The organism is Arthrobacter sp. TmtSoilC77 (genome assembly GCF_059739415.1).
This window is the reverse complement of record NZ_AP046050.1, coordinates 1,488,106-1,949,478: the sequence shown is the minus strand read 5'-3', so window position 1 is coordinate 1,949,478 and position 461,373 is coordinate 1,488,106. Positions and strand designations below refer to the sequence as shown.

The window sequence follows — 461,373 nt, the reverse complement described above, 5'->3', positions numbered from 1 at the left end:
TCAACAGTTCGCCCTGCTGCACCCACCAATTGCATGGCAGGCGTCAGCGCCGCGGAAAGCTCGACGCCGTCAATCGCCAGGAGGACGTCGCCCACCTTCGCATCCGCGCCGGGACGCGTCAAGGGCGAGGTTGCTAGGGGATCGGAAGACTCTCCAGCCAGGATCCGGGTTATCTCCCAGCCTTTGCTGCCGAGCTGCAACTCAGCGCCCAGCCTGCCTTGACCATTGCGGCCAGGTTCAGTCACAGCGGCGGGCCGCACATAAGCATGCGAAGTTCCCAGTTCGCCGTGGATCTCCCACAACAGGTCCACGAGGTCGTCGTGGGACCCCAGGCGGTCCACGATCGGACGGTAGCGTTTGTAGACGGAATCCCAATCCTGCCCAGCCATGTCCGGCGCCCAGAAGAAGTCCCGCTGCAGGCGCCATGCTTCATCAAAGGCCTGGCCCCAGGCAGCCACGGGATCCAGGATCACGCGGATCCTGTTCAGGTCCACTTTGACCAGTTCCCCGGATTCCTCGTCCACCTTGCTGTCTGAGGGAACTGACATGATTTGCTTATCAAGGACGTAGACAACCCTCTTGTGATCACCCGACAAGCGGTAGCTGTCCACAGCAGGGACGAGGGTGGTCTCCTTGCGCTTGGCAAGGTCAAAACGCACCAGCGACGGGGCTGTCTTCTTGTCCTGCAGAGTGCCCTTTCCTTCACCGGTGACACCGGATAGCTCAGTATCAAGCCATAGCAGCGCTCCGTCGGCGGCAGCGAGTCCGGAGTAGTTTCCCTGTGGCACTGGAACCGTAATGACCCGGTGTGCAAGGCCTTCCGCGTCGACCCGCACAACTGGCGCGTCGTCGTCGTCGTGCTTTGCTGTTGTAGCCTGCGCGTCCTCAAGGGTGTCCACGGACGGCCCGAAAGGAGACGGTGTATCAGCGGCCAGAGCCAGCAGGTACGGCTTGATCGGGCTCGGGAAGGAAAGGTCGAACGAATGGCCGTCATAGACGGGGTCGAAGCTCCTGTTGGACAGGAACGCAAGGAACTTCCCGTCGGGGGTGAACCGGGGTGATTCATCGCAGAAGCGCCCGTCGGTGGCATCGATGATTCCGGCGTCGGATGCCGAGGGCCTTGCCAGGCGAAGTTTGCTGCGGGAACCGAAGGACGTCACAGGCTCAGACCAGGCAAGCCACTGCGAATCAGCGGACCACGAGAATTGATCGACGCTTCCTTCGCCAATACTGACCAAACGAGTCAATGCCCCGGAAGCGGTGTCGGCTACGAAAACGTCGCCGAAAGCCGTGCCGATGGCCAGCCAACGGCCATCGGGGCTGGCCTCCAGTGCGCTCGTCCTTGTAGGTGCGGGGAAGTCCAGCCGGAGATCGCCCGCTTGATCATCTCCGCCCGGTGCGCCAACTACGGCCGTTCCCCCCACAGTGTCGGGTGAGGGATCTGCGTGGGCGGCTTCGTCGGAGGGTCCGGCCGCCTTGCCCGTTTCAACGGATTGGGTGGCTGGCTGGTTTGCGGGGGAACTTGCCCCCACGACGTTGGATGCAGAGACCGGCTTGGGGAGTCCGTCGGCTTCACCGGAAACAACAGCGGGTTCGGTGGCCTTCGGCACCTGAACAACTCCGGACAAGCGTGCGGCGATGCGCTTGACATACAGAGCCTCCACTCCCCCATGGTCGGCCACATAGGCGATCCGGCCATCCGTCAAAGGACGCGGAAGGCGGGCCCGGACTCCCGGCGTCGCTTCGACCACCCGCGATGGCCCGTCCTTATGCCGGAGCCAGTGGATAGTGCCGTGTGACTCCACGGCGCTGGCTGTTCCTGCAACGTTCGGAAATACATCGCCCAAATGCGCGGATGCTTTCAGCGGGGCGGGACGCCGCGCCGGTGATGCGGAGCCGAGCGTGATCTCCAGCTTCACCGCTTCAGCATCGGCATCAAGCGAGGGCAGAATCCAGAGTTCACCGGCGGATTCGAAGATTATCCGCTGTCCGTCCGTGCTGGCATGACGAACATAGAAATCCTCATGGTCCGTGTGGCGGCGCAGTCCTGACCCGTCAGGAAGAACGGAGTAGAGGTTTCCGTAGCCTTCGTGGTCTGAAAGGAAGGCGATGCGCCCCTGGATCCACAACGGGTCCGTCAGGTTGCCCTCAATGTCGGGAATCAAGCGCTCGAACTCACCGTTGCCATCTGAGTCGATCCACAACTTGCCGCCAGTGCCACCCCGGTAACGCTTCCACCAAGCCGGCTCCCGGGAAAGGACGCTCGCCAGGACGACGGGCTTCTCATCACCGATTTCGGGTCCAAAGGCAACGCCCTCCACCGGTCCGAAGGGAAGTTCGACGGCGGCACCTCCCTCCAGAGGGAGGCTATAGGCGTACGTGTGCCGGCTCTCGGACTGCTGGAACGCGCTGGTCACCAGGACGTTCCCCGCAGGAGTGAAACCCTTGACCCGGGTTGTGGCGTGTCCAAAGTAGCTCAGCTGCTTGTACCCGCCACCGTCGACGTCCGCGGTGACAACCTCCGGTGAGGTACCAACAACAGCAGTCCACACCAGCCGCTTGCCATCAGGAGTGAAGCGGGGGTTCCTTGCCGGCATTTGCTGGGACGAGACACGCCAGGCGCGGCCACCTGAGACGGGGGCGATCCAGATGTCGTCTTCGGCCACGAACGTGACCAATTCGCCATGCACATGCGGGAAACGGAGGTAGCTGGAGGAGGTCATTGTTCGATCATAGTCAAGAGGCGCCGTGGCAAGAGGCACCCGCCCCGCGCTTCGCACGCCGTTTCTGCCTCATGCTTGGGTCGTGATGAGATGAGTCATGCGAATCGTAATGTCCGGAGCCTCAGGGATGATCGGGACCGCAGTGTCCGAGCATCTGAAAAGTACAGGCGACGACGTCATCCGGCTGGTGCGCCGGCCTGCAAAGACTGAGGACGAAAGGACATGGGATCCAGCCACGGGAGACTTGGACGAGGCCGTCCTGGAAGGCGCGGATGCTGTGATCAACTTGTCCGGCGCCGGAATAGGGGACCGACCCTGGACCAGGCACCGGATTGCTGTCATTCGTGACTCGCGCCTTCAGGCCACCCGGACACTGACGGCGGCCATGCGTCGCCTTGGCCAGCCGGAGTTGTCCTTCGTCAGCCAGTCAGCGTCCGGCTACTACGGCGCCTCCCGGCAAGGCCTGCTCCGTGAGGACTCGGGTCCAGGTCAAGGAGTGCTGGGCGCGCTATGTGTCGAATGGGAGCAAACCGCCAGAACCGCTCCCTCCAGCGTGAGGGTAGTGACACCCCGGACCGGAGTGGTGTTGAGCACTTCCGGCGGCGCGCTAGGACCGATGCTTCCGCTGCTCAGGCTTGGGCTTGGTGGACCCTTCGGAAATGGGCGACAATTCTGGCCGTGGATCACCCTTGCCGACGAAGCCGCTGCACTGGCCTTCCTCCTCAAGTCCGATCTGGAAGGTGCGGTTAATGTGTGCGCCCCGGAAAGCGCAGACGTCAACACCATCGTCGGGCGGCTTGCGAAAGCCTTCCACCGCCCGGCCTTCGTGCGCGTCCCCCGGCCCGCCCTCCGGCTTGTCCTTGGCCGGCTTGCTGACGAACTCGTCCTGGCGAACCAAAGAATGGAGCCGGCAAAGCTTGCCGCCGCTGGTTTTCACTGGAAACACCCCGGGCTCGATGAAGCCATGGAGTGGCTGACGGGTAAGCCTTCCAGCTGAACCGTTCCGAACCCAGGACGGCAACCCCCACGTCAAAGAACCTCCCTGGCAATGCCGCTAACCAGGACCGAGGATCTCCGAGATGCTCCACTGCCCAGCCAATCTGACAAGGACCAGGCGTAACTGCTGGGGCTCCCCGGCGGGCCGGGACTTCACCAGGCGATCCGACCGGTCGCGCTCCTCGTAGCCGGAGGTCGTGGCGGTCAGGGCAACGACGGCGCGATCAACCTCGTGTGGGCCCAGCACCGATACATTGCTCAAGCTGGTGGTGAGTCCGGCAAAGTGGATACCGTCAGCCCTTAGCTGCTCCCCCAACGTCTCATCTGCCGCTTGGGCAGGTGAGCCTGCTGCGTTAACGCTTGCGAGCAATTCAAGACGATCCAGTCCCAGCGCCATGTCGCGCACGGCCGATAACGCGTGCACGGCGATTGTCGGATCCTCGGAGCGGAGCGCATCCAAACGCGCTGCCGGAATGGGCTGGTTGGTTTGGTTGGTTTGGGCAGATTGCGTGGCCTGGGTCGTTGTCCCTGGATTTACCAAGGACGTCGAACCCGACGCGGGCTCCTGGATCCCCAGCCAGAAGGCCCACCCCACCGCACCAACCGACACCACGCCAGCCACCAGCAAGCCGACCCGGATAGTTAAACGTAGCCCTCGCTGCGGTTGCCTTCTCCGCTGCGGTTGCCCTTTTCGCTTTCGGCGTTCAGGGCGCGGTGTTATTGCTGTCCGCCCGGGCCAAAGCCGCGACACAGCGTCCGTCTGTGGAATCCTGCCCAGGGGACTTCTACTTAGTGGATTCCTGCTCAGTGGATTCCTCCGCTGGGGTCGGCCCCCGGCCTGCCGCCGCGTGAGCAGCTCCGGAATCACGGAGGAATGGACGGAACCAGCCAGGTCCACGGGCTGCGCCGCAGCGCTGCGATATATAGCTGTTCCCAGTTCCCGGGCGGTGGGACGCGCCCGGGGATCGGGGTCCAGTCCCGCTTCAAGGGCAGCGGCGAGCCCTTTGGGGACCTCGGGAACCAAGAGAGGCAGTGGTGGGCGGTGCTTGGCGATTTCCGGCGCCCTGCCGGTCAAGCAATACCACCCAAGTGCCGCCAGCGAATACACATCCCGTTCCGGCTGCAAGGCTTCTCTGGCACCATTACCAGGGGCGCCCCGGGCGCTGACAGACGTATCAACGAAGCCGTCCGTGCCGACGTCGAGGCTTTGATTCTCCTCACCCACGACGCCGGCCACGCCAAGGTCTGCCACAAGGGGCTTCCCTTGTGCCGTAAACAGCACGTTGCCCGGGGAAATATCCCCGTGGGCCGTTCCCTGGGCATGCAGGTAAGCCAGGACCTGGGCAACAGGGGTCAGAATCGTCACGACTTCTCCGACCTCAAGCTTGCGCCGGCCGCCCACCAGATTCGCAAGGGAACCTCCTGCGGCAAAGTCCATGACGAGGCCAACGCTGCCCGTACCCACGCCGGGCAGCTTCACGACGTCGTGAAGGCGGATAAGGTGCTCATGCTGGAGCCCGGACAGGATCCGGCCCTCACGGAAGCCATGTTCGGAATCTGGTCCCGTCGAACCACCGGAACCCTTGCCGGGACCGCCAGTGACGCATTTGATGGCGAATCGGGCGCCGTCCTTGTCCCTGCTGGCAAGCCAGACTGTCGAAGAGCAACCGCTGCCCAGTGGGCGTAATGGCGTGTATCCCGGTATGTGCGGGATCAAGGGGGCGGGAGCAGCCGTAGTTTCCATATCCAAGGTCTACCGGATGATCCGATTTCCCGCAGAAGTTATCCACAGGCAGGTCCAGGTTGCGGGGCAAGGGCTACGCCGACGGATGCGACTGAGAGGTTCACCACAAAATCATGGTGAGTGACTTGCTGGGTCTAAGCTTGAACCCATGACTCTTGAGTTTTCACAACTGGGTCTTGCCCCGGATTTCGTTGATTACGTGCAGGGCTGGGACCTACAGCGCGAGATCCACAACAAAGTTGTTGCCGGCGAGAAAAACAGCACCGTCCTGCTCCTTGAGCACTCCGCCGTCTACACGGCGGGCAAGCTCACTGAAGACCATGAACGCCCCTTTGACGGCACCCCCGTGGTCCCCGTGGATCGTGGCGGCAAGTTAACGTGGCACGGGCCGGGTCAACTTATCGCCTATCCGATCCTCAAACTCAAGAACCGCGCGGGAATCCGGGACTATGTCGAGCGGCTCGAAGCCACCATGATCGCCGTCATGACGGACTACGGAATCCCGGCAGTCACCGTGAAGGGCCGGGCGGGCGTATGGATCCTCGCGGATGACAAGGGCCCGGACCGCAAGATTGCCGCGATCGGCATCCGCGTCCTTGACGGCGTCACCATGCATGGTGTCGCCATCAACTGCAGCAACGACCTCGCGCCGTATGCGCAGATTATCGCGTGCGGAATCACCGACGCCAGCGTCACCACCATGTCGCTGGAGACTGGCCGGACCATCAACCCGGCAGACATCGTTGACCGCTTCGTGGAAGAGTTCCGCAAGCATGAAGAAGCACTCGTTTCCACCCCAGAAGGAGCACTCCAGTGACCCTGGCACCTGAAGGCCGTAAGTTGCTGCGCGTTGAGCAGCGCAACTCGGCTGTCCCGGTTGAACGCAAGCCCGAGTGGATCAAGGCCAAGGTCCAGATGGGGCCCGAGTTCGTCGGTCTGAAGAACCTGGTGAAGAAGGAAGGCCTGCACACCGTGTGTGAGGAGGCCGGCTGCCCGAACATTTTCGAGTGTTGGGAAGACAAGGAAGCGACGTTCCTGATCGGCGGGTCCGAATGCACCCGCCGCTGTGATTTCTGCCAGATCGATACCGGCAAACCCTCCCCGGTGGATATGTTCGAACCCACCAAGGTGGCCCGGTCCGTGCAGGCCATGCAGCTGCGCTACGCCACGGTCACCGGGGTGGCCCGTGACGACCTCGCCGATGAAGGCGTGTGGCTGTACGCCGAAACGGTCCGCAAGATCCACGAACTGAACCCGGGCACCGGGGTGGAGCTGCTCATCCCGGACTTCTCCGGCAAACCCGAACACATCAAGGCAATCTGCGATTCCAAGCCCGAGGTGTTCGCGCACAACGTCGAAACCGTGCCCCGGATCTTCAAGCGGATCCGCCCGGCGTTCCGGTACGAACGCTCCTTGGATGTCATCACCCAGGGCCGGGACCTTGGCATGGTGACCAAGTCCAACCTGATCCTGGGCATGGGCGAAACCCGCGAGGAAATCTCCGAAGCGCTGCGGGACCTGCACGCGGCCGGGTGTGACCTGATCACGATCACCCAGTACCTGCGCCCGTCCGAACGTCACCTGCCCGTGGACCGCTGGGTCAAACCGCAGGAGTTCGTGGACCTCCAGCACGAGGCCGAGGAAATCGGGTTCCTCGGTGTCATGTCCGGGCCGCTGGTCCGCTCCTCCTACCGGGCCGGGCGTTTGTGGGCCACCGCGATGCGCAAGAAGGGTTGGGAAATCCCCGCCGCCCTGGCCCACATCGAGTCCTCCGGCACCACCCGCCAGGAAGCGTCCACCATCCTCGCCGCCCACGCCTAAGCCCGGGTCGGCAAACACTTCACCAGCAACACCATGAAGCAGTATCGAAGGGCCGGATGCCAGGCGTAATGGCGTCCGGTCCTTCGGCGTCCATCACGTAGAATTAAGGCACTATGGCGAATTCCTCTGATTCCAGCAAATCGACCCCCTCGGCCGACGCCCCCAAGCGTGGGCTGTTCCAGCGCAAGCCCAAGGAAGCCAAGGCCAAGAAGCCGAGCCAGCTGAAGCAGATCGCTGAAGTCTTCAAGATGACGCGGCGCAATGATCCCCAGGTCGTGTGGATCATGCTGCTGGCATTCCTGGCGGTAGTTGCCGTGGCCTTCCTCATCGGCTACCTCCTGGAAAACTGGGTTACCGGTCTCATCATCGGTATTCCGTTGGGTCTCCTGGCCGCCGTTTTCATCCTCTCCCGTCGCGCAGAGAAGGCTGCCTTCGCGCAGATCGAGAACCAGCCCGGTGCGTCCGGAGCGGCCTTGGGTACTCTACGTCGCGGCTGGGTCACCCAGGACCAGCCTGTCGCGGTTAACCCCCGCACTCAGGACGCCGTATTCATGGCAATTGGTCGTCCCGGCGTCGTTTTGGTTACCGAAGGACCCACGCATCGCGTCAAGCCGTTGGTGGAAGCGGAGCGCAAGCGCCTCACGCGCATCCTGCCCAACGTCACCATCCACGTGCTGGAATCCGGTCGCGGCGAGGGCCAGGTGCCTCTGAACAAACTCGCCAAGACCATGGGCAAGATGAAGAACGAACTCACCAAGGTTGAGGTCAACGCTGTGTCCAAGCGCATCAACTCCCTTGGTACCCGCCTGCCGATCCCCAAGGGTATCGATCCCTACAAGGCCCGCCCGGACCGCAAGGCTGCACGCGGACGCTGATTGTCCGTAGGCGCTTGTTTGCCCCTACGAAAACCGCCCCTGTCTCAAAGGAGACTGGGGCGGTTTTTATTGGTGCGCGCTTGCTCTGGAGTTGGTTCCAACCGGTGAGGACTGAAGATCCTACATCCGAATGAGGATGGTGTTCATGGCTTTATCGTGAAGTCCACGCTGGTCCGGATCAAAGATGACTGCCGGGATAACCAGGCATAGGAGCAAGGTGCGCACAACAGCGGCCAGGGGGCCTGCGGGACCTCCCCCTAAGCGGACCACATGAATGCCCGCTATCCTGTGGCCGATGCTGTAGCCGAGGGTGCCGATCAGGAGAATCTGCTCAGCCGCAAAAACTGCGAGCGTTGCCCACTGGTTGCCCCCAAATGCGAAGTTGCTAATGACGAGTGCAATCGTCCAGTCGATCACGATGCCCAGAATGCGTCGCCCGGCACGTGCCATGGAGCCTGGTCCGGATTCAGGAAGTCCGAGTCTCTCGCCCGGATATTTGGAGATGCCGGACGTGTCCGGCCCGCTCAACCAGGAGCCTATGTCTTTTCGATCAACCACTCTCCAAGCCTAACGGCTGGCGGACCGACAGTCCGACGACGACGGCCGCCTTTCGTGCCCGCCTGTGCGCCTGTATGGCGCCAAAGTGTTCGCCCACTGGACCCGCATGGACCTGACACCGGAAAGCCGACTACCGTTTACACAACAGATCATTCTGTAACCTGCCCGAAACAATACTGACACTCCCGGGAAATCCCATCTCCCTATGGTGGTATGAGTTGCCAGCCACCGCGGCAAGGGGAATTTTTTGTGTCTCCGGGCCTCCGGCATGGGCTGGCTCACGCGGCCTTCCGGGCCTGTTACTTGATATGCATAAGGAGCATAGATGTTCAAGACTGCGGACGAAGTCCTCAAGTTCATCAAAGACGAAGACGTCAAATTCGTCGATATCCGCTTCACCGACCTTCCGGGCGTCCAGCAGCACTTCAACGTGCCGGCGAAGAGCGTAGACCTCGACTTCTTCGTGAACGGTCAGCTCTTCGACGGATCTTCCATCCGCGGCTTCCAGGGCATCGCTGAGTCCGACATGCAGCTCATCCCGGATGTGACCTCGGCTTTCATCGACACATTCCGCATTGAGAAGACGCTTGCGCTGAACTTCTCCATCGTGAACCCCCGCACTGGCGACCCCTACCACCGCGACCCCCGTGGCGTAGCGGAGAAGGCTGAAGCGTACCTGGCCTCCACCGGTATCGCAGACACGGCATTCTTTGCTCCCGAGGCCGAGTTCTTCGTCTTCGACAACATCCAGTACCAGTCCTCCCCGCAGGGCAGCTTCTACAAGATCGACTCCGAAGAAGCCCACTGGAACACCGGCCGCAAGGAAGAAGGCGGAAACCTCGGCTACAAGACCCCCGTCAAGGGCGGTTACTTCCCGGTTTCCCCCACCGACAAGCAGGCTGACCTCCGCGACGCCATGTGCGTTGAACTGGACAAGGCCGGCCTCGAGGTCGAGCGCTCCCACCACGAAGTTGGCTCCGCCGGCCAGGCAGAGATCAACTACAAGTTCACCACGCTGACTGCAGCTGCTGACGACCTCCAGAAGTTCAAGTACGTCATCAAGAACACTGCAGACGCATGGGGCAAGTCCGTAACCTTCATGCCGAAGCCCGTCTTCGGTGACAACGGCTCGGGCATGCACTGCCACCAGTCGCTGTGGAGCAACGGCGACCCGCTGTTCTACGACGAAAAGGGCTACGCTGGCCTCTCCGACACCGCCCGCTGGTACATCGGCGGCCTGCTGAAGCACTCCTCGGCAGTGCTCGCATTCACCAACCCGACGGTCAACTCGTACCGCCGCCTGGTCAAGGGCTTCGAAGCTCCGGTCAACATGGTCTACTCGCAGGGCAACCGCTCTGCTGGTATCCGTATCCCCATCACTGGCTCCAACCCGAAGGCCAAGCGCATCGAATTCCGCGCTCCGGACCCTTCGTCCAACCCGTACCTGGCCTTCGCTGCCCAGCTGATGGCCGGCATTGACGGCATCCGCAACCGCATCGAGCCCCCGGCTCCCATCGACAAGGACCTCTACGAGCTCCCGGCCGAGGAAGCCAAGGACATCCCCAAGGCTCCGGGTTCCCTGGAAGAAGCCCTCGAGGCCCTGCGCGAGGACAACGAGTTCCTGCAGGCCGGCGGTGTCTTCACCCAGGACCTGATCGATACTTGGATCGAATACAAGTACGAGAATGAGATTCGCCCGCTGTCGCTGCGCCCGAACCCGTACGAGTTCGAGCTCTACTACGGCGTCTAGCAACACCGGCGGCTAAACCACGTTTAGTCCGCACGGAACCCATCGAGGTTCCCGGTTAAGAAAGGCCGGCAACAGGTTTGTACCTGTTGCCGGCCTTCTTTTTGCTCCCGCTGCAGCCCGAGTCGGCAAGATCCCCAGGCTCTGGCGAACTGGGCCCTATTCGGATTCCTTCCCCTGATCACGGTCCCGGATGTTTTTCCCGAACTCGTCCAGCTTCTCCCTGACAGCCTTCGCGGCATCCGCAAGACCCTTTTCCGCAGTGCTCAGGGGATCGAGCTGAAGGTAGACGTGCTGATCGATCGGGAGGTCGTACTCGTCCTTCAGATGCGTGCCGCCGGAAACGCCATCGAGCGACAAATATACGAGCGCCTCAGTTCTTGCGATGCCAGCGATCGTCCCGAAGACAACCGTGAAATCGTTGGGCTGAAAGCTAATGGATTGACCCACGTGGCGGCGATCCAACTCTCCGGCGGGAATAGCCTTCTCAAACGAACTTCCGTTGTATTCCATGTACTTCTCCTAAGCATCGAGAGTAGTTACGGAACCGAGTCTATAAGGCTCTTCAACGGATGAACCAGCATCTCGCCTTTGGTCTTCAGTGCGTGGTTTTCGGGACTTCCCCAGGTTGCTGCGGGGCTGCGCAGTCCGTACAAAAGACCCGATCAGTTTCCTCACCGCAGCACTGACAGCGGTGAATCAATGCCGCTTGTTCAATCACATAGGTTGTCATAGCAGATATGGTGCCTACCGGCCGCAGTTCCGCGCACGAGTAGTGTGTACTCGTTTTTTACCCTTCCGGCACAGCAAACTACTTGGTTTCGAGGCCCAGCACCTCCGGCGCGGCGACCTCTCCGACGACAGAGCCAGAAGCAGGGGCGCCAGCAGACATGAGTGAAAGGCCCTGCGCTCCCCCGTCATCCTGCCACCATTCGGCGTCAGCAAAAGTGGCGAAACAGCGCCGGCACGCATAGACGTCGCCACTGCCGTGCCGGGAAGCCCAGTGCGGCCCCGCCTGTTCACACCGGAAGCACGTCGCATCTGAGAAGGGCGCCCCCTCCGAATCCCGCTTGACTGTCACGCGAGAATCCTAAAGGACATCGTGCCCGAACGAACAGACCCCAAGGGATGCTCCCCAACGCTGGTCGCCGGAACTGGTCCTACTGCTTCCCGTACTTCTTATGTACCGCCTGCTTGGTGACTCCGAGGCAAAGTGCGATCGCCTCCCACGACAAACCGGCCTGTCTGGCTGCACGTACAAGGGAAGCCTCGGCCCTGCCAACTTCCTTGTGAAGTTCAGCGACGGCGTATAGCGCCTCCGCGGGCCCCATGCCGTCCATCGATCCAACAAGTGTTTTCATTCTGTCCACCTCCATGGCGTCAACCATAGTTGACGCCATGGTTGCCGTCAACCTACGTTGACGGCAACCCGAGAGACCTAAGCGCCCTCGAAGGCCCTGTACATAATGCGCTGCGGACCGGAGTTCCCGCCCAGGTAGCGGCCAGTGTCCACAAAACCAGCCTTTGCATAAGCCGCAATGGCCGCAGGGTTGCGCTCGTTGACGGAAAGCACGGCGCCGGCCTGGCCGCCGCCCTGCCTGGCCGTCAGTTTGCGGGCTTCCCCCACTGCAGCCCTTGCCGCCAGAGCCCCGAGGCCCTGGCCTTGGGATTTCGAGTCGATGAGGAAACCCCTGAGAAGCCACGCGGAATCGTCATCCCGCCATCCAGCCAGGCGCGCCGCTCCACTTTGGAGTGTCAGGACTCCCACACCCACCCCGTTGGCCTCGATCACATAGGGAGAGCGGGATTCCTCTTCAAGACTGATCAGCATCATGCGAAGCGGGTCGCCGACGAAGTCCGTTTGATTCGCCGCCACGGCCATTTCGGCCACCGCCCCCAAGTGGATGGCGCGCGCGTCATCGTCCAGCATCTTGAGCGGTATAAGCCAAACGCTCGCCAACGCGCGACCATCACGAGGGACGAGATTCAGCTCCGGGTCATCATCGGGCATTCCAGTCCTCAATTGCCGTAGAACTCTTTTTCGAAGACAGCCCGGGCGCGGCGGCTCAGGCGCAAGTAGTCCTCCTCGAACTGACCTGCGGCTCCGGGCGCATAGCCACACCAACGTGCCACAGCTTCAAGGTCCCTCCGCGACGATGGAAGTACATCCGAGGCCCGGCCTGTCACGATGACGTTCGCCGACCGGATGCGGCTGGCGAGCTTCCACGCCTCCCGCAGGAGCCCGGCGTCGTCCTTGCCAAGAAGGCCAAGGTTCTCGGCCGCGGCAAGTGCCTCCAAGGTAGACGTAGTGCGCAACGCAGGCTGCTTGCCCGCATGCTGCAACTGGATGAGCTGGACAAGCCATTCGACATCGCTCAATCCACCGCGGCCAAGCTTCACGTGGCGGGCCGAATCAGCCCCACGAGGCAGCCGCTCCGATTCCACGCGGGCCTTGATGCGCCGGATTTCCCTGACATCCTGTTCGGAGAGCTCAGCCGGGTAGCGGATGGGATCAACAAGCCGAAGGAAGTCCACAGCCAAATCGTCTGAACCGGCCATGGGACGCGCCCGCAGCAGCGCCTGCGCTTCCCATATCAATGACCACCGGCGGTAGTACTCGGCATAGGACTCCAAGGACCGGACCATGGCGCCGTTCTTGCCTTCGGGCCGCAGGTCCGCATCCACCATCAACACCCGCTCGGCCATGATTGCGGGCTTGAGCGGCTGGGTAAGAAGGCTGGAGACCTTGGCGACGATCGCCGTCGCCTGCTCCTGCGCTTCCTCGTCACTGAATCCAGGCCGGGCGCGGTGAACGTACATGACGTCAGCGTCAGAGCCGTAGCCAATTTCGCGGCCACCCTGCCGGCCCATCGCTACCACCAGAACCTCGGTTTTCAGAGGCTCGGACTGGGTAGCTATGGCTTCTGCCACATGCAGGGCTCCGAGCACGGCCGCCCGGTCTGTTTCGGCCAACGCCAGTCCCACTGCGTCCTGGTCAAGCAAACCCGCACTATCGGCAATCGCGGTCCGCAGAATCTCCCGCCGACGGATCAACCGGATCAGGCGCATGGCACTCTCCGGATCCGGATGCCGGGACAATTTGGACTGGATTTCCTGCCATTGTGCCTCAAAGGAGATGGGAGCCAGGTCCTTGTCGCTGCCAAGCCACGCCACGGACTCCGGTGAAACTTCCAGGAGGTCCGAAATGAGCCGGGAATTGGCAAGTACCTGGCAGAGGCGTTCGGCTGCCGCCTGGGAATCACGAAGCATCCCCAGATACCAGTGCGTGGTGCCCAACGCTTCGCTGACCCTTCGGAATGCAAGCAGCCCGGCGTCGGGGTCCACGCCTTCGGCAAGCCAGCCAAGAAGAATGGGCAACAGTTGCCGCTGCAGTGCCGCACGTCGGCTGACACCGGCAGTCAGCGCCTCAATGTGACGCATTGCGCCCTTGGGATCGAGGTAACCGAGGGCTGCAAGACGGCCCTGTGCTGCTTCCGGGCTCAGTTTAGCGTCTTCGCTGCTGAGTTTAGCGGCGGTATTGAGCAGCGGCCGGTAGAAAATACGCTCGTGCAGTTCCCGAACAGACCGCTTGGTCTTCTGCCAGGTCGCCATCAGCTGGTCAGGATGGGGGCGTTCGAGCGAGAAGGGCCCCAGGACGGCCTTTGCCAACACCCGCTGGGCATCTTCCGCCGTTGGCATGAGGTGCGTCCGGCGCAACTGGAACAATTGAATCCTGTGCTCCAGAAGCCGGAGATAGCGGTACGCGTTATCGAAACCGGCGGCGTCGGCACGTCCGATGTAGCCGCCGGCGGACAATGCCGCGATGGCCGAAGTGGTGTCGCGGCAGCGAAGAGACTCGTCCGATTTGCCATGAACCAGCTGCAACAACTGCACGGTGAATTCGACGTCGCGCAGTCCGCCGCGGCCAAGTTTGATCTGCCGCTGTTCCTCGGCGGCCGGAATGTAGTCCGTGACCCGGCGCCTCATGGCCTGGACGGACTCGACGAAGCCATCACGGCCGGCGGAAGCCCACACGAGCGGCTCAACGGCCTTTTCATAGCGCTGGCCCAGTTCCCTGTCGCCGGCAATCGTGCGGGCCTTCAGCAACGCCTGGAATTCCCAGCTCTCAGCCCATCGGGCGTAGTAGCTCAGATGCGAAGGGAGGGTCCGCACCAACGGCCCGGATTTTCCTTCAGGGCGGAGGTTCGGGTCCACTTCCCACAAACCCGGCTCGGGTGCGGAGGAGGAAATCGCCCGCGAGATGCCCGATGCCACGGCGGTCCCGATAGTCGCGGCGCGGGCGTCGTCAAGCTCCTCTGCCTCGATGACGTAAATGACATCGACGTCGGAAATGTAGTTCAGCTCGCGGGCGCCACATTTGCCCATCCCAATGACAGCGAGTCCGACGTCGGCGACCTCCGAGGCATCGAACTGGGCCGCCGCCTCGGCCCGGGAAACGGCAAGGGCGGCTTCAATGGCCGCACCAGCGAGGTCTGCAAGCTCTGCACCCACGGCGGGCATGAAGTCTTGCGGCGACGCAGCGCAGAGGTCCTTGATGGCAAGCTCCGTGAGGCCGCGGCGGTACGCCGTCCGCAAGGCCGCGTACGCCGGAAGCCCCGTCAACCCAGCCACCGGGCGCTGCGCACCTGGCTCGGCCTTGACCGAACGAAGCAGCAGGGACCTGAGTTCTTCGCTTGATGCCGGGAGTGGCTCCGGGCTTACCCGGGCGTCGAAAACGTCCAGGTGCTCCGGCCTGCGCATGAGGAACTCACCCAGCGCCTCCGATGCCCCCAACAGCCGGTACAGGGATTCGCTCGTGTCGGGGTCGGCGCCCGCCAACTTCTTGAGGCCGGGGTTCTTCTCAATCAGCCGGACGAGTGACTGCAACGCTGTATCCGGGCTCGCCGCCAAGGAGAGCCCGGCGAACAGGGCATTCTGTTCGATGCCTTCCAGCTCGGGGGCAGCAAGAAAGCGCTCGCCCTTTTCCAGGTCGCTGAATCCGGCTGAGATGAGCCGACGTGCAAGGCTCATTGGCCCTGCCTACAGAATGCCGAGGTTGCGCTGCAGCTCGTACGGCGTGACCTGGAGGCGGTAGTCCTGCCATTCCGCGCGCTTGTTGCGCAGGAAGTGTTCGAAGACCTGCTCACCCAGGATCTGGGCCACCAGCTCCGATTCCTCCATGGCACGGATGGCATCGTGGAGGCTGGCCGGCAGCGGAGCGTGGCCCATGGCTTTGCGCTCCGCGGTGGTCAGCGACCAAACGTCATCTTCGGCAGCTGCCGGAAGTTCGTAGCCTTCCTCGATACCCTTCAAACCGGCTCCCAGAAGGACGGCGTAGGCCAGGTACGGGTTGGTTGCGGAGTCGATGCCGCGGTACTCGATGCGCGCCGACTGGCCCTTGCCGGGCTTGTACAACGGCACGCGCACCAACGCGGAGCGGTTGTTGTGGCCCCAGCTCAGATAGCTCGGTGCCTCGCCGCCGCCCCAGAGCCGCTTATAGGAGTTCACGAACTGATTCGTAACCGCGGTGAATTCGGGTGCGTGCTTGAGGATACCGGCAATGAACTGTCGGGCAGTCTTGGACAGCTGGAACTCCGCACCGGCTTCAAAGAATGCGTTGGTGTCCCCTTCGAAGAGCGAGAAGTGTGTGTGCATTCCAGAACCGGGGTGGTCCGTAAACGGCTTGGGCATGAACGTTGCGTAGGTACCCTGCTGCAGGGCCACTTCCTTGATGACCGTGCGGAAGGTCATGATGTTGTCCGCAGTCTGCAGGGCATCCGCATACCGCAGGTCAATTTCGTTCTGTCCCGGCCCGCCCTCATGGTGGCTGAACTCCACCGAGATACCCACGGATTCCAGCATGGTCACGGCGGTACGCCGGAAGTCCTGCGCAACACCACCCGGGACGTGGTCGAAGTAGCCGCCTTCGTCAACAGGGACCGGCGCACCGTTGGGGCCAAGCTCCTTTGACTTGAGCAGGTAGAACTCGATTTCAGGGTGCGTGTAGCAGGTGAAACCCATATCCGCGGCCTTGGCAAGGGTCCGCTTGAGGACGTTCCTGGGGTCTGCTGCCGAGGGTTCCCCGTCCGGCGTCAGGACGTCGCAGAACATCCTGGACGTTTGTTCGGTCTCACCGCGCCAAGGCAGGATCTGGAAGGTTGAGGGGTCAGGCTGTGCCAGCATGTCGGATTCAAAAACCCGTGCAAGGCCTTCGATCGCTGAACCATCGAATCCCAGGCCCTCTTCGAAGGCACCTTCAACTTCTGCCGGCGCAAGAGCCACAGACTTCAGTGAACCCACGACGTCGGTGAACCACAAGCGTACGAAGCGCACGTCACGCTCTTCGATCGTCCGCAGAACGAACTCTTGCTGGCGGTCCATAGGGCCTCTTTTCCGGTTCGGTGTCCATGCCGCAGTTCCCATCATTGAAGCCACGGCAGCTCAGACTTCACTCTACTAAGCATTCGGTGCGAATGCCGCCGCAGTAGCTGCGCGTAACACAGCGTTTACAAACAGTGACCCTTGACACTCTGCTGGCAGGCGTCGCCGGCACGGCTTAGGCTCTATCCATGGCCCCAAGCAACCTTCCTGAGTCCACCACGCCCGCCGAAGTCCCCGCGCCCTATGGCAACGGTCCAGCGGCGGCAGTCCAGGCACCGTCAACGGGCGCCAAGAAACAGGTCAGCAGGGTGCGCATCCATCACCTTCAGCAGGCCAAGGACAACGGCGAACACTTCGCTATGCTCACCGCCTACGAGCAATACACCGCTGAGATCTTCGACCAAGCAGGGATCGAAGTCCTCCTGGTGGGTGACTCCGCCTCAAACAACGTCTTCGGCAACGAGACCAGCCTTCCCGTCACTGTGGACGAGCTGCTGCCCCTGTGCCGGGCGGTAAGCCGTTCAGCCAAGCGCGCCCTGGTCCTGGCTGACCTGCCGTTTGGCAGCTACGAGGTTTCAACCGAGCAGGCAGTCGCCACCGGCGTGCGTTTCCTCAAGGAAGGATTGGCCCACGCGGTCAAAATTGAAGGCTCTGCCTACTATGCGGAGACTGTGAAGGCCATGGTCCAGGCAGGCATTCCTGTCATGGCCCACATTGGATTCACTCCTCAAAGTGAACACTCCCTGGGTGGCTACCGGGTCCAAGGCAGGGGCGATGACGCCCAACGGCTGATCGAGGACGCAGTGGCGTTGCAGGACGCAGGCGCCTTCAGCGTCCTCATGGAAATGGTGCCCGCGGATACTGCTGCTGCCGTCGATGCAGCGTTGCGCGTACCGACGGTAGGCATCGGAGCCGGCAAGAGCACCACCGGCCAAGTGCTGGTCTGGCAGGACATGGCCGGACTGCGAGGGGGCAAGATGGCGAAGTTCGTCAAGCAGTATGCAGACCTTCGCACGACGCTCACGGATGCCGCCGCAGCCTTTGGAGAGGACGTCAGGTCCGGAGGATTCCCCGGACCTGAGCATTCCTTCTAAGGTGTTCCGGGCCTTCTAAGGTGACCCGGGCGCCCTAGTCATCGTCCTGGGCGTCCCAGGCATCGTTGCGTTGCTTGACCTTTTCCAGCGCGTGCTCGGCTTCTTCCCTGGTCTTGTAAGGACCAATCAGCTGTGTCCAATCGGACATGGCGTCCTCTTCGATCTCATGCGTCTTGACGTTGTACCAGTACTCCGTCACGTCTCCTCCTCGTCCCGTTTGCCCTCAAGCGCGTAACGTTGGCGGAGTCACGTGGGCCCAGCCGCGCTTTGTTACTTGCGTCTCTTGTGTGCCTTATATGATCAATCTATGCCTTCTCTTGCTTCGACCGCACCCATCGGCACGCTCACTCCGGGAATCATCAGCCCCGAACGGCCCGTCCCGGCGTCGATCCCCCGCCCCGAGTACGTCGGCAAGAAGGCACCCAGCAAGTTCACCGGCTCCGAAGTGAAGTCTGCGGAGACCATCGAGAAGATCCGTATCGCCAGCAGGATTGCTGCCCAGGCCATCGTTGAAGTTGGCAAGCACATCCAGCCCGGCGTGACGACGGACCAGTTGGACAAGATTGGGCACGAGTTCCTTTTGGACCACAATGCCTACCCGTCCACGCTGGGCTACCGGGGCTTCCCGAAGTCTCTCTGCTCTTCCCTCAATGAAGTTATCTGCCACGGCATCCCCGATTCCACGGTGGTTCAGGATGGGGACATCCTGAACATTGACATCACCGCATTCATCGGTGGAGTGCATGGAGATACCAATTACACTTTCCTGGTTGGCGACGTGGACGAGGAATCCCGTTTGCTGGTTGAGCGTACGCAGGAGTCGCTCAACCGCGCCATCAAGGCCGTGGCCCCCGGCCGCGAAATCAACGTAATCGGCCGCGCGATCCAGTCCTACGCCAAGCGCTTCGGCTATGGCGTAGTACGGGATTTCACTGGCCACGGTGTTGGTGAGGCGTTCCACACGGGCCTCATCATTCCGCATTACGACGCAGCCCCGGCGTACAACACCGTGATCGAGGCAGGCATGGTCTTCACCATCGAACCCATGCTGACCCTTGGCACGATCGAATGGGATATGTGGTCCGACGACTGGACCGTCGTTACCAGGGACCACAAGCGCACGGCCCAATTCGAGCACACCCTGCTGGTCACCGAGACCGGCGCGGAAATCCTGACCCTTCCCTAGCTTTCCGGAAGGTCCATCGCAGCCCCGGGCGGCTGCGCCATGCCCACCCCTCCTGCCATGATCGGAATTGCATTGTCCAAGAAGGATGAGAAGACCCACAAGAACGCTCCGCTGATCGGAATCGACATCGGCGGCACGGGTATCAAAGGCGGCATCGTCGACCTCAAGAAGGGCAAGCTGATCGGCGAACGCTTCCGGGTTCCCACGCCGCAGCCAGCCACCCCCGAAGCAGTTGCCGAAGTTGTGGCAGAAATCGTCGAAGAACTGTCCAGCCGCCCTGACGCTCCTGCGGCGGATTCCCCTGTGGGTGTCACCTTCCCGGGCATCATCCAGCACGGTGTGGTCAACTCTGCCGCAAATGTGGACAAGTCCTGGCTGGGCACCGACATCGACAAGAAGTTTACTGAGCGACTGGGCCGACCCGTCGAAGTCATCAACGATGCCGACGCCGCCGGTCTCGCAGAGGCCCGCTACGGCGCGGGTGAGGGCGTGGACGGCACCGTCCTGGTCATCACGCTCGGAACCGGAATCGGCTCCGCCTTCATCTTCAACGGTCAATTGGTTCCCAACGCCGAGCTAGGCCACCTTGAGGTGGACGGATTCGACGCCGAAACCAAGGCATCAGCCGTGGCGCGCGAACGCGATGGCTTGAGCTGGGACGAGTACGGCGTCCTGCTTAACCGCTACCTGCAGCACGTCGAGTTCCTGTTCTCCCCCGAACTTTTCATCATCGGTGGCGGCATCTCCAAGCGTTCGGATGAATACTTCCCGCACCTGCAATTGCGCACCAACATTGTCACCGCCAAGTTGAAGAACGACGCCGGCATTGTCGGTGCCGCCCTTGAAGTCGCCTTGCACCACAAGCTGGCAAAGTAACCGGTACCCCGTGATCGACAACGACGCCGTACGTGAAACCGCAATCGTCACCGGCGCCAGCCGGGGCATTGGAGCAGCCGTAGCGCTTGCTGCCGCCCGGAAAGGGTACGGCGTCGTCGTCAACTACTCCTCGGACGCCCCCGGCGCCGATGACGTTGTGGGGAAGATCCTCGCCGAAGGGGGTCAGGCGATGGCCGTGCAGGCCGACGTCAGCCAGCCCGCCGACGTCGGGCGTTTGTTCGACGCGGCCGCCGCATGGGGTCCCGTAACAGCGGTCATCAACAACGCGGCCATCACGGGCAACCTGATTGGAACACTGGCGGAGGTCCCTGCCGCGACAGTGCAGCGCGTCATGGACGTGAACGTCTCCGGCATGATCTTCATGTGCCAGGAAGCTGTCCGCAGACTCTCTACCGACCACGGCGGTCCGGGTGGTTCCATCATCAACATTTCATCGACAGCAACAAAGGCCGGTTCCCCCGGCACCTGGGTTCACTACGCGGCGTCGAAAGGTGCCGTGGACGTTCTGACGGTTGGCCTGGCAGCGGAAGTGGCCAAGCAGGGCATTCGCGTCAATGCCGTCGCTCCCGGCAGCACGAACACCGGACTCCACGCAGCTGCAGGAATGCCCGACCGCGTGGAGAGGCTCAATCCAACCATTCCCATGGGCCGGGGCGCTGAACCTGAAGAGGTGGCCGCGGCTGTGATGTGGTTAATGTCCGGCGAGGCCGGCTACATTACTGGGGCAGTCCTCCCAGTATCCGGCGGCCGCTAGAGCTGGCTTTTCCCGGAGCCTTTGGCTTCCTTGGCGCCGGCTTTCGCGTGGGCCTCGGCCTCATGCCGGAGCAAGGATATGGCGGATTCGAAGTCTTCGAGCGACTCGAATGCCTGATAGACGCTGGCGAACCGCAGGTACGCCACCTCATCCAGTTTCCGCAGTGGACCGAGAATGGCCAGGCCTACTTCGTGGGCGTCGATTTCGGCGGCACCCGAGGAGCGGATGTTCTCCTCGACTTCCTGCGCCAGCATGGCGAGATCGTCTTCGGTGACAGGGCGGCCCTGGCACGCTTTGCGGACGCCGCTGATGACTTTGATGCGGCTGAACGGCTCCCCGACTCCTGAACGCTTGATGACGGACAGGCTGGTGGTTTCCACCGTGGTGAAGCGTCGCCCGCATTCAGGGCATTGCCGGCGGCGCCGGATGGAAGTTCCGTCGTCAGCCATGCGGCTGTCGACCACGCGCGAGTCAGGATTCCGGCAGAACGGACAGTACACGCTGGGCCTCCCTGATCAGCTCCGGCCCACGTCCGACCGGCAGGGTGCCGGAAACGCAAAGGTGCCGGAAGATTCTCTTCCGGCACCAGTTTACGTTCGATGACACCCTAATGACAAGCTTGTAATTACTACATGTAGTGGTGTTGACCCGTACATGTTGTGGTCAGGTCGCCACGGGCACCTGCGGTCTTCGACCTCAGCTTCGACCGCTGAAGCGGATCCTGACCGCATCCCCATGGCCCGGAAGATCCTCCGCCCCGGCCAAACTCACGATGTGGCCACTGACCTGCTCCAGAGCCGCACGGCTGTAGTTGATGACCTGCACTGCCCGCAGGAAGGTGGTGACGTTCAGCCCCGAGGAGAAGGCAGCCGTACCGCTCGTGGGCAGGACGTGATTGGACCCGGCACAATAGTCGCCGAGGCTCACAGGGCTGTAGTCCCCCACGAAAATGGCGCCCGCGTTGCGGATCCGCGCCGCCACGGCCGGTGCATCCGCCGTCATGATTTCAAGGTGCTCAGCGGCATAGGCGTTGCACACCGCAATCCCCTGTTCCAGGTCATCCACCAGCACTACACCCGATTGTGGACCGGAAAGTGCCTCAAGGACACGTGCGCTGTGCTTCGTGGCCGCTGCCTGCCGTGCCAATTCACCCACGACGGCGTCCGCCAGGTCTGCGGAGTCCGTCACCAGGACAGAGGCGGCTTTGGGATCGTGCTCGGCCTGGCTGATGAGGTCGGCAGCCACCAGCGCGGGGTGGGCAGTGGAATCGGCCAGGATAGCGATCTCGGTAGTTCCTGCCTCGGAATCGATGCCAACGACTCCCTTCACCAGCCTCTTGGCAGTGGCGACGAAGATATTGCCGGGCCCCGTGACGAGATCCACGGGCTCGATGGGAGGTACTCCCTCCGAACCGGGGATGCCGTAGGCAAACGAAATGACTGCCTGGGCACCGCCAATTGCGTAGACCTCATCGATTCCCAGCAGCGCTGCCGCGGCAAGGATGGTGGGGTGCGGGAGTCCGCCGAAGTCCTTTTGAGGCGGCGACGCCAAGGCGATGGATTCGACACCTGCAGCAACGGCGGGAACAACGTTCATGATCACCGAGGAGGCCAGGGGCGCCAGACCACCGGGGACATACAACCCAACACGGCCCACGGGAATCCAGTTCTGGCTGACAACCGCGCCATCGGCCAAAGCGACGTCAACATTGGCTGGACGCTGCTGGTCGGCGAATTGCCTTGCCCGGCTGATCGACTCTTCCAGCGCGGCGCGGACAGTCGGATCAATGTCGGCCAGGGCCTTGGCAAGTGCCTCCGCCGGTACACGCGGGTGGGACTGTTCAACGCCGTCGAAATTCCTTGCAAGTTCCGCCAGAGCGGCAAAACCCCGGCTGCGGACGGCTCCCATGATGTCCAGGACCTTCTGCTCCGCGTCCGCCATCGTCTGATGCTTCGCCCTGGGTACCGCAGCGCGCAGCTCAGCCAGCGAGAGGTGGCGGCCGCGGAAATCGATACTGCGGAAATTCAAGGAGGCAGCGGCAGGGGCGGAAGTATCCGAAGAAGTGGTCACCCGGCTATTTTACGGGCTTCCTGGAAAGAACCCCGAACAGCGCAAGTACGAACGTCACGAAGGCGACAGCACCGGGCCACAGGAAGAGGACGGCGTAGGAACGAAGGGTGAAACCGTAGTCCGCGCCCAGGGAAGGGTCCGGAGCCGGGCCCCATAGCTGCGCCGCAAGCAAGCCAACCACCCAGGCAATCGCTGCGCCTGCAGCGCCCCCTGCCAGCGCCAGCGCCAACCGCCTGCCGGCCCCGCTCCCCTGGAGCTTTCCGTCGAGAATGAGGCCCATGACACACCCGGCCACCAACGTCAGCCCGGCAAGGACCAGGTCGCGCGGCAACCACGAATCAGGGTTGGCAGGATTTGCCAGTTCGGGGTTACCCGATACCAGGTTCCCCCCGCCCGGCGCCAGGATCCACCAGAGAACGCCTACGGCTACCCCCGCCGCCGCAGGTAGGACAAGCCACAGGGCGTCCCGCGAACGCCAGGGAGTTGCGGCGTCGGGTTGGGTTTCCGCGGGAACGTGCACAGTGGGCTGAGTCATGGAACTCACATTAACAAAGGTTCACGTGTGCTCATTAAAATGCGGAAGTGGCGCACAGGGAGGAATACCCTGAGAGAAAGACGCCCCCGACCCCAGTTCCAGGAGATTCATCAACGTGGCAAGCGAACTATCCGGCTTCGAAAAGACGTTCAGGGAAATGTTTCGCCGCCATGCCGCCGGGGTGGCCATCATCACAGCCAACCTGAATGGCAAGCCGTTCGGCTTCACTGCCACCTCCGTTGCGTCCCTGTCCGCCGAACCGCCGCGTTTCACCTTCAACATGGCCCGAAGCTCAAGTTCCTGGCCGGCCATCGCCAATGCCAGCTACATTGGCGTGCATATGCTCGGACTGGAGAACCAGGCGCTGGCAGATCGTTTCGCCAAGACGCGGGACCGCTTCGAGGGAGACCACTGGGAGCCAGGTCCGTACGAAGTCCCCATTCTCAAGGACGTCGCAGGTTGGCTGGTGGGAAAGATCCAAATGCGGTTGTCGTTCGAGAACAACGCCGTTGTGGTCGTGGAGGTCGTGGACGGCCAGGTGGGCGACGACGGCGCTCCCCTGCTCTATCACGGTGGCGGCTACAGCCAGCCGAGGCCGCTGGACTACGAAATCTAGCCTCCTCCAGGATTCCGGCCATCCGGTGCGCTAATTATCCAGGCAGGCCGGACCCAACAGGACTTTCAGGTCGCCAAAGAGCGATGGGCTGGGGTTGACCCGCATGTGCACGGGAAGCCCCATGACCTCAACCTTGGTGTCCCCCATGAGCTTGAGCCGGACCTCTGAGTTGCCCCGATGTGTCCGCAGCACATCCCGAAGGTCGGTAACCACCGCCTCGGTGGCCTTGAACGTCGGAATCGTGATCACCACCGGTCCGTTCACGCTCTCACTGAGGTCCGGCACGGAGAGTTCCATGCAGTTCAGCGTCACGGCGCCATCGTCCCTGCGCTGCAGGCGCCCCTTGACCACCACGATCAGGTCTTCAGCCAGGACGGAGGCGATCGGCCCGTACACCTGGCCGAAGAACATGACCTCCATGGAGCCGCCCAGGTCTTCAATCTCGGCACGGGCGTAGGCGTTGCCACTGGCTTTGGCGATCCTGCGGCTCAACGAGGTGATCATGCCCGCGATGGTGACTATCGCGCCGTCGTGCGGTCCGTCCTCGGCGATGATCGAGGTAATGGACTGCTCCGCATGCTGGCTGAGGACGCCTTCCAAGCCCTGCAAGGGGTGATCCGAAACATAGAGACCGAGCATGTCGCGCTCGAAGGACAGCTTGTCCTTCTTTTCCCATTCGGGAAGGTCCGGAATTTCCGTAGTCAGCGAAGCTTCAGGTTCCTGGTCCTCGAAGCCGGCGAAGAGGTCAAACTGGCCGATTGCCTCATTGCGCTTGAGGGTGATGACGGAGTCGATGGCTTCTTCGTGGATCATGGCCAAAGCACGGCGATGGTGTCCAAGCGAGTCGAAGGCACCGGCCTTGATCAAGGATTCGATCGTGCGCTTGTTGCAGACAACGGCAGGCACCTTCATCAGGAAGTCCTTGAACGATGTGTAGCTGCCCTCCGTGGCCCGCGCAGAGACCATGGCTTCCACCACGTTCACGCCGACGTTTCGGATGGCCCCCATGCCGAAGCGGATGTCCGTTCCCACAGGGGTGAAGTTCAACGAGGATTCATTGACGTCCGGCGGAAGAACGGTAATGCCCATCCGGCGGCACTCGTTGAGATAGATCGCAGACTTGTCCTTGTCATCACCGACGGACGTCAGCAGGGCAGCCATGTACTCGGGCGCATAATGTGCCTTCAAGTAGGCAGTCCAGTAAGAAATGACCCCATATGCGGCCGAGTGCGCTTTATTGAAGGCGTAGTCGGAGAACGGAAGCAGAATGTCCCAGAGCGTCTTGACGGCGGCCATGGAGTAGCCGTTGTCCTGCATACCTTGGGAGAAGCCGGCGAACTGCTTGTCCAGCTCCGACTTCTTCTTCTTGCCCATGGCACGGCGCAGGATGTCGGCTTGGCCCAGCGAGTAGCCGGCAAGCTTCTGCGCCACCGCCATAACCTGTTCCTGGTACACGATCAGGCCGAATGTCCCACCCAGGATTTCCTTGAGCGGTTCTTCCAACTCCGGGTGGATGGGAATTACTTCCTGGATCCCGTTTTTACGCAGGGCGTAGTCGGTGTGGGCGTTGGCGCCCATGGGTCCAGGCCGGTACAGCGCAAGGACAGCGGAGATGTCTTCGAAGTTGTCAGGCTTCATGAGTTTGAGCAGGGACCGCATGGGCCCGCCGTCGAGCTGGAACACGCCCAAGGTGTCACCGCGCGCCAGGAGCTCGTAGGAGGCGGCGTCATCCAGTGCGAGGTTTTCCAGGTCCAGGTCGACACCGCGGTTCATCTTGATGTTTTCCAGGGCGTCCGAAATGATCGTGAGGTTCCGGAGGCCCAGGAAGTCCATCTTGATCAGGCCGAGGCCCTCGGACGTTGGGTAGTCGAACTGGGTAATAACCTGGCCGTCCTGGAAACGGCGCATGATCGGAATGACATCGATGATGGGGTCCGAGGACATGATGACTCCGGCGGCATGGACACCCCATTGGCGTTTCAGGCCCTCAATGCCCAGCGCAGTCTCAAAGACCTTGGCGGCCTCGGGGTCCGTGGCGATCAGCTGGCGGAAATCTCCTGCTTCGCTGTAGCGCTTGGACTCCGGGTTCTGGATGTCGGCCAGTGGGATGTCCTTGGCCATGACGGCCGGCGGCAGGGCCTTGGTCAACTGCTCGCCCATGCTGAACGGGTAGCCAAGCACACGGGAGGAATCCTTGAGCGCCTGCTTGGTCTTGATGGTTCCATACGTGACGATCATCGCCACGCGCTCGTCGCCGTACTTCTTCGTGACGTAGTCGATCACCTCGGAGCGGCGGCGATCATCGAAGTCGACGTCGAAGTCAGGCATCGAGACACGGTCCGGGTTGAGGAAGCGCTCGAAGATCAGGCCGTGCTGGAGCGGATCAAGGTCGGTAATACGCATGGCGTAGGCCACCATGGAGCCTGCACCGGAACCACGCCCCGGACCAACGCGGATCCCGTTGTTCTTGGCCCAGTTGATGAAGTCGGCCACCACGAGGAAGTACCCGGGGAAGCCCATCGAGGTGATGACCCCGAGTTCGTAGTCAGCCTGCTTGCGCACTTTGTCCGGCACGCCCTGCGGATAGCGGTAGGCCAGCCCCTTGTCCACTTCCTTGACCAGCCAGGAGGTTTCGTCCTCGCCCGGCGGGCAAGGAAAGCGCGGCATGTAGTTGGCGTCGGTGTTGAAGGACACCTCGCAACGTTCGGCAATGAGCAGCGTGTTATCGCAGGCATCCGGGTGATCACGGAAAAGCTCACGCATTTCCTGCGGGGATTTCAGGTAGTAGCCGCTGCCGGAGAAGGCAAACCTGGATCCGCCGTTGTCGTACGTGGGCTCAAGAAGCGTGGAACCGGACTGAATGGCCAGCAGTGCCTCGTGCGCCTTCGCATCGTGCTCGTGCGTGTAGTGGAGGTCGTTCGTGGCCACCAGGGGAAGATTCAGGTCCTTGGCCAGGCGCAGGAGGTCCCCGGTGACGCGGCGCTCAATGTCCAGGCCATGGTCCATCAGCTCGCAGAAATAGTTCTCCGCGCCAAAGATGTCCCTGAACTCTGCCGCGGCCTCCAGCGCCTCACGGTACTGGCCAAGCCGAAGGCGGGTCTGGACTTCACCGGACGGGCATCCTGTGGTGGCAATAAGCCCCTCGGAGTACGTATTGAGCAATTCCCGGTCCAGGCGGGGCCACTTGCCAAAGACTGAATCCAATGAAGCAATGGACGAAGCCCGGAACAGGTTCCGCATGCCAACGTTGTTGTAGCTCAGAAGCGTCATGTGGGTGTAGGAACCACCACCGGAGACGTCGTCCTTGCGCTGGCTCTCATCCCCCCACCGGACACGTTCTTTGTCCCCCCGGGCCGTACCAGGGGTTACGTAGGCTTCTACACCGATGATCGGCTTGATGCCCTTGTCGGTGGCCTTGCGCCAAAAATCGAAGGCACCAAAGAGGTAGCCGTGATCAGTGGTGGCCAGGGCGGGCATCCCCAGGCGTTCGGTTTCATCGAACAGCTCACCCAGTCGGGCCGCTCCATCCAGCATGGAGTATTCGGTGTGGGTGTGCAGGTGGACGAACGAATCATTGCTGGAAGTCACCACGACAGTCTACCGTCCCGCCCCCGACAAAATGCGGAGCCCTTGGACCGGGCAGGCCCGGAACGGTTGCCTAGGCTGAGCCCGTGGCCAGCAGGTCAAGGGCGTACTGAAGGTCCGCCGGGTAGTCGCTGGTGACTTCCACCCACCCGCCGGTCCGCGGGTGTGTGAAACCCAGTTGCCGTGCATGAAGCCACTGCCGTGTCAGTCCCAGGTTTGCTGCGAGACGGGGATCAGCACCATAGGTGAGATCGCCGGCGCAAGGGTGCCGCAACGCAGAGAAGTGGACCCTGATCTGGTGCGTGCGGCCCGTTTCCAGGTGCACCTCCACCAACGTAGCTTTACCAAAGGCTTCCAGGACCTCGTAGTGGGTCACTGAGGGCCGGCCGTCTTCGATCACCGCGAAGCGCCAGTCGTGGCCGGGGTGGCGGCCGATCGGGGCATCAATAGTGCCCTCCAGCGGATCCGGAAGTCCTTGGACAACCGCGTGGTAGACCTTGTCCACCGTGCGTTCCTTGAAAGCCCTCTTGAGGACCGTGTAGGCATGCTCGGTCTTGGCCACGACCATCACGCCGGAAGTGCCGACGTCGAGCCTGTGGACAATGCCCGCACGCTCCGGTGCTCCCGACGTCGAAATCCGGTAGCCGGCTCCAGCCAGGCCTCCGACCACCGTGGGCCCCACCCAACCAGGCGATGGATGCGCCGCCACTCCCACGGGTTTGTCGATGACAACGAATTCCTCGTCATCCAGCAGGATCTTCAGGCCTTCCACAACTTCCTCCACGACTTCCAAGGGATCCGGCCGCTCGGGAACCGTGACGTCCAGCACCGCGCCCGCAATGAGCTTTGCTGACTTGCCGAGAGCCGCACCGCCGCTGGTGACGTTTCCTTCGGCGATAAGCAGCGCCGCAGCAGAACGCGAAATGTCCAGCAACCTTGCAAGGCCGGCGTCAGCCCGCGCTCCTGCAAGGTCCTCAGGTACTACAACCGATTCACTCACCGACAGTCTCCCCGCCGGAGCCCGGAGCCGGCTTGGCTGGCTTCGCTGACTTCGGTGCGGCCACTTGCCGGGTGCCATCCATGCCCACCCCGCGCAGGGTCAGCAGGCAAATGATGACAACGCCCGATACAACAGCGGAGTCGGCGATGTTGAAGATCGCAAAGTTTGGTACCTGGATGAAATCCACTACATGGCCCATGGCGAAGGACGGTTCACGGAACAAGCGGTCGGTCAGGTTTCCCAATGCACCGCCAAGCAGCAGCCCAAGCGACAATGCCCACCAGGCGGAGCCGAGCCGTCGCAACTGCAAAAGGATGGCTACAGACACCCCGGCCATGACGATCGTGAAGATCCAAGTGACGTTCTCACCGATGGAAAAAGCTGCCCCTGAATTCCGGATGTAGTACCAGTGCAGCAGTGGTGGCAGCACTGGAATGCGCTCACCTTCTGTCATGGTGCTGGTCACCCAGAGCTTGGTGAGCTGGTCAAAGACATAGGCAAAAACCGCAAAGCCGGCAAAGAGCCACAGCATTGCGGGACGCCATTTCCGGACGGGAAGTTCCGGCCGGGATGCGTCGTCGGTGAGGTCGTCGGTCATAGTGCTTTCGTTCGTGGAGCGTTGGGGGCTGCTGTCAGGGTGTTAACAGCAAAAGCCGGTGGCAGAGGAGACCCCAGCCACCGGCTTTCAGAATACTTGCTAAACGTCAGCGGTTGCTTCGCCGACCTCAGGGGCAGCGACGGAACCACGGGCGTCGAGGTCGCGCAGCTGGCCCTCGATGTATGCCTTCAGGCGTGAGCGGTAGTCACGCTCGAAACCACGGAGCTGCTCAACCTTGCGCTCCAGGACCGAACGCTGCTGCTCAAGGGCGCCAAGGATCTTCCGGGACTTCTCCTGGGCGTCGTTGACCAGGCTGGAAGCCTCGATCTGCGCCTCAGCGATAATCTTTTCCTTCTGCTGTGCACCGTCGGCAACGTGCTTGTCGTGCATCTGCTGCGCCATGGCCAGCAGGCCTGCAGCGGACTCAGCGGTCGGCGTAACACCGTTGCTGGGAGCCGGTGCCTTGGCGGCGGCAGCCGCAGCGGCCTGCTCGGCTTCCTTCTTCTTGGCAGCCTCAGCAGCCTTCGCTTCGGCTTCCGCCTTGGCCTCGGCTTCCTTGTCCACCTTGGCCGGGGCAGGAACCTTCTCGACGACCGGAGCCGCAGCAGTTGCCGCGGGCACAGCCGAGCCAGCTTCGCCGAGCTTCTTGCGAAGTTCGTCGTTCTCCTGGTTCAGGCGGCGCAGCTCAACCACGATCTCGTCGAGGAAGTCATCTACCTCGTCCTGGTCGTAGCCTTCGCGGAACTTGGTCGGCTGAAAGCGCTTGTTGACAACGTCTTCTGGCGTCAAAGCCATCTGGTCACCTCGTTGGTCTAGTTAGTCAGTAGGCCTTCCGGCCGTTCAAAACTACGGTACCTAAATATCATCTGGTTCCTCCAATTCAACACCATCGTGTTGAATTGGAGAATTTGCGGCCTTCAGACCCATCGCGAGCCCCCGGTTCCGCGGTACAGCATCACTGCGCAGCTACGCCAGGCTACTGCTCACCGCCATGGCAATGCTCACGGCGATAATCAGGATCAGGAAGCCCAGGTCCAGGGAGATTCCACCCAGCTGCAGTGGAGGTATCAACCTGCGAAGCCTCCTCAGTGGTGGGTCTGTCACCGAGTAGACAATATGGGCTGTTACCAACGCCACACCGCGGGGACGCCATTGACGGGCGAACATCTGAACCCATTCGAAGATCAGCCTGATGATAAGGGCAATGAAAAACAGCAACAACACAATATAGATAAGGCCGAAAACAATGCCCACGAGTTAGCTCAGATCTCCCACTTGTTCCGGAATGCCGATCGGTCCTTACTATTGCAACACAGATGCCAGGCAGGTTGACCCGCCTGGCATCATCGTAGCGATCGTTCTTAGCTCTGGTTGAAGAAGCTGGCCTGCGTTTCGCTGGCCTTCTTGTCGTCCCCGATGACTTCAACATACGACGGCGACAGCAGGAAGACCTTGTTGGTCACCCTCTCGATGCTGCCATGGAGGCCAAAGACCAAACCGGCCGAGAAATCCACCAAACGCTTGGCATCTGCCTCGCCCATATCGGTGACGTTCATGATCACGGGAATGCCATCCCGGAAGCTTTCGCCAATAATCTTGGCGTCATTATAGGAACGCGGATGGACTGTGGTGATCTGCCTCAAACCCGAGGCATCTTCGCGGCTCGACGCCGCACGCTTAATGGGTGTCACGGGTGCGCGGTATTCCTCTTCGGCGTCAGCAGTGGGCATTTCACGGACAACTTCCCGGACGGGTGCAGGCGCTCGGCGCTCTTCCCGGTCCTGTGCCTGGGGGCGTTCTTCGTCGTGGTGCGCGACGGCCTGCTCAGATTCGTAGTGTTCATCGCCGTCGGCGAGCCCAAGATAGATCATTGTCTTGCGCAGAGCGCCAGCCATGGTGCACTCCTATCGTTTCTGCAGTAGGCGGGCCGCCATGACTTGACATATTGGAACCCCGGCCCGTCATTCCAATACTTTGACGCTACCCCACGGCCGGACGCGAACCGAGAATATCGGAGCCAATTCTCAGGTGTGTCGCCCCAAACTTGATAGCGGCCTCAAGGTCCTGGCTCATCCCCGCTGATATCCCTGAAGCAGCCGGATGATTGGTCCGAAGTCCTGCGGAAACACCCGCAAGCCGCTCAAAGGCCGCTTCAGGATCTGCACCCAGCGGGGCCACAGCCATCACCCCGGCGAGCCTCAGTCCTGGCGCGGAAGCGATCATTGCCGCCAGGGATTCCACGTCCGAGGGCCGCGCCCCACCACGGTGCGCCCCGGCGTCGTCATCCAAACTGACTTGGATGTAGCACTCAAGGTCATTCCGGCCTGTGGCGTCCTGTTCGCGGGCGACTGCCTTTTCAAGTGCCTCAATCACCTGGGGACGATCCACAGACTGCACCGAGTAGGCGTATTTAGCCACTGATTTCGCTTTTTTGCTCTGCAATTGGCCAATGAAATGCCATCGGACGTCCAGGTCCGTGAGTTCGGCGCTTTTGCCTGCAGCTTCCTGGTCCCGGTTCTCGCCGAAATCCCGGACACCCAGCGTGGATAGTCGCCGGACATCAGCTGCCGGGTGGAACTTGGTCACGACGATCAGCCCTGGCAGATCCACGCGTCCCGCCGCAGCCGTCGCCGCGGAAATCCGCGTCTGAACAATCTCAAGCCGCCGGGCGAGTTCAGTGGTGCGGGCATCAGAACCTGCAACGCCGGACACCGCGTTATCTTGCCCAAGGCTAGTCATGAGTCCACACCAAACCTGCGAATCGCCCGGTACGGGCATCCCGCCGGTAGGAATAAAGGGAGTCATTTTCCAGGGTGCATTCCCCTGAGTACTCAACGGTGACGCCTTCTTCGGCCAGCTGGGCGCGAACACCGGCGGGAAGGTCCAAAGCCGGCGTTCCCCACGATGTGCTCGACCAGGCGGCAGGTGCCACCTCGGCAACTTCTTCGCGAAGCTGCTCGGGAACCTCATAGCAGGAGCCGCAAATAGAAGGCCCCAGCCAGGCACTGATGTTCAGGGCACCGAGCATGCGCATCTCGTTGACGGTTGCCGGGACAACAGCGGAGGCTACGCCCGGCCGGCCTGCATGCGCAACAGCGATGACGGGACCGCGATCGCCTGCATCTCCAATGAGGACCACAGGAACACAGTCAGCCACCATGACCGACAATGGCTGGGCAGCCTGGCCACCCGAAGGCACTGAGACCATTGCATCCGCGGTGGGACCGGGACCGTAGCTCGAAATAAGCGCGACCTCATTGCCATGGACCTGGTCCATGTACTGAAAGCTACGGTTGCCCAGGCTTGCGGCATCGTCCAACCGGGAACGACGCGCAGTCACATCCCCGGGGTTGTCCCCCACATGGAGGGCCAGGTTCCCGGCGCCTGTGTCCGTGAAGGCAACAGAAACGCCGGGCCGTACTTCATTGCGCCACCAAAACACGGGATATCGACTCTCGAAGCCCGCTTACTTCAGGAAATCGGGAACGTCGAGGTCATCCGAGCGGCTACCCGACAGGTCCGGCTCCACAACGGCCGGAAGGTCGACGTCGAATCCGGAGTCCGCGGGGAGCGCCGACGGACGCTGCTGGCCCCAGTTGCTCAGGCCGGCGGCGCCGATGCCTGCAGTTGCATGCTGCGGTGCATTCGCGTTGGACGGAGCGGTACTCGGCGCGGCAGGACGCTCGGCAGGCACGGGGTTCTGCGCGGGACGCGACTGGTCCATGGACGGAGAGGTTGCCTTGACGTCGTCGAACCCGGCGGCAATGACGGTGACACGGGCTTCGTCGCCGAGGGCGTCGTCGATGACCGCACCGAAGATGATGTTCGCTTCCGGGTGCGCGACTTCCTGTACCAGGCGGGCTGCCTCGTTGATTTCGAACAGGCCGAGGTCTGAACCACCCTGAATGGACAGCAGCACGCCATGCGCGCCATCAATGGAGGCTTCCAGGAGTGGCGAGGCAATGGCCAGCTCGGCAGCTTTCACCGCGCGGTCTTCGCCACGTGCGGATCCGATACCCATGAGCGCGGAGCCCGCACCCTGCATGACAGATTTGACGTCGGCGAAGTCGAGGTTGATGAGGCCCGGGGTGGTGATGAGGTCCGTAATGCCCTGGACACCGGAGAGCAGTACCTGGTCAGCTGAGCGGAAAGCGTCCAGGACGGAGACGTTGCGATCGCTGATGGACAGGAGCCGGTCGTTGGGGATCACGATCAGGGTGTCAACTTCGTCACGCAGGGCATCGATACCTGCTTCGGCGGAGCCCGCACGACGGCGGCCCTCGAAAGTGAAGGGGCGGGTCACCACGCCAATGGTCAGCGCACCAAGGGAGCGGGCGATGCGCGCGACTACAGGGGCTCCACCAGTTCCGGTGCCACCACCTTCGCCGGCCGTCACGAAGACCATGTCAGCGCCGCGGAGAACTTCTTCGATCTCGTCAGCGTGGTCTTCAGCGGCCTGCTTGCCGACCTCGGGGTTGGCTCCGGCGCCGAGGCCGCGCGTAAGCTCACGACCGACGTCGAGCTTGACGTCGGCATCGCTCATGAGGAGCGCTTGCGCGTCAGTGTTGATGGCAATGAACTCGACGCCCCGGAGGCCGACCTCGATCATGCGGTTGACTGCGTTCACGCCACCGCCGCCGATGCCGACGACCTTGATGACGGCCAAGTAATTCTGCGGTGCTGCCACGTTTCGTGCCCCTTGCTTGTGTCCTATAGCGAAACTGATCGAGTCCAACTTGAATCCTTGGACCTTAACCCTCTAGTTGAAGGTTATAGTTATGTCAAGTAACTCTACTGCGACGGTATTTCCTCCGCTTCGCACATGCAATGACCGCTTGCGCGTGTCGCTTGATTGTCGCGAAATAAGGTCACCGAGGCCCGCAGGTTACGTGCTCAATGCTCTTTATTTGGTGAATGGATGCCGGGGCACGCTGACGTCGTAGACGTTCACGGGGACTTTGGGATCCGGCGGCATCTTCAGCAGTGCCTCAAGTGCCTTCGCCTTCAGTTCCTTGTCCTCGGCATTGCCCCACACTACCGTCTTTCCGTCCACCAGTTTTAGCTCGACGGCATCAGGCGACGCAGCAGATGCCGTGGACATCCTGGCCAGCACATCGGCCGGCAAAGTGTTCAGGACAGCCGCAATCGCTTTAAACAGCCCGGTGTTGGTGGCACCTGCACCGGCGTCGATCAGGGGCAGCGCCACCGCAGACTGATCCTGCGTGGCTCCCAGCTGAACACCATCCACATCCACCATCACAAACGTGTCACCCTGCTTCAACAGGGCCACCGGTACGCGCTCATTGACGTGCACCAGCAATTCCGACGGCGGCCTTGCCTCCACGGTTGCCGAACGTACCTGGACCAAGGGCTTCAGGAGCTCATTGACTTCCTGCCCGCTCACCTGCGGCAGCGGCTTGCCCTCCACGGCTGTCAAGGCCTTCTGCACGTCCTCAGGCGTCAGCAGCTTGGTTCCGTCCACCGTGATGGTCCGGACCGCGAGCACGGGTGAATAGATGGCACCCGTTATGAGCACGGCGACGAAAGCCGTAACGATGGCGAAAGTCCACAGCAGGAGCCGGCGCTTGCGTTTGCCCTTCGGCTCGGGAAAAGCAATGACATTGTCCGGGCCGTTTTTTGGAGAAGGCTCAACTGACCTCTGGGCGCTGATGACGCTTTCCGGGGAACCACCCGCCGGACGGCCCTTATTCTCCCGACCGGAATCCGCCGCGGGCTTGAAGGTTGGCTTGCGGGTGCTAGCCACCCAACGCCTCCACAATCACCGGGCCGTATGCAGTGACATCTCCGGCTCCCACGGTCAGCACTATGTCACCCTCACCAGCGGCCGCCACAATGGCTTCCACAGCTTCGTCGCCGGAGACCAGTCGTCCCTGGGAGAGCCTGTCAGCAATCAGCGAACTAGTGACACCGGGGATGGGGTCTTCACGGGCAGGGTAGATGTCCAGGACCAACGCCGTGTCCGCAGCATCCAGCGCCGATGCAAACTCCGCAGCGAATTCCCGGGTCCGGGAAAACAAATGCGGCTGGAAGAGAACGTGGACTTTGTTGCCGCCAGCCACGGAGCGGGCGGCGGACAGGGCTGCACGCACTTCGGTTGGGTGGTGGGCGTAGTCGTCGTACACACGCACGCCCCTCCCCTGCCCCTTAAGTTCAAAGCGCCGGGACGCACCGGTGAAGTGTCCAAGTGCCGTAGCTGCCGTCCCTGGCGCTACGCCAAGCTCCAAGGCGACGGCGAATGCGGCTGCGGCGTTCAGGGCGTTGTGCCTTCCGGGGACCTGCAGGTTCAAGGTGTAGCTGGCTCCATCCACCGCTACCGACACATCACCCGGACCGCCATCGCCAAGCCGGATATCGGCGTCGTGGCTTGTCCCGTACGTCAGCACACGCGTGGTTGCCTTGGCGGCCGTCCGCTCCGCCAACGCGCGGGCGCCGGGGTCGTCCGCACATGCCAGGAGGACTCCGTGGGGCGGCAGGAGCGCTGCGAAGTTATCGAAGGAGGCGAAAACAGCTTCCGCGGTTCCGTAGTGGTCCAGGTGGTCGGCTTCCACGTTGGTGACGACGGCGATCAGGGGACGGTAGTTGAGGAACGAGCCATCGGACTCGTCCGCTTCAGCCACGAAAATGTCCGAGGAACCGTGGGCCGCGTTGACCCCCAGCGCCGGGACGTTCGCGCCAATGGCAAACGACGGATCCAATCCCGCTTCCTTGAGCAGGACCGCAACCATTGACGTGGTGGTCGACTTGCCGTGGGTGCCGGCGATGGTGACAACCCTGTGGCCGTCCATGGTCGCAGCCAATGCCTCGGAACGATGCAGCACGGGCAAACCGGCCTCGCGGGCCGCCGACAACTCAGGATTGTCGGCACGGATTGCGGAGCCGGCAACAACAGTCTGGGCGTCACCCAGGTTGCCGGAATCGTATCCCACTGCAATACGGGCACCTGCTGCAGCCAGGTCATGCATGACGGGAAGGTCCTTGGCGTCAGTACCACTCACAGGAACACCGCGGGCCACCATGATCCGGGCGATGGCAGACATTCCCACCCCGCCGATGCCGATGAAGTGTACTCGTCCAAGGGACTCAAGTGGTGCAATCGCGTGTGTCATGCGGATACCGCTTCCAAGACAAGATCAGCCATGCGCTGATCGGCGTTTCTGATGCCAAGGGCCTCGGACCTGCGGGCCATTTCGTCCAGCCTCCCGCGATCCGATACGAGCGGAATGAGCTCTTCTTTGAGCCATTCCGGGGTGAAATCTTTGTCCTGGACCATCAGCGCTCCGCCGGCCTCCACCAGCGCGGCTGCATTAAGCGCTTGCTCACCATTGCCGATGGGCAGGGGCACGAACACCGCAGGAACCCCTACTGCTGCCACTTCGCTGACCGTTGCGGCTCCGGCACGGGCGAGCAGGATGTCGGCAGCAGCGTAGACATCCTCCATTCCATCCACGTACTCCACCTGCCGGTACCCATCAGCGGCGAGGGGTCCGCCGTCGTTATCCAGGACTGCCTTGCCGGCACCGGTGATGTGCAGTGTTTGGATCCCCGCAGCTGCCAGCTCGGGCAAGGCAGCAGCCACAGCACGGTTGATGCTCAGGGCTCCGGAGGACCCACCAGTCACGATCAGGGCAGGACGGTCCGGATTGAGGCCCAGCGAAGCCTTGGCAGCAGGCGCGGCCCCGGAGCGGTCCAGTCCCGAGATTGCCCGGCTCATGGGCATGCCCACATGGCGGGCGCCGCGAAGGCGCGTACCGGCAAACGCCACGGCAACATGTCGGCTGAACCGTGCACCTACGCGATTTGCGAGCCCTGCTTTCATGTTGGCCTCATGGATCACGATGGGCGTACCGCGCCTGCGGGCTGCCAGGTACATGGGAGTGCAAACGTAGCCGCCCACGCCCACCAGGACATCTGCCTGGGCCTCATGGAGGATTCGTTCCGCTTGCTTGACGGCTCCCCGCAACCGTCCCGGAAGCTTCAGGAGATCCAGGGACGGTTTTCGTGGCAACGGGACCCGGTCAATCGTGGCGAGCTTGTACCCGGCCGCTGGGACAAGCCTGGTTTCCAGGCCCGACGGCGTGCCCACAGCCAGGATGGCAGCTTCCGGACGCTTTTCCTTGATTGCGTCCGCGATGGCCAGCAACGGACTGACATGGCCAGCCGTACCACCGCCTGCAAGCACGACGGACAAAGGCTTGGACGCGTGGGAGGAATCTGAAGTCATGAAGTGCTATTTACGCTTTCGTGCGGTCTTGGACAAACGACGCGGCAAGAGCCGGGGACGCTGTTGTGGTGGCAACTGTCCGCGGGCCAAGGACAACACTACGCCCACGCCGCACAGCGACATCACCAAGGCCGAGCCACCTGCAGAAATGAAAGGCAGCGGGACACCGATCACGGGAAGCAGCTGCGTCACCACTGCCATGTTCATGCTTGCCTGTCCCAGGAGCCACACCATGATGCCACCGGCGAGCGTGCGCTGGAACGGATCGGTCTGCCGTACGACGACACGGAAAATGGCGATGCCGAGGATGGCGAACAGCACCAGGACCACCAAGGTGCCCACCAGTCCCAGTTCCTCGCCAATGATGGCAAAAATGAAGTCATTGTGGGCCTCTGGAAGCCAGTTGTATTTTTGCCGGCTCTGCCCCAGCCCAAGACCGGTCCAACTGCCCTGCGCCAATCCGTACATGCCATTGGTGGACTGGTAGGTGAAGTCGGAATCTGCGGTGCAGGAATCCCCTGCCATGCCCAGCCAGGCCGTCACCCGGCAGATCCGGTTGGGACTGATGATTGTCATGGCTGTAGCGCCAATGGCTCCGGCGACGCCGGCAATTGCCAGCATCTTTGTGGGAACCCCGGCAAAGTACAGCCCTGCGGCAACGATGGCCATGACAACGATCGCTGTGCCCAGGTCATTGCCCACGAGGATCAACCCAAGGACCAGGCCGGCCCCTGGGACCACCGGTATGATCACGTGCATCCAGCGGTGCAGGTATTTCTCCTTGCGTGCCAGGACTGCAGCGATCCAAACACAAAGGACCAGCTTCGAAACTTCCGAGGGCTGGATGCTGATGCCGCCGATATCGATCCAGTTCTGGTTGCCCAAGGTGCTGCGACCGAAAACCTGGACAAGTATCAGCAGGACCACAACGGCACCGAGGCCCCACCAGGACAGCCTTTTCATCCAGCTGACGTTGGTCCGCGAGATCAGGTACATCGCCACCAGTCCGACGACGCCAAACATCGCCTGCTTCAATGCATCGGCGTAGGGCGACTTGCCTTCGGAGATCGCTTCCACACTGGATGCGGAGAGCACCATCATCACACCGATGGCGGTCAGGGCCAGGGCGCATCCAAGAATGAGGTAATACGTGGAGCTGTTGGGAGCTTTGCTCTTGCCCTCCAAGCCTTCCCAGAAGGAGCGAACGTGGCCCCGAAGCCGGGCGGGCTTCCTGCGGGCAGCCGAAGGAGCCTGGGCTCCGACATCCCCGGAAACCTTGCCGCGGCTGCGGGTGGGCGTGCTGACCATTGTTACTCCTCGGTGGTCTTTGCCTGCCCTTCCACGAGCTCGCGTACTGCCTGGACGAAAGCGTCGCCACGGTGAGCGTAGGAAGAGAACTGATCCATGGATGCAGCCGCCGGAGCCATGAGCACGGTGTCACCTGGCTCCGCCACGCTGGCCGCTGCCCTCACAGCCTGGGCCATGATGGTCTCACCAAAAATCGGCGAGGAGGCGTTACCGTCTGCGGTCTGCACACTTTCAGTGTCGCCCTTGGGCTGGGCTATCACGGGGACATCCGTTGCGTGTCGCTGGAGCGACGCTTCCAAGGCCTCCGTGTCAGTGCCGATGAGCACAACCGACTTCAAACGGGGAGCGTGCTCCTTGACGAGGTCATCGTAATTGACGCCCTTGGAGAGTCCCCCTGCGATCCACACCACATTGTGGAAAGCCGAAAGAGCGGCCGAGGCAGCGTGTGGGTTGGTGGCCTTTGAATCATTGATCCACAGCACGTCGTCGTGTTTGGCCACGAGCTGGATACGGTGTGCACCGGGAAGATAGTTGACCAAGCCCTGCTTCACGGCGGCAGGCTCAACCCCATAAGCACGGACGAGGGCAGCTGCGGCCAGGGCATTGGCCACCATATGGCGCGGTGCCACTGGCCCCAGATCGGAGATGGACGCGAGTTCGGCGGCTGAGTTTTTCCGCTCTTCGATAAACGCGCGGTCAACCAACAATCCATTCACGACGCCCAGCATGCTGATGCCAGGGGTGTTCGTGGTGAATCCGACCGCGCGGCAGCCTTCCACGACGTCCGCGTTCTCCACCATGCGTTCGGTTTCAATTTGATCGGCGTTGTAGATTGCGGCCTTCTGCGTGTTCTCGTAGACCTTCGCTTTGTCTGCAAGGTACGACGCGTAGGAGCCATGCCAGTCCACGTGGTCTTCGGCGACGTTCAGGCATACGCTGGCCACCGGTGACAGCGAATGGCTCCAATGCAACTGGAAGCTTGAGAGTTCCACCGCAAAAGCGTCGTACTCCACCGGATCCCTGAGCGCGTCAAGGATGGGCGTGCCTACGTTGCCCACCGCAATGGCCTTGAGTCCGGCCGCCTGCAGCATGGACTCTGTCATCCCAACCGTGGTGGTCTTGCCGTTGGTGCCGGTGATGGTGAGCCAATCAGCGGTCTTCCGGCCAGCCCGTTCGCGGACGCGCCACGCCAATTCGACGTCGCCCCACACGGGAATGTGCTTGCGTTTGGCGGCGGCCAGCAAGGCTTGGTCCGGGCGCCATCCCGGCGAGGTCACAATGAGCTCGGGCTTGTTGCCGTCGATGAGGGGAAGGACCTTGACGGCCTCTTCGCCCAGCAGTACATCCACCGCACCCACGATTTTCAGGGTGTCGGCCTGCGCCTCTGCTTTCGCCGTGGTCGAGGCATCCACCACCACAACTTTTGCGCCAAGTTCGATGAGGGTATCTGCGGCAGCAAAACCCGACACGCCGATTCCGGTCACCACCACCCGCAAGCCACGCCAATCAGCATCCCAGCTGGTGAGATCCTTGAGGCGGTCGTTGGCCGACTGCGAGCTCTCCTGGTTTGCGTTCACAGCAGCACCACCCATTCAGCGTAGAAGATTCCAAGGCCTGCGGCCACGAAGAGCCCGGCAAGAATCCAGAAGCGGACAACAACCGTGACCTCTGCCCAACCCTTCAGTTCGAAGTGATGTTGCAGTGGGGCCATCTTGAAGACCCGTTTGCCACCCGACAGCTTGAAGAAGCCAACCTGGATGATGACGGAAAGGGTGATCAGGACGAACAAACCACCGATGAAGGCCAGCAAAAGTTCTGTGCGGGAGAGGATTGCGAAGGCGGCAACAGCGCCTCCGATTGCCAGGGAACCAGTGTCACCCATGAAGATCTTGGCCGGTGATGTGTTCCACCAGAGGAAGCCCACCAAAGCGGCGCTCAGGATTGCCGCCAGGAGCGCCAGGTCCATGGGGTCGCGTACTTGGTAACAACCGCTGCCCGCCTCACGGGGCGAACCACAGGCCTGGTTGTTCTGCCAGATCCCCATGATCGTGTAGGCGCCGAACACCATGATGGATGCTCCCGACGCGAGGCCGTCCAGGCCGTCTGTCAGGTTCACGCCATTCGTAGCCGCAGTGATAATGAGGTTGGACCAAATGACAAAGAGAATTGCGCCCAGGATGGTCCCGCCAAAGGCGAGATCCAGCCAGGGGATGTCACGGACGAGGGAAATTTGCGTGGAAGCCGGACGGAGTCCGTCCTCGTTCGGAAACTGCAGCACGAGAACGGCAAAAATGATGCCAACGGCGGCTTGCAGGATCAGCTTGGCACGGGCGTTCAGGCCCAAACTGCGCTTGTTGGAAATTTTGATGTAGTCATCCAGGAAGCCAACGAAGCCCATTCCTACCATGAGGAACAGCAGAAGCAGCCCGGACGCGGAGGGCCCCTCGGACCGTGGATTCATCATCCACATGATCAAGTGGGTCACGAAGTAGCTGATCAGGACCGCCGCAACAACCACGGTCCCGCCCATGGTGGGCGTGCCTCGCTTGGTGTGGTGCGAGGTTGGGCCGTCGTCCCGGATGAACTGGCCATAGCTCTTTGCCACCAGGAACCTGATGAACAGGGGCGTCCCTATCAGGGCCACCAGAAGGGCGACGCCGGCGCCGATCAAAAGTGCAATCACAGCAGCTCGTTCCCTTCGCTTGCGGCATCTTCAGCCGCGCTTTCCCCGGTGGACTCGGCCCGTGGGGGTAATGCTATCCGATCACCCAAATGCCTCAGCCCCACCCCATTGGAGGACTTGAACAAAACCAGGTCTCCGGGTTGCAGCTCCCGTTGCAGGAGTTCGTAAGCTTCTTCGGCAGTCTCCGTGAACGAACATTCGTCGCCCCACGAACCTTCCTGGATGGCCGATATGTAAAGGGCCCGCGCTTCGCGTCCCACCACCACGAGCCTGGAGATGTTCAGGCGAACCACCTGTGTTCCCACGGCGGTGTGCTCGCGGATGGAATCCTCGCCGAGCTCCAGCATGGCCCCAAGCACGGCCCAGGTCCGTCTGCCCTGTCCAAGATCAGCGAGTGTGCGCAGTGCTGCCCGCATCGACTCAGGATTGGCGTTGTATGCGTCGTTGATGATGGTGACACCGTCAGGGCGTTCGGTTCGTTCCATGCGCCAGCGGCTGGCGGCGGACTGGGAACTAAGCGAGGAAGCAATGTCTGCCGCCGGGATGCCCGCGGCAAATGCCGCAGCAGCGGCAGCCAGCAGGTTCGTCACGTGATGGCCGCCGATCAGGCGGCTGCGGACGCGAACGGAAGGGCCGCCGTCGGGCAGTACAAGATCAAACTCGGGGTGGCCCTCTGCGTTGACTACAACGTTGCGCGCTTCCACGTCTTCGTTCGTCGCTGGAGAGGCGCTAAAGCCCAGGACCTTGGCCGTGGTGCGGCTCTTCATGGCGGAAACCCGGCCATCGTCCAGGTTCAGGACAGCCGTACCGTGCTCACTGAGCGCTTCAACGAGTTCGCCCTTGGCCGTGGCGATGTTTTCCACACCGCCGAATTCCCCGGCGTGCGCGGTGCCGACCACCAGCACCACGCCAATATCGGGCTGCACCATCCCAGCGAGGTACTTGATGTGCCCGATGCCGGTGGCTCCCATCTCAATGACGAGGAAGCGAGTGTCCGTATCGGCGGCAAAGACTGTCAACGGGACGCCGACCTCACCGTTGTATGAGCCGCGCGGAGCCACCGTGGGCCCGGCTTGGGACAACACGCCGGCGAGTAAGTCCTTGGTGGTGGTCTTGCCGGCGGACCCGGTAATGCCGATGACCGTAAATTCCTCGCCGCGCTGTTCCCTGGCGGAGCGGATGCGGCGGATTGCTTCGGCAGCAAGGGCTCCCATGGCGAGCACGGCGTCATCGACGACGACGGCGGGATACGGCTTGCCGTCGACATCGGTGACCTCGCGTTCGGCCAGCACCAGGACGGCACCCCGCTCGAAGGCAGCGTCGACGAAGTCATGACCGTCCGCGTGTTCGCCGGGCTTCGCCACGTAGAGCGAACCAGGTGTAGCTTCCCGGGAATCAGTGACGACGGAAGTGGGCGCGATGTCCCCGTCTCCGGTTAAACGGCCATGGGTGATGTGGGCGATCTCCGCCGCAGTAAGTGCAATCATCTCGGTTTAGGACTCTATCCGCTGGTCCGTTGAAACGCTGAATCCCCTGGATGTCAAGGCGGCCCGCAATTCCACTCTGTCGTCAAGGGCGAGGTTGACGCCCTTGACCTCTTGCCATACCTCGTGGCCGCGACCTGCGATGAGGATGGTGTCCTTCGGGGTGGCCAACTCCACTGCACGTCTGATGGCGGCATCCCGCGGCGAGGATTCGATGATTTCACTGGTCAGGTTGCCGGCCTCACGGGCAGCATAGGCACCTGCCAGCACCTCTGAACGGATAGCTGCTGCATCCTCATCGTGGGGGTCGTCGTCGCTGACGATGACAATGTCTGCCAAGCGTGCGGCGATGGCGCCCATCGTAGGACGCTTGCTTTGGTCCCGTTGCCCGGTGGCCCCGAACACCACGATCACACGGGAGCCTTGTTCGCGGGACCGGACAGCCTGCAGCGCGCGGGCCAGGGCATCCGGGTTGTGTGCAAAGTCCACCACGGAGGCCGGCGCGGTGGAGATGAGCTGCATTCGTCCGGGAACGGCCACGGTAAAGGGATCGTGGGCGTCGAGTGCGCCCTGGAGGGTCTCTGCATCGACGCCTGATGAAAGGACCATGATCGTGGCCAGGGCCGCGTTCGCCACGTTGAAGTCACCCGGCAAGCCAGTGTGTACGCGCAGGACACGGCCATCCGTGTGCCGCAGTTCAAAATCGGTGCCGAGTCCACGGGCCGTGGTTGAGGCCACGGACCAATCGGCAGGGCTGCCTCCTGCCGTGACAGTAAGTGTGGTGACCGGAATGTCCGCTGTTCGCGCCAGGTTGCGGCCCCACTCGTCGTCCACCATCACCACTGCCTGGCGTGCCCGTCCGGGGGTGAACAGCTCAGCTTTGGTGCGGAAATACTCGTCCATGCTGCCGTGCAGGTCCAGGTGGTCCTGGGTGAGGTTCGTGAACCCGGCGACGTCGAACATCACGCCATCCACGCGGTGATAAGCAACGGCGTGGGAGGACACCTCCATGGAGGCCGCCTCCAGCCCACGTTCCCGCATCAAGGCAAGCAGTGCATGGACGTCGGTGGATTCCGGCGTCGTCAACAAGCTCGGAATGGGATCTCCCCCGGCCAGGATTTCGATTGTTCCGATGAGCCCCGGGGTTTTACCCAGGGCACGGAGCAAGGAGTTGATGAAGTACGTTGTGGTCGTTTTACCGTTGGTCCCGGTCACTCCGAACAGTGTCGGGAACCCGCCGTCGTCCGGCTGGCTGCGGTAGATCAGGGCAGCCAAACGCCCGACGACGGTGCGCGGCTCCTCGACGATAAGGACAGGTACGGGCTGCTCGCCTGTCAAGGCAAGCTGCCGTGCCCCGGCGTCGTCCGTGACTACGGCGACCGCGCCGGCGTCGACCGCTTGGGGGACGAAGTCGGCACCATGGCGCGAAGCGCCGGGCAGGGCCATGTAAAGGTCACCGGGTTCAACAGCCCGGGAGTTCAGCGAGATCCCCGTCACTCCCCTGGTTCCGCCGTCCGCCGGGACGGCGACACCCAGGGCTTCTGCAATGGTCGACAAAGGCACTGCAGCCACAGACGCCGGACGAAAGCCGGATGTGCCGGTCTCCGGCCTCTCGGCATGGAAAGCGGCCTCTTTGTGCTCTGACACGTGGTTCTCCGTTGATGCTCGGTGGAACGACCGGCTTGGGGCCAGCGGCGCCCAGCCGGTAGTGATGGATCAAATTCTTTGGCCGAAACAGACGCCCAAGAAGCTTACTTGACGAACTGCGGCAGGCGCGCGGGGGTCCCGGTGGATGGCGCCACGTTGTAGGTCCTGAGAACCTGCGACATGACCGAACGGAACACGGGCCCATTGGTGATGCCGTAGATATTTCCCCTCGGCCGCTGCAGCACGACTTCGACGATGAACCGGGGATCATCCATGGGCGCCATGCCCACCATCGAGGCCGTGTACCCGTCAAAGCCGGCGAGCCCATCTTCGCGGGGTGCCTGCGAGGTTCCTGTCTTGGCGCCCACCCGGTAGCCGTCGATGGCTGCGTCCTTGATCTGCCCCTCGGTCACTGCGCTTTCCAGGATGTCCCGCATTTGCTGGGCAGTTTCCTTGGACACCACCTGCCGGGACTCCTTGGCGGGAACCTTCTGCTCTTCGCCTTCCGGGGTGATGTAGCTGTCGATGAGCCTGGGCTGCAACATCACGCCGTCGTTGGCGATCGACTGGAAGGCCCGCACGGTTTGCAGCGTGGACTGCGATACGCCCTGACCGAACAGCACCGTGTATTGCTGGCGTTCATCCCACTGATCGGGCTTGGCGAGGATACCCGTAGCCTCCGCGGGAAGGCCGATGTCCGTTTGCTCGCCGACGCCGAATTTCTTCAGCCATTCATAGCGCTGCTCTTTGGTCAGCCTGCTTCCCGCCATCACGGTCCCGGTGTTCATGGACCAGCCCAGGATTCCGGCCAGCGTGCGTTCTTCGGTGCCGTGCTCGAACGCATCGGTGAACGTCTGGCCGTCAATGGTGTAGGACGGCGGGATAGTGAAATGGTCCAGCGGGAAGGACTTACCCTCCTCGATCACGGCAGAGGCAGTGATCATCTTCTCGACGGATCCGGGCTCGTAGGCGGCCGTCACTGAACGCACACCCCGGTCCTTGGCATCAACTTTCCCGGGGTCGTTGGGGTCCGGGGCATTCGTGTCGGCCAATGCAATGAGGTTGCCTGTCTTGGTGTCGATCACAATGATGGAACCCCACTCGGCGTTCATCTTGTTGACCTGGCTTTGGATGGCCTGCTGTGCGAAGTACTGGATGTCCGTGTTGAGCGTCAGCTTGACGTCGCTTCCATCCACAGCCGGCGTGAGTTCATCAGTTGCCACGGGAATCCTGAGGCCATCGGCGCCAATCTCGAAAACACGCTTGCCTTCGGTACCGCGGAGGACCTGGTCCTGGGTTTGCTCGATGCCTGCCTGGCCTGTGGTGCCGTCCTGGAGGAAACCCACCACCCCGCCTGCCACGCTGCCGTTCGGATAGACGCGCTTACTGACGCCTTCGGCGGCCACACCTGGAATATGCAGCTTGGAAATGCGGTCTTCAAGCTCGGGTTTCACATCCTTGGCCACCGTGAAGTACTTCTTGTCGCCAGTGAGGGACTCCCTGACTTTGGCGGGATCGGCACCGAGGAGCGAAGCCAGTTCGGAGATACCCTGGTCCCGCGGGATGGTCTCTACTTCTTCAGTCTTCTCGTTGTAGCGCTTGAACTCAGCGGTGGCGGTGTTCAGGACCTGATCCACAACAATGTTGTAGCGGATGACACTGCTGGCCAGGACAGTGCCGTTGGCGTCCAGGATCCTGCCGCGTTCGGCCGGCAGTACCTGCGGCGTGAGGCGGTTCGCAAGGGCCGCCTCGGCCATGCCACCGACATCAAGGCCTTGCACCATGAAGAGTTTCCCGCCCACCACCAACAGCAGTGTCAGCATGATGCCAAGACCAACCCGGAGCCGCTTCCTCGCCGCCGGCACCTTCGTCTTTTTTGATTTGCCGGGGTTTTGCGCCACGTGGATTCCTTGCTGCTGGCCTTGCGTCGGTGATCTTGCGGGCTATTGCCCTGGTGCCTTCTGCCGGGGAGCGGGAACGGATCCCCCGTGAAGCTCTGCAGGCGCCTGGGCTGCGGGCTTGGCAGCGGGCGCAGCCGGTGTGGCCGCAGGCGCTACGGGTGTTGCCGGTTTGAGGTTTTCCAACGGATCCTTGGTAGTCACCGAGGGCACCACATCAAGCTGGCCGGCAACGGCGGGAGGGGCGATCACGGCCGCAGGGTTGTCACCCTTTACAGCCGGGGTCGCCTTTCCGGTGACCGTCATGGTGTTCAGATCGATCTGGCCCTTGACGGTGGACTGTACCATTCCCAATTCTGCAGCCTTTGCAGCCAGATTCTGGGGAGCCTCGAAGTTCTGCTTCTTCTGTGTCAGATCCTGGTTTTCCTTGTTCAGGGTGGCTGCTTCTGATTTGAGCTGCACCAACCGGTACTGGGCCGTGGATACAGAAATGTTAAGGACGAGCACTGTCAGCAGGGCGGCCGCCATCACCACGAAGCACAGGACGACAAAGGGAGTGCGCCGCTTCCCTGGGGCGCTGCGCACAAGCGAAAGCGGCGTACGGGCCTTTCGACCGGCGTCGGGCTTGCCGGCTGGAGCCGGAAGTGCCCTGGCCGTGTTGCCTACCACGGAGGGCAGTGTCTTCGCTGCGGCGGTGCTCATGCGACTCTCCTTGGCTTGATGCGCTCCACGGCCCTGAGTCGGGCAGACGCCGCGCGCGGGTTCTCGGCAATTTCTGCGGCCGTAGGCACTTCCGTGCCTTTGGTCAGTGTTTTCAGTTCGGGTTTGTGTTCTTCGAGTTCAACCGGGAATCCGAGCGGTGCTGAGGACTTGGATCCGGCCTGGAAAACGGACTTTACGATCTTGTCCTCCAGGGAGTGGTAGGACATGACGACAATCCGCCCACCCACGGCAGTCGCTGCGACGGCGGCTGGGATAGCCCGTTCCAGGACGTCGAGTTCTTCGTTGACCTCGATACGCAGTGCCTGGAAGGTCCGTTTAGCCGGGTGGCCACCACTCTTGGCGGCAGCAGCAGGTACTACACTGCGGATTTGCTCAACGAGTTCTCCGGTAGTGGCGAAGGGCTTCCCGGCGCGGGCGTTCACAATGCGATTGGCGATCCTGCCGGCAAATTTTTCCTCACCCCACTTGCGGATGATACGAACCAGGTCTTCTTCGCTGTAGTTGTTGACGACGTCCGCAGCTGTCTGTCCGCGGCTGGTATCCATCCGCATGTCCAGTGGCGCGTCATACGAATAGGCGAAGCCGCGTTCGCGCTCGTCCAACTGCAGGGACGAAACACCCAGGTCCATGAGGATGCCATGGACCTCCGGGATGCCGAGATCGGCAAGGACGTCCTCGATTTCGTCATAGACGGCATGAACCAGGTCCGTGCGGTCGGAGAAGGGCTCCAGCCGCGCGCCAGCCAAGGCCAGCGCTTCCTCATCGCGGTCGATCCCCACGAGGTGCAAGTCCGGGAATCGCTGCAGCATGGCCTCGGAGTGGCCGCCCATGCCCAAGGTGGCATCAATAACAATCGGGGTCTCACCCCTGGACCGGGCTGCTTCGAAGCCCGGGGCGAGCAAGTTGATGCAGCGGTCCTTCAGGACGGGCACGTGGCGCTCAGATGTGGGCTTTGCCGCGTCCTGCTCTTCCACGTTGCCTCCTCTTTCCTCAATCGCTTGCATTCAGTTCCTTGGATCGGATCCCCATCCGCGCCTATCGTTCCGCCGGCCTGGCCCAGGGGAAGTTGAGCCAGGAAGACAGTTCGATGGGCGGCTGGAGATCCCATCCAAGGACCGGGGCCAAGGCCCCATCCCCCGGTTAGATGAACCCGGGCAGATTGTCATCGTCGGTTTCCGAGAAGGCTGCTTCCTTCTCGGCGAGGTATTCATTCCAAGCCTCGGCATCCCAGATCTCCGCGCGGGTACCGGCACCGATAACTGCCAATTCCCGGCCGAGCCCTGCATAGGCCCGGAGCGCCGGCGGAATCGTCACGCGCCCCTGCTTGTCAGGTACCTCGTCAGAGGCCCCAGACAGGAAAACCCGAATGTAATCACGAGCCTGCTTGGAAGACAGTGGTGCCTCCCGCATCGATTCGTGAATGCGCTCGAATTCCCTCTGGCTGAAGACGTAAATGCAGCGTTCCTGACCCCTTGTGAGAACCAGGCCCTCGGCAAGTTCCTCACGGAACTTCGCGGGAAGTATGATCCGGCCCTTTTCATCAAGGCGTGGGGAATGGGTGCCAAGAAACACCGGCCCACCGCCCCTCAGTCAAGGTGCCCGTTCAAACCCAACCCTGCCAATACCCTCTTATGCGCTCCACTTTACTCCACAAAGCCCCACAGTCAACGCACCACGGACCGTTTCTCCACCACTTTGAGTTTCCGAAGGCGCGTGAATGCGCGGATTCAAGGGCGTGGTGGGAAGTGGAGGGCAAGTGGAGGGCAGAGGAAGGCCTGGGGCATGCCCCATGCTCCCCGGTCGGAATCGGGTGCAGGGATGGCCGCGCTCCGCGTCCACAGCGGCTTATCAACCTCGAAGGGGTGGAAAGTGGAGGACAGGGGTTAAACGCAAAAAGACCCGTAAAGGGTCCTTTGTGTCCCCTGCCACCCAGGGGCATGCACCAGGTATAGGCGCAGGTTATTCAGGAATCGTCGCGTGGAAGGGATCCGGTTCCGGGCTAATGCTTGCGGCCACGCTCAATTGTCGTCGCGGCGGCGCTCGTCCCAGCGCTCCTCTAGATTGCTCATGAACGAACTCTTGGACTTTGACTTTCCGGCTTTCCCTTTCCGGGCCTTGCCGAACGCCGCGCCCCTAAGAGTCGCAAAGTAGACACCTGCGCCCATCACCACAAAGCCGAGGACGCCAACAAAAATTTGTTGAAGCGACACGCCGACCAGCAGCAAAAGGATGCCTGCGATGGCACCAAGGACACCAATTATCACGTGCCGGGTTGACCAGCTGCGGATGGGATCCGAACCCATGGTGTTGGCAAACTTCGGATCGTCCTCATGAAGCTGCTTCTCAAGTTGCTCAAGCAGCTTCTGTTCATGCTCCGAGAGGGGCATCGCGACCTCCTTTAGTCAGCCAGCGTCTGGACGAATCGCGGCCTGTGCGTCTGTTTCCAAAACGATCGGGCCACGAAAAGCGTTCCCCAAAAATTTCCGCCTTGTTAGCGGACATCCTGGGACCGACTGCTCAGGAAACAGCTGTCCAGACGATCTAAATATCTGTACTAATTAGGATAGTTTGTCAGGCGCTGTTCTGAAAGACGCGCGGAAGGCGCCTGCGTGGCATCGCAGCGGTCATTTCACGTCAGGAGTCTTGCCCGGATCCAGGAGCCTGGCCGGGAGCAATGTTTTGGAGCCGAAGCGTTCGGCGACGCGGTCAAGGGCCTGCTCCGCGGCCCGCCAGTTGTCATCGCGCCGGTCAAGGCTGAGCTGCATGGACGCTTGGCCGGCCGGTTCCAACTGCTCCGCACGGACACCCACGAGACGAACGCTCATGGATCGTGCCCCCAAGGACTCCAGCAGTTGCACGGCAACCTGGTAAATAAGCTGGGCGCTGTCAACGGGAGTATGCACCGTCCGGCTGCGGGTCACCGTGGAAAAGTCGGCGTACCGGAGTTTCAAAGCTACCGTACGGGCCAGCATCCCGGAACTGCGCAGCCGCGCCGCCGTGCGATGGGACAGCCTGAGTAGCTCCCTGTGCAGCAGGGCATCGTCCGCCGAATCTGTGGCGAAAGTCTCCTCCGCGCCGATGCTCTTTTCCAGCCTCGTAGGAGTGACCGGCCTGGGATCTATTCCCATCGACAGCCTGTGGACGTGCTCTCCGCTGGCGCCAAGGACTTTTTTCAGCGATGCCACCGGCGTAGCCGCCACGTCGGCCACCGTCCGGATGCCGAGGCGTGCCAGCACCTCGGCGGTCTTGCCGCCGACGCCCCAGAGGGCACTGACCGGCAAGCTGTGAAGGTACGCGATGGTGTCCTCGGCGTCGATCTGGAGGATGCCGTCCGGCTTGCACCGGGTGGATGCGATCTTGGCCACAAACTTGGTTCCGGCAATCCCCACTGAAGCGGTGATACCAAGTTCAGACCGAACACGACGGCGGATGAGATGTCCGATGTCCAAGGGAGATCCGAGACGTCGGATTGCCCCACCAACGTCCAGGAAAGCCTCGTCAACACTCAAGGGCTCCACGAGGTCCGTAATGGAGGCGAAGATCTCCATGAGCTGTGCAGAAACCTCGTAATAGAGCTTGTGGCGCGGGTGGATGATGACAGCGCCGGGGCACATCCGCATGGCAATGGCCATGGGCATCGCTGACTTCACACCTGTGGCCCGGGCTTCGTAGGACGCGGACAAGACGACGGAGCGTTCAGCAGGGAAGCCGACGATCACCGGCTTTCCGCGCAAGTCCGGCCGGCTGCGCAGTTCCACGGAAACGAAAAAGGCGTCCATGTCCACGTGCAGGATGCTGGTTCGCCGCTGTTCCCGCAGGGCGTCGTGCGCGCTGCGGGCTGGTTCGCTGCCGGCGCTTTGGGCGCCACCGAATGCTTCCTGCCTCACAACGGCAATACTATGCCCGGCCACTGACTAAACTGGAGGCACAGTCCCCCGTCAGCCCAAGGAAGGATACCCCCTGTGAAGCTCTTTGGAACTCCTCAATCGCGAGGGTTTACCCTGCTCGCAGCGAGTGTCGCCCTGGCGGTTTCCGCCTGTACTCCATCCCCCGGCAGCCCGGCTGCCACACCCGCATCCGGGAACTCCCCTGATTCCTCCACGGCTACGACCTCTTCCCCGGCCTCCGACCCATCGTCGTCACAGGCTCCTGACACGTCCGCGTCAGCCGGACCCGTGCCCGGCGCGACGGCCACAGTTGGCGCTTTGGTCCCGGGCTTTCCGGAACAGCTCATCCCGGTGATGCCCAAGACGTCTGTACGCTCCAGCAGCTTTGACAAGAACGTATCTCCTGCCACGGTTGCCCTCGTAGGAACGGTCAAAGCTCCACCGGAAAGCGTGGTGGATTACTACAAGACCTCGCTTGAAGCACAAGGATTCAAGGTTGTTCCAGGCCCCGAAGCCGTAGGAAACGTCACATCAATCGACTTCATCCGCGGTGACGGTGAGACGGTCAACGTGTCGGTGAGGCAAAAGGAAGGCGTTTCCACGTTCACCATCGGCGCCAACGTGGCGGCCGGGTCCGTCAAGTGACGCCGGTTTCCCGACTCCACACGGAGCAACTTGAGTTTATTGCCGGCGTCGCCGGAAAGCTGAATGGGTTCCTGGCGGTCCAGCAGGACATGATGGCTACGATTTCCCCGGACGTCGCTCCCCTCATGGGGTCAATATCCAGCCTCGTCACAGGCGGAAAACGGCTTCGTGCACTGATGTGCTACTGGGGCTGGCGGGGTGCGGGCGGTCCCGCGGGTGACGCGGACATCCTGACGGCCGGCTGCGCTTTGGAACTTTTCCAAGCCGCGGCCCTCATCCATGACGACATCATTGACCGTTCCGATACGCGTCGCGGAGGCCCCAGTGTGCACCGCCGCTTCAGCCAACTCCACGAGGCCAACGGATGGGCGCTGGACAATGAACGGTTCGGCCACGCCGCGGCGATCCTGACCGGCGATTTGTGCCTTTCCTTCAGCGAGGAATCCTTCACGGAAATCGGCCCCAGGGCAGCCGCAGGAAGTGAAGCGCGCCGTATTTTCAACCTCATGCGGGCCGAGGTAATGGCCGGGCAATACCTGGACATTCTCGAGGAAGTAGCCGGTCCGGTACGCGATCGCGCGGGTTCCGTGGAGCGCGCCACCTCGATTATTCGCTATAAATCTGCCAAATATTCCACCGAGCACCCCTTGGCCCTGGGTGGAGCATTGGCGGGCGCATCGAAGGACCTGCTGAAGGCATATTCGGCATTTTCATTGCCCTTGGGCGAGGCGTTCCAATTGCGCGATGACGTCCTGGGCGTTTTCGGCGATCCGGAGACAACGGGAAAACCTGCCGGCGATGACCTCCGGGAGGGCAAGCGGACAGTGCTCGTTGGGTTTGCCATTAATCTGGCTCCCACAGATCAAGCCAAGTATTTGGACGAAATGTTGGGGAAACCGAATCTGGGTGAGGACGAAGTTTCCACAATCCGCAACATCATGGTCGAGTGCGGCGCGCTTGATGCCACGGAATCCCTCATCGACGAGCTGAGCGACAAAGCCTTCGCTGCCCTGGAACAGCTGCCGCTGGAAGAATTACCGCTCACAGCATTGCGCCAACTGGCCGAGGCAGCTGTCAGCCGGGCCGCCTGACCGGGCATTTCCAGACGTTGAGACGACGACGGCGGTCAAGAACCGCCGTCGTCCACTGTTTAACTGCTTATGGGAGTCTGAGCGCCGGCTAGCCGGCAACCAGGCGAGCGACTGTTCTACCAGGCGAGCGATTGGGCGCGACGCCGAATCTCCGTCTTGCGTCCTTCGCGCAACGCATCGACAGGCCGTCCCCGCAATGAATCGTCAGGCGTAAACAACCACACGATGAGTTCTTCGTCGTTATAACCAGCATCGCTAAGAACCGCGATGGTCCCCTTCAAGCTGTCCACGACGTGTCCATCTTGAATAAACAGCGCCGGGATCGAGCGGATATTCCGCTCTCCCCGCCTGATGGCCACCAGCGCACGCTCATCCAACAGTCCATGGACTTTGGTGATGGAAACTCCCAACAGCTCGGCGACATCCGGCAGCGGCAACCAGTCGGAAACAAGGCTTTCTACATTACTCACGGAACTAGGTTGCCACGCCGGGCTGCCAGTCGCCTAGCCGGAGTACGACGACGGTCCCTCCATGCGCGAGAAAGTCGCCTTTTCAGGGGGATGAATTCAGCGACGGGATTTCCATAGTGCAGGAATTGTTGTGCCGAATGAATAAGTGTGAGAGATTCACACTGATCACACTTGCAACATTGATAACATTGATAACATCAGTAACATTGGCAACACTGGTAACAGCGGCAACACAAACTATTCCCGCTGCTGAGATGAGGACACACTCCATGACGACGCCCCGCTCGCCGAAACGAACCATGAGCATGCCGGTAATTGCGGCAACCACGGCTGCGCTTCCCGCCGTGGTTTTGTCCTCGCTTGCCTTGGCCCAGCCAGCCACGGCTGCACCGGCACCCCAACCGCGCAAGATTCCGGCTACCCTCGCGGCAGCCATGAAGGCCCAGGCCACCAAAGCGGGCAACGTGATTCCCGCCCAAGCGGTTGCGGCAACGCTTCCTGCCGCCCTGAGGCCCATGGCCCCCGCTGTCCCGGACACCTACAAGATCGTCCGCGGAGACACCATCAGTGCCATTGCACGCCGCTTCAACCTGGACACGGCCGCTGTCCTGCAGCTGAACAAGCTCACGGCAACAACGCTGATCTACCCTGGCCAGACCATCAAACTCACTGGCACCGCCCCGGCCGCCCCTGAACAGACGCCGGCGCCTGCGGCACCTTCGAATGCCACCACCTACACGGTGGTTCCGGGCGATACGCTGGGCGCGATCGCCGCCCGGCACGGTGTCCCGCTGTCCAGCATCTTCAGCTGGAACAATCTCAGTGGAAGCTCCATCATCTACCCTGGCCAGAAGATCAAGGTCAGTGGCGGCTCTTCGCCCTCGACTCCGCCTGCTCCTGCCCCCGCCCCGGCACCTGCGGCCACTCCTGTCGCCAGCACAGGCTCGTATACCATCAAAGCGGGCGATACCCTCAGCTCCATTGCATCGCGTCACAACGTTTCGTTGTCAGCGCTGATGAGCGTGAATACAGTTTCGGCGACGACCGTCATTTATCCCGGGCAGAAGCTCACCATCCCCGGCACTTCGTCGCTGCAGCCCGCCGGGGAGACCAAGCCACTGGTGCCGAGCACCTTCCTCGGCTTTACGTACCCGCCCGCTGTTGTCAGCTCTGCGAACGAAAACAAGGCGCTGTTGAACGCTTTGCCGGTCCCGAGCCGGGATGAAATGAAGTCAATCGTGGCTGATACCGCCCGCCGCATGGGAGTCAGCCCCTCCTTGGCACTCGCTTTCGCCGAGCAGGAATCCGGCTTTGACCAGCGCGCGGTCTCCCCCGCCAACGCCATTGGAACCATGCAGGTCATTCCTTCCTCGGGCCAATGGGCATCGGATTTGGTGGGCCGCAAGCTCAACCTCCTGGATCCATATGACAATGCGACGGCCGGCGTCGCCATCATCAGGGCACTCATCGCCACCAGCAAAGACCTTGACAACGCCATCGCCGGTTACTACCAAGGGCAGTACTCGGTCAGCAAGTACGGCATGTACGACGACACGAAGCGCTACGTCGAATCGATCAAAGCCCGGCAACGCACTTTCGGCTAGGCCGTCCCAAGCACCTTTGGACGAGGCCCGGATTCCCCGCGGATTCGGGCCTCTTCCCTGCCTCGTTTAGGATCGTATGGTGCAGGAACCAACGCAGGACCACCTCATCGGGACCACGGTGGACGGGCGCTACCACGTCCGCTCACGCCTTGCCAGAGGTGGAATGTCCACCGTTTACCTGGCCACGGACCAGCGCCTGGAGCGCGACGTGGCCCTCAAAGTCCTGCACCCGCACCTGGCCAACGACGAAACATTCCTGGCACGGCTCAGCCGCGAGGCAAAGGCCGCCGCGAGCCTGTCCCATCCCCACGTTGTCAGCGTGCTGGACCAGGGCGAAGACGGGCATATCGCTTATCTGGTGATGGAGTATGTCAAAGGCCATACGCTCCGCGACGTCATCAACCAGCAGGGTGCACTTCCGCCGCGCCTGGCCCTCGCCCTGATCGATCCGGTCATCGAAGGCCTGGCGGCAGCCCACGGATCCGGACTCATTCATCGGGACATCAAGCCCGAGAACGTGCTCATAGCGGAAGACGGCCGGATCAAGGTAGGGGACTTCGGATTGGCCAGGGCTGTCACGGCCACCACAAGTACTGGCGCCTTGATCGGCACGGTCGCGTACCTCGCCCCCGAATTGGTGCTCGGCAAACCCGCTGACGCCCGCAGCGACGTCTACTCAGCGGGCATCATGCTCTACGAAATGCTCACAGGCAAGCAGCCATATGCTGGTGAATCCCCGATTCAAGTTGCTTACCAGCACGTCAACGCCGTGGTTGGCCGCCCCTCCGAGGCTGCCCCCGGTCTTGCCGAAGACCTCGACGAACTTGTGCAGTGGTGCACTGCCGTGGACGCCGAAAACCGGCCCGTGGACGGCTCCGCCCTGCTATCGGAACTGCGCCACATCCGGACCACACTCAGCGACGAGCAACTGGACCACAGGCAGCCGTCCTCCCGCCCTCTCTCCCCTGCAGCTGCTGCCGGGGCAGTTGGTTCCGTTGGGGCAGCTGCTTCCGCGGGCCCCGGTTCCGGCGCAACCCCGCAGGAGAATCCCACCGAGGCCCTTGCCACTACAGCATCGCCCACGGAATTCATTCCACATCAAAGCAACCCGACAACCGTCATGGCAGCGCGGCAACCACACAACGCCGGCCTCGCCCTTCCCGGTGCGAACGATGACCCGCGCCAGCCCGGCAAACGGGAGCAAAAAAAGCTGGAGCGGCAACAGGCTAAAGACCAAGCCCGGGCTGCTGCTACTCCTGTGCGCCCCCTTCGTGAAGGCAATCCCCGCCGACGCGCTGCGATTTGGACAGTCGTGATCGTGATCCTGGCCCTGCTGGCAGGTTCTGCCGGTTGGTTCTTCGGCATGGGCCCTGGATCTCCAGGCACGGTTCCCGATGTCAAGAACAAGACAGTGGCCGAGGCCCAACAGCTCTTGCGAACGGCAGGATTCCAGTCTGAGCCCCAGGACGTATTCGACGACGACGTCCAGGCCGGTCTCGCCGTCGGGACTGAACCAAAATCGGGGGAAGTGGTACGGAAATTTCAACCCATCGCCCTCTTCGTTTCGAAAGGCGCACAGCTCTTTGCACTGCCCGGGCTGACAGGCGGAACCCTTGATCAAGCGAAGACTGCACTGAACGCCGCCCAAATGACGCTCGGAAATGTCACGGAGGCGTTCGACGAAAAGATCCCTGCGGGCATTGTCATCTCCCAGGACCCTGCGCCGGGTAAAGAAGTCCGCCACGGCACGCCGGTATCCTTCGTCGTCTCCAAGGGACCCCAGCCCATCCCCGTTCCCGATGTTCGCGGCTTACAGCAGGATGCTGCCGTGAAAGCAATTCAGGACGCTGGCCTGAAGGCAGTCATTGCCCCTGAGACTGTCAATGACAAAACCGTGCCCAAAGGCGCCGTGGTGGCACAGACGCCTGGCAACGGCACGCTCGTCCGCGGCGAATCAGTGACCCTGACGGTCTCCAAGGGACCCAAGCTTGTGAGGGTGCCGAGCTTTATTGGCAAGCAAGCCAAAGATGCGCAGAAGGACCTGGAAAAACTGGGTTTCGACGTGAAAATCAATGCAATTCTGGGCGGCTTCTTCGGGACTGTGCGAGACCAGAATCCCGTAGACACCGAGGTCCCGGAAGGCTCGGTCGTCACCTTGACCGTGGTCTGATCCAGGACGTACACAGGCGTACACGGAAAAGGGGCGGTCCGGATTCATCCGGACCGCCCCTCTTCTGTAGAGTCCACCATACCTACCGCTTGGATAGTGCTCCTGCGACCAGGAAGGCCATCTCAAGTGACTGCATGTGGTTCAGGCGCGGGTCGCAGACAGACTCATAGCGGTCCAGGAAAGCGTCCTGGTCGATGGGATCTGCGCCACCGAGGCACTCGGCGACGTCGTCGCCGGTCATTTCGACATGCAGGCCGCCCGGAACCGTACCCAGGGAGTGGTGTACTTCGAAGAATCCACGTACTTCGTCAATGACGTCGTCGAAGTTGCGGGTCTTGTATCCGTTGGGCGAGGTCACCGTGTTGCCGTGCATCGGGTCCGTCACCCACAGGACCTGGGCGCCCGAAGCGGTAACACGCTCGACGACGGCAGGCAGCTTCTCGCGGATGTTTTTGGCCCCCATGCGGGTAATGAATGTCAGGCGCCCGGGTTCGCGGTTCGGGTCCAGCTTGTCGATAAGGCGCAGGGCATCGTCGCCGCTGGTGGTGGGGCCTAGCTTGACGCCAATGGGGTTCCGCACACGGGAGAGGAAGTCCACGTGCGCATGATCGAGTTCGCGGGTCCGCTCGCCGATCCAGAGGAAGTGGGCGGAAGTGTCGTACGGCAGGCCCGTCCGGGAGTCGATGCGGGTCAGTGCGCGCTCGTAGTCCAGCAGCAGCGCCTCGTGGCTGGCGAAGAACTCAACCCGCTTGAGGGCCTCGAAGTCAGCACCACACGAGTCCATGAACATGATGGCACGATCAATGTCGCGGGCAAGGGACTCGTACCGGGCATGTGCCGGGTTCTCAGTGAAGCCCTTGTTCCACTGGTGGACCAGCCTCAGGTCCGCGAAACCGCCCTGGGTGAATGCCCGGATCAGGTTCAGTGTTGATGCGGACGTATGGTACGCCTGCAGCATCCTGCCGGCGTCGTGCGCGCGGGACTCGGGCGTAAAGTCGTAGCCGTTGACGATATCTCCGCGGTACGCGGGAAGCGTCACGCCGTCGCGGGTTTCATCGTTGGACGAGCGTGGCTTGGCGAATTGGCCTGCCATGCGACCCATCTTGATGACCGGCATCGCCGCACCGTACGTGAGCACGACGGCCATCTGGAGGATCGTCTTGACGCGTGCGCTGATCTTGTCCGCCGTGGCGGCTTCAAAGGTCTCTGCGCAGTCTCCCCCCTGCAGGAGGAAAGCCTTGCCCTGGGCGGCCGCAGCCAGGCGCTCCCGAAGAACGTCAACTTCGCCGGCGAATACCAAAGGTGGAACGACGGAAAGTTCCTTAACGGAGGCCTTGAAGACTTCAGAGTCAGACCACGTGGGCTGCTGGGAAATCGGCAGGTCCCGCCAGGCGTCGAGACCGGGGTAATTTGCAGCCCCACTCTGGGCGGTGCTGGCGAGTGGGTCTACTACAGGGGGTGCGGTGTTCGCGGTTAGCTCAGTCACCCTTCAAGAGTAGTAGCCTCCGCCAAGGTTGGGGCACTGCAGGCGTAACTGTCCTTGCCGGATGCGTCACAGTCACCCGCTGGTTGCTCCCCCGTTTTCCTTGGGCCCGTCCTTGTCATCAGCGATGTCCGAAGGAACCTCCTCGGCTTCTTTGACTTTTCCAACCGTCCCGGGTCCTTTGCCATCCATCCGGGCCTTGACCACAGCTGCATATTCGTCCACATACTCCTGACCGGAAAGCCGCATCAGCTCGTACATGATTTCGTCAGTTACGGCCCTCTGAATGAGCCGGTCATCTTCCATGCCGTAATAGCGGCTAAAGTCCATGGGCTGGCCGAAGATCACACCGATACGCCGGATACTGGGCAGCCTCTTGCCAATGGGCTGGACCTTTTCCGTGCCAATCATGGCCACCGGCACTACGGGGACACGGGTCTGGAGTGCCAGCTTGGCGACACCGACCTTCCCGCGGTAAAGCTTGGCGTCCGGACTGCGGGTGCCTTCGGGGTAGATTCCCAAGAGGCCGCCGGAATTCAGGACGTCCTTCCCGGCTTGCAGCGATAGCTCCGACGCGGCTCCGCCGGAACGGTCCATGGGCAGTTGGTTGGTCAACCTGAAGAACAACGCCGTCAAGCGGCCCTTGATGCCCTTGCCGGTGAAGTACTCGGCCTTGGCCAGGAAGATCACCGGCCGGTCCACCATCAGGGGGAGGAAGATGGAGTCCGAAAAGGACAAATGGTTGGATGCAAGTATCGCTGGGCCGTTTTCGGGGACGTTGTCCAACCCCTTCACCCATGGCCTGAACAGGAGTTTGAGAACAGGACCAAGAAAGATCCTCTTCATGACCCAATAGAACACGTTTGTCCTCTCACGGCCGGTTTACGGGCGTCCATCCGGTCAAGCCGGCGGCACTCAACAGCAACCCTACTCCAGTGAGAAATGTCGGGAAGAGTGACACGATGGAGCCATGACGGAACGCAACCAACCAGCCGCGCCGCTCGCCTTCCACCACCCCGGCCATGGAGCGAACGCTTCCACCGGAGTGGCCATCTGCCACGGGTTTACGGGTAGCCCGCTGAGCGTCCTGCCGTGGGCCGAGTATCTGGCCGGGCAGGGCTTTTCCGTCTCAGTGCCTTTGCTTCCCGGTCACGGAACCAGCTGGCACGATCTGGCCACCACACGCTGGCAGGATTGGTACAGGACGTTCGAACGAAGCTATCTGGATCTCGCGGCGCGGACGGAATCATGTTTTGTGGCAGGCCTGTCCATGGGCGGTGCCGTTGCCCTCCGCGTGGCTTCACTGCATGATGTTCCGGGCTTGGTCCTGGTGAACCCGGGTTTGAGTTTCTACGATCGCCGGGTCAGGTACGTCGGAGCACTCAAGTACGTCATGCGGACCACCTCACCCATTGAGGAAGAAAAGCCGACGGCGGCCGCCACGCAGGATGGTGACTACTCCAAGACGCCTTTGAGGTCCGTGCACGAACTGAAGAAGCTCTTCCGCCAGGCAACCCGCGCCCTCCCACAGATTCAAGCACCGGCGCTTGTCTTCAAATCTTCAGTGGACGGTGTCATCCCGCCCAGTTCCGTAGCTATGATCAGCAGGCATATGGACCCGTCCCGGCTCAAGGTGGTGACCCTCCCGGCGAGCGGCCACGTGGCCACGTTGGATGTGGATGCACCCACCATCTTTGAAGAATCGGCGGAGTTTTTCCGTCAGCATGCCGCGGACAGAGTAGCCTCAGAGTCATCATGAAAATGCTTCCCGATTTCTCCCCGTTCCTCAGCAACTGGACCGGCTCAGGCCCCAGGGTTGGCGTCGTTATGTCCCACGGCTTTACGGGAAGCCCGCACAGCGTCCGGCCCTGGGCCGAGCATCTGGCAGCGGCAGGATATGCCGTCAGGGTTCCATTGCTCCCCGGGCACGGAACTACCTGGCAGGATATGGCCACGCGTTCATGGCGCGAATGGCACCGGGCCGTTGACGATGCCTACAGGGAACTGGCAGGCGAATGCGATTTCGTCTTCGCGGCCGGACTGTCCATGGGCGGAACACTGGCACTGCGCATCGCGGCGACACGACCCGTGGCCGGCACCATTGTGGTCAACCCTGGCCTGGTCCTTGATGACCCACGGGCTGTCATTGTTGCCGCCCTCAAGTACGTCATAAAGAGCACTCCGGCGATCGCCAATGACATTTTGAAGCCGGACCAGGACGAAGGGGCCTATTCCCGCACCCCGGTTGCCGCGGCCCACGAGTTGAAGAAGATGTACAAGGATACGGCGGGGCTGCTGCCCCGCATTGGTTCGCCTGTCCGCGTCTTCCGCTCCACAGTGGACAATGTCATCTCCAATGCCAGCCTTGAGTTCCTCCGTGCACGGGTCCAGGCGCCCGTTGAAGTCACCTACCTCAGCAACAGCCATCATGTTGCGACACTGGACAACGACGCCCCTGAAATCTTCGCGGGAACTGTCGACTTCATCCAAAAGACCTTGGCGGCACTGGCCGGCAACGGGCCTTCCCTCGAAAAGGACAAAGCCGATGAACAGGCCTGATCCCAACTCTGCCGATCAGAGTGCCAACAAAGATGACGACGCCGTCTGGTTGGATTTGGTGGCACGGCTGGAAGCGACGGAATCCTCACCGCTCGGAGAGACCGCCGAGCCGGGTCGGCAGGAAAGGGACCAGGCAGGAGCCGGGCCAGCCAGGGAGGACGCTCCGAAGGCCTTCAGGGACTTTGATCCGCTGGGACTGTCTACTCCGGCCACGGCAGCAGCGCCTGATGCCGGCACGACACCAGGAGAAAAGGAACAATTGAACGGCGGGCCCCTGGGTCCCCGCGATTTCGAGGTGGACGACGACGACGGCGCCTTTGTGCCTGAGGAGCCTCCCAGCCTGGTGGGAACAGACCCGCTGACCATGCTGGCGTGGATCGGCGCTGTGGGCGGCCCCCTCGCCCTGCTTTTCACGGCGATGTTCTGGCGTTCCGCACCGTTGCTGGCCATCCTTGGCATAGTGGTGGCCTTTGCAGCTTCCGTGGTCTACCTGATCATGCGGCTACCGCACGAGAAAAACGAGGACGACGACGGCGCCCGCATCTAGTTGGACGGGTCCGCTTGCTTGTGGGCTTTCCTAGCTGTGGGCACGCCCGCTGACCCGCGAAAGATCAGCAGCGCCGATCATGCCTGCACGGGGTCCGAGAGCGGCAAGCTCAATCCTTGCCATCGGACGGAATCCACGCCCCGTCAGATTTCTGGCGAACGCCTCACGGGCCGGTCCGGCGAGCAGGTCCCCTGCATCGCACAATCCGCCTCCGATCACGAACATACCGGGATCCAGTGCCGCGGCCAGGTTGGCCAGCCCCAAGCCCAACCATTCACCCTGGTCCGCCAACAGTTCCCTTGACGTGGAGTCCCCGGCCAGCGCCAATTCGGTAACTGCAGCTCCGGTGATGCTCTCCGCCACACCGCCGGCCCGCTCAAGGAGTGCGCGGCCTTCAGGCGAGTTGGTTCGCACCAATTGGCGGGCCTCACGGCCGAGGGCGTTGCCTGACGCATATTGCTCCCAGCAGCCACGGTTGCCGCATTCACAGCGGTGCCCGCCGGGGAAAATGATCTGGTGGCCAAATTCGCCGGCTACACCGTAGCGGCCGCGTTCAACTCTCCCGTCCATCACCATTGCGCCGCCGATGCCTGTGCCCAACGTGATGCACACGAGTCGGCTCTCACCTTGGCCGGCGCCAAAGCGCCACTCGGCCCAGGCGGCCGCATCGGCGTCGTTCGTTAGCAATACCGGCCGCCTCAACAGGTTCTGCAGGCTTTCCCTCAGGGGTTCGTTGCGCCACGCAAGATGCGGGCTGAAGAGGACCGTACCGCCGTCGAGGTCCATCCAACCGGCCGCGCCTATACCCACGGAGGCAATCCGGTGGTCCGCGCTGAGTTCGTCAACCAGTTCCACGATGGTCCGCTCCACGGCCCGGGGGTCGGCGCCAGGCGTGGACCTGCGTGCCTCTGCAAGGATCCTGCCCTCCGCGTCAACCACGCCGGCAGCTACCTTGGTGCCGCCGATATCGATGCCTATGGCCAGCCCCCGTCGGCCCAAATGGCTCCTGCGCCCAGCCCAGGGAACGTCCTTCAAGGCAGCGACGGGTGGCCGGGGCCGGGCACGGGAACTGGACCGTAGTGAAGGCATCCCAACATCCTATTCTGCCGGGGCAAGGCAGGTAGCCATCGGAAGGATTGGACAGCGCCAAGTTGCCCGAAACGGAGGGTCATCCGTAAAGTTACTCGCCAGTAGGTGAAATAGGACACACCTCCGCGGGTGGGCATACTAGAGTGAAAGCAGCCCCACGCGGCCCGTGCATATCAAAGGAGCTACCGTGCGTGAATTCAGTGTTCCGCCCCTTGTCAACGTTGCCCCTGAAACCAACATCACGGACCTCGTCGTCCGGGAAGCCGCCAAGGCTTCGAACCCGGCCCTGTTCGCCAAGCTGGACAGCAACAAAGAGTGGCAGGACATCCGGGCCACGGATTTCCTTGCCGACGTCAAGGCCTTGGCCAAGGGCCTTATCGCCAGTGGAGTGGGCGCTGGCGACCGCGTCGGCATTATGTCCCGGACCCGTTATGAGTGGTCGCTGGTGGACTTTGCCATCTGGTTCGCAGGCGCTGTCTCTGTCCCGATTTATGAGACCTCTTCCCCTTCGCAGGTGGCTTGGAACCTGGGCGACTCCGGCGCTGTGGCCGCCTTCGGTGAAGCCGCACACCACGAGGACATCATCAGGCAGGCTGTCGCTGCCGAAGACATACAGTCAGTGGCCAACGTTTGGCAGCTTGAGGGTGCCGGCCTTGATGCCCTTCGCGCCGCCGGCACCAGCGTCACCGATGAAGAACTTGAAAAGCGCCGCTCCGCTGCAGGCCTGAAAGACCTGGCCACCATTATCTACACCTCCGGAACCACAGGCAGGCCCAAGGGCTGCGAACTGACCCACGGAAACTTCGTGGAGCTCTCCGAGAACGCCCGTGCGGCGCTGGGCGAAATCATCAACGAGTCGGCCAAGACCATCATGTTCCTGCCTCTGGCCCACGTCTTTGCGCGCTTCATCTCCGTCCTTGCCGTTGCAGGGGGCGTCAAAGTTGCCCACACGCCGGATATCAAGCATTTGCTGGCCGATCTGCAGAGCTTCCAGCCAACGTTCATCCTTGCCGTCCCGCGTGTCTTCGAGAAGGTCTACAACTCCGCACTGACAAAAGCCGAGGACAGCGGCAAGGGCGCCATCTTCCACCGTGCAGTGGACACGGCGATCGAGTACTCCAAGGCGCGCCAGGCCGGTTCCCTGGGCTTGGGGTTGAAGCTCAAGCATGCGGTGTTCGACAAACTCGTCTATGGAAAGCTCCGCGCCGCCATGGGCGGACATGTGGCACACGCTGTCTCCGGTGGCGGCCCCTTGGGCGAACGCCTGGGCCACTTCTTCCAGGGCATCGGCCTGCAGATCCTGGAGGGATACGGCCTGACGGAAACCACGGCACCCATCTCCGTCAACACACCCTCGATGATCAGGATCGGCACCGTGGGCGCCCCACTTCCCGGCAATGCCGTCAAGATCGCGGACGACGGCGAAATTCTCGCCAAGGGCGTCTGCGTCATGCGTGGCTACTACAAGCGCGAGGATCTCACGCAGGAAACTTTTGCCGACGGATGGTTCCGCACCGGCGACATCGGCGAGCTGGATAGCAACGGCTTCCTCAAGATCACCGGCCGCAAGAAGGAAATCATCGTCACGGCAGGTGGAAAGAACGTGGTTCCTGCCCTGCTGGAAGACCAGATCCGTGCAGACGCCTTGGTTTCCCAGGTCCTGGTAGTGGGCGACAACCGTCCGTTCATCGGCGCTTTGGTAACCCTGGACGAGGAGGCGTTGCCGGGATGGCTGGAGCGCCATGGGCTCCCGTCCGGTACCACCCTGGAGGAAGCTGCCGGGAACCCGGTAGTACGGGCTGCCGTCCAGGACCTCATCAGCAAAGCCAACCAGTCTGTCTCCCAAGCGGAGGCGATCAAATCCTTCCGGATAGTCCCGGCGGACTTCACGGAGGCCTCAGGCCACCTCACTCCGTCGCTGAAGGTCAAGCGCGCGCAGGTCATGAAGGACTTTGACGCCGTGATTGAAGAGATGTATTCGGCGCCCCGGCCGCAGTAGCCAAGGCGCCACCGCAACCGAAAAACCCCTTCCGGAATTCCTCCGGAAGGGGTTTTTCGTTGATGGATCGTTAGCCGATCACCAGCAGCAAATCGCCGCCCTGGACCTGCTCCACCGAGGAGATGGCGAGGCGGGAAACGGTGCCGGCCACCGGCGTCGTGATGGATGCTTCCATCTTCATTGCCTCGATCGTGGCAACGGTATCGCCGGCGTTGACCACATCGCCTGCCTTGACCGTAACAGTGACCGCCCCCGCGAACGGGGCTGCAACCTGCCCGGGCTGTGCGGGGTCGGCCTTCTCTGCGGCCTTGACGTTGCTCACCACGGAACGGTCGCGGACAACCACCGGACGCGACTGGCCGTTGAGCGTACACATCACTGTACGCATGCCCTTCTCGTCGGCTTCGGAGACAGCCTCGAGCTGGGCGATCAGCCGTACGCCCTTCTCCAGCTCGATGACGTGCTCAGCACCGCGCTGCAGCCCGTAGAGGTAATCACGGGTGTCCAGCACGGAGATGTTGCCGTAGGTCTCCACGCTCTTGAGGTAGTCCTTGGTAGGACCTGCGAAGAGAAGCCTGTTCAGGGTGTGCTGGCGGGTCTTCGAATCACCCTTCAGCGCGGCGCTGTCCTCTGAACTGATCTCAACGTCCCGGACCTTGATGCTGCGGCCTTGGAGGGCCTTGGTACGGAACGGCTCCGGCCAGCCTCCGGGAGGGTTGCCGAGCTCGCCGGAGAGGAAGCCGATGACAGAATCCGGAATGTCATAGTTCTGCGGATTCTCGTTGAAGTCTGCGGGATCCGCGTTCAGTCCAACGAGGTGCAGGGCAAGGTCACCCACCACCTTGGATGACGGCGTCACCTTGACCAGGCGGCCCAGAATGCGGTCTGCCGCCGTGTACATGTCCTCGATGGCTTCGAACTGCTCCCCCAGCCCCAAGGCGATGGCCTGCTGGCGAAGGTTGGACAGCTGGCCCCCAGGGATTTCGTGCTGGTAGACACGGCCTGTGGGACCTGGCAGCCCGGACTCGAACGGCGCGTACACGCGTCGGACCGCTTCCCAGTAAGGCTCCAGTGCGCCGACATTGGCAAGGCTCATCCCGGTGTCGCGCGGTGTATTGGCCAAGGCCGCAACGAGGGCGGATGCAGCAGGCTGGCTGGTAGTGCCCGCCAGTGAAGCAGAAGCGACATCGACGGCGTCGACTCCGGCATCCACGGCCGCCAGAATTGTTGCGAGCTGGCCACCGGCGGTGTCATGCGTGTGCAGGTGCACCGGGAGATCGAAGCGTTCCCGCAAAGCCGAGACGAGCTTGGCAGCCGCAGCAGGACGCAGGAGACCTGCCATGTCCTTGATGGCGAGGATGTGGGCACCGGCATCGACGATCTTCTGGGCAAGGTCCAGATAGTAGTCGAGGGTGTACAGGTCCTCGTTCGGGTCAAGGAGGTTGCCTGTGTAGCAAAGCGCCACCTCTGCGACGGCCGTTCCGGTGGCACGCACAGCCCGTATAGCCGGGGCCATCTGGTTGACGTCGTTGAGGGCGTCAAAGATGCGGAAGATGTCAATGCCGGTAGCCGCGGCCTCGTTGACGAAAGCCTCGGTCACCTCTTCCGGGTAAGGCGTGTAACCAACGGTGTTCCGTCCACGGAGCAGCATCTGGATACAGGTGTTCGGCAGCGCCTGGCGCAAAGCAGCCAAGCGGTCCCAAGGGTCCTCGCCGAGGAAGCGGAGCGCGACGTCGTACGTCGCACCACCCCAGGCCTCCACGGAAAGAAGCTCCGGCAGCAAGGCAGTGACGGCCGGGCCGGCAGCCACGAGGTCGCGGGTACGGACACGGGTAGCCAGCAAGGACTGGTGCGCGTCACGGAACGTGGTGTCCGTAACGGCGACTGCCTGCTGCTCGCGCAGCGCTTTCGCAAAGCCCTCAGGACCGAGTTCCAGCAGCTTCTGGCGCGATCCTGACGTGGGAACCGGGCCCTCAACGACGGGCAGCTTCTTGGCGGGATCGGAGTGGACCGTCAGCTCGCCATTGGGCTTGTTCACCGTGACATCGGCCAACCACGTCAGCAGTTTGGTGCCGCGGTCCGCGGAGATGTGCGACTTGAGCAGCTCCGGCCGCTTATCGATGAAGTCCGTGGCTACGTTGCCGGCATTGAAGTCCGGATCGGCCAGCACGGCCTGCAGGAACGGAATGTTGGTTGACACGCCACGGATCCGGAACTCTGCCAGGCCGCGCCGCGCACGGGCAACCGCAGCCGGGTAATCGCGTCCGCGGCAGGTCAGCTTGACGAGCATGGAGTCGAAGTGCGGGCTGATCTCGGCACCGGAGTAGACGGTACCGCCGTCGAGACGCACGCCTGCGCCACCTGCGGAACGGTAGCCGGTGATCTTTCCGACGTCCGGGCGGAAGCCGTTGGCCGGATCCTCCGTGGTGATGCGGCACTGCAACGCGGCGCCCTTGATGGATACTGTCTCCTGGCTCAGGCCAAGGTCCGCAAGGGTCTCCCCCGAGGCAATACGCATCTGCGCCTGCACGAGGTCCACATCCGTGATTTCTTCGGTCACAGTGTGCTCAACCTGGATGCGGGGGTTCATTTCGATGAAAACGTGCTGGCCGGCCCGCTCACCCTCGGTGTCCACCAGGAACTCCACCGTTCCGGCGTTGACATAGTTCAGGGCTTTGGCGAAGGCCACGGCGTCACGGTATAGCGCCTGGCGGATGTTCTCATCCAGGTTGGGCGCGGGCGCGATTTCCACTACCTTCTGGTGGCGGCGCTGCAAGGAACAGTCACGTTCGAACAGGTGCATGACGTTGCCTTCGGCGTCCGCCAGGATCTGCACTTCGATGTGGCGCGGGCGCAGCACCGCCTGCTCGAGGAACATCGTGGGATCGCCAAACGCGGCATCGGCCTCGCGCATGGCGGACTGCAGGGCCTCGGGGAGGGCTTCGCGGGTCTCCACGCGACGCATTCCACGTCCACCACCGCCGGCAACGGCCTTGGCGAAGATCGGGAAGCCGATTTCGTCGGCTGCCGCAATGAGCTCGTCGAGGTCCTTTGAAGGCTTGCTCGACTTCAGCACGGGGACACCGGCCTTGCGGGCAGCTTCCAAGGCAGCAACCTTGTTTCCCGCAAGCTCAAGCACCTCAGCTGGCGGACCCACAAAGGTGATGCCCGCGGCCTTGGCAGCGCGCGCGAGGTCCGGGTTCTCGGACAAGAAGCCGTAACCCGGGTAAATGGCGTCAGCGCCGGCTTCCTTGGCGACGCGGACAACCTCCTCTACGTCCAAATAGGCGCGGACAGGGTGGCCCACCTCGCCGATCAGGTAAGCTTCGTCGGCCTTCTGACGGTGGATCGAGTTACGGTCCTCGTGCGGAAAGACGGCTACGGTCTTGGCGCCCAGTTCATAACCAGCGCGAAACGCCCTGATCGCGATTTCGCCGCGATTGGCCACCAGAATTTTCGAAAACATACTTCTCCTGCATCATTGCGGGTGGATCGGTCGGTGGTCACAGTGTGTAGTGCCGCCAGCATCAAACACAAATCTTTGTGGCAACCATCACAATGGAATCGTCATCTGGGCTGTATATGCGTGCGCGCGACTCCCTGCCGTGCTAATGCCCGCACCATCCAACGCTGCCCGGGCGCGTAGAAAGCGGGATTCCACCGCCCCGCCCCATATGATGTTGGAGGGGCTTCGGCAAGCCCCGGCTTCGGCGGTCCCGAAGCGGAAAACAGCGCGATACGGCAACCGGCGTTAGGTTTTGGGTTTTCAAGTGCAAGTAGTCAGCATCAGCAGCCTCAAAGGCGGAGTGGGAAAGACGTCCGTGACCACCGGCCTGGCGTCCGCGGCCCTCGCGGCCGGCATTCCAACCCTCGTGGTGGACCTCGATCCCCATGCGGACGCGACGACGGCACTCGGCGTCCAGCGAGGCGGGCAGTTGGACATTGGCCGCATGCTCAAGAGTCCCAGAAAAGCCAAACTCCCCGAGAACGTCGCCAGCAGCAGCTGGGTCTCCAACGGTTCCAGCGGCGGCAAGCTTGACGTTGCTGTCGGATCGGCTTTCACGGGCATCTATGATCGCCCGGACCTCGGCCGACGTGACCTTCGCAGGCTCTCGGCCGTTCTTGCAGGGACCACCAACTACGAACTGATTCTTGTGGACTGCCCTCCTTCGCTGAACGGGCTCACACGGATGGCATGGAGCGCGAGCGACCGCGTAGTACTCGTGGCCGAACCCGGCCTGTTCTCCGTGGCCGGTACCGAACGAACCATGCGCGCCATCCAGTTGTTCAGGCAGGAGTTTGCTCCGCATCTGGCGCCAGCGGGAATCGTCGCCAACCGGGTTCGTTCCGGATCAGCCGAGCACACCTTCCGGCTGTCCGAGATGGAGTCCATGTTCGGCGAGCTGCTCCTGACTCCGCACATTCCGGAACAGGCGAACTGGCAGCAGATCCAGGGCGCAGCGCATTCGGTACATCATTGGCCAGGCGATTCCGCCAAAAACTCCGCAAAACTTTTCGATGCACTCTTGCAGAGCCTGCTGCAAAGCCAACCCGTTTCGCGGAATCGGCAGCAGCGCTAGCCCGCAACTCAACAGCAATACAACGGAAGAAGCCGCACCCTGTATCCAGGGGCGGCTTCTTCCGTTGCTGAGAGATCCAGTGGGGGCGTTCTTAGCCGATGCGGCGTGCAACGCGCCGCTTGCTCAATTCGTCGTCCGGAAAGGACTGCTCGGCGGCATGCTCGCTCGGAAGCGCGGCAAGGCTTCCCTCGACTTCCCGCCATACACGTCCGACCGCTATGCCAAAGACACCCTGTCCGCCTTGCACGAGGTCAATCACTTCGTCGGCAGAGGTACATTCATAAACGCTGGCGCCATCGCTCATCAGCGTAATCTGCGCAAGGTCTTCAACGCCACGTTCGCGAAGATGCTCAACCGCGGTGCGGATCTGCTGGAGGGAAACGCCGGTATCAAGCAGGCGCTTGACCACCTTGAGCACCAGGATGTCGCGGAATCCATAGAGACGTTGCGAGCCTGAACCCGCAGCACCACGGACGGCCGGCTCGACCAAGCCCGTGCGTGCCCAATAGTCCAGCTGGCGGTACGTGATACCTGCAGCCTTGCAGGCAGTCGGCCCGCGGTAGCCCGCGTCCTCGTCCAGCACTGGAAGGTCCTCTGTGAAGAGCAAACCTTGGGCGCCGGATGCGGGCGCAGCAATGCCGGTCGAGGCCTGCTTCAGCTCGCCTGCTTCGCCTTTCGGACTCACGTGACCTCCTTGTTCTCAGTTCCCTTGGGGACGGTGCGTACCACTGATCACAACGCCGAAATTCAGCCGTGTAATTCCCACAAGCCGCACCTTCCAGTGTGACTTGCGCGGGCAGTGTATGCAACGGGAACTTGATACCTTCGACGTTAGGCCCGGGAGGGCCCTAGGTCAAAGACCCCGGACGCAAAATCCGGTCGTGTCGAAAGTTTCACCCTCAACTTTAGGCTTAGGGTGATTCAGCCTTCGAAATCCTCAGGTTCGACGTCGTCCAGGAACTCGCGGAAACGCCGCATTTCGCGTTCTTCGTCCACGCTGGGATCCGGCTCTGAATCTTCGCCTTCATCGTGCTCAGTGATCCGGACACCGGCTTCCTCCATCACTGCATCCGCGCACCAAATGCGGCACTTGGCCCGCAACGCAAGCGCCAACGCATCAGAAGCGCGCGAACTGACAACCGTGCCGTCGTCGAATTGCAGCTGCCCATAGAAGATGTTGTCCTCAACCGCCACGATGTTAACGCTGATGATCGAATGCCCCAGGGCCTCCACGACGTCAATCAGGAGATCGTGGGTCATGGGTCGCGGTGGGACAACACCTTGCTGGGCCAGGGCGATGGCGCTGGCTTCGGGTGTTCCAATCCAGATGGGTACATGCCGCTCCCCCTTGATTTCGCGAAGGAGGACCAAGGGTTGGTTGGACGGCAGTTCGATCCGGACGCCGACAATTTCAACTTCGATCATCAGGTGTCCATCCGGGAGATACGGTCGTGGACGAGCGCCCTGTGCAGCGTAAGGCACAGTTCGCTGATTTCACGCGCCGCCTCGGCAGCCCGTGCTTGGGAGGCTGCGTCGCGCCTGGACGTCAGGGGCGCAACCGCTCTTTCCACCAGTCCGAACTCACGCTCGGCTGCGGCCTGGAACGGCCGGAGATGGCGGGGTTCCAAGCCGTGACCCTCCAACTGAACGCAAGCACGCGCAACCTGGAGGGCGTGTTCATCGAACTTGCCGCCAACGTGGCTGATAAGCCCGAAGCTCAGGAGCGACTCCAGCAAGGGCACACTGGCACCCGATTCGGCCCGGAGTTGCTCCTCGCTGAGGGCGCGCGCACGGCCTTGGATTTCCGCAGCCATCTCCGCGGAAACCACCCGGGGTGACACCGTGACGCCCGGAGGCAGGTTCTCAGGCCGCTCCCCGCGGTCAATCGCGTCCAGGTAATCCTTAATCACTTTCAGTGGTAAGTACTGGTCGCGCTGAAGGGCAAGAACAAATCGGAGGCGCTCAACGTCGCTGTCCGTGTACTGCCTGTACCCGGCAGGGGTCCGCTTGGGGTTAATGAGGCCCTTTTCCTCAAGAAAGCGGATTTTGGACGCGGTCATGCCAGGAAAGTCGTCGCTCAATTGAGCCAGGACTTCCCCGATGTTCAGGACCTGCGGTCCGCGACGTTCCGGCTGGGCCATTGCCACAGGCAGGTACCCCGGGGTCAGACTTGGCCCGCCGGGCGGCCAGGGCTCAAGTAGTAGGTCAGCCGGAACTTGCCGATCTGGACCTCATTGCCGCTCTTCAACTGCACCCGATCCACGCGGTCGTGGTTCACGTAGGTTCCGTTGAGGCTGCCCATATCCACGAGTTCGAAGCCCGTTGGGGTCCTGTGGAATTCCACGTGCTTACGGGACACCGTGACGTCATCCAGGAAGATGTCGGCGTCGGGGTGCCTGCCCGCAGTAGTGGTATCGGCGTCCAGAAGGAAGCGGGCTCCTGCGTTTGGTCCGCTATGTGCGATGAGCAAGGCGGAGTCCGGCGGAAGGGCTTCAACGGACGCGCGCTCTTCCGGTGCAAGCCTGGGTGCAACCCTGGGCTCGTCCCACGTTGGCGTAATGCTGATCGAGGTGGTCTCCGACGTGGGTTGCTCTTCCGCGCCCTTTCCGACATTGGCTTGATTCTGTTCTCCGCCAACCATGGAATTTCCTCCTCATCCGCTGGCAGTTCCAAACCCCGCCAGCCACTTCCGCCTCCCGGTACCGCCGGGCAAATCGGTTGCTGGCCCGCCTTCCCGCGTCCTTGGCTAAAAGAATGCAGCCGGGCGGGCCAGATAACTTTAGCCTACCTGTTGTTCGTACTCCGATGCACTGAGCAGGGAATCCACTGCATCGGCTTCTGCCAGCTTTACTTCAAAAAGCCAACCGTCGCCGTAAGGATCAGAGTTGATCAGTGCCGGATCCTGGTCCAAAGAGTCATTCCGGTTAATGACTTCACCGCTAACGGGAGCATAGATATCACTGACGCTCTTGGTGGATTCAACCTCGCCAACAACTTCATTCCCGGTGATCTTGGTTCCGGGTTCCGGCATCTGGGCGTAGACAACGTCACCCAGGGCGTCCTGTGCGAAGTCGGTGATACCAATCCGCACCACGCCATCGGCGTCAGGAGCGGAAACCCACTCGTGCTCTGCAGTGTAGGAAAGATCGGCTGGAATATTGCTCATGGGTCGCCTTTCATCGGGACATTTACGGATCTCGACGGCGGCCCGGGCATCCGGCCACCGCTGAAAGTATAGGCACAATTCCCCTGTGCCTGATGAGGTCTCTGCCATGATTGACCCATGACTGAACAAGCACAAGTACCGGCTCGGAAAAAACGCAATTGGGGCGTCAAAATTATTCTGATCCTGGTGGCATTGCTTGTCGCTGTGGCAGCCTACTTTATCCTTGGGGCCATCCTGCCGCGTTGGTGGTCCGACGTCGTGGCGGGGCAGATCCGGCGGGACCTCGGCGCGAGCGTGCTGGTGGGCATGTTCTACGGCTTCGTCTTTACGTTCATTCCCCTCGCGGTGGCATGGCAGGCAACCCATAAGGCTGTCTCCTGGCCTTGGAAGATCGTCATCGTGCTGGCGGCCGTCGCCATCGCCACGCCCAACCTGCTTACGGCAGGCATAGTGTTCGGTTCCACCGAGTCCGCGCACGCCGGCCAGCGCACTTTGAGCGTGGATGCCGGATTCTTCACCACCTGGACCGCGATCTCGGCCGTAGCGGCTGCAGTGGTTTTTGTGGTGGTTACAGTTCTTTGGGCCCTGTGGCGCAGGCGGGGCAAGCAGATGAAGGTGTTGAAGCAGGCAGAGAGCGAACGAACCAGGGCTGCTAAGAGAGCAGAGCAGGAAGCCCGCGACAGTACGCCCAAGCCCTAAGCGGCCCCTGGGACGCTGAAGAGCCCGCGTGGAACGGTTGAACCGTTCCACGCGGGCTCTCACTTTCCCGGTCGGACGTAAGGAGAGTCAGGAGACGGCCGCCCCTTGGGGTTCGCGTTCGACGTCGGGCCTGGCCGTTGCTGCCGAAACTTCCTTGCGCTTGGCTGCTGCAGCGGCAGCCAGCATGACCAGCAACGCGGCCAAAGTAATCGCGGCCCCTGCCCAGATGGGCGAGGTGTAGCCCAAGCCGGCCGAAATGGTGACCCCTCCGAGCCAGGCGCCCAGAGCATTACCCAGATTGAAGGCGCCAATGTTGGCACCGGATGCCAGCGTGGGCGCGGAGGATGCATAGTGCATCACGCGCATCTGCAGACCCGGGACAGTAGCGAAACCGAAGCCGCCCATCAGTGCCAGTGAGAACAAAGTTGCGATGCTGCTGGCCGCGGTCAGGGCAAAGAAGCCCAGGACCAGCACCAAGCCGGCGAGGATCTTGACGAGCGATCCGTCCAGGTTTTTGTCGGCCGCCTTCCCGCCCAGGAAGTTGCCGACGAACAGTCCGCCGCCGAACAGCACCAGCAACCATGGGACGGCGCCCGGTTCAAACCCGGAGATTTCGGTAAGCGTGAAGGCAATGTAGGTGAAAGCACCGAACATGCCACCAAAACCCAAAATCGTCACCAGGATGGAAAGCCAAACCTGGCCGGATGTGAACGCACCCAGTTCGCTGCGGAGACCCTTGGCCGGCTGCGTACTCCCCTTCGGGACCATCAACGCGATGCCAAGCAGTGCCACCACGCCGATACCGGTGATGGCCCAGAACGTTGAACGCCAGCCCAGGTTCTGGCCGAGGAGAGTACCGAAAGGAACACCAAGGACGTTGGCAGCTGTAAGCCCAGTGAACATGATGGCAATGGCACCGGCCTTTTTGTGCGCAGGGACCAGGCTGGCTGCCACCACCGAACCGATTCCGAAGAACGCACCATGGCACAACGCCGCAATGATCCGGCCCACAAGCATGGCCATGTACGAGTCCGCGATTGCGGAGAGGAAGTTGCCGGCGATGAACAGAACAAGCAATCCGACAAGGACCGGCTTTCGCGGAAGCCTGGTAACGGCGGCGGTAACCAGGAGGGCGCCGACCGTGACGCTAAGTGCATAGCCGGAAATGAACCAGCCTGCCGAGGCTTCGCTCACCTGGAAATCTGCCGCTACTTCCGGCAAAAGGCCCATGATGACGAATTCGGTTAGTCCGATGCCAAATCCGCCAAGGGCAAGGGCTATCAACCCTGCGGGCATGTGGAACTCCTTAAGTGGGTGGCTCCTGAAAGCAAAGTGGATGTGCGCCTTCGGGAACCCGTAGAATAATAGTTGCAGACGCTGTATATATAGTTGCACACGCTAGATAATTGCGCAAGCAACTACTTTCGGCGACTGCGCAGATACGCAAACCAAGGCAGGAGCACAACAGGCATGGGCATCAAGGATGACGCCGTAGAAGTACGGGCACAGGGTTGGCGCACCCTCGCCGCCCTGCACGGAAGCATCGAGGCGGAACTCGAAAAAGCACTCCAGGCTTCCACCGAGCTGTCGGTAGTGGAATACACGGTTCTTGACGCCCTGAGCCGCCAGGACGGATGGCACATGCGCATGCAGCAGCTTGCCCGCGCCACGGCCCTTTCCAGCAGCGCCACGACGCGCCTGGTTAACCGCCTCGAGGACCGGGGGCTGCTAACGCGGATCCTCTGCGCCGATGACCGCCGCGGGATCTACACCGAACTCACGGTCGCCGGCCAAAAGCTGCTTGAGGCAGCAAAGCCCGTGCACGATGAGACCCTGGCGTCGGCATTGGAGGCCGCTGAGCAGGTTCCGGAACTCGAACCACTGGTTCGCGCGCTCGGAGCGCTGCAGAAGGCCTAAGCAGGCACAAGGTCCGTCCTTGTTCGCTGAACGCCCTACAACGTCCAGTTCAGCGAACAAGGCCTTGCCTTGCTGCCTACAGCCCTGACTTGCCTTGCTGCCTACAGCCCTGAACCGAGGCCACCAACTCGTTAACGACCAAAGGCCGGAACCCCGCGTTTCCGCGTGGTTCCGGCCTTTATGGTCGGGCTGACAGGATTTGAACCTGCGACCCCTTGACCCCCAGTCAAGTGCGCTACCAAGCTGCGCTACAGCCCGCTGGTTCCACCGTTCTCCGCCCAGGTTTTCCTCCGAAGAGTCCCACCTAAGCAGTCCGGCCGAACCACCTCCAAAAGCTTACACGAAGTTGGAGGGTGCCAACGCCATCACAGCCAAACTCGGCTGTGATGCCCGTCTCATTTAGCGTTTCTTGCCGCGCTTCTCGCGGACACGCATGTTGACCTCGATGGGCGTGCCTTCGAAGCCGAACGTTTCGCGCAAGCGACGCGTGATGAAACGGCGGTATCCGGGATCCAGGAAGCCGGTGGTGAACAGCACGAATTTCGGCGGGCGGCTGGAGGCCTGGGTGCCGAAGAGGATACGCGGTTGCTTGCCACCGCGAACCGGGTGGGGGTGTGCAGCAACCAGTTCACCCAGGAAGGCATTCAGGCGGCCAGTGGGGATACGGCGGTCCCAGCTTTCCAACGCGGTATCCAAGGCAGGAACCAGGCGGTCCTTATGCCAGCCGGTCTTCGCAGAAATGTTGACCCGCGGAGCCCACTCAACGTGGGCCAGGTCCTGCTCGATTTCACGCTCAAGGTAGCGGCGGCGTTCGTCGTCCAGCAGGTCCCACTTGTTGAACGCGAGTACCAAGGCCCGGCCGGATTCAATGGCCAACTGCAGGATACGGACGTCCTGTTCGCTGAGGACCTCGTCCACGGCGAGGAGCACGACGGCGACCTCAGCCTTTTCGAGCGCAGCCTGCGTACGCAGTGATGCGTAGAAATCTGCGCCCTGCGCCATGTGCTGGCGGCGGCGGATACCTGCGGTGTCCACGAAGCGCCAGGTCCGGCCGCCAAGTTCAATGAACTCGTCCACGGGGTCACGCGTAGTGCCCGCCAGTGGATCCACGACCACGCGCTCGGAGCCCGCCAGCTTGTTCAGCAGCGAGGACTTTCCGACGTTCGGACGGCCGATCAGGGCGATGCGGCGCGGTCCACCGGAACGCTCCACGCCCTCCACCAGGGAGAACTCGGGCAGGGTGTCCATGACGTGGTCCAGGAGGTCCGCTACGCCGCGGCCGTGAAGGGCGGACACAGGGTAGGGCTGGCCAAAACCGAGGCCCCACAATGCTGCGGAGTCAGCTTCCTGTGCGAAGTCATCCACCTTGTTGGCCACCATGATGACCGGCTTCTTGCTCTTGCGCAGCATCTTCATGACGCCTTCATCCGTGGCGGTCGCGCCTACGGCGGAGTCCACGACGAAGAGGACAGCGTCGGCAAGCTCAACAGCCATCTCGGCCTGCTCGGCAACGCGGGCGTGGATGCCCTTGGCGTCGTGTTCCCATCCGCCGGTGTCTACCAGCGTGAAGTTGCGGCCATTCCAACGCGCGGAGTACATCACGCGGTCGCGGGTAACACCCGGGGTGTCCTCGACAACAGCTTCGCGGCGGCCCAGGATGCGGTTGACCAAGGTGGACTTGCCCACGTTCGGACGGCCAATGATGGCAAGGACGGGATCCAGCTTGAGGGGACCTTCATCGCCTTCGTCGTCGTAGTCGCCGCTAAGCAGCGCGGCGTCGTCTTCGTCGAGGTCGTAATCATCCAGGCCCGCCCGGAGGGTGGCTGCACGGAGTTCGGCCTCTTCATCGTCCAGGGCAGCCAGGTTTTCAGCCACCTGGTCGGTGCCGGTGGGCGTGTATTCGTCGTCGCCGGCTCCGTGGAGGCCGGATTTTTGAGTCGTATCGCTCATTGCACGTTCCTTAATGGTGGTCTGCCGGCGTCCCGGCTACTTCTGTTTGGCGGTGCTGCGGTGCGGATGGTCCGGACGGAGGTTCCTGGGGAAGGCCCTGCCCTGTAGTCCTGACTGCATCCTGGACGTGTCCTGCCAGTGCATCGCGGATTGCCGCAGCCGCCCTGTCCATTGAAACACGCCCCGGTTCGCCCTTCCGGCGCTGCACCGTGAGGGGTTCGCCGAAGCTGACATACAGCCTGCGGCGGGGTTTGGGAATATGGTCGCGGTGCTCATCGCCCTTACGGGTTCCGAGGATCGCGACTGGTATGACGGTGGCCCCGGAGTTGATGGCCAGCCAGGCGACACCATTGCTGATGCTGTCAGCGGAGCCGCTCCCCCGGGTACCTTCGGGCAGGATCCCAACGCAACGGCCGGCGTCGAGCAGTTGCTTGCCCACGTGCAGTGCGCTGCGGTCACCGCTTCGGTCCACGGGAATCTGCCCTGATCCCCTGAGGACGCGCCCCAGGAACCCACGGAACATCTCTTTCTTGACGAGGATGTGCATGGGGCGCGGCGAGGCGCCGAACATCACGGGACCGTCCAGGAAGCTGATGTGGTTGCCTGCAAAAATCACCGGACCAGCAGCGGGTATGTTGCTCTTGCCCGCCACGACCGTCCGGTAGATGACATGATCCAGGACCCAGCCAACGGGTCGGCTCCAGATGCGTGTCCACTTGGCTGGGAGGCGGAGCGCAGGAGGCTGGTTAGTCGCCATAGATGACCTTGCTAACGATCGCCAGGGCAGTTTCCACTGTTTCCTCAAAGTCCAGGTCCGAGGAATCGAGGGTCACGACGCCGTCAGCCGCTTGGGTGAAGTTCACCACCGTGGAGTCCTTGGCATCACGCTGCGTCACCTGCGCGGCAAGCTGTTCCTTGCTTTGCGTCCCACCCAACTGAATTCCACGACGCCGGAGCCTGGCCTCTTCGCTTGCGGTCAGGAGCATGCGGACCTCGGCGTTGGGGGCAACCACCGTGGTGATGTCGCGTCCCTCCACCACCATCCGGTGATGGTGCTGGTCGATGAGCTGGCGCTGGCGGCGGATCAACTCCGTGCGAGCGCCCAGCGTAGTAGCAACGGCGCTCACGGAAGACGAAATCAAGGGATCGCGGATTTCATCGGTAATGTCCGTGCCGTCCACTGCCACGTACTCGGTGGCCGTGCTGGTGCTGATTTCCAGGGGCATGACCTTGGAAGCCTGCTCCACAGCAGCGCCGTCCTGGAGGTCGAGGCCGGTCTTCAGGCAGTACCACGTGAGTGCGCGGTACATCGCACCTGTATCCAGGTACGCCAGCTTCAAGCGCCGGGCTACTTCCTTGCTGACGCTGGACTTACCCGATCCCGAGGGGCCGTCAATCGCGATCACGAGCGGCTTGCCGGGGCGGGCAACTGTCTCCGGCCCAAAGAATTCACGCGTCATTACTGGAGTACCCGCCATCCACGGTCGGTCAAGGCTTCTACAAGGAGGTCGTGCTTGCTCGGCAGGACTGAAAGCTCCACCATGCCAACGTTCTGACCCGATGAATGATCAAGCCGGAGGTCTTCGACATTCACGCCGATCTCGCCAATTTCGGTCAGAAGCTGCGCGATCTGGCCCGGCCTGTCATCCACCAGGATAGTCAGCCAGGAATACGCCTGCGGAGGTCCGCCGTGCTTGCCCGGTATCCGGGCCTGTCCGGCGTTGCCTTCACTGATGAGCTGGGCGAGATCCAACCGCGCTCCGGGCGCAGCCGGCGCTTCCAAAGTCCCTATCAAGCGATTCAGGTCCTCACGAACGCCGTGCAGGATGGAAACAACCTTTTCCGCGTTGCCACCCAGTATCTGCACCCACAGGGTGGGATCACTGGCAGCGATGCGGGTGGTGTCCCGCAACCCGTTACCGGCCAAAGACAGCGCATGCAGGGGTGTTCCTTGCAAGCGGCTCGCCAGCAGCGAAGACATGATCTGCGGCAGATGCGAGACCAAGGCCACCGCTTCATCGTGCTCGTCGGCAGTGAACTGGGAGACGATTGCCCCCAGGTCCCCCGCCAGCGCACGTGCCGTTTGCAGTGCGTCGGTGTCGGTTTCCTCCGTTGGGCAAACCACCCATGGCATGGACGTGAAAAGTTCGCCCCTGGCTGCGACCGGCCCCGACTTTTCGCGGCCGGCCATCGGATGGGTCCCCACGTACCTCGCCAGGTCCACGCCGCGCTCCCGCAATTGGGATTGGATAGTGGCCTTAACGCTGGCAATATCAACGACGACGGCGGACGGGTAGTCCGCCAGGGCCTTCTCCACGACGTCGGCCGTCACGTCCGGCGGTGCAGCGACCACAACCAGCTGAGGCTGCCCGTCAAGCTCAGCCAAGGGCCGCCCAGCACCAATGTCTACAGCGACCGCCTGGTTGGTCGGCGACGGATCGAAAAGGAAAACCGGAACGCCGCGTCCGCGCAGGCCAAGGCCAATGCTGGCTCCAAGCAGGCCTGTACCAAGAACCACGACCGGGCCATCAAGATGGCCGCGGCCGTGCGTGCGGAATGCCGACATGCCCTAGAGCCCCACAGATGCCAGGAGGTGACCGACTTCCTGCCTGCCGAGGTTGCGGATGCTGCCCTGGCGCTGGTCTCCCAAGCCAATGGGACCGATCTTGACACGGACAAGACGCTCTACCGGGAAACCCACAGCATCGAACATGCGGCGCACAATACGGTTCTTGCCGGAGTGCAGGACAACCTCGATCAGGACGTGCCCGGGCGTGGAGTCAACCAGGCGGAACGAATCCACGGTTGCCAGGCCGTCTTCAAGCTCGACGCCGGACTTCAGCTGCGCGCCGACGCCCTGCGGGAACGGACCACGAACCTGAACCAGGTACGTCTTGGGCACCTCATAGGAAGGATGTGTCAAACGGTTGGCGAGTTCGCCGTCGTTGGTCAACAACAGCAGGCCTTCCGTGGCGACGTCCAAGCGCCCGACGTGGAAGAGCCGCTCACCCTTGGCGTTCTTCAGGAAGTCGCTGATGCATGGCCGGCCCTCGGGGTCTTCCATGGTGGAGACAACGCCCTTGGGCTTGTTGAAGACCATGTAGACGAGGGTTTCGTCGAGCTGGATGCGGATACCGTCAACGTGGATCACGGCGGTTTTGGGGTCGACCCGCATGCCGAGCTCTGTGGTGACCTGGCCATCGACCTCGACGCGGCCTTCGAGGATCATTTCCTCGCATACGCGGCGGGAGGCCACGCCGGCCTGCGCCATGACCTTCTGCAGGCGCACGCCGTCGACATCATGGAGGTCCGACTGCGGGACTTCCTGGCGCGGACCGCGGTTGCGGGCAGGCTTGCGGATGGGGCCCAGATTCTGGCCGAAGCGCTCGCTGCCGAAGGCCTTGGAGCCGTACTGCCTTGCGGGCTTGGCCTTGGGCTTCAACGCACCGGGTGTTCCGGGAGCCTTGCCGTAACCGGGCTTGTTGGAGCCGGGCTTGCGGAAAGGCTTTGCAGGCCTGGCGGCCTGGCCGCGATCGTAATCGCCCGCCGTCGTGGGGTTATCGGGATCGAAGGGGGCCGCTTCCCGTGGCTTTGAAGCCTTGAACGGGCGGCCTTCGCCTTGATTGAAGTTGCGCTTTCCAGCGCCGGCACTTCCGCCGCGGCCGGAGAAGCCGCCGGCGTTGGAGCGGCCCGTGCCGCCCCTTGCCTCATTGCGTCCAGAACTGTTGCGTCCCGAACTGTTACGTGGTGAACCCTGGCGTCCCGCCTGTGTCATGACCCGTCCTTGTGTAGTAATGGCCGGCATTCAGTGCTGCAATCAACACTAGCCAGCCGGGCAGACATCGTCTGCCCCTTGTTGCCGTGGCACCGTCCATGCGGTGCCGTGAATCAGTATGTAGTTCTCGTGCGGTGCCGGCTTACATCCGGCTGGCGTCGTAGTACTCGTCGATCCCTTCCAAACCCGGCAGGTGCGGCGAGAGCGGGGGCAATTCCGCCACCGAGCCGATGCCCATCCGTTCCAGGAAGTAGGAGGTTGTCCTGTACAGCACAGCCCCGGATTCGGGATCGTTCCCGGAGTCTTCGATCAGACCACGCTGGGTTAGAGTCCGGACCACAGAATCGACGTTGACGCCTCGAATTGCGGACACCCGGGCCCTGGAGACCGGCTGCCGGTAGGCAATGACCGCCAGAGTCTCAAGCGCTGCCTGAGTGAGCCTGGTGGTCTGCCCTTCGAGGACGAACCTGCCCACGATGTCCGCAAAATCAGACCGTGAATAGATCCGCCACCCACCGGCGACATTCCGCAATTCAAAACCCCGGGGGGCAGCGCTGGCAACGGCAAAGCCGACAGCATCCACGTCCGGGGCTTTAACAGTATAGCCGCTATACTCCCGCTGCAGGTCCTGCAGCAAATCCTCGACGACGGCGACCGTTACGTTCAATCCCGCGGCCAACTCCTCCGAGGTGGCTGGCTCGTCGATGACCATGAGCACAGCTTCCAACGCTGCCCGTGCCCCGCCAGGCAAAGTTTCAAGCTCGGCAAGGCCGGCTTCGGCCATGTCCTGCTCAGTCACTGGCTGTCCCTTCGCTCGATTCTTCGTACTCTTCGCTCAGGTTCGAACTGTCCCATTCGGCCACGTCCCCGGTCCACCTAACCGTCAGCTCCGCCAACGGACCTGCCTGTTCGAAGGCCACAACCTTGTCCCGGAACATCTCCAGCAAGGCCAGGAAACGGGCCACGACCACCAGGGTTGTCCCGGCGTCCGCTATCAATGTGCGGAAAGAGAGCGGGGCTCCGAGTTGCAGGCGGTATCCCATGATCTCGGCTTGCTCCTTGACGCTCACCGGCGGTGCGTGAAGGTGATCCAATCCCACCTCAGAGGGCACGGAGTCTTTCGGTTTGAGCGCCTTGGCGGCAAGCTCCGCAAATTGTTCGGGAGTGTGCCGCCACACGAGTTCCGGCAGCAGCGCCGCGAAATGGCCTTCCAACGCCACCTGGCGAGGGTATCTGCGGCCTTCCTGTTCCAGCGTCTCACTGATGAGACCTGCGACGTGCTTGAACGCCTTGTACTGCAGCAAGCGGGCGAACAGCAGATCCCGGGCTTCCAGGAGGGCGATATCTTCCTCATCCTCTACTTCGCCGGCGGGAAGGAGCCGGGCAGCTTTGAGATCCAGGAGCGTCGCGGCAATCACCAGGAATTCGCTGGCCTCGTCCAGCGCCCAATCCTCCCCCAGTTCCTGGAGGCGGCGGATGTACTTGATGAACTCATCGGTGACGGTGGCCAGCGCCACCTCCGTTATGTCCAGCTTGTGCTTGGAAATCAGGCCCAACAGGAGATCGAACGGCCCCGTAAAGTTGGCGAGCCGAACCTCAAAACCCGGCTTGCGGGCGTCAGAGGGGCCGGCGTCGGAGGTATCGGCGTCGGGCGTTTCTTCCGGAATGACCACCGCGGAGGGCGGGGCGAGTGACCGTCCCACGCCGTTGGCTACGGTGCGCCGCCGCGCGAGATAAGTTCCTTTGCGAGGCGGCGGTAGGCGTCTGCACCGATGTGGTTGCCGGCATAACTGGTAATAGGTTCAGCGGCCACGGTTGCGTCCGCGAATTTGATGGAACGCTTGATGACGGTCTCGAAAACCTTGTCCCCGAAGGCCTCCACGAGGCGCGAGATGACTTCGCGGCTGTGCAGGGTGCGGGCGTCGTACATGGTGGCCAGGACACCGTCCACCTGCAACCGCGGATTCAAACGGTCCTGCACTTTCTCGATGGTTTCCACGAGGAGTGCTACGGCGCGAAGTGCGAAGAACTCGCAGATCAACGGAATGATGACGCCGTGGGCGGCGGTCAGCGCGTTGACCGTGAGCAGGCCGAGCGATGGCTGGCAGTCGATCAGCACGACGTCGTAGTCATCTTCAACGCTCTTGAGCGCGCGGTCCAGGACTTGCTCGCGGGCGACTTCGTTGACCAGTTGAACTTCAGCCGCGGAGAGATCAATGTTTGCGGGCAGAAGGTCCACGCCTTCCACTCCGGTCTGCTGGATGGCATCCCGGATGTCCACTTTGCGGTCCATGAGGACGTTGTAGACAGTGAGGTCGAGTTCATGCGGATTGGCGCCGAGACCGGCAGAAAGGGCACCTTGTGGGTCAAAGTCCACCAGGAGCACGCGCCGGCCGTATTCCGCGAGCGCCGCCGCAAGGTTGATGGTGGACGTGGTTTTGCCCACGCCGCCCTTCTGGTTAACCATGGCAATGACCCTTGCAGGGCCGTGGGAGGCAAGCGGAGCCGGTTCCGGAAAGTCGCGGTGAGGACGGCCCGTAGGCCCCATGATGGCGTCTTCCAGATCGAGCTCGGTGTCTCCCAGCGTAGCTGTTCCCCGTTCGCTGCTCACGTATCTAACCACTCTTTCGACGACGATCTTCCCTGCCGCTGTTCCCCTGGGTACAGCGCTGCTACCCACCTAGGCTACAGCCCCCGACACGGCATTTCGGGGAACTTGACTTTCGCCGATCTTTGAGCCTTTACCCTCTAGTTGAGGTCGAAGGTTAGGAAGTTGGGCCATGATTCTTTGGCATCCGCGCGAACGGCAGAGGACCGACACCCCTGTACGGGTGCCGGTCCTCGTTGCTTCGTATCCCGCGAAGCTGATCCTGCTAGATGGTTGCCTTGTCGCGGGCTTCAGTTTCCGGAGCCGTCTCAGCCTCTGCGCCGTGGGCGATCATTGTCGTCTCGTCGAACGGTTCGCTGCCGGAGAGAACGCGCTCCACCTGGCCGTTGTCGATTTCCTTGACCCAGGTGCCGATCAAAACGGTGGCAACGGCGTTTCCGGTGAAGTTCGTCAGTGCACGGGCTTCTGACATGAAGCGGTCGATGCCAACGATCATGCCCACGCCGCCCAGGAGCTCGGGCTTGTGTGCCTGCAGGCCGGCGGCAAGGGTGGCAAGGCCGGCTCCGGTGACGCCGGCGGCGCCCTTGGAAGCGATGATCATGAACACCAGCAGCGAGATCTGGGCACCCAGGTCCAGCGGCGTCCCCATGGCGTTGGCCACGAACAAGGAGGCCATGGTGAGGTAGATGGCCGTGCCGTCAAGGTTGAAGGAGTAGCCGGTGGGTACCGTCACGCCGACAACCGGCTTGGAGACACCCAGGTGTTCCATCTTGGCGATGAGGCGGGGCAGGGCTGCCTCGGAGGAGGACGTGGAGAAGATGAGGAGGTATTCCCGGGCCAGGTACTTCATCAGCTTGAAGATGTTGACGCCTGCCACAGCACGAAGCAGGGAGCCAAGGATGACCACGATGAACACAGCGCAGGTGATGTAGAAGGCCAGCATCAGTGTGAACATGCTGAGGATTGCCTGGGCGCCAGTGGCACCCACGACGGCGGCGATCGCACCGAAAGCGCCCACAGGAGCCAGCCACATGATCATGATGAGGATCCGGAAGACAAGGCGCTGTCCGTGGCCGATTGCGGTGAGGATCGGGGTGCCCTGCTTACCCATCTTCTGGAGTGCGAAGCCCACCAGGATGGCTGCAAGAAGGGTGGGCAGGACGGGAATGTCGCCGGGGATGATGCCCAGCAGGAAGTCCACCGTGCTGTCCGTGGCCGCCTTCTTGTTGGGATCGTACGGAGTCAGCTTCAGGCCCTCACCCGGGTGGATGAGGTTGCCGACGACGAGGCCGATAGCCAATGCGAAGGTCGACATGGCCACGAAGTAGCCAAGTGCGAGTCCGCCGACCTTTCCGACGGTGGCAGCTTTGGCGATGGAGCCGATGCCAAGGACGATGGTGCAGAAGATGACCGGAGCGATCATCATCTTGATGAGCTTGATGAAGCCGTCCCCGAGCGGCTTCAGGGATTTTCCAACCTCAGGGAACAGCAGGCCGACCACGGCACCAAGCACTACGGCCAGGATGACCGCGATGTACAGGTAATGCGACTTGTCGAGCCCCCTGCGTCCACCGGTGGCGGCTACTGCCGACTCTCCTCGTTGAGAGGTCATGGGATTCTCCTTCTGGATACTGTGTAAGGCGCTGCGGTCCTGCACTTGTGTCCAATCCGCTGCCCTTGTGTGATATCCATCATTCAGCTGCGGGTGACACACATCACCCTTGCGGTCATATTGGTCATGGGAGGCCTATTTGTTTCATCGCTGGAGCATCGCCCGCCGCTTGTTTGTGGCAAACCTGCTGTTCGTGCTGGTGCTGACAGCTGTCTTCGGCGCGTTCTCGGTGCTGGAGGCCCGGGACAGGGCATACGAGGATGCGGGCAGCCGGATGCTTGCGATCGCAACGTCCATTGCCAACAACCCCTTGGTGTTGCAGGCGGCGGCAACCTCTGATCCGGCGGCCATACTGCAGCCCTATGCGCTGGAGGTCATGAAGGACGCGGACGCGGATTTCATCACCATCATGGCTCCCGACAGGACCCGATGGACCCATCCCCGCCCCGAAGAGCTGGGCAAGCCCTATATCGGCACGATCGAACCTGCCCTGCGGGGTGAGACTTTCACCGAAGTCACTGCTGGTACGTTGGGGCCCTCGGTCCGGACCATCGCGCCGGTGAAGGACTCCGGTGGAACCGTCAAAGCTTTGGTGGCGGCAGGCATCACCGTAAGGACCGTGGATACCGATGTGGCCGAAAGGCTGGGAGTGATTGGCGGCATCGCGCTGGTGGTGTTGTTCTTTGGCTCCATAGCTTCGTGGCTGCTCGGACGTTACCTGCGGTCCGTGACGCGCGGATGGGGTCCGGAACAGCTCGCGCAGCTCTTCGCCTACTACGAATCAGTCCTTCACTCCGTTCGTGAAGGCGTGATCCTGATCGATACCCGGGGAAAAGCAGTGATGTACAACGATCAAGCCGCGGAGTTGCTGGGACTGGAACCTTCCGAGGCCGATCGCTCCCCCGATGACGCTCCCAAGCTGTCCGACCTCCCCTTTGACGGGAGCCTGCGAGCGCTTTTCGAATCCGGCAGGCCAGCCCACGACGAAATCCATTTGACTGGTTCACGGATCCTGGTGGTAAACCAAGCTCCGGCCGTGGGCCCGGTTCCTGCCCGCAGCCGGCAAAAGCCGTCGGTCTACGGCACCGTGGCCACTATTCGCGACCGCACTGAGATTGAGTCCTTGGGAACCGAGCTGGAAACCATGAAGACTCTCTCGGATGCATTGCGGGCCCAGACCCATGAACATGCCAATCGCCTGCATATGATCGTTTCCCTTCTTGAGTTGGGCCGCACGCCCCAGGCGCTCGAGTTCGCCACCAAGGACCTGGAGCTCAGCCAGCAGCTCACGGACGACATGCTTGCTTCGGTGGATGAACCGGTGATGAGTGCTTTGGTGATGGGCAAGGCCGCCGAGGCCCATGAGCGCGGGGTCGAACTGGTGGTTCGGACATCAGGGAGTTCGGGTGTCCGGGGTCTGGAAATCCAGGACCTCGTGACGATCCTGGGAAACCTCCTGGACAATGCCATTGATGCGGCGGCGTCCGGTGGGATGCCCCGAAAGGTGGAACTGGACGTCGAAGCCAGTGCGGCCGGTGTTGGATTTACCGTTAGGGATTCCGGGGCCGGTATCGATCCCGGTTCGATCGATGACGTGTTGCAGTACGGGTACAGCACCAAGTCCACGCAGGAGGGTCCGCGGGGAGCCCATGGCCGGGGTGTCGGCCTTGCCCTGGTCCGGCAGGCGGTCCAGCGGCTGAACGGTACTATGACGATCAGCAATCCAGGCGGCGCCCAGTTCCATGTTGTGCTGCCCGCGCCCATCCCCGAGGAAGAGAAGGCATGACAGACATCCGCGTCCTGGTGGTCGAGGACGAGCCCATCGCCTCGGACGCCCACTCCATTTACGTGGGCAGGCTCCAAGGGTTCACGCTGGTGGGAACGGCTCCGGATGGTCAGTCAGCACTGCGCATCCTTGGCGAGTTCGCTGGGTCCGGCTCGCCCGTGGACCTGGTCCTCCTTGATATGAACCTGCCGGACCTCCATGGGCTGGATGTTGCCCGGCGCATGCGCTCCGCGGGAGTCTTCGCCGACATTATTGCCATCACAGCCGTGCGTGAACTGAACATCGTGCGCAGCGCCGTTTCCATCGGCGTCGTGCAGTATCTGATCAAGCCCTTCACCTACGCAACCTTTGCCGACAAGCTGAACAGCTACCGCACTTTCCGTGATCAACTGGCGGGCTCGGAGTCCGGCATCTCCAAGGCCGGAGCTTCCCAGAGCGATGTTGACCAGGCCTTCGCGAGTCTTCGGGCACCAACGGAGCTACCGCTGCCGAAGGGTTTGTCCGGTTCCACCCTGGAGTCGGTCAAGGATTTCGTCCGCGCCCGGAAACAAGCCGTGTCCGCCAGTGAAGTCATGGATGCGTTGGGAATGTCGCGGGTAACGGCCCGCCGGTACCTGGAGTACCTGGCCGACGCCGGGACGGTCACCAGGGCGCCGCGATACGGAACACCGGGCCGTCCGGAGAACGAGTACGGCTGGAACCGGGGCTAGCCTTCTGCCGAAGGAACAGCTCCCGCAGTATGCTGGAGCCGAACCCGTGGAGAGCCCATGTCCCAGCAGCTGCAGCAACTTTCCGAGGCCCGCGAAGCCTTTGCCCGTGGGGAATGGGACGTGGCGCGCCGAAGCCTGGAACGTGCAGCCGTGGACGCTCCCCTCAGCTCCGCGGACCTTGAGATCCTGTCCCGTTCCGTCTGGTGGCTGGGAGACGTTCAACGCTCCATGTCCCTCGCAGAGGAGATCTTCCATCGCCTGGATGACGACCACCAGAGGCAGGCCGCGGCCCGGACGGCACTGACGCTGTCCATGCAGTGGGGCATCCGCGGCAACCTCGCCGTTTCTTCGGCGTGGCTCAATAGGGCGCGCCGGCTGCTGGAGAATATGCCCGAGGTGCCCGAACACGGCTACCTGCTCTACCTTGAGGCCAATGACGCCATGAACCTTGAAGGCGACCCGGTTCCGGCCCTCGCCGCCTCAGTTTCGCTCAAGGAGATGACGCGGAGGCACGAATCACCCGAACTGGCCAGCTTTGCGTACATGTTGTCCGGCTTGGCGGCGGTTCGGACAGGACAGTCCGCACGAGGATTCCAGGACCTGGATGAGGCCATGCTGCCCGTAATGGCGGGGCAGGTTCCGGCAGAGTGGGGCGGAGATATTTACTGCTCCATCATCCACCTCTGCTATGAGATGGCTGATTTCGCCCGGATGCGCGCTTGGACTGACGCGCTGGCCACGTGGTGCGCCGGACTTTCCCGGTCCTTCATGTACAGCGGGATATCGCGCGTTCACGAACTTCAATTGCTCGGCACTGAGGGCAATTGGGGACAGGTTGAGGCTGAGATGCCCCACGAAGCCGAGCGCCTTAGGAATGCCCACGGCTGGATCGCCGCGGACGGCTACTGTGAGCTGGGTGAGATCCGTCGGCGCCGGGGCGATGTTGCCGGGGCTGGGTCCGCGTTTGAGTTGGCCCGCGGGCTTGGCGTGGATGCGCAACCAGGACGTGCCCTGCTACTTGCCGATGCGGGAAAGACAGAGTCCGCCATAGAGGCCCTTCAGGCTGCCTTGGCGGACCGCGGCACCCTGGGGAGGGCCAGCCTTCTCTTGCCCCTGGTGGAACTGCTGGCTCCCCGGGATCCCGGTGCGGCGGCCACCCATTGCATGGAACTTGAACAGACCGCCGCTTTTTACAGGACCCCCGGCTTCCTGGCCTGGGCACACCATGCGCGTGGCGCCGTGCTGATGGCGGAGCGGCGTTGGCATGAGGCGATCAATGAGCTTGAATCCGCAGCACAGGCCTACCGCTCCCAACACATGCGCTACGAACTGGCACGGATCCACGAACGCCTGGCAACTGTCCGGGCTGCCCTGGGTGAAAGCGGACGTGCTGAGGCCGAGCACGCCACTGCGGCCGCCATCCGTAACCAGCTCGGCGCCAAGAACATTTCCTGGACGCGTCCCGCCCAGGAGCCTGGCGGCTTAACCTCCCGGGAAGTGGAAGTACTGGGATGCGTCCTGGCTGGTTCCAGTAACCGGCAAATTGCCAGGTCGTTGACTATCTCAGAGAAAACAGCCGGACGTCATTTGGCGAACATCTTTACCAAGATCGGGGTCACTTCCCGGACGGCCGCCGCTGCTTGGGCCCACCAGCACGGCATCCCGGAGCGGCCCGGATCGTAGTTGCCGATCCAGGGGCCCTGCATGGTTCGCCCCACGACTACAGAAAAAATGCAGAAAATGCCCGAAGAGGCTCGTTGGGGTCTGAATTTACCGTGGGATATGGGCAACAGGCCGGAGCCACCGGTCCCCGAAGACCAAGGAAAAGCCATGGAAAGCACCCAGTCCGGAAAGTATGAAACGGCGACGATGCCCGGAAAATCACTTGAAGAAGCGGTGCAGGAAGCGACCGGCAGGCTGATTGACATCCTGAACAGCTCATCCATCGGACTACTCATTGCCGTGGGCCATCAAACCGGCTTGTTTGAGACGCTTGCCTCGCTGCCTCCTGCGACGAGCCAACTTGTGGCGGATGCCGCTGGAGCACAAGAGCGTTACGTCCGCGAATGGTTGGGAGGGATGACGACCGCAGGAATCGTGGACTTCGAACCCGGCGATTCAACCTACTGCCTTCGTCCTGAATTTGTTCCTGTTCTGTGCGGGACCGGAACGGAAAACCTGGCGCGCACCCTGCAGTATCTCCCGCTGATGGGCGAGGTGTCCCCCAAGATTGTCAGGGCGTTCCGGGAGGGCGGTGGAACAAATTACAGTGATTACCCGCAGTTCCACCACATCATGGCTTCCGAAAGTGCCGCAGTGAATGACGCCTCGCTTTTGGACTCGATTCTCCCCTTGACCGGCTGCGAAAAAGCCTTGCAGGCAGGAATCGCCGTGGCCGATATCGGCTGCGGCGAAGGCCATGCTGTAAACCTGCTGGCCAGCACTTATCCCCACAGCACTTTCACGGGATATGACTTCGCTGACGCGGCGCTAACTGTGGCGCGGGCCGAAGCGGCAGCGTTGAAACTTTCCAACGTCCGGTTCGTGTCCAGGGACGTAACGAGGCTTGAGGAAGAAGGCCGCTACCATCTTGTGACTGCCTTCGACGCCATCCACGACCAAGCGCATCCTGCCCAGGTCCTGAAGAATATCCACAAGGCGCTCAAACCCGGTGGAACGTTCCTTATGGTGGATATCAACGCCTCCAGCAACCTGGAAAAGAACGCTGACCTTCCGTGGGCCTCCTTCCTCTACACCATCTCCACGTTTCATTGCATGGCCGTCTCCCTGGGACGGGGCGGGGAGGGTTTGGGAACCGTCTGGGGCAAGGAATTGGCAGCGGCCATGATCCGCGAAGCCGGCTTCACCAGCGTGGAAGTCAAAGAGCTCGAGGAAGATCCGTTCAACGCGTACTACGTGGCCACATGCTAGGCATGTATACATAGGCGCGCAATTTTGAGCTGTTTCCTGTACAACACAGGCTTTATGTATACACTGGAGTCATGCGCGCCAGTGATCGGGCCTACGCGGCTCTTCGTGAAGACATCATTGAATGGCGCCTGCGGCCGGGCACGGTTCTCGCGGAAGTAGAACAGTCCGAGCGGCTGGGTGTCTCCCGCACGCCTGTCCGGGAGGCGTTGGGCCGGCTTACCGCTGAGGGATTGACGACGGCGGCAGGCGGGCGCGGCGTCGTCGTCACCGATATTTCGCTGGACAGCATCGACGAACTGTTCGAGCTTCGCGAAACGCTGGAGGTCCGGGCCGCGGCCCTGGCCGCTGAGCGCGGAGAGCCGGGCGTTTTTGCCGAACTGCAGGCGCAGCTGCTCCGGGCGCCGGAGCTGCTCAGCGAGGAGGATCCTGCACGTCACGAGTATTACGCGTTGGTTGGCCGGCTGGACGAGGCGATCGATGCCGCAATCTCCAATTCCTACCTGGCCCAGGCCATGCGCAGCCTCCGGGTCCATTTGGTCCGGGTTCGCCGGCTGGCGGCCGATGACGCCGCCCGGCTCCAGGCCGCTGCGGCCGAGCATGCCGCCATTGCTGAAGCGATCGCCGCCGGGAATCCACGGCTGGCCGAAGCCGCCACCACACTTCATTTGCACCGAAGCCTTACCCACGTCAAGGCCGCTCATGTGGCCCGCTAAGACCCTCATTAGAAGGAGCACCATGGTCAAGAACAACCACGTCCGTGTCTACAAGTCCGAAGAGAACCTGCCCCGCGAGGAGCAGTTGGCGCACAAGATCGCCGTGGTCGCCGCCGACCCCGTCGACGTAACCCCCGAGGTCACGGATATGGTGATCAACCGGATCATCGACAACGCCTCCGTAGCGATCGCCTCGTTGAACCGTGCCCCGATCGTCGCGGCCCGCGCCCAGGCACTGACCCATGGGCCGTCCGCGAACGGCAAGGGCGGGCATGTTTTCGGCATCACCGAGCGGGTTTCCCCGGAGTGGGCTGCCTGGGCCAACGGGGTAGCCGTGCGTGAACTGGACTACCACGACACGTTCCTGGCCGCGGACTACTCCCACCCGGGAGATAACATCCCGCCGATCCTCGCCGTCGCGCAGCACGTGGGCGCCAGCGGTGCTGACCTGGTGCGCGGTATTGCCACCGGCTACGAGATCCAGGTGAACCTGGTCAAGGCGATCTGCCTGCACAAGCACAAGATCGACCACGTGGCCCACCTCGGCCCGTCCGCTGCAGCGGGCATCGGCACGCTCCTGGGATTGGATGTTGAGACGATCTTCCAGTCCGTGGGCCAGGCACTTCACACCACCACCGCCACCCGCCAGTCCCGCAAGGGCGAGATCTCCACCTGGAAGGCCCACGCGCCGGCGTTCGCGGGCAAGATGGCCGTCGAAGCCGTGGACCGTTCCATGCGCGGACAGACCTCCCCGGTGCCGATCTACGAAGGCGAAGACGGTGTGATCGCGTGGATGCTGGACGGCCCGGACGCCTCATACGAAGTCCCGCTGCCGCTGCCCGGTGAAGCCAAGCGCGCCATCCTGGACACCTACACCAAGGAACACTCGGCCGAGTACCAGGCCCAGGCGTGGATCGACCTCGCCCGCAAACTCAACCGCGAGCACCCCGAAACCACGGACCCGGCCAACGTGAAATCCGTGTTGATCAAGACCAGCCACCACACGCACTACGTGATCGGTTCCGGCGCGAACGATCCCCAGAAGTACTCTCCCACCGCATCGCGGGAGACCCTGGACCACTCCATCCCGTACATCTTCACCGTCGCCCTGCAGGACGGCGCCTGGCACCACGTGGACTCCTACGCCCCCGAACGCGCCGCCCGCCCGGACACCGTGGAACTCTGGCACAAGGTCACCACCGTGGAAGATCCCGAGTGGACCCGCCGCTATCACTCCCTGGACATCGCCGAGAAGGCTTTCGGCGGTTCCGTGGAAATCACCCTGAACGACGGCACCGTCATCACGGATGAGATCGCCGTGGCCGACGCCCACCCGCTCGGTGCCCGCCCGTTCGCCCGCGAGCAATACATCAACAAATTCCGCACCCTCGCTGCCGGGCTCGTGGAGGAGACCGAAATCGAAAGGTTCCTCACCGCCGTCGAACGCGTCACCGAACTCGGCCCCGGCGAACTGGACCAGCTCAACATCACCGCGGCCCCCGGCGTGATCAACCTCGAAGCAGCTCCGAAGGGACTGTTCTAAATGCTGTACTCCACAACCACGCCCGAACAGAAAAGGCTGCGACTGCGGGAGCTCCTCGCTTCAGGGACCGTGCAGCAGTTCCCCGGCGCGTTCAACCCGCTCTCGGCGCGGCTGATCGAGGAAAAGGGCTTCGCCGGGGTTTACATCTCCGGCGCGGTCCTCGCGAATGACCTCGGCCTGCCCGACATCGGCCTGACCACGCTCACCGAGGTGGCCACCCGCGCCGGGCAAATCGCCCGCATGACGGACCTGCCCTCCCTCGTGGACGCGGACACCGGCTTCGGTGAACCCATGAACGTGGCCCGCACCATCCAGGAACTCGAAAACGCCGGCCTGGCCGGCTGCCACATCGAAGACCAATTCAACCCCAAACGCTGCGGTCACCTGGACGGCAAAAACGTCGTGGACATCGACACCGCCACCAAACGCATCCGCGCCGCAGCAGACGCCCGCCGCGACCCGAACTTCCTCATCATGGCCCGCACCGACATCCGCGCCGTCGAAGGAATCCAAGCTGCACAAGACCGTGCCCGCGCTTTGGTCGACGCCGGCGCCGACGCGATCTTCCCCGAAGCCATGGCTGATCTGACCGAGTTCCAGGCCATCCGCGACGCGGTGGACGTGCCCATCCTGGCCAACATGACGGAATTCGGAAAGTCCGACCTCTTCACCGTGGACCAACTCCAAGACGTCGGGGTAAACATGGTCATCTACCCCGTCACGCTCCTCCGCATTGCCATGGGCGCTGCAGAGCGTACGCTGGAATCGATCAAGGCTGCGGGGACCCAAGAGGCACAGGTGGAAAACATGCTCACGCGTGCGCGCCTCTACGAACTCGTGGATTACGAGGCATATAACCAGTTCGATACCGGCGTTTTTAACTTCCAGGTTCCTGGCATCCGCTAGGTCCGGGAATCATCAAGGGGAAAGCAAGCACTCCGGCCAACGGGGCTCTTGCATAATGAACGAAGGAGTTCAGCATGGCTGCTGAAGACATCAAAAAAGGCCTTGCCGGCGTCGTGGTGGACTACACCGCCGTCTCAAAGGTCAACCCGGACACCAACTCCCTGCTGTACCGGGGATACCCGGTGCAGGAACTGGCCGCCAAGTGCAGCTTTGAAGAGGTCGCCTACCTGCTATGGAACGGCGAACTGCCCGACGATGCCCAACTGGCCGAATTTGTTGCCCGCGAGCGGGCAGGGCGTGCGCTTGATCCAGTGGTCAAGTCAGTCATTGACACGTTGCCCACCACCTCACACCCCATGGACGTTTGCCGTACGGCAGCTTCCGTATTGGGAGCCCGGCACGAGCTGACGGAGGATTCATCCCCCGATGCCAACATGAAGAAAGCAATCGACCTCTGGGCCGCGATGCCCGCCGTCGTGGCCTACGACCAGCGCCGCCGGCGGGGTCAAGAGCCCGTGGAACCGCGGGAGGACCTGGACTACTCGTCCAACTTCCTGTGGATGGCGTTCGGCGAAGAGCAGGTTCCCGAAGTGGTGGAGGCGTTCAACGTCTCAATGATCCTCTACGCGGAGCACTCCTTCAACGCGTCCACCTTCACAGCCCGCGTGGTCACGTCCACGCTCTCTGACCTGCACTCAGCCGTGACGGCAGCGATCGGTGCACTGAAGGGCCCTCTCCACGGGGGCGCCAACGAGGCCGTGATGCACACCTTCGACGAAATCGGCATCCGCAGCGAAGAATCCATGGAAGAAGCCGCAGTCCGTGCGCGGGCTTGGATGGAAAACGCCCTTGCCCAGAAGAAGAAGGTCATGGGCTTTGGACACCGGGTCTACAAGCATGGCGACTCCCGCGTGCCCACCATGAAGGCCGCCTTGGATAAGATGATCGCCCACTACGGACGACCTGAACTCCTGGGGCTCTACAACGGCCTCGAACAGGCCATGGACGAGGCCAAGGCCATCAAGCCCAACCTCGACTATCCCGCGGGCCCCACCTACCACCTCATGGGCTTCGACACCCAGACGTTCACCCCGCTGTTCGTCGCCAGTCGGATCACCGGCTGGACAGCGCACATCATGGAACAATTTGCTTCTAACTCGCTGATCCGTCCGCTGAGCGAATACAACGGGCCGGAAGAGCGGCACGTGCCGTAGCCTCTTGGCTTCTGGCCGCGCCGGAAGCCCACGATGGCGGAGGAAGCATACGACGGCGGGTCGGTCACCAAAAGGCGACCGACCCGCCGTCGTATGCTGGAAAACCTGTCTTCTAGTCGGTTCCGGCCCAATCGATGGTGTGCACTTCAGCCACGCTCTCGTTATCGGCAGCCAAATCGACTCGAACTGCGATCCGCTGCCCCGAAATCATCGCGGGCAGCCAATGCTCGGCGTCGGCCCACATGCGTTCCACCGGTAGCTTGGACACCGGGAACCATTCGGGCGCAATCTCGTCGCTCTCCGACGGTTCGCCTGCCCAAGAACGCGTCAGATACACAGTGGTGTACATGTTCCATTCGGGTCTGGCAGGAAAGACGAAGTCGATGATGCCGGCGGGGATGAGGTCCGCGGCCTGGACCACCACGCTGATTTCCTCCATGACCTCGCGGCACACCGCCTGCAGCGCCGTCTCCCCTGGCTCCACATGCCCACCCACGCCCACCACTTTCCCACGCCCAAAACCGGTCTTCTTTGTACCGAGGAGGACGTGTTCCCCGTCCACGCCGTCACGGAGGAGGAAGCACAGTGTCACATGGGCTGCTGTCATGCTGCCTACCTTAACCCGATCTCCCGTACCCGGGGTCCCATTGCCACAGTCAGCCCAATTGCTACAGTGAGCCCATGAACGAAGGTGGGGGCGAAGCGCGTGCCGGGACACAGGCACAAGTGCAAGCCATCAACCATGAGGTGAAGTCCCAGGCCGGGGAAGATGCCGAAACGGCTCCTCTAGCCGACGCCCCATCAGCCACCAAAGCGGGGCAGGAACGCGACGTCTGGCTGCCCCGCTGGGTGGTGGCCCATCCGCTCTACGCCGGCTGGGCATGGACGGTGGTGTGGGCCGGGCTCATTGTTCTGGATGAGGTGGTGGACCTGGCTGGTTGGACGTGGTACCTGCTGGTCCTCATCGCTGCCCTGCCAACGCTGCTGTCCACGCTGGCCGTGCTGCATGCCACCCCTCGCAGCCACCTCAAGGCAGTGGACGCCACTGTCCTGGGCCATTTCTTCGTCCGCTTCCTCGCCCTGGTGGTCGCCTTCGTGGTGTGGGCTGCCTCCGTGGTGATGAGTGCTTCCATCTCGACCACGGTGCAGACCGTCATCGGCGACTCCGAAAAGGAGGTGACCGCACTCGGCTTCAACCTCATGCTGGCGTCGGTCCCGCTGGTGCTCTCTGTCCTGTGGATGGCGTTCATCGTGCGGTGCGCCTGGTTCCTTCGCCGGCTACGCGGTTGGCGGCAAATACCGTTGAAGACGCGGGTACCCAAAAAATTCCTCAAGGGACAGCCGCGGTTGAAGCGGGTGGTGGTGGGACTGGCCCACCCAGGCCTTCTGCTCGTGGCCGGTTTGGGGACGTCGCTGCTGGCATTGTTCGTCGATGCCGTGGAGTTGACGTTCAGTGTATTGGACTAGCTGCAGCATCAGCCGAGCGCGCGGGGATGGGCAGCAGCGTAAACCTCGCGCAAGGTGTCGGCGGTAACCAACGTGTAGACCTGGGTGGTGGTAACCGATGCGTGCCCCAACAGCTCCTGGACTACACGCACGTCAGCCCCGCCTTCCAGGAGATGCGTGGCAAAAGAGTGCCGCAAGGTGTGCGGCGAAACATCCTTGGTGATGTTTGCCTTCTCTGCAGCAGCCTTGAGGATTGTCCAAGCACTCTGCCTGCTGATTCGGCCGCCACGGGCGTTCAGGAACAACGCGGGAGTGCCCTTGCCCTTGGAAGCCAGCAACGGCCTTCCGCGGACCACATAGGCTCCGACCGCGCGTGCACCGTAAGAGCCCAAAGGCACCAGCCGCTCCTTGGAACCTTTGCCGAAGAGCCTGACTATTGCTGGTTCGCCGCCTGCGTGCTCCAGGGATACATCGTCAACGTCCAGCCCTACGGCCTCGCTGATGCGCGCGCCGGTGGAATAGAGAAATTCAAGCAAGGCCCGGTCCCTTAGCCCGGTCGCAGAGTCCGAACCCGCAGCTTCGAGAATCCGCGTTACTTCACCAACGCTGATGGCTTTCGGAAGTCGTTTGCCCGGCATCGGCGGGTGGACATCGCTGGCGGGATCCGACGTCGTGGTTCCTTCAAGGGCCCAAAATTTATGAAGTCCGCGCACGGCCACTATGGTCCTGGCTGCGGAGCGGACGCCCAGGGCCGCAGCGCCATCGGAGCCGTCTGACAAGGCCTGGGCAAAACCGGTGACGTGATGGCGCGTGACGTCTCCGGGGCGTTCCACCCCTTGGCCAGCCAGGAAGTTCGAATAACGGGCAAGGTCACGGCGATAGGCAGCCAAGGTATTGGCTGCCAGGCCGCGTTCCACGCCCACGTGCTGGAGGTAGTCGGTAACTCCTCGATCGATGCCGTTGGCAGGACGGGTGGCGGCCTCGGCCATTCTTAGCGCTGGCTCGGGTGCGCGGGCCACGGCGCGTCAGCGGGGCGCAGGCTGGAAAAGCCGTCGGCCTTCGCGGCGGCGGCAGCCAGGATTCCCAGGACCGCGGACGGATTGTGCAGGCGCCCTTCAAGGACAGCCTTCACGGTATCGTCGAGCGGAATCCAGTGGAACTCGATTTCCGACTCTTCGTCCGTGCGGACATGCAGGTCAGCCTCGGGAACAGCGCTCAACCCACGAGCCAGATATATCCGGACAGCCTCGCTGGAGGATCCCGGAGAGTTGAAGAAGTCCACCAGGACATTCCACGTGGCCGCAACAAGATCAGCTTCCTCAGCGAGCTCCCTGGCAGCGCCCGCCACGAAATCCTCGCCCTCAACGTCCAGCAATCCGGCCGGGATTTCCCAGAGATCCATACCAACAGGGTGCCTGTACTGCTTCAGGAGCAGGATTTCACCGTCAACGTTCATCGGCAGCACAGCCACCGCGCCGGGGTGGTCGATGTAGTCGCGAACCAGGGTGTCCGTATCCTCGCTGAGCTGGAAGGCGTCGCTGACCACATCCCAGATGCGGCCTTCATAGACCTTGCTCGTAGACAAAAGACGGCGCGGGCTCGGCGCATCCGAAACCTGCCTTGAGGTGCTGGGGGTTTCGGAAATGCCGGGCATCGCGCCGTCCTTCGTTAGTGCTTGCGTTTACGGTTTACTTGGCGGCCACCGCGCTACTTGGCAGCTACCGCACCGGCACCGGATTTGGTTCCCACAACGGCACCTTCACGACGCTCCAAGGCTGCCTTCACGAGGCCCGCGAAGAGCGGGTGCGGGCGCGTCGGGCGGGAGCTAAGCTCCGGGTGTGCCTGCGTAGCAACGTAATACGGGTGCACTTCGCGGGGAAGTTCAACGTACTCCACCAGCTTGCCGTCAGGCGAGGTACCCGAGAAGACGAGGCCCTCCGCCGCGATCTGGTCACGGTACTTGTTGTTCACCTCGTAGCGGTGGCGGTGGCGTTCGCTCACTGAAGTGGTGCCGTACGTCTCGGCGACAACGGAGCCCTCGTCCAGCTTGGCCTCATAGAGCCCCAGGCGCATCGTGCCGCCAAGGTCTCCCTTGCCTTCCACAATGTCCAGCTGCTCTTCCATGGTGGCGATGACCGGGTACTTGGAGTCCGGCTCGAACTCGCTGGACGAGGCGCCTTCCAGGCCAACCACGTTTCGCGCGTATTCGATCACCATGCACTGCAGGCCAAGGCACAGGCCCAAGACCGGCAGTTTGGATTCACGGGCAAACTTCAGTGCACCCAGCTTGCCTTCAAGGCCACGGATACCGAAGCCGCCCGGTACGCAAATGGCGTCGACGCCGGCAAGTGACTTGGTGGCACCGGCAAGGGTTTCGCACTCGTCCGAGGGGACCCAGCGGATCTTGACCTTGGCCTCGTTGGCGAACCCACCGGCGCGGAGGGCCTCGGTGACGGAGAGGTAAGCGTCCGGAAGGTCGATGTACTTACCCACCAAGGCGATCTCGACCTCGTGCTTGGGGTTGTGGACCGCTTCAAGCAGCTTGTCCCACTTGCTCCAGTCAACGTCCTTGAACGGCAGGTCCAGTGCGCGAACGATGTAGGAGTCCAGGCCCTGCGAGTGCAGCGTCTTGGGGATGTCATAGATGCTGGGTGCGTCCGCAGCGTTGACCACGGCGTCGATGTCGACGTCGCACATGCGGCCGATCTTCTCCCGCATGGCCTCGGGCACTTCGCGGTCCGAACGGATCACGATGGCTTCGGGCTGGATACCGATGGAACGAAGGGCTGCCACGGAGTGCTGCGTGGGCTTGGTCTTCAGTTCCTGGGAGGGACCGATGTACGGAACCAGGGAAACATGGAGGAAGAAGACATTGTTCCGGCCGATGTCCTGGCGCACCTGGCGGGCCGACTCAAGGAAGGGCTGCGATTCGATGTCGCCAACCGTGCCACCGATTTCGGTGATGATGACATCCGGAGCGTTCTTGCCTTCGGCGGGAAGGCGCATGCGGCGCTTGATCTCATCCGTGATGTGCGGGATGACCTGAACGGTGTCTCCGAGGTATTCACCACGGCGTTCCTTCGCGATGACAGTGGAGTAGATCTGGCCCGTTGTGACGTTGGCCGAACCTTCCAGGTTTTCATCGAGGAAGCGCTCGTAGTGTCCGATGTCGAGGTCGGTTTCGGCGCCATCATCAGTCACGAAAACTTCGCCGTGCTGGAAGGGATTCATCGTGCCCGGATCCACGTTCAAATAAGGATCGAGCTTCTGCATAGTTACAGACAAACCGCGTGCCCGCAGCAGGTGGCCGAGGCTGGAAGCCGTCAGACCCTTACCGAGCGAGGACGCCACACCACCGGTGACGAAGATGTGTTTGGTCGTCTTGGACGAGCCCGGGAACCGGGAATTTACACGGGAATTTGATCGCTGCACCACGGAATTCGAGCTTATCATCAATTACGCCTTCCAAGCGTCCGTCCGGATTCCCCAAATGGTCAATAGTTGCCCAAGACCATGCCTGCAATCAAGAGCCGGACGGGACCAAGTGCACGGATGTGATAGTGGTCGCAGTCCGGCACCGGCCGCGTCCCCGGAATATCCTAGGCCCGCTGGGGAAGCAACTTCGCGTCGTCCAGCAACTCCTGCGCGTGTGCCTGGGCAGATTCCGAGTCTTCCTGCCCGGCCAACATGCGGGCAAGCTCCTTCACGCGTTCGTCGTCATCCAGCAGTTGCACATCGCTGGAGGTGAATCCCGTGGACGTTTTTCCGTCGGCGCCCCGCACTGAGGTTTTGGTAACCCGGATGTGCTGGTCTGCGAAGGCCGCAACCTGCGGCAGGTGCGTCACAACGAGGACCTGGACGTGGCGGGCCAACATGGCCAGCCGGCGCCCGATCTCGACGGCCGCCCGTCCACCTACTCCGGCGTCCACCTCGTCAAAGACGAACGTAGGAACAGGATCCACCGCAGCGAGCACTACCTCGATCGCCAGCATCACCCTTGAGAGTTCACCGCCGGAGGCTCCCTTGCCCAGTGGGCGCGCAGGAGCGCCGGAGTGTGGCTGAAGGAGGAAGGCGATCTCATCCGTTCCCCAGGGGCCAAGCGATCCGCTGTCCTCTATTTGGATGATCAACGTGGCATCCGCCATGGCCAATGCCTTCAACTCCGCACTCACGCGGGCCGAGAGGTCCTTGGCCGCCTTGAGACGGGCCTTGCTGATCGCTGCGGCCTGCTTGCGCAGGGTAGCTTCGGTCGAAGCCACCTCGGCATCCAAGGATTCGATGCGGCTTGAATCGTCCTGCAGCTCGTCCAAACGCACACGGGCCGTGGCCGCCCACTCCAGCACTTCATCGATGCTTGGGGCGTACTTGCGGATCAGTTTGGCCAAAGCGGCGCGGCGTTCCTCGATTTCGGAGAGCCGCTCCGGGCCTTCGGTGTCCAATGCGGCCTGGTAGCTGGACAAGTCAGCGGCGATATCGTTCAGCAGGAAGCCAACTTCGGCCAGGCGTGCAGCAGCGGCCCCCAGCGCCTCATCATGCTCTGCAACATGCTCCAGCGTCCGCTTGGCCGCATCCACCATCGATGTGGCATCGCCGGCATCCCCGAATTCCTCCGCGATGAGCGACTCATGTGCCGCCGCCGCTGCGAGCCTGAGTTCTTCAACGTTGGCAAGCTTCACGGCCTCAGCCTTGAGGGTCTCATCCTCACCCGGCTGGGGATCCACGTCATCAATCTCTTTGAGCGCAGCGTCCAGCGACTCCGCCTCACGAAGCCGTTCCCGCGCCTCACTGCGAAGGGTCTCCAGCTCGGCCTGAATGGACTTCCAATGGTTGTACAGATCCTGGTATTCCCCCAGGACCTTGGCCAAGGGTGCACCCGCGAAGCGATCCAGGGCGTGTCGCTGTGCGGTAGCGCTCTTCAGCCTGATCTGGTCCGACTGGCCGTGCACCACCACCAAACTCTCGCCAAGTTCGGCCAGAACCCCCACCGGCGCCGCCCGTCCCCCAACGTAAGCCCGGCTGCGGCCATCGGCACCAACGGTCCGGGCAAGCAGGAGTTCAGCGACGCCGTCGAACTCCTCCGCCTCACCGCCGGCCTCCTTGGCCCGCTCCACCGCGCTGTGGGCTGGATCAAGCTTCAAGACTGCCTCTGCGGAGGCAGATTTGGCGCCGCTGCGGACGGCACCCGCGTCTGAACGGGCACCCAGGAGAAGCCCGACGGCGGTCACCACCATAGTCTTGCCGGCACCGGTTTCGCCGGTAACCACGCTGAGGCCGGGGCCTAGCGGCAGGGCGGCATCAGTAATGACACCGAGGTCACGGATTCGGAGTTCTTCAAGCATGCTTCACTTCGCATTCGTGGGGTCGGATGGCTCACCGTGCCCCGGGTACAGGGATGTTTCGGCGGCCAGGGAATCGTTCGGCTCCCGGGAATCGTTCGAGTCCCGGGACTCATTCGCGTCCCGGGGAGTGGGCAAAGGAGCCGGTGAAAGGGTTCGGATCACGGGGATGGGGCCAGTGTGGACTTCCCCCGACCGGGGAGCCGGACCGCGCCAGCCGTGGATGGGGAGCTGGAACTTGCGCACAAGCCGGGCCGAAAAAGGAGTCCTGTGCGTCCGTGCCAGTCGTACAGGCGTGGCTGAGCGGGTCACCTCGACACGCGCACCCGGAGGCAGATCAACAGAGCGCCTGCCATCGCACCAAAGGACGCCCAGGGCATCCGTCCTGTTCATGATTTCCACGGCGAGCTTGGAACGCGGCGAGACCACCAAGGGCTTCGCGAAAAGGGCATGGGCGCTGATCGGCACAATTACGAGCGCTTCCACTTCAGGCCACACCACCGGCCCACCAGACGAAAATGCATACGCCGTTGATCCCGTTGGCGTCGCGAGGACCACGCCATCACAGCCGAACGACGTCAGCGGGCGTTCATCCACCTCGGTGACGACCTCAAGCATCCGTTCCCGGTTGGCTTTCTCGATGGCGGCCTCGTTCAGGGCCCAGGTATGCCAGATCTTCTGGCCCTTGATCCACACCTGGACATCGATGGTCATGCGCTCTTCGACCGTGTACTGGCGGCTCGCGATCCACTCAACCGTCTGGGCCAGGTCAGCACGTTCGCTCTCGGCAAGGAAGCCCACGTGGCCCAGGTTCACGCCCAGCAAGGGAACGTCCACCTCCCGGACCAGTTCCGCCGCGCGCAGGATGGTTCCGTCGCCACCCAGAACCATCACCAATTCCACGTCTTCCAAACTCACGTCGTCGTGGAGGATCTCAATGGGGGTGTCAACGGCACCAAAGAAGCGCTCGACATCTGCCAACTCCGACTTCTGGAGGACCGGAACCAGGCCCGAGGAGTGCAGCTGCGTACAGGCATCCCACGCCGCCCGGAGCGATTCCTCCCGCCCTGTGTGGGCAAGGACAAGTACATGCCTGCTCATCGGGTTCTGCTTTCTAGTCGTTTGGCCAGAGGTTCTTTATCAACGCAGCAACGTCCTCGTCCCGCTCTTCGATCTTAGGCAACACAGCGGACATCCTGCGCTTCATCCACAGGAAGTACTCAACATTTCCGTCCTGGCCCGGGAGTGGACTTGCTGCCAGGCCATGAAGTTCCAGCCCGGCATCAACTGCAGCGCGGGCCACTTGGGCCACCGCCCGGCGTCGTTCATTCTCGGAAGACACCACACCCGTGCGGCTCAGCCGCTCCTTGCCGACTTCAAACTGCGGCTTGACCATCAGGACAAGGTCTCCGCCGGGTTCCGTGCAGGCAGCAAGGGGGCCCAGGACCAACGTCAGGGAAATGAAGGACAGGTCTGCAACTGTCAGGGCCGCGGTGCCGCCGATCTGGTCCGGCGTCATGTACCTGACGTTTAGCCCCTCATGGACCACCACGCGGGGATCATCGCGAAGGAGCGGCACCAGTTGGCCGTGCCCGACGTCGACCGCCACCACTTGCGCGGCGCCTTGCCGAAGCAGCACGTCGGTGAAGCCACCAGTGGAGGCTCCGGCGTCGAGACACCGCCTCCCGGAAACTGCGACCCCCGGAAACGCTGCCAACGCGCCAGCCAGCTTATGCCCGGCGCGGCTCACGTAGATGTCCTCAAGGTGGGATTGGACGTCCAGGTCTGTACCGGCGTCCACCTGCTGGGCCGCTTTGGCCAAAACGACCCCGTCTGAACTCACCTTGCCGTCGCTAATGAGCTTGGCAGCATGCGTCCGGGACCTCGCCAGCCCACGCGTCACGAGTTCCTGATCAAGTCTTGCCATCCGCTATTTGTCGCCTTCCGGGCGGGTAGGACTGGCATGCCGGTCAGCAGCCGGCGGGAGCCCAGGCTCAGCATCCAGCGCCTCCAAGAGAGAGTCATGAAGTGCTGAATACAGCCCGGCATGCTCGGCCACCGGAGCGCCATGAACGCCCTCCAACAAACTGAGGGCACGGTCCACCGGGGCATCGCCGGTGGAATCGAGAGCCTCCGGCCAGTGCACAGCGGTCCGTTCAGCCTCAGCTTCCGGGAGATTGTTGGGCTCAGTCATCGCACCAGTCTAATGAGTTCGCCATTCCAGCTTCGGCGCTTGGGCCACAGCCGTGTCCGGAACCGCAGCCCACCAGGCAGCGCACGCCGCCCGCCACGCGTCGAGGTCATCCTTGTGCCCTGTAAGCGTGACCTTGCCGTCCTCGGCAATCGCAGAAGCTGCACCGCAACGGTAGGTGCCACCGTCGCTGACGATTTCGGGGTATGGATTGTAAAGATCACCCAGATCCGCCAACAGGTAATCGGGGCGCTCTTCCGTCCGTGCAGCCAGAATCGTCAGCGTGGTATCGACGCCGGTGAGTACCGCCGCCGTCGCAAATCCCGCACGATTACCGCCCAGGATGTCCGTATCCAAACGGTCCCCCACTACCAAAGGACGGTCCGACTTCAAGCGCTTGGCCGCAGCGTGGAACAACGGTGCTTCAGGTTTACCGGCCACCATAGGCGTCTTGCCCGTTGCGGCCGCAACAGCGGCAACGAGAGTACCGTTGCCAGGAGCCATACCGCGCGCCTGCGGGATGGACATATCCGTGTTGGTCGCGAACCATTGGGCGCCACCGGCAACAACATAGGATGCCTCAGCGAGGTCCTTCCAGCCGATCTCCGGGTTGAAGCCCTGGACAACAGCAACTGGCGACTCCGCCGCACTATGCACGGGCTTGAGGCCCACGAGCTCGATCTCGTGAGCCAACGCCGCACTGCCAGTGATGAGCACGTGAGCCCCCGCAGGCAGCATGGAAGCAAGCAGCTCCCCCGCGGCCTGCGACGAGCTGACCACCTGGTGATCCTCCGCAGGCGCTCCCAATTCCCTCAAGTGCGCTGCAACCTGGGCGGGAGTACGCGAGGCGTTGTTCGTCACGTAACCCAGCCCGACGCCTACCGTCTCCAGGCGCTGCAGCGACTCTACAGCTCCGGGAATGGCGTGGGGACCCGCGTAAACGACACCATCAAGATCGGAAAGAACCGCGTCAAAGGACGAAATGAGTGAATCAGCCATGCTGGGAGTCAGTGCCCTGTTCGTGGGTAGCCTCTTCATCGATGGATTCCGTGTGGGACACGGTTTCGTCAGCCTCTGCTTCTTCTTCGGCTTCGTCAGTCTCTTCTGCTGAATCAATATCCGATTCGGCATCGTCCGACTCGAAATAATCCGACTCGGCATCATCGATGTCAACGTCGTCGTGTTCGGCATCCGCAGCAGCCGCCTGGGCGATCACCGATTCGCTTTCCGGCCTAACGGCGTCGGAATCCTCGCCGCGCTTCTCGAAGCGCGGCTTCCGCGCCGCTGCTGCTTCTTCCTGCTCGTCCCAGCCGAGGTCAAGAATTTCCGGTTCAGCGAAGTCGCCAACACCCAAGGCATTCTCGGCAACCACTGCCTGGCGGGCCCACTTTTCGGCTTCCTCGGTGCGACCCACAGCCGTCAGTGCTTCCGCATACGCGCGGAACAGACGGGGGCTGTAGGAAAATGCCCGATTAATGTCCAGCTGCGGGATCTCAAGTTCGGCAACAGCAGCGTCAAGCTGGTTAAGGTCCGCACGTGCGCCCGAAGCCACAATCGCCAGCTCTACCTTGCCCGGAGCATCCAGGTCCTGCGCTTCCGGAGAACGGACCATGTCCAGTGCACGGTCAGGACGGCCAAGGCCACGCTCACAGTCCGCCATGACAGGCAGGTGAACGTTGGACCCGCTGATGCGGCGGTACGTACGGAATTCGCGGAGCGCTTCGCCATAGTGACCCGCAGCGTAAGCCGTCAGGCCAACAGCCTCCCGGACAGCCGAGAGCCGGCCACCCCTGCGGCTGGCAGCCAAAGCGTGCTGGAAGGCCAACTCCGGCTCGATGTCGATCAGGCGACCGGCCATGACCAGGTGCTTGGCAACCCAGCCTGCGCTCTGCTCTTCGAGGGTCTTGATCTGATGGCCGGTGGCGCGGTCAAGTTCCTTACCCGTGACATCCTCATCGATCTCGGGAGAACGTTCGCGGTCAGGGCGGTTGGCGCTGCGAATGTCCTTCGCGTTGGGAACCCGGGCCGGACGGTCTTCCCAAGAGTTGGCGCGGTCATTGCTGAAGGGACGACGGTCGCCGCCACGGTCCGGACGGTCACCGAAGGGCTTACGCTCGCCACGGTCATTGTTGAACGGACGACGCTCCTCGCCATCACGACGAGGACCATCAAAGTTCCGCGGACCACGCTCAGGACGGCTACCGAAGGGCTTACGCTCGCCACGGTCGCTGTTGAATGGGCGACGCTCACCATCACGCGCCGGACGATCGCCACGGTCGCCACGGTCACCGCGGTCACCAAAGGGCTTACGGTCACGATCGCCACCGAAGGAACGACGCTCGCCATCACGGGGCGGGCGGTCACCGAAGGGCTTACGCTCGCCACGGTCGCTGTTGAATGGGCGACGCTCACCATCACGCGCCGGACGATCGCCACGGTCACCGCGGTCACCAAAGGGCTTACGGTCACGATCGCCACCGAAGGAACGACGCTCACCACCACGCTCGGGACGGTCACCGAACGGCTTACGCTCGCCACGGTCATTGTTGAATGGGCGACGCTCACCATCACGCGCCGGACGATCGCCACGGTCGCCACGGTCACCGCGGTCACCAAAGGGCTTACGGTCACGATCGCCACCGAAGGAACGACGCTCGCCATCACGGGGCGGGCGGTCACCGAAGGGCTTACGCTCGCCACGGTCGCTGTTGAATGGGCGACGCTCACCATCACGCGCCGGACGATCGCCACGGTCACCGCGGTCACCAAAGGGCCTGCGATCACGATCGCCACCGAAGGAACGACCCTGCTCATTGCCGTCGCGATTCTCCCTGGAACGGAATCCGCGAGGATCTCCACCGGAGTTATTGTTGGGGCGGAAAGAACCGCGGTCGCCGCGATTCCCGCCAAAGTTTCCGCGGTTGCCGTCGCGATTGCCGCCGTTGTGCTCAGCCATGGTGGATTCCTCCTGTTGCGAGCCGACCACTGGCGCGTGCGTAGTCGCTCATAACCCTTATTTCGTTGTCACGCCGTCTGCAGCACGGGGCTGCCGACTCGTATGTCTTATGCAATTCTAGGCGACAGCACCTCAGTCGCCGAACGTCAGAGCAGCTCCAGGGGTGTCCCGTGGCAAGTCTCACAGCGTTATTGGCGCTGTGTCTTCCGGGGTTTAAATGGGTCAAGCCCCGGCTGTGGTGGTCGGGGCTTGTCTTGAGTTGGTCTGTTTTTTCTCGTTTGAATGCAGTCGCTTAATGCGGGAGACCCCCAACCCGGTGTGGGTTGGGGGTCTCTACCTAATGTGTGTCCGGCGGTGTCCTACTCTCCCACACCCTCCCGGGTGCAGTACCATCGGCGCTGTGGGTCTTAGCTTCCGGGTTCGGAATGGGACCGGGCGTTTCCCCCACGCTATGACCGCCGTAACCTTGTTACCCGTCCCGCGCACCTGTTTTGTGGTGTGGGGTGGGAAGACTGTGTGTGGTTACAACTGTGGTGTTGTGTATTTAGTTGTTGGTTCCTGGAACGGTTGTTGTTCGGGAACCACATAGTGGACGCGTGCAGTGTGTTGTGTGTGGTGTAAGTTGTTGGCCTATTAGTACCGGTCAGCTTCACGAGTCTTTGGTCCTCGCTTCCACATCCGGCCTATCAACCCAGTGGTCTGGCTGGGGGCCTCTCACACGTATTGTGTATGGAAATCTCATCTTGAAGCGAGCTTCCCGCTTAGATGCTTTCAGCGGTTATCCCATCCGAACGTAGCTAATCAGCGGTGCACTTGGCAGTACAACTGACACACCAGAGGTTCGTCCGTCCCGGTCCTCTCGTACTAAGGACAGCCCTTCTCAAATTTCCTGCGCGCGCAGCGGATAGGGACCGAACTGTCTCACGACGTTCTAAACCCAGCTCGCGTACCGCTTTAATGGGCGAACAGCCCAACCCTTGGGACCTACTCCAGCCCCAGGATGCGACGAGCCGACATCGAGGTGCCAAACCATGCCGTCGATATGGACTCTTGGGCAAGATCAGCCTGTTATCCCCGAGGTACCTTTTATCCGTTGAGCGACGGCCATTCCACAATGTACCGCCGGATCACTAGTCCCGACTTTCGTCCCTGCTTGAGATGTCTCTCTCACAGTCAAGCTCCCTTGTGCACTTACACTCGACACCTGATTGCCAACCAGGCTGAGGGAACCTTTGGGCGCCTCCGTTACTTTTTAGGAGGCAACCGCCCCAGTTAAACTACCCATCAGGCACTGTCCCTGACCCGGATCACGGGCCGAAGTTAGATGTCCAAAGTGACCAGAGTGGTATTTCAACGATGACTCCACCCGAACTGGCGTCCGGGCTTCAACGTCTCCCACCTATCCTACACAAGCCACTCCGAACACCAATACCAAACTATAGTAAAGGTCTCGGGGTCTTTCCGTCCTGCTGCGCGTAACGAGCATCTTTACTCGTACTGCAATTTCGCCGAGTTTATGGTTGAGACAGCGGGGAAGTCGTTACTCCATTCGTGCAGGTCGGAACTTACCCGACAAGGAATTTCGCTACCTTAGGATGGTTATAGTTACCACCGCCGTTTACTGGGGCTTAAATTCTCAGCTTCGCCCACAAGGGGCTAACCGGTCCTCTTAACCTTCCAGCACCGGGCAGGAGTCAGTCCGTATACATCGTCTTGCGACTTCGCACGGACCTGTGTTTTTAGTAAACAGTCGCTTCCCCCTGGTCTCTGCGGCCCACACCCGCTCACGGAGAGCAAGTCTCCATCACGGGGCAGGCCCCCCTTCTCCCGAAGTTACGGGGGCATTTTGCCGAGTTCCTTAACCATAATTCTCTCGATCGCCTTGGTATTCTCTACCTGATCACCTGTGTCGGTTTGGGGTACGGGCGGCTAAAACCTCGCGTCGATGCTTTTCTAGGCAGCATAGGATCACCGGATCCCCCCGAACGGGAGTCCCATCAGATCTCAGGATCGTGCTCGAAACACACAGGAACGGATTTGCCTATCCCTGACCCTACATCCTTGGACCGGGGCAACCATCGCCCGGCCCGGCTACCTTCCTGCGTCACACCTGTTAATACGCTTACCTCCCGGGATCAGGTCCCGCGCTCGGCCAAAACCCACACACCACAAGGGTGGGCGGGCAGGCTCCGGGCGGTTAGTATCCCCCGCTTGGCATGGGCGGTTTTTCGCCGGTACGGGAATATCAACCCGTTGTCCATCGACTACGCCTGTCGGCCTCGCCTTAGGTCCCGACTTACCCAGGGCAGATTAGCTTGACCCTGGAACCCTTGATCATTCGGCGGACGGGTTTCTCACCCGTCTTTCGCTACTCATGCCTGCATTCTCACTCGTGTAGGCTCCACCGCTGGTTTCCACCGCGACTTCACTGCCCACACGACGCTCCCCTACCACTCCACACCCCTGAACCACGAAGGCTAGGGTACTGTGTGAAATCCACAACTTCGGCGGTGTACTTGAGCCCCGCTACATTGTCGGCGCGGAATCACTTGACCAGTGAGCTATTACGCACTCTTTCAAGGATGGCTGCTTCTAAGCCAACCTCCTGGTTGTCTTCGCAACTCCACATCCTTTCCCACTTAGCACACGCTTAGGGGCCTTAGTTGGTGGTCTGGGCTGTTTCCCTCTCGACTATGAAGCTTATCCCCCACAGTCTCACTGCTGCGCTCTCACTTACCGGCATTCGGAGTTTGGCTGACGTCAGTAACCTTGTAGGGCCCATCGGCCATCCAGTAGCTCTACCTCCGGCAAGAAACACGCAACGCTGCACCTAAATGCATTTCGGGGAGAACCAGCTATCACGGAGTTTGATTGGCCTTTCACCCCTACCCACAGCTCATCCCCTCCATTTTCAACTGAAGTGGGTTCGGTCCTCCACGACGTCTTACCGTCGCTTCAACCTGGCCATGGGTAGATCACTCCGCTTCGGGTCTAGATCACGCCACTACACTCGCCCTGTTCAGACTCGCTTTCGCTACGGCTACCCCACACGGGTTAACCTCGCGACGTAACACTAACTCGCAGGCTCATTCTTCAAAAGGCACGCCGTCACAGTTACTAGTGATTACTCACGACTGCTCCGACGGATTGTAAGCACACGGTTTCAGGTACTGTTTCACTCCCCTCCCGGGGTACTTTTCACCTTTCCCTCACGGTACTGGTCCGCTATCGGTCATTAGGAAGTATTTAGGCTTATCAGGTGGTCCTGACAGATTCGCACGGGATTTCTCGGGCCCCGTGCTACTTGGGATCCTCTCCAGGCGGTACACAACATTACGGTTACGGGGCTCACACCCTCTCTGGCCGGCCTTTCAAGACCGTTCACCTATGCCTGCACTACACACCCCACCGGTCCGGCAGAACCAGTACGGAAAGTCCCACAACCCCGCCCATGCAACGCCCGCCGGCTATCACACATGGAAACGGTTTAGCCTGATCCGCGTTCGCTCGCCACTACTAACGGAATCACTCTTGTTTTCTCTTCCTGCGGGTACTGAGATGTTTCACTTCCCCGCGTTCCCCCCACGCACCCTATGTGTTCAGATGCGGGTCACACAATCACCCAAAAGCGTTGTGCGGGGTTTCCCCATTCGGACATCCTGGGATCAACGCTCGGTTATCAACTCCCCCAGGCTTATCGCAGATTCCTACGTCCTTCTTCGGCTCCTAATGCCAAGGCATCCACCGTGTGCCCTTAAAAACTTGACCACACACAAACCAGCAAACCCACAACAAAGGGGCCCACCGGTTCACGATGCATCATCTATTCGAGAGAACCACGACCACAAAAGGCCAGGTTCATTCATAAGAAATTGCTGTAAGAACACACACCCACCAACCCCGAAGAGCCGGCACCATGCATGTTCTAGATGCTCGCGTCCACTATGTAGTTCTCAAACAACAACCCCGTCAACCAGACCCCCAACACCCACACGGGTGCCGGTACGAACCGGAAGCAGGAACAAAAGAAACACCAGAACTGTGTCCCCCTGCATTGCTGCAAAAAGGTCCTGTTGCCTCAGGACCCAACAGTGCGCCAAACACAACCCACACAAACCACGCCCCGGCACGTTCCCAACACCACACACCCCCAAAAAAGGGGCACGCACTGCCGTACTAACACCAGGACACAACCGGTCAGGCCATGCCAAACAAACGTTTGATTCGTTGATATTCCACCCATGAGCACCCACCGCAGAACATACGCCTGCGCAATGGGCAACACTGACAACCACCAGCCCCCGCATGCACGGGAACCGACACGGTTGTTAGCAGCTCCTTAGAAAGGAGGTGATCCAGCCGCACCTTCCGGTACGGCTACCTTGTTACGACTTAGTCCCAATCGCCGGTCCCACCTTCGACGGCTCCCCCCACAAGGGTTAGGCCACCGGCTTCGGGTGTTACCAACTTTCGTGACTTGACGGGCGGTGTGTACAAGGCCCGGGAACGTATTCACCGCAGCGTTGCTGATCTGCGATTACTAGCGACTCCGACTTCATGGGGTCGAGTTGCAGACCCCAATCCGAACTGAGACCGGCTTTTTGGGATTAGCTCCACCTCACAGTATCGCAACCCTTTGTACCGGCCATTGTAGCATGCGTGAAGCCCAAGACATAAGGGGCATGATGATTTGACGTCGTCCCCACCTTCCTCCGAGTTGACCCCGGCAGTCTCCTATGAGTCCCCGCCATAACGCGCTGGCAACATAGAACGAGGGTTGCGCTCGTTGCGGGACTTAACCCAACATCTCACGACACGAGCTGACGACAACCATGCACCACCTGTAAACCGACCGCAAGCGGGGCACCTGTTTCCAGGTCTTTCCGGTTCATGTCAAGCCTTGGTAAGGTTCTTCGCGTTGCATCGAATTAATCCGCATGCTCCGCCGCTTGTGCGGGCCCCCGTCAATTCCTTTGAGTTTTAGCCTTGCGGCCGTACTCCCCAGGCGGGGCACTTAATGCGTTAGCTACGGCGCGGAAAACGTGGAATGTCCCCCACACCTAGTGCCCAACGTTTACGGCATGGACTACCAGGGTATCTAATCCTGTTCGCTCCCCATGCTTTCGCTCCTCAGCGTCAGTTACAGCCCAGAGACCTGCCTTCGCCATCGGTGTTCCTCCTGATATCTGCGCATTTCACCGCTACACCAGGAATTCCAGTCTCCCCTACTGCACTCTAGTCTGCCCGTACCCACTGCAGAACCGGAGTTGAGCCCCGGTCTTTCACAGCAGACGCGACAAACCGCCTACGAGCTCTTTACGCCCAATAATTCCGGATAACGCTTGCGCCCTACGTATTACCGCGGCTGCTGGCACGTAGTTAGCCGGCGCTTCTTCTGCAGGTACCGTCACTTTCGCTTCTTCCCTACTGAAAGAGGTTTACAACCCGAAGGCCGTCATCCCTCACGCGGCGTCGCTGCATCAGGCTTTCGCCCATTGTGCAATATTCCCCACTGCTGCCTCCCGTAGGAGTCTGGGCCGTGTCTCAGTCCCAGTGTGGCCGGTCACCCTCTCAGGCCGGCTACCCGTCGTCGCCTTGGTAGGCCATTACCCCACCAACAAGCTGATAGGCCGCGAGTCCATCCAAAACCACAAAAGCTTTCCACCACCATGACATGCGCCAGATGGTCATATCCGGTATTAGACCCAGTTTCCCAGGCTTATCCCAGAGTCAAGGGCAGGTTACTCACGTGTTACTCACCCGTTCGCCACTAATCCCCCCAGCAAGCCAGGGATCATCGTTCGACTTGCATGTGTTAAGCACGCCGCCAGCGTTCATCCTGAGCCAGGATCAAACTCTCCGTTGAAAACAAAAAATCAAACAGACACAACCACACCCACCGGAAATAACGGCGAACACGGCTGCACAAAATTCGAAACCAGCTGAAAACCAAACCACCACACACGGGGGTGCGCAGCAGCCTGGCCATAATTTCAACCAATCAAAAAACAATCGGCATCAACAAACTTGGCACACTATTGAGTTCTCAAACAACAGGTCACTATTCCAAAGCAGTACCACCAGCCTTCGCTGGATCGCTCCGGAGCAACTTTTCAAACTTACCCGATCAACCCGATCTTGGCAAACCAACGTTTCCGCGATTCCCGATCCAGGCCCCGGCCCCACCCGGCAACCAGCACGCCCAAAAGCGCACCATATTCCAGGCTGTTATCAAAGGGGGTCGGCCCCCGCAGTTCCCAGCACCAGGCTGTCTCACTCGCGGCGACTCAGAAGACATTACACGCCCACCAGCCCCCACACAAATCCACCCCAACACCACCCAAAAACCGGCCAAAACCGCCCAAACACAGGCCAAACAACGCCACAGACCCGCCAAAACCACCCCAAAACCCCAAAAACCAACCCCAGTGAAGCCCGTCACACCACCACACCCCACCACCCCGCCGCCAAACACCCACGCCAACCACCGCCGTCGAACACCACACCCCCAACCCACCAAAACCCCGCACGATCCGAGAGAACGATCCCCCAAACCCCGCACGATCTGAGAGAACATCCGAAGAAGGCGGCGCCCATCCGGCAACGCGCGTCCAAGGCAGGAACGACCGAGCGCGCAGAGGAAGACCACCGCCTTCGCGCCAACCACCCACCCACCTTCGCGCCGCGCCAACCACCCAACCGCCTTCGGCGCCCACCCACGCACAAACACGCTTAAACGCAGAAAAGACCGGCAACCACAACGGTTGCCGGCCCTTTCAGGTATTGCGATGTACGGCGAACTAGGCCGAAACCTCAATCGTCGCCAGGTTCTTCTTGCCCCGGCGAAGGAGCAGGTACCGGCCATGAAGCAGTTCATCCCGCGCGATAACGGCATCCGGATCGGAGACCTTGGTGTTGTTCACGTAGGCGCCGCCCTCCCCGATGGTCCGGCGGGCTGCCGACTTGCTGTCGGACAAACCGGCGGCCACCAACAAGTCGATGATTCCAAGACCGTCGGCGCTGATCTTCGCGGAGGGAAGTTCCGCGGTCGCTGCTTCCAGGGTGCGCTCGTCCAGGACGGTGAGGTCGCCGTTGCCGAAGAGTGCTGCCGAAGCGGCGATGACCTTTTCAGTCGCATCGATGCCATGCACCAAGGACGTGACTTCGAACGCAAGCTTCTTCTGGCCTTCCCGTGCGAAGGGACGCTTCGCAACAGCCTGGCCAAGCTCTTCAATTTCCGCACGTGAAAGGAACGTGAAGACTTTGAGCCGGTCCACCACGTCAGCGTCGGCCGTGTTCAGCCAGAACTGGTAGAACGCGTACGGGCTGCACATTTCGGGGTCCAGCCAGATGGCGTTGCCCTCGCTCTTGCCGAACTTGGTACCGTCCGAGTTGGTGATGAGCGGCGTACCCAGGGCGTGGACGCTCTTGCCTTCCACCTTGCGGATGAGTTCGGTACCGCTGGTGAGGTTGCCCCACTGGTCCGAGCCACCGGTCTGCAGTGCACACCCGTAGTCGCGGAACAGTTGGAGGTAGTCCATGCCCTGCAGGATCTGGTAACTGAACTCGGTGTAACTAATGCCCTCTTCGGAACTCAAACGGGAGGCGACAGCATCCTTGCGAAGCATGGTGCCCACCCGGTAGTGCTTTCCGATCTCACGGAGGAAGTCGATGGCACTCAGCGGCGCCGTCCAGTCCAGGTTGTTGACCATGCGTGCCGCGTTATCGCCCTCGAAACTGAGGAAACGGCGCACCTGCCCCTGGAGGTAGCCGACCCACTCCGCAACCGTGTCCTTGGTGTTCAAGGTGCGCTCCGCCGTCGGACGCGGATCACCGATAAGGCCCGTGGATCCGCCAACCAGGCCGAGCGGCTTGTGGCCAGCCAACTGCAGGCGCCGCATCAGCAGGAGCTGCACCAAGTTACCCAGGTGAAGGGACGGAGCGGTGGGGTCAAAGCCACAGTAATACGTGATCGGGTCCCCGGCGAGCAGCTTTTCCAGTTCCGTTTCGTCGGTGGAAACGTGGATCAGGCCGCGCCATTTGAGCTCCTGCCAGATGTTGGCAAAGGCGGGATCGTTGTGCTGGGACTCGATGTTGTTTACGTGTGACACGAGTTCTAAGTTAGCAGGATTGTTGGGTTCACTTTTCCTAGCGTTCGATGCCGGCGGGCAGCGGTGCCGCGGCGATGAGCCTGAGCCGCTGCGTGGGTCGGGTCATAGCGACGTAGAGGTCGCCCACCTTGCCGTGCTCGTGATTGAGCATGGCAGCCGGTTCCAGGACGATGACGCCATCAAATTCCAGGCCCTTCGCTTCCTTGGGGCTGATGACCACGATGTCCTGCTCGTAGCTTCCGGCTCCCGAGCCGATGCGGCGGCCGTAGATCCCGCGCAGCGCGGCGGCCGCCTGCGGCAGCAGTGGGCCATCGGCGATGACAGCCAGCAGGCCGCCGTCGATTGCTTCCACTTCCTCAGGCAGGACCTCGACCAGGCGGGAGATAATTCCGTCCGCTTCGACGCGGTCCACGATGGGCGACCATTTGCCTTCGCGCACGGCCTTCGGAGCCGAGACCACCAGGCCTGCGCGGTTGGCCATCCGAACAGCGGCTTCCGCGATCTGGGACGGCGTGCGGTAGTTGACGGTCAGTTCTTCGAGCTGCCAGCGGTCACCGAACGACGGCGCGAGCGCGCTTTGCCACGAATTGGCGCCTGCCGCTGCACTCGTTTGGGCGATGTCCCCCACAATCGTGAAGGACTTCAGCGGGCAGCGACGCACGAGGAGCCGCCACTGCATGGCCGAAAGTTCCTGTGCCTCATCAACCACGATGTGGCCGAAAGCCCAGGAACGATCGCTCGTGGCGCGCTCGGCTGCGGTGAGCCGGTTCTCGCGTTCCTGGTTCTGGTCTGCCAGTTCTTCGGCGCTCACCAGGACATCCACGCCCATGGCTTCCATGTTGGCCAGGGTCTGCCTGGCGTTGGCCAGATCGCGGGCGCGGTCGGCTTCCTGCTGGGCCAGTCCCCTGCCCGCGGCAGGATCCAGCTCACCGAGCAGTTCGGCAGCTTCGTCAAGAAGCGGCACGTCCGCCTCGGTCCAGGGCGCATCCGCTGGCCGCTGCAGAAGGGATCGCTGTTCCGGTGTGAGGTGTGGCGTGCAGGCTTCCAGGATGGCGGGCTTGCTGAAGAGCTCGGAGATCAGCTTCTCCGGAGTCATCGGCATCCAGCACAGGTTCAGTGCGATGCGGACGTCCCGGGCGGACCGGACGTCTTCGGCGAGGTAGGCGCGATCGGCGTTATTGCCGATGTTCGACTCCTCGACGAGGTCCGTTAGTTGCTCCGTGAGCTCACGCAGAAGGATCTTGACGAACGTCAGCCGCGCTTCGTTGTGCGGCTTGCCCGTGGCCCGGGCCTTTTCCCGTGCGCGGCGGACCTGGCGGACGGTCAGCGTCAGCTTGCGGGAATCGACTTCGAGAATGCGGTCTTCTACAGGCGTGCGCTGCCGGTTCGCCACGGCGTTGGCCACCACCGTGGCCATGTCGAGCTTGCCTTTGAGCGCAGCAACGTCCGGATCTTCCTCGGGAACAGCGTGGATTCCGGGCATAAGCCGGCCAAGACTGGCCATGACGACGCCGGTCTCGCCCAGCGAGGGCAGTACACGCTCGATGTAGTGCATAAACGACGACGACGGTCCCACCAGCAGAACGCCGGCACTCTTGAGCCGATCACGGTGCGTGTAAAGGAGGTAGGCGGCGCGGTGCAGTGCCACTGCCGTCTTACCCGTCCCTGGACCACCTTGTACGACGAGCGCGCCCGAGATCGACGAACGGATGATCCTGTCCTGCTCCGACTGGATGGTTCCCACGATGTCCGACATGCGGCCCGTACGCTTGGAATTCAGGGCCGCAAGGAGCGCGCCCTCGCCTTGCAGGGAATCGTTGTCCGCGAGCATGCCGGCATCCAGGACGTCGTCCTCGATCGCCTTCACGTCCCGGCCTTGCAGGATCAGGTGTCGACGGCGGCGCACGCCTTGGCGGTCGAAAGCGGTGGCCTGGTAAAAGTGGCCGGCTTCCGGGGCGCGCCAGTCAACCATGAGCCGTTGGAGATCGGCGGTAGACAACCCGATACGGCCAATGTACTGGGCCTCCCCCGAGTCCAGATCGAGGCGCCCGAAGACCAAACGGTCATCGACGGCGTCGAGCTGGGCAAGGCGGTCCTCATACAGCGCGGCGAACGCGTCACGTTCGGACACGTTTTGCATGGTTCCCACTGCACCGGCCTTGCGCACCTGGGCCAGCTGGGCACGCTTTTCTTCGCGCAGCTCATCGAGCCGGGCGTACAGCCCAGCAACGTATTCCTGCTCGTGGACCAAATCAGCGTCGTGCATCGAACCGTAACCCCTATCGCAAAAGACAGACCGTCCATTCTACAGCGATTTTGGTAAACGTGTTGGGTCCAGGTCATATGGCGGACCAGCGGCCAAAGTTCACGCCCGGTTGCGTGGCCGCGCTGCTTTGTACCGTGACACCGTTGGATCATCTTCGATCCAGAAGCGCCACGGGTAGTCCGTACTTCCACCGGGACCAGCTACCCCAACCCGCGGTCCGCTGGCCACGGCCGCTACCGGCGTCTTAGGCAGCCAAAAGCTGAACGGTGAGGCGAGCGCGTCACGGCCCGTGTCCGCCGTCGTAAGTCCCAGCGCCGATGCCAGGCGTGCAGGTCCACTGGCCAAGTCCTTGTGCGTTTTGGAGGCAGGCCGCCTTACGGTGGCAAGCCCCTCGCCTTCTACAATCTCGCCGGCCCGCAGAAGCAACGCCGACGGGGAGCCTGCTGGACCGCAGACGATGTTGGCGCAGTAGTGCATGCCGTAGGTGAAGTACACGTACAGGAAACCCGGTGGTCCGAACATCGGCGCGTTACGGGCCGTGGGACCGCCGAAAGTGTGCGATCCGGGATCGGGGTGTTCGGAATCGCGGGGCCCCATGTAGGCCTCCACTTCAGTGAGTCTCACCGCGACTGGACCGGCTTCGGAGTAGTGGGTGAGCACCGCGCCAAGGACCAGTGGAGCGATGACACGGGGGTCGCCTTCGAGGAACTTACGCACTTTTTCGGGATCGCTGACTCCCTTCTCCATGGACGAGCTCATGCCCAGACCCTAGCAAAAATCGTGAAACGGCCATGTCCGATTTCCGCTAGCAGCGGACGTGGTCTCCTGACAGGATAAAGGAATGGACTTCTGGCAGTGCTACAGGGCAATTGACGCCCGCGACACCCGCTTCGACGGACAATTCTTCACGGCCGTCAGCTCGACTGGTATCTACTGCCGGCCGTCCTGCCCAGCCCGTACGCCGAAGGCCGAGAATGTCACGTTCTACGAGACGTCGGCCGCTGCCCACGAAGCCGGGTACCGGGCTTGCAAGCGATGCCTGCCCGAGGCCGTCCCCGGAACACCGGCCTGGAACATCCGATCCGACGTTGCCGGCCGTGCAATGCGCCTAATCAACGACGGCGTTATCACCCGCGAGGGGGTCGACGGCCTTGCGCACCGCCTTGGCTACTCCGCGCGCCAGCTCAACCGCATCCTTAGCCACGAACTTGGCGCCGGCCCGCTCTCACTGGCACGGGCCAGCAGGGCGCAGACAGCAAGGACGCTGTTGGTCTCAACGAAGATGCTCCTCGCCGATGTCGCCTTTGCCTCGGGGTTCAATAGCGTGAGGCAATTCAACGACACCATCGGCGAGGTTTTTGCGATGACCCCGACGGCGCTGCGAGCCACCGGTGCGAAATCGGGAGTACGCAGGGGTGCCGGGGAGGTAAGCGACGGGACACCAGCCGCTCTGACGTTGAATCTGCCATATCGGGAGCCCTTCGACCCGGGAATCTTCGATTTCCTGGCGGTTCGTGCTGTGCCGGGCATCGAGTCGGCAAGCACCGGACACGACGGAACCAGGACCTATGCCCGAACCCTCCGCCTCCCGCGCGGCAACGCCACGTTCTCGGTGGCCTACAGCCCCTCAAGGCAGGGCAAGCCCTTGCAGTTGTCGGCTACGGTGGTGGACCTCCACGACCTCCCGGTGTTGTTGAGTCGTGTCCGCAGGTTGTTCGATCTGGACGCCGACCCAGAAGCGATCGACGACGCCTTGGCGATGGACCCCCGGCTCAAAGGGAGCATCAAGGAGGTTCCCGGAATTCGCGTGCCAGGAGCAGTCGACCCCCAGGAATTGCTGGTCAGGGCGCTGATCGGCCAGCAAATCACCGTTGCTGCTGCCTGGACGGCACTGACCCAATTATCAGCTCTCGGCTCCCCGATCGACGGCGGTGTCCCCGGCCTGGATCGCCTGTTTCCGACCGCGGCGGAACTCGCCGAAGACGCCCGCATCCTGCTGCGGGGACCGCAGCGGCGCATCGAGTCAGTGGTTGCCGTGGCCGAAGCGATGGCCACAGGGACCCTCGAGTTCGGCTACGGCGACGACGTTGCAGGACTGGAGCGAAAGTTGCTGCCATTACCAGGAATTGGGCCTTGGACCGTAGGGTATGTCGCCATGCGCGTGCTGGGAGCGCCCGACGTTTTCCTGAGCAATGACGCGGCCGTTCGAAACGGGTTGCGGGTCCTCCCTCATGGTCCCGGCCTCACCCCTGAATTCCGGGAAGTCAGTCCTTGGCGGTCCTACGCCACCATGCATTTGTGGCGGGCGGCAACGAAGCCCAAAGACTCGTAGCTCCCGTTTCCGCTCTCACATCCCGGCGCCCTTCCGCGATCCTTCTCTCACATCCCAACGCCCTTCCGCGATCCTTCACTCACATCCCAACGCCCTTCCGCCATCCTTCACTCACATCCCAACGCCCTTCCGCCATCCTTCACTCACATCCCAACGCCCTTCCGCCATCCTTCACTCACATCCCAACGCCTTTCGCCGTTTCCTCTCTCACATCTCAACGCGGCAGGAAGTGAGAGAGGAAAGGGGAAAACGCCGCGGGAAGTGAGAGAGCGTCGCCGGAAAAGCCTCAGGATCTGAGAGAACATCCCCAAGGGACAAGGACTCGCAGCTCCCTTTCGTCTCCCATAACCCCGCATCGGCATTCCGCCGCGTGCCGACGTCGTACCGCTCCCCCGATGCATCAGGACGTTAGCGACCACGACCCAAAAAACGGCACGAAGTGAGAGAAGGACGGCCGAAACACGTCAGGAAGTGAGAGAGCACCGGCCGAAACACGTCAGGAAGTGAGAGAGCATCCACCGAAACACGTCAGGAAGTGAGAGAGCACCGGCCGAAACACGTCAGGAAGTGAGAGAGCACCGGCCGAAACACGTCAGGAAGTGAGAGAACATCCGCCGAAACACGTAAGGAAGTGAGAGAAGGACGGCCTAGCGGGCCGCAGGTTGTGCCGCGGGCCATGGGAGCAGCTCGGGCAGGTCGACGCCGTCGGCCGCCGCGGTAGCTCGCAGGCTTCCCAAGCTCGGTTCGCGGCCGGCGAGCCATGCCGCGATGTCGGTGAGCATGCCCGTAATGGCAATCGAGGTGCCCCCGTGGCCAATGACCCGCTGCGGCAGTCCTGTGGGCTGCAGGACAAATTTGTACTTCTCCGGAACGCGTGCTTCGAGGAAAGTGAACAGGTGCTCGCAGAAGGGCCGGCTCCAGGTTTCAGGCCCATATCCCAGTCCAAGATCCGATGCATGGATGGTGAGTTCGCGCCACAGTGCCAGACCGCCGTCGAGGACTGTTCCGTCCCGGTAGCTGATGCGCGCCTCCCAGTCGGCTGGTTCCAGTGCGTCAAACGCCGCCAAAGCACGAGACAGGGCGGTGTCAACGGACTCCTTATGGTCTGCGAGGCTGTGTCCGGCGGCCAGCTCGATGGCTTTGTTACGGCCGTCCATGCCGCCGTCGTACAGTTCCACGGCCTGACCGCGCCGGGCGTACTCGAGCTGGCGGGCCATGGCGCGCGAAATCCCGGCAATATGGGCAAGGACGTGGCCACGGGTCCAGCCCGGGAGCTCGGACGGTTGCGGGACGGATGCCTCGTCCATTTTGGTGAGGAGGCGGGTAACGATGTCGGCGGCTTTGTGAAGCTCTGCGGGCAGCGCCCCAGTGGTGATCTGAGTCATAGCGCCATGCTAACGCACCCCTTAAAGCCCTGCGGGACGGCACGTGATGTGCCATCCCACAGGGTTGATGGTGCGTTTAGCTGGCGTAGCTGCGTGCTGCATCCAGTTCTGCCGTGAGCGCCACCAATTGGCGTTCGACAGCGGCCGGTGCAGTTCCGCCCTGGGAGTTGCGGCTGTTGAGCGAACCCTCAGTGCTGAGCACGCTGCGGACCTCGGGAGTCAAGTGCTCCGAGATCGCTGAATACTCTTCATCCGTCAGGTCCCACAGCTCAACCCCACGGCTTTCAGCCTGCTTGACCGCAGCACCTGAAAGCTCGTGTGCTTCACGGAAGGGAACGCCCTGGCGGACGAGCCATTCTGCGATGTCCGTGGCCAGCGCGAAGCCCTGGGGAGCCAGGGACTCCATGCGCTCGGTGTTGAACTTCAGCGTGGCGATCATGCCGGACACGGCGGGAAGCAGCAGCTCCAGGGTGTCGGCGGCGTCGAAGACCGGTTCCTTGTCCTCCTGCAAATCGCGGTTGTACGCGAGCGGCAGGCCCTTGAGCGTTGCCAGCAGTCCGGTCAGGTTGCCGATGAGGCGCCCTGCCTTGCCGCGCGCGAGCTCGGCAACGTCCGGGTTCTTCTTCTGCGGCATGATCGAGGACCCGGTGGAGTACGAGTCGTGCAGGGTCACGAAGGAGAATTCCTTGGTGGCCCAGAAGATGACTTCCTCGGAGATCCGGGACAGGTCCACTCCGATCATGGAGCACACCCATGCGAACTCGGCGAAGACATCGCGGGAGGCGGTGCCATCAATCGAGTTGTGGACAGCCGAGAAGAAGCCAAGGTCAGCTGCAACGGCCTCAGGATCCAGCCCCAGCGACGAACCGGCCAAGGCACCCGACCCATACGGCGAAACGCCAGCACGCTTGTCCCAGTCCTGGAGGCGCTGTACATCGCGCAGCAGCGCCCAGGCGTGTGCCAGAAGGTGATGGCTCAGCAACACCGGCTGCGCATGCTGCAGGTGCGTCCGGCCAGGCATCGCCACACCCTGGTGAGCCTTTGCCTGCTCCACGAGTGCGTCGATGGTGGCGAGGACACCGCTGGCAATGATCCGGGCATGGTCGCGCAGGAACATGCGGCCGAGCGTTGCCACTTGATCGTTGCGGGAACGGCCGGCACGGAGCTTGCCGCCCAACTGGGTTCCGGCACGCTCGATCAGGCCACGCTCAAGTGAACCGTGAACATCCTCATCGCTCTCGGCCGGGAGGTAGGCACCGCTGGCGACGTCCTCGTCCAGCTGGTTGAGGGCGGCAAGCATGCCTTCAAGTTCGGCGTCGTCCAGCAATCCGGCCTTCGCCAGCACGCGTGCGTGCGCCTTGGAGCCGGCGATGTCATAGCGGGCCAGCCGCCAGTCAAAGTGCGTGGACTTGCTCAATGCTGCCAGCGCATCCGCGGGGCCGCCGGCGAACCGGCCGCCCCACAGTGCGCCTTCGTTTGTTGCGGACGTCATTACTCGCCCGAGACCCGCAGGTCGCGGCCGGAGGCAACCTTGGAGGACATGCCCCACAGCTCGATGAAGCCGCGCGCCATGGACTGGTCGAAGGTGTCGCCGGTGTCGTAGGTGGCGAGGTCGAAGTCGTACAGCGAAGTCTCGGAGCGACGACCGTTGACGATTGCCTGGCCGCCGTGGAGGACCATGCGGATGTCGCCGGAGACGTACTTCTGGGTGTCCTCGATGAACGCGTCCAGGGAGCGCTTCAGCGGGGAGAACCACTGGCCGTCGTAGACCAGCTCGGCCCAGCGCTGGCCAACGGTGGCCTTGAAGCGGGCCTGCTCGCGCTCGATTGTGACATCCTCGAGGTGCTTGTGGGCGGTGATCAGCGCCATTGCACCCGGTGCCTCGTAGATTTCGCGGGACTTGATGCCAACGAGGCGATCCTCGACGACGTCGATGCGGCCAACGCCCTGCGCTCCGGCACGGCGGTTCAGTTCCTGGATGGCCTGCAGCGGGGTGACCTTCACGCCGTCGATGGCTACCGGCACGCCGGCTTCGAAGGAAATGGTGACCTCGTCCGGCGCCGGCGGGAATTCCGGCGTGGCGGTGTAGTCGTAGATGTCCTTGGTAGGTGCGTTCCAGATGTCCTCAAGGTAACCGGTCTCGACGGCGCGTCCCCAGACGTTCTGGTCGATCGAGTACGGGTTCTTCTTGGTGGTCTCGATCGGCAGTCCCTTTTCCTCGGCGAAGGCAATCGCCTTGTCGCGGGTCAGGGCGAGGTCGCGGACCGGTGCGATGCACTTCAGGTCCGGGCCGAGCGTCTGGATGCCAACTTCGAAGCGGACCTGGTCATTGCCCTTGCCGGTGCAGCCGTGGGCGACGGTGGTGGCACCGAATTCGCGGGCAGCCTTCACGAGGTGCTTGACGATCACCGGACGCGAAATGGCGGACACCAGCGGGTAGTGGCCCTGGTAGAGGGCGTTGGCCTTCAGCGTCGGCATGGCGTATTCGTTGGCGAATTCGTCGCGGGCGTCGGCAACATAGGCCTCGACGGCGCCGCAACCGAGGGCGCGCTGGCGGATGGTCTCCAGGGACTCGCCGCCCTGTCCGACGTCGACGGCCACAGCGATGACCTCGGCGCCGGTGGCTTCACCGATCCAGCCGATGGCTACGGACGTATCGAGGCCACCGGAGTAGGCCAGAACAATGCGCTCAGTCACGAGAGTGCTCCTTTGTTGTTGCTTGGTTCATTTGAAATCAATGCTGCGTAAATCGGTTGTTGCCACCGCGGGCTAGTTTCCCGGTCCGGCTTCCTCGGCCATTCGCAGGAAACGGGCCGCCAGTTCGGCTCCGCCGTCGGGATCCCTGGCAACCAACAGCAGAGTGTCGTCGCCTGCGATCGTACCCAATACCGACGGCATTACGGAGTGGTCGATGGCCAGTGCCAGGAAGTTCGCTGCCCCCGGAGGTGTTCGCAGGACAACAATGTTGCCCGAAGCCTCTGCAGTTACGAGCAGCTCACCACACAGCCGGGAGAGCCGCGCGTCCAGGATTTCCTGCGTGACGCCGCTTTTAGCGTTGCGGTCACCGCCCTCCCCCGGAACGGCATAGACCAGTGCGCCTTCCTTGCCGCGAACCCTCACCGCGCCAAGTTCCACAAGGTCGCGGGACAGCGTGGCTTGGGTGACCTGAACGCCGTCGTCCGCCAGCAGGGCTGCAAGCTCTGCCTGGGAACGCACGGACTCACCCGTCAGGATCGCGGTGATACGCGCCTGGCGGGCAGTCTTGGTGGCCGGGCTGGCGCCCGGAACCGACGGATTCGTGGACACTAGAACGTGCTCTCCCCAGTGCCCTCGACGGGAGACAGACCGTCCACGAACGCAAGTCCGGAACGGTGCATCAGCCAGGCCATGAGTGCCTTCTGGGCATGGAGTCGGTTCTCAGCTTCGTCCCAGACGATCGACTGCGGCCCGTCGATGACGCCAGCGGAAATTTCATAACCGCGGTAAGCAGGAAGGCAGTGAAGAACGACGGCGTCCGGCGCGGCCTGCGCCATGGCGGCCTCATCCACGGAGTAGTCGCGGAAGAGCTGCAGCCGGGCTTCCTTCTCGGCTTCCTGACCCATGGATACCCAGGTGTCCGTTGCCACGACGTCAGCGCCTTTAAGGGCTTCGGCGGCATCGCTGGTGATGAGCACTGAGCCGCCCGTCTCGGCGGCACGCTCTTGTGCAGCAGCGACAATCTCCGGGGCTGGCAAGTAGCCAACGGGACCGGAAATACGGACGTGCATGCCAGCTGTGACGCCAGCCAGAAGGTAGGAATTGGCCATGTTGTTGGCCGCATCACCGAGGTAGGCCATGCTCAGGCCCTTCAGTTCGCCTTTGTGCTCCTTGACCGCCAGGAGATCCGCGAGGAGCTGGCAGGGGTGGTAGTCGTCGCAGAGGGCGTTGATGACAGGGACCTTGGAGTTCTCCGCCATGGCAACCAGGCCCGAGTGGGCCCCGGTCCGCCACACGATGGTGGAGACCATGCGCTCAAGGACCTTGGCGGTGTCCTCCACTGATTCCTTGTGGCCGATCTGTGCTTCGCCGGGGTTGATGATGAGCGCGTTGCCGCCCATGTCCGCGATGCCGGTGGCGAAGGAAACACGGGTACGGGTGGAGGTCTTGTCGAAGATGACGGCGACGGTCTTCCGGCCATTGCCATCGGCCGCGAAAGGTTGGACGCTGTACGGCGCCGCTTTCATGCGGGCTGCGAGCTCAAGAACCTCGGCCTGCTCAGCAGCGCTCAGGTCGGTGTCCTTGAGGAAGTGACGGGTGGTGGGTGTAGTCACTGTGCGTCCTTAGCAGTTTGGGCGGTAGCCGTTGCAATGAGCTCAGGCAGTGCAGCCAGGAAACGGTCTGCCTGCTCGATGGTGAGGATCAGCGGCGGTGCCAGCCGGATGGTCCTTGGCCCCGGGCTGTTGATGATGAACCCGGCGTCAAGGCCTGCAGTAACCATTGCAGGAGCTACATCGGCATTGACGTCGAATCCGATAAGGAGACCTTCACCGCGGACCTCAGTCACGGCGTCCACCCGGGCAAGACCCTCGCGTAGGCGTGCCCCGACACTCAGAACATTCTGGAGGACACCCTGGCTCTCGATCGCGTGCAGCGTGGCAAGGGCAGCAGCCGTGGCCACGGGATTTCCGCCGAAAGTGGTTCCGTGCTGCCCGGCGGTGAGCAGGGCCGAGGTCGTGCTTCCGAAAGTAATCAACGCACCGACCGGAAAGCCGCCACCAAGTCCCTTGGCAAGCGTGATGGCGTCGGGGACAATCCCCGCATCTTCGCTGGCCAGCCATTTGCCGGTCCGGCCGATGCCGGTCTGGACCTCGTCCAAAATCAACAGGGCGCCGGCCGCCGTGGTGGCTTCGCGGGCTGCCTGCAGATATTCGGCGCTCAGCGGCCGGACGCCCGCTTCGCCTTGGATTGGTTCCAGGAAGACGGCTGCCGTGGATTCGTCGACGGCGGAGCGCAGGGCTTCGATGTCACCGAACGGAATGTGGACCACACCGCCGGGCAGGGGCTCGAACGGTGTCCGGTAGGCCTCTTTGGCCGTGAGTGCGAGGGCACCCATGGTGCGGCCGTGGAAAGCGCCTTCGAGGGCAATAATCCTGGTGCGCTTGGCGTCGCTGTTCCGGCGGGCCAGCTTGAACGCTGCCTCGTTGGCTTCCGTCCCGGAGTTGGCAAAGAAAACCTTGGATCCCGCGGGAGCATTGGTGATGGACAGCAGCTTTTCTGCCAGAGCGATCTGCGTGGGGCTCGTGAAGAAGTTGGAAACGTGTCCAAGCGTGGCGAGCTGGCTGGAGATCACCGAGGTGACGAAGGGGTGGGCGTGGCCCAGCGCGTTCACGGCGATGCCACCGAGGAGATCCAGGTATTCCTTGCCGTCGGCGTCCCAAACGAGGCAACCCGCGCCGCGGACCAGGACCCGCTGGGGCGTGCCGAAGACACCCATCAGCGACGAGTTGTAGCGGGCCAGCCAGTCAGCGCCTGAGCTGTGGCCAGTAATGGCGTCTGTTGGGGATTCCACCAGTTCTGCTTCGTTCGCGGTCATGCGTTCACTTCCTCGTCAGGTACTACTTGGGTGCCGATGCCCGCGGTCGTAAAGGTTTCCAGCAGCATTGAGTGCGGCAGCCGGCCATCCACGATGTGCGCGCGTTCCACGCCTTCGTCGATCGCTTTCAGGCATGCAGCCATCTTGGGGATCATGCCCGACTCGAGCTTGGGCAGCATCTCGCGGAGTTCGGATGCAGTCAGCGAAGAGATCAGGGACGATTTGTCCGGCCAGTTCGCGTAGAGGCCCTCGACGTCGGTCAGGATGACCAGCTTGGAGGCGCCCAGCGCAGAAGCGACAGCTGCAGCCGCGGTGTCTGCGTTGACGTTCAGGACCTGGCCGGTAGTGGGACCGGAACCGTTGCCGTCGTCGAGGATTTCCGGGGCGACCGTCGAGATCACCGGGATGCGGCCGGCGTCGAGGATGTCCGTGATCCCGGCGGGGTCCACGCCTACAACTTCGCCCACCAGGCCGAGGTCAACTTCCTCGCCGTCCACCACGGTTCCGGTGCGGACTGCGCGCAGCAGGCCGCCATCCTCGCCGGACATGCCAACCGCATACGGACCATGGGAATTGATGAGCCCCACAAGTTCACGACCCACCTGGCCGGTAAGAACCATGCGCACCACGTCCATGGCTTCCGGAGTGGTGACGCGCAGCCCACCCTTGAACTCGGACTCGATGCCAAGCCGGCCCAGCATGGAGTTGATCTGCGGACCGCCGCCGTGCACCACCACAGGGTGGATGCCCACGTGGTGGAGGAACACGATGTCCTCGGCGAAGGCACGCCGAAGGTCATCGTTGACCATGGCGTTCCCGCCGTACTTGATCACCATGGTGGTTCCAGCGAAACGCTGGATCCAGGGCAGTGCCTCGATCAAGGTTCCAGCTTTGTCCTGGGCTGCTTCGGCCGAGACGTGGCTCGCGGACGTGGTTTCCCGGGTGTGCGCAGTCATAGTCATCCGCTCAGCTCGAGTATGCACTGTTCTCATGCACGTAGTCGTGCGTGAGGTCATTGGTCCAGATGGTTGCCTCGGCGTCGCCGGCCTGCAGGTCGATGTCGACGCGCACCTCACGCGGTTCCAGGTCCACCAGGTTGCGGTCCTCGCCGATGCTGCCGTTGCGGCAGATCTGCACGCCGTTCATGGACACGTTGAGCTGGTCCGGCTCGAACACGGCATCGGTGGTGCCCACGGCAGAGAGTACCCGGCCCCAGTTGGGGTCCTTGCCGAAGATGGCCGCCTTGAAGAGGTTGGAGCGCGCAACGGCGCGGCTAACGATCTCGGCGTCGCGTTCGCTTGCCGCGTTGAAGGTACGGATGGCGATGTCGTGGCTTGCACCTTCGGCGTCGCCGATGAGCTTACGGGCCAACTCGGCGCACACCTTCGTAATGGCCTCGCTCAGCTGTTCCGCAGAGGGCAGTGCTTCGGAGGCGCCCGAGGCCATCAGCACCACGGTGTCGTTGGTGGACATGCAACCGTCAGAGTCGGCGCGGTCAAACGTGACACGCGTGGCATCGCGGAGGACGACGTCGAGCTCGTCCGCCGGTACCTCGGCGTCGGTGGTGAGGACAACAAGCATGGTTGCCAGGCCGGGGGCCAGCATGCCGGCACCCTTGGCGATGCCGCCAACGGTGAACTGGTTGCCCTCAGCGTCGGTTCCTGTGAAGACGGCCTCCTTGGAGACGCTGTCCGTAGTCATGATCGCCGTGGCAGCGGCCGAACCACCGTCTGCCGAAAGCTCGCCGAACGCGGCTTCAACGCCCGGAAGGACCTTGTCCATGGGCAGTTGCTCGCCGATCAGGCCAGTGGAGCAAACCACGACGTCGGAAGCTGAGACTCCCAGCGCTTCGGCCACTTTCTCGGCCGTGGCGTGCGTGTTCTGGAATCCCTGCGGGCCAGTGCAGGCGTTGGCTCCGCCGGAGTTCAGGATCACGGCGTCCACACGGCCATCGCTGACCACCTGGCGTGACCAGTGAACCGGAGCAGCGGCTACGCGGTTTGAGGTGAAGACGGCGGCAGCGGACTTTCGCGGACCGTCGTTGACGACGAGGGCCAGGTCCGGGTTGCCGGAAGCTTTGATGCCGGCTTTGATGCCGGAAGCCCGGAATCCCTTGGGTGCGGTAATGGTCACGGTGCAACTCCCTGCAGGTTCAGGCCGGCGGTTTCGTCCAGGCCGAGGGCTATGTTCATGGACTGCACGGCTCCGCCGGCAGTTCCCTTGGTGAGGTTGTCGATAGCGCACGTGACAATGACGCGGCCGGTGTGTTGGTCGAAGGCCACCTGCATGACTGCGTGGTTGGAACCTTGCACTGACTTGGTGCTGGGCCACTGGCCCTCGGGGAGAAGGTGGACGAACGGCTCGTCGTCATAAGCTTCCGCCCAGGCTTGGCGCAGTTCGGCGTAGGTAACTCCGTGCCCGACTTTCGCAGTGGCCGTAGTGAGGATACCGCGGCTCATCGGAGCCAGCGTTGGAGTAAAGGACACCGTCACCGGCTCGCCGGCGGCATTGGAAAGCCCCTGCTCGATTTCCGGCGTGTGGCGGTGCCCGCCGCCAACACCGTAAGGACTCATGGAACCCATGACTTCGGAGCCGATCAGGTTGACCTTTGCCGCCTTGCCCGCACCGGAGGTACCAGAGGCCGAGACAATTACGACGTCGTCCGTCAGGAGGAGGTTATTGGCGAACCCCGGCGTCAAGGCGAGCAGGGCAGACGTCGGGTAGCAGCCCGGGACCGCAATGCGCTTGGCACCCTTGAGGGCGTCGCGCTGTCCCGGCAGTTCAGGGAGCCCATACGGCCAGGTCCCGGCGTGGGCCGAGCCGTAAAACTTTTCCCAGGCAGCCGGATCCTGCAGGCGGTGGTCCGCTCCGGCGTCGATGACTACTGTGCCTTCCGGCAATTGGGCAGCGATCTCCGCAGAAGCGCCGTGCGGGAGGGCCAGGAAGACGACATCATGCCCGGACAGGTTCTCCACAGTGGTGTCTTCAAGAATCCGGCTCGCCAAACCGTGGAGATGCGGCTGCAACTCCCCTAGTCTGGAACCGGCGTTGCTGTGCGCAGTGATCGCACCGATAGTGACGTTCGGATGGCCCGCAAGCAGGCGCAGCACTTCTCCCCCGGCGTAGCCGCTGGCACCGGAGACGGCAACAGAAATAGTCATAGCTCCACTGTACAGCAAAACTATTCATGGTTACCGATATTTATGCATGCCGTCTTCTGGCAAGTGCACGGCGTCACATAAGTTAGTGCGGACGGCGTATGCTTAGTGGAGGGTGATCCAGACCGTGCAGTCCGAACGTCGGCTGCAGCGTTGCCCGTTAGCGATACGGGGCACATATATGGCACCCACGTCCACCGCTGAGCGCCCCAAGACACGCGCAATTCAGCCAAACCCCGTTGTTCAAAGCTATTCGGAGCTCCTTAAGAGCGTGAAAGCTGCCGGTCTTCTCGAACGGCGCAGCGGGTTCTACATCTGGCTCTTCGTAGCCCTCATGATCCTCATGGCCGCCACCTGGACAGGCTTCGCCCTGTTGGGTGATTCCTGGTTCCAGCTCTTGATCGCTGCCGCCGTGGGTATCTTCTGCACACAATTGAGCTTCCTGGCCCACGAGGCCGGACACAAGCAGATCTTCGCGTCCCGTCGCGCAAACGACTGGTCAGCCCGCCTCCTGGCAACAGGAATCGCAGGCATCAGCTACTCCTGGTGGGAGCAAAAGCACGGCGCCCACCACAACCACCCCAACGTCATTTCCAAGGACCCTGACATCCGGAACAACGCGCTGGTCTTCTACGAAGATGCAGCCGCCGAACGCAAGGGACGCCTGGCCTTCCTGACCAAGAAGCAGGGCTGGTTTTTCTTCCCGCTCCTCACGCTCCTTGGCCTGAGCCTGCAGTTCGACTCGCTTCGCTTTGTCTTCGGCAAGCAGAAGGTGCGCCACCGCTGGGTGGAGACGCCTATCCTGGTGGCCCGCCTTGCCGCCCTTCCGGTTCTCGCTTTCACCTTCCTGCCCATCGGTATGGCGTTTGCGTTCCTCGGTGTCCAGATCATGGTCTACGGCTTCTACATGGGCGCCTCGTTTGCCCCGAACCACAAGGGCATGCCTGTCCTTCCCAAGGACAGCCGCGTCGACTTCCTCAACCGGCAGATCCTTACCTCCCGCAACATCTCGGGCGGACGCTTCATGGACTTCCTGCTGGGCGGACTGAACCGCCAGGTGGAACACCATTTGTTCCCTGACATGGCCCGGCCCCACCTTCACAAGGCAGCAGGAATCGTCCGCGAGTTCTGCACGAAGCACTCCATCCCGTACACGGAAACCACGCTGATTCAGTCCTACGGGATAGTAGTCAGCTACCTCAACGAGGTAGGCCTGGCAGCTGGTCGTGGCTTCGACTGCCCCGTCGCTTCGACGCACGGACGCTTCTAGGCCTCCACAACCAAAGGCGTCATCCTTCATAGGATGGGTTCTGGAACCGGGCACCGGAAGGACCGTCCCGGAGTAAGGAGCCACCATGACGCACGCGATTGTTGCCAAGGAGCCGGGAGGACCTGAAGTCCTCGAATATGCTTCCGTGGAGCCACCCGTACCTGGTCCCGGGCAGCTGTTGATCAAGGTCGCAGCTGCCGGGGTCAATTTCATTGAGACCTACCAGCGCCGCGGCACCTACAAGGTTGAGTACCCCTTCACCCCCGGCGCGGAAGCCGCCGGAACCATCGAAGCAATCGGTGAGGGTGTAGAGGACTTCTCTGTAGGTGACAGGATCGCCACTGCCGAAGGTTCCAGGACCTACGCTGACTACGCACTCGTGGACGCTGCGAAGGCGCTCCCCGTGCCGGCCGGCGTCGATGATCACACCGCAGCCGCCCTGCCACTGCAGGGAATAACCGCCCACTACCTGATGAACTCCTCCTTCCGCGTGGAACCTGGCCACACGGTGCTGCTGCACGCGGGAGCCGGCGGTGTGGGACTGCTTCTAACCCAACTGTTGAAGGCGCGTGGGGCACGGGTCATCACCACAGTTTCCTCAGACGAAAAGGCCGACCTCTCCAAGCTCGCCGGCGCCGACGAAGTCCTCCGCTATGAAGGCTTCGCGGACAAGGTCCGCGAACTTACCAACGGCGAAGGCGTCAATGTGGTGTACGACGGCGTGGGCAAGGATACGTTCGACGACTCCCTGCGGAGCCTGCGCATCAGGGGTTCCATGGTGCTCTTCGGCGCCGCTTCAGGTCCCGTCCCCCCGTTCGATCCCCAACGCCTGAACTCCGGCGGCTCACTGACATTGACCCGCCCCACGATGGGCCATTTCGTCCAGAACACGCACGAGCGGCGTTGGCGCTCAGCCGAGATCTTCGAGGCCGCAGCGAACGGCACGCTGGCGGTTCGGGTCGGCGCTACCTACCCCTTGGCCGAAGCGGCCCAGGCACACAGGGACCTCGAAGGACGCCTCACCACGGGGAAGGTCCTGCTGCTGCCGTAACGGCAAAGCGAACATCCGTGCAACAAACCGTGAATGGCAGGAAGCAGCCGACACCTTTTGTTCACCTTTCTGGGCAAAGCTGACTGCGTGAGCACAGAACAATCTGCCGTGGCCGGGAACTTGGATGCCTTGGCCACCTACCGCCCCCAATTTCCGGGGGCGTGTGCAGCACCTCCTCAGCGGACCCTAGTGGATATCCTCGAAGCAACTGCGGCAGCTTTTCCGGAATCCTCGGCATTGGACGATGGCCGGAAGTCACTGAGCTACACCGAACTGCTTGGAGCAGTCCGCGCGTTCGCGCGGGTCCTGAACGCCGCTGGTCTTGGCCTAGGGGACAAGGTCGGCGTCCGCATCCCATCCGGCACCGGTGATCTTTACGTCGCCATCCTGGGAATCCTCATGGCGGGGGCAGCCTACGTCCCCGTGGATGCCGACGACCCCGAGGAGCGCGCCCGGCTGGTTTTTGGCGAAGCCAAGGTGGCCGCCGTCGTTGGTGCCGGCTTGGCCGTTGAAGTGGCAGGCGGGGCGCGGAAGGCCGTGACGGAGCCGCAGAAACCTGGGCTGGATGACGACTCGTGGATCATCTTTACCTCCGGTTCCACGGGTACGCCGAAGGGCGTTGCCGTCAAGCACCGCTCGTCGGCCGCTTTCGTGGACGCCGAAGCCCGTCTCTTCCTGCAATCGGATCCCATCGGCCCGCAGGACAGGGTCCTGGCCGGCCTTTCGGTCGCGTTCGATGCTTCCTGCGAGGAGATGTGGCTGGCCTGGAGGCACGGCGCCTGCCTGGTACCGGCTCCACGCGCCCTTGTACGGACCGGCATGGATCTGGGCCCATGGCTCATCAACCACGGCATCACCATTGTTTCGACAGTGCCAACCCTGGCTGCTTTGTGGCCGGTCGAAGCCCTCGAGAATGTGCGTCTACTCATCTTTGGTGGGGAGGCCTGCCCGCCTGAACTCGCCGAACGGCTCGCCGTCGACGGCCGGGAAGTGTGGAACACGTACGGACCCACCGAGGCCACGGTGGTCGCCTGCGCGGCTCCCCTGGGCGGACCTGGCCCTGTTCGCATCGGACTGCCGCTGGACGGCTGGGACCTCGCCGTCGTCGATTCCGCCGGCGTTCCCGTGGCTAAGGGTGAAATTGGGGAATTGATTATCGGCGGAGTGGGCCTGGCCCGATACCTGGATCCGGCCAAGGATGCTGAGAAGTATGCAGCCATGCCGACCCTGGCCTGGGAACGCGCCTACCGGTCCGGTGACCTTGTGCGCTTCGAAGCCGAGGGCCTGGTCTTCGTCGGGAGGGCCGACGAACAGGTCAAACTGGGTGGGCGACGGATCGAACTGGGCGAAGTCGATGCCTCACTGCAGTCTCTGCCTGGGGTGGGAAGTGCGGCCGCCGCGGTGCAAACGACGTCTGCAGGTAACCAGATCCTCGTCGGATACCTGGCGCCCACCGAGGGCTGCGTACTGGACCTGGACGAGGCCCGCAGACAGTTGGGCGAGAGCCTTCCTGCAGCATTGGTCCCCCTCCTGACGGTTGTTGCTTCGCTGCCGACAAAGACCAGCGGCAAGGTGGATCGTCACTCGCTTCCGTGGCCTCTTGCCGGCGTTGCAGCCAAGGAGGCGGGCAAAGCACCGCTGAATCTGCCGGACGACGCCCGGTGGATTGTGGAGCAGTGGGAATCGGTCCTCGGCAGCCCTGTCAGCTCCCTTGACGCGGACTTCTTCGCCTACGGTGGCGGCTCGCTGGCGGCCGCGCAGCTTGTTTCCGCATTGCGTGTTCGGTACCCGACCATCACGGTGGCGGACATCTATGCGACGCCGCGGGTTGGCGCACTCATAGAGGCTGCGCGGCAGTCGCTTCCCGACGGCGGCATGCCGGGTCCCGCTGCGGAGCGCACCGTACGGCCCACAGCCCTTAAGTCGCAGGTCTTCCAGGTGCTCATGGGCGTACCCCTGCACATCCTGGTGGGCATGCGGTGGTTGACCTACCTCATGGCTGCCAACAGGCTGTTGGCCGATTTCGCTGGATTCACCGCAGCCCCCGTGGTTTCCTGGTGGTGGATCGGGGCTTCCTGGCTGATTTTTGTCAGTCCACTGGGCCGCATGGCGATCTCGGTGGTGGCTGCCCGCATCCTGCTGGGCAACGTTGAACCCGGAACATATCCGCGGTCCGGCAAGACGCACCTGCGGCTTTGGCTGGCTGAGCAAATACAGGACCTCTCCGGTGCCATTGGCCTGGCCAGCGCACCGTTCGTTCCCTACTACGCACGGGCCCTCGGCGCAAAGATCGGAAGGGACGTCCACCTGCATTCATTGCCGCCGGTCACCGGCCTGCTGTCCTTGGGAACCGGGGCCAATATCGAGCCGGAAGTGGACCTCTCCGGCTGGTGGGTGGACGGCGATTCTGTGCACATCGGCCAAATCCATGTTGGCGCGGGAGCAGTAGTGGGCTCCCGAAGTACCCTCATGCCCGGAGCCACCATCGGCGCTGGCGCGCGCGTCGAGGCAGGGTCCGCAGTGCTGGGCAAGGTGAAGGCCGGGCACCTGGTGTCGGGCTCCCCGGCCCGACGCCGGGGAAAAGCAAAACACGACTGGCCTGAGCCCAGCAGCCGAAGCCCCATCGCGGCCCGCTTGTGGTTCTCGGCATTCGCCACCGGCTCCGCCGTTCTGGCCTTGATCCCATATGTGTCTGCCTTCGCCGGTGCTTTGGTCATCTTCGCATTTGTCCGTGGGCATGAGTCTCTCGGAGAAGCCCTGCCGCAGATCAGCATGGCGTTGCCGCTTGCCGCCCTCGCATGGTTCTTCAGCAATCTCATCCTGATCCTTGTTGTTGCCCGGCTCCTGGGCTTGGGAATCAAGGAAGGCTACTACCGGGTGCGGAGTCGCATCGGCTGGCAGGTTTGGGCTACTGAGCGGTTGCTGGACATGGCAAGGGACCTACTCTTCCCCATCTATGCGAGCCTGTTTACCCCCGTGTGGCTCCGTCTTCTGGGAGCCAAGGTTGGACGGAACGTGGAGGCATCGACTGTGCTGTTGGTGCCCAGGATGACGACGATCGGCGACGGCGCATTCCTCGCCGACGACACGATGGTGGCCTCCTACGAGCTCGGCGGCGGCTGGATGAAAATCGCCCCTGCCAAGATCGGGAAGCGTTCGTTCCTGGGCAACTCGGGTATGACGGCAGCGGGCCGTAACGTGCCCAAGAACTCTCTCGTCGCCGTGCTGTCCGCTACGCCGGCCAAAGCCAAGTCCGGCACCTCCTGGCTCGGCAGCCCACCTGTCAGGTTGCGCCGCACCGCCGTCGACGCCGATCAGAGCCTCACGTTCCAGCCACCCTTGAAGCTGAAGCTGGCAAGGGGTCTCTGGGAACTGTGCCGCCTGGTGCCTGTCATCCTCACGGTGGCAATCGGCGTCGGGGTCATGCTGGTTCTGGACGCGATCGCCCGAGGCTGGAGCTACTGGTTGGCCGCACTTCTAGGCGGTGTGGTGGTCCTGGCTGCCGGAGCGGTGGCGGCATTGAGTTCCATCATTGCCAAGTGGGTCCTTGTGGGCACCATTCGCGCCGGTGAGCACCCTTTGTGGAGCTCGTTCATTTGGCGCAATGAGGTGGTGGACACCTTCATTGAAATGGTCAGCGCTCCCTGGTTCGCCCGTTCAGCCGCTGGAACTCCCGCTTTGGTGTGGTGGCTCCGGGGCCTGGGCGCGAAGATCGGGCATGGAACGTGGTGCGAAAGCTACTGGCTCCCTGAAGCGGACCTCGTGACGCTCGGCGAGAACTCAACCGTCAACCGCGGCTGCGTGGTCCAGACGCACCTCTTCCACGACCGCGTCATGAGCATCGATACTGTGACGTTGGGCAACGGGGCAACCATGGGACCCCATGGCGTCATCCTTCCTGCCGCAAGGATTGGCGACGGCGGCACCGTTGGTCCGGCGTCGTTGGTAATGCGCGGCGAAACCGTGCCGGCAGGGACCTATTGGATGGGAAACCCCGTGAGTCCTTGGGAGGGTCCGGCAGCACCGGCCGCCCGACTCAAGTAGATTGGGGCAGACCATGACGGCACCGATAATTACTACTGCGACCAACGCCGACCCATACACCTTGGACCACGGCAGCACCAGCTACCGTGTGGATCGGTACGAATTGGACCTCGATGTCAGGCTGGGCAGCAACAAGCTGATCGGCAAAGCGGTGCTGCGTTGCACGGCCCTGGAACCGGCTTCGCAGATAGTCCTGGACCTGGTGGGCCTGCGGGCGTCCAAGATCCAACTGGATGGCAGGAAGGTCCAAAAGTTCAGCCATCGGGCCGAGCACCTTGTGGTCACTACTGTGTCCCCGTTGAAGGCCGGTCAGCCCTTCGTCCTTGAGATCCGCTACGAGGGTAACCCGCAACCACGTCGCGGCTTGTGGGGCGAGGTCGGCTGGGAAGAACTGAACGACGGCGTCCTGGTGGCCGGCCAGCCCAACGGCGCGGCGTCGTGGTTCCCCTGCAACGATCATCCGCGCAATAAATCATCGTTCCGGATCTCCGTGACCACGGATGACAACTACCGGCCGGTGTGCAACGGCCAGCTAGTGTCCCGGTCACGAAAATCGAGCCGCGAGACCTGGGTCTACGAGCATTCCGAACCCATGGCCACATATCTCGCCACGATGCAGATCGGCCGGTATGTCATGGTGCCGCTCAACCCTGCAGACACCCATCACCGAGTTCCGCAGTTCGCCGCGGTTACTGCGGACATGGCTGACGACGCCCGCCAGGGGCTTCAACGCCAGCCGGACATGATGAAGACCTTCGAGGACTGCTTCGGCCCCTACCCGTTCAGCGATTACACCTCGGTTGTCACCGAAGATGAGTTGGAAATCCCGCTGGAAGCACAGACCGTCTCCATTTTTGGCCGCAACCACATGCGTGATGCCTGGGATGCACAGCGATTGATCGCTCACGAGCTGTCCCACCAGTGGTTCGGTAACTCCCTGACCGTCAGCAATTGGAAGGACATCTGGCTCCACGAGGGATTCGCCTGCTACGCCGAGTGGTTGTGGTCCGAGGAGTCCGGAACCATGCCGGTTGCAGCCCGTGCCCTCGCCGCCTGGAAAAAGCTCGACGCCGGGCCGCAGGACCTGCTCGTTGGCGATCCCGGTCCGGAGCTCATGTTCGATGACCGCGTCTACAAACGAGGCGCCCTGGCGCTGCACTCCGTCCGGGTGGCAGCCGGTGACGAAGCGTTCTTCGGTCTCCTCCAGCACTGGACATCGGTCAACCGCCACGGCTCAATTTCCACAGCGTCCTTTATCGAAGCCGCCGACTCTTTCATTCCGGGGTTCAATGCCGGTGCGATTCTCCGGCCTTGGTTGTACGAGGCCGCCCTCCCGCCGCTGCCGCAGGGCTAGGAAATAGCCACCGCCGCCACGAATCCCTCCGGCAGTTCCTGGCGTTCGCCCTTGATGCTGGTGATGTCCCATAGGCCGGGCCGGTCCAATACGTCCACCTCCGCGGGGTTCCTCCGCAGGCCCTCCCCGGTCATCTTCAGCCAGGCTTCCTTGCGTGCCCACAAGCGTGTACGCTGCACCGCCTTTTGATTTTCCGGCACACTCTTCAGGAAGTGCTTCTCCCCCGGAGTCAAGGCAACATCATCAAAGCCCTGGAACGCTGCTTGATCAATAGCTTCAAGGTCGACTCCCAGCCGGGCGCCCTCGGATGGATGCACGACGCCGGCCAGCAGCACCCAGCCCTGGGCTTTGGATGCGCTTAGCGCGAGAGGCGCGGGGACGCCGTCGAGCATGAAACCCGGGCGACCGTGGTCCTGGTCCTGCCCGCACTGTGGGCAGCTGTAGTCGGGCACTAGCCGGGCCGGATCCACGTCGAGGAGCGAAGCAGCGAAGTGCCATAACGCCAATCGGCCCGCGAGGAATTCTTGCCGGTCCTTGGCACTGACGAAACGGAGCGCCCGCTCCTGGGCGGGCCGCCCGAGCTCCTGAAGGCGGGCGCCAGCAACAAGCACTTCGTCGAGCCTGAGCAACTCGAACACGGGGCTCTGCACTAAGGTCACGCTGACCTGAATCGGGCGGCCACCGCTTCCCGCACAGCCGCCACATCAACATCGCCGGCTGTCTCCGCTGCAAGCACCTTGGCTAGGCGTTTCGGCCACAGCACGTGAACGCCACGAATGGAGAACGCACCCCCGATGAGGGGCCAATCGGCCTCAATGAAGCACAACGCGCCGGTGACGGGGACATCCCCTACGAAGTCTCGGACGAGATCGACTTGTTTGAGCACCCCATCGACCAGTTTCGTGCAATTGCGCCGGCCGACCAGCAGCTTCTCCACGCGTGGGCGAAGGATGCAACCCTCGATCTCCAGTTCGGGCCGTCCCTTGTACCGCTTGGCGTCGATCACCCAGATTCCACCCGGAGTGATGGCAATGTGATCAATGTTGGCCTTCGAGCCGGGGATGCGTCGGTCATGAAGGACGGCCAAACCATCGGTGGGAAGGGCACTTAGCCTTGCGCCGAGTCGTTCTTCACCGACCGCGCCCCGATCCCAGGACTTGGTGTGCGGTCGCTCGTCAGAGAGCGCGACGGCGAGGCCACCGAAACGACCCCACTTCCCGCGCAGCCTTTCCTCGTCTTTCGCCTTTCGGCGAACGTACTCACGTCGGGCCGATGAACCGGCTACTCCGGGATCTGCGACCGCACCCTCCGTACCAGGCGGTTCCGTGTCGGAGGACATAGCTTCCGTAGCCTCGGTGGCACACTCCAAGCAGAGGACAGTCTTGGTCTCGCTCTCGTAGATTGCCGCTGTCCCGGCCGGAATAGATGCACCGCACTCCCGGCACACTCCGGCGTACCGGAGCTGCATCTGCTTCACGAGGTTACGTGGTTCATCGTCGGCACGGACCGAACCGGTTGATAAATCACGGCGGTTAGACCGCGGATACGCTTTGCCATGGCTCAATCCTCCCCAAAGTATTCCGAGCCTCCATTGTCTGGCCAAACGGACCGAGCTGTCGCTGATTCCGGAGGCAACTGAAAAAAATCCCCGGAACCAGGAGGTTCCGGGGATTTCATCGCATGCGAAGGCGCTACCGCTGCACTGCACCAAAACGCTCTGCAGCAACAGCCACAGCGCCGGCGCGGGCCTCCGAAGCTTCGTCGGCAGTCAGCGTGCGGTCAGCTGCACGGAAACGGAGGCCGAACGCGAGAGACTTCTTGCCTTCCTCGATGCCCGGGCCAACGTAGACGTCGAACAATGCGACGTCTTCGAGGAGTTCCCCGGCACCTTCACGCAACGCGGCAAGCACCTGGTCAGCCGGAACATCCTGGGGAACCACCAAGGCGACATCCTGCGTCGCCACGGGGAACCCGGAGATGTGCTTGGCCACAATGACGTCGGCGGCTGCATCGAACAGCGCCTCAACATTGACCTCAACCGCCACAGAGCGTGCTGGCATGTCGTGGGCTGCGAGGAGCTTCGGGTGCAGCTCACCGGCGTAGCCCACAACGTCGCCGGACCGCAGCGCGAGCTGTGCAGCACGTCCGGGATGGAAGGCTTGGTGGCTCCCCTGGCTGACTACAAGTTCAACGCCGAGAACATCCGCGATGAGCCGCGCGACATCCAAAGCGTCGGCCCAGTCCCAGGCACGCGGCGTGTGCGTCGCCGCAGCCGGAGAATCGTGGCCGGTCAAGACAGCCGCGATGTGCAGCGGCTGGTGCGGGACGCCGTCGTACAGTTCATCCAGTACCTCATCGGAAGGCTTGACGCCCAGCGGCGGGATGGATTCAGTACCGAGCTTTTCGCCGGGAAGGAACACCGAGCCGGCCTCATAGAGTGCCAGGTCACGGAAACCGCGGGAGTGGTTGCGGCGGGCAACCTCGATCAGTCCCGGCAGGATGGACGTACGGAGGTAACCGTGCTCCTCGCTGATGGGGTTGGCCAGCTTCAAGGCCGGACGTTCTTCGCCTTCCGTTGGCACGCCGAAGGTCTCGTTGGATGCCTTGGAGACGAACGGATAGGACAGGACCTCCGTCAGTCCGGCGTCCGCCAGAGCTTGCACGACGCGGCGCTTCTGCTGCTGGCTGCGGCTCAGGCCACGGCCCGGAGGCGCCACGGGCAGCGTTGCCGGGATGTTGTCATAACCAACCAGGCGGGCTATTTCCTCGGACAGGTCTTCCTTGGTTTCGAGGTCGTTGCGCCAGCTCGGAGCCGTCACCAGATAGCCGGTGGAAGTCTTTTCCACAGCAGCACCAAGATCCACCAGGGACGTAGTGATCTGCTCTGCCGTGAAGTCGATACCGATACGGGCGGCGGCGAACTCTGCGGGCAGGTCAATGGTGACGGCGTCAGGGGCGGTTCCGACGTCGGTACCTGTCTCGTCCGCAGTACCTCCGGCAAGTTCAACCAAGAGGTCCACCACGCGCTGCGCGGCGACATTCGCAACGTGCCAGTCAACCCCGCGCTCGAAGCGCTTGGATGCTTCGGACGGAAGCTTATGGCGGCGACGGGAACGGGCAATCGATACTTCATCGAAGTGCGCGGCTTCCACCAGGATGTTCGTGGTGGAATCCGAAACCTCGGTGTGGGCACCGCCCATGACCCCGGCGATGCCGATAGCTCCGGAGTCATCGGTGATCAGCAGGTCTTCGACATCGAGCGTGCGCTCTTTGTCGTCCAGCGTGGTGATCTTTTCCCCCGCCACAGCGCGGCGAACCACGATGTCGCCCGCAAGCTTGTCGAGGTCGTAGCAGTGGTTCGGCTGGCCGAGCTCAAGCATGACGTAGTTGGAAATATCAACCGGCAGGGAGATGGAACGGACGCCGGCCAGACGAAGACGTGCAGACATCCACGGCGGGGTGGGACGGGAAGCGTTCACGCCACGCACTGTACGTGCCACGAAGCGGTCACAGCCCGGCTTGCCGTAGATGGGGGCGTCGTCGTTGAGCTTTACGCCGTACCCGCCTTGGAGGCTGGCCGGAGCGTTGACCTTGGAAGCCGGGTCAACGAAGGATGTTCCGGTGGCATGGGCGTACTCGCGTGCCACACCACGGATGGAGAAGGCGTAGCCGCGGTCCGGTGTGACGTTGATTTCCGCAGCCTGGTCATAGAGACCAAGGAGTTTCATAGCGTCCGTGCCGATTTCCGGATCCAACCCGATCCGTGAGAGAACCAAAATTCCATCATGGTCATCGCCGATGCCCAGTTCGCGAACCGAAGCGATCATGCCCGCAGACAGGTGACCGTAAGTTTTCCGCGCCGAAATCCGGAAGTTGCCGGGCAGCACAGCTCCGGGAAGCGTGACAACCACTTTGTCGCCTTCCACGAAGTTGTGGGCGCCACAAATGATGCCCTGCACACCGGAAGGATCGATTCCCTCGCCAGTCAGGGTCTGTTCCTGCCCTTCAGGGACAACACGGACCTGGCACCAGTTGATGGTCTTGCCATTGGATTGCGGTTCCTTGACCAGGCTCAGCACCTGGCCGACCACAATGGGACCCGTGAGTTCATCCGTGGGACGGTGGACTTCCTCTTCTTCAAAACCGACCTTGACCAGGTCCGCCATGACGTCTTCGGCCGTGGCATCGGCCGGAACCTGCGCAAATTCACGCAGCCAGGAAAGTGGGATACGCACTGTTAGATCTCCATCCCGAAGTGCTCGCTGAAACGTACATCGCCCTCGATCATGTCGCGCATATCGCCGACCTCGTTGCGGAACATGAGCGTGCGCTCGATGCCCATGCCGAAGGCAAAACCTGAATAGACGTCCGGATCGATGCCGGCAGCCCGGAGGACGTTGGGGTTGACCATGCCGCAGCCACCCCATTCGATCCAGCGCGGACCGCCCTTGGCACCGGGGTGCCAGATGTCGAGTTCAGCTGACGGCTCGGTGAACGGGAAGTAGTTCGGGCGCAGGCGAATGGAAGCTTCGTCGCCAAACATCTGGCGGGCGAAGTGCTCCAGCGTTCCACGGAGGTCGGCCATGCTCAGGTTCTTGTCAATCGCAAGACCCTCGAACTGGTGGAAGACCGGGGTGTGCGTTGCGTCGAGCTCGTCCGTGCGGAACACCTTGCCCGGGCACAGGACGTAGATGGGCACTTCGCGCTCCAGCATGGAACGGACCTGAACCGGAGAGGTGTGGGTGCGCATGAGCAGGTGTGCCTCGGGAGGTTCCACGAAGAACGTGTCCTGCATTTCGCGGGCCGGGTGGTCCGGCTTGAAATTCAGGGCGTCGAAGTTGAACCACTCGGACTCCACCTCGGGCCCTTCGGCAATTTCCCAGCCCATGCCCACGAAGATGTCCGAAACACGGTCCTGCAGCGTGGACAGCGGATGGCGCGCTCCGGCACGGCGTCGACGCGGCGCCGCCGTGACATCAACGGTTTCCTCCACCAGGATCCGGGCGTCGTTCTCGGCTTCCAGTACTTCGGTCCGGGCGGCGAGCGCCTGGTTGACCCGGCCGCGTGAGGATCCCATGAGCTTTCCGGCGGCAGCCTTGTGCTCCTTGGCGAGGCCACCGATTTCACGGTTGGCCAGGCTCAGGGGCGACTTCTCGCCTGTGTGGGCGAGGCGGACAGCCTTGAGTTCTTCGAGGGAGGAGGCAGCCGCTATCGCGGCGATCGCATCCTCAACGGCGGCGTTGATGGCGGCTTCATCCAGCGGATTCGGGATGGCAGCGCCTGGCAAAGTGTCAGTCATCTACTGTTCTTAGCTACGAGTCGGGAGCGGCCGGCATGGCTGGCCTGCAAAACGAAAGGGCAGTGCTCACCGCGGACGACAGGCACTACCCTTCAGTCTAGTTGAAGCTCACAGGCGCCATTTAACTCCACAGGTCTAGCATGTCTTCATGACTCCCGGGCAGCGACTAAGGCAAGTCGCCAACTTCCTGAACCTGACAACACCCTTGGGGCTGTTGGTCGCGCGCGCCTCCCGATCACGCATTTCGCGTGGACCCCGGGGCCTGCTGATAGCGGCAGGGTATGCGTGGAAGCTTCCACACGCCGGAGCGTTCACGGTGGGGAACGTCGTCCTCTACCGTGCAGCGCACGACGTGGCAGGACGCAATGAGCTGCTCCTTGCCCACGAGGAACGGCACAGCACCCAGTACGCCTACTGCCTGGGGTTGCCGTTCCTCGTTTTCTACGGTGTCGCCGCCGGCTGGTCCATGCTGCGCGCGGGCAATCCGGCGTCGAGGAATTTCTTTGAACGGCAGGCTGGACTCGCAGCAGGCGGCTACATTGACCATCGAATCGAGGCCGAAGCATGAAACGCACCATTACCGTTACGGGAACGGCGAGCGCCAAGGCAGTGCCGGACCTGGTGACACTGACGCTGGGCGTCGAGACGCGAAGGGAGACTGCGTCCAAGGCATACGACGACGCCGGCAAGGCGGCCGCCGCCGTCGCCACCAGTCTGCGGGCGGCTGGCGTGCAGGATGCGGATCTGCGCACCAGCGGCTTAAACCTTCGGGCAGACCTGGTGTGGGTGGAGGGGCAAGGACAGAAGGTCGCTGCCTATGTGGCATCCACCAACGTGCACGTCGGCATCCGCTCACACACGGAAGCCCCCGCCACCATTGCTGCGGCGGTGGCCGCCGGTGGGGACGACATCCGGATCAACGGGATCGAGCAGGGCTTTGCGGACGCCTCCCAGGTCACGAGGCAGGCGCAGGAAGCGGCGTGGCAGGACGCGCTTCAGCGGGCGGAGCAGTACGCGTCCTTGGCGTCCGCCCGGTTGGGCTCCGTGGTTTCCATTTCCCAGCAGCCCCTGCCGGGCTCCCCTATCCCGATGGGCGGACTGGTCAGGGCCGCTGCTGTTGAAGCACTTCCCCTTGAGGCCGGCGAGTCGTCCGTGGCGGCGAGCGTCACCGTGGAATGGGAACTTTTGAAGCCTTAGGTCCATCCACCGGCGCCTGGACTGCCGTCCGCACCACCACTGCGATGCCGGCAGCCATGGCATCGAGCGGCATGGACGGCGTCGCGCTCCCCTCGGGCACCTGCTCCGGAAGGTAAGGAAGATGGACAAATCCGCCCCGGACGCCGTCCCGGGTTGCGAGGGCATGCATCAGCGCATAGAACACGTGGTTGCAGACGTAGGTTCCGGCCGACTGTGAGATCTCACCCTTGATGCCGGCGATCTGAAGGTTCCGTAGGGAGGCTTTGATCGGCAACGTCGAGAAGTAAGCTGCCGGGCCACCGGGAACCACTTCCTCATCGATGGGCCGCTTGCCCTTGTTATCCGGGATGCGGGCGTCATCGCAATTGATGGCTACCCGCTCCAGGGAGAGCCTCTCCCTTCCTCCAGCCAACCCCGCGCACAGTACGACGTCCGGCGCCAGGGATTCGACGGCGGCCAGCAGGACAGACGCTGACTCACCGAACACGCAGGGAAGCTCTACTGCTTCAACCTTGTATCGCTCGGAGCGAAGGATGTCACGTGCACGCAGGGCAGCCGTCCAAGATGGATTGACACTTTGATCGCCAAACGGTTCGAACCCAGTCAGCAGAATCATGGGCCAACCTTAGCAAGGTCCTGAATCGGCATTCGCGGTCCTTGACATTGATTCGAACATACATTCGAATAGAGTGCATGAGATGGGACGCACAAGCACTTTCGCCAACGCGTGGACCGGCGTCCGAAAGCCTCGACAGTATGGCTCCTGGCCCTGCCCCGGCCTTGGACGCCCTGCTGCCCTTGGCCGGGCTTGTGCGCTCCATCTCAACACCCGAATTCTCCGGAGTCACCTTCCATGAGGTCACCGCAAAGTCAGTGCTCAACAAGGTGCCTTCCGGTTCCAATATGCCTTTCGAATGGACAGTGAATCCCTACAGGGGTTGCAGCCATGCATGCGTCTATTGCTTCGCCCGCAAGACGCACACCTACCTGGAGTTCGACGCCGGGCGCGACTTCGACTCCCAAGTGGTGGTCAAGATCAACGCGGCAGAGGTCCTGCGGAAGGAACTGGCCAAACCCTCCTGGGAGCGGCACCAGGTTGCCTTGGGAACCAACACAGACCCCTACCAGCGCGCCGAAGGCCGATACGCGCTGATGCCAGGGATCATCCGGGCCCTTGCAGATTCAGGCACCCCGTTTTCCATCCTGACCAAAGGCACGTTGCTGGCCCGGGACATTCCCCTGCTCAAGCACGCGGCCACCCAGGTCCCGGTGGACCTGGGCATCTCACTGGCCATGACCAATGAGGATCTTGCTGGGATTGTTGAGCCCGGCACCCCTTCCCCGAGGGCCCGCCTCAAGCTGATTGCGCGGCTCCGTGAGGCAGGTCTGGGTTGCGGAGTGATGGCCATGCCTATCCTGCCTTGGCTCACGGATTCAGACGAGGCCCTTGAGTCCTTGTTCTCAGAACTCTCCAAGGCCGGCGCCACAGGCGTCACTGCAGGAGCCCTCTACCTGAAGCCGGGTACGCGTGAGTGGTACATGAAGTGGCTCGCCGCCCACCATCCCGAACTTGTAGGACGGTACCGTCGCCTGTACGGGCAGGGTTCTTATGCCTCCAAGGAATACCGGACCTGGTTATCAGGGAGGATTAATCACTTTAAAGCCAAGCATGGCTTTACCGGGACGCATGGCTTCAGCCACCGCAATGCCCGGTCAGCCACCGCTCCAGCTTCGGGCACGGAGCCTGCGGTCGGGACGCCCCTGCCAGGGCAAGAACCACTTTTCTGAACTGACGCCAGTGAAGAGGCCTAGGCCCTTGCAGTCACTCTTTCCAGCAACGCCCGGACTATCGGGAAGTCAGCCGGGATCCACGCAAGCCCAAGAGCTTCTTCGTCATCAAGCAGGGATACCCAGCGCAGCTCGTCGTGATCCTCAAGGGCACGAGGTGTGCCTTCAGCGAGTTCAGCCAACCAGACACGCATAGCCGCGCGCTCATTGAGGGGCCACCCCGCGACCTCACCGGACTCCAGCTCCGCCCCGAGCTGAACCGTAACTCCCAACTCCTCCGCGAGCTCCCGATGAAGGGCAGCTTCGGCCGACTCGCCGTCTTCTACTTTGCCGCCAGGAAATTCCCACATTCCGGCGAACTGCGGGGGCGCAGTGCGACGTGCTACAAGGAGTCGGGCCGGGGCGTCCAGGGAGTCGACGACGGCGGCGCCCACAACGTTTATCAGTCCAGTCACTGAAACAGTCTATGGGTGCCGCGCATAATGGGCATCGTCACATAGCGACGTCAAGTCGGGGTTACGGGTCTAAGCTTGTTATCGGATTTTCTCCACCTTTTCCCAGCCCTCAAGGCACCTCACGAAGCAGGCTCATGACTATCACCGTGTCCCCACCCGCCGCCTCCACAACAGCAAGGCGCCACCTGGGCCTGGCCATCCTCGCGCTTGCCACGGGCGGGTTCGCCATCGGCACCACAGAATTCGCGATGATGGGACTTCTCAAGGAAATCGAGGAAGGACTGGGCATCAGCACGCCCGAGGCCGGCAACCTCATCTCCGCCTATGCCTTGGGCGTTGTCATCGGAGCCCCCATCTTCGCTGCATTCGGAGCCAAACTACCCAGGAAGCGCTTGGCCCTGGGGTTGATGCTGTTCCTCTCCATCGCCAACCTGACCTCCTTCATTGCTCCCGACTACGGTTTCATGCTGCTCTCCCGCTTCGCGTCCGGGCTCCCCCATGGCGCGTTCTTCGGTGTGGCTGCCGTTATTGCCGCCGGCTTGGTTGCCCCCACAAAACGGGGTTGGGCCATCTCCATGGTCATGGCTGGCCTCACAGTTTCCAACGTCATCGGAGTGCCACTGGCCACTTGGGTGGGGCAGACCTTCGGCTGGCGCCTCCTCTTCATCATCGTGGGAGCCATCGGCCTGCTGACCGTGGCCATGGTCTGGAAATTCGTCCCCTTCGAAGCAGCGCACCCTGAAGCGAGTATTCGACGCGAACTCGGTGCACTCAAGCGTCTTCAGGTATGGCTTGCTTTGCTGATCGGCATCATCGGCTTTGGTGGGTTCTTCGCCGTCTACACCTACATCGCGCACACCATGACCGGCGTGGCCGGCATACCCGAAAGCCTCATTCCGGCAGTGGTGGCGCTATACGGGCTAGGCATGGTTGCGGGCAACATCATCGGGGGCCGCATCGCGGATAAGTCCGTCATGGGCACCATCTACTGGGTCATGCCCGGCATCGCCGCAGCGTTGGTGGTTTACGCCATTGCCGCCCACTGGGCCTGGTCCGCCTTCATCATGGCCTTCGTCGTCGGCGGCATAGGCTCCATGCTCACACCAGCGTTGCAGACCCGTCTCCTGGATGCCGCTCCCGGCGCCGCCTCGCTCGCTTCGTCACTGAACCACTCCGCCCTCAACATTGCCAATGCCCTGGGAGCCTTCCTCGGCGGGACCGTGATTGCCTGGGGTTGGGGCTACGTGGCTCCGGCCCTTGTGGGCGCAGTCCTCGCCATCCTCGGGCTGGGAGTTGCCATCATCAGCGGGCTGCTGGAACGCAGGAAGCCGCTGGCTACCCCATGAATCGCTAGCGGATAATCCAACTGCTCGAAACCGCAACAAAAAAGATGGGCTCCTCGGTTTGAGGAACCCATCTTTTGGTTAATGCTGACCTGACTAAGCCTGGACGCGCTCAACATCGGGTTCAAGGTAAATGACCCGCGCGATCGGAACGGCCGCCCGGATCCGTTGCTCGGCGTCGTCAATCACACGGGCAATTGCTTGACCGGTATCGGCTGCACCCATGGTGATCTTGGCGGCAACCAGCAGTTCTTCCGGCCCCAGGTGCATGGTCTTGAGATGGATGATCCGGGTGCCATCCGCCTGCAGTGCCTCGGTGATGCGTGCGACGTCGTCCTTAGTGGCCGATTCACCCAGCAGGAGCGATTTGGTCTCCACAGCAAGGATGACAGCGATGGCGACAAGCAGCAGGCCGATCATGGCCGTACCCAAGGCGTCCCACACGCCGTCGCCGGTTACGAGGGTCATGCTGACGCCGAACAGGGCGAACACCAAGCCCAGCAAGGCCCCGAAGTCTTCAAGGAGGATGACCGGCAGTTCGGGCTGCTTGGCATTGCGGATGAACTTGGCCCACGTCTGCTTGCCACGGATATGGTTCGATTCCACGATGGCGGTTCGGAAAGAGAACGACTCGGCAATGATGGCGCCAACCAGGACCGCCAACGGCACCCACCAGAAGTCGCCTTCGATGCCGTGTGGGTGCTGGAACTTCTCCCATGCCTCGTACAGGGCGAAGAGGCCACCCACGCTGAAGAGGACGATGGACACGATGAACGCGTAGATGTACCGTTCGCGGCCGTAGCCAAAGGGGTGCTCGGGGCTTGCCGCACGCTGTGCGCGCTTGCCTCCTACCAGGAGAAGGATTTGGTTGCCGGAGTCAGCAACTGAGTGAATGGCCTCAGCGAGCATGGACGATGACATCGTCAGGACGAACGCGACGAACTTCAGGACAGCGATGGTCAGGTTCGCGGCGAGGGCCGCCACGATCGCTTTGGTACCGCCACTTGCAGCCACGAAAGCTTCACCTCTTCGGTTTTGGGAAAGATTGGAATGGGCCAAGAAGAGTCGTCATCGTGACGATCTTGCAAGAAACACCGTACCGGGCGTCAGGCTATTTCTGCATTCCCGACCCGGGCGCCTTGCTGCGAACGGGCGCTTGCATAGAGGCAAACGGTGGCCGCTGTACCCAGGTTCAAGCTCTCCGCCGCCCCATAGACAGGAACGGCTACGCGGTGATCCGCAAGCGCCAATTCGGCGTCGGACAATCCTTGTGCCTCATTGCCGAACAACCAGGCAGTGGGCGCCTCAAGGGCATAATCAGAGGCGACATCGCTGTTTCCGAGCCTCCGGGCAGCATTCTCGTCCTGGAGCTGGTCAAGGTTTACCGTCCCATACCCGTCGGCGGCCAGGATCCCTATACCCAGAGCCCGGCAGCGCGCGACGAGATCTTCAACATCAGCCCCCAGGACCACCGGAAGGTGGAACAAGGAACCGGCCGTGGACCGTACCGCCTTGGGATTATAGATATCCACGCTGGAACCCGTCAGGATCACGGCGTCGGCACCAGCGGCGTCGGCCGCGCGCAAAACTGTGCCTGCATTGCCGGGGTCCCGGACCTGGCACATGACCGCAAGAAGGCGAGGACCGGCGTCGAGCACTGATTCAAGGCTGACATCCACAAAACTGCAGACAGCAACGATGCCCTGCGGGTTGACGGTGTCCGCCATGGCGGCCAGGACGTCGTCATTGGCCAGCCGAAGCTGTGTTCCTTCTGCAAGGTCTGCGAGTTCCGGGAGCCGCTCCAGGCATGCCTCGCTCGCAAAGACTTCATGCACGACGGCGGAACCACCTGCCGCAATGCGCTCCCGGTGAAGGGTCAAAGCCTCGCGAACCGCCTGTGGACCCTCGGCCAGGAAACGGCCGCGCTTTAAACGGGCCGGGCGCCCGGCAAGCTTGGCAACGTCCCTTACCCGATCTGCTCGGGGGTTGGTCATCGAAAAGTCTTGCGGGCGCCCGGTTTGGTTCATATAAAGAACTTTAGTGGCAGTTGCGACTAGTTCTTGATCTGCTGGCGGGCTTCGCCGCCGGCCGGCTCGAAGCCGGCAGCCTTTGCAGCCTCAACCGTGGAGAACCAGTATTCAGCAGCAGTGTTCTCGTACCAAGTGGAACCCGGTACGTGGTACTTCTTGGACTCGGCGTTGCCCTTGATGGCGTGGCCTTCCGGGGCACCTTCGCCTTCAACGGCAGCAATAGCGCCATCGATGGCGGGCTTCTCGGAGACAGAAGCCTTGACAGCCGTTGCGGTAGCAGCAGCCGGAGCAACCTTGGCAGCCTTCGGTGCAGCAACCTCGGCCTTGGCAGCCGGAGCAGACGTGTCGGCAGGCAGGGAGGCCTTGGCAATGTTCACCAGAGCGGCGAATGCGTTGGCGTCCGAAACAGCCAGTTCGGCCAGCATGCGGCGGTCAACCTCAACCTCAGCGGCCTTCAGGCCCTGGATCAGGCGGTTGTAGGTGAGGCCGTTGGCGCGGGATGCAGCGTTGATGCGCTGGATCCAGAGGCGACGGAAGTCGCCCTTCTTCTTACGGCGGTCGCCGTAGCTGTACACAAACGAGTGCAGCAGCTGCTCTTTGGCCTTGCGGTACAGGCGCGAACGCTGACCGCGGTAACCCTTGGCGCGTTCGAGGATAACCCGGCGCTTCTTGTGGGCGTTTACCGCCCGCTTCACACGTGCCACGTGCGTACTCCTTCAGAAATCTTTATCCCAAGCTGCTACTGCCGGAGATCCGGCCGGCCTGAGAAGGCTTTTGGTGTAGTCGGTCGCTACCGGATGGCAGCAACCAAAGAACTTGGAACTTAGACGCCGAGCATCTTCTTGATGACCTTGGCATCGCCCTTGAAGACGATCTTGTCGCCGGCGAGGCGACGGGTCAGCGTGGAGGACTTGTGCTCCAGGTAGTGGCGGCGGTTGGCCTGCTGACGCTTCAGCTTGCCGGTGCCGGTCAGCTTGAAGCGCTTCTTAGCACCGCTGTGGGTCTTCATCTTCGGCATGGGAACCGATCTCCTTACGTATCCACGGACAAAGTCCGCAGTTCTTTCGTGCAGCCGGCCTACAAGGGCTGGCGTGCTGGTTGCTTGCCGTTGGAGGCCAGGGCCTCCGGGGCGTTGAACTAGTTGGTCTTGCGTGATGCAGGCTTCGGCGCAGCCTTGGGGGCTGCGGGCCGAGCTGCCGGCTTGGGAGCTGCCGGCTTGGCGACGGGCTTCGGAGCCGAGGGAACTGCAGGCTTCGGGGCAGCTGCCGGAACAGCTGGCTTCGGAGCTGCGGGTGCAGGGGCTGCTGCCTTGGGGGCCGGTGCTTTCTCCGCCGGTGCAGCCTTCACAGCCGGGGCTTCCTCAACCACGGGTGCTTCTTCGACTACAGGAGCTTCCTCAACAACCGGAGCCTCCTCGACTACGGGAGCTTCTTCAGCTACGGGCGCTTCCTCGGCTTCTTCAACAACCGGTGCCTCTTCAGCAACGGGGGTTTCAGCTGCGGGAGCCTCGACAGCCTCCTGCTTGGGCTCTTCTTCGGAAGCAAGCAGGCCTGCCGGAAGAAGGTCGCCCAAGGTCTGCGTCAACGGAGCCTGGTCACCTGTCGTGTCCACGCGCCCGGATGCCTTGGCCTCATTCTGGGCCTTGGCTTCGGCACGCTGGGCTGCACGCCGGGCTTCAGCCTTGGCTTCGGCCTTGTTCTTCAGCGGACCGATCACCATGACCATGTTGCGGCCATCGATGCGTGGGCTGGACTCAACAATGCCCACCTCTGCGACGTCTTCAGCAAACTTCTGAAGCAGGCGGATGCCCATCTCCGGACGCTGCTGTTCGCGGCCGCGGAACTGGATCATTGCCTTGACCTTGTCACCGGCGCCGAGGAAGCGAAGTGCATGTCCGCGCTTGGTTTCGTAGTCGTGCTTGTCGATCTTGAGGCGGAAACGGATTTCCTTCAGAACCGTGTTGGTCTGGTTCTTGCGGGCCTCACGCGCCTTCACGGCAGCTTCGTACTTGTACTTGCCGAAGTCCATCAACTTGCAAACAGGAGGCTTAGCCTGCGGGGCAACTTCAACGAGATCGAGATCGGATTCGGCAGCAAGACGCAGGGCGTCCTCGATGCGGACGATTCCTACCTGTTCGCCGGCAGGGCCGACCAGCCGCACCTCGGGGACGCGGATACGCTCATTGATTCTTGGCTCGCTAATGTTAAAGCTCCTGTGGTTGTGGTGAGTTTCACCGGCAAATAGAGAAGGCCTCCAATTGCTGGTGCAATCGAAGGCCTCAAGGATCGGGTGTGCTCCCTTGAAGGGGGCACGCACTCCATAGGCTACGCCTCGGTGTGTCCGACCAGTACCCGGCAACCTCTTGTTCCGTGAAGGAATCCTGTTCCCCGGAGGGAAAACGGCTGACGCGGGTGGGAGAGAACTCCGCTTGCAAACTGAAAATCAATTCTACAGAAATAACCCGCCAAGCGCACATTGCACGGGGCGGGAGCATTTAATGCGAATAACGACTTCCAGTCGGTCTGTGACAAGCTTACCAGTATGAGCACTGAAGACAGCAATTCGCGCAATTCCTACTCCAAGGACGCCGACACAACCACAGCTGCGGCCCCCGCGGCCGATTCCGGGGTCTCCCAGCAGATCCGTGACATCGCGGAAGTTCCGGCTGTAGAAGTCATCACCACCGGCGCGGTCCACCTGATGAGCGCCGCCGCTGTGAAGGTCGGCCTCGCCGATGACCCCAACGCAGAAGACCTCAAAGACCTTGACGAGGCCCGCAAGCTCATCACTGCATTGGCCGGCCTCGTAACGGCGGCCGCCCCCGAAATCGGTTCGCAGCATGCCGGGCCCTTGCGTGATGGACTGCGCTCCCTCCAGTTGGCATTCCGCGAAGCTTCCCTTATCCCTGACGCGCCGGGCAAAGGCCCGGGTGAGAAGTTCACCGGGCCGGTGAACTAGCCAGGAACTGCCCAAAGTACCTACAACGGCGGCCCGACCACATATGTGGCCGGGCCGCCGTCGGCGTTAATGCCGCCGACACCGGGATTACGGCGAAGTTTTAGCAATGCTGGAGCTACACCTGGCAATACTGGAGCTACACCCGGGCGCGGCGGCGCCGGGACATGAGGGCGAAGCCCGCGATGCAGAGTACGACTCCGGCGAAGCCGACGGAGGCAAAACCTCCGGACGGCCCTACATTGTCAATAAATATCCCGGCAAGGGGTGCGCCGAACGCAATCCCGGCCGTCAGCGCGGATCCGTACCACCCCATGGCCTCGCCGCGGCGTTCCTCATCGACGAGGTCCGCCACCTTCTCCGATGACGCAGACAACACTGGAGCGCAAAGAAGGCCGGGGAGAATCGAGAGCATCGCCAGCGTCCAGGTATCGTGTGCGAAACCCATGGGGATGGTGAGCGCGGCCATGCCCAACAACAGCAGCATGGGAGAAACCGGACGATTCATGGCACCGTAGATGAGGCCGCCCACAACCGATGCCGCACACCAGAAGAAGAAGACGATGCCAATCTCGTTCTGGTGTCCGCCGCGCTCCAACAGGCCAACAATACTGACGTCCGAACCGCTAAGTACCATCCCCGATCCCGCAGCTACGGCGAAAAGCGCTGCAACGGAAACCGTAAACCAGGTGAAATTGCGGGCCATGCGGTTCCGAAGTCCGGCTGTACGGGAGATGGCTGCCGGTGCCATTTCAGACGCCGCCTCCTGCACGTGGCCCGGTGCGGAGGCGACCATGGCTGCCTCGGCGGCGGCAAGGTCCGCAGCGGCCCGTGCCGCGGATTCCTCCGGAGTGCACTTGGCATCACTGCGGGTCGGAGGGTTGAACCAGATCAAGAACAGGCCGGCCACGGAGACAGAGATGCCCACCGCGGTAAGTCCCACGGCCGAGAAGCCGCTCGTTGCGACGATCGCGCCAACAGCGGGACCTATCATGAACACGAGCTCAGTGGCGATGGAATCAAGCGCAAACGCGGAGCGTCGCTGGTCTCCGTCCACCATGACGCCCAACGATTGACGCACCACGCTGAAGATAGGCAATGTGAACAAGCCCCCCACGAAGACCAAGGGAAGCAGCCAGGCGTACGGGACATGCGGAACAAGAGACCAGATCACTGTTTCCGAGATGACGGAAGGGATCAGCGCCTTACGCAGGCCCACCATGTCAACGCGCCGACCACGCCAAGGCGCCCCCAAGGCAATACCTATGGTCATGACGGCGGCAGCAGCGCCCGCGGCGGCGTAGCCCTGCCCCAGCGACAGGACAATGTGCAGCGTCAGGAGCACGCCAGCCGCTGAATGCGGAATACGGGCGACCATGCCCACCAGCAGGAGCCGCCGGACAGGGCGGATGGAAAGCATCTCCTTGTAGAGAGCGAAGTTCACGGGCTAATTCCTCTTGTTCCCCCGGGGCAGTCCCCGGTGGACGGGTACTGCCGTTAGTGCCGCCCAGGCTCCTGCGCCGCACGTTGCAGTTTTATTTCAATGGAATCGACGCCCTCGGCAAAGGATTCCAGCTGCGCCCACGCCTCGTTCAGGTCAGCCACCAGCGATTGGACGGCAGCGGCGTCGAGTCCGTCCTCAAGGAACAGCACTATCCGCAGTTCCGGGCCAGCGCCTCCGCCCGGGACCGTGCGGCCGTCCGCAGTCAGGGAGGCGACGCCACCACCGGCCTGTGTTTCGAGCCGGCGCACCGCCGGAAACGACTCGGCCTGTGAAGCGAGAGCAAACTCCAGTTGATCATCAAGGTATGACGGCGTCCAGTCCCGCTGCTGAGCCAACGCCCACATGGCTGGCCGCCGAACCACGAAAGTGAACGTTGAACCGGGGTCCAACACCAGCAATTGAGCGCCTTCGGAAACGGCCGAAAGGGCCGCCCTTGCCGCATAAACAGCTACGGGCCGGGCCTCTGCATGCCACGATTCAAGAGCGGCGGCCGTGGTGAAGACCGGCATTGCCTTCCGGCCATCAGGCGCCTTAAGTGTGACTAATGCCATGTCGGCCTGCTTGTCCGCGTGCAGCCCGCCAACGCCTTCGGCCTCCACGGCGAGCTGGGCCACCACTGGAACGAAGACCCTGGCGGTAGCGAGTGAAGCCAGGACCTCTGCCTCACTGCCCGTACCGTTCAGCAGTGCAGCAACGGCGGCGAGGTAACCGGCATCAGCCGTGCCGTCGTCGTCTTCGAAATTGTGGATCCTGGCATCGTCACCACTCAGGCTCCGGCCTTCCCAAGGTTGCCCCGCGGAGTCGGCGGCTCCCCCGGCGCCAGCCAAGGCAGCAGCAATGTGGCCCGGAAGTTCGCGTCGTCCGGCATCGCGGCTGCCCGGGTGGTTCTCCGGGCCGGAATCTGTGGGACGTGAAGCAGCCATCAGCGGCGACCGGCTACATCCAGGGCTTCGGGCAGAGTGAAAGCACCTGCATAAAGGGCCTTGCCAACAATGGCACCCTCGACGCCCAAGGGCACGAGTTCGCGGAGCACGCGAAGATCCTCAAGGCTGGAGATACCGCCTGAAGCCACCACGGGCTTACCCGTTTTCTGCACCATCTGACGCAGCAAATCAACGTTCGGGCCCTGCAGCGTTCCGTCTTTGGTGACGTCGGTGACCACGTAGCGTGCGCAGCCAGCGTCCTCCAGGCGGGCAAGAACTTCCCAGAGGTCGCCGCCTTCTTTGGTCCAGCCGCGACCAGCCAGGGTGGTACCACGGACATCGAGGCCGACGGCGATCTTGTCACCGAAGCGGTCAATGGCACGCCGTGTCCACTCAGGGTTCTCCAGTGCTGCCGTACCGAGGTTTACCCGCTCCACGCCCAAATCCAGGGCGCGTTCCAGCGACTCGTCATCCCTCAGACCGCCGGACAACTCAACCTTTACGTTGAGCTGGGAGACGACCTCGCTGATGAGGTCCGCGTTGTTGCCACGGCCAAAAGCGGCGTCGAGGTCCACCATGTGCACCCACTCAGCACCGGCGTTCTGCCAGTTCAAGGCAGCTTCCAGAGGCGTACCGTAGCTGGTTTCCGAGCCTGCCTCGCCTTGCAGCAGGCGGACTGCCTGGCCATCAACGATGTCGACGGCGGGGAGGAGTTCCAGAACGGACTGGGCAGAGGTGGTCATGTGTGTCCTAGGAGTTGATGGGGACGCGAGGCGTTCAGTTGCCCGGCAGCGTCAGGAGATAGGCGGCAAGCAGGGACATCCCCGCCAGCACATAGAAGGAAACGGAAACCCACAGTGGCTTCTTCTGCTGATGGAAGGAGATACCTCCACCCACCAGCACGCCGGCAAGGCCCATAAGCACTACCGACCACACTTAGGCTGCACCACGATCGTCCGCTGCCGGACCTTGTGCCACCTTGGCTTCAGGTTTGCGAAGCCCGTCCACCCAGTTGCGCAGGAGGCGTGCCCCGGCATCTCCGGATTTCTCGGGGTGGAATTGGGTGGCGCACAGGGGGCCATTTTCAACAGCAGCGATAAAGGGGGCTCCGTGCTCGGACCACGTCACCAAAGGTGGGGCCATCCGGGGCTGGACGACGTCGAAGTTCCACTCCTGCACGCCGTATGAGTGCACGAAGTAGAAACGTTCCTGTTCGACGCCCGCGAATAGCTTGGATCCTTCAGGCACGTCCACCGTGTTCCAGCCCATGTGGGGAACCACGGGGGCGGGAAGGAGCTCAACTTTGCCCGGCCATTCGGCCATCCCCTCGGACTCGGTTCCGTGTTCGACTCCGGCCTCGAATAGGACCTGCAACCCAACGCAGATCGCCAGGACAGGCCGGCCACCCGCGACGCGGCGGCCAATCATGCGGATGGCATCGACGGCCTTGAGTTCCCTCATCACCGTTTCAAAGGCACCCACGCCGGGGACCAGCAGCCCGTCGGCATTCAGTACGTCCTCAGGCTTGGAGCTAAGAACCACCTGGGCGCCTGCACGCTCAAGGGCGCGAACAGCCGAACGTACGTTGCCCGAACCGTAATCCAGCACCGTAACCGTGGGCTTGCCTTCGGGCGACTCCGGCTTGACGGTTGCCGAAGCGTCGGTAACCGCGCCGTCCTTCAGGATTTGCCCGCTCATAGCGCCCCCTTGGTGGATGGAATGCCCTCCACGCGGGGATCCGACTCCACTGCAGAACGAAGAGCCCGGGCAAAGGCTTTGAACTGGGCCTCGACGATGTGATGGGGATCCCGGCCTGCGAGGACGTTCATGTGCAGGCAGATACCGGCGTGCAACGTGATGGCCTCAAAGACGTGACGGGTCAGCGAACCTGTGAAGTGGCCACCGATCAGGTGATACTCCTGCCCTGCAGGTTCCCCTCCGTGCACCAGATACGGGCGTCCCGAAACATCCACGACAGCGTGCGCCAAGGCTTCGTCCAGAGGAACCGTTGCTTCGCCGAAGCGGCGGATTCCGGCTTTGTTGCCCAGGGCGGTACGCAAAACCTCACCAAAGGTAATGGCCACATCCTCCACCGTGTGGTGGGCATCAATGTGGGTGTCACCCGTGGCCTTGACGGTCATGTCAATCAGGGAGTGCTTGCACAACGCCGTCAGCATGTGGTCATAAAAGGGAACCGTGGTGCTGATGTCCGAGACACCGGTGCCATCCAGGTTGATCTCCACCAGGACGGAGGATTCGCTGGTGGTGCGCTCCATGCGCGCAGTGCGGTCAGCGGACGGCTTGGCGCCGGTTTCGCTCATTGGGACGTCCTTATACACGAAGAATGGGGTGGGTCTATTGACAAGTTTAGTTGGGCTGGGACGCAGCGCTGTCCAGAAGGGCTTCCAGGGCCTCAAGGAAGGCCGTTGTTTCCTTTTCTGTTCCCGCAGTCACCCGCAGGTGCCCTGGAATACCGACGTCGCGGATCAGGACTCCCGCATCCAGCAAGCCCTGCCAGACTGCGTGCGGGTTCGAAAGCCCACCGAAGAACACGTAGTTTGAGTCCGAGGCCGCAGGCTTGAGTCCCATTCGGAGGAGCTCGGTCACAATGCGGTCCCGCTGGACCTTGATGTCTTCGACGTCGGCCATGAGCGCTTCGCGGTGGTTCAGGGCGGCCAGGGCCGTGGCTTGTGTGACGGCTGAAAGGTGGTAGGGCAGCCGAACGAGCCTGATGGCATCGGTGACCTCAGGCGCGGCAGCCATGTAGCCCAACCGGGCACCTGCCAAGGCAAAGGCCTTGCTCATGGTGCGCGAGACGATCAAACGTTCCCGCCCGGGAAGCAGCGTCAGTGCGCTCGGGGTGTTGTCGTGCGCGAACTCGTGGTAGGCCTCGTCCACGATGACGATTGCCTGGCTGGCCTCGCCGGCTTCGTACACGGCTTCGACCACGTCCAGGCCCAGTCCCGTTCCCGTGGGGTTGTTCGGCGAGCACAGGAAGACGATATTCGCTCCGGTCTCCCGCACCTGGGCAGCCGCAGAAGCCGCATCCAGGCCATAGTCATCAGCCCGCACCCCACGGACATACTCAGTGTCCGTGCCACTGGCAAGCAACGGGTACATGGAATACGTGGGAGGGAATCCCAGCGCCTTACGCCCCGGACCTCCAAAAGCCTGCAAAATCTGCTGCAGGACCTCGTTGGAGCCGTTGGCTGCCCAGATATTCTCCGCGGAAAGCCCGTGTCCGAGGTAATCGGCAAGGGATTCACGGAGTTCCGTGAATTCGCGGTCAGGGTACCGGTTCAGGCCAGTGGCCGCGGCGGCAACAGCCTGGGTAATCGCCGCTTGCACATCTGCCGGAACGCCATGGGTGTTCTCGTTGACGTTGAGCAAAATGGGGACGTCAAGCTGCGGCGCGCCATAGGGGCTCAATCCACGCAGGTTGGTCCGAAGGGGAAGTCGGTCAAGTCGCTCAAGCTGGTCACTCACCAAGACAGTTTAAGGTGCCGGTGCGACTGCGGAGTAACTGTGACGCCAGAGACGCTGGCCCCTCGCCCCCTGGCCGCTCAATTGGCGGGAACGAACAGCTGCTGGCCGGGCTGGATGCGTCCCCCGCGGAGATCGTTCAACTGGATGATTTCCGCGATGACATCACGGGGGTCCCGCTCCGGCGCGGCCGCACCGGCGATGCCCCACAGGGACTGCCCTGGCTGGACAGTAACCGTAACTGCCACCGGCGGCTGCAGCTGGGCTTGGGAATCAGAAGCTTTGGCCGGGGAGTTGATGAAGCCGGCAAGGCTCAGCAGCGCGGCAAGGAGCAGCATGACGGGAATTCCAAAGAAGACGATCCTGCCGCGTTGGGTAAGCCGGAGACGCGCAGGAGCCGGAGTGTTGCGGAATTCGTGGAACGTAGAGATTGCGGACATGAGCTGAGCCCTTCTGAGCGATTGCCTGCATCGGATGCCCGTTGCCGGCTGCCAATTCCTTGTGTTCGCCGAGCCCGGCCCCGAATGTTCGAACACTTTCTTCGAACATCCGAACCGCGCTCAACTTTTATAGAACACATATTCGAACCTTGCTATGACATTTTTAGCACTTATCAACGAACGGTGTCGAGACTCGCTAGAACGAATGTTTGATAAACGCCTGTGCCTGGCCTAGGTTTGAGTGAAGAAACAGGCACTGTTTCAGTGGAACAGGAGGGTCTGACATTTTTTCGGATCCCACATCCCCGGGCACACTTCAGACCGTGACCGGGCGGAACGGAAGGGCATTGGCGAACATGGCAGCGAAAGCCACCGGCGGCGGGGCACCCCTGCGGAGCCAGCAGCCTCAAAAGAGTCCCAAAAGCCTGACTGTCCGGCAGAAGAAAATCCTGGAAACCATCCAGCGGTCCGTCAATGACAACGGGTATCCGCCCAGCATGCGCGAAATTGGCGACACCGTTGGTCTCGCGAGCCTCTCCAGCGTCACGCACCAGCTCTCCCAGTTGGAGAAGCTCGGCTACTTGCGCAGAGATCCCAAGCGCCCCCGCGCCATGGAAGTACTCATGCCTTTGACCCTTGACGGCGGGACAATTCCCGGAGTGGAAGCAGCTACTACACTCCGCAGCGCAGGCGGACTCGCCGTGACGGAACTGGCCAGCGCCAGCGACACCGCGATGGTACCCCTCGTAGGACGCATCGCTGCAGGTGGGCCCATCCTCGCCGACCAGACTATTGAGGATGTCCTGCCCCTGCCCCGGCAACTGGTGGGCCACGGCGAACTGTTCATGCTGAAGGTCGCTGGGGACTCAATGATCGATGCCGCAATTTGCGACGGTGACTGGGTGGTTGTCCGTCGCCAGAATGACGCCATCAACGGTGACATCGTGGCAGCACTCCTGGATGACGAAGCCACGGTAAAAACCTTCCGCCAGCGGGACGGCCACACCTGGCTGCTCCCCCAGAACACGCAGTACGAACCGATACTTGGAGACCAGGCCACCATCATGGGCAAGGTCGTCTCGGTACTGCGCTCCCTCTAGGGAGTTCGCCTACGTTTTCTTTGCGCCCAGGCGTTCCAGGACGCCGCGCACAACGTTGCGGTCCGTCGTTGCCCAAAATGGCGGCAAAGCGGCACGCAGGAATCCGCCGTACCGTTCGGTGGAAAGCCGCGAGTCCAAGACGGCCACCACGCCTTTGTCGCCGGTGGAACGAATGAGGCGTCCCGCTCCCTGTGCAAGACGAATTGCCGCATGCGTAGCCGACACCGCCATGAACCCGTTGCCCCCGGACTGTGCAACGGCGCGTGAGCGTGCGGTCATCAGCGGGTCATCGGGCCTCGGGAACGGAATGCGGTCAATCACCACAAGGCGGCATGAACCGCCAGGGACGTCGACGCCCTGCCACAGGGACATGGTGCCGAAGAGGCAGGTGTCCGGTTCATCGGCAAATTGCTTCACCAGTGCTGCCATGGTGGATTCCCCCTGGCAGAGGATGTCCACATCCAGCCGCGGGCGCATGGCATCTGCAGCTTCTTCGGCCGCCCGACGCGATGAGAACAGGCACAGGGCTCCCCCACCGGATGCACGGATGAGGTCTTCAAGCTCATCCAGGGCCTCGGGTGAAGTGCCCCTGCCGGGCTTGGGCAGGTGCTTGGCCACGTAGAGCACACCCTGCTTCGGATAATCAAAAGGTGACCCGACGTCCAACCCGGTCCAGCTTGGCGCCCCATCTCCAATAAGCCCCAGGCCACCGGCTGCGGGTTCAAAGGCAGATCCAATGGCCAGCGTGGCAGAAGTAAGCACCACTGTGTGCCCCGCGAAAAGGCCCTCCCGCAGGCGGCCGGCAACGCTAAGCGGCGCGATGTTGATCAGTGCGGGCGCGGTCTCGTCCGGGGGTGAGTATCCCTGCTGGGGATCGAAGGTGCTGTTCCTGGAGAACCACACAACTTCACGGTTCTCCTTGGCTGCGAGCATCCGCTCGCACAGTTCCAGAATGAGCATGAGCCGTGAGCGCGCAAGCTGCCTCCCGCCGTCGACCGCGTTTGAAGAGTCGGTTTTCGAGTCGGACAATGCGGCGCGTGTGGCATCGCGCAGCTGGTCCAGGCAGTCCAGTTGTTCGTCGTTGAGCCCATTGGGCAGCAGTCCGTTGGGGACACCGGCAATGGCCATGTCCAATCGATCGGCGGCCGCGTTCAGGGCGTCTACGGTGATAGCGGTGTGTTTGCGCGCGCTCGAAGCCGCAGCATGCACCATTGCCACGGACAGCTGACCTGTCACGGCTCCCGTGACCCGGTCCTGCAGCTCATGTGCTTCGTCAACCACAACGACGTCGTACTCGGGCAGGACAGCAAGGCCTTCGAAGGCACTGACGGCCAGCATGGCATGGTTGGTCACCACGACGTCAGCCTCAGCCGCCCGGGCCCGTGCCTGCTCGCTGAAGCATTCCTCGGCAAGAGGGCATTTTTGCGCTCCCAGGCACTCCATGGACGTCACGGAGACCTGCCTCCAGGCGCGGTCGGTAACACCCGGCATCAGTTCATCGCGGTCGCCAGTGGCCGTCTTTTCGGCCCATTCACGGAGCCGGACCACTTCCTTGCCCAATTGCGACGACGGGCCGCCAACCGCCGCTGCGAAATGCGGCACGCTGGTGTCCTCACCCAGGGAAAAAAGTTGCCCCTCGGACGGCTCTTCGCTGGGGAAGCCGCCCTCCAGCTTTTGCAGGCAAACATAATTTGCCCGGCCCTTAACGAGTGCCACGTTCACGGGACGCTCAAGGGCCGGGCTTATGGTCTCCAACAGCCGGGGCAGGTCCCTGCCAACAATCTGCGTTTGCAGGGCCAAGGTAGCGGTGGACACAAGCGTCGGTTTGTTGCTGTCCATGGAATGGGCGATCAACGGAATCAGGTACGCCAAGGACTTACCCGTACCCGTTCCCGCCTGGACCAACAAATGTTCACCGGACTCGATGGCCTTGGTGACTTGCCTGGCCATCTCGTGCTGGCCTGAACGGCTTTGACCGCCCATCCCGGCAACAGCTTTGTCCAACAGTTCGAGGGTGAACTTCTCCCCCACCGACTCGACGACGTCCGCCGCCACCTTCTCAACCATTGCTGACGAATGACTCCAGTTCGGCCGCCAATCCCTCACGGACCATGGCCACCACGCGGGTTCCGTTTTCCTCGTGCTCGAGGCTCAGGATTTCCGAATCGGAGTTGTGCAGCTTGTTGACCATGTCACCGCGGTCGTACGGGATCAGCACTTCGAGGCGGACTCCCGGCCGGGGAATGGACCGGCTGATCTCTTCCAGGAGCTCAGAAATGCCTTGGCCTGTGCGCGTGGAAACCACGGCGTGCCGCGGCTCCTTCTGCTTCAGGCGTTCCACTACGAAAGGATCAGCCACGTCCACTTTGTTCAGGACGATGATTTCCGGGACCTTGCGGGCGTCGACCTCGGTGAAGACAGCACGCACTGCCGCGATTTGCCCTTCCGGATCAGGATGGGAGGCGTCCACGACATGCAGGATCAGGTCTGCGTCCGCTACTTCCTCCAGCGTGGAACGGAAGGCTTCCACCAGCTGCGTAGGCAGCGAGCGGACGAACCCAACGGTGTCGGCCAGCGTGTAGCCGATGCCGTCCGGCGTTTGCGCCTTCCTGACCGTCGGGTCCAGGGTGGCGAACAGGGCGTTTTCCACCAGCACTCCAGCATCGGTCAGCCGGTTCAGGAGCGAGGACTTACCAGCGTTGGTATAGCCGGCAATGGCAACCGAAGGTACGGCATTACGACGGCGGTTGGCCCGCTTGGTCTCGCGCGCAGGCTTCATGGCGGCAATCTCCCGACGCAGCTTGGCCATGCGCGTCCGGATCCTGCGGCGATCGAGCTCGATCTTTGTTTCACCGGGTCCACGGGAACCCATACCGGCGCCGGCTCCACCCACCTGGCCACCGGCCTGGCGGGACATGGAGTCACCCCAACCACGAAGCCTGGGGAGCAGGTACTCAAGCTGTGCGAGCTCAACTTGTGCCTTGCCTTCACGGCTCTTTGCATGCTGCGCGAAGATATCCAGGATCAGCGTGGTCCTGTCCACCACCTTGACCTTGACGATGTCCTCAAGTCCGCGTCGCTGCGAGGGGGAAAGCTCGGTGTCGACCACAACGGTATCGGCTCCCGTGGCAGCCACGATGTCCTTGAGTTCCTGGGCCTTGCCCGACCCCAGGAACGTTCCGGGATCCGGTTTCGTACGGCGCTGAACCAGTCCGTCAAGGACCTCTGATCCGGCAGTCTCTGCCAGTGCTGCGAGTTCGCGAAGCGAATTCTCGGCGTCAGCCAAGGTGCCTTCTGTCCACAGGCCAGCCAGGACAACGCGTTCCAGACGCAGCTGCCGGTATTCGACCTCTGTGACGTCTTCGAGTTCGGTGGAAAGGCCCGCTGTACGACGAAGGGCACGGCGCTCGGCCAGGTCTTCCTGGTCGCCGTCGTAAATGCTGTGTTCGTGGTCAAGCGTGGAGATCGCTTGTGCCCTGCCGAAAACGCCCTTGGCATCATTGTCATCGGATGCCTGTGCGGGTACATCCTTGGAAAGAATCCGGTCAATGACGGCCTGGATTTGTTCAGGACTCATGTCCTGGGCGTCGGAATCGGATCCGGAGTGCTTCTGGGTGGTCATGGTCTCCTTAGACTGTTCGGCATATCCAGAATAGTGCTGTTTGGTGTCCAATGGGACGGTATTCGCGGTGGGCTGACGGGCTTCGGCCATATAGGGCCTCCTGTGGTGCTTGAATCGAGCGGGTTGGTCCGCGGGAGGTCCTGTCCTGCAGGAGAATTCATCGCCAATCCATAAGCCAGGCCTAACGGCAGATGGCTGGGCCACTGCTTTCGCGACAGCTGGGTGGACATGTTCTACTGAGCAACCGCGATCCACCAACAACGGGAGATGCGGAGTCTGCCGGACGGAACCTGCGGGCGGAATGGCCATGCGCCGGGCTGATGTGCCAAGCGGGCCTGCATCGCGGGCAGGTGCCTTGCCGACTGTTTGGCCGGCTCGGGCTGATTACTCAAAGATCAAGAACATGCCTTCCACATTAGCAGCACTGTCAAACCGTCCCGGCCCGAGGGCAGTTTCCCAAGCCGCCGGAAGCCAACTAATCTGGCAAATTATGGAGTCTGCACACTATTTCAGCGCCCAACCGGCCGGTCCGTTTACCCGCAAGCCCCTCACTGTGGAACTGGCTGGAGCTACCCGTCATGTGCAGACCTCGTCGGGCATCTTCAGCCCCGACGGTGTGGACAAAGGCACCAAGGTACTTCTGGCTGAGGTTCCACCGCCCTCGCCCCGGGGCAACCTGCTGGATATCGGGTGCGGTTGGGGCCCCATTGCCCTCACCATGGGGCTCATGGCGCCCCTGGCACAGGTCTATGCCGTGGACGTCAACGAGCGCTGCATCGCCCTGACCAATGAGAACGCCGTTTCCCTGGGCTTGAACAACGTCAAGGCCAGCCTCCCGCAAGAGGTAGATCCCGGCGTCGAATTCGACACGATCTGGTCCAACCCGCCCATCCGAATCGGCAAAGACGAGCTGCACTCGCTTCTCCTGACATGGCTGCCCCGGCTGGCACCGGGCGGCAACGCATGGATGGTGGTCCAGAAGAACCTGGGCTCGGACTCACTCCAACGCTGGCTGGCCAACGAACTGGACAAGTCCTACACAGTCTCCCGGGAAAGCACTTCCAAGTCCTTCAGGATCCTTCGGGTCAGGAAAGCGTCCCACTAGCCACAATGACCGCCGGCCCGCTGAGCTCAACGTGTTCGCGGCCGTCCTCGCCGGGGAAGAACTTCACTTCCACTACGCCGCCGGGAACGTTGACGTGCCAGGCATTGGGGGCGCTGCTGCCAGCCCAGTGACGTATTGCGACGGCAGCCGCACACGCACCGGTGCCACACGATTGCGTCTCGCCTACGCCGCGCTCGTGGACGCGCATGGTGATACTTCCCACACCGTCGTGGACCAGCGGTTCAGCGGGCACCACGAACTCGACGTTGGTGCCATTGGCAGGCTTGGGATCCACGACCGGAGCTGTGAACAGCTTCGTGGCGGCGAGCTCACTGAGCTCAGCAAGTGCTACCACCGTGTGCGGGTTGCCCATGCTGACCGACAGCCCGGGCCGGGCCACCTCCAGACCATCTGCGCTGACCAAAGCATCCATGGCTTTGCTTTGTGCTTCTGCAGGGAAGATGAATTCCCATGGGCCCATATCCACGGCATAACCGCCGGACGTGCGCACAATCTTCTTGATGCCGCCACGTGTTCCGATGGTCAAGGACTGACCCGGCCCGAGCTCAACCAGGCCTTGGTCGATCAGGAAGTGCACGAACACTCGAACACCGTTGCCGCACATCTCGGAGAGCGAACCATCGCCGTTCCGGTAGTCCATGAACCATTCGGCAGAGGCGTCCTGCTCAAGCAGGATGCGGCCTTCGGGCAAATACCGCGAGGGGACAGCCCGGATAAGACCGTCACCACCAATTCCCCGATGCCTGTCGCACAGCTGTGCTACCTGCTCTGGTGAGATCTCGTGGACAGCACCCGGATCAGCAATCAGGACGAAGTCATTACCCGTTCCATGGCCCTTGGAAAACGCCAAACCGGAAAGGCTGGCAGTGGACACGGTGGCACCGGCAGCGGCGGACTGCTGGGCGGGAACTGCGGCGGTTTGATCCATGGGACTAGGCTACCCGCCGGGCAGGTTCGGTCAGAAATTGCTGTATGGGAGTGGCAGCCCGGCTAGGCCAGCGCCAATGCCTTGGACACAAGGTCCGGGTCCTGCCAATCAAGCCAGGCGATGCGGGGATCGGCCCGAAACCAGGTCAATTGCCGCCGGGCGAACTGCCGCGTGGCCACAATGGTTTCCTCAGCTGCCTCCGGGACACTGGCTTCGGCGTCGAGCACCCTGAGGAACTGCGCATATCCCAGGGCACGCGAGGCCGTCTTGCCGCGCCGCAGCCCAGCCGCATCAAGGCGTTCCACTTCCTGGAGCAACCCCGCATCCACCATCCGGTGTACGCGGAGCGCCAGCCTCTCCCGCAGAACCTCCCGTTCCACAGCCAGGCCAATCTGTATGGCCGGCTGGAAGTACTCGCGTTGCGGCATGAACGAGCTGAACGGCCGTCCCGTCATTTCGTAGACCTCCAAGGCCCTGATCACCCGCCGGGCATCCCCCAGACGCCCCGCCGAGATGGGATCCACCTTTTCAAGCCGGGCCCGCAACGGCGCCAGACCGAACGTTTCCCATTCGTCCTCAAGCCGTTTTCGCAAGACAGGGTCCGTGCCGGGAAACTCCAGAACATCCAGGGCGGCCCGCACATAGAGGCCAGAACCCCCCACCATGATGGCGCGCTTGCCGCGGGCGTGCACGTCACTAATGACGGCGCGGCATTCCGCCTGGAAGTCCGCCACGCTGGCTTCCTCCGTGACATCCTTTGTGTCCAGCAGATGGTGTGGCACACCCCTGCGCTCGTCCACAGTGATCTTGGCCGTCCCGATGTCCATGCCCCGATAGAACTGCAAGGCATCAGCGTTGATGACCTCACCATCGAGGGCAAGGGCCAGCTCGACGCCCAGGTCCGATTTACCGGAACCGGTGGGGCCGACGACTGCGATGACCGGCGGCGCGGCATGGGAGGGAGCCATTCGACCTCGAATAATGGGCGTCAGGCGCCGCGAACAGGCAGCGACGGCATGCCCAAAGACACGCCTTTCCTGTCCGACGCCGCACCCGCGCTCGGAACACCGCAGGAATCTGCCTGCGAACGATCCCAGGCGTCACCAGCCCTTGACCGGCGCAACATGTAATCGTCCAGGCCGGCAGGATCGGCAACCAGGTGGAATGCCGCGGCTTCGGTAATGGTCACGGTGACAAAGTCACCTGGGCGGGGGGTTTCCGCACCATCAGGTACCGAGAAGTGAACGAGTCGCTGATCCTTGGACCGGCCGGACAACCGGTGCGTTTCCTCTGCTTTGCGGCCCGACTGCGCTGTCACCAGAATCTCCACACGGCGACCCAGCTGCTTTGCGTTCTCCTCCGCGGCGATTCGGTCCTGAAGGGCGGTCAGCCTTTCGAAACGCTCCTGGACCACTGCTTTGGGAAGTTGCTCCGGGAGCTCGGCAGCAGGCGTACCAGGCCGTTTGGAGTACTGGAAGGTGAAGGCTGAGGCAAACCGCGATTTCTCGACGACGTCGAGCGTCGCTTGGAAATCCTCTTCGGTTTCTCCGGGGAAGCCAACAATGATGTCCGTAGTGATGGCCGCATTGGGAATCCGCTCACGCACCTTGTCCAGGATGCCAAGGAACTTGCTGGAACGGTACGAGCGCCGCATATCCTTGAGTACCTTGTCCGAGCCCGATTGCAGGGGCATGTGCAACTGCGGCATCACGTTGGGTGTCTCGGCCATCGCATCAATGACGTCGTCCGTAAACGCTGCCGGATGCGGGCTGGTGAAGCGTACGCGTTCAAGGCCTTCGATCTCACCACAGGCACGCAGAAGCTTTGAGAAGGCCAAGCGGTCACCGAACTCAACCCCGTAGGAGTTCACGTTCTGGCCCAGCAACGTAACTTCCACGGCGCCGTCGTCCACCAAGGCCTGGATTTCGGCCAGGATTTCTCCGGGACGCCGATCCTTCTCCTTGCCGCGGAGCGATGGCACGATGCAGAACGTGCAGGTGTTGTTGCAGCCTACTGAAATCGAAACCCAGCCGGAATAGACGGAGTCGCGCTTGGTGGGGAGGGTGGACGGGAAGACGTCCAGGGATTCCAGGATTTCGAGTTGGGCCTCGTTGTTGTGCCGCGCCCGCTTCAGCAGTGCCGGAAGTGCTCCTACATTGTGGGTGCCAAACACAGCGTCCACCCAAGGAGCCTTCTTGACGATGGTTTCCCGGTCCTTCTGGGCGAGGCAACCGCCGACGGCGATCTGCATGCCAGGGTTGGCTGCCTTGACCTGCCGAAGCTGGCCAAGGTTTCCATAGAGCTTGTTGTCCGCATTTTCCCGAACGGCGCACGTGTTGAACACCACGATGTCCGCAACCTCACCCTCCGCGGGCACGTAACCAGCATCCTCAAGGAGGCCAGCCATACGTTCGGAATCGTGGACGTTCATCTGGCAGCCGAAAGTACGGACCTGATACGTCCTCGGTTCAAACGGGGCAGATTCAGACGGCGCAGGTTCAAACGTGGCAGATTCCATCGGGGCACGGACATCCGTCACTTGGGCATCAGCATTGGTTGCCAATGCTACAGCCGAAGGCGTGGTTTCTGCTGAGGGGGAAGGAATGGTCAAACTCACTACTCAAGGGTACCGGCTTGGGCAAGTACCTCACCGACGATCCGGAAGGCCATCGAAGGGGCATAGCCCTTCCGGGCCAGCATGGATGCCAGCCTACGGGTGTACTTGTCACGTTCTGCACGATCGGAGAGATCCACGCCTGGCCTCAGTTTGCGCTCAACGAGCTCACGGGCGGCGATTTCCTCGTCTTCATCGCTGAGCTGTGAGAGTGCTTCCTCGGCATCATCGAGCTCGATACCTTTCTCCGTCAGCTCACGGCGAATGGCACCTTTGGCCAGTTTTCTGCTTTGGGAGCGGCTGCGCACCCACATTCTGGCAAACTCAGCGTCGTCAATGAGCTGGACTTCCTCGAAGCGGTCCAGCACAGCCTCAGCAACATCCGGAGGGACATTCCGCTCGGCCAGCTTGCGGGACAGCTGCAGCCGACTCCGTGGCGCCATCGTCAATTGCCGCAAGACGATGGCGCGGGCCACGGATTCGGGATCAGGCTCAGGATCGCCGGAGACGGAGGACTCCGGGTCCGGCCCGGTTCTAGCCGTCAACGGCCTTCAGCTTTGGGGAATCTGCCTCCGGCTTGACACCCACGCCAAGCTTTTCCTTGATGAGACGCTCAAGTTCCTGTGCCAGCTCCGGATTATCACGCAGGAAGCGCCGTGAATTCTCCATGCCTTGGCCCAGCTGATCGCCGTCGTACGTGAACCACGAGCCGGACTTCTTGATGATGCCGTGCTCTACGCCCATGTCAATGATGCCTCCCTCGCGGGAGATGCCCTGGCCGTAGATGATGTCGAATTCAGCAATCTTGAAGGGCGGGGCCATCTTGTTCTTGACGATCTTGGCCTTGGTCCGGTTACCGACGGAGTCGGCACCTTCCTTCAGCGTCTGAATGCGACGGACGTCGATGCGCACTGAGGCGTAGAACTTCAGGGCCTTACCACCGGTGGTGGTTTCGGGCGATCCAAAGAAGACGCCGATCTTCTCACGCAACTGGTTGATGAAGATGGCGGTGGTCTTGGTCTGGCTCAGGCGACCGGTGATCTTTCGCAGGGCCTGGCTCATGAGCCTGGCCTGAAGGCCGACGTGGGAGTCGCCCATCTCGCCCTCAATTTCAGCACGTGGGACCAAGGCAGCCACGGAGTCAATGACGATAATGTCCAGGGAGCCGGAGCCCACAAGCATGTCCATGATTTCCAGGGCCTGCTCACCAGTGTCCGGCTGCGACACGAGCAGTGCGTCCGTGTCCACCCCAAGTTTGGCTGCGTAATCGGGGTCAAGGGCGTGCTCGGCGTCGATGAAGGCCGCGATGCCACCGTTACGTTGTGCGTTGGCTACAGCGTGCAGCGCCACTGTGGTTTTACCAGAGGATTCCGGGCCGTAGATCTCCACGACGCGGCCACGGGGCAGGCCGCCAATGCCAAGGGCGACATCCAGTGCGATGGATCCAGTAGGAATGACTTCGATCGGGGCGCGGGTGTCATCACCCAAGCGCATGATGGAGCCTTTGCCGAACTGCTTGTCGATCTGGGCAAGCGCTGCTTCGAGCGCCTTTTCACGATCCGGGGTTGCCGCCATGGTTCACACCTCTGATGCTTTCTCGCTGTGGAGTGGCCTGAATGGCCGCTTTCCTGTCATGTCAGACGCTATTACGGCTCCCTGACATTTTTTGAAGCCGATGTGGGCTATGTGGATAACCAACCCTCGGATTGCCTGTGGAATGCGTCCTTCAGGAACAATTTTCCTCTCACAGGAGCATATCCCTATCCGAACAGATATTCGAACAACGCGCGCGGGCGTGTCACCACCACAGGGCTGGAAGTCCCCCGGCAAACATGGCCGGAGACTTCAGTTGGCCGCAGGCTTGATATCCCTGCCGAGCCTGCGCTCCAAAGGGACATCCTGGACTTCGCATATAGCCAGCCAGACTTCCCGTGGCTGGTAGCCGGCAGCCAGCGCCTCTACGGCAGTCCGCCCTCCCACCCCGGCCAGCACCAGGGAATTGGCCAGGACGCGGGAATAGCCTGCCCCAAATTCATCGTCCATTAATCGCCAAAAGTCACTTGCCCTCACGGATAGAGTCTCTCACGACGCCGGACTCTAGAATGGTTGCCATGAGCAATCCTCTCCAGAGCACGCCCCCCGAGGCCGTGCCAGGCGAAACCATAGACGACGCCCTTCAGCAGGTGGAACACCAGCTGAGCCTGCTCTGGCGCCGTGCCCGTTCCATCTCGCATCAGTTGTCCCGCCAGGTCCATCCCGACATGGAGCCTGCCGCGTACGGACTGCTGACGATCATTCGCCGCGAGGGCCCCATCCGCCTGACGGACCTTGCCTCGTGCATCGGAGTGGGCAAGCCCTCAGTGAGCCGCCAGATCGCATTTCTGGAAAGTATCGGCTTGGTCTACAAGGAGGCAGATCCGCAGGACGGACGCGCCCAGTCCATTCGCCTGACGGAAAAAGGCGAAGAGAAGATGCACCAGGTCCAGGACGCCCGCCGGCAGGTGTTCCGTGAGCGACTCGGTGAGTGGCCGCTGGAGGATGTCCAAACCCTGGCCGACTACATGGGCCGGCTCAACGCCGTCTACGGTGAAAGCATCATCAGGGACGCCACCCTGAAGGAGACCGAGTCCGGGGAGACCGCCAATCCCACGGAGGATTAACGCGCCTCCAAACGCGGCTTTAGGCCGCGCAGCAGCACATGCGAAATGTCGCCGGACGCGAAAGGTCCCCAGCCGTAGGCTGGGGACCTTTCGTGATAATTCCTGATGTGGGTGTGACCGTTACCGGGCTCCGGAGAGCATGCCCTGCGGGAAGTCGTCGGTCAGGTCAAGATCGCGACCGTAACGCTGAGAGAATTCCTGCGGAACGGTGTCCGGAACAGCTACGCCCTCCGCAACAGCCACGCGGTCACTGACTTCGCGGAGCATGCTGGACAACGGAACGTCCAGGGCGGTGCAGATAGAGGACAGGAGCTCGGAAGAAGCCTCCTTTTGGCCGCGTTCAACCTCACTCAGGTATCCGAGTGAGACACGGGCGCTGTGCGAGACCTCGCGGAGGGTACGGCCCTGACGCTGGCGGACATCGCGCAGTACATCACCGATTTCGTGGCGTAGTACAACCATTTTGCGCTCCTTCTGTTCGCTCTGTGCCTGCTTAGCCAAGCCCACATCCTTCCAGCGGACAACGCCGTTTACGGATACGGGCTGCTTTACCATCTGTATCGCCTTGCTCCCTCGTTCGTCCGGTTCGCTGGCTGGCGGACCGGTGTGGTTTTCTACATCCTAGGCGCCCCGGCTGTTCCGAAGCGACACAATGACACAACTATTGGCAATGAGTTTTTGTTCCCGGCTACTTTACGAACGGTAACCAACCCCTTCCAGCGCATCAAGCAGGCGCGCCAGCGCAGCTTCACAGGCTTGTTGCCTGATACTCTGCCTGTCCCCCGAAAAACTGAATTCAAACGACCCCGTGCCGGTTCCCGTAGCGACGCCAACAAAAACAGTTCCCACGGGTTTGCCGTCATGGGGCTCCGGACCGGCCACCCCGGTGGTGGATATTCCGACGTCGGCCATGCATGCCCGCCTGGCGCCCTCGGCCATCGCCTCAGCTACTGCGCCGTCCACTGAACCAACGGCATCAAGCAGTTCCGTTGCAACACCGAGGACGGAGGCCTTCACGGAGTTCTGATAAGCAACCACGCCGCCCTGCAACATTCCGGACGCACCGGGAGTGTTGGCCAGGCTTGCCGCCACCATTCCGGCTGTCAGCGACTCCGCCGTCGCCACGGTCAGGCTCTTTCCCAGCGACAGGGCCACTGCCGCCGTCGCCAGCGCTGCCGCTTCGCCTGCGTCTCCGGGGCGACTCATGCTCCGCGGCCAGCGGCACGAAGCCGGAGCGCCTGGACGACGTATTCCGCTCCGGTCCATAGCGTGATGGCAAGGGCGGCCATCATGACCCAGAAGGCCACAATGACCAACCACGGTGCGATCGCCTCGAGCGGCAGGATGTACAGGAAGATGGCCACTGTCTGGATGACTGTTTTCAGCTTTCCGCCGCGTGAGGCCGGCATGACGCCGTAGCGGATCACAAAGAACCTCAGTGCCGTGATGCCCCACTCGCGGACCAGGATGAGGATAGTCACCCACCAGGGCAGTTCCCCGAGGATGGACAAGAGCACCAACGCTGAACCGATGAGCAGTTTGTCCGCAATGGGGTCCGCGATCTTGCCGAAGTTGGTGATAAGGCCACGCGCGCGGGCGATATCGCCGTCGAGCTTGTCGGTATAGATCGCTACGGCGAAGGCCACGACTGCCGCCCACCGCCAAATGCCTTGATGGCTGCCATCTGCCACGAGGAACCAGACGAAAAACGGAACCAGGACGATGCGGAGCATCGTGAGGATATTGGGAAGGTTCCAGACGTCGGAGCTGCTGGAAGAGGCGTTGTCACCTTCGGCTGTAGTCACCCCTCTAGGCTACCGTCCGGTGAGCGACCAGGCGTCCTCGCCATCCTCGTCCTCGTCATCGGAGCCATCGGCGCCGTCGAAATATTCAACAGCCTGGGTCCGGTTGTCCAGATCCGCTGCCACCAGGTCCTCGGCATAACCGCCGACGGCGATGTTGGAGTTCGCGTTATCGCTCAGGGCCGCAGTGTGGGCGTCAGGCGCAGCCGGGGATTCCTGTCCCTTCATGGCAGCAAGCACGGCAGCGAGGTCATCCGGCTTGACCAGGACATCGCGGGCCTTGGATCCCTCGGAGGGACCCACGACGCCGCGGGACTCCAGGAGGTCCATAAGGCGTCCGGCCTTGGCAAAACCGACACGAAGCTTGCGCTGCAACATGGAGGTGGAACCGAACTGGGTGGTGACCACCAGTTCGGTGGCCTGGAGCAGCACCTCGAGGTCGTCTCCGATGTCGTCGTCGATCTGTTTCTTGGGAGCCTCGGCGGCGACGTCGTCGCGGTACACGGCCTGCAACTGACCTTTGACGTGTTCCACAACTTTATGGATTTCGGATTCCGTCACCCAGGCACCCTGCACACGCATGGCCTTGGAAGCGCCCATCGGCAAGAAGAGCGCATCACCCTGGCCAATAAGTTTTTCGGCGCCCGGCTGGTCCAGCACCACGCGGGAGTCCGTGACGGACGAGGTGGCGAACGCCATGCGGGAGGGCACGTTGGCTTTGATGAGGCCCGTAACAACGTCCACGGAAGGTCGCTGCGTAGCCAGCACCAGGTGGATGCCCGCGGCACGGGCCAGCTGCGTGATGCGAACGATCGAATCTTCGACGTCGCGAGGCGCCACCATCATGAGGTCCGCGAGCTCGTCCACGATGACCAGCAAATACGGATAGGGCTTGATGACACGCTTGGAGTCAACCGGCGGAGTGACCTTTCCTGCCCTGACCGCCTTGTTGAAGTCGTCGATGTGCTTGTAACCGTAGTTGGCGAGATCGTCATAGCGGGCGTCCATCTCGCGAACCACCCATTGCAGGGCTTCGGCAGCCTTCTTGGGATTGGTGATGATGGGTGTGATCAGGTGTGGAACGCCTTCATACGCAGTCAGTTCAACGCGCTTTGGGTCCACCATGACCATGCGGACTTCGTCAGGCGTAGCGCGCATCAGGATCGAGGTGATCATGGAGTTCACGAAGCTTGATTTACCAGCGCCTGTAGCACCGGCCACCAGGAGGTGGGGCATCTTGGCAAGGTTGGCCACTACATAACCACCCTCGACGTCCTTGCCGACACCCATGACCATGGGGTGGTCGGTCCGGCGTGCGTTCTGGCTGCGCAGCACATCACCCAGGGAGACCGTTTCGCGGTCCGTGTTGGGAATCTCGATGCCGATCGCGGACTTACCGGGAATGGGGCTCAGGATGCGTACGTCGCTGGATGCCACCGCGTAAGAGATGTTCTTGGAGAGCGCCGTTACGCGCTCCACCTTGGTGCCGGGAGACAGCTCGATTTCGTAGCGTGTCACTGTGGGGCCGCGACTGAAGCCGGTCACGGCGGCATCGACGTTGAACTGCGTCAGAGTGTCCGTGAGGGCGGCCACGACGGCGTCATTGGCCTCGGTGCGCTCCTTCGGAATGGAACCTGGAGTAAGGAAGTCCGAAGCCGGCAGGGTATAGGTGACGTCCCCTGCCAGGGACAGTTGCTCCGTGCGCTGGGGAATGGGCGTGGGCGGCGGAGGCGGCGTTGCCGGCCTGGCCGGAACCTGCGCCACGGTGGGTGCGGTCATCTCCGGGGTGAGGACAGGAATGGCCTCGGTGGGGTTGTCGATGACGGGAGCAGCACCCAGGCCCTGGGCAGCCTTGATCTTACCCACCGCTATCTCGGCCTGGGTGGGGCGGCGTACGCCCGGCGGAACGCGGGGTGCAGACGGTTGGGGAGTTTCGTCGTCGTCGACTATTGCGTGCTCAAAGGCCTCGTCACCGACGTAGCCTTCCAAACCGGCATCGGTGTCCTCATCCTTGCCGAAGAGACGCATCCGCTTCTTCTTCTTGGGCTGTGCAACAGCCCCGTTTTCATAGAGGTAACTGCGATCATGGGCATCTTTGCCGGACTCGGCGTCCATGAGGTCCACGCCCATGAGGTGCTCGTAGGCAGAGCGGATCCTGGAGGGGATCGCCCCGAACGGCGTGGCCGTGACGATCAGCAGCGATACGAAGGCCAACAGGCTGTAGACGATCACCGGGACAATGGCATGGATGGCAGCCAGCGGAGACGCTGCAAGGAAGCCCAGCATTCCACCCGCCCTGCGCAGACCATCAAAGCCATCAGCCACGGTGGGCTGGCCACCAATAATGTGGGCCAAGCCGGAGCCGGCAAAAGTCATGATCATGAAGCCGATGCCAACGCGGTTGTTGCCGCGGCCATCCTGCGGATTGCGGAAGAGGCGGAAAGAGCAGATGAAAAGCATGAAAGGCAAAACAAGCGACATCCAGCCGAACGTGCCGTTGACCACGCTGTAGACGGCGTCAGGCAGCCATCCTGTCAGACCCCACCAGGCGAACGTTGCAATGCCGATTCCCAGCACCAGGTTGAACAGGGCTGCGCCGTCGCGGCGATCGGCGGGATCGAGGTCGCTAACGTCGTACCCGATCCGGCGGACTCCTGCGCCCACAACGTGGCCAATACCCTGCCAGGCGCCTGCGAGCATGCGCAACGGCAGCGGCGCGTGGGGCTCGACGGCGGCCGGCTGCTTGGAGCGTGCACTGCTGCCCCGGCCGTTCCTGGACGTGGCTGCACTGCTTTTGGATGCAGCTGCGCCCCGGCCTGTGCCGCCGGATTTACTGCTGGAGCTGCCTCGTGGCGTGGAGGAAGTACGGGTCGCCATGATTGCCACGCTACCCCAAGGGGGCCCGAAATCCGCGGATTTCAGGCCCCCTGGGATGCATGTTGCCGGTGGACTACGCTTCCAGGACCACCGGAATGATCATGGGACGGCGACGAAGCTTCCGGTTCACCCACGTTCCGATGATCCTGCGCACGACCTGCTGCAGCTGGTGGTTGGTGTGGTCTGCGTGGTTGAGCACGGCTTCTTCCAACGCAGCGTTGATCTTGGGGATGATTTCGTCGAAGACGGCGTCGTCCTCCGCCACACCGCGTGCATGGATCTCCGGTCCGGAGACGATCTTGCCGGTGGTCCGGTTAATGACCGTGATGATGGAGATGAAGCCTTCGTCGCCCAGGATACGGCGGTCCTTCAGATCCGCATCGGTGATTTCACCAACGCTGGAACCGTCCACATAGACGAAGCCGACCTCTACCTGGCCAACAATGTTGGCCTTGTGGTCCTTCAGGTCAATGACAGTGCCGTTATCGCTGAGGATGATGCCTTCGGAAGGCACGCCGGACTCTTCGGCAATATTTCCGTTGGCAATCAGGTGCCGGGTTTCACCGTGGACAGGCATCGCGTTGAGGGGCTCAAGGATGTTGTAGCAGTACAACAATTCGCCGGCAGCTGCGTGCCCGGACACGTGAACCTTGGCCGTCCCCTTGTGGATGACATCGGCACCGAGCTTCAACAATCCGTTGATGATGCGGAACACGGCATTCTCGTTGCCTGGAATAAGGCTGGAGGCCAGGATCACGGTGTCGCCCTGGCCAACAACTACACGGTGGTCGCCGTTGGCCATGCGTGAGAGTGCTGCCATGGGCTCGCCCTGGGAACCGGTGGACATCAGGACCACCCGGTCATCGGGGAGATTGTCAATGTTCTTGATGTCCACCAGGATCCCGTTGGGCACGTCAAGGTACCCCAGCTTGGCCGCGATAGCCATGTTCCGAACCATGGAACGGCCGACGAACGCAACGTTGCGGCCGTGCTTGGCTGCGGCGTCGAGGACCTGCTGGACGCGGTGAACGTGGGAGGAGAAGGAAGCCACGATGATGCGCTTCTTCGCCTGCCCAAACAAGCGGTCAAGGGTGGGGCCGATTTCCTTCTCGGCGGTGGTGAACCCGGGAACGTCGGCATTGGTGGAGTCAGCCATGAAGAGGTCCACTCCTTCTTCGCCCAGGCGGGCGAAGTGGCGGAGGTCGGTGATGCGGCCGTCCAAAGGCAGTTGGTCCATCTTGAAGTCGCCCGTATGCAGGACAGTGCCGCCCGCTGTGCGAATGAAGACGGCCAAGGCGTCCGGGATCGAGTGGTTCACTGCGATGAATTCGCATTCGAACGGGCCGAACTGCTCCACCTGGCCCTCGCTGACGGTCAGCGTGTACGGCTTGATCCGATGCTCCTGCAGCTTCGCCTCCACCAAGGCCAGCGTCAACTGGGAACCGATCAACGGGATGTCAGCTTTGAGGCGCAGCAGATACGGAACAGCACCGATGTGGTCTTCGTGGCCATGCGTGAGCACCACCCCAACAACATCCTGCAGCCGGTCCTCGATGTAAGAGAAGTCGGGAAGGATCAAATCAACGCCGGGCTGCGTTTCCTCGGGAAAAAGTACGCCGCAGTCAACGATCAGCAACTTGCCGTCGATTTCGAAGACCGCCATGTTGCGGCCTATCTCCCCCAGTCCACCTAGCGGAACAATCCGCAGTGTGCCTTGCGGCAGTTTCGGCGGAGTAACCAGTCCAGGAAGGGCTGTTTGGGTCATATTGTGCTTCTTTCCGGCGGTGCCGTCCTAGACGTTGAAGTCCATTCCGGCTTCCGCCAAATCCCCGCGGATGGTTTTGATCTCGGCCTCGTCCGGCTCCACGAGGGGCAAACGGACAACCGAGTTGGGCAGGACTCCCTGCCACTTGAGAATCTGCTTGGCGGCTACAGCGCCTTGGACCCGCGTCATGGTTGCGCGCACCACGGGTTCCAGTTCAAAGTTGATGGCCCGCGCCGTGGCAAGGTCATTGGCATTGACAGCGTCAATGAGTTCGCGGAATCGGCGGGTGGCCACGTGCGTGGTCACGCCCACGAGGCCTGCTGCCCCCAGCGCCATCCACTGCAGCGTGAGGCCGTCGTCGCCTGAGTAAAAGACCAAATCGGTCTCGGCCATGACGCGGGTGGCTGCGGCGAAGTCCGCCTTGGCGTCCTTGACGGCCACGATGTTCGGGTGCTTGGCAAGCCCGATCATGGTCTCGGGCGCAATGGCAATGGACGAGCGGCCGGGGATGTCATAGAGCATGACCGGCAGGTCCGTAGAGGACGCAATCGTCTCGAAGTGGGCGCGAACGCCGGCCTGGCTGGGCTTGTTGTAGTAAGGAGTGACGATCAGAAGGCCGTCGATGCCAATCTGGGCCGCGCGCTGGGACAGATGCACGGAATGCGCGGTGTCGTTGGTGCCCGTTCCGGCAATGATGGCAGCCTTGCCCCCCACGGCTTCCTTGACCGCACGGAACATGCCGAGGTTTTCTTCGTCAGTAAGGGTTGAGGTCTCTCCAGTGGTACCGGTGACCACGAGTCCGTCGCAACCGTCCTGGACCAGCTTCTCCGCCAACGCCGCGGCTTGGTCGTAGTCGACCTTGCCATCCTCGGTGAACGGGGTGACCATGGCGGTCAGCAGGGTACCAAGTGCGGGAATGTGGGCGCGGGAGTCAGACATAAGAAAAACGTTACCCTGTCACAGCCATGTTCCGGGAATGGGTTCCGCGTGATGGTCGTCATCGACCCTGCTGACTATGCGGGCTTGGGCGTCCTCGCAGTGCCCTCAGAGCAATATTGCGCCACCGCTTTTTCCTTCAATTGTTCCGCCCAGGCAACCAAACCCTGGGACGCGCGAACATAGTCGAAGAGTTCCCTTGGCGTGAGGGCCTCAAGGTCCGTTTCAGCCAGGCGACGTGCAAGCTCAGCACCTGGCGCCTGCTCGGCGAGGACCGTTCCCTCGCTGCGCCACTGGACATCTTCCGGCGGTTCACCTGCCACGAGTTGCCTGAAAAGGAAGTCGACAACACCTGGACTCATCGCCCTCATGGGTCCTTGGAGGCCTTCCGGAGGCTTTGGAGCATCGTTCATGAAGGCCATGTTATTCGAACATATATTCGAAGACAAGGCCTGTGGGCCGGCAGCGTGTGTCCTTCATACTGGTTCCATGCGGGTGACGACTGTGTTGGTGGAGGGCGAAAGTGACCGGCTTGCGGTGGAGACACTGGCCGTTCGCCTTGGCCATGACCTGAAGGCTGAGCGCGTCACTGTGGTGCCGATGGGAGGCGCGACCAACATCGTTCGCTTCCTTGACCGCTACGGCCCGAAAGGCACGGACCACCGGTTACTCGGACTTTGCGATGCAGGCGAAGCACAGGGCATCGCCCGCGCACTCAGTCGGGCAGGCCTTGGTTCCGGCTCCTTGTCCGGGAGCGGCTTCCACGTGTGCCAAGCGGATCTGGAGGACGAACTCATCCGCTGCCTTGGCGTCGATGCCGTGCTCAACGTCATTGCGGCCCAAGGTGAGCTTGCTTCGTTCCGGCTCCTCCAACGCCAGCCCTCACAGCGCGGCAAGCCGGCACCGGCACAGCTGCGCCGTTTCTTCGGGGGACGCAGCGGCAACAAAATCCGGTACGCCTCCCTGCTCGTCGGCGCACTGCCGGCGGGACAGGCACCCCCACCGCTCGCCCGTCTCGTGGAATCATTTCCGCAATGAGCCATCTGCTGCAACGATGCTTCCAGCCCGCTTCACAGCAGGGCCACAGTCCCTTGTGAGACGATCGCAGCATGACTTCGCAAGAGACGGCGCCAGCCCGGAAGGTGCCCAGGGGACGCAAAGTCTCCACCCGCCTTACGGGCATAGATGCCGCCCGCGGCCTGGCCTTGCTCGGAATGATGGCCACCCATCTGATGCCGACGTTCGGCCCCTCGCCCCAGTGGGAACCCACGTGGGTCGGACTGGTTTTCTCGGGCAGGTCCGCTGCGCTGTTCGCAGTCCTCGCCGGAATCGGGTTGGCACTCACCACCGGAAAACAGGAGCCGCGTCAGGGCCTGGACCTCTGGGCGGCGAGAAGCGGTGTCGCGATGCGCGCCTTGGTGATTGCCGTCGTCGGGCTGACGCTTGGGGGTCTGGACGTCAACGTCGCGGTCATCCTGGTGCACTATGCCGTCTTGTTCCTGTGCATCCTGCCGTTTCTGGGATTGCGACTGAAAGCACTCTGCTTGTGGGCGCTCGGCTGGGTACTGGTCTCACCCCTGATCGCCTACCTCGTCCGGCCCTGGCTGCTCGACGCCAACCCTCCCCTGCAGTTGGGGCACAACCCAAACAGCGAGGACCTTGAGACACCGGGGCGCTTGGTCGCCGACTTGTTCTTCACGGGCTACTACCCGGTGTTCCAATGGATCACCTATTTGCTGATCGGACTGGCGATCGGCCGTTTGGCGCTCACGACGGCGAACGTCCAGTTGCTGTTGTTCACCTGCGGATTCGCGGTGGCCGCTTTGGCGAAAATCGTAGGAACCCTGGCCATGGAGGTATGGGGCGGCCGCGCCGCACTGGAAGCACTGCCGGGAACACGGGGATACCCGCTGGAGAGCATGCTCCAAGTGAACCTGACAGGATTGCAGCAGGTGGACTCGTGGTGGTGGCTGGCAAGCGCGGCACCGCATGCCGGCACCACCCTGGATCTGCTTCACACCGGTGGCGTGGCTGCCGCCGTCGTCGGCTTGTTCCTGATGCTGGGCACCCTTGCCCAACGGATCAAGGTCAACTTCCTCATTCTCCTCAGCGGTCCGGGCGCCATGACTCTCACGCTGTATTCACTCCACGTCTGGGTGGTATCCGGTTTCCACAACAAGCCACTGCCAGCGGGGTGGACCGACGAAGGAATGTATTGGACGCAGGCCCTGGCCGCTGTAGGCATCGGCGTCTGCTTTGCCCTCCTGCGCTGGCGGGGACCACTGGAGTGGCTGGCCCACCAGGCGTCGCGCCTGGGCAGTTACCGCCCGGCCACCGTGGGCTGAGAGCGGAAGAGCTTCACGGCGTCGCGCATTGAAGCGCGGGCACGTTTGCGATCGCCGGAGGCGTCGTAGGCGCAGCTCAGCCGGAACCAGGAACGCCAATCCCCGGGTGCTGCCTCGGCCTCCGCACGATACTTTTCGAACTCGGCGTCAGCGGCAGCCCGGACAATCCGGCCACCGGGCGTGCGCGGCAAGGTATCCACAGGAAGGCCTCCCTCGGCCTCCAGGACCTTGGCCATCTGTTCGGTCCGCGCCCCAAACAAGAGCTCACGAATGAGCGCCCAAGCGCCAATCACAGGCAAAACGAGGTAAGCCGCGCCGATACCTTTTGCCACCGGATTGGGATCACCAAGCAACAGGATGGAACGCTGGAGGGACACCACCAGATACAACACCAAGAGCAGGGTGATGGCACCAACCCAGATTTTGGTGCGGTTTTTCTTCACAGACTCCCAAAGAGTTCCCATGATCCTAAAGCCCCAGGTCCAGGTAGCCATCCAGGCCCACGGTCAAGCCTGGGTGCTCGGCAACTTTGCGAAGCCCGAGCAGCACACCTGGCATGAACGAGGCACGATCGAAGGAGTCATGGCGCAGCGTCAGCTGTTCACCAGGCCCGCCGAACAGCACTTCCTGGTGCGCCACCAGCCCGCGGAGCCGCACGCTGTGGACACGTACACCCTCCACATCGCAGCCCCGGGCGCCGTCCAGGGACGTTTCCGTGGCGTCAGGACTTGCCGGCACACCCGCTTCCTGCCTGGCCTGGGCAATCAGCTGTGCAGTACGCACGGCCGTACCTGAAGGAGCGTCAACCTTGTTCGGGTGATGCAGTTCAATGATCTCCACGGACTCGAAGTACTGCGAAGCCTTCGCCGCAAACGCCGACGCCAGCACGGAACCCAAAGCAAAGTTCGGGGCGATCAGGACGCCCGTTTCCGGCTTCTGCTCCAAAAGCGTCCGCAACGACCCAAGGCGCTGCCCATCCCAACCGGTGGTCCCGACCACTGCATGAATGCCATGTTCAACCGCGAAACGGACGTTGGCCTCGGTAGTGTCCGGAACAGTCAGGTCCACAACATACTTGGCACCTGCATCGAGCAGCGTCTGCAGGGAATCGCCGCGACCGAGAGCCGCTACCAGCTTCATATCGTCGGCTGCTTCAACAGCCTTCACGGCTTCAATTCCCATGCGCCCGTAGGCGCCCAGCACTGCAACAGCAAGTTGTTCGGTCATGCCTTTAACCCTACCGCCGGGCCGGGGTGCGGCAGGAACCGTGACTTCGCAAACACTCCCCCGGGCCGTTCCCCCTTACGCCCCGGGCCGTTCCCCCTAGTCCCCGGGCCGTACCCCCTACTCCCCGGCCCCGACCCATTCCACGGTGCCGTCGCTGAAGAACTGTTCCTTCCAAATGGGCACCTGTTCTTTGACCCGGTCCACAAGTTCCGAACAAACGGCAAACGCCTGGCCCCGATGGGCGGCCGCCACGGCACACACCAACGCGGGGTCACCTATCTCCAGCATCCCGATCCTGTGTGCGGCCCAAATCCTGACGGGCTGCGCTGCTTCGCCGGAGTGCTCGGCCACCAACTGCGCGACTACGTCGGCCATGATCCGGTGCGCTGTGGGATGCGCGCTGTAGCTCAGGCGGTCCACGGGCTTGCCCGAATCGTGGTTGCGCACGACGCCGCTGAAGCTGACTACTGCCCCGGCGGTGTCAGACTCCACCGCCGCAATTGCCTGGTCCACGGAGATGGGCTCAGCGCTCAGGACCGCGCTAACAACTTCAAAGTCTGTTTCAGTGCCCATGGCTTCCTTCCAATTGATCGCAAAGGTGCCCGATCACCGGATCCAGGACGGTCAAGCCGTCCATGACGCCCTTCGGGGAACCGGGCAAGTTAATGATGAATGTCTTTCCTGCTGCTCCTGCGTGCCCACGGCTCAGCATTGCCATGGGCGTCTTTGCAGCGCCCGCCCGCCGAATGCCTTCCATAATGCCCGGGATCTCACGATCCAGCAGCGGCAAGGTTACTTCCGGCGTCCTGTCGTCCGGGCTCAGGCCCGTTCCGCCACTGGTGATGACGACTGCGGGCTGCTGGGTCAGGAGCGCCCTCAAAGCCGCGCCAACGGGCTCGCCATCCGGCACCACCATGGTGGGAAAGGCATCAAAGCCGTGCTCCTTGAGCCAGTCCAGGATGACGGGGCCGGTTTCGTCGGCGTAGATTCCCGCTGCCGCACGCGTGGACGCTATGACGACGCCGGCCTTCCGCGGCCCGTGGGCGTTTGGTTCGCACGCACTCATGCTTGGGCTCTTTCCGGCGCCGAACTGCCCCGGTTCCAGTCACCGTGCTTCCAATCCCCACTTTTGCCACCACTTTTTGCCAGCACCTGAATATCCGTCAGGACTGCGTGCTTATCCACGGCCTTGATCATGTCGTAGACGCTCAGGGCCGCTACAGAGGCAGCGGTGAGAGCTTCCATTTCGACGCCGGTGACACCACGCGTCTTCACAGTCGCCAGTACTTCGATCGAGTCGGCTCCCAGCTCAAAATCGACCGTGACCTTGGAAATCGGCAACGGGTGGCACAGCGGGATCAGTTCGGGTGTCTTCTTGGCGGCCATGATCCCTGCCACGCGCGCCACTGCGAGCGCGTCGCCCTTGGGAAGTTCGCCGGCGCCGAGAAGGGCCAGGACTTCGGCAGTACTGCGGACCGTGGCCGTGGCTGTCGCCTCACGGGTGGTGACTGCTTTCTCTGAGACATCCACCATCTGGGCGGTACCGTCTTGACGGAGATGGGTCAGGCCGCCGGTGTTGCCGGACGTGTTCGTGGGAGTTTCATTCACAGCATCCATACTTCCACTTCGCTTCCCTCAGCGAGTTCCGTGACGTCGCTGGGGATCTGCACCAATGCGTTCGAGCGTGCCAAGGCATGCACCAGGTGGCTTCCCGCGCCACCCTCCATGCGGACGGAGCCGTCAGGCAGCACCGTTCCGCGGCGGACTTGATGCTTGCCCTCTGGTGAATGCAGCGGTTCCACCAAACGCGCCCGCTGTACCGGCCTCATTGCCGGGACGCCGTGGATCAGCGAAAGGGCAGGGCGCAGGAACATTTCATAGGAAACGAGGCAACTGACAGGGTTGCCCGGAAAGCCGAGGAACGGAACGCCTTCAAAGCGGCCGATTCCTTGTGGGCCTCCTGGCTGCATGGCCACGGGCAGGAATTCCACGTGCTGGGCGGCCATGGCTTGCCGGACGACCTCGTATGCCCCCTTGCTGACGCCGCCCGTGGTAACTATCAGGTCTACCGGGCCCCTGCCGTCATCGCTGCCAAGGTGGCTGTGTAGCAGGTCGAGCAATTGCGCGGGATCATCATCGGAGATCCGGCTTCGCGCGACGTCAAGGCCTGCTTGGCGCATGGATGCTTCCAGGAGGGTTCCGTTGGAGTCATAGATCTTGCCGGGCGTGAGATTCCGGCCCGGTTCCAGGACTTCATCGCCCGTGGTGACCAGCAGGACATGCCATGGCCTGCGGACTTCGACGGCGGTCAACCCCAGCGCGGCCAACAGGCCAAGCTGAGCGGGTCCTAGACAGGTACCTGCGGGAAGGGCCAGGTCCCCTTCTTTGATGTCGCTGCCCGCGTGCCGAACATAGGTATTGGGAGCAACGGCGGGGAGTTCAACCTCAACGTCCCTTGCCTCGGGATTCGGGAAGGTGCTGGGGCGTGCCCGCTCAATGGGGACTACGGCGTCGGCGCCCTCGGGGATCATGGCGCCGGTCATGATGGGCGCGGCAAAGCCTGGCTTCAGCACCTCCGGAGCCGCCCCCGCCGGAACAGGTGCCGCCACCCGTAGCTTCGCGCCGCCGTCGGGAATCCCGGCAGAGTTGACGGCAAAGCCGTCCATTTGGGAATTGGCGAATGGCGGCAGGGAAAGTGGCGCGTGGAGGTCCACGGCCAGCACCTTGCCCAGCGCGTCAAGCAGTGGCAGCTGTTCAGTGGCCATGGTGGCGGCAGGACCGCTCAGTAGTTCCACCACGGCGTCGCGATGGGCAGCAACGGATCTGGGCAAGGACATCCTCCTGTGTGGTCACGCTCCTGTCCGGAGATTATCAGGACGTACCCAGAGTAGGGCCTTATGTGACCTTGACGTTGATGGTGTGGTAGCCGGTGGCGCCGTCGGGAGCTACGGGGGTCCGGTCTTCGGTTTGTGGTTTGCCCGAAGAGTCGGTGGCACGCACTTGGACTTCATAGTCGCCGGGTGAGAGGTCAACTCCCAGCTGCCACTGGTACCAGGTATCCGCGGATATCCCTGGTGCAAGCATCACCTGTCGCCAGGGGCCACGGTTGATGCGGAGCTCCACATGGTCCACCCCACGATGCTGGGCCCAGGCCACACCGCCAAATTGCACGTTGCCTGCTTTGACCGTGCGCCCACTACGCGGTACATCGATGCGGGACTGCGTCTTGATGGGGCCGTGATCGCTCCAGCCACGGGGAGTCCAGTAAGCGGTGTCGTCCGCAAACCGGGTGACCTTGAGTTCGGTGAGCCATTTGGTTGCCGAGACGAAGCCGTAGAGTCCCGGCACGATCATCCGTACCGGGAATCCGTGTTCCAGGGGCAGCGGCTCGCCGTTCATGCCAACGGCAAGGAGGGCGTCGCGGTCGTCCGTGAGCGCTTCGAGGGGCGTACTTGCCGTCCAGCCATCGTTGCTGGTGGAAAGCACCATGTCTGCCCCTGGTTTGGGACCGGCCATGGCCAGGAGTTCCCGTACAGGCCAGCCAAGCCACAGGGCATTACCGATGAGGTCGCCGCCCACTTCATTGGACACGCACGCGATGGTGATGTGCCGCTCCGTCATGGGCTTTGTGAGGAGCGTCGCGAAGTCGAGCTCGACCTCGCGATCCACCATTCCGGTCACTTTCAGTTTCCACTGTGGAGGATCGATGGCCGGCACAGTCAAAGCGGTGTCGATCCGGTAGAAGTCGGGGTTCGGTGTCACCAGGGGGCTGATCCCTTCCAGCGGCAGCGATGCCCCTGCAGGGATAGCCTGCTGCGCCGTCGATGGAGCCGGCAGCGTCAAAGTGCCCCTGAAACCGGAAGCCACGGTGGTGGCCCGCGTAAGGATACTGGTGACCACTCCACCCACGGCTGCCGCAAGCGATGTGGCCGCCACGGCGTTCAGGAAGCTCCGCCGTGCCAGAGGGGCAGGTTCCGGCGGAGGTGAGGCACTGGCCGGATCTGACGGCACCACGCCGGATGACGCTTCACGTAGCGGGACCCACGTGCCTAGGCGGCGAATCAGCGTGCGGAGCAGCAGCATGGTGACGACGGCGGCCACGATGGGTGCGATGGCGGCCTGCGGTGTTGTTTGGGCCCGGGTCAGGACAGCGCTGAGGCCCGCCGCGCCGGCCAAGGCCGCCAGAACAAGTCCGAGTCCGGTTCGACGGCGCTCCAGAATCCCGGCCAGGGCAGCCAGAACCACGGCCACAACCAGGATGGAAGCGACCAGCACGATCTTGTCCGCCGTCCCGAAGAGCTGTACGGCGAGGTCCTTCACTCCGGGAGGAACGGAATCGATGACGGCGCCGCCCAGTGCCGTCACTGGCGAAACGAGGGGGCTAAGGAAGCCCGCGCTCAGCTCGCCTGCCGCAATGCCTGCTCCCCCGGCCGCCACACCGGCAACCGCAGCCCAGAATCCGGGCTTTCTCATGCTGCGCCTCCTTGGCGATCCACAACAGATCCTGTTTGAACAGATCCTGCCGGAAGGGAACCAGAAGGAAGCGAACCAGCCGGAAGTGACAGCGCAAACCGACAACCGCCGTCGACGTTTTCCACCTTCACCGCTCCCCCGTGCGCCTTGACAATGCCAGCCACCATGCTCAATCCAATTCCTGCTCCGCTGTAGCTTCCCTGCGATCCCGCCGGGTTCCCCCTTGAAGGGTCCTTCTGCCAGCCGGTTTCGAACAGGTGGGGAAGGTCCTCCTCCGGGATGCCCCCGCAGTGGTCCTGAACTGCGACCACGGCGTTTCCGTTGTCGCGCCCCACGCTGGTGTGAACGTCCGTGTCCGGCCTGCTGTAAATGATCGCGTTGAGCAGCACGTTCCGGATCGCCCTGGCCATGCTGGGTCCGTCGGCCACGGCCATGCACTCGCGGTCTCCTCCGCCGGTGAGCGTAATGCCGCGTTGGGCGGCCAGCGGCGCCAGATCGGACAGAGCATCACTGACAAGGTCATAGAGGTCCAGGGACTCGGCGCGCAAGCGAAGGCTTCCAGCCTGGATCTTGGACAACTCCAGAAGGTCGTTGACCATGGCAGTCATTTGTTCGGTCTGCCCGATGATCTTCCGGTAGTACTCCGGGATATCGGCCACCATGCCGTCCTCAAGGGCTTCGGTCATGGCGCGCATGCTGGCAAGTGGAGTACGGAGGTCATGTGAAATCCACGAGACGAGCTCGCGCCGCGCGGTTTCAATGGCGGCTTCCCTGGCCCGCGACTCCGCAAGGTTACGGCTGCTGGCCTCCAGTTCCTGTGCCAGTTCAGCGAGTTCCGAGGTCATGGCAGGTCCGGTCCGCTTTCCGTTTTTAGTGGGTTGGTCCAGGGTTTCGCCCCGGCCCAGTCTCCTGGCCGCCGCCACAAGGCGCGCCGCGTTCCGGGATACCCCGGCTCCCAGCACGAGCGATAAGGCCACTGCTACTGCCGAAGCCATGGCCAGGATGTACCACATGACCTCAAGGTCCCTGGCAGAAATGAACATGGCATTGAACGCACTGACCATGCCTGCCACAAGGACAGCCACGGTAGCCACCACAACCAGGCAGATCTGGGCCAACACCGAAGCCCGGCGAAGGACACGTAGCAGCACAAGCGTGATGGCACCGATGACCACTGCCCACAGGAGCACCCAGGCAAGGATGGTTGCAAGCTCAGTGCCCTCCATGGCCATCCCCCTTGGCGTCGAACCTGTAGCCAACGCCCCAAACCGTCTTAAGGAGCTCAGGCTTGGTGGGGTTGACTTCGATCTTCTCGCGGAGGCGCCGCACATGGACGGTCACAGTGGAAAGATCGCCGAAGTCCCAGCCCCAGACTGCCTTGATGAGTTCTTCCCGGCTGAAGACCTGGTTTGGCCTGCGCAGCATGAAGGCCAGGAGATCGAACTCACGCACCGTCAAAGTCAGCGGCGTTCCACGGTGCGTGACGGTCCGGGATGCGGGATCCAATTCAAAGCCTGCCAATTCGACAGGTGGTTCGGGGGAGAATTCCTTCACGCTGCGGCGAAGGACGGACTTGACGCGAAGGACAAGCTCCCGCGGCGAGAACGGCTTGGTGACGTAATCGTCCGCGCCCATCTCCAAACCAAGGATGCGGTCATCTTCGGTTCCCAGTGCCGTAACCATGATGACCGGCACGCTCATGCTCTGGCGGAGCCGGCGACACACTTCCACGCCGTCCAGCCCCGGCAACATGCGGTCCAGAATCACAAGGTCCGGCTGTCGGGTTGCTGCGAGCCTGAGCGCCGAGAACCCATCCCCGGCCACGTCCACCTGGAACCCGGCTTGCAGGAGATAGTCGCGGACGACATCAGCGATGGTCTGCTCGTCTTCGACGAGAAGGATGCGGCGATTGCCGGGCTCTGCCGCTGTTGATGCCGATTGCATGCTCACGCTTTCAGCATAGGTACGCCGAAGCTGCCCGGCATCGGATACGGGTCACTTCCGGGTGAATGTACGCATTCCGTAAGAACTGCCGAGGGCACCGGACATGGCCGCGACGTTTTCAGGATCAGCCGAACCAATGTCCGCTGAGTGAAACGAAATGTAGCCGGTATCACTGTTCAGCCCACGGTGGCGTAGCCTGAATTCATGAGTGTTCAGCTTGGCATGCCTGTGCCTCCTTTGGGCAGCGCTGCAGGCGGCCCGGTTCCGCCGCCGCGTCCAGCTGGCACGCCCGCCGGTTTGTGGGACCGCTATGGACGGCGCGCGACTGATATGCGCCTTTCCCTGACAGACAAGTGCAATCTGCGGTGTACGTACTGCATGCCTGCGGAAGGGTTGGAATGGCTCTCCAAGCAGGCGGTGATGACCAAAGACGAAATCATTCGCATTGTGCGTGTAGGCGTTGGCGCCCTGGGCGTGCGGGAACTGCGCCTCACTGGTGGTGAGCCGTTGGTCCGGGCTGATCTGGTTGACGTCATTGCAGGCATCCGGAACGAGCACCCTGACCTTCCCATTTCGATGACCACCAATGGCGTGGGCCTGGACAAGAAAGCGGCCGCCCTCAAAGCCGCAGGACTCACGCGGATCAACGTCTCCCTGGATTCGCTCCACGAGGAAACCTTCACCAAGCTCACACGCCGGCCTTTCCTGGACCGTGTCCTCGCCGGCGTGGACGCCGCATGGGCTGCCGGTCTTGGTCCGGTCAAGTTGAATGCCGTGCTGATGAGGGGCATCAACGATGCCGAGTCTCCTGACCTCCTCGCCTGGGCCTTGGACCGTGGCTACGAACTTCGCTTCATCGAACAGATGCCGCTGGACGCCGACCACGGGTGGACCCGGCGCAACATGATCACTGCGGCTGAAATCCGGGATTTGCTGTCAAAGGACTTTGTCCTCGGTCCGGACCCGCGGGAACGCGACGGCGCCCCTGCCGAACGATTTGAAGTACGACGCCGGAACCAGGCAACGGGTGAAGCTGAAGGGGCGGTCCTCGGTACAGTCGGGATCATCGCATCGGTCACCGAACCGTTCTGTTCAGACTGCCGCCGCACCCGCATTACGGCTGAAGGCAAGATCATGAGCTGCCTGTTCTCCCGTGAGGAGTTCGATCTCCTCGGACTGCTTCGGGAAGGCGCAACGGATGAGGAGCTTGCCCAGCGTTGGCAGGACGCCATGTGGGTCAAACCCAAAGCCCACGGCATGGACCACACTGGCCTCGGCGCACCGGACTTCGTGCAGCCGGACCGCAGCATGAGCGCAATCGGAGGCTGAACCCTTGCTTGTACGTTACTTCGCTGCCGCACGCGCCGCTGCAGGTGTCGAAGAGGAAATCCATCCACTCCCGGAAGGATCCAGCCTCGAGGCCTTGCTGGAAGCTGCCCTCGCCGTCGAACGTCCTTTGCCTCCGGAGGGGACACCAACGCTTGCCCGCATCGTGGCCCGCAGCAGCTTCCTCAGGAATGAGGTAGCGGTTCGAGACCCTTCTGCTCCCCTGGGCGCCGAGGATGTTATCGACGTCCTTCCTCCGTTCGCAGGCGGCTAAGGGGAAGAGGCAACAAACCCGGATTTATGCCGCCGTCAGGTTTTCCGGAACACGCTCTTGAGCAAAGGAGTGAACTCGGCCGTGCCCTCGAGCCGCAGTTCCGCGGTGTGCACCAGGACGCCATCTTCAACACGGAACGCGTGCCGGGCTACGCCCTCCGGCGTTCGCCGGTCCATCGTCAGCGTCCCTGCATGCCACGTACCGCGCACCGGGGCACTTGGTGGCCGGCCCATGCTGTCCACGTAATACCAGAGCGTATCCCCATGGGCCGGATCCACTGTGAACATCCCGTGCCCTTCGAAGTGCGTTCCATCCGGCTCGCGGTGTCGGTAGCTCTGCACAACGGCGTAGCCCCCCGCAGCTTGCGTGAAAACGGCTTCGGCCTCTGCGGTCCGCGCTGCGCCCCATGGAGACTGTGCCATCTCGGTGATCCCCCGCCAGTGTCCAATAAAGTCCCTCAGCAGTTCTGCGGCATGTCCTTTTGGGGGCACATCCATCACGACTCCAATGTGAGCAGGGCAGCATGATCGTGTGATCATGCTGCCCTGTTTACAGTGCGGGAGTCCAGAGATGGAGGACCAGCTGAATGCGCTGGGTCCTAAAGACCGAAGGTCTCGCTTTCTTCAAACGGCCCGACGACGGTGATGGTGCGGGGAGCTGCGGCAAGTTCCCGGGCGAGTTCCTGGACTTCGTCCACAGTGACTGCCTTGATCCGGGCCAGTGTCTCGTCAATATCCTGGAACTCCCCGGATACGAGTTCCGCCCGGCCGAGTCGGGACATACGTGAGCCCGTGTCCTCGAGGGCGAGGACAATGCCGCCGCTGAGTTGTCCCACGGCCTTCCGGAGTTCCTCCTCTGTAATGCCCTCCTTGGCGAGCTTGTCCAACTCAACACCAAGAAGATCGAGCACTTGGCGCACTTTTGACGGCGTGCACCCTGCATACATGCCGAAATAGCCGGCATCGGCGTACGCGGCGGTGAAAGAGTACGTCGAGTAGACCAGGCCGCGCTTCTCACGGATCTCCTGGAAAAGTCTGGAGGACATTCCCCCGCCGAGCACGGCATTGAGCACGCTCATGACGAATCGGCGATCATCCGTTGCCACGATAGTGGGGCAACCCATAATGATGTTTGCCTGCTCCACGGGACGCTTGACCACGTGAAGGCCGGATGTGCCGGTGATCACGGCTCGGTTGGTGGCCCGACGATCTACCGGAGCTGCTTCCGGATCCAGCTGCCAGCCTGCTGCTTCCAACGCCTTCTGCACGAGATCGCAGACGACGTCATGGTCCAAGCCGCCAGCCGCGGTGATAACCAGTTCTTCCGGACGGTAGTAGCGCTGGTAGTGCTCCCAGACCGAGTCCCTTGCAACCGCCTTGATGGCGTCCGGAGTTCCGCCAATAGGACGCGCGAGCGGGTGGCTGCCGAGCACGGCTGCAACAAATTTTTCGTGGGCTACGTCTGTTGGGTCATCGCTGTCCATGGCGATTTCTTCAAGAATGACGTCCCGTTCCTGTTCCAGCTCCGCCGGATCCAGGACAGCACCGGTGATCATGTCAGCGATGACATCGATGGCCATGGGCAGATCCGTGTCCAGGACCCGGGCAAAGTAACAGGTACTCTCCTTGGCAGTCGCAGCGTTGGACTCGCCACCAACCTCATCAAAGGCTGAAGCAATTTCCAAGGCGGTACGGCGCTTGGTGCCCTTGAACAGGAGATGTTCCAGGAAGTGCGTAGAACCGTGCTGACCATCGGCCTCGTCGCGGGAACCGACTGCCACCCAGAATCCGATGGTGGCCGAACGCTGCCCGGGCATTGCCTCGGTGAGGACGCGGACGCCGCCGGGCAGGACCGAACGCCGTACGACGGAACCGCCCTCGGCACCATGGATGAGGTCGCCGCCGGGAAGTGTCTGCTCCAACGGCAAGGGTACGACAGTCATTAAGACCTTTCGGGTAAAGCCAGAGGGGCCCGTGGACCTTTCAGCCCACCGGCCCCTCCGGGTACTGCTTACAGACTACTCTGCGGAAACTTCGGCTTCTTCTGCAGCTTCCTCGGAGGCTGCGCCTTCTTCCTCGGCGACAACCGGGGAGAGGGAAAGCTTTCCGCGGTCGTCGATCTTGGTGATCTCGACCTGGACCTTCTGGCCCACCGAGACGACGTCATCAACGTTGTCCACGCGCTTGCCGTTGGCGAGCTTGCGGAGCTCGGAGATGTGCAGCAGGCCGTCCTTGCCCGGGGTAAGGGAAACGAAAGCGCCGAACGTGGTGGTCTTGACGACCGTGCCCAAGTAGCGCTCACCGATTTCCGGTACCTGCGGGTTGGCGATGGCGTTGATGGCGGAACGTGCTGCATCAGCAGACGGACCGTTGGTGGCGCCAATGTAGACCGTGCCGTCATCTTCGATGGAGATGTCCGCGCCCGTGTCTTCCTGGATCTGGTTGATCATCTTGCCCTTGGGGCCAATGACCTCGCCGATCTTGTCTACGGGGATCTTCACGGCGATGACGCGGGGGGCGAACTCGGAGAGCTCATCCGGGGTGTCGATCGCTGCGTTGATGACCTCGAGAATGTGGAGGCGGGCTTCGCGGGCCTGCTTCAGCGCTGCTGCCAGCACGGAAGCGGGGATGCCGTCGAGCTTGGTGTCCAGCTGGATGGCCGTGACGAACTCGGACGTACCGGCAACCTTGAAGTCCATGTCGCCGAAGGCGTCTTCGGCGCCGAGGATGTCGGTCAGGGCTGCGTAGCGGGTCTGACCGTCAACCTGGTCGGAAACCAGGCCCATGGCGATACCGGCAACAGCTGCCTTCAGCGGGACACCTGCGTTGAGCATCGAGAGCGTCGAAGCACACACCGAACCCATGGACGTCGAACCGTTGGAACCGAGGGCCTCGGATACCTGGCGGATGGCGTAAGGGAACTCTTCACGGGTAGGCAGAACCGGTACCAGGGCGCGCTCAGCGAGGGCACCGTGGCCGATTTCGCGGCGCTTCGGGGAACCGACGCGGCCGGTTTCACCGGTGGAGTACGGCGGGAAGTTGTAGTTGTGCATGTAGCGCTTGCGCGTTACCGGCGACAACGAGTCGATCTGCTGCTCCATCTTGAGCATGTTCAGCGTGGTGACGCCCATGATCTGGGTCTCGCCACGTTCGAAGATGGCCGAACCGTGAACGCGGGGCAGAACTTCGACCTCTGCGGTGAGCTGGCGGATATCCGTCAGGCCACGGCCGTCGATGCGCACCTGGTCCTTGAGGATGCGCTGGCGCACAACGTGCTTGGTGACCGAGCGGAAAGCTGCGGACAGCTCCTTCTCGCGGCCTTCGAACTGGCCGGCAAGTGAGCCAAGGACCTCATCCTTGAGCTCGTCGGAGGCGTTGTCGCGGTCCTGCTTGTCAGCGATCTGGAAGACAGCAGCCAGCTTGTCAGCGGCAGCGGCCTCAACGGCAGCGTAGACGTCGTCCTGGTAGTCCAGGAAGACCGGGAACTCGACGGTCGGCTTCGCTGCACGGGCAGCAAGATCGGCCTGGGCTTCGCAGAGAGCCTTGATGAATGGCTTTGCGGCTTCGAGGCCCTCGGAAACAACTTCTTCGGTGGGAGCAGTTGCGCCCTGTTCCTTGATGAGGTTCCAGGAGTTGTCGGTTGCTTCGGCTTCAACCATCATGATGGCGACGTCGTCGCCTGCGATGCGGCCGGCAACAACCATGTTGAACACGGCGTTCTCAAGCTGGGAGTGCTTGGGGAAGGCAACCCACTGTGAGCCCTGTTCGTCGGCGATGAGGGCAACGCGGACGCCACCGATCGGGCCGGAGAACGGGAGGCCGGAGAGCTGCGTGGACATGGAAGACGCGTTGATGGCCACGACGTCGTAGAGCTCGTCCGGGTTAATCGCCAGGACGGTCACAACGATCTGGACCTCGTTGCGCAGGCCCTTCACGAAGGCCGGGCGCAGCGGGCGGTCCATCAGGCGGCAAGCCAGGATGGCTTCCGTGGAGGGGCGGCCTTCACGGCGGAAGAACGAGCCCGGGATACGGCCGGCAGCATACATACGCTCTTCGACGTCAACCGTCAGCGGGAAGAAGTCGAAGCCTTCGCGCGGCTGCTTGCCTGCGGTGGTTGCCGAGAGGAGTGCGGTGTCTTCGTCGATGTAGACCATCGAAGCGCCGGCAGCCTGCTTGGCAAGGCGGCCGGTTTCAAAGCGGATGACACGCTTGCCAAAACGGCCGTTGTCAATAATCGCTTCGGAGAACTGGATTTCGGGACCCTCCATGAGAGTCACCTCCGTTTCTGATTTAGCGGAAGTCCGCCGCATCAACCCAGGCCTCTTCTTTATTCCTGGCCTGTACGACACCCGGTCATCGATCGAGATCCACGGGCAAATCGTCGCCGATTTCTTCCCGGGAATCACTACCGAGGACCGCGAATGCGCGATGCGGTTGATTCCTTTTTTTAGTTGTTTTTGAAGAAGGCGGCCCGTTCCGCGAGGGATCGGGCCGCCCCCAAAGGCAGACTAGCGGCGCAGGCCGAGGCGCTCAATGAGCGAACGGTAGCGGGCGATGTCAGTGTTCTTCAGGTAGGAAAGCATGCGCTTGCGACGACCAACCATGGCCAGCAGACCGCGCTGGGTGTGGAAGTCGTGCTTGTGCTCCTTCATGTGCTCAGTCAGATCCTTGATCCGCTGGGTCAGGACTGCAACCTGGACCTCGGGCGAACCGGTGTCGCCTTCAGAGGTTGCGTATTCCTTGATGATGGACTGCTTTACAGCGGCGTCAAGTGCCACGTGAACTCCTAGAGTTGTGCCGTGCCTCCCGGTGCAGCGCCTCGCTGACGGGTTGCTTCCGATGCGTCTCCGCACACAAAAACAGGTCCAGCCGCCACGGACTGCAGCCGGATCCACTAATAGTTTACCGGCAGGTCAGCATTGTTGTCGAAATACCGCTAGCGCCGGGTCAGCAGCTCGTGTGCCTGGGCTACATCCAGGCACATCTGCTCCACCAGGGCCTCGGGCCCGCGATATGCCACCATTCCGCGGAGCCGCTGGGTAAATTCGACCGCCACAGTCTGGCCGTAGAGGTCAAAGTCCTCCACGTTCTCCTCGGGACGGTCAATAACGTGGGCCTCCACTTGTCGGCTCACACCGTCGAACGTGGGGTTGGAGCCAACAGAGATGGCGGCGGGCCACCGCGTTCCGGACTGGTCTATCAACCAGCCTGCATAGATACCGTCGGCTGGTACGTACCCTGTGGAATCATGCGAAAGGTTGGCGGTGGGAAAACCGAGGTTCCTCCCGCGGGCAGCTCCATGTACCACCTCGCCGCGCATGCGGTGGGGACGTCCCAGGACGGCGGCTGCCGTTACGACGTCGCCTTCGGACAAAGCTTCCCGCACCCAGGTGGAGGAGCAACGGCGGTCGGTATCCCCGTCTTCGTGGACCGGGAAGCCTCCTGCGCCATACTCATTGACAACCTGGACGCCAAAGCCCAACTGCTCGCCGAGTTCCTGCATGGTGACGACGTCTCCCACATTCCCTGCGCCGAAGCGGAGATCGTGGCCAACCACGACGTGCGCAGCGTGAAGGGACTCGAGGAGGACCTGACGGACGAACTCGATGGGCGTCATGGACGCGAGGTCCAGCGTGTATTTCATGACCAGGACAGCGTCCACCCCTGTTTCGCCCAGGGCGTCCAGTTTGTCCTGGAGGCCCATGATCAGCTCCGGGGCCGACTCCGGGCGGTGGACCTGGGCGGGGTGGGGATCGAAGGTCACGGCCACTGACGGGATGTGGTGACGCTTGGCGGTGTTCGTCAGTTGCGCGAGAACATGCTGGTGGCCACGATGGACGCCGTCAAAGTTCCCGATGGTAACGACTGTTGGTCCGAAGTCCCTGGGGACTTCGGTGGGATCGTTCCAGATGTGGACCATCAACCTCGCCTTTTACTGCAGATATTCGTTCCGCCCGGCAACCTCCCGGCGCCGGAACATTCTAAGGTTACCCGCTGTGGCTATTCGCTTTGGACGGCCGCCTCTTGTTCAACCACAGGAGTCCGAGGACGGGCAGCACGAGCGGGACAAAACCATAACCGCGTCCAAACAGCGACCACACAGTGTCATGCGGGAAAGCCACAGGATCGAAGAGGCTTATGGCTCCAACCACCAGCACGCCGAGCAGTTCCACAAGTACCGCGGCCAACGACACTTTGAACCAGGTGCGGCCCGGTTTTGCCAGCGAGATGGTGGCTACGACATAGACGACGGCGGCGAACGCAGAGAGGATATGCGCCAGCGGAGCTTCGGCAAACTTGGTGGCAATCTGATATCCGGCCCGGGCAGTGGCTGAGAGTGCGAAGACGGTATAGACCGCGATCAGCAAGCGCCCAGGGCCGGTGTTCCGTGTGTCTTTTTGGGGTGTCCGGCCGGGGTTTGCCTCAGTCTCGGTTCCAGTCATGTTTCGTTTTTCCTTCAAGGTCAGTACCAGATCTGATTCATGCGGGCAGCCATGACGAGCGCTGTGACGCCCACCGCCGCCAGGACGAAGTTGCTCCAGCGGGTCCGCTCAAGGATGGCCCAGTACACGGCCCCCAACGGGATCATCAACGCTGTGATCAGGTATCCCCAGAACTCCCAGGCTTCACCGGCCATCCGTTCACCCACGGCAACCCGGACAATCGAACCAACCAGGTAGACCAGCAGGGCCAGCTCTACGGCCAGCACGGAGAAGATGGTGACGTCGTTTGGGGCCTTCTTCATCAAACCTGCCACGACGCACGCGATCGTGGATACCAAACCAACAATAAGGATGGAGTAGAAATAGCCGTCCATGCCTACTTTTCCTCGCCGACCGTGGCGGTTCCGGTTCCGGGGGCAAAGACCAGTACAGGCTTCGCGAAGCTCCCGGTATCGGCCAGCAGGGCTACCAGCTCTCCCGACGGCGCGAACGCTGCGGCAGGCTTTTCGGCCGTGGCGGCGTCCGGCGTTCCTGCTCCTGGCCCCGCGGCGATGCGCCGGCCGAAGGAGATCTCGGTAGTTTCTTCTTCGGTGAGCTCCCGGTTGGGCATCAGCGAGCGTGCTGCCAGGGACATCTCCAGAACCTCGAGCTCTTCTGCGAGCTCCTCCAGCGTCCGGGCCTGGTCAAGGGAGTACGGGCCAACCTGCGTCCTGCGCAGGGCCGTGAGGTGTCCACCGACGCCCAAGGCGTTGCCGAGGTCGCGGGCCAGGGCCCGGATGTACGTACCGGAGGAACATTCGACCGTGACGTCGACGTCGACCACCCTTCCGCCGTCGATCCTGTTGATGGCGTGGATGTCGAAGCGGTGGATGGTTACCGGCCGGGCCGCAAGCTTGACCTCTTCGCCGGAGCGGACACGGGCGTAGGAGCGTTCGCCGTTGACCTTGATGGCGCTGACGCTGCTGGGAACCTGCTGGATGGGCCCGGTGAGGGCGGCAACGCCGGCGGCAACGGCGTCGTCGGTAATGTCCACTGCGCTGCGCGCCTCCGTGACTTCGCCTTCTGCGTCATCGGTGATGGTGGTCTCGCCGAGCCTGATGGTAGCTGTGTACGTCTTGGACGTTCCCACAATGTAGGTCAGGAGCCGTGTGGCCTTGTTGATCCCAAGGACCAGCACTCCGGTGGCCATGGGATCGAGCGTGCCCGCATGCCCCACTTTCCGGGTGCCGGCCAGCCGCCGCATCCGGCCAACCACATCATGGCTGGTCCATCCCTGCGGTTTGTCAACGATTACCAGTCCAGAAAGCACGCTTACCAGTATATGGGTGGCTAGGATAGCTCCCATGCCTGAGCTTGCCGCGCACGTCCGCGACGTCCCCGTGAACCAGATCCGTGAAATCACCGAGGCCGCCTGGAGGACCCCGGGAGCGATCGTGCTGAGCATCGGCGAACCAGGCTTTGCTCTCCCACGGCACGTCCTCGACGCCGGAATAGCATGCCTTGAGCGGGACGAAACCAACTACACCCCAAACGCAGGTATCCCCGCGCTGCGCGAAGCCTTCGCCAAGAGGTTCCGTGAGCATCATCACGTGGAAATCGGTGCCGAGCGGGTCTACGTGGTGGACGGAGCGCAGCAGGGCCTGCACTTCGCCATGAGCCTGCTCCTCTCCCCCGGCGACGAAATCCTGATTCCCAACCCCGGCTATCCCACGTTTGCCATGACCAGCCGGCTCCTGAACGCAGTGCCCGTCCGGTATCCCCTGTACCCACATAACGGGTTCCAGCCGGACATTGCGGACATTGAAGCCCTCATCACGCCGCAGACCCGCGTTCTCGTGCTGAACTCGCCGTCCAATCCCTTGGGGGCCGTCATCAGCGAGGATGCCGTCCGCCAACTTGTGGAACTGGCCGTCCGGCACGATCTCTGGATCCTCTCGGACGAGTGCTATGAAGCCTTCACCTTTGACGTCCCGCATGTCAGCCCGGCCCGGTTCGATAGCGACATCCCCGGCGAGTCGCGCGTCTTCACGTCCCTGACGCTGTCCAAGACGTACGGGCTCACCGGCCTACGGATCGGAGCCTTGATCTGCCCGCCGGGCTTGGAAAAGAAAATGAACAATGTCATGGAAGCGATCGTTTCCTGCGTTGCCTCGCCATCGCAGTATGCCGCCTTGGCTGCGTTGACCGGCCCCCAGGACTACGTGACGGATGCGCGAAACCACTATAGGAGCAACCGTGATGCCGCCTCCGTCGTCCTGGAAGGCAAGGGCATTCCGTTCCTTGGCGCGCAGGGAGCCTTCTACCTGTGGGCTGATGTCTCCCACGTCAGTGGCGGCGATGTCCGGGCCTGGGTCCACGCGTTCCTGGCCGATTCGGGAGTTGCGTTCGCGCCCGGCACTGCATTTGGGTCCATCGGCGAAGGCTGGATCCGGATTGCGCTGTGCGGCGATCAGCAGGAACTGCTCGACGGCGTGCATCGGCTTCCTGCCCGGGCCCACGTACTCCCGCCGCAACCGGCGCAGCGATGGGAGCGTCAGTAGTCGGTGCGTTCCGCGTTGTTGCGCCAAGCCTCGAAAGGCGTCTCGGAAGCGGCAACCGGCGCGTGTTCTACAGGAAGCAGCTCAGGCCTCCCGCCGGCAAAGTACTCATAGAACACCGCATCATCGAAGCCGGCCCGGGCGGCTCCGTGCCTGTCCGCGGCGAAGTACACCCGGCCGATCCTGGCCCAGAGCGTGGCCGAGAGGCACAACGGGCATGGCTCGCAGCTGGCATAGAGCACTGAGCCGTTGAGATCGAAGTTGCCGATGTCGGCTGCGGCCCGGCGAATGGCCACCACTTCCGCATGCGCGGTGGGATCGTTGTCCCGTGTGACCCGGTTGACCCCCTCATGGATTCGCCCATCCGGGGTGACGACGACAGCGCCAAACGGCCCCCCGCCGTCGGAGACGTTCTGCACCGCGAGCCGAATCGCATGGTTCAGGAATTCATCACGTTGCTGAGAACTGTGCGCCGACATGCTCCGATCTTAGCGAGCATGGACGGCAGAAAGGCCGGTTCCTCATGAGGAACCGGCCTTTCGACAAGAAAACTTCTAGCGGTTGGCGTCTTCGTCGAGTTCGTCATCGTCCGCGAGGTCGATGTCTTCTTCGTCGAAGTCGTCTTCGTCGATTTCTTCGGGGCCCTCGCCCTTGTAGGGGTCAGCCTCGCCTGCGTGCTTGGCGCCGGCAGCCAAAGCGGCTACCTCGGCGTCGCGACGCTTTGCTTCACGGAGCAGCTCCTCAAGGTTGGATGCGTTGACCGGAATCTGGTCAGCAACGAACTCAAGGGTGGGAGTAAGCCGTACGGTGATATTGCGGCCGACTTCCTGTCGGAGCACACCCTTGGCCTTCTCCAATGCCCTGGCGGCATCTGCGTGGGCTATGTCGTCACCAAAGACGGTGTAGTAGATGGTGGCGTGCTGAAGGTCGTTGGTGACGCGGGCGTCGGTGATCGTGATGGACTCGACGCGCGGGTCCTTGACCCTGCGGCCGAGGGCCTCGGCGACGACGACCTTTATCCGCTGCGCCAACTTGGCAGCGCGTGCCGGATCGGCCATGACTTCCTCCTGGAAAGTAGAAACGGTACGGAACGGGTCCGCCGGGGCTACCCGACGGACCCGCTCCAAGCGGAACCTAGACGCGCGGCTTTTCGCGCATCTCGAAGGTCTCGATGATGTCGCCTTCGGAGATGTCGTTGAACGAGCCAAGACCGATACCACACTCGAAGTCAGTACGGACTTCGGTTGCGTCATCCTTGAAGCGCTTGAGCGTCTCAACGGTGAGGTTGTCACCGATGACCTTGCCGTCGCGGCTAACGCGTGCCTTGGTGTTACGGCGGATGATGCCCGTGCGGACGATCGAACCGGCGATGTTTCCGAACTTGGAGGAACGGAAGACTTCGCGGACTTCCGCAGTACCGAGCTGGACTTCTTCGTACTCCGGCTTGAGCATGCCCTTGAGGGCCATCTCGATGTCATCGATTGCTGCGTAGATGACGGAGTAGAAGCGCATGTCCACGCCTTCACGGTCAGCCAGTTCAGCGACGCGCTCAGCCGGCTTGACGTTGAAGCCGATGATGATGGCGTTGTCCACCGTTGCCAGGTTGACGTCGTTCTGCGTGATGGCACCCACACCGCGGTGGATGACACGGAGCTGAACGTCGTCGTCTCCGACATCGATCTTGAGCAAGGCATCTTCGAGGGCTTCCACGGCACCGGAGACGTCACCCTTGAGGATGAGGTTGAGGGTGTCGATCTTGCCTTCTGCAACGGCTTGGTCGAAGTCTTCCAGGCTGATGCGCTTGCGACGCTTGGCCAGTGCGGCGTTGCGGTCGGCAGCTTCACGCTTCTCGGCGATCTGGCGGGCCGTACGCTCGTCCGGCGTCACCAGGAAGGTGTCACCTGCACGCGGTACGTTGGACAGGCCGAGGACCTGGACCGGACGCGACGGCAGTGCGACATCGAGGGCCTCGCCGTTCTCGTCGAACATTGCACGGACGCGGCCGTGGGCCGTACCGGCCACGATCGTGTCACCCACGGCCAAGGTACCGGACTGCACCAGGACGGTGGCGACGGAACCGCGGCCCTTGTCCAGGTTCGCTTCGATGGCAATGCCTCGAGCGTCCTTGTCCGGGTTGGCGCGCAGATCCAGTGCGGCATCGGCCGTCAGCAGGACGGCGTCGATCAGTTCGTCGATGTTGAGGTTCTGGCGGGCAGAAACCTCAACGAACATGGTGTCGCCACCGTATTCCTCGGGAACCAGGCCGTACTCGGTGAGCTGACCCTTGACCTTGTCAGGGTTGGCGCCTTCCTTGTCGATCTTGTTCACTGCGACGACGATCGGCACGTTGGCTGCCTGGGCGTGGTTGAGTGCTTCAACCGTCTGCGGCATAACGCCGTCGTCGGCTGCAACAACCAGGATCGCGATATCGGTGACCTTGGCACCACGTGCACGCATGGCCGTGAAGGCCTCGTGACCGGGGGTGTCAATGAACGTGATGTCGCGGGCCGTGCCCTCGTGGATGTGGCTGATCTGGTAAGCACCGATGTGCTGGGTGATTCCACCGTGCTCGCCGGCCACAACATTGGAGTTGCGGATGGCATCAAGCAGGCGGGTCTTACCGTGGTCAACGTGACCCATGACGGTGACAACCGGCGGACGTGCCTCAAGGACATCGTCACCTTCGGCGTCAAGCTCGTCCTGGATGTTGATGTCGAACTGGTCCAGCAGCTCGCGCTCTTCGTCTTCCGGCGAAACAACCTGAAGCTTGTAGCCAAGTTCGGCGCCGAGCAATCCAAAGGTGTCTTCGTCGAGGGACTGCGTAGCCGTTGCCATCTCACCGAGGTGGAAGAGAACGGTCACGAGCGACGCGGGGTTCGCATCGATCTTCTCTGCAAAGTCCGTGATGGAGGAACCACGGCGCAAACGGATGATGGTCTCGCCATCGCCGCGGGGTACGGATACGCCGCCCAGCGACGGAGCACTCATCTGCTCCAGTTCCTGGCGCTTTGCACGCTTCGACTTGCGCTGCTTGCCACGACCGGCGCCGCCCTTGCCGAAGGCACCCTGGGTACCACCGCGACCGCGGCCACCCTTGCCGAAGCCACCGCCGGCGGGAGCGCCGCCACCGGTACCTGCACCTGGTGCGCCACCGGGACGACCCGGTCCGCCACCCGGACGGCCTGCGCCACCGGGACGACCTGCGCCACCGGGAGCCGGACGCTCAGTGCGGTTGGGCATCATGCCCGGAGTAGGCCGGTTTCCACCGGGGCCACCAGCCGGACGCGGAGCACCACCGGGACGGGGTGCACCGGGGCGCGGAGCACCCGGACGGGGACCACCCGCACCTGCTGCGGGACGGGGACCACCGGGGCGTTCGCCATCATTGCGGCCACCTGCACGGGGCATGCCCTGTGAGGTTGCAAACGGGTTGTTTCCCGGACGCGGCGGACGTTCGCCGTCGCCACCACGGCCGCGGGGCATGCCCTGGGACGTGGCGAAGGGGTTGTTGCCCGGACGGGGACCGCCGGGACGCGGGGCCTGGCCGCCTTGGCGGGACGGAGCCGGAGTCTCTGCCTTGGGAGCAGGACGGGCACCGGGCTTTGCCGAAAACGGCGTGGATGCAACGGGAGCCGACGGCGCTGCCGGAGCAGGCGCCGCGGGAGCTGGTGCTGCGGGGGCAGGTGCCGCCGCGGCCGGTGCTGCCGGAGCCGGAGCCTTGGGTGCAGCGGGGCCCGGAGCCGGCGCTGCCGGACGGGATGCTGCGGGAGCAGCCGGAGCCTTGGGGGCGGCTGCAGGTGCGGGGGCAGCTGCCTTTGCAGCGCCTGCACCGGGGTAGGCGTCGCGAAGCTTCTTCACGACGGGGGCCTCAATGGTGGAAGAGGCGGAGCGAACGAATTCGCCCAATTCCTGCAGTTTTGTTACTGCATCTTTGGAAGTAATACCGAGCTCTTTGGCGAGCTCATGTACGCGGACCTTGGCCACATTTCTCCTGTCTCGGTCCGCACCGAGCCAGGCACGAACCGTCTACTTCTTACTGCGGGCCCCTGCCGCTAGCGCGACTGAAAGGCCCATTGCAGAGCGCAACAAAGTTGTCATCGTTACGCACTCATCGCTGGGAACTCATCGGGTTTCCATCAGTTTTCTGACCCGCTTTCAGGTTTGGACGGTTTTCCTGTGGCGGCCGGAGCCTCCACAAGTGGCGCGCCTGACATGAAGTAGCTTTCGACGGCGGTTGTTTCAGCAGCGCCCGCGAGGGCCCTTCCGAAAGCACGCCGCTTGATTGCCAATGCCAAGCACTTTTCGCTGGGATGCAGCCACGCACCCCTGCCGGCCATCCGGCGTCGAACATCGACAAGGACAGTGGACGAACCACTACCTTGGGCGACCAGCCGGACAAGCTCGGACCGGGAGCCTTGCTTCCGGCATCCGATGCACGTACGAACAGGGCCATGGCCGCGTTCAAGCAGTTCAGCCACGACGTGTCCTTACCTGCCTCTGCAAACTTGCGCTGACGACCGACACTGCACATGCAGATAAGGCACGTCAAAGCGCGCGGATACCGGACGTAAGCCCGGTTCCATCTATTCTAGCCCCCCGGCCCCGGACAGCCGAAACCGGCCGCACTGTAAGCGCGGCGCGGTTCCGTCGGCCAAGCCGCCGGAACGATCGCTATTCGGTCTTGGCCGGGGCGGCGTCGGACACGATATCGATCCGCCATCCGGTCAGCTTCGCAGCGAGGCGTGCGTTCTGGCCTTCCTTGCCAATCGCCAAGGAGAGCTGGTAGTCCGGCACAACTACCCGGGCCGAGCGCGTTGCCTCGTCCGTAATAGTGACCGAATTCACCCGGGACGGTGACAAGGAGTTGGCGATGAAGGTCGCAGGATCCTCACTGAAGTCCACGATGTCGATCTTTTCGTCGTTGAGCTCAGTCATGACTGCACGGACCCGGGAGCCCATTTCGCCGATGCAGGCGCCCTTGGCGTTGACACCCGGGGTGTTCGCCTTGACGGCAATCTTGGTGCGGTGGCCGGCTTCCCTGGCGAGTGCCACGATCTCGACGGAACGATCCGCGATTTCCGGAACTTCCATTTCGAACAACTTGCGGACCAGGCCCGGGTGCGAACGCGACAACGTAATGGACGGGCCCTTCGCCCCACGGTGGACATCCACCACGAAGGCACGAAGCCTGCTGCCGTGAATGTACTTTTCGCCAGGAACCTGCTCCGGCGGCGGCAACAGGGCCTCCACCGATCCGAGGTTTACCTGGATCATGTGCGGGTTGTTGCCCTGCTGGATCATGCCGGCGACCAGTTCGCCTTCGCGACCCTTGAATTCGCCCAATACGTTATCGTCCTCGACGTCACGAAGACGCTGCAGGATGATCTGGCGTGCCGTGCTTGCGGCGATGCGGCCAAAACCGGCCGGGGTGTCCTCGAACTCCCCGATCGCCTCGCCGTCGTCGTCGATTTCCGTTGCCCAGATGGTCACGTGGCCGCTCTTGCGGTCCAGCTCGGCGCGGGCCTTCTCGAAGGCACCGGGCGTCTTGTGATAGGCCACCAGGAGCGCTTGCTCGATGGTGGGAATCAGGAGGTCCAGCGGGATTTCACGCTCACGCTCCAGGAGTCTCAGTGCGCTCATGTCAATATCCATTAGGCCTCCTCGGAAGGTCCATTGTGTTCGTCTGCCAGCCCGGCCTCGTGGAGGTGGCTGAATTCAATCTCGACTTTTCCGTGGCGGATCCTGTCGAAAGGAATAGTGATGGGGTCGCCCTGTTTGGGCTTCATGCCCTTCTTGACCTCGTGCTCCGGAATGAGGGTCACGCCGGCGTCATCTACTGACGCAATCCGGCCAAGGACGTTCTCACCCTGGATGACGTTGACCCTGACCATGCGGCCGCGCGCCCTGTGCCAGTGGCGCGGTTCCGTCAGAGGACGGCCTACTCCAGGCGAAGAAACTTCGAGGTCGTAGGGACGGCCGTCGTCGTGGGGATCGTTGTCCAGAATATCGGACAACCCACGCGAGACATCTGCGATGGCGTCAAGGCTGACGCCCCCGGTCTCCTCCTGCGGAAGATCCACGACGACGTGGACCGTGCGGTGTGAACCGGCGACGTGGATGGAAACATCCTCGAGGTAGAGCCTGTTGGCAAGGACTGCCGGTTCGAGCAGTGCCTTTAGCCTGCGCTCTTCCGGGTTGTGGATGGTGGCCGTTGAATTCGACTCAGTACGGTCTGTTGAAGTCGTGGCTTCCGAGTCACTCACGTTGCCCGCCGCCTCCCGATAGATGTTGTTGTGACTACTAGCCTAACGATTTTCGGCAGCACATGGTGCACGGCTTTTCCCTTGTCCGCCCGTCCACGTGACACCATGGTGTGTTGTGGACGAGCAGACAAGTGAAAAACGACGATCACCAGCGTGGGGCCGGCTCCTTCTCATTTCCGTGGTTGCGCTGCTCGTTGCGGGCACGGGAATCGTCCTTCTACCGCGGGATTCCGGGACTCCTCCTACAGTTTCGTTCTCCGTATCTGCCCTCGCCGACGCTTTCGCCGATACCAGGAAGCTGCAGGAATCTGCTGCTGGACTGATGGCAGCTGCAGGATCCGGTTCCCAAACGGCCGCCCTGGACGATGCTGTGACATTGCTGACAACACAGTCCCGGGCCCTCCTTCCGCCTTCTCCCGCAGCTTCAACGACAAGCGACAAAAAAGACACGGCCACGGAAGCTACGCCTGCCTCGGTCGTGGCCGGCCTGATCGCCAGCGGCCGGCAACGGCTGGACGACGCACGCGAGGCCGACGGCGGGACCGCCCGGTTGCTGGCCGCCGTCGGATCCGCCCAACTTCTCCAGGGCGAAAAACTGGCTGCTGCGTGGCAGGTGCCGGTGCCGTTGCCGACGTCGAGCGGTAACCCGTCTGCCACAACACCTGCCGTAACAACACCGGCTCCGCACCAGTGCCCTTCAGTCAGCCCCACCCCGGATGCAACCGCTGCCACTACCGATGCCGCTCTTGCGGCGACTGTCCGTTCCGAACAGGAAGCCATTTACGTCTACCAGGTGGCGCTGAAGCGATTGGACGCTGGCGCAACTGCCCAAGCCGCCAAGTACCTTGCAGTACACGAGCGGCTCCTTCAACAAGCAGAAGCCCTGACCCGCCGTAATTGTGGCGACGTCCCCACCCGCGAGGCCGGATACAGGCTGCCTGCACAGTTCGCTGAAGACCCGGCTGCCGGCTTGGGGGCCTTGGAGTCGGACTCCCTGCAGGGATTTGGCGACCTCATCGCGCTTTCAACAGGAGAGACCCGGGACTGGGCTGCCAGCAGCCTGCTGGCCGCCGTCCGCAGGAGCCTGGATTGGGGTGCCACGCTTGCGGCGTTGCCGGGTTTGGAGGTCGATGACGATGACTTGCCTCCGCTGCCGACGCCCACCCCCCAATGAGTAAATCCCACACCCCCAGTAGTGAGTAAAGCGGCGCATGGGATAGGCGAGCCTAGCCATGCTGGTCAAGGCGGCCCGCCGGTGCTTGGCTTGAAGCATGGCTTCCGCAGAAACTGCCACCACACATGAGAACGAACCGCATCGTGATGACCTTGCCCATCGGCTGAACTGGCTGCGCGCCGGCGTTTTGGGTGCGAACGACGGCATTGTCTCCGTCGCAGCAATCGTCGTCGGCGTGGCCGGTGCCACGACCAACACCGGCAGCATCCTTGCTGCGGGAACGGCGGGCTTGGTGGGTGGAGCCATTTCCATGGCGTTGGGCGAATATGTATCCGTCAGCAGCCAGAGCGACACGCAAAAGTCGCTCATTGAGAAGGAACGCAGGGAGCTCGCCGAGCAGCCGGAGGAAGAACTCGAAGAGCTCACCTCGATCTACCAGGCGAAGGGGCTCAGCGCGCGTACCGCCCGGACAGTGGCCGAAGAACTGACGAAGCATGATGCCCTTGCCGCCCATCTGTCCGCGGAGCTCAATATCCACGAGGACGACATCGTCAGTCCGTGGAACGCCGCCCTTGCATCGGCAGTGGCGTTTACCCTTGGCGCCGTGCTCCCCATGCTGGCCATCCTGCTCCCTCCCCCGGCGATGCGCGTTCCGCTGACGTTCGTTGCCGTCCTGCTGGCTCTCGCGATCACGGGAGCCGTGGGGGCTTGGATTGGTGGGGCGCCCAGGTTCCGCGCCGCAGCCCGGGTGGTGTTGGGCGGAGCGTTGGCGCTTGCAGCCACGTTCTCGATCGGAAGCCTCTTGGGCGCCAGCGGCGTTTTCTGAGGGTACTGCCGCCGGGCAGAGCTAGGCTGATGGCGTGACCCTTCACGCCATGATTCCGATTCCGGGCGACCTGCACGCCCGATACAACCGCGATTCCGCGGGGCGGGACTGGCTGGCGAGCCTTCCGGGGCTTATCCGTGAGGCTTTGGACCGTTGGCAGTTGTCCGTGGACCTCGCACCCGGTGAAGAGCCGTGGAACGGACATGGAGCCTTGGTTGTGCCCGTTCTCCAGCACAGCAGGCAGGCTGCGCTGAAGATCGCCTATCCGCATGAGGAAGCCCTTGTAGAGCGCCATGCCCTGGCCCTGTGGGGTGGCCACGGAGCTGTCCGGCTCCTGGCTGCCGACGCCGCCAGTTGCTCCATGCTGCTGGAACGCCTTGACGCGTCCCGTTGGCTGCAGGATGCCCCCATGGATGAAGCCCGGCAGGTCTGGGGTGACATCATGCGCGGGCTTTCCATTGCGCCGGATGATCGTCCCGAGTGGCGGGGCTTCGATCACATCGCCGCCACGGCCGAGCGCTGGAGCGACGAAATGCCTTTGGAGTGGGAGCAGCAGGACCGCCCCTTCCCGCGATGGTTACTGGAGGCCGCGTTGGAAGTGTGCCAGACCCGCGGTGCTGTTGGCCGACGATCCGGCAGGGACGTCCTGGTGCATACCGATCTCCACTTCATGAACATCCTCGCCACCTTGGACGCGGACCGTCGAGGCTACCTGGCCATCGACCCCCAGCCGCAGATCGGTGAAGCCGAATTTGCGGTGGCACCTGTTCTGTGGAACCGGATCAAGGATTTGCCGGATCGCGATCCGGGGGCTGCCCTGCGGGAGCGATGCCGGGACTTCAGCCTCGCCGCCGGCCTTGATCCGGAGGTCGCGCGACAATGGAGCATCGCCCGCGAAGTGAACAATGCCCTGTGGTCCGCGGGAAAGCGGGGTCATGAAGGCGATGTGGCCCGTTCCCTATGGGTGGCGAGCACACTGGCGGGCAGGACGCTCGAAGGACTTCCAGCAGCAAGGGATTTGCCCGAGCCCGGGGACGCAGTCAGCTGACGTTGTCGTTCCAGACGTCCACGCCGAGCTTGATGATCAGTGCCGCGACGACGATCAGGAACACGATCCGCACAAAGCTGCTCCCCCTGGCTACAGCTGTGCGGGCGCCAAGGTATCCGCCCGCCATGTTTGCCAGGCCCAGCACCAGGCCCACTCCCCACAACAAGGAGCCGTGGGGGAGGAAGAAAATGAGGGCACCGGCGTTGGTGGCCATGTTGACGATCTTGGCCTTCGCGCTGGCTTCAAGGAACGCGTAGCCCATGGCCGAGACCAAGGCGATCACCAGGAAGGATCCTGTACCGGGCCCGATCAGGCCATCGTAAAAACCGATCACGGCACCGATCAGGCAGGCCACCACGTAGTGCTTGTGCCCGTCGTGCCGCAGAGCAGTCAGCTCGCCCGCGCTGGGGCGCAGTGCCGTGAAAATCGCGACGGCGATCAGCGCCAGGACAATGATGGGCTTGAAGACGCTGGCCGGCAACGATGCAGCGAGGATGGCACCGCCAAAGCTCCCCGCCAGCGCAATCACCGCCATGGGTATTGCCGTCTTGAGGTCCGGTCCCACCCGCCGGTAATAGGTGGTGGCACTGGCGGTGGTGCCGAAGATGGAACCCATCTTGTTCGTTGCCAGAGCCTGGACGGGCGTGATGCCGGGCACCAGCAGCAGTGCGGGGAGCTGGATCAGCCCCCCGCCACCTACTACCGCGTCAACCCAGCCGGCTGCGAATCCAGCCACCACAATCAGGATGATGGTGGTGAGCTGGATAGTCTCGAAGCCGGAAATCACCGGTTACGGACAGCGTTGACCACGTAATCCACGGCCTTTTCCACCGAGATGTTCTCGGCTTCACCGCTGCGGCGGTCCTTGATCTCCACAACGCCGTCCACGAGCCCACGTCCGACGGCCAGGATGGTGGGCACTCCGACGAGCTCGGCATCGCCAAACTTGACGCCGGGAGAAACCTTGGGCCGGTCATCAAAGATGACGTCGAGGCCTGCAGCCTCTAGTTCCGCCGATAGCTTCTCTGCGGCTTCGAAAATTTCGTCACCGCGGCCCACAACCACAACGTGTACGTCGGCAGGGGCCACCGTGCGTGGCCACACGAGGCCGCGGTCGTCATGGTTGGCCTCCGCAAGGGCTGCGACAGCACGGGTGACACCAACACCGTAGGAGCCCATGGTGACAACAACCTGCTTGCCGTTCTGGTCAAGTACCTTCAGGTCCAGCGCCTCGGCGTACTTGCGTCCGAGCTGGAAGATGTGGCCCATTTCGATGCCGCGGGCAGTTTCAAGCGGCCCGGAGCCGTCAGGCGCCGGATCCCCTGCCCGGACGTCTGTGCATTCGATGACGCCGTCCCACGTGAAGTCGCGGCCCGCTACCAGTCCGAAGACGTGCTTGCCATCAATATTGGCGCCCGTCACCCAGGTTGTGCCGGAGACGACGCGGGGATCCACGAGGTACAGCAGCTTGGAAGACCCTTCCAGGCCCAGAACTGCTTCATCCAGGGACAAACCAGGCCCGATGTAGCCCTTGACCAGCCACGGCAGCTTCTTGAGGTCTTCCTCGTTGGCTGCCTCCAGGCCGATCTCGCCCGCGATGGGAAGGAACGAACCAATGTTGGCTTCCACCCGCTTGAGATCCACGGCGCGGTCACCTGGAACGCCGAGGACGACGATCTGGCGTTCACCGGTGGGCAGCGTCACGGCGAGGACGACGTTCTTCAACGTGTCAGCGGCAGTCCAGGCGCCGCCGTCGGCCTCGCTGCGGGGTGCCAGCTGGTTGGCTGCGTCAACCAGGGTCTCGATGGTGGGGGTGTTCGGTGTGTCCAGAACCTGGGCAGCCGGCGCGTCCGTGAAGTCAATATCCTCAGGGACAACCGTGGTGACTGCTTCGACGTTGGCGTAATAGCCCCCTGCCGAGCGAACAAAGGTGTCCTCGCCGATCTCCGTGGGGAAGAGGAATTCTTCGCTCTTGGAGCCGCCCATGGCCCCTGCCGTGGCAGCAACCGGAATGACTTCCAGACCCAGGCGGTCGAAAATCTTCAGGTAGGCAGCACGGTGGGCGGCGTAGCTTGCGTCCAGGCCGGCGTCGTCAACGTCGAACGAGTAGGAGTCCTTCATGATGAACTCGCGGCCACGGAGGAGGCCTGCACGGGGTCGCGCTTCATCGCGGTACTTGTTCTGGATCTGGTACAGGCTCAACGGCAGGTCCTTGTACGAGGAGTACAGGTCCTTGACCAGGAGGGTGAACATTTCCTCGTGCGTCGGAGCCAGGAGGTAATCGGCACCCTTGCGGTCCTGAAGCCTGAACAGGCCCTCTCCGTACTCCGTCCAGCGGTTGGTGGCCTCGTAGGGCTCGCGCGGGAGCAGTGCCGGGAAGTGGACTTCCTGCGCGCCAATGGCGGACATTTCCTGCCGGATGATTTCCTCCACCTTGCGCAGGACACTGAGTCCCAGCGGCAGCCACGTGTAGATGCCCGGCGCGGCACGGCGGATGTAACCGGCCCGGACCAGGAGCTTGTGGCTGGCGACCTCGGCGTCGACGGGATCTTCACGCAGGGTGCGCAGGAACAACTGTGAAAGGCGAAGGACCACGGGTACGTATCCGTTTCTATGGCAGATGTGGCAAAAACAACTGTCTACTAATCTACCGGCTGCCAGCGCGCCGCTCCGCACAGTGCCGCTTCGCACAGAACGGCCAGCACAGAGAAGAGCCACGCCGTCGCGTCTGGAAGCCCCTGGCCAAAGATCGGCTGGTCATCCTGCGATGGCGTGGCTCAGCGGCCGGCCGGCCGCAGACTCTGTCCGGGGACTAGTCCCCCGTTCCCTCCAGCGGAACGGGATCGCCTGCGACTGGGAAGCATTGGTGACTGCCGAGCTCACGGATGGTGCGGCTGCCGGAAGCAGCCTTCAAGGTCTTTGCCATAATTCCCCCTGTAACCACCCGTGCCCCATCGACACGGCTTGGGAAAAACCTATGTGATAGCGGACACGTTTTCAAGGATTTTGATGGCAAAGGCCTATTGACCGCACCGTTTACCAGACTTAGCGTTAATTCATCACTTGGTGAATTACTCGGTGGCGCCGGAGGCAGCCATGTCACAAGCAGCAATAGAAGTCACGGACCTGCACATCTCCCGGGGCCGAACAAGAATTTTGCGGGGCCTGGACTTCGCCGTGGACAGCGGGCGCATCACGGGACTGCTCGGCCCGTCAGGTAGCGGCAAGACAACACTCATGCGCGGCATTGTGGGGGTCCAGCGAATCACGCGCGGATCCATCAGCGTCCTCGGCCGCCCGGCGGGCAGCGCACCGTTAAGGCACGACGTCGGGTATGTCACCCAAGGCGCCAGCGTCTACGCGGACCTCAGCGTCGAAGCCAACGTCAAGTACTTCGGTGCCATGCACAAGGCAACGGCGACGGACGTAGCGGAGTCGATCGCCGCCGTCGGGCTCGAATCGTTTGCAAAGCAGAAAGCCGGGAACCTCTCGGGCGGTGAGTTCAGCCGCGTGTCCCTCGCATGCGCGCTGGTGGCACACCCCAAGCTGCTGGTCCTGGACGAACCGACAGTGGGCCTGGACCCGGTACTGCGTGCGGAGTTGTGGGAGCGGTTCGTTGACATGGCAGCTGGCGGAACAACGCTTTTGGTTTCCAGCCATGTTATGGAGGAAGCGTCGCATTGTTCCTCGTTGCTGCTCCTGAGGGACGGCCTGCTGCTGGCGCAGCTCACACCCGCCGAGCTTGCCAGGCGGGGACGCAGCAATGACCTTGAGCGCGCGTTCCTGAACATGATCAAAGACGCCGAACATGGTCCGGACAGCGGTCAGCCAGCAAAGAAGAGCCAGGTGGCATCATGAATCTTCGGATGACCTTTGCCACCACAGCCCGGGTCCTTGGTCAACTGCGGCACGATCACCGCAGCGTGGCGCTCATTATGGTGGTCCCGGCGCTGCTGCTCACCGCCGTCTACTATCTTTTCGAGAACGAAACACTGCCCACGGGCTTTCCACGCACTTTCGACCGCGTGGGCCTAATGATGCTGGCGATCTTCCCGTTCGTCGTCATGTTTCTGGTCACGTCCATCACCATGCTGCGGGAACGAACCTCCGGGACCTTGGAGCGGCTCCTCACCACACCCATCCATAAAGCAGACCTCTTGTTCGGCTACGCCATTGCGTTCTCCATCATGGCCGCGTTGCAGTCCCTGGTGGCGACGGCAGTTGCATATTGGATCTTCAATCTCGACATCAAGGGAAGTCCCGGGTTCGTCGTGATGATCGCGGTGATCAACGCTGTCCTTGGAGTGGCCTTGGGGCTGCTGTGTTCAGCCTTTGCACGCACCGAGTTCCAGGCTGTCCAGTTCATGCCCGTAGTGGTGGTGCCGCAGATCCTTCTCTGCGGACTGTTCGTTGCCCGGGAGCAGATGAACGACGTCCTCGAGGCCATTTCCGGTGTCCTTCCCCTGACGTTTTCTGTTGATGCCCTTCAGGAGATCGCAGGAAACATCGATGCGACTGACGCCCTGTGGCAGGACACCCTGGTGATGGGCGGAATCGTGGTAGGAGTCCTTGTCCTTGCCTCGTTGACGCTGAGGCGGCAGACCTCATGAGCCTGGAACCCCTGCGCCGCGGCCGTCGAAGCGGAAGCGACCATTCGCGCGAAGCCATTCTGGTGGCGGCCCGGAAGTTGTTCGCAGAGCAAGGGTTCGACGGCACGAGTCTTCGCCAGGTGGCGCGGGAAGCCTCAGTGGATCCGGCCATGGTCCATCACTTCTTCAAAGGCAAAGACGAATTGTTCGCCTCCAGCGTGGAGTTGCCTGCCGATCCTGAACAGGTCCTGGCAGGCGTTGAAACCCTGGAACCGGAGGCGAGGGCAGAAGCACTTGTCCGTGCGGTTGTCCGGTTGTGGGAGGGCCCGGCGCAACCCGGCTTGGTGGCATTCGTTCGGGGCACCATCGGATCGAAGGCCAAAACGGCACTGCTGCGGGAGACCGTGAGCCGGACCATCCTGTCCCGGGTCATGGTGGGTGTGCAAGGCCCTGCTGAGGAAGTCCGCCTGCGTGGCAATCTGGTGGCCACACAGGTGGTGGGACTGATGCTGCTCCGCTACGTGATCCGGCTCGAACCCCTGTCGAGTGCAGACCAGGAGGAAGTAGTGAGCCTGGTGGCACCGACCATCCAGCGGTATCTCACCGGAAACCTGAACCCGCCCAAGTAAGTAGCAGCTGATGCCGTTTAGAGCCGGCAAAACGGCATCAGCTGCTACTTGGATTGCTAAAACAAGACCGTCGCGAATGTACCGACTTGCTCGAAGCCGACTCTTTCGTAGGTGGCGCGCGCTTTGGCGTTGTAGTCGTTGACGTACAGGCTCGTTATTGGCGCAAAGGTACGTGAGAGATTTACGACGGCGGCCATGTAGCCGGCGCTCTGGTGGTGTCCACGCATGTCCGGATTCATCCATACGCCCTGGACCTGCGTGACGTCCTGGGTAACTGCCCCCAACTCTGCCTTGAAGACAACTGTCCCGGCAGCGTCGATGTGGACCAGGGAATGCCCTTGGCGGATGAGCCCCGCAACGCGCCTGCTGTAGAAGTCCTGGCCTCCCAGGAAGGGCGAATAGCCAACTTCTTCTTCGAACATGGCGGCGCAGGCAGGCAGAATGCGTTCGAAGTCCGCCATCGTGCCGAAGGTCAGCAACGGATTGGCTTCGATGGCCGGGCCACCGGAAATGGTCAAGAGGGGCTGCCTGGAACGGACTTCGTGCGCGAAGTGGCCCAACTGCTCAAAGCGGGAGTAAAGCGCCAGCACTGTTTCCGCCGGCCCGAAGATGGAGGCATACCGCCTGCCGGACTGGTGGGCCGCCGTAGCCACATATCCGGTCAGCCCGGGGTCGAGTTGCACGGGGACCAGATTGGCCCCGGCCCAACAGGCTCCAAGGAGGGTGTCGTCGTCGAACACGCCAAAGACGCTGGCGCCGCCGCTGGTGGGCGCTGCCGTTCCCACGCTGTCCAGATGCGCCAGGATGAAGACGTTGGCAACGGGATCTTCGCTCGCAAGCGCGCGAAGGGCCAAGGTGTCGGCACTGCCGAGCACCCTGACCCCCAGGCCTGTCTCGTTACGAGACGCTAACCACGGGGCTACCCTTGACAGCATCTTCGCCATCGGCCTCCCCCATCTCTTCAGCGATACGCATGGCCTCTTCGATCAGTGTCTCAACAATTTCGCTTTCAGGCACTGTCTTGATGACTTCGCCCTTCACGAAAATCTGGCCTTTACCGTTTCCGGAGGCCACACCGAGGTCCGCTTCGCGGGCTTCGCCGGGGCCGTTGACTACACAACCCATGACAGCAACGCGGAGAGGGATTTCCATCCCCTCAAGGCCGGCGGTTACTTGCTCAGCCAGCGTGTACACGTCCACCTGGGCGCGGCCACAGGACGGGCAGGACACAATCTCAAGCTTGCGTGGACGCAGGTTCAATGACTGCAGGATCTGGTTGCCAACTTTGATTTCCTCCACGGGCGGCGCCGAGAGGGAAACGCGGATCGTGTCGCCGATCCCGCGGGACAGCAGTGCCCCGAAAGCAGTTGCGGACTTGATGGTTCCCTGGAAGGCCGGACCCGCTTCGGTTACGCCAAGGTGCAGGGGCCAGTCGCCCTTTTCGGCGAGCATCTCGTAGGCGGCCACCATGATCACGGGGTCGTTGTGCTTCACGGAGATCTTGAAGTCGTGGAAACCGTGCTCCTCGAAGAGCGAGGCTTCCCAGACCGCAGACTCCACCAGCGCTTCAGGGGTGGCCTTGCCGTACTTCTTCATGATGCCCGGTTCCAGGGAGCCGGCGTTGACGCCAATGCGGATGGACGTCCCATGGTCTTTCGCAGCCGCGGCGATTTCCTTGACCTGGTCATCGAACTTCCGGATATTGCCGGGGTTCACACGGACCGCTGCGCATCCCGCTTCAATGGCCGCGAAAACATACTTCGGCTGGAAGTGGATATCGGCAATCACGGGGATCTGGGATTTGCGGGCAATGATCGGCAACGCCTCGGCGTCGTCGGCTGACGGACAGGCAACACGGACGATGTCGCAGCCGGAGGCCGTCAGTTCAGCGATCTGTTGAAGCGTGGCGTTGATATCCGTGGTGGGCGTCGTAGTCATGGACTGCACGCTGATGGGTGAATCAGAACCAACACCAACGGACCCAACCTTGATCTGCCGCGTCTTGCGGCGAGGGGCAAGGACGGGGGGTGGGGCTGCTGGCATTCCCAGGCTGACCGAGGTCACGTGGACTCCTTGGGTTTGGGGTGGATCGTTGTGGTGGAGGACGCGGGAGCTAGGATGCGTGGGCAGCCAGGACGCCGATAATGGGGTCCCATTCCGTGGTGCGGATGCCGGCTATGACTCCGGCTTCGGCGAACGGATCCTGCTTCAGGAGGTCGTTGAGTTCGGCTTCATCAGCCGACTTGAAGATGAGCAGGGCGCCGGCGCCGTCACCGTAGGGGCCGCTGGCAAGCAGGGTGCCGTCTTCCGCGAGGTCGCCGAGCCAGGCACGGTGCGCCGGGCGGGCTTCGTCGCGGAGGGCGCCGGATTCGGCGACGTATACATACTCAACAGCGAAAACAGTCATGGAGCTAGCCTATCCCGCCGCGTCCGATGATCCGCCATCCATTCCAGCCCACTGAGTGGGCCCTGCGGGAATCTCAGCCAAAGATATTCACTGGCTTGACGATGTCCGCGTAAATCAGCAGGGCTCCCATGGCCATCAGCAGCGCGGCCACCACATACGTGGCGGGAAGGAGCTTTGCGATATCGAACGCACCCGGATCCGGCTTTCCCCTCAGCCTGGCCACCTGGCGCCGGGCCCCCTCATACAGGGCACCCGCCACGTGGCCGCCGTCGAGAGGCAGCAGGGGTACAAGGTTGAAGATGGCCAGCGCGAAGTTCAGGCCCGCAAGCAGCCCTACCAACGTTCCAATGCGCGCCTGGAGGGGGACCTCTTCCATCGCAGCGACCTCGCCGGCCACACGGCCGACGCCAACCACACTGATGGGGCCGTTGGGATCCCTGGGTTCCTCGCTGAAGGCGGCCTTCGCCACACCAACCACACGGGCGGGCAGGTTAAGGATCACTCCCGATATCTGCTTGATGTTCTCCCCCGCCATGGGAAGAACCGACGACGCCGGCTGGGGAACCAAGGCGCTCTGCGGGCCGATTCCCAGGAAGCCCACCTCCTGGTACTTCAGCGTGCCGTTGGCGTCCTGCTCCTGGCGTCCATCGGCACCCACAACCGGCCGCGAGGACAAAACTGGAGTAACTGTAGTGGAAACTTCCGAGCCGTTGCGCTCGACGGTGACGGGTACTGCTTTGCCGGCGGAGGCCCGGATCCAGCCGGTGAGTTCATCCCAGCTGGTGACAGCCTTGCCGTCGAAAGTCTTGACGACGTCGTTCGGCTGCAGCCCGGCAGCCGCAGCCGGTGTTGGCTTGCAGTCCGCCGAGTCCGGGTCCACCGTTTTCCCCGCAGCCACCTGGCACTTTGAGACGTCCGCGATGGTTGTGGTGGGCGTGGCAACGCCAAAACCCATGAGCAGGATGGCGAGGAGAACCAAACCGATCAGCATGTTCATGGCCGGACCGCCGAGCATGACGATGATCTTCTTCCAGACCGGAAGCTTGTAAAAGACCCTGCCTTCGTCCCCGGGGCCAACTTCTTCGTGGGCGACGGAACGGGCTTCGCTGGCAAGCGTCTGGAACATGCCCGTGCTGGAGGGACGTACCCCGCCATCTTCTTTGTTGGGCGGGTACATACCGATCATGGCCACATAGCCGCCCAAAGGAAGGGCCTTGAATCCGTACTCCGTTTCGCCCTTCTTCCTGGACCACAACGTGGGCCCGAAACCAATCATGTACTTGGTCACGCGCACCTTAAAGAGCTTCGCGGGGACCAGGTGGCCAACCTCGTGCAGAGCGATGGACACTGCGACGCCAATGGCGACGAAGACGACTCCAAGGATGAAAAGAAGGACGGGACTCATGCCGACGGGACTGCTTCCATAGGGGTTTCTTTAACGGTATCTCTGCTATACGGAGGTGTTGGCTAAACGATCATGGGTGCGCGTGCGTGCCCAGCTCTCAGCATCCAGCACGGACTCCACCGTAAGCTCCGAAGAACCTGAATGTTCGCTGAGGACGGACTCCACTGTGTCTACGATGTCCGTGAAGCGGATGCGGCCGGCGTGGAAAGCCTCCACGGCTTCCTCGTTGGCCGCGTTGAAGACGGCAGGATAGGTGCTGCCCTGCTTCGCGGCCTCCTTTGCGAGCTCCACGGCCGGAAACGCAACTGAGTCCAGTGGTTCGAACGTCCAACTTGTGGCTTGGGTCCAGTCGCATGGCTGTGCAGCCCGTGGAACCCTCCCGGGCCAGCCCAGGCCCAAGGCGATGGGAAGCCGCATGTCAGGCGGCGACGCCTGGGCGATGATGGACCCATCCACGAACTGGACCATGGAGTGGACCACCGACTGTGGATGGACCACGACGTCGATCCTGTCCAGGGGTACGTCGAAGAGCAGATGTGCCTCGATCACTTCAAGGCCCTTGTTGACCAGGCTCGCAGAGTTGGTGGTGACCATGAGGCCCATATCCCATGTTGGATGCGCGAGGGCCTCAGCGGGTGTGACATCGTGCAGCTGCTCGCGGCTGCGGCCACGGAAGGGTCCGCCGGACGCCGTGAGAATCAACTTCTCGACCTCCTGCTCAGTACCCGAACGCAGGCACTGGGCGATGGCCGAATGTTCGGAATCGACAGGCACAATCTGGCCGGGTCCGGCAGCTGCTTTTACCAGGGCACCACCGACAATCAGCGACTCTTTATTGGCGAGCGCCAAGGTGGCACCGGATGCCAGCGCGGCCAGGGTTGGCGCCAGGCCTATGGAACCGGTGATGCCGTTGAGAACGACGTCGCATTCCACTTCTGCGATGCGGGTGGACGCATCGGGTCCAACGAAAATTTCCGGTGCAAAGTTGCGCAGGCCGCTTCGGGCCGCGGCGGCGTCAATCAGGTTCTGCAGTGCTTCCGGATCGCCCTGGGCAATGCCTATTGCCTGCGCCCGCGTGTGCACAGCTTGATGGGCAAGCAATTCCAGGTTCCCGCCTCCGGCGCTCAGTGCCAGAACTTCGAAAAGGTGCGGGGCGCCGTCGACGACGTCAATCGCCTGTGTGCCGATGGAACCGGTGGACCCGAGGATGACGATCTTGCGCGGCTGCATTGCTTAAGTATCCCAGCACGTGCAGAAGGCTGTGAACGGAGCATCGGGCTAAGTGGAAAACCCTGCTTGACCACTTCTTTCCCGCGCGTAACGTGGAATTTGTGGAGTGGCTGGCCTGGTTTGACGCGCAGGACTGGTTTGACGCGCAGGACTACGAATTTGCGCGCCAGGTATTGCAACGCGGAACTGCCGCCCTTTACCTGGTTGCGTTCCTCTCCACCATGAACCAGTTTCCTGCACTCCTTGGCGAGCACGGCCTGCTTCCGGTCCCGTCGTTCCTTGACATGGCGCGCCGTCTGGCCCGGCCCACTCTCTTCTCGTGGCGGTACTCGGATGCCCTGCTGCGTGCTGTCTGTTGGGTGGGAATTGCCGTGTCGGCCTTGCTGGTGTTGGGCCTGCCGCAGCTGGGACCACCGTGGCTGCCGATGCTGGCGTTCCTCAGCCTCTGGTTCCTGTACATGTCGATCGTGAATGTGGGCCAGACGTTCTATGGCTTTGGTTGGGAGATCCTGCTGCTGGAAGCCGGTTTCACCGTAGCTTTCCTTGGCTCGGACCAGGTTCCACCGCCCACCACCATCCTGGTCTTGATTGTTTGGCTGGTATTCCGGCTTGAGTTCGGCGCGGGAATGATCAAAATCAGGGGCGGCCGCGAGTGGCGCGACCTCACCGCGATGCTCTACCACCACGAGACGCAGCCGATGCCCGGGCCGCTGAGCCGGCAGTTCCATCTCCTCCCCCGCCCCCTGCACAAAGTGGAAGTGGTGGGGAACCACTTCGCGCAGTTGGTTGTTCCGTTCTTCCTGTTCGCGCCGCAACCGCTGGCTAGTATCGCGGCAGGAATCATCGTCGTGACGCAGCTTTGGTTGGTGGGCAGCGGCAATTTTGCCTGGCTGAACTGGATGGCAATAATCCTCGCCTTCGCTGCAGTGAGTGATCCGGTGGCGCATGGGGTTCTTCCCGTCATCCCGCTCGAGTGGCATGCAGGTGCCGAAACCCCGGCGTGGTGGTTCGTCGTCGTACTTGCCGTGACGGTCCTGTTGCTGGTCCTCAGCTACCGGCCGCTTCTGAACCTGTTCTCGCGCCAGCAACTCATGAATGCGAGCTTCAACCGCTGGCGCCTCGTGAACGCCTATGGTGCGTTCGGTACGGTGACGAAGCAGCGGATCGAGATCGTCGTCGAAGGCACCATGGCTGAAGAGCCCGATGCAGCTGACGAGCAGTGGCTGGAGTACGGCTTCAAAGGCAAACCCGGGGACGTGCGCCGCATCCCGCGGCAGTGGGCGCCATACCACCTCAGGCTTGATTGGCTCATGTGGTTCCTGCCCCTGCGGACCGTCCACGAAGGGTGGTTCTACGCCTTCCTGGAGAAGCTGTTGGAGGCAGACAAGCCCACGCTTGGGCTGCTTCGCTATGACCCGTTCGACGGCGAACGCCCGCGTTGGGTGCGTGCACGCAGCTATCTTTACCGTTTCGCCAGCCGTGCGGAGTTCCGTGAGACGGGTGGGCGTTGGGTGCGGGTGTTCCTGTATGACGCCATTCCGCCGGTCTCACTTACGCCTCGACGGCGGCGGCTCCTTTAGTGTTGTCTGGCCTGGCCTCGGATGCGGGCTTGGCCTGGGCGGGTTTGGTTTGGGACGTGGGCGGTGGTGCTGTGGATTCACGGACCACCAGATGCGTTGCCAGCTCCACGCGGCGGGAGTCGATGTCCTCGCCACGGACCTGGCGCAGGATGAACCGCAGGGCAGAGCGGCCCATCTCCTGCAATGGCTGTGACACGGACGTCAGGGGTGGAACGGATTCTTCCGCCTGGTGTGTGCCGTCGAAACCGACGAGGCTCATGTCCTCCGGGATCCGGATGTTCTGCCTTCGCGCTTCTGCCAGGACACCCAGCGCGATGCTGTCACTTCCAGCGAATACTGCCGTGGGGGGATCCTCAAGTGCAAGCAGGGCCTTCATGCCCCGCACACCGTTCTCGGGCCGGAACGGGCCGGAGGAGACATAGTCGTCGTCCACGGCAATGCCCTCTGCCATGAGTGCCGCCATATAGCCGTGTAGCCGCGCCTGGCTGCATTCTGCCGTGGCAGGTCCGCCGATATAGGCGATTTTGCGGTGTCCCAACCCGAGCAGGTGGGTAGCCGCGGCCTTGCCTCCGGCCCAATTGCTTGCGCCAACGCTGAAGACGTCTGCCGGCGGCGGGTTGAGGGGGTCCACCACCACGATGGGGATCCGGCGGCGCTGGAACGCTTCCAACTGTGCGGAGCCAAAGGCGGAAGTGACCACGATCATTCCGCTGCGGCCTTCGTCGATAATGCGTTGGGCCCGCTCCTCGGGTCCCAAGGGTGACGCTGTTTGCCTGCTGGTCACCGAGAGGATGACCTCCATGTCCGAGACCGCCGCATGCTCCATCACCCCGTTGAGGACTTCCACGGAGTAGGCCGAGTTCAGGGAGTCGAAAACCACTTCAACCGACTGCCGGAGCGGAAGGCTTTTGCGTTGGAGGGGCGATTTGTATCCGGTTCGTTGCAAGGCCTCAAGCACGCGCGCCCGGGTTTCCTCGGCCACGTCCTCCCTGCCGTTCACCACCTTGGAAACCGTAGGCGCTGAAACCCCCACCTCTTTGGCCACGGCAGCCAATGTGAGTTTGAGCGGACGTTGCTCGCGTTTCATAATCCCCCTGCTTTCGAAATATTTCGGCTTGGTTCGAGTATGCGGGATGCCCGCGGAAAGCTCAAGACCGCCGCAACAGCAGGCGACACCTCGCAGAAGTAAGCCTTGACGTGTGATCGAATGCACTTTAGTTTAGACCGTGACCTAAACATCATTCGTGAAATATTTCGGTATTTTTCGAGACACGGTCACTCCTTTGGGAGATGGGCACGCAGTGCCCAACGAGGCGACTACACATGGAGAAGCAATGAAGCAGTTCCAATCATCACGGCGTTCTTTTCTGGCTCTGGCGGCAGTTACACCATTCGCAGTCATGGCAACCAGTGCCTGCGGTACGTCCGGACCGGGCAGCGCGAGCGGAGGAGGAGCCAGCATGTGGTTCCTCTCCGGTGAGCCGAACCAGACCACCATCCAGAAGGCCGTCGATGCTTTTGGTTCGTCGAATCCCGACAACAAGATTGCTGTGACGTACTTCCAGAACGATGCATACAAGACGAAGATCAAAACCGCGATCGGCGCCGGCCAGGCCCCAACCATTGTTTATGGATGGGGCGGCGGAACGTTGAAGACCTACGCCGAGGCCAACCAGGTGGAAGACCTGACCAGCTGGTTCGAGGCCAACCCGGACCTGAAAAACAAGTTCTTCCCCGCTTCGTTCGGTGCAGCCACCGTCAACGGCAAGATCTACGCCCTCCCCAACCAGTACGTGGCCCCTGTTGTCCTGTTCTACAACAAAGAGCTCTTTGAAAAGGCCGGGGTGCAGCCACCCAAGACCTGGGATGACGTCATGTCATTGGTCAAGACCTTCAACGACATGGGCGTAGCTCCGTTCTCCTTGGGCGGTCAATCCCGCTGGACCTCGATGATGTGGCTGGAATACCTGCTGGACCGCATCGGAGGGGCCGAGGTGTTCAAGGCGATCTTCGAAGGCAAGCCCAACGCCTGGATGGATCCGGCCGTGATCGAAACGGGAACCAGGATCCAGGAACTGGTATCCGCCGACGGCTTCATCAAGGGCTTCTCCTCCATCACGGCAGATTCGAAGGCAGACCAGGCGCTGTTGTTCACCGGCAAAGCCGCCATGTTGCTTCAAGGTTCCTGGGTCTACGGACCTATGAAGAAGGAAGGCCAGAACTTCGTCCAGAACGGAAAACTGGGCTTCGTCACCTTCCCGACCATCCCGGGAGGCAAGGGAGATCCTAAGAATGGCGTAGGCAACCCTGCCCAGTACATGTCGATTTCGGCCAAGGCCACCGACAAAGAAAAGGAAACGGCCAAGAAGTTCTTCAAGGACGGCATCATGACAGATACGGTCATCGACGCCTACATCAACTCCGGTTCGGTCCCGATCGTCAACGGAATTGAAGACAAGCTCGCAACGTCGCCGGACAAGGACTTCCTGAACTTCGTCTACGACATGGCCAAGAATGCCCCGAACTTCCAGCAGTCCTGGGATCAAGCCCTGAGCCCGACCGCGGCCGAGGCCCTGCTCAACAACATCGACCAACTGTTCCTCAAGTCGATCACGCCACAGCAGTTCGCCGAGAACATGAATGCCACCCTGGGCAAATGAGTTCAACAACCACTCACAGGGCTGCCACTGGATCGCGGAAAGTCGAGCAGGCCGGGCAGCAAAAATCCGCACTCGCCTGGCTGACAGTGCCGGCTTTGATCTTCTTCGTGGTGTTTGCGCTCGTGCCGCTGGTAGGTGTCCTGGTGCTGAGCTTCGCCAACTGGGACGGCATCGGGGCCATCGGAGCGGCCGGCCTGGAGAACTGGTCCTCAGTACTCACCGACCCCGGACTCTACAACGCACTGGGCCTGACTTTCCTGATCATGATTGTCTCCTGGCTGGTTCAGACTCCCATCAGCCTTCTCCTGGGAGTCTTCACGGCAGGTACACAGCGTTACAGGGCTGCCTTGGCAGTGTTGTACTTCTTGCCGCTTCTCCTCTCCTCCGCGGCAGTTGCCATCGCGTACAAGGCACTGTTGGACCCTAACTTTGGCCTGGCCATGGGACTGGGATTGCCCATCCTGGCCCAGGACTGGCTGGGCGTCCCGCAGTTGGCATTGGGCCTGGTCATCTTCGTGATCGCCTGGCAGTTCGTGCCCTTCCACACACTCATCTATCAAGGTGGCGTCCGGCAAATCCCCAAATCCTTGTACGAGGCTGCACAGATCGATGGTGCGGGAATCATTAAGCAGTTCTTCCACATCACGCTTCCGCAGCTGAAATACACCATCATCACCTCGTCCACCCTGATGGTCGTAGGATCGCTGACGTACTTCGACCTCATCTTCGTCCTCACCGGTGGCGGGCCTGGTAATTCCACGCGCATCCTGGCGTTGGACATGTACTTGCGCGGCTTCCGCGCGAACCTGATGGGCCCGGCAAGTGTCATCGCCGTCATCCTCGTCGTTATAGGCCTTGTCCTTGCCTTGTTCCTCCAGCGCCTTGGAGGCAAGGACAAGCAGGGCAGCCAATTGGAAGGTTTGTAAGGTGAGCACTGTCCTTCAAAGCGATTCGAAAACCGCTCCGGCCACTCCCCCGGGCCATTCCATGAAGGCCAAGCAGAGCCTTGGTTCACGGGTCAGGCGGCTGAACATTCCCGGCGGCCTTGGCGGTTGGATATGGCTGGCCATCATCATTGTGCCGATCTATTACATCGTCATCACCAGCTTGAAGACCTCCGAAGGGTACTTTGGGCAGAATCCGCTGGCCCTCCCTACGGCTCCTACGTTGGAGAACTACCAACTGGTTCTCGAGGCCAACTTCACGACGTACTTCATGAACAGCGTGATCGTCACACTTGGCTCCGTGATCCCCACGGTGTTGATCTCCTTCATGGCTGCCTTCGCGATCGTTCGTGGTCGCGGCCGGTACCTGAAGTTTGTCAACGGCATGTTCCTGATGGGCTTGGCGATTCCGCTCCAGGCAACCATCATTCCGATCTACCTGATGATCATCCGGCTGAATCTGTATGACAGCCTCCTTGCCATCATGCTTCCCTCCGTAGCGTTCGCCATTCCGTTGACGGTCCTGATCCTGTCCAACTTCATCCGCGATGTGCCGAACGAATTGTTCGAGTCAATGCGCCTGGACGGCTGCAGTGATTGGCAGACGATGTGGAGGTTGGCGCTGCCCTTGACCCGCCCGGCGATAGTAACCGTGGCAATTTACAACGGCTTGCATGTCTGGAACGGATTCCTACTGCCCTTGGTGCTCACCCAAAGCCCCGGACTCCGTGTCCTCCCCTTGGGGCTGTGGACTTTCCAAGGCGAGTTCAGCGTCAACATCCCCGCCGTACTGGCCTCTGTCGTCCTGAGCACCCTGCCAATCCTGGTGATTTACGTCCTTGGACGCCGTCAGCTGGTCAGTGGCCTGACCGCAGGCTTCAGCAAGTAGCCAGGTGCGAATTCAGACAAGAAAGGACTTTCACATGTCAGAACCGAAACCCCTTCGCGTGGGCATGGTGGGCTACGCCTTCATGGGTGCCGCCCACTCCCACGCTTGGCGGACTGCTCCGCGGTTCTTCGACCTTCCGCTCGCCCCGGAATTGGCTGCCGTCGCCGGCCGCAACGAAGAAGGCGTCCGTGCTGCGGCACGCAAGTACGGTTGGGATTCCGTGGAAACCGACTGGCGCCGGCTGATCGAGCGCGATGATATTGACCTCATCGATATCTGCACCCCCGGAAACACGCATGCCGAGATCGCCATCGCCGCCTTGGAAGCGGGCAAGCACGTGCTCTGCGAAAAGCCCCTGGCCAATTCAGTGGAAGAGGCGGAGAAAATGACAGCCGTCGCCCAGGCGGCAGCAGAGCGCGGCGTGTTATCCATGTGCGGCTTCAGCTACCGCCGTACTCCCGCGTTGGCGTTGGCAAAGCGGATGGTGGAGGAAGGGCGCCTGGGCGATATCCGCCACGTCCGGGCGCAATACCTGCAGGACTGGCTCAGTGACGCCGACGCGCCGCTGACCTGGCGCCTGGACAAGTCCAAGTCCGGCTCCGGTTCCCTTGGCGATATCGGTGCCCACAGCATTGACGCCGCGCAGTGGATCACGGGTTCCACAATCACCGGGGTCTCGGCGCTGCTGGAAACCTTCGTGAAGGAACGGCCTGTGGGCGGTGACTTCGTGGGCCTCGGCGGCCGCGGCGGTTCGGACGCTCCCAAGGGCCCGGTCACGGTGGACGACGCCGCGCTGTTCACCGCCCGTTTTGCCGGAAAGCACGACGACGGCGCTGCCGCCACCACCGCCACGGAAGGCACCGCCGTCGGGACTCCTTCCGGCACTGGTTCCAGCACTATGGCAGGGCCCATCGGCATCTTCGAAGCCACTCGCTTTGCCCTTGGCCGCAAGAACGCCATGCGCCTGGAGCTCAACGGGACCAAGGGCTCGCTGGCTTTCGACTTCGAGGACATGAACTCGCTACAGGTCTACGATTCGGCGCTGGAACCTGACGCCGGATTCCGGAAGATCATTGTCACCGAACCGTCCCATCCGTACACAGGCAATTGGTGGCCCACCGGGCACGGTCTTGGCTACGAGCACGGATTCACCCACCAGGTGGTGGACCTGGTGAATGCCATCGGCGCTGGGGAGCAGCCCTCGCCGTCGTTCTCTGATGCCTTGCAGGTTCAAAAGGTGCTGGCCGCCGTTGAGGCGAGCGCGGGCAACGCGAGCCGCTGGCAGAACGTCTGAGAGGAACCAACATGACCCGACCCATCACCCTTTTTACCGGCCAGTGGGCCGACCTGCCGTTTGAGGAAGTAGCGCGCCTGGCTGGCGAGTGGGGCTTTGACGGCCTGGAGATAGCCTGCTGGGGCGATCATCTGGACCCGCAGCGCATCGTCGAGGACGACGCGTATCTTCAAGGCAGGCTGGACATCCTGGAGAAGCACCACCTATCGGTCCACGCGATCGCCAACCACCTCACCGGGCAGGCAGTTTGCGATGACCCCATCGATGAACGTCACCGGGACATCCTGGCACCGGACGTGTGGGGCGACGGCGATCCTGAGGGCGTCCGCCAGCGTGCTGCTGAAGCCATGAAGACCACTGCGCGTGCGGCGGCAAGGCTTGGCGTCAAGACCGTCACGGGGTTCACGGGCTCGTCCATCTGGAAGTGCGTCGCAATGTTCCCGCCGGCTTCCGAAGCCATGATCGAGCGCGGCTACCAGGACTTCGCAGACCGTTGGAATCCCATCCTGGATGTCTTTGACGAGGTAGGAGTCCGGTTTGCCTTGGAAGTCCATCCTTCGGAGATCGCCTACGACTACTGGACCGCCAAACGCACCCTTGAGGCCATCGGGCACCGGGAGAACTTCGGCCTGAACTTCGACCCCTCCCACTTCATCTGGCAGGACCTTGACCCCGTGATGTTCCTCCAGGACTTCGTGGACAAGATCTTCCACGTGCATGTCAAGGAATCCGTACGCCAACTCAACGGACGCAACGGCCGCCTTGGATCCCACCTGCCGTGGGCGGATCCCCGCCGCGGCTGGGACTTCGTCACCGCAGGCCATGGCGACGTGAACTGGGAACCCATTTTCCGCATGCTCAACTCGATCGGGTATGCCGGGCCCACCAGCATCGAATGGGAAGACGCCGGAATGGACCGGCTGATCGGCGCTCCGGAAGCGTTGGACATGGTCCGCCGGTTGGCTGCCATCCGTCCCCCGGCTGCGGCTTTCGATGCCGCCTTCGCCGCCCGCTGAACCCGCTTACAACACCCAACAGACTCACCCGGACGTTTAAGAATACAAAGGAAAACATGACAACCAAGAGTAAGACCGCACTTGTGGTTCGGGGCGGCTGGGACGGACACCAGCCGATAGAAGCCACCGAACTGTTCCTCCCCTTCCTCAAAGAGAACGGCTATGAGGTCAGGGTGGAGGAATCCCCCAAAATTTACGCAGACACTGAATACATGGCCGGAGTGGACCTCATCGTGCAGTGCATGACGATGTCCACCATCGAAAAGGACGAGTTCGAGGGGCTCCGCGCCGCCGTCGAAAATGGCACGGGGCTTGCCGGCTGGCATGGCGGGATCGCCGATTCCTACCGCAACACTTCGGACTACCTGCACTTGATCGGGGGCCAGTTCGCCTGCCACCCGGGCAAGCATGAAGACCAACGGACCGGGGAACAGCCGGACAACTATGTTCCCTACACGGTGAACATGCTCCCAGCCGCAGCAGAGCATCCCATTACCCAGGGAATCGCAGACTTTGACCTCGTCACCGAGCAGTATTGGGTTCTGGCCGACGACTACATCGATGTCCTGGCGACCACTACGCAAAAAGTACGCGAATGGGACCCTTGGAACCGTGAAGTGACCTCCCCCGCCATCTGGACCAGGCAATGGGGCAAGGGAAGAATCTTCGTTTCCACCCCCGGCCACCGAGTCGAAATCCTCCAGGACAGCAACGTCCGCACCATCATCGAAAGGGGCATGCTGTGGGCATCCCGCTAAATGTAGGAATCATTGGCTGTGGCGCCATCATCGCCCAGTACCTGACGAACTTCCGCAGACTGGATGCGATCAACCTCGTGGCCGTCGCGGACCTTGATCCCGCCCGGGCCCAAGCTGTTGCCGACTCTTACGACGGCGTCCGTGCTCTGACGGTGGACGAGCTTCTGGCCGCAGACGACGTCGAGCTCGTCCTGAACCTGACCATTCCTGCAGCGCATGCCGACGTCGCGCTCAAGGCCATTGCCGCGGGCAAGTCCGTGTACGGCGAGAAGCCGCTGGCAGCGACCACCGCCGAGGCCCGGCAAGTACTCGACGCCGCCGCCGCGGCAGGCGTCGCTGTCGGCTGCGCTCCCGACACCGTGCTGGGTACCGGCATTCAGACAGCGCGCAAAGCGATCGACGACGGCCTGATTGGCGCCCCGGTTTCGGCGACCGCCACCATGGCAACGCCCGGGCATGAGCGCTGGCACCCCAACCCCGATTTCTACTACCAGCCCGGCGGGGGTCCGCTGCTGGACATGGGCCCCTACTACGTATCCGCTCTGGTCACGCTGCTTGGCCCCATAGTGTCCGTGGTGGGCGCGGCCAGCCACACGCGCAGCGAACGAACCATTGGCTCCGGTCCCCGCGAAGGGCAAAAAGTGCCGGTGGAGATCGATTCCCACGTCACAGGTGTACTGGTGCACGCATCCGGCGCCCTGTCGACGCTGTTCATGAGCTTCGACGCCGTCAAGACCAAGAGCCCCAACATCGAAATCCATGGGGAGAAGGGGTCGCTCGTTGTTCCGGATCCCAACCACTTCGACGGCGACGTGCAGTTGTTCGAGTTGGGAGCCGACGACTGGAAAACCCTCCCCGTATCCGCGGGTTACGTCGACGCCGGCCGCGGCTTCGGCATCGCCGATTTGTCAGCAACTCCGGCGGGACAAGAGCCCCGCGCGGGTGGCCAACTCGCCTTCCATGCCCTTGAGGTCATGGAGTCTGTGCTGGAATCCGCCAAGACCGGACAGGCGGTAGCCATCCAGAGCACGGTCAAGCGTCCGGACATGGTGGAACTGGCAGAACTCACGACGCCGGTACGCGCCTAGCGCTGAGGACACGCCGAGGTGAACAGTTGAACCCACGGTTCGGTTTTCCCACGAACGCGTGGGTTCAACTGTCACTTCACGTGGCGGGCCCGGCGCAGTGTTGCCTCGGCGTGTTTGAGGATTGGGCCGTCGATCATCTTGCCCTTGAACTGGAAGACGCCCGTTCCGGCCGCAGATGCTGCATCGAGAAGCTCGGCGGCCTCGGTCACGGCTTCGGGCGTGGGCGCGTAGGCTTCCCGTACGGTTGCCACCTGGCTGGGGTGGATGCACGCCTTGGCACCGAAACCACTGGCCACGGCGTCAAGGGATTCAACAGACAGGCCCTGGAGATCGGGGATGTTCACATACACGGAGTCGATGGCTTCCTTGCCGGCGGCTTTGGCAGCAAGCAGCACAGCGGACCGTGAGTGCAGTGCCACGGCCCGGTAGCCGCCGTCGTCGTTCCGGCTGGAGAGGCCGCCCAGGGAAGCCAGCAGGTCCTCCGCGCCCCACATCAGGGCAACCACGTTGGGTTCCGCGGCGATGGCAGCAGCATTGACGATGCCGGCCGCGGTTTCGCAGAGCGCAATCACGCGGTAGCCCTCAAGCGCCCTGAGCTGCCCAGCACTCTCCGCTTTGGCGAGCATGACTGTGCGGTAGGGAGTGTGCGCCAGGCTGTGCAGGTCCTTCTCGAATTCTGCGGAGCCCGCCGGGTTGACGCGGATAATCGTCCTGCTGGGGTCCAGCTCAGCAGTCTCTCCTTCGGATCCGAGCTGCGCGAGGATCGCGCCCCGGGCCCGCTGCTTGTCCGCCGGAGCCACGGCATCTTCGAGGTCAAGGATCACGGCATCCGAGCGCTCCGCCGCCTTGCCGAAACGCTCTGGCCGGTCAGCTGGGCAAAACAGGAGTGCCGGCCCCATGGTGAACGGCGTAATGGCTCCGTCGAGTGACGAGTCGGAAGAAGGCATGAACGGTTCCTTGCTGCTGGAGTGCTAACAAATGTGGAAAACAGCCTAGGACTGTGCGGCGTGTGCTTCCTGGGTCCACATCAAGCAGGTACGCGTGGCAAGTGCCACCACCACTCCGTCCTGGTTCCTGCCAGTATGTTGCATGGTTACCACACCTTGGCCAGGACGCGAGGACGACAACCTCTTGGCGGTGATCACCGTTTCCGTGTACAGGGTATCCCCGTGATAGAGCGGGTGCGGAAAGGTGACATCCGTCAGCCCCAGCTGGGCGATGATGGTGCCCTGCGTCAGTTGGGTCACTGACTGCCCCACCATTGTGGACAAGGTGAACATCGAGTTCATCAGCCGCTGCCCGAAAGGCTGGGCGGAACTCCAGGCTGCATCCAGGTGCAGCGCCTGGGTGTTCATGGTCAAAGTAGTGAACAGGACGTTGTCCGTCTCCGTCACTGTTCGTCCGGGCTTGTGGGCGTAGATCACGCCCTCTTCAAGCTCATCGAAGTACAGTCCACGCTGCTCAACAACACGCGTCATACGGTGAGTTCCTGGTCCTCTTCGAAGAGTTCAGCCCCGGTGGCAGCCACTACATCGTCCAAAGTGACGTTGGGGGCGAGCTCACGAAGGACCAACCGCGGCTCCCCTTCATCCTTGACGACGTCGATCACGGCAAGGTCGGTGATGATCCGGTCCACGCAGCCTTTGCCCGTCAGGGGCAGGGTGCAGTCCTTGACGATTTTGGGCCTGCCGTTGCGGTCCACGTGCTCCATCATGACGATCACCTTCTTGGCGCCGAACACGAGGTCCATGGCCCCACCCATGCCCTTGACCATTTTTCCGGGGATCATCCAGTTGGCAAGATCGCCGTTGGCCGCCACTTCCATGGCCCCCAGGACCGCCACATCCACGTGGCCGCCCCGGATCATGCCAAAGGACGAGGCCGAATCGAAGAAGGCAGCCCCCGGTTTGGTGGTGACAGTTTCCTTGCCGGCGTTGATGAGGTCCGGGTCAACCTGGTCCTCGGCAGGGTACGGGCCGACGCCCAGAATGCCGTTCTCGGAATGGAGGATCACTTCCACACCCGCGGGAATGTAGTTGGGGATCAGGGTGGGCATCCCGATCCCCAGGTTCACGTACTGACCGTTGGTGAGTTCCCGGGCTACCCGTGCGGCAAGTTCGTTGCGGCTCCAGCCTTTGGCCTCGTGATGGTCGACGTCGGCACGCCGGTACTCGTGCCGCACGGCTTCGGGGCGGGGCGGGATGTCATGATACGAGTTGTCGTTCACTGTGCTGCTCCTGCCTGCCCGGTTGCCTGGCTGGTGGTCAGGGCCACCGTCCGTTTCTCAATCCGCTTCTCCGTTGTGGGAGCCACCACCACCCGCTGGACGAAAATGCCAGGGGTATGGATGTGCTCCGGATCCAGCTCGCCGGTTTCCACAAGCTCTTCGACCTCGGCGATTGTTGTCCTGGCAGCCATGGCACAGAGGGGGTTGAAGTTCATGGCTGTTGCATGGAAAACGAGGTTGCCGTGGCGGTCGCCCTTCCACGCATGGACCAAGCCGAAGTCCGGAGTCAGCGACTCTTCCAGCACATAGTCGGCGTCATTGAAGGTGCGCACCTCCTTCGGCGAGGAGGCGATCGCAACGTTCCCCTCGGCGTCGTACTTTTGCGGCAAGCCGCCCTCGGACACCTGGGTGCCCACACCGGCCTTCGTATAGAAAGCGGGAATGCCTGCACCGCCGGCCCGCAGTTTCTCGGCGAGTGTTCCCTGCGGCGTGAGGACTACCTCCAGTTCACCGGCGAGGTACTGCCTGGCAAACTCCTTGTTCTCACCCACGTACGAGCTGATGGTACGCCGGATTCGTCCGTCCCTGAGGAGGATGCCCAGGCCCCAGTCGTCCACTCCGCAGTTGTTGCTGACGGTTTCGAGGTCCGTGGTGCCTTGGCTGTGGAGTGCATCGATGAGTGACACTGGGATACCGCATAAGCCAAAACCGCCAACGGCGAGCGAGGCGCCGTCGGGTATGTCCTTCACCGCTTCCGCGGCGCTGGCAACAACCTTGTCAATCATCCTTGATCCTTCCCGTACGGTTACAGACCCAGCTCGCGGGCGATGAGCATCAACTGGACCTCGGTGGTGCCCTCCCCGACTTCAAGGATCTTGGAGTCGCGGTAATGGCGCGCCACCGTGAATTCGTTGATGAAGCCATAGCCACCGAACACCTGGGTGGCGTCCCGTGCGTTGTCCATGGCTGCCTCGCCTGCGACCATCTTAGCGATGGCCGCTTCAGTCTTGAACGGCTTGCCGGCCAGCATCCTTGCCGCGGCATCGTAATAGGCCAAACGAGCCGTATGGGCCCTGGCCTGCATCCTTGCGATCTTGAATTGGATGGCCTGGTACTTGCCGATGTTCTGGCCAAATGCGGTGCGTTCCTTGGCATACTTCACCGAAAGGTCCACACAACCCTGGGCCGCGCCCGTGCCCAAAGCGGCAATGGCAATGCGGCCCTCGTCAAGGATCGACAGGAAGTTGGCATACCCCCTGCCCCGCTGGCCCAGGAGGTTCGCCTCAGGAACCCGGACGTTGTCCAACGTCAGCGGATGCGTGTCCGACGCATTCCAGCCCACCTTGTTGTAGGCCCGCTCTGCCTTGAAGCCCGGGGTTTCGGTGGGAACCAGAATGGTGGATATCTCTTTCCTGGTGCTGCCGTCCGCGTTTTCCGTCTTGCCCGTGACGGCGGTGACTGTTACCAAGGTGGTGATGTCCGTGCCGGAGTTCGTGATGAACTCCTTGTTGCCGTTGATGACCCATTCCCCGTTGTCCACGTGGGCGTGGGTCTTGGTACCGCCGGCATCGGAACCGGCCTCCCGCTCAGTCAACCCGAACCCGGCCAGGGATCGTCCGGATGCCAGCTCCGGAAGCCAACGCTCCTTCTGTTCCTGCGTGCCGAACCGGTACACCGGCATGGCGCCCAGGGACACGCCGGCCTCAAGGGTGATTGCCACAGACTGGTCAACACGGCCCAACTGCTCCAAAGCCAGCGCCAGGGCGAAATAGTCCCCGCCCATTCCACCGAACTCCTCCGGGAACGGCAGGCCAAACAGCCCCATCTCCCCCATCTGCTTGATGACTTCATAGGGGAAGCTGTGTTCTTCATCGTGTTTGGCAGATACGGGTGCCACCACTTCGTCGGCGAATTCGCGGACGGAATCACTGAGGTCCTGGTATTCCTCGTTGAGGTCAAAACTGCTCATAGCTGGACTTCCTTGTCTGTTTCTGCGGGCTTGTCTGTCTCTGCGGGCCCATCCAGAGGGGCTGCCGCGTGGATAGTGGCGAGCACCTGGTCGGCTTTGACCAGGTCGCCCGGTTTGCTGGTGAGGTGGACGGTCCCGGCAACCGATGCCACCAGTTGGTGCTCCATTTTCATGGCTTCGACCGACAGGAGCGGCTGTCCCTCCTGGACCATGTCGCCGCTGGCAACTGCCACGGAAACCACCGTTCCCGGCATCGGCGAGCGCACCTCCGGGTCCGCAGCACCTTCTTCGCGCTGGATGCCTGCCAGCATCCTCTGAAGACGTTCGGCGCGGTCCAGGACTTCCAGACGGCAGGACAAGCCGTCGTTGCATAGGTAGATGTCCTGGGTCCCGCTCACGTCTGCTGGTGATAGACCAACCGCGTAGGTGACCCGACCGCCGTCGAGCTCCAGGACGATGCCGTCACCGGTGCGCTCCACCACTGTGACCTTGGCGGCCCGGCCGGCTTCAGGGCCGGCGTCGATGACTGCCGCGAAAGTGCCGGAGTCCTCCGTCAACGCCACTGTGGCGGTGCCGCCCCCCGGCAGCCCGAAGCTGGCTCTCCAAGCGGCCCGCCGGCCGATACGCCACGAGTCCGGCGAACTCCAGGCGCTGCCAGCGAGCATGGAAGCACCGGACGACGCCTTCCTTTCGAGCCACAGCGTCAGGGCTGCGGCAATCAACTCGTTGGCGCCGACGTGCCTGAATTCCATGGACGGCAGCTTGCGTTCGATCAGCCCCGTGTCCAGGTGGCCCTCCCGGACGTCAGGATCATTGATCAGCAGCCGGAGATATTCCACATTCGTGTCCAAGCCCAGGAGCGTGTACCTGCCCAGGGCGGCGTCCAAGGTGTCCAGCGCAGCGGCGCGGTTGTCGCCCCAGGCGATGACCTTGGCCAGCATGGGATCGTAGTCGCCGGTGATCTCAAGGTCCTCGCGCATAGCGGAGTCGATCCGAACGTTAGCGTTGGAGCGTTGCTCTCCGAGCACCTTGGGATCCGCCCCGCCATTCTCGGCGAGCGCAACGACGCGCCCCATCGAGGGCATGAAGTTCCGTTCCGGTACTTCTGCATAGACGCGCGCCTCTACGGCGTGGCCTTCAAGAACGACGTCGGACTGCGCAACGGTGAGCACCTCACCGGCGGCGATCCGCACCTGCCATTCAACGAGGTCTATCCCGGTGACCATTTCGGTGACGGGGTGCTCCACCTGCAAGCGCGTGTTCATCTCCATGAAGAAGAACTCATCGGGATGTTCGTCGGACACCAGGAATTCCACGGTGCCGGCACCGCTGTATTTGACCGAGCGTGCTGCGTTGCAGGCTGCTTCTCCAATGCGGGCCCGTTCGGCCGGGCCGTCCGCCAGCGATTCGAAGAGTGCCGAAGGAGCTTCCTCGATCACTTTCTGATGGCGGCGTTGGAGGGAACATTCGCGCTCGCCCAGGTGGATGACGTTGCCGTGGTTATCCGCGAGGACCTGGACCTCGATGTGGCGGGGTGCCTTGATGAGCCGCTCCAGGAACAGGGTGTCATCGCCGAACGCCGAAGCTGCCACGCGCCGTGCGGTCCGCAGTGTGGCGGCCATGTCTTCAGGCCGCTCCACGATGTGCATCCCTTTGCCGCCGCCGCCTGCCGAAGGCTTGATGAGCAAAGGAAAACCTACGGACGGCGCAGCGTCGATTAGTTCCTGGTCCGTGAGTCCGGGTACTGCGATTCCGGGTACGCATGGGACGTCGTAGGCCATGACGTGGTTTTTGGAACGGATCTTGTCACCCATGACCTCGATCGCGTCAATGCCCGGTCCGATGAACGTTATCCCCGCCGCGTCAAGGGCTTTGGCGAACTCCACATTCTCGGACAGGAAGCCGTATCCGGGGTGGACGGCCTCCGCACCGCTGCGGCGGCAGGCATCGATGATGGCCTCGATTTTCAAGTAGCTCTCCGAGGGCGCCGTGCCCCCGATCGCCACTGCGGTATCGGCAAGGGCCACGTGCCTGGCGTGCTTGTCCGCGTCCGAATAGACGGCAATGGAGCGGATGCCCATGTCCCTCAGGGTCCGGATCACGCGGCAGGCGATCTCACCGCGGTTGGCAACGAGGACGGCGCTGAACGGACGGGATGCCGCAGTGGCGGCCGGTGTGGTGGTGGTTGGCAGAGTCATGGTCACATCCTGAAGAGACCGAAGGAGGTCTCGGGCAGTTGCTGGCGGGAGACGACGTCCAAAGCCAAGCCCAGGACCCGTCGGGTGTCTGCGGGATCGATGATGCCGTCATCCCAAAGCCGGGCGGTGGAGTAATAAGGGCTGCCTTGTTCCTCGTACTGCTGCCTAATGGGAGCTTTGAAGGCTTCTTCTTCCTCGGCAGACCATTCCTGGCCGGCGGCCTCGTACTGGTCGCGTTTTACCGTTGCAAGGACACTGGATGCCTGGTTTCCGCCCATCACTGAAATGCGGGCAGCTGGCCACATCCACAGGAAACGCGGCGAGTAGGCCCGCCCGCACATGGAGTAGTTTCCGGCGCCGAAGGAGCCGCCGATGACAACTGTCAGCTTGGGGACCCTCGCTGTTGCGACCGCCGTGACCATCTTTGCGCCGTTCTTGGCGATGCCGCCTTGCTCGTAGTCCTTGCCCACCATGAAACCCGAGAGGTTCTGCAGGAAAATCAGCGGGACCCCGCGTTGATCGCAGAGTTCGATGAAGTGGGCGCCCTTGAGCGAGGACTCACTGAACAGGACCCCGTTGTTGGCAACGATGCCAACCGGGTGCCCATGAAGATGGGCGAATCCGGTCACCAGCGTGGTGCCATAGTTCTTTTTGAACTCATGGAATTGGGAACCGTCCACGAGCCGGGCAATTACTTCGCGGACATCGTATTGGGCGTTGACGTCCGTTGGCACCACGCCATAAATGCCGGAGGGGTCGACGACGGGCGGCAGGACGACGTCGAGCACGTCCCATGCCGGTTTCGCCGGCTTGGGCAACGTCGCCACGATGTCCCGAACGATCTCCAGCGCGTGCTGGTCGTTCTCGGCGAGGTGGTCCGTAACGCCCGAAATCCGGGAGTGAACGTCGCCGCCTCCCAGTTCCTCGGCGGTGACGATCTCGCCGATCGCTGCCTTCACCAGGGGCGGGCCGCCGAGGAAGATGGTGCCCTGATTTCTTACGATGACAGTCTCATCGCTCATGGCCGGGACATAGGCACCGCCGGCCGTGCACGAGCCCATCACCGAGGCAATTTGCGGAATCTTGGCCGCTGACATTTTGGCCTGGTTGTAGAAGATCCGGCCAAAGTGCTCTTTGTCGGGGAAAACCTCGTCCTGCTTGGGCAGGAATGCTCCCCCGGAATCCACGAGGTAGATACACGGAAGCTTGTTTTCCAAGGCAATTTCCTGAGCCCTGAGGTGCTTTTTTACCGTCATGGGGTAGTAAGTGCCGCCCTTGACCGTGGCATCGTTGGAAATCACCAGGACGTGCCGGCCATGAACCAACCCAATACCGGCAATCACGCCTGCGCCCGGCGAATCGTCGTTGTACATGCCGTTGGCTGCCAAGGGCGCTATCTCCAGGAAGGGGCTGCCCTCGTCCAGGAGGTAGTCGATTCGCTCGCGGGGCAGCAGTTTGCCTCGGGCGACGTGCCGCTCCCTGGATTTCGCGGGCCCCCCGAGGGCTGCCGCGGCAAGACGTTCCTTCAGCTCCCCTACGAGGGCCAGCTGCGCTTCCTGGTTGGCTTCAAAGGTGCCGCTGTGGGGTCCTGCCACGCTGGCGATTGTCTCCATTGACCACTGTTCCATTCCCGGCCCCAGGCCATTTCGGTTAGTGCCACGTAACTGAAATTTAGGTTAGTCTGTATTAACTGTGATGTCCAGCACGGTGGAACTTCACCAAGGAGGAGAACGTGACCGGAGGCCCGGAAACAGGAACTGTCGCCAGCCCAGCCCCAGCAAGCAATCCAGCCCCAGCAACGCAGCGAGGCCAGGCCAAGGAACTCCGCAGGTTGGCATTGCTTTCAGCGGCCGCGGGACTCTTTGCGGAGAATGGCTTCACACGGGTTTCGCTGGAGGATCTTGGGGCGGCGGCAGGCGTCAGCGGGCCTGCCGTGTACCGGCACTTCCCCGGCAAGCAGGCTGTCCTCGCCGAGCTTCTCCTCAGCGTCAGCCGCAATCTGCTCGACGGCGGCCTCCGCGTGGTCGCGGAAGCCGGGAACCCCATGGATGCGTTGAAGGGCTTGATCCAGTTCCAGGTGGATTTTGCGTTGAGCAACCCGGACGTCATACGTGTCCAAGACCGCGACTTCGGGAGCCTCAGCAGCACCGACCAAGCCGAAGTCCGGTCCTTGCAACGCGCCTACGTTGAAACGTGGGTGGACGTCCTGGCACGCATCCACTCCGATGCGGATGTCGCCGGCCTCCGTGTCCGGGCGCATGCGGCCTTCGGCCTTATCAACTCCACACCCCACTCCGTCCGCCATCACGGGCGGAAGATAGCGGTCAAGTCGGCCAGGCCCATCCTGGAACAGATGGCCCTGGCTGCGCTGACAGCAGCCTGACTGTTTACTCTTTCCGGGAGATCGTGACCGTCTTCCAAGTGCATCTTAAAATGTCAGACCCCGATGTAATGATTTTGATCATGGAAGACACCGTGCAGCTGACAGCACTTCGGACGGAACCGTCCCCTGTTGTCGCTGCCCTGGCCGCGATCCGGTCACAACGCTTCTTGAGCATGCCGGACTTGGTCAAGGCCGGGTTCAAGGATTCGACGGCGTCCATCACCGCCATCAGCCATTTCCACGCTGAACTGGGCAACAGAGTTGGGCTGGGCAACGACGCTGGGCTGGGCAACGGCAAGGCCAAGGTCGCCCGGGCTTCAGGGCCCGCGGGCGAGATAGCCACGAGTAGCGGGTCAACAGGCGCCAGATCCACGGACACCGGATCTACGTACACCGGGTCCACAGACGCTCCGATGGTAGACGCCTCGGCCCCCGCCGCCGGAAAGATCCGTGACTCAGATGGGAAAGCTCGCACCGGCCATGGCCCGGAGCTTGCTCAGCCGAGCCCCCATTTCGAAATTAGGCATCCCAATCCTGCAGCTACCGGAGGGGATCTGGCGGCTCTTCTTGAGGACAGTGCGGCTCTTTCGGACCCCCTGCGGGTGTCCGCAGCGGCCGACGCCGCGCGGCTGTGTGGGTTTGTTGAGGCCGCTGACTTTGCCGGCAGGATCGAGGAGATCTCCCGGTCGTTGGAGTACTTGCAGGTTGTCGCGGCGCAGGCGGTGGAAAGGACGCGGAAGGAAGCACAGCAAGCGTCACCGGGGTCGTCGGCTGGCGCGCCCGGGTGGCGGACCGGTTGGACCGAACCAGCCTCGGATGCGAGCGTTACGGGAACGGGCAGCGTCCTGGATGACGGGTACCGGAATGCCGCTGAGTTCCTTCGGGCCCGGTTGCGGATCAGCATCGGGGAAGCCCGGCGCAGGCTCGCCCTCGCACCCGACGTCCTTCCTCAGGCCGGAATGGCCGGGCAGGAGATCCCGGCCCGGCGCGAAGTGCTGGCCGAAGCCCTCTCCTCAGCTCTGGTGCCTTCCCGGTCCGCAACGATCATCAGCACCGCACTGGACAAAGTCCGGCAGCTCGCCGATGACGGCACCATCGCCCGGATGGAACACGCCCTCACCGCCACGGCCAGTGAATCCGACCCGGATTTCGTCACCAAAATGGCCAAACGCTGGGTCGATTCGATCGACCAAGACGGTCCCGAACCGTCCGAAGAAGTTCTCCGCCAAATCCAAGGCGCGTTCCTCCGCCGACGACGCCGCAACGGGCTCCACCACATCGAAATCTTCGCCACCGCAGAACAATACGAAACCCTGGCCACCGCCATGAATACCGCCACCAACCCACGACTCATGGGCCACAACGCCGAGCCCGCCATCGCGCCCGACGCCAGCACCAGCACCAGCACCAGCACCAGAACCAGCACCAGCACCAGCACCAGCACCAGCACCGACGATGGCACCGGAACGGCCCTCCACCCCGGACCAGAACACTCGTCAGGCGGACCGGATCTGGACCGTCGCACGCGGGCCCAGAAACTCCTCAACGGCCTCGTCGGAGCCTGTGCTGTCGCGATGACCACCGGGAAACTGCCCTCCAACGGCGGACTCCGCCCCCAACTCGCCGTCACCATCGACGAACGCGACCTCTTCGAACGACTCACGGGCCACCAACGACTCAGCACCGGCACAGCAACGTTCCAGGGACCGATGCACGCCAACACCATCCGCAAAATCGCCTGCGACGCCGATATCCTCCCCGTACTGCTCGGAACCGACTCCCGCATCCTGGACATCGGCCGCACCACCCGGATCTTCCCGCCCCACATCCGCAAAGCCATCACCGCCCGGGACCAAGGCTGCGCGTTCCCCGACTGCAGCATGCCCGCCCCCTGGTGCGAAGCCCACCACATCACCTACTGGTCACACGGCGGCACCACGTCAACCAACAACGGCACCCTGCTCTGCAGCCACCACCACCACCTCATTCACAAAGAAGACTGGCGCATCGACATCACAACAGGGGTTCCGTGGTTCATCCCGCCACCCCACATCGACCCCAAACAAACGCCCCGACGCAACCACCACCACACACCCCGGAGAACATAAACCTGCCCGACAAAGGTGCCGGATGCGTCACGGGGGGACTGTCCGATAAACGGTGTGTGGGCTCCGGCGGTTTTCATTGTTTGATGGTTCTTTCGAACCGTCCGGCGAACGTTATCGCGAACGCGTTGAGCGCGGGCTTCCACCTCATGGTCCAGCGTGCTCTTCCGCCGCCCGTTGGATCAAGGGATCTAGTGACCAGATACAGGCATTTCAGGGCAGCATTCTCGTTCGGAAGGTGCCGGATGCGATGTACAGATGGTTGCCGGGTGCCTGCGCGCGTGCACAGACGAGTGTCAGTGCGCGTGCACAGACGAGTGTCAGTGCGCGTGCACAGTGGTTGCCGCGCGCGTGCACAGACGAGTGTCAATGCGCGTGCACAGTGGTTGCCGCGCGCGTGCACAGACGAGCGCCGGGCCCCTGGCTCTACCTGCGTCAGTTGCCTGACCGCCCCTACCCGCAACCTGCTACCCGTATGTGCTTGGGCTGTTCCAGTATTCCTAGGACTCACAGGGCCAGTTTCAGGGGCTGTGCGGTCCTCCTGCGGCACATAGGCTGGAGCGGATTACATAACGCGAGGAGCGCATCATGAGGATTGCTGTCACTGGGGGAAGCGGAAAATTGGGCAGGAGCGTGGTCCGCCGGCTGACGCAGGACGGCCACCACGTGCTCAACATGGACCGCGCAGGCAAGAGGGGGCACGGCTACGTAAACGTAGACCTCCGCAACTATGGCGAGGTCCTGGACGTCGTCCTTGGTTTGGACGACCAACACAGCGGCTTGGACGCGATCGTCCATTTGGCCGCCATCCCCGCACCGGGGTTGGCTCCGGACGCCGCAATTTTTGAAAACAACATGCTCTCCACTTACAACGTCTTCCAGGCAGCCCGGCGAGCGGGCATCAAGAAAGTGGTTTATGCCTCCAGCGAGACAGTCCTGGGGCTCCCTTTCGATATCGACCCTCCCTACATTCCTGTAGATGAGGAGTACGCGGCGCGGCCTGAGAGCACCTACTCCCTGGTGAAACACCTCGAGGAGCAGATGGCCATCCAGCTCACGCGCTGGGACCCGGCGTTGAGCATCACCGCGCTCAGGTTCTCCAACGTGATGGACCCCGAGGATTACGACGCCTTCCCGTCCTTCGACTCGGACGCCACCCTTCGCAAGTGGAATCTGTGGGGCTATATTGATGCCCGCGACGGCGCCCAGGCAGTGGTTCACGCCTTGGAGAAAAGTGCAGCCGGTTTCGAAACCTTCATCATCGCCGCTTCGGACACCGTGATGAGCCGAAGCAGCGCAGAACTTGCCGCCGAAGTCTTTCCCGGCGTCGAGGTTGTCAAGGAACTGGGCCGGCACGAAACCATGCTGTCCATCGACAAAGCCCGGCGGCTCCTTGGCTTTGAGCCGGAACACAGTTGGCGCGACTACCACTCCAACCGGACCACGCCCACAGAGGACTGAACTCGCGGGCTTGAACGCGCAACGGCCCACCCCTTAGCCGCAGTTTCCTGCAAGCACTCGTAAAGGGGCGGGCCGGCGCAGCTTCCTACATTCGTGAAGCTAGACCATAGTCAACACCATGGCGGGGTCGGACAGGATAGCGCCAAGGTCGGCCAGGAATCGTGAACCCTGTTCCCCATCCACCAAGCGATGGTCGAAGGACAAGCTCAGGGACATCACCTGGCGTACGGCGATCTCATCATCGACCACCCACGGCGCCTTCCTCACGGCACCCAGGGCCACAATGGCCGCCTCGCCCGGATTCAGGATGGGCGTTCCGGCGTCGATCCCAAATACTCCAATGTTGGTGATGGAGATGGTGCCACCCGAAAGATCTGACGGAGACGTCTTGCCGGCACGTGCTGTTTCCGTGAGTTCCGACAGCGCAGTGGCAAGTTCCCGCAGTGTCAGGCGATCGGCATCCTTGATGTTCGGTACCGTCAGGCCTCGCGGCGTAGCGGCCGCGATGCCAAGGTTGACGTAGTTGAACTGGATGATCTCCTGGCGCGCATCGTCCCAACGGGAATTCAACGTTGGGTTGTTTCGTAGCGCTATCAGGACCGCCTTGGCCGCAACGGTAAGCGGAGTGAGCTTGTAGCCCTCAAACGCTTTGCTTGCCTTGAGCCGCGTGAGCAATTCCATGGTGGCTGTGACATCGATCGTCAGGAATTCCGTCACGTGCGGTGCGGTGAAAGCGCTCTGCACCATGGCAGCGGCCGTGAACTTCCGGACACCCTTGATAGGTGTGCGCGTTTCACGCTCGCCGGTGGCTGCCGGCGCCGTTGGTACTGCGCTTGTGCCTTCCGGCTCACCTGTGAAGTTCTGGACGTCTTCCCGCGTGATGAGTCCCCCTGGGCCAGTGCCGGGAACCAGCTGGAGGTCAATTCCAAGATCGCGCGCCAGCTTACGGACCGGCGGTGTGGAACGTGGACGCTCTGCAGGGACATCGTCGGATTTGGGCCTTGCCTGCACTGTTGTTGCCGCAGCCTGCACAAGGCCGCGGGCACGGCGGACCGGGCGCCCGGTCTCCTCGACGACGGCGCCATAGCCCACCAGGTTCGGCTCCCTCTTGGCGGGGGTCGCGTCAGCCTCAGGCGACTCGGCCTGTGACGTTTGAGATTGTGGCGTTTGAGATTGCGCCATTTCAGGTTGTGGCGCTGCAGCCTTGGTCTCGACGGCGGTCGGGTTGCCACCGCCGTTGGCGGTGCCCCCGTTGGAGGCCCCGGCGTCGTCCACTTCGAAGGAGACTATCGGCTTGCCGACCTCCACCACGGAACCGGGCTGCTCGTGCAGTGCCGCTACGACGCCGGCGAAAGGCGACGGCAGCTCGACGACTGCCTTGGCCGTCTCAACCTCCGCGATGACCTGATTGAGGGTGACGGTGTCCCCCACTGCGACCTTCCAGCTAAGGATTTCCGACTCGGTCAGGCCTTCGCCAAGGTCCGGCAGCCTGAATTCCTTGATCATGGTAGCGGTCATCCTTCCAGTCCACTCAGGGAGTTGTGGCGGCCCAACGTGCGGTCCACGCCATCCAGAATCCTGTCCAGGTCCGGCAAATGATGCATCTCAAGCTTCGAATAGGGATAGGGAACGTCAAAGCCAGTAATGCGGACGGGTGCGGATTCCAGGTAGTTGAAGCAGCGCTCGGTAATGCTGGCCGCAATTTCCGCTCCGACGCCACCATTTTGGCCGGCCTCGTGCGTGATGACCAGCCGGCCTGTCTTGCGCACGGATGCCTCCACCACCGGGTAGTCAACCGGGGACAACGAGCGCAGGTCGATGACTTCCACGGAAATTCCTTCATCAGCTGCAGCCTGTGCCGCAGCCTTGGCGGTCTTTACCAGGGGGCCGTAAGCCACCAGGGTGACGTCCGATCCGGCGTTGACCACTGCCGCTTTGTCCAATGGCATCGCTTGGGAGAGGTCGATGGACTCATCGACGTCACCCTTGTCGTGGTAGCGGCGCTTGGGTTCGAAATAGAGAACAGGATCATCGGAGGCAATGACCTGCTGGATCATTGTGTAGGCGTCCTGCGGGTTGGACACCGCCACTACCCGAAGCCCTGAAGTGTGGGTGAAGTAGGCTTCCGGCGATTCCGAGTGGTGCTCCGGCGAGCCAATGCCACCACCGAAAGGAACGCGGATGGTGATCGGCATCTTGACCCGCCCCTGCGTCCGGTAGTGCATCTTGGCCACCTGGCTGACGATCTGATCGAAGGCAGGATAGATGAAGCCGTCGAACTGGATCTCGCACACTGGGCGGTAGCCCCGGTAGGCCAGGCCCACTGCGGTTCCGATGATGCCGGACTCGGCCAGCGGCGAATCGATCACCCGGTGCTTTCCAAAGTCCTTCTGGAGTCCGTCGGTGACACGAAAGACACCACCGAGGGAACCAATGTCCTCGCCCATGAGGATGACTTTGGGATCGTTTTCCAGGGACTTGCGGAGGCCGGCGTTGATTGCCCGGGCAAATGTGAGCTTGGACATCAGAGTGCACCTTCCTCGACGGGCTGGTTGAAACTGCTCAGGTAGCGCGAATAGTGATCCTTCTGGCGTTCAATCCAGGAGTTGGGTGTGCTGTAGACGTGGTTAAAAACGTCCAACGGCTGGGGATCGGGCATATTGACGCAACTGGTTCGGAGCTCGGCTGCGACGGCGTCGGCCTTGGCTTTGACTCTGCCTTCCAGTTCTTCAGTGAGCAGGCCCTTGGCGTCAAGGAGCCGCCGCAGACGGAGGATAGGATCCTTGGCAGCCCAGTCCTCCAGCTCGTTCGGGTCACGGTATCGCGTGGGATCATCGGCCGTAGTGTGCGGGCCCATGCGGTAGGTGACCGCTTCGATAAAGGTTGGGCCGCCGCCGCTGCGGGCACGGTCCAAAGCCCAGCGGGTAGCAGCCATGACGGCGAGGACATCGTTTCCGTCAACGCGCAGGCTGGGGATGCCGAACCCTGTTGGCCTGTCGGCCAGTTGAACGTGGGACTGCACGCGCACGGGTTCGGAAATAGCCCAATGGTTGTTCTGGCAGAAAAAGACCACGGGAGCCTGGAAACTTGCCGCAAACACCATGGCCTCGCTCACGTCGCCTTCGCTCGTGGCGCCGTCCCCGAAGTAGGCCAGCACCGCCGTGCTGGCGCCGTCCAACTGGACGCCCATGGCGTAACCAGTGGCGTGGAGGCTCTGGGAACCAATGATGATTTGGGGTGTCGCCATGTTGATCCGTTGGGGATCCCAGGCGTACAAGGCGTTTCCGCGCCATACCTGGGCGATCTCTGAGACGTGCGCGCCGCGGATGTACGCCACGCCGCTTTCACGGTAGCTCGGGAAGACAAAGTCGTCGTCGCGCAAGGAGCGGCTTGAGCCGATCTGGGCTGCTTCCTGCCCAAGCAGCGGCGGCCACAGGGCCAGTTCGCCCTGCCTCTGGAGGGCTGTGGCCTCGGTGTCGATGCGGCGGATGACTGTCATGTCCTCAAACAAGGAGCCCAATTGTTCATCGCCGATGTCCTTGATCCAAAGATCAAATTCCGGGTGGCTGATCCGTTCGCCTTCCGGCGACACCAACTGAAGGAGGTTGCCCCCCGTCCGCAAAGGATTTTGTGCACTTTGTCCGGGGCGCGGAGCGTCATTTTGCACTCCCTTGCCCGCCTTATCCGTTAACACAGGTGATCGCAACCTTCCGGCTAGGTTTTGCCGACCCTGCTGGACTTGTGATCCAAGCGCAGACCGGCCCCCTGGCTCCTTCGCCAGCGTTAATTGTGACCCTACTCACAAGACGCATCGGGTACAACTACCGTTGAAAAACTTGAGCATTCTGCCATGTTGGGAGTGGCCGAGCCGTGCTAATCTTGCGCATTATGCAACCTTTGGATGGCACTGACACCCGGCTCCTTTCAGCGATGGCAAAGGATCCCAGAGGGACCGTTGTGGCTCTCGCCCAGAAACTTGGTTTGTCCCGCAATACTGTTCAGGCGCGCATGGCCCAACTCGAGAAGAAGCATGCCTTCCTCTCCTTTGAACGGCGAATCAATCCGGTTGCCCTCGGCTACCCCCTTACGGCGTTCATCACCGTGCATGTCCAGCAACAGAAACTCGCCTCGCTCGCGAAGGATCTTGCGGACATCCCGGAGATCCTGGAAGGTTTCGGGCTGACCGGATCAGCCGACTTGCTCTTGCGTGTGGTGGCGCTGGACGCCGAAGACCTCTACCGGATCAACGGCAAGATCCTTGCATGCGACGGCGTTGACCGCACCGATACTGCCTTGGCGATGCGGGAAATGATTCCGTACCGGGTGCAACCCCTGCTGGGCCGGCGCTCCGAAGGCTGACACCCCCCGTTTTCACCTGCTGTTACTACCCTTTGGCCCTTGCCTGTGGAACTGCGGATGCGATTTGATTCAGGTGGACGCATCGGGGGCCGGCCAGCGGTTCCTGGCTACGTGGTGGCGCTGCCGCAGGCTGCCGAAAGGGGCACTACAGTGAGCAACCCGCAAGAACCGAATGGTCGCGACGAAACCCGACACAGCGGAAGCGAATACGGCCAGAACCCACCACCCGTCCCACCCGGCCCCGGGTACCCCCAACCAAACGGGACTCCACCGCAGTGGCAACAGCCGCCGTCGTCCCCGGGTCCCCAAGGCCAGTATGCACCGGGACAATATCCGCCTGACCAAAACCCGTACCCGCAAGGCCAGTACCCCCAGGGGCAGTATGCGCCCGGCCAGTACCCACCCGGGCAGTACCCACCCGGCCAGTATCTACCCGGCCAGTACGGCCAACAGCTTCCGCCGCCGGCCAAGCGCAAAAAGGTGCTTTGGATTGTCCTCGGCATTGTGGCAGGAGTGATCGTCCTGGCCGTGGTGGGCATCCTGGTGCTGGTGAACGTTGTGGGCGGCGCGACGTCGAAGGCGAGGTCTTTGGCTGACGAGTTCACCAATCTGGTGGTTTCAGGGCAAACAGAGCAGGCCTACGACAACTACCTGCACCCGGCCTTGAAGGAAGAACTGGATAAGCAGTCCTTCATCGACGGTATTGCCAGCCTGGAACTTGATGATTCCTGCAAGCCAAATTACAACTCCGTCAGCGTGAATTCGGATAACGGGAATAACAAAGCGGACATCGCGGGAACCTTGCAGTGCACCGGCAAGACCATCGATCTCAAGTACGTTTTCGAGGGCACCAACGATCTCAAAATGAGCAGCATCCGCCTCCGTCCATAAGGGCGGGAAAAAATATTCCGGTTTCCACCCATCCGCAGCAACGCATGGTCCGAATCACTGCTTGAGAGCCCCGCCCGGGGCTCCACAGGACGGTCGGGAACACCCGGCCATCACCGGAAGGTTCGGACCAATGCGTACTTCGCCCAATCGCTTGATCGCCACCATCTTCGGAGCCGTATACCTCTTGGTAGGCGTGCTCGGATTCTTCGTCACCTCAGGAACCGGCTTCTTCGCCACTGAAGGTGCCAACCTGATCATCTTCGCGGTGAACCCCCTGCACAACGTCATTCACCTGGCCATTGGTGCCGCCCTTCTTTATGCAGGTATGAACAGTGTCACGCTTTCCAAATCCGTCAACACGGCGGTGGGCGGTGTCTATCTGCTGGTAGGTATCCTCGGGCTGTTCCTGGTGGGAACTTCGCTGAACATCATCGCCCTGAACGGGGCAGACAACGTGCTGCACCTGGCCAGCGCTGTGGTGCTTCTGGGCGTTGCCCTGTCCCAGGACAAGGCCGTCGTAGCCTCAGCCCGCGCCTGATCATAGAACCCCTGATCACAGAGCCCCTGATCACAGACCCATCGAGACCGAGGACAGCGCCATGGCAGCCAAATATCACCCCACGCTGAACGCCGCTGCATTGTTGTTCGTCTACTTCGCAGCCATGGCCGGCGGGATAGTGGAGCTGTCCATTGCGGCCGGCTACCTCACGGAAGCCGGCGCACCTGGCATGGTGTTTGCCGGCGTGGTGGCCCTCGCAGCCGGGCTGGCCTTCCTGGCGTGGTCTTTGTGGGGACTCCACCGGAACTCCCTTGTCTTGCGCCGGCTTGCCTTTCCAGCTTTGCTGGTTGCCGCCGCTGCCCACATCACTGTCCTTGCAGGGGGTTTGGCGGCCAGTGAAGGCTCGCTTGGAGTGAGCCATCTTGCGGCCCTGGGACTAACTCTGATGGCACTTGCCGGAGGCGGTTGGGTGGGCCGGCAGCAAAAGACCAACGACGGCGGCGCCCACGGCCTGCCAAGGACCGGGCGGCTTCTGGCAGCCGCGTTCGGGGCCGCCGTCGTTGTTGCATCGGTGGCCACGCCGGGATTGGCCGCATCCATGGCCGGCCAGCACGCCGTTCCCCATGGGGAGCATGGACTGGCGCCCTCGGAAGGAACACCTCCCGGACTGGTTCCAGGCGGCCACCACCAGAAGTAATAGCCCGGACCGGCGCACCGTCAACATTGCCCTCTGTTGATGGTGCGCCCGGTTCGTGGATCATGGAGCCATGGATCCCGTTGAGGCGCTCGAAGAAATCTCCTTTTGGCTGGAACGCGGCCAAGCCCCCACTTTCAAGGTCCAGGCCTTCAGGAAAGCGGCCGACGCCGTGCGGCAGCTTCCGCCCGACGAGCTGGCCAGGCTCGTCCGAAATGGAAGAGTCACCAGCCTGAAAGGTGTTGGGGACCGAAGCGCGGAAGTCATTACCCAGGCAATGGAAGACAGGGTGCCCGACTATCTGGCCGACCTTCGCACGCGTGGCGCGGAATCGTTGGCATCCGGCGGCGACACGCTCAAGGGAGCGTTACGCGGCGACCTTCACAGCCACAGCAACTGGTCCGACGGCGGTTCACCGATTGAAACCATGGTGGCTGCTGCCAAAACCCTGGGCCGTGAATACCTTGCCCTCACTGACCACTCCCCCAACCTGACCATCGCCAACGGCCTCAGCGTGGAACGGCTTGAAAAACAGCTGGGTGTGGTGGAAGGGATCAACGCCAATCAGGACGGCTTCCGGTTGCTCAAAGGCATCGAAGTGGACATCCTTGAGGACGGGACATTGGACCAATCGCCGGAAATGCTGGACCGGCTGGACGTGGTGGTGGCCAGTGTCCACTCGAAGCTGCGCTCGGACAAGAAGACCATGACCAAGCGGATGCTTGGTGGAATAAGTGATCCACACACGAACGTCCTGGGGCACTGCACTGGCCGTCTGGTCCAAGGATCCCGCGGCACCCGGCCCGAGTCCGAATTCGACGCCGCCAAGGTCTTCACCGAATGTGCCGAGTGGGGTGTCGCCGTCGAAATCAATTCACGGCCGGAGCGGCAGGACCCTCCGGACGCGCTGATCAAGATGGCGCTTGATGCCGGCTGCCTGTTCAGCATTGACAGTGATGCCCATGCCCCCGGCCAGCTCGATTTCCTTCAATACGGCGCCGAACGTGCCGAGGCGCTTGGCGTGCCTAAGGAACGGATCGTCACCACGTGGCCGTTGGAGCAGTTGAAGGAATGGCTAAGCCTCAAGAAGTGAGTTAGTGCTGGCGCGCCTGGGGGCTCCCCCGCCGTATGGCAGAGGAGCCCCCGTGTTTGGCCTGGTCCTTGGTGACCTTAGTGCTCCACTGCTTTCTCTGCACCGACACCTGTCAGCGAGCGGACTTCCATCTCCGCTTGTTTGGCTGGATCCTCACGGCGCTTGTCCAGGACGGTCCCCAGCCAGCCCAGCAGGAAGGCGAGGGGGATCGATACGATGCCTGGGTTGCTCAGCGGGAAGAACGCGAAGTTGGCTCCCTGGATCATGGACGTCTTAGCACCGGAGACCACGGGCGAGAACGTGATGAGCAGGATGGCCGAGGCCAATCCGCCATACATGCTCCATACGGCGCCCTGCGTGGTGAACTTCCGCCAGAACAACGAGTAAACGATGGTTGGCAGGTTGGCCGAAGCTGCAACTGCGAAGGCGAGAGCCACCAGGAAGGCCACGTTCTGGCCGTTGGCGAAGATACCGCCGAGGATGGCCAGGATGCCGATCACTACTACGGTGCGCCGGGCCACCTTGACCTCTGTGGTTGCATCGGCTTTGCCCTTTGAGATGACGTTGGCGTAGATATCGTGGGCAAAGGACGCTGCCGCGGTGATAGTCAGTCCGGCCACCACGGCAAGGATGGTGGCGAAAGCAACGGCCGAAATGAAGCCGAGCAGCAGCGGCCCGCCGAGGTGGAAGGCCAGTAGGGGCGCGGCAGAGTTGACGCCGCCTGGGGCCGATTTGATGGTGTCTGCTCCAACCAAAGCTGCAGCACCGTAACCCAGCACCAGCGTGAACAGGTAGAACAGGCCGATCAGCCAGATCGACCAGACCACGGATTTTCTTGCTTCCTTGGCGGTGGGAACCGTGTAGAAACGCATCAAAACGTGTGGGAGGGCAGCTGTGCCCAGGACCAACGCCAAGCCCAGGGACATGAAATCAAGCTTGGACGTCTCCGTCTTGCCGTACTGCAGGCCTGGGTTGAGAACGGCAGGGTTGTTGGCTGCCTCAGCCGCGGAACCGAGCAGGTTGGAGAGATTGAATCCGTAGATCGCCAGTACCCAGGCAGTCATGACTGCGGCCCCTGCGATCAGCAGGATGGCTTTGATGATCTGCACCCACGTGGTGCCCTTCATGCCTCCGATGAGGACGTACATGATCATCAATGCGCCGACGACGATGATCACCAAAGCTTGTCCGCCCCAGTCGCTGATGCCCAGGAGGAGCGAAATCAAGCTGCCGGCGCCTGCCATTTGCGCGAGGAGGTAAAAGAAGCAAACCGCGAGGGTGGAGAGGGCAGCCGCTATGCGGACCGGCCGCTGGCGCAGCCTGAAGGACAAGACATCGGCCATGGTGAACTTGCCGGTATTGCGCAGGAGCTCGGCCACGAGGAGCAATGCCACCAACCAGGCGACAAGGAAGCCGATGGAGTAAAGGAACCCGTCATATCCGTTGATCGCAATGGCGCCCGTGATACCGAGGAACGAGGCCGCAGAAAGGTAGTCGCCCGCAATCGCGGTGCCATTCTGTGAACCGGTGAACGAACGGCCCGCCGCATAGTAGTCGGCCGCGGTCTTGTTGTTCCTGCTTGCCCGGAAGACGATCACCATGGTGACCGCCACGAAGAGGGCGAAAATGCCCATATTGAGGAGCGTCGTATCCTTCAATGCTGCGACGTTGACCGCGGGGACAACGGTGCTGATGTGGTTGGTGTTCATTTGGCTGCCCCGCGGATCATGTTGCCATCCTTATCGAACTGGTGGCCCTCGATCTCATTGCGGATCGATGCCGCGATGGGGTCCAGCTTCCTGTTGGAGTAGCTCACGTACCAAGCAGTGATGCCGAAAGTGGTGACGAATTGGAGCAGCCCGAGGATCAGGCCGACGTTGATGTTGCCCCAAACTTTGATGGACATGAAGCCGACGGCGTAGTCGGCCAAGAGGACGTAGGCGAAATACCAGAGCAGGAACGCCACTGCCATCGGGAAGACAAAACTGCGGTGCCGCTTGCGCAGCGTCTTGAACCGTTCCGTCTGCTGGACTTCCTGGAAGTCCACGGACGCTGTTGCGTCTTGGGGTTGGGCCTCATTACCCATGGTTCCTCCTGATTGTGATGTGTCCACATCAGCTCCACACGCTTTGCCAATGTGACTGCAATCACTATCGAACGGGCTGTGCCAGCGGTGCCAGAGAACCAGCGGCCACCGTCGCCCAGCGGTCAGGATGCTGCGCCGAACGGTGGGATGTGAGAGAACGTTGGGGAAAACCCGGTGGGATGTGAGAGAACGTTGGGGAAAACGGCGCAGGATGTGAGCGGGCATCCGGCTACGCTGGCTCTATGCCTGACTCCCCCCTCTTCACCGCAGCCGCGATCGCCGTGATCGTGCTGGCCGTCGCCGTCGTCGTGGGTGTTGGGCTGAAGGTGATCCGCTCCTTCCGGGACCTGGGCACGGATGCTGAACGGGCCACGTACAACACACTCCACGCCGCCTCGCGTGCGGGGCAGCATCTGCGTGGCGGGCTGCAGGCGGCCGGCGCGGCCAAGGCGAGCAAACAACTGCGAATGCTCCTGGGCTGCGACGCGTTGGCCATTACCGATACCGATTCGGTCCTTGCATGGGACGGGTTTGCCGAGGAGCTGCGGCCTTCCCTCATGGGCCTCGCCGCGGAAGTGCTGGCGACGGGCCGGACTGCCGTGGTGCCCCACGCCGGCCATTCGGCCTCCGCAAGATCCGAGCACGGCCACCACGATTTCAGTGCCGTCATTGCCCCCATACGTGCCGGCTCCAAAGTTGTCGGTTCGGTGGCAGCACTGGCGCCTGCGGCCGGAGCCGGCTTGGTACGGGCCACCGGCGAAGTGGCTGACTGGATTGCCGCCCAGCTTGAACTGGCTGAGTTGGAGGCTTCCCGGACCCTGCTGATGGAGGCCGAAGTCCGGGCTCTTCGTGCCCAAATCAGCCCGCACTTCATTTACAACTCCTTGAACGCGATCGCTTCCTTCATCAATACCGATCCGGCCCGGGCAAGGGAGCTAGTGGTGGAGTTCGCCGACTTCACCAGGTACTCCTTCCGAAGGCACGGCGACTTCACCACCGTGGCCGAGGAACTGCGCTGCATCGACCGCTACCTTCTTCTGGAACGGGCCCGGTTCGGCGAGCGCGTGCAGGTGAGCCTTCGGATCGCACCCGAGGTGCTGAGCACGGTCATACCGTTCCTTAGTCTGCAACCACTGGTGGAGAATGCGGTCCGGCACGGTCTTGAGGCGAAGGAAGGCCCTGGACACATCACCATCTGTGCCAACGATTCCGGCGCGTTCGCTGAGGTCACTATCGAGGACGACGGCGTGGGGATGGACCCGGAGCACCTGCGGTCCGTGCTTGCCGGACATACGGACGGTGAGCACGTAGGCCTGCGGAATGTCGACGCCCGCCTGCGGCAGGTCTATGGGGACGAGCACGGCCTCGTCATCGAAACGGCCCCGGGCGAGGGGACGCTGATCACCATGCGGGTTCCCAAATCCCAGCCCGGACATGACGCCTGACACACCGGGCTAATCTTTAATCATGATCAACGTGCTCGTCGCTGACGACGAACTGCCTGCCGTGGAGGAGCTCGCTTTCCTGCTGGGGCAGGATGCGCGCATCGGCACCATCCACCGGGCGTCGTCCGGGGCCGAGGCTTTGCGGACGTTGGAACGGGAATCCGTTGACGCGGTGTTCCTCGACATCCATATGCCGGCCCTTTCCGGTTTGGACATCGCCCGCGCCATTGCGCGCAGCAGCAGCCCGCCCGCCGTCGTCTTTGTCACTGCTGACGAAGACTGCGCGTTGGAGGCGTTCGACCTCGCTGCCATTGACTATCTCCTCAAGCCGCTGCGTGCCGAAAGGCTGGCACGTTCCGTTGACCGGATCAGCGAGCTGATCAAGGACGGGGCTCCTGCTCCCGAAATGATCACGGTGGACCTGGGCAGCACCACCCGCATGATCCGTCGCGATGATGTCAGCTATGTGCAGGCACAGGGCGACTACGCCAGGCTGCACACGGCCGAAGCCAGCTACCTGATCCGTGTCCCCCTCAGCGATCTGGAACAGAAGTGGGCGGAAGCTGGTTTCATCAGGATCCACCGCAGCTACCTGATTGCGCTCAACCATGTGGGTCATCTGAAGCTCTCTGCCACTTCCCCCAGCGTAAGAGTTGCCGGTGCGGAACTGCCCATCAGCCGGCGCCACCTGCCATCGGTGCGGGACAAGCTGCAATCCACGCGCATCCGGCCACAAGGATGACGCGCGTTCGGGTCACAGCACCACGCCAATCAGCGAAACCGGCTCCCCTGCGCTTCCCCTATGGTGGCGAAGTCGCCGAGGATTCGGACGTGGGACGTGTTTTCGTCCGCTCCCTTATCCGCTCGCAGTTGCGGCTTGCCCTGGTGGTGGCCTGCGGCTTCCTGCTGATCCTTGCTTCGTTCGCGGTGTTCCTGGTCTTCGGACCAGGGGTTGCTGAGACCAGGATCCTGGGCATTCCGCTCGACTGTCTGTTACTGGGGGTGGGGATCTATCCCGTGATCGGCCTCAGCGCCTGGCTTTACAACCGTGCGGCCGCCCGGAATGAAGCGCGCTATAAGGACCTTGTGGAGGACAAGTGAACCCTGCTGTTGGCTTGGTCGCCTTCCTGGCAGTTTCGATCACGACGGCGGTCATCGGCTTCTACGGACTGCGCATCTCACGCACCACGGGTGACTTCTATGTTGCCTCGCGGACAGTCCCGCCGTGGTGGAACGCCTCAGCGATTGGCGGCGAATACCTCTCGGCTGCGAGTTTCCTGGGAGTCGCGGGACTGATCCTGCTGTCCGGTACTGATGCCTTGTGGTTCCCTGTTGGTTACACCGCGGGCTACCTCATGCTGTTGCTTTTCGTTGCCGCTCCCCTGCGACGCTCCGGCGCGTACACCATCCCCGACTTCACCGAGGCGCGGCTGGATTCCAGGATGGTTCGACGCGTCACAAGCCTCGTGGTAGTGGCCGTCGGCTGGCTGTACATCGTGCCCCAGCTTCATGGCGCTGCGCTCACCATCCGCATCACCACGGGACTGCCATCGTGGGTAGGTTCGACGGCGGTGGTGCTGGTGGTGTGCCTGACGGTGGTGGCTGGTGGGATGCGTTCCATTACGTTCGTTCAGGCTTTCCAGTACTGGCTCAAGCTGACTGCGTTGGCTGTTCCTGTGATCTTCGTGCTCCTGGTCCTGGCTGGAAACGGCACCCCGCAGCAAGCCCAGCTCCCGGTCAATCCCACTGCCCAGCCAGCGGCCAGCGCCTATCAGAACATTTCGCTCATGGTGGCATTGCTTTTCGGGACACTGGGCCTGCCGCACGTCCTGGTGCGCTTCTACACAAATCCCGATGGACAGTCTGCACGCCGCACCACACTGATCGTGCTGGGGCTTCTCTCCGTGTTTTACCTCTTCCCCACGCTTTCCGGTGCGGTGGGCAGAATCTTCGCCCCGGAACTTGCACAGTCCGGCCAAGCCGATGCGTTGGTCCTGCTGTTGCCCGGCAAGCTCGTGGGAGGAACAGCAGGTGAACTCCTCTCAGCGCTCGTGGTCGCCGGCGCCTTCGCCGCGTTCCTCTCCACCACGTCAGGGCTGGTGGTTTCGCTCTCGGGCGTCATCAGCCAGGACCTCTTCGGAGGAAGCGTCCGGGGATTCCGCCTCGCAGCGCTGCTTGCCGCCGTCGTGCCTTTGGGTTTTGCCTTCATGACTGACACCCTGGCCCTGGCGGGGAGTGTTGGACTCGTCTTTGCCTTTACTGCGTCCACCATTTGTCCCGTATTGCTGCTGGGAATCTGGTGGCGCGGGCTGACTGATGCCGGGGCAATTGCAGGGATGGTGACCGGCGCGCTGCTGTGCGGCGGGGCCATGGTGATCGGCACTGTAATGGGTCAGGGCAACGCTCCTGCCTGGCTGGCCCAACCGGCTGCATGGACGGTCCCGGCCGCGTTCGCAGTGACGCTGGCGGTCTCGGTCTGGACAAAGAACCGCGTGCCGGCTTCCGTGAACCGCGTGATGTCCCGCCTGCACGTTCCAGAACGGCCAGTGGCTACCGAACGGTAACGGCCAGCACCTGTTGTCCATGCATTGGGCAAGGTGGACAATGACGCCATGTCCGAAGAACCGGATGCCGCCAGCCCGGCTTCCCTTAGCATCCGGGCCCAGTTGCTGGCCACCGAACACTGGAGCCTTCTTGCTTCAAGGAGCACCACGCAAGGTGAGGTCCTCACGCGTATCAGCATGTTCCTGACCTTCACCTCGGCCAGCCTGCTGAGTGTGGCACTGGTTGGTCAGGCTACGCAATTCTCCGACGCCTTCAGGGCATTCGCGCTGACCATCCTCACCATTGACCTTATGGTGGGGCTCCTCACCCACATACGCGTCATGAGCGTCGGGATGGAGGATCTGATGTACGTCATCGCCATGAACCGGTTGCGCGCCGCATATGTGGATCTGGACCCCGGCATTGCCAGGTACCTTATGGCTGGATCCCACGATGACGAGGAAGGTTCGAAACGTACGTACTACTTCTTCGGCGGCAGGAAGGACTTCAGTCAGGTTGCCGGTAGCAGCATGGTGTTCATGGCGACCGTAAACGCAGCCCTGATCGCCTTGTTGGTGGGCTCGGCGCTGTTGGTTGCAGGACTGCCGGCCGTTGTAGCGGTGAGCGTCGCCGTAGTGGCAGCACTGGCATTCTTCGTTACAGCGCTGGCCCGTGGAAGGCGCCGCTACCTCGAAGCGTGGAAGAACAACCCACCCATCTCTCCAACGCCACGGTAGTTTTGCGGACTTCTTAGTCGATGGCCGCCATCAGTTCAACCACACGGTCAAGGAATGCATCCACCTGGGCTTCCTCATAGCCTTCGTCACCCTTGGCCGCACGGAAGACTGCACGGCGAACGGTGTCCACGCTGAGGGGCTGATCGTGTTCCAGGTAACCGATAAGTTCGGCGCAGAGTGCGTCCACATCCTGGACGTTGTAGCTGCGGACTTTCTTCTTGGCCGGGCGGCGGAACCGTTCGCCGTCGGGCCGGTGCAGCCGTCCGCGAAGGATGCCGGAAAGTTTACCGATCTGGCGCAGCCAGGCTTCCTCGCCCTGCTGGCTGATGAGGTCGTCGCGTTCCCGGCGTGCGAAGGCGTCCTCAAGCCGGTCCAAGGCAGCATCGACGCTGTTGGCGTCATAACCACCCTTGACCGGGTCAAAAGCTACATCGCGCACGTCCGCGCTGGACACTTGATCGGCGGCACCCACAGGGTTCTCGAAAGAAGTCCTGGCGCGGCTAAGGAACGCATCCACTTGCTTGGCGTTGTAGCCGTACTTGCTGCGCTCAACGCGATCGAACGTTGCGGGAATCTGGCGACGAATATCCAAAGCCACTAATTTTCCTTCATCGGGGTTGTCAGACGCCGCTCAGCAGCGCGAACAGAACATAGGCTACAGGAGCCGCGAAGACGATCGAGTCCAAACGGTCCATGACGCCGCCGTGGCCAGGGAGGATGCTGCTCATGTCCTTCACGCCCAGTTCGCGCTTGACCATGGACTCGGCGAGGTCTCCCGCCGTCGAAGCAGCAACCATGCCGGTAGCCAGCACCAGGCCAACCCACCACGGTTTGTCCAAAATGAGGACACACGCGAGAACGCCAATGATCATGGCGCCCGCGACAGAACCCGCAAATCCTTCCCACGACTTTTTGGGACTGATTTTCGGTGCCATGGGGTGCTTCCCGAAGGAAGCGCCAACGATGTAACCGAACGTGTCGTTCGAAACGACCAGAAGCAGCATGGTGGCAATCTGCCAGGCTCCCTCTGGAATCCCGTCCGGCCATAGGCCGACTGGAGTCGCGCCACCGCTTGCATGCAGTGGGAGCGCCGCGAAGCTGATCAGGAACGGTATCCAGGCGAGAGTGAAGACACCCGCGAAAACGCTGCGGGGAGCACCTGCAGCACTCTCGATGGAGCGCCACAGCAGAACCGCGACGCAGGTTGCGGTCATGGTGAACAGCAAGCCTTCCAAACCGCCGAAGTAGGCGGAAACCGGCATCACCAGCGTTCCGATCATCACAGGGATGATCGGCATCCTGGTTCCCTGGGCCTCAAGGGCCCTGAAGACTTCCCAAACACCCAGCACCGCAAACGATGTGGTGAGCAGGACGAAGCCAAGGGGAAGGAAAAGCAATCCCCCAAGAACGGCGAAAAGCATGGCAAGCCCGACGCCGATGGCGGCCGGAAGATTGCGGCCTGCCTTCGGCGTCGGGTTACCTCGCAAACGCCTGACGCGTTTGCTCGTATCGCGTGTCGGGACCCTCCCAGCGGGTGCCGGCTCTGCCTGGTTCATTAGACCTCGAGCAGCTCGGCTTCCTTGCGCTTGAGCAGTTCATCGATGCTGTCGACGTGCTGCTTGGTGATGGCGTCGAGTTCCTTCTCGCCGCGCGAACCTTCGTCCTCGCCGGCGTCGCCATCCTTGACGAACTTGTCAATTGCGTCCTTGGCCTTGCGGCGAATGCTGCGGATGGAGACCTTGGCGTCTTCACCCTTGCCCTTGACGATCTTGACGTACTCCTTGCGGCGCTCCTTGGTGAGCTCCGGGATGGTGACACGGATGATGTTGCCGTCGTTGGAGGGGTTGGCGCCAACTTCGGAATCGCTCAAGGCCTTCTCGATGTCACGCAGGGCCGTCTTGTCGTACGGCGTGATGAGGATGGTCCGTGCGTCCGGAACTGCGAAGGATGCGAGCTGCTGCAGCGGAGTGGGAGTGCCGTAGTACTCCACGATCACCTTGTTGTAGAGCCCTGGGTTTGCCCGGCCCGTACGGATCGAGGCGAAATCTTCCTTGGCTACCTCAACCGCCTTGTCCATCTTCTCGCCGGCTTCGAGCAAGGTCTCTTCGATCACGGGTTTCTCCTCAGAAAATAGTCGCTGCCCAACTGCGGGCGGCAATGCACGTTACAGGAATGCACAGTAAAGATCCGCCACGAGGGGCGGACGGTCCTAGAAATATCCTAGCCGCTGCTAGGGAGTAACCAGCGTTCCCAGCGTTTCACCCAGGATGGCGCGGGTAACGTTGCCCTCGCCCTCCATGCCAAAGACCACCATGGACAGGTTGTTGTCTTTGCACATGGTCATGGCTGTCTGGTCCATGACACGGATGTCCCGGCGCAGGGCGTCGTCATAGCTGAGGACATCAAGCTTTTCGGCGGATGAATCCTTCTTGGGATCTGCGGTGTAGACGCCATCCACACCGCTCTTGGCCATCAGTACGACGTCGGCGTGGACTTCGAGGGCGCGCTGGGCAGCTACCGTGTCCGTGGAGAAGTACGGCAGGCCGGCTCCTGCACCGAAGATGACCACGCGGCCCTTTTCCATGTGGCGGATGGCCCTGCGCGGAATGTACGCCTCTGCCACCTGGCCCATGGTGATGGCGCTTTGGACACGGGTTTCCACGCCTGCTTGCTCCAGGAAGTCCTGCAGCGCGAGGCAGTTCATGACCGTGCCAAGCATGCCCATGTAGTCCGCACGGGACCGGTCCATGCCGCTCTGGGATAGTTCGGCTCCGCGGAAAAAGTTTCCACCGCCAACCACAATGGCTACTTCAACGTCAGCGACGGCAGCAGCGATCTGCTTGGCAATAGCGCGGACGGTTTCAGGATCGACGCCGAGCTTGCCTCCGCCGATGACCTCGCCGGAAAGTTTCAGAAGTACACGGCGGCGGGTCTTCTCGGGCTGGATTGCAGTATTGACGGTTTCCATGGTGCCTTCCCGTTGGTGGACTCTGGCTAGATTATCGTGCTGTGGGTCCGCGCAGATACTACCCGGACGGGTGCATGAAAAAGGGGCGGCCACCGAAGTGACCACCCCTTTTCATGAATTACTAGTTTCCGACGCGGAAACGGGATACTGCGGTTGCCTTGACGCCGGCTTCTTCGAGGACCTGTGCAACGGTCTTCTTGGAATCCTTGGCGAATGCCTGGTCAACCAGGACCTCACCCTTGTAGAAGCCCGTCACGCGGCCTTCGACGATCTTGGCGAGTGCAGCTTCCGGCTTGCCTTCAGCCTTGGCGGTCTCTTCAGCAATGCGGCGCTCGGACTCGACCAGTTCGGCCGGGACGTCTTCGCGGGTCAGGTAGTTCGGAGCCATGGCTGCCACGTGGACGGCGATGTCGTGTGCTGCGGTGGCAGCGGCTTCGCCTTCGCCGTCAACAGCGAACAGGACGCCGACCTGTGCAGGAAGGTCCTTGGAGGTCTTGTGCAGGTAAGCGTCAACCGTGGTGCCCTCAACGCGGGAAATACGGCGGACAACAACCTTTTCGCCGAGGACAGCGCCCTCTTCGATGACGATCTCGGACAGCGGCTTGCCGTCGACCTCGGTGGCGAGCAGGGTTTCGAGGTCGGCAGCGCCGGACTCGACTGCAACGTTGAGGACCTTGTCAGCCAGCTGGATGAACTTGTCAGCCTTGGCGACGAAGTCGGTCTCGCAGTTGACCTCGATCATTACGCCCACGCCGTCGGTAACCTTGGCAGCAACCAGGCCCTCTGCGGTGGAGCGGCCTTCGCGCTTGGTAGCACCCTTGAGGCCCTTGATGCGGATGATCTCGATGGCCTTCTCGGCGTCACCGTTGGCCTCGTCAAGAGCCTTCTTGACGTCCATCATGCCGGCGCCGGTGCGCTCGCGCAGGGCCTTGATGTCAGCAGCAGTGTAGTTCGCCATGTGAACCCCTCTGTCTAGAAAGTTGTGTGTTTACGGACTGACAGGACGGCAGCCCACCATGTGGGCCGCCATCCTGTCAGATGCCCCCGATGCCGTTTCCGGCCTCAGGGAAGGTCCAGATTTACTTGGCTGCTTCGGCTTCGCCGGCTGCAGCTTCAGGAGCCTCGGCAGCCTCGGCGGCCGGAGCTTCTTCAGTCTTGCTGCCTTCGAGGAGCTCGCGCTCCCACTCGGCCAGCGGCTCTTCCGGAGCCTCGGTGGTGCCGGTGGCGCGCTGGTTGCGGGCGATGAGGCCCTCAGCAACGGCGTCGGCAACAACGCGGGTGAGCAGGTTGACGGAGCGGATGGCGTCGTCGTTGCCCGGGATCGGGAAGTCAACTTCGTCGGGATCGCAGTTGGTGTCCAGGATGGCAACAACCGGGATGTTCAGCTTCTTGGCTTCGTCGACAGCAAGGTGTTCCTTCTTGGTGTCAACAACCCACAGAACAGACGGGGCCTTGGTCAGGTTGCGGATACCACCGAGGTTGGACTCAAGCTTGGTGAGTTCGCGCTTGAGGAGCAGGAGCTCCTTCTTGGTGTAACCGGAGCCGGCGACGTCCTCGAAGTTGATCTCTTCGAGTTCCTTCATGCGCTGGATACGCTTGGCGACGGTCTGGAAGTTGGTGAGCATACCGCCCAACCAACGCTGGTTGACGTACGGCTGGCCAACGCGGGTAGCCTGCTCGGCAATTGCTTCCTGAGCCTGCTTCTTGGTGCCGACGAACAGGACGGTGCCGCCGTGGGCGACAGTAGCCTTGACGAACTCGTAGGCGCGGTCGATGTAGGACAGCGACTGCTGGAGGTCGATGATGTAGATGCCGTTGCGCTCCGTGAAGATGAAGCGCTTCATCTTCGGGTTCCAACGACGGGTCTGGTGTCCAAAGTGGACGCCGCTGTCAAGCAGCTGGCGCATAGTTACGACGGGCATGCCGACGCTCCTTCCGGCAGGTCATTCATGAGAGAGCCCATGGGGCTGCTCTTACCCTGCCAATAGTTGACGGTTGTTTAGCCTTTGCCCGGACGGGCGCGGCTCCTGGCATCCATTGCGCTTCTCATCCGGAATGGAGCCGCAAAGGCTCAACCGGACCGCAAGAGGCACAATCCTCCGCAGCCTAAAGCCAAGCGGCTTCGCTGGTGGAGGGCTGGATACGCGTAGTCAGCTCTGGACCCTCACATATCTGAATGAGACATGTTCCTGAATTAGCTTGAGGGCACAGCAAACTGCTCCACCAAGTGTACTACAGCGGCACCACTCGTTTGACCTCCCGAACCCGGATGTTGTCGTGGACATTGTCCACATAGGACAGTCCAGGGATGGCACGGCAGGGCGCGACCGGAAAGCCTTGCTACATGGCCATTTTGAAGCTTTCCATTTCCCTGCTCATCCTCGCCGCGACTGTGGTTGGAGGCCCCGGCGCATCCACACCCACAGGCGAGCGGTGGAGCTGGCCCCTCTCCCCCAAACCCGGAGTCGTTCGGTCGTTCGATCCGCCAGAGAAGCCGTGGCTCAGCGGGCACCGCGGCGTAGACCTGGGGCCAGCGCTCGACGGCGCTTTGGTCGCCTCGCCTGCCGACGGCGTGGTGACCTTTGCCGGCGTCGTGGTTGACCGTCCGGTCCTCACGATCGATCATGGCGACGGACTCCGGAGCAGCTTTGAACCCATGACGAGTGACCTGAAGCCTGGAGATCACGTTCGCAAGGGCCAGTCCATTGGCTCCCTGGCGCTGGGGCACTGCAGCGGAACCCCCTGCCTTCATTGGGGCGTCCGCCGCGGCGAGGACTACGTGAACCCTTTGGGATTCGTGGAAGACCTGCGGCCTTCCATCCTGCTGCCCTTGAACTAGGTCCTCACCGCCAAAGGACCACCTAGACGATCGCGGAAACGCCGGTGATGGCGCGTCCGGTCACCAGGGTGTTGATCTCGTGGGTGCCTTCGTAGGAGTAGATGGCCTCGGCGTCGGAGAATATCTTGGCCATTTCGTAATCCGTGACGATGCCGTTGCCGCCCAGGATGCCGCGGCCAAGGGCAACACTTTCGCGCATGCGTGCGGTAGTGAACGCCTTCGCCAATGCTGACTGCTCGTCCTTTGCAACCCCCGCATCCTCAAGCTGGGCCAAACGCACCATCATGCCCATTGACGCCACCGCGTTGCCCAGGATCTGAACCAACTGGTTCTGCACCAGCTGGAAGGCCGCCAAGGGCCTGCCAAATTGCTGGCGCTCCACTGCGTACGCTCGGGCCACATCGAAGGTAGCGAGCTGAAGCCCCACGGCTTGCCAGGCGACGGCAAGGCGGGTGACCTTGAGCACCTTGTTGGTATCGCGGAAGCTGTTGGCGTTGGCCAGCTTGAAGAAGTCCGGAACCACCACGTTGTCCAGGACGATGTCCGCGTTCTGAACAGTACGCAGGGAGATCTTGTTCTCGATCTTGCGTGCCGAGTATCCGGGGAGCGAGGTGTCCACGAGGAATGCCTTGACCTGGTTGTCTTCCACATCCTTGGCGTAGATGACTACCCAATCGGAGAACGTGGCGTTGCCGATCCATCGCTTGGCCCCGTCGAGGATCCAGTGGTCCCCCTCGCGCCGCGCCGTGGTCCGGGTACCGCCGGCCACATCTGAACCACCCAGAGGCTCAGTCAGGCCGAAAGCGCCGATCTTCTTCAGGGAGTAAATGTCCGGAAGCCAGGCATCCTTCTGCTCCTGGGAAGCCAGGGCCTCGATAGAGCCCGTGAATAGCCCATCATGCACTCCCATGAACGTCGCGATCGACGCATCGGCACGGGTCACTTCGGCGTGGAGGATGCCTGCAAACAGATTGGAGTACCCCTGCCGGCGCACCGGGCTGACCAGATCGAGTTCGGCGAGCTTGGGAATGAGGTCCATGGGGAATTCGGCGCGGTTCCAGCAGTCCACGGCGATGGGCTTGACCTCGCGGGCCAGGAACTGGCGGACCTCGGCCAGACGATCCTGCTCCTTGCCCGTCAGCAATTGCTCAAAGGCGTAAAAGTCACCATCAGCATAGGGGAGGTTGTTGGCATCAAATGCAGCGTTGGACATGTGCGCTCCTTCAAGGGTGGTGGTCACCTGCCACCACGTCACGGCCCCGGAAGTTACCGGCGAGTAGTAAGTTACTGATGAGTAACATACCGCAGCTCCACGGTTTACCGCAACGCTGGAGTCACCTCACCCGATTCCAAATCATCTGATCGCACGGGACACTTCTGTAACGTCGCTAGTGCAACGCCGCACACGAGTTTGGGGGAAGTGCAGATGATCAATCCACGGAGCGAAGCCATTTTGGTCCGCAATCGTAGCCGGAACGGCTTTGATGACAAGACCGCGGAACTGGTGGAGTACCGCGCCGCGGGCGCGTTCACGTATGTAACCTTCAGTTCCGGGAAGACATACAGATACTCGGCGGACAACGTCATTATTCTTCGAAATCCCACACCCATATTCCTCAGCCCCCACGACACCGTCATCGTGCGTGGCAAGGTTCTCAAAGCCGTCACAGAGGTCCTCCGTTTCGATTCCCCTCAGGGGCCATGGTGGCGCGTTTTTCATATGGACGGCCCAGGGCCCTGCTTTCAAGCTTGTGGTGACAGTGAGATAGCAATCTCCCGGCCATCCGAGGAAGAAATACAAGCCCAGGTCGTGCTTGATTATTGGCGGGATGTTGCATCGAAGCTGAGCGCAGACGATCCGCTGCGCGGGCAGTACGAGAACTTCAGGAGCGTCCCCAAAGGAAGCGCGCTGGATGTGCTGCTCCAGCGCCAGCCCCTGGTTTCCCCGGAATTGGTTCAACAGCACCCGATACTGCCTTTCTCGTCAAACATCAGCCAACGAGAGGCTCTCCTGAGAGGACTCGGCCATCGAATATCGGTGATCGACGGCCCACCCGGTACGGGAAAGACCCAAACGATACTGAACCTTGTGGCCAACATCGTGACAGTTCCGGGGCAGACGGTTGGAATCGTCTCCTTCAACAACGCCGCCGTGGAAAATGTCCGGGACAAACTCGCCGAGGAAGGCTACGGATACCTCGTGGCGGACCTCGGCCGGAACGAGAAAATTACCGAATTCTTCGCCAAGCAGGAATCCAGGAACGCCAGGGTCGATCAATTGGTCGGCAGGCCATGCGGCGAGGCGCCGCCGTCAGAGTATGTGGCCGAACTCGACAGTCAATTGCAGACCCTGCAAGGGACCGCAAGACAGCTGGCCATATTGAAGCAGGAGCTGGACGCGTACCAACTCGAGAGGCGTCATTTCCTGCTGCAGGCAGACCCCCGTGAGGTGCCCGCCCTGGAAGGCGTCCCGCTACTGCGTGGCCCATCCGGTCGGATCCTGGAATTCCTGGCCGAGACCGCAATCACGCCCGTCGGATCTGGGCCACTCCGTAAACTTTTCCAGCGTCTTGGACTTCGCCTCCGATATGGACCACTCGGACGAATCGATCCCCACGACACCGATGTCGTGGTGCGGCTTCAGCGAGCCTATTACGACAGCAAGATACGGGAGCTTGAACAGCGTATCGATCAAGCGGAGCGGCTGCTGGCAAACAAGGACTACGGGCGTCTTGAGGAAGACCACCGGCGGGCTTCCAGACAGACCCTGGAAGCATCTCTCCACCGCCGCTACAGCCGAACCCGCAGGCGGATCCATTCAGAGGCCACCTACAAGTCAAACTTTGCAGGCTTCACCGCTGACTATCCGGTAATTCTGAGCACGTGCCACTCCCTGCGACGAAATGTTCCCACCGGCCAGCTCCTCGATTATCTGATCATTGACGAGGCCTCCCAGGTCGATCTACTCGCCGCTGGACTGGCACTCTCCCGCGCCCGGAACGTCATCGTGGTCGGGGACCTTCAGCAACTTCAGCACATCGCCGATGAGAAGGCTTCAAGGAACTCCACGCGAGCCCCGTCCACCAGCGTGGACTACAGGAAGCACAACATTCTGTCCTCAATCATCGAGCAGTTCGGCGATGACCTTCCCCGCACTATGCTTCGGGAGCATTACCGCTGCGATCCGGCGATCATCGACTTTTGCAACAGGAAGTTCTACGGCGGGAGGCTGGTCCCCTACACCTCCAGCGGGCCGGGCGGTCAGCCGTTGGTGGTAGTCCGGACGGTGGAGGGTAACCACATGCGCCAGCACAGCAGCGGGGGTCGGACCAACCAGCGTGAGGCGGACGTCATTGCCAAGGAGGTCCTCGGGCGATACTGCTCAGGTATCAGCAATGACCAGATTGGCGTGGTGACCCCGTATCGACGGCAAGTGGACAAAGTAGCTAAAGCCCTGCTCAGTAGCATCCACGCCGACACAGTCCACAAGTTCCAAGGGCGGCAGAAGGACGTGATCATCATGAGCACAGTCCTGGACGAGACAAGCAGCGGACACCAAGGCGTCAGCTTCGTCGATGACCCGCACCTCGTCAATGTCGCCGTCTCCCGGGCAGTGAAGCGGTTCGTACTTGTAACGAACAATGAGATGCTGCCAAAAAGCCGGCACCTTCGAGACCTCGTGCAGTTTATTCGCTACCGAAATCCGGAGGATGGTGTTTTCGACAGCAGCGTCCTGTCCGTCTTCGACCTCCTGTACCGAGAGTATTCAGCGTTGCTACGACCCTTGGCCGGCCGACTCCGAAACGGCTCCACATTCGCTTCGGAGAACATTATCTGGACTCTCTTGTCGGAGGTCCTCGAGGAAGAGGACTTCTCCGACTTGGCTGTGGCCCCACAGGTCTTGCTGAAGAATTTGCTTCGCGATCCTGCGATGCTCACATCCCAACAGGCATCTTTTGTCCAGAACCGGGCGAGCCTGGACTTCGTGGTCTATAACCGCATCACCAACCTGCCGGTCCTGGCCATTGAAGTTGACGGTTTCGCATTCCACGAAGACAATTCCGCTCAACACGTCCGGGATGAACTCAAAGATGCCATCTGCCATGCGCATGGGATTCGTCTCCTGCGTTTGCCTACGACGGGAAGCGGGGAGGAAGCCCGCATTCGCTCGGAATTGTCAGCGGCAGTGGGTTGAACAGCCGAAGCGCAAGAGAGCCGTGGCTGACGTATGAAACGCCAGCCACGGCTCCCGTGCAAAGGTAGGGCTACTCGGACTTGAACCGAGGACCTTAGGATTATGAGTCCCGCGCTCTAACCAGCTGAGCTATAGCCCCGTGACGCCCCAGGCCGCTAGAAAGCAACAGTTGGGGCAAATGCACTCTAGCAATACTAATAGCTACTTAAGAGTGCTTTTGTCACACCACCATGTCCTCGTAGGAAGCACCGCGGTAGAGGTCCTCGAATGTCTGAAGGGTGCCGTTGATGCTGTGCGGCTCCACCATCTCGCGGCTGACCTTGCCCATGGCTTTAAGTTGGTCTTCAGGAAGCTCCACCAGCTTGGTGATCTTCGCTGCGAGTTCCGTGCTGTCGTTGGGTGTGAACAAGTACCCGTTTTCGCCGTCGCGGACCAGGTGCGGCAGTGCCATGGCATTTGCCAACAGCACGGGCGTGGAGGCGGACATGGCTTCCAGCGTCACCAACGACTGAAGTTCCGCAGTGCCGGGCATGCAGAAAATATCGGCCTTGATGTAGGCCTCGCGCAGCTCTTCATCGCTTGCCAGCCCCAGGAACTTCACTCGATCCCCCAATCCAAGCCTGGCCACCTGTGCCTCCAAGGCCGGGCGGACTTCGCCGCCACCCACGACCTCCAGGTGGACGTTGAGTTCGCGCGGGGTCTTGGCAATGGCGTCGATCAGCACATTGACGTGCTTCTCTTCCGCAAGCCGTCCGGCGAAAAGGACAGTGGGGTTGGCATGGGGCTCGATCGTCTCGCCAGGCTGAAGCTCGTACGCTGCGGAATCAATGCCGTTGGACAGGGGCAGGACTTTACGGAGGAACGCGTGCTGGTGCATGGCCTTGGCGGCAAGGGGTGTGGGTGTCGTGACGACGTCCGCCTGGCCCATCACCTTGCCCATGTCCTTCCAGGAGATGCGCCCCACGATGTCCTTGAACCACTGCGGGAACGGAAGGAATGGGTTCAGGTTTTCAGGCATGAAGTGGTTGGTGGCAATAATCCTGATGCCACGCTTCACGGCCTCGTAGAGTACGTGTTCGCCAATCATGTAGTGGCTTTGGATGTGCACCACGTCCGGTTGGACTTTGTCGAACAGGAGACTGATTTCCTTCTTGATTTCCCAAGGGAAGCAGATGCGGAAGTATTCGTGGGTGAACACCCCATGGGAGCGGAGGCGGTGGACGGTTGCCTCGTCACGGAACTCGGTGTAGCTCTTGCCCGTGTCCGGACGGCAAGCCAACACGTGCACGTTGTGTCCGCGCGCCGTCATTCCCTTGGCCAGGCGGTAGCCGAACTGCGCAGCACCGTTTACGTGCGGCGGGTAGGTGTCCGCCGCGATCAGGATGGTAAGGGGTTTGTTGGTGTCGGGAATGGTCACGTGGAGAACTCCTGATGGTCACGGTGCGGAACAGCCTTGAACGGGTCAATGCTGCGGTGTCGCCGGGTTGCCGGACCGCTGGGAAGCGGTGGCGCAAGGATCAAACTTTGCCTAGGCCTTCCGGCTTGCAGCCGCCTTCGCGTCCTTCTTACGCTTGGTGACTTCCGGATGGTGCCGGCTCAAGGCAATAACCCCCACGATAGCAAGGGAAGCTGCGGCGGCCATGCTGATTGCCATCACGGCATGGACATCGGGACGAAGCTCACCAAGGATAACGATGCCGATGGCGATGCCCACCATGGGGTCCACCACGGTCAGTCCGGCAATAACCAGATCCGGAGGGCCACCTGAATACGCGCTCTGGACGAACCAGGAACCAAGGCCGCCGGCGGCGGCGATGGCAATGAGGGTGTACCACTGCACATTGAGCAGGAACAGGCCATTGGGGTCCAGGAGGTGCTTGCCGATGATCCGGGTCAGGACGGCCACGAAGCCAAACAGTACACCCGCTCCCAGGATGTATATGAAGGCGCTCATGCGGTGTTTGAACAGCACTGCAAGAGTGCCGAAAAGGCCCACGGCCAGGGCCAGGAGCAGCACGATTGTCAGTTCGTCTTCAGCGTTAACATGGTGGTTTTCCTGCGTGACGTTAACTGCCAGGAGTACGAACAATGCCGATCCGGTGACGCAGGCGGTAATGGCAACCACGGTGGCGCGGTTGATACTCAGGCCCTGGTCCTTGGCATTGACCACGGTGGTAATGACCAGTGCGATCGCGCCAATGGGCTGCACCACCGTCAGGGGTGCCGATACAAGGGCGATCGCATTCATCACCATGCCAAGGCACAACAGCAAGAGCCCAAGCATCCATCGTGGGTTGCGCAGAAGCCGCAGGAACCCGTTGGAACTCAGTGCAAGCCCGCCGGTATCGGCTTTTACTGCGCTTCCCTGGCGTTGTGCACCGATGGCAAGGAAAAAGGCGCCAAGTACGGCAAGGAAAACCGCCAGCCACACCATCAGCCGTGTCCGCCGTCGTTGGCCCGCAGTTCTTTGCCTTTGCGCAGGATGGCCCAGTAGTAGTTGTAGGCCGCAATCCAGTGGCCCAGCAGGCCGAGGCCAAGGAAGACCCAAGCGGCCGCGAAGTAGGCGTCGGTGTAGGGAATCGGCAATTTGGAAAGGACCAGCAACGGCGTGCCCACCAGCAGCAGCCCGGTGCGGATCTTGCCGATGATGCTGACGGGAAGGTCTGGATGGCTGCGGAAGTAAATCAGCGAGGCAATGGCCAGAATGGCGTCAGGCACCACCAGCGCGGCCAGATACCACCACTGCACGACGCCGGCGATCGCCAAAGTGACGGCAACGGCTATGAGCGCGGCCCGGTCCGCCAAGGGGTCCAGGATCCTGCCCAACTTGGAGGTTTGGTCATAGCGGCGGGCGATATAGCCATCCACCCAGTCCGTGCTGCCCATGATGACCAGCACGAGCACAGCGAAGCCATATTCCTTCTGCCACAGGACCAACCACACAAAGAGCGGGACGCCCATGAAGCGCAGTACGGTGAGCACATTGGGAACGGTAAAGACGAGGTCGTGGTCCACCTGGGGACGGTCCGGATGCGAACCAGCACCGATGAACCTCATGGTGTCCCCCTTTCCTCTCCTCCAGTGTGTGCGGTACCGCGTCAGGCTGCTACTTCTTCAGCAGCTTCCGCAGGGCAACCACGAAGACTGCAGCCGCGGCGGCGAAAGCCACGAGGTCCTTCCACCGGGACGCAAGGCGCCCGGCGAGGTCCTCGGGGACGGCCTCCCCAAGGTCAGCGAACTTGGCCGAAGCAAAGTCCTTTCCCTCCTGGAGTTTCACGGTGGCTGCCCCAAGCAAAGCCTGGCTCTGCTTCTTGACGTCCAACTGCTCGCCAAGCTCATCGCGCACGCCGGTAAGGTGTTCGCGCCGTTTGTTCAGGCGCAGGCGGAGTTCTGCCTCCGTGGGCGCCTTGGCTGCGTCCGCTTCCTTGGCAGCTTCCTTTGCAGCCTTTTCTGCCTTCGCCTTTTCGGCGGCAGCTTCCTTGGCAGCCTTCTCCGCCTTGGCAGCGGGCGAATTGGGATCGAGGATCGATTCGTCGAAGGCCGAGCCCTCCTTCGCAATTCCAAGATCGTGCTTGAGTCCACGGATGGTGTCTTCAGGGATCAGAGGCATGGCCTTCTTGAACTTGGAGACACCGATCAACGCTCCGAGCGCGACGATCACGAGAAAGACCGCTGCAACGATCAACGCCGCAAGCCAGCCCGGCATGATGGTAGCCAAACCGAGAATCGCGGCCACCACCAAGGCGATCACCAGGAGCGACATGAAGACAAGGGCTACCCCAAAGAACGCGCCGGCCACCCCAACCTGGGTGGCCTTTCGCTTGAGTTCGACCTTGGCAAGGGCGATCTCATCGTTGAGTTGCCTGGGAGCCAAACGGGCAACGAGCTTGAGGGTCTTCGGCAAAGTACGGATGGCTGGTCTCGTGCTGGTCCGGCCGGTGTGACGTCCACTCATTGGGTTCCGCCTAACTGCTTCCTCTGGGCATCGTGTCGGGCGAACGCGGCCGGAAAAAGATCGCCGCGGGCACCTGTCCTCAAAACTATCATTCAGGTTCCGGCTCAACTTTCGCCGATGACACCGCGGCGCGCCTGACGCAGCTGCATAAATATGATGTGACGGCCATAGGATAGATGATCGTGACCAATCCAAATGCTCCGGGCGATTCCCTGAGCCGACGCGAAAAGCTTGTCTACATTGTCCTTCTCGGTGCCCTGACCGCTCTGGGGCCCTTCACAGTGGATCTCTACCTTCCTGCGTTCCCTGCGCTGGAGGAGAGTTTTGGCGTATCAGCCACGGCGATCCAACTGACGCTGACCGGCACCACGGTTGGGTTTGGCCTTGGACAGTTGGTGGTTGGTCCCTTCAGCGACAAGTTTGGCCGTCGCCTGCCCTTGATCCTCGCCACTGCCCTGCATATTGGATCGTCATTGGGCGCTGCCTTGGCTACGGACATCGGGTTCCTGTCCCTTTTCCGTGTGCTCATGGGTATCGGTGCCGCGGGCGGCGGCGTTGTCGCCATGGCCATGGTCCGGGACCTGTTCCATGGCTATTCGATGGTCCGCATGTTCTCCCGGATGTCTTTGGTCAACGGGCTGGCTCCGATCCTGGCCCCCATCATCGGTTCCCAATTGCTGCTGGTGTTCCCGTGGCCCGGCATCTTCTACTTCCTGGCCTGCTATGGCACGTTGGTGATAGTGGCCGCGATCTTCTTTATTCGCGAAACCCTCCCGGCGGAAAGGCGCGGGAAATCCACAGTCACGGTGCGGCAGCGGTACAAAACGGTGCTGACGGACCGGATATTCGTGGGCATGTTGATGGTTGGCAGCCTGAACTTCGGTGGTTTGTTTGCTTACCTCTCCGCCTCCACCTTCCTGTTCCAGAACGTCTATGAATTCTCTCCCCAGGAATACGGCCTCCTCTTCGGGGTCAATTCGCTGGGCATCGTGGCGGGCGTACAGATCAGTTCGAGGTTGATCCGACGCGTCGCTCCACAGTGGATCGTGGCCGGAGCCACGGTATTCATGCTGCTTATGGCGGCCCTGATTATCGTGCTCGATCTCCTCCACGTGGGTCTGTGGGGCATCCTGATTCCGCTGTGGTTCTACATTTGCGCCACAGGCTTCCTGTTCCCCTGCGTCCAGGTCCTGTCCCTGGCGAACCATGGAGCCCAGGCGGGGACGGCGGCGTCGCTCCTGGGGGCAGCGCAATTCATGATGGCGGGCATCGTTCCCCCCGTTGTCGGCTGGCTCGGTGTCGATTCAGCGGTACCCATGGGCGCGGTCCAGGCTGTTTGCATCACCGGAGCCATTGCCGCACTGTGGCTGGTGGTCCGGCCGCGGACGGTCCCGTCAATTCATTAGGTCCCCTCAATCCACTAATTCGGCATTTCACCTTGACCCGACCAAAGGCAGTGACCATGACCAAGAAACCGCACCGCAACGGTAGGGGCCTTTTCCTCGGGGCCGTGCTTGGCGCCGTCGTCGGGGCGCTGTTGGGCCGTCTGGCCGGGAGTGCACTGTTCGGGGCGATACTTGGTGCCGTCATTGGAGCGGCCCTGCTGTACCGGGTGAACCCGGGCCCCTGGAACAGGGACTAACCGTAACCGGGTCTATCGGCCCGTATAAGCCCTCCCCTTAGGGCGCCTGGCAGGGCAGAATGGTGGCCAGCCGGGGGTTTCCCCTGCTTCGCCGGTGAAGGGGACATCACATGAGTGCGGCTGATGGATACAGGGGCACTGTTTACGGCCTGGCGGCCATACGGCGGCTGCCCCTGACCCTGGGACTCGTGCTGTTCCTTTGGGTTGTCGGCGCAGTTACGGGCAGCCTTGTCGCCGGTCCCAACGAGTCACTCCTGGAACAAGTCGGGCTGGGTTTGGCGCTGGATCCGGGACCGGGTTGGTCCATCTTCACATCATCTTTCTTTGCCTCATCCTTGCTGGACTATCTGGCATGCACCGTTCTGATCCTGGTGGGCGTGGGTATCGCCGAGCGCACCATTGGGCCATGGCCGGCGCTGGCAGCATTCATCTTTGGTTCCGCTCTGAGCGCCCTGGTGCTGATGGGGCTGGTTGCTTTTGGAACAGACAACAGCGACCAATGGCTGAGTTTCCTCGGTGGCGAGTACGTTGTGGGCGCTTACGGTGGTGCCGCCGCTGCGTTGGGATGTTCGACGGCGGCACTGGAGGCGCTGTGGCGTCGTCGCCTCCGGACATGGTTGCTGGCCGCCACGCTCATGTTCGCGTTGTTTGTAGGCGTCGCACAAACACTCCAGGCCCTTGCCGGCGCTGTCATCGGCATTCTGGCCGGTTGGGCCGTCCAGGCCCTCGTGCTGCGGCGGCGTGCGGGCTCCCTTCATTCTTCTAGCCTTCGTGAGACCCGGTTCCTTGTGGGCACCGTGGTGGGTGTGTTCGCCCTGGGTCCCTTGCTGACGCAGCTAACGGGCACGTTGGAGGTCGGGCCGCTTTCTGTGGTTTCCGAGGTGATGCTGCAGGCAAGCCCCAGCGTGGACGAAGTCAACGAAGCATGCGACAACGACAAGAGCTGCGTCACGCTGCAAAGTGTTGTGGGCGTGCAGAGTTTCGGTGCCACCATCCTCACACTGATCCCGGTGCTGTTGCTACTTGTCTGTGCTGAGGGGCTGCGCCGTGGTCGCCGCCTTGCGTTTAGGCTGACCCTGGTCATCCAGCTCTACCTGGCGTTCGTGACGAGCGTGGCAATCCTGCAGTACGTGACGGATCCGGAAGTGACACTCGGCAATGACGACATCGGCTACCTCCTGCTCTACGCCGTGCCCGCTATCCTGGCGCCGCTGATCGTCGCGGTCCTGCTGGTGGTCAACCGCCACAAATTCCGGGTGGAATCCAGCGACGCCGGATATCGCGTCCTGGGCAGGACAACCCTCATCATGGCTGCAGTGGCGGCGGCCCTCTACGTGGTCTTCTGGTTCCTGGAGGGCAACCCGAGCCGCTCATCCCTGTGGGACCTCGCAGGCCAATTGACCCATATCCTGGTCCCCTTCCCCGTTCCGTTCGTCGTTGAACTGCCCCAGGGACTGCTGAGCACAGTTCTTTACGGACTGGGCGGGGACGCCATCTGGCTGTGCATCCTTTTGATGGTCCTGAACAATTTCCAGCGGTTCCGGGCGCTGGCGAAAGACCCTGCTGCGGATCTGGGACACACCCGTGAACTGCTTCATGACGGCGGGGGTACCTTGTCCTGGATGGCCCTGTGGGACAACAACCAGTACTGGTTCACGCCGGACAGGAGGGCTGGCCTCGCCTACCAGGTGCACAACGGGGTGGCACTGACGGTGGCGGGTCCGTTCGGAGCCCGCCAACACCACACCGAGGCTGCCACAGGCTTTCTGGCACATTGCGCAGCACTGGGCCTCACACCGTGCTTCTACTCGGCCACGGCGGAGCTTGACGAAGCTCTCCTCCCCCGCGGCTTCCGCAAACTGGAGGTGGCGGAAGAAACCCTGCTGAACGTCCAGGCCATGACGTTCAAAGGCAAGGAATGGCAGAACGTCCGGACCGCGCTGAACAGGGCGGAGAAGCTGTCCATCAAGGACCACTGGTACCACTACGCGGAGATGCCTCCGGGGATCCGGGCACAACTTGCCGAAATCTCGGAAGAGTGGGTAGCGGACAAGGCCCTCCCCGAGATGGGGTTCACGTTGGGCGGACTCGATGAACTGAAGGATCCCGAAGTCATGTGTTGCGTCGCGGTGGACGACGACGGCCTGGTCCATGGGGTCACAAGCTGGCTGCCGGTCTTTACCGACGGCGTGGTGTCGGGTTGGACCTTGGACTTCATGCGCCGCCGAACCACTGGTTTCAAAGGGGTCATGGAATTCCTGATCGCCTCCGCTGTTACGCACTTCAAGGACGACGTTCCGCGCATCTCGCTGTCAGGCTCCCCGCTGGCCAACACGGGGGCAGCGACGGACGATGGTGACCACAGTGCCTTGGACCGGGTCCTGGCAATGCTGGGCAATGCACTGGAGCCCATGTACGGCTTCAAGTCCCTGGCAGCTTTCAAATCGCGGTTCCAGCCCGAGCACCGCACTCTGTACATGTATTACCGGGATCCGTTGGCCCTGCCGTCCATAGGCCTTGCCGTTGGGTCGGCGTATTTGCCGGGGTTGTCCCCCGCACAGAGCGCCGGTTTGCTACGCCAAATAGTTGCCCGGGAACCCGCCGCATGACTGCCGCCGGACGGACGCGGCAGTCATGAAGGGCCTCCTGGAAATCGAGATCAGCGGCCCTGTGGTCATGACGATAGCGGTGATTATCGGCGTCGGGCTTTTCCTGTTGCTGTTCCTCAGGCCGTCTTCGCGCTGGGTCATCACAGCGGTCGTTGGCATTGTGGTGACAGCAGCGCTGGGTTGGTTGACGGTCTGGATCGTGGAGGATGTCCTGGACGTCTTCCACGTGGGCCTTACACCCCGGGTGTGGTTCTGGGTCATCACAGGCTTCGCTGCACTTGGCCTGGCCGCGGCTAGTTTTCGCCACAGTCCCCGGTGGCGGAAGGCCGTGGCGGCGATATCGATTCCCGTGTTCCTCCTGGTCACTGCGCTGGGCGTCAACATGGAGTTCGGGCTCAACAGGACCCTGGGGTCAGCGCTGGGGATTTCCACCGAGGAAGCCATCCAACTGAGCAAGCCGGACCCGGATGCTCCTGTCCCTTCCGGGCCCCTCTGGCAGAACTGGAAACCGCCAACCAACATGCCAGCAAAAGGCGAAGTGGGAACGCAGGTCATTCCACCCACCGCCTCGGGTTTCAATGCCCGCCCTGCCGGGATCTACCTGCCGCCTGCTGCCCTGACGGAGAACCCACCCCGTTTGCCCTTGTTTGTCCTCATGATGGGCCAGCCGGGCCTGCCTGACCCCCAGTACGTTTCGGCCGCGTTGGACGAATTTGCTGCGAAGAACAATGGCTTGGCGCCCATCGCGATCGTGGCCGACCAGATCGGACCGGATCAGGACGACACTCTATGCCTGGATACGGCCAAGTACGGAAACGTGGAGAAGTACATCAACGTTGACGTGGTGAACTGGGCCAAGGCGAACCTGAACATCCTCCCGGACCGCGATCATTGGACCATCGCCGGATACTCCAACGGCGGGCAGTGCGCCATCTCCTTTGCGCTCAAATACCCGAAGATGTGGGGCAATGTGGTGGATATCTCCGGCGAGGAGTTTCCCGGGGCGGAGGACCCTGCAGGCAACCTTGCAGAGATCTTTGGCGGCAACCAGGCAGCCTATGACGCCCAGAAGCCCATCAACATCATGAAGGGCAAGCAATTTCCAGACACCACTGCCGTTTTCACCGTCGGCTCGGATGATGTGACCTATGTTGCAGCTGCGAAGGCTGTCTCGGCAGCTGCAAAAGCTTCCGGAATGACGGTGACCTATTACGAGGTGCCAAACGGCGGGCATGTAGGCATCGCATTGAACGCCGGCCTGACAAAGGGCTTTGAGGTGCTGTATCCGAGACTCGGCTTGTCCCCCTAGGCAGCCCTGTTGCCGGCCCGTCCCCGGCGATAAAGTTGAGATGTGCCACATTGGCAAGAGCTGCAGCCGCTTCCGGCACCTTGGCAGCGTCGGGATGAACGCATCCTGCCGCTGTGGTGGGACCGGCTGTGCTCCGTGACCAGTCCCCAGTCCGCTGCCCTCTATGCGGCAGGCCTTTTCACGGATGACCGGCGCCGGCCCATCGCCCAGTGGTACAACCCCGAAGCCGACGCCGCGTTGCTGGTTGCCCCCGAGACCTCACCTGAGTGGCCGGTCCAGCGCTTTGGAATCTTCTATGCACCGCCGGGTGGTGGGTTCACCCGCGTGTACTCCGCTCCCCACGAGTGGCATCCGCGCGAACCGCGGACACCCCCGACCGAACAGGAAGCCTTCCTGGCAGCCGTGGCCGAAGCCGCACGGTTCCTCCAGGTGGAGATGGATTTCGTGTAAAAAAGTGGACCCCGCACCAGTACGAAACCGGTGCGGGGTCCTTGCGCTCCTCCGACTGGACTTGAACCAGTAACCCTTCGATTAACAGTCGAATGCTCTGCCAATTGAGCTACGGAGGAATGAAGCGGTTATGACTTTAGCAAAGGTTTTAGGCGAATGCGAATCGGACGGAGATACCCCCTGGGGGTATAAAAAATACCCCCGTTCCGAGACTCCGGAACGGGGGTATTGTGCGCTCCTCCGACTGGACTTGAACCAGTAACCCTTCGATTAACAGTCGAATGCTCTGCCAATTGAGCTACGGAGGAATGAAGCGGTTACTAGCTTAACAGGGCCCCGCCGGAAAACGAAATCGAGCCTCCAGGCCGCTTCCGACGGCCCTCGGCAGGGACCCTCAGGAGTCTGAACGCAGGGCTCGACGCTGCATTTCCAACACCATCAGTTCGCGGTTCAGCCGCTGGAATTCCTCGGGAAATGCAGCTGCGTCAAGGCGCTGCAGCTGGCCCATCTTGTCCGCTTTAATGCGGGTGATCTGCAGTTCGAAAAGCCTCGCCAAAATGTCCCGGCAATAACGTTGCATGGCCTCCGGGGTACTGGCCGGCAAAGGAGTTACAGCCAACTCCGAAACCAAGGGCCGAAGAGGCTCCGGGACTTCCTGCCGGATGTGCTCCACCCATGCCACCGGATCAGCCGCGTGGGCCAGTCCTGTGGCACGCACAGCTGCATGCACCGCCGCGTATGCAGGAGTAGCAAAATGGGACGCCTCAAAGCGCTCCCATGCCCCGTCGCCCAGGACTGAGGGCTCTTGGAGGACGACTTCCAGCGCTTGGCGCTCCATCCCTGCCACGGGGTCCCGCGGATCGGGACGATTGAAGACCTGACCGCTCGACGCCTGACCGTTCGACGATGCTGCCGTCGTCGTGGTTTGTTCCGCAGCACCGGACGGACTCGCACCGGATGCCGCGCGCTTGGCTGCCGCCCCAACGTAGCGGCTGACTTCCTCAATCGGCATCCCCAACCAGCCAGCGAGTTCGCGTATGTAGGCGGGGCGGATGCCGGAGTCGCGGATTTGTGCCACAACGGGCGCCGCTTCCCGCAGCGCTGCGACCCGGCCTTCCACCGTGTCCAGGTTGTGCCTGCGGAGCGAGGCACGGATCGCGAACTCGAAGAGCGGCTTCCTGCTATCGATGAGTTCACGTACCGCGGCGTCGCCCTTGAGTTGACGAAGATCACACGGATCAGCGCCAGTGGGTTCCACCGCGACGTACGTTTGCGCGACGAACCGTTGGTCTTCCTCGAAGGCGCGGAGGGCCGCCTTCTGGCCGGCGGCGTCTCCGTCGAAGGTGAAGACCACCTCTCCCCCGGTGCCGTCGTCCGAAAGCAGGCGCCGCGCGATCTTGATGTGTTCGGTGCCGAACGCCGTGCCGCAGGTGGCGACCGCCGTCGTGACTCCTGCAAGGTGGCAAGCCATGACGTCGGTGTACCCCTCAACCACCACCAGCTGCCGGTCCTTGGCGATGTTGCGTTTGGCGATGTCGATCCCGTAGAGGACCTGGGACTTTTTGTAGAGGGTGGTTTCAGGCGTGTTCAGGTACTTTGGACCCTGATCGTCCTCGTAGAGCTTCCGGGCGCCGAACCCGATGGTGTCGCCGGCGATGTCCCGGATGGGCCAAATGAGCCTGCCACGGAAGCGATCATAGATGCCCCGGTTTCCTTCAGAAAACATGCCCGTAAGTTTGAGTTCAGCATCGGTAAACCCGCGGCCACGCAGGTGCTTAAGGAGCGAGTCCCAGCCCTGGGGCGCATAGCCCACGCCGAAGTGCTCTGCTGCCGCACGGTCAAAGCCCCTGCCAGCGAGGAAGTTGCGGCCCTCGGCCGCTCCGGGGGTCAGCAGTTGGGCACGGAAGAACTCATCGGCGATCTTATGGGCATCCAGGAGACGCTGGCGCTTGCCCACTTCTTCGCGGCTCGGACCACTGCCACCGTCCTCGTACCGAAGCTCGTAGCCAATTCTGGCGGCCAGCTTTTCCACTGCCTCGTGGAAGGAGCTGTGGTCCATTTTCTGGACGAAGGAGATGGCATCCCCGTCTTCGCCGCAACCGAAGCAGTGATATCTGCCCACTTGGGGGCGCACAGTGAAGGATGGTGAGCGTTCATCGTGGAAGGGGCACAGGCCCTTGAAACTGCCCAAGCCAGCACTCTTCAGGGTGACGTAACCGTCAACGACTTCCTTGATATCCGTGCGCTGGCGTACTTCGTCGATATCTTCACGTTTGATCAAGCCAGCCACGTGACCATCCTAGCCGCTCCGCCTTGACGGCCCTGGCTGAAGGCTGGCGGAGCAACAGGCTGATAGTGCTACCAGAGCGACGGCAGGCTCCCCACCAGGCGCTCGTACATGGCCAGCGCGGAACCATCCGTCAAAGACGCCACCTGGTCAATCACTACCCGCAGCCGGGCGCCGTCATCGGCAGCGTCACGCCAGTCAGCAGCGAACATCGGCTCGAGGTGGCGGTCGCCCGTGGCATTCAGCACGCCCACGAGCGCGTGCAGGACTTCACGCTGGCGTTCGTAGACGGGCTGGCGGTGGTCCGTGGAAATGACGAATGTAGTAGCCAGGCCCTTCAGGACCGCGATTTCGGTCACGGTGTCCTCCGGGACCATCAGCTCGGCGCCATAGCGGGTCAGGTTGGCAGGGCCGAAATGGTCCCTGGTGGTTTCCATGGCGCTTTGGCAGAACCGGCCGATGAGCTGGCTGGTCATGTCTTTCAGCGCGGCCATGGATTTCCGGCTCCCGTCAGCCTCGCGGACCCACACTTTGGTGGCTTCCAGCCGGGCAAGGGCAGCATCGATGTCAGCAGGATCGTTGTGTGGGAGGTACCACTGCTTGGTGTAGCCCACAACGCGGGCACGGTGGTCCGGATTCTCCATCCACTTCAGTTGGAAGTGGCCTGCGACGATTGCGTCCTCGACGTCGTGGACCGAGTAGGAAATATCGTCCGCGAGGTCCATCACCTGGGCCTCAATGCAGGAGCGGTTACCCGGAGCGCCCTCACGCAGCCATTCGAACACGGGAAGATCGTCCTCATACGCGCCAAACTTGCTGGTGCGGTGGCCATGGATGACGGGGGCGTCGACGGCGGACCACGGGTACTTGGACGCAGCATCCAGGCTGGCGCGGGTCAGGTTGAGCCCGGCGGGCCTGCCGTCCTCGGCAAGGACTTTCGGTTCCAGGCGCGTCAACAACCTCAGCGTCTGCGCGTTGCCTTCGAAGCCGCCAATAGTATGTGCTACTTCGTTGAGTGCTGACTCACCATTGTGGCCGAAGGGTGGATGGCCAAGGTCATGGCTCAGGCATGCGGTATCCACAACGTCCGGGTCGCAGCCCAGTGAACGGCCAAGTTCGCGGCCTACCTGGGCAACCTCCAGGCTGTGCGTCAGCCTGGTGCGAACGAAATCGTCCGTGTCCGGAGCAACAACCTGCGTTTTCGCGCCGAGCCGCCGCAGGGCCGAGGAATGCAGGACCCGTGCCCTGTCGCGTTCAAAGTCGGAGCGGTAGTTGGTTTTTCGCGGCTCTTCCACCCACCGCGCAGAATCCGCTTCGGTGTAGCCCGGAATTGCCTGCACGTAGTCGTGCGGCGTTCCGGTGCGGCCCAGCATCGCTTCGGTTCCCATGGGTATCTGCCTCCTTCAAGCGCCGTTGTGTGGTGCCTCTTGAGCCAGTCTTACACGTGTGAAGCTAGCCTCCTGACACGTCCAGCTCTGCTGCGGAGATTTCGGCACTCTGTTCCGCGTTCAGCTGACGGCTCATGAGCCAATCCTTGGGCAGCGCAGGCTTCTTCGGTGATCCGGCACGGCCGCGCGGGCCCTCGGAATCGACGCCCGGATACGGCAAATCCATGTCCAGTTCATCAAGGAGTCCGCGCAGGACCTCCAGGGTGGGAACGGTGGCCAGCTTGGCGCGAAGCTCCCCGCCAACTATGTAACCCTTGAAGTACCAGGCCATGTGCTTACGGATTTCCCGCAGTGCCTTGTACTCATCGTTACCGAAGGTCTCCACCATGAGCTCTGCGTGACGGTAGACGCCTTCGGCGACCTCCCGCAGCCCCGGACGGTGCCGCTGATCGCTGCCTTCGAACGCCGCCTGCAGGTCACCGAACAGCCACGGGCGTCCCTGGCAACCACGGCCTACCACCACGCCGTCCACACCGGTTTCCCGGACCATACGGACAGCGTCCTCTGCGGACCAGATGTCACCGTTTCCCAGCACCGGAATGTCAGGCAGCGCCTCACGAAGGCGGGCAATTGCGGACCAGTCAGCCTGGCCGGAATAGAACTGGGCGGCGGTGCGGCCGTGAAGGGCGACGGCGGCCACTCCCGCATCGCGGGCGATCCGTCCGGCGTCGAGGTACGTCAGGTGGTCCTCGTCAATGCCCTTGCGCATCTTGATGGTGAGCGGGATGCCACCCTTGGAGGCTTCCTTCACCGCGGTCTGCACTATAGACGTGAACAGATCGATCTTCCATGGCAGCGCGGAACCACCACCGCGGCGGGTGACCTTGGGCACCGGGCAGCCGAAGTTGAGGTCAATGTGGTCAGCCCGGTCTTCCTCGACGAGCATGCGGACAGCCGCGCCGACCGTTACGGGGTCAACACCATAGAGCTGCACGGAACGGACTTTCTCGTCCTCATCATGGGAGATGATGCGCAACGATTCCGGGGTCCGTTCCACCAGCGCACGCGAGGTAACCATCTCGGCCACGTACAGGCCACCACCGTATTCACGGCAGAGCCTGCGGAAGGCCGAGTTGGTGATGCCCGCCATGGGGGCAAGGATCACGGGAGTGTCCACGGTGATCCCACCGAGCTGCAAAGGCGGAAGCTCAAGCTTTGGGGCAGGGGGCGTTGCTACTACAGTCACCCATCCATTGTTGCAAATCAGGGCAAATCGACCCTTTGCGCCCTACGGAATCGGTTTTTCCCCGTCGCCCCGGCGCTCCGCCTCACGCTGGGCACGGCGGCTCCCCGGGCGGGCAGGCTTGCCGGCCGCGCGGGAAGACCGGCCGCCGTCGAGCGTTTCGGCCCTGCCGGAACCCACGACGGCGGCCGGAGCAGCGAGCGTACCGGTATCGTCCACGTCCTCCGGATTCACGGACAGCGCGGGCGCAGGGACGGCACCCTTCACGCCTGTGGCCTTGACCACCAGGACGGCTATCAGCGTGGTAACAGGGATGGCGAGCACCAGTCCGATGGAGCCGACCAATGTCCGGATGACTTCCTCGGACAACTCCGCACTGGTCAGGGCCTCGGCAAGTGGGCGGTCGTAAAGCATCACAATGATCAGGATCGGAAGGGCGGCACCAGCGTACGCGAAGGCAATCGTGTAAACCGTGGAGGCGATGTGGTCCCGGCCAATCCGCATGGCCGAGGAGAATAGCTTCCGGGCGCTGGTGTTCGGGGCCAGTTCGTAAAGTTCCCACACGGCAGATGACTGGGTAATGGTGACATCGTTGAGGACGCCGAGGCCTGAGATGATCAGGCCGCACAAGATGATGCCGGAGATTGAAATCTTGTCCGACATATTTATCAGCGTTGCAGCGTCATGGTCACCGACGCCTGCAAGGTTGGCAGCATCCGTGGCCCACGCCGCCAACAGCGCTGTGATGCCCAACCCGAAGATGGTTCCCAGCAGGGCCGTGGACGTCCTCGCCGAGAAACCGTGGGCGAAGTACAGGACCCCGATCATGATCACCGTGGAACCCACCAAAGCCAGCATGAGTGGCGGCTTCCCCTCCACAAGCCCCGGAAGGATAAAACTGACCAGCACCGCATAAGCGCCAACCAGGCCAAGGAGTGCCCGGAAGCCGCGCCAGCGGGCCACAGCGATCACTACCACCGCATAGAGCACGGCCAGCAGCGCAATCGGCAGGCTCCGCACGAAATCCACAAAAACGTACGACGGCGAGCCGTTGGCCTGCGCCGCGCCCTGGACACCGGAAAGGTTCAGATAGCGGATCGAATCCCCCACATTCACGCCATGGGATTTAGCGACGTCGGGGTTGATCACCACCTTGACGGCTTCCCCGCCCTTGTCCGGCTGCGTGAAGGCGAAAGTGCAGTCGGATCCGCCGGACTGGCCTGGATCGGTTTGGCCTGCACCGGTTTGTCCGGTTTGTGTGCAGCTTTCCTGCACCACGCTCTGGATCTTTCCGGTATCGAAAGTCACCCCCGGGGCAGCCTGGTAGGGACTCGCGAAGGAGATTCCCTCCCGGCTGCCCGAGGGCCACATGACCATCATGGCAATGACAGTGAGCACCCCAAGTGGAACCAGCACCGCAGCCAGGAGCCAGTTGGCGCGCTTCCGGGACGCAATCGCCTGCGGGGTTGGCTCGGAACTTTCAGAATGACCGTGACCGTGGGAGTGTCCGTGACCCATCAGCTGCAAAACCTCATGGTTTCAAGCCTAGCGGGGTCAAACGCAAACCCTTCCTCAGGCTGGCTTGATGTTCTGGTTCACGTGGAAAAGGTTGCCGGGATCGTACTTGCTCTTGACCTGCACCAGGCGATCCCAATTGGGGCCGTAATTGTCAGTGACCCGGTTCTGGTCTTCAGCGTCCATGAAGTTGATGTACCCGCCCAGCGCCGAGTGCGGTGCAAGGGCCGCCGCATACCCTCGCGCCCAGGCGATGTTGGCTTCGTTGTCCGTGGGTTCCATCCATTGGGCCGCAATGACGGGCGCAAACTTCATGTCACGGTGCGCAAAGGCTGTGTCATGGACGCCAACGCGTGAGACGGCGCCGTCGATGGGGTAAATATGGACAGACGTATTGACGCTCGTGACCGTCGCGCCATGTTCGGCATGGGCTTGGATGGCGCCGTCGTTGAGCTCGGGGAGGAAGTTCGCCTTCCAGTAGCCCTGCATTCCTTTCTGGTTGAGCGCGTCGAAGGCAACGTTCAGGGCTGGGTACGGCATGGGAGCTACCAGTGAGCCCGCAACAGGGGCTGCGTCCAGGAACGGCTGCCACCGCGCTTCGCCTTCTCCCAAATCCCCCGTCCACATCCCAACCACCACACAGACGGGCTTGCCGTGCCACTCTTCGGGTAGGAACGGGACTGGCGGGCCCTGATGGAATCCCAGGAAAGCGCCGAACTCTTCGGGCGCGTTCGCGATGTAATCGCGGTAGAAGCGGGCGACTGTGTCCGTATGTTCTGCGCCGTAGAGGATGACTCCGGCATGGACCATATCAACAGGATGGAGTTTGAACTCGAACGAGGTCACCACGCCAAAGTTGCCGCCACCGCCCCGGAGCGCCCAGAACAGGTCCTCGTTCTGGTCCTCGCTGGCCACCAGGAACTTTCCATCAGCCGTGACCACATCGGCTGAAACGAGGTTGTCGCAGGAGAGACCGTACTTTCGGGCAAGGTAGCCTATTCCCCCGCCCAGGGTCAGTCCCGCAACTCCCGTGGATCCGACGATCCCGCCAGTGGTCGCCAATCCGAAGGCGTGCGTTGCGTGGTTGAAGTCAGCCCAGGTGGTGCCGCCTTCGGCCCGCGCAGTGGCGGTCTCCGGGTCCACCCGGACCCCGGTTCGGTTGACGAAGTCCAGCACCAGGGCGTCATCCGCCGTTCCATATCCAGGAGCACTGTGTCCGCCGCCCCGAATGGCCAGGGGCATGGAATTCTCCCGTGCGAAGTTCACCCCCGCAATCACATCCGCAACTTGGGCCACCCGGACGATGCCCGCCGGACGTTTGTCGACCATGGCGTTAAAGACTGCCCGTGCCGAATCATATTCAGGGTCTTCGGGAGTGATGAGCTGTCCGCGCAGCTGATCCCGCAGCCCGTCCAAGGTCGTTCCGTTCATTGTTGTTACCGCCGATTCAGAGGAGACCGGAGCTATTCCACAGACGCCGCTTCCCTCCGAGTGTGCCGGCGCGTGGCTTACGTCGCCTTCCTACTCCTGCGCCATGGCCGAGTCAAGACTTTTCCACCACGAATGCGGGCTGAGCTTAAAGCGAGGATCCCGCCCTGCCCATCGGCGATGGGCAGGGCGGGATCCGGACATGAAAGTACGTGGTCAGTCGCTCACGATCAGTGTGTCAGCGCCACGAACGTGGGCCTTGCCCGACTCCAGCAAAGGTGCCAGAACGCTGCGCAGCGCCGTCATGGATTCGTCCACTTCCAACAGCACGGGGTGCTGGTACGCAATAAGCGCCAGAAGATCCCGTACGGCAGCTTCGGCGTCGTCGGCGGACAGCTTGGGATCGTGACCCAGGAAGACATCCGAGGGCTCCTCGGAGTTCCCCTGGGCGTAGCTGATGGCGAAGGCCTGGATCTTTCCTTTTCGGCTGGCCGGCACTCCCCCGCCAAAGGCGCTTGCCTTCGGAGCACGAAGCACAATGGCTCCGTGCGCCCCGGTGAGATCGTGCAGGAAGAGCCGCTGCACCGTAGCAATGCTGAGCTCGCCCGGGCTGTCCCAGTGATGGACAGCTGAGTAGTAGCGGCCCACCACTTCGCTGAGTTCCACGGATCCGGTGGCGAGGTCCTCCACGCGCTCCGAGGCAGCTTCCTCGGAACCGTCGCCGAACCGCGGGAGCTTCAGCGGCTCAGGCTCCACTACTACCAACTGGGAACGCTGGATGGGTCCCAGGCGTGCGGCTTCGGCGAAAGCAGCCCCCGGGGTGCCCGGTTCAACCTTGCTGCGGAGCTTGGAAACGCCCGACGGCGAGTTCCCGGCTTCGCGGCGCAGCATGGTCAGCAGGGTGGCACCGACGCCGTTCCGGCGATGGTCCTTGGCAACCTCGATGTAAGCCCAGAGACGTTCCGGGTGCAGGGACGCTTCGTGAACCACGCCGGCCGCAACGGGGATGCGAACGCCGTCAACGACGTCTTCGGCAACGATGCAGCGGCGCCAAGGCTGGTTGCTCGAAGGCGCCAAAGCAGCACGGAACTGTTCTGCAGGGAGGGTCTCCGGGCCGCCCCAGATTTCCAGGAGGGCGAGGTCGTCGCCTTCCTTCCACTCGCGGTATTCCAAGGCCACGGTTAGGCGCCGATCAGTCGTGCTGCCAGGTAAGCCTCAACCTTGTCCAGGGACACGCGTTCCTGGCTCATGGTGTCGCGCTCACGGATGGTCACGGCCTGGTCTTCGAGGGTATCGAAGTCCACGGTGATGCAGAACGGAGTACCGATCTCGTCCTGGCGACGGTAACGGCGGCCGATGGCGCCGGCGTCGTCGAAGTCGATGTTCCAGTTCTTGCGCAGCTGGGTGCCCAGCGCCTTTGCCTTCGGGGACAGGTCCTCGTTGCGGCTCAGGGGCAGGACAGCGGCCTTGACCGGGGCAAGCCGCGGGTCCAGCTTCAGGACCGTACGGACGTCGACGCCGCCCTTGGCGTTGGGTGCCTCGTCTTCGGTGTAGGCGTCAATCAGGAACGCCATGAAGGAGCGGGTCAACCCGGCAGCCGGCTCGATCACGTATGGGGTGTAGCGCTCATTGGTGGCCTGGTTGAAGTAGCTCAGGTCCGTCCCGGAAGCCTTGGCGTGCGTGGAGAGGTCGAAGTCCGTGCGGTTCGCGATACCCTCGAGCTCGCCCCACTCGGAGCCTTGGAAACCGAAGCGGTACTCGATGTCCGTGGTGCCCTTGGAGTAGTGGCTCAGCTTCTCAAGCGGGTGCTCAAAGAAGCGGAGGTTTTCTTCACGGATGCCCAGGCTGGTGTACCAGGACATGCGCTCCTTCATCCAGTACTGGTGCCATTCCTCATCCGTGCCGGGCTCGACGAAGAATTCCATCTCCATCTGTTCGAACTCGCGGGTACGGAAGATGAAGTTGCCCGGCGTGATCTCGTTGCGGAAGGACTTGCCGATCTGGCCAATGCCGAACGGTGGCTTCTTCCGGGACGTGGTGAGGACATTGTTGAAGTTCACGAAGATGCCCTGGGCCGTTTCCGGACGCAGGTAGTGCATGCCCTCATCGTTGGCCACCGGGCCAAGGAAGGTCTTCAGGAGGCCGGAAAATTCCTGCGGCTCCGTCCATTGGCCGCGGGTGCCACAGTTGGCACAGGCAATGTCCTTCAAGCCGTTCTCGGCGGGGCGGCCCTTCTTTTCCTCGTACTCTTCCTCAAGGTGGTCGGCACGGTAGCGCTTGTGGCAGGAGAGGCATTCCACCAGGGGGTCCGAGAACACCTCGACGTGGCCGGAGGCTTCCCAGACCTGGCGGGGCAGGATGACCGAGGAGTCCAGGCCTACGACGTCTTCGCGGCCGCGGACCATGCTCTGCCACCACTGGCGCTTGATGTTTTCCTTCAGTTCCGCACCAAGGGGTCCGTAATCCCACGCCGAACGGGAACCACCATAGATTTCACCGGCCTGGAAGACAAAGCCCCTCCGCTTGGAGAGGGAAATGACCTGGTCAAGGACGGATTTTGCTGCCATGGGTACTCCATTTGTTCTACAGGGCCGCTGGGTGCGGTCCGCGGTGGTTGCCCCGGATTCCGAACGAGGTTGTCCGGCGGGGTGGGCTGGGGAATTGGTGCGGATAATAACTGTGCAGAAAAGCTGCGTGTCCTAGCCTACCGGCCTTTGCCCGGGACCTTTCGTGCGAATGCTCCCCTGGGCCAGGGCAGCGTGGCCACGACGATCGCCGCGAGCGTCAATACCGTACCCAACACCGTGGGCAAGGCGACCACCGCACCGGGACTGGGGATCACGACGTCGAGCACTAAAGAACCCACCAGCTGCCCGGCGATCATGCCCAGACCGGTGACCAGCACGCCGAGGCTTCGGACCAGGAGCGCCGCAAGCCCAATGAAAAGGCAGCCCATGGGGCCGCCCAGGTAGAACCACCATTCACCCGGAAGCGGGTTGCCCGCGCCTGCCACGGAAAGCTTGATCAGCCAGGCAATCCAGAGGATGACGGCACCGGCGATGAAGTTGACCAGCGTGGCTGCGACAGGGGTCCCGTAGTGAACAGTGGCGGTTCCGTTCATGGCTTGCTGGAAACTCATGAGAAACCCTGCAGCCAGTGGCAACAGTACGGGCAGCACCAGGGAGGCGATGTCGGTATTGCCCCCGAACCGCGGGGAAACAGCCCACGCAACGGCGGCGACCGTCAGCACACTGCCCAGGATCCGCACTCCGGTAATGGACCGTTTGCCGCCGGGACCTATGCCCATTCGGTCCACAAGGAGGCCGCTCAGGGTCTGCCCGGTGACCACCGCCACAGTGAACAGCGCAACCCCCAGCAGGCCCACAGTGAATGTTTGCGCGATGACGAAGAGGGCGCCGATCCCACCGGCCATGACGTAGAAGCGGGGAAAGCTACGGCTGCGGACCGCCGGGACGATGCGCCGAAGGCCTGCCCTGCCTTTGGGTGTGGCGAGGGAAATGGCCGCAATGAGGACGAGGCCTGTGGTGAAGCTCACCACAGCTGCGGCGATGCCATCGTTCAACCGGGCCCCGAGGGCCCCGTTGATCCTTCCTTGAAGCGGAATGACCAAGCCAGTTGCTACTGCAACAGGGAGGCCAATGGCGAGCGGAAGGGTGGAACGACGGGAAGACTGCGGCACTGACACCACACTACGTCAGGCATCATTGCTTTATGAGCAACCCGGAAATCGAAGAGGTCCCCATCCGCGACGACATGATCCGCCTCGGGCAGCTGCTGAAGCTGGCCAACCTGGTGGAGGACGGCGTGGAGGCCACCGAGCTCATTAAGAATGGCTTGGTGAAGGTCAACGACGAGATCGACGAACGCCGGGGCCGCCAGCTGCACGCCGGCGACACCGTCACCGTCAACGGCCAGACCGTAAGGATTATCTCCGCCTGAAGCAACGCGGGGTCACTTAAAGCCCATGGTGACGCCATTTATGGGCCGTAAGTGACCCCGCGTTGCATTAAGATGCGAGGACTTTGTGCGTCAGGAATTCGCCTACGTGGCCGATTTCCTGCTGATTAATGCCATGCCACATGCCTGTGTAGAGCACCTTGGTGAGGTCCACGTGCTTGCGCACCCACCCCATGGTGTATTCGATCTTGTCCGGAGTAATGACAGGGTCCTGCTGGTCGCGGCCCCAGAACATCGGCGAGGTGCCGTCCAGTTCGGCATCGCGGAAGGCGGGGTCATCGCCGGCGTCCACCACGAAACCCGAAAGCCCGACGACGGCAGCGAAGTCCGCGGGACGGTACCGGAGCATGGTGGTCGCCATGGCCATGCCCATGGAGAAGCCGAGCAGCGTCACTGAAGAATGATTGGCTTTGACCGTATCCAACCATTCAAGGGCGTACTCCGCGGCAAGCTTTACTGCTTCCAGCGAATAGTCGATTGACGCAGTGAGCGGGAACCAGGTGAAGCCGGGGCCCATGGGCATTGGCGCCCGCAGGGAAGCCACCACAAAGCCCTCGGGAAGCAGGCCCGCGAGGCTGAAGAGATCGTCTTCATTGGAGCCGTAGCCGTGCAGCAGCACCAGAAGCGGCTTGCCCTCCCGTTCAGCTTCTTCATGGGACCACAGGACAACGGGCGCGGGGAATGCAACGGCTTCAGTCATGGGTCTATTCTTGCAGTTACTGATGAGTAACAACCTACGGTGGCGTAGGTTCGCAGGTTCAAGGCAGGATGGAAAGCGTGAGTGACGTCAATTCATTGGTGAAGCCGGGCGAACCGGTTCAAACACACCCTTGGAGCCGTTACGTGGCACTGGGGGATTCGTTCACGGAAGGCATCGGCGATCCGGAGCCCCGGAACCCCGGCGGCTTCCGGGGATGGGCTGACCGTGTAGCGGAGGAACTGGGCCGCGGTCATGAGGATTTCGCTTATGCCAACCTTGCTATCCGTGGGCGGCTGCTGCAGCAGATCGTGGATGAACAAATTGGCCCTTGCCTGGAACTCCAGCCGGACCTTGTCTCGATTTCGGCTGGCGGCAATGACCTCATCCGGCCCGGTGGCGACCCGGACCTCTTGGCGGAGAAGCTGGACGCTGCTGTTCAGGAACTGGCCTCCGGTGGGGCGACTGTGGTGCTGTTCAACGGACCGGACACTGCATCCTCGGTGTTGGGCCGCATCCGTGGCAAGGTGGCCATCTACAACGAAAACCTGAGGACTGTAGCTGCACGGCACGATGCCATCATCGCGGACATGTGGTCCCTGAGGCAGTTGGCCGATCCGCGGATGTGGGACGAAGACCGCCTGCACTTCTCACCTCTGGGACACCACACCATCGCGATGATGGTCCTTGAAGCGCTGAACGTCCAGCACACCCTCGAGCCCCTGGTGCCCAAGCCCCTGCCGGTCCGCACCTGGCGCGAGGCCCGATCCTCGGATCTGGTGTGGGCCCGCGAGTACTTTGTTCCGTGGGTTATCCGCAGGTTGCGGCATCGATCCTCCGGCGACGGCATCACCCCCAAACGCCCGACGCCGGGACCGGTCTTCGGCCCCAACGGCACCATGCTGCCGCGCGGCTGAGCTGATGCGACTGCGGCCGGGAGGATTCGATGCAGCCTAACAATGTTGTCCCCCTGCGCCTTCGCCGTCAGCAGCTGCGGGCTCCCTACGGCGAAAACGTTGATGATGTTCTGCGCAACCTCCTGGCGGTGCAGTCGCAGGAATTTCCGTATGCCAGGTGGAGCCTCGCCCAGAGGGCGGTCGGGAGCACTGCCCAGAGGGCGGTCGGGAGCACTGCCCAGAGGGCGGTCGGGAGAACTGCCCAGAGGGCGGTCGGGAGCACTGCCCAAAGGGCGGTCGGGAGCACTGCCGATGAGGTGGAGCAGGCGGTGGCTGATGGCAGGATCCTCCGGACGCATATCCTGCGGCCGACGTGGCATTTTGTGCACCGTGACGACCTCGGCTGGTTGATGGGTTTGTCTGCAGATCGCCTTCATCAAGGCAACAAGGGCATGTACCGGCAGGCGGGAGTTGATGAGCACGCAGCCGCCCGCAGCGGGCACATCCTTGCCGAAGCGGTGGCCGGTGGAGCCCACAAAACACGCGAAGAACTAGCCGGAATTCTGGAAAAGGCGGGGCTCCCCGGCAAAGGCCTTGGCTTCGTTTACCACCTCATGCACGCCGAGATCAGCAAAATCCTGGTGAGCGGCAGCCCGGTCCGTTCTGCAGGGGGTGCACTGAAACAGACATACGCCTTGTTCGAGGAACGTGTGCCCGACGGCAATATGTCCCTGACGGAGGACGGCGACCGCGAATGGGCCTTGGGCCAGCTGGCCCTGCGGTACTTCAGCAGCCGGGGACCTGCCACCATCAAGGACTGTGCCGCGTGGTCCGGACTGACCATCAAGGATGTACGGCTTGGCTTGCAGGTAGCTGAAGAGTCCGTTCCGGGCGCGTTGGCAACTGTGGCGGTGGACGGCTTGGACTTCTACTTGCCAGCAGAAGATGTGGAGGCACTTGCAGCGACTCCCCCACCAGGTGACGATGGGCCAGGACTTCCCCGTGTCGATCTCATCCAGTGCTACGACGAGTACGTGATGGGCTATTCACAATCGAGGCATTACCTCGGCGGCAGGGCGCCCTATTTCCCCGAGGGCGATGCTCCAATTCACGTGGTGTTGCTGGATGGCAGGTTGACCGGATGGTGGCGCCACAGCTTCTCGGATGGGATCTGCGAACTCGACATCAGAATGAACAGGCCACTCACAACAGCCGAACAACAAGCCTTGGAGGCAGAAGTGGAACGCTACGGGAAGTTCCTGGGCATGGAGACAAAGCTGGTGTGAAACTGCGGGACTAAGCTGGGTTAAGACCTAGGAGGCCTGCACCGTGAACAATCTGATCTTCTGGATCATCGTCTGCTCGTGGCTGATTCCCATGGGGATACGCATGTACAACAAGTCCCGGGCGCGGCGGCTCCAGGACCGCAATTTCCCGGGCCCGAATTATCCGGGCCCCGGCTATCCCCCGCAGAATCTTCCGGGACCGGGTTACCCGCAGCCGAATTATCCGGGCTATCCCACGCAGCCCACCACCATCCGCCCTGCCGATGCCCCACCGCCGCCAGGACCGGCGTCGAACGCTTCTTCACCTACGTTTCCGAGCCACAGCGGCTCTGAGCAGCAAGGCTTCCGCGCGCGCAAGCTGGCCGAACTGGACCTCAAGTTCAGCAACGGCGAAATTGCCATGGAGGATTACATGAAGCAGCGCGGCGACATCATGAACGGCTGAGCCGGCTTAGGCGAAGAAGGCCTCGCGAAGCTGCTTCGATAGTTGCCCGATTTCGGTGAGGAAGCCATCGTGGCCGATGGGGGCCTCGATCACGTGGACAGGCACATTGCCTGGCAGGTTTTGCGCCAGTTCCACTGACTGGGCCGGAAAATAGAGGCGGTCGGAATCGACGGCTGCCACAAAGAATTCAGCAGTGGCCGCGGCCAAGGCTTCCTTCAAGGTGCCCCGGCCCCGTCTGATGTCGTGGGACATCAGCGCCTCGGTGATGGCGATGTAACTGTTCGCATCGAACCGGCGCACCAGCTTGGTGCCTTGGTGATCGAGGTAGCTTTCCACCTGGTAGCGGCCACGCTCCCCCAGGACCGCAGCGGCCAGGGGCGTCTCCTGGTGCTGGGCTTCCCGGCCGAAGCGGACATCAAGCTCCAGCGCTGACCGGTACGTGATGTGCGCTATCCGTCGGGCCAGGGCAAGGCCTGCCTCAGGAGTTGGTCCACCGTAGTAATCGCCGTTGTTGAAGTTCGGGTCCTGGCGGATGGCGAGCGTCTGCGACTGGGCGAAAGCGATTTGCTCGGCTGTGCTGTAGGCGCCCACAGAAATAACCGCGCACCGCTGAACACGCTCAGGGAAGGTGACCGCCCACTCAAGTGCCCGCGCCCCACCCATGGAACCGCCAAGGACTGCGTGCCATGCCTTGATCCCCAAAGCATCAGCGAGCCGGGCTTCAGCCACCGTGCTGTCGCGCAACGTGATCAGCGGGAAGCGGGATCCCCAGGGCCGTCCGTCCGGCGCCTCTGACGATGGGCCCGTGCTACCGTAACAGCCGCCCACAATGTTGATGGAGATAACGAAGAACCGGTTGGTGTCGATCGTCGCGCCGGGACCAACGAGTTGCTCCCACCAGCCTTCCTCATCAGTTGCACCGCGGGCCACATGCGTGCTGCCCGTCAGTGCGTGCTGAACCAGGACTGCGTTGGACGCATCCGCATTCAACTGCCCCCAGGTTTCGTAGGCAAGCACAACATCCGGGAGAAAACCGCCGGCTTCAAGTTCCAGCGAACCTACGCCGGCGTACTTGACCGTCCCGTCTTCTTTGCCCGGTTTGGGGGGTGCTGTAGCAGTAATGGTCATTCCTTTGACACCTAACCTCGCGCTTGCCTGCCGCCTTGCGTGCGACAGGCCAGGTCTTCACCCGGGGCACCCCACCGCGGAGGAGGGTTGCCGGCCAGCAAGCCGGGGCTGTCGCTGGCACTCATGACCTAATACGTAGAGTCTAGGAAAAATACCGCTGTCTTGGCGAAGAATGTGACAGCTGTGTGACGGTTTGGCGCCGCTTCGTTCAGGAACACGCACCGCGAAGGGCCGCCCGGCGAATTTTCGACGGCGGGCGGCCGCTCTCCCAGCAGCGCGATTAAGCGCCTTTGGCAGCCCGGAAACCGGCCTCCAGATCAGCAATAATGTCGTCCACGTGCTCTATTCCCACAGAGAGGCGGACGAGGCCTGGATTCACGCCCGCAACCAGCTGCTGTTCGACCGTGAGCTGGCTGTGGGTAGTCGACGCCGGGTGGATAACCAGCGAGCGGACGTCACCGATGTTGGCAACATGGGAGTGCAACTCCAGGCCGTCGACGAATCGCTTGCCGGCCTCGACGCCACCCTTGATGTTGAATGCCACCACTGCACCGGTACCCCTCGGCCCGTACTTACGGCCGCGGTCGTACCAAGGGCTGGACGGCAGGCCCGCGAAGGCAACCGATTCGACGTCGTCATGGGCTTCCAGCCATTCAGCCACTTTGGTGGCGTTCGAGACGTGACGCTCGACGCGCAGGCTCAGGGTTTCCAGGCCCTGGGCGATGAGGAAGGCGTTGAACGGGGAAACCGCCGAACCCAGATCGCGCAGCAACTGCACGCGCGCCTTGAGAATGTAGGAGAGGTTGGCTCCGAGCGCGCCATCCTTGCCAAGGTCCCGGGCGTAAACGAGTCCGTTGTAGCTGGGGTCCGGAGTATTGAATCCGGGGAAGCGCTCCGGGTCCTTGCCGAAATCAAAGTTTCCGGAGTCCACGATCACGCCGGCGATCGCCGCGCCGTGGCCGCCCAGATACTTGGTAGCCGAGTGCACCACGATGTCCGCACCCCACTCGATGGGACGGATGAGGTAGGGGGTTGAGAGCGTGTTATCCACGATGAGCGGCACGCCAGCCTCGTGCGCGGCGCGTGAAACACCCTCGATGTCCAGGACGTCCTGGCGCGGATTGGACACAACCTCGCCGAAGAACAGCTTGGTGTTGGGCTGCACGGCGTCCCGCCACTGGTCCAGGTTGTCCGGATCCTCCACGAACGTCACGGAGATGCCGAACTTCTTCAGAGTGTGCGCCAGCAGGTTGTAGGTGCCACCGTAGAGGCTGGGGCTCGCGACGACATGGTCTCCGGCCTCGGCAATGTTCAGGATAGCGAAGGTTTCCGCGGCCTGTCCTGAGCTAAGGAGCAACGCGCCCAGCCCGCCTTCGAGGCTGGCGATCCGCTGCTCCACGGCGTCTTGTGTTGGGTTGCCGATACGCGTGTAGATCGGGGCGAGCTCGGCCAGTGCAAAGCGGTTGGCTGCGCTCTCTGCGCTCGGGAAAACGAAGGACGTGGTCTGGTAGATCGGAAGCGACCGCGCCCCCGTGGCAGCGTCGGGCTCCTGCCCTGCGTGGATCTGGCGGGTTTCGAAAGACCATCCTTGGGACATTGGGTTCTCCTCTTCGTGGCGCGCGGGTTTGCCGTTGATCGCTGTAGGCGTGGGCTGGGGCCAGTCTAGGAAGCGCCCGGGTACTTGGACAGCATTGTGACGAAGGCAGTATTTTTCAGTCTTTACGCGACCCGGCGTGAAGCGTTCCAGCGGCGCACAATAACATCCCATGTTAGTAAGGCTTCCCTTAGCTGAGACCCCGATCACAAAGTGCCAAGATGAAGCCATGCGCATGGATCACGTCTCTTACGCTTGTGAACGAGATGGCCTTTTGGCCACCACCGAACGAATTTCCGCAGCTCTGGGAGTGGACGCAGTCCGGGGCGGAGTGCACCCGCGCTTCGGTACCCGGAACATGATCATTCCCTTGGCGGATAACAAATACCTGGAAGTCGTAGAGGTCCTGGACCACCCTGCTTCCGACAAGGCACCCTTTGGCCAGGCAGTCCGCGCACGCTCGGCGGCTGGCGGCGGTTGGATGGGCTGGTGCGTCGCCGTTGACGACCTCGCCCCCTTCGAGGAACGCCTCGGCCGGTCCGCAGTTCCGGGCAACCGCAAGTTCCCGGATGGCCGCGAACTCGTATGGCAGCAGATCGGCATTCTCGGCTTGATCGCCGATCCCCAGGTGCCTTACCTGCTCAAGTGGGAGGGCGATCCCTCACTGCACCCGTCCAAGGTCTATGAGAGTGACGTCAAGATGTCCAGCCTCACCATTGCAGGCTCGGCGGAGCGCGTTACCGAATGGCTGGGCGAGCCCGTCGAGAAGCCGCTTGAGGACGTCGCTGTCCAGTGGATGGCCCCGCACGGTACGCCTGGCATCATGTCCGTCACTTTCGAAACCGCATCCGGCGCCGTCACTATCTGACGCACACCTTCCCTGGGGCCTGGTCCCCTCCAGTCCAGCATGTTGGGTCACAGGTCCAGTGTGTCCGGTCAAGCTTCGGCCGCCATCAGCGGGTGCCAACGACGTCACCCACCGATGGCGGCCGAATTTCTCTTTAAGGGTCCCCTGGCTTTAAGGGTCCCCTGGCTTCAAGGCTGTCTAGCCCAGGCCTATCGCCTTGCCGAAGAGGCTGAAGCCAACGAACGCGACGATGTCCAGCAGCGCATGCGCAATGACCAAAGGCATCACCCGCTTCGTCTTGGTATAGATCCCGGCGAAGACCAAGCCCATGGCGAAGTTGCCGATGAACGGCCCGAAGCCTTGATACAAGTGGTAGCTGCCGCGAAGGGCCGCGCTCACGACAATGGCCAGCGGCGTGCTCCAACCGAATTTTCCGAAACGGTCCATGAGGTATCCCACGACGATCACTTCCTCAACGATCGCGTGGCGAATCGCGGAGAGAATCAACACAGGCACTGTCCACCAGTAAGCCTCCAGGCCGCTGGGCACAATGGCGGTGGTGATACCCAGGGCACGGCCGGCCGCGTACAAGCCAAGTGACGGGATGCCAATGACTGCTGCGAGTCCCAATCCGTGCAAAAGGTCCTTGCCGGGGCGTGCGAAGTTGAACCCCAGCCGGGCAAAGCCACTTGCGCCTTCCCGCCCACCCTGGGCATGCGATGACAGGAAATAGAACACCAGGACCACCGGCACCAAAGCGAAGACAATGTCCAGTAGTTGATACGTGAGGTCGAAGTACTCGCGGGTGCTTTGGGACCTGTTAAGAGTGGAGGTTGCCTCGGACAGCGGCGCCCGCGTCATCTTGTCCAGGAGCTGCACCACGGAATACACAGCTGATTGGCCCAAAGACAGGCCCAGTACGATAAGTACTTCGGCGCGCAGGCGGCGGCGGGAAGCAAGGAGCATGTACCTATCTTGCCTGCAGTTCCTGCCACTTTGCCGTGAACTGTGCACGTTCCCGCTCCATCCGTAGGCAGACCCTATGCTTGGTGGGATGAGTGCCCCAGGGAGAATCTTCATGATCCGGCACGGCCAGTCCGCCGCCAATGCCGACACGTCAATCTACAACCGTGTGCCGGACTACCGCATTCCGCTGACCGAACGTGGAATTGAACAGGCGCGGATAGCTGGTGAGGCCCTCCGGCAGAAGCTCGACGGCGAGCAGGTCTGCGTTTATGTGTCCCCCTATTTGCGGGCATACCAGACTCTTGAGGCGTTGGACCTGGGACCGCTGATCGAGCGCGTCATCGAAGAACCTAGGCTGCGTGAGCAGGACTGGGCCAATTTTCAGATTGCCGGGGAGATCGAGGACCAGAAGGAGTTGCGCAACCTTTACGGCCACTTCTTCTACAGGTTCCGCGAAGGCGAGTCAGGCTCGGACGTCTACGACCGCGTGTCCTCATTCATGGAGACCCTTTACCGCCATTGGGAAAAGCCGACGTATGCCCCAAATACCCTCATGGTCACCCACGGTCTGACCATGAGGCTGTTCTGCATGCGCTGGTTCCACTGGACTGTTGAGTATTTCGAATCGCTGAACAACCCGGACAATGCCGAACTCCGAACGTTGGTAAGGACCGACGACGGCCAGTACAGCCTGGACAAACCGTTCAGCCAGTGGGTGCCACGGGATGTTGACGATTCAGTGCTTCACGCGCCGAGAATGCGTTTCTAGCGGGAACGGTTAGTTGCGGGAACGGTGGGTTGCAGGACCGGTTAGTTGGCAGGTGCGACGATAACTTCCGTGCCCTTGGCTTCAAACGCGGCCTTATCTTCAGCGCTGATCCCGGCGTCCGTGATGAGGTGCCGGAAGTCATACCCTGCCATGGCCGCAAAGGAGCGGCGGCCTACTTTCGAGGAGTCAGCCACCACGTAGGATTCGGTGGCCCGGCGCGCCATGACGGTGTTCACCATTGCTTCGCCTTCATCGGTGATCGTGGGGCCGAGGTCCGGGTCAACACCGTTGACCCCGATGAACGCAATGTCCAGGGCAACCTTCTGCATGATCACGTCGGTGTAGGGCCCCACGAGCTCGTAGGAACGCGGATTCAGGATGCCCCCGGTAACCATGATCTTGATGTTCGGACGAACGGCGAGCTGCGAGGCAATGTTGATCGCGTTGGTCACCACCGTGAGGGTGGGCCTGTTGGACGGTGCGTTGAGGTCCTCACGGGTGGACAACAGCTGCGCCAGCGCCGTGTTGGTGGTTCCCCCGCTCAAGCCGATCACGGCTCCGGGGCGGATCAGGGCCGATGCCGCCTGGGCGATCTCCTGCTTGGCCAGGGCGTGGTCGTCACGGTTATAGCGGCCCGGGAGATCGTATGCAACGGATCCGGTGGTGGCGCCACCGCGGGTACGGCTCAGCAGGCGTTGTTTCGCAAGGCTGTCCAGGTCCCGGCGTGCCGTGGCCGGTGACACGCCAAGCCGCGTCACGATGTCCTCGACTTCCACATGGCCGGATTCGGCCAGGAGGTCAAGGATGGCGGTCAGCCGATCGGTGCGGGTCATGACGAGCCTTTCGCGGGGTCTGGCTATTTCGCTTTGGCGAACAGCGTGAGCATACGTGCGGATTCCAGCGCCAGTGCGTCCCGGCCGGCCTTGATGTACTTCCGGGAATCCACCACTGCGGGGTTGGCATCGAGGTACTCACGGACGGCACGGGTGAAGAACCCGTTCAAATGTGTGGATACGTTGATCTTAGTCATACCTGCCCCGATTGCGGCTACGAGCATGTCGTCTGTGACGCCTGAAGAGCCGTGCAGGACCAGTGGTTTTCCGACCGCAGACTTCAGCCGCGTGATCAAGTGCAGGTCCAATGCAGCGCTGCGTTCGGTCATGGCGTGGGAGGATCCAACGGCGACGGCGAGCGCATCTACACCCGTTGCTTCAACAAACGCCTGCGCCTCCGCGGGGTCGGTACGGACACCGGGTGCATGGGCGCCGTCCTTGCCTCCCACTTTGCCGAGTTCGGCCTCCACGTAAACGCCTCGCTCGTGGGCGTAACGGGCTACCCGTTGTGTGACTTCGACGTTCCATTCGTAGGGCAAGTGCGCGCCGTCGAACATCACGGAGCCAAAGCCCAGGTCCACGGCCGCGATGGCGAGGTCCTCGGATTCGGCATGGTCCAGGTGAACCGCGACGGGCACTGATGCTTCACGGGCGATCGCCAAAGCCGCCACCGCGATCGGTTCCAGTCCACCGTGGTATTTCGCGCAGTTTTCCGAAATCTGCAGGATCAGTGGAACTCCCGCTGTCTCGGCACCCGTCACCAGTCCCTCCGCCGTTTCCACATGGATGACATTGAACGCGCCTTGGCCCGTACCGTTGGCCGCGGCCTTGTCCATCAATTCCCGCGTGCTGACAAGGGTCACCGGGTCTCCTTCCATGTCACGATGAGTTGTTCTTCAAGTTCCTGGTACCTCGGCGAAATCTCGCCTGCTGCAGGCATGAGCACTGCCGCGGCGGACCAGGCTGTGGCCCGGCGCAGAATCTCGCGGGGTTCCGTAATGCCTTCGGCGAGGGCGACGGCGGCAGCCGCCACACCGGCGTCGCCCGCCCCTGTGGGGTTGCCGCTTAGGGGCCCGGGGAGGTGGGCACTCCAGTACCCGCCGGGCGATGCGTGGTCGAAGGCGAGCATTCCCTCCGCACCGGCGCTGACAAGGACCGTCCGGGCGCCCATGGCAATCAGCGAGAGCGCGGCGGCTTCCACACTCGCCTCCCCCGTGGCTTCCGCGAGCTCGTGGTGATTGGGTTTCAGGACATCGGCACCCGCCTGGGCTGCGGTGATGATTCCGGGTCCCGAGGTGTCAAGGATGGCCGGGATGCCGGCGTCGTGTGCCAGCTTCACCAGGGACGGGTAGAAATCGGCGGGTGCATCCGGCGGCAGGCTGCCGGACCCCACCAGCACAGCGGCCGGACCTTCTCCGTCATCGCCGTGCAGGGCTTTCACGACGGCGGCGGTCAGCGAGCGCCAATCGTCCGGCAGGAGTGCCTGGCCCTCCTCGTTGAAAATGGAGGTTTCGCCGGCGAGGGAGTCCACGAGCGCGATGCTGCGGCGTGTCTCGGCGGCGACAGACACCAGCGCATGTGGCACCCCGCTCGTCCAAAGTTCAGCGGCCAGGGTCTGGCCCGCGGCTCCTCCGGTAGGAGCGATGGCCAGCACGGGATGGCCTACTTGGTGAACCACCCTGGCAACGTTGAGCCCTTTACCCCCGGCACGGCTGATGGGTGTGGGAACCCTGTGGCTGGCGCCTTCGGTGATTCCGTGGACTGTGTAGGTCATGTCGATGGCCGGATTGGGTGTCACGGTGACAACGCGGGTTCCGGCATTTGGGGACGTGCCGCTGCGGGCCGCGTCGTGACCGGTCATCGCGCACCGTCCAGGAGCGCTCGTGCGTTCAATGCCGCTCCAAGGAGTCCGGCGTCCTGGCCAAGCTGGGCCTGGATGAGGCGTGGGCGTCGTTGGAAGTCCAGGATTTGGTCAACCCGGGCACGGAGCGGCTCGAGAAGGTCCTCGCCCGCTTCGGCCAGGCCTCCCCCGATCACTACCGCTTCTGTGCCGATGATGTTCACGCACTGGCAGATCGTGAAGGCCAGGGCGTCCACGGCGTCTGCCCACACACGGGCAGCCACGGCATCTCCCTTTTGGGACCGGAGCAGGACGTCGCGGGCACCGTCCACGGCATTCCCCGACTTCCTGCTGTACCGTTTGGCGATGGCGCCTGCCGAACCCACGGCCTCGAGGATGGTGGCCCCTGTTGCCTCAGTTCCGGCGTCGGGGTCCGGTACCTGGGCGTGGCCGAGTTCGCCGGCGAAACCACCGGCGGTGACGGCCACACCACCGGAGAAGACTGCCGCGGCGATTCCAGTGCCCACCACCATGACCACGACGTCGTTGAACTCCTTGGATCCGCCGAAAGCGTGTTCCACGGCAGCGGCGGAGCGCACATCGTGATCGAACGCCACGGGAAGCCCCAGCCTCTTCTCGGCCTCAGCAGTGAACGGGAAGTTACGCCACCCGAGGTTCGCGGAGTAGATTCCGATTCCTCCTACGGAATCCACGATGCCAGGGACGATGACGCCCGCTGCTTTGGCCGGGATGTGCGGAAACTCGGATGCGAGCTCATCAGCGAGCCCTGCGAGCCTGTCCAGCACCGCTTCCCCTGGGTGCGCTGGATCAAGGGGCGTGGGTACCCGGCGCATGCCCAGGACGTTTCCGAAGGCATCCACGAGTCCGGCCTTGACGTCTGTACCGCCAACGTCGAAGGCCAGGACCGCTGATTCTGCCTGCCCAAGAACCATGACGGGGCCTAGGCGGAGGGGTCGAGAATGACGGAGCGCGTCAGGTTACGGGGCAGGTCCGGGTTCAGGCCACGGACGCGCGCACGTTCCAGGGTCACTTTGTGGACGCGGGCCAGTTCGGCCAGCGGGTGCTTGTCCGTGTGGATGTAAAGGGCGCCGGTAGCGGCCATGTCCTTGTCAAGGCCTTCAGGCTGTGCGCCGAACAGCCAGGTCACGCGTCCTGGCGCAGCGATGGAGATGGGACCATGGCGGTATTCCATGGCCGGGTAGGACTCGGTCCAGCCCTGCACGGCTTCGCGCATCTTAAGTCCTGCCTCGTGGGCCAGGCCAACCGTCCATCCGGTACCGAGGAAGGTGAATTGCTCAGCATCCAGGAGTTCCTGCGGCACGGGACCTGTCACTGCGTCCCTTGCGTCTTCGATAGCTTGCTTCAGGTCAATGCCAAGGCTGGCGAGCAAGTACACCAGTGCCGAGGTTGCGAAGCGGGTTTGCACCACGGATCGCTCATCTGCGTACGGGAGTCCGATCACGGTATCGGCCAGGTGAACGATTGGAGACGCCGTATCGCCAATGATGGCGACAGTGGGGACGATGCCCTTCAGCCCCGTCAGGATCTCCAGCACCTCAGTGGTGGTGCCGGACCGCGTAATGGCCACAACGGCGTCGTACTGGCGATCCGCACTGTTGCTGTTCAGGAAAGCCTCCGACGCCGCAAAGGCATCCGTCACGCCTTTGCCCGCGGATTCACGGGCGGCTGCATAGCTCTGGGCCATGAACCAGGAGGTGCCACAGCCGATGACGGCGATCCGCTGACCGTCGGCGGGAAGCAACTTCTCAGCACCGGCCTGGTCGATGGCCCGCTGCCAGACATCGGGCTGTGATACCAGCTCTTCTTCCATGAAGGCGCCCAGTGTGTTCTCGCTCATCGTGTGTTTCGCTCCTGCTCATCCAGTGACGTTTTATGATCTATAGAAACACTAAACGATCAATTTCGATCTCACAAGGATCATCTACTGGAGTGGATCAGGCAATTGGGCGCGCCAGTAGTCAGAACGCTCGTGCGGTCCGGCGAGCGGAAACAGTGAAGGAAACAGTGAAGCGGAGCAGCGAGCGTCCAGCCTGTCCCTGTTAGCCGATGATCGGCCGTTCTTCGGGCAGGTTGAACAGGCGGGGGCGGGAGGACAGGGCCAGTGCGGAAGCGACCGTGACGGTCCCGATACGGCCCGTAAACATCAGAACCATGAGTACCCACTCAGCCGATGGAGGAAGGTTGTACGTGATTCCTGTGCTCATGCCAACCGTGGCGAACGCCGAGATGGATTCGAACAGGACCTTCTCCAGGCTGTAGTCGGTGAACATGAGCAGCAGCATGGTTCCGGTAATAACCGCACCAATGCCGAGCAGGGCTACCGAAAGGGCCTGCCGAACCGAGGCAGGGCTAATGGACCGGTGGGCGATGGTCACATCGTCCCGGCCGCGGACTTCATTCCAGATGGCGAACGCCAGGAGGAGGAAAGTGGTGATCTTGATTCCACCCGCAGTCCCAGCGCTACCCCCTCCGATGAACATCAGAATGTCGCTGACCATCAGCGTCTCCGGTGAGGCCACCCCGTAGTCGATGCTGTTGAATCCCGCGGTGCGCGGGAACACGCTTCCGGCGAAGGAACCGACGATCTTCCCCGGGAGGGACAGCGGCCCCAGCGTTTCGGCCCGGTTCCATTCGAACGCGGCGAACAAAACGAAGCCGGCAATGAGCAGGAAGACCGTACCGAAGACTGTAAGGCGCAAATGAACCGTCCAGTTACGGACCCGCAGTCCCCCGCCGTTGAGCAAATGGATGAGGACGGGGAAGCCGAGACCACCTGAAATGATGGCCAGGCAGATGGGGACCAGGATGTAAGGATCTTCGCGGAAACTGATCAGGTTGTCGCTGTAGAGCGCGAACCCGGCGTTGTTGAAGGCAGACACTGCGTGGAAGACCCCATGCCATAGCGCAACAGCTGGGTTGGAGTCGTAGGCGAACCAGAACCGGACAGCCAGGACTGCAGCCGTTACCGCCTCAAAAACGACCATGATCCGGGCAACCCGGAACAGCACCGAGCGGACATCCCCGAGATTGAGGGTGTGCGTTTCCGACTGCACAACAAGCTGGCCGCGCAAGCCGATGCTTTTGCGAACCAGCAGGGCCAGCAGGGTCGCGAGGGTCATAATGCCGAACCCGCCAACCTGGATCAATGCCAGAATCACGACATGCCCGAAAGGTGTCCAATAGGTTGCCGTGTCCACGGTAATCAGGCCCGTGACACACGTCGCGGACACGGCGGTGAACAGGGCCGTCATGAGCGTGGCTGGATCAGTGCCGTTGCGTGAGACAGGCAGCATCAGCAGGGCTGCGCCGAGGAGGATGACCGCCAGGAAAGCGAGGGGTACTGAGCGGACTGGGTGCGAAAGGGCGCGCCCAAAGACGTTCTCACGCCGTGTCTGTGGGTCCCGGCGCTTCCACCGCAGGCGTGTGTTGCCGTTCCCAGCCTGGGGTGGTCCAGGGGTCCGGTTCGGCTTGGGTTTAACCGACGGCTTGGGGTTAGCCGACGGCTTGGGGTTAGCCGACATGGATGCCTGGCCGAAGGTCGGGGTCGGGTTCGTTTTCGCGGATGATTTCCCGGACCACAGGAGCGGTGTCGCCGCGGCCCAGCAGCAGGTAGCGCATCAGGTGTGCCAGGGGGTTGCCTTCGGACCATTCGAAATAGGCGTGGGGACGAACGCCTGTGGCGTTGCGGAGAGCCAGGAGGATCGCAGCGATCGCGTTCGGCGCGGCGGGGCTTTGGGCCCGCAGGACGCGGTGACCGGCAACTTCGGCGCCGGTAACGGTGAGGGTATCGCTGAAGCTGGACGGGTCACTAACATCGATTTCGAGGAAGATGACGTCGGCGGAGCCAGGTACCGGGTTCAATTCGCGCTGGTCGGTTTCCTTGGCCGCGTATTCGGCAGCGTCCCGTGCTTGAGGGCGATTGGCAATGAGGTTGAGCCGGCCGTCATAGTCGAGGGAATCTGCGATAAAACGACGCGCATTCTCGTCGAATTGGATTCGATCCACCCGCAACTCGGTCGTCCGGCTGACCCTGGAAACGAGGGACACCACGATGATGCCCAGGATGAAGAAGCCGGAGATGGTGAGTCCGTCAGGTTTCTCAATGACGTTCGCTATCAGGGCGTAAAGCAAAATGAGAGTCAGGACTATGAAGCCGCTGGCGGCCCGCCGTCGTTTTCGGCGAAGGGCGGAGATCGTCACGGCAGCCGATCCGGAAACCATCATGGCGAGGATCCCCGTGGCATAAGCTCCTGCCTGGGCGTTCACGTCTGCTTTGAAGCCGATGGTGATCAGGATGCTTACGGCTGTGTAGACGAGGACGACGGGGCGCACTGCCCGGGTCCAATCGGGAGCCATGCCATAGGACGGAAGATAGCGCGGGACGATGTTGACCAGTCCCGCCATGGCCGATGCCCCGGCAAACCAGAGGATGAGGATACTGCTGATGTCGTATACCGATCCGAATCCTTCACCGAGCCTTTGGTGTGCCAGGTAGGCCAAGGCACGGCCATTTGCTGCCCCGCCTTCCCGGAAAGCTTCTGCGGGTATCAGAACGGTCGTGACGAAGCTGCTGCCGATCAGATAGACGCTCATGATGACAGCAGCGGTCGTAAGGAGTTTGCGGGTGTTCCTGATACGGACGGCGAGCCGTTCCCCGGGTGTCGTACCGTTCGCCGAGACCAGTGGCATCATGCTGACGCCGGTCTCGAATCCTGAAAGGCCCAATACGAGGAGTGGGAAGGCGACAAGGGCAGGCAGGACCAGCCCACCCAAGCCTCCACCGGACGCGGCAGTCAGTGCTTCGGACCAGGAGGACAACAGAGCCGGAGAAGCTGCGATGTCCACGATCCCAACGCCGATGATGATGGCGTTCAGTCCCAAAAACACGGCTACGAGCGGGATCGCCACGGCCACGGCCTCGCTGAAGCCCATCAGGAACACCCCGCCCAGGATCAGGAGGAGAACCACCGTCACGGCGACTGCTTGGCCTTCAAGGAAAGGCGGAAGGAACGGGTTCTCCAGAAGGTGTACTGTTGCGTCGGCCGCGGACAGTGTGATGGTGATGATCCACGATGTCGCAACAAAGCCGAGAAGGACGAGTACGAAAATCTTGCCGCGCCAGAAAGGCAGCAGGTTCTCCAGCATGGCCACGGATCCCTGTCCGTGGGGACTTTCCTTTGCCACCCTTCGGTACATCGGCAGCATGCCCAGCAATGTCAGAGCAACGATTAACAGGGTCGCCAGCGGCGAAAGCGCACCCGCTGCCAGGGCTGCTATGCCGGGTAGGTAGGACAACGTTGAGAAGTAATCGACACCCGTCAGGCACATGACCTTCCACCAGCTTTGTTGGGTGGCATGGTCCTCAACGGATTCAGGACCGACGGGCTGATGGACACGGTGTTCCAACAACCATCGCACCAGCGGATTTCCTGATTGCCGTTTGCGTTCAGGGTTTGGGATGCTGTCCGGAATGTCCTTCCGGGCCGATGTTGTCACTGCCTCGTCTTCCTGTCTGCCGACGTGATCCCGGGGAGCGTAGCACCGGAGAAAACGTGGAAACAGGAAAATCGGGGATCCTTTACGGTTCCTTTACGCCCCGCCCCCTTCACGCCGGAATGGTGTTCCAGCACGCGGGATGCCCGCGGCAACATTTGCAGCCTCCTCATAGCTGGAGGGTAACTTTTGGCGGAAGGCGGCATCAGCGTCCACACGGAGCACGTCGGCGGCCAGCACCCGTACGTGAACAAGCTCCTCGTAGGATTCGCTGCAGCCGAGGACGTCTCCACGAACGTTGGGTCCGTGAGAAGCCGGGTCAGAGGATACCTGGAAAATGATCCACCAGGTATCGCCGGCATTGTCCCTGAAGAGGTAGCCCCCCGGAGGGCGATACGCTGCTCCGTCTACACCGCGTCCTCCGTAACCCTCCACTGAGTCCGGCGGTGCAGCGAACCTCACTCCGCCGTCGGTATCGCCTTGATGCGGGCCCATGCGGGAACACCTCCTTGGTCAGCCGACGTGGACCCACGGGCGTTGGGTGACATCGGGCACTGCCTCACGCAGCACTTCCCTTGTGACGGGAGCGATTTCGCCCTCGCCCAGGAACAGGAAGCGCAGGAGATTGGTGAAAGGATTTCCTTCGGTCCACCGGAAGTAGATATGTGGCATGAGCCCGGTGACGTCCCGGATATGGAGCAGGACGGACGCGATCGTGTTAGGTACCACGGGGCCGTGGACCTCCAGGATCCGGTACCCGTGCCGCGTCACGCCGTGTACTTGTAGTTCCGTTTCGAAGTCAGATGAATCGTCGACGATCACTTCGAGGAAGATGGCTTGCTGTTCCAGCGGCAGATGGCTGACCTCGATCGCTGAAGTGAGCTTGTCCCGGTACGCTTCGGCGGTGAGCCGCAGCGGTTCGTGGGCGATGATTGCGATGGGGCCTTCGAGGGTGTCGGACATGAATTCCAGGGCCTGGCGATCCAGATGGACGCGTGTGGCGTGGAGTTCGAAGGAGCGGCGGATGCGCGAGAGCAGGGAAATCACGATGATGCCCAGAATGAAGACTCCGGCGATCCTGATGCCCTCGGGCCGTTCGAAGATATTGGCGATCGTGGTGTATGTGAACACCAGGGAGATGATGCCAAAGCCCATGGTGCGTTTTCGCTGCCTGCGCCGGCGTGCAGAGAGCGTGACGGCAACGGCTGCCGAGGTCATGAGCACAAGAACGCCGGTGGCGTAGGCGCCGCCCTGGGCATCGACGTCGGCTTCAAAGAGGAAGGTGATGAGGAAACCGATGAGGGTGAAGACGAGCACCAGGGGGCGGACGGCTTTGGCCCAGCCTGGGGCCATGCCGTATCGGGGCAGGTATCGCGGGACGAGGTTCAGCAGTCCGGCCATGGCGGAGGCTCCGGCGAACCACAGGATTGCGATGGTGCTGATGTCATAGATGCTGCCGAATCCCACGCCGAGGTACTCGTGGGCGAGGAAGGCCAGGGCGCGGCCGTTGGCTTGTCCGCCGGGTTGGAATTCCTGTTCCGGGATCAGTACGACGGTGATGAAACTGGTGGTGACCAGGAATCCGCTCATGATGACAGCTGCGGTGGTGAGCATTTTGCGGGTTCCGCGGATGCGGCCTTCGGGGTTTTCCTCTGTGTCGGTGTCGTCTCCGCGGACCTGGGGCATGACGGCGACGCCTGTTTCGAAGCCTGACAGGCCGAGGGCAAGTTTGGGAAAGACGAGCAGGGCGATTCCCACCACCATGACCGGGTCCCCGTGCGAGGTCCAGAGCGCGTTCCACCAGCCGCCCATGGCCACCGGGTGCGTGAATACCTGGGCGAGGGTTACGGCCACGACCACGGCATTCAGGCCCAGGTAAAGGACGACGAGGACGACGGCCACTCCGATGGCTTCCTTGAAACCTCGGAGGAAGACCGCAGCCAGCAGAGCCAGAAGGAAGAGCGTGACGAGGATGTTCTGGCCCTGCAACCAACCTGGGGCGACAGGGTTCTGGATCAGGTGTGCACTTGCGTCCGCGGCGGAGAGGGTCATGGTGATCATGAAGTCGGTGGCGGCGAATCCGAGCAGGATGAGGACGAAGAGCTTGCCGCCCCAGCGTGGCAGGAGGCGTTCAAGCATGGCAATGGAGCCTTCGCCGCGATGACTTTCCCGGGCCACGCGGCGGTAGACGGGCAGGGCGCCGAACAGGGTGACGACGATGAGCACCATGGTCGCCAATGGTGAGATCACACCGGCGGCCAGGGCCGCGATTGCCGGCTGGTAACCCAAGGTGGAGAAGTAATCGACGCCGGTCAGGCACATGACCTGCCACCACGGATGCTTCTTCTCATTGGCCGCAGTTAGTCCGCCGGGACCCTGGTGCGTGCCTTTGCTGTCCTGGAGCCCGAACAACAACCAGTTTTTCAGCGCGGCTTTGCCGCCCGGCTTGGGCGCCGACGGGTCAGCCGGGGGCCTGCTCAACGTGGTCATGGTTTCCCTTCCGCGCGGTCAATGCACCGCGGTCACAGCCGAAGCTAACACCGACAGAAGGCATTGAAACGGGATAGGCATTTCTATTTACGAATCATTTACGCCCCTCCGGAACGCCCCGGCTGTCCCTTAAAGACATGCCCGTCGCTGCCGGTTACGGCTCGAAGCGGTAACCCATTCCAGCCTCGGTGAGCAGATGCCTGGGACGGGCAGGGTCGGCTTCAAGTTTGCGTCGCAGCTGTCCCATATAGACGCGGAGGTAATGCGTTTCTCCGTCGTAACCCGGGCCCCAGATCCTGGCAAGCATCTGCTGCTGGGTGATGAGCCGTCCCGGGTTGCAGACCAGCAGTTGCAGGATGGCCCATTCCCGCGGGGTCAGCCGTACTGGTGAGCCATCGCGTGTCACTTTCTTCTTTTCGAGGTCCACTGCGAAGTCCCCGACGTCGACAATCACAACTTGTTCGCCGCCGTCGGACGTGCCCAGACGGCGTTCGGCCACGCGTAACCGTGCCAGTAGCTCATCCAGGCCAAACGGTTTCGTGACGTAGTCATCCGCGCCGGCATCCAAAGCGCGGACTTTGTCCACGGACCCTTGCCGGGCAGACAGGACAATGATCGGGGTACTGCTGGAACGGCGGATCGCAGTGATGACGTCAACGCCATTAATGTCCGGAAGTCCAAGATCCAGAACGATGAGGTCCGGGTGGTTGGCCGTGGCCTGCTGCAGAGCAGCGGTGCCGTCCAGTGCCGTGAGCACTTGATATCCCTCAGCACGCAGATTTACCTGCAAAGCGCGCAGCAGTTGGGGTTCGTCGTCTACGACGAGTACAGTCCTCATGGCTCCCTTCGTTCCGGGGTGCCGGGTGCGTGATGTGGGTTTCCGTCCCCGGTGGAAAGAGGAAGGCGGATGACAACGGTCAGTCCCCCTCCTGGTGTCGGTTCCGCCCTTAGTTGGCCGCCCATCGCTTCGGTAAATCCTTTCGCAACGGCCAGTCCGAGTCCTATTCCCAGGCCCGCCGGCGCGTCGTCCAGCCGCTGGAACGGCTCAAACATCGCGATCACATCCGCGGCGGCCACCCCCTGGCCGTGGTCCACAATCCTCAGTTCTCCACAGGGGCGTCCTTCAATCGTGGCAACCCCTGGCCTATTGGCTGGTCCATTGGCAGGTCCCACGATGGCGATATCCGAGCCCGCCGCGTATTTCAGGGCATTCTCGACGATATTGGCAATGACGCGTTCCAGCATGCCGAGGTCGGCATCAATGGCTGGCGTGTCAGGAGCCAGATCGATCCGGATCGCTCCTGCCGGCAGACCCCGCAGCGCATCTTCGATGGCATCACGCCAGGTCACCGAAGATGTGAGCGGGGCGGTGGATCCGCTGGAGATCCGCGACATGTCCAACAGATTGCCCACCAAGGAGTCAAGACGGTCCGCGTAGGAGTCAATGGTATGGAGCATCTCGTCCTGTACGTCTTCGGCAAGCCGTCCCTTCTGGCGCTGCAAGGCGGTCACGGCCAGCTTGATTCCGGCCAATGGTGTCCGCAAGTCGTGGCTGACGGCATTCAGAATGGACGTCCGTATGCTGTTGCCCTCAGCCATTTTCGTGGTCGCCTTCAGCCGGAGCTGGAGTGCATGACGTTGCCGGAGTAAAAGCAGGTGGGTCGCGTGTGCCGCCAGCAGCCGCCGCTCTCCGGCGGTGAGGGTCCTGCCGGAAACCACAAGGGCCGTCCCGGTATCTGCCATCTCGTACGCACCGCCGCCTGATTCAGCCGAGCCCGGAGGCTTTGGCTGCGGTTCACCCGACTGGGCCTGGAGTTCCCAGCCCTCGCCTGTTCCGGGGGTCCTGGTAAACAAGCCCACCGAGCGGACCTGGAAGGTCTCCCGGACCTTATCCAGAAATGCCGCAATGGTGTCGTTCTCGATCAGGGCGTCCCTCGCCAACTCCAACAGTGTCCCCGCTTCGGCACGGGCATGAATAGCCTCCTGGGCCCGCTTGGCCGAGAGGCCTACGACCAAGGACACAGCAATCCCCGCCCCCAAAAACACGAACAAGGCAAACAGAATCTGCGGGTCATTGATTCTGAAAGTTCCGACCGGTTCGGTCTCGAAATAATTCAGCAACAACGAGTCCAGAATCGCGGCCAGCACGGCAGGCCAGAGACCACCGATAAACGCCACCGCCATCACTCCGGTCAAATGCACCAGTACATGGGTGGCAAAGTTCAGATCCGGGGCAAAGGACATCACCGCCGTGGCCAGAACGGGGATGAGTACCGCCAAAATAAACCCCGCCGTGGTCCTGGCCCGGCCCAGCCCTCCTGAGCGTATCCGAAGAATTCCCCTTGCCATGTCCACAGTCTGTCAGCTGTGCCAGCGTTCTGGCTGAATGCTGGATCAGAAAGGGCGACGTCCCCACCGGAACGCCGCCCTACCTTGCTTTCAACCTGCCTCAGACGGCGCGAACGCCCGCCCGCCACACAGAATGCGTCAGGGGAATCCCTGGCCGGTACGCCAAGTGCGTTGCCGACGGCGCCTTCAGCATGTGAAGGTCCGCGCGATGACCGACGGCGAGCGAACCCACCGCCCGTTCGCCGTCGACGTCGTTCCCTGACTCCCGAGCCAACGCCAGCGCGCCGCCGTACGTCGCCGCCCGGACGGCTTCATGGACGCTGAGGTGCATCTGCAGGACCGCCGTGGTCACACAGAAGGCAATGGAACTCGTGTACGAAGTGCCGGGGTTGCAGTTGGCGGCCAGGGCGATCTGGACGCCCGCATCGATCAGCTCCCGGCCAGGCGCGAGCGGCTGTCGGGTGGACAAGTCACAGGCAGGCAGGCACGTTGCGACGGTCCCACGGACGCCACTGCCCGTAACCGGGTCCCAGCCCGCCCAGGTTCCCGCGAGCGCGTCAATGTCCTTGTCCGAAAGATAGTTCACGTGGTCCACGCTGGCGGCCGCGAACTCCACGGCCAACGCCACACCTGGCCCCTCACCCAGCTGGTTGCCATGCACGCGCAGTCCCAACCCGGCATCCCGGGCAGCCGTCAGGACCCGGCGCGACTGCTCCTCCGTGAAGGCACCGCGCTCGCAGAACACGTCCGCCCAGCGCACGTGCGGCCGGACGGCGTCGAGCATTTCACCGCAGACCAGGTCCGTATACTCCTCCGGATCGGAGCCGGCCGGCACCAGGTGCGCGCCGAGATAGGTGACCTCGTCCACCAGGGCCGCGGCGATGCGTGCACTCCGGGCTTCGTTCTCCACGTCCAAGCCGTAGCCGGTCTTGCTCTCAAGGTAAGTAGTTCCCTGCGAGACGGCTTCCTCCACCCGCTCCTGCACCAGGCGGGCGAGGTCGTCGTCGCTGACGCTGCGCGTGGCACCCGTGGTGACGGCAATCCCGCCGGCGCTATAGCTCTGCCCGGCCATCCGGGCCTCAAACTCGGCTGTGCGGTCACCGGCGAAAACGAGGTGGGAGTGCGAGTCGACCCAGCCGGGCAGGACGGCGCGGCCTTCGGCGTCGATCTTTGTATCGGCCACGGGAGCATCGTTGCTGGACCCGATCCAGGCAATGCGCTCGCCTTCGAACACGATCGCGGCGTCCTTGAGGACACGATGCTCCAGGTCCTGGGTCATCAGCTCGCCGATGTTGGTGATGAGAGTGCTGTTTTGTCCTGGACTGCTGATTCCGCTCATGTCCCTATTGTTCAGCGCCGGATGGACCAGCGGACGGCCGCAAGCTGCTCAGCTGTCCGGGATTCCGGACTGTCGGCCTCTACGTTTCCCAGGATGAGGTCTGCGGCAAGTTCAGCGATGGCCGAGGACGTCTGGAATCCATAGCCGCCCTGTCCTGCCAGCCAGAAGAAGCCCTTCGCTTCGGCGTCGAAACCAACCACGGGGATTCCGTCCGCGGCTTCCGTGCGCAACCCCGTCCACGCCCGGTCCACTGAACGGATGCCCAAGGATGTCAGTGAGTTGAGCCTGCTGATGAGTTTGTCCACATCGCCGGCATAGGGTTTGGCGTCTTCGGCACCGCTGGGCACGGTTTCCGACGGAGAGATGAGCACCTGGTCACCCTCGGCGCGGAAGTAGAACGAGTGATCGGCCGCAGCCACCATTGGCGTTTGCCGGGTCAGCGAATGCTCGACGTTCACAATCGCCGCAGTCCGCCGATACGGCTGCAATCCCAGCTTCTCCACACCGCTGATAACGGCCAACTCATCCGCCCACGCACCCGCGGCGTTAACCACGACGGCGGACTGGAAACCTTCCGTTCCGGCACCCACCTGCCAGCCGCTTCCGAGCCGCTGGGCCGAGTGAACGCGCGCACCGGTGATGATGTCGGCCCCGGCGGCCTCGGCCCTCGTCCGGTGATCTTCCAACAAGGCGGGTGCATCGCAACCAAACGAGCCATTGTCCAATCCTGCCGCCGTGAACGAGTCCGGCTTCAGGACCGGGCAGAGCTGCATGGCTTCTGCATGGGTGATTGTGTGCATGTTGCCGCTGGCCTCTGCCTGGACAGTTTCCTCATCGCCCACCAGCATGAAGCCGCGCGGGGTAAGGACGGGCTCAGGAAGTTCGGCGTCGCGCGCCCTCATCATCTCCAAGGTCCGGACAGTCAACTCCTGCACCACGGGCGGACCGTAGCTTGGGATCAACTGGCGGGCCGACCTCGAAGAAGTATGGAAGGCCAACGACTGCTCCGCCTCCACCAGTGCAACCGTGCACTTCCCTGCGAGCGCGGACGCCAGGGAAAGCCCCGCAATGCCGCCGCCAACGATTACCACGTCATAATTCGAAGCCATGGCTCCATCCTGTCAGAAGGCATGACGGGTGCCCAGATCGATGCGCTCTCACATCCAACCCCCAAACGGCCCGATCTTCTCTCACATCCAACCCCCAAACGGCCCGATCTTCTCTCACATCCACCCCCAAACGGCCCGATCTTCTCTCCCTTGCCTCAAGAAAGTGAGTGAACATCCGCCGGGAGCCCGCAGGATGTGAGAGCGGATCCGGTCAAAAGGGGCAGGATGTGAGAGAACATCGGGGGCAGGGCAGCTTACGCAACCGCTGCGCGACTCTTCACGAACGCCTGAACGCAAGCTTCGACGTCGTCCGCGCTGTGTGCGGCGGAAAGCTGGACGCGGATGCGGGCCGCTCCCTTCGGCACCACCGGGTAGCTGAAGGCGGTGACGAACACACCGTGACCGAGCATCTCGTCGGCCACCTTTGCGGCCACGACGGCGTCACCGAACATCACGGGAATGATGGCGTGTTCGCCGTCGAGCAGCTCGAAGCCTTCCTCGCTCATGCGGCGACGGAAGAGGGCAGCGTTCTCGAACAGGCGGGTGCGGAGTTCACCGGATTCCTGCACGAGCTCGATCGCCTTGATGGTGGCGGCCACGATGGCGGGCGCCAGGGAGTTGGAGAACAGGTAGGGGCGGGCCTTCTGGCGCAGCATCGCTACGATCTCGCCACGGCCGGAAACGTAACCGCCGGAGGCGCCACCGAGGGCCTTGCCGAAGGTACCCGTGAAGATGTCGACGCGGTGGGAAACACCCGCATGCTCAGGAGTGCCGGCACCCGTAGGGCCCATAAAGCCGACGGCGTGGGAATCGTCCACCATCACAAGGGCATCGTGCTTTTCGGCGAGGTCACAGATGGCTTCAAGCGGCGCGAGGTAGCCGTCCATGGAGAACACACCATCGGTAACGATGATCTTTCGACGGGACCCCTCGGCCTCAACGAGCTTGGCCTCAAGGTCAGCCATGTCCTGGTTGGCATAGCGGAAGCGCTTGGCCTTGCTTAGGCGAATGCCGTCGATGATGGATGCGTGGTTGAGGGAGTCCGAGATGATCGCGTCTTCAGGGCCGAAGAGTGACTCGAACACGCCGCCGTTGGCATCGAAGCAGCTGGAGAACAGAATCGTGTCCTCGGTGCCCAAAAACGCCGAGACACGCGCCTCGAGTTCCAGGTGAAGATCCTGGGTGCCGCAAATGAAGCGCACAGAGGCCATGCCAAAGCCGCGCTCGTCCATCGCGGACTTGGCTGCAGCGATGATGTCAGGGTGGTCGGCAAGGCCAAGGTAGTTGTTGGCGCAGAAGTTCAGCACGGTGTTGGCTGGCTGGCCGAGTTGGCCTGCGGCGATGTGGCTGGCCTGCGGGGAATCGATGTGGCGTTCGGTCTTGAAGAGGCCCGCGCTGCGGATCTCGTCGAGTTCGCCTTGGAGTTGGTTTTTGATGGCTGAGTACATGGGGTGCTCCTGAGTACGTCGGGAAGGGTTCGGTGGCGGCAGCGGGGTTACAGTTCGGTCCAGTCGAGGACCACTTTGCCGCCGGTGCCGGCGCGGGCGATCTCGAAGCCCTTTTCCCAGTCGGCTGCGGACAGCTTGTCGGTGACGACTGCGGAGATGTTCCGGTGCAACACGGGGTTGGAAGAAAGCATGGCGCTCATCGCGTACCAGGTCTCGAACATCTCGCGGCCATAAATGCCCTTGAGCGTGAGCATGTGGGTGACCACCTTGCCCCAGTCGATGTCGATGGACTGGCTGGGAAGTCCCAGCATGGCGATCCGCCCGCCGTGGTTCATGTTGTCGATCATCTCAGGCAGGGCGGTGGGGTGTCCGGACATTTCCAGGCCGATATCGAATCCTTCGCGCATACCCAGCTCCCGCTGTGCATCGCGGACGCGCATCCTGGAAACGTCGACGGCGAGGTCAACACCCATTTGACGGGCCAGTTCCAAGCGCGGAGCGGATACGTCAGTGATGGCGATCTTGCGGGCGCCTGCGTGGCGGGCGACGGCGATGGCCATCAGCCCGATGGGTCCCGCACCGGTAATGAGGACGTCTTCGCCCACCAAGGGGAAGCTAAGCGCGGTGTGGACGGCATTGCCGAAGGGGTCAAAGATGGCGCCGAGTTCCGGCGTGACGGATTCGTCGTGGTGGACCCAGACGTTGGTCTCCGGAATAACCACATATTCGGCGAAAGCACCATCGCGCTGCACTCCAACGGAGACGGTGTGGATGCACATCTGGCGGCGCCCTGCACGGCAGTTGCGGCAGATTCCGCAGACGACGTGGCCTTCGCCGGAAACGCGGTCCCCTACTTTGACGTCACGGACGTCCTCGCCGACTTCCACCACTTCACCGTAGAACTCGTGGCCCGCGATGAGCGGCGTTTCGATGATGCTTTGAGCCCAGGCATCCCAGCTCTGGATGTGGAGGTCGGTACCGCAGATGCCCGTGGTCATGACACGGATCTTGACGTCGCTGGGTCCCGTTTCGGGCTCGGGGCGGTCAACGAGTTCGAACCCTGCGTGTGGTCCGGATTTGTAGAGAGCCTTCATGGGATTCCTCACTGCTGGGGCTGCTTCGCTGCTGCTGACTCCATTAGAGCGCCGCCAACGATTTAGCACAACTAGATTCTTCTCAATCAACGATTTAGGATTTACTAATGGAAATACATCAGTTGCAGATGCTCCGTGAACTCGGTGACCTCGGGAGTGTAAAAGCTGTGGCTGAGACTCTTATGGTCACCCCATCGGCCGTTTCGCAACAGCTCGCACTCCTGCAGAAATCGGTGGACGTTCCGCTGACTCGCAAGGAGGGACGCGCCCTGGTGCTGACCGACGCCGGAAAGGTCCTCGCCGAGGCCGGGGCCGCCGTCGTGAACGCCATGGCGGATGCGCGGGCGGCGATCGGCGCCTATCACGACGCTCCCGACGCGCCTGTGAGCGTCAGCGCCTTCCACAGCGCGGGGCAAGCGCTGTTTGCGCCGTTGGCAGCGCTGTTGGCGTCCGACGGCGGAAGGTCGCCAAGGCTTCGACTCTCGGATGAGGATGTGGCGCAGGAAGATTTCCCGGGGCTGGTTGCACGCTACGACCTCGTCCTGGCACACAGGATGGACAACAGCCCGCCCTGGCCCGAAGACAAAGTGGCCGTGATCCCGCTGGCGGACGAGCCCCTGGACGTCGCCCTGCCCGCGGACCACCCGCTGGCAGCCCGGCGCGAACTGAAGCCGTCCGACGTCGTGGGTGAAACCTGGGTGACCAGCCGCGACGGCTACTCCCCCGCGGACGTGCTCGCCGCCGTCGTTGCCGTGAGTGGACGGCCCGCCGAAGTGCTGCACCGCATCAACGACTACTCAACTGTCGCCGCGCTTGTTGCGGCGGGCGGCGCGATCGGACTCCTGCCAAGGTTCACGGCACGGCGCGTCCTGGATGCCGGCGTTGTGCTGCGGCCCCTTTCCGGCGTGAACTCGGTGCGGAAAATCGACATCCTCGCACGCCCGGAAACGCTGAAACGGAAATCGGTCATGACGGTTTGCGAGTCACTTCAAACCGTCATGACCGAACTTATCGAGCTATCCAGCCCCGCTGGCTAGTCGCGGACCAAGGCGGGTTGGCCGGCGTCGAAGTATGCCACGAGCCCGGCAGGCAGGGCAGGGACTTCCCGCGCGCAGCCGTCGCCGCGCAGCGATTCGGTGGCGAGGATGCCAGCCGCCACTGCTTGCCGTGCAGCCACCGGGCTGGTTTGCGTGGGGCCGCCCTGGGAGGCGAAGCGCAGGAATTCCTCAATCAGGCGCGGGTCTGCGCCCCCATGGCCTCCGTCACCGTCCTGGATCGTGTGCACCTCGTCCGGTGGAGCGTAGCCGGAAGTCCGGCTGGTCCAGACGTTGATGGTCTGCCCTGGACCGTCGCCAAAGTTCTCGATTCTGCCTTTGGTGCCGATGATCGTGTAGTTGCGCCAGTAATCGGGTGTGAAGTGGCACTGCTGGTAGGAGGCCAGCACACCGTTGTCCAGGACCATGTTCATCATGGAAATGTCCTCGACGTCGATCACCTCCGCCAGATCCTTCTGCTCCGTGGGGGGCCAGTTTTCCACGGAGAACCATTCGCCCATGCGCTTGCCGGAATTGTTACTGCGCTTGCTGACGTTGCCATAGACCGCAAGATCGCCGACGGCGGCAACCCGCTTGGTGTACCCGCCGGCAAGCCAGTGGATCACGTCGATATCGTGCGCGCCCTTTTGGAGGAGCAACGAGGTGACATTGGCGCGCTGGGCATGCCAGTCCTTGAAGTAGTAGTCCCCACCATCGCCAACAAAGTGCCGGCACCAGACGGCCTTGACCTCACCGATCCTGCCCTCCTGGATGATGTGGCGCATCTGTACTACAACCGGCATGTGCCGCATGTTGTGCCCAACGTAGAGGCGCGTTCCGGTCTCGTACGCCGTCTTCAGGATCAGGTCCGCTGCCTCCAAAGTGATATCCAGCGGCTTTTCGCAGAAGGTCGCAATGCCGGCCTTAAGCGTACGGACCGCGACGGCGGCATGCTGGTTATCGGGCGTTAACACCAGGACGGCGTCCAGGTCGCTGGCGAGCACTTCTTCGAGGTCGCTGGTTATGCGTGCCGAGGGAATGGCCGCCGCGGCATCCGCCCGTCCCCTCTCGCTCACGTCGCAGACGATGGTGACTTCAGAGCCCTTGCCCGGCTTGTGGGCGTGTCTCCACAACCCGGAGCGCAGACCGAAACCCACGATGCCGACCTTCAAATCCTTTTCCATGAGGTGCAATTTCCTTCTGCTGGTTCGTCTAATAATGTCTGGTTGCGGAGCTGCGGTGAGGTGCCGATTCGCGCACGAACAAGTGCCATGGGAAGTCCAGGACCGCAGGCTCACGCCTGGCGTCAGGCGCAGCGGGTGACGTTGCCCTCTGCAAAAGAAGCCTGGCAAGCTTGCCGAAGAAATCCACGGGGCCCACCGTGCTGAGCGACGGCGACATCCGCTCCCCCTCCACCGTGTTGCCCACACCGATGATGTCCACGTCCACACCAACGGCGAGCCCGATCCGTTGAGCCGCATTGATGGCTGCGACGGCGGCGAAGTCCGTGGTGGCGTAGATGGCAGTAGGCCGGTCCGGCAGGCTGAGCAGCCGCGTTGTGGCAGCATACGCACCGGCAGATGTGCCATCGAAGAGGCCCACATAATCCTCGTTATCCGGGATGCCCGCTTCCGCCAAGGCATCTGCGTAGGCCCGGAAGCGGGTGCCGCCAGGGGCGCCGGCGGCCGTGGCCGGGGTGAGGCAGGCGATCCGCCGGTGGCCGTGGAGGAGGTGCTTTACGGCCATGCGGCAACCCGGGCCCGCAATGGACCTGATGACGTCAAAGCCATCGGGTTCAAGCCCTTCGTCGAAAACCACCAGCGTGGTCCCATGCTCCGCGAGCTTCCGCAAGGCATCCCGCTGGTCGGGACGGACTGCATCCACGAAGACGGCATCGGCGTTATGGGTGCCAAGGACCTTCACCCAGTCGGCGTCGCCGAGGATCATCGGCGTGATTCCCAAGGGAGCTGCCGCCTTTTGCACCGCCTCGATGACGGATAACGACCAAGGATCGGAGAGCATCGTCAATGACAGGATGACGGTGTTCGTCCGCCCTGTCCGGATAGCCCGGGCAGCCTGGTTGGGGCGGTAGCCCAGGCGCTCCGCAACAGCCTTGACCTTCTCCGCCGTCGGGTCCGAAACTCCGGGTCCCGCATCACCGCGGCGACCCGACAACACATAGGAAACCGTGGCCGTGGAAACGCCCGCGAGTTCGGCCACCATACGGATGGTGGGCCGCACGCCTGTGTTACCCGCTTTTGCCATGAGTTCCCCCTGCTTGTTCGTTTCTGATGCCGTCTTGTTTTTTGAGGCTAACTCCTGAATACGGGAGCAGCGGGATCCAACGCGGCCTGGTATTCGTCGCGCATCTTGTCACCACCTTCGCTCTTCCAGCGCTTCACCGCATCCTTGAGTTCATCGATCCTGGCCCGTCCGGTGATGATGTCCACCACCTTGTCGCGGAGCTGTTTGGTGATCTTCGCCCCCACCTTGGCGTTCGTATCCGAGTAGGAACCATTGGTGGGGTTGCGCCATGCGAGCTCCAGCAATTTTTCTTCCTGCTGGCTGACATAGCGGGTGTCGTCGTCGAATCCCGGATTGAAAATGACGTTCTCCGGGCTGGACATGATGTTCAACGCAGAAACCAAACCGGGGGCATTGGTGGTTCCAGTCTCCGTACGCACGGGGTTGCCCGAGCCGTCCAGTGTGTAGTCCTGGCCGAGCTCGCCGAAGTTCTTCTGCATGTACTCCACCGTGCCGAAAGGTGCCGACAGGTAATTGATGAGGGCCAGGAGTTCACGGATCTTGCCTTCCCCGGCCTTCTTGAACGGCGTGAAACCCACCGTCCCATAGCCCATGTCGTAGGTTGGCTTGACCTTCCCGTCGGCGCTGAACGGAATAAGGATGTCGAACTTTGCGCTCTTGTTCAGTGCCCGGTAGCTACGGAGGTCATGGGGACCCACCACCACCTGTGCCGCCACACTGCCATTGGCAACCCGGGAACGAATGTCCGTGGCCTTGGAATCCGGGTAGAAAACGCCGGCTGCGAACATCCTGGCCGTGAATTCAACGCCGGCCATGTACTCGTCCGTTTCGTACAAATGCGTTAGTGTGCGGTCCTTGTTGACGGCCCAGCTGTTCGGAGCGCCAAACCACTCGGTAACCATGTGCAAGGCATTGATATAGGCCGGCTCAAGGGCATACTTCTGATCGCCTGGACGCGTCAGCTCCTTTGCCTTGTCCAGGAACTCGTCCGCGCTCGCGGCCTCAAAACCACCTACTTGCGCCCATACGTCGTGGTTGCCCAGGTAAACCTGGCCGAACGGGGTGCTCGGGATGGGCGCTCCCCAGATCTTGCCGTTCACGACGGCGGTCTTCCAGGAATCGGGCTTGAGCGCCGCGAGGTTGGGGTACTCAAGCACTGCGTCACCGGAGAGGTAGGGCGTCAGGTCCTGGAACTTCGCCTCGAGCATGGGGCCAACATTGGGAATTCCCTGGTTCGGTGGCACCCACATCATGTCCGGCAGCTCATTGCTGGCCAGGACGGTGGCGAACTTGGCCGGATAGCCGTCTCCGATGTCCTCGGCAATCTGCAGTTCCAGGTCGCCGCCGAGCTTGGCGTTGAGCCGTTGCCAGAAGGGGTTGTCCTTCAGACCGGGACTCATGGTGTCGAAGGTTTCCGTCAGACCGGTCACCTTGCCCTTAAGCGGCGGAGCCTTCACCGACTGCACGGCGGTGGGCAGCTTGAAGTATCCGGCTTGCAGGCCTTTGGCGTTGCCGGCAAGGTCTGGAGTCACGCCGGTGAATTCCTTGTAGGTGGGCAGCTTGACCGAAGCGGAGGCTGCGGCGCCTCCAGTGCCTGCGGCTCCGCCACCACCGCAGGCGGACAAGCCGACGGCGGTCACGGCCAGGCCCGCGAGGCCAAGGAAACCGCGGCGGCTGAATCCAGCCTGTGAGGTAGTGCTCGTCATGGCATAAGCCTTTCTGGTTGTTTGCTGGTAGTTGATGCTGTGCTAGTTGCAGGCGTGCCGTGGGAACGGCTAACCCTTCACGGCGCCGGTGATGACGCCCTTGGCGAAGTGCTTTTGAAGGAACGGGTAAACCATCAGGATGGGAACCAGGGCCACCACTACTACGGCCATCTGGATGGATTGCGGAGGCGGTGTGGTGGTAATTCCGAGCTGGTCTGCCGCCCCGCTGCCCTGTACTACGAAGTTGCGGAGCAGCAACTGGATGGGCCATTTACTGTGGTCATTGATGTAGAGCAGTGCGTTGAAGAACGAGTTCCAGAATCCAACGGCATAGAACAAGCCGACGACGGCGATGACGGCCTTGGACAGTGGCATGACGATCCGCCAGAGGATCTGCCAGTCGTTGGCGCCATCGATCCTGGCGCTTTCGATCAATTCGCCCGGGATGTTCATGAAGAACGAGCGCATCACCACGAAGTTGAAGGCGCCAAATATGCCCGGGAGGATCAGCGACCACAGGGAATCCAGCAGCCCCAGCTGTCGAATCATGAGGAAGGACGGGATGAGGCCCGGCGCGAACAACAGCGTGAACAACACCGCAAGCACCACGGGGCGGCCGAAGAGGACTGACCGGCTGGTGGCGTATGCCATGGTGATGGTGACGAACAGCGCCAGGATGGTGCCCACGGCGGTGATGAGCATGCTCACCCCCAGGGATTGCAGGACCATGGGGCCTTTGAAGATCGTGGCGTAAGCCTCCAAGGTGGGACGTTCCGGCCAGAGCACGAATCCGCCGGCCTGTACGAGTTGTTCGGTGTCCGCCAGGGACGTGGACACCACCAGGAGGATCGGGGTCAGGATCGACAGGCTGAAAAGGACCAGGACCACGGCCTTTACCGTTTGGTACAGAGGAGAAGGGCGTTCCTTCCAGACGGGTCGTTTAGGGCTGTAGCTCAATTCCCGCGGTTTCCTCGTGAAAAATGTTGTTGCCATAGGGTTCTCCTTGTGCAGCAGCCGCGTGGGCTCAGCGTGCTTGCTTTGCAAAAATTCCGTCTTCGCCGAAGCGGTGGGCAAGTTTGTTGGCGCCGTAGATCAGCAGGGCACTGACCACACCCTTCGCCAGGCCCGCTGCGGCACCTGAACTCCAGCCGCCACCGACCACGCCCGTGTAGTAGGTAAAGGTGTCCAGCACTTCCGCTGCCCCGGCACCCACGGCATCGCGTTGGAGGATGAACTGCTCAAAACCGACAGAGAGAATGTCGCCAATGCGCAGGATCAGGAGGAGCACGATCACCGGCCTTAGCCCAGGCAGGGTGATGTGCCACATCCGGAGCCAACGTCCCGCGCCGTCAGCGGCCGCTGCCTCATACAAGGAGGCGTCGATGCTTGCCAGGGCGGCGAGGAAAATAATCATGGCCCAGCCGGCGTCCTTCCAGATCATCTGGACAACCACCATCAGGGGGAAGGTTTCTGGATTGGTCATGAACGGAATCGGATCCATGCCCATATCGCGGAGCAGGTTATTGACGAAGCCCGCACCGCCCAACATCTGCTGGAAGAATGCGATCACCAGGACCCAGGACAGGAAGTGGGGCAGGTAGGCAATGCTCTGGAAAATCCTGCGGATCCGCGTGCTGATCAGAGAATCAACAATCAGTGCAAGCACCAACGGCACCGGGAAAAGGAAAACCAATTGCCACGCCGCCAGGTAGAGCGTGTTCCAGAAGGCATGGATGAAGTCGGGATTGCCGAACAGGTCCACGAAGTTCTGCCAGCCAACAAAGAGGCTGTCCCCGATGCCGAGGTAGGGCTGGTAGTCCTGGAACGCGATGACGTTGCCCAGGATGGGGATATAGAAGAACAGCAGCAGGAAAACGATGCCCGGGAACATCATCAGGAGCATCTGCTTGTCGCGCCTGAGCCTTGAACGGAAGCTTTGCTGGGGTGCCCTGTTGCCCTTGCGCCTCCCCGTGCCGGATTTTCCCGGCAATGGCTCCGGGACGCGGCGCGCTTCCGGCAAAGCCGGAGCTTGTTGCGTCGTCGAGTTCATGCTGTCTCCTCAGTGCTGGGGCAAGGGTTATCAGTGTTGATTGAAGAGTGTGATTCAAAACACTCTCGTTAACCGTTTAACAAACGATAAACGACGACCATCATGTTTGCAAGATCATGATTGAAACTGAGGATAGAAATCAATTTTGATCATTCTTGGCGGTGTGGCCCACCCCACTAAGATTGATGGAGAACCGCAGAGGGAAGGCTGACATGGCAGATTGCTGCAGCCCGGGCGCCGGCGCCCGGGAACACACCACACCCGGACTGACGCTCCCACTACGCGCGGCGGGCGGACACCGGAACCCGACCACCGGCGTCGTACGTTCGGGCCACGACGCCGCGGCAGCGGGTCATGGCGACGTCCAGATCCCGTCCGGGACCTTCGCCATGGGCGATCCTTTCGGTGAAGGCTACGACGGAGACGGCGAGACTCCAGTCCACGAAGTGTCCGTTTCCGGATTCACCATCAGCGCCACCGCGGTCACAAACACGGAGTTTGCGGCGTTCGTGGATGCCACAGGGCACCGCACGGAGTCTGAAGAGTTCGGGACCTCTGCCGTGTTCCATCTTGCAGTCAAGGCCGAGCCGCACGACATCCTGAACAGAGTCAACAACGTCCCTTGGTGGCTCAATGTCCGTGGCGCCGACTGGGCCCACCCGGCCGGACCCCTCTCCCACTGGAAGGACATCCCTGACCATCCAGTGACGCACGTGTCCTTCAACGACGCCTTGGCCTACTGCGCATGGGCTGGCCGACGACTGCCCACCGAAGCGGAATGGGAGTATGCGGCCCGGGGCGGCGCGGCCGGGCAGCGCTATCCATGGGGCAACGAACTTCACCATGACAGCGCCGAAGGCAGCGCCCGGCACAACTGCAACATCTGGCAGGGCGAGTTCCCCGTGCGTAACGACGTCGAGGACGGCTACCTCACTACAGCGCCGGCCAGGTCCTTCGCCCCCAACGGCTATGGGCTCTACCAGACCAGCGGCAACGTCTGGGAATGGTGCAACGATTGGTTCCTGCCCAAGTACTACAAGACGTGCCTGAGCGCCGGAACCGTAAACGACCCGCAAGGCCCAACAATTGGCCGCGGAAGGGTCATGCGCGGCGGCTCATACCTATGCCACGACTCCTACTGCAACCGTTACCGGCTGGCCGCGCGGAGTTCCAACACGCCTGACTCGGCCAGCGCCAACCTCGGATTCAGGACCGTAGCGCTCTAAAGCCCCCGGTCAGGCGAGGGTCCCCGGTCCGGCGAGGGTCCCTGGATCCGGCAGAGATCTCAGTCAGTTGATGATTTCGCCGCGCTCGTCAGCCAGAATTGCTGCCAGGCGTTCTCTCCACGCCCGCAGCGCCCCGGGCTCCAGTCGCGTCCAATCGGTGACTTCGCCGAGGACCCTGAGCGGGGCCGCGCTGCGGTATGACCGGGTGGGATTGCCTGGGAATTTCTTGTCCGTCACGTTGGGATCGTCCTCGAATGCGCCGGTCGGCTCGACGACGTAAACGCGCGGCTCCGTGTCCCCGGCCGCGAGTTCGGCAGCCAGTCCCGCGCCATCCCGGAGAGCTGTGAAGTAGATGTGGTTCATCACGACCTCGGGACGGTAATTCGACCTGAAGCCCGCGCTCAGGAGATCACCTTCCCGAAGGTCGGCCTTCGTGCCATGAAAGAACGGACCCTCGTCCAACGGTGGATTCACAGTTACACCCTAATCGCAGAACGCGAGGGGCGACTGGTCATAGTCCCTGATGTCCGCGCCCCTTGAGGCCGTGACCTTTGAGCGCGGCCGGAAGCTCACCGGCCACAATGCGCTGCGCCGTCACGGTGTCGCCGTCTTTGGACCCGGCTATCCTGACGGTGTCGCCGGTCTTAAGGTCCGCTGCGGTAGCCGAAGGCAGCGTAGGCTTGCCCTTGCCGTTCCGGAGCTCCGAAAGTTTAGTGGGCATCCGTGAGATGCGCGTATCTGAAGTGATCGCGTAGCTCTGCGTGAAGCCATCATCGCTCTTCACCGTGATCGAGGTGCTGTTCACGGACTCGATCTTGCCTGTCTGTGTGACCACAGTGCGGAATGTGCCGTCCGGCTCTTTCACAACGTGCTCGCCATGGATCCCATGGGCTCGCCCTTCAGGGCGCTTGGCGCCGTCAGTCGTGGTGGGACTTGGTGATGCGGTAGCGCTCGACGGCGATGGGCTGGGTTGGGTGCCTGCCCACACTGCGGCTGCCGCGCCGCCGGTCAGGGCGACGGCAATGCCGCTGGCGATAAAGGCCTTGCGAAGGCCCGGTGTAATGGTGGCCATGCATCCATTCTGCTCCTGGCCGGACAAAAAAGTAGCTGGCAGTTGCGGTTGTTCTGACACCTCAAAACAACGACAACTGCCAGCTACTTGGGTACTTAGGCCTGTACGCCGAGCTTTTCCAGGATCAGTTCGCGTACACGGCTGGCGTCGGCCTGGCCACGGGTGGCCTTCATGACACCGCCCACGATCGCACCGATGGCCTGGACCTTGCCACCACGGATCTTCTCCGCGACGTCAGGCTGTGCTGCCAGTGCGGCGTCGATGGCTTCCAGAAGCGGACCGTCGTCGGAAACCACCGCAAGGCCGCGCTTTTCAACGATCTCGGCGGGTGTACCCTCGCCTGCAAGTACGCCGTCCAGGACCTGGGTGGCCATCTTGTTGTTGATCTTGCCGTCCTCGACCAGCTTGTTCAGCTCGACGATGACCTGCGGCGTGACACCGAGAGCGGAAGGATCGACGTCGGCAACCTTGGCGCGGCCAACAATCTCACCCATCCACCACTTCCGGGCAACATCTGCGCTGGCACCTGCCGCGATGGTTTCCTCGATCGAGTCCATGACTCCGGCGTTGACCACATCGCGGAACTCCAGATCCGAGTAGCCCCAGTCTTCCTTGAGCCGCTTGCGGCGCTCGGCCGGCGGCTCCGGAAGGGTGGCACGAAGCTCCTCCACCCACTCACGGGAGGCGACGACGGGAACCAGGTCCGGTTCAGGGAAGTAGCGGTAATCGTCGGCGTCGGACTTGGCGCGGCCCGACGTCGTCGAACGCGTGTCCTCGTGCCAGTGGCGCGTCTCCTGGATCACCGGCTGGCCGGAGTCCAGGACGGCAGCGTGGCGCTGGATCTCGTAACGAACGGCGTGCTCGACGGCGCGCAGCGAGTTAACGTTCTTCGTCTCCGAACGGATGCCGAAGCGTTCCTGGCCGTGCGGGCGCAGGGAAACGTTGGCGTCGCAGCGGACGTTGCCGCGTTCCATCCTGGCGTCCGAAACCCCAAGGTTCTTCACGATTTCGCGGACCGCGGCAACGTAGGCCTTGGCCAGTTCAGGGGCACGGCTTCCCGCACCCTGGATCGGCTTGGTGACGATCTCCACGAGCGGCACGCCGGAGCGGTTGTAGTCCACCAGCGAGTAGTCGGCGCCCTGGATGCGGCCTGCGGAGCCACCCATGTGGGTGAGCTTTCCGGCATCCTCTTCCATGTGGGCACGCTCGATCTCGACGCGGAAGACCGTGCCGTCTTCGAGCTCGATGTCGAGGTAGCCGTCGTAGGCGATCGGCTCGTCGTACTGCGAGGTCTGGAAGTTCTTCGGGGTGTCCGGGTAGAAGTAGTTCTTCCGGGCGAAACGGCAGTACTCGGCGATCTTGCAGTTCAGGGCAAGGCCGATCTTGATGGAGGACTCCACAGCCGTCTTGTTCACCACCGGGAGGACGCCGGGCATGCCGAGATCCACCTCGTTGACGTTGGTGTTCGGCTCATCGCCGAAGACGTTCGGGGCGGAGGAGAACATCTTGGTCTTGGTGTTGAGCTCCACGTGGACCTCGAAACCCAGAACAGGATCGTACTTCTCCATGGCCTCTTCGAAGCTCAGGGTTGCGTCGACGGACATTAGTTTGAACCTCCGGCGGAGTTGGAAGCGGCACCGAGAGCGGGTGTCTTCAATTCAGGAGCCTGGGCAAGAAGCGGGCCGCCCCACTTTTCTTCCAGAATGGACTCAAGCACAGCACCCACACGGTAGAGGCGGGCGTCCTGGCGGGCAGGGGCCAGCAGCTGTACGCCAACGGGCAGACCGTCCTCGTCAGCCAGGCCGCCGGGCAGCGACAAGCCCGGGATCCCAGCCATATTGGCCGGAATGGTTGCGACATCGTTCAGGTACATGGCCAGGGGATCGTTCGCCTTCTCCCCCAGTTTGAACGCTGTGGTGGGAGCCGTAGGCGAAATGAGGACATCCGCCTTCGAGAACGCGGCGTCGAAGTCGCGCTGAATGAGCGTGCGGACCTTCTGCGCCGAACCGTAGTAGGCGTCGTAATAACCAGCGCTCAGGGCATAGGTGCCCAGGATGATGCGGCGCTTGACCTCATCACCAAAGCCGGCGGCACGGGTTGCACCCATGACGCGCTCGATCGTCAGGGGGCCGTCCTTGGGCAGGGCACGCAAGCCATACCGAACGCCGTCGAACTTGGCCAGGTTGCTGGACGCCTCGGACGGCATGATGAGGTAGTAAGCGCCCAGGGCGTACTTCAGGTTGGGGCAGGAAACCTCAACGATTTCCGCGCCGGCATCCTTGAGCAGCTGAAGGGACTCGTTGAAGCGGTTCTCGACGCCGGCCTGGTAGCCCTCGCCGTGCAGTTCCTTGATGATGCCGATCTTCATGCCGGCAACATTGCCTACGCGGGCAGCAGCAGCCAGGTTGTCGAACGGATCGGTCAGGGACGTGGAATCGAACGGATCATGGCCGCCGATGACTTCCTGCAACAGAGCCGCGTCCAGCACCGTGCGGGACACCGGGCCAATCTGGTCCAGCGAGGACGCCATGGCAATCGCGCCGTAACGGGAAACTGCACCATATGTCGGCTTGACGCCGACGGTTCCGGTGACAGCACCGGGCTGGCGGATGGATCCACCGGTGTCAGTGCCCAGCGCCAGCGGCGCTTCAAAAGCGGCGACGGCGGCAGCCGAGCCACCGCCCGAACCACCAGGAATGCGGTCCAGGTCCCACGGGTTCCGGGTGGGCCCGTACGCCGAATGCTCCGTGGAGGAACCCATGGCGAACTCGTCAAGGTTGGTCTTGCCAAGAATCGGCATCTTCGCAGCACGGAGCTTCTTGATCACCGTGGCGTCGTACGGGCTGTGCCAGCCCTCAAGGATCTTCGAACCAGCCGTCGTCGGCTGGCCAATCGTCACGATCAAGTCCTTCACAGCGATCGGCACACCGGCCAGGGCATGAAGCTCCCCGGCAGCGGCGCCACCAGCGGCGCGCGCAGCGTCAACCTCGGCCGCAACAGCCAGGGCTTCCTCGGTATTAACATGCAGGAACGCGTTAATCTGGCCGTCCACGTCAGCAATACGGTCAAGGTGCGCCTGCGTCACTTCAACAGCGGAAACCTCGCGGGCGGCAAGCTTCGCAGCAAGATCGGCAGCGGAGTGGCGAATGAGTTCGTTCTTCAGCTCAGTCATGGTAATTAGTCCTCATCCAGGATTGCCGGGACCTTGAAACGGTTCTCGTAAGCATCCGGAGCGCCGGACAACGCCTGCTCAGCCGTAAACGTGTGGCCCACGACGTCCTCGCGGAACACGTTGGTCAACGGAATCGGGTGGGACGTGGCCGGGACATCTTCCCCGGCGGCTTCGCTGACGGACTTCACCGAATCCACGATGACGGCAAGCTCGACCGCCATCCTGTCCAGCTCTTCGGCACTCATTTCAATGTGAGCGAGACGCGCAAGATGCGCGACGTCGTCACGGTTGATCGCAGCCATGGATCTCCCCTGCAAAGTTCAAATGGTTTTCCGAACCAGTCTACTTGGCTTGGGTGAGCCGCCGTACGCCCAAGCACAACAACGCGGGGTCACCTACGGCCCATCCAAGGTGTCTGGATGGGCCGTAAGTGACTCCGCGTTGCTTGATGGGGTTGTTTAGCCGATGCCGATTGCTCCGGTCAGGACTCCGACAGCCAGCATGACGATCGAGATGACTGCCGTGCGCCAGAGGACCTTCTTGTGGTGGTCGCCCAGGTCTACCTTGGCCAGCGATACCAACAGCAGGATGGCCGGGACCAGCGGGCTCTGGAGGTGGAAGGGCTGGCCGGTGATGGAGGCGCGGGCCATGTCCGCTGCGCCGACGCCGTAGTGTGCTGCGGTTTCACTGAGGACCGGAAGTACGCCGAAGTAGAAGGCGTCGTTGCTCATGAAGAAGGTCATGGGGATGCTCAACACGCCGGTGATGACTGCCATGAAGGGACCCATGTCCGCGGGGATGATCTGGACGAGCCACTCGGACATTGCCTTGACCATGCCGGTGCCGTTGAGGACACCGGTGAGGACTGCAGCGGCCATGACCATGCTGACGACGGCGACGATCGACGGCGCGTGGGCGATCAGCTGGGCACCCTGGTCCTTGACCTTGGGGAAGTTGACCAGCAGTGCGATAGCCGAGCCCACCATGAACACGAACGGGAGCGGGACGATGTTCGCTACCAGAGTGACCATGACGGCGACCGTGAGTCCAAGGTTGAACCAGAACAGTTTGGGGCGCAGCGTGGTGCGGTTGGGATCCAGCGCGGTATCAGCCATGGCGGTGTCGTGATCGTCCACCAGCTCTTCAGTACGTTCAAGAACTGCGACGCCGGCGCCTCCGCCGGTTACCGGCTTGGGCGCGGTTGTGGTTGAGCCGGTGCGGCCAAAGCCGCCGCGGCCCTTGCCGCCGTCGAACGCGTCGGAAGGATCGGCGACGTCGCCCCAGATTTCGGGCGCGGTGGTGCGGAGGCGGTTACGTTCCTGCAGGCCAAGCAGCCAGGAGAAGACGAGCACTACGATGAGGCCAACGATGAGGGACGGGACCATGGGGACGAAGACGTCGTTGACGTCCAGCTTCAGTGCTGTAGCGGCGCGGGCTGTGGGCCCGCCCCACGGCAGGATGTTCATGGTGCCGTTCGCGAGGCCGGCCACGCAGGTGAGGACCACGGGACTCATCTTCAGGCGCAGGTAGACCGGCAGCATGGCGGCGGTGGTGAGGATGAAGGTGGTTGAGCCGTCCCCGTCCAGGGAGACTGCCGCAGCGAGGATCGCGGTACCGAGGACTACCTTGGCGGGGTCGTTGCCAAGCTTGCGAAGGATGAACTTGACCAGGGGGTCGAAGAGCCCGACGTCGATCATCAGGCCGAAGTAGATGATGGCGAACATGAGGAGCGCGGCCGTGGAGGTCATGGACTTCATCGAGTCCATGACCATGGGACCGATGCCCAAGCCGGCCCCCGCGAAGAGACCGAAGATGGTGGGGACGATGATCAGCGCCAAGACGGGCGTCAATTTTTTGGTCATGATCAGGACCATGAATACCGCAATCATTGCGAATCCAAGCAAAACCAGCACGGCCGGCTCCTTACTACTGTGAAGGGCACCACTTCGATGTGATGCGCACTACAGACGTTATAGTGGCGCCCGTCACGGGCTGGGGTTTCGGGGAATTGTTGGGAATACTGATCATTGCGAGCGTTTTGCGCATTGTGCTCAGTGCTTCAATGGAGCTGGAGGAAAGGAGTAACGGTGCCGCGCTTTAGCAGGGTCAGTATGCGTTTCTCCACCCAGACGCTCCTCCTCCAACTGGGGGTAGTTCTGCTTGTAGTGCTCCTGAGCGGTGCAGTCCACGCTTGGCTGGTTTACGAACGGATCGGCGACGAAGCCGAAAACCAAGCACTCACCCTCGCCCGCACAGTTGCGGCGGATCCCGACATCAGGGAAGACGTCCAGGCCATCAGCAAAGAAGAAGGAACCCCGCCAGCCAGCGTTCTGGCGGCCGGCCCCTTGCAGGCAGCAGCGGAAGCGGCCCGGGTCCGCACCGGGGCCCTCTTCGTGGTCATCACGGACGAAACCGGACTCCGGTTGGCCCACCCGGACATTGCGCGGCTCGGTGAACGCGTCAGCACAGACCCCTCAGTAGCGTTGGCAGGCCGGGAAATCACCACCCGCAACACGGGCACTCTGGGTCCATCAGCGGGCGCCAAGGTTCCGGTCTACGCACCCTCGGCTGAGGGCACAGGTACTGAGGGCGCAGGCACGGCTGGATCAATCGTGGGCGAAGTCAGTGTGGGCTACTCCATGGAGTCCCTCAGCAAGAGCCTGGCACAGGACATTGTGCCCATTGCCCTGACCGCCGGCGGCGCACTCCTGGCTGGCGTCCTGGCTTCGTTCCTGCTCCGGCGCCGCCTGCAGCGCCTCACCTTGGGCTTGGAACCAGAGGAGATCAGCACCCTGGTCCACGATCAAGTGGCAGTACTCCAGGGCGTGGACGAGGGCGTGATCGGCATCGCGGCCGATGGACGCATCTCCGTGTTCAACGCCGCTGCCGCCAGGCTCCTGGACCTGCCCGACGCCACCGGCCAGGACTGGGCTACAGCCAACGTTCCCGGTCAACTCAAGCAGCTGACACAACCCGCCGCCCGTGATGCCGAAGCCGTGGAACTGGTAGCCGGTGGACGGGTCCTAGTGGCCAGCGCCCGAAAAGCCTGGCACCGCAAGGAAGACCTCGGCTGGGTGGTCATGCTCCGCGACCGCACCGAACTGCAGCAACTGACCCGCCAACTGGACGCCGTGGGAACCATGTCCACCGCCCTGCGCGCCCAGCGCCACGAATTCGCCAACCAACTCCACACCATTGCCGGCTTCATGAGCATCGGCCAACACGAGCAGGCCAAGGAATACCTGGCAAGGATCTCCGCCACCGGCCCCCTCAAGTTCCCTGTGGAGCAGGCGGAACTCCTTCAGGACACGTATTTGCAGGCTTTTGTCGGCGCCAAGAGCGTGGAGGCCTCCGAACGCGGAGTGGCGCTCCGGATCGGGCCGGAAACGTTGGTCCGGGGACACGTGGCCGATCCGCAGGACGTCACCACAGTGCTCGGCAACCTGATCGACAACGCCGTGAGTGCCGCCGTCGCCGGTTCCGCTTCGGAGCGCTGGGTGGAAGTTGAGTTGCTTGACGATGCCGGCCAGGACAACGGAACCCTGCATATCGTCGTGGGCGATTCCGGAGACGGTTTGGGAAACCTGGAACCTGAGGAAGTCTTCGCTGAAGGATTCACGACGTCGGAACAACCGGTGCGCCAGGGGGCCGGACAAGGTTTGGGCTTGGCTTTGGTGCGGCAGTTGGCCCGGCGCAGGGGTGGGGACGTCCGCGTCCTGGAGGCCGGCAGGAAAGGCGGCCCCGGAGCTGTCTTCATGGCCACAATTCCTGGCGTGATGGGGCGATCGGCCGACGCCGGCGCTGAAACCCCAACCGGCACGGCGGCTGGAAGGGAAGCTGACAGGACAATGCGGGAGGACAGCAGTGGCTGAGGATTTGAGGGTGCTCATTGTGGACGATGACTTCCACGTTGCCAGGCTGCACGCGGCTTACGTGGACTCAGTGGCCGGATTCATGGCGCTCGCTCCGGCCGGTTCCGCGTCGCAGGCTTTGCAGGCGATCCACAGCCTGCGTCCTGACCTGGTGTTGCTGGACGTGTACCTGCCGGACGGTTCAGGTCTTGATTTGCTGGGCCAGCTGGACATCGATGCCATCATGCTGACAGCGGCCTCTGATGCCCCGTCCATCAGGGTTGCCATGCGGCGCGGCGCCCTGGGGTACCTGCTAAAGCCCTTCACCGCGGAATCCTTGTCCCAGCAGCTGAGGTCCTATGCACGGTATCGCCGGATCCTTGGACAGCAAACGGGCGTTGACCAGACCACGATTGAACGTGCCAAACGGGCACTGATCCCAGGTGACGTGACGCCCGCTCAAAAACCACGCTCGGCAACCGAAGCGGCAGTCCTGGAATCGCTGCTTCCCGGCGAACAGTACTCAGCCGCTGAAGTCGCGGACCGGGTGGGCGTTTCCCGGGCGACGGCGCAGAGGTACCTGTCCTCGCTTGCCGACGATGGCGCCGTCGAAATCCAATTACGCTACGGAAGCACGGGCCGCCCGGAACACCGCTACGGCATCCCGGGCTAACCCAAGCTGGGCCTTACGCGGACTTCTGCGCGACGAGCTCGATTTCCACCAGCATCCTGGAATCCAGGAAGGGCAGCACGTGCACCAGTGCCAGGGTGGGACGGATCTCGCCGAAAACCTCGCCGTGGGCCCGGCCGGCGTCTTCCCACTTGCTGATGTCCGTCAGGTACAGCTTGGACTGAACCACGTCCTCGTAGGAGAACCCCGCTTCTTCCAGGACCGCTCCGAGCTTCTCAAGGATGTATTTGGTCTGCGAGTAGAAGTCATCGCCGACGATTGCATCCTGCCCATCAACGACGCCGGAAGCCGCCGTAGCAGAAATGAAGAGTGTGTTGTCCACCTGGACCGCGCGGGAGTACCCCAGGGTCTGTTCCCAGACGGAACCCGTGCCATATGTCTTGCGCATGCCGCGCCTTTCCTGATCGCTGTGCCCGTTCCGGTTGTACAAACCTGGCGGGGTTTACGAAAGGAAACTTTATGGCTGCTGGAGGTCCAGCCTGTAAACGAACAGCTTTATGTCGGTGCCGGGCACGAACCAGTCGCGGTGCGGAGCGCGGGCAAAACCGGTCCGGGCGTAGAGGGCATTGGCGCTCTCCCACGTGGCTCCCGTAGTGAGGGAGACAGCACCGATGCCGTCCATCGCTTTGGCTTGCTCGACGACGGCCTGCACCAAAGCCCGTCCGGCGCCGGAACGCTGTACAGCGGGATCTACCACCAGGGTGCGCAGTTCCAGTTCGTCGTCCAGGCCGATGTCAGAGAAGCCACCACCGGCCGGTGCTGCCGTGACGGAACCGATCACCTGGCCGTTCCGTTCCGCGACGAAGATTTCGGCGTGCTCCGCGCGCGCTGCCACGTCCTGGAGTTGCTGAAGGTACGGGTGGTCCGCGCTGCCGTAGTACCCCGCGGTGACGTATGAATCCTGCGTGATGCGGGCAACGTCGTCATAGTCTTCGGGAAGGGCTGGGCGGACAGTAATCGACGAATGCACTTATCAATGGTAGTGGCGCGGTCACCGCACAATACGCCAAACAGCCCTTTCCGTGACCGAACTATCAGTCAGCCGCGGAATTTCCGACGGCGGATTGTTGCGTCACGTTGTCCCCTTGCCAGTCCTTGGGCACCCTTTTGTGTTGCTTTCCATGGCCCTGGATTGCGTCCTGTGGCGTGCCGTGAAGCCCGGTTTCCCGCTGTTGCGGGCACGTGTCGAAGAGCTGGCGAAGGGTGCGGGGACCGTGCTTGAGTTGCCACACGGCAACCGCACATTGCCCTTCACCGCGCTAAACAAGCTGCGGATTGGATATCCCTAAGAAACACCGATCACTAAGAAATACCGATCGCCAGGAAATACCGATCCCTAAGAAATACAGAACAGGAGGAACGATGCCCCAGGCCCATTTCAGCGCGACGCAGGCTCGCACCTGCTGTCCGTCCTGCCTTCAGAAATAAGCGATCCGCACCACCGCCGCCCGTTTGAGCCCTTGGCTCCGGGGTCCGGCGACCCACCCGCACCTGAAAGGCTTTACATGTCCGCGTCCCCCCGCGTTCGAACACGGATCAACACAAATCATCAACGCACTGCGCCCAGCCGCCGCCAAGTCCTCGGCGCCTTCATCGCCCTCCCCGCCCTCGGCCTATTGACTGCCTGCGGCGGTTCGGCCACGGCTGGTGGCGACGCCACACAGGCCGCGCAGGTCACGGCACCGCTGGCCACCTCCGTCCCGGAAGGGACCACGCTGGTGGTGGGCGACCCCACGGTACAGGTCGCCTTGGAACTCTCCGGCCTGGACAAGAAGCTCAGCTTCCCGGTGAAGTTTGCCAACATTTCCGGCGGCCCGGCCACCACCGAAGCGTTCCGGGCCAACGCCCTGGATGTCGGTTCCGTGGCCGACATACCTCCCATCCATGCCACGTGGACCGGCCTGGATGTCCGGATCATTGCGGGCGTCTTTCGCAAAGACGCCGTGAACCACCCACTTTATGAATTGGGTGTGGCCCCGGGCGCCGGGATTACGGAACTCCAGGGCCTTCGTGGCAAGAAGATCGCCTACAGTCCCGGCCAGGCGCAGGGCGCGCTCGTCCTGCGCATCCTGGAAAAGTCAGGCCTGGAACAAAAGGACGTCAAGCTCGTGGAACTGCCCAGCACCGGGGACACGTATTCCACCGCCCTGTCCAGCAAGCAGGTTGATGCTGCCCCACTGGGAGGCGTCCAAATCAAGCGATACCTGGCCAAGTACGGCGCCGACGGCGGAACCACTCTCCGGCACGGCCTCCGCGACGATCCCGGTCACCTGTACGCGCCGGCAAAGGTCTTGGAGGATCCGGCCAAGGCTGCCGCACTTGCGGAGTATGTGAAGCTCTGGGGACAGGCACAGCGGTGGATCCAGGACCACCCCAGGGAATGGCTTGAGCGCTACTACGTCAAGAACCAGGGGCTCTCCCGCGAGGACGGCCAGTACCTGATCGATGCCGCCGGCGAGCGCGATCTTCCTGCCTCGTGGACGGAGGCCATTGCCCGCCACCAGCAAACCATCGACCTGCTGGCACGCGAGCAGAAGAAGCCCAAACTGGACGCTGCAAAGCTGTATGACCTGCGCTTCGAAGCTATAGCCGGCACGGCCTACGCTGCGGCAGGGGGTGCCTAGCCATGACAGCAACTGCTGCCCAGAGCGCGACTGCCGCTACGGCAGGAACCCGCACGGCTCCCCCGCAGACGCGCGACGTCGGCACCCAACCGGGCGCCGTCGTCGAACCCCACCTCGACCCGGCATTGACGGGCCGCCCCGATGTCCGGCCCGTCAGCCGCCGCCTGGGTCCTGGACCAAGACGCCGCCTGGCCGGTTTGGTGGGCCCCGCCGCCCTGATCCTGCTCTGGGTGGTTTCCTCCGCTACAGGCCTCCTGGATCCCCGGATCCTGTCCGAGCCGTGGACCGTGGTGTTTACGGCGGGCGAGCTGATCGCGGACGGCCGACTCCAGGAGAACCTTGCAATCTCTGCCCAGCGTGCAGGCTTCGGGCTGTTGTTCGGGATTGTGGTGGGAGCCGTCCTGGCTCTCCTGGCTGGACTGAGCCGGGTGGGTGAGGCCTTGATCGATGGTCCTGTGCAAATCAAGCGCGCCATCCCCGGCCTTGCCCTGATCCCCCTGCTGATCCTTTGGTTCGGCATAGATGAAACCATGAAGGTCCTCACCATCACGTTGGGGGTGTTCGTGCCGATCTACCTGCAAACGCACGCCGGACTGCGCGGAATCGACCTGCGATACGTCGAGTTGGCACAGACCGTCGGGCTAACCCGGTCCGGGTTCATCCGCCGCGTGGTGCTCCCCGGGGCGCTGCCCGGATTCTTCCTGGGGCTCCGCTTCGCCGTCACTGGCGCTTGGGTGTCCTTGGTGGTGGTGGAGCAGATCAATTCCACCAGCGGCATCGGCTACATGATGGAGCTCGCCCGCACGTACGGCCAAACCAACATCATCGTCCTGGGCCTTGCCGTCTACGGCGTCCTGGGCCTGCTTTCCGACGCAGCCGTCCGGCTCCTGGAACGAAAGGCATTGTCATGGCAACGCACGTTGGCGGGCTGAGTGCCTCGCAGGGAGTCGGGCCGCGCACGGCACCTTCCCACGAGGTCTCCGTACGCAACCTCATCCGAAGCTTCGGTCCCAAGGGCGTGCTCAACGGCGTGGACCTGGACATCGCTCCGGGCGAATTCGTCGCCCTGCTCGGCCCCAGCGGCTGCGGTAAGAGCACACTGCTCCGTGCCCTTGCCGGCCTGGACCGCGACGTCCGCGGGAGTGGGATCGTCAAGGTCCCGGACCAGGTGTCAGTGGTGTTCCAGGACTCAAGGCTCCTTCCCTGGGACACCGTCCTGGGCAACGTCACGTTGGGCCTCAGGGATGACGACGCCGATGCCCGCGGACGCCGTGCACTCGCCGAGGTGGGACTCGCCGGCCGCGAAAAAGCCTGGCCACACGAGCTGTCCGGAGGTGAGCAACAGCGCGTTGCCTTGGCGAGGTCGCTGGTGCGGGAGCCCCGGCTGCTTCTTGCCGATGAACCCTTCGGTGCCCTCGACGCCCTGACCCGCCTGAAGATGCACGCGCTCTTGAAGGAACTGGTTGCCGCGCATCGCCCCGCCGTCCTGCTCGTCACCCACGACGTCGACGAGGCCATCACCTTGGCCGACCGCGTGATCGTCCTACAAGACGGCCGTGTAGCCCTCGAGCGCCAGGCAGGAACCGACGTCGGGCATTCATCGCTGAGGGGCGAGCTGCTCGCTGCCCTCGGCGTCCACGTTGGTGCCTGAAACCCAACCCCACCAGAACCCAACCCACACCAGAAATAACCCCTCACCAGAATCAAGGAGAAACCCATGCCCGCCCCACAACGCCAACTCCACCTCAACGCCTTCCTGATGAGCACTGGCCATCACGAGGCCTCCTGGCGCCTGCCGGAAAGTGATCCTTTCGCCTCCACCAAGGTGGAGCACTACCAGCACCTGGCCCGCACGGCGGAACGCGGAAAACTCGACTCCATCTTCTTCGCGGACTCCCCCGTCCTCTTCGGCGAGGTGGGCCGTCGCCCTGCCGGCAAGCTGGAACCCACGGTGCTGCTGACCGCCATCGCGGCGGCAACCCGGAAGATCGGCCTGATCGCCACAGCCTCCACCACCTACAACGACCCCTTCAACCTGGCACGACGCTTCGCCTCGGTGGACTGGGTCAGCGGTGGTCGCGCCGGTTGGAATGTCGTCACGACGGCGGGGCCGGACGCTGCGCGAAACTTCGGCGTCGATGACCAGCCTGCGCATGCCGTCCGTTACGAGCGGGCGGCCGAATTCATCGAAGTAGCCCAGAAGCTGTGGGACAGCTGGGAAGACGATGCCGTGCTGGCCGACAAAGCGGAGGGAATCTGGGGTGATGACACCAAGATCCGCACCATCGAGCACGAAGGCAAGCATTTCCGCGTACGTGGTCCCCTGAACGTCCCCCGTTCCCCGCAGGGCCACCCGCTGATCGTGCAGGCGGGATCCTCGGAAGACGGTAAGAAGCTCGCCGCCCAGTACGCCGAGGCCGTGTTCACAGCCCACCAGACAGTGGAGGATGCGCAGGCTTTCTACGCCGATTTGAAGGCCCGCACCCTGGCCGTGGGGCGCGATCCCGAGGGCATCAAGATCCTGCCAGGCATCGTCCCGGTCATTGGTTCCACGGAGGCAGAAGCGCTGAAGCTTGAGCGTGAACTCGACGAGCTGATCAAGCCTGAATACGCCCGCGAACAGCTGGCAAGGACCCTGCGGGTGGCACCCGCGGACCTTCCGCTGGACCAGCAATTGCCTGCGGACCTCCCCTCCGAGGACGAGATTGAGGGAGCCAAGAGCCGGTACACGCTGATCGTGGAGCTTGCCCGCCGTGAACAGCTTACGGTCCGGCAACTGATCGGCCGTTTGGGCGGCGGACGTGGGCACCGCACCTTCTCAGGGACGCCGGAGCAAGTGGCCGATGCCATCCAGGACTGGTTCCAGGCAGGCGCCGCCGATGGCTTCAACATCATGCCGCCCGTCCTGCCGTCCGGGCTGGAGGTCTTCGTGGACCAGGTAGTGCCGATCCTTCAGCAGCGTGGCCTGTTCCGCACCGAATACACCGCGTCGACGCTGCGCGGACACTACGGGCTGGCACGCCCAGGGAACCGCTTCTCCGGTTCCGCGGCGCAGCAGCTCACATCCATCGGTTCGGCCTTCTGATGACTGGCTGGCCCCGGCCGCGTGCCTGGCGCTGTGGTTCGAGGTCAGCGTTTGGGCCAACTCCACAATGGGCCTTCCAGGGATCCGAGTCCCTTGATCCTGGTCTCGCCCAGATCCTTGTAAAGCTCGTGCTCATGGGCCGCTCCGCTTTCCCGGAGCGCCCTGAGCAGCGCTTCGGAGTGTGTCACCACGATGATCTGGCTGTTGGCACTGGCTTGGATGATAAGTCCAGCCAGTGCCGGCATCAGGTCGATGTGGAGGCTCGTCTCGGGTTCGTTGAGAACCATCAATTCCGGAGGCCGGGGAGTGAGCAACGCGGCGGTCAGGAGCAGGAAGCGTAACGTACCATCCGAGAGTTCGGCCGCTTTCATGGGCCGCAGCATCCCAGGCTGCCGCAACTCAACGGTGAAGCGGCCGTCGCTTACGGCTATTTCGAGGCGGCTTCCCGGAAAGGCGTGATCGATCGCTGCGTCCAGCTGCCGTTCAAATCCCACTTCACGCAGGGTCTGCAGCGCCGCGGCCAGGTCCTTCCCGCTGTGGTGCAGCACGGGAGTGCGGGTGCCGAGTTGCGCCTGCCGGGCCGGGGCTTCGGCATCTGTCCGGAAGTGATCGTAGAACCGCCAGGAACGCACGGAGTCCCGGACCCGCAGTACTTCAGGAGCCCGGTCCTGGTCCGAAACTTCCGTCAGCATGCTTTGGAAAGTATCCAGCCGGCGCGAGAGTTCGGTCCATTCACCGTCAGGCCCACGGAGCTTCGCAAGGCTTCCTTTGCGATCCACCAACAGGGAACCTGGCCTTGCGATCGGTCCGGAAAAGATCTGCTCGCGCTTGACCTCGGGATCCAGGCTAAAAGCCGAAGGGCGGGGCCTGCCTGTTTCCTGGTCAAAGCCGGCGCCACTGGACACGGGCATGCCCAAGTCCACAAGGTAACCGAAGTCGTCACCCGAATACCCCAGTTTCAGGTTGACGGAATCCCGGCGGACGGTACCTTGGACCGGAACTTCGCCCCGCCGCATTGCCTCGCTGATTGATTCAGGACCGGCCCACAGCGTCGATGCCAGTCCGCCATCCCTGGCCAACGATCCCACCACGTTTCCGGAGTCGCCACCGGCGCATTCGGCCAGCAGGCGCAGCGCACGGTACAGGGAGGATTTGCCACTGCCGTTGGCCCCTGTCACCACGTCCAGGCCATGCAGCTCAATCGCAAGATCGCGGATGGAGCGGTAGTTGGCGATGGCGAGGGTCTTGATCACGGCGAGGGGATGCTGGTCATGGGTACAGGAAGGTCACAGGGGAAATTTGCCGGACAGCTCCAAGGCTCCTGCGCACGTCCACGCGGCCAGGCGATCCTCAAGTGTTGGACCGCCGTCGAGTGGGCTCGCGAGCCGTGGCCTTCGCACCCAACAGCCCGCTTCTTCGGCGATCAGGGCGCCGGCAGAGAAATCATGCTCGTTCAATCCGCGCTCCCCAAAGGCGTCGTAGGTGCCATCTGCCACCAGGCACAGATCCAACGCCGCGGACCCCAGCCTCCGAACATCCGCGAAGCCGTTCATCAGTTCGGCGAGGCCTTCTGCCTGATTGGCACGGGTATCGGGATCGTAACTGAATCCCGTGGCAAGGATGAGGCCGGTGCGTCCGGGAACGGGGCCCGCCAAACGGGTAGTCTCCCCCGCGACTTCCAACCAGGCGCCCCCGCCCCGGGCGGCCGAGTAGACCCGACCCAGGGCCGGCGCATGAACTACTCCCGCCAGCCAGACGCCGTCGGCATCCGCCACGGCCACCGACGTGGCGTAATAGACGATGTTGCGGATGAAGTTGGTGGTGCCATCAAGGGGATCAATGGACCAGCGGTAACCCGAGGCTCGCTGGGGCCGGGTGGTGCCGTGCTCCTCCCCCGTGATGGCGTCGTTCGGCCGGGCCGCAAGGATAGCCTCGCGGACTGCGTTCTCTGCTGCGACGTCGAACTCGGTCACCCAATCGCCGGCATCGCCTTTGTTGGATATTCCCAATCCCACGCCGCCTGTGCCCGCGGCAGCCCTCCGGGACAGGACAGCCGCGCCCGCAGCAGCAGCGTGTTTCGCTACGGCGAGCAGCTCGATGGCGTCGGTCATTCTGCTTCTGCTTTCACTGTCTCTGCAGCATCGGCCTCGGCTGCAGCGTCAGCGTCGGCCTCGGTGTTCGCCGGGCCCTTCTCCAACAACTCGCGGAAGCCGTCCTCATCCAAAATCGGAACACCGAGTTGCTCGGCCTTATCCAGCTTGGTCCCGGCACTTTCACCAGCCACGAGGTAGCTGGTGTTCTTGGACACCGAGCCGGAGGCCTTCCCGCCACGAATGATGATGGCTTCCTTGGCTTCGTCCCGGCTGAAGTTTGGCAGGGTCCCCGTAACCACGATGGTGAGGCCCTCAAGGGTTCGCGGCACGCTGGTATCGCGTTCGTCTTCCATCCGCACTCCGGCAGCTGCCCAGCTGTCCACGATCTCGTTGTGCCAGTCCACGGCGAACCATTCCTTCAGGGCCGCCGCGATGGTGGGTCCGACGCCGTCAACATGCGCAAGCTGCTCTTCACTGGCGTTGCGGATCGCGTCCATGCTGCCGAAGGCCGTCGCAAGGGCACGGGAGGCTGTGGGTCCCACATGGCGAATGGACAATGCCACGAGGACACGCCACAGAGGCTGCTTCTTCGCTTTCTCCAGCTCGGCAAAGAGTTTTTCCGTGGTTGCCGTTGGCTTTGAAGGCGACTTGGCCGTTCCCCTTGAGTAGAAGTACGGAACAAGCTCATACTGGCCCGTGCCTACGCCCTTGGACCTCTTCTCCCGGCGGATCATGACATTCGCCAGATCCTCAGGCTTCAACGTGAACAGCGCGGCTTCGCTGGTCAACGGAGGAGTCTCCGGCTCTGCCGGCTGCGTCAAGGCGATCGCTGCTTCCCAGCCCAGGGCCTCGATATCGAACGCACCGCGGCCAGCCAGATGGAAAACACGCTCACGCAGCTGCGACGGGCAGGACTTGGCATTGGGGCAACGGATGTCCACGTCGCTTTCTTTTGCCGGTGCCAATGGCGTACCGCAGGACGGGCACTCGGTGGGCATCACGAATTCGCGCACGGGTGGGTCCTGTTGGTCTCGCAGCGCCAGCACGGGTCCAACGATCTCGGGGATCACGTCACCGGCCTTGCGGAGAATCACGATGTCGCCGATCATGACGCCTTTGGCCTTGACCACATCCTGGTTGTGCAGAGTGGCCATTCCCACGGTGGAACCCGCGACCTTCACCGGCTCCATCATTCCAAACGGCGTGACGCGCCCCGTGCGGCCCACGTTGACGAGGATGTCCAAAAGCTTGGTGTGGACTTCCTCCGGCGGGTATTTGTAGGCGGCTGCCCATCTGGGGACGCGGGAAGTGTAGCCGAGGGCGCGTTGTGTGGCAAAGTCATCAATTTTGACCACGATGCCATCGATTTCATGAAGGAGGTCGTGCCGGTGCTCGCCATAATGGGCGATGAATTGCAGGACGCCTTCAAAGGAATCCAGAACCTTGAAATAGGGGCTGACAGGCAGCCCCCAGTCAGCCAGCAACTTATAGGTTTCGGATTGGCTCATGGCATTCAGGCCCTCCCGGGCACCGATGCCGTGAACGAACATGCTCAGTGGACGCTTTGCTGTTTCGGCCGGGTCCTTCTGGCGGAGCGAGCCCGCAGCCGCATTGCGTGGATTGGCGAGTGGGGCCTTGCCTGCTGCAACCAGGGCTTCGTTGAACTCAACGAACGCCTTGGAAGGAATGAATACTTCCCCACGGATTTCAACTTCCGAAGGATAACCCGAGCCGCTGAGTTGACGCGGGATCTCCCGGATGGTGAGCACGTTATGAGTGATGTCCTCACCTGTTGTGCCGTCACCCCGGGTGGCAGCGCGCACCAATTTCCCGTCCCTGTACAGCAGGTTGACGGCGAGTCCATCGATTTTCAGTTCAGTCAGCCAGGCAATGGGCGGGACGCTGTCCCCGAGCTTGGCCACGGAAGCTTCAGCCTTACGTACCCAGGCTTCGAGCTCCTCAAGGGAAAAGACGTCGTCCAGGCTGTACATCCGCTGTAGATGCGCGACGGCAGTAAAGGCGGCAGAGACTTCGCCGCCGACTTCCTGCGTAGGCGAGTCATTGGAAACGAGTTCCGGATGCAGCGCTTCGATTTCTTCCAGGCGACGGTAGAGTTCATCGAACTCGGCGTCGGAAACCGTGGGCGCGTCCTCTTGGTAATAGGCATACCGGTACTTGCGAACGAGGTCCGCAAGTTGCTCATACTCATCCCGCAGGCTTTCCGACGGAGGTGCTCCCTCTTCTGCGACGATGGCCGCAGCGGCATCCTGGGTTGTGGTGTCGACCGGATCTGGATTCTCTGGTGTGCTCACAGGTCTATCTTGCCGCAAGCCGCGGACATTATTGTCCTGGCGGAGTGGGGCCCGTACCAGCCAGTTCCTAGCTACGGTTCTCCGGCGGCATGGCGACCTGCAGCTTGCGTACCTTTCCACGTCCCACGATGTACCCGCGGCCAGGGATGAAGTCCTTGCTGATCCGGCCCAGCGAGGTGTTAAGGAGGGTATCCCCCTCCACATCCCCAGGGTTGAGCAACAGTCCACGCCTGCCCGATTTGAAGGGCTGGGCCAAGGACCATGCCTGGGACCACGTGGACGTTTCGGATTCGCCAACAACCCATTGATCGGCCTTGATGGCAGCCGTGACCAACCGTCCCACGCCCGATTCCGCCAACGTGTCCGTGAACTCCGTCAGGCCCTCTATGAAGATGGCCATGGTGCCCGGGTTGTCCGTGGCTTTGTCGATGAGATCATCCACCACGTCCGAGACCTCGTCAGGCCCCACCAGGGACCTGCTCCAGATGTTCAGGGAGGCAACCGCAGAGCGGCGGGAGCCGATGTAGATAAGGTCCGTCCGCGGGTTGGACCGCCGCAGGGCATACGCCAACGTGACCAAGGCAACTGTGCGTCCGGCACCCGGCGGTCCCGCGAGCAGAAGCGAACCCTTTGCAGCGATGGTGGCCGAACCCAAGGTCTCATCGTCCACGCCAATAACAGGATTGTCCGGGGCGCCCGTGGGCAGGATATCCAAATCCACGAGTTCCGGAAGCCGCTGTATCTTTGGCGCCTGCTCCAGGCCCTGGCGCACCATGGCCTGGCTGAGTTTGGACACTTCGCGGGCCTGCAGCGCCAGGTTCGAGTTGCCACCCAGCACGGCTAGTTGGACTTCCAGGCCATCGAGCAAACCGCGGCCGGGGGGCGAGGCTGAGTTGAGGACGTCCTTGGGCACATCGAGCGTCATGTAGTCGTCTTCGGAGCTCAGACGCAGGACCAGGCGTTTTTGGATCGAGGCAAGGAGCGACGCCGGCACGGAGTTGGTTCGGTCACCGCTCACTACCAGGTGGATACCAAGGGGACGTCCATCCGTTGCCAGCTGGAGGAAGATGTCCCACAGCGCGGACAGGTTGCTGTACTCATAGCCTTCACGGAAGGCGGACATGCCGTCCACCAGGATGAAGATACGCTTTTCGTCCGGACGGTTTGCGAGCTGCCGGTATTCAACAATGGTGGAGGCCCGGACCTCGGCGAACCGGGCGGCGCGGTCATCGGCAATTTCCTTGAGCCAGCGCAGAAGGCGGCCAACCCGCTCCACATCGTCCCCGTTGATGACCTCCCCCACGTGCGGGAGTCCCTCCAGCATCTTCAAACCTGAAGACCCACAGTCGATGCCATACACGTGGACGGGCCCACCACGAGGTGTGACGGCGGCGGCGATCGCGATTCCGCGCAGCGCCGCCGACTTGCCCGAACCACCCGTACCGTAGACGGCCATGTTGCCGTCCTTGTCCGGTTCATAGAACACTGTGGGCTGGTCCTGGTGTGCGGGGTCATCGGCCACGCCCAGCAGGAGCCGCTCGTCCGTGCGCGGGTTTGGCAATTTGGAGAAGTCGTAGGTCATGGCGAGTTCGTTCAACCACGGCTTGCGTGGTGGCTCAATCGCCAGGAAGTCCGCGGCCCGGATAATGTTGCCTGTCATTCTGGCGATGTCGTTGGGGCCCGCAGGTTCTTCCTCCACAGCTGTGGCAGGCGGCGGCTCCCAGGAGGGACCGGATCCGAAGGCCATCTCCACGATGTCGATCCGGGGGCGCTGCGGCTTCTCGGTGGTCCAGCCACCCGCGTATCCGGTCTGGAACCCCTGGATGCGGCCCGGGCCGGTTTTCGCCGCACCACGGCCTGGAATGGACGGGTCGAAGTATGCCGCCGTGGGGACGCCAAGAATGTCCACGGCATCCACTTCATCAGCCATGCGCAACGCGACCCGGAGGTTCGTGTTTGCACGCAGGTTGTCCTTGATGACACCCGCGGGGCGCTGGGTGGCGAGGATCAGGTGCAAACCCAGCGAACGTCCACGGGCAGCAACGTCCACCACGCCGTCAACGAACTCAGGGACTTCGGTGGCAAGCGCCGCGAATTCGTCCACGATGATGATGAGGTACGGCGGCGCCTCGGGGTCTGCTTCCCGCTGCAGCGCCAGCAGGTCCTTGGCCTTCTTACGGTTCAGCAGGCGTTCCCGATAGTGAAGTTCGGCCCGCAACGAGGTCAGGGCCCTGCGTACCAGGTGCGGAGACAGGTCGGTGACGAGCCCCACGGTGTGGGGCAGGTGCAGGCAGTCCGCAAAGGCGGCACCACCCTTGTAGTCCACGAACAGGAAGCTGACGCGGTCCGGGCTGTAGGCCGCTGCCATTCCCATCACCCATGACTGAAGGAACTCCGATTTACCTGCGCCGGTGGTTCCGCCCACGAGGGCGTGGGGTCCTTCGTTCTTAAGGTCCAGGTAGAACGGTTCAACGCCCTTGGAGCCCACCAAGGCACGCAGGCTTCCGTTGTCCTTGCGGTTGGGCACCGCCGTGGCATGGACTGAATTGTTCTCCTGCCAGCGTTCGGCAACGGCCTGCGGGTTGTCCATGAGTTCCTTGCCGATCAAAGTGGCATAGGAAACGGCACGCGGGAGGTCCGAATCGTCCTCGAGCGGATTTCCGACATCCACCAACGGCGACATCATGCGCGCCAGCTGCGTGGCGAGACCGGCGTCGAGGGTTTCGCAGCTCACGGGGTAGGTGTGGCGGCCAAGCCGTACTTGGCCGGTAGTGGTGCCGTGATCGCCGTCGACGGAGAGGAAGTCCCGGCAAGCAGCAGGCAGGGACTGCACATTCGCTGCCACCCACATGACGTGCACCCCGAAGTCCGGGCCCCGTTCCACCAGCCGCGTCAGCCGTCCCCGGTCCACAGGTGCATCGTCCTCAACGACCACCAGGACAGCAGGTACCACGGGGCCTGGAATCTCTTCGTGCTCGTCCTTGAGCGCGGGGCGTGGCTGCGGACCAGGCTCATTGGCCTGGGCCTCGCGCTGCTCCACAAGGTCCTCCAGGCGCGAGAGCAGCGAGGCACCAGCAGCAGGGCCGGCGGCCAGATGGTCGCCGGAGAGCGGGCTGTGGCCGGAACCAACGTGCGGGAGCCACTGCAACCAGTCCCAGCGCTCACGCGAGCGGGCCGAGGTCAATGCAGTCAGCACCACCTCCGCAGGCGAGTGGAGGCCCACCAACTGAAGCACCATGCCCCGGGCGACATCGTCCACCACGTTGCGGTCCCCTGCCACGCCGAACGAACCCGAAGTGCGCAGCTGGGACACGATCGGCACGCCATCAATCACACGGACCTGCTGCAGGCATTCCTGGATTTCCCTCATGTACCGGGGTTCGGTTTCGTTGGCGCCGGGTTCTTCGAACTGAATCCGCGACGGCGAAGATCCGAGTCCGAACCGGACACCAAGGAAATGCTGATGCTCAGGACGGTTGGTCCACAGGAGCGGGCCGAGTTTGTAGATCGCATCCACGGTATCGCTGACCGATGGTGCTTCCTGCAGCCGCACGGCCCGTTCGATGTTCTGTTGCCGGTCAATGTCCTCCCGGAACGCAAGCATGGAAGCCTGGAACTGCTTATGGCCTTCCTTCGCCTGGCGTTTGCCCTGCATCTTGTGGTCCACATAGTGGCCAACGATGAACAGCGGCATCATGGCCATGAAAAGCACCGAGAGCAGGTTCTGGGTGAAGGCGAAGAGGACGCCACCCATCAGCAGCGGTGCGATCAACATGATGTACGGGAATGGTTGGTGTTCAGGCCGTTTCGGCCCGGCCGGCGGCACACGTTTGGGAGACTCAAACCTCGGCAGCACACGAGGCGAGCGGTTGAAGTCCACCAGCGGCGATGATGGGCCGCCGCCATGGTTCCGCGACAGTGACACAACCCCAACGGTGGTATCGCCCAAGGTCACCGTATCGGAGGATTCAAGCGTTGCCCGTGTGACCGGCAAGCCTTCCATGAGGAGTCCGTTGGCCGAGTTCGTGTCCACGATCTCCACGGTCTCGCCAACTGTGATGCGTGCGTGGCGCTTGGACGTCAGCGGATCCGAGAGACGGATGTCCGCGTCCCTGTCCCGGCCGATGTAGCTGGTGCCGAAAGGCAGCGAAAATTCGCGTCCGACGTCGGGCCCTGACATGACGCGCAACGTCGCCGCGGCTGGTCCCCGGTTTTGGCCGTTGGCACCACCGTTGCCGTTCGACGCGAACTGCTCGCCCACCTGCGCGAGCGAAACCTTGGAGCCGGGCCGCAGTCCGGACTCGAGCAGGTTGTCCGAGGGCCTGAGGACATGGCCGGAAAGCCCGCCGCCCACGAACGCTTCGTCCACGCTGATGGACAGGTTCGACGGCGGTTCGGTGCCCTTGCGCACGGGGTCGGCAACCCAAAGTTCGGTGGCGATGTCCGCCACGGTGGCGCGACCATCCACCGTAACGGCGAGGTCCTTTGCTTCCGCGGGGTCTCGCCGCAGGGTCAAGCGGAACTTCATGCTTCGTCTACTCCAGACATGGATTCCAGAAGGTACAGGTCCGCGGCTGTTACCAGGTGCGAGGTCACGGCGTGCTCCACCAGGCGGGCACGGCGGTTGGTGGCGAGTTTGCCGGCGCCACCACGCAGGCCCACTACGCCCACGCGGTCCAACTTGTCGCAGACGTTGTCCAGCTTGCGATTGAAGCGGGTCAGGGCCCAACCAAGCCTCTTGGCCGCCTCCGCCGAAGACGGAATGGCGCTGAAGCCGGTGCCATCGCGGCGCAGCATGGGCTCAGCGAGGGCGACGATCAAGGCTTTCTGCGAGTCGGTAAAGACCACAGGCCCGATGGTGGTGTCCCCCGCTTGGTCCTCGTCCCTGGCTTCATGCCGGAAGGACGGCGTCTTCAAATGCACGGCGAACTCGTACGTGGTGGGCCCCGCAGTGAAGATGACGTTGGTGTGGCTGAAAACGAGTGGAATCCGCGCGCCGGGAGCCAGCCAGGCCTGCATGCCGCCCGATCCGTCCGCGACCGTAGCAGAGAGCATGCTGCCTACGTTGCTGAGCCACCACATGCCGTCATACCGAGCAATCTGCAAAAAACGTCGGTGCAGGTACGGGTTGTCGTCAACCTCCAGGTCGCCTTCCCTGCCGATGTCAAAGACGTCTTCGTCGGATGGTTCGTACCATTCGCCACAGAAATCTATTGCTAGATCCCCCATGATCTGTGCCTCCTCAGTCGGCTGTAAATGTGTGTCATGCGGCCGCTTCTAGTCCACGCAGGCGACAGAACCCTCGCCCCCGGACGAGGCACTGCCGTCAACACGGACAATGATCACCTGAATACAGAGCGGCGACTCCGTACCATAGGCCAGTGCACGTGGTTCCACTTCGGAGTTGCTGTATTCACTTTCGCTGAGGACAACCGTCTTGTAGCGCCATTTGTACGTGTCGCCCTCCTTGGGCTGCGGGTTCTTCCACTCGAAATCTGCGAAGTCGGGTTTGCCCGGCCTGCGCTTGCCAACCAGACCTTCCACGTCCGGAACCCCACCATCGCCCAAGGCGTCGACCGCCGGCTTACTCGCCGTCTCCGTGGGCGCGACCTTCGGCTGCGCCTGGGCACCCAGGACCACGCCCACCACAATGGCGACCACCAAAACCGTGGCACCCGTCGCCGCCAGCCACAGATTGCGCTTGCCATGATCCGCGCCGGGAGCAGCGGCCTGGGACGCCGGCGATGCCCCTACAGGCGCCTGGGAGCGCCGGACTGTTGCGCCCACGTCGTCCTGTGGACGTGAAGGCTGCCAGCCTCGGAGTACCGTCGACTCCGCCACGTCCGGTTGCCCAACCTGCCGGTAGTCCCAAACCGGCGCTTGGAATTGCGCTGGGGCTTGCTGGGTAGGAGCCTGGGCTTGCTGGGCAGGAGCCTGGGCTGGCCGGGCAGGAGCCTGGCCTGGCTGGGGAGGAGTCTGGGTGGCGCCGGGCACAGTGGACGGGAAGGTCCGTGCCGGGAACGTGGGTGCCGAACCAGTAGTAGCGGTTCCCGAAGCGTCCGGATCAATCGATGCGATACTGCGGACGCGCGTTTCCTCGAAGTTGTCGTCCGGGTGTTGCTCGTCTCCGTGACCCGGTTCCTCGAGCACCTCGAAAGGCGTCACGGACAAATTCAGCTCGGTCTGGATCCGCTGCAACGCCAAGGCAAAAGCGTGTGCCGACGAGTAGCGGGATTCCGGTGACTTCGCCATGGATGTAGACAGGACGAGTTCCAGCGACTCCGGAACATCGGCGCGGCCGAGCCTGGGCAGGGGCGAGTTGGTGATGCGGGAGATCAGTTCCCGCTGAGAGTTGTCCTGGCCGGGAAGAACAAACGGTGAACGGCCAGCAAGGAGCGTGTACAGGGTGGCACCGAGGGCCCAAATGTCCACCGGAACGCCGTCAACTGCCCCGCCCCGGAACTGCTCCGGCGGTGACCACGGGATGGACATTCCGGCGTCGTCCTCGGTATCGGCCCCAATGGTCCCGGAAATGCCGAAGTCGGTGAGGGCGGGACGGTTGTAATCGGTGACCAGGATGTTGGCGGGCTTAATATCGCGATGCACGATGCCGGCCCTGTGGGCGGTCTCGACGGCGGATGCCACCTGGATGCCGACGGCCAGGACCTCATCGACGCTGAAGCGCTGACGGCGGTAGCGGACATCGAGGCTGGGTCGGGAGCAGTATTCCATCGCCAAATAGGAATGGCCGCTCTCCGTGATTTCCGCCTCGAAAATCGTCACGATGTACGGGTGCGAGGACAACTGTGCCATCAGGTTCGCTTCGGACTCGAAACGGCGGCGTGCCCCTTCGGTCTTCAAGTCGGACAGCAGCACCTTGACTGCTACTTTACGGCGCGGCCTGTCCTGCTCGTAGAGGTAAACGTCGGAGAAGCCACCGGAGCCCAGCAGGCTGATGTACTTGAAACCGGGAATGGGTGGAGGCGGCGCGGGGGGCCTCTTGGAACTCAAAGAATCTCCTCGAAACGCAATGAAATGTCGTCGCCCAACTCAGCTATGTCACCGTCCAAAAGGATGGCCATCTCGTTTTGGGCGAGTCTGCGGGGTGCTTGGCCTTCTCGAATGAGCACGGTTCCATTCGTCGCTTTGAGGTCGCACAGCATGACGTGCCAACCCTCCAACCGAACCTCGACGTGTGAGCGGGAAATGTCCCCTCCGGGGCTCTCCACCTGCACCAGCCGCGGCATGGTGCCGCCTTGCACGCGGGACACTGACGGCTGCCTGCCGATGACGAGTGACTGGTCCAGGTCGATCAGCTCACCAGTGGATAAGCGCATTCTGCCCAGGCGGGGTCGCGGGACCTGAAGCGAATCACCGGACAGCGCGAAACCACACGTGGCACATTGAGCGTAGGTCGGCGGGTTGGCATGACCTTGGGAGCACACCCGCGCTAAAACGCTGGGACCGTTGCCGGCCCGGGCATCCTTCGGTGCAACCCCGGGCCCAGGACCTTGGGCGTCAGGACTGGCGATGCTGCTCTTCATGATCGTCTGCCCGTCATGGTCAGCATCGTCATCCGCGGGGACACCATCCATGAACGGACTATTCGTTGGCATGCTGGGTCCAGGCGCGGGCATCGACGCCAAACCGACCGGCGTCGACTCCCATTCCGCCGGAACCTGAGGCGCAGGGCGGTTGCCCTTCGCTGAAGCGGGAGGGGCTTGCGGCGGAGCAATCGATTCGGCCCGTCCCCCAGAGGCAGGCACCTCGCCGGAGCTGCGCAGCCAGGGAACGGACTCGATCAGTGCAGGCACTGCCGTGGGTGTTGCCGACGGCGCTGTTTCTGATACCGGATTTTGTGGCGCAGGGGCATGGGCCGCCGGAGCATCGTGATCCTCGGATTCCTCGTCCACGCGCACAGCAGCGTCTTCGATGTTGCGCATCACCGTCTTGTCCCACAGGTGGTCATAGTTGGTGGTGGTCTCCAGGGCAGGAACTATGGGATCCGTGGTGCTGGTGTGGACGGGAACGCCCGAGGATTCTTCAGCGCTTTCGGTATGCACATGACCTTCGGAATGTCCGGGCGCGATGGTGAGGCCCAGGTCCGCATCGTCGTAGCCAATCATGGTTTCATCGGAAACCGCAGCAGGCGCCGGAACATTCACAGCGCCGGCTTCTAGCACCACCTCGAGGGAGGACAGGAGAACCACACCCTCCCCCAGCGGCAGGCTGCCGTCCGGCGTCGAGGTTTCACCAGGTCTTGCCGGGATACCAAGGTTTGCCGGAACGCTGGAGGAACGGGTTCCCGCGCCTATCCGCAGGACGTAGGAATCAGCCGCGGTGAGCCGGCGTTCCGTCCAGGTAGTCACGTCCCGTCCAGAGAGCACCTCTTCCCCGGCGGACATCTTCACAACGAGTTCAAGGTCGCCGCGAAGGAACACGCGCAGGGCGTCCTTGGAATCGATGATGCCAAAGGGCGGAATACGGCTGAGGGAAACCCCGAAAGCCTCGGTCACTTCGTGGAGGACCTCATGGGCTTCGGGCGCGGACGCGAGAAGGTCCCACACCGAATCGATCAGGGCAGGCGGGGTATCGGGGCCGAGCAGCACCACAGTGCCCTGACGGACGACGCCGAACCAGTCACCACGCTGGTATCGGGCGTGGGGTGGCTTGTTACTGCTTTCCATCTACGCCCTCCTCCTGGTCCATTCCTGTCACCCAGGCCCTGGGCAGGGTGTCCTCCTCCACCTCGGATTCCGTCTCCGGGCGCGGCGCGGTGGTGGCGATCCCGGCGTCGTTAAGGACGTTCTTGGCGTCCACCACAATGACCGTGACGTTGTCCCGCCCACCGCTGCGCAATGCAGCCTGGATCAAGGCATCCACCGCGTCCTGCGGATGGGCCACGGTGCTGAGGATGCGGAACAGATGGTCATCCCCCAGTTCGCCGTTCAGCCCATCGGAGCAGACCATGATCCGGTCCCCCTCCTGAATGGGCAGCAGCCAGAAGTCCGCCTCGGTCTCGTCGCCAGTGCCCAAAGCGCGCGTGACCACATGCCTGCGCGGATGAACGGCCGCTTGCTCCGCCGTGATGTCACCGGAGTCCACCAGTTCCTGGACTTCTGAATGGTCCACGCTGACCTGGGCGAAATCACCCTGGCTAAGGCGATACGTCCGGGAATCCCCAATGTTCATGACCAGCCAATAGGGCACGCCCATTTGTTCCACCACCACCACGCCGGAGAGTGTGGTGCCCGCGCGCCCTCCCGTGGCTTCGCGGATGCTGGCATCGGCCTTTAACAGGCACTCCTGCAGGTCCGCTGCCGAAGCCGAACGGACCCCTGCCGCCAGGACAGGGGAACTGCCAAGGGTCCGCACACACACGCCACTGGCGATTTCGCCTGCCTCATGGCCCCCCATGCCATCGGCCACCGCGAAGACCGGATCCGATGCAATGAACGAGTCCTCGTTCAGTTCGCGACGCAGTCCACGGTCCGTCCCGTATCCGTAGCTGAGTTGAAAGGCGGATCCAGCGGCGTTGGCATCCGGGTCGGCGGGGCTGGCCGGCTGTGAGTTCATGCTTGTCCTAGGTGGAAGGAACGGTCCCCGAAGTGAACGGTGGAACCTGGTCTGACGAAAACTGCTTCCCCCGGATGAAGCCGGGTCTGGAGGCCGTCGGGCGTAGTGACAGCGCTTCCATTGGTTGAGTTGCGGTCCGTAACCCACACGCCATCGCCATCAACCCGGAGATGCAAGTGGGTCTTGGAGATGGACCTTCCGGGGTCCGAAACACTCAACAACTGCTCGGCAGCTTCCCCAGGCTGGGGTGCTGGGTTGCGGCCAACCAGGACGGTTCCACCCAGTTCGACGTCCTGGCCGTCGTCAACACGGATCCGGAGCACGGCTTCCGCCCGGGCAGTTCCGGGCCGCATCTGCGTCCTCTCGACGTCATCGTCAGGGTGTGCGGGGGCAACAGGGGCTGGCTGCGGATTGGATACCTGCCGCGGTGCGGACACGGGTTGGGCAGCCGACATTGACGGGACCGGTGACACCACCGGCTGCACTGGCGGTAGCTCCACGGGCGCGAAGCTGTAGGGCCCTTGGATACCTCCAGTGGCAACCGGGTTGCGGCCCGCGTGGACGTCGAACACCAAGGACTTCGCGGCTTTGTCATGCCATCCACGCAGCTTGCCGTTCCTGTCCCAAGCACTGGAAACAACCACCAGGACGGCCCAGACCACGCCCAGGACCATAAGAGGGAGGGCGATCCACAGGACCAATCCAAGCAACCCAACGCCCAACAGCACCGCGCCGAGGATTGCCGCCAGCAGGAGAAGCCCGCCCGTGAGAATGCCACGGACAAAAACGACGCCGGCGCCGGGCGCGTAGCCGTCGGCATCGGAGCTGCGGATTCCCATCAGTTGATTGCCAATGGTGTTTCCAGACCTGGCTTCGATTCCCAGCAGCACAAAGATGTACAGGACGGTGACACCGAGGCCGATGCTCCCCAAGAGGACCAGCAGAGCGGTGTCATAGACGATAAAGCCGTTCCGCCGGGTTTGGGTGATACCGGCAATGCCCAGTGCGAACGCGGTTGTCAGGACGGCAACAGGTCCCAACCAGTCCAGCACTGCCGCGCCGAGGCGTTTTCCGACGGATGCCGGTACCAGCTCGAGCTGTGCAGTCATTGTGGTCCCTCCCCCTGGCCCCGGATGTACGTTTACAGCAGCTTCACGTCCCGGCTGCATCGGTGCTGTGGACGCCGGCACTACCGAGATACTACCGGGATCGGGCAGGCCTTGCCGGGTGGCGAAGTCAAGGGCGGCAGCCTGGGCACGGTTGACGTTGCGTTCCTTCCGGGCTCCACGATTGGTCAGCGGCGATCCGCAATGAGTACAAAAGGCTGCGCCGGGACGCACCGGGTGTTTGCAGGCCGGGCACAGCTCAGCTTCACTACTCATCAACACTGCCCTTCTTCGTGAACAGGGTGCGGTTGGTGATGATGGCACCCTTCCTGGAGACCCCGGGTGTCTGTTCGCGCCGGCGCAGTGCGGCCCTGCCATCGGAAAGCAAAGACCTCGGCGAGAACCGGGCCTGCTGCCGCTTCCAGAAACCAACGCTTCCTGTGATGTCCTGAAGCGAGGAATCCACGATCTCCCAATACTCCTTGACTTCCTCCTCGCTGGGTTGCCCTGCCCCGAAAACTGCGGCGTCAGCCCTGTGCGCCAACATTGTGGTGGTGGTTCCGGTCACCGGGAATGCATCCGCAATGACGGCAGACGATTCCCGCCGCGTGGACTTAGGGTCAATCGAGGCGCCCATGTCAGTAGCAAGGCTCAACACCTCGTTCCACCCACCGCCGACCCGCTGGGCGGGGTGGCCATCACGAAAACGTGCCTTCCGGCGTCGTGATTTCAGCAGAAGTATCAGCAACAGCGGCACTGCGAGAATTCCCAGCGGAATCATCGCCACGCCGATCGCGGCAAGCAGCGGCCCCCAGAACAGCCAGGGGTTGTTTTTCTTCTCATCGGCATCCAAGGCGTCCGGGGTGGAGTCCGGCGGGAGGTCCGCGGGCTCCTGCGGCGGGGGCGGCGGCTGCAGCACCTGCGGCTTGGGCTTGGACTTGTTCTCAGGATCCGGCGGGATGGGCACGTTGTCCTTGGGCGGAGTCGGATCGAAGGACACCCAGCCGACGCGGTCGAAGGCCACTTCCACCCACGCGTGCACGTCCTTACCCATGATCTTGACGTCCCCTGCACCGTTTTCCGGGCTCTTGGGATCCGGATAGAACCCCATGACAACGCGCGAAGGGATGCCGAGGTGACGCAGCATGAGTGACATCGCGACGGCGTACTGTTCGTCATCACCCAGCATTTGCTTGGCGGAGAGCAGGCTGCGAACGCGTGCTGCACTGTGGCCGGGCAAACTGGGCAACTGGCCGTCAGCAACCAGGCCGTTGCTGAACGCCCCGCTCTTCTGGAAATGGGCCTCTATCTGCCGTACACGGTCGATGGCCGTGGGAGCGTCAGCCGAGAGCTCGTTCGCCTGCGAGGCGACGATCGGCGGTACCTCCTGGGCTTCGGGCAACGTGAGCTTGGCGAAGTCGTACTGCGTCAGCTGGCCATGTTCAAGGGTTCCCGGATCAGAAACCTGGACTGTGTAGTTGTCGCCTTTTGCCAGCCCCTTGGTGGTCACTGCCGTATCGGTGCCGGCGTTAAAGTACAGTCCCGACGCCGCACCGGAGCTCTGCAGGAAGCTCATGCCCGTGGTGTGGCGGCCTCCCGGGACAAAGTATCCCTGGTAATCCTCGATGTTGATTTCCAGCGTGTAATTGGTGCCGGCTACCGGGCTTCCCGTATCGGCCAGCGTATTCAGCGAACGGGCATCACCCACCTTGCTGAAGTTGCCGGAACTGTTTGGATCCATGGTGTAGTTCAGGCCGTTAAAGGCATCCAGCGCCGCGAGTCGTACGCGTGCATCCTTGGGTAGGCCCTTCACTGTGAACAGCGTGTGGTCTTTCTCGTCCTTCACGAAATTCCGGAAGCTTGCAAGGGGCGTGATGTAGTCGCGGGGATCGAACGGCGGAACGATCGTGTTGCGCAGTACCTTCCGGTCGTCGCTGGCTGTCACCAGCGGCGAAGCGACTGCGGTGATCCCGACTGCCGCGACCACCACGGCAGCAGCAGTCCCCAGGCGCCGGAGCTTCCCGCGGCGGGCCGCACCGGCGTCGAACTCCGCCCTGTTGGCCGAAACGGTCTTGGTGCTGCTCTGCCGGAGTGCGTCGCGTCGGAACGCCGCCCAGGCGATCGAGACAATGGTCAAGGAAACGCCGCGCTCCACATTTAGGAACCCCGCGCTGGTGCTGAAGGCGACGCCGGTAACGAAAAGGACCAGTACCGGCAACAGCGGCCAATATGGACTCTTCAGGCGCCACGTCAACAAACCCGCAGCCAGCGCAGTGATCATGGAACTGAGGAAGGGCACAATGAGCATGCCGTTGGCCGTGCCCACGGGCACGCCGACGGTCAGCATATCCTTCCATGCAAAGACGATCCCCAGCAGCAAAGTCCGCAGCGATTCCAGGCTCGGCAGGAACCCGAAGACGGCTGGGTCGGGCACTGCCAAGGCAGAACCGAACAGCATGTAGGCACCGAATCCCAGTGCAGTGGTGATCAGCAGTCCCAAGCGAAGGTGCGCGTTCAGGATCGCTATGCCGAGTCCCAGGAAAATGCCGCCCAGCCCGGCGATGATGTAATGCGGATCGCCACCGAAGCTCAGGCTGAAGCCAAGCACACCCAGGAACAGCAGGACCACCAGGGCGCTGCAGTCCACCGCAAAATGCCAAAGGGGCCGGGCGTCGGCAAATATCGAGCCTGCGCTGGCACGCCTGGCGGCGCGGTTGGTGTCCCTGCGGTTGGTGTCCCTGCGGTTGGTTTCCCTGCGGCGTGCGCGAAGATTTGGTGCGGTGCTCATGCTGCCGCCTTTCTCAGCACGATTGCCAGGTCATCGAGGTCGCCAACGGTGAGGACCGTCAGGTCTGCAATATTGGCCCTCGACGGCGCCGCTCCGGGTTGGACGCGGACGGCCAGGCTGCGAACGCCCGGCGGAACGGACGCGGCCGCGGTGCGGAGCTGGGTAGCCGTGACGTGGCTCCCTACCACGAAGAACACCACCGATGCGTTGGGAACTGTGTCCGAGAGGTTCCGTGCGAGGTCGACGGCGGTCTTCCGCAGGGGTGTCCCCACAATCCTGGTCATGTCGTCCAGCAGGTTGCGGCCCGTTTCGCAGCGGAGCGGTCCCTTTTGGGTCAGGACGTCCAGCTCACGCTGCTCTTTGATAGCCTGGCGGCCGATTGACGCGGCGACGGAAATCGCCATCTCGAACTCGCCATCCGATTCGTATTCATCCGTATTGATGGACAGGGAAATAGCCAGGTGCGCACGGCGGGTTTCCTCGAACTGCCGGACCATGAGTTTGTTGGTGCGGGCCGTCGTCTTCCAGTGAATGTGACGGCGGTCGTCCCCGGGAACGTAGTCGCGCAGTGCGTGGAAGGACACATCGGCACTGGATAGTTCCGTGGTGGGCATGCCTTCAAGGTCGCGGATGAAGCCGGCGGCCGAGCCTCCCAACGGTACGGTGCGCGGGTGGACGAAAAGGTCCACCGGCTCAGTCCAGAGCACGCGCCGCCGCAGCAGATGGAGCGGATCTGCACGCACGGAGCGTACGGGACCGACAACAATCACAGCACGCCGCGCCGTCGGAATAGTGAAAAGGTCCTCATGTACCTGGGCCGGCTTCATGCGGGGCAAATGGAAGACAGCCGTCGCGGCGCCCACCGGCAATTCCAATGCGGCCGGCAACAGCGGCCTGGCCGAAACGTTGGACACGGCGATGCTGCCCACTGCGTCGTCCCCCACCGCCACACGGGTCCGGGCCAGATCCAGGACCACGCCGTAAGCCGAACGGCCCAAGATGAAGCCCACGGCCAACACAAACAGCAGGAAAGCAACCATCGCGGCAGACTTCGCCTCCTGCCAACCCCAGGACTGCCCGGCGATCCATAGTCCAATAGCCGCAGCAAGGACTACCCAGCCGAGCACACTCACCACGGAAAGGACAGGCCAGGCGAAGCGAAGCCACAGGTCCCGCACCTTGGCCCATGCCGGTGCGACAAACTCGCCTGCCATTCCCACAGCTTCAGCCCATACGGCCGAGGGATGGAGTTTGCCAGTCTTCTGGATGCCTGGTTTGCGCTGCCAGGCACCGGCTACTTTGCCAAGCGTCCGCACAGCCCTATGCGCTCGCGCGTTGCTGCGGGGCCGCGACCTCGGCCAGGACACGCGCGAGGACCACCTCCGGCGTCGCACCGGAGAATTCAGCCTCGGGATCCATCACCAAACGGTGAGTCCAGACCACGGGAGCAAGTTCCTTGATGTCGTCTGGAAGAACAAAGTTGCGTCCCTGCCCGGCGGCCCAAACCTTCGCCGCGCGAACCATGGCCAAAGCACCACGGACGGAGACGCCAAGGCGGGTCTCGGAAGCGTTGCGTGTCTCTTCGCAGAGCCGAGAAATGTATTCCAGCACTGCAGTGTCCACATGGGTGGTGGCGGCGAGGTCCGCCATGTCAGCCACGGCCTGGGTGGTGATGATGGGAGTGAGGTCCTTGGAACGGTCCTTCAAGTTGGCCCCTCCCAGGAGCCTCACGGTGGAAGCGTGGTCCGGGTAGCCTATGGACGTCTTGATCAGGAACCGGTCCAGCTGCGCTTCGGGCAGGCGGTACGTACCGGCCTGTTCAATCGGGTTCTGCGTAGCCAGGACCATGAACGGACGGCCTGCCTCGTACGTGGTGCCATCCACGGTGACGCGGGATTCCTCCATGACCTCCAGCAACGCCGACTGGGTCTTCGGCGAGGCACGGTTGATCTCATCGGCCAGGACAATGTTGTTGAAGACCGGGCCCTTGTGGAACTCGAATTTCTGGGTCTTCTGGTCATAGATGGTCACACCCGTGACGTCCGAAGGCAGTAGGTCGGGAGTGAACTGGATGCGGTTGTGGGAACCCTGGACTGTCGCGGCCAACGCACGGGCCAGCGAGGTCTTGCCGGTACCAGGGGCATCTTCGAACAGGACGTGGCCTTCAGCCAGCATCGCCGTAAAGGTGAGGCGAATCACATGATCCTTGCCCAGAACGGCCTGGCCCACGTTGGCAACGAGCTTCTCGAACGTTTCTGCAAACCACGCGGCCTGCTCGTTTGTCATGGTCATGGGATTCATTCCTTATCTGGGTATGACGGGTTGGGATGACATGTGGTGGCAATTCAGCAACCGCCGGGCCGGGGTCCGTAGAGATCCACCGTGGTGGACTTGACGAACCAGCCGTCCTTGGCAGTGCCTTGGAGCCGGTACCAGGGGGTGCCGTTGCCGTAAATGTCTTTGGTGCAATTGATGGTGATCTTGCCCCAGGAGCGCTCCACCCAGCCGACGCCGCAACTGGCAGGGCTGCCCGGAGTGTACGAGTCAGGCAGACCGGGCTTACCCGGGCACGTGCGGACACTGCTGGCGTCCACCTGGATCTGTGAAGCCGGCGGCGGTGGGGTGGGGTCGTCGCCGCTGGTGGAATTGGCGCTGCCGGCCGGACCGGCCACAACAGTCACTGCCCTGACCTTCAGGTTGCGTGTGTTGTTCCATCCACCACCGGAGGCATCAAAGCTCGTGGCCTTACCCACGCCGCTCCAGCCGCCACCGTCCAGGCTGACCTCGTAGTGATCCAAAGGCCGGCCGTTCATGGATGGGTTGTTCCACGTCCAGTGCACCTGGCCGTCACCCTTGGCGGACTTTCCACCGTTGACATTCGGCGCGTTCGGAGGCCCATAGGGGTTCCCCGTCCCGATCGCCTTGGCATCACCGGACATGCCGTTCTTCACTGAAGTGGCAATGATGTTGACCACCACGTTGTCGCCGTTTGGCTGGCCGCCGATGTCTCCGCCGCCGCGGCCAATCGGGCCCGAACCGTAGGCGGTCTGCCAGCGGTAGGTGATTTCGTTGTCCTGCGAACCATTGCGTTCCGCGGCGGTCAGCGGGGTAAACGTCACCCGTAGCTGTCCACTGGTGCCGGTTGCAGTGACCGAACCGCTTCCTACCGTGCCTGGCTTGCCCGCCGCGCGGATAGCAGCCGACTGCTGGCTGACTCCGCTGACACCGGCCTTGTTGGTAGCCGAAACTGTAAAGGTGTAGTCAGCTTCCGCGTTTGCCACGGTGACATTCTGCGATGTGGCGGCCACGGATTGGGAACCCACGACGGCGCCACCCCGGTAGGTGGTCAGCGTGTAGGCAGACACGGGGTCGCCATTGTTGTTGGGAGCTACCCAGCTGACCTTCAACTGGCTCTGGCTGCCAACTGATCCGGCGCCGGACACAGAAGGAGCAGCCGGTGTTGCCGGTACCCCTGCCGGAGTTTCCGCGGCGGAGTAGGGACTCCACTCCGAGGGTTCTTTGGCGTCGTTCCTGGCCAGGACACGGACCTTGTAAGCAACGCCGTTCGTCAGGCCTTTCCAGACGTAGCTTGCGCCGGTGAGGTTCTGGATCTGGGGATTCTGGCCCGCAGGAGCCGGCGAGATCTCAAGATCGTATGACTTGATGGGCGAGCCCTTGCTGGCAGGCGGGACCCAGGCGACGGACAACTGCTTGTCCCCGAACTTGAGCGTGGGCGCCACGGGGGTGTCCGGTTTGACGTCGGGTCGAACCTCCGCGGACACTGGCGAGCGATCGGACTCATTGATGGCGTTGGTGGCCGTCACTGCGAAGTGGTACTTCACGTTGTTGGTCAGGCCCGTCAGGGTGCAGGTGTTGGCAGGGCAGTCCTGTTTGAAGCCACCTTCGCCGTACACCGTGTACTTGGTGATGGGCGAACCACGGTCGGCAGGGGCATTCCAGGTCAGCAAGGCTGTCTGGTCGCCGACACTCTGCGCAAGCGGAGTCGTGGGAGCAGCCGGCTTATCCTTCACCGTAAGCCGGATGCGTGCCGTGGAGTACCGCGAGAGCTCCCCGGTCTTGTCCTGCACCGTGTATGCCACAACCAGTGTTCCGGTGAAGCCCGTTGCGGGCGTCACCGTCACGTTGCCACCACTGGAATCCGCCGTCCCCTGGCCGGTTTCCGTCACGGCGGAGACGATCTTCAGCGGCGTATCCGGGAATGGGTTCGAATCGTTCGCCAGCGCATTGACTGTGACCGGCTTGCCCGATTGGGCATCAGGTTCCACGTCATCATTGGCAACGGGTTTAGGGCGGTTGGATGCAGACAGGGAGAGCTTGTACGTAGCAAGGGCTTCCAGTCCGCGGCGGTCCTTGGCTTTCACCTGGACTGTGCCGCCCTGGCCGATCTGCACTGAATCTTCGGCGGACACCTTGAGTGTCTTGCCATCTACGTTCACCCGGAAACCGCCGGGTGCCGCGCCCACCAGTTCGTAGCTCATGTTCTGGACGTCGTCGGCATCAGGATCCGACGTCAGCTTCTCCAGGTCCAGGCTCGCCGAGTCCCCCTTGGGAACCTCAACCTGGCTGCCAAGCAGCGTGGGCGGATTGTTCTTGTTGGGGTCCGGGAGCACCTTGGTACGGATGCTGAGCGTGGACTTCAAGCCGTTGGGATCGTCAGGGCCGGTTCCATCCGTGACTTCAAAGCTGATGGATCCAGGGCCCACGTATTCTGCGCCTGCCGTGTACTTGATCGCAGTACCACCGTTGGCAATGGGGTCGCTGCCATCGGCGCCGATCAGCTTGATGCGGTCTGCCTGCGTCAGCCGGGGGGAACGTCCATCACGGACCTTGACCCAGTCGGCCAAATTTACGGTGACGGACTGGCCCGATACCAGCTCCACCACCTCATCCTTGGCCAAGGTGGGAACCTGCTGGCCGATGCCCGGCACCCAGATGATGGCCGTGGACTTCTGTCCGTCCACGTCCTCCACCGTGTAGGGAACCAGTTGCGGCTGCTCCGTGAGGTCAACGATGACGTTGCCCTCAGACCCGGGCCGGGCCGTCTCCAATCCGGTACTGATTTTGAGGTTCTCCCCCACACCATCAGGGTCTTCGTCATTCTTCAGGACGGGGACGTCCACGGCTGTCTTCCCGAGAGTCTGGGCCGATGTCACGCGGTCATCGCGGGCAATCGGGGCCTGCAGGGGGATATCGTTCTTGACGATCACCCGGATGCTGGCCTGGCCCACGGCGTCGCGGTCGTCGGCCACAGAATAGCGGACGTTGACCGTCCCTTCGGCAGCAGGCGCCGTAATAAGGATGCGCCCACTGGTCTTGCTCACATGGGCATCCAAACCGGCGTCAGCTTCAATACCATCGGCCACGATCCGGATCAGGTCACCATCCGGATCAGTGTCGTTGGCAGTAGCATCCACGGCAATCTGCCGGCCCGGACGGACCTTGACTTCGTCATCCACCGGAGCCGGCTTCTGGTTGTCTTCACCGCGCGGCGCAACCCCGACCGTGACAGTTCCCGTGTTGACGGCTCCCTGGCGGTCAATCACCTTGTATCGGAACGTATCGGTACCTGCGCCGTCGCCTGCGCCGACGAAATCGATGAAGTTGCTTCCCGCCGTCCCGGTTCCCATGCTGGGTGTGCTGTCGATGCCGGTGAGCTGGACCGAGTCGCCGTCGGGGTCTATGCCATCCAACGGAACCGGAATGCGGACGCTGCCGCCCGCCACTACGCGCGCCGTCAGGTTCTTGGGCTGTGGCCGCGAATTCTGGGCGCCTTCCAACGGGAGGATATGGATGGTCACTGCAGCGGCGCTTTTCTGCCCCTGCGGATCCACGGCGTTGTAGATGGCGCGCACCGTCTTGGGGACAGGACCAGCGATGAAGCGGAGCGTGTCTTCGGAAACGAACGCCTTGCCGTCTTCTTCGGCAACGGGCTGGGCCAACACAGGATCAACAGAGAGCTTTTCGCCCTGCGGATGTGTGTCGTTGTCCAGGACAGGAATGGTGACGACGTCGTTGACGCGTACGTTCACCTCGTCGGGTTTCGGCTGGGGAGCCTCGACGACGGCGGGGGCCGGCACCGGGACCACACCCACCGTTCCGGTGGCCGAGGCGCGGCCGTTGGACATGGTGTAGCTGAACACAAAAGGTTCCTTGGCCCCGAGGACGTCGGTGATGCGAAGGACGCTATGGTCAATCACACTGACCGATGCCGAGGAGCCGTCGGGAACCGTAACCGACTGGAGGACGAGGACCCCGCCGGAAGGATCGGAGTCGTTGGCCAGCGGATCAACCAACACGCTTCCACCCACAGGCAGCAGGGCGACGTCGTGGACGGCAACCGGGGCCCCGGCGTCCTTCCCGGACTCCACATCCACGCGGATCAAGCCCTGGCTGCTTTGTGGTCCGTTGCTGGCGATGTAACTCAAATACACGGGGCCAGGGGTGTTGCTGCGGAACGTGAAGGTTCCGCCGTCGGTGACCGGGCCCAGCTCTGCCGGGCCGGCAGCCTCAACATGGGCCACGCGCAAGGCGCCACCGTTGGGGTCAACGTCGTTCTTCAACGGGGAAATGACCAGGTCCTGGCCCACCACCGCTGTGACGTGGTCCGCGTTTACCACCGGCGCCAAGGCTCCCGGCGGCTGCACGTTCACAACCACCCGGCCTGTGATGGTGGCGCGTCCATCCCAGACGGTGATGGTGACGTTCTTTTTTCCGGGCGCCGCGCCGGAATCCTGGTACGTGAGCAACCCATCCCGGCGGACCTTGACCTGGTCCTGGTCATTGTCAGCCTTGGCGTCCAGCAGGACGAGGTCATCGCCGTCGGGGTCCATCCAGTCCGTAAGGATGTTTTGGCTAACGGATTTGCCCTGCTCCACGAGCATCGTGGTGGGCTCGGCACGCTTGAACAGTGGAGGCTTGTTCTCTTCCGGGGCAACCACATGCAGCGTGACTTTGCCCCCGGCAGACAAACCCCGGCCATCCGAGGCGTTGTAGTCGAATACCTCCGTGCCAGGCTTCGCGGTGGGAGGGACCTTGATCTGGAACGCTGAGCCGCCGTAAATGCTCTCCAGCGCACCCGACTTGGGGCCGTTGGCGCCAACCGAGGCGGTGAGGACATCGCCGTCGGGATCCGAATCGTTGTCCAGGACGCCCAGGACGGAAGTACGGCCGGGACGTACGCCGAACTCATCCGGTTTGGTCTCGGGCGGACGGTTCGGCTTGGTGCGGTCCGGGAGGACGTTGATGGTGTTGTTGTCCGCGGATTCCTGGTCCTGGTCATCGGATTGGTTCTTTGGCGGGACAACATCGTCCCAGTTGTTCACGAGCTGCATGTTCTGGTTGACCAGCCACACACTGCCGGAATTGATGTCGTTGAGGACCACGAGGTCCCGGTTCACGCGGAAGACATAGCTGGGCGAGGCGCTGGCCTTGGGGACGTCGTTTTTCTTATCGTCTGCGTCGTTATCGCAATCGCGGACATATTTGTTGGCCCCTGCCCATGCTGCGTGCACACATTTGCTGACCTGCACTGGCGCCGCGGGAACTCCCTCACCGTCCACGTTGACGGTGGCTGCCGTGGACCCGTCCAGAGGCTGCTTCAGGAGTGCCTTGCGCGTAGCGATGGCCACGTAGCCGCTGTCTTCGCCGCTCTGCTGTAGCTTGGCTTCCCGGGCGTCCTGTAGCTGGAGCTTGCGGCCACCGGGAAGGAAGAGGTTTCCGGACGCGGCATCGAGCACCACTGGTTTGTCGCCCACAACAGCAATCTGCAGGTCACCGGCGCCCTTGAGCTCGTCCACCTTGGTTACGTCCGAGGCAGTACGTTCGCCGTTGGCGTCCACGGTGGTGATGGTGATTTCGCCCTTGCCCGGGTCCGCCGTGTAAATGCGGTTGTCCTGTCCGACGGCCGACACCATGTTCTGCGAGCCAGTGAGGACGGGTTCGGTGGATTCTTCGTCGAAGCCGTTCACGGTGGATGGCGAAAGCGCCCACACTTTTCCACGGGCGGGGTCTGTGACTGAGAGGACGCTGGAACCGTAGCTGACTTGCGAGGACGAGGGCAGTTGTTTGTCGCCGCCCAGCTTCAGGTTCGCCGCAGAGACCTGGTTGATAGTGGAGCCGGACTCATCGTCCACAAAAACATTGCCGTCATGCTGCAGGACATCGAAGGTGGTGGTGGCCGGTGTCACAGCTCCATCAAGAACCCGGGAGGGATAATTCAACCGTCCCACGGCGTTCTTGGTCTTGCTCACAACCCACACGCCGCCATCGTTCAAATCGACCTCGGCCGTCTTGAACCCCGGGTAGAGGACTGCGCCCGCTACCAGCAAGGCACCGGCCGCAGTCACGGCAGTTGCAGATACGAGTTTCCTGTTTCGACGCTTTTTCAGCCCCAGCTTGCCGAAGAAAGATGTCACAGCCCCAAAATTCCCTTGTTGTACAGCCGCCCCCAGGCGGCGTCCAGACCAACCGGCATGTGCCGGCAGCCTTGCATTCCGCAGTACCCCCATACGGCGGCGGAATTTTCAGTCCCTAAGACTATCCCACGCACCGAACGAGGAGCCAAGGGAACCCGAGATTGGACTCTCCATTGGCTTTGACAGCCTATGGCCTTCCCCGGGGACGCGGCGATGGGGAGAACTCCCCTCGACCGCTCTTCAGAATTCTAGGTTATTCCATCGAATTGTAATATCCGCCCGATGCTCGCTCACATCCCACCCACTTCCGCCCGATGCTCGCTCACATCCCACCCACTTCCGCCCGATGCTCGCTCACATCCCACCCGCTTCCGCCCGATGCTCGCTCACATCCCACCCGCTTCCGCCCGATGCTCGCTCACATCCCACCCGCTTCCGCCCGATGCTCGCTCACATCCCACCCGTTTCCGCCCGATGCTCGCTCACATCCCACCAGCATTCAGCCGATGCTCGCTCACCTCGTGTCCTCTTCGGGGGAAGGCCGCGCAGCAGTAGCTCGACGTTGGGCACCCACGGTAAGTGCCGACGTCGGGCCTCATCGTGCAGCGACAATCTCCGATCAGCGCACGACGTGAGAGAACGATCACCAAAAACCCGCACGACGTGAGAGAACGATCACCAAAAACCCGCACGACGTGAGAGAACGATCACCAAAAACCCGCACGACGTGAGAGAACGATCACCAAAAACCCGCACGACGTGAGAGAACGATCACCAACAACCCGCAGGATGTGGGAGAGGGTTTAGTCCAGCACCAAGCCCTTGCCGCGGCCACGCGCGAGCATCACGGGGTGGATCTCACCGAAACCACGGACATTCTCGGACTTTTGCGGGACCAGCACGAAGCGTTCGTCCTGCCCGAGCGCGGCAGCGGTCATCGCATCAACCAGGACCGTCCCAGGCTGGGCAAGGGTGGTCAGCCGCGCAGCAAGGTTCACGGTTGGGCCATAGATGTCGCCGAGTCGGGACAGGATGCGACCCCACACCATGGACACGCGCGCCTGGGGCAGGATCTCGTCTTCCGTGAAGGCCTGCGCCAAGGCGAGGGAGATTTCCGCGCCAGCCGCCGGGGTCTCGGCAATGTAGAGAACTTCGTCGCCCACGGTCTTCACCAGGCGCCCACCGCCCACGGAAATGATCTCGGCGCATTTGTTCTCGAAGCGCTGGACCATTTGGGCGAGGGTTTTCTCGTTCATGCGCCGCGAGAGGCTTGTGTAGGAGACGAGATCGGCGAACCCTACGGCACGGGCCAAAGGCAAGGGGGAATCGTCTTCGTCCCCTTCGCGTCCTTCTTCGCTCGCTTGCAAGCCCGCCTCGGCACGGACGGCAAGCCGCTGAACGCCGGCATTGAGTTGGCGGCGGTACGAGTAGACCAGGATCTCTTCCAGGGAATCCACCAGCGCCGGCAGCTGACCCACAAGCTGTTTGCGGGCCACGGCATCCGGAATTCCCTGCTCCTGGACCATGTCCTCAACCAGTGCTTCGATCTGCCACACCACCATGCGGTCCGTCATCTGGCCGATCGATCGGGTGACGGATATCGCCGCTTCCTCGGTGAGGATCCCGGCACGGACAAGGTCAAGGATGGTGGACAACGCTGCTTGGTCACGCTCAGTAAACGCGACGTCGTCGTCGCCGAAATTGGGGAAGCCCAAAGCCCTCCACAACTTCCGTGCGGAAAGAATGGAGACACCGGCACCTGCGGCAACTTCACGACGGCGGAGCTTGCGTTCGCCGCCAAGCAGCCTCGCCTCAAGGGCTTTGATGGCCAAGCGCTCTGCCGACATCACGCCGGTCGGCGGGCCGGTAGTCACCGGCGCCTGGGCGGGCGCGGGTTCCGTGTCCTCGTCCACTGAAGGTTCGGGTACGGCGTCGAACTCCTCGTCCAGGTCCTCGCCGGACTGCTGATCCTCAACGCTCATCTCTTCCACCTTCTCTCAATTCCCACGGCAACCCATCAACGTCCTGCAGGACTTCACCCTCAAAAATTCCACCGTTGGCCTCTAAAGTTCCAGCACTGGGCAGTTCATCCATGGCGTCAAGAATGTAGCCCCTGAATTTTCCTACCTCCGGTACGTCCGTCAAGACCGCTTCGCCAGAGGGCCCGGTATCCAAGGATATATTCCCTGAGTGCAATGTCCGCTGCAGCAGGTTCTGGTGGACCCCCACGCTGCGGACCGCCATCAACGACACCTGCCAGTCGCCGCGACGAAACATTCCGTACTTGGCAATTATCCGGCGGCTTGTCAGGATGAACCTGACTGAACGCCACTTCAACACCCGCCTGAGGCTGTAGGCCACCAGCACGAACCCTGCTACGGCCACACAGGCGCCGACAAGCCACGGCGTCCATTCCACTGTAATGAATGGGGCCAGACGTTGCGGATTTCCTTTGATGATCCACGCACACGCGTAGGCTGCCAGGGCAGGAACCACTATGAAGGCCAGCGTTGGCAAGAACAGCGAGCGGGCCTGTTGCCGCGTGATGGTGATGACCTGCTCCCCCGGAAGCAACTCTTTACGCATAACCGCTTTCCGTAGCCCGCAAATGGACCACATCACCAGCCGTCACAACATGTTCCCGGCCGCCGTGGTCCACCACAAGGAGCGAGCCGTGCTCGTCCAACCGGGAGGCATGGCCCACCACTTCATGATCACCGGGCAGGTGCGCGCGCACCTCGCGTCCCAACGTGACCATTGCCGACTCAACGCGCTTATGCAGCGAGGGCCCGCCTGCCAACCCTGCCGCGGGGTCGCCTTCCGAATTGCAGAAGCTGCGGTAAAGCCGGCTGAAGCGTGAAAGGTAGCTCTTCAGCAGCGCGGTGCGGTCCGTCGTCGTGGCCCCCTCCAACGCCAAGGATGTAGCGGTTGGTACCGGCAATTCATCCTGTGACAGCGAGACGTTGAGCCCAACGCCCAGGATCACTGCGGGGACCGATCCGTCACCCAGTGGCGTCATTTGGGCCAGGATTCCGGCGATCTTCCGTCCATTAACCAGGACGTCGTTGGGCCACTTGATTTCTGCCGTAACGCCAGCCGTTTCCTGCAAGGCTTCGTGCAGGGCAACGGCGGCGAGCAGTGAGAGCCACGAGTAACTCTGCGTCGGCACGGGCATGCCTTCGGCTGTGACGGGACGCAGCACCATTGACACTGAAACGGCAGAGCGCTCCGGAGATTCCCAGTGCCTATCCAGCCGTCCGCGTGCCGCCGTCTGGTGTTCGGCCGTCAAGACGGCGAGATCAGCCCATTTCTTAGGCTCCACGGTTACGGCGCGAACGAGATCCTGATTGGTGGATCCCGTGGACTCGACAATATTCAATTGCGAAATGCCGGTTGCCGACAGGAAATCAGGCTCAAGCAATGCCTCACGGTCCAGCGCCTCGCGGTCCAGTGAGGGCCGGTCCGCCCCGGGCCTGGGGACGAGGGGTTCGCTGCTGGCAGGTTGTTCGGCATCCATAGCTGAATCCTATCCAGTTGCGGCCCACAGAACCTGCCCGAAACATGGGAATCCGCTTAGAGGAAGATGTCCGGCACCAGACGGTCTTCAGGCGCACCGAGGCTGTATGGCGCAAACTCCTTCACGCCAGCAGCCCGGAGGACTTCTTCGTCAGTGTAGAAGTTCCCCGAACCCGTGACACCGTCGGCAAGGTTGGCGCCAGTCAGAACAGCGTGCGCAGCATCGGCCATGATCTCCGGTCCGCGGGCGGCCTTCACGATCTGCTGCCCACCAGGCATGTTCCGGATCGCCGCGGTATCGATCAGCGTGCAAGGCCAGAGCGAGTTGACCGAAACGCCGTCGTCCTTAAGCTCTTCGGCGAGCCCCAGGGTGGTGAGGCTCATTCCATACTTGGCCATGGTGTAGGCCAGATGCATCCCGGCCCATTTTGGATCGAGGTTCAGCGGTGGAGACAGTGTGAGGATGTGCCCGTTCCCGGATTCCCGCAGTGCAGGGAGGGACAGCTTGGAGAGCAGGAAGGTTCCCCGGACGTTAATGTCCTGCATGAGGTCGTAGCGCTTCATGTCAATCGCGTCCGTGCGCGAGAGGTCGATGGCTGACGCATTGTTGATGACGACGTCGATTCCCCCAAAGCGCTCGACGGCGGCACTCACGGCTGCGGCGACGTCGTCGTCATTGCGGACATCGCCCACGAGGGGCAGCGCCTGGCCACCTGCGGCGACGAGTTGATCGGCAGCGGTGAAGACGGTCCCCTCAAGTTTCGGGTGGGGTTCCCCGGTCTTGGCCATTAGTACGATGTTGGCGCCGTCGCGGGCCGCGCGGGTGGCGATGGCCAATCCGATGCCACGGCTGCCGCCGGACATGATGACGGTGCGGCCCTTGAGCGAACCGCTGGCCACATAAGGGGTGCTGCCCTTCGGCTTACTCTCTTCGGAAGCTGGGAAAGCATCGTTGCTTGGAGTCATGGAGACACTCTAACCCAAGTATGTTACTGACGGGTAACATACTGGCAGCTTTGGCTTGGGCGCTGAAAATTGTAGGGTTTCTACAGCGGTTCGCGGCAATGGCGTCACTAGACTGGCCAGCGGGGCCTGTTCTTTGTACGGAAGCTACTTAAGTCAGCTACTTGTTTGCATCAGAACTGCGCCAGCGAAAATCAGCTACAGAGCCGGAGACACTTGATGAGCCACGATCTGACAACGACAGCGGGAAAGATTGCAGACTTCCGCGACCGCCAGGCCCGTGCAGAACAGCCTTCCGGTCCGGAAGCGATCGAAAAGCAACACGCGCGCGGTAAGAACACTGCCCGCGAACGCATTGACCTTCTGGTCGATCCCGAATCTTTCGTTGAGTTCGACGCCTTGGCCGTCCACCGCTCCACCGCCTTCGGCATGGAGAAAAAGAAGCCCCTGGGCGACGGCGTCGTCTCCGGTTACGGCACGGTAGACGGGCGCCTCGTTGCCATCTACAGCCAGGACTTCAGCGTCTACGGCGGCTCCTTGAGCCAGGTCAACGGCGAGAAGATCGTCAAGGTCCAGGAATTCGCCCTCCGCAATGGCTGCCCGGTAGTCGGCATCAACGACGGCGGTGGCGCGCGCATCCAGGAAGGTGTGGCCTCGTTGGCCATGTTCGCGGATATCTTCCGCAACAACGTGCACGCATCCGGCGTAGTCCCTCAGATCTCGCTCATCATGGGCCCGTGCGCCGGCGGCGCTGCCTACTCCCCCGCCCTGACCGACTACGTCGTCATGGTGGACAAGACGTCCCATATGTTCATCACCGGCCCCGATGTGATCAAGACCGTCACGGGCGAGGACGTGGATATGGAAACGCTGGGCGGTGCCCGCCAGCACAATGCCACCACCGGAACGTCCACGTACCTTGCCTCCGACGAAGCCGACGCGATCGAGTTCGTCCGCGAACTCCTGGATTTCCTGCCTTCCAACAACCTCTCGGAGGCCCCGGTTGTAGAACACGACCAGGAATTGGAACTCGACGACGACGACCTCGCCCTGGATGGGCTGATCCCGGATTCGGCCAATCAGCCCTACGACATGCGCAAGGTCATTGAGCAGATCGTGGACGACGCCCACTTCCTTGAAATGCAGTCGCTTTACGCCCCCAACGTCATCATTGGCTACGGGCGGGTCGAAGGCCACACCGTTGGCATCGTTGCGAACCAGCCCATGCAGTTCGCCGGAACCCTGGACATCTCGGCGTCCGAGAAGGCCGCCCGGTTCGTTCGGCACTGCGACGCTTTCAACATCCCCATCATCACGTTGGTTGACGTGCCCGGCTTCCTCCCCGGCAAGGACCAGGAATTCCAGGGAATCATCCGTCGAGGCGCCAAACTCCTGTATGCCTACGCTGAGGCCACGGTGCCCAAGCTCACCGTTATCACCCGCAAGGCCTACGGTGGCGCATACATCGTGATGGGCTCCAAGAAGCTGGGCGCGGACCTGAACCTCGCCTGGCCCACCGCCCAGATCGGTGTCATGGGCGCACAGGGTGCAGTGAACATCCTTTACCGTCGCGACCTCGCAGCGGTTGCCGAGGCCGGCGGCGACGTCGAGGCCAAGCGTGCCGAGATCATCCAAGGCTATGAGGAAGAGCTCCTCAACCCTTACCAGGCAGCTCAGCTGGGCTATGTGGACGCAGTCATTGCCCCCTCCGACACACGCCTCCAGATCATCCGCGGCCTGCGCGCCCTCCGCGACAAGCGCGCCAGCCTGCCCACCAAGAAGCACGGAAACATCCCGCTGTGAGCCCGGCACACGAGAGCGCTGCGGCGCCCGAACCTGTTGCTCCCATGTTCTCCGTGGTCAAGGGAGAACCCACGGCCGAAGAGCTCGCGGCGCTTGCCGCCGTCGTCGCTTCCGTGGGAGTACCCCAAACGTCGGCGCCTGCAAAGCCGAATGTTCGTCATTGGGTGCGCCGTCAACAGTTGCGCCTTGACCCCACGCCGGGTCCGGGCGCCTGGAAGCGCAGCCGCGGATAGCTTCGCTTCTCCCGGTAGGGGGAAAAAGTGCAACAACCCTTTCACGTGAGCCGACTCCCGGTTAGGCTCTGTGGGTGACTAATGCAAACACGCCTGCACGACCCAAGACCGCCATCGATTCCGTTGCTGACGCGTACACGGAAAACCTGATCGAACTCAATCCCAGCTTTGCCACCACGCTGGGGTTGCCGGGGCACGAGACTGAATATCAGGACTACTCGCCAGCGGGTGCCGAGGCGCATGCGCAGGCCACCCGGCAGGCGCTGGAATCGCTGGCGGCCTTGGAACCGACCGACGAATCCGACGTCGTCACACTGGACGCAATGCGCGAGCGGCTCGGCCTGGAGCTGGAGATCCATGAAACCGGCTGGGATGCTGCCGACCTCAACAACATCGCCTCGCCCGCGCAGGATATCCGCGCCATCTTCGACCTCATGCCGACGGACACTGTTGAGCAGTGGGAACACATCGCAGGCCGTGCCGCCAACGTTCCCGGCGCAATCGAAGGCTACATTTCCTCGCTTCGCGCCGCCAAAGAAGACGGCAAAGTAGCCGCAGCCCGCCAAGTTCGGATCGTCATCGAGCAAACCGGCCGGTACGCCGCCAAGGACGGCTTCTTCGCCAAGATGGCGGCCGGAGCCACGCTGGCTGGTTCGCCGCTCCCGGCGGACCTTCAGTCCAAGCTCGACGCCGGTGCCTCCGCGGCGCGATCAGCCTACGAATCGTTGGGTACTTTCCTCCAGGACGAGCTTCTCCCCGTTGCCCCGGAAAAGGACGCGGTGGGACGGGAACGGTATGCCCTGGCTTCCCGCTCGTTCCTGGGCGCGGCCGTAGACCTCGAGGAAACATACGCCTGGGGCGTCCAGGAGCTGGAACGGCTCATCAGCGAACAGGAAAAGGTAGCCGCGCAGATCAAGCCCGGCGCCAGCATCGAAGAAGCCAAAAGCATCCTCAACAACGATCCGGCCCGCCAGATCAAGGGAACGGACGCCCTGAAGGCGTGGATGCAGGAGCTCTCGGACCGCGCAGTATCCGAGCTCGCCGACGTCCATTTCGACATCCCGGATGTCATGAAAACCCTCGAATGCATGATCGCCCCCACCGACGAAGGCGGCATCTACTACACCGGCCCGTCCGACGACTTCTCCCGGCCCGGCCGCATGTGGTGGTCCGTTCCCGCCGGCGAAGACACCTTCACCACCTGGTCCGAAACGACCACGGTTTACCACGAAGGCGTGCCCGGCCACCACCTGCAGGTCGCCACCGCCACCTACCGCCGCGAACTCCTGAACAACTGGCGCCGCAACGCCTGCTGGGTCTCCGGACACGGCGAGGGTTGGGCACTCTACGCTGAGCAGCTCATGCTGGAACTGGGCTACCTCAAAGACCCCGGCGACCACATGGGCATGCTGGACGGGCAACGCATGCGCGCCGCCCGCGTTGTGTTCGACATTGGCGTCCATCTGGAACTGCCCGTCCCCGAACGCTGGGGCACCGGAACCTGGACTCCCGAGAAGGGCTTTGGCTTCCTCAAATCCAACCTCGACATCAGCGAAGGCCAGCTCCAGTTCGAATTCACCCGCTACCTCGGGTGGCCCGGGCAGGCACCGTCATACAAGGTGGGCCAGCGGCTCTGGGAGCAGATCCGGGCCGAGCTTGAAACCCGCGAAGGGTTTGACCTGAAATCGTTCCACAGCAAGGCACTAAATATTGGCTCGGTCGGCTTGGACGTGCTGCGGCGGGCGTTGCTCGGGTGAGTCTTCGAGACGCACGCCACACCGGGTTCGGGAATAACTTCACAGCTAGGTAACATTTCTAAACGTTCGTTAGGTATGTTATTTGAAGTGCACCTAGCGTGTTCCCGTGAGCACCTCAACCAACACTTCCCCGTCAGCTGGAAAGACCGGCCTCCGGCTCCCCAAGTGGGCAGGATCCTTCGGCGTCCAGATCATCGCGGCCCTCATCATTGGCCTCGTACTTGGCCTCATCGCAAAGTACACCGGCAGCACCAAGGCCGCCCCGAACGGGCTCGGCGCAACTCTTCAAACGATTGGCTCCAGCTACGTCTCGTTGCTGCAGACCGCCGTCGTTCCTTTGATCTTCACCGCGGTGGTGAGCTCCATCGCGAACCTTCGCCAGGTTTCCAACGCCGCCCGCCTGGCCTGGAACACGCTGCTCTGGTTTGCCATCACTTCGCTGGTTTCTGTGCTCATCGGCATCGGCCTGGGTGTGCTCCTGCAGCCTGGTGCAGCTACCGGGATCACTCAGAAGGCCGAGTACGCCGGCAAAACCGGTGACTGGTGGGCATTCCTGATCGGACTGTTCCCCAAGAACTTCCTCGGACTCGGCGCAAGCTCCACTGTCACGGAGAGCGCCAACGCTGCCACCACGGTCAGCACCTCCGTCAGCTTCAACGTACTCCAGATCCTGGTGGTCGCGATCGCCGTAGGCATCGCTGCTCTCAAGGTCGGCAAGCAGGCAGAAGCGTTCCTGACCTTCAACGCCTCCGCACTGGCCGTCATCCAGAAGGTCCTGTGGTGGATCATCCGCATCGCTCCGCTGGGCACTATCGGCCTGATCGGTAACGCCGTTGCCATCTACGGCTGGGACACCATCGGCTCCCTGGGCAAGTTCACTGCCGCCATCTACATTGGCCTGGCACTTGTGCTCTTCGTGCTCTACCCCATCCTGGTCCGCGTCCACGGCCTTTCCATCAAGCAGTACTTCTCCGGTGTTTGGCCGGCCGTGCAGTTGGCATTCGTTTCCCGTTCCTCGATCGGTACGCTGCCGCTCACGCAGCGCGTCGCCGAGCGTAACCTTGGCGTCCCGTCCGGCTATGCTTCGTTCGCCGTGCCGCTCGGTGCCACCACCAAAATGGACGGTTGCGCGGCGATCTACCCCGCCATCGCAGCGATCTTCGTGGCCCAGTTCTTCGGTATCAACCTGGACTTCAGCCAGTACCTGCTGATCGTCCTGGTCTCCGTGCTTGGTTCCGCTGCCACGGCAGGTACCACTGGCGCCGTCGTCATGCTCACGCTGACCCTGTCCACGCTGGGACTGCCGCTGGCCGGCGTCGGACTCCTGCTTGCAATCGACCCCATCCTGGACATGGGCCGGACGGCCGTCAACGTGGCAGGCCAGGCCCTGGTCCCCGCCATCGTGGCCAAGCGCCAGGGCATCCTGGACGAGTCCCTTTACAACGCGCCCCGCAATGGTGCCGCGTTCGCTGACGAGTTCGCCAACGACACCGCTGCTGCCGCAACAGAGGCGCGCGAACTGGCCGACTCCAAGGCCTGATCCGAGCACTGGCCGGTTCATCACCGCCTCACGGACAAATCCCCCGGGAATCCCCGGGGGATTTGTCCGTTTAAAGGTGAAATTCTGGGTAGGCTCGGGTCCATGTTGATCGTCACCTCCAATGAGATACCCGGCCACCGCATTGATGCCGTCTTCGGCGAAGTCATGGGCCTGACCGTCCGCTCGCGCGATATTGGCTCGCAGATGCTTGCTGGCTTCCGCTCCCTCGGTGGCGGGGAGCTGCCTGAAATGACCAGGGCGCTCTACGAAAGCCGACAGGAAGTCATGGCCCGCATGGTCAACGAAGCACAACAGCGCGGCGCCAACGCAATTGTCGCCATGCGCTTCGACACCTCCGAAATGGGGACCAACTGGACGGAAGTCTGCGCCTATGGCACGGCCGTCTACGTACTTCCGCTCGGCGAGGGCGAGCCCGGCGCCACGGGACAGTCGGTGTACCTGACAAAGAACGCAGGCCAACAGGCCGCCCAGCCGCAGCAGAACACTCCCCCGGCTCCCCCGCAGCAGCAGCCCACACCTCCGCACCAGTTCTGACCCTGACTCGATCTTGTTCGCAGATCCTTACCTTGAAGGTCAGGACTGGCGAACAAGATCGGGATCCTTACTGCCAACGCCGTTCCCGCGCGTCCCCGGCAGGGGCGGGGCCTTGGACCGGTATCTGTGTCCGGTAGGCGTAATGATTTCCAGTGTGTGCATGCCGGGCTTCCCAGCCAGCGGCTTTGCCGTCCAGCCGGGGTTTTCCTTGGTGTGGTTGCACTGCTCGCAGAGTCCAGCCCCGTTGGCCAGATCGGTTGGTCCACGATTTTGCCACGGAACGATGTGGTCGATATGCCGAATGGGCGCGTCACAATATGGTGTTCGGCAGGTATTGTCCCTTGCTTCGATGAAGCGCCGCATTCCGACAGGGAAAAGGCGCGCCTTTGAGTCCGTCGACACAAGTTCACCGGTACCAGGTGCTGTGAACAGCCTGCGAAGCCACACGTCAATGCCCGGTTCTTGAGAAGTCTGCCCGCGAGGGTCCTGCCCGCTGGCCGTAGCCACGCCCTCACCTGCTTCGATGAGTGACCGCGCCCAGCCGGCAGGAACAATCCCGTATCTCTTGAGCCGTGCGGGCTCAGTGTCGCCTTGGAAGAGGGTGCGGTCGGTCATAATGAGCTGGACCTCCACCTTGGAAATGCCGTCAGCGGTACCGGTAAGCCGATCAACCAAAGTATCAGCCATGACTTGCCCACGGGAGCGGTCATCTCCGCTGGATTTGGCAGTGTCAGCGAATTGGCTGAGGGCTGCGTAAGCTGCAACGCCTTGGGCTACGGGCAGCAGTGCGGTGAGGTAGGTCATCGTATCCGGTGCAGGGCGCAGGCTGACGTGCCGCTCCGTGGCTGCGCGGGCTGCGCGCTGGGTGACGGAACGCGGGTCACGGCGGTAAGCGGCTGCTTTGACTGCAGCGATGATGGCGCGGTCTCCGGCGCAGTCGAAGGTTCCGGTGTCGGCGGCGAGTTCTTCGTCGACCGCGCAGCGGTCTTCCGAGGAGAGGCAGGCTGTTTCCTTTACCAGCAGCGTCGCCCGCCACTCGTTGAGCTGGCCAGCCTCCACCGCAGCCAGGGTGCGTGGCATCTCAATCAGCAAAGCCTTTGCCAGGCCCAGCAACCGGGATCCTCGGTTCGGCGACTCCCGCCTGGCCAACGCCACCTGCGCGGCCACTCCCTTGCCCTGCTCCGAGGCGGGAACGCCGGCCTCCGCCTGCGCCTGACGCTCGGCCCGATCAAAGGCCACGGCAATCCTGGCCTGCAGACCGGAGATGGCGGACTTCATGTCCTCCAACACACGCAGTTGGTCAATCAGGTCACTTGCAATCGTGCCTGCCCGGACAGCGTTGCCCGGGTGAACAGGCGGGAGCGCCGCGACTGTACTCCCGCGCTGCTCCTGCATCTTGTCCATGCCTCAACTCCCCCAAAGGGGTACGACAATTATTAGTAAAGACCGGCAGGCCCGATGAAATATTGCGCAGAGTGCAAACTTGCACTTAGTGTAAGTATGTGACTTCCATCAGCAGCGAGCCGAGCACCGTGGAGTCGGCCGAACCCGCCGGACCTTCACGGCGCGAGCTCAACAAGGCGGCAACCCGGGCCTCCATCACCACCGCAGCCCTTGACCTTTTGCGCACCAGCGGCCCGGGCAATTTCACGGTCGAGGACATCACTGCCAGCGCTGGCGTTTCGCGGCGCACGTTCTTCAACTACTTTTCGAGCCTCGAGGCTGCCCTCGCATCCGTGGCCGACGGCTTCATGGATCGCGCCCTCGAGCAATTCCGCCTGAGGCCAGCGGACGAGTCGATCCTCGAATCCGCACAGGCCGCGCTGATGGCCCTCGCTGACCCCATGTCCGTAGCACCCATGGCCGAACTCTTCAGCCTCACCCACGAGAACCGTTCCCTGGCCCGTTCCGAACTCGAAGCATGGGAGTACTGCACGGGGCAGATTATCGACGCCGCCCGCGGCAGGCTTGGCCCGGACACCAGCGAGCTCTACCTGCATGCCCTGGCCGGATCCGTCATCTCGTGCGGCAAGGCAGCCATGACAGTTTGGTTCGCCGAACGTGGTCCTGACCTATCGGCCGAATCGCTGGCGGTTCTGCGCCAGTACCTCATCGACGCCATGGGCCTGCTGGGAGCCGGCTTCGCGCCGTCGTCGGAAGCCACTCCGCAAGCGGCGTCAGCTGCACAAGCATCATCCTCCTACTCCACAGATCGGTTCTGACATGGCCTCGTTCCTCTACCGTCTCGGCAAGTTTTCCTACCGCCGCCGCTGGCTCGTCATCTCGCTGTGGCTGGCAGTCCTCCTGGCCGTGGGAGGTTCGGCCGCCGCGTTCCACGGCACCATGTCCAACAACTTCAGCATCCCCGGCACGGAAACGCAGAGGATGGCCGACAAACTCAAAGAAGCCCTGCCCGACGCGTCCGGCGGCTCGGCGAGCGTGGCCTTCGACGCCGGCGACTCCGGTTTTGACCAAGCCAAGAAGGACGCCGTTGCCACTGCGCTCACCAAGCTTGAAGCCATGCCGGACGTGCAGGGAACGGTGAATCCGTTCACCACGCAGGAGCAGCTGGACAAGGCCGCGGCCGACATCGCCGATGGCGAAGCGAAGGCTGCCGAAGGCAAGACCCAGCTGGACGCAGCCCGTGCCCAGCTGGAAGCGGGCGAAGCCCAGCTTGCCGGTGCGGAACAGCAGATGACCGCAACAGGCCTCACGCCGGCACAAATCGAGGCCCAACTTGCGCCTCAGCGTGCCGAACTCGCCGCCAACAAAGCAAAGCTCGACGCCGGTGCCAAGGAAGCAGCAGACGGAGCCACCGCGTTGGCCTTGGGAAAGCGCCAACTGGAGGCCTCCCAAGGCATGCGCTTCGTGTCCACTGACAACAAGGCCGCCATCGCCCAGGTCCAATTCAAGACTTCCATCAATGCCGTTGATCCCGCCGTCCGCAAGCAAGTTCAGGACATTGTTCAGGGCGTCTCCTCGGCCGGTGTCACGGCATACGCCAGCAAGGAAATCACCGAAGACGTCTCACAGATCTTCGGAGTGGCGGAGATCGTCGGTGTCGCAGTGGCAGCCCTCGTTCTGATCCTCATGCTGGGCACGCTCATCGCAGCCGGCCTGCCCCTCGTCATGGCCCTCATCGGCGTGGCGGTGGGCGTCGGCGGAACATTCGCGCTAACCGGCGTGATCAACATGAGCTCCATCTCCCCGATGCTTGCCCTGATGCTCGGGCTTGCAGTCGGCATCGACTACTCCCTGTTCATCGTCAACCGCCACCGCAACCAGCTCCTCGCCGGAATGGACGGCGAGGAATCCGCAGCCCTCGCCACCGGAACATCAGGCAACGCCGTACTGTTCGCGGGTCTCACCGTCATCATCGCGCTGGCGGCACTCGTGGTCCCGGGGCTGCCCTTCCTGGCTGTCATGGGTGTTGCCGCCGCAGCGACAGTTGCCGTCGCCGTCGTCGTTGCTTTGACCTTGACGCCCGCCGTTCTGGCTTTGATCGGCCCCAAACTCATCTCCAAGCGAGCATGGGCCAAGGCCGCGAAGCACAATGCCGAGCCGGGCCACGAAGCCGCGGACCGGGCCCTGGAAGAGAAGCGCAGCAGCAGCGGCTGGGGCGGCTTGGTCACACGGCATCCTTGGGTTTCACTTGTAGCCAGCGTGGTTCTGTTGGGCGCCCTGGCGCTGCCGGCTTCCCAGCTTCGTCTGGCACTTCCCGACGGCGGATCCGAGCCAGTCGATTCGCAAGCCTTCAAAGCCTACGACCTCACGCGCAGCAGCTTCGGCGAAGGCGTCACCGGACCGATCGTCGTCGTCGCCGAATTCCCGGAGGGGCTCAGCGAAACCGATGCCAAGAACAAGCAGTTCGACGTCGCGGAACAGCTGCGTAGCGTGGAAAACGTCACGGCGGCCGTGCCTGTGGCCCTGAGCGAAGATCGCCGCACGGCCGTCTTCCAGGTCATTCCCAAAGAAGGCCCAGCCAGCGCCAGCACAGTCCAGGTAGTTTCCGACATCCGGGCTAGGGGCACTCAAATCCGCGAGAACCTCGACGTCAGCATCGGCCTCACCGGCCAGACTGCCGGCAACATCGACGTCTCCGCAAAGCTCGGGGCTGCACTGCCGCCGTACTTGGCGATCGTCGTCGGACTTTCGCTGATCCTGTTGCTGCTCGTCTTCCGCTCGATTGTGGTTCCTCTGCTCGCCACCGGCGGGTTCCTCTTGTCACTGGCCGCCGCATTCGGCGCCGTCGTGGCCGTCTATCAATGGGGCTGGTTGGGAGCAATTTTCGACGTCGCCAACCCGGGCGCCGTCCTGAGCTTCCTGCCGATCATCCTGATCGGCGTGCTGTTTGGCCTCGCGATGGACTATCAGGTGTTCATAACATCGGGCATGCGTGAATCCTTTATGCATGGTGAGAACGCTAAACACGCCGTTCGCACCGGATTCAGCCACGCCGCAGCAGTCGTCACCGCAGCCGCGATCATCATGGTCAGTGTGTTCTCCGGCTTCATTTTCAGCCACCTCACCATGGTGCGGCCGTTGGGCTTCGCGATGGCGTTCGGTGTGCTCATCGATGCGTTCGTCGTCCGCATGACAATCGTTCCCGCCGTCATGTACCTGCTTGGCGAGAAGGCCTGGTGGCTGCCCAAGTGGTTGCAGCGCATCCTGCCGGATGTGGACGTCGAAGGCGCCAAACTGAACCGGAGCGACCGCCGCACGGCCGGCTCCGAGGAACTGGTCCACTGATCCTCGCTCACATCCACCACCAATCTGACCGGCCCTCTCTCACATCCACCCCCAATCTGACCGTCCCTCTCTCACATCCACCACCAATCTGACCGGCCCTCTCTCACATCCACCCCCAATCTGACCGTGCCTCTCTCACATCCTGCAGAACGTCCGACGTCGGCGCTCAACCTTGGAGCCGACGTCGGGCGTTTCTGGCGTCGAGCCGAATCAGAGCATTGATAACCTCGGCAGCCGTGCGGCGAGTGAGGGTCGGCGGCGGCACGTCGTTGGGCCATTCCTGCCCGCGGGAGACCCAACCGGTCTTTAATCGCGCCGCGCGTCCACCCGAGATATCGGCGATGGGATGATCTCCCACCATCCAGCCATCAGTCAGATCGCAACCCAATTCCTGCGCCGCCAGCCGAAAAATCCCAGCATCAGGCTTCTTCATGCCAACAGCCTCGGAAATCACGACGCAATCGACGTAGGGTTCAATTCCTAGGTGTTCGATCTTCTTTGTCTGCTGAGCCGTGGCCCCATTCGTGACGATGCCAATCCTCCAGCCGGCCTCCCGCGCCTCCCTCAGTGCGATGCGCGTACGCGGATCCATGGTCATCAGTTCCACATGCTCAAAGAGCAAGGTGTCTACCAGGGCTTCGATTCCAAGGTCCATGCGAAAACGCTGTTTGATGGCAAGAGCCAAGGATCCCCTCGGCTCATAACCATCCCGGTCTGCAGTGATAAGCCATGCTGCATCAGAATGCGGCCTGCCAAGCGAGCGCACGAAATTCGTAGCCCAGTAAGCGAAAGCCGAAGTCCTGTCGACCAAGGTGTTGTCCAGGTCCACGAGCAGCAGCATTCGACCAGCGTAGGCGATGTGAGAGAACATCCCCCCAAAACCGACAGGAAGTGAGCGAGCATCCCCCCAAAACCGACAGGAAGTGAGCGAGCATCCGCAGAAAACGGGCAGGAAGTGAGAGAACAACGTATTAGGCTGGGACGGTGACCCGATTGATCCTTGCCTCGCAATCCCCTGCCCGCACCAAGTTGCTGAGGGAAGCGGGAATCCAGCACGACATCCTCGTCTCGGACGTGGATGAGGACGCGGTGCAGGCGCACTACGGCGTCACGGACGCGCACGACACTGCGCTGCTGCTGGCCCGGGCAAAGGCTGAAGCCGTGGCCGCGCTACCCGAGGCCGAGGGCGCCCTGGTGATCGGCTGCGATTCGGTTTTCGAGTTCGACGGCGAGTCCCACGGCAAGCCCTACACGGCGGAGGTCGCCCGCGAGCGGATGCTGCGCATGAGCGGCTCCAAGGGTGTGCTGCACACGGGTCACTGGCTTGTTGATTGCCGGGACACCGCAGCCGACGTGGACGAGAACGAGCCCGCGGACGGAACGGGAGCGACGGTCGGCTCTGTGTCGAGTGCCGAGGTTCACTTCGTTGAGATGACGGCGGACGACATCGACGCCTACATTGCCACCGGAGAACCGCTGCACTGCGCGGGCTCGTTCACCATCGACGGCCTGGGCGGCGCATTTATCCGCAAGGTGGACGGCGACCCGCACGCCGTCGTCGGGCTTTCCATCTCTACCCTGCGCGAACTGCTGGTCCACGCGAACGTTGGAATCACCGAACTGTGGGACGCGCACCAGTAGAAGCGATTTGTAGCAACCCTACAAAGGAACATCGCCTCACACACGGAATCCCCCATCAATATGGGCGGAACCCTCACAATCACGCTAGGCTCCTCAAGGACAGAAGGAGTCAACAACTTGTCAGCTAACCCGGCGCAGCCCATTTCCAGCCCTCTTACCAAGGTCTTGATTGCCAACCGCGGCGAAATCGCGGTCCGCATCATCCGAGCCGCCCGGGACGAAGGCATCGCCTCCGTAGCCGTCTACGCAGACCCGGACCGTGACGCCCTGCATGTCCGCCTCGCCGACGAAGCGTATGCCCTTGGCGGCAACACCGCGGCTGAGTCGTATCTGGTCATGGACAAGATCATCGACGTCGCCAAGCAGGCGGGCGCTGATGGGATCCACCCCGGGTACGGTTTCCTCGCCGAAAACGCAGAGTTCGCTGCCAAAGTGATCGAGGCCGGCATCACCTGGATCGGCCCCTCCCCCGAGGCGATCTCTGCCTTGGGAGACAAGGTACAGGCGCGCCACATCGCCGAAAAGGTGGGCGCCCCATTGGTTCCCGGCACCGCCGACCCCGTCCAGGACGCGGACGAGATCCTGAAGTTTGCCGAGGAATTCGGCTTGCCCATCGCCATTAAGGCTGCTTTTGGCGGTGGCGGACGCGGCATCAAGGTTGCCCGCACCATGGAAGAAATTCCGGAGCTGTACGAATCCGCAGTCCGTGAGGCCATTGCAGCTTTCGGCCGCGGCGAGTGCTTTATCGAGCGCTTCCTGGACGCCCCGCGCCACGTCGAGACGCAGTGCCTGGCGGATGCATACGGCAACGTCGTCGTCGTCTCCACCCGCGACTGCTCACTGCAACGCCGCAACCAGAAACTCGTCGAGGAAGCCCCGGCTCCGTACCTCAGCGAGGAGCAGAACAAGCGGCTCTACGAATCCTCCAAGGCCATACTGAAAGAAGCCAACTACCTCGGCGCGGGTACTTGCGAGTTCCTCGTGGGCCAGGACGGCACCATCTCCTTCCTCGAGGTCAACACCCGCCTCCAGGTGGAGCATTGTGTTTCCGAGGAAGTTACGGGCATCGACCTCGTACGCGAACAATTCCGCATTGCGCGCGGCGAAGTACTTGGCTACGAGGACCCCGAGGTCCGCGGCCACTCCTTCGAGTTCCGCATCACCGGCGAAGACCCTGGCCGCAACTTCATGCCCGCGCCCGGCACGGTCAGCACGTTGAAGAACCCCACTGGCCCGGGCATCCGCGTGGACTCCGGCATTGAGCAGGGCGACGTCATCAGCGGAAACTTCGACTCCATGCTGTCCAAGCTGATCGTCACCGGCGCCACCCGCGAGCAAGCCCTCCAGCGCTCGCGCCGTGCCCTTGAGGAGATGGTGGTGGAAGGCATTCCCACCGTCATCCCCTTCGACCTGGCAGTGGTCACCGATCCCGACTTCGCACCGGCAGATGGCCCGTTCAAGGTCCACACCCGCTGGATCGAGACCGAGTTCGTCAACAACATCCCCGCGTGGACGGCCAGCGGCGCGGGTGCGGAAACGCCCGACGCCGGTGAGCGCCAGCGCGTCGTCGTCGAGGTTGGCGGCAAGCGGCTTGAGGTCGTTCTGCCGTCCGGCTTGGGCGCCAGCGTCGCCGCTGTTTCCAGCGGCTCGGGCACCAAATCGGGCAAGTCCAAGAAGCGTTCCCGCTCGGCAGGGGCTGCAGCCGCTGCCGCCGGCGGGGATGCGCTGACCTCGCCGATGCAGGGCACCATCGTCAAGGTCGCAGCTGCCGACGGCGACGTCGTGGCCGAGGGCGATCTGATCGTTGTCCTGGAAGCCATGAAGATGGAGCAGCCATTGACGGCCCATAAGTCCGGCACAGTTCGTGGCCTCGCAGCCAGCGCCGGTGAGACGGTCGCTGCAGGCGCTGTCATCGCAACGATTGAGGACTAAGCGAGCATCGAGGACTAAGCCAGCTTAACGACGTCGGCCCCGCACCTTCCGGTGCGGGGCCGACGTCGTTAATGTCCCCAAGGTCAGGCGACGTTGTTCTCGTAGTCCATGTCTTTGGTTTCGCGAGTGAACCAGAGCGCCACGAAAGTGACTATGGCGGCGATTGCCATGTACACGCCCACCAGCCAGGTGCTGCCGTTGGCTGCCGACCAGAGAGCGATGGCGACGAACGAGGCGGGGGCCGCTCCGATCATGGAAGACAGGTTGTACGCCACAGCAGAACCGGTGTAACGGACGTTGGCCGGGAACAGCTCGGGCAGGATGGCTGCCATGGGGCCGAAGGTCAGGCCCATGAGGGTGAAGCCCACAATGAGGCCAACCATGGCTGCTGCCTGGCCGGGGCCAAACATGGTGAACCACAGCGCACCGAATCCGAAGATCCCGGCGGTGACGCCGAGCAGGAACTTGCGGCGGCCCCATTTCTCGGCCAGAGGGCCGGAAACCACGGTGAAGATACCAAAGAACACGACGCCGATGATCAGCATCCAGAGGAAGTCGGACCGGGTGATGCCCAGACCGGGAACAAACGCCGCAATCTGGTCCGCCGTCATGGGCTTGCCGGCCTTTTCGGCCGCGGCCTGGGCGCCGGCCAGGGTTGGCTTGGTGCCGTAGGACAGCGTGAACGTGGTCATGATGTAGAAGAGCACGTAGGTGGCGAACATGATGAAAGTGCCGGCCAGGACCGGACGCCAGTGGCTCTTGAGGGTCGCGGCGAGGGGCAGCTTCTGGACCTTTTCCTGTTCGATCACCTTGGTGAAGGACACGCTCTCCACCAGCTTCAGGCGAACGTAGAGGCCCACGATGACCAGGACTGCGCTAAGGATGAACGGAACACGCCAACCCCAAGCGAGGAATTCTTCGGCCGACAGGGCAACGTTCATCCAGATGAAGATCACGTTGGCGATGATGAAGCCAATAGGGGCACCCAGCTGCGGGAACGTTCCATAGATGGCACGCTTGCCCTCGGGGGCATTCTCGGTTGCCAGCAAAGCTGCACCGGACCATTCACCACCCAAAGCCAGGCCCTGGAAGAAGCGCAGGATTACCAACATGATCGGGGCCAGGATCGCCCACCCCTGCATGGATGCCGTGGGCAGGAGTCCGATCAGGAACGTTGCGATACCCATGGTCAACAGCGAGGCAACCAGGGTGCCCTTGCGGCCGATCTTGTCACCAAAGTGGCCAAAGACGACGGCGCCGATGGGACGGGCGAAGAAGGCAACACCGAAGATGGCGAACGCACTGAGCAGCGCATTGATGTCAGTGGCGTCGGGGAAGAAGAGCTTGGGGAAGACGAGCACTGACGCAGTGGCATAGGCGTAGAAGTCGTAGAACTCGATCGTCGTGCCGATCAGGCTGGCGAAGATCACTTTGCCCCGCGAGTTCACTGGCTTGGTGTACTCGCCTTCCTTGGACGTAGCAGTCGAAGACATGTAGTAGCAGCTTTCGTTCACACCGGCCGATGGCCCTGGGAGCCTGCCCGGCGAAGGATTATTCGAGAGTTCAATAATAGTTCCCGCAGTCCATTGACTGGACAACTAAGTCCACTATGCGGACTAGTCGAAAAGTCTCACACTGTGGTCCGGGCCACACTACCTCACCATTGCCTCACGCGCTGGTGACCCCGCCGATAGGGAAATGTCACAGCACGTTTACAAAGGGCGACGGTCCGCGAAACGCGTGAAACCTACCTTGGAAGAACAACGTCCCCCAAAGGAGGCACTCCGTGACTGTTGACCGCACTGCAGAAGAACTGGCCCCCACCCAGTCCACTGCTACCGCCGTTCCCACCCTTGAACACCGCCCCGGGCGCTGGATCGCCAACTGGGATGCCGAGGACAAGGGCCAGTGGGAAGCCGAAGGCCGGTCCATCGCCAAGCGCAATCTGTACTGGTCGATCTTCGCCGAATTCCTCGGCTTTGTCGTATGGCAGCTCTGGTCGATCGTTGTCGTCCAGCTCCCCGCAGCAGGATTCAAGTTCGACACCAACCAGATCTTCTGGCTCATCTCCATCCCCAGCCTCGTAGGCGCCACGCTGCGAATCCCCTACACCTTCATGGTGCCTAAGTTCGGTGGCCGCAACTGGACCATCGTCTCGGCACTGCTCCTCCTGATTCCCGCCAGCGGCTTGGCGATCTGTGTTTCCAATCCGGAAACTCCGTTCGGTGTCATGCTCCTGGTTGCAGCCCTCGCTGGCTTCGGCGGAGGCAACTTCGCCAGCTCGATGGCCAACATCACCTTCTTCTACCCGGCACGCGAAAAGGGCTGGGCCCTCGGGCTGAACGCCGCGGGCGGAAACCTGGGTGCCGCCATCGCCCAGCTTGTGGTTCCCATCGCCATCACCCTGCTTGCAGCTGGAACGGTCAACCTCCCCATGGCCGGCATCATCTGGATCCCGCTGATCCTGATCGCGGCCTTCGGTGCCTGGAAGTACATGAACAACCTCACCAGCGCCAAGGGTGACGTGGCCGGATCCGTTGCGGCCCTCAAAGAACCGCACCTGTGGATCATGGCGTTCCTTTACATCGGCACGTTCGGTTCCTTCATCGGCTTCGCCGGCGTCTTCCCGAAACTGATCAAGGACTACTTCCCCGATTTCTCCTCCATCCACGTCGGTGCGGTGGCCTTGTCCCTGGCATTCCTCGGCCCGCTGGTCGGTTCCCTGGCCCGCCCCTACGGCGGACGCATGGCAGACCGCATGGGCGGCGCCCGGATGACCATTACCTCGTTCGCTTCAATGGCCGTCATCACGTTGACCATGATCTGGACCCTTCCGCTGAAGAACTTCTGGCTCTTCCTGACCCTGTTCCTGCTGCTCTTCGTAGCCAGCGGATTCGGTAACGGTGCAACGTACCGCATGATCCCGGTGATCTTCGCGACCTCCAGCCGGGCAGCCCGCGCAGGTGCCCCGAGCACCACCACGGCACGGTTGGCTTCCTCCTCACTGGGCCTGATCTCGGCGATCGGTGCCTACGGCGGATTCGTGATCCCCCAGGTGCTGAACGCATCGAACACAGCAAGCGGCTCTTACACCCCGGCGTTCTACGGATTCGTTGGAGCCTACGTCCTGATGCTCACCGTCTGCTGGGCCTGCTACATCCGCCCCGCCCAGAAGCGCAACACGATCGGACACATCTAGATGCCCAACGGCGCCGATACCCACTGCCCGTACTGCGCGCTCCAGTGCGCCATGACGCTGGCCCCGGCTGCTTCGGCAGCCGGCGGCCCAGCGCCGGCGTCCTCGTCCGAGGCAGCACCGGCAAGCCCTGCCACACCCGCGATGCGCGGTGAAGTTGCCGTGCCCCTGGAAGTTTCAGGGCGCGACTTCCCCACCAACCGGGGCGGGCTGTGCCGCAAAGGCTGGACATCGGCGTCGTTGTTGCGTCACAACGGCCGCGTCACCGAACCAATGCTCAAAGGATCCGACGGCGTCCACCGGCCGATTTCGTGGGACCAGGCCCTCATGCTTGTCACCGCTGCTGTGAAGGACACCCAGAAGCAGTACGGAAACGACGCCGTCGGAGTTTTCGGTGGCGGCGGCCTCACCAACGAGAAGGCGTACATGCTGGGCAAGTTCGCCCGGCTGGCACTGCGCACCTCACGCATCGATTACAACGGCCGCTTCTGCATGTCTTCGGCGGCAGCGGCAGGCAACCGCGCCTTCGGCGTTGACCGCGGCCTCCCCTTCCCCGTCACTGATCTGGACTCCGCTTCCGTGATCCTCATGCTCGGCTCCAACGTCGCCGAGACCATGCCTCCGTTCGTCCAGCACCTTCAGGGCGCGCGCGACGCCGGTGGGCTGATCGTGGTGGATCCGCGCCGTTCGGCGACGGCAGCGTTCACGGGCGACGGCGGGGGCATCCATTTGCAGCCAACGCCCGGCACAGATTTGGCCCTCCTTTTGGGCATCAGCCACGTTGTGGTCCACGAAGGCCTGGCTGACACGAGCTATATCGAGGCAAACACCAAGGGCTATGCCGCCGTGGTTCGCAGCCTCAACGCCTTCTGGCCCGAGCGCGTCCAGTCCATCACCGGCGTCCCGGCCACCCTCATCCGCGAAACCGCCCGGCGTCTGGCCCAGGGCGCCCGCAACGGCGGGAGCTATATCCTCAGCGGCCGTGGAGTGGAACAGCACGTCGATGGAACTGACACCGCAACCGCAGCCATCAACCTCAGCCTGCTCCTTGGCCTGCCGGGCTCGGCCCGCAGCGGCTACGGCACGCTGACCGGCCAAGGCAACGGCCAGGGTGGCCGCGAGCACGGCCAGAAGGCCGATCAACTCCCCGGCTACCGCAAGATCACCGACCCCGCCGCACGCGCCCACGTCGCCAAGGTCTGGGGCGTCGACGAGTCACTGATCCCGGGAGCCGGCTTGCCCGCCGTCGAGCTTCTTAAGTCCCTGGGACAGCCCGACGGCGTCCGTTGCCTTTTCGTGCATGGCGCCAACGTTGTGGTTTCGGCGCCGGATACCAACGCGGTGACCCAGGGACTTCGCAGCCTGGACTTCCTGGTGGTGTGCGACTTCTTCATGTCCGAGACGGCCGTTGAAGCCGACCTCGTTCTCCCCGTCACCCAGTGGGCCGAGGAAGAGGGCACGCTGACCAACCTCGAGGGCCGCGTGATCCGCCGCCGCCGGGCACTCACCCCTCCCCCGGGTGTTCGCAACGAACTGTGGCTCATGTCCCGGCTCGCCGGGATGCTGGAAGCACCCTCCACGTTCAGTGACGACCCCGAGACAGTGTTCGAGGAACTGCGCTTGGCCTCGGCTGGCGGTCTGGCTGATTACTCCGGTATCGACTACGACATGCTGGATCGCGGCGAGGCTGCCTACTGGCCGTACCCCGTGGGCAGCCAGGGAACGCCGCGCCTCTTCACTGACGGATTCGCCCATGCCGATGGCCGCGCCGTGATGGTCCCGGTTACCCCTTCCAAGCGTGCTGTACGTTCGTTTGCGGACGACTCCCTGGCACTCGCCACTGGCCGCCTCCTGGAGCACTACCAGTCCGGCGCCCAGACCCGCCGCGTGAGCGAGCTGCTGGCTTCCCAGCCACAGGCCAAACTCCTGATTCACCCTGGCACGGCCGCGGCGCGTGGCATTGCCGACGGCGATTACGCAACCGTGACCAACCAGCGCGGCGAGGTCCTGTGCCGGGCGGAGCTTAGCAATTCGGTCCGCCCGGACACTGTGTTCCTGCCGTTCCATTTCCCGGGCCAGGAAAACGCCAACCGCCTCACGGAGGCGGTCACCGATCCCATTTCCGGCATGCCGGAGTTCAAGACCAGCCGGGTATGGGTCCGGCGGGCAGCGTCCACCACAGTGTCAGCGGCTCCAGTCGCTGTGCCTGCCGGATCCGGGCTGCCCCTGCACGCCAAGGAGGCATCATGAGCGAGCGCATTGTTGTTGTTGGATTCGGTCCGGTTGCTGCGCGACTGGTGGACGAACTGCTTCCCGCGGTCCGTACAGGACTCGTGCAACTTCTGGTGGTCGGACAGGAAGCTGAGGCCGCTTACAACCGTGTCATGGTTGCAGAACTCGGCGTCGGACGGACCACTCCTGAAGCCCTGGCCATGGCCGACGCTGTTGAACTGGAGGCCGACGGCGTTGACGTGCGGTTGGGTGTCAAGGTCAAGAGGATTGACCGCGCACGCCAGCAGGTGATTCTCTCCGACGGCACCAATGAACACTACGACCGTCTGGTGTTTGCCACCGGCTCCCGGCCCGTCATTCCCAACCTCACCGGGTTGAACCCCGATCCTTCTGGCCCCGTGCTTCCGGCAGGTGTCACTGCCCTGCGCGATCTTCGCGATGCCGCGGTGCTCCGCGAAGCTGTGGCCGGCGGCAAGCGCGTCGTGGTCCTGGGTGGTGGCGTCCTTGGCCTGGAAACCGCCCTCGCCGCCGCGGAGGAAGGCGCCCAGGCAACGGTGGTCCATAACGGCCCCTTCCCTTTGGGCCGCAGCATTGACCGCGGCAGCGGTTCCGTCCTGACGAGCAGCCTTCGTGCGGGCGGCGTCCGGATGGCCGGCAATGCCAGGTCTACCGGCGTGGAAACCGCTGGCCCCGGCGGAAGCTTCTCTGCGCTGCTGCTGGAAGACGGCTCGGCGATCGACGGCGACCTGCTGGTCCTCTCCTGTGGAGTCCGCCCGCGGATCGAGCTGGCTGAAGGCTGTGGCCTTCCGACCGGCGCTGGGATCCTGGTGGACCACCATCTCCGCACGTACCACGAGCCGCACATGTTCGCGATCGGCGATTGTGCAGAGGTCCGCTGCCTTGACGCTTCCTGCCTTGATTGCCGGACGGCCACCGGCCCCTCCGGCTTGATAGGCCCGGGCTGGCGTCAGGCCGAGTGGCTGGCTGAATATTTGGTGGTCCTGGCACAAGACGGCCAGGAAGCCGCGGATGCGCTGGAAGCCCTGCCAACGGAAAAGCCGGGCGTTGTGGTCCTGAAGGCGCGGGGCATCAACCTTGCCCTTGCCGGCGACAACCAGGCCGATCCGTGGGACGAAGAGCTGCTTGAAGCCGGGGCCGCATCCGGCCGGGCACGCCGCCAAATCTCCCAGTGGGCCGATCCCGAGCACGGCCGCTACGTCAAGATGACCACCCGTGGCGGCGTGTTGGAGGGTTTGGTAGCCGTGGGCATGCCGCGGACCGCTGCAGAGCTCGTCGTCCTTTTCGAACGTTCCTCAGAGCTACCGGCGGACCGTTCCCTGCTGCTTCGCCTGGACGGCCCTGACCAGTTGGGTTCCGGCAGCGCCACCAGCAACGATCCCCAGCGCACGGTGTGCCGTTGTGCCGGGGTCAGTGCCGCCAGCATCGAGGATTCCGTGTTGGAAGGTTGCAGCACTGTGGGCGAGGTCTCCAAGGCCACCCGCGCCGGCACAGGCTGCGGAGGATGCCACGAGGACATCAAGGGGCTCATCGAAAAACATTTCCAAGCGGCTGCCGCCTGAGTAGCTCGCTCGGTTTCGCGGGAAAGCTGCGGGTTCGTGGGAAGTTTCCCTGCGTGCACGCATACTTCCCGCGTATTCGTTGCCGGGGCTTCTAGACTTTCGGGGTGAAGATCTCCGAACCCGCGCCCGGCGTCCACTTTGTTGAAGGACCTGCGTCCAACTGGGTCATTCTCCGGGATGCCCCGGCCTCCGCGGACAGGTCCGCCTTCCTACTGATCGACGGCGGATACCCTGCCGATAGGGACCTGGTCCTCGAATCGATCACCGGGCTCGGGCTTGAGCCTGCTGATGCCAAAGCCATGCTCATCACGCACGGCCACGTGGACCACACGGGCTCGGCTGCGTACTTCTCCAGGACGTTCGGCACGCCCATCCTGTGTTCCCCCGAGGAATTGGCCCACGTGCAGGGCAAGGAAAAGCATCAGGTCACCATCGGCCAGGTGCTGGCACGGGCGTGGCGGCCACGTGTTTTCCGCTGGCTGCTCCATGTCATCCAAGCGAAAGCCCTCCAAGCCGAGCCCGCAACGCGTGCCGAGGCATGGGATGAGGACAGGCTCCGGAGCCTGCCTGGCCAGCCGGAAGCGATCCTCTTGCCCGGTCACACCCCAGGCAACGTTGCCCTACTGATCCCCGGGGCGCAGGCCATCGCCGTAGGTGACACATTTGCCAGTGGCCACCCGATCAGTTCGAAGTCCGGCCCACAGATGCTGCACCGGATGTACCACTCGAATCCGGAGACCGCCCTCGCAGCGGCACGCTCATTGGGTAAGATCCAAGCCAATGTGATCCTGCCGGGGCACGGCCCAGCGCTGCGCATGTCCTTGGCGGAAGCCGTCGCCGCCCTGCGCACCTAAGAACACAGAACGCCCAAGGGGCTTGCAGCTACATGTGCACGTGCAAGCGCCGCGCTGCCTCCGAGATGGACCCTGTCAGTGACGGGTACACCGTGAAAGCACTGGCGACGTCGTCCACGTGCAGTTTCTGCGTGACGGCCACGGAGATCGGGAAGATGAGCTCGGAAGCGTTGGGGCCAACCACCACGCCACCGATCACAGTGCCGGAACCCTTGCGGGCGATGATCTTGACGAAGCCATCCTTGGTGTTGCGCATCTTGGCGCGGGCGTTGCTGAGCAGCGAGAGCATCACGACATCGCCCTGGTACTTGCCGGAGGCGAGGTCGGCCTCGGACACGCCCACGGACGCGATTTCCGGGGAGGTGAAGATGTTGGACGCCACCTGGTTGAGCTTGAGCGGCTTCACGCCATCACCCATGAAGTGGGCAACCGCGATGCGGCCCTGCATGGCAGCGACGGAGGCCAACGCGAACACGCCGGTGCAGTCTCCGGCAGCGTAGATGTTGGGGGCAGTGGTGCGCGAAACACCATCCACCTTGATGTGCCCGGACTCCGTCAAAGTCACCCCGGCTTCCTCAAGCCCGATTCCCGCTGTGTTGGGGATGGAACCAACGCACACCAGGCAGTGCGAGCCCGTAACCACCGATCCGTCACCCAGGGTGACCTTCACGCCGTCGTCCGTCCGTTCAACTGCGTTGGCGCGCGACCGGGACAACACGCGTACGCCCCTGCGCTCGAACACGCCTTCCAGCAGTTTGGCAGCGTCCGTGTCCTCACCGGGGAGGACCTGGTCGCGGCTGGAAATCAGCGTGACCTTGGAACCGAGGCCGTTGTAGGCAGAGGCGAATTCCGCGCCGGTGACACCGGAGCCCACCACGATCAGTTCCTCGGGCAATTCGTCGAGGTTGTAGATCTGGGCCCAGTTGAGGATGCGTTCGCCGTCGGGCTTGGCGGTAGGGAGCTCGCGCGGGTGCGCGCCTACGGCCAGCAGGATGGCATCGGCGTCGATGGTCCGGACGCCTTCAAGGGTCAGCACCTCGATGGTGTTGTTGTCCAGCAACTTGCCGGAACCGATCACAATCTCAACGCCGAGGCGCTCCAGCCCCGTGCGGATGTCGTGGGACTGTCCACGGGCCAGATCCAGGACGCGATCGTTGATGTGCTTCAGGTCGGCGCGGGGCTTGGAGCCGCCACCGTCACCGTCGAATTTGACGCCCAACTCGTCCGCTTCACCGACGCGGGTCATGAGGTCGGCGGTGGCGATAAGGGTTTTGGAAGGCACGACGTCGGTCAGCACGGCGGAGCCGCCAAGGCCTGCCCGCTCGATGATGGTGACTTTTGCGCCAAGGGACGCGGCCACCATGGCGGCTTCATATCCTCCGGGACCACCTCCCAGAATCGCGATACGGGGGGAACTGAAGTCAACTTGGGTGGTCACAATCCTCAATTCTCGCTCATTGCACGGCAGGCTGCCAGTCAGCCAAGCCTCACCCGCCGGCGCGGACGGGTCCCTACCAAATTGCCGCACACGCAAGGTAGCTTGTACCAGTGAGTAACACTGAGCTGATGAACACAGACCCCTTCGAAGCTGCCCGGGCCGCGGCGGACTTCATCGCCGCCGAGACCGGCGTAGAGTCCCACGACGTAGCCTTGGTGCTCGGTTCCGGCTGGGCCGAAGCTGCCGATCTCATTGGCGAAACCACCGCCACCTTGAATGCCTCGGAGGTTCCCGGTTTCCATCAGCCTTCCGTTGTGGGCCATGTGGGAACCATCCGCTCCGTCCTGACCAAGGAAGGAAAGCGCGCCCTGGTCCTCGGAGCCAGGACGCACTATTACGAAGGCAAGGGTGTCCGGTCCGTGGTCCATGGCGTGCGCACCGCCGCAGCCGCGGGCTGCAAGACGCTGGTCCTCACCAATGGCTGCGGTGGCCTCAACGAGGAGTGGACCCCGGGCACGCCTGTTCTCATCAGCGACCACATCAACCTGACCGCTACGTCCCCGCTTGAGGGCGCCACGTTCGTGGACCTCACGGACCTCTACTCCTCACGTGTCCGGCAGCTGGCCCGCGAGGTGGATCCTTCATTGCAGGAGGGTGTCTACGCCCAGTTCAGCGGCCCCCACTACGAGACGCCTGCCGAGGTCCAGTACGCCAAGCGCATCGGCGCTGACCTCGTGGGGATGTCCACGGCGTTGGAAGCCATCGCCGGACGCCATGCAGGCATGGAGGTCTTCGGCATCTCGCTGGTCACCAACCTTGCCGCGGGCATCAGCCCGGTTCCGCTGAGCCACGCCGAGGTCCTCGAAGCCGGCCAAGCGGCGGGCAAGCGTATTTCCACGCTGCTGGCGGAGATCATCGCGAAGCTCTAAGGCAGCGCTAGCCCTTTACCGGCCCCTGGGTCGGAAGCGTGGGACCAACGCTGACCACCACCCCGTTGCTGGACACGCCTTCCACCGTGGCCGTGATGGTCACCTGACCTTGCACGGGGCCTCCCCGAACCAACCCATTGCTGACGGTGGCGATGACCGGGCGGCTTGACGCCCATGCAATGACCGGCTTCCCGGGTTTGCCGTCGCTGTACGTGACGGTGGCGGTCAGTTGGACAGTGGCGCCGGGCTCGAGTGCGTGCGGGCCAGCAGGACCCACGACGACGCGAATCACCGCATGCTCCACGGTCACCTTCGATTGCGCTTTCCATTCCTTGCCATCCGCGTCCACGTGCTTGGCTTCGATGAGCACTTGCCCTATGCCCTGCGCGGTCAGGAGTCCGGAGGCGGAGATTGTTGCGATCTTCGGGTTGCTGGTGGACCAGGTCACGTTGGACTCGGGTTTGGTGGACCCGTCCGTGTACGAGGCTACTGCGGTCATTTGGTGCGTCTGCCCTTGTTTGATCGTGAGTTCGGCGGGCTCAATCGCCAGGCCGGAGAGCTTGGCCGGCGGTGCCGGGTTGACGGTGATGCGTGCGGTGGCTTCGAACCCATCCTGCGATGCGGAGATGATGGCCGTGCCCGGAGCTGCGGCGGTGACCAGGCCGTCGCCGTCCACGGTCGCAATGCCAGGATCACGGGACCCCCAAATAGCTGTGACGTTGAGCCTTCCGAGTGACCCATCGCTGTACGTTCCCTCGGCGACGAGCGGTACCTTGCCTCCAGGATTTGTTTCAGCGTCACCAGGAGTGATGCGCAGGGCCGTGAGCGAGGCCGTTCCCGGCGTGGTGACCTTGAGCTCGAAGCGTCCGGAGACGCCGTCGACCGTCGCAGTCAGGCCAGCGACACCCGGCGCGACCGCCGTCGCCTGGCCATCGGCTGTGGTTTCGGCCACCGCGAGGTTGTCCGAGGCCCACTCGACGCCATCCTGTAACGGGCGCCGCGTGCCGTCGCTGTAGGTCGCTTCCGCGGACAACTGAAGAATGGCCCCGGGTTGGAGCGAGCTCGCCGGAGCGCTCACCGCGATGGATTCCAGCACTGCTGGTTGCCTGTCAAGGAGCACGCGGACAGCCACCAGCCCGGCCGCCACGAGCACCGCGGCCACGATCACCACCACCCAGGTTCGCACCAGCCTTCGCCGGATCGTGGACATGCCTTCGCCCAACGCCCGGTCCAGATCGGCCGGGTGGGTCTGCGCATGAAGCGCAGCCTCGGACAACAACCGCTCCCGCAGGGCGTCCCTCACGGCCGGCCTTCTTCCAACGCCAGGCGGTTGGTTTTCTCTTCGGCGGCCGCCAAGGACTTGCCCACTTCCAGGGCGGGACGATCAGTCATCCCCGCAATCTCGCCAACGGTCAGGTTCGCGAAGACATGAAGCACGACGGCGACCCTCTCGTCGTACGGCAACCGCGCCAAGGGAGACTTGCCGGCCTTAGGCTTCTTAGTCTGGCCGGCACGACTCTGCAGCCAATGTTCGTGCTTCTTCAGCAGCTCCACGAAGACGCACAGCGTGTAGACGCGCAACTGGGGCGTCACCGGCCCCTTCCACGCATTGGTGGACTGGGACCACGCCGCCTCCAGCAAGCGGCGTGCCGTTTCCGGGTTGTCGCAGAGCAAGTGGGCACAGTACTCCATGTCCCCCCTCTGCCGTTCGAAGACGCTGCGGAGCTCGTCTTCGCGGTCTTTGAGGGCGGGCGCGAGTTTGATGCTGGGGGAAGCCCCCAGTTCGATTTCCCGGATGGCGGGCATGAGGACGGCAACGGCCAGGGTCAACAGGCCTGCCCCGATGGGGACGGCGGATAAAAGATCCGGAACCAGCCAGCCTGCCACGATCGCTGCCAACGCAAGGATGGCGAGGACCAGCCGCAGTGGAGTCAGGGAGGACCGCCAACGCCGCTTTGGTAACTCACACATGCTGCACCAGCTCACACCAGGCGGGGTCCGGCTCGGAGGGGTGCGCCGGAATCGCTACCACATTTTACGTCCACCGATTGGACTTTTAGAAGGAGTTTCCCGCTGGGGACTGCCGCATAAGCCAGGAAATGCGGGGCGTCAAGTCAAACGGACCCCGCGTAAACGCACAGTTAATTCTCAGAATAAGTCAGTTTTATTTCGACATATTTGATCGAGGCGCTGGGTTGTGGCACGCGCGCGCATTGGAGAATGTAAACGCTTGCACACATATGTCTGACAAGTGATTTAAGGCCGTGAAATGTTGTTTGATTTGACCCCTCACACGTGTTTAGCGTGGGAGTCGTTCCGGTAAGTCGACGTACTGGAACCACCGCGGCGAGAACCCCATAAGGGATCGCCGCACCTCGAAACGATGGCGTCCCTCGAAGACGCCTTCAGCGGATCGACGGACGCCGGAGTTGATAGCACTCCACGAAGTCCAACACTCCGCGAGAAGAGCAAGCATGAACACGCACTCAACCCCAACACGGCCGCGCCGCCGTCTGCGACAGGCAGCCGCCCTCGCAGCCGCAGCCAGCGTTGCCGGCAGCATCCTGCTGGTGACCCCGGCCGCGCAGGCCAACCTGCCGGCCGACCCGCCGTCGAACACCATGCCGGCACCCACGCCCGGCTTCCCACTGCCCTCCGTCCACACGCAGGAGGCGTACGACCCCGCCGCCGACTTCACGTCCAAATGGACGCGGGCAGACGCCAAGCAGATCATGGCACAGAGCAACACCAACGTTGCTCCGGGCCAGAACTCCATGAGCCCGGACGTCACCATGCCGGAAATCCCCAAGGACTTCCCCGCCATGAACGACGACGTCTGGGTCTGGGACACCTGGTCCCTGACAGACGAGAACGCGAACCAGATCAGCTACAAGGGCTGGGACGTCATCTTCTCCCTGGTAGCTGACCGGCACGCCGGCTACGGCTTCGACCAGCGCCACTGGAACGCCCGGATCGGGTACTTCTTCCGCAAGACCAACGCCGATCCGGCCAAGGACAAGTGGAACTACGGCGGACACCTGTTCCTGGACAACACGTCCATCGGCAACACCGAGTGGTCCGGCTCGACGCGCCTCATGCAGGGCAACAAGATCAACGTCTTCTACACGGCCACCACGTTCTACGACGTCGCTGAGCGCAACGCCGGTGGCGGCGGCATCGCTCCGGATGCTGTCATCGCCAAGGCCCTGGGCAACATCCACGCCAACCAGGACGGCGTGACCTTCGACGGCTTCGAGCACACCAAGCTGCTGGAGCCGGACGGAAAGATGTACCAGAACAAGGCCCAGAACCCGGGCTTCGCCTTCCGTGACCCGTACACCTTCGCGGACCCGGCGCACCCGGGCAAAACCTTCATGGTCTTCGAAGGCAACACCGGCGGCAACCGCGGCGACTACAAGTGCAAGCAGGAAGACCTCGGCTACCGTCCGGGCGATCCTCACGCCGAGACCGTGAACCAGGTCAACACCACCACCGGCGCCTGGTACCAGACCGCCAACGTGGGCCTGGCAGTTGCAGACAACAAGGACCTCACCAAGTGGAGCTTCCTGCCCCCGATCCTGTCCGCCAACTGCGTCAACGACCAGACTGAGCGTCCGCAGATCTACATCCAGAACGAAAACGGCAAGAACAAGTACTACCTGTTCACCATCAGCCACCAGTTCACCTACGCGGATGGCATGCGCGGCCCGGACGGCGTCTACGGCTTCGTGGGCAACGGCGTTCGCTCCGACTTCCAGCCGGTGAACAACAGCGGCCTGGCCCTGGGCTCCCCCACGGACCTGAACATGCCGGCCAATGCGCCGGAGGGTCCGGACCCGCGCCAGAACGGCCGTCAGTTCCAGGCTTACTCGCACTACGTACAGCCTGGCGGCCTCGTGCAGTCGTTCATCGACAACGTGGACGGCGTCCGCGGCGGCTCCCTGTCCCCCACCGTGAAGATGAACTTCCAGGGTGGCGTGACGCAGGTTGACCGCACCTTCGGCAAGAACGGCCTCGGCCCGTTCGGCTACCTGCCCACCAACCTCCGCGTTGGCGGCGAAGGCCTCTACAAGTAGGCCGCAACACCCCCGGCCTTAAGGCCACGGCAGGGGTGCGGGCTCCATAAGGGCCGGCACCCCTGCCACTCCCCAACCCCAGGATCTCTCCCCATGACTTACCCCAATCCCCGCCTGTCCCGCCGTCATCTGCTGGCCGCAAGTGCCGCCGTCGTGGTCGCCTTTTCCGCCGCTGCCTGCACTGCTCCAGCACCTGAAAGCCCGACGTCGGCCCCCGCCACGGGCGGGCACCGGCCATCGGCTTCGGATCCATGGCGGCCGGCAGCCCACCTGACTGCTGACAAGAACTGGCTCAACGATCCCAACGGCCTCGTTTACCACAATGGGACCTACCACGCCTTCTACCAGTACAACCCTCGGGGAAACTCGTGGGGCAACATGTCCTGGGGCCACTCCACCAGCACGGACCTGGTGCACTGGGAACAGCAGGCTGTTGCCATGGAGGCAAGCCCGCAGGAGGAAATCTTCTCCGGTTCGATCGTGATGGATAAGAACAACGCGTCCGGGCTGGGGTCCGCGCAGAACCCACCCATGGTGGCCCTCTACACCAGTGCATATGGAAAGAACGGCGCACTCCCCCAAGGTGCCCAGGCACAGTCCGTGGCCTTCAGCCTGGACAACGGAAGCACCTGGCAGAAGTACAAGGGCAACCCGGTCCTGAACCTGGCGCCTACCAACAACAACTTCCGCGACCCCAAGATCACTTGGTACGAGCCCGGCCGATACTGGGTGATGACCACGGTCGTGGCGGACGCGCAGGTAGTGAAGATGTTCAAATCCACGGATCTTCTGCACTGGGACTTCCTCAGTGATTTCTCCGGGGTCGGCGCCCAGGGCGGACTCTGGGAGGTGCCCGAACTCGTCCAGATGGACGTAGAGGGCTCCACAGCGAAGAAGTGGGTCATGCTGCTGAGCATCAACCCCGGCGGCATCGCGGGCGGCTCAGGCATGCAGTACTTCGTCGGCGAATTCGACGGCACCCGTTTTACGGCTGAAAACGCCGCGCCCGCCGATGCTCCGCTCACCGAATCCCAGTGGCTGGACCATGGCGCCGACTACTACGCGGCAAACTCCATCTCCGGAGCACCCGGCGGCAAGCCAGTGCTCCTTGGCTGGATGGGCAATTGGGATTACGCCCAACACGTTCCCACCACGCCGTGGCGCGGGTCCATGGCAATCCCCCGCGAACTCACCCTGGTACGGGGCGAAAAGCGCTTGGAGCTCCGCTCGGCGATCGCCACCCAGGCCCTTAACACCATGGCTGACAGTTCCGGTGGTGAGGTGAAGAGCAAAAACCTCACCGTCGGGCCGGACGCGCAGGATCTTGGCGCCGATTTCTCCGCCCGTACGCAGCTCATTGACCTCGAAATGGACCTTACCTCCGCGCGGGAAGCAGGTATTCTCCTTCGTCGATCGGCTGATGGCAGCGCCAGCCTGCGTATCTCCTACAACAAGGAAAAGCGCACGGTAAAGGTTGACCGTTCCAAGGCCGGGACAAGCAATTTCTCGGAGAAATTCAGCCCCTATCACGAGGTTGCCCTTCCCTCCTCCGGCAGCGACAGCAAAGTCCACCTGCGTATCCTCCTGGATTCCTCGTCCGTGGAGGTCTTCGCCCAGGATGGTGCGGCAGTTATTTCCGACATCTTCTTCCCGGACTGGGACAACACGGGATCTTCTGTGTTCAGCATGGATGGGAACACGGACTTCACCGTCCAATCCCGCTCGCTCTAAAGCAACGCGGGGTCAGATACGGCCCATTACGACCAGATTTATGGGCCGTATCTGACCCCGCGTTGCCTTTGATGTGGGCAATGAGGATAGTTTTGTCCCTATGACATCAAGCGATGCCGCCCTTAACCAGCTGCTCACCGACGCCCGCGAATGGGCTTCCCACGATCCGGACCCCACGACGTCGGCAGCTCTCCTTGAGCTCACCGACCTCGCCAGCGGCGGTGACGCAGGAGCAGTCCAGGAACTGGGCGACAGCTTCAATGGCACCCTGCAGTTTGGCACCGCCGGCCTTCGAGCTGCCCTCGGACCAGGCCCCAACCGGATGAACAGGGTGGTGGTCCGCCGGGCAGCGGCCGGCTTGGCTGCTTTCCTGGCCGAAGTGGTGGCCGCAGCTGCACCGGGTACCCGGCCGCGCGCCGTCGTCGGCTTTGACGCCCGCTACAACTCAGACATCTTCGCGCAAGAGACGGCTGCAATCTTTACGGCAGCAGGCATTGAAACCTTCCTGATGCCGGCAGCGCTTCCGACGCCGTTGCTCGCCTACGCGGTCAGGTCACTGGATTGCGACGGCGGTGTCATGGTCACAGCGAGCCACAACCCGCCGCAGGACAACGGTTACAAGGTCTACCTGGGACGCCATGCAGTATCTGAAAGCGGGCGCGGTTCCCAGATCGTGGCCCCGTACGATGCTCAGATTGCCGAAAAGATTGAGGCCGTGGGCGCATTGGAGTCGATCACGCTGGCAGACGATGGCTGGACTGTCCTGCCCACCTCCATCACCGCTGACTACCAAGCCGCGATGGCAGGCTTGGTGGATGCAGAGCACTTCCCCGCCCGGGACCTGAAGATCGTCCTGACCCCCATGCATGGCGTGGGTGGTGAAACAGCCGTATCCGTGCTGAATGCAGCCGGCTTCGCAAATGTCACGCTCGTGGCGGAACAGGCCGAGCCGGACCCTGATTTCCCCACGGTCGCATTCCCCAACCCGGAAGAGCCCGGCGCCCTGGACCTGGCTCTCGCGGCTGCTGCGGACCTGGGTGCCGACATCGTCTTGGCCAATGACCCCGATGCCGATCGCGCGGCGGTCGCTGCGGTTGACCCTGCAACGGGAGCCTGGCGGATGCTGCGCGGGGACGAAGTGGGTGCGCTCCTGGGCGCCCATATCGTTGCACGGATGGCCGCCGGTGCCGGCGAAGAACCCAGGGCAGGCGTCTTCGCCAACTCGATCGTGTCCTCGCGGCTGTTGTCGCGCATTGCGTTTGCGGCGGGATATGCCCATGAGGAAACGCTCACGGGCTTCAAGTGGATTTCGCGCGTTCCAGGACTCACCTATGGTTACGAGGAAGCGCTGGGTTATTGCGTGGCGCCGGATCTGGTCCGGGACAAGGACGGCATCTCGGCGGCGGTGTTGATCGCGGAATTGGCGGCAACCGCAAAGGCCGAGGGCAAGACGATCTTCGACACCCTGGATGAGCTGTACCTGGTGCACGGGCTTCATGCGAGTGACCAGTTGAGCATCCGCGTGGCGGACCTGGGTCTCCTGGACGCCATGATGAACCGATTACGCGTCAACCCGCCGGAAGCGTTTGGAGGCTCCGCCGTCGAGGTTTTCACCGATCTTGCCGAAGGCAGCGAATCCCTGCCGCCCACGGACGGGCTTTTGTATCTCACACGGGACCAGAGCCGCGTGATCATCCGGCCCAGCGGCACCGAACCAAAGCTCAAGTGTTACCTGGAGGTGATCCAGGCTGTGGAGTCGGCGGCAGAGCTTCCTGCAGCACGCCAAGCAGCGCGGACATCCCTGGACGATGTCCTTGGGGATGTCCGCGAGGCGTTGGGTTTGTAGCCGCCGGAGTCCGGCGTTTTAGAGTTCAACCTCGATATAGCCATCCACAAGGCGGGTGGCAAAGGTTGCGAGCTTAAGGTCGGGGTCGGTGAAGCACTCACCGGTTTCGAGGTCGTAAACCTCTTTGTGCAGCGGCGACGCAATGGTCGGCCGGCTGCCGCGGGACCCGATAATGCCGCGGGCCATGACGTTGGCCAGGGTGGCCGGGTCCTGCTGTGCGACGGCGAAGACTTCGCCGGGTGCGATGCGGAACAACGCTACCTGGCGGCCCTCGATCAATGCCGCTTCGCCCCAGGCCACTTCGAGTTCATCCACTGCGCACACACGGTGCCATTCGCCAACGGCGGTAGTAGTCAGCTCGTCGGCACGGTCCAGAATTACGGTCATTTCAGCCCCTCTCACTGTGTCCGGGCGCTGGCAATTTCCACCTTCACTCCCCCGGACCGGGCCACGCTTGCGGCCACTCTTCAAAGCTAGGGCGCGGGTGTTTCATCGGGGGTCCGCATTTGTGTCCGGTGCGTAAAAGAGACCTCACACCTTGCGAAATGCGTTCGTGATGCAGAAGTTAAGATCACGAAACAAAGGGGAAACTGAAGCGAAACTGCCCGTCCCTAGGCTGGAAGCACAAGTTGCGGAGATCCGTCTGCAACATCTGCGAAAGGCCCACCAGTGACCGGACACACTTCAAGTACAGAGAACCCGCGCCGCATCGTTGTCGTCGGAGGCGGCCCTGCGGCCCACCGTTTCGCCGACGCAATGTACAACCGCGGTCTTGAAGGCTGGCAGGTTACGGTTCTGACCGAAGAGGCGCACCTCCCCTACGACCGCGTTGCCTTGAGCAAGGCGCTGACGGAAACCGACGTGGACCTCACCCTGGGCGATGCTGCCATGTGGGACCACGAGGCCCTGACGCTGAAGACCGGCGAGCGCGCAGTCAAGATTGATTCCGTTGCCAAGAGTGTCCTCACCGCGGCGGGCAACAAGTACGAATACGACCACCTGGTGGTTGCCTCTGGTTCGGATGCAGCCCGGCTCCCCATCCCTGGCTCCGAGCACACCCACGTTTACCGCACGCTCGAGGACGTTTGGGCGATTAACAAGGCCATTGCGGAGCTCCGCGAAAAACTGGGCCGCAAGGTTAACGCGGTCACCATCGGCGGTGGCTTGCTGGGCCTTGAATCCGCTGCAGGCACCGAGCAGCTGGGCGCCACGCCGATCGTCATCAACGGTGCGCCGTGGCTCATGAACACGCAGTTGGATGAAGGCGCCGGCCAGGCACTTGGCCGCCTGATCGAGGCGAAGGGCTTCGAAGTCCACGGCGGTGTCTTCCCGTCCGAGGTACTGACGGACGACGACGGCCAGGTCACCGGCGTCCTGATGGCAGATGGCCGCATTATTGATGCGGACCTCGTGATCGTGGCTATCGGTGTAAAGCCGCGCGATGATCTCTTCCGCGCAGCTGAGGGCGAAGAGCAGCTGTTTAGCCTGGGCCAGCGCGGCGGCGTGGTGATCAACGATTTCTGTGCCACCGAGGTGGACGGTATTTGGGCTATCGGTGAAGTGGCCAACTTCGAGGGCATGTGCCTGGGCCTCGTTGCTCCGGCAAACACCATGGCCGAGATCGTTGCCGACCGCCTGCACGGCGGCGAGGCGACGTTCCCGGGCTTCGACACGGCCACCAAGCTGAAGTTGTCCGGGGTGGATGTGGCGAGCTTCGGCGATGCCTTCGCCACGACTGAGCACTCCCTCGAAATCGTCTACGCAGACCCCGCCCGTGGCGTTTACCAGAAGATCGTCACCACTGACGATGCCAAGACCCTCCTGGGCGGCATCTTCGTCGGCGATGCTTCGCCTTACATGAGCCTGCGTCCGCTGCTGGGACGTGAATTGCCTGCCGAGCCCGGCGCCTTCCTGAGCGCTGCCGGTGGCGGAGAGGCTCCGGAAACCGAGCTGCCTGACGATGCAATCCTGTGCTCCTGCAACAACGTGTCCGCCGGAACCATTCGCGACACCATCAATGGGTGCGGTGCCTGCGAAGGCAACGCCCCGGTCCAGGAACTCGGTGAGGTCAAAGCCTGCACGCGTGCCGGCACCCAGTGTGGTTCCTGCGTCCCCATGCTGAAGAAGCTCCTCGAAGGCGAACTGAAGAAGTCCGGCATCGAGGTTTCCAAGGCCCTGTGCGAACACATCAGCCTGTCCCGCCAGGAGCTGTTCGACGCCATCCGTGTCCTGGAACTTACCTCCTTCGAAGACATCATGGCCAAGTACGGCACGGGTGCTGGTTGCGATATCTGCAAGCCGACCATCGCCTCCATCCTGGCCAGCCAGCACTCCGCCTACGTCCTGGATGCCGGCCGTGGTTCCCTGCAGGACACCAACGACCGCGCCTTGGCGAACATGCAGAAGGACGGCACCTACTCGGTGGTACCGCGTATTGCCGGTGGTGAAATTACTCCCAAGGGTCTCGGTGTCATCGCAGCGGTCGCGGAAAAGTACAACCTGTACACCAAGATCACCGGCGGCCAGCGTATCGATATGTTCGGTGCGCGCCTCGAGCAGCTGCCGGACATCTGGAAGGAACTGGTTGATGCCGGCTTCGAATCCGGCCAGGCCTATGGCAAGAGCCTGCGCACGGTGAAGTCCTGCGTTGGGTCCACGTGGTGCCGCTTCGGCGTCCAGGATTCCGTAGCCATGGCCATCGCCCTGGAACTGCGCTACCGGGGCCTGCGCAGCCCGCACAAGCTGAAGATGGGCGTGTCCGGTTGCGCCCGCGAATGCGCGGAGGCCCGCGGCAAGGACGTCGGCGTCATCGCCACGGCTGACGGCTGGAACCTGTACGTCGGCGGCAACGGTGGTGCTACCCCGGCACACGCACAGTTGCTTGCCAAGGACCTGGATGACGAAACACTGCTGAAGTACATCGACCGCTACCTCATGTACTACATCCGTACCGCCGACCGCCTGCAGCGCACCGCGCGTTGGCAGGAAGAGCTCGACGGCGGCATCAAGCACGTCGAGGAAGTAGTGGTACACGACTCGCTTGGCATCGCCGAGGAGCTTGAAGCGGCCATGGCCAAGCACATCGACACCTACGAGGACGAGTGGGCTGAGACCTTGAAGGACCCGGAGCGCCTCCGCCGTTTCCGTTCCTTCGTCAACGCCCCCAACCAGAAGGACGAGTCCATCTCCTTCGTTCCGGAGCGGGGCCAGATCCGCCCTGCGACGAACGAGGAAAAGGGCGGAGTGCTCATCGCCTCCACCATCCCGGTCCGCCGCGAAACTGTCGGCGCAGAACCCGTCGGCGCAGAGAAGTAGGGGAACCCATGCAGCTCACCATTGATCTCACAGGCCGCGACGTCCTCGTCACGGGATCCGAAAAAGCCGCCCGCCAGGCCGTCCGCCGCTACGAGGCTGCCGGGGCCAACGTTTACCGCCTCAGCACGCCTGCCGGCGCACCCGGCGACGGACCGCTGCCCGAGCGTCCGTTCCTGGTAGCAGTGGTGGACGACGGCGACGCCGGCTGGGAGCCTTTGGTTGAACGCTGCGGCGGTGCCGGTATTCCGGTAGCTTTCGAGCCGGCACCAGGCATCGAGGGGCATGTGACCCTGGTGGGCGGTGGTCCGGGCGCCCTGGATCTCCTCACGGTTGGTGCGGTGGACGCCCTCCGCGATGCCGACGTCGTGTTTTACGATCGCCTGGCCCCGTACCAGGAGCTGGCCGACCTGACGTCCGGCGAGTTGGTGGACGTTGGAAAGCAGCCCGGGCACCACAAGGTCACGCAGCGTGACATCGAGAAACTCATGGTGGAAGCTGCGCTCCTGGGCAAGAACGTGGTCCGGCTCAAGGGCGGCGATCCATACGTCTTTGGCCGCGGCGGCGAAGAAGTGGCAGCCTGCGTTGCCGCTGGCGTTCCCGTCCGCGTGATCTCCGGCGTTACGAGTGCTATCTCCGTTCCGGCTGCAGCGGGAATTCCGGTAACGCACCGCGAGGTCAGCCACATGTTCACCGTGGTTTCCGGACACGCCCCGCTGACGGAGAAGGAACACACGCACCTGGCAGGACTCGGCGGCACGATCGTGGTCCTTATGGGCATCGGAACGCTCCCGCAGCTTGCCGCCGGTTTGCGCCGGGCGGGCATGGAGGCCGACATGCCGATGGCCGTAGTGGAGCGCGGCTACCGCCCGGGCCAACGCACCACCATCGCCGATCTGGGTACGATCGAAACGGCAGCCACCGGTTGCAGCAACCCGGCCGTGCTGGTCATAGGCGAGGTGGTCCGGGTGGCTGAAGCCAACCGTAATCATGCCGAAGCATCCGCTGAACTGAGCCGACTCGCGGCTTCGCTCCTTGAAGCCTGAAAGTAAATCAATGACTGTTGCACGTGCCTTTGAAATCCAAGACGTCACAACCGCCACGGACGTTTCAGAAGCTACCGAAGCGCCCTTGGACGGGTTCCGCATCGGCGTTACCTCGCATCGCCGTTCCAGGGACCTCATCGAGGCCCTGGAACGGCGCGGTGCGAGCGTGCTCCATGCCCCGGCCTTGAAAATCGCGCCCGTGCAGGAGGACATGGTCCTCATCGAGGACACCCGCACCATCATCGCCGCCAAGCCGGATATCTGCATCGCCACCACGGCCTATGGCATGCGCCGCTGGTGCGAGGCGGCGGACTCCTTCGGCATCGGCGAGCAACTCCTGGAAACACTCTCGGCCTGCCGCATGTTCGTTCGGGGACCCAAAGCCCGGGGGGCCGTCCGCGCGGCCGGCCTTGCCGACGTCGGAATCAGCAGTGACGAAACCACGGCGACACTTGTGGACATGCTCCTGGCGGAGGGCGTCCGGGGCAAGACCGTTGCTGTGCAGCTGCACGGGTACACCGATGTGCGCCAGCTGGAGCGCCTCCGGATGTCCGGCGCCACGGTCCTGACGGTGACGCCATACCGCTGGGTCAAGCCCGACGGCGAGGACAAACTCCCGCGCCTGATCGAGGCCGTGTGCAACGGCAACCTTGACGTCCTGACCTTCACCAGCGCCCCCGCAGTGGACGCGATGTGGAGCACCGCGCACGAGATGGGCCTGTACCGTCAGCTCATCGAGGCGCTCAAGGGGCCCGTCACGGTTGCCGCCGTCGGGCCCGTCACGGCACAGCCACTGGTCGACGCCGGCCTGACGCCACTCATTCCCGACCGTTACCGCATGGGCGCACTCATTCGCCTGGTGACGGAGCACCTGTCCTTGAACCACGTGCGCCGCCTGGAAACCAAGAGCGCCACCATCGAACTCCGCGGGCGCTGCCTGCGAATCAATGGCGAAGTAGTGGAACTCGCTCCGGCGCCCCTGCTCTTGCTCCGGGCCCTGCTGGGCGCCGGTGGTGCGGTGCTGTCCCGTGAATCGCTCTCGGACCTCCTGGACCTCCGCGGTTCCGTGCACGCCCTGGACATGACAGTCAGCCGGCTTCGCTCCTCGCTTCCGGACGGCAAGCTCATAGAAACCGTCGTGAAGCGGGGGTACCGGCTGCGGGCTTAAGTTCCCTGGGCTCGCTAGCCCGGGTCAAGCCCGCCTGCAGACCCTTGCTCAACAAGGCACCGCAACGTCCAGGACGTGCGGTGCCTTTCGCTTTTAAGGGCGTGCCCCTTGCCTTGACAGTTGCAAAACGTTTTAGGTAGTGTGATCCAGACAACATTCAAAACGTTTTGCAAAGGGCTGTCGATGACGACGAAGGTAGGAATCCGCGAAGTGGCGAAGGCTGCCGGCGTTTCAATCACCACTGTTTCCCATGCCCTCAACGACGCCACCAGCGATCGCGTGAACCGCAAAACGCAAGAACACGTCCGGGCGGTGGCCAAGGATCTGGGCTACGCCCCCAATCGTTTGGCCAGCGGACTGCGGAACCAGCGTTCGCAGATAATTGGCCTCGTCAGTGATCAAATCACCACCACGCCCTTTGCCGGGGCCATGATCCGTGGCGCCCAGGAAACCGCGTATCAGCGGGGCTACCTGCTGATGGTGCTCAATTCGGGGCTTGACAACGATCTTGAGAAACACGAAATCCAAACCCTCCAGCAACACCAGGTGGACGGGATCGTTTACGCCCGGATGTACCACCAGGGCGTCACGGTTCCCGAGGAGCTTTACGAAGTCCCCACGGTCCTGCTGGACGCGGCCTCCGCTGACAGTTCAATCTCCTCAGTGGTCCCGGATGAAATCGCCGCCGCGGAAAGTGCGGTGGAAATCCTGGCTGCTGCAGGGCATACAAGGATCGGGATGATCAACAATATTGACGACATCCCGGCCACGCACGGACGGCTGGAGGGCTACCGAAACGCCCTACTCCGCAACGGGCTGCCGGAAGATCCCCGGCTCGTCGCCTCCGCGGTCTCGGACACTGTCGGCGGCAGGCAGGCAGCGGCACAACTGCTGTCTTTACCTGATCGGCCCACTGCCCTGTTCTGCTTCAACGACCGCATGGCCATGGGCGCCTACCAATCGGCTTCGGCAGCAGGCCTTCGCATCCCGGAAGACCTCTCAGTGGTGGGAATGGACAACCTTGAACTCATCGCAGATGCGCTGTGGCCAGGGCTGACCACCGTTGCCCTTCCGCATTACGAGATGGGGTGCTGGGCCGTTACCCGGCTCCTGGACGACATTGAAAAACCCGGCACGCCGCCGGGGCAGAAAAAACTCATCTGCCCCGTCATCGAACGGGGTTCGGTGGCACCGCCACGCTGACATAAACCACCAACCCACACGAAACACCACGTCACCACACCGGAATTCCGCAAGAAGAGGGGCGCAGCCGTTGCAGCGGCTGCGCCCCGAAGGACCCGGGCCAATCATCCACACCCAAAATCAGCAGAAAGATTGAGAATCATGAACAAACGATTCACGCGGATCCTGGCAACCAGCATAGCTGCGGCGGCCCTCGTCGGCAGTCTGGGCGCCTGCGGCAAGGGCAGTTCCTCGTCCACAGGCGATGGCCCCAAAGAGATCACCATGTGGACCCACGCCGCCGGAAACCCGGAGGAACTGGCGGCGACCCAGGCGATCGTTGACTCCTATAACAAAAGCAGTGGCGCGAAGGCGCAGATCAAGGTGCAGGCCTTCCCGCAGGAGTCCTACAACGATTCCGTCGTGGGGGCTGCGTCAGCCGGGAAACTTCCCTGCATCGTGGACATTGACGGGCCCAACGTTCCCAACTGGGCATGGGCCAAGTACCTGGCGCCGCTGAAGCTGTCCGCGGACCTTTCCAAGAACCTCCCCAGCACTGTTGCCAAGTGGCAGGGCGAGACCTATGCGGTTGGGTACGGCGACGTCGCTTTGTCCATGTTTGCCCGCAAATCCGATCTCGCAGCGGCGGGCGTCCGGGTCGCCACCATAGAGAAGCCATGGACGAAGGACGAGTTCCAGGACGCGTTGACCAAACTCAAGGCACTGGGTAAATGGGATTACCCACTGGACATGGGTACTGCCGGAACCGGCGAGTGGCTGCCCTATGCGTACTCGCCGTTCCTGCAGTCCTTCGGCGGAGACCTGATCAACCGCGGGGACTACCAGTCTGCCGACGGAGCCCTGAATGGCGATAAGGCTGTCGAATGGGCCAAGTGGTTCCGCGGGCTGGCGGATCAGGGCTTCATGGCGACGAAGAGCGGGAAAGATTCCACCCAGGACTTCCTGAACAACAAGAGCGGCCTCCTCTACACCGGCTCCTGGGCCGGGGACAAGGCCCGGGCTGCCCTGGGAGATGAGCTGGTGGTCATGCCCAGCGTGGATCTGGGCAACGGTCCCAAGATCGGCGGAGCTTCCTGGCAGTGGGGCGTCACCAGCGGCTGCAACAATATGGATGCCGCGATGGACTATCTGTCCTATTCCTTGAAGCCTGAAAACGTGGCGTCCGTCATCAAGGCAACTGGAGGCATCCCGGCCACCAATGAAGCCGCGGCCCTGATTCCCGCATTCGCCGAGGGCGGTGCCAACCGTATCTTCATGGAGTTCTCGCGTCACTACGCGGTATTGCGGCCCGAAACCCCGGCTTACCCGTTCATCGCCACCGAATATGGCAAGGCTGTCCAGGACATCCTTGCCGGCGCGGATCCCAAGGCGGCCCTGGACAAGGCGGTCAAGGCGATTGACGCCAACATCAAGTCCAACGGCGGCTACAAGAACTAGCCGGCGGCAGCCGGACGGGCGACGGCGGCACTCACCCTGCCGCCGTCGTCGGACCTCCCGGCCCCCGACTGTCTACGGAGAATCCCATGACAACCACCCAAATTCCCCCAAGTCCTGGCCGCCGCGTGGCGGCCCCCGCCCCGGCGGCACCGCCCAGCAAACCCCACCGCCGGCCGCGCTACCTGCGCGAGCAGCTGAGCGGATGGGCAATGATTGCCCCCGCCGCAGCCCTGCTTCTGCTCTTTGTGTTCCTCCCCGCGATCCTGGGCTTCGGCCTGGCCTTCACCAATGCCCGCCTTGTGTCACCGCGACCCGTTGAGTTTGTGGGTGCGGACAATTTCGTCCGCCTCTTCACGGATCCCACGTTCTGGCGCGCACTGCTGAATGTCAGCTACTTCGCGGTTGTAGTGGTGCCCGTCCAGTCCGGCCTTGCCCTGGCGATGGCGCTCCTGATCAACAAGAAGTTCCGCGGGGTGAACTTCTTCCGCACCCTGTACTTCCTTCCGGTGGTGACGTCCATGGTGGTGGTGTCCCTGCTGTGGCTGTTCATGTACCGCAAGGACGGGCTGATCAATGAGTTCCTGTCCGCGGCCAGCTTCGGCCTGATCGACGGCCCGGACTGGCTCAACGATCCAGCCACATCCATGCCTGCCATCATCATCCTGTCCATCTGGCAGGCCGCCGGCTTCCACATGATCATCTGGCTTGCCGGCCTGCAGAGCATCTCCGGGGAACTGTACGAGGCAGCCCAGCTTGACGGGGCAAGCCGCTGGCACCAGTTCCGGTACGTAACCTGGCCGGGCCTCAGACATACCCGAACCCTGATCCTGGTGACCATCACCATCCAGGCGCTCGGGCTCTTCGACCAAGTCAGCGTCATGACCCAGGGCGGGCCGCTCGATTCCACCACCACCATTATTTTCGAGGCGGTGCGCTCCGGCTTCAAGCAGCAGGAAACATCCTATGCATCGGCCATCTCCCTCGTATTCTTCGTCCTTGTGCTGCTGATCTCCGCAGTGCAGCGCTACCTGACCCGAGAGAAGGACTGACATGAAAGAGACACTCACATCCAAGCGTCTCAGCAGTGCAGGGACCATGCTGGTGCGGATCCTGTTCGCCGTCGTCGCCGCATTCCCTCTCGTGTTCATGCTGGTGTCTTCACTCAAGCCGGACCATCAGATCTTCGGGGACATGACCTCGGTGGCAGCCTTCCTGCCCATCGGCAATATCTCGTTCGACAACTACGCTGCTGTGTTTGACCGTGTGCCAGCCGCCCGCTTCCTGATCAACTCCATCGGCGTTTCTGCTGTGACAGTGGTGCTGGGGATCTTCATCAACAGCCTCTGCGCCTTCGCCCTGTCCCGGATGGAGGTCCGCGGCAAGCGCATAGTGTTCACCGCGATCCTGGCCACGCTGATCGTCCCCTTCCAGACGCTGGCGCTGCCGCTGGTGTGGTGGGTGAACCAGTTGCCGTTCTTTGAGCTCAACGGGTTCAGCCTCGAGATCTCCAAGGGCTGGCTGGACACGTACCAGGTCCAGATCATCCCGTTCATCGCCAATGCGTTCTCCATCTACCTGTACCACCAGTACTTTGAGTCGATCCCGAAGGAACTGGATGAGGCCGCGAGGATTGACGGCGCTGGCTGGTTCAGGATCTACCGCCTGGTGGTGATGCCCCTGGCAGGCCCAGCTACAGCCACGGTGGCGATCCTGACGTTCCTGCCCGCCTGGAACTCCTACCTTTGGCCGCTCATGGTGGTCCAGTCCGAGGAGCTCCGGCCCGTCATGATCGGCATCCAATACTTCTTCCAACTCAACGTCTCCTGGGGCGAAGTCATGGCTTATGCCTCCCTCATCACCGTCCCGGTGGTAGTGCTGTTCATCGCGTTCCAGCGCTCCTTCATCAACAGCATCGCCTCCAGCGGCGTCAAGGGCTGACCATCTTGTCCCTCATGCGAAAGGGAAATACTCCCATGAACACAACCGCCGACCTCGACTGCCGGTACCGGCCCCAGTGGCACTACTCCGCGCAGCGCAACTGGCTCAACGACCCCAACGGACTTCTCTACTCCAAGGGCGTCTACCACCTCTTCTACCAGCACAACCCGGACGGCGATACGTGGGGCAACATGTCCTGGGGCCACGCCACCTCGGTGGACCTGCTGCGTTGGGATGAGCAGCCAGTTGCCATCCCCTGCGATGACGAGGAAGCCATCTACTCCGGCTCCGCTGTGGTGGATATCCATAACACGAGCGGTCTCGGCACCGCAGACAACCCGCCCCTCGTGGCGATCTATACGAGCGCCTACACCTCCGGCTCGCCCATGGCCGGCCTTCAAGCGCAGTCCCTTGCCTACAGCACGGATGACGGCGCCACCTGGACGAAGTACTCGGGAAACCCTGTGCTGGACAGGGCCTCCCCGGACTTCCGTGATCCGAAAGTCTTTTGGTACGACGGCGACGCCGGCAGTTACTGGGTCATGGTCGCCGTCGAAGCAGCCCGTCGTGAAGTCGTGCTCTATAGCTCACCGGACCTGCTGTCCTGGGAATACCTCAGCACCTTCGGCCCGGCGAACGCCACAGAAGGCGTGTGGGAATGTCCGGACCTGTTTGAACTTCCAGTGGATGGCGACGCCTCCAACACCCGGTGGGTTCTGGTGGTAAACCTCAGCCCGGGCGGTATCGCCGGCGGCTCCGGCGGCCAGTACTTCCTCGGAACGTTCGACGGCGTGACGTTCCATTCCGAAACAACCGTCACCGAAGGCCTCCAGGCCGATGACACCCGGATGGCCGAGTACGGCTGGCTCGACTGGGGCCGGGACTACTACGCCGCCGTCTCCTTCAGCAACGTACCCGGCGGACGCCGGCTCATGATCGGCTGGATGAACAATTGGCAGTACGCCGCTGAGACACCCTCAGACGGCTGGCGCAGCGCCATGTCGCTCGTTCGCGAAGTGAAGCTGGTTTCCCGAGGCGGGCGTCCCGTGTTGTTACAGGAGGCAATTGACCCCTTTGAAGACCATGCGACGGAGAATTTGGCACTGGCTGGGCAACGGCTGGAACCCGGCCTGACGTGGCTTCCCGAAGAGGTATCCGGGGACGTGCTAAGGATCGATGCCGAGTTCGAGCCCGGGCATGCCGGAAGGGTCGGCATCGTGCTGCGGGCCGACCCCCGGCAAGGGGCCGCACCGGGCGGCTTTTCCGCAGGTATGGAGTGCACAGTGCTGGCCTACGACCCGGCGACGGGGGAACTCAGCCTGGACCGCACCGAATCCGGCAACGTCGGATTCCACGAGGCATTTCCTTCAGTGGATCGCGTTGCTGTACCTCTGGAAGATGGCCGGATACGGCTTCGCATCTTTGTGGACCGCTGTTCCGTGGAGGTCTTCGCCCAGGACGGCAGGGCGACCATCACCGATCAAATCTTTCCGGCGGACTCCAGTACGGCCCTTGCCCTCCTTGCAGAAGGTGAGGGGGCCAACCTGGTGAGCTTCGCCGTCGTGCAGTAACGGCAGCACCAACTACACGCGGGGTGCGGAAAGCCGGGCCACCTGGGCGGGTTGGAGGGGTCGTGTCGCGTGGCCTTGAAGGAGGAAGAACAGACGTGCTGTTTCTTCTACCTCCTCAACAGCGTCCACCGCTTGTGGCAGGGAGGGCGCGGAAACGATCGGTCCGTGGTTGGCCAGCAGCAGGGCACGGCTCGATGCCGCAGCTTTTTGGGCCGTCACGCCCAAGCCCTCGTCGCCCGGCGCGAAATACGGCAACCGGACCAGCCGTCCAACCCTCATGGCAAAGTAGGCCGTCAATGGTGGCAGAACGTCTTCGTCATCCAGGTCCGCCAGGCACGAAAGGGCGGTGGCGTAGGTGGAATGCAGATGGACGGCGGCATGGTCCTGCGGCCTTGCCTTGTACATCGCCAGGTGAAGAAAGGCCTCTTTGGAGGGGCGGCCCCCGGACAGGTGTTCTCCGGTGCCGGAGACCATGGCCAGATCTTCGGTCCTGAGTTCGCCCAGGGAAGCGTTTGTGGGGGTGACCAGCATTCCGCCGTCCACCCGTAGGCTAAGGTTTCCGGATGTTCCCCGGGTCAGCCCCCTTTGGTGGAGGGACCTGGCCAACCGGACGAGCTCCTGGCGGCTGTCCATGCCGGTCATCGGCCATGGTCCCATGCATCAAGGAAGAGCCGCGGGTCTCCGAGGTTTCCGGACTTGAGCAGGATGGACAGCCGTGGGTCGGTTTCGGTTTCCAGCCATGGCACCCCGGGTGAGACTTCCTTGCCGACGCGGGCTGTCGTGATGCCGAGCCTGCGGACCACAGCGCCGGAGGTTTCTCCGCCGGCGATTATGAGTTGGCGGCAGCCCATCCCGACGAGTCCTTCCGCGATCGCGGATAGGGCGTCTTCGGCTATTTCGGCAGCCCGGGCCTTGCCAAGATGCCTTTGGGCACTCAGGACTTCCTCTGGAGAAGTAGTGGAATGTATCAGGATGGGCCCGCCGGGCAGATTTTCCCGGGCGAATATCAGCGCTTCGGCCACTACGTCCCGTCCTTCGACGATGGCGACAGGATCCACCTGGAAGCAGGGGTGCATCTGGCGGAACACTTGGATTTGGGCGTTCGTCATCTCCGAGCAACTGCCCGCGACCACTGCGGCCGGACCGGTAGGACGGCTGGCATTCCCCAAGTCCGGTGTGACACGGTGCCCACGCGCCGCCGCCAAGCCTCCCACCAGTCCCGATCCGCCAGTGACGAGCGGGTGATCCAGGAGTGCAGCCCCGAGCACGGTGAGGTGGTGGTCGCTGAGTGTGTCGACGACCACGTACCCGGCACCTTGACTGCCCAGGGTTTCGAGTTCCGCGCCAACCGCGGATGCTCCTGCCTCTATTGCTCCATGGCCGATGTGACCCACGGGGTTGCTGGTTTGGGCCTGGAGAAGTCGTGGCACGTTCGAATCCGTCATCGGGGTCAGCGGGTGGTGACGCATGGATGATTCCTGCAGGAGGTCCGTACCGGCGAACAGAACGCCGTTGTATACGGTCCGTCGTAATGCAGGAGTTCCTGGAGCAACGACTGTGACCATGCCGGCCGGGACTAACTCTTCGCGTAGGGCATCTGCCACTGGGCCGATGTTGCCTTCCGGAGTTGAGTCGAACGTGGAGCAGTACTTGAAGTAGAGCTGCTGCACGCCGAGGGATTTCAGGGCACGCGCCGCGGCCAGAGACTGTTCTACGGCCGCGGCGGCCGGCACGCTGCGGGTCTTCAGTGAAATGACGATGCAGTCAACATCGTCCAGGTTCGTTGATGGGTCAGGCGTGCCGAAGGACTGCACTACCCGCATTCCGGCGCTGGCAAGGGTGCCGGCCACGTCCGAGGCTCCTGTGAAGTCATCGGCGATAACGCCCAGCCAAGGGGCATTGGCCTGCGTTGGTATGTCAGACATGGTTCGGATCTTTCTCGGTTACCGGCGCTGTTGATGAGTCGTGGGAAGGAAAAAGAGAGCTGAGCTGGCTCATTCCAGAATCCGGCGAAGCCAGCACAAGAGGTCCTCCCAGCTCTCCTTGGGTGTGGTCAACGACGCGGGCCATCGACGCTTGGGCGAGAACGATCACATCGCACTCCGCTGCCAGTTCCGAGAACGCGGCGAGCACCAAGCTGTCATGCAGCTGACGGTCACCTGCTCGCAGAGCCTGGAAAGCGCCGTCGACCATTCTGGCGGTGATGTCGGGCTTTTTGTTCCGCCTTTCGGCGGAGTCCCGGACAAGGCGGGTGGTTGGTCCGAGGGTTGCGGACAGGGTCGCGAGCACTCCGATCCTGGCACCCGATTCGACGGCGACCCCGGCCATGGGAGCGTCGATACGCAGAACGGGGATGGAGACAAAGTCCTTGGCGGCAATTGCGGCTTCGCCGATGGAGGAGCAACTCACCAACAATGCCTGGGCACCTGATTCCTCGGCGTAGCGCGCATAGTTGACCAGCCGTCGTCGAACATGTCCTGGCGTTGTTCCCATGGCAATGGTGTCCTGGAGCAGGGATTCGTCCACGTAGTGCAGGACACGAAGGCCCGGGACTACCTCGGAGGCGAGGGTTTCCATGTCCTTCACCAAGCCGGGGATGGTGTGCAACATTGCAAGTACCGGGGGGTTAGTCATGCAAACGAGCGTATGGCACAAAAAGCCAATGATTATCAGCGCATCGGACAACCCATTCTTTCTGAAAACGAAAGAAGTGGTCCCCTTGTAGTGAGGAAAGCTAGGACCCCAACCTCGCCGCCAGCCCCTGGCGCAGATGGTCAATGGCCGCGGTGATCCGGCGGGGTGTTTTGGCCGTGGCAGGGTAAAGGGCAAAAATATCGGCGCTTGGGGTCGGGACGTCCGGGAGGATCTGCTGGAGTACTCCCTGACGGATCAGCGGGTTGACGTGCCACGTAGAGCGCATAATCAACCCGAGGCCCTGGATGCACCAGTCGGTCACTACGTCTCCGTCGTCGCTGATCATGCTGCCTCTGACATCGACGTAATCCTGCCCCTGTCCTCCAAAGCGCCACAGCGAATAGTCGGCATTGTTTTCCCGCAGGACGATGCAGTTGTGGCGCTCCAGATCCCTGATGGTCCGCAGCGGAGGGGCACCTTTCATATAGCCCGGCGCGGCGCACACAATCCTCCGGTTCGGCGCGAGGAGTTTTCCCTTGAGCCTGGAGTCCGACAATCCTCCAACGCGGACCGCGATGTCGAAATTCGTGCCGGCTATGTTCAAAGGCAGCGGCGAAAGCTCCAGGTCTATCTGAATCAGGGGGTGCTGCCGGACGAACTCCCCCAGCAGCGGCGCAATGTGCTTGCGTCCAATGCCCAGGCTCGAGTGCACACGGAGGCGCCCCTTGAGCTCACCATGCTGCACGGACAGCGCGTCTTCGAGATCTGTTTTCTGCTGCAGGATGGCCACGGCACCTGTCGCATAACGTTGTCCCTCTTCGGTGAGGGTCAGTCGGCGGGTGCTGCGCCGGACCAGCGCTACCCCAAGCCGTGACTCCAGCGCAGCAAGGCGTTTGCTGACGGCTGACACCGACTTTCCCCAGTTCCTGGCTGCTTCAGTGAGGCTCTGGGAACGGGAGATCTGTTCAAAAAACTCCAAATCATCGATCGATGTAAGGTCCATCTCCTGCTTCTTTCGTTTTTGGAAACAATGCATTGTCTCACAGCCCCTTAATCGGCTTCTTTTTGTGTCGTACGCTCGAGTGACTGGAAGCACAGCCGACGGTGGAGCTCTCCAACTGAACCCGAAACCGGAACAACGGCGCGCAATAAGGGAAAGCAAGGTAAAGCATGACTGCACTCGAAACGGACGTCGTCATCGTCGGTGTCGGCTCCGTAGGAAGCATGGCAAGTTGGCAGCTCGCCTCCCGCGGTCAGCGGGTCATCGGAATTGACAGGTTTTCAATCCCGGGCCCCTTCTCCGCCTACGCCGGGGAATCCCGTATCTTCCGCAAGGTATACGCAGAAGGCGGGCACTACACCCCTCTCCTACAGAGGTCACAGGACCTTTGGCGTGAACTGGAGAAAGCCACCGGTACCGAGCTACTCACCACCACCGGCGCTGTCACGATTTACGACGACAACAACCCGCGGCTGGCATCCCTCCTTGCAGCGGGGAAAGACAACGGCCTTGACTACCAGCTTCTCCGGGGCGAAGAAGCAAGGGCAAAGTATCCCGAACACGTGATTAGGGACACGGACGTTACAATCCTTGATCCGGAGGGCGGTTACCTGAAGTCGGAGAAGGCCGTGACGGTGGCCCTGGCAGAGGCCGCCCGCCTTGGCGCCCGGTTCCTCGGAAACCGGAAAGCACACAGCGTTGAGAAGCATGGTGACCGATACCTCGTCCGGACAGACCAGGAAGAAATCATTGCCTCGCGGGTGATCATCTCCCAAGGCAACGGTGCGGGAGCACTCTGCAAAGAACTCGGCGTCCACCTTTCCGTCCTGCCGCAAATCCTTACCTGGTTCCCCGCTGCGGACCCGGCAACATTCTGCAGGGAAGACATGCCGGTCTTCCTCAGGAGGGCCGAGGAAGACGGCAGGCCGGACAAAGCCCAGTTCTACGGATTCCCGAGTGCTGACGGTTGGACGGTGAAAGTCGTCGCGAGCATATTCCTGGATGAGGTTGAGTCCATGGAGAAGCCTCCTACCTGGGATCCCCGGCATTTGAACACCATCCGGGCGTGGGTCCGGGAGTTCATTCCCGGACTGGTTCCGGAACCCCTTCGGGTTGCCGTGTGCGCGGATGGTCATTTGCCTGACGCGACGGGGCTGCTGGGGCTGGTTCCCGGAATGGAAGGCGTGGTGGCCGCCGCCGGCTTCTCCGGCCACGGCTTCAAGATGGCCTCCGCGCTGGGAGCCGTTGCCGCAGACCTTGTGCTGGACGGAACAACGGCCACAGACGTCAGTTTCCTGAACCCCGCGAGGTTCCTCGGACCAGACGCACGGCTCTCCTCACTGGCTCTGGGTTGAGCCTAAGAATCCCCTCCTCTACCCCCAAAAAAATACAAGATCCTTAAGAACGGACGAATCATGGCAGACACGAACTTTCGGCCGAAGTACATCTCCTACGATGTCTACGGAACGCTGATCAATTTCAACATTTACCCCACCACCCAGCGCTTGCTCGCCGATCGCATCCCCGAAGAACAGTGGCTTGCCTTCAAGAAGGTATTCCGCGCGTACCGGTTCGACGAGGTCAATGGCGACTACAAGCCCTACGTCGAGATCCTTCAGAGTGCCTTTGACCGCGCGTGCAAGCGGTTTGGCATTGGACCGACCCCGGGTGCCGGCGCAGAGCTTGCTGAAGCGGTACGCAGCTCCGTCGCCCACGAGGATGTGCCGGCTGCGCTGAAGCTCCAAGGCGACAACTACAAGCTGGTGGCCCTGTCCAACGCCGACGACAGTTTCCTGGACATCAGCATTCCCAAGCTCGGTGCAGAGTGGCACGCTGTGTTTACCGCTGAGCAGGCCCGGGCCTACAAACCGCGTCTTCAAGCGTTCGAGTACATGCTCGATACCCTGGATGCCAGGCCGGAGGACTTCCTGCACGTCTCCTCGCATCCCCTGTATGACCACATCCCGATGTACAACCTGGGCTTCCGGGACCTTGTCATGCTGGACCGTGGTGCTGAACCCTTCGCCGACGGGTACAACATCGCCACTGTGAAGTCCCTGGACGAGCTCAATAGGCACCTCGGTCTGTAGATATTCGCAAAAACCGCCGGAGGGGAACGACGCATTAAGCGGCGCTCCCCTCCGGCGGTTTGGAAAACCGGCTAGTTCTTGTGCACCAGGTAGATGGCGCCGGTGGTCACGTCCTCTTCGAGCGCCTCCAGCGTACGTCCCCGGGTTTCCGGGACCTGGGTGTAGATGAAGACCAGGGCGAGGATGCCCACAACACCAAACAGGAAGAACGTTCCCGTGATACCCATCCCGGCAACGAGTGTGGGGAAGAAGAGACCCAGCAGGGCGTTTGCGATCCAGAGGCAGAAGACGGACAGGCCGATGGCGAAGCCGCGGACGTGCAACGGGAAGATCTCGGACAGCATCACCCAGACCGCAATGTTCAGGAACGTCTGCATCGATCCCACGAACGCCACAACCAGGAAAAGGATCACGAACGGCCTGGCTGCATTGCCCACGGGGAGGACGATCGACGCGATGCCGATGAGGAAGTGGCAGACCGTGGTCAAGGTGAAACCAAGGAGCAGCGTGGTGCGGCGGTTAACGCGCTGCATCAGCGTCAGTGCAATGACACCCCCGACGACGGCGATCACACCGGGCGCGATGTTGGCGATGAGGGCGGCGTTGGAGTCGAATCCGGCCTCAACGAGTACGGATTGGCCGTAGTACATGATCGAGTTGATGCCCGTCAGCTGTTGAGCCACACCCAACCCGATGCCTACAAGAATGATGCGCAGGATCCACTTGTCCTTCAGTGCACCCCATGAGGTAGCCCTCGATGCCCTTTCTTCGTCCGCGAGGTGCTTTACGTCTGCCATTTCTGCCTCGGCGCGATCGTCCGAACGAATGGTCTTCAGCACCGCCAAGGCCTCCGGGTTTCTGCCCTTTGAGATCAGCCAGCGAGGAGATTCCGGCATCCGCAGCATGCCAAAGAACAGTGCGATGGCGGGAAGGGCGGCAACAGCGAGCATGATCCGCCAGACCCCGTCAACTTCGCCCCAGACATTGCCGATGATGGCGTTGACAACGAACGCAGCCAGCTGGCCGATGACGATCATGAGTTCGTTCCGCCCGGCCAGGGAACCACGGATTTCGTAGGGCGCCAGCTCGGCAAGGAAGACGGGCACCACAGTGGAAGCACCGCCTACGGCCAGGCCGAGGATAATGCGCCCAATGACCATTACCTCGAAGCTTGGCGCCGAGACACAGGCCAAGGTACCAGTGAGGAACAGCACGGCCAGGAGGATGATCGTCTTCCTGCGGCCCCAGCTATCGGAGAGGCGGCCACCTCCGACTGCTCCGGCAGCTGCGCCAAACAAAAGCGAACTGGTGACGATTCCTTCCGTGAGCGGCGTCAGGGCGAGGTCGGCCGTCATTGGCCTCAGTGCGCCGTTGATGACACCCGTGTCGTAGCCGAACAGCAGGCCGCCGAACGTTGCCACCAAGGCAACAAGGCCCAGCCGCTTACGGTGTGGGCCATTGGTTAGCGGGGGAAGGGCGGCATTGCCGGTTCCTTTGCTCTGCGTTTGCGTAGCAGACATCAGGACTCCTTTGTCAGTGTGTTGCGGGCCATACTCGCCCGCGCTGAATCCAGACTAACGCGCGAAAGGCTTAAATGTAAGGTCAAACTAACAAATGATGAATTTACCCGCTTTGCCCGTGGGAGGATGAACTATGGCTCCTGACCCTCAACACCGCCCCGCCACGCAAAGCGACGTCGCGCGCGAAGTGGGCGTGTCCCGCACCTTGGTGTCCTTCGCCTTTCGCGGCGCGCCAGGTGTCAGCCACGAGACGAAGCAGGCCATCTTCGAGGCCGCGAAGCGTCTCGGGTACCGGCCCAACGCGGTAGCAGCCGATCTGGCACGCAAGCACCGTTCCGCCGTCGGGCTTTATCTGCTGGATATCCGCAACGAGATTTACGCTGATGTCCTCAGCGGCGTCCGCACGGCGCTCCCCCAAGACAACAACCGGCTCATCCTGAGCGTTTCGCGGTCCGTGGATGGTGTGGATCCCGGCGCGCTGGAATCGCTGATTGAGGCCCGGGTCGGAATTATCATCGCCGCGACGCTGCTGGACTCGGACGAACACGTGCAGGAGATGGCCCGGATCGTCCCGCTGGTGAGTGTGACCCGGCCGGTGCCCGGCGTGGACAGTGTCTACTCGGATGACCTTGCGGGGGCTCGGGCGGCAACTGAACATCTACTTGGCCTCGGGCATACGCGCATCGCCCATCTCTCTGGCCCGGTCTACGACGGCCACGTCGTCCGCCGCCAGAGTTACGAGCAGACAATGCGGGCCGCCGGACTCACGCCGCAGACGGTTGCCGCAGAGGACTTCACGCCGGACGCAGGAGAGCGGGCCGCCGCACAAATACTGAACCAGCACCACCGGCCCACGGCAATCTTCACCCACAACGACCAGCTGGCCCTCGGCGTCCGTGAAGCGGCCTACGCACGGGGACTCTCGATTCCCGAAGATTTGTCCCTTGTGGGCTACGACAATTCCAGGACAGCACACCTGCACGGCATCGACCTCACATCCGTGGATTTGCATGCCGTTGAATTGGGCCGGACCGCCGGCACAGTAGCCCTGGAGCGGCTCAATAATCCGGATGCCCCTATCGCCGACGAACGCCTCATGCCGCAGTTGGTGGTGCGCAACTCCACGGCGCGGGTCAGGGGCGCAGCCGGTTAGTTGAGTTTTACGTGTGGGTCGGGGTCAGCCGTGAATGGGTTCGCCAGCGACCTGCTGGTCGGCGAGGTTGATGAAAGGCTCAAGGTGAATGATGAATGGGCTGGATGTGGGTGCAAGCTCCAGCGCTGACGGGACGTCTTAGCGGCCGTGACGCGGCCTCTTAACGGCCCACGCTATACCGCACATGGGTGACGAGTTTGGTGCCGGCCACTTCCGTGGGTTCAAGCTTGAGATTGCCCACGCCGTCCAACAACCGCTCGCCTCCGCCCAGGATCATGGGCGAAATGTGGAGCCGCAACTCGTCCATCAGCCCTGCGTCCAGGTACTGGCGGGCTGTCCGGGCTCCGCCGGCGATGGCTACGTCTTTGCTTCCTGCGGCCTTCCGTGCCTGGGCAAGGGCGGATTCGATCCCGTCGGTCACGAAATGGAAGGTGGTGCCGCCCTGCATCTCCAACGGCTCATGCTGATGGTGGGTCAGGACGAAAACCGGCGCGTGATAGGGCGGTTCCTCACCCCACCATCCCCGCCATTCCTCGTCCCACATGTCCGGCCCGGGGCCCGCGAACATGTTCCGGCCCATGATGAAGGCACCTGCAGCGAGGATTTCTTCAACCTGGGCCGCGTTGGCTTCGGCCTCTTCAAACATCCATCGGTGCAGCAGCTCTCCGCCGTCGCCCAGTGGCTCCGACATTCGCTGGTTGGGACCGGCGACGAAGCCGTCCAGGGAGATGGTCAGATCGCACGTCACTCGACTCATTTGCCCATCATGCCACTGGGAAACCCGATAGGGCGTTGCTTCCTGACCTTGTTTGGCGACGAGTACCGCCATAATCAACCTCCTTTGGGTGATTTGTGGGCCAGTGACAGCCAAAGAGGGTCAGGAAGCCAGTGGCCACCCTCGCCAAATCCCCACCCGCGGCGGAAACTGGGGCTACACATCTCAGGAGGACCACATGACATCCGTGCTGTTGGAGCGACTCAACATCCTGGTCGGTGAATGGGAGACTACTGCCCCCGGCATGGACGCTGTGGGCCGAACAACGTTCGAATGGCTGCAGGGCGGCGGTTTCCTGATCCAACGCTCCACTGTGGAGAGGCCGGAATTCCCGAATGCTATCTGCACTATCGGCGCTACAGGATCAGACGGCGCACTCCAGCAGCACTACTTTGATTCCCGAGGAGTCGCCCGCGTCCTGGACATGACCCTGGAAGGGAATGTGTGGACCCTTTTCCGGGATGGCCCCGATTGGCCGCAACGCTACATTGGCCACATCAGCGAGGACGGGAACACCATCACAGGCCGCTGGGAACGGGGAAACTACCTCGGTGCACCGCTTGAGCACGACTTCGACCTGAACTTCACCCGGATCATCGCGTGACATCCGGCCGGCCGCGCTGGATCACAGGAATAACTCCACCTCATGGACAGATCCCCGGCCCGGTGGGAACATAAGGGCGATAGTCCGGAGGCACCGCCCGGTCACGCCGGAGCTGCCTTCATGTCAGCTTTCCTCTGAGAGGAACGGCCATGGGTCGTCTGGGGACCGGGAACAGCGGGAATACGGGTGCGGATCCCGCACCCGATCCGGCACGCCACAGTGCACAGGACATCGAAAGACACCACATCGAAGAAGTTGACGCCGTGGTGGTCGGTTCCGGGTTCGGTGGTTCGGTGGCTGCACTTCGCCTGGCCGAGGCCGGACAATCCGTGGTGCTCATGGAACGTGGCAAGCCCTATCCGCCCGGTAGTTTCGCGCGTTCGCCCGCGGAGATGGGCCGGAATTTCTGGGACCCGGACCGCGGTCTGTATGGGCTTTTTGATGCCTGGACATTCCGGGGCACGGAGGGCCTGGTGTCCAGTGGCCTGGGCGGCGGTTCTCTAATCTACGCCAACGTCCTCCTGCGCAAGGACGAGAAATGGTTCGTCAACGAGTCCCCCATCCCTGGCGGCGGTTACGAGAATTGGCCTTTCACGCGGGCGGACCTTGACCCGTACTACAAGGCCGCAGAAGACATGCTCCAACCGGTCCGTTATCCGTACCATGACACGCCCAAAACCCTGGCCATGGAGAAGACAGCCGCAACCCTCGGCCTACCCATCAGCAGGCCACCCATTGCCGTCACGTTTTCCACGGAGCCCACCAAGGAACCTCAAACCAACAGGCCACTCCCCCTCCCGGAGTACGGCAGCATCCACGGTCCAAACACCGTCCGGACCACGTGCACGCTCAGCGGTGAATGCGACATAGGCTGCAACGCCGGTGCCAAGAACACGCTGGACCACAACTACATCTCGGCAGCCGCTCATCAGGGGGCGGATATCCGCACATTCCACGATGTCCGCGGGATCAGGCCACTTGCAAGGGGAGGATACGAGGTCCGCTATGTGGTGCACGATCCTGAGCGCCAAGGCGAACTCCTCAAGGAACGAATCATTCACTGCCGCCGGCTCATCCTTGGCGCCGGCACGTTCGGCACCAACTTCCTGCTCCTGCGTAACCGAAGCTCACTGCCCGCCCTGAGCGACGCCCTGGGCACCCGTTTCAGCGGCAACGGCGATCTGCTGACGTTCATCATGGGCGCCAAAACTCCTGGCGCGAATGGTTCGCCACCGGGAGTGCGAACACTCACCGGCAGCCGCGGGCCAGTCATCACCACAGCGATCCGGATTCCCGATTCCAACGACGACGACGGCGATGGCCGCGGCTACTACGTGGAGGACGCCGGGTATCCGGCCTTCATGAACTGGCTCATGGAGACCGCCCAGCTCAGCACCACCGTTAAGCGGACAGCCAAGGTTGCCCGTCAACTGCTGAAGGACAGATTGTTCGACGCCGGGCGGTCCAACGTTTCGGCCGACCTCGCCGCCGCACTGGGTGACGGTCGCCTATCCTCCAGTTCCGTGCCGCTGCTCGGGATGGGAAGGGATATCCCCGACGGCGTCATGACCCTTCGCGACGGAAGGCTCGCTATCGCATGGACCATGGCCACGTCCAAGGACTACTTCGGACGCGTCCGCGGAACGATGTCCGAGATCGCCAAGGACCTCGACGGGGACTTCATCGACAACCCCCTGTGGTGGGCCAAGCGCGTCATCACGGTCCACCCGATTGGCGGCGCACCATCCGGCCGCCATCCCGGCGAGGCGGTGTGTGACTCCTATGGTGAGGTGTTCGGTTATCCCGGCTTGTTCGTCATGGACGGGGCAGCCATGCCTGGCCCGGTGGGCGCCAACCCTTCGCTGACCATTTCCGCTTTCGCCGAACGCGCATGCCACCACATCCTGGAGGACGGCCACGTCCTTAAAGACACTTACAGTGCCGGACACAGGGGAATTTCCCCTGCCGATACTGCCGGAAGTGACGACTGGACCAGTGATGATCTGCTTGGCGCTGACGACACTGCGAACGACGTCGACGCCTCGGTTCCGCGCGAATTGGCGCCGGACGCGACCAAGGGCAAGGGTGCGCGGGAGGAGCGGCCTGCGAGCGCAGTTGAGGATGGCGCAGCTGCCACGACGGGAACCAGGAGCCGTGGTTTGGGGTTGCCGCAACTGCCGGACCAGCAACCGGCTGCAAGAGACGCGCGGACGTCTGTACGGTTCACGGAGCAGATGCATGGCTGGTTCAGCCCGGGAATCACTGACCCGGAGAAGGGGCGAAGCCTGGGCAGGGACCGGAGCCGCAGGATCATGTTCGAGCTGACGATTACCGCAGAGGACATGGACGCGTTTGTGGAGGATCCGAGCCACCCTGCGAAGGCGGAGGGGTATGTGCTCGCAGACTTTTTCGGTGGCCGGATGCCTGTGGAGCGCGGCTGGTTCAACCTCTTTGTGGAGGACGCTTCCGACGACGGCAGGCCGGCCAGGCGCATGCTGTACCGGTTGTGGCTGCGGGACCCGGGCGGGACACCGTTCACGTTCACCGGGTACAAGTTGATCCATAACGAGGCAGGGCTGGATATTTGGCAGGACACCACAACGCTGTACGCGAGAATCCTGCGTGGCCACGTTCCGCCGTCGGAAGCCTCTGACGTCCAAGAGCCCGGCGAGGAGGACGTCTTCGGTGCCGGGATTCTGTACATCCGCCCGCTGGACTTCGCCAAGCAGCTGACCACCTTCCGTGCCGAGGGTCCGGCGCTGGCCGCGGGTTTGGCGTCCTTCATGAAATTGTTCGCCGGTGAGTTGTGGCAGGTCTACGGGCGGGGCCTCAAACGGGTTCCGTTCCCGGTCCGGAGCCCACTGCGACGGCCACGCAGATGAAGAGCTGGGAGCTTGCGAGGCATCGTGCTGTCCTGGGCTTCACTCCCCAGGCAGCGGTTCGCTGGCTCTCGCCGATGTCCCTGGCACGGACGGCATTGAAGGTCATGGCAGCTACTGTGTTCGCGGACTTCGGCGACAAGAGGGAACTCGAGGGGAGCTTCCCTGGGGATCCCTTGCGCTTGGACAAACTCCCCGTCCCTGGCCAACCGGCCCAGCCGCCGGTCACAAGCCGAGGGCTCCCGTCGCCCGGGGAGCTTGAAGCGTCCCGCACCGCAAAGCCCAGCGAGCCCTTGGCGCCCGTGGACCTATGGCTCGATTACACCGCCGATCTTGGAGACGGCTTCGACGCGACCTACTCCGTCGCGCTGCTGCTTGCCGAGGACAAGCTAACGGTTGACGGCCATGATCTTCCCCGCGGGAGGGTCCTGGTCCTGGGCGGCGATGAGGTGTACCCCGTTGCCTCACCGGCCGCCTACGAGAACCGGATGGCAGGACCATACCGGATGGCGCTCCCCAGTCCTGCGTTGCAGGGCCCGCTGAGCGCCCTAAAACCCGTGCCAAGCACGCAGAGTGGGCCCCACAACGAGACACCCATCATGCTCGCGCTCCCCGGCAACCACGACTGGTACGACGGCCTCACTTCGTTCATCCGGATGTTCACCCGGCAACGGAGCATCGGGGGCTGGCGGACCATCCAGACCCGCAGCTACTTCGCGGTCCGGCTCACGGGTCAATCGCCCACGGAGGCTTCCGGCGAACGGCAGGACGGCACGCCCGGCTGGTGGATCCTGGGCCTGGACAGCCAGCTCGGACAGTACATCGACGAACCACAACTGGACTACTTTTACCGGAACGTCACCCTCCGGCTCCAACCCGGAGACGCCATCATCCTGTGCGTGGCAGCTCCCTTTTGGGTTGACGCCGGGCACCCGGGACCCAATGAGTTCAGGCAGGTCAACTTTTTCGAGCAGGACTACCTTCGCCGTCGGTTCAATCCCGTGACGGGCCTGTTCGAGCCCACCGGCGCAAACGTCCGGCTATGGCTCACCGGCGACCTGCACCACTACTCCCGCTACGAGGAGCAAACCTCTCCTGACGGAACGCAAATGATCACCTGCGGCCTGGGCGGCGCGTACCTTTCAGACGCCCATTGGCTCCCGGAGCACCTCGTCCTTCCCTGCCACGACAACGCGCCGGGCCTGTCCTCCAGCGTCACCCAAACCGGAAACGCCCACGGCGGCAAGGACCAGGAACCCCCACCCCGCCATTTCACCCGCATGCCTACCCTCTACCCGGACCAGGGAGATTCCCAGTTGCTCGGTCCCCGGCTCGCGAACCCCTTCTCGCAATATTGGCTTCCCATCCGCAACCCTGGCTTCGGTTTGTCCCTGGGCATTGTGCACGTGATCGCAGCACTAACGCTTTGGACAGTCTTCAGCGCCTTCCGCGGGGAATCCTTCGTGGACAGCCTCCGCAGCCTGACCCGTGGAAACACGCTGCTCCTCATCGTGATCCTGATCCTTGCGGTGCCGCTCCTGCTCGCAGTCCTCTCACTGGTGGCACGGCTACTTGGGCTTGCCAAGGCAGGAATCGTGGTCTTCACCCGCGGCGCGCTCTACCAGCTGTCCGCGCTCGCGGTGGGTGCCGCCGTCGTGATCCTGCTTCCCTGGCCGAACGGCTGGCCGGACGTCGTCATCCTGCTGCTGGCGCTTGCGGCGGTGTACCTGGGCGGCTGGGCCGTTGGCAGTGAGGCCTTCGCCCTGTTCATCCTGGCGACGCCCAGCGGGGAGGTCTCTACCTGGAAAATGTCCGGCCAATCCATCGAAGACCATAAAGGCTTCCTGCGCCTCCACCTCGCCGCCGACGGCACCCTCACTGTCTACCCGCTGGTGGTGGACACAGTCTGCCGCGATTGGCAGCTGGCCCGGAACGACGACGGCGCGCGGCTGGTTCCGGAGTCCGGCCTGCCCGCCGTGCGGCTGCTTGAAGAACCCATCACCATCACGCGGAAAGGAACCGCACCATGATCATCACCCGTGCCGAGCACCGGACCGAGGTCATCCCTTTCCGGGCCCGGGACAACACCCCTTTGAGCCTGGTCCATGTGACATCGCCCGTGGAGGTGACCAAAGGGCCGGTCATGCTGGTCCACGGTTCCGGCGTCCGGGCAGAGCTGTTCAGGCCTCCGGTCCGGACCACCATAGTGGACGTCCTGCTGGAGGACGGATGGGACGTGTGGATGCTGAACTGGCGGGCATCCATTGATCTCGATCCCCTGTCCTGGATGCTCGCCGACGCCGCCGTGTACGACCACCCGGCCGCCGTCGAGCACGTGTTGAACGCCACCGGCGCGGAAACGATGAAGGCCGTCATCCACTGCCAGGGATCGACGTCGTTCACCATGTCCGCGGTGGCCGGTCTCCTGCCCCAGGTGGACACGATCGTCTCCAACGCGGTCTCCCTTCATCCCGTGGTGCCGGCGTTCTCGCGGTTGAAGATCGACTACCTGACGCCGGTGGTCAAGGTCTTTACCCCCTACTTGTCCCCGGCGTGGGGCTATAAATCGCAGGGCTACTTCACGCGGGCCATCCGGGGCCTGGTCAAAGCCACGCACCGCGAGTGCGACAACATCGTCTGCAAGATGGTCAGCTTCACCTACGGCAGCGGCCGCCCGGCCCTTTGGGCGCACGAAAACCTCGACGACGCCACCCACCAATGGCTCAGCGGTGAGTTCGCCGAGGTCCCGGTGACGTTCTTCGAGGAGATGGGCGGCAGTATCAAAGCCGGGCACATGGTGGCTGCCGGAGACCATCCTGAACTGCCGGATAACTTCGTGGCCGAGGCTCCCCAAACCGATGCACGATTCGCATTCATCGCCGGGCTGGACAACCTCTGTTTCCTTCCCGAGAGCCAGCAACGCACCTTCGAATTCTTCCAGCAACACCGGCCCGGAAAGGACTCCCTCCACCTCATCCCCGGCTATGGCCATCTGGACGTCTTCTTCGGCGATCACGCATGGCAGGACACCTTTCCGGTCATCGTCCAGGAGCTCAACGGAACCAAGGAACCGAACTCATGAAAACACTCACCGAACTGGTTACTCCCCTGCTCAAGCTCATGCCGTCCCCGGTTCCCCGCCGCCAGGAACGGCTCCGTGGCCAGCACGCACTGGCCGATGGCATCAAGTACGTCATGCCGGTCAATTCCGACGACTCCCCCGTGCTCATGGCCGCTTTCCCCATCAACAAGAAAGCCGCGGCGGCAGCACTCCCGGGCACGGAGATGCGGCCCTTCAGCCTGGGCGGCAAAGGGCTGTTGGTGGTCACGGTGGTCAACTACAAGTCAACGGACATCGGCAAGTACATCGAATACTCACTGGCCATCGCCATCACGCACGGCAGCAGGCCGGCCCCACCCATCCTCCCGCTGATCTTCCAAAAAACCTTCAAGCTGGGCCAGTTCGTGGTGGACCTCCCCGTCAGTTCCGAGGTTTCCGTCAAGGGAGGCAAGGGAATCTGGGGCATGCCCAAGCATCAGGCCAACCTGGACTTCGTGGTCACTGATTCCACCGTGTCAGCACAATATGACAAGGACGGCCAACTGGGTTGCTACATCGAAATTGAACGTCCTGAACCCCTGGCGTTGCCGCTGAAACTGGCAGCCTCAAACTATTGCGTCTTCCGGAACATGCTCTGGAAATCCGACATCTACTTCGAAGCCACCGGAGACATCGCCCTGGGCGCCCAGGCCAAGGCGCGCCTCATCCTCGGTGACGCGCCCGGCGTCGAGCCTTTGAAGAACCTGCAGGTTGAGAGTAAGCCGGTCTTCACCGCCTGGCTGCCGCAGGCCCACGGTGTCCTGGACGACCACTACGAAGCCTGGTTCCTCACGGCACCCTCAGAATCCGCTGCCGCCGCCCTTCGGGGAGGCGACATGCTGGACAGCGTCGTGAACCTGGGCCAGAGCCAGGAATGGCTGGCACCGCCGGACCGGAGCAGGACCGCAGGCACGGCACCAGGCTCCGGCGCCATCCCCCGCGCTACCCCGGGAAGCATCCAATGAACTGGCTACTCCTCATAAACGCGCTCTACTTCCTGTTCGGCGCAACCATGTACGTGGGCACCATGTGGGTCCTCAAATTCTTCCTGTACCCAACATGGCGCTCGTTGGCCCGCGAAAACGTAGACATGCACTTCGGTATCCCCACCCGCGCAGCCACCAAGTTCTTCACCATCGTTGTGCCCATCATGTTCATTTCCGGCGGCATCCTGGTGTGGTCCGAGTGGGGCACCATCCGCGTCATACCAGCCATCATTTGCCTGGTGGGCATCATCGTCCTGACCTGGGTGGGCCAGGGCATCATCATCCCCATCAACAAGCGCATCCGCGGCGGCGACTTCGCAGACGACGCCGAACTCCGCTCCCTGCTCAAACGCTGGATGATGCTCAACGACATCCGCTTCTACGTCTCAACACTGACATGGGCCGCGATGGTGTGGCTGCTCGTTGACCGCGGTCGCCTGCTGGAGTCCTTCGCATGACCGCCCATCAGCCGGCACAGCCGGCCCACCATCACGAGCCCCATAACCAGCCTCACCACCAGGCCCGGCGCCCCGGCCTGATGGCCTGGGCCACCGCCGATCCACTGCGCGCCGTCCTGGCAGCGATTGCTGTCATCACGGTCCTGACCGGTGCCGTGCAGGTTCCCTTTGGCGGCACGGTCCTGCAACTGATCGGGGCCGACTCCACGCCCGGAATGCGGCAACTCTTCGGCACAGTGGGCATGTTCATGGTGGTGGTGGGCGGACTGCTCCTCCACACACTGCTCAACGCCGTGCCCTCCCCCGAGGTGGTGCTCTGGTCCGGGCTGCAGAAAACCGGGGCATTCGGAGCCGTCGGAATCGGGGTACTGAACGGCGTCTTCTCACCCATCGCGCTGCTGGTGGCTTTCTTTGACCTCGCGACGGCGGTGCTCCTGTTCCTCTATTGGCGCAGGATCAGTGGAGCCATGGCAGCAGGAACCGAACTGTGAAGCGTTCTTTGGTGCTCGCCGGTGGCGGAATGCGCGTAGCCTGGCAGGCCGGCGTCATGCGGGCGCTCGCCGAGGAAGGCCTGGAGTTCCAGCATGTTGACGGCAGTTCCGGAGGGATCCTGACGGCGGGGATGCTGCTGTCCGGGGTGACACCCAAGGAAATGTGCACGCGCTGGTCCGGCGTGGACGTTAAGGACTTCGGCTCGGCACTGCCGATCGGTGACTACCTCAAGGGCCCATGGGCGCTGCCCGCTATTGGTGACGCGGACGGCATCCTGAACAAGGTCTTTCCCGCCCTGGGGATCAACGACGCGACTATCCGTAGCCGCACGGCGGAACAGGGCGCCGTCGAAGGTTCCTTCAACGTGGTGGAGTTCACCGGGAAGCAATGCCACGCCATCGATGCCACAGCGATTGACGCGGAGCTCATGGCCGCAGGAATGTCGCTTCCCCTCTTCCTGACACCGCTGCGGCGGGACGGGAAGATCTGGACGGATGCGGTCTGGATGCGTGACGCCAATGTAGCCGAAGCCCTGCGCCGGGGAGCCGAGGAAGTGTGGCTGATTTGGTGCATCGGCAACTCGCCATATTGGGGCGACGGGCCCTTGGAGCAGTACGTCCACATGATCGAAATGAGCGCCATGGGAGCCCTCCTTGCGGATTTCGAGGTTGCAAGCGCGGCTGGACGCGAGTTTGTCCTGCATGTGGTGCGTCCTGAACATCCGCTCCCGCTTGACCCCGAGTTCTATCTGGGAAGGATCGACGCCGACACCCTGATCGGCATGGGTTACCGTGACGCCCGGGCGTACCTGGACACCATGACACCAGCCGGCGTACCGAAAGACGCGGGTTGCACCGCCATGACAGAACCGGCTGCGGGCGTCCGTTTCAACGACACCCTGCGTGGAGAACTGGATGGCTCACCCCTGACGTTCAAAGCCACCGTCATGCTGCCCACGGCCGGGTCCGGTGCGCCCGCGCAGTTCACGGGATACCTGGAGAACCCGCTCTTCGGCGGCCGCGTCTTTTTCGCGGATGGACGCGTTGAAACGGAAGGCCACGACGTCACCTACCGTGCACGGATCAGGCTCGACGGCGGGTGGCAGGACGTGTCCCTGACGCGCACCTTGCGGGACGATCCCGGTCCGGATGCCTGGACCGACTCGCGCCAGGCAGTATTGCACGTTCACGGCATGCAGGTGGACAAACTGACTGCCGGACTAACCATGAGCCTTGCCGACGCCGCAGGGCTTCTGGCCTCGGTAGAGCCCGTGGGTGCCCACGGCTTCGTTGACCGGGCAGAGGCAGTGGCCAGCTTCGCTGCCAACGGTTTACGGGAGTTGCTGGCACGGTACTGACCGCCACTGTGATCCACGTTATTACCGGCGGGTAAACAGTGCACTACGGATCTGCAAAAGATGGCAACAACGGGGAAACACCCGCGAAAAACCGGGACTCTACGCTGATGATCAACAGGTCACGCCAGCGAAAGGGCCAAACATGTCCTCCACCCCCGTTCACATTGTCATTGCAGGCGCAGGTCCGGCCGCCCAGGCTTTGGTGCGGCGGCTGGCCGGTGATGGATCAGGCTCCCGGCAACGCCCCTTCGATGGCACCATCACCGTGCTCAGCAACCGCGACGAATGCCCCGACGCGCTCCTGAAGCTGGCAGAACTGCCGCAGGTCTCGGTCCGGTTCGGGCAGGCCGCAAGTTTCATTGACGCAGAAGCGAAAATCGTCACCACGGTGGATGGCATGGAGTTCTCCTACGACCAACTGGTGATCGCCACGGGGTCGGCTCCCAGCCTCCCGCCGGTTGTCGGAGCCGAAGCCAGCCTCAGCTACTCCACTATCGACGACGCCGCGAACATCGGCGAAGCGGTCAAGGACGTCACCAGAATCGTTGGCCGGCGGCCGTTGGGAATCCTCGTGGGCAATGGTCCCGCAGCGGGCCAGGCAGAGGCCGTGCTCCGGGCCCGCGGAGTCCGTCCCGTCCGCACCACCCTCCGCCCAGCCGCCGTCGTTTCTTCCAACGTAGACACGCTTGTATCCGATTCCGCAGTGCCTGCCACCGGGATCGTCTTCGAAGACGGCAGCAGCATGAACGGCGACCTCGTGATCCTCGCCGAAGAACGTACGGCGCGCGCCGAACTCGCGGAAAGCGCGGGCCTCCAGATAGCTTCCGACGGCGGCATCGCAGTAGGTCGCGACCTCGCTACCTCGGTTCCGGGCATCTGGGCGATCGGCGATGCCGCTTCCTGCGACGGCCTTCGCCTGGGCCTTCTCCTCTCTGCCGAGTCCTCCGCCATGCTGTGCGTTTCCGGGATGCTCTTGGGCGCATGGGGCAGCAGCCAGCAGGCCGCGAAGGCGGCATAGCCGTTGCCTCCAGCGTGGTGGTACCGCTGCAGTGCCACGAGGGAACATGATCGTGGCAAGATGGTCCTTTGACGGGCAGTGACAACCCTGCGGCCATCGGGCCGGCCACGCCCGGCACGGAAGGATCCCATGAGCAACGAAGCCGTCGCGCCTGCAAGCATCGCCTCGTACATCGACCACACACTGTTGAAGCCCGAGGCCAGCGAGGCCGAGGTTTTGAAGGTGTGCGCCGAGGCCGTCGAGTACAAATTCAAGTCCGTCTGCGTCAATCCGATCTGGGTCAAGACCGTCACCAAGGCCCTCAAAGGCTCGGGCGTACTGACCTGCTCCGTCATCGCTTTCCCCCTCGGCGCCACGCCCAGCGACGTCAAGGCGTTCGAAGCCCGAGGCGCAGTTTTGGACGGCGCGGATGAAATCGACATGGTGATCAACATGGCGGCCGCCCGTGCGAATGACAAAGGCGCCCTGGTGGATGACATCACCGCCGTCGCCGAAGCTGTCCACGCCGGCGAGGCAATCCTGAAGGTCATCATCGAGACGTCCATGTTGACCGATGAACAGAAGGTCATTGCCTGCGAAGCCGCCGTGGAAGCAGGAGCCGACTTCGTCAAGACCTCCACCGGATTCAATGGCGGCGGAGCCACAGTTGAGGATGTTGCCTTGATGCGCAAGACGGTAGGGCCCGATGTTGGGGTCAAAGCGTCAGGCGGAGTGCGGTCCCTGGCTGACGCACAGGCTATGATTGCTGCTGGTGCAACACGTATCGGAGCGAGTTCCGGAATAGCCATTGTCAAAGGTGAACAAGGTTCATCGGATTACTGAGGCGTCCGCGACAGCCACAGATTTTGAGCCCTGCGGGGCCGAGGAGGAATGAATGTCCAAGAACGCAACAAGCGCGCCCATTGAAAAAGAGAACAACCTCGGCGTAAGCATTGTCCTGTTCGTGATTATGATCGTGCTCTTCCTGGGCGCCATCTACTCCCTGTCCTTCCTCAGCCTGGACAACCCGTGGCCGATGGCCGTGTGCCTGGGCCTGTTCGCCCTCGCATTCTGGATTCCGCAAACCATCCTTGGCCGCTCGGACTCAGCCGGCGAAAGCTAAACTTTCACGCAACATGGGATGGCCCGGCTAATGCCCGGGCCATCCTGTTTTCTCCGACAAGCAGGAAGTCTGCACCTTTGGCGATGGTAGCCAACGCCAGGAAGCCCGCTGCGGGCACCGATCCTACTGGTCGTCAACCGCATCAGAAGGCGTGAAACCGCTCCCCGGCCCTGCCAGCAAGGTGCCCGGCCCTGCTGGGCGCAGTTCTGCGGCGACAACACAGATGCGATTCAAGAGGGCAGAGGCCTCAAATTCATCGCGCCCCTTAATCAGGACCTCTACTTCGCCCCGGACTTCCCGGATTTCATCTGTCCGCCGAAGCACGCTGCGGAGGTCTGCGCCGGCGGGAAGCTCGAAGCGTGCGAGCGTTGACATGTCCGAGCTAAAGACGCCCGGTTCGGTGCTCGTCCGGCGTTCCGCCTCCTCCAGCAGCACAGCGGCCAGCAGTTCGGAGCTGCGGTCCCAGGTGAAGCAGCGCGCCCACTCCTGGCACTGCGCAGAAACCTCAAGGGCAGTATCGGGATCGAGCAAGGCTTCAAGGGCCGTCACCAGGGCAGTGCCAAATTCCTGCGGGGTTTCCGCGAGCCAGCCCGTCCTTCCGTCCACTACCGAATCCCTGATACCTGGAACGCGCAGTGCAACACAGGGAACGCCCCAGGCCGCAGCTTCAATCACCGAGCAGCCCCACCCTTCAGAGGCCGACGTCGACACAGTGAGCCAAGCACGGTTAAGCAGGCTGTCGCGGAATGCGTTGGGCTGATATCCGTGAAACGTCACCACATGGTCCAGGCCAAGATCCATGGCCAACTGCTGCAAGCGGGGCCTCTCCGGACCGTCGCCCACAATTTCCAGGCGCAGCTTGGGAACGCTCCGTGCAGCAGCGGCGAACTGACCCAGCAGCACATCCAGCCGCTTGTGCGGCACGAGGCGGCTGACCACGGCGATGGTGGGGTCCGCATCCTTGGGTCCGATGGTCGCCGGAACGTCGATGGATCCGTTGGGCACCACGTGAATGGGTCCCGTAAATCCGAGTTTTCGCAGTTCCAGCCGCGTGGACGGCGATACGGCAACAATGGCCCGCTGGCCATACACCGCCTTGGCACCGCTGTTTTCCAGGAACCGTCCCAAGGCCGCAAGTGGCGGGGAGAACCTGGTGCTGAATTGCTCCTGGTGTACATGGTGTACCAGTTGGACTATTGGGGTCTTAGCGGACACAAACAAGGGTGCAAAGAAGGGGATTCCGTTCTGGCAATCCACAATCGCGTCGAAGTTCTGGCCTGTTTTCAGGAGCCTGCGGGCTGCTTGCGCGTAGATAGCCAAAGGCCCTCCCGCCCGGAGGATGCGGATGCCGTCGATGACATCCTCGGCCGACTGGCCAGGCTCCCGGCCTGTAAACCACGTGACCTTGGTCCGGCTTTCAACCCATCTCCTGGAAATCTGGTGCATATATTGCTCGGCCCCGCCCGCTTGCGAATGCCTGACGTCCCGCCAGTTCAGGACAAGCACATGTTTCCCAGCGAGGTCGGTGATGGCGGCTTCGGCTGCCAGTACCCCGGTCATGGCATGGTCTTCTGTAGCTGGAGAACTGACGCAAAACTCGCTATGCCGTCGTGCATGGGCCGGAAAGTGGACTCAGCCCCGTCCGTCCATGCCACGGGCAACTCGATGATCCTGGCGTTTTGATGTTGAAGTCGAAGAAGCAGTTCAACGTCGAAGGCAAATCCGGAGGCCCGGCACTGGACCATGGCAGCAGTGAGCGCGTCCCGTTCGAAGAACTTGAAACCGCACTGGGTATCGAAAATGCCCTTGACTTTTGTTCGGGTGAGCGCGCGGAACACTTTCCCTCCCATCCGTCTCCCAAGCTGTTGTGGCCGTACCAGGGTGGATCCCGGCGCGTGCCTGGAAGCAATCACAGCGGCCGCACCTTCCTGGAGATACGACATTGCGGATGTCAGCGTTTCCAACGGAGTAGCCATGTCAGCATCAAAGAATCCCGTGAACCGCGACGTTCCGCTGAGGAGACCCCGACGGACGGCGGCACCCTTGCCACGTCGCGAACAGCCAATCACCGAAATCGGCACGGCGGTTCCTCCATCAGGGAAGAGACGACGAATTACGGCTCCCGTTTCATCCACGCTGGCGTTGTCCACTACGACGATCCGCGAGGACCACGGCTGGGCGGACAGGAAGTCGGTGGTCTGGATCAGTGTGCGGGGAATCCTCGCGGCCTCGTTATACGCCGGAATGATGACTTCAAGATCAACGTGCGAGCGCCGCAACGATGCTGCGCGCCCCTGTGTGGGCAGACTTTGCCTACTGCCGGTGTGGATGCCGTGTGAACGGACCAAATCCATCAAAACCCTCCATTTTTTCCAAACTGGGTACAAGTGCCCGTCTGGAAGTGGAGGGAGGCCGCAAGTCGTGACGCTGGTTTGATGGAAGCTTCAATCGACGTGCATGCGGACCGTGCGCCGACCGAGTCAGGGCAGCTGCAGCATCCCGCCCAGCGCCGAGAAAATACCCGGCCAGTGTTGCCCCGCCAGAGCCCAGGCAGCCACGCCCATGCCCACCATGGCGTATCCGCTGACAGGAATCAGAACCAGCCACTCGCGCCGTGATCCTGCCCTGCCCAGCAGCGGAATCGAAAAGGCCCCGTTGGCCCGCCAGATGCCACTGATCAGTGATTTCCGCAGGAATTTAGGTGGCTTGATGACGATAGGCCACAGCAACGGCACACCGCCCACCGTAATCATGTCTCCCACGATGTGGACCACGACTCCCGTCAGCATTGACAGCGGCAGCCATCCCCACTGATCCGGCGCAAACCAGGTCACCAGGCCAGCCATCACCACGGCGAACACCCAGTTGGTGATCCACCCCGATTTGGGAAACAGGTTCAAAGCCTTGGCGGCAAGGTTGATCATGAACATGCACAGCAAACCCGCGCCGACGGAGAGCTTCCCCACCGGTGTGACCATCTGGAATTGAGCTGCCATGGCCGCCAGCACAACGAAGGCCGAGGCTCCCAAGAGTGAGTGCGTCCCTTGCCGGTGGCCGCCACTGGCTTTCTCGATTCCCACCGCAATCACATTGGACAGCGGCGGCAGCGAATTCGCTATGGTGCTGTGCCGGTGGTCCCAGTCGCACACCAACGCGGTGCCCGCCGTCGCCATGGCTCCGATGAGGATGCCAGTGGAGTCCAGCGGGTACCAGCCCAAGGCGTAAGGGCCGGTAGAGGCAATAGCAATCCACGCCGCGGCTCCTGACGCGGCGTGGTGTCCTCCCATCATTCGTTTAGCCTGCCTTTACGGGTACATCTGAGAAGATCGCTTCGATCACGTTGTTGGCCCACTGGAGGATCTCGGCATCCTGGAGATCACGGCCGCCGATCCTGGCTGTCTTGGGCTTGGGGATCAGGACAGCATCCAAGGCAGGCTTGACCTGGGAACCCGGGTACATGCGGTTCAGCCGCATGGTTTTGGACTCAGGCAGTTGCGCCGGCGAGAAGCGGATGAAGTTGCCTTGGAGCGCGACGTCGGACAGCCCGGCTTCGCGGGCCCCTACCCTGAAGCGGGCCACGGCGATGAGGTTCTGCGCCGGCAAGGGCGGCTCACCGTAGCGGTCCACGAGTTCAGCGAGGACCTCGTCGATAGCTTCATTGGTCACCGCCGCGGCCAGTTTCCTGTAGGCCTCCAGGCGCAGCCTCTCACCGGGCACATAATCATGCGGCAGGTGGGCGTTGACGGGCAGTTCGATCTTCATCTCGGCGGCCTTCTCTTCGGCCTCACCGCGGTACTCGGCAACAGCTTCACCGACGAGCCGGATGTAGAGGTCGAAGCCCACGCCCTGGATGTGGCCGGACTGCTCCCCGCCCAGCAGGTTGCCTGCACCACGGATTTCGAGGTCCTTCATGGCCAGCTGCATGCCCGCGCCGAGTTCGTTGTGCGCGGCCACAGCCTTGAGCCTTTCCAGCGCCACCTCGCCCAACGGCTTTTCCGAGGGATAGAGGAAGTACGCGTAGGCGCGTTCACGGCCACGGCCAACACGGCCACGGAGCTGGTGCAGCTGCGAAAGTCCGTACTTGTCGGCACCATCCACAATCAGTGTGTTGGCGTTGGAGATGTCCAGCCCGGTCTCAATGATGGTTGTACAGACCAAAACGTCGAACCGTTTCTCCCAGAAGTCCACAATGATCTTCTCGAGTCGGCTCTCGGACATCTGGCCGTGCGCCACTTCCACCCTGGCCTCGGGGACCAGCTCGCGGATCTGCGCTGCAATTCGTTCGATCGAGGACACACGGTTATGCACGAAGAACACCTGCCCTTCACGCATGAGCTCACGGCGGATGGCCGCTGACGTCTGCTTGTTCGTGAAGGGACCCACATAGGTCAGTACCGGGTGGCGTTCCTCCGGCGGAGTTGCCAGGGTGGATGTCTCCCGGATGCCCGTCAAGGACATTTCCAGGGTTCGGGGAATCGGCGTGGCACTCATGGCCAGGACGTCCACGTTGGTGCGCATCTTCTTCAGCGCTTCCTTGTGTTCCACACCAAAGCGCTGCTCTTCATCCACGATCACCAAACCCAGGTCCTTGAACTCAAAATCCTTGGACAGCAGCCGGTGCGTACCGATCACGACATCCACCGCACCGCTCTTGACGCCCTCGGCGGTTTCCTTGGCTTCCTTGCCGCTCTGGAACCGGGAAAGGGGCTTTACGCGCAGCGGGAATCCCGAGAAACGCTCAGTGAAGGTCTCGTAGTGCTGCTGGGCCAACAGCGTGGTGGGCACCAGGACAGCTACCTGCTTGCCGTCCTGGACGGCTTTGAAGGCCGCCCGGACGGCGATCTCGGTTTTGCCGTATCCGACGTCGCCGGAAACCAGGCGGTCCATGGGGATTTCCCGCTCCATGTCCGCCTTGACCTCGTTGATAGTGGTCAGCTGGTCCGGGGTTTCCACATAGGGGAAGGCTTCCTCGAGCTCGCGTTGCCATGGGGTGTCCGGAGCGAAGGCGTGTCCGCGGGATGCCATCCGGGCCGAGTAGAGCCGGATGAGTTCTCCGGCGATCTCCTTGACGGCTTTGCGTGCCTTGGACTTGGTACTCGCCCAGTCGGCGCCGCCCATCTTGCTGAGCGCCGGGGTATCCCCGCCGACGTAGCGCGTGACCTGGTCCAGCTGGTCCGTAGGGACAAACAAACGGTCCCCCGGAGCGCCACGCTTGGAGGCTGCATATTCCAACACCAGATACTCGCGCAGCCCGGCATCGGACGACGACGTACCCGTCACCTTGCGCTGGATGAGCTCCACGAACCGGCCGATTCCATGCTGCTCATGGACCACAAAGTCGCCTGCGTGCAACTGCAACGGGTCCACGGCATTCCGTCGCTTGGACGGCATGCGCCGCATGTCCTTGGTGGAACTGGCGGTGGCGCGCCCCAGCAGGTCCGCTTCAGTCAAAAGACCCAGTTTGAGGCCGTCAAGGACAAAACCACGTCCGACGGCGGCAGTGGTCACCTCGATGATGCCCGGCTGCGGATCCTTATCCAGCGAGTCCACGCGTGCACACGGAATATCGGCGTCATGGAACAGCTCAACCAGGCGCTGGGCAGGTCCTGGCCCGTCAGTAACAACCACCAGGCGCCACTGCTCCCGGACACGGGAGCCAATGAAGTCCAGCATTTCCGCCACCTCGCCCTGGTAACCGCGGGGTTCCCGGGCGTGGAGGTTGAGGACGTCGATGTCCAGCACCAGGTCCTCGTCAGTTGCGAGCGAGGTGATGGACCACCAGGACACCCCGTGTTCCAAAGCGGCAGACCGGGTGTCAGTCAGCGAACGGAAGCTCGCGGCGTGCAAGTCGGTGGAGGCCTGGGAGGACAGATCCAGTGGCGCGGAACCGCCGTCGGACGCCGTTGACCAAGCAGCTTCCAGGAACTCTTCGTTGGTAGCAGCGAGGTCGTGCGCACGGGTGCGCACTTTTTCCGGCTCGATGACCACGCTCAGGGAACCGGCCGGAAGCTGGTCCACGAACGGGACCATGGCATCCACCAGCACCGGGGCCAGGGATTCCATGCCCTCAACGGCGATCCCACCCGCGATTTTCTCCAGCATGTCAGCCGCCGCCGGCATATCTGCTTTGAGCTTGGCAGCACGGGACATGACGGAGGGCGTGATCAGGATTTCGCGGCACGGCGGTGCATGCAGTTCCGTCGGGTGGTGTATCCCGGGTGCAGATAGAGAGCGCTGATCGGCCACGGCAAACCAGCGCATCTGGTCAACTTCATCGCCGAAGAACTCCACACGGATGGGGTGGTCCTCGGTGGGCGGGAAAACGTCCAGGATGCCGCCGCGAACCGCGAATTCGCCTCGGTGGGTCACCATGTCAACGCGGGCATAGGCAGCGTCGGAGAGGGCGCGGACAACATCGGTGAACGAACGTTCCTGCCCTACCTGCAGCGTGACGGGGACGAGGTCACCCAAACCGGCCACGATCGGCTGGACCACGGCGCGAACCGGGGCAACCACCACACGCAGGGGTGCCGCCGTCGAGGTTTCAGGGTGGGTCAGGCGGCGCAGGACCGAGAGCCTGCGACCCACGGTGTCCGACCGCGGCGAGAGCCGCTCATGCGGGAGGGTTTCCCAACTGGGAAAGGTGGCCACAGACTCCGCGGGCAAGTACGAGGCGAGCGCCGCCGTCAGGTCTTCCGCCTCACGCCCGGTGGCGGTGACCGCCAGCACAACAGGCGTGCTCCCGGTTTCAGTTTCCAGGGCAGCAAGGCCATCGGCCATTTCCGCAAGCAGCACTGCCCGCATCCCGTTAGGGGCGCTGATCTGGTAGTCCGTGCTCCGGGCCGAAAAGGGCCGCTGAGCTTCCGTTCGGACGCGCGCAAAAGTCTTGTCCTCCGCCAGTGCGCGGCGCAGACCGTTGAGGCTCATGGCTGAAACTCCTAGGGTGGGTCCAAGGGCAGGCAACACAAATGCCCGGAAATTCAAATGAATGCCGGGTCATTCCAGCCTACCCCTCCCTCCAGCCCAGGAGTTCCTTTGCAGCCATCACCAAACCAGCCATCCAAGACAGTCCTCGTCACGGGCGCCACCGGTTACATTGGAGGCCGCCTGGTCCCCCGTCTTCTCGAGGCTGGCCACCGCGTGAAGGTGGTGGTCCGCTCCCCGCAGAAAATCGCCGATGTTCCATGGCACGACGACGTCGAAATCATCACGGATTCCCTGTCCGACGCCGGAAGCCTGGAGAACGCACTCCAGGGTGTGGATGTGCTCTATTACCTGGTTCACTCCATGGCTTCGGGCAGTGGATTCGAGGCGAAGGAAGATGCCATGGCACGCCTCGTGGCGGACGCAGCCACCCGGGCACACGTCACAAGGATCGTCTACCTCGGCGGCCTGCACCCGGAGAACGCAGAGCTCTCCACGCACATGCGTTCCCGCGAGACGGTGGGACGCGTCTTCCTTGATTCCCAGGTGGATTCCATCGTGTTCCAGGCCGGAGTCGTTATCGGTTCGGGTTCGGCGTCGTTCGAAATGATCCGCCACTTGGCCGATACCCTGCCCGTCATGCCGGCGCCCAGCTGGGTCAATAACCGCATCGAAGCCATCGCAGTGCGGGATGTGCTCCACTACCTTGTGGCTGCTGCAACGCTCCCGGACGGCCTGAACCGGACGTTCGATATCGGCTCCCGGGACGTCCTGAAGTACAAGGACATGATGAACGAGTACGCCCTGGAGCGGGGCCTGCCCCGCCGTTTGGTGATCGCCCTTCCGGTTCCGGCGCCCAAACTCGCCGGGCTTTGGGTTGCACTGGTCACGCCCATTCCGCTCTCCATGTCCTTGCCGCTGGTGCAGTCACTGCAGCACGATGCCGTGTCGCGGGAGTACGACGTCGATCATTACATTCCCCAGCCCGACGGCGGCCTGACGCCGTACCGCCGTGCCGTCGGCTTGGCTTTGGGCAAGGAACGCGACGGGCAGGTGGAGACCACCTGGGCAAATGCCGGAATCGACGCCGACCCTCTTCCCAGCGATCCCGATTGGGCCGGTTACAAGGTCTTCCTGGACGAGCGGACCTTCCACAGCGACGCGAAGCCTGAGCATGTGTGGACCATCATTGAGGGCATCGGTGGCAAGAACGGCTGGTACTCACTTCCGCTGGCATGGCGGGTACGTGGATGGCTGGACAAGCTCACCGGCGGCGCGGGCCTGTTGAGGGGACGAAGGCATCCAAAGAGGCTGGGCAGCGGCGAGGTGGTGGACTGGTGGCGGGTGGAAGCCATAGACCGCGGACATTTGCTGCGTCTCCGGGCCGAGATGCGGGCACCCGGGCGTGCATGGCTTGAGTTGGCGGTGGAGCCCGACGGCGGCGGGAGCCTTTACAAGCAACGCGCCATCTTCTTTCCACGCGGTTTGGCGGGCAGACTTTATTGGCTGGGCGTGTACCCGTTCCACGGGATCATCTTCCCGTCCATGGCACGGAACATTTCCGCGGCAGCAACCGCGCTTCAACAGCAGGAACAGTCGCAGGAACAGGAGCAGGGTTCCGGCGTGGCCACGGACACCCCGTAGGATGTTGGGAGCTAAAAAGCTTCACCACCAACATATCCACGGAGGACCCATGGCCCTGAGTGCATCCACCACCCTGCCCCACAGCGTTGACCGCGTTGCGGCCGTATTTGTCGACGAAGACTTCCTGCGCCACACGAGTGAACTGGTGGGCGGCTCCTTGGAATCGTTCACGATCGACGGCGACCCCGCCGGCGCTTTCAGCACCACCACGGTTCGTACGCTCCCCACTACCCGCCTGCCGGATATCGCCCGCAAGTTCGTCGGCGAGAGCCTGACTGTCACGCAGACCGAGCAGTGGGAGGCACCGGCAGCCGACGGCTCCCGCGCCAGCAAGATTGCCCTTAAGGTCTCCGGCGCTCCGCTCGACGTCACGGCAGTCCAGCGCCTCGTGGCTGAAGGCGGGAACACCCGGATCGAGCTTGAGGGCAACGTTTCCTCGTCGGTTCCGTTCCTGGGCGGCAAGATCGCCGATGCTGCTGAGCCGATGGTTGGCAAGGCCCTGAACATCCAGTCGCAGCAGGCGCAGGCCTGGCTCGAAAGCCACTAGCATGCAGCTCCCCGCCATTCTGGGCTGGGTCCTGATCGTTGCCGGAGTGTGGTCCCTGGTTGTATGGCCGCAGTTCCTGAAGCGTGTCATGAAGGACCCCCGGGCCCGCGACGCCGCCGGCAAGGCCACCAGGTTCCTCACTGTCCACGTCGTCCTGGTCTCCATTTCCATGGTGCTGGGACTCGCGACGGCGGCCATAGGGGTTGCAGGGCTCGTTTCCTAACTCTCGTCCCACCCAACTAGGTCGCAGTAGTGCGCGTTTTGAGCCCTCATAACGCGCTCTACTGCGACCCAGTTGGGTAGACTGGGCTTTGGTGTGCCGGGAAGTCTGGTCGGCGGTGTCTTTGCGATGCCCGCCCTTCGACCACTCGACCCACAGGAGCTTCCGTGGCCAAACAACCCCTGACCACCACCGTTTTCAGCCGCTCCAGCTACCCCGAGTACCGCCGGATCCTCTCGATCCTCCGAACAGAGACCGTGGGCGGCGCCCTCCTTCTGGCCGCCACTGTGATTGCGTTGATTTGGGCCAACTCCCCCGCCGCTGAGGGTTACTTCGCATTACGCGATCTCAAAATAGGCTATGAACCCTGGCACCTGCAGCTGAGCCTGGGGCACTGGGCCTCCGATGGCCTGCTGGCCGTGTTCTTCTTCCTGGCGGGCCTTGAACTCAAACGGGAGTTCGTCGCCGGGGAACTCCGCAAACCTGCCCGCGCTGTTGTACCCGTGGCTGCGGCCGTCGGTGGAGTGGTGGTCCCCGCCCTGATCTACGTCCTCTTCAACCTCGGCTCCGCCTCGGAGACACTCAAGGGCTGGGCCATCCCCACGGCTACGGACATCGCTTTTGCCCTGGCCGTCCTTGCCGTGATCAACACGCACCTTCCCGCAGCCCTGCGGACCTTCCTACTGACCCTCGCAGTAGTTGACGACCTCATCGCCATCGGCATCATCGCCTTCTTCTACTCCACGGGCATCCAGCCCCTTATGCTCCTGGCCGCCCTGGTACCGCTGGCGCTCTTCACCTTCCTGGTCCAGAAACGGATCCGCAGTTGGTACTTCCTGCTCCCCCTTGCCCTGGCCATGTGGGGTCTCGTCCATGCGTCCGGTATCCACGCCACAGTGGCCGGGGTCCTCTTGGGCTTTGCGGTTCCGGTCTTCAACAGCGGAAGAAAGGGCGAGCCGGCCGAAGGGCTCGCCGAACACTTCGAACACCGGCTACGCCCCTTCTCCGCCGGGTTCGCAGTACCCGTCTTCGCCTTTTTCTCCGCAGGCGTGGCATTGGGCGGGTTGGATGGCATGCGGGCGGCGCTCAGTGATCCGGTGGCCGTGGGAATCGTTGCGGCGTTGGTGCTGGGCAAGGCCATTGGTGTTTTCGGCACCACGTTCCTGGTGACCAAAACCACCCGCGCGAGCCTTGATTCCAGCATTGCCTGGATCGACCTCTTTGGGCTGGCTTTGCTGGCCGGGATCGGATTCACCGTCTCCCTGTTGATCGGCGAGCTAAGTTTCGGCACCGGATCCGCACACAACGACCACGCCAAGGTGGCCATCCTGGCCGGTTCCCTGATCGCGGCGCTGCTGGCCGCCGTCGTACTTAGGGCCAGGAACCGGCGCTACCGCCTGGTTCAGGTGGAAGAACAACGGGACGACGACGGCGACGGCGTGCCTGACGTCTTCAGCCGCACCTAGCGGCCGGCTGCGAGGCGGCTGCCCGGCACACTGCTCTGCGGGCTGTTAGGCCGTCGCCTGGTTCAGCGCGTCCTCCGCGGCAACCCACGAAATCATGGCGCATTTGACCCGGGCGGCGTAGCGGGCCACGCCTTCGAATGCGGCGGCGTCTCCCAGAATCTCCGGATCCGCCTGCACTTTTCCACGCGAGCGGAGGACTTCACGGAAGTTGTCGATCACGGCGTGCAGTTCCTCTACGGACATTCCCTCGCCAAGGTCGGTCAACACTGAGGCCGACGCCATGGAGATGGAACAGCCCGCACCATCCCAGCTGATCTGCTTGACAGTTCCATCGGCAACAGCCAGACGGAGCGTTACCTCGTCCCCGCAGACCGGGTTGAGTTGGTGGGATTGGCCGGTTGACGTGCCCGTAGGGGCTTCTGTGTCCGCGAGCCCGCTACCGTGCCGCTGCTTGGAGTGGTCCAGGATGATCTGCTGGTACAGCTGGTCAAGACTCATGGTGCTGGTTACCCGTTCGTGGAAGTGTGTGGGGAGCGCCCGAAGGCAGACGCCCTGGGTCAGGCCTGGAAATAGGCCCGGACGCCAGACACGGCGTCAAGGAAGGCATCGACGTCGTCTGTGGTGTTGTAAAGGTACGTACTGGCCCGGGTAGTAGCGGTCAGCCCCAAGCGGCGGTGCAGCGGCTGGGCGCAATGGTGGCCGACGCGGACGGCGATGCCGCGATCGTCAAGGAACTGGCCGACGTCGTGGGCATGGACACCGGCGACGTCGAAAGCAGCCAGCCCGATGCGTTCCGCGCCGGAAGCAGGACCCACCACGCGGATGCCGTCGATGCCCTCAAGTCCCTTGACCAGGCGCTGACCCAGCGTGGCCTCCCAGGCATGGATGCGGTCGATCCCGGTTTCGGACAAGTAGTTCACGGCAGTGGCAAGGGCAACCGCCTGGGAGATGCGCTGTGTCCCGGCCTCGAAGCGCTGCGGAGCCGGCAGGTATTCGGCGCGCTCCATGGTGACCGTGGTGATCATGGACCCACCGGTGAGGAACGGCGGGAGGACGTCCAGGAGTTCCTGCTTGCCGTACAGGACGCCGACGCCCGTGGGAGCCAGCATCTTGTGGCCCGAGAACACCGCGAAGTCGACATCCAGGTCCTTGACGTCAATGGGCATGTGAGGCACCGACTGGCAAGCATCAAGAACCACCAATGCACCCACGCGTCGGGCGAGAGCCACCAGTTCGGCAACCGGGTTGATTGTTCCCAGGACGTTGGACGCGTGCGTGAAAGCCACTAGGCGGGTCCGCTCCCCCACAATTTCTGCCGCGGCATCGAGCCGGAGCACGCCCTCGTCCGTGATGGGAATGTACTTCAGTGTGGCGCCGGTGCGGAAAGCGAGCTCCTGCCAGGGGATCAGGTTGGCGTGGTGCTCCATCTCCGTGACCACGATCTCGTCCCCGGGACCGATGGCCAGATCCTTCAACGCCGAACTGCCGCGGCCCTGAGCAGCCCACAAAGCGGCGTTGGACAACGCATAGCTGATGAGGTTCAGGCCCTCCGTAGCGTTGGACGTCCACACGGTTTCCTCATACTGGGCACCAACAAAATCCGCGACAGTTTGGCGGGCGTCCTCAAAGACCTCAGTCGCGCTCACCGCAAGTTGGTGTGCGCCACGGTGAACCGCGGCATTGCGTTGCTCGTAGAACTCCTGCTCGGCCTCTATGACGCTCAAAGGGTTCTGCGAGGTGGCCCCGGAATCGAGATAGATCAACGGCTTGCCGTTGACCAGTTGGTCCAGGACGGGGAAGTCGTTCCGGATCCGCAGCACCTCCGCATTGTCCATGGCAGGAACCACGGACTGCTGCAGCGAGGCGGGAGTTGATACGACTGTCAAGGGGCGCTCCTTGGAAATCCTTCAGGGACACTCAATTATCCCACGGCGCGACGTCCCCGGAGATGTGCCGTACAGCACGTCGGCGTCCTGCAGTATCTCAGTTCCCCGCTGTACTTCAATGTCCCGCTGTACCAGGCAGCCATCCCAGCGGCGGAGCAACATCGCTGTCGAAAGCCCCATGCAGCCGCTCCATCAAGGTCCAGGCGCGGCGGCTCGCCGCGCTGCGGGTCCTCGCTTCGTAGCCACTGGCCGCCCGGGCGTAACACAGGGCCGCTTGCGCGAACTGCCGGTCCCCGGAAAGGCTCTTGCCCGCAGATTCAAGCACCTTGGGGTCATTACCCAACAAAGCCGTTGCGAAAGTTCCCGTCGCCGCAGCGCCGGCGCCCCGCAATGAGGCGGCAAGCTCGTTAAGGCGGCGCTGCACCACAAGGTCCTCGACGGCCGACCTGCTTGCGTTGAGCATCATGAGGGTCAACGCCTCGGCTTCCATCAAAGGACTTTGCTGGTCATGGAAGGCCTCGGCTACCGCAAACAAGTGGCCGGGCTTGCGCGAAACCTTGTCCTGGGCTGCCGCCACGAACAGGGAGCTGAACTGGGACAACAGGCCATTTCCAGTTAGGCCGGCCCCTTCCTTCGCTGCCATCAAGCTCTTCCGCACCCTTGCCATTGCCTGCTCCGAATCACCGCACAGCGCCGCGGAGTACGCCAGCATCGCCGTTGCCAGCTGCAGAACCGGCGGCAGGCCGGCGTCGTGCAGTTCAGCCACAACGGGTTCAAGCGTTCGCAATGCGGCCCGGGGCAGGCCTTGGCTGAGCTGCGCATAACCCCGCGCTACATCCAGGCACCATGCCAGGTGCGCTGGCACTGCATAGGTCCACGGGCAATCCAGGACGGAGTCCAGCCTGCTCCATGACAGGTTGTGCCGCAGATGGAAAACGTGGCGAAGGAGCACCCCTGGCCGGAACATCTCCAGCGCAGGGTCGGCATCAATGGCAGCCAGGGCAGCGGAAGACTTTTCCAACGCTTGGGGAGCGTCCCCGGACAACAGGAGCTGTTCGGCCTTGTGGACATTCCACATGACCCGGGCGGCTGCATCCGACGGTTCCTGCGGCTCCTGAGCCACGCCGTCGGGCGGCATGGGAGAGGCCGCCCCCAAAAGACCCAGTGCCATCAACCGACGTGCAGCCTCCGCCTGCACATCCGCCTGCGATCCACCCACCAACTCGCGCAACTCCGGTGCTGCTTCCTTGAGCTGGCCTTCGGCAATGAGCGCCCTGGCCCGGATCATCCTGGCGTCATCCCGGTGGCCTGGACCGTTGATACCCATGGAAGCCCTGATAGCCAGCTCAGCGGTGGAGGGTTTGTCAGCGGCAGGCGCTGCGGCCAGGATGAGTTCATCGGAGAGGCTCAGCCCGCAATCGAGGGTCCACGTCATCCAGCGCAGCATGGCGGGCGCAGAATCCGCTGTGAGTCCCGGCTCCTCGATGCCAAGCCGGAGCGCCGTGCTGCGCGAGCGGGGAACGGACAGCCGGATGCCCTCGCCCCGCAGCCATGAACTCGTACGGACAAGCGGAGGCCTTCCGGGGAGGACCCTGATGTGGTGGGCGTCAAGAAGGTGTTCCACGGCCTTCTGGCCGAAGCTGTGTTCAACAACATCCAGGGCCAGAGGCTCGGCGAGCGCAATGACCTCCAACGCCTTCAGTTCCTCTGCAGCATGGTGGGAGATATCGGCCCGGACGTGCTCAACCACCCCGGGCCATTGGCAATGAGCCCGTACGTCGAGGGTCCAGTATCCGTCGCGCTGGACCAGGAGATGGGCGTTGCGTGCATCCTGGATCGCCAGGCAAAGGAGTCCCACGTTGAATCCGCACATCGCCGCCAGAAGACTGCTGGCGCGCCTTTGAACCTTTCCGCCCAGTACGTCCTCGCACAGAGCCTGTGCCTCACTGAACGTAAAGGGAGCCAGGACGTACTGTTCCAGGAAGCCCTCCTCCCACAACTGGTACAGATCCGGCGGTAGCGGGCGGCGGCTGTCGGCCGTAGCTACCAAGGTGGCTCCGAATCCCGGCATCAGCTGCAGCAAAACCGCCAGTGACGCAGGATCGACGAAGTGGATGTCGTCCACGAGGAGGACCAGTGGAGGCCGTTGGGGCCCGGGGTGGCGCTTACTTCGACGCCGGGCAACCGGGGGCGTGTAAAGGTATTCTGCTGGACCGAGGCTTTGGGTGAGCGCCCGCAGGACATGAAGTCCAGGGAGGGCCGTTTGTTCGCCTGGGGGCTCCACTGCGGCGCTCAACGCACCATAGACGGTTGTCTGGAGTTCCGGTTTGCCGGCGAAAGTGCGGACATCCATGGTGTCCGGTAGTCCTGCTTTGATGGAGAGCAACAAATGGCTCTTTCCAGATCCGCTGTCGCCGATCACAACTATGCCGTTGGTGGAAGGAGAGGGTACTGCCGCGAGGATCAGATCCAGGATCTGCTTCCGGTCCGGGAATGTTGACGGCCTCAGCCTGACTGTGACAGCGTCTTCGTCCAGCCAGGGGTCCGGCAACATGCACACTCCAATAGCAGCAGTCCCTTGGTCCGGGAGAATTTAGGCTTCCGCGATTTTGCGGGATCCCTGGCCTAGAAGCCGGCGACGGCTGGGGGGAGAGTCTCGGTCTCAGAAGACTCTGTCGCCGCCGGCTTCGTCCAGGGCCGGACCGCCTTTCGGTGGCCGGAGCATCGGCTCAAAGAGACCACCGATGCGGTATTTCGATGTGGAATTCGGGGGATGCTTGGGGCTTTCCTTCCTTCCAAGATCAGTTAACCGTGTGCCGGAAATCAGAACACCAGTAATCGGTACTCGATTAGTAGGGCGGTTTCCGGGCCCCGATACTCTGTTGTACTCAGTCCCTTGGAGGGGCACTACTTGGTCCGGGCAGGGAAAGGGCGCGGGTTAGTCCAATGATTGGTAATAATTGGTGCAATACGGCAACCAGGTGGTGTTTACAGGCCCCCGGAGCTACTCAAACGCCGTGCATCAATTGCGGACAGCAGCCCCAAGGTCCTCGCGCCGGCGGATGCCCAGCTTGGCATAGCTGCGGTACAAGTGGCCCTCCACCGTGCGGACGGAGACCATGAGTTTCTCCGCGATCTGCCGGTCAGTGAGTCCGGAAACGGCCAGCGCCACAATATCCTGCTCGCGCCGGGTCAGGGGCACGGAACGGTCCACCTCGGTGTGGGGGTCGTGGAGCTGTGCGTCGCCCAGGCTGGCCTCGCTGACGTCACGCAACACGGCCGCCTGCCGCGCCTCGGGCCGTTTGCCCTCCGCGTCAAAGGCAACGGCGGCTTTGTCGAAAGCTGTCGCCGCTGGCCCGGGCATGCCTCCGGCGGCCAGCAGGTTGCCGGCGTTGACGAACGCATCGCCGGCGCCGTCCACTTGGGCGGTCGCCAGCATGTGCCAGCCGCCTGCCCATGCCCCAGCCATTGACGAGGCAGTTTCCTGGATGGCTTCCATGACCTGCCCGTCCCCCAGCTCTGCCCTGAGGACCAGGTTCTGGAGCAGGACGCCCGGAAGTTGATGCAGATGCGTGGAATCAGGGAGGCTCCGCAGTTTCTCCAGCCCTGTTCCTTTATTCAAAAGCTCCTTGGCGGCCAGGGTGAAGATCTCGGCCAGGGCTTCAACATAGGCGCCACCGGCAGCCGGGACCACCACCGTGTCCATGGAGAGGCGTTGGGCCAGTTCATGGTTTCCTGACCGGGCCGCAACGTAAAACGCCAGCGCGTTGCCCAGGCGGCGCAACCTCTGCGGGTCCTTCACACGGAGTGCCTCCACTGCGGGAATTAACACAGCGCTGGCTTGTTCCAACCGACCCTGCCGGAGCAAGGACAATCCTTTGAGCGTCTGGATGTCGCCACCGAACGTTATTAACCCCATGGCGGAGCTGGCGGCGTAGCGGTTCAGGGCCGTCTCGGCGGCCGCCCAATCCCCCGACTCCAGCGCAGCCAAGGCATAGCGGACCAGGATGAAGTCCGTGAAGTACAGGAGGTCGTCGTGGTGTTCATCCAGCAACACCAGAGCTTCCCTGCCCATCTCCAATGCCTGCACCGCCTGGCCCTCCACCATCAGGAGCTCGCACTGCATTGCCAACAGGAAAAGCTGGTTCATGACGAAATCGGGCTCGTCCGCGGCAAGACCGGCCTGGAACGTGGCAAGTCCCTCACGAAGCTCTCCATAGCGGCCGTCATGGGCCAGCGCCGCCAATTCCAGAGCCGCCGCGTGTCGTCGGATCTGTTCGACCACAGGGTCCTGCGCGTTGCGGCCCGCCACCAGTGCGTCGGCGGCAGAGTGGACGTCAGCCAGGATGTCACCGGAGCTGTCCCCCATCGCGGACCTTGCAGCTCCCCACAGCAGTCCGGCGCCCAGGGGCCCGGACGGATCGGCGTCCAGGAACCCGGCATCTTCCTCGAGCAGCTCCACGGCACTGCGGTAGTCGCCGTCGTTGTATTTGACCATTGCCATCACGGCACGGGCTCGGGGGCGCAGCGCTTCGGAGCGAACCTTGGCAGCGGCCTCCAGCGCGAGCGGATTCTGAAGGAGTTTCGCGGCGAGGAAGGCCGCCCGCAGCAGCTGTTCGTCGTCGACGTCGGCACCACAATCCAGCGCCCAACTCACCATTCGGAGCAGACCCTCTGCCGTTGATGGTTCCGCGGGCAGGTGCTGAACCATACGCTGGCGGATCTGGAGGCTACGCGCGGGCGAAACAATGTGGCGAAGCGCCTCACCATACATCGGGTGCCACATTTTCAGCGGACTACCAGCGCCGTTACTGGAAATCACGAGCCTGTTGTCCATCAGCGACCGCAACGTATCCCTGCCCACGAGCGCGTCGAGTACGGCGGCGGGGACGGGTTCGGACAAGGCGATGATGTACATCGCTTCCCGTTCAGCCTCGCTGGTTCGCAGGACTTTGTTCCGAACCACTTCAGAGAGGCCCTCGCCGGTGCCGGAGAGGGCCCTGGTGAGGAACCAGACACCATTTCGACGCACCATGTTTCCGTCAGCTTTTGAGTCTTCCAGGAGGCAACGGAGCAACAGGGGGTTGCCCTCCGAAACAGCATGCAAAACATCAGTGGTGCTTGCCATGACCGACCCGCCCAAGGTTTTCCCGGCCAGCTCGGCCACTTCTTCCTTTTCCAGGGGGTGGAGTTCGAAGCGCTCTGCCAGGCCGTCGTACCAGAGCTGGAGCAGGGCAGGAGGAAGTCCTGGCCGCGGCCTGCTGGTCGCTACTAGCCTCGCCCAGCCAGCCGTCACCAGTTCGGCCAGAATCTGTGTGCTGGCCTCATCGAGGTCATGGGCGTCGTCTACAACCAGAAGGAGCCGTGCGCCTTCGCTTCCGCGTCTTTTCTCGAACTGGGACCAAAACTCGCGAAGAATCGCCACCGGCGAGGTGGCCTGCTCCACAGGCAGGTCCAGGAGGTAGGGCGCCAGGACACCGAAAGGAACAGCGGACAGTGCCGGACTTCCATGGATCCGCATCACTACCATTTCGCCGGCCAGGCGGGCAGCGATCTCGGCGGCCATGGCCGTCTTGCCGATGCCGGGATCGGCAAGGAGCAGGACAGCGCCCGCGCCCTCCTGCCTCAATATTTCGGTCGCGAGGTCCAACTCCGCGTCCCTGCCAACAAGGTACTCAGCCTGCATGGGCACGCACCCGGTTGACGGAAACTACGCTCCTCAACTCACAGGAGACCATTGAGCTCGCCTCGGGATGAAACGCCGAGCTTGGTAAACACTTGGTACAGGTGTCCCTCAACGGTCCGCACAGACACCCCAATATCCATAGCGATTTCACGATTGCTGACACCCTTTCCGGCCAGTTTGGCAATTTGCCGTTCACGCTCGGTCAATACCGGTGCGTCACTTCGTGGTTGGATCGGTAACGCCGCGACTGATTGTTCCAGACGCTCAAGCCTAAGCTGCGCGGTCCGGGCAGCCGTGGTTTCACCTGCATTACGGGCAAAGTCCAAGGCCATGGCAACGCACCTGGCTTCGACCACCAACAAATCCAGTGCAGCTGCGGCATCGGCGGCCGCCAGAAGGGAACGGGAACTCTTGTTCAGGGATCCGCGAGCGAGGTCGCGGGCGATCTGTGCCAAGGGGCCTTGACGGTTAGTGGCAACTTCTTCCAGCAGCTTGTACTCGGCGTCCGTGCCCTCCACAGTGGCGCCGAAAAGGCAGATGCCCGCTGTTGTAAAGCGCCTCTTGGCGATGTCCTGATGGACCCGGGCAAGCAGCCGCTGTTTGACGTCCGGGTCCCCCATCCATCGCCCTGCCATTTCAGCGCAGAACTCGGCGACGGATTCGGAGAAATATGTTCCAACACCCCGGCAGGTGCGGTACAGGTCAAGGTAGCGTCCGGCTTCGAGTGAATTCCCCAACTGGGCATAGGCAAAGGCGGTAGCTGCGTAGGCAACCTTGACCATGTTCATGGCGGGGCGGAGCTCCAGCTGCGCGGCGGCGGAACGCAACGGTTCGATCGCGCTGGCGGGTTTCCCTGCGTAAGCGTAGGCGAGGCCTACGCCCAGTTCGGTGATCGCACCCCGGTACTGCAGGCGGGAAGGCGTGGAGGGCGTCCGGCGCATGAGCTCGATGCATTTCCGCCATTGTCCGGACAGCAGCAGCACTCCGAAAGCCTGCCGCGCGAAAGACTCCTCCAACTGCGCCGGCCTGTCATTGTTTCCCAGCTGCCGGGACACGGTGCGTGCCATTTGCTGCGCTTCCAGTTCCCGGCCCATCACGCAACGGGCTTCAATGAGGCAAAAGGCGGACTTGAGCCAGTGTTCCCGGTCCACGGCCGGGTCCTTGGCCAGTTCCTCTTCCAGGTCCTCGGCCACAGCTGTGTATTCGCCCATGTACGTCTGGTATTCGTAGTTGCAAAGCAGGAGCCGGTTCCGGGCCCGCGTGATCATCTCCGGCGTGTATTTCTCCGGATTCGAAACGATGGAGTCCAAGGTTTCATTTGCCGCCGCGATCACTCCGGGCACCATAGCCGAGCGGCCGTCAATCCATGTCATGGCCTGGCACTTGGCCGCTGTTACTTCTGCAAACTCCATTGGGTCCAAAGCCGCAATGTGTGCCTCGGAAACCTCATCCAAAGCCTGGGCCGCGTGCAGGGGCAGGTCCAGCATGAGGTAGGCAGCTGACTTCAGGCGCTGCCCCGGCACCCATTCGGGGTCCTTCGGATCCAGGGAGAGTGTGCATTGGATGGCAAAGTTGGGGTCGTAATCGTCCAGGGCCGCCCGGCCTGCTGCCAGGGCGTGCGCGGGCGACGGTGACGGCTCATCCTCACAGGCATGCATCCACGCGGCATAGCTCAACAAATCCTGTGGAGCCAACCCAGCCAGCTCCGGCTCCTTGGGTCCAAGAAGCATCAACCTCAGCTCGCGACGACGCCGCGTACTCAGCCAGCCCCGAACAACCTCACCCACATAGGCATCCCGAAGGGACACCCAGTGCTCGCCGCTGCGGTCAACGCTCAGGAGCCCGGATTCCTCCATCTCCACAAGCACTTCCGTGCCAAAGATCGCTGCAAGATCCACCAGGGTGGCGCGCTGCGCGCAGGCCAGAACCTCGACGACGGTCCGGTTGGCCTGCGGTTCGCGCGCCAACCTGGAACGGACAAAGTCCTCCACAACTGTGGCGCCTTCAAGCTTGATCCGGTCCCTGAGCGTCCACACGGAATCGTTGAGAACGAGGTTGCCGGAATGGCGTTGCTCGTCCAGGAGCGCGTGCAGCAGCATCGGGTTCCCGCCGACAGCGGAGTGGAGTGAGCCAACCAGGGTCGAAGAAACGTAGTGGCCCAGCACCGAGCCGAGAACCTGCTTGGTCTGTTCTTCGCTCAGCGTGTTCAGATGGACTTCGCCCAGTTGCTCTTCAAGGACCAGCCGATGAAAATCAGCGGGGAGATCACTGGAGCGTTGAACAGTGGCGATCACCTTGGCCGTTCCAGTGGCCATCAGATTCAGCAGCACGCCCGTACTCATGGGATCCATACCGCCGGCATTGTCCACGATGAAGACAGTCTCGCGGCCCGCGGCTTCTTTACGGATCAGGGAGGTAATCGCGTGCAGAATGCCCGTGGGCGAACTGACGGCCTCGGACGGCAGCCTCGCCAGGAGGAATCCGAGGCACCCGTAGGGAGTCTGGCCATTGGCGACCGTGTTGCGCAATTGCAGGCTGTGAATTTTGGGGCCCAGCGAGGAAACTACTGCCCGGGCAAGGCCTGACTTGCCGATTCCCCGTTCGCCCGTGAGCACCACACCGTACGATTCCGGGGACTCCAGATGCTTGGTTGCCCGGGACAGATCCTGGCTCCGGGCCAACAATGACCATGTTTGCCGATCGGATGGACCGCCCACAAGGTCCGGAGCCGCAGCCCTCGCTGCGCCTCCACCGCCTTTGTTTAGCAACTCCGCCGACATTCGCATCCTTCGCTACAACATCCGCGACAGTCCCCCACCGCTTACCTGCGTACCATGCACACTACCTCCGGGCGCCGACAGTTTGTAGGGCTAAGGGCGCCTCGTATCATCAGGCTTTCCTCAGGCTTTCCTCAAGATTTGCTCAAGTTCTTGCCGCATGATGCTTCTGCTGCGCCGCAAGGAGCCCCTCACTGACCAGAAGTTCCACCGCGTCGGCCGCCTCGTCCAGCAGAAATGGCAATTCCTTCTTCTCGGGCGCTGCAAAATCCCGGAGGACAAAGTCCGCGGTATCCATACGTCCCGGAGGTCGGCCCACGCCCACCCGCACGCGCAGATAGTCCTTTGTTGCCAGCGCCTTGGAGATATCGCGGAGGCCGTTATGACCACCCTCGCCGCCACCTATCTTGAGCTTGACCGTGTTGAAGGGGATGTCGATCTCATCGTGGACGGCAATCACGTGGTCAGGCGCAATGTCGAAGAAATTGCTCAAGCCCGCCACAGGACCTCCGGAAACGTTCATATAAGTCATCGGCTTGGCCAGCACTACGCGGGGCCCGCCAATCCCCAGCCGGCCCTCCACCACCTGCGCCCTGGCCTTGTGGGTCTTGAACTTGCCGCCCATCCGCGACGCCAGCTCGTCAAGCACCATCTGGCCCACGTTGTGCCGGTTGTTGCTGTACTCGCTGCCGGGGTTGCCAAGGCCAACTATCAGCCAGGTGTCAGTCATGGTCTCATCCTAGGGAATCTGGTCAGGAAATCCGGTCAGCGAATCTGCTGGGCGATTTTGCCTGACCGGGTATCGGAATCGCGAAGGAACGCGGGATTACGCGGGAGTGAAAGAAGAAAGTGGCCGGGACCCAAGGGGACCCGGCCACTCAAAAGGCGTTTGCCTATGCAGTCAAAGACTACTCAGCCGCTGCTGCGGTGGTTTCTTCTTCAGCCTCAGAAGCGGTCTCGGCGATGCGGACCACCAGGGTGTCGCCTTCGGTGAGCAGGGTGGAACCCTTCGGCAGGACGAGGTCCGATGCGTGGATGTTCTCGCCGGCCTTGCGGCCTTCGATGTCAACCTCGACGGCGGTGGGCACGTGGGTTGCCTCAGCTTCAAGGGAAACCGTGGTGGCTTCGAGGCTGGCAACAGCACCCGGAGCAACTTCACCGGAAACGTGGATGGCGATGTCGACGGTAACCTTCTCGCCGGCCTGGACGGTCTGGAGGTCAACGTGCTCGATGATCTGCTTAACCGGGTCGCGCTGGATGTCCTTGACGAGCGTCAGGTGCTTCTCGCCGTCGACGTCGATCGCCAGCAGGGCGTTGGAAACGCGGACGGCCAGCGTGGTGGCGCGGCCAGGCAGGTTGATGTGGATCGGCTCTGCGCCGTGGCCGTAGATGACAGCCGGGATCTGGCCGGCCATGCGTGCACGGCGGGCAAAACCCTTACCGAATTCGGTGCGCAGTTCTGCGGTGAGCTTCTGCTCAGACATGTGTACTCCTTGATTACTGTGGCGTCCGGGAAACTCCGGACAAGTCGATCAGCAAGGGCGGAGGTCTGTGGACCTTCTACGCCCGGCGACCGTTGCTGTCCAGCAGCAGCCCGCCTGTGTCGAAGGAGATGCAGACCCAGTCGATAACGGAGACCCGCAATTCCGGTTCAAAACGCGCACCGGATGTGCTCTCCCTCGCCAAGGTATCCCCAAGAGTTTACCAGCGGATACCTTCATTACTGAAAACGGGCCATCCACACGCCCGGAGGCGGCGGATGGCCCGTCATGCCAGTAGTCCGGCGTCAGGCTTTGCCGTCGAACAGGCTGGTGACCGAACCGTCGTCGAACACTTCACGAATGGCACGCGCGATCAACGGTGCGATGGACAGCACCGTGAGCTGCGGGAAACGCTTCTCTGCCGGGATGGGCAGGGTGTTGGTGACAACCACTTCGCGTGCGCCCGAATCAGCGAGGCGCTGCGCTGCCGGGTCGGAGAAAACGGCGTGCGTGCAAGCGATGATGACATCCTTGGCGCCAGCGTTCTTCAGGACCTGGACGGCACCGGAGATGGTTCCACCGGTGTCGATCATGTCGTCAATAAGCACGCAGGTGCGGCCTTCAACCTGGCCAACAACGGTCTTGGAGACAGCCTGGTTGGGCACGGTGAGATCGCGGCTCTTGTGAACGAACGCCAGCGGGGCACCGCCAAGGCGTTCCGCCCACTGCTCGGCGACACGGACGCGGCCGGTGTCCGGCGAAACAACGGTGATGTTGTCCGCCTCCACCTTGGTGCGGATGTAGTCGGCCAGCAGCGGGATCGCCATCAGGTGGTCAACCGGGCCATCGAAGAAGCCCTGGATCTGGGAGGTGTGCAGGTCCACGGACATGATGCGGTCCGCACCGGCGGTCTTGTACAGGTCCGCAACCAGGCGGGCGGAAATGGGCTCGCGGCCGCGGCCCTTCTTGTCCTGGCGGGAGTATGGGTAGAACGGTGAAACAACCGTGATCCTCTTGGCAGAGGCGCGCTTGAGGGAGTCGATCATGATCAACTGCTCCATGAGCCAGTTGTTCAGCGGGGCCGGGTGCGCCTGGATGACGAACGCGTCAGTGCCGCGGACACTCTCAGCGGAACGGACGTAGATTTCCCCATTGGCGAAGTCATAGGCGTCGATGGGCAGGAGCTCAGTCTCCAGCTCCTTCGCGATTTCCTGCGCCAGCTCCGGATGTGCCCTTCCGGCGGCGAGAATCAATTTCTTCTCGCCGTGTGCGGTAATTTCGCTCATGCCTATTTGCCCTCTTCTGTGGTTGCTGGAGATTGTGAGGATGTGGAGGCGGGGGTCAGCATGGACTCCTGCGCGGCCTGGGCCAGCTTCGCTGAGTTGGTACCGGGGCGGTTGGCCAGTACCCAGCCTTCGGCGTTTCGCTGCGCGGCCAGGCTAATGGCGAGGGCTCCAGGCGGGACATCCTTGCGGATGACGGCACCGGCGCCGCTGTAAGCGCCATCACCCACGGTCACCGGAGCTACAAAGACGGTGTTTGAACCAGTCCGCACGCCCGAGCCGATCACCGTGCGGTGCTTCTTCTCGCCGTCGTAATTGGCCGTGATGTTGCCGCAGCCGATGTTGGTGTCCTCGCCGATTTCAGCGTCACCTGCGTACCCGAGGTGGGACAGCTTTGAACCGCGGCCGATGGTCACGTTCTTGGTTTCGTAGAAGGCGCCGATCTTGCCGGTCTCTCCCAGTACCGTGCCAGGGCGGAGGTAGGTGAACGGACCAACGGTGGCCCCGGCTCCAATGATGGAACCCGAGCCATGCGTGCGGGTCACCTTGGCACCTTCGGCAACGTTGACGTCCGTCAGCGTCGTATCAGGACCCACGACGGCGTCCCTCGCCACAGTGGTGGAACCGTGCAGCTGCGTATTGGGAAGCAACCGGACGTCTTCATCGAGCCTGACCGTGAAGTCGATCCAGGTAGTGGACGGATCCACCACCGTCACGCCCGCCCGCATCCAGGACTCGACGATGCGGCGGTTAAGTTCGGCACCGAGCGCGGACAGCTGGATGCGGTCGTTGGCACCCTCAACCTGCCAGCGGTCCTGGGTGACGACGGCGGCAACCCGGCCACCGGCGTCGCGGGCCAGTCCGAGGACATCGGTGAGGTACATCTCGCCCTGCGCGTTGTCAGTGGTGACCTGCGTCAGCGCGTCGCGGAGCACAGCGGCGTCGAAAGCGTAAATGCCGGAGTTGACCTCAAGGATGGTGTGCTCTGCTTCGCTTGCATCCTTGTGCTCGCGAATGCCGGTGACCGTGCCGTCTTCGGCACGCAGGATGCGGCCGTAGCCCGAGGCGTCGTCCAATATTGCTGTGAGCACCGTTACGGCGTTGCCCTGGGCTTCATGGGTGGCCACGAGTTCGCCCAGCAATTCGCCGGTCAGCAGGGGCACATCTCCATAAGTGACAACCACAGTGCCGGTGAGCTCCGCTTCGGCGTCGAGGGCGTTCAGGGCGACCTGCACAGCGCGTCCCGTGCCCGGGATCTCGTCCTGGTCAACGATCACGGCTTCCGGATCCAGCGCGGAGACGTGTTCTGCCACGCGATCGCGCTCGTGCCGGACAACAAGGGCAAGTTTCAGGGGGTTGATGGAGCGGGCGGCGAGGAGTGCGTGGCCCACCATGGAGAGGCCGCCAATTTCGTGGAGAATCTTGGGAGTCCGCGACTTCATTCGCGTCCCGGCACCTGCAGCCAAGACGATGACTGCTGCGGGACCGGTGGTTTCGGGGCTCACGTACTGGCTCTCCTTGCTCGGTTTTGTCCCGGGTAACCCGGCTTCGGAATGCTGCCATTCCAACTGTGGACCCAGGCACCGTTCGAGCTGTTCCAGGTACAGAGTGGAGCGCATTTTCCGACCGTTCCGCCCATAGGATTCGAACCTATACTCCACGGCTCCAAAGGCCGGGGTGCTGCCATTACACCAGAGCGGACCGTGCATGCTTGTACCCCCAGGCGGCAGGGCCTGGCGGTATCCCGGATCACCGGGATGCACACACAAGAATCTAGTTTGCCATGACCTTTGCATGGTTCGCGACTTGACCCACTCTGACGGGTCTCCGGATGCCCTGTTACGGCCCGCCCCGATCAGCCGCGCGGCGGGTTAGGGCATGATGGACACGTGAGCAAGCGCACTGAACTTTCCCGGCCCGCAGCCGCCGTCGAGCCTCTGGGAGACCGCCCGATACGGTCAAGGATGACCGGACAACAGCGCCGCTCCCAGCTCATCGGCATTGGCCGGTCGCTCTTCGCAGCCAAAGGCCTGGACGGCACGACCATTGAAGAAATTGCCGCCAGCGCGGGCGTCTCCAAGCCGGTGATCTACGAGCATTTTGGGTCCAAGGAAGGCCTCTACCGGCAGGTTGTCGAGACCGAATTCCGGATACTCCTGGACTCCATCACCGAGGCATTGAGCACCGATGCCAAACCCCGCGTCCTGGTGGAGCGCGCTGCGCTGGCACTCCTTGGCTACATCGAGGAGCGCACAGACGGCTTCCGGATCCTCATGCGCGACGCACCACCGTCCCAGCCCGAGGGCGCCTTCTCAACCTTGCTCTCCCACGTCACAGCGCGTGTGGAACACCTGCTCTCCGACGAATTCGCCCGCCGTGGATTCAGCGCCGCAGATGGCGCCATGTACGCCCAGATGCTCGTCGGCATGGTCGCGATGACAGGCCAATGGTGGCTGGACAGTCGTGAGCCGGACAAACGCGCGGTAGCCGCCCACCTGGTGAACCTGGCCTGGAACGGACTGACCGGGCTGCAAAAGGAGCCCGGGCTCCGGTCCGACCCCTGATCCGCTCTCACATCCCCACGCCTTCCAGGCGATGCGCTCTCACATCCCAACGGCTTCCAGGCGATGCGCGCTCACATCCCAACGCCTTCCAGGCGATGCGCGCTCACATCCCTACCGCCTCTCGGGCGATGCGCGCTCACATCCGAACGATCCGGGTCCTTAAATCAGCCCCTGACCGAAACTTCTGCGGACACTAAAAAGAGGCTGCCGGATGCCCGCCACAACGTGCTTTCACATCCCGAGCGACCAAGCGGCCCGGGTTTCCTTCAACATCGAAGGAAAAAATCAACGCCAACCCCGGATCCACCGTTGTCCAGACACTCCCGCCCGGGCGAGGGCAAGCCCTGCGGAAGTGATAGAGCAACGGCTAAAACGCTTCTGGACCTGAGAGAACGTCCCGCAAAAGCCCGCTGGACGTGAGAGAACGTCCGGAAAAAGCCCGCTGGACGTGAGAGAACATCCCGCAGTTACCCGCTGGATGTGAGAGAGCGTTGCAGCAGCGGCGGGCGTCCGGAAGCGTGCGTCAAAGGCGAGGAACGAGCCAGCACGCGGAGGATGCGCGCCGCTGCGCCGCCAGCCGCCACTCGCCAGCCGCTGCGCCGCCAGCCGCCACTCGCCAGCCGCTGCGCCGCAAGCTGTCACTCGCCAGCCGCCACTCGCGACGGCAACACCGCTGGCCGCGCCCTACTCGCCGAGGATTTCGGCGGCCTCGAGCCACTCGAGCTCCAGGCCTTCTTTCTCCTCAAGCAGTTCCTGCAACTTGGCATTGAGTTCGCCCAGTGCATCGAAGTCCCCGGATTCGGACTTCGCGGCCATTTGGGTGTGGAGCTTTTCCTCCTGCTGGGCTATCTTGCCGAGCTGGCGGTCGATCCTGTTGAGGTCCTTGCGGGCTTCACGCTTTTCGGCTTCGCTGGCACCGGACGGAACGGCACTCGACGACGTAGCGCCACCCGCAGAAGTCGGCGCACCGGATCCGCCGCCAACAGCGCCGGAAGCAAGGGCCGCTTCACGCAGTTCCAGGTATTGGTCCACGCCGCCGGGCAAGCCACGGAGTTTGCCATCGCCAAGGAGTGCCATCTGGTTGTCCGTGACGCGCTCAAGCAGGTACCTGTCGTGGCTCACCACAACCAGCGTTCCGGGCCAACCGTCCAGGACATCTTCGACGGCGGCCAGAGTGTCGGTATCGAGGTCGTTGGTGGGCTCGTCGAGCATTAGTACATTGGGCTCCCCTACCAGCAGGCGCAGGAGTTGGAGCCGGCGGCGTTCGCCACCGGAGAGGTCCCTGACGGGTGTCCACTGCTTTTCCCTGGTGAATCCGAGCTGCTCTACGAGCTGGCCGGCAGTGAATTCCTTACCGCCTACGCTAAAGGACCGCTTTTCCCGCTCAATGACCTCAATGACGCGAAGGTCCGAGACGTCGTCGAGCTCCTTCACGTCCTGGGTGAGGACAGCCGTCACCACCGTTTTGCCGCGCTTGACCTTGCCGGAGGTGGGCTGGATTTCGCCGTTGAGGAGTTTGAGCAGCGTGGACTTGCCGGCCCCGTTGACGCCCACCAAACCGAGCCGTTCGCCAGGTGCGAGCCGCAGGGTGATGTTGTCGAAGAGTTTCTGCCCGTCCGCTCCGTCGACGAAATCGAGGGTCACGTTCTCAAGGTCCAGCACGTCTTTGCCCAGCCGCGCGGTGGCCATCTTGCTGAGGGCCACGGAGTCACGGGGATCCGGCACGTCAGCAATGAGGTCGTTGGCTGCTTCGATCCGGAACTTCGGTTTTGCGGTTCTGGCGGGGGCACCGCGGCGAAGCCAGGCCAGCTCCTTTTTGACGAGCTGCTGGCGTTTACCTTCGACGACGGCGGCCATCCGGTCCCGCTCGGCGCGAGCCAAAACGTAGGCAGCGTATCCGCCGTCGAACATGTCCACCATCGCATCGTGGACTTCCCAGGTGTAGTTGCAGACTTCATCAAGGAACCAGCGGTCGTGGGTGACCACAAGGAACGCGCCTTGGTTGGCGCGCCAGCGAGTCTTGAGGTGCTTGGCCAGCCAGGCCACGCCTTCGACGTCGAGGTGGTTGGTGGGTTCGTCCAGCATGATGACGTCGTGGTCTTCGATGAGGAGCTTGGCCAGCGCGACACGACGCTTTTGCCCACCGGAGAGTGCATGCACGTTGGCGTGCCAGTCGACGTCACCAACCAGGCCGCCCATGACTTCGCGGATCTTGGGGTTGGCGGCCCATTCATGGTCCGCGCGGTCGCCGACGATCGCTGCGCCGACTGTCAGGTCGCCGTCGAGCACGTCGCCTTGGTCGAGGTAGCCGACGTTGACGTCCCCACGTTTGGTGACGCGGCCGGAGTCGGGCGTGGAGCGTAGGGCGAGCAAACGCATGAGGGTTGATTTTCCGTCACCGTTGCGGCCGACCATGCCGATGCGGTCGCCATCCTCCAAGCCGAGGGTGACGCCGTCGAGGACAGTGCGGGTCGCGAACGAAACGGTGAGGTTTTCGCCGCCGAGCAGGTGGGCCAATGGGTACTACTTTCTACTGCTGGAATGCGGGAGCTACTAAAGGAGGGTATCGGAGATGATCCGGGCGCCGGGCACGGGTCCGTGGACGGCAACCGCAGTGTGGCCTCGATGGGTCAGCTCTTCAGCGAGGACGCTGGCGGACACCGAGTCCCTGGCAAGCAGTGCGATGGTGGGCCCGGAGCCTGACACCATGCCTGCCAATGCGCCCCG

Annotated in this window: 396 protein-coding genes, 5 tRNA genes, 3 rRNA genes, 1 pseudogene and 1 riboswitch (2 of these 406 cut by a window edge); of the genes and pseudogenes, 144 read left to right on the top strand and 261 right to left on the bottom strand. The window is 62.6% G+C overall.

All coding sequences use genetic code 11. The features are described 5' to 3' along the window. Positions 1-2,723, bottom strand: the 5' portion of a protein-coding gene (locus AC6I99_RS08970) for a S41 family peptidase (protein ID WP_497945379.1). 787 nt of this gene lie to the left of the window's left edge; only the first 2,723 of its 3,510 coding nucleotides appear in the window; its start codon is at positions 2,721-2,723; its stop codon lies beyond the left edge, outside the window. Positions 2,724-2,820: 97 nt separating this feature from the next. Between AC6I99_RS08970 and AC6I99_RS08965 the strand changes: the two genes are divergently transcribed. Beyond that, positions 2,821-3,720: a TIGR01777 family oxidoreductase gene (locus AC6I99_RS08965; protein WP_497945380.1), complete on the top strand. Its 900-nt coding sequence runs from the start codon at positions 2,821-2,823 to the stop codon at positions 3,718-3,720. Between the two features lie 57 nt (positions 3,721-3,777). Here the strand turns inward: AC6I99_RS08965 and AC6I99_RS08960 are convergent, their stop codons facing one another. After that, positions 3,778-5,463, bottom strand: a complete 1,686-nt coding sequence (locus tag AC6I99_RS08960; protein WP_497945381.1) for a serine/threonine-protein kinase — start codon at positions 5,461-5,463, stop codon at positions 3,778-3,780. A 148-nt stretch (positions 5,464-5,611) separates the two neighbouring features. Here AC6I99_RS08960 and lipB point away from each other — a divergent pair, with 148 nt between their 5' ends. The 3 genes from lipB (at position 5,612) to AC6I99_RS08945 (ending at position 8,159) form a co-directional block, all read left to right on the top strand. Then, positions 5,612-6,280: a lipoyl(octanoyl) transferase LipB gene (gene lipB / locus AC6I99_RS08955; RefSeq protein WP_224089582.1), complete on the top strand. Its 669-nt coding sequence runs from the start codon at positions 5,612-5,614 to the stop codon at positions 6,278-6,280. After that, positions 6,277-7,284: a lipoyl synthase gene (gene lipA / locus AC6I99_RS08950; RefSeq protein ID WP_223936751.1), complete on the top strand. Its 1,008-nt coding sequence runs from the start codon at positions 6,277-6,279 to the stop codon at positions 7,282-7,284. The genes lipB and lipA overlap by 4 nt, the downstream gene beginning before the upstream one ends. Before the next feature lie 113 nt (positions 7,285-7,397). Continuing rightward, a complete protein-coding gene (locus AC6I99_RS08945) occupies positions 7,398-8,159 on the top strand; it encodes a DUF4191 domain-containing protein (protein ID WP_224089580.1) in 762 nt (253 codons plus the stop codon). Between the two features lie 120 nt (positions 8,160-8,279). On the opposite strand, the gene AC6I99_RS08940 is transcribed toward AC6I99_RS08945, so the two are convergent. Beyond that, complete coding sequence (locus AC6I99_RS08940; RefSeq protein WP_224089578.1) at positions 8,280-8,717, bottom strand: RDD family protein; 438 nt, start codon at positions 8,715-8,717, stop codon at positions 8,280-8,282. Positions 8,718-9,042: 325 nt separating this feature from the next. On the opposite strand from AC6I99_RS08940, the gene glnA reads away from it, so the two are divergent. Further along, a complete protein-coding gene (gene glnA, locus AC6I99_RS08935) occupies positions 9,043-10,467 on the top strand; it encodes a type I glutamate--ammonia ligase (protein ID WP_216923010.1) in 1,425 nt (474 codons plus the stop codon). A gap of 156 nt (positions 10,468-10,623) precedes the next feature. Here glnA and AC6I99_RS08930 read toward each other — a convergent pair whose 3' ends face one another. The 6 genes from AC6I99_RS08930 to AC6I99_RS08905 all read right to left on the bottom strand — a co-directional run bounded on the left by AC6I99_RS08930 (position 10,624) and on the right by AC6I99_RS08905 (position 16,845). Then, entirely contained in the window at positions 10,624-10,977 is a 354-nt protein-coding gene (locus AC6I99_RS08930) for a hypothetical protein (RefSeq protein WP_224089577.1), read from the bottom strand. 298 nt (positions 10,978-11,275) lie between these two features. Continuing rightward, entirely contained in the window at positions 11,276-11,545 is a 270-nt protein-coding gene (locus tag AC6I99_RS08925; RefSeq protein WP_497945383.1) for a hypothetical protein, read from the bottom strand. A 79-nt stretch (positions 11,546-11,624) separates the two neighbouring features. Beyond that, entirely contained in the window at positions 11,625-11,840 is a 216-nt protein-coding gene (locus tag AC6I99_RS08920; RefSeq protein ID WP_216923798.1) for an AsnC family protein, read from the bottom strand. Positions 11,841-11,902: 62 nt separating this feature from the next. Next, on the bottom strand, positions 11,903-12,475 hold the full coding sequence (locus AC6I99_RS08915; protein WP_497945384.1) for a GNAT family N-acetyltransferase: 573 nt from the start codon (positions 12,473-12,475) through the stop codon (positions 11,903-11,905). Positions 12,476-12,483: 8 nt separating this feature from the next. Continuing rightward, a complete protein-coding gene (locus tag AC6I99_RS08910) occupies positions 12,484-15,495 on the bottom strand; it encodes a bifunctional [glutamine synthetase] adenylyltransferase/[glutamine synthetase]-adenylyl-L-tyrosine phosphorylase (RefSeq protein WP_497960789.1) in 3,012 nt (1,003 codons plus the stop codon). Between the two features lie 9 nt (positions 15,496-15,504). Further along, positions 15,505-16,845, bottom strand: a complete 1,341-nt coding sequence (locus AC6I99_RS08905) for a glutamine synthetase family protein (RefSeq protein ID WP_224089573.1) — start codon at positions 16,843-16,845, stop codon at positions 15,505-15,507. 188 nt (positions 16,846-17,033) lie between these two features. Here AC6I99_RS08905 and panB point away from each other — a divergent pair, with 188 nt between their 5' ends. Continuing rightward, positions 17,034-17,939 carry a 3-methyl-2-oxobutanoate hydroxymethyltransferase gene (gene panB, locus AC6I99_RS08900; protein WP_224089572.1) on the top strand — a complete coding sequence of 302 codons (906 nt, stop codon included), beginning with the start codon at positions 17,034-17,036 and terminating at the stop codon, positions 17,937-17,939. Positions 17,940-17,973: 34 nt separating this feature from the next. On the opposite strand, the gene AC6I99_RS08895 is transcribed toward panB, so the two are convergent. Then, positions 17,974-18,138, bottom strand: a complete 165-nt coding sequence (locus AC6I99_RS08895) for an SPOR domain-containing protein (protein ID WP_216922998.1) — start codon at positions 18,136-18,138, stop codon at positions 17,974-17,976. A gap of 108 nt (positions 18,139-18,246) precedes the next feature. Between AC6I99_RS08895 and map the strand changes: the two genes are divergently transcribed. The 3 genes from map to AC6I99_RS08880 all read left to right on the top strand — a co-directional run bounded on the left by map (position 18,247) and on the right by AC6I99_RS08880 (position 20,776). Then, positions 18,247-19,125, top strand: a complete 879-nt coding sequence (gene map, locus AC6I99_RS08890; RefSeq protein ID WP_497960787.1) for a type I methionyl aminopeptidase — start codon at positions 18,247-18,249, stop codon at positions 19,123-19,125. Positions 19,126-19,197: 72 nt separating this feature from the next. Continuing rightward, positions 19,198-20,001: a polyphosphate--glucose phosphotransferase gene (gene ppgK / locus AC6I99_RS08885; protein WP_275959816.1), complete on the top strand. Its 804-nt coding sequence runs from the start codon at positions 19,198-19,200 to the stop codon at positions 19,999-20,001. 10 nt (positions 20,002-20,011) lie between these two features. Then, positions 20,012-20,776 carry an SDR family oxidoreductase gene (locus AC6I99_RS08880; protein ID WP_497960786.1) on the top strand — a complete coding sequence of 255 codons (765 nt, stop codon included), beginning with the start codon at positions 20,012-20,014 and terminating at the stop codon, positions 20,774-20,776. Here AC6I99_RS08880 and nrdR read toward each other — a convergent pair. From nrdR to AC6I99_RS08865, 3 genes are all read right to left on the bottom strand, one after another. Beyond that, complete coding sequence (gene nrdR / locus AC6I99_RS08875; RefSeq protein WP_224089570.1) at positions 20,773-21,276, bottom strand: transcriptional regulator NrdR; 504 nt, start codon at positions 21,274-21,276, stop codon at positions 20,773-20,775. The genes AC6I99_RS08880 and nrdR overlap by 4 nt on opposite strands. 196 nt (positions 21,277-21,472) lie before the next feature. After that, positions 21,473-22,846 (bottom strand): histidinol dehydrogenase, encoded by a 1,374-nt coding sequence (gene hisD / locus AC6I99_RS08870; RefSeq protein ID WP_224089568.1) that lies wholly within the window; start codon positions 22,844-22,846, stop codon positions 21,473-21,475. A gap of 4 nt (positions 22,847-22,850) precedes the next feature. After that, a complete protein-coding gene (locus tag AC6I99_RS08865; protein WP_224089566.1) occupies positions 22,851-23,381 on the bottom strand; it encodes a hypothetical protein in 531 nt (176 codons plus the stop codon). A gap of 115 nt (positions 23,382-23,496) precedes the next feature. Between AC6I99_RS08865 and AC6I99_RS08860 the strand changes: the two genes are divergently transcribed. Continuing rightward, complete coding sequence (locus AC6I99_RS08860) at positions 23,497-23,997, top strand: flavin reductase family protein (protein ID WP_309930603.1); 501 nt, start codon at positions 23,497-23,499, stop codon at positions 23,995-23,997. 30 nt (positions 23,998-24,027) lie between these two features. On the opposite strand, the gene dnaE is transcribed toward AC6I99_RS08860, so the two are convergent. The 23 genes from dnaE to dinB form a co-directional block, all read right to left on the bottom strand. Further along, positions 24,028-27,585 carry a DNA polymerase III subunit alpha gene (gene dnaE / locus AC6I99_RS08855; protein ID WP_224167062.1) on the bottom strand — a complete coding sequence of 1,186 codons (3,558 nt, stop codon included), beginning with the start codon at positions 27,583-27,585 and terminating at the stop codon, positions 24,028-24,030. A 70-nt stretch (positions 27,586-27,655) separates the two neighbouring features. After that, the gene (locus AC6I99_RS08850) at positions 27,656-28,582 is read right to left on the bottom strand and encodes an RluA family pseudouridine synthase (RefSeq protein WP_497960783.1); all 927 of its coding nucleotides are present in this window, start codon (positions 28,580-28,582) and stop codon (positions 27,656-27,658) included. Further along, positions 28,575-29,180 carry a signal peptidase II gene (gene lspA, locus AC6I99_RS08845; protein WP_224089564.1) on the bottom strand — a complete coding sequence of 202 codons (606 nt, stop codon included), beginning with the start codon at positions 29,178-29,180 and terminating at the stop codon, positions 28,575-28,577. The genes AC6I99_RS08850 and lspA overlap by 8 nt, the downstream gene beginning before the upstream one ends. A gap of 99 nt (positions 29,181-29,279) precedes the next feature. After that, complete coding sequence (locus AC6I99_RS08840) at positions 29,280-29,975, bottom strand: DivIVA domain-containing protein (protein ID WP_216922981.1); 696 nt, start codon at positions 29,973-29,975, stop codon at positions 29,280-29,282. Positions 29,976-30,146: 171 nt separating this feature from the next. Continuing rightward, on the bottom strand, positions 30,147-30,434 hold the full coding sequence (locus tag AC6I99_RS08835; RefSeq protein WP_224089562.1) for a YggT family protein: 288 nt from the start codon (positions 30,432-30,434) through the stop codon (positions 30,147-30,149). Positions 30,435-30,541: 107 nt separating this feature from the next. Then, entirely contained in the window at positions 30,542-31,075 is a 534-nt protein-coding gene (locus tag AC6I99_RS08830; RefSeq protein WP_224089560.1) for a cell division protein SepF, read from the bottom strand. An 85-nt stretch (positions 31,076-31,160) separates the two neighbouring features. Further along, a complete protein-coding gene (locus AC6I99_RS08825; protein WP_224089559.1) occupies positions 31,161-31,919 on the bottom strand; it encodes a YggS family pyridoxal phosphate-dependent enzyme in 759 nt (252 codons plus the stop codon). Continuing rightward, positions 31,912-32,622, bottom strand: coding sequence for a purine nucleoside phosphorylase YfiH/LACC1 family protein (locus AC6I99_RS08820; RefSeq protein ID WP_224089558.1), 711 nt, complete (start codon positions 32,620-32,622; stop codon positions 31,912-31,914). Before AC6I99_RS08820 ends, AC6I99_RS08825 begins: the two co-directional genes overlap by 8 nt. Positions 32,623-32,646: 24 nt before the next feature. Then, positions 32,647-33,867 carry a cell division protein FtsZ gene (ftsZ, locus tag AC6I99_RS08815; RefSeq protein ID WP_216922971.1) on the bottom strand — a complete coding sequence of 407 codons (1,221 nt, stop codon included), beginning with the start codon at positions 33,865-33,867 and terminating at the stop codon, positions 32,647-32,649. A 216-nt stretch (positions 33,868-34,083) separates the two neighbouring features. Then, on the bottom strand, positions 34,084-34,944 hold the full coding sequence (locus AC6I99_RS08810; protein WP_224089557.1) for a cell division protein FtsQ/DivIB: 861 nt from the start codon (positions 34,942-34,944) through the stop codon (positions 34,084-34,086). After that, positions 34,937-36,307 carry a UDP-N-acetylmuramate--L-alanine ligase gene (gene murC, locus AC6I99_RS08805; RefSeq protein ID WP_497960780.1) on the bottom strand — a complete coding sequence of 457 codons (1,371 nt, stop codon included), beginning with the start codon at positions 36,305-36,307 and terminating at the stop codon, positions 34,937-34,939. The genes AC6I99_RS08810 and murC overlap by 8 nt, the downstream gene beginning before the upstream one ends. After that, positions 36,304-37,422, bottom strand: a complete 1,119-nt coding sequence (murG, locus tag AC6I99_RS08800; protein WP_224089555.1) for an undecaprenyldiphospho-muramoylpentapeptide beta-N-acetylglucosaminyltransferase — start codon at positions 37,420-37,422, stop codon at positions 36,304-36,306. Before murG ends, murC begins: the two co-directional genes overlap by 4 nt. A gap of 6 nt (positions 37,423-37,428) precedes the next feature. After that, positions 37,429-38,730 (bottom strand): putative lipid II flippase FtsW, encoded by a 1,302-nt coding sequence (gene ftsW / locus AC6I99_RS08795; protein ID WP_224167054.1) that lies wholly within the window; start codon positions 38,728-38,730, stop codon positions 37,429-37,431. 2 nt (positions 38,731-38,732) lie between these two features. After that, a complete protein-coding gene (gene murD / locus AC6I99_RS08790; RefSeq protein WP_224089554.1) occupies positions 38,733-40,322 on the bottom strand; it encodes a UDP-N-acetylmuramoyl-L-alanine--D-glutamate ligase in 1,590 nt (529 codons plus the stop codon). Further along, on the bottom strand, positions 40,304-41,413 hold the full coding sequence (mraY, locus tag AC6I99_RS08785; protein WP_224089553.1) for a phospho-N-acetylmuramoyl-pentapeptide-transferase: 1,110 nt from the start codon (positions 41,411-41,413) through the stop codon (positions 40,304-40,306). The genes murD and mraY overlap by 19 nt, the downstream gene beginning before the upstream one ends. Continuing rightward, positions 41,410-42,900, bottom strand: coding sequence for a UDP-N-acetylmuramoyl-tripeptide--D-alanyl-D-alanine ligase (locus tag AC6I99_RS08780; RefSeq protein ID WP_497945395.1), 1,491 nt, complete (start codon positions 42,898-42,900; stop codon positions 41,410-41,412). The genes mraY and AC6I99_RS08780 overlap by 4 nt, the downstream gene beginning before the upstream one ends. 6 nt (positions 42,901-42,906) lie before the next feature. Beyond that, positions 42,907-44,544 carry a UDP-N-acetylmuramoyl-L-alanyl-D-glutamate--2,6-diaminopimelate ligase gene (locus AC6I99_RS08775; protein ID WP_497960778.1) on the bottom strand — a complete coding sequence of 546 codons (1,638 nt, stop codon included), beginning with the start codon at positions 44,542-44,544 and terminating at the stop codon, positions 42,907-42,909. A gap of 104 nt (positions 44,545-44,648) precedes the next feature. Continuing rightward, on the bottom strand, positions 44,649-46,445 hold the full coding sequence (locus AC6I99_RS08770; protein WP_224089548.1) for a peptidoglycan D,D-transpeptidase FtsI family protein: 1,797 nt from the start codon (positions 46,443-46,445) through the stop codon (positions 44,649-44,651). Positions 46,446-46,487: 42 nt separating this feature from the next. Then, entirely contained in the window at positions 46,488-47,144 is a 657-nt protein-coding gene (gene ftsL, locus AC6I99_RS08765) for a cell division protein FtsL (RefSeq protein WP_224089546.1), read from the bottom strand. Further along, a complete protein-coding gene (gene rsmH / locus AC6I99_RS08760; protein WP_497960776.1) occupies positions 47,141-48,169 on the bottom strand; it encodes a 16S rRNA (cytosine(1402)-N(4))-methyltransferase RsmH in 1,029 nt (342 codons plus the stop codon). Before rsmH ends, ftsL begins: the two co-directional genes overlap by 4 nt. Before the next feature lie 136 nt (positions 48,170-48,305). Beyond that, positions 48,306-48,737 carry a division/cell wall cluster transcriptional repressor MraZ gene (gene mraZ, locus AC6I99_RS08755; protein WP_216922947.1) on the bottom strand — a complete coding sequence of 144 codons (432 nt, stop codon included), beginning with the start codon at positions 48,735-48,737 and terminating at the stop codon, positions 48,306-48,308. A 446-nt stretch (positions 48,738-49,183) separates the two neighbouring features. Further along, the gene (locus AC6I99_RS08750) at positions 49,184-49,552 is read right to left on the bottom strand and encodes an SCO2097 family morphological protein (RefSeq protein WP_224167050.1); all 369 of its coding nucleotides are present in this window, start codon (positions 49,550-49,552) and stop codon (positions 49,184-49,186) included. Between the two features lie 237 nt (positions 49,553-49,789). Further along, a complete protein-coding gene (gene dinB / locus AC6I99_RS08745) occupies positions 49,790-51,052 on the bottom strand; it encodes a DNA polymerase IV (RefSeq protein WP_497945398.1) in 1,263 nt (420 codons plus the stop codon). Between the two features lie 75 nt (positions 51,053-51,127). On the opposite strand from dinB, the gene AC6I99_RS08740 reads away from it, so the two are divergent. After that, the gene (locus tag AC6I99_RS08740; protein WP_224089538.1) at positions 51,128-51,697 is read left to right on the top strand and encodes a hypothetical protein; all 570 of its coding nucleotides are present in this window, start codon (positions 51,128-51,130) and stop codon (positions 51,695-51,697) included. Beyond that, on the top strand, positions 51,694-52,788 hold the full coding sequence (locus AC6I99_RS08735) for a polyprenyl synthetase family protein (RefSeq protein WP_497945399.1): 1,095 nt from the start codon (positions 51,694-51,696) through the stop codon (positions 52,786-52,788). The genes AC6I99_RS08740 and AC6I99_RS08735 overlap by 4 nt, the downstream gene beginning before the upstream one ends. Before the next feature lie 116 nt (positions 52,789-52,904). Here AC6I99_RS08735 and AC6I99_RS08730 read toward each other — a convergent pair whose 3' ends face one another. Then, positions 52,905-53,258 carry an Rv2175c family DNA-binding protein gene (locus AC6I99_RS08730; protein ID WP_216922937.1) on the bottom strand — a complete coding sequence of 118 codons (354 nt, stop codon included), beginning with the start codon at positions 53,256-53,258 and terminating at the stop codon, positions 52,905-52,907. Between the two features lie 269 nt (positions 53,259-53,527). Between AC6I99_RS08730 and AC6I99_RS08725 the strand changes: the two genes are divergently transcribed. Next, entirely contained in the window at positions 53,528-54,862 is a 1,335-nt protein-coding gene (locus AC6I99_RS08725) for a lytic transglycosylase (RefSeq protein WP_497945400.1), read from the top strand. A gap of 76 nt (positions 54,863-54,938) precedes the next feature. Next, positions 54,939-57,032 carry a Stk1 family PASTA domain-containing Ser/Thr kinase gene (pknB, locus tag AC6I99_RS08720; RefSeq protein WP_309930560.1) on the top strand — a complete coding sequence of 698 codons (2,094 nt, stop codon included), beginning with the start codon at positions 54,939-54,941 and terminating at the stop codon, positions 57,030-57,032. An 82-nt stretch (positions 57,033-57,114) separates the two neighbouring features. Here the strand turns inward: pknB and AC6I99_RS08715 are convergent, their stop codons facing one another. Both AC6I99_RS08715 and AC6I99_RS08710 read right to left on the bottom strand, forming a co-directional pair. After that, positions 57,115-58,518 carry a class II 3-deoxy-7-phosphoheptulonate synthase gene (locus AC6I99_RS08715; RefSeq protein WP_224089531.1) on the bottom strand — a complete coding sequence of 468 codons (1,404 nt, stop codon included), beginning with the start codon at positions 58,516-58,518 and terminating at the stop codon, positions 57,115-57,117. 72 nt (positions 58,519-58,590) lie between these two features. After that, complete coding sequence (locus AC6I99_RS08710) at positions 58,591-59,376, bottom strand: lysophospholipid acyltransferase family protein (RefSeq protein WP_309930558.1); 786 nt, start codon at positions 59,374-59,376, stop codon at positions 58,591-58,593. Between the two features lie 109 nt (positions 59,377-59,485). Between AC6I99_RS08710 and AC6I99_RS08705 the strand changes: the two genes are divergently transcribed. From AC6I99_RS08705 to AC6I99_RS08695, 3 genes are read left to right on the top strand one after another with little or no spacing between them, the layout of a single operon-like run. After that, a complete protein-coding gene (locus AC6I99_RS08705; protein WP_224167047.1) occupies positions 59,486-60,274 on the top strand; it encodes an alpha/beta hydrolase in 789 nt (262 codons plus the stop codon). Then, entirely contained in the window at positions 60,271-61,074 is an 804-nt protein-coding gene (locus AC6I99_RS08700) for an alpha/beta hydrolase (protein ID WP_309930555.1), read from the top strand. Before AC6I99_RS08705 ends, AC6I99_RS08700 begins: the two co-directional genes overlap by 4 nt. Continuing rightward, positions 61,061-61,621 (top strand): hypothetical protein, encoded by a 561-nt coding sequence (locus tag AC6I99_RS08695; protein ID WP_309930554.1) that lies wholly within the window; start codon positions 61,061-61,063, stop codon positions 61,619-61,621. Before AC6I99_RS08700 ends, AC6I99_RS08695 begins: the two co-directional genes overlap by 14 nt. Before the next feature lie 30 nt (positions 61,622-61,651). Here AC6I99_RS08695 and AC6I99_RS08690 read toward each other — a convergent pair whose 3' ends face one another. Next, positions 61,652-62,710, bottom strand: coding sequence for an ROK family protein (locus tag AC6I99_RS08690; RefSeq protein WP_224089521.1), 1,059 nt, complete (start codon positions 62,708-62,710; stop codon positions 61,652-61,654). 187 nt (positions 62,711-62,897) lie between these two features. Here AC6I99_RS08690 and AC6I99_RS08685 point away from each other — a divergent pair, with 187 nt between their 5' ends. Beyond that, a complete protein-coding gene (locus AC6I99_RS08685) occupies positions 62,898-64,709 on the top strand; it encodes an AMP-dependent synthetase/ligase (RefSeq protein WP_224089519.1) in 1,812 nt (603 codons plus the stop codon). A 70-nt stretch (positions 64,710-64,779) separates the two neighbouring features. Here the strand turns inward: AC6I99_RS08685 and AC6I99_RS08680 are convergent, their stop codons facing one another. Beyond that, positions 64,780-68,175, bottom strand: a complete 3,396-nt coding sequence (locus AC6I99_RS08680; protein ID WP_224089517.1) for a pyruvate carboxylase — start codon at positions 68,173-68,175, stop codon at positions 64,780-64,782. A gap of 304 nt (positions 68,176-68,479) precedes the next feature. Between AC6I99_RS08680 and AC6I99_RS08675 the strand changes: the two genes are divergently transcribed. After that, positions 68,480-69,289: a ParA family protein gene (locus AC6I99_RS08675; RefSeq protein ID WP_224167044.1), complete on the top strand. Its 810-nt coding sequence runs from the start codon at positions 68,480-68,482 to the stop codon at positions 69,287-69,289. Between the two features lie 91 nt (positions 69,290-69,380). Here the strand turns inward: AC6I99_RS08675 and AC6I99_RS08670 are convergent, their stop codons facing one another. The 5 genes from AC6I99_RS08670 to gcvH all read right to left on the bottom strand — a co-directional run bounded on the left by AC6I99_RS08670 (position 69,381) and on the right by gcvH (position 72,455). Beyond that, entirely contained in the window at positions 69,381-69,974 is a 594-nt protein-coding gene (locus tag AC6I99_RS08670) for a MerR family transcriptional regulator (RefSeq protein WP_275965381.1), read from the bottom strand. Between the two features lie 236 nt (positions 69,975-70,210). Beyond that, positions 70,211-70,714: a bifunctional nuclease family protein gene (locus AC6I99_RS08665; RefSeq protein ID WP_224089514.1), complete on the bottom strand. Its 504-nt coding sequence runs from the start codon at positions 70,712-70,714 to the stop codon at positions 70,211-70,213. Continuing rightward, the gene (gene ftsR / locus AC6I99_RS08660; RefSeq protein WP_224089512.1) at positions 70,714-71,430 is read right to left on the bottom strand and encodes a transcriptional regulator FtsR; all 717 of its coding nucleotides are present in this window, start codon (positions 71,428-71,430) and stop codon (positions 70,714-70,716) included. Before ftsR ends, AC6I99_RS08665 begins: the two co-directional genes overlap by 1 nt. A gap of 23 nt (positions 71,431-71,453) precedes the next feature. Next, positions 71,454-71,930: an FHA domain-containing protein gene (locus AC6I99_RS08655; RefSeq protein ID WP_224089510.1), complete on the bottom strand. Its 477-nt coding sequence runs from the start codon at positions 71,928-71,930 to the stop codon at positions 71,454-71,456. A gap of 138 nt (positions 71,931-72,068) precedes the next feature. Further along, positions 72,069-72,455 carry a glycine cleavage system protein GcvH gene (gcvH, locus tag AC6I99_RS08650; protein WP_216922914.1) on the bottom strand — a complete coding sequence of 129 codons (387 nt, stop codon included), beginning with the start codon at positions 72,453-72,455 and terminating at the stop codon, positions 72,069-72,071. Between the two features lie 117 nt (positions 72,456-72,572). Between gcvH and AC6I99_RS08645 the strand changes: the two genes are divergently transcribed. Further along, positions 72,573-73,154 carry a hypothetical protein gene (locus AC6I99_RS08645; protein ID WP_497945401.1) on the top strand — a complete coding sequence of 194 codons (582 nt, stop codon included), beginning with the start codon at positions 72,573-72,575 and terminating at the stop codon, positions 73,152-73,154. Positions 73,155-73,241: 87 nt separating this feature from the next. Here AC6I99_RS08645 and AC6I99_RS08640 read toward each other — a convergent pair whose 3' ends face one another. Then, complete coding sequence (locus AC6I99_RS08640) at positions 73,242-74,450, bottom strand: MFS transporter (protein ID WP_497945402.1); 1,209 nt, start codon at positions 74,448-74,450, stop codon at positions 73,242-73,244. A 174-nt stretch (positions 74,451-74,624) separates the two neighbouring features. Between AC6I99_RS08640 and AC6I99_RS08635 the strand changes: the two genes are divergently transcribed. Beyond that, positions 74,625-75,071 (top strand): MarR family winged helix-turn-helix transcriptional regulator, encoded by a 447-nt coding sequence (locus AC6I99_RS08635; RefSeq protein WP_216922909.1) that lies wholly within the window; start codon positions 74,625-74,627, stop codon positions 75,069-75,071. A gap of 181 nt (positions 75,072-75,252) precedes the next feature. On the opposite strand, the gene AC6I99_RS08630 is transcribed toward AC6I99_RS08635, so the two are convergent. The 10 genes from AC6I99_RS08630 to AC6I99_RS08585 form a co-directional block, all read right to left on the bottom strand. Then, positions 75,253-75,329, bottom strand: a tRNA-Pro gene (locus tag AC6I99_RS08630). 141 nt (positions 75,330-75,470) lie between these two features. Further along, complete coding sequence (der, locus tag AC6I99_RS08625) at positions 75,471-77,021, bottom strand: ribosome biogenesis GTPase Der (RefSeq protein WP_216922908.1); 1,551 nt, start codon at positions 77,019-77,021, stop codon at positions 75,471-75,473. A 10-nt stretch (positions 77,022-77,031) separates the two neighbouring features. Then, the gene (locus AC6I99_RS08620) at positions 77,032-77,778 is read right to left on the bottom strand and encodes a lysophospholipid acyltransferase family protein (RefSeq protein WP_497945403.1); all 747 of its coding nucleotides are present in this window, start codon (positions 77,776-77,778) and stop codon (positions 77,032-77,034) included. Continuing rightward, positions 77,768-78,481, bottom strand: a complete 714-nt coding sequence (cmk, locus tag AC6I99_RS08615; RefSeq protein ID WP_216922906.1) for a (d)CMP kinase — start codon at positions 78,479-78,481, stop codon at positions 77,768-77,770. The genes AC6I99_RS08620 and cmk overlap by 11 nt, the downstream gene beginning before the upstream one ends. After that, entirely contained in the window at positions 78,481-79,587 is a 1,107-nt protein-coding gene (locus AC6I99_RS08610; protein WP_224089501.1) for a prephenate dehydrogenase, read from the bottom strand. The genes cmk and AC6I99_RS08610 overlap by 1 nt, the downstream gene beginning before the upstream one ends. A 3-nt stretch (positions 79,588-79,590) precedes the next feature. Then, positions 79,591-80,796, bottom strand: coding sequence for a pseudouridine synthase (locus tag AC6I99_RS08605; protein WP_224089499.1), 1,206 nt, complete (start codon positions 80,794-80,796; stop codon positions 79,591-79,593). A 142-nt stretch (positions 80,797-80,938) separates the two neighbouring features. Next, positions 80,939-81,580, bottom strand: a complete 642-nt coding sequence (gene scpB, locus AC6I99_RS08600) for an SMC-Scp complex subunit ScpB (RefSeq protein WP_497947136.1) — start codon at positions 81,578-81,580, stop codon at positions 80,939-80,941. 7 nt (positions 81,581-81,587) lie between these two features. Next, positions 81,588-82,499, bottom strand: coding sequence for a segregation and condensation protein A (locus AC6I99_RS08595; RefSeq protein WP_497945404.1), 912 nt, complete (start codon positions 82,497-82,499; stop codon positions 81,588-81,590). 8 nt (positions 82,500-82,507) lie between these two features. Continuing rightward, complete coding sequence (locus tag AC6I99_RS08590; RefSeq protein ID WP_224089498.1) at positions 82,508-83,407, bottom strand: ParA family protein; 900 nt, start codon at positions 83,405-83,407, stop codon at positions 82,508-82,510. Between the two features lie 262 nt (positions 83,408-83,669). Continuing rightward, entirely contained in the window at positions 83,670-85,016 is a 1,347-nt protein-coding gene (locus AC6I99_RS08585; protein ID WP_224167043.1) for a cation:dicarboxylate symporter family transporter, read from the bottom strand. A 139-nt stretch (positions 85,017-85,155) separates the two neighbouring features. Between AC6I99_RS08585 and AC6I99_RS08580 the strand changes: the two genes are divergently transcribed. The 8 genes from AC6I99_RS08580 (at position 85,156) to AC6I99_RS08545 (ending at position 94,819) form a co-directional block, all read left to right on the top strand. Beyond that, on the top strand, positions 85,156-86,802 hold the full coding sequence (locus tag AC6I99_RS08580; RefSeq protein ID WP_497945405.1) for a sensor histidine kinase: 1,647 nt from the start codon (positions 85,156-85,158) through the stop codon (positions 86,800-86,802). Continuing rightward, the gene (locus AC6I99_RS08575) at positions 86,799-87,512 is read left to right on the top strand and encodes a response regulator (protein WP_224167041.1); all 714 of its coding nucleotides are present in this window, start codon (positions 86,799-86,801) and stop codon (positions 87,510-87,512) included. The genes AC6I99_RS08580 and AC6I99_RS08575 overlap by 4 nt, the downstream gene beginning before the upstream one ends. 57 nt (positions 87,513-87,569) lie before the next feature. Beyond that, on the top strand, positions 87,570-89,195 hold the full coding sequence (locus AC6I99_RS08570; RefSeq protein WP_497960774.1) for a LuxR C-terminal-related transcriptional regulator: 1,626 nt from the start codon (positions 87,570-87,572) through the stop codon (positions 89,193-89,195). Positions 89,196-89,342: 147 nt separating this feature from the next. Further along, on the top strand, positions 89,343-90,443 hold the full coding sequence (locus tag AC6I99_RS08565) for a class I SAM-dependent methyltransferase (RefSeq protein ID WP_497960773.1): 1,101 nt from the start codon (positions 89,343-89,345) through the stop codon (positions 90,441-90,443). A 71-nt stretch (positions 90,444-90,514) separates the two neighbouring features. Further along, positions 90,515-91,156 (top strand): GntR family transcriptional regulator, encoded by a 642-nt coding sequence (locus AC6I99_RS08560; RefSeq protein WP_224089489.1) that lies wholly within the window; start codon positions 90,515-90,517, stop codon positions 91,154-91,156. Positions 91,157-91,178: 22 nt separating this feature from the next. After that, positions 91,179-92,699 (top strand): MmgE/PrpD family protein, encoded by a 1,521-nt coding sequence (locus AC6I99_RS08555; RefSeq protein WP_497960772.1) that lies wholly within the window; start codon positions 91,179-91,181, stop codon positions 92,697-92,699. After that, positions 92,700-93,605, top strand: coding sequence for a methylisocitrate lyase (gene prpB, locus AC6I99_RS08550; RefSeq protein WP_497960769.1), 906 nt, complete (start codon positions 92,700-92,702; stop codon positions 93,603-93,605). It abuts the gene before it with no gap. A gap of 74 nt (positions 93,606-93,679) precedes the next feature. Continuing rightward, positions 93,680-94,819 carry a bifunctional 2-methylcitrate synthase/citrate synthase gene (locus AC6I99_RS08545; protein WP_224089483.1) on the top strand — a complete coding sequence of 380 codons (1,140 nt, stop codon included), beginning with the start codon at positions 93,680-93,682 and terminating at the stop codon, positions 94,817-94,819. Between the two features lie 112 nt (positions 94,820-94,931). On the opposite strand, the gene AC6I99_RS08540 is transcribed toward AC6I99_RS08545, so the two are convergent. Continuing rightward, the gene (locus tag AC6I99_RS08540) at positions 94,932-95,426 is read right to left on the bottom strand and encodes an 8-oxo-dGTP diphosphatase (RefSeq protein WP_224089482.1); all 495 of its coding nucleotides are present in this window, start codon (positions 95,424-95,426) and stop codon (positions 94,932-94,934) included. 74 nt (positions 95,427-95,500) lie between these two features. Between AC6I99_RS08540 and AC6I99_RS08535 the strand changes: the two genes are divergently transcribed. After that, entirely contained in the window at positions 95,501-96,286 is a 786-nt protein-coding gene (locus AC6I99_RS08535; protein WP_497960768.1) for a hypothetical protein, read from the top strand. An 8-nt stretch (positions 96,287-96,294) separates the two neighbouring features. On the opposite strand, the gene xerD is transcribed toward AC6I99_RS08535, so the two are convergent. The 9 genes from xerD to AC6I99_RS08490 form a co-directional block, all read right to left on the bottom strand. Then, the gene (xerD, locus tag AC6I99_RS08530) at positions 96,295-97,254 is read right to left on the bottom strand and encodes a site-specific tyrosine recombinase XerD (protein ID WP_224167502.1); all 960 of its coding nucleotides are present in this window, start codon (positions 97,252-97,254) and stop codon (positions 96,295-96,297) included. 2 nt (positions 97,255-97,256) lie between these two features. After that, the gene (locus AC6I99_RS08525) at positions 97,257-97,919 is read right to left on the bottom strand and encodes an NUDIX domain-containing protein (protein WP_497960767.1); all 663 of its coding nucleotides are present in this window, start codon (positions 97,917-97,919) and stop codon (positions 97,257-97,259) included. 53 nt (positions 97,920-97,972) lie between these two features. Further along, positions 97,973-99,718: a CTP synthase gene (gene pyrG, locus AC6I99_RS08520; RefSeq protein WP_224167035.1), complete on the bottom strand. Its 1,746-nt coding sequence runs from the start codon at positions 99,716-99,718 to the stop codon at positions 97,973-97,975. Positions 99,719-99,864: 146 nt separating this feature from the next. After that, the gene (gene recN, locus AC6I99_RS08515) at positions 99,865-101,604 is read right to left on the bottom strand and encodes a DNA repair protein RecN (RefSeq protein ID WP_224167034.1); all 1,740 of its coding nucleotides are present in this window, start codon (positions 101,602-101,604) and stop codon (positions 99,865-99,867) included. Between the two features lie 3 nt (positions 101,605-101,607). Further along, positions 101,608-102,702, bottom strand: a complete 1,095-nt coding sequence (locus tag AC6I99_RS08510) for an NAD kinase (RefSeq protein ID WP_497960766.1) — start codon at positions 102,700-102,702, stop codon at positions 101,608-101,610. Between the two features lie 13 nt (positions 102,703-102,715). Continuing rightward, positions 102,716-103,528 carry a TlyA family RNA methyltransferase gene (locus tag AC6I99_RS08505; protein WP_497960764.1) on the bottom strand — a complete coding sequence of 271 codons (813 nt, stop codon included), beginning with the start codon at positions 103,526-103,528 and terminating at the stop codon, positions 102,716-102,718. A gap of 3 nt (positions 103,529-103,531) precedes the next feature. Then, positions 103,532-103,795 carry a hypothetical protein gene (locus tag AC6I99_RS08500; RefSeq protein ID WP_224089468.1) on the bottom strand — a complete coding sequence of 88 codons (264 nt, stop codon included), beginning with the start codon at positions 103,793-103,795 and terminating at the stop codon, positions 103,532-103,534. Between the two features lie 9 nt (positions 103,796-103,804). After that, positions 103,805-104,791 (bottom strand): HAD-IIA family hydrolase, encoded by a 987-nt coding sequence (locus AC6I99_RS08495; RefSeq protein ID WP_497960762.1) that lies wholly within the window; start codon positions 104,789-104,791, stop codon positions 103,805-103,807. Then, complete coding sequence (locus tag AC6I99_RS08490; protein WP_497960760.1) at positions 104,784-105,650, bottom strand: hypothetical protein; 867 nt, start codon at positions 105,648-105,650, stop codon at positions 104,784-104,786. Before AC6I99_RS08490 ends, AC6I99_RS08495 begins: the two co-directional genes overlap by 8 nt. Between AC6I99_RS08490 and AC6I99_RS08485 the strand changes: the two genes are divergently transcribed. Next, positions 105,603-106,802, top strand: a complete 1,200-nt coding sequence (locus tag AC6I99_RS08485) for a hypothetical protein (RefSeq protein WP_497945413.1) — start codon at positions 105,603-105,605, stop codon at positions 106,800-106,802. The two genes, AC6I99_RS08490 and AC6I99_RS08485, sit on opposite strands and share 48 nt — an antisense overlap. A gap of 292 nt (positions 106,803-107,094) precedes the next feature. Here AC6I99_RS08485 and rrf read toward each other — a convergent pair. From rrf to AC6I99_RS08455, 6 genes are all read right to left on the bottom strand, one after another. Further along, positions 107,095-107,211 (bottom strand): 5S ribosomal RNA (gene rrf / locus AC6I99_RS08480). Between the two features lie 149 nt (positions 107,212-107,360). Beyond that, positions 107,361-110,516, bottom strand: a 23S ribosomal RNA gene (locus AC6I99_RS08475). A 575-nt stretch (positions 110,517-111,091) separates the two neighbouring features. Then, positions 111,092-112,614: ribosomal RNA gene (locus tag AC6I99_RS08470) — 16S ribosomal RNA — on the bottom strand. The 16S, 23S and 5S rRNA genes sit together here, the layout of an rRNA operon. 934 nt (positions 112,615-113,548) lie before the next feature. Beyond that, a complete protein-coding gene (tyrS, locus tag AC6I99_RS08465; protein ID WP_497945414.1) occupies positions 113,549-114,859 on the bottom strand; it encodes a tyrosine--tRNA ligase in 1,311 nt (436 codons plus the stop codon). Positions 114,860-114,896: 37 nt separating this feature from the next. After that, positions 114,897-117,125 carry a HelD family protein gene (locus AC6I99_RS08460; protein ID WP_309928009.1) on the bottom strand — a complete coding sequence of 743 codons (2,229 nt, stop codon included), beginning with the start codon at positions 117,123-117,125 and terminating at the stop codon, positions 114,897-114,899. A gap of 99 nt (positions 117,126-117,224) precedes the next feature. Beyond that, positions 117,225-117,872: a DNA-3-methyladenine glycosylase gene (locus tag AC6I99_RS08455; RefSeq protein WP_309928040.1), complete on the bottom strand. Its 648-nt coding sequence runs from the start codon at positions 117,870-117,872 to the stop codon at positions 117,225-117,227. A 94-nt stretch (positions 117,873-117,966) separates the two neighbouring features. Between AC6I99_RS08455 and AC6I99_RS08450 the strand changes: the two genes are divergently transcribed. Further along, entirely contained in the window at positions 117,967-119,457 is a 1,491-nt protein-coding gene (locus tag AC6I99_RS08450; RefSeq protein ID WP_497945415.1) for a DNA-3-methyladenine glycosylase 2 family protein, read from the top strand. A gap of 647 nt (positions 119,458-120,104) precedes the next feature. Here the strand turns inward: AC6I99_RS08450 and AC6I99_RS08445 are convergent. From AC6I99_RS08445 to argC, 9 genes are all read right to left on the bottom strand, one after another. Then, entirely contained in the window at positions 120,105-120,842 is a 738-nt protein-coding gene (locus tag AC6I99_RS08445; RefSeq protein ID WP_497960759.1) for a maleylpyruvate isomerase family mycothiol-dependent enzyme, read from the bottom strand. A 76-nt stretch (positions 120,843-120,918) separates the two neighbouring features. Then, the gene (gene argH / locus AC6I99_RS08440) at positions 120,919-122,334 is read right to left on the bottom strand and encodes an argininosuccinate lyase (protein ID WP_224167024.1); all 1,416 of its coding nucleotides are present in this window, start codon (positions 122,332-122,334) and stop codon (positions 120,919-120,921) included. After that, positions 122,334-123,539 carry an argininosuccinate synthase gene (locus AC6I99_RS08435; protein WP_224092452.1) on the bottom strand — a complete coding sequence of 402 codons (1,206 nt, stop codon included), beginning with the start codon at positions 123,537-123,539 and terminating at the stop codon, positions 122,334-122,336. The genes argH and AC6I99_RS08435 overlap by 1 nt, the downstream gene beginning before the upstream one ends. 72 nt (positions 123,540-123,611) lie before the next feature. Further along, positions 123,612-124,148 carry an arginine repressor gene (locus AC6I99_RS08430; RefSeq protein ID WP_223936621.1) on the bottom strand — a complete coding sequence of 179 codons (537 nt, stop codon included), beginning with the start codon at positions 124,146-124,148 and terminating at the stop codon, positions 123,612-123,614. Continuing rightward, positions 124,148-125,152, bottom strand: a complete 1,005-nt coding sequence (argF, locus tag AC6I99_RS08425) for an ornithine carbamoyltransferase (protein ID WP_497960758.1) — start codon at positions 125,150-125,152, stop codon at positions 124,148-124,150. Before argF ends, AC6I99_RS08430 begins: the two co-directional genes overlap by 1 nt. Further along, positions 125,149-126,414: an acetylornithine transaminase gene (locus AC6I99_RS08420; RefSeq protein WP_497960756.1), complete on the bottom strand. Its 1,266-nt coding sequence runs from the start codon at positions 126,412-126,414 to the stop codon at positions 125,149-125,151. Before AC6I99_RS08420 ends, argF begins: the two co-directional genes overlap by 4 nt. After that, positions 126,411-127,370, bottom strand: a complete 960-nt coding sequence (gene argB / locus AC6I99_RS08415; protein ID WP_224089460.1) for an acetylglutamate kinase — start codon at positions 127,368-127,370, stop codon at positions 126,411-126,413. The genes AC6I99_RS08420 and argB overlap by 4 nt, the downstream gene beginning before the upstream one ends. Positions 127,371-127,380: 10 nt before the next feature. Next, complete coding sequence (gene argJ / locus AC6I99_RS08410) at positions 127,381-128,547, bottom strand: bifunctional glutamate N-acetyltransferase/amino-acid acetyltransferase ArgJ (RefSeq protein WP_497960754.1); 1,167 nt, start codon at positions 128,545-128,547, stop codon at positions 127,381-127,383. Further along, on the bottom strand, positions 128,544-129,575 hold the full coding sequence (gene argC / locus AC6I99_RS08405; protein WP_497945423.1) for an N-acetyl-gamma-glutamyl-phosphate reductase: 1,032 nt from the start codon (positions 129,573-129,575) through the stop codon (positions 128,544-128,546). Before argC ends, argJ begins: the two co-directional genes overlap by 4 nt. 178 nt (positions 129,576-129,753) lie before the next feature. Here argC and AC6I99_RS08400 point away from each other — a divergent pair, with 178 nt between their 5' ends. The 4 genes from AC6I99_RS08400 to AC6I99_RS08385 all read left to right on the top strand — a co-directional run bounded on the left by AC6I99_RS08400 (position 129,754) and on the right by AC6I99_RS08385 (position 137,291). Beyond that, positions 129,754-130,842 (top strand): fatty acid desaturase family protein, encoded by a 1,089-nt coding sequence (locus AC6I99_RS08400; RefSeq protein ID WP_224167019.1) that lies wholly within the window; start codon positions 129,754-129,756, stop codon positions 130,840-130,842. A gap of 85 nt (positions 130,843-130,927) precedes the next feature. Then, positions 130,928-131,893, top strand: a complete 966-nt coding sequence (locus AC6I99_RS08395; protein WP_497960753.1) for a quinone oxidoreductase family protein — start codon at positions 130,928-130,930, stop codon at positions 131,891-131,893. 87 nt (positions 131,894-131,980) lie between these two features. Continuing rightward, positions 131,981-135,937 (top strand): Pls/PosA family non-ribosomal peptide synthetase, encoded by a 3,957-nt coding sequence (locus AC6I99_RS08390; protein WP_497960751.1) that lies wholly within the window; start codon positions 131,981-131,983, stop codon positions 135,935-135,937. 13 nt (positions 135,938-135,950) lie between these two features. After that, a complete protein-coding gene (locus tag AC6I99_RS08385) occupies positions 135,951-137,291 on the top strand; it encodes a M1 family metallopeptidase (RefSeq protein WP_497960749.1) in 1,341 nt (446 codons plus the stop codon). Here AC6I99_RS08385 and AC6I99_RS08380 read toward each other — a convergent pair. From AC6I99_RS08380 to pheS, 4 genes are all read right to left on the bottom strand, one after another. Continuing rightward, entirely contained in the window at positions 137,288-137,941 is a 654-nt protein-coding gene (locus AC6I99_RS08380; protein WP_497960747.1) for a 4'-phosphopantetheinyl transferase family protein, read from the bottom strand. The genes AC6I99_RS08385 and AC6I99_RS08380 overlap by 4 nt on opposite strands. Before the next feature lie 5 nt (positions 137,942-137,946). Continuing rightward, positions 137,947-138,759, bottom strand: coding sequence for a nuclease-related domain-containing protein (locus AC6I99_RS08375; protein ID WP_497961944.1), 813 nt, complete (start codon positions 138,757-138,759; stop codon positions 137,947-137,949). 223 nt (positions 138,760-138,982) lie between these two features. Then, positions 138,983-141,526 (bottom strand): phenylalanine--tRNA ligase subunit beta, encoded by a 2,544-nt coding sequence (gene pheT, locus AC6I99_RS08370; protein ID WP_497960746.1) that lies wholly within the window; start codon positions 141,524-141,526, stop codon positions 138,983-138,985. A 2-nt stretch (positions 141,527-141,528) separates the two neighbouring features. Then, complete coding sequence (pheS, locus tag AC6I99_RS08365; protein ID WP_223936608.1) at positions 141,529-142,590, bottom strand: phenylalanine--tRNA ligase subunit alpha; 1,062 nt, start codon at positions 142,588-142,590, stop codon at positions 141,529-141,531. A gap of 148 nt (positions 142,591-142,738) precedes the next feature. Here pheS and AC6I99_RS08360 point away from each other — a divergent pair, with 148 nt between their 5' ends. Beyond that, a complete protein-coding gene (locus AC6I99_RS08360; RefSeq protein ID WP_224167012.1) occupies positions 142,739-143,158 on the top strand; it encodes a hypothetical protein in 420 nt (139 codons plus the stop codon). Beyond that, positions 143,155-143,787 (top strand): SIMPL domain-containing protein, encoded by a 633-nt coding sequence (locus tag AC6I99_RS08355; RefSeq protein WP_497960744.1) that lies wholly within the window; start codon positions 143,155-143,157, stop codon positions 143,785-143,787. The genes AC6I99_RS08360 and AC6I99_RS08355 overlap by 4 nt, the downstream gene beginning before the upstream one ends. On the opposite strand, the gene pcp is transcribed toward AC6I99_RS08355, so the two are convergent. Beyond that, positions 143,756-144,403 (bottom strand): pyroglutamyl-peptidase I, encoded by a 648-nt coding sequence (gene pcp / locus AC6I99_RS08350; RefSeq protein ID WP_497960742.1) that lies wholly within the window; start codon positions 144,401-144,403, stop codon positions 143,756-143,758. The genes AC6I99_RS08355 and pcp overlap by 32 nt on opposite strands. A gap of 77 nt (positions 144,404-144,480) precedes the next feature. Here pcp and AC6I99_RS08345 point away from each other — a divergent pair, with 77 nt between their 5' ends. Then, positions 144,481-145,575: an Rv2578c family radical SAM protein gene (locus tag AC6I99_RS08345; RefSeq protein ID WP_497960740.1), complete on the top strand. Its 1,095-nt coding sequence runs from the start codon at positions 144,481-144,483 to the stop codon at positions 145,573-145,575. Positions 145,576-145,595: 20 nt separating this feature from the next. Here AC6I99_RS08345 and AC6I99_RS08340 read toward each other — a convergent pair whose 3' ends face one another. Then, positions 145,596-146,030, bottom strand: a complete 435-nt coding sequence (locus tag AC6I99_RS08340) for a (deoxy)nucleoside triphosphate pyrophosphohydrolase (protein ID WP_224092383.1) — start codon at positions 146,028-146,030, stop codon at positions 145,596-145,598. A gap of 134 nt (positions 146,031-146,164) precedes the next feature. On the opposite strand from AC6I99_RS08340, the gene AC6I99_RS08335 reads away from it, so the two are divergent. Further along, positions 146,165-147,376 carry an MFS transporter gene (locus AC6I99_RS08335; RefSeq protein ID WP_497960738.1) on the top strand — a complete coding sequence of 404 codons (1,212 nt, stop codon included), beginning with the start codon at positions 146,165-146,167 and terminating at the stop codon, positions 147,374-147,376. 93 nt (positions 147,377-147,469) lie between these two features. Here AC6I99_RS08335 and AC6I99_RS08330 read toward each other — a convergent pair whose 3' ends face one another. The 5 genes from AC6I99_RS08330 to infC form a co-directional block, all read right to left on the bottom strand. Next, positions 147,470-148,387 (bottom strand): cation diffusion facilitator family transporter, encoded by a 918-nt coding sequence (locus AC6I99_RS08330; RefSeq protein ID WP_223936600.1) that lies wholly within the window; start codon positions 148,385-148,387, stop codon positions 147,470-147,472. A 92-nt stretch (positions 148,388-148,479) separates the two neighbouring features. Further along, positions 148,480-149,400 (bottom strand): TrmH family RNA methyltransferase, encoded by a 921-nt coding sequence (locus AC6I99_RS08325; protein WP_497945435.1) that lies wholly within the window; start codon positions 149,398-149,400, stop codon positions 148,480-148,482. 26 nt (positions 149,401-149,426) lie between these two features. Further along, positions 149,427-150,107, bottom strand: a complete 681-nt coding sequence (gene rplT, locus AC6I99_RS08320; RefSeq protein WP_224092379.1) for a 50S ribosomal protein L20, sunset domain variant — start codon at positions 150,105-150,107, stop codon at positions 149,427-149,429. A 119-nt stretch (positions 150,108-150,226) separates the two neighbouring features. After that, positions 150,227-150,421, bottom strand: coding sequence for a 50S ribosomal protein L35 (gene rpmI / locus AC6I99_RS08315; RefSeq protein WP_059387794.1), 195 nt, complete (start codon positions 150,419-150,421; stop codon positions 150,227-150,229). A 119-nt stretch (positions 150,422-150,540) separates the two neighbouring features. Further along, complete coding sequence (gene infC / locus AC6I99_RS08310; RefSeq protein WP_497960737.1) at positions 150,541-151,563, bottom strand: translation initiation factor IF-3; 1,023 nt, start codon at positions 151,561-151,563, stop codon at positions 150,541-150,543. A gap of 381 nt (positions 151,564-151,944) precedes the next feature. Between infC and AC6I99_RS08305 the strand changes: the two genes are divergently transcribed. Further along, positions 151,945-152,361 (top strand): DUF1844 domain-containing protein, encoded by a 417-nt coding sequence (locus AC6I99_RS08305; protein ID WP_224167005.1) that lies wholly within the window; start codon positions 151,945-151,947, stop codon positions 152,359-152,361. 136 nt (positions 152,362-152,497) lie between these two features. Here the strand turns inward: AC6I99_RS08305 and AC6I99_RS08300 are convergent, their stop codons facing one another. From AC6I99_RS08300 to AC6I99_RS08265, 8 genes are all read right to left on the bottom strand, one after another. Next, entirely contained in the window at positions 152,498-153,802 is a 1,305-nt protein-coding gene (locus tag AC6I99_RS08300) for an MFS transporter (protein WP_497960736.1), read from the bottom strand. Between the two features lie 53 nt (positions 153,803-153,855). After that, complete coding sequence (locus tag AC6I99_RS08295; RefSeq protein ID WP_497945438.1) at positions 153,856-154,785, bottom strand: SseB family protein; 930 nt, start codon at positions 154,783-154,785, stop codon at positions 153,856-153,858. Further along, on the bottom strand, positions 154,785-155,528 hold the full coding sequence (gene priA / locus AC6I99_RS08290) for a bifunctional 1-(5-phosphoribosyl)-5-((5-phosphoribosylamino)methylideneamino)imidazole-4-carboxamide isomerase/phosphoribosylanthranilate isomerase PriA (protein ID WP_497945439.1): 744 nt from the start codon (positions 155,526-155,528) through the stop codon (positions 154,785-154,787). The genes AC6I99_RS08295 and priA overlap by 1 nt, the downstream gene beginning before the upstream one ends. Positions 155,529-155,562: 34 nt before the next feature. Continuing rightward, entirely contained in the window at positions 155,563-155,721 is a 159-nt protein-coding gene (locus AC6I99_RS08285; RefSeq protein WP_216925244.1) for a CG2302 family histidine operon protein, read from the bottom strand. Further along, entirely contained in the window at positions 155,722-156,483 is a 762-nt protein-coding gene (hisH, locus tag AC6I99_RS08280; RefSeq protein WP_309927954.1) for an imidazole glycerol phosphate synthase subunit HisH, read from the bottom strand. Further along, positions 156,480-157,106 carry an imidazoleglycerol-phosphate dehydratase HisB gene (hisB, locus tag AC6I99_RS08275; RefSeq protein ID WP_216925246.1) on the bottom strand — a complete coding sequence of 209 codons (627 nt, stop codon included), beginning with the start codon at positions 157,104-157,106 and terminating at the stop codon, positions 156,480-156,482. Before hisB ends, hisH begins: the two co-directional genes overlap by 4 nt. Positions 157,107-157,152: 46 nt before the next feature. Further along, a complete protein-coding gene (locus tag AC6I99_RS08270) occupies positions 157,153-158,271 on the bottom strand; it encodes a histidinol-phosphate transaminase (RefSeq protein ID WP_224092364.1) in 1,119 nt (372 codons plus the stop codon). Between the two features lie 77 nt (positions 158,272-158,348). Further along, the gene (locus AC6I99_RS08265; protein WP_224167002.1) at positions 158,349-158,708 is read right to left on the bottom strand and encodes a LysM peptidoglycan-binding domain-containing protein; all 360 of its coding nucleotides are present in this window, start codon (positions 158,706-158,708) and stop codon (positions 158,349-158,351) included. A 356-nt stretch (positions 158,709-159,064) separates the two neighbouring features. Here AC6I99_RS08265 and lexA point away from each other — a divergent pair, with 356 nt between their 5' ends. Continuing rightward, positions 159,065-159,808, top strand: coding sequence for a transcriptional repressor LexA (lexA, locus tag AC6I99_RS08260; RefSeq protein ID WP_224093932.1), 744 nt, complete (start codon positions 159,065-159,067; stop codon positions 159,806-159,808). A 9-nt stretch (positions 159,809-159,817) separates the two neighbouring features. Here the strand turns inward: lexA and AC6I99_RS08255 are convergent, their stop codons facing one another. Next, the gene (locus AC6I99_RS08255) at positions 159,818-161,875 is read right to left on the bottom strand and encodes an ATP-dependent DNA helicase (protein ID WP_497945440.1); all 2,058 of its coding nucleotides are present in this window, start codon (positions 161,873-161,875) and stop codon (positions 159,818-159,820) included. Next, positions 161,868-163,430 carry a GTPase HflX gene (hflX, locus tag AC6I99_RS08250; RefSeq protein WP_497945441.1) on the bottom strand — a complete coding sequence of 521 codons (1,563 nt, stop codon included), beginning with the start codon at positions 163,428-163,430 and terminating at the stop codon, positions 161,868-161,870. The genes AC6I99_RS08255 and hflX overlap by 8 nt, the downstream gene beginning before the upstream one ends. 490 nt (positions 163,431-163,920) lie before the next feature. On the opposite strand from hflX, the gene AC6I99_RS08245 reads away from it, so the two are divergent. Then, positions 163,921-164,535, top strand: a complete 615-nt coding sequence (locus AC6I99_RS08245; RefSeq protein WP_224092356.1) for a class I SAM-dependent methyltransferase — start codon at positions 163,921-163,923, stop codon at positions 164,533-164,535. On the opposite strand, the gene dapF is transcribed toward AC6I99_RS08245, so the two are convergent. The 6 genes from dapF to AC6I99_RS08215 all read right to left on the bottom strand — a co-directional run bounded on the left by dapF (position 164,516) and on the right by AC6I99_RS08215 (position 170,168). Then, positions 164,516-165,484, bottom strand: coding sequence for a diaminopimelate epimerase (gene dapF, locus AC6I99_RS08240; protein WP_224092354.1), 969 nt, complete (start codon positions 165,482-165,484; stop codon positions 164,516-164,518). The two genes, AC6I99_RS08245 and dapF, sit on opposite strands and share 20 nt — an antisense overlap. Positions 165,485-165,546: 62 nt before the next feature. Further along, on the bottom strand, positions 165,547-166,452 hold the full coding sequence (gene miaA / locus AC6I99_RS08235; RefSeq protein ID WP_224092353.1) for a tRNA (adenosine(37)-N6)-dimethylallyltransferase MiaA: 906 nt from the start codon (positions 166,450-166,452) through the stop codon (positions 165,547-165,549). A gap of 20 nt (positions 166,453-166,472) precedes the next feature. Then, complete coding sequence (gene miaB, locus AC6I99_RS08230; RefSeq protein ID WP_497947145.1) at positions 166,473-168,002, bottom strand: tRNA (N6-isopentenyl adenosine(37)-C2)-methylthiotransferase MiaB; 1,530 nt, start codon at positions 168,000-168,002, stop codon at positions 166,473-166,475. A gap of 98 nt (positions 168,003-168,100) precedes the next feature. Beyond that, on the bottom strand, positions 168,101-168,643 hold the full coding sequence (locus AC6I99_RS08225) for a regulatory protein RecX (protein ID WP_224166998.1): 543 nt from the start codon (positions 168,641-168,643) through the stop codon (positions 168,101-168,103). Continuing rightward, on the bottom strand, positions 168,633-169,673 hold the full coding sequence (recA, locus tag AC6I99_RS08220) for a recombinase RecA (protein ID WP_224166997.1): 1,041 nt from the start codon (positions 169,671-169,673) through the stop codon (positions 168,633-168,635). Before recA ends, AC6I99_RS08225 begins: the two co-directional genes overlap by 11 nt. 270 nt (positions 169,674-169,943) lie before the next feature. After that, the gene (locus tag AC6I99_RS08215) at positions 169,944-170,168 is read right to left on the bottom strand and encodes a DUF3046 domain-containing protein (protein ID WP_224092350.1); all 225 of its coding nucleotides are present in this window, start codon (positions 170,166-170,168) and stop codon (positions 169,944-169,946) included. Positions 170,169-170,200: 32 nt separating this feature from the next. Here AC6I99_RS08215 and AC6I99_RS08210 point away from each other — a divergent pair, with 32 nt between their 5' ends. After that, positions 170,201-170,758, top strand: coding sequence for a MarR family winged helix-turn-helix transcriptional regulator (locus AC6I99_RS08210; RefSeq protein WP_497945442.1), 558 nt, complete (start codon positions 170,201-170,203; stop codon positions 170,756-170,758). A gap of 120 nt (positions 170,759-170,878) precedes the next feature. Here AC6I99_RS08210 and AC6I99_RS08205 read toward each other — a convergent pair whose 3' ends face one another. From AC6I99_RS08205 to AC6I99_RS08175, 7 genes are all read right to left on the bottom strand, one after another. Next, the gene (locus tag AC6I99_RS08205) at positions 170,879-171,313 is read right to left on the bottom strand and encodes a helix-turn-helix domain-containing protein (protein WP_216925260.1); all 435 of its coding nucleotides are present in this window, start codon (positions 171,311-171,313) and stop codon (positions 170,879-170,881) included. A 138-nt stretch (positions 171,314-171,451) separates the two neighbouring features. Next, entirely contained in the window at positions 171,452-171,964 is a 513-nt protein-coding gene (locus tag AC6I99_RS08200; RefSeq protein ID WP_497945443.1) for a CinA family protein, read from the bottom strand. Further along, on the bottom strand, positions 171,961-172,563 hold the full coding sequence (pgsA, locus tag AC6I99_RS08195) for a CDP-diacylglycerol--glycerol-3-phosphate 3-phosphatidyltransferase (protein ID WP_497945444.1): 603 nt from the start codon (positions 172,561-172,563) through the stop codon (positions 171,961-171,963). Before pgsA ends, AC6I99_RS08200 begins: the two co-directional genes overlap by 4 nt. Before the next feature lie 9 nt (positions 172,564-172,572). Next, positions 172,573-175,437: an FtsK/SpoIIIE family DNA translocase gene (locus AC6I99_RS08190; protein WP_497960734.1), complete on the bottom strand. Its 2,865-nt coding sequence runs from the start codon at positions 175,435-175,437 to the stop codon at positions 172,573-172,575. 73 nt (positions 175,438-175,510) lie between these two features. After that, a complete protein-coding gene (locus tag AC6I99_RS08185) occupies positions 175,511-177,202 on the bottom strand; it encodes a ribonuclease J (protein WP_224092342.1) in 1,692 nt (563 codons plus the stop codon). A gap of 27 nt (positions 177,203-177,229) precedes the next feature. Further along, the gene (gene dapA / locus AC6I99_RS08180) at positions 177,230-178,141 is read right to left on the bottom strand and encodes a 4-hydroxy-tetrahydrodipicolinate synthase (RefSeq protein WP_224166993.1); all 912 of its coding nucleotides are present in this window, start codon (positions 178,139-178,141) and stop codon (positions 177,230-177,232) included. A 74-nt stretch (positions 178,142-178,215) separates the two neighbouring features. Further along, positions 178,216-178,551, bottom strand: coding sequence for a hypothetical protein (locus tag AC6I99_RS08175; RefSeq protein WP_497945446.1), 336 nt, complete (start codon positions 178,549-178,551; stop codon positions 178,216-178,218). 76 nt (positions 178,552-178,627) lie between these two features. Here AC6I99_RS08175 and AC6I99_RS08170 point away from each other — a divergent pair, with 76 nt between their 5' ends. Together AC6I99_RS08170 and AC6I99_RS08165 are read left to right on the top strand one after the other, a co-directional pair. Beyond that, positions 178,628-179,176: a TOPRIM nucleotidyl transferase/hydrolase domain-containing protein gene (locus tag AC6I99_RS08170; RefSeq protein ID WP_497945447.1), complete on the top strand. Its 549-nt coding sequence runs from the start codon at positions 178,628-178,630 to the stop codon at positions 179,174-179,176. Between the two features lie 71 nt (positions 179,177-179,247). Next, complete coding sequence (locus AC6I99_RS08165) at positions 179,248-180,483, top strand: heparan-alpha-glucosaminide N-acetyltransferase domain-containing protein (protein ID WP_497945448.1); 1,236 nt, start codon at positions 179,248-179,250, stop codon at positions 180,481-180,483. Here AC6I99_RS08165 and AC6I99_RS08160 read toward each other — a convergent pair. The 9 genes from AC6I99_RS08160 to AC6I99_RS08120 all read right to left on the bottom strand — a co-directional run bounded on the left by AC6I99_RS08160 (position 180,459) and on the right by AC6I99_RS08120 (position 188,127). After that, on the bottom strand, positions 180,459-180,947 hold the full coding sequence (locus AC6I99_RS08160) for a hypothetical protein (protein WP_497945449.1): 489 nt from the start codon (positions 180,945-180,947) through the stop codon (positions 180,459-180,461). The genes AC6I99_RS08165 and AC6I99_RS08160 overlap by 25 nt on opposite strands. Before the next feature lie 4 nt (positions 180,948-180,951). Continuing rightward, a complete protein-coding gene (gene dapB, locus AC6I99_RS08155) occupies positions 180,952-181,710 on the bottom strand; it encodes a 4-hydroxy-tetrahydrodipicolinate reductase (protein ID WP_224092335.1) in 759 nt (252 codons plus the stop codon). Positions 181,711-181,827: 117 nt separating this feature from the next. Next, the gene (locus tag AC6I99_RS08150) at positions 181,828-182,283 is read right to left on the bottom strand and encodes a molybdenum cofactor biosynthesis protein MoaE (protein WP_224092333.1); all 456 of its coding nucleotides are present in this window, start codon (positions 182,281-182,283) and stop codon (positions 181,828-181,830) included. Further along, positions 182,273-182,776, bottom strand: coding sequence for a MogA/MoaB family molybdenum cofactor biosynthesis protein (locus tag AC6I99_RS08145; protein ID WP_223948552.1), 504 nt, complete (start codon positions 182,774-182,776; stop codon positions 182,273-182,275). Before AC6I99_RS08145 ends, AC6I99_RS08150 begins: the two co-directional genes overlap by 11 nt. Continuing rightward, positions 182,773-183,327, bottom strand: a complete 555-nt coding sequence (moaC, locus tag AC6I99_RS08140) for a cyclic pyranopterin monophosphate synthase MoaC (protein WP_224092331.1) — start codon at positions 183,325-183,327, stop codon at positions 182,773-182,775. Before moaC ends, AC6I99_RS08145 begins: the two co-directional genes overlap by 4 nt. After that, complete coding sequence (locus tag AC6I99_RS08135) at positions 183,315-184,547, bottom strand: molybdopterin molybdotransferase MoeA (RefSeq protein ID WP_497945450.1); 1,233 nt, start codon at positions 184,545-184,547, stop codon at positions 183,315-183,317. The genes moaC and AC6I99_RS08135 overlap by 13 nt, the downstream gene beginning before the upstream one ends. Before the next feature lie 58 nt (positions 184,548-184,605). Beyond that, positions 184,606-186,183, bottom strand: a complete 1,578-nt coding sequence (locus AC6I99_RS08130) for a molybdopterin-dependent oxidoreductase (protein ID WP_497945451.1) — start codon at positions 186,181-186,183, stop codon at positions 184,606-184,608. Continuing rightward, positions 186,180-187,409 carry a sensor histidine kinase gene (locus AC6I99_RS08125; RefSeq protein WP_497945452.1) on the bottom strand — a complete coding sequence of 410 codons (1,230 nt, stop codon included), beginning with the start codon at positions 187,407-187,409 and terminating at the stop codon, positions 186,180-186,182. The genes AC6I99_RS08130 and AC6I99_RS08125 overlap by 4 nt, the downstream gene beginning before the upstream one ends. Further along, the gene (locus tag AC6I99_RS08120) at positions 187,396-188,127 is read right to left on the bottom strand and encodes a response regulator transcription factor (RefSeq protein WP_224093930.1); all 732 of its coding nucleotides are present in this window, start codon (positions 188,125-188,127) and stop codon (positions 187,396-187,398) included. The genes AC6I99_RS08125 and AC6I99_RS08120 overlap by 14 nt, the downstream gene beginning before the upstream one ends. A gap of 204 nt (positions 188,128-188,331) precedes the next feature. On the opposite strand from AC6I99_RS08120, the gene moaA reads away from it, so the two are divergent. Both moaA and AC6I99_RS08110 read left to right on the top strand, forming a co-directional pair. Beyond that, positions 188,332-189,456, top strand: coding sequence for a GTP 3',8-cyclase MoaA (gene moaA, locus AC6I99_RS08115; RefSeq protein ID WP_497945453.1), 1,125 nt, complete (start codon positions 188,332-188,334; stop codon positions 189,454-189,456). 4 nt (positions 189,457-189,460) lie between these two features. Further along, positions 189,461-189,727, top strand: coding sequence for a MoaD/ThiS family protein (locus AC6I99_RS08110; RefSeq protein ID WP_224092308.1), 267 nt, complete (start codon positions 189,461-189,463; stop codon positions 189,725-189,727). Positions 189,728-189,762: 35 nt separating this feature from the next. Here AC6I99_RS08110 and AC6I99_RS08105 read toward each other — a convergent pair whose 3' ends face one another. From AC6I99_RS08105 to AC6I99_RS08095, 3 genes are all read right to left on the bottom strand, one after another. After that, positions 189,763-190,224 carry a DUF1579 family protein gene (locus AC6I99_RS08105; RefSeq protein ID WP_497945454.1) on the bottom strand — a complete coding sequence of 154 codons (462 nt, stop codon included), beginning with the start codon at positions 190,222-190,224 and terminating at the stop codon, positions 189,763-189,765. Between the two features lie 101 nt (positions 190,225-190,325). Next, entirely contained in the window at positions 190,326-191,669 is a 1,344-nt protein-coding gene (locus AC6I99_RS08100; RefSeq protein ID WP_224092304.1) for a M16 family metallopeptidase, read from the bottom strand. Between the two features lie 75 nt (positions 191,670-191,744). Next, a complete protein-coding gene (locus tag AC6I99_RS08095) occupies positions 191,745-193,994 on the bottom strand; it encodes a polyribonucleotide nucleotidyltransferase (RefSeq protein WP_224167498.1) in 2,250 nt (749 codons plus the stop codon). Between AC6I99_RS08095 and AC6I99_RS08090 the strand changes: the two genes are divergently transcribed. Next, a complete protein-coding gene (locus AC6I99_RS08090; RefSeq protein WP_224092302.1) occupies positions 193,993-194,187 on the top strand; it encodes a hypothetical protein in 195 nt (64 codons plus the stop codon). The genes AC6I99_RS08095 and AC6I99_RS08090 overlap by 2 nt on opposite strands. 47 nt (positions 194,188-194,234) lie before the next feature. Here AC6I99_RS08090 and rpsO read toward each other — a convergent pair whose 3' ends face one another. From rpsO to truB, 5 genes are all read right to left on the bottom strand, one after another. Next, positions 194,235-194,504 carry a 30S ribosomal protein S15 gene (gene rpsO, locus AC6I99_RS08085; RefSeq protein WP_144652206.1) on the bottom strand — a complete coding sequence of 90 codons (270 nt, stop codon included), beginning with the start codon at positions 194,502-194,504 and terminating at the stop codon, positions 194,235-194,237. Positions 194,505-194,662: 158 nt separating this feature from the next. Beyond that, positions 194,663-195,646 carry a bifunctional riboflavin kinase/FAD synthetase gene (locus AC6I99_RS08080; protein WP_224092300.1) on the bottom strand — a complete coding sequence of 328 codons (984 nt, stop codon included), beginning with the start codon at positions 195,644-195,646 and terminating at the stop codon, positions 194,663-194,665. 67 nt (positions 195,647-195,713) lie between these two features. Further along, on the bottom strand, positions 195,714-196,169 hold the full coding sequence (locus AC6I99_RS08075; protein WP_497945456.1) for a hypothetical protein: 456 nt from the start codon (positions 196,167-196,169) through the stop codon (positions 195,714-195,716). Between the two features lie 20 nt (positions 196,170-196,189). Then, positions 196,190-196,543, bottom strand: coding sequence for a hypothetical protein (locus tag AC6I99_RS08070; protein ID WP_224092294.1), 354 nt, complete (start codon positions 196,541-196,543; stop codon positions 196,190-196,192). A 2-nt stretch (positions 196,544-196,545) separates the two neighbouring features. Further along, positions 196,546-197,478: a tRNA pseudouridine(55) synthase TruB gene (truB, locus tag AC6I99_RS08065; RefSeq protein WP_224092291.1), complete on the bottom strand. Its 933-nt coding sequence runs from the start codon at positions 197,476-197,478 to the stop codon at positions 196,546-196,548. A 34-nt stretch (positions 197,479-197,512) separates the two neighbouring features. On the opposite strand from truB, the gene AC6I99_RS08060 reads away from it, so the two are divergent. After that, positions 197,513-198,709 carry a pyridoxal phosphate-dependent aminotransferase gene (locus tag AC6I99_RS08060; protein ID WP_497945457.1) on the top strand — a complete coding sequence of 399 codons (1,197 nt, stop codon included), beginning with the start codon at positions 197,513-197,515 and terminating at the stop codon, positions 198,707-198,709. Here AC6I99_RS08060 and AC6I99_RS08055 read toward each other — a convergent pair. From AC6I99_RS08055 to AC6I99_RS08040, 4 genes are all read right to left on the bottom strand, one after another. Next, positions 198,703-199,185, bottom strand: coding sequence for a nucleoside deaminase (locus AC6I99_RS08055; RefSeq protein WP_497945458.1), 483 nt, complete (start codon positions 199,183-199,185; stop codon positions 198,703-198,705). The genes AC6I99_RS08060 and AC6I99_RS08055 overlap by 7 nt on opposite strands. Positions 199,186-199,260: 75 nt before the next feature. Beyond that, a complete protein-coding gene (gene rbfA, locus AC6I99_RS08050) occupies positions 199,261-199,764 on the bottom strand; it encodes a 30S ribosome-binding factor RbfA (protein ID WP_497945459.1) in 504 nt (167 codons plus the stop codon). 76 nt (positions 199,765-199,840) lie between these two features. Beyond that, on the bottom strand, positions 199,841-202,690 hold the full coding sequence (gene infB, locus AC6I99_RS08045) for a translation initiation factor IF-2 (RefSeq protein WP_497960732.1): 2,850 nt from the start codon (positions 202,688-202,690) through the stop codon (positions 199,841-199,843). Between the two features lie 152 nt (positions 202,691-202,842). After that, positions 202,843-203,097, bottom strand: a complete 255-nt coding sequence (locus AC6I99_RS08040; protein ID WP_497947149.1) for a YlxR family protein — start codon at positions 203,095-203,097, stop codon at positions 202,843-202,845. Here AC6I99_RS08040 and AC6I99_RS08035 point away from each other — a divergent pair. Further along, entirely contained in the window at positions 203,017-203,220 is a 204-nt protein-coding gene (locus AC6I99_RS08035) for a hypothetical protein (RefSeq protein ID WP_309928041.1), read from the top strand. The genes AC6I99_RS08040 and AC6I99_RS08035 overlap by 81 nt on opposite strands. A gap of 157 nt (positions 203,221-203,377) precedes the next feature. Here AC6I99_RS08035 and nusA read toward each other — a convergent pair whose 3' ends face one another. Then, the gene (gene nusA, locus AC6I99_RS08030; RefSeq protein WP_224092281.1) at positions 203,378-204,358 is read right to left on the bottom strand and encodes a transcription termination factor NusA; all 981 of its coding nucleotides are present in this window, start codon (positions 204,356-204,358) and stop codon (positions 203,378-203,380) included. Beyond that, positions 204,358-204,969 (bottom strand): ribosome maturation factor RimP, encoded by a 612-nt coding sequence (gene rimP, locus AC6I99_RS08025; protein WP_224092279.1) that lies wholly within the window; start codon positions 204,967-204,969, stop codon positions 204,358-204,360. The genes nusA and rimP overlap by 1 nt, the downstream gene beginning before the upstream one ends. Before the next feature lie 115 nt (positions 204,970-205,084). On the opposite strand from rimP, the gene AC6I99_RS08020 reads away from it, so the two are divergent. From AC6I99_RS08020 to AC6I99_RS08010, 3 genes are all read left to right on the top strand, one after another. Then, the gene (locus AC6I99_RS08020; RefSeq protein WP_497945460.1) at positions 205,085-206,143 is read left to right on the top strand and encodes a DUF4439 domain-containing protein; all 1,059 of its coding nucleotides are present in this window, start codon (positions 205,085-205,087) and stop codon (positions 206,141-206,143) included. Positions 206,144-206,240: 97 nt separating this feature from the next. Next, complete coding sequence (locus tag AC6I99_RS08015; RefSeq protein WP_224166978.1) at positions 206,241-206,969, top strand: VIT1/CCC1 transporter family protein; 729 nt, start codon at positions 206,241-206,243, stop codon at positions 206,967-206,969. A gap of 49 nt (positions 206,970-207,018) precedes the next feature. Further along, complete coding sequence (locus tag AC6I99_RS08010; RefSeq protein WP_497961942.1) at positions 207,019-208,017, top strand: aminoglycoside phosphotransferase family protein; 999 nt, start codon at positions 207,019-207,021, stop codon at positions 208,015-208,017. Here the strand turns inward: AC6I99_RS08010 and AC6I99_RS08005 are convergent. Both AC6I99_RS08005 and AC6I99_RS08000 read right to left on the bottom strand, forming a co-directional pair. Continuing rightward, positions 208,010-208,804: a sulfite exporter TauE/SafE family protein gene (locus AC6I99_RS08005; protein WP_224092272.1), complete on the bottom strand. Its 795-nt coding sequence runs from the start codon at positions 208,802-208,804 to the stop codon at positions 208,010-208,012. The two genes, AC6I99_RS08010 and AC6I99_RS08005, sit on opposite strands and share 8 nt — an antisense overlap. Next, a complete protein-coding gene (locus tag AC6I99_RS08000; protein ID WP_497960730.1) occupies positions 208,801-210,612 on the bottom strand; it encodes a proline--tRNA ligase in 1,812 nt (603 codons plus the stop codon). Before AC6I99_RS08000 ends, AC6I99_RS08005 begins: the two co-directional genes overlap by 4 nt. 501 nt (positions 210,613-211,113) lie before the next feature. Between AC6I99_RS08000 and AC6I99_RS07995 the strand changes: the two genes are divergently transcribed. From AC6I99_RS07995 to AC6I99_RS07985, 3 genes are read left to right on the top strand one after another with little or no spacing between them, the layout of a single operon-like run. Beyond that, positions 211,114-211,875 carry an ABC transporter ATP-binding protein gene (locus tag AC6I99_RS07995; protein WP_497960729.1) on the top strand — a complete coding sequence of 254 codons (762 nt, stop codon included), beginning with the start codon at positions 211,114-211,116 and terminating at the stop codon, positions 211,873-211,875. Between the two features lie 8 nt (positions 211,876-211,883). Further along, positions 211,884-212,627 (top strand): ABC transporter permease, encoded by a 744-nt coding sequence (locus AC6I99_RS07990; protein WP_497960728.1) that lies wholly within the window; start codon positions 211,884-211,886, stop codon positions 212,625-212,627. Next, positions 212,624-213,235 (top strand): TetR/AcrR family transcriptional regulator, encoded by a 612-nt coding sequence (locus tag AC6I99_RS07985; RefSeq protein ID WP_309927880.1) that lies wholly within the window; start codon positions 212,624-212,626, stop codon positions 213,233-213,235. The genes AC6I99_RS07990 and AC6I99_RS07985 overlap by 4 nt, the downstream gene beginning before the upstream one ends. Positions 213,236-213,291: 56 nt before the next feature. On the opposite strand, the gene AC6I99_RS07980 is transcribed toward AC6I99_RS07985, so the two are convergent. The 5 genes from AC6I99_RS07980 to dxr form a co-directional block, all read right to left on the bottom strand. Beyond that, positions 213,292-214,170: a GNAT family N-acetyltransferase gene (locus AC6I99_RS07980; protein ID WP_224093929.1), complete on the bottom strand. Its 879-nt coding sequence runs from the start codon at positions 214,168-214,170 to the stop codon at positions 213,292-213,294. After that, positions 214,133-215,299: a flavodoxin-dependent (E)-4-hydroxy-3-methylbut-2-enyl-diphosphate synthase gene (gene ispG, locus AC6I99_RS07975; RefSeq protein WP_216925300.1), complete on the bottom strand. Its 1,167-nt coding sequence runs from the start codon at positions 215,297-215,299 to the stop codon at positions 214,133-214,135. The genes AC6I99_RS07980 and ispG overlap by 38 nt, the downstream gene beginning before the upstream one ends. A 49-nt stretch (positions 215,300-215,348) precedes the next feature. Continuing rightward, positions 215,349-215,642, bottom strand: coding sequence for a YciI family protein (locus AC6I99_RS07970; RefSeq protein ID WP_224166974.1), 294 nt, complete (start codon positions 215,640-215,642; stop codon positions 215,349-215,351). 73 nt (positions 215,643-215,715) lie between these two features. Beyond that, positions 215,716-217,047 (bottom strand): M50 family metallopeptidase, encoded by a 1,332-nt coding sequence (locus AC6I99_RS07965; RefSeq protein ID WP_224166973.1) that lies wholly within the window; start codon positions 217,045-217,047, stop codon positions 215,716-215,718. A 45-nt stretch (positions 217,048-217,092) separates the two neighbouring features. Continuing rightward, positions 217,093-218,277, bottom strand: coding sequence for a 1-deoxy-D-xylulose-5-phosphate reductoisomerase (dxr, locus tag AC6I99_RS07960; RefSeq protein ID WP_497960726.1), 1,185 nt, complete (start codon positions 218,275-218,277; stop codon positions 217,093-217,095). Between the two features lie 92 nt (positions 218,278-218,369). On the opposite strand from dxr, the gene AC6I99_RS07955 reads away from it, so the two are divergent. After that, the gene (locus AC6I99_RS07955) at positions 218,370-219,857 is read left to right on the top strand and encodes a lipase maturation factor family protein (RefSeq protein ID WP_497960724.1); all 1,488 of its coding nucleotides are present in this window, start codon (positions 218,370-218,372) and stop codon (positions 219,855-219,857) included. On the opposite strand, the gene AC6I99_RS07950 is transcribed toward AC6I99_RS07955, so the two are convergent. Next, on the bottom strand, positions 219,829-220,944 hold the full coding sequence (locus AC6I99_RS07950; protein ID WP_497960723.1) for a LacI family DNA-binding transcriptional regulator: 1,116 nt from the start codon (positions 220,942-220,944) through the stop codon (positions 219,829-219,831). The two genes, AC6I99_RS07955 and AC6I99_RS07950, sit on opposite strands and share 29 nt — an antisense overlap. A gap of 247 nt (positions 220,945-221,191) precedes the next feature. Between AC6I99_RS07950 and AC6I99_RS07945 the strand changes: the two genes are divergently transcribed. The 7 genes from AC6I99_RS07945 to AC6I99_RS07915 are packed head-to-tail and all read left to right on the top strand — an operon-like array spanning position 221,192 to position 228,506. Then, the gene (locus AC6I99_RS07945) at positions 221,192-222,517 is read left to right on the top strand and encodes an extracellular solute-binding protein (protein WP_224166969.1); all 1,326 of its coding nucleotides are present in this window, start codon (positions 221,192-221,194) and stop codon (positions 222,515-222,517) included. Then, positions 222,514-223,443 (top strand): carbohydrate ABC transporter permease, encoded by a 930-nt coding sequence (locus AC6I99_RS07940; protein ID WP_224092251.1) that lies wholly within the window; start codon positions 222,514-222,516, stop codon positions 223,441-223,443. The genes AC6I99_RS07945 and AC6I99_RS07940 overlap by 4 nt, the downstream gene beginning before the upstream one ends. Before the next feature lies 1 nt (position 223,444). Then, complete coding sequence (locus AC6I99_RS07935; RefSeq protein ID WP_224166968.1) at positions 223,445-224,350, top strand: carbohydrate ABC transporter permease; 906 nt, start codon at positions 223,445-223,447, stop codon at positions 224,348-224,350. A 34-nt stretch (positions 224,351-224,384) separates the two neighbouring features. Beyond that, complete coding sequence (locus AC6I99_RS07930) at positions 224,385-225,644, top strand: Gfo/Idh/MocA family protein (protein ID WP_497960721.1); 1,260 nt, start codon at positions 224,385-224,387, stop codon at positions 225,642-225,644. 11 nt (positions 225,645-225,655) lie between these two features. Beyond that, positions 225,656-226,660 (top strand): sugar phosphate isomerase/epimerase family protein, encoded by a 1,005-nt coding sequence (locus AC6I99_RS07925; protein ID WP_497960720.1) that lies wholly within the window; start codon positions 225,656-225,658, stop codon positions 226,658-226,660. Between the two features lie 56 nt (positions 226,661-226,716). After that, complete coding sequence (locus AC6I99_RS07920) at positions 226,717-227,418, top strand: ThuA domain-containing protein (RefSeq protein ID WP_497960718.1); 702 nt, start codon at positions 226,717-226,719, stop codon at positions 227,416-227,418. Further along, positions 227,403-228,506, top strand: a complete 1,104-nt coding sequence (locus AC6I99_RS07915; protein ID WP_497945472.1) for a Gfo/Idh/MocA family protein — start codon at positions 227,403-227,405, stop codon at positions 228,504-228,506. The genes AC6I99_RS07920 and AC6I99_RS07915 overlap by 16 nt, the downstream gene beginning before the upstream one ends. A 71-nt stretch (positions 228,507-228,577) precedes the next feature. Here the strand turns inward: AC6I99_RS07915 and AC6I99_RS07910 are convergent, their stop codons facing one another. Genes AC6I99_RS07910 through AC6I99_RS07880 form a run of 7 tightly spaced genes read right to left on the bottom strand, consistent with a single transcriptional unit; the run spans position 228,578 to position 236,513 of the window. Continuing rightward, on the bottom strand, positions 228,578-229,453 hold the full coding sequence (locus AC6I99_RS07910) for an HpcH/HpaI aldolase/citrate lyase family protein (RefSeq protein WP_497960716.1): 876 nt from the start codon (positions 229,451-229,453) through the stop codon (positions 228,578-228,580). Between the two features lie 45 nt (positions 229,454-229,498). Next, a complete protein-coding gene (locus tag AC6I99_RS07905) occupies positions 229,499-229,984 on the bottom strand; it encodes a MaoC family dehydratase (RefSeq protein ID WP_223948528.1) in 486 nt (161 codons plus the stop codon). Beyond that, on the bottom strand, positions 229,981-230,733 hold the full coding sequence (locus tag AC6I99_RS07900; RefSeq protein ID WP_275965343.1) for a CoA transferase subunit B: 753 nt from the start codon (positions 230,731-230,733) through the stop codon (positions 229,981-229,983). The genes AC6I99_RS07905 and AC6I99_RS07900 overlap by 4 nt, the downstream gene beginning before the upstream one ends. Beyond that, positions 230,730-231,518, bottom strand: coding sequence for a CoA transferase subunit A (locus AC6I99_RS07895; protein ID WP_497945474.1), 789 nt, complete (start codon positions 231,516-231,518; stop codon positions 230,730-230,732). The genes AC6I99_RS07900 and AC6I99_RS07895 overlap by 4 nt, the downstream gene beginning before the upstream one ends. 20 nt (positions 231,519-231,538) lie before the next feature. Continuing rightward, positions 231,539-232,702, bottom strand: a complete 1,164-nt coding sequence (locus tag AC6I99_RS07890; protein ID WP_224092238.1) for an acyl-CoA dehydrogenase family protein — start codon at positions 232,700-232,702, stop codon at positions 231,539-231,541. Continuing rightward, positions 232,699-234,900 carry an acetyl/propionyl/methylcrotonyl-CoA carboxylase subunit alpha gene (locus tag AC6I99_RS07885; RefSeq protein WP_497960715.1) on the bottom strand — a complete coding sequence of 734 codons (2,202 nt, stop codon included), beginning with the start codon at positions 234,898-234,900 and terminating at the stop codon, positions 232,699-232,701. Before AC6I99_RS07885 ends, AC6I99_RS07890 begins: the two co-directional genes overlap by 4 nt. A 2-nt stretch (positions 234,901-234,902) precedes the next feature. Then, on the bottom strand, positions 234,903-236,513 hold the full coding sequence (locus tag AC6I99_RS07880) for a carboxyl transferase domain-containing protein (RefSeq protein ID WP_497945477.1): 1,611 nt from the start codon (positions 236,511-236,513) through the stop codon (positions 234,903-234,905). A gap of 119 nt (positions 236,514-236,632) precedes the next feature. Here AC6I99_RS07880 and AC6I99_RS07875 point away from each other — a divergent pair, with 119 nt between their 5' ends. Then, positions 236,633-237,283, top strand: a complete 651-nt coding sequence (locus tag AC6I99_RS07875) for an SACE_7040 family transcriptional regulator (protein WP_497945478.1) — start codon at positions 236,633-236,635, stop codon at positions 237,281-237,283. An 80-nt stretch (positions 237,284-237,363) separates the two neighbouring features. Beyond that, the gene (locus AC6I99_RS07870) at positions 237,364-239,391 is read left to right on the top strand and encodes an HNH endonuclease signature motif containing protein (RefSeq protein ID WP_497945479.1); all 2,028 of its coding nucleotides are present in this window, start codon (positions 237,364-237,366) and stop codon (positions 239,389-239,391) included. 73 nt (positions 239,392-239,464) lie between these two features. Here AC6I99_RS07870 and AC6I99_RS07865 read toward each other — a convergent pair. Continuing rightward, positions 239,465-239,629 (bottom strand): annotated as a pseudogene (locus AC6I99_RS07865) (IS256 family transposase); the annotation flags it as partial. A gap of 347 nt (positions 239,630-239,976) precedes the next feature. Here AC6I99_RS07865 and AC6I99_RS07860 point away from each other — a divergent pair. Beyond that, the gene (locus AC6I99_RS07860) at positions 239,977-240,849 is read left to right on the top strand and encodes an NAD-dependent epimerase/dehydratase family protein (RefSeq protein ID WP_497945480.1); all 873 of its coding nucleotides are present in this window, start codon (positions 239,977-239,979) and stop codon (positions 240,847-240,849) included. A gap of 99 nt (positions 240,850-240,948) precedes the next feature. On the opposite strand, the gene AC6I99_RS07855 is transcribed toward AC6I99_RS07860, so the two are convergent. From AC6I99_RS07855 to pdhA, 3 genes are read right to left on the bottom strand one after another with little or no spacing between them, the layout of a single operon-like run. Next, on the bottom strand, positions 240,949-242,367 hold the full coding sequence (locus AC6I99_RS07855) for a dihydrolipoamide acetyltransferase family protein (protein WP_497945481.1): 1,419 nt from the start codon (positions 242,365-242,367) through the stop codon (positions 240,949-240,951). Continuing rightward, complete coding sequence (locus AC6I99_RS07850; RefSeq protein ID WP_497945482.1) at positions 242,364-243,374, bottom strand: alpha-ketoacid dehydrogenase subunit beta; 1,011 nt, start codon at positions 243,372-243,374, stop codon at positions 242,364-242,366. Before AC6I99_RS07850 ends, AC6I99_RS07855 begins: the two co-directional genes overlap by 4 nt. Beyond that, a complete protein-coding gene (gene pdhA / locus AC6I99_RS07845; RefSeq protein WP_396133494.1) occupies positions 243,374-244,543 on the bottom strand; it encodes a pyruvate dehydrogenase (acetyl-transferring) E1 component subunit alpha in 1,170 nt (389 codons plus the stop codon). Before pdhA ends, AC6I99_RS07850 begins: the two co-directional genes overlap by 1 nt. A gap of 194 nt (positions 244,544-244,737) precedes the next feature. On the opposite strand from pdhA, the gene AC6I99_RS07840 reads away from it, so the two are divergent. From AC6I99_RS07840 to AC6I99_RS07820, 5 genes are all read left to right on the top strand, one after another. Continuing rightward, positions 244,738-245,208 carry an Lrp/AsnC family transcriptional regulator gene (locus AC6I99_RS07840; protein ID WP_224092218.1) on the top strand — a complete coding sequence of 157 codons (471 nt, stop codon included), beginning with the start codon at positions 244,738-244,740 and terminating at the stop codon, positions 245,206-245,208. Between the two features lie 57 nt (positions 245,209-245,265). Beyond that, entirely contained in the window at positions 245,266-246,099 is an 834-nt protein-coding gene (locus AC6I99_RS07835) for a hypothetical protein (protein WP_497960713.1), read from the top strand. Between the two features lie 130 nt (positions 246,100-246,229). Then, entirely contained in the window at positions 246,230-246,637 is a 408-nt protein-coding gene (locus AC6I99_RS07830; RefSeq protein WP_223936509.1) for a DUF4383 domain-containing protein, read from the top strand. Between the two features lie 61 nt (positions 246,638-246,698). Beyond that, entirely contained in the window at positions 246,699-247,295 is a 597-nt protein-coding gene (locus AC6I99_RS07825; RefSeq protein WP_497945484.1) for a hypothetical protein, read from the top strand. Positions 247,296-247,365: 70 nt separating this feature from the next. Beyond that, the gene (locus AC6I99_RS07820) at positions 247,366-248,385 is read left to right on the top strand and encodes a PHP domain-containing protein (RefSeq protein WP_497945485.1); all 1,020 of its coding nucleotides are present in this window, start codon (positions 247,366-247,368) and stop codon (positions 248,383-248,385) included. Positions 248,386-248,462: 77 nt separating this feature from the next. Here the strand turns inward: AC6I99_RS07820 and AC6I99_RS07815 are convergent, their stop codons facing one another. Both AC6I99_RS07815 and AC6I99_RS07810 read right to left on the bottom strand, forming a co-directional pair. Then, positions 248,463-250,094, bottom strand: a complete 1,632-nt coding sequence (locus AC6I99_RS07815; RefSeq protein ID WP_497945486.1) for a monocarboxylic acid transporter — start codon at positions 250,092-250,094, stop codon at positions 248,463-248,465. Continuing rightward, positions 250,091-250,471 (bottom strand): DUF485 domain-containing protein, encoded by a 381-nt coding sequence (locus AC6I99_RS07810; RefSeq protein ID WP_224092207.1) that lies wholly within the window; start codon positions 250,469-250,471, stop codon positions 250,091-250,093. The genes AC6I99_RS07815 and AC6I99_RS07810 overlap by 4 nt, the downstream gene beginning before the upstream one ends. A 242-nt stretch (positions 250,472-250,713) precedes the next feature. Between AC6I99_RS07810 and AC6I99_RS07805 the strand changes: the two genes are divergently transcribed. The 5 genes from AC6I99_RS07805 to AC6I99_RS07785 are packed head-to-tail and all read left to right on the top strand — an operon-like array spanning position 250,714 to position 255,197. Next, complete coding sequence (locus AC6I99_RS07805) at positions 250,714-251,916, top strand: sensor histidine kinase (RefSeq protein ID WP_309927816.1); 1,203 nt, start codon at positions 250,714-250,716, stop codon at positions 251,914-251,916. 22 nt (positions 251,917-251,938) lie between these two features. Further along, entirely contained in the window at positions 251,939-252,658 is a 720-nt protein-coding gene (locus AC6I99_RS07800) for a LytR/AlgR family response regulator transcription factor (protein ID WP_224166951.1), read from the top strand. Further along, entirely contained in the window at positions 252,655-253,017 is a 363-nt protein-coding gene (locus AC6I99_RS07795; protein ID WP_497960712.1) for a DUF485 domain-containing protein, read from the top strand. Before AC6I99_RS07800 ends, AC6I99_RS07795 begins: the two co-directional genes overlap by 4 nt. After that, positions 253,014-254,480 carry a sodium/solute symporter gene (locus AC6I99_RS07790; protein WP_497945487.1) on the top strand — a complete coding sequence of 489 codons (1,467 nt, stop codon included), beginning with the start codon at positions 253,014-253,016 and terminating at the stop codon, positions 254,478-254,480. The genes AC6I99_RS07795 and AC6I99_RS07790 overlap by 4 nt, the downstream gene beginning before the upstream one ends. Positions 254,481-254,528: 48 nt before the next feature. Next, positions 254,529-255,197, top strand: a complete 669-nt coding sequence (locus AC6I99_RS07785; RefSeq protein ID WP_497945488.1) for a hypothetical protein — start codon at positions 254,529-254,531, stop codon at positions 255,195-255,197. Between the two features lie 13 nt (positions 255,198-255,210). Here AC6I99_RS07785 and AC6I99_RS07780 read toward each other — a convergent pair whose 3' ends face one another. From AC6I99_RS07780 to rpsB, 6 genes are all read right to left on the bottom strand, one after another. After that, on the bottom strand, positions 255,211-255,795 hold the full coding sequence (locus AC6I99_RS07780) for a DivIVA domain-containing protein (RefSeq protein ID WP_497945489.1): 585 nt from the start codon (positions 255,793-255,795) through the stop codon (positions 255,211-255,213). A gap of 22 nt (positions 255,796-255,817) precedes the next feature. Then, on the bottom strand, positions 255,818-256,753 hold the full coding sequence (locus AC6I99_RS07775) for a phosphatidate cytidylyltransferase (RefSeq protein WP_497945490.1): 936 nt from the start codon (positions 256,751-256,753) through the stop codon (positions 255,818-255,820). Further along, the gene (gene frr / locus AC6I99_RS07770) at positions 256,753-257,310 is read right to left on the bottom strand and encodes a ribosome recycling factor (protein WP_216925335.1); all 558 of its coding nucleotides are present in this window, start codon (positions 257,308-257,310) and stop codon (positions 256,753-256,755) included. The genes AC6I99_RS07775 and frr overlap by 1 nt, the downstream gene beginning before the upstream one ends. Positions 257,311-257,427: 117 nt before the next feature. After that, positions 257,428-258,165, bottom strand: a complete 738-nt coding sequence (gene pyrH / locus AC6I99_RS07765; RefSeq protein WP_224092194.1) for a UMP kinase — start codon at positions 258,163-258,165, stop codon at positions 257,428-257,430. A gap of 121 nt (positions 258,166-258,286) precedes the next feature. Continuing rightward, positions 258,287-259,123 carry a translation elongation factor Ts gene (gene tsf, locus AC6I99_RS07760; RefSeq protein WP_224092177.1) on the bottom strand — a complete coding sequence of 279 codons (837 nt, stop codon included), beginning with the start codon at positions 259,121-259,123 and terminating at the stop codon, positions 258,287-258,289. A 121-nt stretch (positions 259,124-259,244) separates the two neighbouring features. Continuing rightward, the gene (gene rpsB / locus AC6I99_RS07755) at positions 259,245-260,087 is read right to left on the bottom strand and encodes a 30S ribosomal protein S2 (protein WP_309927806.1); all 843 of its coding nucleotides are present in this window, start codon (positions 260,085-260,087) and stop codon (positions 259,245-259,247) included. A 422-nt stretch (positions 260,088-260,509) separates the two neighbouring features. On the opposite strand from rpsB, the gene AC6I99_RS07750 reads away from it, so the two are divergent. Next, a complete protein-coding gene (locus AC6I99_RS07750; protein WP_497945491.1) occupies positions 260,510-261,004 on the top strand; it encodes a M23 family metallopeptidase in 495 nt (164 codons plus the stop codon). A gap of 22 nt (positions 261,005-261,026) precedes the next feature. Here AC6I99_RS07750 and AC6I99_RS07745 read toward each other — a convergent pair whose 3' ends face one another. Then, the gene (locus tag AC6I99_RS07745; RefSeq protein WP_497945492.1) at positions 261,027-262,217 is read right to left on the bottom strand and encodes an acyl-CoA dehydrogenase family protein; all 1,191 of its coding nucleotides are present in this window, start codon (positions 262,215-262,217) and stop codon (positions 261,027-261,029) included. A 213-nt stretch (positions 262,218-262,430) separates the two neighbouring features. On the opposite strand from AC6I99_RS07745, the gene AC6I99_RS07740 reads away from it, so the two are divergent. Continuing rightward, positions 262,431-265,199, top strand: a complete 2,769-nt coding sequence (locus AC6I99_RS07740; RefSeq protein WP_497960711.1) for an AAA domain-containing protein — start codon at positions 262,431-262,433, stop codon at positions 265,197-265,199. A gap of 65 nt (positions 265,200-265,264) precedes the next feature. Here AC6I99_RS07740 and AC6I99_RS07735 read toward each other — a convergent pair. From AC6I99_RS07735 to AC6I99_RS07715, 5 genes are all read right to left on the bottom strand, one after another. Beyond that, positions 265,265-265,338: transfer RNA gene (locus AC6I99_RS07735), tRNA-Ile, on the bottom strand. An 81-nt stretch (positions 265,339-265,419) separates the two neighbouring features. Further along, positions 265,420-266,616, bottom strand: a complete 1,197-nt coding sequence (locus AC6I99_RS07730) for a glycosyltransferase (RefSeq protein WP_224092169.1) — start codon at positions 266,614-266,616, stop codon at positions 265,420-265,422. A 111-nt stretch (positions 266,617-266,727) separates the two neighbouring features. After that, the gene (locus AC6I99_RS07725; RefSeq protein ID WP_224092167.1) at positions 266,728-267,633 is read right to left on the bottom strand and encodes a DMT family transporter; all 906 of its coding nucleotides are present in this window, start codon (positions 267,631-267,633) and stop codon (positions 266,728-266,730) included. Continuing rightward, a complete protein-coding gene (locus tag AC6I99_RS07720) occupies positions 267,633-268,256 on the bottom strand; it encodes a CDP-alcohol phosphatidyltransferase family protein (RefSeq protein ID WP_224166941.1) in 624 nt (207 codons plus the stop codon). The genes AC6I99_RS07725 and AC6I99_RS07720 overlap by 1 nt, the downstream gene beginning before the upstream one ends. 49 nt (positions 268,257-268,305) lie before the next feature. Then, a complete protein-coding gene (locus AC6I99_RS07715) occupies positions 268,306-269,154 on the bottom strand; it encodes a phage holin family protein (RefSeq protein WP_224092165.1) in 849 nt (282 codons plus the stop codon). A gap of 176 nt (positions 269,155-269,330) precedes the next feature. On the opposite strand from AC6I99_RS07715, the gene AC6I99_RS07710 reads away from it, so the two are divergent. The 5 genes from AC6I99_RS07710 (at position 269,331) to AC6I99_RS07690 (ending at position 275,164) form a co-directional block, all read left to right on the top strand. Further along, entirely contained in the window at positions 269,331-270,560 is a 1,230-nt protein-coding gene (locus AC6I99_RS07710) for a multidrug effflux MFS transporter (RefSeq protein ID WP_497945494.1), read from the top strand. A 56-nt stretch (positions 270,561-270,616) separates the two neighbouring features. Continuing rightward, the gene (locus AC6I99_RS07705) at positions 270,617-270,796 is read left to right on the top strand and encodes a YMGG-like glycine zipper-containing protein (protein ID WP_216925346.1); all 180 of its coding nucleotides are present in this window, start codon (positions 270,617-270,619) and stop codon (positions 270,794-270,796) included. A 110-nt stretch (positions 270,797-270,906) separates the two neighbouring features. Beyond that, positions 270,907-273,405: a bifunctional lysylphosphatidylglycerol flippase/synthetase MprF gene (locus tag AC6I99_RS07700; RefSeq protein WP_497945495.1), complete on the top strand. Its 2,499-nt coding sequence runs from the start codon at positions 270,907-270,909 to the stop codon at positions 273,403-273,405. A 25-nt stretch (positions 273,406-273,430) separates the two neighbouring features. Then, positions 273,431-274,714, top strand: coding sequence for an alpha/beta hydrolase (locus AC6I99_RS07695; RefSeq protein ID WP_497945496.1), 1,284 nt, complete (start codon positions 273,431-273,433; stop codon positions 274,712-274,714). A 42-nt stretch (positions 274,715-274,756) separates the two neighbouring features. Further along, positions 274,757-275,164 carry a hypothetical protein gene (locus tag AC6I99_RS07690; protein ID WP_224166936.1) on the top strand — a complete coding sequence of 136 codons (408 nt, stop codon included), beginning with the start codon at positions 274,757-274,759 and terminating at the stop codon, positions 275,162-275,164. A gap of 46 nt (positions 275,165-275,210) precedes the next feature. Here AC6I99_RS07690 and AC6I99_RS07685 read toward each other — a convergent pair. The 10 genes from AC6I99_RS07685 to AC6I99_RS07640 all read right to left on the bottom strand — a co-directional run bounded on the left by AC6I99_RS07685 (position 275,211) and on the right by AC6I99_RS07640 (position 286,734). Further along, positions 275,211-275,283 (bottom strand) — tRNA-Asn (locus AC6I99_RS07685). A 116-nt stretch (positions 275,284-275,399) separates the two neighbouring features. After that, positions 275,400-275,472, bottom strand: a tRNA-Asn gene (locus AC6I99_RS07680). An 86-nt stretch (positions 275,473-275,558) separates the two neighbouring features. Next, positions 275,559-277,454 carry a DNA primase gene (gene dnaG / locus AC6I99_RS07675; RefSeq protein ID WP_497945497.1) on the bottom strand — a complete coding sequence of 632 codons (1,896 nt, stop codon included), beginning with the start codon at positions 277,452-277,454 and terminating at the stop codon, positions 275,559-275,561. A 68-nt stretch (positions 277,455-277,522) separates the two neighbouring features. Next, complete coding sequence (locus AC6I99_RS07670; RefSeq protein WP_224092138.1) at positions 277,523-278,839, bottom strand: deoxyguanosinetriphosphate triphosphohydrolase; 1,317 nt, start codon at positions 278,837-278,839, stop codon at positions 277,523-277,525. Between the two features lie 64 nt (positions 278,840-278,903). Next, complete coding sequence (dusB, locus tag AC6I99_RS07665) at positions 278,904-280,085, bottom strand: tRNA dihydrouridine synthase DusB (protein WP_497945498.1); 1,182 nt, start codon at positions 280,083-280,085, stop codon at positions 278,904-278,906. Positions 280,086-280,127: 42 nt separating this feature from the next. After that, complete coding sequence (locus tag AC6I99_RS07660; RefSeq protein ID WP_497960710.1) at positions 280,128-281,600, bottom strand: YibE/F family protein; 1,473 nt, start codon at positions 281,598-281,600, stop codon at positions 280,128-280,130. A 54-nt stretch (positions 281,601-281,654) separates the two neighbouring features. Continuing rightward, positions 281,655-283,028 carry an FAD-binding oxidoreductase gene (locus AC6I99_RS07655; RefSeq protein ID WP_497945500.1) on the bottom strand — a complete coding sequence of 458 codons (1,374 nt, stop codon included), beginning with the start codon at positions 283,026-283,028 and terminating at the stop codon, positions 281,655-281,657. 213 nt (positions 283,029-283,241) lie between these two features. Then, the gene (locus AC6I99_RS07650; RefSeq protein WP_497945501.1) at positions 283,242-284,204 is read right to left on the bottom strand and encodes a GNAT family N-acetyltransferase; all 963 of its coding nucleotides are present in this window, start codon (positions 284,202-284,204) and stop codon (positions 283,242-283,244) included. A gap of 2 nt (positions 284,205-284,206) precedes the next feature. After that, positions 284,207-285,592 (bottom strand): glycine--tRNA ligase, encoded by a 1,386-nt coding sequence (locus tag AC6I99_RS07645; RefSeq protein WP_216925355.1) that lies wholly within the window; start codon positions 285,590-285,592, stop codon positions 284,207-284,209. A 137-nt stretch (positions 285,593-285,729) separates the two neighbouring features. Then, positions 285,730-286,734, bottom strand: coding sequence for a DMT family transporter (locus tag AC6I99_RS07640; protein ID WP_497945502.1), 1,005 nt, complete (start codon positions 286,732-286,734; stop codon positions 285,730-285,732). A gap of 23 nt (positions 286,735-286,757) precedes the next feature. On the opposite strand from AC6I99_RS07640, the gene AC6I99_RS07635 reads away from it, so the two are divergent. Beyond that, positions 286,758-286,985, top strand: coding sequence for an RNA-binding S4 domain-containing protein (locus AC6I99_RS07635; RefSeq protein ID WP_224092129.1), 228 nt, complete (start codon positions 286,758-286,760; stop codon positions 286,983-286,985). Positions 286,986-287,052: 67 nt separating this feature from the next. Here the strand turns inward: AC6I99_RS07635 and AC6I99_RS07630 are convergent, their stop codons facing one another. Further along, positions 287,053-287,703: an alpha/beta hydrolase gene (locus AC6I99_RS07630; RefSeq protein WP_497945503.1), complete on the bottom strand. Its 651-nt coding sequence runs from the start codon at positions 287,701-287,703 to the stop codon at positions 287,053-287,055. Between the two features lie 68 nt (positions 287,704-287,771). Here AC6I99_RS07630 and AC6I99_RS07625 point away from each other — a divergent pair, with 68 nt between their 5' ends. The 3 genes from AC6I99_RS07625 to AC6I99_RS07615 are packed head-to-tail and all read left to right on the top strand — an operon-like array spanning position 287,772 to position 290,327. Further along, positions 287,772-288,617 (top strand): SGNH/GDSL hydrolase family protein, encoded by an 846-nt coding sequence (locus AC6I99_RS07625; RefSeq protein WP_224092127.1) that lies wholly within the window; start codon positions 287,772-287,774, stop codon positions 288,615-288,617. A gap of 29 nt (positions 288,618-288,646) precedes the next feature. After that, on the top strand, positions 288,647-289,882 hold the full coding sequence (locus AC6I99_RS07620; protein ID WP_497945504.1) for a winged helix DNA-binding domain-containing protein: 1,236 nt from the start codon (positions 288,647-288,649) through the stop codon (positions 289,880-289,882). A gap of 43 nt (positions 289,883-289,925) precedes the next feature. After that, entirely contained in the window at positions 289,926-290,327 is a 402-nt protein-coding gene (locus AC6I99_RS07615) for a hypothetical protein (RefSeq protein ID WP_497945505.1), read from the top strand. Between the two features lie 6 nt (positions 290,328-290,333). On the opposite strand, the gene metX is transcribed toward AC6I99_RS07615, so the two are convergent. Continuing rightward, positions 290,334-291,455 (bottom strand): homoserine O-acetyltransferase MetX, encoded by a 1,122-nt coding sequence (metX, locus tag AC6I99_RS07610; protein ID WP_224092107.1) that lies wholly within the window; start codon positions 291,453-291,455, stop codon positions 290,334-290,336. A gap of 14 nt (positions 291,456-291,469) precedes the next feature. Then, positions 291,470-291,584: riboswitch (SAM riboswitch) on the bottom strand. A 151-nt stretch (positions 291,585-291,735) separates the two neighbouring features. Beyond that, a complete protein-coding gene (locus tag AC6I99_RS07605; protein ID WP_497947158.1) occupies positions 291,736-293,091 on the bottom strand; it encodes a bifunctional o-acetylhomoserine/o-acetylserine sulfhydrylase in 1,356 nt (451 codons plus the stop codon). A 187-nt stretch (positions 293,092-293,278) separates the two neighbouring features. On the opposite strand from AC6I99_RS07605, the gene AC6I99_RS07600 reads away from it, so the two are divergent. Then, positions 293,279-293,917 carry a VOC family protein gene (locus tag AC6I99_RS07600; RefSeq protein WP_216925364.1) on the top strand — a complete coding sequence of 213 codons (639 nt, stop codon included), beginning with the start codon at positions 293,279-293,281 and terminating at the stop codon, positions 293,915-293,917. Between the two features lie 177 nt (positions 293,918-294,094). Here the strand turns inward: AC6I99_RS07600 and AC6I99_RS07595 are convergent, their stop codons facing one another. Beyond that, on the bottom strand, positions 294,095-294,862 hold the full coding sequence (locus AC6I99_RS07595) for a CPBP family intramembrane glutamic endopeptidase (protein ID WP_497945506.1): 768 nt from the start codon (positions 294,860-294,862) through the stop codon (positions 294,095-294,097). A gap of 112 nt (positions 294,863-294,974) precedes the next feature. On the opposite strand from AC6I99_RS07595, the gene AC6I99_RS07590 reads away from it, so the two are divergent. After that, complete coding sequence (locus tag AC6I99_RS07590) at positions 294,975-295,631, top strand: histidine phosphatase family protein (RefSeq protein ID WP_309927761.1); 657 nt, start codon at positions 294,975-294,977, stop codon at positions 295,629-295,631. A gap of 41 nt (positions 295,632-295,672) precedes the next feature. Here AC6I99_RS07590 and AC6I99_RS07585 read toward each other — a convergent pair whose 3' ends face one another. The 15 genes from AC6I99_RS07585 to tdh all read right to left on the bottom strand — a co-directional run bounded on the left by AC6I99_RS07585 (position 295,673) and on the right by tdh (position 313,668). Further along, positions 295,673-296,464 carry a DeoR/GlpR family DNA-binding transcription regulator gene (locus tag AC6I99_RS07585; protein WP_224092101.1) on the bottom strand — a complete coding sequence of 264 codons (792 nt, stop codon included), beginning with the start codon at positions 296,462-296,464 and terminating at the stop codon, positions 295,673-295,675. Between the two features lie 23 nt (positions 296,465-296,487). After that, positions 296,488-297,342, bottom strand: coding sequence for a class II fructose-bisphosphate aldolase (locus AC6I99_RS07580; RefSeq protein WP_497945507.1), 855 nt, complete (start codon positions 297,340-297,342; stop codon positions 296,488-296,490). After that, positions 297,324-298,325, bottom strand: a complete 1,002-nt coding sequence (locus tag AC6I99_RS07575; protein ID WP_497945508.1) for a 1-phosphofructokinase family hexose kinase — start codon at positions 298,323-298,325, stop codon at positions 297,324-297,326. Before AC6I99_RS07575 ends, AC6I99_RS07580 begins: the two co-directional genes overlap by 19 nt. Then, positions 298,322-299,257 carry an ROK family protein gene (locus tag AC6I99_RS07570; protein ID WP_497945509.1) on the bottom strand — a complete coding sequence of 312 codons (936 nt, stop codon included), beginning with the start codon at positions 299,255-299,257 and terminating at the stop codon, positions 298,322-298,324. Before AC6I99_RS07570 ends, AC6I99_RS07575 begins: the two co-directional genes overlap by 4 nt. Positions 299,258-299,265: 8 nt before the next feature. Beyond that, complete coding sequence (locus AC6I99_RS07565; RefSeq protein WP_224092089.1) at positions 299,266-300,183, bottom strand: SIS domain-containing protein; 918 nt, start codon at positions 300,181-300,183, stop codon at positions 299,266-299,268. A 202-nt stretch (positions 300,184-300,385) separates the two neighbouring features. Next, the gene (locus AC6I99_RS07560) at positions 300,386-301,867 is read right to left on the bottom strand and encodes a TrkH family potassium uptake protein (RefSeq protein WP_497945510.1); all 1,482 of its coding nucleotides are present in this window, start codon (positions 301,865-301,867) and stop codon (positions 300,386-300,388) included. Next, complete coding sequence (locus AC6I99_RS07555) at positions 301,857-303,842, bottom strand: APC family permease (RefSeq protein WP_497960709.1); 1,986 nt, start codon at positions 303,840-303,842, stop codon at positions 301,857-301,859. Before AC6I99_RS07555 ends, AC6I99_RS07560 begins: the two co-directional genes overlap by 11 nt. 93 nt (positions 303,843-303,935) lie before the next feature. Further along, positions 303,936-304,334, bottom strand: coding sequence for a hypothetical protein (locus tag AC6I99_RS07550; protein WP_497945512.1), 399 nt, complete (start codon positions 304,332-304,334; stop codon positions 303,936-303,938). 18 nt (positions 304,335-304,352) lie between these two features. Beyond that, positions 304,353-306,329, bottom strand: a complete 1,977-nt coding sequence (locus AC6I99_RS07545) for an APC family permease (RefSeq protein ID WP_224166918.1) — start codon at positions 306,327-306,329, stop codon at positions 304,353-304,355. A 154-nt stretch (positions 306,330-306,483) separates the two neighbouring features. After that, positions 306,484-307,167: a response regulator gene (locus tag AC6I99_RS07540; protein WP_224092072.1), complete on the bottom strand. Its 684-nt coding sequence runs from the start codon at positions 307,165-307,167 to the stop codon at positions 306,484-306,486. After that, entirely contained in the window at positions 307,164-308,678 is a 1,515-nt protein-coding gene (locus AC6I99_RS07535) for a sensor histidine kinase (RefSeq protein WP_497945513.1), read from the bottom strand. The genes AC6I99_RS07540 and AC6I99_RS07535 overlap by 4 nt, the downstream gene beginning before the upstream one ends. A 100-nt stretch (positions 308,679-308,778) precedes the next feature. Continuing rightward, positions 308,779-310,017 carry an imidazolonepropionase gene (hutI, locus tag AC6I99_RS07530; protein ID WP_497945514.1) on the bottom strand — a complete coding sequence of 413 codons (1,239 nt, stop codon included), beginning with the start codon at positions 310,015-310,017 and terminating at the stop codon, positions 308,779-308,781. 11 nt (positions 310,018-310,028) lie between these two features. Further along, entirely contained in the window at positions 310,029-311,126 is a 1,098-nt protein-coding gene (locus AC6I99_RS07525) for an NAD(P)/FAD-dependent oxidoreductase (RefSeq protein WP_497945515.1), read from the bottom strand. Positions 311,127-311,380: 254 nt separating this feature from the next. After that, the gene (locus AC6I99_RS07520) at positions 311,381-312,574 is read right to left on the bottom strand and encodes a glycine C-acetyltransferase (RefSeq protein WP_309927737.1); all 1,194 of its coding nucleotides are present in this window, start codon (positions 312,572-312,574) and stop codon (positions 311,381-311,383) included. Between the two features lie 47 nt (positions 312,575-312,621). Then, entirely contained in the window at positions 312,622-313,668 is a 1,047-nt protein-coding gene (tdh, locus tag AC6I99_RS07515; protein WP_224092059.1) for an L-threonine 3-dehydrogenase, read from the bottom strand. A gap of 107 nt (positions 313,669-313,775) precedes the next feature. On the opposite strand from tdh, the gene AC6I99_RS07510 reads away from it, so the two are divergent. Further along, positions 313,776-314,705, top strand: a complete 930-nt coding sequence (locus AC6I99_RS07510; RefSeq protein ID WP_497945516.1) for a LysR family transcriptional regulator — start codon at positions 313,776-313,778, stop codon at positions 314,703-314,705. Here AC6I99_RS07510 and AC6I99_RS07505 read toward each other — a convergent pair. From AC6I99_RS07505 to AC6I99_RS07485, 5 genes are all read right to left on the bottom strand, one after another. Further along, positions 314,702-315,886 (bottom strand): Gfo/Idh/MocA family protein, encoded by a 1,185-nt coding sequence (locus tag AC6I99_RS07505; protein ID WP_309927734.1) that lies wholly within the window; start codon positions 315,884-315,886, stop codon positions 314,702-314,704. The two genes, AC6I99_RS07510 and AC6I99_RS07505, sit on opposite strands and share 4 nt — an antisense overlap. 28 nt (positions 315,887-315,914) lie before the next feature. Beyond that, a complete protein-coding gene (locus tag AC6I99_RS07500) occupies positions 315,915-316,967 on the bottom strand; it encodes a LacI family DNA-binding transcriptional regulator (RefSeq protein WP_497945517.1) in 1,053 nt (350 codons plus the stop codon). Between the two features lie 47 nt (positions 316,968-317,014). Continuing rightward, on the bottom strand, positions 317,015-318,673 hold the full coding sequence (locus AC6I99_RS07495) for a type 2 periplasmic-binding domain-containing protein (RefSeq protein ID WP_497945518.1): 1,659 nt from the start codon (positions 318,671-318,673) through the stop codon (positions 317,015-317,017). A gap of 69 nt (positions 318,674-318,742) precedes the next feature. After that, a complete protein-coding gene (locus AC6I99_RS07490) occupies positions 318,743-319,666 on the bottom strand; it encodes a carbohydrate ABC transporter permease (RefSeq protein ID WP_309927728.1) in 924 nt (307 codons plus the stop codon). A 31-nt stretch (positions 319,667-319,697) separates the two neighbouring features. Then, a complete protein-coding gene (locus AC6I99_RS07485; protein WP_497945519.1) occupies positions 319,698-320,723 on the bottom strand; it encodes an ABC transporter permease in 1,026 nt (341 codons plus the stop codon). Between the two features lie 212 nt (positions 320,724-320,935). Here AC6I99_RS07485 and AC6I99_RS07480 point away from each other — a divergent pair, with 212 nt between their 5' ends. Continuing rightward, complete coding sequence (locus tag AC6I99_RS07480) at positions 320,936-321,949, top strand: formylglycine-generating enzyme family protein (protein WP_309927725.1); 1,014 nt, start codon at positions 320,936-320,938, stop codon at positions 321,947-321,949. A 63-nt stretch (positions 321,950-322,012) separates the two neighbouring features. Here AC6I99_RS07480 and arr read toward each other — a convergent pair whose 3' ends face one another. From arr to AC6I99_RS07450, 6 genes are all read right to left on the bottom strand, one after another. Next, complete coding sequence (arr, locus tag AC6I99_RS07475) at positions 322,013-322,423, bottom strand: NAD(+)--rifampin ADP-ribosyltransferase (protein ID WP_309927723.1); 411 nt, start codon at positions 322,421-322,423, stop codon at positions 322,013-322,015. Between the two features lie 37 nt (positions 322,424-322,460). Next, entirely contained in the window at positions 322,461-323,021 is a 561-nt protein-coding gene (locus tag AC6I99_RS07470; RefSeq protein ID WP_309927721.1) for a DUF5666 domain-containing protein, read from the bottom strand. Between the two features lie 95 nt (positions 323,022-323,116). Then, positions 323,117-324,625 carry an Asp-tRNA(Asn)/Glu-tRNA(Gln) amidotransferase subunit GatB gene (gene gatB / locus AC6I99_RS07465; protein WP_497945520.1) on the bottom strand — a complete coding sequence of 503 codons (1,509 nt, stop codon included), beginning with the start codon at positions 324,623-324,625 and terminating at the stop codon, positions 323,117-323,119. Next, positions 324,625-326,193, bottom strand: a complete 1,569-nt coding sequence (gene gatA, locus AC6I99_RS07460; protein WP_224166909.1) for an Asp-tRNA(Asn)/Glu-tRNA(Gln) amidotransferase subunit GatA — start codon at positions 326,191-326,193, stop codon at positions 324,625-324,627. Before gatA ends, gatB begins: the two co-directional genes overlap by 1 nt. A 5-nt stretch (positions 326,194-326,198) precedes the next feature. Then, positions 326,199-326,495 (bottom strand): Asp-tRNA(Asn)/Glu-tRNA(Gln) amidotransferase subunit GatC, encoded by a 297-nt coding sequence (gene gatC, locus AC6I99_RS07455; RefSeq protein ID WP_017199363.1) that lies wholly within the window; start codon positions 326,493-326,495, stop codon positions 326,199-326,201. A gap of 156 nt (positions 326,496-326,651) precedes the next feature. Beyond that, positions 326,652-328,106: a CitMHS family transporter gene (locus AC6I99_RS07450; protein WP_497945521.1), complete on the bottom strand. Its 1,455-nt coding sequence runs from the start codon at positions 328,104-328,106 to the stop codon at positions 326,652-326,654. A gap of 198 nt (positions 328,107-328,304) precedes the next feature. Between AC6I99_RS07450 and AC6I99_RS07445 the strand changes: the two genes are divergently transcribed. Both AC6I99_RS07445 and AC6I99_RS07440 read left to right on the top strand, forming a co-directional pair. Further along, positions 328,305-330,065: a sensor histidine kinase gene (locus AC6I99_RS07445; RefSeq protein ID WP_497960707.1), complete on the top strand. Its 1,761-nt coding sequence runs from the start codon at positions 328,305-328,307 to the stop codon at positions 330,063-330,065. Then, positions 330,058-330,717 (top strand): response regulator, encoded by a 660-nt coding sequence (locus tag AC6I99_RS07440; RefSeq protein WP_224092025.1) that lies wholly within the window; start codon positions 330,058-330,060, stop codon positions 330,715-330,717. Before AC6I99_RS07445 ends, AC6I99_RS07440 begins: the two co-directional genes overlap by 8 nt. 13 nt (positions 330,718-330,730) lie before the next feature. Here the strand turns inward: AC6I99_RS07440 and AC6I99_RS07435 are convergent, their stop codons facing one another. After that, complete coding sequence (locus tag AC6I99_RS07435; protein ID WP_224092023.1) at positions 330,731-331,123, bottom strand: RidA family protein; 393 nt, start codon at positions 331,121-331,123, stop codon at positions 330,731-330,733. 69 nt (positions 331,124-331,192) lie between these two features. Next, entirely contained in the window at positions 331,193-331,705 is a 513-nt protein-coding gene (locus tag AC6I99_RS07430; protein ID WP_497960705.1) for a GNAT family N-acetyltransferase, read from the bottom strand. A gap of 52 nt (positions 331,706-331,757) precedes the next feature. Here AC6I99_RS07430 and AC6I99_RS07425 point away from each other — a divergent pair, with 52 nt between their 5' ends. From AC6I99_RS07425 to AC6I99_RS07405, 5 genes are all read left to right on the top strand, one after another. After that, entirely contained in the window at positions 331,758-332,024 is a 267-nt protein-coding gene (locus AC6I99_RS07425) for a hypothetical protein (protein WP_497960704.1), read from the top strand. A 216-nt stretch (positions 332,025-332,240) separates the two neighbouring features. Further along, complete coding sequence (locus AC6I99_RS07420; RefSeq protein WP_497960703.1) at positions 332,241-333,359, top strand: ABC transporter substrate-binding protein; 1,119 nt, start codon at positions 332,241-332,243, stop codon at positions 333,357-333,359. Positions 333,360-333,361: 2 nt separating this feature from the next. Continuing rightward, on the top strand, positions 333,362-334,291 hold the full coding sequence (locus tag AC6I99_RS07415) for an ABC transporter permease (protein WP_497960701.1): 930 nt from the start codon (positions 333,362-333,364) through the stop codon (positions 334,289-334,291). Continuing rightward, the gene (locus AC6I99_RS07410; RefSeq protein WP_497960699.1) at positions 334,267-335,010 is read left to right on the top strand and encodes an ABC transporter ATP-binding protein; all 744 of its coding nucleotides are present in this window, start codon (positions 334,267-334,269) and stop codon (positions 335,008-335,010) included. The genes AC6I99_RS07415 and AC6I99_RS07410 overlap by 25 nt, the downstream gene beginning before the upstream one ends. Before the next feature lie 66 nt (positions 335,011-335,076). Then, a complete protein-coding gene (locus tag AC6I99_RS07405) occupies positions 335,077-336,444 on the top strand; it encodes an LLM class flavin-dependent oxidoreductase (RefSeq protein ID WP_497960697.1) in 1,368 nt (455 codons plus the stop codon). 44 nt (positions 336,445-336,488) lie between these two features. On the opposite strand, the gene AC6I99_RS07400 is transcribed toward AC6I99_RS07405, so the two are convergent. The 17 genes from AC6I99_RS07400 to AC6I99_RS07320 all read right to left on the bottom strand — a co-directional run bounded on the left by AC6I99_RS07400 (position 336,489) and on the right by AC6I99_RS07320 (position 367,236). Next, complete coding sequence (locus AC6I99_RS07400) at positions 336,489-337,697, bottom strand: AAA family ATPase (protein ID WP_309927700.1); 1,209 nt, start codon at positions 337,695-337,697, stop codon at positions 336,489-336,491. Positions 337,698-337,730: 33 nt separating this feature from the next. Next, positions 337,731-338,555 (bottom strand): inositol monophosphatase family protein, encoded by an 825-nt coding sequence (locus tag AC6I99_RS07395; protein ID WP_497945529.1) that lies wholly within the window; start codon positions 338,553-338,555, stop codon positions 337,731-337,733. Continuing rightward, positions 338,552-340,849, bottom strand: a complete 2,298-nt coding sequence (ligA, locus tag AC6I99_RS07390; RefSeq protein ID WP_497945531.1) for an NAD-dependent DNA ligase LigA — start codon at positions 340,847-340,849, stop codon at positions 338,552-338,554. Before ligA ends, AC6I99_RS07395 begins: the two co-directional genes overlap by 4 nt. A gap of 67 nt (positions 340,850-340,916) precedes the next feature. Further along, a complete protein-coding gene (locus AC6I99_RS07385) occupies positions 340,917-345,377 on the bottom strand; it encodes a type VII secretion EssC family protein (protein ID WP_497960696.1) in 4,461 nt (1,486 codons plus the stop codon). After that, the gene (locus tag AC6I99_RS07380) at positions 345,374-346,078 is read right to left on the bottom strand and encodes a hypothetical protein (RefSeq protein WP_224092011.1); all 705 of its coding nucleotides are present in this window, start codon (positions 346,076-346,078) and stop codon (positions 345,374-345,376) included. Before AC6I99_RS07380 ends, AC6I99_RS07385 begins: the two co-directional genes overlap by 4 nt. A 48-nt stretch (positions 346,079-346,126) precedes the next feature. Then, complete coding sequence (locus AC6I99_RS07375; RefSeq protein ID WP_497960695.1) at positions 346,127-347,860, bottom strand: serine/threonine-protein kinase; 1,734 nt, start codon at positions 347,858-347,860, stop codon at positions 346,127-346,129. Then, positions 347,857-349,536 carry an FHA domain-containing protein gene (locus AC6I99_RS07370; RefSeq protein WP_497960693.1) on the bottom strand — a complete coding sequence of 560 codons (1,680 nt, stop codon included), beginning with the start codon at positions 349,534-349,536 and terminating at the stop codon, positions 347,857-347,859. The genes AC6I99_RS07375 and AC6I99_RS07370 overlap by 4 nt, the downstream gene beginning before the upstream one ends. Beyond that, the gene (locus tag AC6I99_RS07365) at positions 349,523-350,425 is read right to left on the bottom strand and encodes a PP2C family protein-serine/threonine phosphatase (protein WP_497960691.1); all 903 of its coding nucleotides are present in this window, start codon (positions 350,423-350,425) and stop codon (positions 349,523-349,525) included. Before AC6I99_RS07365 ends, AC6I99_RS07370 begins: the two co-directional genes overlap by 14 nt. After that, positions 350,422-351,807 (bottom strand): RDD family protein, encoded by a 1,386-nt coding sequence (locus AC6I99_RS07360; RefSeq protein ID WP_497960690.1) that lies wholly within the window; start codon positions 351,805-351,807, stop codon positions 350,422-350,424. Before AC6I99_RS07360 ends, AC6I99_RS07365 begins: the two co-directional genes overlap by 4 nt. Further along, entirely contained in the window at positions 351,800-354,319 is a 2,520-nt protein-coding gene (locus tag AC6I99_RS07355; RefSeq protein WP_497960689.1) for a transglutaminase TgpA family protein, read from the bottom strand. Before AC6I99_RS07355 ends, AC6I99_RS07360 begins: the two co-directional genes overlap by 8 nt. After that, entirely contained in the window at positions 354,316-355,533 is a 1,218-nt protein-coding gene (locus AC6I99_RS07350) for a DUF58 domain-containing protein (protein WP_497960687.1), read from the bottom strand. The genes AC6I99_RS07355 and AC6I99_RS07350 overlap by 4 nt, the downstream gene beginning before the upstream one ends. Positions 355,534-355,639: 106 nt before the next feature. Beyond that, positions 355,640-356,611 carry an AAA family ATPase gene (locus AC6I99_RS07345; protein ID WP_224091994.1) on the bottom strand — a complete coding sequence of 324 codons (972 nt, stop codon included), beginning with the start codon at positions 356,609-356,611 and terminating at the stop codon, positions 355,640-355,642. A gap of 53 nt (positions 356,612-356,664) precedes the next feature. After that, the gene (locus AC6I99_RS07340; protein ID WP_497960686.1) at positions 356,665-362,754 is read right to left on the bottom strand and encodes an Ig-like domain-containing protein; all 6,090 of its coding nucleotides are present in this window, start codon (positions 362,752-362,754) and stop codon (positions 356,665-356,667) included. Between the two features lie 803 nt (positions 362,755-363,557). Further along, positions 363,558-364,736, bottom strand: coding sequence for an adenylate/guanylate cyclase domain-containing protein (locus tag AC6I99_RS07335; RefSeq protein ID WP_224091990.1), 1,179 nt, complete (start codon positions 364,734-364,736; stop codon positions 363,558-363,560). Beyond that, on the bottom strand, positions 364,726-365,340 hold the full coding sequence (locus AC6I99_RS07330; protein WP_224166892.1) for a PH domain-containing protein: 615 nt from the start codon (positions 365,338-365,340) through the stop codon (positions 364,726-364,728). The genes AC6I99_RS07335 and AC6I99_RS07330 overlap by 11 nt, the downstream gene beginning before the upstream one ends. After that, a complete protein-coding gene (locus AC6I99_RS07325; protein ID WP_497945541.1) occupies positions 365,333-366,271 on the bottom strand; it encodes a biotin--[acetyl-CoA-carboxylase] ligase in 939 nt (312 codons plus the stop codon). Before AC6I99_RS07325 ends, AC6I99_RS07330 begins: the two co-directional genes overlap by 8 nt. A gap of 56 nt (positions 366,272-366,327) precedes the next feature. After that, the gene (locus tag AC6I99_RS07320; protein ID WP_309927651.1) at positions 366,328-367,236 is read right to left on the bottom strand and encodes an SDR family oxidoreductase; all 909 of its coding nucleotides are present in this window, start codon (positions 367,234-367,236) and stop codon (positions 366,328-366,330) included. A 216-nt stretch (positions 367,237-367,452) separates the two neighbouring features. On the opposite strand from AC6I99_RS07320, the gene AC6I99_RS07315 reads away from it, so the two are divergent. The 5 genes from AC6I99_RS07315 to AC6I99_RS07295 all read left to right on the top strand — a co-directional run bounded on the left by AC6I99_RS07315 (position 367,453) and on the right by AC6I99_RS07295 (position 373,121). Further along, a complete protein-coding gene (locus AC6I99_RS07315; protein ID WP_216925413.1) occupies positions 367,453-369,036 on the top strand; it encodes an acyl-CoA carboxylase subunit beta in 1,584 nt (527 codons plus the stop codon). Positions 369,037-369,080: 44 nt separating this feature from the next. Further along, positions 369,081-369,269, top strand: coding sequence for an acyl-CoA carboxylase epsilon subunit (locus tag AC6I99_RS07310; protein ID WP_224093913.1), 189 nt, complete (start codon positions 369,081-369,083; stop codon positions 369,267-369,269). 74 nt (positions 369,270-369,343) lie between these two features. Beyond that, on the top strand, positions 369,344-371,026 hold the full coding sequence (locus AC6I99_RS07305; protein ID WP_497945542.1) for a DUF885 domain-containing protein: 1,683 nt from the start codon (positions 369,344-369,346) through the stop codon (positions 371,024-371,026). A 106-nt stretch (positions 371,027-371,132) separates the two neighbouring features. Further along, entirely contained in the window at positions 371,133-372,566 is a 1,434-nt protein-coding gene (locus AC6I99_RS07300; RefSeq protein WP_497945545.1) for a dicarboxylate/amino acid:cation symporter, read from the top strand. A 102-nt stretch (positions 372,567-372,668) separates the two neighbouring features. Beyond that, a complete protein-coding gene (locus AC6I99_RS07295) occupies positions 372,669-373,121 on the top strand; it encodes a YbjQ family protein (RefSeq protein WP_224166887.1) in 453 nt (150 codons plus the stop codon). A gap of 39 nt (positions 373,122-373,160) precedes the next feature. Here the strand turns inward: AC6I99_RS07295 and AC6I99_RS07290 are convergent, their stop codons facing one another. Beyond that, the gene (locus tag AC6I99_RS07290; RefSeq protein ID WP_497945548.1) at positions 373,161-374,525 is read right to left on the bottom strand and encodes an HNH endonuclease; all 1,365 of its coding nucleotides are present in this window, start codon (positions 374,523-374,525) and stop codon (positions 373,161-373,163) included. 98 nt (positions 374,526-374,623) lie between these two features. On the opposite strand from AC6I99_RS07290, the gene AC6I99_RS07285 reads away from it, so the two are divergent. Both AC6I99_RS07285 and AC6I99_RS07280 read left to right on the top strand, forming a co-directional pair. Continuing rightward, complete coding sequence (locus AC6I99_RS07285; RefSeq protein WP_497945550.1) at positions 374,624-375,343, top strand: TetR/AcrR family transcriptional regulator; 720 nt, start codon at positions 374,624-374,626, stop codon at positions 375,341-375,343. A gap of 1 nt (position 375,344) precedes the next feature. After that, positions 375,345-377,870, top strand: coding sequence for an MMPL family transporter (locus tag AC6I99_RS07280; protein WP_497945553.1), 2,526 nt, complete (start codon positions 375,345-375,347; stop codon positions 377,868-377,870). A 166-nt stretch (positions 377,871-378,036) separates the two neighbouring features. Here the strand turns inward: AC6I99_RS07280 and AC6I99_RS07275 are convergent, their stop codons facing one another. Next, positions 378,037-378,699, bottom strand: a complete 663-nt coding sequence (locus tag AC6I99_RS07275) for an HAD family hydrolase (RefSeq protein ID WP_497945554.1) — start codon at positions 378,697-378,699, stop codon at positions 378,037-378,039. 155 nt (positions 378,700-378,854) lie between these two features. On the opposite strand from AC6I99_RS07275, the gene AC6I99_RS07270 reads away from it, so the two are divergent. Together AC6I99_RS07270 and AC6I99_RS07265 are read left to right on the top strand one after the other, a co-directional pair. Next, entirely contained in the window at positions 378,855-379,511 is a 657-nt protein-coding gene (locus AC6I99_RS07270; protein WP_224166883.1) for a Maf family protein, read from the top strand. A gap of 60 nt (positions 379,512-379,571) precedes the next feature. Continuing rightward, on the top strand, positions 379,572-381,443 hold the full coding sequence (locus tag AC6I99_RS07265) for an acetyl/propionyl/methylcrotonyl-CoA carboxylase subunit alpha (RefSeq protein WP_224091928.1): 1,872 nt from the start codon (positions 379,572-379,574) through the stop codon (positions 381,441-381,443). Between the two features lie 83 nt (positions 381,444-381,526). Here AC6I99_RS07265 and AC6I99_RS07260 read toward each other — a convergent pair whose 3' ends face one another. Further along, the gene (locus tag AC6I99_RS07260) at positions 381,527-382,936 is read right to left on the bottom strand and encodes an MFS transporter (RefSeq protein WP_497945555.1); all 1,410 of its coding nucleotides are present in this window, start codon (positions 382,934-382,936) and stop codon (positions 381,527-381,529) included. A gap of 293 nt (positions 382,937-383,229) precedes the next feature. Between AC6I99_RS07260 and AC6I99_RS07255 the strand changes: the two genes are divergently transcribed. From AC6I99_RS07255 to AC6I99_RS07240, 4 genes are all read left to right on the top strand, one after another. Beyond that, positions 383,230-384,642, top strand: coding sequence for an MFS transporter (locus AC6I99_RS07255; RefSeq protein ID WP_224091923.1), 1,413 nt, complete (start codon positions 383,230-383,232; stop codon positions 384,640-384,642). Beyond that, entirely contained in the window at positions 384,643-386,889 is a 2,247-nt protein-coding gene (locus tag AC6I99_RS07250) for a molybdopterin oxidoreductase family protein (protein WP_497945556.1), read from the top strand. Next, positions 386,886-388,451 carry an FAD-dependent oxidoreductase gene (locus AC6I99_RS07245; protein WP_497945557.1) on the top strand — a complete coding sequence of 522 codons (1,566 nt, stop codon included), beginning with the start codon at positions 386,886-386,888 and terminating at the stop codon, positions 388,449-388,451. Before AC6I99_RS07250 ends, AC6I99_RS07245 begins: the two co-directional genes overlap by 4 nt. Before the next feature lie 104 nt (positions 388,452-388,555). Next, positions 388,556-389,305 carry an MBL fold metallo-hydrolase gene (locus AC6I99_RS07240; RefSeq protein ID WP_497945558.1) on the top strand — a complete coding sequence of 250 codons (750 nt, stop codon included), beginning with the start codon at positions 388,556-388,558 and terminating at the stop codon, positions 389,303-389,305. Between the two features lie 28 nt (positions 389,306-389,333). Here AC6I99_RS07240 and AC6I99_RS07235 read toward each other — a convergent pair whose 3' ends face one another. Beyond that, positions 389,334-390,743, bottom strand: a complete 1,410-nt coding sequence (locus AC6I99_RS07235; RefSeq protein WP_224091906.1) for an NAD(P)H-quinone dehydrogenase — start codon at positions 390,741-390,743, stop codon at positions 389,334-389,336. 128 nt (positions 390,744-390,871) lie between these two features. Here AC6I99_RS07235 and AC6I99_RS07230 point away from each other — a divergent pair, with 128 nt between their 5' ends. Beyond that, positions 390,872-391,672 (top strand): purine-nucleoside phosphorylase, encoded by an 801-nt coding sequence (locus AC6I99_RS07230; RefSeq protein ID WP_224091904.1) that lies wholly within the window; start codon positions 390,872-390,874, stop codon positions 391,670-391,672. A gap of 7 nt (positions 391,673-391,679) precedes the next feature. Here the strand turns inward: AC6I99_RS07230 and AC6I99_RS07225 are convergent, their stop codons facing one another. Both AC6I99_RS07225 and AC6I99_RS07220 read right to left on the bottom strand, forming a co-directional pair. Next, positions 391,680-392,975 (bottom strand): Ig-like domain-containing protein, encoded by a 1,296-nt coding sequence (locus tag AC6I99_RS07225; RefSeq protein ID WP_497945559.1) that lies wholly within the window; start codon positions 392,973-392,975, stop codon positions 391,680-391,682. Then, positions 392,972-393,643 carry a hypothetical protein gene (locus AC6I99_RS07220; protein ID WP_497945560.1) on the bottom strand — a complete coding sequence of 224 codons (672 nt, stop codon included), beginning with the start codon at positions 393,641-393,643 and terminating at the stop codon, positions 392,972-392,974. The genes AC6I99_RS07225 and AC6I99_RS07220 overlap by 4 nt, the downstream gene beginning before the upstream one ends. A 503-nt stretch (positions 393,644-394,146) precedes the next feature. Between AC6I99_RS07220 and AC6I99_RS07215 the strand changes: the two genes are divergently transcribed. The 3 genes from AC6I99_RS07215 (at position 394,147) to AC6I99_RS07205 (ending at position 399,325) form a co-directional block, all read left to right on the top strand. Then, positions 394,147-395,748 (top strand): glycoside hydrolase family 68 protein, encoded by a 1,602-nt coding sequence (locus tag AC6I99_RS07215; protein ID WP_224166879.1) that lies wholly within the window; start codon positions 394,147-394,149, stop codon positions 395,746-395,748. Positions 395,749-395,841: 93 nt separating this feature from the next. Then, positions 395,842-397,479, top strand: a complete 1,638-nt coding sequence (locus AC6I99_RS07210; protein ID WP_497945561.1) for a glycoside hydrolase family 32 protein — start codon at positions 395,842-395,844, stop codon at positions 397,477-397,479. A gap of 100 nt (positions 397,480-397,579) precedes the next feature. Then, the gene (locus AC6I99_RS07205) at positions 397,580-399,325 is read left to right on the top strand and encodes a phospho-sugar mutase (RefSeq protein WP_497945562.1); all 1,746 of its coding nucleotides are present in this window, start codon (positions 397,580-397,582) and stop codon (positions 399,323-399,325) included. An 18-nt stretch (positions 399,326-399,343) separates the two neighbouring features. Here AC6I99_RS07205 and nirD read toward each other — a convergent pair whose 3' ends face one another. Further along, positions 399,344-399,712: a nitrite reductase small subunit NirD gene (nirD, locus tag AC6I99_RS07200; RefSeq protein WP_497945563.1), complete on the bottom strand. Its 369-nt coding sequence runs from the start codon at positions 399,710-399,712 to the stop codon at positions 399,344-399,346. A 282-nt stretch (positions 399,713-399,994) separates the two neighbouring features. Here nirD and nirB point away from each other — a divergent pair, with 282 nt between their 5' ends. The 8 genes from nirB (at position 399,995) to AC6I99_RS07160 (ending at position 411,000) form a co-directional block, all read left to right on the top strand. After that, positions 399,995-402,640: a nitrite reductase large subunit NirB gene (nirB, locus tag AC6I99_RS07195; RefSeq protein ID WP_497945564.1), complete on the top strand. Its 2,646-nt coding sequence runs from the start codon at positions 399,995-399,997 to the stop codon at positions 402,638-402,640. Between the two features lie 8 nt (positions 402,641-402,648). Beyond that, positions 402,649-403,683: a uroporphyrinogen-III C-methyltransferase gene (cobA, locus tag AC6I99_RS07190; RefSeq protein WP_497945566.1), complete on the top strand. Its 1,035-nt coding sequence runs from the start codon at positions 402,649-402,651 to the stop codon at positions 403,681-403,683. A gap of 10 nt (positions 403,684-403,693) precedes the next feature. After that, entirely contained in the window at positions 403,694-404,851 is a 1,158-nt protein-coding gene (locus tag AC6I99_RS07185) for a uroporphyrinogen-III synthase (RefSeq protein WP_497945570.1), read from the top strand. Between the two features lie 183 nt (positions 404,852-405,034). After that, positions 405,035-406,054, top strand: coding sequence for a LacI family DNA-binding transcriptional regulator (locus tag AC6I99_RS07180; protein ID WP_224091879.1), 1,020 nt, complete (start codon positions 405,035-405,037; stop codon positions 406,052-406,054). Between the two features lie 141 nt (positions 406,055-406,195). Continuing rightward, entirely contained in the window at positions 406,196-407,491 is a 1,296-nt protein-coding gene (locus AC6I99_RS07175; protein WP_497945577.1) for a sugar ABC transporter substrate-binding protein, read from the top strand. Positions 407,492-407,577: 86 nt separating this feature from the next. After that, positions 407,578-408,540: a carbohydrate ABC transporter permease gene (locus AC6I99_RS07170; protein WP_224166877.1), complete on the top strand. Its 963-nt coding sequence runs from the start codon at positions 407,578-407,580 to the stop codon at positions 408,538-408,540. A gap of 1 nt (position 408,541) precedes the next feature. Then, positions 408,542-409,429 (top strand): carbohydrate ABC transporter permease, encoded by an 888-nt coding sequence (locus AC6I99_RS07165; protein ID WP_497945585.1) that lies wholly within the window; start codon positions 408,542-408,544, stop codon positions 409,427-409,429. Positions 409,430-409,464: 35 nt separating this feature from the next. Continuing rightward, entirely contained in the window at positions 409,465-411,000 is a 1,536-nt protein-coding gene (locus AC6I99_RS07160; RefSeq protein ID WP_497945588.1) for a glycoside hydrolase family 32 protein, read from the top strand. A 12-nt stretch (positions 411,001-411,012) separates the two neighbouring features. On the opposite strand, the gene otnC is transcribed toward AC6I99_RS07160, so the two are convergent. From otnC to AC6I99_RS07140, 4 genes are all read right to left on the bottom strand, one after another. Next, positions 411,013-411,642, bottom strand: a complete 630-nt coding sequence (otnC, locus tag AC6I99_RS07155; protein ID WP_497945590.1) for a 3-oxo-tetronate 4-phosphate decarboxylase — start codon at positions 411,640-411,642, stop codon at positions 411,013-411,015. Then, positions 411,639-412,925, bottom strand: coding sequence for a 3-oxo-tetronate kinase (gene otnK, locus AC6I99_RS07150; protein ID WP_497945591.1), 1,287 nt, complete (start codon positions 412,923-412,925; stop codon positions 411,639-411,641). Before otnK ends, otnC begins: the two co-directional genes overlap by 4 nt. Beyond that, complete coding sequence (locus AC6I99_RS07145) at positions 412,918-413,634, bottom strand: aspartate/glutamate racemase family protein (protein ID WP_497945592.1); 717 nt, start codon at positions 413,632-413,634, stop codon at positions 412,918-412,920. Before AC6I99_RS07145 ends, otnK begins: the two co-directional genes overlap by 8 nt. Positions 413,635-413,734: 100 nt before the next feature. Continuing rightward, positions 413,735-414,637, bottom strand: coding sequence for a LysR substrate-binding domain-containing protein (locus tag AC6I99_RS07140; RefSeq protein ID WP_497945593.1), 903 nt, complete (start codon positions 414,635-414,637; stop codon positions 413,735-413,737). 167 nt (positions 414,638-414,804) lie between these two features. Here AC6I99_RS07140 and solA point away from each other — a divergent pair, with 167 nt between their 5' ends. Beyond that, positions 414,805-415,989: an N-methyl-L-tryptophan oxidase gene (gene solA, locus AC6I99_RS07135; protein WP_497945596.1), complete on the top strand. Its 1,185-nt coding sequence runs from the start codon at positions 414,805-414,807 to the stop codon at positions 415,987-415,989. Positions 415,990-416,049: 60 nt separating this feature from the next. Then, complete coding sequence (locus tag AC6I99_RS07130; RefSeq protein ID WP_224091862.1) at positions 416,050-416,724, top strand: haloacid dehalogenase type II; 675 nt, start codon at positions 416,050-416,052, stop codon at positions 416,722-416,724. A gap of 71 nt (positions 416,725-416,795) precedes the next feature. Here AC6I99_RS07130 and AC6I99_RS07125 read toward each other — a convergent pair whose 3' ends face one another. Beyond that, positions 416,796-418,244, bottom strand: a complete 1,449-nt coding sequence (locus AC6I99_RS07125) for a sugar porter family MFS transporter (protein ID WP_497945601.1) — start codon at positions 418,242-418,244, stop codon at positions 416,796-416,798. 133 nt (positions 418,245-418,377) lie between these two features. Between AC6I99_RS07125 and AC6I99_RS07120 the strand changes: the two genes are divergently transcribed. After that, the gene (locus AC6I99_RS07120) at positions 418,378-419,397 is read left to right on the top strand and encodes a LacI family DNA-binding transcriptional regulator (protein ID WP_497945603.1); all 1,020 of its coding nucleotides are present in this window, start codon (positions 418,378-418,380) and stop codon (positions 419,395-419,397) included. Positions 419,398-419,557: 160 nt separating this feature from the next. Here AC6I99_RS07120 and AC6I99_RS07115 read toward each other — a convergent pair whose 3' ends face one another. Beyond that, the gene (locus tag AC6I99_RS07115; protein WP_224167488.1) at positions 419,558-420,154 is read right to left on the bottom strand and encodes a dihydrofolate reductase family protein; all 597 of its coding nucleotides are present in this window, start codon (positions 420,152-420,154) and stop codon (positions 419,558-419,560) included. A gap of 196 nt (positions 420,155-420,350) precedes the next feature. Between AC6I99_RS07115 and AC6I99_RS07110 the strand changes: the two genes are divergently transcribed. The 11 genes from AC6I99_RS07110 to AC6I99_RS07060 all read left to right on the top strand — a co-directional run bounded on the left by AC6I99_RS07110 (position 420,351) and on the right by AC6I99_RS07060 (position 432,168). Then, positions 420,351-420,776 (top strand): hypothetical protein, encoded by a 426-nt coding sequence (locus tag AC6I99_RS07110; RefSeq protein WP_224091845.1) that lies wholly within the window; start codon positions 420,351-420,353, stop codon positions 420,774-420,776. Positions 420,777-420,925: 149 nt separating this feature from the next. Beyond that, positions 420,926-423,658, top strand: a complete 2,733-nt coding sequence (locus AC6I99_RS07105) for a GMC oxidoreductase (protein WP_497945606.1) — start codon at positions 420,926-420,928, stop codon at positions 423,656-423,658. Further along, a complete protein-coding gene (locus AC6I99_RS07100; protein ID WP_497945609.1) occupies positions 423,655-425,685 on the top strand; it encodes a hypothetical protein in 2,031 nt (676 codons plus the stop codon). The genes AC6I99_RS07105 and AC6I99_RS07100 overlap by 4 nt, the downstream gene beginning before the upstream one ends. Then, positions 425,682-426,737 carry an alpha/beta hydrolase family protein gene (locus AC6I99_RS07095; RefSeq protein WP_497960684.1) on the top strand — a complete coding sequence of 352 codons (1,056 nt, stop codon included), beginning with the start codon at positions 425,682-425,684 and terminating at the stop codon, positions 426,735-426,737. Before AC6I99_RS07100 ends, AC6I99_RS07095 begins: the two co-directional genes overlap by 4 nt. Then, the gene (locus AC6I99_RS07090) at positions 426,734-427,720 is read left to right on the top strand and encodes an acetoacetate decarboxylase family protein (protein WP_497945615.1); all 987 of its coding nucleotides are present in this window, start codon (positions 426,734-426,736) and stop codon (positions 427,718-427,720) included. Before AC6I99_RS07095 ends, AC6I99_RS07090 begins: the two co-directional genes overlap by 4 nt. Beyond that, positions 427,717-428,199, top strand: coding sequence for a DUF1772 domain-containing protein (locus AC6I99_RS07085; protein ID WP_224166867.1), 483 nt, complete (start codon positions 427,717-427,719; stop codon positions 428,197-428,199). Before AC6I99_RS07090 ends, AC6I99_RS07085 begins: the two co-directional genes overlap by 4 nt. Next, a complete protein-coding gene (locus AC6I99_RS07080; RefSeq protein ID WP_497945619.1) occupies positions 428,196-428,690 on the top strand; it encodes a hypothetical protein in 495 nt (164 codons plus the stop codon). Before AC6I99_RS07085 ends, AC6I99_RS07080 begins: the two co-directional genes overlap by 4 nt. Next, the gene (locus tag AC6I99_RS07075; RefSeq protein WP_497945621.1) at positions 428,687-430,048 is read left to right on the top strand and encodes a patatin-like phospholipase family protein; all 1,362 of its coding nucleotides are present in this window, start codon (positions 428,687-428,689) and stop codon (positions 430,046-430,048) included. Before AC6I99_RS07080 ends, AC6I99_RS07075 begins: the two co-directional genes overlap by 4 nt. A gap of 142 nt (positions 430,049-430,190) precedes the next feature. Continuing rightward, positions 430,191-431,066 (top strand): FAD-dependent oxidoreductase, encoded by an 876-nt coding sequence (locus AC6I99_RS07070; protein WP_497945623.1) that lies wholly within the window; start codon positions 430,191-430,193, stop codon positions 431,064-431,066. A 129-nt stretch (positions 431,067-431,195) separates the two neighbouring features. Then, positions 431,196-431,888: a deoxyribose-phosphate aldolase gene (deoC, locus tag AC6I99_RS07065; RefSeq protein ID WP_224091772.1), complete on the top strand. Its 693-nt coding sequence runs from the start codon at positions 431,196-431,198 to the stop codon at positions 431,886-431,888. Between the two features lie 52 nt (positions 431,889-431,940). After that, a complete protein-coding gene (locus AC6I99_RS07060) occupies positions 431,941-432,168 on the top strand; it encodes a hypothetical protein (protein WP_224091770.1) in 228 nt (75 codons plus the stop codon). Positions 432,169-432,291: 123 nt separating this feature from the next. Here AC6I99_RS07060 and AC6I99_RS07055 read toward each other — a convergent pair whose 3' ends face one another. The 4 genes from AC6I99_RS07055 to mfd form a co-directional block, all read right to left on the bottom strand. Further along, on the bottom strand, positions 432,292-433,728 hold the full coding sequence (locus AC6I99_RS07055; RefSeq protein WP_497945628.1) for a glycosyltransferase family 4 protein: 1,437 nt from the start codon (positions 433,726-433,728) through the stop codon (positions 432,292-432,294). Next, positions 433,725-434,522: a glycosyltransferase gene (locus tag AC6I99_RS07050; RefSeq protein WP_497945630.1), complete on the bottom strand. Its 798-nt coding sequence runs from the start codon at positions 434,520-434,522 to the stop codon at positions 433,725-433,727. Before AC6I99_RS07050 ends, AC6I99_RS07055 begins: the two co-directional genes overlap by 4 nt. Positions 434,523-434,648: 126 nt before the next feature. After that, a complete protein-coding gene (locus tag AC6I99_RS07045) occupies positions 434,649-435,458 on the bottom strand; it encodes a metal-dependent hydrolase (RefSeq protein ID WP_224166861.1) in 810 nt (269 codons plus the stop codon). A 4-nt stretch (positions 435,459-435,462) separates the two neighbouring features. Next, positions 435,463-439,095 (bottom strand): transcription-repair coupling factor, encoded by a 3,633-nt coding sequence (gene mfd, locus AC6I99_RS07040; protein WP_497945631.1) that lies wholly within the window; start codon positions 439,093-439,095, stop codon positions 435,463-435,465. Between the two features lie 57 nt (positions 439,096-439,152). Between mfd and AC6I99_RS07035 the strand changes: the two genes are divergently transcribed. The 4 genes from AC6I99_RS07035 to nhaA all read left to right on the top strand — a co-directional run bounded on the left by AC6I99_RS07035 (position 439,153) and on the right by nhaA (position 442,969). Beyond that, positions 439,153-440,736: an SDR family oxidoreductase gene (locus tag AC6I99_RS07035; RefSeq protein WP_497945633.1), complete on the top strand. Its 1,584-nt coding sequence runs from the start codon at positions 439,153-439,155 to the stop codon at positions 440,734-440,736. A 49-nt stretch (positions 440,737-440,785) separates the two neighbouring features. After that, on the top strand, positions 440,786-441,283 hold the full coding sequence (locus tag AC6I99_RS07030; RefSeq protein ID WP_224091751.1) for a DUF2505 domain-containing protein: 498 nt from the start codon (positions 440,786-440,788) through the stop codon (positions 441,281-441,283). 1 nt (position 441,284) lies between these two features. Beyond that, positions 441,285-441,506 (top strand): SCO4848 family membrane protein, encoded by a 222-nt coding sequence (locus AC6I99_RS07025; protein WP_224166858.1) that lies wholly within the window; start codon positions 441,285-441,287, stop codon positions 441,504-441,506. A 164-nt stretch (positions 441,507-441,670) separates the two neighbouring features. After that, the gene (gene nhaA, locus AC6I99_RS07020) at positions 441,671-442,969 is read left to right on the top strand and encodes a Na+/H+ antiporter NhaA (RefSeq protein ID WP_497945637.1); all 1,299 of its coding nucleotides are present in this window, start codon (positions 441,671-441,673) and stop codon (positions 442,967-442,969) included. 45 nt (positions 442,970-443,014) lie between these two features. On the opposite strand, the gene sufU is transcribed toward nhaA, so the two are convergent. From sufU to AC6I99_RS06965, 11 genes are all read right to left on the bottom strand, one after another. After that, complete coding sequence (sufU, locus tag AC6I99_RS07015; protein WP_223936373.1) at positions 443,015-443,467, bottom strand: Fe-S cluster assembly sulfur transfer protein SufU; 453 nt, start codon at positions 443,465-443,467, stop codon at positions 443,015-443,017. Positions 443,468-443,526: 59 nt separating this feature from the next. Continuing rightward, on the bottom strand, positions 443,527-444,855 hold the full coding sequence (locus tag AC6I99_RS07010) for a cysteine desulfurase (RefSeq protein ID WP_497945642.1): 1,329 nt from the start codon (positions 444,853-444,855) through the stop codon (positions 443,527-443,529). A gap of 115 nt (positions 444,856-444,970) precedes the next feature. Continuing rightward, positions 444,971-447,409 (bottom strand): ATP-binding protein, encoded by a 2,439-nt coding sequence (locus AC6I99_RS07005; RefSeq protein WP_497945645.1) that lies wholly within the window; start codon positions 447,407-447,409, stop codon positions 444,971-444,973. Positions 447,410-447,877: 468 nt separating this feature from the next. Further along, on the bottom strand, positions 447,878-450,541 hold the full coding sequence (locus AC6I99_RS07000) for an AAA family ATPase (protein WP_497945647.1): 2,664 nt from the start codon (positions 450,539-450,541) through the stop codon (positions 447,878-447,880). 38 nt (positions 450,542-450,579) lie between these two features. Beyond that, a complete protein-coding gene (locus tag AC6I99_RS06995) occupies positions 450,580-453,321 on the bottom strand; it encodes a helix-turn-helix transcriptional regulator (RefSeq protein WP_497945651.1) in 2,742 nt (913 codons plus the stop codon). 142 nt (positions 453,322-453,463) lie between these two features. Next, on the bottom strand, positions 453,464-454,048 hold the full coding sequence (gene pth / locus AC6I99_RS06990) for an aminoacyl-tRNA hydrolase (protein WP_497945654.1): 585 nt from the start codon (positions 454,046-454,048) through the stop codon (positions 453,464-453,466). Between the two features lie 178 nt (positions 454,049-454,226). Next, on the bottom strand, positions 454,227-454,802 hold the full coding sequence (locus AC6I99_RS06985) for a 50S ribosomal protein L25/general stress protein Ctc (protein ID WP_224091717.1): 576 nt from the start codon (positions 454,800-454,802) through the stop codon (positions 454,227-454,229). A gap of 76 nt (positions 454,803-454,878) precedes the next feature. Next, entirely contained in the window at positions 454,879-455,004 is a 126-nt protein-coding gene (locus AC6I99_RS06980) for a hypothetical protein (protein ID WP_263433777.1), read from the bottom strand. A 100-nt stretch (positions 455,005-455,104) separates the two neighbouring features. Beyond that, positions 455,105-456,085: a ribose-phosphate diphosphokinase gene (locus AC6I99_RS06975; protein WP_159697849.1), complete on the bottom strand. Its 981-nt coding sequence runs from the start codon at positions 456,083-456,085 to the stop codon at positions 455,105-455,107. Positions 456,086-456,087: 2 nt separating this feature from the next. Next, positions 456,088-457,587, bottom strand: a complete 1,500-nt coding sequence (gene glmU / locus AC6I99_RS06970; RefSeq protein ID WP_497945663.1) for a bifunctional UDP-N-acetylglucosamine diphosphorylase/glucosamine-1-phosphate N-acetyltransferase GlmU — start codon at positions 457,585-457,587, stop codon at positions 456,088-456,090. Between the two features lie 124 nt (positions 457,588-457,711). After that, a tRNA-Gln gene (locus AC6I99_RS06965) sits at positions 457,712-457,783 on the bottom strand. 263 nt (positions 457,784-458,046) lie between these two features. Between AC6I99_RS06965 and AC6I99_RS06960 the strand changes: the two genes are divergently transcribed. After that, entirely contained in the window at positions 458,047-458,646 is a 600-nt protein-coding gene (locus AC6I99_RS06960; protein WP_224167487.1) for a TetR/AcrR family transcriptional regulator, read from the top strand. A 684-nt stretch (positions 458,647-459,330) separates the two neighbouring features. Here AC6I99_RS06960 and AC6I99_RS06955 read toward each other — a convergent pair. Both AC6I99_RS06955 and AC6I99_RS06950 read right to left on the bottom strand, forming a co-directional pair. Beyond that, complete coding sequence (locus AC6I99_RS06955) at positions 459,331-461,163, bottom strand: ABC-F family ATP-binding cassette domain-containing protein (RefSeq protein WP_497960682.1); 1,833 nt, start codon at positions 461,161-461,163, stop codon at positions 459,331-459,333. A 36-nt stretch (positions 461,164-461,199) separates the two neighbouring features. Next, a protein-coding gene (locus AC6I99_RS06950) for a 4-(cytidine 5'-diphospho)-2-C-methyl-D-erythritol kinase (protein WP_224091703.1) crosses the window boundary here: on the bottom strand, positions 461,200-461,373 show its 3' portion. 819 nt of this gene lie beyond the right edge of the window; the window shows 174 of its 993 coding nt (coding positions 820-993); its start codon lies beyond the right edge, outside the window; its stop codon occupies positions 461,200-461,202.

What these genes read in the sequence shown, in the direction of transcription:
- AC6I99_RS08965 (WP_497945380.1), top strand. Translation starts at nt 2,821, where the DNA reads ATGCGAATCGTAATGTCCGGAGCCTCAGGGATGATCGGGACCGCAGTG.
- AC6I99_RS08960 (WP_497945381.1), bottom strand. Translation starts at nt 5,463, where the DNA reads ATGGAAACTACGGCTGCTCCCGCCCCCTTGATCCCGCACATACCGGGA.
- lipB (WP_224089582.1), top strand. Translation starts at nt 5,612, where the DNA reads ATGACTCTTGAGTTTTCACAACTGGGTCTTGCCCCGGATTTCGTTGAT.
- AC6I99_RS08945 (WP_224089580.1), top strand. Translation starts at nt 7,398, where the DNA reads ATGGCGAATTCCTCTGATTCCAGCAAATCGACCCCCTCGGCCGACGCC.
- glnA (WP_216923010.1), top strand. Translation starts at nt 9,043, where the DNA reads ATGTTCAAGACTGCGGACGAAGTCCTCAAGTTCATCAAAGACGAAGAC.
- AC6I99_RS08930 (WP_224089577.1), bottom strand. Translation starts at nt 10,977, where the DNA reads ATGGAATACAACGGAAGTTCGTTTGAGAAGGCTATTCCCGCCGGAGAG.
- AC6I99_RS08920 (WP_216923798.1), bottom strand. Translation starts at nt 11,840, where the DNA reads ATGGAGGTGGACAGAATGAAAACACTTGTTGGATCGATGGACGGCATG.
- AC6I99_RS08915 (WP_497945384.1), bottom strand. Translation starts at nt 12,475, where the DNA reads ATGCCCGATGATGACCCGGAGCTGAATCTCGTCCCTCGTGATGGTCGC.
- AC6I99_RS08910 (WP_497960789.1), bottom strand. Translation starts at nt 15,495, where the DNA reads ATGAGCCTTGCACGTCGGCTCATCTCAGCCGGATTCAGCGACCTGGAA.
- AC6I99_RS08905 (WP_224089573.1), bottom strand. Translation starts at nt 16,845, where the DNA reads ATGGACCGCCAGCAAGAGTTCGTTCTGCGGACGATCGAAGAGCGTGAC.
- panB (WP_224089572.1), top strand. Translation starts at nt 17,034, where the DNA reads ATGGCCCCAAGCAACCTTCCTGAGTCCACCACGCCCGCCGAAGTCCCC.
- map (WP_497960787.1), top strand. Translation starts at nt 18,247, where the DNA reads ATGCCTTCTCTTGCTTCGACCGCACCCATCGGCACGCTCACTCCGGGA.
- AC6I99_RS08865 (WP_224089566.1), bottom strand. Translation starts at nt 23,381, where the DNA reads ATGACTCAGCCCACTGTGCACGTTCCCGCGGAAACCCAACCCGACGCC.
- lspA (WP_224089564.1), bottom strand. Translation starts at nt 29,180, where the DNA reads ATGACCGACGACCTCACCGACGACGCATCCCGGCCGGAACTTCCCGTC.
- AC6I99_RS08840 (WP_216922981.1), bottom strand. Translation starts at nt 29,975, where the DNA reads ATGGCTTTGACGCCAGAAGACGTTGTCAACAAGCGCTTTCAGCCGACC.
- AC6I99_RS08830 (WP_224089560.1), bottom strand. Translation starts at nt 31,075, where the DNA reads ATGGCTGGCGCTCTGCGCAAGACAATGATCTATCTTGGGCTCGCCGAC.
- AC6I99_RS08825 (WP_224089559.1), bottom strand. Translation starts at nt 31,919, where the DNA reads ATGACTAGCCTTGGGCAAGATAACGCGGTGTCCGGCGTTGCAGGTTCT.
- murC (WP_497960780.1), bottom strand. Translation starts at nt 36,307, where the DNA reads ATGACACACGCGATTGCACCACTTGAGTCCCTTGGACGAGTACACTTC.
- murG (WP_224089555.1), bottom strand. Translation starts at nt 37,422, where the DNA reads ATGACTTCAGATTCCTCCCACGCGTCCAAGCCTTTGTCCGTCGTGCTT.
- ftsW (WP_224167054.1), bottom strand. Translation starts at nt 38,730, where the DNA reads ATGGTCAGCACGCCCACCCGCAGCCGCGGCAAGGTTTCCGGGGATGTC.
- murD (WP_224089554.1), bottom strand. Translation starts at nt 40,322, where the DNA reads ATGGGTGGTGCTGCTGTGAACGCAAACCAGGAGAGCTCGCAGTCGGCC.
- AC6I99_RS08780 (WP_497945395.1), bottom strand. Translation starts at nt 42,900, where the DNA reads ATGATTGCACTTACTGCGGCGGAGATCGCCCACATCACCCATGGCCGT.
- ftsL (WP_224089546.1), bottom strand. Translation starts at nt 47,144, where the DNA reads ATGAGCACCGCCGCAGCGAAGACACTGCCCTCCGTGGTAGGCAACACG.
- rsmH (WP_497960776.1), bottom strand. Translation starts at nt 48,169, where the DNA reads ATGCAAGCGATTGAGGAAAGAGGAGGCAACGTGGAAGAGCAGGACGCG.
- AC6I99_RS08750 (WP_224167050.1), bottom strand. Translation starts at nt 49,552, where the DNA reads ATGCCCCTCTCGGAGCATGAACAGAAGCTGCTTGAGCAACTTGAGAAG.
- AC6I99_RS08725 (WP_497945400.1), top strand. Translation starts at nt 53,528, where the DNA reads ATGACGACGCCCCGCTCGCCGAAACGAACCATGAGCATGCCGGTAATT.
- pknB (WP_309930560.1), top strand. Translation starts at nt 54,939, where the DNA reads ATGGTGCAGGAACCAACGCAGGACCACCTCATCGGGACCACGGTGGAC.
- AC6I99_RS08705 (WP_224167047.1), top strand. Translation starts at nt 59,486, where the DNA reads ATGACGGAACGCAACCAACCAGCCGCGCCGCTCGCCTTCCACCACCCC.
- AC6I99_RS08700 (WP_309930555.1), top strand. Translation starts at nt 60,271, where the DNA reads ATGAAAATGCTTCCCGATTTCTCCCCGTTCCTCAGCAACTGGACCGGC.
- AC6I99_RS08695 (WP_309930554.1), top strand. Translation starts at nt 61,061, where the DNA reads ATGAACAGGCCTGATCCCAACTCTGCCGATCAGAGTGCCAACAAAGAT.
- AC6I99_RS08690 (WP_224089521.1), bottom strand. Translation starts at nt 62,710, where the DNA reads ATGCCTTCACTACGGTCCAGTTCCCGTGCCCGGCCCCGGCCACCCGTC.
- AC6I99_RS08680 (WP_224089517.1), bottom strand. Translation starts at nt 68,175, where the DNA reads ATGTTTTCGAAAATTCTGGTGGCCAATCGCGGCGAAATCGCGATCAGG.
- AC6I99_RS08665 (WP_224089514.1), bottom strand. Translation starts at nt 70,714, where the DNA reads ATGATCGAAGTTGAAATTGTCGGCGTCCGGATCGAACTGCCGTCCAAC.
- ftsR (WP_224089512.1), bottom strand. Translation starts at nt 71,430, where the DNA reads ATGGCCCAGCCGGAACGTCGCGGACCGCAGGTCCTGAACATCGGGGAA.
- AC6I99_RS08655 (WP_224089510.1), bottom strand. Translation starts at nt 71,930, where the DNA reads ATGGTTGGCGGAGAACAGAATCAAGCCAATGTCGGAAAGGGCGCGGAA.
- gcvH (WP_216922914.1), bottom strand. Translation starts at nt 72,455, where the DNA reads ATGAGCAATATTCCAGCCGATCTTTCCTACACTGCAGAGCACGAGTGG.
- AC6I99_RS08645 (WP_497945401.1), top strand. Translation starts at nt 72,573, where the DNA reads ATGACTGAACAAGCACAAGTACCGGCTCGGAAAAAACGCAATTGGGGC.
- AC6I99_RS08640 (WP_497945402.1), bottom strand. Translation starts at nt 74,450, where the DNA reads ATGCCCGCAGGGTTGATAGCCCTTGCCCTTGGCGGATTTGGCATCGGA.
- AC6I99_RS08635 (WP_216922909.1), top strand. Translation starts at nt 74,625, where the DNA reads ATGGGCATCAAGGATGACGCCGTAGAAGTACGGGCACAGGGTTGGCGC.
- der (WP_216922908.1), bottom strand. Translation starts at nt 77,021, where the DNA reads ATGAGCGATACGACTCAAAAATCCGGCCTCCACGGAGCCGGCGACGAC.
- AC6I99_RS08620 (WP_497945403.1), bottom strand. Translation starts at nt 77,778, where the DNA reads ATGGCGACTAACCAGCCTCCTGCGCTCCGCCTCCCAGCCAAGTGGACA.
- cmk (WP_216922906.1), bottom strand. Translation starts at nt 78,481, where the DNA reads ATGACGCGTGAATTCTTTGGGCCGGAGACAGTTGCCCGCCCCGGCAAG.
- AC6I99_RS08610 (WP_224089501.1), bottom strand. Translation starts at nt 79,587, where the DNA reads ATGTCGGCATTCCGCACGCACGGCCGCGGCCATCTTGATGGCCCGGTC.
- AC6I99_RS08605 (WP_224089499.1), bottom strand. Translation starts at nt 80,796, where the DNA reads ATGACACAGGCGGGACGCCAGGGTTCACCACGTAACAGTTCGGGACGC.
- scpB (WP_497947136.1), bottom strand. Translation starts at nt 81,580, where the DNA reads ATGGCCGAAGCCGGCCTTGCCGAGCTTGAAACTTTGCCTGGCGGGGCA.
- AC6I99_RS08585 (WP_224167043.1), bottom strand. Translation starts at nt 85,016, where the DNA reads ATGACCTCTCAACGAGGAGAGTCGGCAGTAGCCGCCACCGGTGGACGC.
- AC6I99_RS08575 (WP_224167041.1), top strand. Translation starts at nt 86,799, where the DNA reads ATGACAGACATCCGCGTCCTGGTGGTCGAGGACGAGCCCATCGCCTCG.
- AC6I99_RS08570 (WP_497960774.1), top strand. Translation starts at nt 87,570, where the DNA reads ATGTCCCAGCAGCTGCAGCAACTTTCCGAGGCCCGCGAAGCCTTTGCC.
- AC6I99_RS08565 (WP_497960773.1), top strand. Translation starts at nt 89,343, where the DNA reads ATGGAAAGCACCCAGTCCGGAAAGTATGAAACGGCGACGATGCCCGGA.
- AC6I99_RS08560 (WP_224089489.1), top strand. Translation starts at nt 90,515, where the DNA reads ATGCGCGCCAGTGATCGGGCCTACGCGGCTCTTCGTGAAGACATCATT.
- AC6I99_RS08555 (WP_497960772.1), top strand. Translation starts at nt 91,179, where the DNA reads ATGGTCAAGAACAACCACGTCCGTGTCTACAAGTCCGAAGAGAACCTG.
- prpB (WP_497960769.1), top strand. Translation starts at nt 92,700, where the DNA reads ATGCTGTACTCCACAACCACGCCCGAACAGAAAAGGCTGCGACTGCGG.
- AC6I99_RS08545 (WP_224089483.1), top strand. Translation starts at nt 93,680, where the DNA reads ATGGCTGCTGAAGACATCAAAAAAGGCCTTGCCGGCGTCGTGGTGGAC.
- AC6I99_RS08540 (WP_224089482.1), bottom strand. Translation starts at nt 95,426, where the DNA reads ATGACAGCAGCCCATGTGACACTGTGCTTCCTCCTCCGTGACGGCGTG.
- AC6I99_RS08535 (WP_497960768.1), top strand. Translation starts at nt 95,501, where the DNA reads ATGAACGAAGGTGGGGGCGAAGCGCGTGCCGGGACACAGGCACAAGTG.
- xerD (WP_224167502.1), bottom strand. Translation starts at nt 97,254, where the DNA reads ATGGCCGAGGCCGCCACCCGTCCTGCCAACGGCATCGATCGAGGAGTT.
- AC6I99_RS08525 (WP_497960767.1), bottom strand. Translation starts at nt 97,919, where the DNA reads ATGCCCGGCATTTCCGAAACCCCCAGCACCTCAAGGCAGGTTTCGGAT.
- pyrG (WP_224167035.1), bottom strand. Translation starts at nt 99,718, where the DNA reads ATGATAAGCTCGAATTCCGTGGTGCAGCGATCAAATTCCCGTGTAAAT.
- recN (WP_224167034.1), bottom strand. Translation starts at nt 101,604, where the DNA reads ATGCTTGAAGAACTCCGAATCCGTGACCTCGGTGTCATTACTGATGCC.
- AC6I99_RS08510 (WP_497960766.1), bottom strand. Translation starts at nt 102,702, where the DNA reads ATGAGCAGGCATGTACTTGTCCTTGCCCACACAGGGCGGGAGGAATCG.
- AC6I99_RS08505 (WP_497960764.1), bottom strand. Translation starts at nt 103,528, where the DNA reads ATGGCAAGACTTGATCAGGAACTCGTGACGCGTGGGCTGGCGAGGTCC.
- AC6I99_RS08500 (WP_224089468.1), bottom strand. Translation starts at nt 103,795, where the DNA reads ATGACTGAGCCCAACAATCTCCCGGAAGCTGAGGCTGAACGGACCGCT.
- AC6I99_RS08495 (WP_497960762.1), bottom strand. Translation starts at nt 104,791, where the DNA reads ATGGCTGATTCACTCATTTCGTCCTTTGACGCGGTTCTTTCCGATCTT.
- AC6I99_RS08490 (WP_497960760.1), bottom strand. Translation starts at nt 105,650, where the DNA reads ATGGCCGGTCGCCTGATCGACATCGAGCCGGAGTTGGCCTTCCAGCAC.
- AC6I99_RS08460 (WP_309928009.1), bottom strand. Translation starts at nt 117,125, where the DNA reads ATGCACGACGCTGATTTGGTCCACGAGCAGGAATACGTTGCTGGGCTG.
- AC6I99_RS08455 (WP_309928040.1), bottom strand. Translation starts at nt 117,872, where the DNA reads ATGGAGAAGGGAGTCAGCGATCCCGAAAAAGTGCGTAAGTTCCTCGAA.
- AC6I99_RS08450 (WP_497945415.1), top strand. Translation starts at nt 117,967, where the DNA reads ATGGACTTCTGGCAGTGCTACAGGGCAATTGACGCCCGCGACACCCGC.
- AC6I99_RS08445 (WP_497960759.1), bottom strand. Translation starts at nt 120,842, where the DNA reads ATGACTCAGATCACCACTGGGGCGCTGCCCGCAGAGCTTCACAAAGCC.
- argH (WP_224167024.1), bottom strand. Translation starts at nt 122,334, where the DNA reads ATGACGTCCGCAACAAACGAAGGCGCACTGTGGGGCGGCCGGTTCGCC.
- AC6I99_RS08420 (WP_497960756.1), bottom strand. Translation starts at nt 126,414, where the DNA reads ATGACCGCGAACGAAGCAGAACTGGTGGAATCCCCAACAGACGCCATT.
- argB (WP_224089460.1), bottom strand. Translation starts at nt 127,370, where the DNA reads ATGACTGCGCACACCCGGGAAACCACGTCCGCGAGCCACGTCTCGGCC.
- argC (WP_497945423.1), bottom strand. Translation starts at nt 129,575, where the DNA reads ATGACTATTTCTGTTGCCGTCTCCGGTGCCAGCGGCTACGCCGGGGGA.
- AC6I99_RS08400 (WP_224167019.1), top strand. Translation starts at nt 129,754, where the DNA reads ATGGCACCCACGTCCACCGCTGAGCGCCCCAAGACACGCGCAATTCAG.
- AC6I99_RS08395 (WP_497960753.1), top strand. Translation starts at nt 130,928, where the DNA reads ATGACGCACGCGATTGTTGCCAAGGAGCCGGGAGGACCTGAAGTCCTC.
- AC6I99_RS08385 (WP_497960749.1), top strand. Translation starts at nt 135,951, where the DNA reads ATGACGGCACCGATAATTACTACTGCGACCAACGCCGACCCATACACC.
- AC6I99_RS08375 (WP_497961944.1), bottom strand. Translation starts at nt 138,759, where the DNA reads ATGCAGCTCCGGTACGCCGGAGTGTGCCGGGAGTGCGGTGCATCTATT.
- pheS (WP_223936608.1), bottom strand. Translation starts at nt 142,590, where the DNA reads ATGACTGACACTTTGCCAGGCGCTGCCATCCCGAATCCGCTGGATGAA.
- AC6I99_RS08360 (WP_224167012.1), top strand. Translation starts at nt 142,739, where the DNA reads ATGACTCCCGGGCAGCGACTAAGGCAAGTCGCCAACTTCCTGAACCTG.
- AC6I99_RS08355 (WP_497960744.1), top strand. Translation starts at nt 143,155, where the DNA reads ATGAAACGCACCATTACCGTTACGGGAACGGCGAGCGCCAAGGCAGTG.
- pcp (WP_497960742.1), bottom strand. Translation starts at nt 144,403, where the DNA reads ATGATTCTGCTGACTGGGTTCGAACCGTTTGGCGATCAAAGTGTCAAT.
- AC6I99_RS08345 (WP_497960740.1), top strand. Translation starts at nt 144,481, where the DNA reads ATGAGATGGGACGCACAAGCACTTTCGCCAACGCGTGGACCGGCGTCC.
- AC6I99_RS08335 (WP_497960738.1), top strand. Translation starts at nt 146,165, where the DNA reads ATGACTATCACCGTGTCCCCACCCGCCGCCTCCACAACAGCAAGGCGC.
- AC6I99_RS08325 (WP_497945435.1), bottom strand. Translation starts at nt 149,400, where the DNA reads ATGAACCAAACCGGGCGCCCGCAAGACTTTTCGATGACCAACCCCCGA.
- rpmI (WP_059387794.1), bottom strand. Translation starts at nt 150,421, where the DNA reads ATGCCGAAGATGAAGACCCACAGCGGTGCTAAGAAGCGCTTCAAGCTG.
- AC6I99_RS08305 (WP_224167005.1), top strand. Translation starts at nt 151,945, where the DNA reads ATGAGCACTGAAGACAGCAATTCGCGCAATTCCTACTCCAAGGACGCC.
- AC6I99_RS08295 (WP_497945438.1), bottom strand. Translation starts at nt 154,785, where the DNA reads ATGGCTGCTTCACGTCCCACAGATTCCGGCCCGGAGAACCACCCGGGC.
- priA (WP_497945439.1), bottom strand. Translation starts at nt 155,528, where the DNA reads ATGACCACCTCTGCCCAGTCCGTTCTGGAACTCCTCCCCGCCGTCGAC.
- hisH (WP_309927954.1), bottom strand. Translation starts at nt 156,483, where the DNA reads ATGAGCGGGCAAATCCTGAAGGACGGCGCGGTTACCGACGCTTCGGCA.
- hisB (WP_216925246.1), bottom strand. Translation starts at nt 157,106, where the DNA reads ATGAGCGAAACCGGCGCCAAGCCGTCCGCTGACCGCACTGCGCGCATG.
- AC6I99_RS08265 (WP_224167002.1), bottom strand. Translation starts at nt 158,708, where the DNA reads ATGTCCGCAATCTCTACGTTCCACGAATTCCGCAACACTCCGGCTCCT.
- lexA (WP_224093932.1), top strand. Translation starts at nt 159,065, where the DNA reads ATGGCAGCGAAAGCCACCGGCGGCGGGGCACCCCTGCGGAGCCAGCAG.
- AC6I99_RS08255 (WP_497945440.1), bottom strand. Translation starts at nt 161,875, where the DNA reads ATGGTTGAGAAGGTGGCGGCGGACGTCGTCGAGTCGGTGGGGGAGAAG.
- hflX (WP_497945441.1), bottom strand. Translation starts at nt 163,430, where the DNA reads ATGACCACCCAGAAGCACTCCGGATCCGATTCCGACGCCCAGGACATG.
- AC6I99_RS08245 (WP_224092356.1), top strand. Translation starts at nt 163,921, where the DNA reads ATGGAGTCTGCACACTATTTCAGCGCCCAACCGGCCGGTCCGTTTACC.
- dapF (WP_224092354.1), bottom strand. Translation starts at nt 165,484, where the DNA reads ATGGATCAAACCGCCGCAGTTCCCGCCCAGCAGTCCGCCGCTGCCGGT.
- miaA (WP_224092353.1), bottom strand. Translation starts at nt 166,452, where the DNA reads ATGGCTCCCTCCCATGCCGCGCCGCCGGTCATCGCAGTCGTCGGCCCC.
- miaB (WP_497947145.1), bottom strand. Translation starts at nt 168,002, where the DNA reads ATGGAATCTGCCACGTTTGAACCTGCGCCGTCTGAATCTGCCCCGTTT.
- recA (WP_224166997.1), bottom strand. Translation starts at nt 169,673, where the DNA reads ATGGCGGCAACCCCGGATCGTGAAAAGGCGCTCGAAGCAGCGCTTGCC.
- AC6I99_RS08210 (WP_497945442.1), top strand. Translation starts at nt 170,201, where the DNA reads ATGGTTGCCATGAGCAATCCTCTCCAGAGCACGCCCCCCGAGGCCGTG.
- AC6I99_RS08205 (WP_216925260.1), bottom strand. Translation starts at nt 171,313, where the DNA reads ATGGTAAAGCAGCCCGTATCCGTAAACGGCGTTGTCCGCTGGAAGGAT.
- AC6I99_RS08200 (WP_497945443.1), bottom strand. Translation starts at nt 171,964, where the DNA reads ATGAGTCGCCCCGGAGACGCAGGCGAAGCGGCAGCGCTGGCGACGGCG.
- AC6I99_RS08190 (WP_497960734.1), bottom strand. Translation starts at nt 175,437, where the DNA reads ATGGCGACCCGTACTTCCTCCACGCCACGAGGCAGCTCCAGCAGTAAA.
- AC6I99_RS08185 (WP_224092342.1), bottom strand. Translation starts at nt 177,202, where the DNA reads ATGACCCAAACAGCCCTTCCTGGACTGGTTACTCCGCCGAAACTGCCG.
- dapA (WP_224166993.1), bottom strand. Translation starts at nt 178,141, where the DNA reads ATGTCTGACTCCCGCGCCCACATTCCCGCACTTGGTACCCTGCTGACC.
- AC6I99_RS08175 (WP_497945446.1), bottom strand. Translation starts at nt 178,551, where the DNA reads ATGAACGATGCTCCAAAGCCTCCGGAAGGCCTCCAAGGACCCATGAGG.
- AC6I99_RS08170 (WP_497945447.1), top strand. Translation starts at nt 178,628, where the DNA reads ATGCGGGTGACGACTGTGTTGGTGGAGGGCGAAAGTGACCGGCTTGCG.
- AC6I99_RS08165 (WP_497945448.1), top strand. Translation starts at nt 179,248, where the DNA reads ATGACTTCGCAAGAGACGGCGCCAGCCCGGAAGGTGCCCAGGGGACGC.
- AC6I99_RS08160 (WP_497945449.1), bottom strand. Translation starts at nt 180,947, where the DNA reads ATGGGAACTCTTTGGGAGTCTGTGAAGAAAAACCGCACCAAAATCTGG.
- dapB (WP_224092335.1), bottom strand. Translation starts at nt 181,710, where the DNA reads ATGACCGAACAACTTGCTGTTGCAGTGCTGGGCGCCTACGGGCGCATG.
- AC6I99_RS08150 (WP_224092333.1), bottom strand. Translation starts at nt 182,283, where the DNA reads ATGGGCACTGAAACAGACTTTGAAGTTGTTAGCGCGGTCCTGAGCGCT.
- AC6I99_RS08145 (WP_223948552.1), bottom strand. Translation starts at nt 182,776, where the DNA reads ATGAGTGCGTGCGAACCAAACGCCCACGGGCCGCGGAAGGCCGGCGTC.
- moaC (WP_224092331.1), bottom strand. Translation starts at nt 183,327, where the DNA reads ATGGATGCTGTGAATGAAACTCCCACGAACACGTCCGGCAACACCGGC.
- AC6I99_RS08135 (WP_497945450.1), bottom strand. Translation starts at nt 184,547, where the DNA reads ATGTCCTTGCCCAGATCCGTTGCTGCCCATCGCGACGCCGTGGTGGAA.
- AC6I99_RS08130 (WP_497945451.1), bottom strand. Translation starts at nt 186,183, where the DNA reads ATGAGAAAGCCCGGATTCTGGGCTGCGGTTGCCGGTGTGGCGGCCGGG.
- AC6I99_RS08125 (WP_497945452.1), bottom strand. Translation starts at nt 187,409, where the DNA reads ATGGAGGGCACTGAGCTTGCAACCATCCTTGCCTGGGTGCTCCTGTGG.
- AC6I99_RS08120 (WP_224093930.1), bottom strand. Translation starts at nt 188,127, where the DNA reads ATGCAATCGGCATCAACAGCGGCAGAGCCCGGCAATCGCCGCATCCTT.
- moaA (WP_497945453.1), top strand. Translation starts at nt 188,332, where the DNA reads ATGAGTGTTCAGCTTGGCATGCCTGTGCCTCCTTTGGGCAGCGCTGCA.
- AC6I99_RS08105 (WP_497945454.1), bottom strand. Translation starts at nt 190,224, where the DNA reads ATGGATGTGCCCCCAAAAGGACATGCCGCAGAACTGCTGAGGGACTTT.
- AC6I99_RS08100 (WP_224092304.1), bottom strand. Translation starts at nt 191,669, where the DNA reads ATGACTGTCGTACCCTTGCCGTTGGAGCAGACACTTCCCGGCGGCGAC.
- AC6I99_RS08090 (WP_224092302.1), top strand. Translation starts at nt 193,993, where the DNA reads ATGAGAGTCACCTCCGTTTCTGATTTAGCGGAAGTCCGCCGCATCAAC.
- AC6I99_RS08095 (WP_224167498.1), bottom strand. Translation starts at nt 193,994, where the DNA reads ATGGAGGGTCCCGAAATCCAGTTCTCCGAAGCGATTATTGACAACGGC.
- AC6I99_RS08080 (WP_224092300.1), bottom strand. Translation starts at nt 195,646, where the DNA reads ATGGTCCACATCTGGAACGATCCCACCGAAGTCCCCAGGGACTTCGGA.
- AC6I99_RS08075 (WP_497945456.1), bottom strand. Translation starts at nt 196,169, where the DNA reads ATGACTGGAACCGAGACTGAGGCAAACCCCGGCCGGACACCCCAAAAA.
- AC6I99_RS08070 (WP_224092294.1), bottom strand. Translation starts at nt 196,543, where the DNA reads ATGGACGGCTATTTCTACTCCATCCTTATTGTTGGTTTGGTATCCACG.
- AC6I99_RS08060 (WP_497945457.1), top strand. Translation starts at nt 197,513, where the DNA reads ATGCCTGAGCTTGCCGCGCACGTCCGCGACGTCCCCGTGAACCAGATC.
- AC6I99_RS08055 (WP_497945458.1), bottom strand. Translation starts at nt 199,185, where the DNA reads ATGTCGGCGCACAGTTCTCAGCAACGTGATGAATTCCTGAACCATGCG.
- rbfA (WP_497945459.1), bottom strand. Translation starts at nt 199,764, where the DNA reads ATGGCCGATCCGGCACGCGCTGCCAAGTTGGCGCAGCGGATAAAGGTC.
- AC6I99_RS08035 (WP_309928041.1), top strand. Translation starts at nt 203,017, where the DNA reads ATGCAGCCACGCACCCCTGCCGGCCATCCGGCGTCGAACATCGACAAG.
- nusA (WP_224092281.1), bottom strand. Translation starts at nt 204,358, where the DNA reads ATGGATATTGACATGAGCGCACTGAGACTCCTGGAGCGTGAGCGTGAA.
- AC6I99_RS08015 (WP_224166978.1), top strand. Translation starts at nt 206,241, where the DNA reads ATGGCTTCCGCAGAAACTGCCACCACACATGAGAACGAACCGCATCGT.
- AC6I99_RS08010 (WP_497961942.1), top strand. Translation starts at nt 207,019, where the DNA reads ATGATTCCGATTCCGGGCGACCTGCACGCCCGATACAACCGCGATTCC.
- AC6I99_RS07995 (WP_497960729.1), top strand. Translation starts at nt 211,114, where the DNA reads ATGTCACAAGCAGCAATAGAAGTCACGGACCTGCACATCTCCCGGGGC.
- AC6I99_RS07990 (WP_497960728.1), top strand. Translation starts at nt 211,884, where the DNA reads ATGACCTTTGCCACCACAGCCCGGGTCCTTGGTCAACTGCGGCACGAT.
- AC6I99_RS07985 (WP_309927880.1), top strand. Translation starts at nt 212,624, where the DNA reads ATGAGCCTGGAACCCCTGCGCCGCGGCCGTCGAAGCGGAAGCGACCAT.
- AC6I99_RS07980 (WP_224093929.1), bottom strand. Translation starts at nt 214,170, where the DNA reads ATGCTGTCAAGGGTAGCCCCGTGGTTAGCGTCTCGTAACGAGACAGGC.
- AC6I99_RS07970 (WP_224166974.1), bottom strand. Translation starts at nt 215,642, where the DNA reads ATGACTGTTTTCGCTGTTGAGTATGTATACGTCGCCGAATCCGGCGCC.
- AC6I99_RS07965 (WP_224166973.1), bottom strand. Translation starts at nt 217,047, where the DNA reads ATGAGTCCCGTCCTTCTTTTCATCCTTGGAGTCGTCTTCGTCGCCATT.
- dxr (WP_497960726.1), bottom strand. Translation starts at nt 218,277, where the DNA reads ATGCAGCCGCGCAAGATCGTCATCCTCGGGTCCACCGGTTCCATCGGC.
- AC6I99_RS07950 (WP_497960723.1), bottom strand. Translation starts at nt 220,944, where the DNA reads ATGAAACGCGAGCAACGTCCGCTCAAACTCACATTGGCTGCCGTGGCC.
- AC6I99_RS07945 (WP_224166969.1), top strand. Translation starts at nt 221,192, where the DNA reads ATGAAGCAGTTCCAATCATCACGGCGTTCTTTTCTGGCTCTGGCGGCA.
- AC6I99_RS07940 (WP_224092251.1), top strand. Translation starts at nt 222,514, where the DNA reads ATGAGTTCAACAACCACTCACAGGGCTGCCACTGGATCGCGGAAAGTC.
- AC6I99_RS07930 (WP_497960721.1), top strand. Translation starts at nt 224,385, where the DNA reads ATGTCAGAACCGAAACCCCTTCGCGTGGGCATGGTGGGCTACGCCTTC.
- AC6I99_RS07925 (WP_497960720.1), top strand. Translation starts at nt 225,656, where the DNA reads ATGACCCGACCCATCACCCTTTTTACCGGCCAGTGGGCCGACCTGCCG.
- AC6I99_RS07920 (WP_497960718.1), top strand. Translation starts at nt 226,717, where the DNA reads ATGACAACCAAGAGTAAGACCGCACTTGTGGTTCGGGGCGGCTGGGAC.
- AC6I99_RS07910 (WP_497960716.1), bottom strand. Translation starts at nt 229,453, where the DNA reads ATGCCTTCTTCCGACTCGTCACTCGACGGAGCCATTACGCCGTTCACC.
- AC6I99_RS07905 (WP_223948528.1), bottom strand. Translation starts at nt 229,984, where the DNA reads ATGACGCGTGTTGTTGAGCAGCGTGGACTGTACTTCGATGAGCTTGAA.
- AC6I99_RS07895 (WP_497945474.1), bottom strand. Translation starts at nt 231,518, where the DNA reads ATGATTGACAAGGTTGTTGCCAGCGCCGCGGAAGCGGTGAAGGACATA.
- AC6I99_RS07890 (WP_224092238.1), bottom strand. Translation starts at nt 232,702, where the DNA reads ATGAGCAGTTTTGACCTCAACGAGGAATACCAGGACCTCAGTGATTCC.
- AC6I99_RS07885 (WP_497960715.1), bottom strand. Translation starts at nt 234,900, where the DNA reads ATGACTCTGCCAACCACCACCACACCGGCCGCCACTGCGGCATCCCGT.
- AC6I99_RS07880 (WP_497945477.1), bottom strand. Translation starts at nt 236,513, where the DNA reads ATGGAGACAATCGCCAGCGTGGCAGGACCCCACAGCGGCACCTTTGAA.
- AC6I99_RS07870 (WP_497945479.1), top strand. Translation starts at nt 237,364, where the DNA reads ATGGAAGACACCGTGCAGCTGACAGCACTTCGGACGGAACCGTCCCCT.
- AC6I99_RS07860 (WP_497945480.1), top strand. Translation starts at nt 239,977, where the DNA reads ATGAGGATTGCTGTCACTGGGGGAAGCGGAAAATTGGGCAGGAGCGTG.
- AC6I99_RS07855 (WP_497945481.1), bottom strand. Translation starts at nt 242,367, where the DNA reads ATGACCGCTACCATGATCAAGGAATTCAGGCTGCCGGACCTTGGCGAA.
- AC6I99_RS07850 (WP_497945482.1), bottom strand. Translation starts at nt 243,374, where the DNA reads ATGTCCAAGCTCACATTTGCCCGGGCAATCAACGCCGGCCTCCGCAAG.
- AC6I99_RS07840 (WP_224092218.1), top strand. Translation starts at nt 244,738, where the DNA reads ATGCAACCTTTGGATGGCACTGACACCCGGCTCCTTTCAGCGATGGCA.
- AC6I99_RS07835 (WP_497960713.1), top strand. Translation starts at nt 245,266, where the DNA reads ATGCGATTTGATTCAGGTGGACGCATCGGGGGCCGGCCAGCGGTTCCT.
- AC6I99_RS07830 (WP_223936509.1), top strand. Translation starts at nt 246,230, where the DNA reads ATGCGTACTTCGCCCAATCGCTTGATCGCCACCATCTTCGGAGCCGTA.
- AC6I99_RS07825 (WP_497945484.1), top strand. Translation starts at nt 246,699, where the DNA reads ATGGCAGCCAAATATCACCCCACGCTGAACGCCGCTGCATTGTTGTTC.
- AC6I99_RS07820 (WP_497945485.1), top strand. Translation starts at nt 247,366, where the DNA reads ATGGATCCCGTTGAGGCGCTCGAAGAAATCTCCTTTTGGCTGGAACGC.
- AC6I99_RS07815 (WP_497945486.1), bottom strand. Translation starts at nt 250,094, where the DNA reads ATGAACACCAACCACATCAGCACCGTTGTCCCCGCGGTCAACGTCGCA.
- AC6I99_RS07810 (WP_224092207.1), bottom strand. Translation starts at nt 250,471, where the DNA reads ATGGGTAATGAGGCCCAACCCCAAGACGCAACAGCGTCCGTGGACTTC.
- AC6I99_RS07805 (WP_309927816.1), top strand. Translation starts at nt 250,714, where the DNA reads ATGCCTGACTCCCCCCTCTTCACCGCAGCCGCGATCGCCGTGATCGTG.
- AC6I99_RS07800 (WP_224166951.1), top strand. Translation starts at nt 251,939, where the DNA reads ATGATCAACGTGCTCGTCGCTGACGACGAACTGCCTGCCGTGGAGGAG.
- AC6I99_RS07795 (WP_497960712.1), top strand. Translation starts at nt 252,655, where the DNA reads ATGACGCGCGTTCGGGTCACAGCACCACGCCAATCAGCGAAACCGGCT.
- AC6I99_RS07785 (WP_497945488.1), top strand. Translation starts at nt 254,529, where the DNA reads ATGTCCGAAGAACCGGATGCCGCCAGCCCGGCTTCCCTTAGCATCCGG.
- AC6I99_RS07775 (WP_497945490.1), bottom strand. Translation starts at nt 256,753, where the DNA reads ATGAACCAGGCAGAGCCGGCACCCGCTGGGAGGGTCCCGACACGCGAT.
- pyrH (WP_224092194.1), bottom strand. Translation starts at nt 258,165, where the DNA reads ATGGAAACCGTCAATACTGCAATCCAGCCCGAGAAGACCCGCCGCCGT.
- tsf (WP_224092177.1), bottom strand. Translation starts at nt 259,123, where the DNA reads ATGGCGAACTACACTGCTGCTGACATCAAGGCCCTGCGCGAGCGCACC.
- rpsB (WP_309927806.1), bottom strand. Translation starts at nt 260,087, where the DNA reads ATGCCCGTCGTAACTATGCGCCAGCTGCTTGACAGCGGCGTCCACTTT.
- AC6I99_RS07750 (WP_497945491.1), top strand. Translation starts at nt 260,510, where the DNA reads ATGGCCATTTTGAAGCTTTCCATTTCCCTGCTCATCCTCGCCGCGACT.
- AC6I99_RS07745 (WP_497945492.1), bottom strand. Translation starts at nt 262,217, where the DNA reads ATGTCCAACGCTGCATTTGATGCCAACAACCTCCCCTATGCTGATGGT.
- AC6I99_RS07740 (WP_497960711.1), top strand. Translation starts at nt 262,431, where the DNA reads ATGATCAATCCACGGAGCGAAGCCATTTTGGTCCGCAATCGTAGCCGG.
- AC6I99_RS07725 (WP_224092167.1), bottom strand. Translation starts at nt 267,633, where the DNA reads ATGGTGTGGCTGGCGGTTTTCCTTGCCGTACTTGGCGCCTTTTTCCTT.
- AC6I99_RS07720 (WP_224166941.1), bottom strand. Translation starts at nt 268,256, where the DNA reads ATGAGGTTCATCGGTGCTGGTTCGCATCCGGACCGTCCCCAGGTGGAC.
- AC6I99_RS07715 (WP_224092165.1), bottom strand. Translation starts at nt 269,154, where the DNA reads ATGAGTGGACGTCACACCGGCCGGACCAGCACGAGACCAGCCATCCGT.
- AC6I99_RS07710 (WP_497945494.1), top strand. Translation starts at nt 269,331, where the DNA reads ATGATCGTGACCAATCCAAATGCTCCGGGCGATTCCCTGAGCCGACGC.
- AC6I99_RS07705 (WP_216925346.1), top strand. Translation starts at nt 270,617, where the DNA reads ATGACCAAGAAACCGCACCGCAACGGTAGGGGCCTTTTCCTCGGGGCC.
- AC6I99_RS07700 (WP_497945495.1), top strand. Translation starts at nt 270,907, where the DNA reads ATGAGTGCGGCTGATGGATACAGGGGCACTGTTTACGGCCTGGCGGCC.
- AC6I99_RS07695 (WP_497945496.1), top strand. Translation starts at nt 273,431, where the DNA reads ATGAAGGGCCTCCTGGAAATCGAGATCAGCGGCCCTGTGGTCATGACG.
- AC6I99_RS07670 (WP_224092138.1), bottom strand. Translation starts at nt 278,839, where the DNA reads ATGGGAACCGAAGCGATGCTGGGCCGCACCGGAACGCCGCACGACTAC.
- AC6I99_RS07660 (WP_497960710.1), bottom strand. Translation starts at nt 281,600, where the DNA reads ATGGGTCACGGACACTCCCACGGTCACGGTCATTCTGAAAGTTCCGAG.
- AC6I99_RS07655 (WP_497945500.1), bottom strand. Translation starts at nt 283,028, where the DNA reads ATGAACGGAACGACCTTGGACGGGCTGCGGGATCAGCTGCGCGGACAG.
- AC6I99_RS07645 (WP_216925355.1), bottom strand. Translation starts at nt 285,592, where the DNA reads ATGGCAGCAAAATCCGTCCTTGACCAGGTCATTTCCCTCTCCAAGCGG.
- AC6I99_RS07635 (WP_224092129.1), top strand. Translation starts at nt 286,758, where the DNA reads ATGAGCAACCCGGAAATCGAAGAGGTCCCCATCCGCGACGACATGATC.
- AC6I99_RS07630 (WP_497945503.1), bottom strand. Translation starts at nt 287,703, where the DNA reads ATGACTGAAGCCGTTGCATTCCCCGCGCCCGTTGTCCTGTGGTCCCAT.
- AC6I99_RS07625 (WP_224092127.1), top strand. Translation starts at nt 287,772, where the DNA reads ATGGAAAGCGTGAGTGACGTCAATTCATTGGTGAAGCCGGGCGAACCG.
- AC6I99_RS07620 (WP_497945504.1), top strand. Translation starts at nt 288,647, where the DNA reads ATGCAGCCTAACAATGTTGTCCCCCTGCGCCTTCGCCGTCAGCAGCTG.
- metX (WP_224092107.1), bottom strand. Translation starts at nt 291,455, where the DNA reads ATGACCATTACTGCTACAGCACCCCCCAAACCGGGCAAAGAAGACGGG.
- AC6I99_RS07600 (WP_216925364.1), top strand. Translation starts at nt 293,279, where the DNA reads ATGCGCATGGATCACGTCTCTTACGCTTGTGAACGAGATGGCCTTTTG.
- AC6I99_RS07595 (WP_497945506.1), bottom strand. Translation starts at nt 294,862, where the DNA reads ATGCTCCTTGCTTCCCGCCGCCGCCTGCGCGCCGAAGTACTTATCGTA.
- AC6I99_RS07590 (WP_309927761.1), top strand. Translation starts at nt 294,975, where the DNA reads ATGATCCGGCACGGCCAGTCCGCCGCCAATGCCGACACGTCAATCTAC.
- AC6I99_RS07585 (WP_224092101.1), bottom strand. Translation starts at nt 296,464, where the DNA reads ATGACCCGCACCGATCGGCTGACCGCCATCCTTGACCTCCTGGCCGAA.
- AC6I99_RS07580 (WP_497945507.1), bottom strand. Translation starts at nt 297,342, where the DNA reads ATGGAAGGAGACCCGGTGACCCTTGTCAGCACGCGGGAATTGATGGAC.
- AC6I99_RS07575 (WP_497945508.1), bottom strand. Translation starts at nt 298,325, where the DNA reads ATGACCGGTCACGACGCGGCCCGCAGCGGCACGTCCCCAAATGCCGGA.
- AC6I99_RS07570 (WP_497945509.1), bottom strand. Translation starts at nt 299,257, where the DNA reads ATGGTTCTTGGGCAGGCAGAATCAGCGGTCCTGGCCTTCGACGTTGGC.
- AC6I99_RS07565 (WP_224092089.1), bottom strand. Translation starts at nt 300,183, where the DNA reads ATGAGCGAGAACACACTGGGCGCCTTCATGGAAGAAGAGCTGGTATCA.
- AC6I99_RS07560 (WP_497945510.1), bottom strand. Translation starts at nt 301,867, where the DNA reads ATGTCGGCTAACCCCAAGCCGTCGGCTAACCCCAAGCCGTCGGTTAAA.
- AC6I99_RS07550 (WP_497945512.1), bottom strand. Translation starts at nt 304,334, where the DNA reads ATGGGCCCGCATCAAGGCGATACCGACGGCGGAGTGAGGTTCGCTGCA.
- AC6I99_RS07545 (WP_224166918.1), bottom strand. Translation starts at nt 306,329, where the DNA reads ATGACCACGTTGAGCAGGCCCCCGGCTGACCCGTCGGCGCCCAAGCCG.
- AC6I99_RS07540 (WP_224092072.1), bottom strand. Translation starts at nt 307,167, where the DNA reads ATGAGGACTGTACTCGTCGTAGACGACGAACCCCAACTGCTGCGCGCT.
- AC6I99_RS07535 (WP_497945513.1), bottom strand. Translation starts at nt 308,678, where the DNA reads ATGGCAAGGGGAATTCTTCGGATACGCTCAGGAGGGCTGGGCCGGGCC.
- hutI (WP_497945514.1), bottom strand. Translation starts at nt 310,017, where the DNA reads ATGAGCGGAATCAGCAGTCCAGGACAAAACAGCACTCTCATCACCAAC.
- AC6I99_RS07525 (WP_497945515.1), bottom strand. Translation starts at nt 311,126, where the DNA reads ATGGCTTCGAATTATGACGTGGTAATCGTTGGCGGCGGCATTGCGGGG.
- AC6I99_RS07520 (WP_309927737.1), bottom strand. Translation starts at nt 312,574, where the DNA reads ATGTACTCAGCCATCAAAAACCAACTCCAAGGCGAACTCGACGAGATC.
- tdh (WP_224092059.1), bottom strand. Translation starts at nt 313,668, where the DNA reads ATGAAGGCTCTCTACAAATCCGGACCACACGCAGGGTTCGAACTCGTT.
- AC6I99_RS07510 (WP_497945516.1), top strand. Translation starts at nt 313,776, where the DNA reads ATGGAAATACATCAGTTGCAGATGCTCCGTGAACTCGGTGACCTCGGG.
- AC6I99_RS07505 (WP_309927734.1), bottom strand. Translation starts at nt 315,886, where the DNA reads ATGGAAAAGGATTTGAAGGTCGGCATCGTGGGTTTCGGTCTGCGCTCC.
- AC6I99_RS07500 (WP_497945517.1), bottom strand. Translation starts at nt 316,967, where the DNA reads ATGGCAAAAGCGGGTAACACAGGCGTGCGGCCCACCATCCGTATGGTG.
- AC6I99_RS07495 (WP_497945518.1), bottom strand. Translation starts at nt 318,673, where the DNA reads ATGACGAGCACTACCTCACAGGCTGGATTCAGCCGCCGCGGTTTCCTT.
- AC6I99_RS07490 (WP_309927728.1), bottom strand. Translation starts at nt 319,666, where the DNA reads ATGGCAACAACATTTTTCACGAGGAAACCGCGGGAATTGAGCTACAGC.
- AC6I99_RS07485 (WP_497945519.1), bottom strand. Translation starts at nt 320,723, where the DNA reads ATGAACTCGACGACGCAACAAGCTCCGGCTTTGCCGGAAGCGCGCCGC.
- AC6I99_RS07480 (WP_309927725.1), top strand. Translation starts at nt 320,936, where the DNA reads ATGGCAGATTGCTGCAGCCCGGGCGCCGGCGCCCGGGAACACACCACA.
- AC6I99_RS07470 (WP_309927721.1), bottom strand. Translation starts at nt 323,021, where the DNA reads ATGGCCACCATTACACCGGGCCTTCGCAAGGCCTTTATCGCCAGCGGC.
- gatB (WP_497945520.1), bottom strand. Translation starts at nt 324,625, where the DNA reads ATGTCCGTCGACGCAACCCTGAGCTTCGAAGAGGCCATGGAGAAGTAC.
- gatA (WP_224166909.1), bottom strand. Translation starts at nt 326,193, where the DNA reads ATGACTGAGCTGAAGAACGAACTCATTCGCCACTCCGCTGCCGATCTT.
- gatC (WP_017199363.1), bottom strand. Translation starts at nt 326,495, where the DNA reads ATGGCTGCGATCAACCGTGACGACGTCGCGCATCTTGCGCGTCTCGCT.
- AC6I99_RS07445 (WP_497960707.1), top strand. Translation starts at nt 328,305, where the DNA reads ATGCGTTTCTCCACCCAGACGCTCCTCCTCCAACTGGGGGTAGTTCTG.
- AC6I99_RS07435 (WP_224092023.1), bottom strand. Translation starts at nt 331,123, where the DNA reads ATGCGCAAGACATATGGCACGGGTTCCGTCTGGGAACAGACCCTGGGG.
- AC6I99_RS07420 (WP_497960703.1), top strand. Translation starts at nt 332,241, where the DNA reads ATGTCCGCGTCCCCCCGCGTTCGAACACGGATCAACACAAATCATCAA.
- AC6I99_RS07415 (WP_497960701.1), top strand. Translation starts at nt 333,362, where the DNA reads ATGACAGCAACTGCTGCCCAGAGCGCGACTGCCGCTACGGCAGGAACC.
- AC6I99_RS07410 (WP_497960699.1), top strand. Translation starts at nt 334,267, where the DNA reads ATGGCAACGCACGTTGGCGGGCTGAGTGCCTCGCAGGGAGTCGGGCCG.
- AC6I99_RS07405 (WP_497960697.1), top strand. Translation starts at nt 335,077, where the DNA reads ATGCCCGCCCCACAACGCCAACTCCACCTCAACGCCTTCCTGATGAGC.
- AC6I99_RS07395 (WP_497945529.1), bottom strand. Translation starts at nt 338,555, where the DNA reads ATGACCGACGCCATCGAGCTGCTCGCCGTAGCGAAACACGCTGCTGCT.
- AC6I99_RS07385 (WP_497960696.1), bottom strand. Translation starts at nt 345,377, where the DNA reads ATGAAGTTCCGCTTGACCCTGCGGCGAGACCCCGCGGAAGCAAAGGAC.
- AC6I99_RS07380 (WP_224092011.1), bottom strand. Translation starts at nt 346,078, where the DNA reads ATGGGGGATCTAGCAATAGATTTCTGTGGCGAATGGTACGAACCATCC.
- AC6I99_RS07370 (WP_497960693.1), bottom strand. Translation starts at nt 349,536, where the DNA reads ATGGAAAGCAGTAACAAGCCACCCCACGCCCGATACCAGCGTGGTGAC.
- AC6I99_RS07365 (WP_497960691.1), bottom strand. Translation starts at nt 350,425, where the DNA reads ATGAACTCACAGCCGGCCAGCCCCGCCGACCCGGATGCCAACGCCGCT.
- AC6I99_RS07360 (WP_497960690.1), bottom strand. Translation starts at nt 351,807, where the DNA reads ATGAGTAGTGAAGCTGAGCTGTGCCCGGCCTGCAAACACCCGGTGCGT.
- AC6I99_RS07355 (WP_497960689.1), bottom strand. Translation starts at nt 354,319, where the DNA reads ATGAGCACCGCACCAAATCTTCGCGCACGCCGCAGGGAAACCAACCGC.
- AC6I99_RS07350 (WP_497960687.1), bottom strand. Translation starts at nt 355,533, where the DNA reads ATGGCAGGCGAGTTTGTCGCACCGGCATGGGCCAAGGTGCGGGACCTG.
- AC6I99_RS07345 (WP_224091994.1), bottom strand. Translation starts at nt 356,611, where the DNA reads ATGACCATGACAAACGAGCAGGCCGCGTGGTTTGCAGAAACGTTCGAG.
- AC6I99_RS07335 (WP_224091990.1), bottom strand. Translation starts at nt 364,736, where the DNA reads ATGAGCGTTGAGGATCAGCAGTCCGGCGAGGACCTGGACGAGGAGTTC.
- AC6I99_RS07330 (WP_224166892.1), bottom strand. Translation starts at nt 365,340, where the DNA reads ATGCGTAAAGAGTTGCTTCCGGGGGAGCAGGTCATCACCATCACGCGG.
- AC6I99_RS07325 (WP_497945541.1), bottom strand. Translation starts at nt 366,271, where the DNA reads ATGGATGCCGAACAACCTGCCAGCAGCGAACCCCTCGTCCCCAGGCCC.
- AC6I99_RS07320 (WP_309927651.1), bottom strand. Translation starts at nt 367,236, where the DNA reads ATGACTCCAAGCAACGATGCTTTCCCAGCTTCCGAAGAGAGTAAGCCG.
- AC6I99_RS07315 (WP_216925413.1), top strand. Translation starts at nt 367,453, where the DNA reads ATGAGCCACGATCTGACAACGACAGCGGGAAAGATTGCAGACTTCCGC.
- AC6I99_RS07310 (WP_224093913.1), top strand. Translation starts at nt 369,081, where the DNA reads ATGTTCTCCGTGGTCAAGGGAGAACCCACGGCCGAAGAGCTCGCGGCG.
- AC6I99_RS07295 (WP_224166887.1), top strand. Translation starts at nt 372,669, where the DNA reads ATGTTGATCGTCACCTCCAATGAGATACCCGGCCACCGCATTGATGCC.
- AC6I99_RS07290 (WP_497945548.1), bottom strand. Translation starts at nt 374,525, where the DNA reads ATGGACAAGATGCAGGAGCAGCGCGGGAGTACAGTCGCGGCGCTCCCG.
- AC6I99_RS07280 (WP_497945553.1), top strand. Translation starts at nt 375,345, where the DNA reads ATGGCCTCGTTCCTCTACCGTCTCGGCAAGTTTTCCTACCGCCGCCGC.
- AC6I99_RS07265 (WP_224091928.1), top strand. Translation starts at nt 379,572, where the DNA reads ATGGGCGGAACCCTCACAATCACGCTAGGCTCCTCAAGGACAGAAGGA.
- AC6I99_RS07260 (WP_497945555.1), bottom strand. Translation starts at nt 382,936, where the DNA reads ATGTCTTCGACTGCTACGTCCAAGGAAGGCGAGTACACCAAGCCAGTG.
- AC6I99_RS07250 (WP_497945556.1), top strand. Translation starts at nt 384,643, where the DNA reads ATGCCCAACGGCGCCGATACCCACTGCCCGTACTGCGCGCTCCAGTGC.
- AC6I99_RS07245 (WP_497945557.1), top strand. Translation starts at nt 386,886, where the DNA reads ATGAGCGAGCGCATTGTTGTTGTTGGATTCGGTCCGGTTGCTGCGCGA.
- AC6I99_RS07230 (WP_224091904.1), top strand. Translation starts at nt 390,872, where the DNA reads ATGAACACAGACCCCTTCGAAGCTGCCCGGGCCGCGGCGGACTTCATC.
- AC6I99_RS07220 (WP_497945560.1), bottom strand. Translation starts at nt 393,643, where the DNA reads ATGTGTGAGTTACCAAAGCGGCGTTGGCGGTCCTCCCTGACTCCACTG.
- AC6I99_RS07215 (WP_224166879.1), top strand. Translation starts at nt 394,147, where the DNA reads ATGAACACGCACTCAACCCCAACACGGCCGCGCCGCCGTCTGCGACAG.
- AC6I99_RS07210 (WP_497945561.1), top strand. Translation starts at nt 395,842, where the DNA reads ATGACTTACCCCAATCCCCGCCTGTCCCGCCGTCATCTGCTGGCCGCA.
- AC6I99_RS07205 (WP_497945562.1), top strand. Translation starts at nt 397,580, where the DNA reads ATGACATCAAGCGATGCCGCCCTTAACCAGCTGCTCACCGACGCCCGC.
- nirD (WP_497945563.1), bottom strand. Translation starts at nt 399,712, where the DNA reads ATGACCGTAATTCTGGACCGTGCCGACGAGCTGACTACTACCGCCGTT.
- cobA (WP_497945566.1), top strand. Translation starts at nt 402,649, where the DNA reads ATGCAGCTCACCATTGATCTCACAGGCCGCGACGTCCTCGTCACGGGA.
- AC6I99_RS07185 (WP_497945570.1), top strand. Translation starts at nt 403,694, where the DNA reads ATGACTGTTGCACGTGCCTTTGAAATCCAAGACGTCACAACCGCCACG.
- AC6I99_RS07180 (WP_224091879.1), top strand. Translation starts at nt 405,035, where the DNA reads ATGACGACGAAGGTAGGAATCCGCGAAGTGGCGAAGGCTGCCGGCGTT.
- AC6I99_RS07175 (WP_497945577.1), top strand. Translation starts at nt 406,196, where the DNA reads ATGAACAAACGATTCACGCGGATCCTGGCAACCAGCATAGCTGCGGCG.
- AC6I99_RS07170 (WP_224166877.1), top strand. Translation starts at nt 407,578, where the DNA reads ATGACAACCACCCAAATTCCCCCAAGTCCTGGCCGCCGCGTGGCGGCC.
- AC6I99_RS07165 (WP_497945585.1), top strand. Translation starts at nt 408,542, where the DNA reads ATGAAAGAGACACTCACATCCAAGCGTCTCAGCAGTGCAGGGACCATG.
- AC6I99_RS07160 (WP_497945588.1), top strand. Translation starts at nt 409,465, where the DNA reads ATGAACACAACCGCCGACCTCGACTGCCGGTACCGGCCCCAGTGGCAC.
- otnC (WP_497945590.1), bottom strand. Translation starts at nt 411,642, where the DNA reads ATGACCGGCATGGACAGCCGCCAGGAGCTCGTCCGGTTGGCCAGGTCC.
- otnK (WP_497945591.1), bottom strand. Translation starts at nt 412,925, where the DNA reads ATGTCTGACATACCAACGCAGGCCAATGCCCCTTGGCTGGGCGTTATC.
- AC6I99_RS07145 (WP_497945592.1), bottom strand. Translation starts at nt 413,634, where the DNA reads ATGACTAACCCCCCGGTACTTGCAATGTTGCACACCATCCCCGGCTTG.
- AC6I99_RS07140 (WP_497945593.1), bottom strand. Translation starts at nt 414,637, where the DNA reads ATGGACCTTACATCGATCGATGATTTGGAGTTTTTTGAACAGATCTCC.
- solA (WP_497945596.1), top strand. Translation starts at nt 414,805, where the DNA reads ATGACTGCACTCGAAACGGACGTCGTCATCGTCGGTGTCGGCTCCGTA.
- AC6I99_RS07130 (WP_224091862.1), top strand. Translation starts at nt 416,050, where the DNA reads ATGGCAGACACGAACTTTCGGCCGAAGTACATCTCCTACGATGTCTAC.
- AC6I99_RS07125 (WP_497945601.1), bottom strand. Translation starts at nt 418,244, where the DNA reads ATGTCTGCTACGCAAACGCAGAGCAAAGGAACCGGCAATGCCGCCCTT.
- AC6I99_RS07120 (WP_497945603.1), top strand. Translation starts at nt 418,378, where the DNA reads ATGGCTCCTGACCCTCAACACCGCCCCGCCACGCAAAGCGACGTCGCG.
- AC6I99_RS07115 (WP_224167488.1), bottom strand. Translation starts at nt 420,154, where the DNA reads ATGAGTCGAGTGACGTGCGATCTGACCATCTCCCTGGACGGCTTCGTC.
- AC6I99_RS07110 (WP_224091845.1), top strand. Translation starts at nt 420,351, where the DNA reads ATGACATCCGTGCTGTTGGAGCGACTCAACATCCTGGTCGGTGAATGG.
- AC6I99_RS07105 (WP_497945606.1), top strand. Translation starts at nt 420,926, where the DNA reads ATGGGTCGTCTGGGGACCGGGAACAGCGGGAATACGGGTGCGGATCCC.
- AC6I99_RS07100 (WP_497945609.1), top strand. Translation starts at nt 423,655, where the DNA reads ATGAAGAGCTGGGAGCTTGCGAGGCATCGTGCTGTCCTGGGCTTCACT.
- AC6I99_RS07095 (WP_497960684.1), top strand. Translation starts at nt 425,682, where the DNA reads ATGATCATCACCCGTGCCGAGCACCGGACCGAGGTCATCCCTTTCCGG.
- AC6I99_RS07090 (WP_497945615.1), top strand. Translation starts at nt 426,734, where the DNA reads ATGAAAACACTCACCGAACTGGTTACTCCCCTGCTCAAGCTCATGCCG.
- AC6I99_RS07085 (WP_224166867.1), top strand. Translation starts at nt 427,717, where the DNA reads ATGAACTGGCTACTCCTCATAAACGCGCTCTACTTCCTGTTCGGCGCA.
- AC6I99_RS07080 (WP_497945619.1), top strand. Translation starts at nt 428,196, where the DNA reads ATGACCGCCCATCAGCCGGCACAGCCGGCCCACCATCACGAGCCCCAT.
- AC6I99_RS07070 (WP_497945623.1), top strand. Translation starts at nt 430,191, where the DNA reads ATGTCCTCCACCCCCGTTCACATTGTCATTGCAGGCGCAGGTCCGGCC.
- deoC (WP_224091772.1), top strand. Translation starts at nt 431,196, where the DNA reads ATGAGCAACGAAGCCGTCGCGCCTGCAAGCATCGCCTCGTACATCGAC.
- AC6I99_RS07060 (WP_224091770.1), top strand. Translation starts at nt 431,941, where the DNA reads ATGTCCAAGAACGCAACAAGCGCGCCCATTGAAAAAGAGAACAACCTC.
- AC6I99_RS07055 (WP_497945628.1), bottom strand. Translation starts at nt 433,728, where the DNA reads ATGACCGGGGTACTGGCAGCCGAAGCCGCCATCACCGACCTCGCTGGG.
- AC6I99_RS07050 (WP_497945630.1), bottom strand. Translation starts at nt 434,522, where the DNA reads ATGGATTTGGTCCGTTCACACGGCATCCACACCGGCAGTAGGCAAAGT.
- AC6I99_RS07045 (WP_224166861.1), bottom strand. Translation starts at nt 435,458, where the DNA reads ATGATGGGAGGACACCACGCCGCGTCAGGAGCCGCGGCGTGGATTGCT.
- mfd (WP_497945631.1), bottom strand. Translation starts at nt 439,095, where the DNA reads ATGAGCCTCAACGGTCTGCGCCGCGCACTGGCGGAGGACAAGACTTTT.
- AC6I99_RS07035 (WP_497945633.1), top strand. Translation starts at nt 439,153, where the DNA reads ATGAATGCCGGGTCATTCCAGCCTACCCCTCCCTCCAGCCCAGGAGTT.
- AC6I99_RS07030 (WP_224091751.1), top strand. Translation starts at nt 440,786, where the DNA reads ATGGCCCTGAGTGCATCCACCACCCTGCCCCACAGCGTTGACCGCGTT.
- AC6I99_RS07025 (WP_224166858.1), top strand. Translation starts at nt 441,285, where the DNA reads ATGCAGCTCCCCGCCATTCTGGGCTGGGTCCTGATCGTTGCCGGAGTG.
- sufU (WP_223936373.1), bottom strand. Translation starts at nt 443,467, where the DNA reads ATGAGTCTTGACCAGCTGTACCAGCAGATCATCCTGGACCACTCCAAG.
- AC6I99_RS07005 (WP_497945645.1), bottom strand. Translation starts at nt 447,409, where the DNA reads ATGTTGCCGGACCCCTGGCTGGACGAAGACGCTGTCACAGTCAGGCTG.
- AC6I99_RS07000 (WP_497945647.1), bottom strand. Translation starts at nt 450,541, where the DNA reads ATGCAGGCTGAGTACCTTGTTGGCAGGGACGCGGAGTTGGACCTCGCG.
- AC6I99_RS06995 (WP_497945651.1), bottom strand. Translation starts at nt 453,321, where the DNA reads ATGTCGGCGGAGTTGCTAAACAAAGGCGGTGGAGGCGCAGCGAGGGCT.
- pth (WP_497945654.1), bottom strand. Translation starts at nt 454,048, where the DNA reads ATGACTGACACCTGGCTGATAGTTGGCCTTGGCAACCCCGGCAGCGAG.
- AC6I99_RS06985 (WP_224091717.1), bottom strand. Translation starts at nt 454,802, where the DNA reads ATGTCTGAGCAGAAGCTCACCGCAGAACTGCGCACCGAATTCGGTAAG.
- AC6I99_RS06975 (WP_159697849.1), bottom strand. Translation starts at nt 456,085, where the DNA reads ATGAGCGAAATTACCGCACACGGCGAGAAGAAATTGATTCTCGCCGCC.
- AC6I99_RS06960 (WP_224167487.1), top strand. Translation starts at nt 458,047, where the DNA reads ATGACCGGACAACAGCGCCGCTCCCAGCTCATCGGCATTGGCCGGTCG.